We start from the raw sequence: 461,373 nt of genomic DNA, 5'->3' as shown, positions 1-461,373 counted from the left end.
AAATTTATGCATGATCAAATGCTAGCTAAGTTTTCAAGAAAGGGAAATAAAAAAGGTCACCTTGATGGGGTGACCTTTTTGTCTAGTGCTTCTTTTTTTGAGCTTTAATTTCTTTTTTCTCAACTTCAAGAATATACTTTTTCGTCGCTTTTGGAAGTTCATTCCACATTCTTAACGATAGGAAGAGCCCGATAAAGGCGAATGGAATTAGGAACAATGGCCAGTAAACCCAGTTTTTAGCTGATAAGAAACCGATCGCCAAAGATTGGATGCCTGAACCTAAGTACACGCAGCCGTCTACAATTCCTGAGGCCGTCGCAGTCATCTTCTTTCCGCCAAAATCAGCGGCTGCTGTTCCAGACATCAAAGAGTGAACTCCGATAACGAAAAGAGTCATCATGATTGCCGCAAGACCAACTACCGTCGGATTTGACATTAGGAAGAAAGCCATCAAGATCAAAAGGAAGATCATTACGAAGTTATTGATCGCGGCTGGCGGTCCACGGCGAGAGTTGAAGAACTTATCCGAGACCATGCCGGCAAAAAAGCCACCTAGGATTCCTGTCATGCAAAGTAAAAGACCCCAGTTGTTCATAAAGAACTGAGACCCCGCTCCGAATGCCGGATCGGTTTTTTCCATCTCGTGGGCAAACACAAGATACCATTGCATAATACCGTTGCGTAGAACTCCGGATGTGAAGTCAACCAAGGCAATCGTGATCATCACAGGGTTTGTGAAGATCTTTTTTAGCATAAAGCCAATTGAGATTTTAAGATCTTTGTCATCGCTAGTGTGGTCTTCACAAGCAGTATCAAACTCACCAAAGTTCGCTTCTGCTGGTGTGTCCTTCAACAAGATCATATCGATCAAGGCCCATACGATAAGTAAGAATGCTGGAATTACGAACACAAGATAAGTTGCGTCGGTAACGCCAGTATCAATAGCAAAGATATGTTGAATGAAATTTTGGAAAGCTGTTCGGTCTGGTCCCAGATTTAACTTTGATGCATCAACAATAGCTTTACCCCAGTCGAAGGCAAAGTAGACCCCGAAAGAAATCAAAGTACCGAAGATCGCACCGAAGACTCCGCGCTCTCGCACGTGAAACCAATAGGCTTTAACTTTGATGATAGAAACTGCACCGTAAGATTGGAAGAACATGTTTAATGCGTAAAGTACAGAGAACGCCAAGACCATGTTTGTTTTCAAGCGGCCCAAAAGGTAAAGATAAGTCACTCCACCCATCAGAAGGTTCATGATTGAAGAGCCGATAGCTGCAATCACAATACCTTTTTTGCCACCAATTTTATCAACGATAGGTCCATTGATAAGGAACGCAAGACCGTAAGTGATAGTACCAGCTGCGAAAATTAAACCAAATTGTTCCTTGGTCATCATGTCGCCAAGAGCGTTTTTTGATACGTTCAAATTGTATCGAGCCATGTAAAGGAACGCGTAGGTCATGCCCAACGGGAACCAATTCACAAAACGTCTGAACATGAACTTCTTTGAGTGCTTAAGCGGGTTGTTACTGAAGTATAGGCCAATAACGAACGCCAAACACAGACCAACAATAATAAGATCCATGGAGTCTCCTCATAATTCTATTGAGCGAGGTTTTAATGGATAATCAGTGGGATGTCCACGCTTCTTCCGGTGCTCTTATCAGAGGCGTTGTAAATGGCTCCGACAAGAATCATTTACTTTGTCAGGATTGTGTTAAGGAGTCTGCGGGTGAGGCTTTAAGTATTTGAATATACTAATTTATTTTGCCTTAGCCTTCGGGTAGATTAAAAGCATGAATTCGGCTTTTTCAAAAGGACAAAGGCCTGCAACCTTTTCAATCTTTCCCTCGAGAATCGTTTCGCTTTCTTGAGTTTGATTGAGAGTTAATAAAAACTCGCGATCTGCCATATTTTCGCGCATATCTTGAAGCGTCTTCTTTAGGCGATAAGGTGTATCCATGATGATAATGGCGCGCTCTTCGGACTTCAGCAATAATAACTCTTTCTTTCGGGCTTCCGTTTCGGCAGGTAAGAATCCTCGAAAAACGAACTGATCAATACGTCGGCCTGCCAAGCTTAAGAGTCCCATCAATGCAGAGGCTCCAAGAACACTTTTCACGGGCACATTCTTGCTTCTGCATAGACCTACAAGGTCCGCGCCGGGATCGCAAAATCCAGGAGTGCCGCAATCGGTGACAAGGGCGCAGACATGTTTCTGACAAAGCTCGAGCAAGCCAGGCAGATCTTCTTTTTTTGAATGTTCATCAAGAACTTCGTAGCGTTTACCTGTAATGCCATGAGTGCGGAGCAACTTGGAAGTTTCTTTGGTCCCTTCGCAGATAATGATCTCGGCTTCTTTTAGTACTTGAAGGGCCCGCATTGAAATTTCTTGTTCGTCTCCGATTGGAGTTGCAACGACGTATAACATGTTTATTCCTCTTGATGCTGGCAGAGATAATCCATGATGTGGGGAATGTCCAGCGGAGCTTCTTCTTTGCCTGAATGAGTGCTTTTAAAAAAAACCAGTTCGATCTGGGGCAGTTCTTTTTTGACGAGGTTAATATTTACAGGTTCATTTTCAAACAAATAGACTGTTGCAAAGCTCTGATTAAGAGTCTCTTTGAGCCAATCAGTTTTAAATCGGGCATCGTCCATGGACTTATGCGGTTTTAAAACGAGCTCTGATCGCTGATCCTGCAATGGAAATCCATCTTTAATGAGTACCTGTGGAGAGCTGTGTCCCATGCGATGTTGGTCGCGACCAGTTAAATAGACGATGTGGGCCCCAATTTGATAAAGAGCATTTACATAGTCGACGGCGCCCTCATAGGGTTGATCGAATTCAAGATAGTCATTCGAAAAAAACTTAGTCTTCCACCATTGATGGATATCATCTTGAAAATCAGGATGAGCCGAGTCGAGTCCCACTCTTTGTAGGGCATTGGTGATTCCCCAATCGGTTCGTAAGGTCGAAATATTCTTTAACAGCATTGTTTGTTCAGGAAATTTTTGCGCTTTTTCTTTATCGTGAGCGTAGTCTATCAGTATTTTCTCTAGGCGGGGACTGACGTCGTATAGCGTAGAGTCGATGTCAAATACAATAAGCACTTCTTTGCCTGATTTGATCTGTTGGCGAGTCGTTGCGAGAATCTTTTTTAATTCTTTAGAGTATCTCATAGTGTTTAACCATCCTAATAAAGTTAAGCCTTCAGTCAATTCTATTTGAGTGAATCTCAATATGAGAAAATCTGTATGGAGTCTAGGCGGTGTAAAGTAATTGATGGTTTAGGACGAAATAACAGTAGGACTAGGTCGGTATCGACTTTGCTTAAGTGTATTCAGGAAGTCGTGGGGGAATCTATGAGAAAATTAGCATTGGTTGTCGTGGCATTGGCGGCAATACTCTCTTTTCAAAATTGTGCGAAGCAAGGTTTTGAAGCCGCGATGAATGGGCAGTTGCCTGGTGCTGGGCTGGGGCAAGATACGCAGATTGATCAAGGTTCTAACTCGAGCGGTGGAAGTACCGGAAAAACCAGCGTCGAGGAAGTGGGATCATTAAAGGCGACGGATTTGCGTTTTATCGAAACTTCTGAAGTTGCTTTGGCTAGTGATCTAAGTCAGCTCGTTGACCTGACGGCGGCAGAGGCAACTACAGCCAGAGCGACCTATGCACGCGTCCGTATGATTGTAGATTTAAGTGCGAGCCAATTGAATTTTGTGGATTACAACAATAACTTAGTTAAAAAGTACTGTTTGCCTACAACTGTTCTAGCGTCTTTGAAGGGACTGATCGAGGGCGCAAAGCTCTGTAAGACTGTTGTCAGTGGCGATGCAGTTTGTACCCAAGTGATGAAGCCAGCACACACGTTTTTGCATCATTTAAGTGGAGCAAAAATTGATCGTCTTGGTGAGGCTACAAATGGATGTGGACAGGGGCAGGTCGAGTTCTGTGGGACTTTGGCCGCAGAATTTCAAAACTTTTGGAATTCATTAAAGGCCGCTCGTTCACAGTATGTATGTAAATAGCGTCTTTAGTCCTTTTGTAACTTTCTAAATTTCGCATAATAATTCGACAGAATATTTCAAAAAGCCGAAGGAAATCTTCGGCTTTTTGTCTAAAAGATTACAGTTTAGTCTTTTGCTGCTTGGTCCGATAAAAAAGTTGAAGATCAAGGAGTTAGCATGTCCAAGCAATATTTTTTGTCTAACAATGGTTCCCACATAGGCCCCTTCCCCAAAGAGGAGATCTTAGGGCGAATTAAATCTCAGGAAGCTACTTGGACTGATTATGTTTATGACGAATCTTTTGGTGATTGGAAGCTTTTACTCGAGCATCCAGATTTTTCGTCAGCGCTGACTCCATCATTGAAGCCTCCGGCATTTAAGCCCTCTGGTAGTAGCGAGAAATTTACCGAAGTAAAAGAAAAAGGCTGGTATATTCTTAAAGAAGGAAATAACTACGGACCATTTTCAAGATTGGATATTGTGCAAATGCTGCAAGAGCGTAGTTTGTACGAATACGATTATTTGTGGCATGCCGAAATGGAAAGTTGGAAGAAAGTTTCAGAAGTCAGTGTGTTCTCTCCTGAGGCGATTCGTGACTTGAAAGCCTCTGGAATTGAAGGTGTTAATGAAGTGTTCTTTCGTCGCCGTCATGCGCGAGCTCGCTATGGGGCAAGCATGGTCGTTCATAATAACAAATCTGTTTATAAGGGAAAATCAATCGAACTTAGCCTGGGCGGAGCGGGTATCGTTGTCGAATCGCCAGGGTTGGAAATTGGTCAGACTCTTTATTTGCACTTTAAGCCGGGTGATGGCGTACCGCCGTTCAATGCTGTTTGCCAAGTTGTAAGCAAGCAACAGCTTCGAAATATTCCACATGGCCCTGGTACTCCGGTGAAGTACGGGGTGAAGTTTACAAGCATAACTCAGAAGGCCCGCGAAAGTATTCGCAGCTTTACCGAGCCTAAAGCAGCTTAATCAATAATGCCATGGGTGGCAGAGGAATAATATGAAAACGCAGTTGGTTGCCTTGATGCTTTTGGTAGTTGGGTTGGGTGGTTTCGGTTGCAGCCAAAAACTGAATTTTGATCTTCCGGAAACGGCTGATAATTTCGGCCAGAATGTCACTTATAATAAAAAAGTAGACCTGCTTTGGGTTATGGATAATTCGGCTTCTATGGATGCCCACCAACAGCGTTTGATTCAGCAAGTGCCCGATTTGGTGTCGAAGTTGAACTCTTTAAAATTGGATTATCGCATTTTTGTGATCACGACCGACATGGGTTATGGCGGTGATGGTGGTCGTTTTATCGGAGAGACTCCTTATGTCACTGCGGCAACTCCCAATCTGGTTGCCGAGCTGCAGAGTCGAATGTCGCTTGGTGAGCAGGGAGATAATCTAGAGCGAGGCTTAGAGTCTTTAGAGCGTGTTGTGTCCAACGATCTTCTAAGTGTGTCACCCAGCTTGCGCGCGGATGCATTTTTGGTCGTCAATGTTTTAAGTAACGAAGATGACAAGTCAGCCAAAACCAAAACTTCGGCTCCATATGCGCAATATTATTCCAGCTATTTAGATTCGGTGAAGAAGCCATGGGTTGATGGCAGTCGTTCGTGGATGATGAATTTTATCGGTGTGTTGGGTAATGAAAATGGAGCTTGCACAACATTTCAAAACTACTCAGAGGCGGGGATGGCATTTCTTGAGATGGTTCAGTTGTCTGGTGGGGTGCGAGAGTCGATTTGCAAGTCCTCGTTAGCGACGGCGGTGTCTAATGTGCGAGCTCGTATCTTAGAGATCTTGACGGAATTCAAGTTGTCTCGTCGCCCGGTGGTTTCAACGATTGTTGTGACGATTAACGGAGTTTCAATTCCGGCTTCGTCGCAAAACGGTTGGGTATACTCTGCCGATCGCAACAGTATTAAATTCTATGGAACAGCTGTTCCAGCCGCCGACGCAAAAATCCGCATAGACTTCAAACCCTCCGAAGCCCTTTAAAGAAAGGGGTCAGGTGTTATTTTCTAACTGGGGTGCGTAAAAAAAGCCAGGCTTGCAATGCCTGGCTTTTGGCGTCCGGATAATCGGATTGACGCTGGTCAGTTAGAAAATAACACCTGACCCCCTTTTTGGTGGAGTTGGTGGTAATAGCCTTTTGAGTTTTGAAGCTCTTGGTGGGAGCCGCTTTCGATGATTTCGCCATCTGAAAGAACATAAATGCGATCACATTTTTGAATTGTCGACAATCTGTGCGCAATGAGGATACTGGTTCGTCCTTCTGTGACCAAAGACGTGGCCTCTTGAATCATCTTTTCACTCTCAGAGTCGATATTCGCCGTAGCTTCGTCTAAAATTAAAATCTGTGGATTGAAAGCCAGGATTCTGGCGAAAGCAATTAACTGCCGCTCTCCAACGCTTAAGTTGGCTCCCTTTTCTTCAACCGTCGAGTCTATCGAGCGTCCTGTGCGCGCCAGAAGATCGGCGTATCCCGTCATTGCGACCGCTTCCTCTACCTGCTTGCGAGTTATTGATTGCTCACCCAAAGAGACGTTATCCGCTATCGTGCCTCGGAATATATAATTATCTTGTTGGACCACTCCTATCCAGCGGCGAAGTTCGGCACGGGGAAATTTTTCAATAGGATGGCCATCGATAAAGATCGTTTCATCGGGGGCATTATACATTCTTTGAAGCAAAGAAATGAATGTGGATTTACCGCTCCCAGTGCGCCCCACCAATGCGATGGATTCACCCGGAGAAATAGAAAGATTTATGTTCTTTAAAGTCCACGGCAAATGCTCTTCGTACTTGAAGTTTAAGTTCCTGATGTCTAAGGCTCCTTTAGATATCAATGCAGATTTATCTGGATTATCGAGGGCCGACTCAATCGGCTCTTCTAGCAAAGAGAAAACCCTTTCGGCGCTGGTCAAAGAGTTTTGAAATTGTTGATATTTTTCCATTATCTCTCGCAATGGAGGAATAAAGTCCTGAGCGTGCATTAAAAAAGCCACTAGGCTTCCGATTGCGATGCCGTTCTCTAAAGATAGCAGTCCGCCATAGTACAAAGCCGCAGTAAGTGTGATTGCGGTGAATAAATTCATAATCGGCTGCATATGAGCGTAAGCAAAAATTGATTTCATGTTGATCTCGCGATAGGCCAGGCTTTGCTTTTGGAATTTTTCTTGATTGCGAGATATGCGGTTGTAAAGCTGCACAACCTTAATGCCATTAAGATTTTCCGCCAAGAATGCATTGAGTGCACTGAGCTTGGCTTTCTGTTCGCGAAGAATATTTCGGATGTGGTTCGAGAGTTTAAAGGCCGCCCAAATAAATAAGGGCGCTGCAGCTAATGTAATAATTGTTAGTTTTACCGAAATCAAAAGCATTGAAATTACGATGGCCGACATGATCACAATTTGAATGAATATTGTGATAATCCCCTCAGTGAAAAGCTCACCGAGTGCGGCGACGTCATTTGTAATTCGCGTAACAATCCGACCAGTAGGGGTCTTGTTGAAAAACTGCAGAGGCAGGCGCTGAGTGTGATCCAATAAAGCAGAGCGTAAATCAAAAAGCACTCGGTTGCCAAATCGACTGAATAGGTAGGCTGCTGAAAAATTGAAAATAGTCTTTAGGATCTCGACCCCAAGATAAGACCACGCAATCATCAAAAAAACATCCGAATTACTTTTTTTGATCCCCTCGTTGATTGCATATCCAATCAAAGTTGGAATTAGTCGCGAACAAACCGCAAGTCCAACAATGCAAATGATAACCATAAAAAATTGAAGTCGATAGTTGCGAGCAAATGGCCATAATTTAACAAAAAGCTCTTTGTAAGAGATTTTAGCAATGGACTTTTCTTCGGAAATAGGAAGGTTGTTCATTAAGTCTGCTCCTTGCTTTCTGAAGTACTTGATGAATCTTGAAGTGGCTCAATGTTTGAGTCCATGCCTGAATTCTGACTCTGAAGTTTTACAATAGTTTGATAGGTCGGTGAAATAGTAGCTAATTCAGACGGGCTAGCAAAGGCCTCGACGTGTCCATTTTTTAGGACCAATATCTTATGAGCATTTTTTAAGCTAGATAGCCGATGGGCTACAATGATCCTTGTGCTTTGTTTGTTTTTACCAAGCTCGGTTTCTATGGCGTGTTCAGTTTTGGTATCCACGGCACTTAAAGAATCATCTAGTATCAGAACGCTTGATTTTAAAATCAAACCCCGAGCAATCGTCAAACGTTGCTTTTGGCCACCAGAAAGATTCACTCCACGCTCTCCGAGTTGTGATTCAAACTGATGGGGGAGTGCTGCAATCTCGTCGTGAATATCAACCAAGTGAGTGATTTGTTCAATTTCATTAAAGTCAGCCTGGCTATCGACTCCAAAGGCAATGTTTTCGTGGATGCTATCGCTAAACAGAAAAGGTTCCTGTGGGACCAGCAAAAGGTGTTTACGCAGCGATTGAATTGTGAACTCTTCGATTGGAGTGTCATTAATCAGGATCTGGCCAGAGCTGGCAGGGTAGAGTCGGGTCATTAATTGAACAAGTGTTGTCTTACCCGCGCCTACCGAGCCCATAACTCCGATGCATTCTCCTTTGTTGATTTTAAAAGAGACATTCTGAAGGCTTGGGACTGAAGCACTTGGATATGTAAAGCTGACATTTCTAAATTCTAAAGATCGAAACTCTGTTAACTGCTTCGTACCCGAGTCCGGCGTATCCGTAGACTCTGCAATCACTTCCTTCATGCGATCAAACGAAGCCCAGCCTTTTTGGAACATCGAAAGTCCAAGTCCCAGAGCAGTCATGGGCCATACCATTTTTTGAATATAGCGATGAAAAGCCACGAAGGTACCAAGAGTCACGGCGCCCGTGATGACATCATTTGAAGAAACAAACAGTAGAATGACCGAGCCCGATGCGACTCCAAACTCCATAACTGGGCCAAAAAAAGCATCGACCCGGGCTGTGCTATTGGATGAAAGTTCTACTTGCTTAGATTTTTTATCGAAAAGTCTATTGCGAATATCCTCGAGGGCAAATCCTTTGATAACACGCACGCCAGCGATTGTTTCTTGGGCGATACCCGTCATTTCTGAGAAGTGATCTTGTTGAAGCTTAAATCTTTCATGGATCATCTTCATTACTTTCCAAATTAAGAAAGGAACTACAGGAAGAAAGATGAGCGTTTGGAAAGTCCATTTCCAATTGAGTTTAAGCATAATTGGAAGAATGACGGCAATGATCATAAAACCATCAGCCAGAATCAATAAGCCTGGACCGATAGCTTGGCGAAACGATTGGACGTCATTTGTCAGTAAACTCATGAGTTCGCCAACAGGCTTACGATTAAAAAACTTAGGGCTTAAACCCGTAATATGCCTAAAAAGTCTTTGCCGTATATCTTCCGCAGCATGGGTGTGAAAATAGCCAAATCCAACTCGCCATCCCCAGCGAGTGAACGAGAGACCGACCAAAACGGCGCAAAGTAAAAAGATGCTTCGTTGGGTTTGGTCGAAAGGTGTCTGCTTTTCGATGAAGTCAATAGATTCTTTTATTAGTAAGGGGTAAATCCCATCCAAAAAATTTGTGATAAATAGTGAAGTCAGCCCAATAAAGACCGCTCTGGGGTGTCTTTTAACGTAAAACCAAAAGGGATGTTTAACCAAAAAATCAGGAAAGCTGTTCATGTTCAAAATATTTCCGTGCAGGACGCAATAAAGGTGGAGTTTTTTTATACATTTGATTTAATTGGAATTCGAGGGGCAAGTCCATTTTTTTTATCATTAGAGAGGATTGGCTGGGGATGTCACAAATAGATCAATTTTTATCGGCCTTGAAGCGAGCCTTAAAAGCTAAAAACATATTATACAAAGATTTAGCCAAGATTTTAAATTTAAGTGAGTCCAGCGTTAAGCGAATACTTTCCTCTAAGTCACTAACCCTGGAGCGTTTGGAAGAAGTATGTAAAGCAACAGATATCAGCTTTGCTGATATCGTTAGATTGGCCGAGTTCGACGATGAAGGTTATTTTAAGACTCTGAACGAAGAGCAAGAAAAGATCTTAGCCGAAAATGCCCGTTTAATGCAGTATTTCATGTTGCTACATGAAGGGATGTCCCCGCATCGAGTTTTAAAAGAATATCAAATTGATCCTGAGGAAGCTCATAAGTATTTATTTCAATTGGATCGAATGAATATTATTGAATTGCACCCCAATGATCGAGTTCGCCTAAAGCATCTTGGACGAGTGAAGTTTAAAAAAGATGGCCCTATGGGGAAAAAACTATTCACTCAGACTAAACAAACTTATTTAGAACATGATTTCAATAATCCGGCGACAGATTATGTTCGATTCAATTTGGCAAATTTAAGTCCTGCTACAATTCAAAAATTTAGAACTAAGCTTGAGAAGCTGTCAGCTGAAATTGTCGAAGAAGGGCGTTTCGAGCCAAACCAGCAAAAAGGTTTGACCGAAGTCGGTATTCTTTTTGCGATACGCCCTTGGCGTTGGTCTTATATGAGTGCAATCCCAAAGCGTAACAGTAAAGGAATCTGAATTTTTAATTGAGCGTTTTAAAATGAGACGATAGTGACAAGTTCTATATTCAGATAAAGGTGAAATGTTACGATAAGTCATTCCGGGGGGAATGATGTCTCACGTATTTCTTGCTGTGCTTTTATTTATTGCCAGTGGCTTTGGCGTCGCTTTACAGGCAAGTGCTCAACAAAACTCTTTACAAGAGGCCTCACCCGTAAAAGCAAAAAATGGAAAACTTCCCGAGGCTAAAAGACTTTTTGAAAGAGTCACAGGAATGAAAATTCCGATGAACGATTCGCGAGTTCATCAAATGGCTTTATTGATATCAAAAAATGATTTTGAAGGGGCGGCCAAGATCGCCGTGAGTGATCCTGCATTTATCAACGTGCGTGCAAGGAACTTGGCGATTCGACTTTCGAATAAGGCTTATAGTCCTTCGGTCCCATTTAATGACTCGGCTGCGTTGATGTTGGGAATTATTCGTGACAACGCAGATTTTAGACAGGCCCTAACGGCGAACTATTCCTATGAGTTGAAGTCTTCAACTGGGTACCGAAATAATTTTCAGACTCTTTTAGGAAATCCCTGGAGCGAGGCGGACAGTCGTTTACTCGATTTGAATTCGGATTTGGTTAAAGTCAATGGCCAAATTATCGGCCTAGAATACAACCAAGGTTTAGTTAGTAAGATAAATGCCAACACGTCATTGTCAGTCCCGGATCGGGCTAAACTGATGAATGAGTCGGCGGTGAAAAGCGTAAATCATCCTGATCCCGCTGGGATCTTTACTACACGTTATTTTGCCGAAGCTCAGTTTTCGGGAGGCTCTAATCGCCGCCCGGTCGAGTATGTTGTTAAGAACTTTCTGTGTTCAAGCTTGAGTGACATTGGAAATAATATGGCTTCAGATGCTTATGTCGGTAAAGACGTAGACCGATTTCCTGGAGGAGATCACTCGAACTACACGAATAACTGTAAGAACTGTCATACGGTCATGGATGGTTACAGAATGGCATTTTCCAAAATGACTTTCAATAACTGGACAGCTGATCAGGTGGGGAGCCAAGGGGCTGCTCATGGTTCGTTGGCAGGTCCTTTAAATGACCGTCGAAATTTTTGGCTTCGCGAGCAGTTTAATATGGAGCCATTGATTCAAGAGGTTCCGACAAAAGGAATGCAGTCTAAACTCTTGCAAATCTTAAGTCAGGTTATAGGTAAGGATGTATTTATAGCAACAGCAAGCATTCAGGATGGTGCGCCAGCGACCATTGAACTTGCACGAGCAGATCAGCTGAAGCAGCTAACAGATTTGATGATATCAGCTCGAGTCGCGACAAATGCTACCGCTCGGGATGCGGCTTATGCAAAAGCAGTACGCTACAACAGATTCATGAGTGGTCTTGGGCTTTCAAATTTAGTTTGGACAAGCTTGGCGGCAGATTCCGATCTTCGCTCGGAGTTAAAAATTCAAAAGACATCAGGATTCCTGAAAAGTGATTTCCCAACTTCTTGGCAACAGGAAGAAGTAACTTTTGGGTTAATTCTTGGGGGTGGAGACTTCATTTTCAATGAGGCGCTTTCTCAGTATATAAAAAAATACAGTGCAAATCTTGAGTCACTGGTCGCAAGTCGTAATCTTGCGGCTAACATAAGTTTATATTCAGATGCGTGTTTAAAACAAATTGTGAATAGTTCGGGTGCCAATGATTTTCCGGCCTTTTTAAAATGCGATGTTGATTTTCGAAAAGATAAATCGTTTTTAGCTCAGTTTATCATCGCCAAAATGCAGGCAGCCAAGGCTTCGAGCGTTGCAGTTCGAGGATTTGAATCCTTAATTAAAATGCGAGGCTATGCACTTCCAAATGGAGCCTTTAATAATGCCAGAGCAATGTGGTATGACTATTTAAGAAGCATCGATCAATTGATTTACTTTAATGCCCAAGCCTTTGACCCGACGACCGGGGTCCATAACAAAATGAATGCAGGTCTTTATGAATTTGGTTTCACTGTCAAAGACGATACTTTTTATAACTTAGCAGCATCAAGTTATGGTTGGCGTGGCCCCAATGCAAACGGTGGCAAGGGGATGTTCGAATTTGGCAGAATGATATCTGACTCAGAGGCTTTTAGTCGATGTGTTACTCAGAAGGTTATTCACTCAGTTTGCTATCGGGACTTGTCACAAGATCCAGCAAGCCTAAAGAAATGGGCCGCAGTTTTTGAAGCGTCAAAATATAGTGTTCGCGAATTAACTCTAAAAGTATCCATTGATCCGGTTTGTGCGATTGTGAAGCGAGGTGCCTTATGATTAAGAATAAGAACTTTCAGCTTTTTGGATTTCTTATCGGTAGTGCCTTGGCCTCAACAGTGCTCTTTCAAAACTGTGCCGGTCAAGTTGGTGAGATGCAAGAAGAGCAGCTTCTTTCATTGTCTTGTGGGACCGAGTGTGGATCTGCAGCTGTTCACCCGGATCAATTTAAAGTTGATAACGTGTCGGGTGAAGTTTTGGATGTTAGGCAGACCCTAGAGAGCTATTTATCTTTACTAGAATTAACACCTACAGACCTGGGGACGGACCTGACATCGATTCTTACTGAAAAGAATCGACGTTCGGCTTTGTTGCCTCAGGAAAACAATTCTTCTTTAGCCTCCTCTGTCGCTGTTTTAAGCCAGGCCTCGATGGCTGGAGAGGTTTGTAGAGTTTGGGTTCAAAAGAAGGCAGTCACTTCGTGGATGCTTGGTGGGGTGAATCTGCGTGGTTCGGTGACGAGCACTCCTAAAAATAACTGGGTCAATTATTTTAACCGTTTTGCTGAGCAGGCTTGGGGGCGGCCGTTAGAGTCAGGAGAAGTCGCCGATGTCGAGCAGTTTGTCAGCTCGGCAGTGGCCGAAGCCTCCAAAAGCAAGGGGTTAAATACCGTTGTAGGTGGCCTGAACTTAGAGAGTGCAAATTTAGCGACGATGATTTGCACGGGAGTTTTAACGGCTCCCGAGAGTACCATGTTGTAAGTAATTCAGTTCCTGTTTTGTTGATTTAGTGGGGGATTTGTGAAAAAAGAAAAGTTCGAGTTTATTCAAAAAAATTTGAATAATGAAGAGGCCCTGCGTGGGATCTCTCGACGTGAACTGCTTGAAGTGGGGGCTATAACCTTTGCAGCTCGCTTAATTGTTCCCTCTTTTGCAGGGATTCTAGCAACCCTAAACTCGACAGAGTCACGTGCCCAAACTGTGACCTCATGGGCTCCTTTTATCACTGTCAACCTTGAGGGTGGAGCGTCTTTGCATGGTAACATAATCGCTCGAGACATGGGCGGTCAGCTTTTAAAGAGTTATTCTTTTCATGGCTTAGGAGCCGAGGCACAGCCGATAAAATATTTAGGCGTCCTCTTTGATAAGCGCTCGCAAATGATGGCAGGTATTCAGTCGGTCTTGTCTGCGTCGGCAAGCTCGAAAGTTCAAGGCGCCGTATTTTGTACTAATACGGCTTCAGATACTCGTGCGCTTGCTCCACTGCGACCACAGTATGATCTATCTCCGATTATTGAAAAAACTGGGCGTATGGGGCAGTTTTTTTCAAGCCTAGAATTTAACGGCGCCTCAACTTCATTAAGGTCATTTCACGATGGAAGCCCGAACAGTCGATTGAGTGTGGCGAGTTCCGCGCAAGTTTTAGACGCCTTATCGCTAACCGCTGCGTTCTCGTCAACAGTTACGGTCGGTGGAGTTGCTCAGCCCAGATATAGTCGCGAGCAAAAAAGAGGCTTAGCGTCTTTAATTGGTAAGCTTGCTCAACGTCAATTGAGTGGTCAAACCGGCGAGAGATATCAAAGAAATGGACAATCACAAGTTGAGGCAACGAAGGCCCTCGAACAAATTGTTGGTGGGAGCGTTAGCGGACGAGATATCGTTGATCCTACAAAAAACGCAGAAGCTACGGCCGTGTATGGTTTAACGGCGACTGCCACGGACGCTACAAAAACTAAAGCTGCTGTCGCTTACTCGAGCATTATGGGATATGCATCAAGTAGCTTTTTGCATCTTGGTGGATATGACTATCACTTTCCTGGAACCCGAGAAGCCGCAAATAGAAAAGACTTCGAGGCGGGCGTAGAGATTGGAAGAATTTTGGAGCTAGCGCATCGCCTGAAAAAACCGGTCTTTGTTTTTATCGCTACCGATGGTGCGAATTTTTCAGCTAATTCAGAGTCTTCGTCTTCAATTTGGTCTGCTGATACAAGTGCTTCTATGCAAATGGTGTTGGCTTACTCGCCGGTGGGCCTAAAGCTGGCAGGAATTAATGAGCAAGTGGGACACTATCTTCAGGATCAGTCGGTGGATAAAAATACTTTGGTTGGAGATCGTTCTGATTACGTGGCTGCAGCTGTTATGGGGAACTATTTAGCAATGCATGGACGAGAAGCTGATTTAACGAAAGTGGCACCCGCCACCATCACGTCAGCCAATATTAGTAAAATCGTGAGGATCGTCAAAGCTTAGTCGAGAGCCGTGTGTGTTGAGATCTTGTTTTGAGTGGGGGAATTGCGTGTCAAAAATTCAATCGGGGATTGTGTTTGCATTTATAGGCTCTGTTGTAGTTTTGTCTTTTCAAAACTGTGGTATGCCTACGCAGCTAGATGGGCAGGCCGTCGTTTACGGACCTTCTGACTATGCTTCGGTTCCGACCAGCAATAGTTCTAATCAAGATGATGCAACGAATGGTTCTGATCCTAATGGATCTAAGCTTTCAACGGGTGATAAATGTGAAGATATATATTTTGAGGAGTTTATTCGGCCCACGGGCTACTATCAGTTCTTAGCAACCAACTGTGCTGGATGCCACGATGGGCGCTACTCCGATCGGCCAGCTTTTGCCAGCGCTAATAAGCTTGTTGCTTATGGGAAGTTTAAAGAAAAAGAGATCTTAGGGGGCGGTGGTATCTCATCGAAGGCGATTTCAAGCCACCAACCGGGGTTAACAGGTTCTCAGCATGCTGGGATTATCAATGACTTTAAGACAGGTTTTGCATCGTTGGTAAATCCATTCAATAGTTGTAAAGGTGTCGCGTCTGCGGATTACTCTTTAGAAACCGTTGCTAAAGATCTTTCTGCGGTTGTGAATCCTCAAAGCTTAACTGCTGCAGAGTCTGCCAATTTAAGAGTTGAAAAGGGATTGTCGTTAGTAAATAGCAAAATTGTAACTGTTGATTTCAAACTTAATCCTTATCAGAAGCTTATTTATAATGAAGCTTCTAAAACCAACGCAATTTTTAACTTAAAGAAGTATGCGCCGGTCAGTTACGTATTTGATTTGTCTGCGTCATCTTATACGAAGGCAAAAGCAGGTGATGAACCAGCCGTCTTGTTGACGGTCGAAGTGGCTCCGAGTGTTAAAACGGATGCGGTCAAAAAAGTAATATCGGGCAAAGAGTATATCATTGGTTACACGCAGGTATTAAATCCCTACGTAGTTGTAGCAAAACCCGTATTTAAGTTTAAATCCGAGCCTAAGACTTTGGCTTGGCAGTTTAAGAATATGTCTATAAAAATTAACGGGGCATTACGCTCAGACGCCACCATCTACAGCATTTTGGATGCACGAATTTGTGGGCTAGAGCCCATTTCAGTAATGACTCAGAACAACTCGCAGATTCTAGTGTTTAGCTCGTTAAAGGCTACCGATAAATTAAGCCTTCGTTTTGCGGATGTAAGACCTACTGATTCAACAAAAGTTAGCTGTACCACGAATCAATCCAATGGAGACATTCCATTACCGGCAAGCTTGACATGGACTGAGCTTACAAAAGCTGGAGACAATGGAGTTTTCTTCAAGAACTGTTTAAGCTGCCATAACTCAACGAGTGCAAGTGGTGGATTGGATCTGTCTACGTGGGAAAACGCGAAAGCCCGTAGTGCGGCAGTGTTGAGCCGCATGAACGATGTTAATAATCCGATGCCTAGAAGTGGGCTTTTGGATGATAGGTCCCGTAAACTAGTTAAGTTGTGGGTGGATAAAGGGATGCAGAAATAGGGCGCCCAAAATTGAAACATGTCAAAAAAATAGACATTGGATGGTGAACGTCTTTCGTCTCACTTCGGCACAATTATTGAAACCCTGGTGGCAGACCTCAGGGTTTTTGCTTTTCGAAAGGTTGTGCGATGAGATTCTATCATTTGTTATCGAGTTTTGCTTTTGTGGCTTTATCGGCAAATTTAGCTCAAGCAGGCGTTTCAATGAATTCAATGTGCTACCTTGCTCCAAACGAGCAAAAAACAACGGCTTTCAATCCCACGAAACAAGAGATTGAAGACTCTGGCAGTGTCTTGCTAAAAAAGATTCCCACTGGCGTGACTGAAGAGGACGTGAAAGCTCAGTTTCGAATTGCCTCCCTTTCAAAGGTATTTACGTCTCATTGGGCAATCATGAAATTGGGGCCTGAGTATCGTTTTACAACTCAGATAATCGTTACTCCGGGGCATCAAAAGGGGCTTTGTAATCTACATTTTCGAGGCGACGGAGATCCAATCTTAGGGCGAGAGGTTTTGGCTGAAGTCTTTAAAGATTTAAAACCGCGCCTGTCAGAATCCAATTGCTCTTCGATTGATACGGTTTCTTATGATGAAAATTTCCGTGTTTTGTTGGATGCGATGTCTCATCAAAAATCGACAGATGCATTGAAGTCTTTTGGTTGGTCAAATCCCGCCCTTTATGACAACGCTCAAAAAACTCAAACTGATCTTGTAGCATTTCTTAAGCACAAGTCCGGTCTTAAGGTGAATCTCGAGAAAGTTGGACCGGTCTCTAGAGCTCGCTACGAAGAGTATCTTAAAGATGTGCCTGCCAAAGTATTTGAATTTAAATCGCGCCCATTGTTTAGAATTTTAAAAGAATTGAATAAATACAGTCATAACTATATCACTAACGTTATTTTCAATCGTTTAGGTGGGGCGGCCGAGTACGAAAAATTTATTTTACAACGTTTGAAGCTGACTTCGGCACAAATAAAGATGCTGAATGGATCTGGATATCCGATCACTGATGAGAACGGCGATAAGCACTACAACTTAGCAAGTTGTGATGCTTTAGTGACAGTTCTTAAGGATTTGGATTTGGGCCTGGCCGCAGTAAATGGGACCCGCAAGTATCAAATGGCAGATATCATGGCTGTAGGTGGTCCTAATGAAGACTACTCGACATTTAAGGGACATTATATTAGCTCGACATTTGACAATACTTTAGTGGCTAAGACAGGCTCGGCAGATCGTGCTATTACTTTTGGGGGCGTTCTATCGACAGCTCAAGGCGACCTTTATTTTGGTGTTCTGACTTCGCCTGACAATTATTCCGCACCAGATCTTCCAAATGCCCGAGACTATATTCGTGCCTTGATGGGGGTCCTTTCTGAAAGAGTGAAGCTTAAGAAATTTGAATACACTCCGGATGGCGCGACTTCTCCATTTGACTCTGAGGTTCGTTTAAAGGAAGTCAGTTCTTCTGCTGCGAAGTCGACATTGAGTGCAGCTGTAAAAACAAATCCAAAGGGCTAAAATATGAAAATAAAATATTTATTGGCCTGTGTTGTAGTAATTCAAATGACTTTTAACTTGGCCAGTGCCAATTCTGAGAAAATAGATTTGCGCTTGCATGAAGCCGCCGGGCGTGGCGAGGCACTGCTTGTAGATAAACTTTTAGCTCAAAAGGTCGATCCTAATATACTTGATTCGGGGGCTTATCCCGCTTTTTACCACGCCTTGGATAGTGGTTTTGAAGGTCTTGGTCTGCGTCTTTTAAAGGTAACCAGTCCGCAACTTAAAATAGGCCCAGGCAATGATTCTGTATTGCTAATGGTGATTCAAAAAAATTGTGTTGATTGCATCAAGTGGGTCCTTTCAAAGGATAAAGCGCAGGTGAAAATATTTAATAGCGAAGGATTTTCGCCGTTAATGATGGCATCTCGGTATAGTGGACTATCGACTGTGAAGTTATTGGTCGAGGCGGGGGCAGATTTCAGGCAAAAAAATAAGCAAGGTAAAACGGCGCTTCAAATTGCAGAGAAGGCGCAAAACATTGAGGTGGTCACTTACTTGGAGTCATTGGAGTTAAAATCTAAAGCAAAGAAATAGATGTCCTGTATTGAGGCACTTATTTTGAAATATCTTAATGAGGCGTCCTTGGGCCTCTTTTTAAACAAAACTTGAGACTTTTTGGAGAGCCCGAGATAATAGACTTAACTGCGGGCTTTACAGTACGTTTGCTCCCTGCAATCACGGAAGGATTGTTTGTTATGGGACGCGAAGATAAGAACATTTTTTTGGTTGTTAGTGCTGATAAAAATCGTGTTCAGAAAATTACAAATCTACTTGTTGCCAAGGTTAAAGCCAGTTCGGTGTTTCATGCTGCAGACTGGTTCGATACCAAATATAAAATAGATAATGTTAAACCCAAGATAATGCTTATCGATGAGTTCCTACCTAAGGGTTCGGGTTCGGAAATTGTCTCGAAAGTTCTTCGAGAAAAAAATAATGATGGTATATCGATTATCATCATGTCGGCGGTCGGAGACCTAGAGCAGTTCACTTTTGAAGTTCAAAAGGGGAGAATTCAGTATTTATCTTCTCCGGACAGCGAAGACGCTATTTTGAGTATAGTGAATAGAATGTTAAATCCACAGCTGATTTCTCAGGGCGGTCCGCAGTACAACCTCAAAACTTTGAAAGCAGGAGAGATTCTATTTAAAGAAGGCGACTCTCCGGAGGTTGTCTATATTGTTAAAAAGGGATTGCTTCGAGCTTATTCCCATTCCCCGGGAGGGGCAGGCATTATTGTCCTTGGTGATATCAAGTCAGGAGAGTTCGTCGGCGAAATGGGGCATTTTAATCACGAGCCGAGATCGGCTACGGTTGATGCGGTCACCGACGTAGATCTTATTGAAATTCCAATTCATGCTTTAGAAAGCGTGATTTTCGCAAATCCGTCATGGGCAAAAGCCTTGGTTAAAACCTTGGCGACTCGTCTAAAGAAAGCCAACAAGGCCTTGGCCGAAGTGGAAACTCGAGTCTCGTTGTAGGCGGTATACACTAGTGGGTCTCGGGATTGAGCTGTGGGTACTTAAGAAAAAAGACATCCTGTCATGGGAGCTTCCCGCTCCCATACCCTGGGGTAAAGCCGGTCATCGTGACCGGCTTTTTGCGTTGTGTCTCTTGAAATAAAAAGGCCCATCTTGGCGAACCTTGTGATTTGATTTTTTTACTACGAAAAAAAAATTACAAAGGCCAAGAATGGACCTTCATCATTTGATCAACAGCTTATTAGGTCTGCAAGATTTAAATATTACCAACGCGGAGCTTTCAGAGGACTTTGTGTCTTGTCGGCTTTCGGCAGAGTTACCGTGGTCCCGCGCCTGCTGCGCGGACTGCGAGCATCCCTTATTGGAATTCCATCAATGGAGCTATCGAGACCTTAAAGTACCCCCTCTGGGGCTCTTTAAGGACGTCGTTATTCATTTACGATATCCACGAGGACTTTGTCCCGTATGCAATAAAATCCAACGCTCTAAGGTTTCAGGGATCCATTCAAAATTCAAAGGCCATAGCTGCAGCTTTGTCGAAACCGCGGGTCGACTCATGGAAGAAACCACCTGTGCTGCTGCGGCCCGGACCTTGAGTTCAGATCCAAAGACTTTATGGCAAATGGATCAGTGGCGTATGCGAGAAATGCAAAAGAATTTAGATGTAAACAGGTTTACAAAAGATCTTGATGTTTCTCGTATGAGTGCTGACGAGGTGCACTTTAAGACTGAAACTGAAACCAAAAGAGAGCACCCTTTTGCACCACGATGGACCGTAAAGTTCGTAACAAACTTAGTGTGTACGAAGGCTGCAAAGGTGATTGCTAACGCTGCTGGTAGGGATGCTATGGCCTTAGCAACGTGTTTAAAAACTCTATCAAGACCCCAGCGATTATCAGTGGAGTTTTTTTCAATAGACATGAACCCTGGCTACTTCCAAGCCGTGAGTAAACTCTGTCCCAATGCAGAGATTGCGATTGATCGATTCCACTTGGTTCAGAGCATGAACGAATACTTTGAAAAAGTCAGAAAAGAAGAGTTTCAAAAGGCAAAAAAGAACAAAAAAGAGTTCGAAGAAATCATGTTGTCACCATCGAGAAGGTTCATGTTTTTAGAGCGAGATGCTGTTTTATCTATCGAGGAGAATAATATGCTAGGAAAGTTAAAAGTGTTAAATACGAATATTTCAAACGCAATGATTATCGTTGAGTATTTCCATAAGGTTTTAGAAGAAAAAGGTGTCCACGGGTTTAGATCACGCTTGGCAAAATGGTATGGGTTGGTTCGAGATTCGAAGTTGCTGCCACTTCGGAAGTTTGCACTGCAAGTTCGCAAGTACCGGATCAATATCGAAGCCTATATACGATCAAATTTAACGACTGCAATCAGTGAAGGACTTAACAATAAAATCAGAGTTCTAAAGGCCATGGCCTACAGCTATCAGAATGAGGAATCGTTTATGCTAAAGATCCTTCAGAGGTGTGGATTTCTCAATTCGAGACACATGGATACCCGGCGTCTATTCAAATATAGCAGTCTGGCATGAAACCTACCCACAGAAGAAACCCGAGAGGCTACACTAGTTCGCGCCCCATATTGTCGACCTGGCTATAACGTTGACAGCTTACCATGTTCTAAATGCGTTCCGTCTTGGAACAGAAATTGAACTCTTCCTCGTGATGTCAAAAATAAGGGAGAGTTTATGTATAAGAAGCGTTTAGTACTTATGGCGTTTGCAACGGCAACTTCGATGAGTTCATTTGCAAATGTGGGTGAACTGCCAGGACCTGGAGAAATGCCAGCCAGCATTTCAGCATCCATGAATTCTAAGCAAAGAATGGAGTATCGTCAGAAAAGAATGGACGCTTATCAGCGTCTTTACTCGGCGATTGGATCAGAAACCACAGCTACGACGATCTTTCGGCAGTTAGAAGCGATGATCTATATCGACATCAGTGTTTCTACTGAGTTATTCCTTGATACTTATAGCACTATTGGTAGTTCAGACACCGTTCTAAAAGTATTTGAGTATATCGATAAAGGATTAACTTATAAATCGGAAGGGCAGTTCGCGGCGCAGTTAAAGCTTGTGAATAAAATGTATTCTACCTTTGGTTCAACAAGTCGTTCTGTTTCGATGTTGGCCTTAGCTCGAGAACTTGTATCGCAAGGAAAAGCGGATTCATTGGACGGAGTTGTTAAGAATATCCTTGCTACTTATTCGTCGATCGGAGACGGTGATACGACAGAGAAGTTTATTCGCGAGGCTGCAAAAATGAATGCGACGGCAGCGGGAACTAATTCTAGTATCGAGGTTGGTTTATCTTTGTACTCTTCTATTGGCTCTGTATCAACATCTCTAGAGATGATGAAGTTAATTCGCAAGGCATATACCTCTCAGCTTATTTCTGGATACAAAGTTGGAGCCGCTCAGTTGATGGATATTTACACTCGAAATGGATCTTCATCAACAGCGATCGATGTTTACTCAAAGATGATCGTGGCAACTAAAAGCTCGTCCGAACTTCAAGATATGGTTTTGACGTTTGGTAGCGTTTATTCGTCGATAGGATCGACTTCGTCGTCATTGGTAGTATTAGAGCTGTCTCGAAGTCTTTATGTTAAAAGATTAACTACTTCTATCAAGGCGGCTTCAGATGCGTTCTTAAATGTTTATTCAAATAATGGAACTTCCGAGGGATCTCGCGAGTTGATCGGATTTTTGGCAGAGCGATGTGTGGATGCTTATGAGTTTGATGGTGGAATAAAAATGTATCTTCAGGCACTGCGAACTCATGGTTCACACTCCAGCGCCATGCAAGCACTGAAAAATCTTTGGTAATCCAAATAAAAAAAGCTCCCCACTGGGGAGCTTTTTTTTATTTTAAAGTAGATTCTCTAAGTTGAGCTTTCCGCCTGTTGTTGTTTTGTTCTTTAAGGACGGAATTGGTTTAACACTTTTAAGAAGAGCTTCTTTGACTTCCTTCCAAGTGGCTTGTGGATGTGCGGACCAGTAAAGAGCCGCGGCCCCAGCAACGTGTGGAGTTGCCATTGAAGTACCATCCCAAGTTGCTTTGAATCCCATTTTATCAATAACCACATCAGAATAATTATTACTGACGGTTGTCGAGAACACAGCAACCCCGGGCGCACCAAGGTCGACCAGTTTTTCTCCCCAATTTGAAAAGGCTCCTAATTGATCGTTCACATCAAGGGCTGCAACCGACACAATAATGTCGTGATCATAAGAAGCCGGAGTTACAGGGGTCGGATCTTTATCCATATCATAGCCTTTGCCTTTGCGTCCATTTCCCGCAGCTGCAATAAACAGAGAGCCTTTGTCCTGAGCGTATTGAATCGCCTCTTTAAGCGCTTTATTTTCAGCATCTGGATCATTAGGGTCGCCTTCGCCACCCCAAGAGTTGCTGGTGATTTGGGCGCCATTATTGACAGCATAGTAAATTGCTTTGATCGCTGCAGCTGTTGTGCCTTGGCCTTTTTCGGAAATAAAGCGAAGAGGCATAATTTTAACGTTCGGAGCAACTCCGGCAATACCTTTACTGTTGTTGCCCTGAGCTGCGACATTGCCTGCACAATGAGTTCCGTGACCAGGGTTGCCGCCTTTGAATAGCATTTCAAGTGGATCAACGATTAAGTCATAAGGTTTGTTGTCGTCAGAAACAAAATCCCAACCAATCACGTCATCAATGTATCCATTGTTGTCATCATCGATACCGTTGTTTGGTATTTCTTTAGTGTTTCTCCAGAGGTTGCCGACAAGATCTTCGTGAGTGTAATCAACACCAGTATCGAGGACTGCAACAATAATATCTTGAGAGCCCATCGTCTTTTGCCAAGCAGCTTGGGCTCCAATGTCTTTCATACCCCATTGTTTATTAATAAGGGGGTCAGCTCCTTGAGTCTGTTTAGGAGCATCCGGAATGTTGGGATTGTCTGCGGGGACTTTGCCGGCGAACGCTTCGGGGTTGCGAGCTACTGCTTTTGCGAACGCGGCTTTTTTCAGCTGATCTTGAATGCTGAAGTCATGCATCAGGCCTAATGGGTAGTTTGGTTGTACGTACTCAACACCTGCTTGGTTGGCCAGGATTTGTAGATTCATTGGTTTTTTGCTTTCAACCCTGAACCATTGCGGAGCGATGGCTTCAATTTTTTGAGAGCCTTTTGAGAAAATTGTCATGCTTTGAAAGCTTTCGACATGAGTGTCTGCTACTTTTATAAGCACATCATGTGCTGAGTTGGTTTGTGCCTGAGTAAAATCTAGGCAAATCACTGACAAAATACAGGTCGTGATGAAATGCATTCTCATGAAGACTCCTTCTTTGTTGAGGGGCAAAGTTGTCGTTGATCCGAAACTTTATTTTAGGGGCGCAATGAATGGGGTGGCAATTGGGGACAGTCGTTTTAGCATGTGCGTCGTGAGAAAATGTCCAAGGGTGTAAATAGGTTATCTAGTTGTCAGCCCTTGCGATTTTAAGCTACTAATAGAAAGTTAAATGAAAAAAGAGGTGATTTAATGGACCAGAACCACCAGAGCCCAATCGTTGCGCCTGATGCATCGATGGGGACAGGCACGCAAGCGCTTGACGATATGTCGCGCAGTTTTGCCTTCACTACTAAATTAGATGCCATCGTAGCATGGGGTCGCAGAAATTCATTGTGGCCACTTCCTTACGGAACTGCATGTTGCGGTATCGAGTTGATGTCCGTCATGGGACCAAAATACGACTTAGCTCGTTTCGGAGCAGAGGTCGTGCGCTTTTCTCCGCGACAAGCAGATATGTTAATTGTTGCAGGAACTATCACTGAAAAGATGGCGCCGATTCTTGTTCGTATTTATCAACAAATGCTCGAGCCTAAATACGTTATCTCGATGGGAGCTTGTGCTTCTTCTGGCGGTTTTTATCGTGCCTACCATGTCCTTCAAGGTGCTGACAAAGTCATTCCAGTTGACGTTTACGTTCCGGGATGTCCTCCAACGCCAGAGGCGGTTTTGGATGGAATTATGGCTCTTCAAAAAATGATCAAAGACAACAAGCCACGTCCTTGGAAGGACAATTGGAAGTCACCATATGAGCAAGCTTGAAAATTTGAAGCAGGATCTAGCGGGATCCTTCGACCTTAATCAGTTTAAATTTTCCCATGCAGTGGGCGATGATGTTTTGGAGATCCCAAAAGATAAAGTCCCTGCCGTACTTAAAGTATTGAAGGACTCTGGTCGCTTTGATTTCTTGATGGACGTTTGTGGGGTGGATTATCCAACTCGTGAAAAGCGTTTTGATGTAGTTTATCACCTTTTCTCATCAAAAGATTCTTCACGTTTAAGAATTAAAACCCAAGTTGGCGAAGGGGAGACTCTTCCAACGGCAGTTCATGTCTGGAAAGGCGCTGATTGGTTCGAGCGCGAAGCCTATGACATGTTCGGAATTGTGTTCGAGGGGCATCCAAATCTTCGCAAAATTTTGACTCACCGGGAATTTGTCGGACATCCTCTGCGTAAGGACTACGATGCAAACTTCCAGCAGCATGCAACATTTGTAGAGCCTATTCACTTTAACAATACTCCAGGTCGTCCTGGTGATGTTTTGGATGATAGATATGTCTCTATCAATATTGGTCCTTCGCACCCAGCGATGCACGGTACTTTGCGAGTAATGGCAGAGCTTGATGGCGAAACAATTGTTCGTGCAAACTGTGAAATCGGCTACCTTCACCGCTGTTTTGAAAAAATGGCTGAAACTCATCCGTACAATCAAGTGATCCCATACACAGATCGTTTGAACTACTGCTCGGCTCCAATGAACAACATTGGATATTGTAAGGCTGTAGAAAAACTTTTGGGGGTCGAGATTCCTCCCAAAGCACAGGCAATGCGTGTTGTGCTTGCCGAGCTTTCTCGTATCATTGACCACATTATCGCTGTGGGTACGGGCGGTGTGGATTTAGGAGCTTTGACGGCCTTCTTCCACCTGTTCACTTACCGCGAGAAAGTTTATTCACTGTTTGAAAAACTTTGTGGTGCTCGATTGACAGTATCTATGACTCGTATCGGTGGTATGGCTCAAGATGCACCCGAGGGTTGGTTTGACGACGTTCTTGATTTCTGTAAAGAGATGGAAGCCGCTGTCGACGAAATCTCTCGATTGATGATTGATAACAAGATCTTTATCAAGCGTACTATGGGGGTTTGCCCTGTTTCTGCGAAAGAAGCGATCGAGTGGGGTTATACTGGGCCTCTTTTAAGAGCCTCTGGTGTTAATTTAGATATACGTAAAGCTTCACCTTATTATGGTTATGATGGTCTAGAGTTTGACGTGCCAGTAGGAACTAATGGCGATATTTATGATCGTTACTTGGTTCGTATTGAAGAGATGCGCCAATCTATTCGTATCATCCGTCAGGTCTGTAAAAATATTCCTGGTGGCGATTATACGATTCGCGATCGCGGTATCGTGTTGCCAGAGAAAAAAGATGTTTACGGAAATATCGAAGGCTTGATGAATCACTTCATGTTGATCATCAAAGGTCTTCGCCCGCCAGTGGGTGAAGTTTATGATGCGACTGAAGCTGCCAACGGTGAGCTAGGATTTTATCTGGTCAGTGATGGTTCGGCGAATCCATATCGTTTGAAAGTTCGTCCGCCTTGTTTTGCGATTTATCAATCGTTCCCGTACGTCGTTCAAGGAGCGATGTTGGCGGACGCAATTGCAACGGTTGCCAGCATGAACGTTATTGCCGGTGAATTGGACCGCTAGGAAAGGCTTTTGAGGATATTATGTTTGAATTATCTCAAGATGGTTTAGCAAAAGTAAAAGCGGAACTGGCTCGATACGAAAGTAAAGAGTCTGCAATTATTCCTAGCCTTTACGTTGCTCAGAAAGAAAATAAAGGTTTCATCACGGCAGATGTTATTAAACATCTTTCTCATGTGATGGGGATTCCTGAAGCGCGTATCAACGAAGTCTTCAAGTTTTACACTATGTTCAATCAAAAGCCTGTCGGTAAATACCATGTGCAGGTTTGCGCGAATATTTCTTGTGCTCTTGAAGGTGGTCGTGAGCTTGCAGATCATATTTGTCACGAGTTGGGCGTTGGCTATAACGATGTGACAGCGGACGGTCGTTTTACAGTTAGCCGGGTTGAATGCTTGGGTTCATGTGGAACAGCTCCGATGATGCAGGTGAATGACTCTTACCATGAAAAACTCACTCCAGATTCAGCAATGAATCTGCTTCGTGGAATGAAATAAGGAAGCGGTCATGGAAGTTAAAGTATTGACTGAATTTTATCATTTAGATGATTTCCGATCTTTAGCTGGTTACAAAGCTAAAGGTGGATACGAAACTGTTGGAAAAGCATTAAAAATGCAACCACAGGCTATTATTGACGAAGTAAAAGCTTCAGGTCTTCGTGGTCGTGGAGGCGCAGGCTTTCCGACTGGGATGAAGTGGGGATTCCTTCCTAAAAACGGCGAGCCTCGTTATTTGCTTTGTAATGCCGATGAAGGTGAGCCTGGGACATTCAAAGACCGTATGATGATGGAGCGTGCTCCACACCAATTGATCGAGGGCATGATTATTTCTGCTTTCGCGATTGGAGCCAATAAAGGTTATATCTACGTTCGTGGCGAATATGTATTCCCAATCGATTGTTTGAATCAGGCAATCAAAGAAGCTTACGCTGCTGGATATCTTGGTAAGAACATTTTAGGTACAGGTTTTGATTTTGATCTGGATGTGTACCGCGGTGCTGGTGCTTATATCTGCGGCGAAGAAACTGGAATGATTTCTTCATTGGAAGGTAAAAAAGGCCAACCAAAGTTGAAGCCACCGTTCCCAGCAGTTCAAGGTTATTTGAAAAAGCCGACAATCGTAAACAACGTGGAAACGTTAGCTGCTGTGACTTACATTGTTCGTGATGGTGCTCAAGTTTATCGTAAACACGGCACTGAAAAGTCAGCAGGAACGAAGTTGTTCTCGTTGTCTGGCAACGTTGTTAAACCAGGAAACTACGAAGTTCCATTGGGTTATCCTTTGATGGACTTGATTATGAAAGAGGGCGGCGGAATGAAGCCGGGTCGTAAGCTAAAGGCTGTTATCCCTGGTGGATCTTCAGCTCCAGTTTTGACGGCTGAAGAAGTTGCTAAGGCAAATCTTGATTATGAATCGTTGGGTGGCCTTGGAACGATGCTTGGATCTGGTGCGGTTATCGTGATTGATGATTCACAGTGTATGGTGGATATGTTGGGAGTTTTGACTCACTTCTACAGCCACGAGTCTTGTGGTCAATGTACGCCTTGCCGTGAAGGTACTGGCTGGTTGAATAAGATTTTGCACTCGATCTTGGAAGGCCGTGGCCGTTTGCAAGACATCGACTTGCTAATCAAAGTTGCTGACAACATGAAGGGTAAAACTATTTGTGCTCTTTCAGATGCGGCTGCTTTGCCAGTGTTGAGCTTTGTGACTAAATTCCGTGATGAATTTGAATTCTTCGTTCGCGAAGGAAAATCTAAAGTAAGAGGTAAGATCCATGCCCAAGTGCACCATTAATGGTAAAGAAGTCGAAGTAAAAGACGGCAGCACCATCATCGAAGCGATGAAGCAAAGTGGGCAAAATATTGCTCACTACTGCTGGCACCCAGGTCTTTCTGTTGCGGGTGTTTGCCGTGTTTGTATGGTTGAAGTAGAGGGCAATCCTCGTGTGCAGATCGCATGTAATACGGCAGTGACCGAAGGCATGAAGATCAACAACACTTCAGATAAAGTAAAAGATGCTGTGAAGTGGGGATTGGATTTCCACTTGATCAACCACCCTTTGGATTGCCCAATTTGCGACCAAGCTGGTGAGTGTGGTCTTCAAGACCAATACATGGAGTACGGTAAGTACGATCCTGAAATGGCCGAGCACAAAGTTAAAAAACACAAGGTTGTGGATTTAGGTCCAACTGTTGTGTTGGATTCTGAACGTTGTATTTTATGCTCTCGTTGTGTTCGTTTCACGAAAGAAGTTTCTAAGACAGAAGAACTTGGAATTTTCAACCGTGGTGATCGCTCAGAAATCGGAACTCACGATGGCAAAGCATTGGATAACAAGTATTCACTAAACACAGTGGATATTTGCCCAGTGGGAGCTTTGACTTCAAAAGATTTCCGTTTCCGTCAGCGCGTGTGGTATCTAAAAGATTCTGAATCTATCTGCACTGGCTGCTCGACTGGTTGTAACGTGAAAGTATACTTCAACAAAGAAGGTATGTTCCGTGTAAAACCTGTTTTCAACGAGCAAGTAAATGGCCACTGGATGTGTGATGATGGTCGCGATATTTATAAGTTCGTGAACAAAGAACACCGCCTTTTGAAAGCTAAAGTTAAAGGTACCGAGATGACTGCAGGAGCAGCTGCTAAAGCCGTTTCTGATACGTTGAAGTCTGCAGGGGCAGGTTTAGCTCTTGTATTGACTGCTCAGTATACAGTTGAAGAGTACGAAGCAATAGTTTCGACTTTTGTAAATGAATTCAAGACTAAGAATATTTTCATGTGGATCAATAATATGGATTCATTTGATAGCTTTGATGGTCTGTTGATTCGTGGTGATAAGAATCCTAATACAAAAGGTCTTTTGAAGGTTCTTGAAAAGCATGGAATCTCTGTGACTTGGCAGGACCTTTCTTCTGGATTGAGCTCTGGTTCGATCAAAACTGTGGTTGTTGCGGGTCCTGAAAACCAAGCAGTTTTCTCGGATATCAATGAAAAGATCAAAGAGCTTTCTAAAGCACAAAATTTGATATGGCTTCAGGCTGGCAAGAACGCAGAACTTGAAAAGCTTGCTTCTTCAGTTACATTGATTCCATTGAAAACTTTCGTAGAAAAAGATGGGACATTTATTAATCATTCTGGTCTTGAACAAAAATTCAAGCGTGCCACGACGATTGTAAATGAGGCTTTAACTTTGACAGAAGCTGCGTTGTTGATGTCTGGTAAAAACCTTTCAATTCCTGCAGCTAACCCATTTGTCGAGGCCAATCGTCCAGCGGACGTGGTTATGCAAGAAACTCGTAAGAAAAATGAGTTCGTGTATAAGAGAGGATCTCTATGAGCGTAGTTCAAAATAACTCAGAGAAAAGTAAATGGTATATCCCCGGCATTTTGACGGGGATGGGGATCACTTTTAAGCACATGATTGTGAATATCTTTAATAAAAAAGAGATGATCACGTTGAATTATCCTGAAGAGAAGTATGAATACTCTCCACGCTTTAAAGGGAACCACGTTTTAACGGTGAAAAAAGACGGATCATTACGTTGTACGGCTTGTATGCTTTGTGCGACCAACTGTCCTGCAGAGTGTATTAAGATTGTGGCTGCAGAACACAACGATCCGACCGTTGAAAAGTTTCCAATTGCATACGAGATTGATGTCCTACGCTGCGTATTCTGTGGCTTTTGCGAAGAAGCTTGCCCTGTAGACGCAGTTCGTATGGGACCTGAGTGGCAAACTCCTGGAGTCAATGGATCTAATTTCATTTATGACATCAATCAACTTGCCTACAGACCAAACCTAAAAGGTGGCGTCGTATCAGCAGTTGACGATGAAGAACGTCACAAGGGCGGAATCTAAACGCCGGCAGGTGAAATGCACTTCGTGCTAGACAGTTTGCCGTCAGGCGAAAAGCCCACCTAAAAGGTGGGCTTTTTTATGGGTTGCTGTATTTCTTTTTAATTTTCTCAAACGTGCCTTCGGCCTGCAAAGACTTAAGTTTTTGAGTCAATAGTTCTATTTTTTGGGGGGCTAAGTGCTTAGAGGTTGCGACGTATTGAGTATCTTTTTGAAGAGACGAATAGATTTTTAGATCTTTATTTTGAATTACTCTATTTCTAACGAGAGCAAACAAAGACATGTCCTGCATATAAGCGAATCTACCACGATTTTTTTCTAGCATTTTTATGACTGAAATATCGCCTTTGGGGCTGTCGTCATAATTGATTTTTTGAGCTTCAAGTGTTTTTACCAGGGATGAGCCTTGCGAGACTAATAAAGGATCTTTTTTGGAGATTTCCCTTAAGTCATCAAACGAACTTATTTTTAGCGCCTTTGATTTAATTGAAACAACAATATGATTTACTACAAAAAGTGGAATCGGTATGAAGTGGAACTTTTTTTCCCGGGCTGTATTTTTTAAAAGACAGATCGATAGATCGATGGCTCCTCTCTCTAACTCACTTTCGATTCGGCGAATAGAGGTGAGTTTTTCGGACCCAGATATGGAAAAATGATCCTTGTTTAATATATCAATCAGTTCTTGGCAGAAGCCGGGAAGTTTAGGATTTTGATGGTCAAATTTGAAAGGCACATTTTCTTGTCCCAAAGTTTTCAAAGAAAGTGACTCCGATTCTTTTCCTTTCGAAATATCGACTAAAGATATCAATATCGAGACAATGAAAATAAATCGGCGCATGCCCTTCACCACTCCTTAAGAAGCGAATCTTTTATAGCCGATCCAAAGCGCTTTTTAAATCCGCTATGATGTCGGCAACATTTTCTAAACCGATACTTAAGCGGATGGCTCGGGGATCGATTTTAGAGTCTTCTCGTTTGTCCGAGGGAATTGCAGAATGAGTCATAAACCCGGGAACTTCAATTAATGTTTTTACTAGTCCCAGAGACACAGCCAGCGTAATGGCATAAGAATTTTTTGCCACATCATCAACGAAGCGCTGGCATCTTTTCATATTCCCCTTCAGAGTAAAAGAGATCATCAATCCAGGACTGAATTCTCCTTCCGGGTTTTTTAAATATTTTTTAGCGAGTTTATATTGAGGATGTGATTTTAGTCCCGGATAAATAACACTTTCTACTTGTGGATGAGACTCTAGGAACTGAGCTACTTTTAAAGCATTTTTTTGCTGTTGTTCAAATCGAAGGGCCTGAGTGGCTATTCCATACACCAAAATATGCCAAGCGGAATAGGGGTGAATGATCGCGCCGAAGTCCTTCCGAGCCAATTTAAGATTGGCTTCATGTTTTTTATGAGTGATGACGGCGCCCCCCATTTCGGTGCCAAAGCCGCTGATATTTTTTGTTAAGGATTGGATAACGAAGTCAACACCCCACTCTAAAGGACGTAAGGCCCATGGTGTGGGAAAAGTATTATCAACGACGATACAGATTTGATTTTCTTTTTTTCTTTTTAAGTTCGCAGTTTTGACAAGCTTACATATTTTTTCAAGGTCAGCAATTTCTAGGATCGGGTTAGAGACTGATTCAAAATACAAAACTTTGGTAGCCGAGTCGTTAAGGCATCTTGTAAGTACGTCGCTGTTGTTGATATCAATTAATTCATATTCAAAACCATATTTTGGAAGCCAATTTGTAATGAGGCTATAAGTGCATCCATAAAGAGTTTTATGGGCGATCACTTTTTCATTTTTATTGAGAAGACTTAAAAGTGTTGCCGAAATGGCTCCCATGCCACTTCCAAACGTGACGGCGCACTGACCTCTCTCTAGAATAGCTAGCTGATCTTCTAGCATTTTTGTTGTGGGTTCTTCTAGTCGGTCATAGATCCAAATAGGTTTGTCTTTTTTGCCGCTATCTCCAAAGCTGTTGAAGCCCGCAGCCCCTCGCTCGAGCGAATCTAGCCGAAAGGTTGTTGAAGCGGTCATAGGAGGAATGAGGTGATGCGAAAATTCCCAGGACTGTGAAAGAGATTCGCCGTGAATGGCCTGAGTTCGAATTGATTTGCTAAGTTGGGATCTTTTTTTTGTCATTTGCTCTCCTAAGCCAATGTTACCAATGCGAGCTTTGGTTAAAATAGAGCATGTGCTCGAGATGTCCTGCAAGCACAAAAAAAGGAAGCTCTGCGGCTTCCTTTCTTGTTTAAGAGTTTATTTAGATGTTTGGCTTTAGCTCTACCAGAGGAAAATCGCCTTGAGTTTTAAAGCTAAAAATTGCATCTTTTTTTGCAACCCTCGCTGGAAGATCTGATTTCAATAAGTCGATCATGCGGCGATTTACCGGTACCATCGCTACGACCTTATTAGTTTTTAAAAGAACAACATAGATTTCACGTTCATTTGTTATACTGCGGCAATCTGAATTACCCATCTGTAGGCCGTCTATTCCTAGTTCACAGTTGTTTTTACCTTGGCCCCAAATAGTCATTTCATCCCAGTCGACACTGGATAATTGACCAAGATTAAATGTCTGCTGTTTCGAATCAGAAAGCAGGTCATGAAATTCACGAACTGTATGTGATGCGTTGAATTGATACCAAACCATCCAAACTAGAAAGCTTCCTGATAAGATTGCTCCAAATAAGACAATTTTATTTTTAGACATAGGCCCATCCTTTGAGGCCAGTTTTATTACTCTGCAAGCGGGAGTTCAAGTAAGAACGTAGTGTGCGCGGTGTTGGATTCAAGGATAAGATTGCCACCGTGGTCTTCTGCTATACTTTTTGAAAGGCTTAAGCCCAAACCAGTGCCTTTTCCGACCTCTTTGGTCGTAAAGAAGGGATTCATGATTCGGTCGCGAATTGCAGGGGGGACCCCAGGGCCCGAGTCTATAACTCGCAAGTAGGCCAAATCATTTTTAACTTCCAAATCAATTTTGACCCATTTCTGTTCAGCGGTTTCGATAGCGTCAATAGCATTGACGATAAGGTTTAATAGAACTTGGCTTAACTGAACAGGGCGACACCAAATTTGGCAGTTTGCTTCAGCATGGACTTGAATGTCGGTAGAGCATTTTTGTACGCGGCTTTTAACAATATCTAAGGTTTCATCTATGATAGCGCGAAGGTCATAAGTGATCATCGGATCCATTTGGTCGTCGCGTGCAAACTGTCTTAGACTTTTGACGATTTTAGCTATTCTCTCTGCCATCTTTTGTATTTTTTCGGTTCCATCCAGTGCTTTGCGAATATCTACCGGCTCTTTTGTAAGAGCTTTTAATACTAAGCCTGCATTTCCAGAGATGACAGACAAAGGATTATTAATTTCATGTGCGATGCCTGCAGACATTTCTCCTAAAGAGATCATTTTTGCCGAGGCCTGCATGCGTTTTTGTTCTACCTCTAGGGCCATTTCAAGATTTTTTCTTTCAGTAATATCGAGCATAATTCCGTTGTATATTACTTTTCCATTTTCATTTTTTACTTGTCTAGAAAGTCCTTGCCACCATTTCACAGTGTTATCAGGGTAAAGTAGCCGTCCTTCAAAGAACCAATCCTGTCCCGACGCATTGGCCTTTTCAATGGAACTTCGCCAGCGATCTCGATCGTCCGGGTGAATTAACGATGGTACTTTTCCGAAATCTTGCGGCTGAATTCCAAAATAGGTCCACAGTTTATCAGACACATAGCTAAAGGTCCCATGTCCATTTTGTTCGACCCATTGGTAAACAACTCCAGGAATATTTGTGACAACAGACGAAAATAACAGGCTGGTTTCTTTAAATTCAGACTCTAGCTCGACTTCTTTTGTGACATCGCGCTGAATGCCAATGAAATATTTGCGATTGCCATTTTCATCCTTGACCGGAGATAGACTCAGCTCGTTCCAAAAAAGATCTCCATTTTTTTTCCTGTTTTTAAGTACAACTTTGCAGGGAGTGAAGTTGTTTACGGCATTCCTAATAGTTTCAAGTTGAGGATTTGGAAGGCCATGATTAAGAAATCGACAGTTCTTTCCAATGACTTCTTCTTTGTTAAATCCAGAAATTTTTGTAAAGGCCGAATTCACATATATGATGGGGTTTTGTTCCTGGCTTGCATCTGTAATCACAACACCATCAACAAGGGAGTTCCATATTTCGAATTGATTTGGGTCTCGGCTAAAAGTCATTTGTTTATTCTATAAGAGGGGCGATGACTGCCCAACAAAAAGTAGACACCCCGGACCTAAGCATAGTTTGAAATCCAAAACCCGGGTTAAAAGTATCTGGCGAGTAACCGAGACACAGAAAAAATTCAAGATTGTTTGAGCTAATTGTTCAGATTCCGAATAGAACACTATGAGAACACCAAACAGTCGTAGATATTTTGTCCTGTGGTCCACATTATTCTGCATTTTACTTTCAGGCCAAGTATTTGGTAGGTCGATGAGCGAGGCTGAATTTTTGAAGGCTCTGATCCAATCCAATTCATTAGTTTTAAAGAGCTCGCCCCAGAACCTGAAAGCCTCGACAATTAGTATGCAAGGGTTAGATATTACGGATGGTGAAGTAGATGGGTTGAACAACAGCATCGTTGAAACCAGCTGTGATCCTCGAAATCTAGATACATCCAGAGAGCAAATGGATCGCCTGTCGACTAAGCAGTGGATTTCTCAAACAAAAAAATTCTTTAGTCGCTGTCACGAACAATTCGAAAAAGGAAGCTGGTTAGGGCCCGCAAGTTTAGTTAAGTACTTTAATACCAATTATCCATTTTTAGCTAGCTCTAGAGTGAAGACCCTGTTGATTCCGTTAAGTGGAGGTCGGAAAATTCCAGCGACTTTAGCTATGAAGGAATCTGGGCGCTCAAGACCTTTGGTAGTGGTTAAAGCCGGTGTTTTCTCGACATCGGGGGAAGAGCCCTCACTAAGAAACTACATGATTCATTTGTTTGATCAATCACCATTCAATGTGCTTTTGGTTTCGAATCAAACGGGTATGGATTATCTATATCAAAATAAATATGTCAGTTTAGGTGGTTGGTCCGAAGGGCAAGAGACGATTGAAATTGCACAGTGGCTTTATAGTCAGCCAGATATTGGGCCGACTATCAGTAGTCTGCATCTTATGGGCATTAGCTTGGGGGGAAATGCTGCTGTCTATGGGGCGTACTACAATGACTTAAATCTAAATCCTCTGACGACTCAGAAGTATTATAATTCCGTGACGGCGATATGCCCGGTCATTTCGTTAAAGCGAACTTTAGAAAAGCTGTACAGTCATAAGTTGGTCGGGCCGCTTTTTTATTCAAATACACGAGATCATTATGCCGAGGCTTCTAAATATCTGACCGACGTTCCTGATTTAACTCGGGCAGAGGCCTTTCCCTCCAAAGAAAAAATGAGTGATTATATCGGCCATGTGGCTGCAGTGTCTTTGAATCGCCGTGGTTTGGCAAGTATCAACGGGGAGTCTTTTCTGAGACTAAATAACTTTTGGAATTTGACTAAAAAAGTCAATACGCCGACTCTGGTTTGGGCTTCGAAGGATGATATTGTTGTTAATAACGAGGTGAATGCGGAGGTCTTCGAGCATGACGACTATTATGAATCCGCCTCGAATACGGGAACCCTGAATTTTGAGCATGGAAATCACTGTGCATTTTCAGCAGCGTATGGATTCCAGGCTTCGTCCTCAGTATTGCGTAACTTTGTATTAAAACACAGTCCTGAATTTGCGGTCTATAATTACCAAGAACGCGGTTGGAACTTCGATCAGCCACATTTAAAAGCCTGGCAAAAACATGCAACTCAAATCTGGAGCTTCAAGAAAGGTCATAGTAGCGCTAGCTTAAAGTTTATCTATTTTGATAAATGGCTTGCGCCCGAATGTGAAAAAGCCAGCTACTTTGAGGCACCCAGCATTTGCTATTTAGAAAAAGATGTTACGATTCCAGTCTCTCAGTTAAAAGATATTGGAGCGAAAATTCCCAATACTGTATTAGATGCACAAACGATGACTCGAGAGTTTAATACCAGGGTGCGGATATACTCATCTAGCGAGACCGCATCGATCCCGGCATCCGGGACTTCGAGCAATAAATTAAAGCTTTATTGGTACAATTACTGACAAAGGGCTTTTACAACTTCCTGAGATAGAGCCAGTTCAGGAAGTTGTGTCGTAATGGTGGCGCTTTCGTCTCCAATTAAATTTGACTCGCTTAGATTTAGGTTCACTTCTTTACATTGAGACTTTGATTTTAGTTGAGCTAAAATCATGTCAAAATATCCTTCAAGCTCGTTAAGACTCCTGAATTCTTCTAATGCCGGATGGTCATCAGGAAGACTTAAAAAGTTTTCCGGTAAATTAATTTTTAGTACCTCTTGGTGTATTTGCGTTCTTATATTTGAAACTCGAGCCATCTTTTTGGTAAAGCTGGATTCGCTACGGATTGCTCTTGCTTCAAGTAATATCGAATTTTGAATAGCTGTTTGAGCTTGAACTCCCATTGAAATTAGCGTGATAAAACCTGCGATTAAAAATTGACGCATGATCCACCTCCAACACCGTCTTCGATGTTTTTTAGAGTCGCTGTTATGGCCGGAAAGTACCTGGCTGTTTCAGCTCGACGAGCCTTGCTTCGATTTGCAGAGGCTGGAAACTTCTGCATTGCGAACTGCATTTCTTGAATAAATTTTTCAGCATTGGTGACGGGCTTATTTTTGTAAACACTATTAAGAAGTGCTTTGGCAGGAGTCCACGTTCCTGCTGGGCCGGTATTATGAGACCATACCATTAAAGCACGTTCTATTTTCTCTTGGTCATTTTGACTTACTTGAAATTTATCTTTGTAGGCCGAATTTTCAAAGATACTGTTTTGAAGTTGTTTTTTAGACAGCTTCAAATACGAGAATGTATAAAGCATATTTGTAAGCGGATTTCCTTTAGAGATTGAAATGCGATCACAGTTATTGGCGACTCGTCCTCTCATTGGAGAATTCAAAACTTGGTCGGCCACCTGTTGGCAAATAGGGTCATTAGAGCTTTGTAGATGTTTCCGCATTTTTGAAAATTCATTTCTATTCACTGAATCGATGGCAGCCTGAGTAAACTGGCCGATGCCGCCGGCACCTGTAGGGCTCATTGCATTTACGTGAAATCCAGACTCGATATTAATTAAGGCGTAGACGGCGCGAACATCCAGTCGTTGGTTTTCCTCTGAGCCATCATTGATATAGTTTTTCATACACTTGGCTGCAACATCAAAAGAGTTGCTAATAAGGTTGAAATAGTTTTCGGTTATGCAGGGGCGAAGGGTGGCCTTTGCCGCTTGGTTCTGTCCAGGGCCACAGCTTCGAAAAGATTTTGATTGAGCTCCAAACTTGGATTCCATGCCCATTCTGATACAAGCAGGCTTAATAATAGAATTAATAGAGATGTCGGCTTCGGCAAGTTTTCCAATGAAACCGTTTTTTTGAATCTGTTTAGTAATTTCGGATTCTAAATAGTCATTTTTTGAAGAGCATTGTTGATAGCGAATAGAGGCCTGGCTGGCTACGCAGTCGGCGCAGCTGCTACCCGAGAACCAATGGGAGATTCCACCAGAGCGTGCGGCCTGAGTGGCTTTTGAAACCCGATCAAGGGCAAACTCTAAAGCTGGTGTCGGTTGTTCAGAAATCGCTTCGGCTTTTGGTGCCGGCTCTGACTTAGGCTCATGGTAGACCAAGCGCGCATCGTCTTTGCGTGCGGCTTCTTCTGAATAATACAAAGAGCCTACCTGTTGGCGTGCAAACGCGGAGGTCGAACCTAACAATAGTGTTGCCAGCAATAATATTGATCTTTGCATAAATCCTCGGTTTCTAGTGTCCCTAAATAAATGTAATAAGCAGGACTTATGCCAGGGACGGGAGTTTAATATTTAAATAGTTTCCAGTATTTACTTAGGCCATGTTGTCTCGATATGAGATGGATTTTTAGACGGTTCCCATTCGTGCCTTCTGGTGTCAAAAAGCTAGGCATTAATTGAATCTTACTTTAGTTCGTTTTCAATTCACCGATAGGGAATCTAATGACTTCGATGAGTAGTGCTTTAATTATATTTTTTGTCTTGATTCCTTCATTTGTTTTTGCCCAGTTCGGCAAAGGTATGAAAGTCATTGCTAGAGGACTTAATGTTCGTACCGCAGCAGGAGATATTCTGTGTTCGATCAAGAAAGATGATAGGGTAGAAGTCATTGGTCGACATGCTGATGGACAGCGTTTGAAAGTCAGTATTAATAAAAAGGGATGTCCGAAGCAAGGATATGTCTACAGTAATTTCTTGAAGCCAGATAATATTCTCTCTAAGTTTTCGTCTTCTTCAAAAGTTGAGGTGGACTCTTTAAGTTTAAGAAGTTCTCCAAAGGTAAATCATAAAACTTATTTGTGTGCCCTTCCAAAGGATGCCGTTGTTGATATCATGGACGACGTAAATGTCGGAGCCCATCGCTCGCAATGGTTTAAGGTCAAAGTAAAAACTCCGGTCAAGGGGTGCCCTAACGAGGGCTTTGTCAATGGCGCTTATCTTGCTCCCAACGAAGACTTCAAAGACTTGCCTGAAGCTATTGATTCAAAGTCGGTAATGGCAATGGAGCAAAATACCGAGGCGCAAGTTCCTTGTAAACATTGCGAAACAACCAAGAGTCCTACCGCAATTGGGACGCAAATCGTTGATGCGGTAACACCGCCCGAGCGGAATGACTTTATAGAAGGTTTAAAAGAAATGATCAAGGATCCCAAAGCTAAGCCAGAATCTTTGATCACTCATCGAGGTTTGGTGCAAATGCCTTTGATTGGAAAACGAGGTAATATTGGTGCCTGCGGTAGTCATCATTATAATCCTGATAAGCCGGTAGGTATCGATGCATACGCAAATCCAGTCACGGCTTGCGCATTTGTTTCATTCTTGCAGGACTGGAAAAAGAATTCTTGTCCAAACAATGATGACGGCTGCCGAATTGCTTGGGGAGATATTTCTCATAAAACGCGACCGAAATTTAGCGGTCATCAGACACATACCGATGGGCAATGCATTGACATCCGGCCTTTAAGAAGTGGTGGGTTTGCAGATGCACCAATGACGTACCGACAAAAAGGCTATGATCGCGCTAAGACGCAAGAGATGATTCGTGAACTCAAAGCAAAAGGTGCTTCGGTCGTTTTATTCAACGATCCTAAATCGGGTGGGGAATATACTTCTGGGCATGATAATCATATCCATGTTTGCTTTTATAAAAATGAAAAGACCCTGAATACCTGCAATGGACTTATTCTTGATCCGAACGTTTGTCCGGAGCTGGAGTAATTATGAAGAGGTTATTGTTATCTTTTCTAGTGCTATTTAAAATGCAGAATGCGATGGCCGCTGAAAAATCCTGTGCTTCGATAATACAGGGATATAATATTTATGAAGTATTGGTGAAGGGCCAAGTCCAAGAGCGCTTTTCAATCTTCGAGATCCAGGATTGGTCTCGGCACTCCACATTTCAGGGGCTGATAACAAAAGAAAAAGCCGACACAATCAAAATTCATGTGGTGTTAGGTGAGAAAATAACTAAAGAGTCGAATTATGAACTGAAGTTGACTCCCTGGCGGGTTGATAGCAAGTATTCTGAGGCTCTAGGTTTTGACGGTAAAAAGTTTTTTTCAGAGTGGACCAGCGGAACATTCACAGTCGAGTTGCTAAAGGCCGGGCAAGTTTTGTGTAAAAGCCCCTTTAAAATTCTTCCTCCGCATTAAAAAAGCCACCTTTTCAGGTGGCTTTTCTTTAGGACTTTAAATACATTTTCCAAACTTTCATTCCCATTTGAAATTCGAGTTTCGCTTCCTCTAAGTCCCTCCGAAGTTGAATCTTCTTTTGATCGTAGGCTTGGCTAAATTCCACTTTACGACGTTGGTAGTCCAGTTTCAAAAGTTCGTAGTCTTCTTTGAGCTGGCGAATTTTCGCTTGAGCCTCCAAAATCTTTTCTTTCATTTGAACAAGCTTTTCATCTGCCAACCCACGGCTACGAAGGGTCATCTCTTCAGCTTGAAGACGAGCTTTCAGAATTTCAGTATTCGATATCATACGTAGTTTTTTGGCAAGTCCCACAAGGGCCAATAATTTAATTGTCCATTTTGTTGGATCCCAATGGTACCAGCGAATACCGTTGCGATAGTCAATTTGAAAGGTGTGATGAAAGTTGTGATAACCTTCACCGTGAGTGAGTACAGCGACGATAAATGAATCTCTCGCCGAGATATCCTTAGAATAGGTTTGTTTGCCCAGCGTGTGGCAAAGGGAGTTTACAAAGAACGTCGATTGCTGAGTAAGAACAATTCTTAAGGCTCCGGCGATGATCAATCCGCCCCAGAAGCTTCCCATCGCCCAGCCAATCAGAGCGGGAAAAAAGTAACCCATAAAAATAGCGACAGGGATATAGTACTTATCTTGAAGATAAACCCATTTGTCTTTTTGCAAATCTGGTGCGTGCACGGGTTGATCTACAGTTTCCTTAAGCAACATCCAACCCATGTGAGCAAAGAAAAAGCCCCGGTTGATATTATAAGGATCTTTGTCGCCATCGATAAAGCTGTGGTGGCGACGGTGATCTGAAGACCACTTCAATGCAGATCCTTGCCAAGCCGAAGCTCCGATTAATAGAAATACAATTTTAACTAAAGGATGAGCATCATAGCTTTTATGGGAAAATAAGCGATGGTATCCGGCAGTAATCGATAGATTGGTTGCGGCTCCGAAAATTAATGCAAAAAGAACTATGCTCCAAGAGAAATCATTAAAGATATAGTACAAAGGCACTAATATAATACAAGCGATGGGGTTGATAATTAAAAACAAAGCCACAGGCCAGTAGATTTGATTTTTCCAGTTATCTTGCCTTTTTTGTGGAATGTTCTGATTTTCAATGGACATAAAAACACCTCGATCTATCTTTCACTTTTACCTTAAACGATTAAAAACGAAAGAGAAATCGAGGTGCAGCATTGTTTTAATACGGTCAAGTGCTCTAAATTTGATTAGATACCGATACCAAGCATCACTTTTGCGTAAGTTCCGCTCATATCAAGCGTTCTGGAGCCCGAAATTGTTCCCGTAGAATCCGTTGCATTCTTCCAGCTAAAATTCATGTAACCAACTTCGGCTCCAACATTGAAACCAACCAGTTTAACGCCTGCCTCAAGTCCGACAGAGTAAGAGGACATTTTACTTGAAGTAAATTTTGTCGAATAGCTGGTTTCGGAAGCTTTTGCGGAACCGCTGTGCGAAATTCCATAAGTAAAGACCGGGCCTAAATAAAGAAGGGTGTCGATCAATCTAGAGTTAATAATCAAAGCCGTTCTGGTGTAGCTAGTTTTAAATTCAAGACCGCCGCTACTTGCAGTGAGTCCTTGATTTTCATAGCGTAAACCAAAGCCAAGAGGCATCAATGGTAGTGTGACGACAGCGTCAGCTCCTAATCCGTAAGTTGGCACAATAGAAGGCAAGCTTGTAGTCGCTCCGTCGTAAACGTCGCCGAAATAAGATTTCGACCCCAATAAGCCATAGGTTAATTTGGCTTCAAACAACGCAAAGGCTTGCGTTGAAACACATAAGGTTGAAAGAAAGGTTGTTAAAAATAGTGCCCATTTTTTCATTTGGTTATCTCCTGATACTAATATGTTAAACGGACTCATCAAGAAGGTCCAATATTGGGGTAAATTCAGACCTAGGTCGGAAGTGCTCGTATCTAATTTATGTTAGTCTTTACAGAGTGGAAAAATGGGATACGTCATTGCTCAATGGATTTCAACTTGCAGTCTGTCCAACAGATCAGTGGGATCGTATAAACGATCGCCTAAAATTAAAGTTACAAATTGACGATTCGCAGACGGTGCGAGTTTATCGAGATGCGGCCAGTGCTGTTTTTGAATGTGCATTCGGAACCGCTCACTTTTTGGCCCACAAAAGATCCGTAGGAATTTTTAAAGGACAAACCAGCTATTTTGAATCGGTCACGGCTCATTTTTACAAGCAGCTTTTGAATGTTCAGGCGATTTTACCGCGCGATCTAAACTCGGTGGAAGACTGGGTGAATGGTTTAAAAAAAGACACGAGTTTGGTGCTGGTTGCCGAAGATCATCCTATTACAGGGGAAGTTTATCCTTTTGTTGATGAATTGGATCGTCTACTTAATGAAAAAAAGATCTATTGTCTTCGCCTTTCACATCGTCAGTGGCGATACCAGCCTATGTCCGTTGCTGCCTATACGGTTCGAATTCAAATTTATGATGAACTTTGCTTAGCCTATTGTGGTGAAAGATTTAAGTCTCCGCCGATGCTTGCTCAGGTGCAACCATGGAAAGAATCTGATTTAGTCCATTTGCAAAAAGAATATAGGCACTTCGAGGATAAAAAGCTCGTTCTGGATTTTGAAAGCTCAGTATCTTCTTTTGCCGAAAGCTATTTTGAGGTGCTTGGTAAGGCCGAGGCTCCCAGATTGTGGGATCGCTCGGTATTAATTCTAAAAGATGTTTCCTCTGCGGCCTTAGCCGAATTATTGGCAGAGCGACAATCGCTGATAATGGCAGAGCTTCCTATGTATTCGACGAATCAGTGCCTAACTGGAACATTGCGGGCCTTTAAAGGCTGGTGGGATCCCGCGCCCTCAGCAGATGCTTTAAGCTCATTATTGGTAATTCCAACAGCATTATTACAGCAAAAAGATTTTGCTTCTGAATTCAGAGCGGCGTATGAAGAGATCAAGAGCCTTTCGAGTTGGCAAGCTTAGCCTATTTTGGATTCAACGAAAGTGCTTTTGTAAGGTGATAAATGAATACAGTGCAGGGTCGTTTTATAATTCTTAGAAAAATGAAGTATTCTGAGGCTGATCTTATTTTGCACGCGATAAATCCTCTAGGTGCCAAGGTGTCTTTTATCGCTCGGGCTGCACTGAAATCTAAAAAGCGATTCGGAGGCGGGATCTTAGAACCCTCTCACTTTGTTCAGTTCACTTACAAAGAGGCCTCTGAATCTGGAGGACTAAACGTTTTGCAAGAGGCTACTCTGATCAATGAATTTAAGAATCTTCGCAGATCCTATGATCATTTGGAGTTTGCCTTGCATGTGCTAGAGTGTGTTGCAAAAGTCAGTCAAGAAGGGGACGTCAGTTCAGAGTTCTTATTTAATTTGCTAGGTCATACTTTAAAAGCGATCGAGATCTGCGACGATTTACTAAATTTAAAAATGCAGTTTTATCTTAAGTTTTTATTGCAACAAGGGGTGATTCAACCTGAGGCCTGGATGTCACCATTTTTGAAAGTCCCATTGTCCGAGGTGAATTCGTTAGCTTCGTACCGTCATATCGTCGATGAAGAACTTTTCAATATCGAGCAAATGGTGAAACATTATATCGAGAACGCCGTCATTTAGCCGATCTTTAGTTTCGCCAAGGGGTGTGATTGATCCATGGTCTTTGCTAATTGATCTATACTTAGATGAGTGTACTTTTCTGTAGCCACTAATGATTCGTGGCCCAAGAGTTCCTGCAGAGTTCGCAAATTCGTTCCTCCTCCCAGCATGTGGGTGGCGAAGCTATGCCGAAGAGCATGTGGGTGAAGTGGATGAAGTAAGCCCGCTTTCTGGCCGCATTGGCGAATCCATTCAAAGGCCACTCGTTGCGACAGCGGTTTGTCTCCGAGCACGTAAAGACTTTCCGGGGTTGATTTTCTTAGATCAATTAAAGCCTGTGCTGTGAACTGGGGAAAGACGGAATATCTTTCTTTAGCGCCTTTTCCAAGGATTCGCACTCGGCGCGCCGAAAGTTCGATGTCAGACCACTTCATATTGCAGGCTTCGCTGATACGTAAGCCTCCGCCATAAAGAAGTAAAAACAGCGTTTTGGATCTTTTGTCGTCGTATGAATTTTTGAATGAGGACAACACGCTTAGTACTTCATCAACCGAAATAAAGTGCGGGATCTTTTTAGGCACTTTCGGACAGTGGAATTGATGAGCCCAGTTCTCTTCGGTGATCTTTTCGGCATAGCACCAGTTCAGAAAGCTTTTTAAGCTTGCGACCTTTCGATTCTTCGATGCCAAGGAAAGCTTTTGATCTGGGTATTTCGGGCGAACCGAGGACGGGGCCCGAGGATAGAGTTCTTTAGCTGGGGGGGCGTCGCCAGATGAAAAGCCCTCTAAGGCCGATTTGTTCAACCCTTGAAGGCTCAGGCACTGGTCTAGATCCAAGGCGTAGGCCTTTAAAGTATGCAAAGAGATGCTTTGGATCTGCACCATGAACTTAAGATAGTCCCTGACCAGTTGGGCCGGGTTGTTTAAATTCATGACAGGCATTGAGTCCTCCAATTATTCAAATATTACAGATATTTAGGTCTAGTTTTACAGTCCAAGTTTATGAAATTCGACCTTAGGAGGGTTGGGGAATTTCCCCTAATTCGAGAATTTTTTTTAACACCATGCAAAATTTTTCTTGCAAATAGTTCACGACCTATGTCATAACGATGCGCGTCAACACGGTGTATCAAATTGAAATATTCAAAATGAGACGCCGTTATAGGTTTTTTATTTAAAAGAAAGTGAATTGAGGTAAATATGAGCGAATCTAACATTCCTACCGTTTTGCCAGCATCTAATAACCAAAACCAAGTTCTTTGGACAGGTCAGGCACAAAAGCCCTTAGAGACCAAGACAATCGTTTATCAATCAGAAGTGATGACGAACTTGATGAAGATGGTGGACCGAGTCGCCCCATCGGGTGCTAATATCCTTGTTCTAGGAGAATCGGGAACAGGTAAAGAGTTGATCGCTCGAGCTATTCATGAGCGTTCGAATCGTAAGAATAAAGCCTTCGTCGCTATCAACTGTGGTGCTTTGCGGGAAACTTTGCTTGAGTCCGAGTTGTTTGGTCACGAAAAGGGCTCTTTCACTGGAGCTTACAATAAAAAGATCGGATTGGCCGAAGCGGCTAATGGTGGAACACTCTTCCTAGATGAGGTTGGTGAGTTGTCACCGGCGATTCAGGCAAAACTTCTTCGTTTTATTCAAGAAGGCGAGATCTTCCGAGTTGGTGGTAAAGAGCCCATCAAGGTTGATATCCGTTTAATCTGCGCGACCAATCGTGAACTCGACGCTGAAGTTCAACGCGGCAACTTCCGTGAAGACTTGTTCTATCGTATTAATACAATCGTTGTTGGTGCACCTCCTTTGCGTCGTCGTAAAGAAGACATTCCTTCATTGGTTAACCACTTTTTAAATAGCTCTCAACATGCATATTTAAATCGTGGTCGCACGATTTCTGATGAGGCACTGGCTGTGATGATGAAGTACGATTGGCCGGGAAATATTCGTGAGTTGCAGAACGTTTGTGAGCGTTTGCAGATTTTATCTGATGGTCACATGATCATGCTGAATGACCTTCCAGAGAACATTCGGACTCCGGAAGTCAAAGATGATTCTATGGCTTATGATCCTGCGATGACGATTCATGAGCTTGAAAAACGTTATATCTTAAAAGCATTGTTGCACTTCGGTGGCAACAAGACGCAAGCGGCTAATGCTTTGGGTATTACGATCAAGACTTTGTACAATAAACTTCATGAGTACGGTGAGTTCGATAAGTTCGCTGTGCACACGAAGCCAATGAAATAGTTTTGAAGTTTCGGTGGGACGGTACGTTTTGGTTTAAAATTTTTGTCGGTAGATTTTTGTCGGAACAAGAGTCACGTGGTTTGCGTGACTCTTTCTTTTTGTGACTTGCGCTGGGATCGCTTCTCTATTATGGTGCTGCGAATGAATTCATATCTATTTCTTCCATTTTTGACAGGTATCACGATCGTTGCTCAGGCAATGCTTAATAAATCATCTTCTAGCACCGTGGGCTTTACGACAGCCGTACTTTTAAATGGTGTCGTCTTTTTTGTGGGGTGTTTAGCGCTATGGGGTGGGGTGAAGTTGGGATTGATTCCCTGGACTGGAGATATGGGGGCGGGCCCCATTCAGTTGAACTGGAAAACACTTTTGCCAGGGCTGTGTGGGATGGCCATTGTTGTTGGGACACCTATTGCTTTGATGAATTTAGGTGCTGCGTTGACTTTTAGTATCGTTATCGCAACTCAGCTAGTGTTAGGGATTTTTATTGATGTGGTCATAGATGGAAAACCACTTTCGTGGCCGTTGATCATGGGTGCCTTAATTATGTTTGCTGGTGTTACGTTGATTTTAAACGCGGATAAATTAAAGTAGGTTCTATGCAGGGGCGAATGGCTCGACCAAATTTACAACTATTTGTATTGATTTTGGTCTTGGCGTTTTCGTCTTGGGGTTTGGCAAAACCGAACTCGAAGTCTAAAGCAAAAGAATCTTCATCCGAAGCTTCATCAGAGTACAATCCTTTAGAGGCCATCAAAGACCTGAATAATCAGTCTGCCGATTTTTATGATTTTTTGATGCGTTATCAAGGCCAATTTGTGCCTAAACAAGAGTTACAGAAGCAGATTGAGGCTTTACGAATAGCAACAGAAGCTTACCTCAATAAATTAGGTGTCCAGTTTCAAATCGAAAAGCGCTCAATGAAAGATGCACAGTTTGAAGGTGCCGCGATTCAGAAAATTGATTTCCCTGCATTTGTCCTTCAGTCCGTCCATGAAGGTTCTGGCTTTGTGGATCAGAATGCAGAATTTTTACGGCTGATCTTAGCAGACCCTGCAATGGCTAAAACCCGGTTAATTTTAAATCCCTACTTGCAGGTCGAGAATTCCCGCATTCAAGGTTTCTTTGAAAAGGAGACTCGCAGAATCGAGTTCTCGGTTCCAGCATTGTCCTACAGGGTCGGTGGACTCGGAGACACCTTAAGACACGAGTTTCGTCATGCACAAGAGCAGTTTCAATTAGAGCAGGGGCGGCCCACGCTAGCCTCTTGGGTTTTTAAAAATAGTTCAAGTCAAGTCTCGGAAGCCACAGCTCCTTATTCAGAGTTTTTGCGACTTGATGAAATCGATACCCATCGGTTAGATGTGGAATACTTAACTGAGACTGCGCCAGGATTTGAAAAGTATAATTTAGATAAATCTAAGTTAGTCGAACTTCGACGTTTTCGCTCGTCGACATTGGATTTTAAGAAACAAATTTTAAGTCGCCTTGAGACTGACACCCGTTTGGTGTTTTGGAAGTTGGCCGATTTAAATTTTAAAAATTTGATTCAATGGCAATGTCTGTCGCAAGAGTTAATGATGGTTTGCCAAGCCAAGCTTGATAAAGGGATGCCTTATCAGACCGTCGAGTTAACTTTACCGATTCAGTTGTTGCAAACACAGAACGCGCAAATTCCTACCGAGCAGATTCAGCACGCCATTGAATGGGCCTTATCACAGATTTAGTTTTTGAATCTGTAAGGCAAGCAAAAGTACTCCAGGCCATGAGCTGGCCCAAGCCCAGAAAAAGCGGTTAAGACCAAAAATATAGATATTTGAAAAATGAAAAATGGCGGCGATTGCAATAAATAAAACAGTGGTGCCTACGTTAAGTAAAGCCAGTGGAAATAAACACTCAAAGGCTAAAGTGAGCCAAGTTAGAATAAGAATAATATTTCGATTCGCATAAATTTTTTCAACATGAGGGTGTGGTGAGTCGAAGACCGAATTTTGTAAAAATGCGGCCAGGGCTTTTCCAGATCTCCAGTCTTTTTTTTGGATTTTAATAACGCCTGCGATAAAATATGAAAGAGTTGACTGGACTCCGATATATAAAAGGCCCGCAGTGGGATGAACGATCTTAGATACCAAAAGTCCGGAGGCCACAACTAAACTCATCATATCGCTGCCTCCATTATATGTGCCTCTCCAGCGTAAATTAATAAGAACACATGACAGCCAGACAATTGCCAAAGCCCACGGATTCGTAGAGAACAACAAACTCAATGCTGCGATAAATTTCAAGGCCAATAGAATTACAAATCCTTGTTGCCAGAACCACGGATGTTTAAAGAAAAGACCTGCTAGAGGCTTTTCCCAAAATGCTAAAGGGCGCTCTTGCCACTCTTTAGAAATCAACTGGGCCGACCATACTCCGGCTTCTGACCAGCTAAGACGAATACGAAAGAACTCAACAACCTGAATTATATTTGTGATTGCGAACAAAATGACACCGACCCGAAATAGATATTGTTCGCTGGGCATTTCCAAAAAGGATAAATTCACCATCGAAAAATCTCGTTTCCTTGAGGGCTGGTAATGAGGCTTCCCTGTGGGTGTTCGGTAAGGCAAAATTCTCTGGTTGGGGAGGCTGGTAAGTGCAGGGTTTCGACTAGAAAACGGGCTTGCTTATCGATAAGTTCAAATAAGATCTGTGGGATTGCTGAGTCCTCTGCAAGTTCGGATACAAATTGTTCCAAAATTGAATCGAAAGCAAGTTGGAGATTTCCATTGGGATTGCTCCACAACAGGCCTGATGAACGTGCGACAGGAAGCTTTAATCGGACCCAGCTGTGATCAGAGGATTCTCGTGTCCAGATTGAATAGCGCAGGCCAAGGTTTTCAAAAAACCTCCATGAAGGAAAGAAGAACTTCCAAGTCTGAGCCGACGTGGATTTGATTTCGGACCTTTTTCTTAATATCAGAAAAATTAAAATCCCAAAGAAAAGAATCAGGAAGATCCAAGTCATTCGCATATCCTAAAACAAAAGATCCAAAGATTTATAGTCTTCTGGGGAATGATAAAGACCAAAACCAAATCTTAAGCGGTCTTTTCTTGAATCAACCCAGATTTTTTTCTGTTTTAATGCCTGTACTGCTTTCAGAGTTGTCTCATTATCACTTAGTTGAAAAGTAAGAAAGTGCCCTTGTTGATCCCAAGAACGAAAAAGAAGTTTATTAGTTCGAACGAATTCTGAATTTTGCTTTTCCAGCTCAGCCAGAAATTCTTTTTGACATGATTGAATGTAAGAGTGGATGTCAGAAACCTTGATTCCCCTCGACTCGAAGAGCTTCAGAACTGCTAAAAGCCGATACGCCGCAGAGTAGTCCATGGTTGAGCCTGCAAAGCGAAACCCATCTTCAGAGAAGGGGACGCCGCTTTGTTTGTTATTTAAATTGCCTAATTCGGCGAACCAGCCAGTGTATTCGGGCTTTAACTGAGCATTCGGCACTGACATAAAACAACAGCCTTCCCCACCTTGCGCGTATTTATAGGCGCCTCCAATATAGAATATTCGATTTTCAAACGCTGCGAGGTCCGTAGGCAGGGCCATGAATCCATGGTAGGCATCTAAAATAAAGCAAGTTGACGAGGGTGTGATGTTCACAAAACTTTTCCAATCCGGCGCAAAGCCGGAATTGAAAAATACCTGGCTAATGAAGACGATGTTCCATTCTTGGCCATTAAGGGCTTCTTTGAAGCGGGTCTCGAAGGATTCGATTGGAAATTGTGGAATACGAGTGACTTGAAGCTGCGGGCTTCGTGTTTCTTCCATGCGGGCCATTTGGCGCTCGAAAGAATAGAATTCAGAGTCCGTAGTTAAAATTTTTAGTGGGCCTTGGAAGCAGCTAAGGATTCGATAAACCAACTCGTGAGTGTTGGGCGCAAAGACAATTTGGTTAGGTCTTTTGATATTTAGTACAGATGCTAGCGATTGTTGAAGTTCAGGCAATACTTTTCCAAATATATGTCCCCACTTGTCGTCGACATACTTTGCCGAATCGTCCCAGTATTGAAGTTGAGCGTCTCGGGTAATGTCAGGCCAATAATGGTGGCTGTGGCTCGCCATATGAAAAATATCTTTTTGGGCTGACAAAAATCTTGAGTATAGTGATTTGTACATAAATTAATCGTGACACTTGAAATGAACTCTGTCGAGGAACTCTATGTCGAAAGTTGTATTATCAAAAGAAGTAGAACAGGCTCTAAAATCAGGGAAGGCCGTTGTCGCATTAGAGTCGACAATTATTTCTCATGGAATGCCTTATCCCCAGAATTACGAAATGGCTTTAGCTGTTGAAAAGGCGGTGCGTGATAATGGCGCGGTTCCAGCAACAATAGCTATTGTGAACGGAGAACTTCGCGCTGGATTGTCGAATTTAGAAATAGAATCCTTTGCAAAAAAAGGAATGTCTATTGCTAAAGTCAGCCGTCGTGATTTGCCGGTTATTATGGCACGCAAGGCTGATGGGGCAACCACAGTTGCCAGTACGATGATTATTGCAGAGCTTGCAGGAATCCAAGTGTTTGCAACAGGTGGTATTGGTGGGGTCCATCGAGGGGCCGAATTAACTATGGACATATCAGCCGATTTAGAAGAGCTAGCGCAAACAAATGTGGCGGTGGTCTGTGCCGGGGTGAAATCAATTTTAGATATTGGCTTAACTCTTGAGTATTTAGAGACCAAAGGTGTTCCAGTTTTAGGATTTCAGACCAAACAAATGCCGGCTTTCTATACTCGAGAAAGTGGTTTCGAATTAGATGCTAGATTGGAATCGCCAACAGAAATAGCGAATGTTTTATTTCATAAATGGAGCTTGGGATTAACGGGTGGGGTTGTGATCGGGAATCCGGTTCCGGAAGCCTTTTCCTTAGATTTTGAAAAAATGGATGCGGTTATAAAATCCGCACTTGGCGAGATGGAAAAACTAAATATCAAAGGTAAAGACGCAACTCCATTTTTATTGGGAAAAGTGAAAGAATTAACTTCGGGGCAAAGTTTAAAAACGAACATAGAGCTTGTGTTAAACAATGCCCGATTGGCGGCACAGATTGCGAATAGTTTTGCGGAACTTTAGGGCACAATAAGAAAATAAAAAAAAGGGAAGCTTGAATGCTTCCCTTTTTTGTTAGAAGTAACCTTCTCCATCTTCGTCTTCATCTTCTTCGTCGTCATCGCCGAATTCGTCATCCATCATGTCGTCTTCAGCGTCTTCGTCTTCAAGATCTTCGAAAGAATCATCTTCGTTTTCGTCTGAATCTTCCCAGCCTTCAGCCTCAGCTGCGCCTTCTTCGTCTTCAGCGATGTCAGACATTGCGTCCATTTCGCCTTCGTCATCAAATTCAGAATCAAGATCAACATCCATATCTTCTTCAGTGATAACTTCAGCTACAATTGCCGGAACTACAGCAGCTGCTGCTACGCCTGCTAAAGCGCCTTTAGTCTGTTTCTCTTTTTTTGGAGCGGCAGCTTTCTTCGGAGCTGCTGCTTTTTTTGCCGCAGCCTTCTTAGGGGCCGCCTTTTTTGCAGCTGCTTTCTTCGGAGCTGCAGCCTTTTTAGGAGCTGCTTTTTTTGCAGTTACTTTTTTAGTGGCTTTTTTAGGAGCTGCTTTTTTCGCAGCAGCTTTTTTCGGAGCCGCTTTTTTTGCTGCCTTCTTAGGGGCTGCCTTTTTTGCAGTCGCTTTTTTTACGGTTTTTTTAGTTGCTGGTTTTTTTGCAGCTTTTTTAGGAGCTGCTTTTTTTGCAGATTTTTTTGCCATGGAAGTCTCCTGAGTTTGAAAAATGAATACCCCCTTAGCCTAACTGGTCATAAGGGGGCTGGCAATTCAAAAGACTCTTTGCCGATTGTGACATAGACTCTGAAGTCTAGGCGGCGTGTTTAGAGTCCGCCGAAGTGATTGTCCAGGATTCGGGAGATATCCCGGGGAAGTTGCACGGAAATAAAGAATCCCCCGCGATAGCTGATTTTTTCAGGAATTAGTGAAAAATAACCCAGCGTCCGAGTTCCAGCTTCGTTTTTAATTGGAAGAGTCAGGCGGATATAGGGATCAAACTTGGTTTCCACAAAAATCCCCAAAGTTTCCACTCCTAAATAAAGGTGCATTCGCGCCTCTCCATTGCGTGTTAAAGTCAAAGCGGTCGTGGGAAGTTCTCCGCCGGCAATCTGAGGCAGGGCGTCCCCATTTGGAAGTCGGCCCGCGGGAAATGTGCTGATTCCTTTTAAAATATACTTAGCCGGAATACGAACGGCCAATGCTTGGGTGCCATCGGGAGTTCGGGCTAATCCCACTTTGATTCCTTTGGCGGTAGAGACCTCAAGTTCTGTAATTTCTAAACCGGCCAATCCTGTCATCGGGATATAGACCAGGACTTCTCCTTTTTTCTTATCCAGATCGATCGCAAGACTTTGGTCGTAGCTTCCACCCGAGATGCGGCCCTTCATATTTAGACTGTCTAATTCGGGTGAACTGTTCGGGGGAGTGGTTGGAGTTGTTCCGCCACCGCTGCCTCCGCCCGTGTCTTGAGAGCTTTGATTTGAAGAGGACGCGGGGACCGCAGCAGAGAATCCTCCTTGAGAGCAGGCACAAAAAAGTCCAGAAACCAGCACTGCTATCATTGCATTTGGTAATGATGATAGCTTCATAAATACTCCTTTGATGAAGATCTTATCGGGCAGTCGCCATCAGGACTTAAGCTAAGTATTTGAAATAATTAGATAAAAAGTTAGACACTTTTTGAAAAGTTTTTTGAATGAAAAACAAAATGCTTAAATTTTAAGCAATAAATAAAAAAAGAGCCCGGACGAATCCGGACTCTTTCGAGTGAGCCTTAGTTTAGACTTGTCGATTAACCGATAAGTTTCATCGCAAGTTGGTTCACTTGGTTTGCTTGAGCTAGTGTTGAAGTACCAGCTTGAAGCAAGATGTTGTTACGAGTCATCTCAGAAGATGCCGCAGCTACGTCAGTATCACGGATACGTGAATTTGCAGCAGACATGTTCTCAACCGCAACTCCTAAGTTATCTACAGTCGAAGTCAATCGGTTCTGTAGGGCACCAAGGTTTGCGCGCATAGAGTTAACAGAAGTTTGCGCATCATCAAGCATTGCCAAAGACTCTTGAGCACCTTCTTTAGTAGTATAGTCAATACCAGTAAGGCCTAGTGCATCTAAAGTTGCTACGTTTTCAGCAGCATTGAAAGAGATGCGGTCATCCGTTTCGCTGTTGTAAAGACCAACTTGGAAATCAAACTTCGGTGATGAACCATCAAGAAGTTTAGTTGTACCCCAAGTAGTTACAGAAGCAATACGTTGCATTTCATCTTTAAGCTGTGAAACTTCCTTGTTCAACATGCCACGCTCTTTGTCACCAACAGTATCAGACGCTGCCTGGATACCTAGTTCTCTAAGACGTACAACGATGTTGCCAATTTCATTCAAGCCACCTTCAGCAGTTTGTACCAAAGAAATACCGTCGTTCGCGTTACGTTGAGCTTGAGTCCCAGAACGAATCTGAGCTTTCAAACCTTCAGAGATCGCAAGTCCAGCAGCATCGTCAGCGGCTTTATTGATTCTGCTTCCAGAAGACAATTTAGCCATTGAGTCGTTGATTGCTCTTTGTGAACCGATCAAGTTTCTTTGTGCATTGATAGCGCTTAAGTTTGTTGTAACTCTCATTCCCATTTTAAAATCCTCCGTTTATATTTTATTTTTTAAACTTCATAAATGTTTCCTTCCGTGAATTTGTTAATTTTTTCCGCCGAGAATTTAACTTTTGGTCTTTGTCGTATTTCCTACTTTTCCGACAACTCCGCGGTGGCATCCGAGCCTTTAATTTTTTTATTTAAGGTGGCCTTCAACTATTAAAGTGAAAACCTGCGAACAATCTGTTGTTCTATTTTATTTCATCCTTGATGGCCTCCTTTCGCTTCTGCAGAGAGCTGACCTAACTCTCAGGCAAATCCTAATTGCAGATACTTTTTGTTAATCAACTGATCGGGAATCTAGATGTAGGCTTGACACGACTGTAGGCTGGATTTGGACTTTTGAGTGAATACTAGTCCTTCGCCCCACGAAAGAGTGCCGAAAAAGCAGGACGTTCGCTCGGAAACGTAAAGGACGAGCAAGATCTTAGGTCTGATTTATGGCGAAAATTGAATGTAGAGATTGTGCAAAAAAAGGCTAATCGATCTCGTGAAATCGACAAAATGCCATAGAACCTGATAATTCATACTGGCGAAGAAGGACAGATTTTCTGTGATTGGCAGCATTATATCCCAATGTGCAGGATTCTGTGTCAGAGTCAAAGTGAGAGCAGTCTTCGCAAGCGAAGGGCGCATTGTACTTCAAAAAATCACTAGGATTTACGGGGTCGCGCTTTATAGCAGGAGCAATGCGAACTATCGCATTTCGTTTAGGCCCTTGCTTTTTTTTACCCGCTGACATTGACTTTCTCCTATTTGAACACAGCTTTATCTCAGACGGAGGTGTTATGAGCAACGACATTGAAAAAATGACGCGAAAAAGCCAAGAAGCGATGCAGGCGGCGGCTAAATTAGCGGAATCAAAAGGACATCCATCTGTAGAACCCGAGCATGTACTATATGAGCTAGTTCAGCAATCTGAAGGGATTGTGCCGCGGCTTTTAGATAAGATGAAAGTTCAAGCTTCACAGTTCTTAGAAGACATCCGTCTAAAAATCGAAAAATTCCCCAAAGTAACCGGTGGAAACGCGAAACTCTATGCAAGCCCTCGCCTTCAGAAAATTTTTGATGGGGCTGAGGTTGAAGCTCGTGAATGGGGTGACTCTTTTATTTCGACCGAGCACTTTTTTATGACGATGCTCAAGTCTTCCGATTCAGAACTTGTTGCGATCTTTAAAAAGCATGGGGTGGCATTAAAGGCGGCTCAACAGCAGCTTAAAGAAATGCGTGGAAATCAAAAAGTAACGGATGATGACCCTGAAAATAAATATGAAGTTTTGACGAAATACGCCCGAGATCTGACGGCGCTTGCGGCCGAAGGAAAATTAGATCCTGTAGTTGGACGAGATGAAGAAATTCGTCGTGTTGTTCAGGTTCTTTCCCGTCGTACGAAAAACAATCCGGTTCTTATCGGAGAGCCTGGGGTTGGTAAAACGGCGATTGCAGAGGGCTTGGCCCTTCGTATCGTCAAACAAGATGTTCCTGAAAACTTAATTGGTAAAAAATTGATGTCCTTGGATATGGGGGCCCTGATTGCGGGCGCCAAGTATCGCGGAGAGTTCGAGGATCGCTTGAAGGCCGTCATCAAAGAGGTGACCTCCAGCGATGGGCAGATTATTTTATTTATCGACGAGATTCACACCTTGGTGGGTGCAGGAAAAACCGATGGAGCCATGGATGCTGGTCAATTGTTGAAGCCCGCCTTGGCGCGTGGAGAACTGCATTGCATTGGTGCGACCACTTTGGATGAGTATCGTAAATACATTGAAAAAGATGCCGCTCTCGAGCGTCGTTTCCAGACGGTGCTTGTTGATGAGCCCTCTGTTGATGATGCAATCACCATTATGCGTGGTCTCAAGGAAAAATATGAAGTTCACCATGGCGTGCGAATCACGGATTCTGCCTTGGTGGCCGCTGTGAAACTTTCGCATCGTTATATCACTTCAAGATTTTTGCCAGATAAAGCGATCGACTTAATGGACGAAGCGGCTTCGAAGTTGGCGATGCAAGTGCGCTCGGTGCCTGTCGAGATCGATGAGATTGAACGCAAGTTAATGAATTTGCGAATTGAAGCTGAAGCCTTGAAAAAAGAAAAGGACGAAGGTGCTCGAGATCGCTTGGCAAGCATCGAAAAAGAACTGACAGAATTGAAGGCCAAGAATCAGCAATTGCGTGAGCAGTGGGAGTTTGAAAAAGGCGGCATCGAGCAAATTAAAAAACTGAAGTCAGACCTAGAGTCAATGCGGCTTGAGGTTGAGCGGGCTGAGCGCTCGGGGGATCTTGGTAAGGCGGCAGAATTGAAGTACGGCAAGGTGCCAGAAATGGAAAAGCGTCTAAAAGCTTTGGAGGAAAAAGCGGCGGGCTCTTCGAAGTCTGAGCAACGCATGTTGAAGGAAGAAGTCGGTCCCGAGGACGTTGCCGAAGTGGTCGCGAAGTGGACAGGAATTCCTGTTAGCAAGATGTTGGAAAGCGATCAGATGAAGCTTTTATCGATGGAGGATCAACTTCGCCATCGAGTCGTCGGGCAAGATCATGCTTTGACAATCGTTGCGGATGCAATTCGTCGCGCGCGCGCTGAAATCTCGGACCCCAATCGTCCGATTGGTACGTTTATGTTTTTAGGTCCAACGGGTGTAGGTAAAACCGAAACCGTTAAAGCCTTGGCTGATTTCTTGTTTGATGATGAGCAGGCCGTGGTACGAATTGATATGTCTGAGTACATGGAGAAGCATTCGGTATCACGCCTTGTCGGAGCTCCTCCAGGATATGTGGGCTACGAAGAGGGTGGACAGTTGACAGAGTCTGTACGACGCAAACCTTATTCGGTGGTCTTGCTCGACGAGATTGAGAAAGCCCATCCAGATGTCTTCAATATTTTATTGCAAGTCTTAGATGATGGTCGTTTGACTGACGGGCAAGGTCGTACCGTGGACTTTAAAAACACCGTGATCGTGATGACGTCGAATGTGGGTTCCCATTCGATTTTAGACCCGGCGATGAGTGAGGCTGAAAAGCGCGAAGCCGTCACCGAGGCATTGCGTGGGCAATTCCGACCTGAGTTCATCAATCGCATCGATGAAGTGGTGATTTACAACAGTTTGGGCGAGGCTCAGATTGCGGGAATCGTGAAGGTTCAGTTGGATCTTGTGTTGCAAAGATTGAAAGCCAAAAAGATCAATGCCGAGATCACGGACAAGGCCGTCGCTCTACTTGCCAAAAAAGGCTACGACCCGATCTATGGTGCTCGTCCCTTAAAAAGAGTGATTCAGACCGAACTATTGAATCCTCTTTCGAAGGAAATGATCGCAGGAAAAATCAAAGCCGGCGACAATATCACAATTGATGCTAATGATCTTCATTTAACATTTTAACTTTTAGCAGGGCCCCTTAATTACAGTGAGGGGCTCCCCAGCTTTGACAGCGAATAAGACGGACTCTAAGATCCATAAGTTCTTTCATAGTAAACGGGAACTCAAGGTCATAACCGGCAGCAGTGGCGCCTTTTTGACCAATAGATCGGAAGTCTGTCAGACCTTCGAACATTTCTTGAGGAAACTCATCTTGGGTGCTTGTAGAACTAAAAAATAGTTCTTTTGCTGAGCGAATATTTTTTAAAAACCGAGCGCGCTGATCAAGAGCTTTTTCTCGGCCGGCATTGAGGTCAGTCCAGCATTTAACTTCGATAACTTGAACCGCTTTGTTGGTTGTCGTATCGATGATTACTTCGTCTAACTCGCCGATAGTTTTATCAAGATCGCCGTAAGCAATTCCGACTTCTACTTTAAAGCGTGGAGCGGGGAAGTCTTTTTGAAGTAAGACCTTGGCGACTTCTTCGCAGATTGCACCTTTGTCCTCATAGCTACGCTGGTTGCTTTTCAATTGATGAAAAACTTCGTCGATTTGAGTCTGCGCCAACGCTTGAGCTGTCAGGACTGAAGCCGCAATAAATACTAAAAACTTTGAGTACATGATGATTCCCCCGAAAAACGAGATATAATTAATCATGCTTAAAGTAAAAAGATGCCTCTTGAAAATAGAAAAAATTGTAAGTTTTGCAAGCACAACCAATCTGTCTCGAGGCCTATTGGTCGTAGTACTTAGTCTTTGGGGGTTGGATTTGGCGCAGGCGCAGCGAAAGGCCCTTCCGACGATTAAACAAGTTCCGACATCGGCGAAAACTTTTACTTACGATGTAAGTGGTTCCTCGGGGGTTACCAACGGCAACTCTTACTCCGAGATCAATTTAGGGCTTAATTGGTATTTAACCGAGTGGCTTAATTGGCGAAATGCGATCTTTAGTCGTTTTGGCTCAAATATAAAAACCATTAATGGTTTGGATTCGTCGATTCTGGCAGGTATTCAAGCTTTTAATGATGATAGAAGTTTGGGTTTTCAGGCCTATGTTGGGCCTGGTGTTCGGGTTGCTTCAGATAAAAATACAGCTGCTACGGCAGATGCTGGTGTTGTATTTACCTTAGCTGGTTTGAGACTTGGGGTGGGAGCGAAAGCTCTTCGTTACTTGGAAAATCGAATAGACAAGACAGGTGGTTCGTTGCCGAAAGACGAGACTCTTTACTATGTTGTTCTTGCTGGTGGCGGTGGATTTTAAATTTACGAAAGTACCTAATAAAAGGCTGATTCAATGGATATTGTTGAAGGTTCAGCCATAATTCATTTAAAAACTGTTCAAAGTTTAAACGAAAAAAATTTTGTTCCCGTGGCCCCTTTACCGAGCCGTAAGAATGCCGAACAAAAGTCTAGTACCACCTAGACCTTTGTGCGGGAGGCCCCATGTTTGGGATTACAAAAAGACAGGTTAGCAAATTATTAGTTATGGTAGGTTCTGCGGGTTTACTCATGGGTAATGAGAAGTGCGAGCAGCAACAGCCAATTGCTAAGCCACGTAGTCTCAAAAAAATTGTTGAGCTGGGCAATATGAAGTCGAGTCCATTCTTGATTCCGAGCGGGGGATCTTTTGACTTTCAGTTTGTTGCGAATCAACAACTTTATGGGGTGATTGCAGAAAGCGGGCAGTTCACTGTTCGTAATGCCCCCACCATAAGTGGGGATCCTTCGAATCCCACAAACGAGAACCCGATTTCTTTAACCCCCGGGGACCAAAAGCTTTTGGCAAAATCTATGTCAGAGGCGAAGCAATCTGATTTTCGCGCAGAATTTTCAAGAACCGCGTGGTGTATGGTCAATTTGCCTCAAGCCAAATTAGGAGGCTCGGTAAACGCTTTTGAATTGATTGGTGGCGGTGGGCTGTCAATCGGATTTAACCAAAATGGAAATGTCGGATCGGGCTTGGGAGTTGGCGGGGACTTTGACGTTGAGTATGCTCAGTTAGATGTCAGTATGAATGCACTTCCTCCGTTGGGAAAATCGCGTTTAGCTGACGTGAATATCAATGCAAAACAGACAAAGACCAAGGTGTCATTTAAAATTAATTTCGGCGCATTTGGTGTAGGGCCGCGCTACTACTATCAAACGCCGCTGGCTTCAGTTACCAAAACAGCTTTGCAAAAAGGTGTGGATAGTTTGGCAACATCAATGGCCAAAGATAAATGGTATTCGCGAGTCTTTATGGATCACGACACTCATGTGACTATTGTTGGTGGTCGTGATGTCAATTTAGAAGTTGGTGATCGTTTAAGAATTTACAACGAAGAGTACGCGTGGTCGGGCGAACCCTGCAACTCTCAGTATTTAGGATCTGTGGGGCTTGGAGAAGATTCTTATTATGCGACCGTTGAGGTAGTAAGTGTTGGAGATGAATTGTCTCGTGTGAAGGTTGTTGAATTTGCTCCAAATTCAATGCAAAGACGGGCCGTTGTTGGCGGCAAAGTCGTGCTTGATAAGCTTCATGAAGAGATTGAAGCCGCTAAAAAAGCAGCCTCGTCAGCAACTCCGGCGCAGACAGTTGCTAAGGCTCAAAAAACAAAGAAGAACTAACTTTTATGTAAGTATATGAAATTATAAGGTTTTATTTAAAAGAGCCCTCTTTAGCAAGAAGGCTCTTTTTGACTTCAAAACTTGTCATTTTTGGGGCTTCAGTGTAGGTTGCGACAAACTAACGAGGCCCCCATGTTTTCTGGAATTGTAGAGTCCGTTCAGCCAATTGTAAAATCTGAAGAGCTTCAGAATGCTTTTCGAATTACTGTGACTCGTCCGCAAGATTTTGACGACATTAAATCTGGCGATAGTATCGCCTGTGATGGTGTGTGCTTGACGGTCGAGACTTTTAATCAACATGAAATGACTTTTGCATTGGCCGCCGAGACGATTCGGGTTCTGAATTGGACACCGACGACTTGGGTGGGTAAAAAATTAAATCTTGAAAGATCGCTTCGATTCGGAGATCGCATTCATGGTCATTTGGTGACCGGACATGTGGACTCGCTTGGCGTTGTGACGCGAGCAGAGCTTGTGGGTGAGTCCTTCTTTCTTGACGTTAAAGTGGCCGATTCTATTTTGCCCTTTGTTTGGAAAAAGGGGAGTATCACACTGAATGGTGTTAGCTTGACGGTGAATGAAATTAAAGGATCGGTAGTAGGTGTCTGTTTAATTCCTGAAACGGTGAAAAGAACCAATCTAGGAGCTTTGGTTTCGGGAAGTACTATCAATGTCGAGCCAGATTATATGGCACGAGCCGTGATGAGAGCTATCGAGTCTGGGCATGTAGTTATGCCTGAAGTTGGAAGAAAGTAGGTCTACATTGTCTCAGCACTCTGAATATAAATTTAATACGATCCCAGAACTCATTGAGGATATTCGGCAAGGCAAGATCGTTATTCTTATCGATGATGAAGATCGAGAGAATGAAGGTGATTTGATTCTTGCTTCAGATCATTGCACGCCCGAGGCCATCAATTTTATGATTCGTGAGGCCCGCGGCTTGGTTTGCTTGTCCATGACCTCTCAACAGATTGATCGCTTGCAATTGCCGCAAATGATTCGCGAAGAATTTAATCTATCGCCGAACAAAACAGCTTTTACTGTTAGTATCGAAGCGGCGCATGGCGTGACTACGGGGATTTCTGCGGCAGATCGCAGTCATACAATCAAGGTCGCGGCGAGTCCGTTAGCTAAGCCCAGCGATGTTCATGTGCCTGGTCATATCTTTCCGTTGCGAGCTCAAGACGGTGGTGTTTTGAAAAGAGCTGGTCACACCGAAGGTTCTGTTGATCTAGCTCGGCTGGCAGGTTTGAATCCTGCAGCGGTTATTTGTGAAGTCATTAATGAAGATGGCGAAATGTCTCGAGTTCCTGATTTGATGGCTTTTGCGAAGAAGCATGATTTAAAAATAGGAACTATCGTAGATCTTATCGAATATCGTTTAGCTCATGATTCGTTGGTCGAGAAAACGGATTCATTTGATTTGCCTCCATCGTTTGGGCAAAACTGGAAGGCTTCAATTTTTGTTAGCCGAATTGATGGGCAAGAGCATCTTGTCCTTCAAAAAGGCGAGGTTAAGGCCGGAGAGCCGACATTGGTGCGTGTTCATGTCGATAACTACACCCGAGATGTTTTGACTCTGAAGACTCAGGGCTTACCAACCGTGGCAAGTTCTTTGGCGCAGATAGAAGAGAATGGATCTGGTGTTTTTTTAATGTTGCGAGGATTCAATCGCAATCAGGGATTGGCTCTAGAAATGAAGCATCTTTTAGGGATTGCGACGGGCCCTCGTCCGGCAAATATGGATCAAAAGGACTATGGCATTGGTGCGCAAATTTTGCGTCAGCTTGGTGTTCATAAGATCAACTTGTTAACGAATAAGCCAGAAAAAAAGGTAGGTCTTAAAGCCTACGATTTAGAAATTGTTGAAATTGTTCCACTGAAGAAATCTTAAAAGAAGGAAAAAATACGATGAAAAGAGTTGGTATTGTTACTGCGCGTTTTAACTCTGAAATTACAGATAAGCTTGAAGAAGGGGCTATTTCGGTTCTTGAAGGTATCGAGGGGCTCGAGATTTTTGCATTAAAAGTACCCGGAGCGGTTGAAATTCCTTTGGCGGCGCAAGCTCTTTTTGATCAAGGCTGTGAAGGCGTTGTTGCATTAGGGGCTGTGGTTCGTGGCGATACGACTCATTATGATGTTGTTTGTAATTCAGTAGAGCGTGGTGTGACAGCTTTGATGTTGCAGTATAAAAAGCCAATTGGCTTTGGTGTTTTAACGACCGAGAATGAAGAGCAAGCATTCGATCGCGCTGGTGGTAAGCATGGCAATAAGGGGGCGGAAGCCGCTCAGGTCATGTTAGAAATGATGGGCCTTATCGAGCAAATTCAAATTGATTTGGCCGAGACAAAATCAAAAGCTAAGCCAGCAGTAAAAAAGACTGCAAAAGCCGTGAAAAAGGCCGTTAAAAAAGCCAAAGCCGGAAAAGCAAAAAAAGCGAAGAAGTAGTTTAACTCTATCGCACATAAGATATTAGAAATTATCTAAAAAACCCGCTTCGGTTTGTTGGAAGCGGGTTTTTTAATTTGCTCCGTCGCAGCCGCTCCAGTAGGATCTAAGTCTATGAAAGACGAATATCAGCAAATTCCAAACGGGGATTCCTCTATAGAGTTCAAGAAGCGACGCCGCGAGGTTGTTCTTGTCTTTGTACTGAGTTTTATTTTTGTTCTTTTGACCTGGTTTGAAATTCGTCTGTTTGCAACCAGCCAAGCGCTTCCTTTTGTTCACAGTATTTTCTTTTTTGGACTTGTGAACTTTAATATAATTTTACTTCTTCTTTTGTTGTTCCTTATTTTTCGGAATGTGGTGAAGACGTTTGTCGAGCGCCGGGGAAAAGTTTTTGGCAGCAGTTTAAAAGCGAAATTGATTGCAGCGTTTGTTGCCTTCAGTGTGGTCCCAACAACATTGATGTTTGTAATTTCTGTTTTCTATATCAACTCTAGCTTTGACAAGTGGTTCAACGTCAAGATGGTGGGTGTTTTAAAGAGTTCCCTCGAAGTTACTAACGTCTATTATTTTGATGCTAAAAAGAAGAACTATCATTTTGCTCATCAAGTTGCGAAGGCTTTACGGGGAGCCCATGATTCAAAAGCGCGCTTAAATAAATTAGAAACCTTGCGACAAGAATTTGCCCTGGATGCGGTCGAGTATTATCCATCGTTGTTTGGTAAAAGATTGATGGTGCACGCCAAGGCGGAAAATATTCCAGCGGTTCCGGCCGTATCCTTAGAGTTTTTGCAAAAAGGTGTAAAGTCTCACGTTGAAGCAAGTACGATACACCAGTTTGGTGATGGAAATTTAGTTCGAGTCATTGTGCCTATGTCCGAGGGTGGTGATGATGGGGCTATTGTAGTTTCATCTTTTGTTCCAATGTCGTTGATCAGTCGTATGAATCATGTGGCGACGGCTTATGAGGAATTCCGCGACATTAATCCCTTGGAGTATCCGCTAAAATCAATTTATCTGATTATTTTATTTTTAATGACCTTAGTGATTTTATTTGCGGCCATTTGGTTTGGCTTTTATTTGGCTAAGCAGCTTTCAATTCCGTTGGTTCAACTGGGTCGGGCAACAAAACGTGTATCCGGAGGAGATTATTCTCCGTTGGCTGTGAAATCTGGTTCCGAAGAGATACAGGCATTGATTGAAAATTTTAATCAGATGACCTTCACGTTGGAAAAGTCCCTTCAAGAGCTGGATCAGCACACTCGGTATATCGAGGTTGTTCTAAAGAACGTCAGTGCCGGTGTTATCTCGGTGGATTCTCATGGTGTGGTGACAACTATCAACGGACGAGCGGCTCAGATCTTAAAGATAGATCCCGAAAAATATATTGGTCATAGTGTTCGCGAGCTTCTGACGTTAGAGTACTTCCGAACTTTCGGCGAATTGATCAAAACAATGGTCGATCTGAAGCAGGAAAGTATTCAAAAAGAGATCACCATCAACGTAGCTGGCGAGCAGCTTCCATTACTACTGACAATTTCTATTTTGAAGGATGAAAAGGGGCACGAAATTGGAAAGATCGTCGTTTTTGATGATTTGACTCCGATTGTATCAGCTCAGCGCTCGGCGGCTTGGACAGAGGTGGCTCGGCGAATTGCGCATGAGATTAAAAATCCACTAACACCGATCAAGCTTTCTGCTGAACGATTGCAAAGAAAATTCGGAAGTCAAATCACTGATACCGCATTTACCGACTGTACGGGGATGATCATTCGTCAAGTCGATGATCTAAAAAACCTAGTGAACGAATTTAGTAATTTTGCTCGATTGCCTCAGGCTCGGCCTATCGTTGCCAATCTAAACTCGGTTGTTGATGAAGCCCTTTTGGTATTCCGCCCAGCCCATGCGCAGATTCGTTTTGATTTTGATATGGATGCACAATTGCCTGAATTTAAATTTGATCCTGATCAAATAAAAAGGGTGTTGGTCAACCTGGTTGATAACGCTGTGAGTGCTGTGTCGAAAGAGCAACAACCTGAGGTATTGGTCCAGACTCGCTATGATGCAGATTTGAAACTAGTGCGCCTAACCGTGGCTGATAATGGAACTGGCATTGCGTCGCATGACAGAAACCGTATTTTTGAGCCATACTATTCTACAAAAGAGACCGGAACTGGGTTAGGCTTGGCCATTGTGAAGCGGATTATCGAAGACCATAATGGATTTATTCGCGCCACTTCGAATTCACCTCGAGGCACAAAAATGGTTATCGAAATTCCAGTGCACGAGCTAGGTGGATGGAAGCCATCTTTAGGAGAATAACATGACGCCAGCTGAATATCATGATTTAGCCAAAAGAACTAAAATTTTAATTATCGACGATGAAGCTCCGATTCGTGATGTTCTTTCCGCCAATCTTGTCGATGATGGCTTTCAATTGCACACCGCTTTTGATGGGGATTCGGGCCTAAAAGCTTTGCGTGAGTTTCAACCTGATATTTGTTTTCTTGATATTTGGATGCCAGGACGGATGGATGGAATCGAAGTCTTAACGACAGCCCGAAAGGAGTTTCCATCGGTCGAATTCGTAATGATCTCGGGACATGGCACGATCGAAACGGCAGTGAAGGCAACTAAGCTTGGTGCTTGGGACTTTATTGAAAAACCACTTTCGATGGACAAGATTTCCATCGTCATCACAAATATTTTGCAGTTCCAACAAGAAAAAGAAGAAAAAAATCTTTTGCTTAATAAGCTTCGCCGAAGCATTGCCTTGGTTGGAGAGTCAGCGTCGATGATGGCGACAAAACAACTTATTGCGAAAGTGGCTCCGACGCATTCGTGGCTATTGATGACCGGCGCCCATGGTGTGGGGAAAAAGCTGGCAGCCCAAAACATTCACTATATGAGTCCCCGTGCCAGCCGTCCTTTCGTGGACTTAAACTGCTCGGCACTGCCAGAAGAACTGATGGAAGCGGAACTTTTTGGAATCGAAAAAGGGGCAATGCCAGGTGTTGACAGAGTTAAAAAAGGTAAGGTGGAGCTAGCTGCCGGAGGCACGTTGTATCTTTCCGAAGTTACCGAGTTAAGTTTGTCGGCTCAAAACTCGCTTTTGAATTTGTTGCAGGCCAAAGTGATCACTCGAGTTGGTGGCAATGAGAAACTAAGTATGGAAGTTTGTGTGATTGCTTCTTCTAGCAAGAATGTCGAAAAAGAAGTGGACGAGGGACGCTTTAATAAAGAGTTGTGGCATCGTTTAAGTGCAATTCCATTTCACATCTCGTCGTTGGCAGATCGTTCGGAAGATATTCCGGCTTTGATTTCCTTTTTTAGTGATCATGTCGCTCGCGAATCTGGCGTGCAAAAGAAAGCCTTCTCGGACAAGGCGGTGCAAACGATGATTCAGCATAATTGGCCGGGCAATGTTCGCGAGTTAAAGAATTTCATCGAAAGAGTTTATATTTTAACTCCCAGCGAATTTGTAGATGTTCATGATCTATACTTTGCGGGCCTGGGAATTGAGAGCAATGGTTCGGGTTCGGTACCTGGACTAAATTTAAATACCTTCCGTGAAGCCAGAGCCGTATTTGAAAAAGAGTATCTGGTTTCAAAGATTAACGAAAACAACGGAAATATTTCAAAGACCGCTGAAGTAATCGGGCTTGAGCGAAGTTATTTACACCGCAAAATCAAGTCTTATGGAATTGATGTGCGCGGTTCCGAGAACGAATAGAAAATTAGAGGGTGACAACATGAAGTGGACGAAATCACATATTTTTACATTAAAAGAAGCTCCGACTGATGCCGAGATTCCAAGTCATAAACTGTTGATTCGCGGCGGGTATATGAAAAAGTTGGCGCCCGGAATTTATACCTATGGAAACTTAGGCATTCGAGCTATTCGCAAGTTCGAGGCGATCATTCGTCAAGAATTAGATAAACGTGGTTGTACCGAGATTTTAATGCCAATGGTTCACCCCCGAGAGCTTTGGGAAGAAACAAATCGTTGGTCTGAAATGGGCGATGGATTATTGAAATTTCAAAACCGCAATAAGCATTGGTTTTGTTTGGGGGCAACCCATGAAGAGGCGGTGACAGACTACGTCCGGAATGATGTAAAATCATATCGCGATTTGCCTCGCAATATTTATCAAATTCAGAACAAATACCGTGATGAAATCCGACCTCGTTTTGGCTTGATGCGCGGACGTGAATTTGTAATGAAGGATGCCTATAGCTTTGATGCTGATCAAGAAGGGGCATTGAACGCTTATAAATCAATGTATGAAGCTTACCAGGCCATCTTTGATCGTTTAGGTCTGCACTACCGTATTGTACAGGCAGATGCTGGAAACATTGGAGGCTCGCAGACTCATGAGTTTCAATTACTGGCTGAAGCAGGGGAAGATGCTTTGCTTGTCAGTGATACGACTAGCTTTGCGGCCAATGTTGAGGTTTGCCCGGCGATTGATGCTGTACCACATGTCTCAAATGAAGCCGAAAAATCTTTAGAAAAATTTGCGACTCCAGGTCAGAAGACGATAGCTGACTTGGCAAAGTTTACTGGGCTTGCTGAAAAAGAGTTAGTGAAGACGTTGTTTTTTAGCGCTAACGACGGGACAGATCCAAAGGTAAAAGACCTGAAGCCTGTAGCTGTTCTATTGCGTGGTTCTGATGAAGTGAATCCAATCAAACTCAAAAATATCTTGGGTCTGACGAATCCACCGTTGATGCTAACAGATGAAGAGGTTTTCCAAGTAACGGGGGCACATCCTGGTTCTTGTGGTCCGGTAGGGTTGAAGATTCCTGTTTACATGGATAATGGAGTTGCTGGATTGAAGAACTACGTCGTGGGGGCGAATGAGGATGGCTTCCATTTGAAACAAGTTAATCATGGACGTGATTATCAGGTAACGAAGACGGCTGATTTGCGTATGGCTCGAGAGGGTGACAAGTGTCCAGAATCTAATGGTCGTTTAAAGTCATACCGCGGGATTGAAGTAGGGCACGTGTTTTATTTGGGTAAGAAGTATTCTGAAAAAATGAATGCGACTTTCTTGGATAAGAATGGCAAGCAACAAAACTTTGAAATGGGCTGTTATGGTATCGGCGTGACTCGGACTGTGCAGGCTTGTATTGAACAATCGCATGATGCAGATGGAATCATTTGGCCTAAGGCGATAGCGCCGTTCCAGGTTCATATGTGTGTTTTAGATCCAAGCAATCCAGAAGTTATGCAGGTTGCAGAAAAGATGTATTCGGACTTTAACGCTGCAGGGATTGAAGTTTTGATGGATGATCGTGAAGAGCGTCCGGGAGTTAAGTTTAAAGATGCGGATTTATTAGGAATGCCGGTGAGGGTTGTTCTTGGAAAGCGCGGCTTGGATAACAAAGAAGTCGAAGTTGTGGAACGCAAAACAAAAGCATTGCTAAAAGTGGCACCCGAGTCGGTGTTTGAAACAGTACAGGGAATATTAAAATAAAAAGGGGCGAGAGCCCCTTTTTTTATGCGGATTGAATCGATTCAGAGTTTTGGTATGGAATTGAGATGACAAAGCGTGTGTGCACAGAAGAGTCATCGTAAGTAAGGTCCCCATCATGTGCGCTAATAATTCCCGTAGCAATTGAAAGGCCTAATCCGGTTCCAATCCCTTTTTCTTTAGTTGTAAAGAATGGCTGAGTCATTTTTGTTCGTATATCTTGGGGAATCCCGTAGCCTGAATCAGTTACACTTAGTATCAAGTGTGGCCCCATATACTTTGCACCAATTCGAATCCATTTTTCCGTGCGATCTTTAATTGCTTCCGCAGAATTATTAATTAAATTGATAAGTACCTGCGAGATTTGAATTTCTCGGGCATACAGAGTCATCGACGGGGAGTCTAATTCAATCATAAGACTGATCCCGCTGTTGGTGAGTCGTGCCTGGCAAAGATCTTTTACATCTTCCATCATTTTCTCTAAAGAAAACTCGGCTTTCTTTTCATCAGAGGCATCCCGAGCAAAGGTGCGAAGGCCTTTAATAATTTTCGAAATGCGAGTCACCATGTTTTGAATTTTTGTAATGTCTTTAGCAACTTCTTGTTGGTGGCCAATTTTTGCAAGTTTGGCATCGATTAATGTTGCCGAGCTTGTAATCACAAAAAGAGGGTTGTTAATTTCATGTGCGATATTGGCGGAAAATTCACCCAGGGCCGCTAAGCGACTTTTTTCTGCAAGGAGTGCCCGCTGAGCATCAATTTTTTGAGTGCGTTCATCGATAATAATTTCTAGCTGTTCATTTTGTTTTCTTAAATATTCATCGCGACTGCGGATCGCATTAGCTCCTTCAAGAAATGCGTCTTCTAGAACGCCGAATTCTAACTTCCAACCTTTTCGTTTCAGATTGTAGTTACCGTTCTTAAAGGCATGAGCCAGTGATACAAGCTCATTTAAAGGGTTCGAGATATAGTGCCGAATTAATAAAAACAGTACAAGCGATACACAGAAGATCGCAACCACAGTGATCAATAGAATTTGTTTTAATAGATTTTGTAGGCTGGCTCTTAGCGGCTCTTTAGAAACGATGACCGAGACTCTTCCGATTTCTCGGCCTTGAAAAACGATGGTTTCAGATATTGTTTCAAATTGACTTAATTTTCGAATGTCATCAAATGCAAGGTTTTCTTTTTGATCAAGATTATGCTTTTCGACGACAAGCTCGTTGTCGGAAGTTGTGACCTGGATAGCTTTAATTAAGCTACTTTTGTTTTTTAAGAAATCATCCGTCATCAGGATGATCGTTTTGTAGTCCAAGAACCACAGGGGATGCACAAAGGACTTTCTGACTAGCATGATTTCGGATTCAGTGCGTTCGGTGATCTGGCGATTGAATATACTAAAAGCCGCCGAGCCCAAAGCTGCAAAACATAACGACACAATAAAGGTCGTAATAACTGTCAAACGTACGGGGATGCCGAAGCGTTGCTTTATATTCATACTCTTATATTACAACGATTAGGGGTGTTATAAAGGTAAATTGAATTAGGTATCAGACCTTCGTACGAAGAATTGCAATAAAATTAAATATGGGTCGAGGTGCAGGACTCGTTTAATGAAAAACAAGTCCTGTTACATACTTAGGTGGCTTAACTTGAAAACACAACTTCAGTTCGAGTTATTGGCACAATGTCGAATCGACCTCGAAGAAGTCGGCGGATTTCTTAAAGTCTACTGAACAGAAATAAACTGTGGCCCGTCCAGTGTGCGAGCTTCGTGATACAACTTCCATATTAATTTGAGGAAGGCCATTTTTGTTAGACTTCAGTTCCTGATTCGAAAAAGTAAGAGTCACATCTCCTTCGCTGTAAAGCTGCTCGTAAACAGAATCTTCCGCCATAATGATTAGCTCTTTGATTTTTCCGGCAAATGCAAATTGAGATGTAAATAGAGTCGCGACAAATAGAAACTTCTTCATGATTCCTCCGTTAGGGCTGGACCATGATCTAGTGGTAAAGCTTTCTAAAATCAATTCAAGATCTTGTTAGGGCAATGATTTCTCGGTGGGTTTTACTTCAAATTCCTGGGTCTCGGCCCGAGAGCTTTCGTTAAAACTGTTTTGATGGAAAAAGCTGATCCTATATTGGCCTGGGGCTAAATCCTCCGGTGGCATCCAAAAATCGTTCGCGACTGTGAAGTCCTGTATCTTTTTCCATTGAGTGGCTAAGAACTTTCTACTCTCAAGAATTCCCCAGACTTTGAGATGGTCTTCCCGTTGCAACCTGAACCTACCATCTTCTTCGATGCGGATATTGGTGATTGCAGGAACCTCCATCGCTTGAATTTGTAAGTTTTCAAATATTTCGCTGGGTAAAGATTCAAGGCCATCAGCGGTCAGACCCTGAACAAGAACTTTATAAGTTCCTGCACGCAGTTTTAAATTAAGCTCGGAACTCAAGGTTGTAAGTTCTTGGATTTTATTTCCTTTGAAATCTAAAATCGAGACCTTGTATTTGCTGCAAGATTCAATGGGTTCCCAGCGTATTGGGGTCTCGGCGACAAATGTCTTTGGGTTTGGCTGAAGAGGGGGAGGATTCTTTATCGAAGAAACTTTGGGCGGCCTAGGAAGGACCCGAAATTCTTCAGGTTTCGAGCGATCTCCGTAGACGCCCCGTTCGTCTGCGACTCGTCCTTGCATTCGGTAGATGCCGGGCTCAAGCTTTAAGATAAAATTTGGAGACGCCGATTGAAACAACTGCCTAGATTTTTTTTGAATATGTTCCAGTTCAATTTGATATTGAGTGGCTCCAATCATCTCTTCCCATTCAAGTTCCACCGTCATCAAGTTGCTTTTTTGAATTTGATTGGTGGGCCAGGCTGGAGCAGCCTTCATGGTACACAAAAGGATTGAAATAAGCCCACAGAGTCGAGTCTTATTTGGCATTCTCAGAGCCCTTTAATTCAGTCCTTGCTGCATTTTGACTTACTAGCAATGCCAATCTCCATGCTTGCTCGGGCGATAGGGGCGGGGCTTCTTTGCTTGCGCTCCATTTTAAAGAATTTATAAAAGCAGGAGGTGCCTTTTCGCCATATTCAAAAATTTTTAGTGTTAGATTCAACCGATCTTGGATTGGGAGTTGGGGGCCTTTAAGTTTAACAAGAGCCGAATTAAAGCTTTCGAATTCCGAGTAAATGCCACTGGGAAATTTGTCCGAAAATTTTAAAAGCTGTAGAGTCCAGCGAGCACAAATTTGAGTTGGCAGAGGAAGATTTTTTTGTTGATCACAAAAAGTTAAAAAACTTTGAAAATCCTTTTGAACTTTTAGCCAATCTTTTGGAAGAAAGACAGAAAGCTCGAGGGCCGTGCGGTAGGCCGTCTGAAAATCTAGATCAAATTTATTTTCTAGGAAGAGTCCCTTGAATAAAATTATGAAGTTATCGGTTTGGGGGTCGCTCATGGCGGCAAAGTCACGGGCCAGCTCGAATGATTTTTTAAGATCCACTCCGCTTTTTTCAAGAAGTTCAAATATTTTTTTAAAGCGTTCGGCGGAACCATCACAGCCTTCGGATATTGATAGGGCGGCTTTTAAAATTTTATTATCGTTGAGTGGAAGGTCTTTGCGGCCTTTTAGGTAATCGAACGCCGCCTTGAAGTTTTCGTGAGATTGGCAGGTCTTAAATTTCATGGGGTCTACTGTTTCGGGTAATGCTGTGGCCGCTCCGGCATTTCCTGTCAGGCTCGTGAATAGAAATGAAATGACAGTGTACTTTACAGCCTTCCTTAAAAGTTCCATACCAAGCTCAGCTCTGGATTCTTTTGTGCGTTGATATTCCATGAGACCAATGGAACATAGATTTTCTTTTTATATTCTTGTTGTTTGTCCCAAGCTGTTTCGTAAGGGTTGTCAAAAAGTAAAGGTAGAAACGCCAATCCAATGGCCACGCCCGAGTAAATTTGATTATTTTGAGGTGTATAATTCGAAACGTAGGCGGCCGCAATAAAGTTAGTGGCAACGCTAAGATACTTAAGAGTTTTTAGGTTATCAGCTGCAAAGGCAAGTCCCTCTTCGGCCATGCGCTCTCTTGCAAGCTCACTTCGTTTGTCTTTGCCTGAAATTTTACGAATCTCTTGAAGACGATTTGCGGCCCATTTTTTATAGCTAAAAAAAGCTCCCATCCCCATCCATCCAAGGCCAACACCCATTGCTGTATTAGCGGCAAATTTGCTGTCTTGCTTTTGCTGCTCTGTCGGGTTGGGTTTGTTTTTTCCGACGTGGGTTGCGCCGGCAACAAAAGTAGCCAGGCCCGAGCTCATGGTTGTCCAGTAGAGCAATGCACCCTGGTCTTCTTCGAGGGCCGCTAGTTGGGTGAGGCGCTCGCTGGCGCGAGGGGCGACTTGAAGTTCAGGGTAATCTAAATTGGAGAACAGCGAATTGTCCTCTGCCGACCAACAGATCGCTTGAGAAAAGAAAACAATAATGGCTAAGGCAGAGCGAATAAGAGATGTTAAAGTTTTGTGATTTTGCATAGGTTCAATTTAAAGATAGATTCGTATTGCGGGGAGCCCAGAATGATTTAACTCGACTGAAGGCAGTATTCCTGCCATTCTTGCAATGACGAGGCAGAGATGGGACCTAGGTTTAGTATTAAAGCAAAAATTCCGGATCTATTGCGAGAATGTTTGGTTGAAGCCATGCGTTCGCAGGGTGCCGGGGGTCAGCATGTTAATCGAACCGAGTCTGCAATTCGCATCAGATGGTCTTTAGAAGCCTCTTATGTTTTGAACGAAGAAGAAAAAGCGTTCCTGCGTGAAAAGCTGAAATCGTCTCTGACCATCGGGGGCGAGATTTTGATTCGCTCAGAGTCCGAGCGGGACCAGTTAACTAACAGAAAAGAATGCTATAAGAAGATGGAGGGCCTTTTTCTAAAAGCCCTGATCGTTCCAAAGAAGCGAATCGCTACGAAGCCGACAAGGTCTTCGCAGCGAAAGCGAATTGAATCTAAGAAAATTCATGGCGAAAAAAAATCTCTCCGAGGTAAAGTTAGGTAGAGAAAATTCGTTAAGCAAAGCTTGCTAAGTAAATTTTGTAGGTGGGGTGTTGATGATCAATCACAAAAGTGCGCCGATGAAGAATCCAGTCATAGTGGCTTTGGATGTGGACGAAGCGGGACAGGCTTTGAAACTTGCCGATCAGCTCAAAGATGTTGTTGGTGGCTTCAAGCTCGGACCTCGATTGTGTCTTCGTTACGGTTCTGATTTTGTTCAAAAAATGGCGAAGTTTGGTCCAATTTTCCTAGATAATAAACATCTTGATATTCCATCGACGATGGAGGCCGCCGTTCGAGCCAGTTTCGAAGCTGGAGCTTCTTTGGTGACCGTTCATGCAACTTCGGGGATGGAGGCGCTGCAAAGGATGGCTCGGGTCGAGGCCGAGTTGAGTGCTCGTCGTCCATTTAAAGTTTTAGCTGTTACTATTCTTACCTCTTGGGATCAGTCCTCATTGCCGCCTATTTTTAAAGATCAGGCGTTAAGCTCTTCTGTGCTAGATCTGGTTCAGCTTACTCGCGAAGCGGGGCTTTCTTCTGTTGTTTGCTCGCCGCACGAGCTGCCGCTGATCCTCCAAAATTTGCAAAATACAGGTCTGTATCTTGTCACGCCGGGAATTCGCACTAGTATGGACGGGAGCCAGGATCAAAAAAGGATCATGGGTCCCCAAGATGCATTGCAATTAGGGGCCTCGGCATTGGTTGTAGGTCGCCCAATCATCGAAGCGCAGGATCCCGTTCGTGCGGCTGCAGAATTTTTAGGAGTTTAATTTTGAAAAAATCATTTGGTAAGTCGTCTCATTCGCCTCGGTCTTCTGGACACTCTCAATCTCGTTCCGGCGCTAGAAATTCTGGGCGTGGGCCTGCTGTGGCAGTAAAGGCCGGGGGAGTTGCAGATATTCCAAAAACTTGGAGGGCCGTTGTTGGTAATCACGCGATCAATGAAGCGCTCAAGGTTGCTAGTTCTGATTGTAAAAAACTATGGGTCAAAGGAACTTGGGAGTCTAACGAAGATCTTCGAAGAATTGTCGAGTCAGCTCAGCGCTTGCGTCTTCAGTTCGAGGTTAAATCGGACGGGGTGCTAGATAAACTTGCATCCACTCATCAAGGAGCTGTTTTGTATGTGGACGGTGCGCCCGAGTTTAGTTTTGACTTATTAAAATCGAAAGAGCAGTCCGTCGTATTGATGCTGGATGGTCTTGAGGATCCGCACAATTTAGGTGCGATTATGCGAACATCTTGGTTGGTTGGGGCAGATGCGATTATCACTCCAGAGGATCGGGCTGTTGGTTTGACTCCGATCGTTCATAAGGTGGCCTGTGGCGGTGTGGAGCATGTTCCCTTAGAGCAAGTAAATAACTTCACTCGTCATGCGGAGGCTCTTAAAGAGCAGGGCTATTGGATTTATGGTCTTTCGCATAAAGCGACAAAAACTCTGTTTGATATGAACCTTCCGGAAAAAGTAGTTTGGGCTATTGGGGCAGAGGACAAAGGTCTGCGTGGTACCACTGAAAAAATTTGTGACGAACTCGTGAGTATTCCTCAGGTCAGTGCGGGGGCTAGCTATAATGCTTCTGTGGCTGCAGCCATGGCGCTTTCCGAGACTTGCAGGCAGTTTGCACAGCGCGCCAAAACAAAGAAAACATAATTTTTTTTAAATAACCCTTTGACTGGAGTGCAATTTTTCCAGTACAACTTTTCGGGTTATCAGGTTCTATAGCTTAGAAATCTATGACGTGCTGGTTTAGCTCAATTGGTAGAGCAGCTGATTTGTAATCAGCAGGTTGCGGGTTCGAGTCCCATAACCAGCTCCATTTTCTTTGAATCCTGGTGAGTGTACATCTGTGGGTAGGTGCCCGAGTGGCTAAAGGGGGCAGACTGTAAATCTGCTGGCTTCGGTCTACGTAGGTTCGAATCCTACCCTGCCCACCATTTTTTTCTCCAAATGATGTGTAGTCACAAGAATTTAGGGCCGGTTTAACCGGATTTTAAGTCGTAAGCGGGAGTAGCTCAATTGGCTAGAGTATCTGCCTTCCAAGCAGAGGGTTGCGGGTTCGAGACCCGTCTCCCGCTCCAAGTTTTACTTGGTCTCGACTTAAAAGCTTCCATAGGGCCCATGTAGCTCAGTGGTAGAGCACACCCTTGGTAAGGGTGAGGTCGTCGGTTCGGCTCCGATCATGGGCTCCAGATTTTAGTAGCTTTAGGAATTTGATTTTTATAAAGATAATAAAAATAAAAACTCTCTTCAGGAGGAAATAATGTCTAAAGAGAAATTTAACCGCTCGAAGCCGCATGTTAACATCGGCACAATCGGTCACGTTGACCATGGTAAGACAACTCTAACAGCTGCTATCACTACAACTTTGGCTGCTGAAGGTAAAGCTCAGGCGATGGCTTACGATCAAATCGATAAGTCTCCAGAAGAGAGAGAGCGTGGTATCACTATCGCGACTACTCACGTTGAGTATGAAACTGAAAAGCGTCACTACGCGCACGTTGACTGCCCAGGACACGCTGACTACGTTAAGAACATGATCACTGGTGCCGCTCAAATGGACGGTGCGATCCTAGTTGTTTCTGCAGCTGACGGTCCTATGCCTCAAACTCGTGAGCACATCCTTCTTGCTCGTCAAGTAGGTGTTCCTGCTCTTGTTGTTTTCATGAACAAAGTTGACATGGTTGACGATAAAGAACTTCTTGAGCTTGTTGAGCTTGAAGTTCGCGAACTTCTTTCTAAGTACGAATTCCCTGGCGATGAAATCCCAGTTGTTAAAGGTTCTGCTTTGAAAGCTTTGGAAGGTGATACTTCTGAAATCGGTCGCCCAGCGATCAAAGCGTTGATGGATGCTTGTGATACTTATATCCCAGAACCTCAACGTGCTATCGATAAAACTTTCTTGATGCCTATCGAAGACGTATTCTCTATCTCTGGTCGTGGTACAGTTGTTACTGGCCGTGTTGAGCGTGGAATCGTTAAAGTTGGTGACGAAGTTGAAATCGTTGGTATCCGTCCAACTCAAAAAACAACTGTTACTGGTATCGAAATGTTCCGTAAGCTTCTTGACGAAGGTCAAGCTGGTGACAACTGCGGTGTTCTTCTTCGTGGTACTAAGAAAGAAGACGTTGAGCGTGGTCAAGTTTTGGCTAAGCCAGGTACAATCAAGCCTCACAAGAAATTCAAGGCTGAAGCGTACATCCTTACTAAAGAAGAAGGCGGACGTCACACTCCATTCTTCAACGGTTACCGTCCTCAGTTCTACTTCAGAACTACAGACGTTACTGGTGTTGTAACTTTGAAAGCTGGCACTGAAATGGTTATGCCTGGTGACCGCGTTGAAGTTGCAGTTGAGCTTATCGCTCCAATCGCAATGGAAAAAGAGCTTCGCTTCGCTATCCGCGAAGGTGGAAGAACTGTTGGTGCGGGCGTTGTTGTCGAAGTTATCGAGTAGCAACTAGCAAAACAGTAAACTTACACCTCGGGGGACGTTCCAAAATAGGGAGTCCCCCTCGGTGTTTAAAATAGGCATCAAAAAACACACTTTTCGGTGCCTTATTTTACGAATTTTACAGTGCAGGGGCTTAGCTCCAGTGGTAGAGCGAACGACTCCAAATCGTTAGGTCGTGGGTTCGAATCCCTCAGCCCCTGCCAATTTTATTAACAATAACATCGAGAGCGACCATGGAAAAAACAAACTCCAAGATTTTAACAGTCAGTTTTGCGGTTGCGAGTGCTCTTTTGGGCCTCACGATTAGTCTATTAATTAAAGCATTGGCGGGGGCCTTTGGGGTCATTGCTCGCTTTGCAGATAATGATATCGTAAGACACGGTCTCCCGGTCGCTGTCGGCGTTGTTGTTTTTGCTGTTCTTCAATTCAATCCTAAGGTTATTGCTTGGGGTAATGATGTTGTGGCGGAAGTCCGTAAGGTTGTGTGGCCAAGTCGCAAAGACACTACTGCGATGACAATAGTGGTTGTTATTATGGTCTTGATTTCTTCTGTCATTATCAGCACATTTGACCTTGTCTCAGGTTTCTTGATCAATAACTTCATCAGATAGGGGTCGATGCGATGGAAAAAAAGTGGTACATCGTTAACGTTCAGACAAGCTGCGAAGGAACTGCTAAAAAAGCAATCGAAGAGAAAATTCGCACTCACAAAATGGAAGAGTCTTTTGGTGAGATTTTGATCCCTTCGGAAAACGTAGTTGAGCTGGGCAAGGGTGGTCAAAAGATCACTAAGGCGCGTAAATTTTTCCCAGGTTATATCTTTGTACAAATGAATTTAACTGACGAAACATGGCATTTGGTAAGAAGTTCTTCCAAAGTGACGGGTTTTGTGGGAAGTACATCTTCTAAAAAGCGCCCACCAGAGGTTCCTGAAGCGGAAGTTCTTCGCGTCACGCAACAAATGGCTGGAATTGCAGAAAAACCTAAGGTAAAAGCTAACTTCACAGTAGGTGAGCAAGTAACCGTAGTGGATGGTCCTTTCACGAACTTCCAAGGTTCAGTTGAAGAGATCAATGAAGATAAAGGCAAGGTAAAAGTTCTTGTTTCTATCTTCGGAAGACCAACTCCTGTTGAGTTGGACTTCATTCAAGTTAATAAAAACTAAATCTAATTTCGACATAGTGTCGATTTTGGAGAAATTTAACAAATACAGAGACATCCGCACGAACTGCGGATGTTTATGTTAAAACCCTAATGCAGGAGTGGGTCATGGCAAAAAAAGTCACAGGTATGATCAAACTGCAGATTCCGGCAGGGAAAGCGAATCCAGCTCCTCCCGTTGGACCGGCGCTCGGACAGCATGGGGTAAACATCATGGAATTCTGTAAACAGTTCAATGCTCGTACTCAGAGCATGGGCGATGCGATCGTTCCGATCATCATCACTGTTTATCAGGACAGATCGTTTACTTTCATCACGAAAACGCCTCCAGTGTCGTATCTGCTTAAGAAAGCTGTTAAAATCGATTCAGGTTCAAAACAGCCTCAGAAAGACAAAGTTGGAAAAGTTAAGATGGATCAAGTTAAGACTATCGCAACAACTAAGTTGCCAGATCTTAACTGCTTGAAAGTTGAATCTGCAATGTCACAGGTTGTTGGAACAGCACGTTCCATGGGCCTAGAGATTGCGGAATAGGTGGTAGACTATGTCAGGTAAAAAGTTTGCTGCTGCTGCAAAAAAAGTAGACTCAAATAAAAAATACGCTGTTAAAGAAGCTATCGCATTGGCTGTTGACGTTGCTCCAGCTAAATTCGATGAAACTATCGACGTATGTTTCCGTTTGGGTGTAGATCCTAAGCAATCTGATCAACAGGTTCGTGGCGCTATCGCTCTTCCTCACGGTCTTGGCAAAACAGTTAAAGTTGTTGTTTTCGCTAAAGGTCCAAAAGAAGCTGACGCTAAAGCTGCGGGTGCTGACTATGTTGGCGCTGATGACCTTGTTGAAAAAATTCAAGGTGGATGGTTGGATTTCGATAAGTGTATCGCGACTCCAGACATGATGGCGACTGTTTCTAAAGTTGCTAAGATCCTTGGACCTCGTGGTTTGATGCCAAATCCTAAGGTTGGAACTGTCACTATGAACGTAGGTGAAGCAGTTTCTGCCGAGAAAAAAGGTAAGCTTGATTTCCGCGTTGATAAGGCGGGTATCGTGCACGCTGGTATCGGTAAGAAGTCTATGGGAGCTGCGAAGCTTCAAGACAACTTCGATGCTTTGTTGGGTGCGATCATGAAAGCGAAGCCGTCTGCTTCTAAAGGTATTTACCTTAAGGGCATTTCAGTTTCTTCAACAATGGGTCCTGGTATCCAAGTTGATGCAAACGCAGCGGCTAGCACTGCTGAATAATATTTTTAGTTTTTGATTGCGGTCAGAGACAGTAGGTACCCCTGCTTTTCGGAGTAGGGGTCTAAATCAAAAAGAGCCTACCGAGACGGGCAATAGGTTTATTTAATTCTTAAGTAACCTCCAACCGACCTGACGCAAATGACTCTAACGAAAGGAGGTCACCCGATGATCACTCGCGCTGATAAAGAGCAAGAGATTAAACTAATTGGAGAGAAGTTCTCTAAAGCTACGGGGGCCTTTATCGTAGACTTCAAAGGTATGAAAGTTGAGCACGTAACTAGCTTGCGTAAAAAACTGAATGCTTCTGAGTCTGAGATGAAGGTCGTGCGAAATACTCTTGCAAAAAGAGCTTTGAAAGCATACCCAGGCATTGAAGCAGCATTCTCTGATAAGTTGAAAGGAACAAGTGCGCTTGTTTTCTCTTACACTGAAGTGAATGCGACTGCCAAAATTCTAGCTGATTTTGCTAAGGACGTAGAAGTTCTTCAAATCAAGACTGGTATGATGGATGGTCAACCGCTGGATGCCGCTAAGATTAACTTCTTGGCTAGCTTACCTGGCAAAGATGCTATGCGTGCACAGCTTCTTGGTACATTCAAAGAGCCTGCAGCTGCATTGGCTCGTGTTCTTGATGCTTACGTCAAGAAAATGCAAGGTGATGGCGGCGAAGCTCAACAAGCTTAACCCCATCGAAATCGTAAATATTAATTATTACTGGAGGATTTTAAAATGTCTCTTACAAACGAACAATTGGTTGAAGCACTTTCAGCTAAATCTGTACTTGAAATCGCTGAGCTAGTTAAGGCTCTTGAAGAAAAATGGGGCGTATCTGCTGCTGCAGCTGTTGCTGTTGTTGCTGGTGGAGCTGCTGCACCTGTTGAAGAAAAAACGGCTTTTGACGTTATCCTTGTTGACGCTGGTGCTAACAAAATCAACGTTATCAAAGAAGTACGTGGCGTAACTGGTCTTGGTCTTGCTGAAGCTAAAGCTCTTGTTGAAGCTGGCGGCAAAGCTGTTAAAGAAGGCGCATCTAAAGATGAAGCTGAAAAGATCAAAAAGGCTCTTGAAGCAGCCGGCGCTAAAGTTACTATCAAGTAAATTTAGTCAAATAATTTCGAGGGGTTCTCTTGCCAGAGAGCCCCTTTTTTTGTTATAGTGATCCGTTCCTTAAAGGTTTGATTAATCAATGTGGGTCTTGGACAATTCCCCCCGAAGCGAATTTCCATTTTTTTCCGAGGAGAGCGAGTGGAAAAAACTCCAGTTACAGCGTCTAATCTACGCGTCCGTAAATCATTTGCTCAGAATAAACAGGTGATCGATATTCCAAATCTTATCGAACTTCAAAAGAGTTCGTATGAGTCTTTCATTCAGAAAGAAATGGATCCAGATCGTCGTGGTGAAGCAGGCTTGAACGGTGTGTTCAAATCTGTGTTCCCTATTTCTGACTTCAACAACACTGCCAGCCTTGAGTTTGTGTCTTACACGCTTGAGCCTGCTAAATACGATGTGGACGAGTGCCGTCAGCGTGGTATGACCTTCGCGGCACCAATCAAAGTCACATTACGTTTAATCGTATTTGATGTTGATGAAGAAACTGAAGCCCGCAGTATCCGTGACGTAAAAGAACAAGAAGTATATTTGGGTGAAATCCCTTTGATGACTGCTAACGGTTCTTTCATCATCAACGGTACCGAGCGCGTTGTCGTTTCTCAGTTACACCGTTCTCCAGGTGTGTTCTTCGATCACGATGGTGGTCGTAACAATGCTTCTGGTAAACTTATCTACTCTGGTCGCGTGATTCCTTATCGTGGATCTTGGTTGGATTTTGAATTCGATCAAAAAGATCTTATTCACGTACGTATCGACCGTCGTCGTAAGTTCCCAGTAACTATTCTTTTGAAAGCATTGGGTTACAATGCTGAACAACTTCTTGAGTACTTCTATGACCTAGATGAAGTTTATGCTCGTGATGGAAAGCTTTATCGTAAGCTTGATATCGAGCGTATGTCAGGTCAGCGTGCTCTTGTTGACGTTGTTGATCCTAAATCGGGTGAAGCACTTGTTAAAGCAGGTCGTCGTATCACTCGTGCAATCGTCAAAAAGATCAAAGACCTTAATATCACAGAGCTTGAAGTTCAAATCGAAGATTTGGATGGAAAAGTTTTGGCTAAACCACTTATCGATGAAAACACTGGTGAAATCATCGCTGATGCAAACGCTGAGTTGAATAAATCAATCATTATGCGTGCATTAGATGCTGGCATCACAAATTTCTTTATGATTTTCTTCGATGGTTTGACTGTTGGTCCATTCCTTCGCAATACACTTCTTGTAGATAAAGTTTCTACAAAAGAAGAATCTTTGATCGAAATCTACAAACGTTTACGTCCTGGTGAGCCTCCAACTTTGGAAGCGGCAACTACGTTCTTCCAACGTTTATTCTTTGATCCAGAGACTTATGACCTATCTGAAGTTGGTCGTATTAAGATCAACCACAAGTTCGGTATCTCTATGGAAGAGTGCCCTCCTTCATTCCGCGTACTTACTCACAAAGATATCTTGTCTTCAGTGAAGACATTGATTGATTTGAAAAACGGACGCGGAGTTGTGGACGATATCGATCACTTGGGTAACCGCCGTGTTCGTTCAGTGGGTGAGCTTCTAGAGAACCAATACCGTATAGGTCTTGTTCGTATGGAAAGAGCGATCCGCGAAAGAATGTCTCTTCAAGATCTTGAAACAATGATGCCTCACGATTTAGTGAATGCTAAACCAGTGAACGCTGTTGTTAAAGAATTCTTCGGTTCTTCTCAATTGTCACAATTCATGGATCAGACGAACCCACTTTCAGAAATCACGCATAAGCGTCGTCTTTCTGCATTGGGACCTGGTGGTTTGACTCGTGATCGCGCGGGCTTCGAAGTTCGTGACGTTCACCCAACTCACTACGGTCGTATCTGTCCAATTGAAACGCCAGAAGGACCAAACATCGGTTTGATCGCTTCTTTGGCGACTTACGCACGTATCAACAGCTATGGTTTCATCGAGACTCCATATCGTAAAGTTGATGGTGGTAAGGTTTCTAAAGATATCTCTTACATGTCAGCTTTGGAAGAAGCTGGTCACCATATCGCACAGGCAACTCGTGAAGCGACTGCAAGTGCAGACATCAAAACTCCGACAGTTCTGACTCGTCGTGATGGTGAATACGAAATCATCGAAAAAGACAAAGTGACTTTGATGGACGTTTCTCCATCTCAGTTGGTGTCTATCGCTGCTTCGTTGATTCCATTCCTAGAGCACGATGATGCCAACCGTGCTTTGATGGGATCGAACATGCAACGTCAAGCCGTTCCTCTTTTGAGAAGCCGTGCTCCACTTGTTGGAACTGGCGTTGAACGTCTTGTTGCTCGCGATTCTGGAACATCTGTTGTTACAATGAATGATGGTATCGTTGAAGAAGTAGATGCATCTCGTATCGTTGTACGTCGTTTTGCAAAAGGCGGCGAACTAGGTGCGAACGTAGATATCTACAACTTAACTAAGTACCAACGTACAAATACATCAACTTGCTTCAACCAAAAACCAATCGTTAAGACGGGTGATAAGGTTGCTAAAGGTGATATCATTGCGGACGGTCCTGCGACTGAACTTGGTGAGTTGGCTCTTGGTCAAAACATCGTTGTCGCGTTCACTCCTTGGATGGGTTACAACTTCGAGGATTCTATCCTCGTGTCTGAGCGTATCCTTAAAGATGATATCTATACATCTATCCACATCGAAGAGTTCGAGTGCGTAGCGCGTGATACTAAGCTTGGAAAAGAAGAGATCACTCGCGATATCGCGAACGTTGGTGAAGAAGCACTTAAAGATCTAGATAGCTCTGGTATCATCCGTATCGGTGCTGAAGTTCGCCCAGGTTTCATCCTAGTTGGTAAAGTAACTCCTAAAGGTGAAACTCAATTGTCTCCTGAAGAAAAACTTCTTCGCGCGATCTTCGGTGAAAAAGCGGGTGACGTACGTGATACTTCATTGCGTGCTCCATCAGGCGTTTACGGTACTGTTATCGATGCTCAAGTATACTCACGTGAAGGTGCGGACCGCGACGAGCGTTTGTCATCTATCATTGAAGAGAAAAAGCGTAAGCTTGAAAAAGACTTGGCTGTAGAGCAGAACGTTATCAAGAACAACGCGATCTCTAAGCTTCGTGACATTCTTTCTGGAAAAATCACTACTGGCGTTCTATTGAACGAAGACGGTAGCCAGAAACTATTGAGCAAAGGTCAAGAGATCACTCCTGCAGATCTAGAGACAATTCCGTTCGAACTTTTGAGCTATATCCCTCTAGAGCAAGAATTGGAATTCCAAGTGAACAAAATTATCGACGGTGCTCGTAACCAGTTGGATGCTGTTCGCTTAGTATTTAATGAAAAAATTGAACGTCTTCGTAAGGGTGATGAACTACCTCCGGGCGTTATCAAGATGGTTAAAGTTTATGTTGCTATTAAACGTAAACTTCAAGTTGGTGATAAGTTCGCCGGCCGTCACGGTAACAAAGGTGTGGTTTCAAAAGTCCTTCCAGTTGAAGACATGCCATACTTGGCAGATGGTACACCAGTTGACATGGTTCTAAACCCGCTGGGCGTTCCGTCTCGTATGAACATCGGTCAGGTCCTTGAGGTTCACTTAGGTTGGGCTGCGCACAACTTAGGTAAGCAGATTTCTGCACACCTTGAAAACTGGCACACTGAGAATGCTCGTTCGGCATTGAAAAATGCATTCGACGATGCGGACATCAATGCGAAGCTTGATAAAGCTGACGATGAGTCATTGAAGAAAATGATCACAACAATGAAAAACGGTATCCACGTTGGAACTCCAGTGTTCGATGGAGCTCGCGAGGCAGACGTGAAGGCAATGTTGCGTAAAGCAAATATGCCAGAGCGTGCTCAGTCGGTTCTATTCGACGGCCGTACTGGTGAGCCATTCACGAACCAAGTTACTGTTGGTGTGATGTACATGTTAAAACTTCACCACCTTGTTGAAGAAAAGATCCACGCTCGTTCTATTGGACCTTACTCACTTGTGTCTCAGCAGCCTCTGGGCGGTAAAGCACAATTCGGGGGTCAGCGTCTGGGAGAGATGGAAGTTTGGGCTATCGAGGCATACGGTGCGGCTTACTCACTACAAGAATTCCTTACTGTTAAGTCAGATGACGTGGCAGGAAGAACTCGTATGTATGAAAGCATCGTGAAGGGTGAAAACATCCTTGAACCAGGTCTTCCTGAGTCCTTCAACGTTCTTATTAAAGAATTGCAGGCTCTAGGATTGAACGTTCAGTTGATGGAATCGGACATTTTACGTGATGATCCAAATGCTGACGATTCTGGTGACGACGAGGGTGTTGGTTCTGCTGAAGATCAGCAGCACTAATGAGATTAACTATTAACAACAAGAAATAGGGGTGTACCTTGAGAGACTTGTTGAACTTTTTTGATAAACCTAAAGATCCACTTTCGTTTGACGCGGTAAGAGTATCTTTAGCATCTCCTGAAATGATTCGTGATTGGTCGTTCGGTGAGGTGAAGAAGCCTGAAACTATTAACTACCGTACCTTCAAGCCGGAAAGAGATGGTCTTTTCTGTGCGAAGATTTTCGGTCCAATCAAGGATTACGAGTGCTTGTGCGGTAAGTACAAGCGTATGAAATATCGTGGCGTTGTTTGTGAAAAGTGCGGTGTTGAGGTGACTCAATCCAAGGTGCGTCGTGAGCGCCTTGGACACATCGAACTTGCGACACCGGTTGCGCATATTTGGTTCTTGCGTTCGTTGCCTTCTCGTATTGGTAACTTGCTCAACCTTTCTTTGAAAGATGTTGAAAAGGTTCTTTATTGTGAAGCGTATATCGTTATTGATCCAATGGAGACTTCTTTGGAGGAAGGTTCTGTCCTTTCTGAAGAAGCTTACCAGGCGGCTCTTAATGAGTTTGGTCCAAACTTCAAAGCTGGCATGGGTGGTGAGTCTATCCGTGACATCCTTCGCAAGATGGATCCTGAATATTTGTCTCGCAAGCTTCGTATGGAAATTCGCGAAACTAAATCAGAAGCTCAGATTAAAAAATTATCTAAGCGTTTGAAAGTTGTTGAAGCTTTCAAAAACTCTATCAACCGTCCAGAGTGGATGATGCTTGAGGCTCTACCTGTATTGCCTCCAGATCTTCGTCCTCTAGTGCCGCTTGATGGTGGTCGTTTCGCGACTTCAGATCTGAATGATCTTTACCGTCGTGTTATCAACCGTAACAACCGTTTGAAGAGATTGATGGAGTTGAATGCTCCAGACATCATCATCCGCAACGAAAAACGTATGCTTCAAGAAGCGGTAGATGCTCTTCTTGATAACGGTCGTCGTGGTAAAACGTTTACTGGTCCTAACAAGCGTCCATTGCGTTCGCTTTCAGATATGTTGAAAGGTAAGCAAGGTCGTTTCCGTCAGAACCTTCTTGGTAAGCGTGTGGACTACTCTGGTCGTTCGGTAATCGTAGTTGGTCCTACATTGAAACTTCACCAGTGTGGTCTTCCTAAGAAGATGGCGTTGGAATTGTTCAAGCCATTCGTTTACAACAAACTTGAAGAAAAAGGTCTTACTTCAACAATCAAGCAATCTAAGCGGATGGTTGAGCAAGAGACTGTTGAAGTTTGGGATATTCTTGCGGACGTAGTTAAAGAGCACCCAGTGCTTCTGAACCGTGCGCCGACTCTTCACAGATTGGGTATCCAAGCTTTTGAACCAGTTCTTCACGAAGGTAAAGCGATTCAACTTCACCCACTAGTGTGTGGTGCCTTCAACGCGGACTTTGACGGTGACCAAATGGCCGTTCACGTTCCACTTTCTGTTGAAGCTCAAGTTGAGGCGCGCGTCTTGATGATGTCTACAAACAACATCCTTTCGCCGGCGTCTGGTAAGCCAATCATCAATCCATCTCAAGACGTTGTCTTGGGTCTATATTGGATGACTCGTTCTCGTCCTGGCGCGCTTGGCTCTGGTAAGGTTTTCTCTTCTGTTAAAGAAGCTCAATATGCTTACGAAACAGGGATGGTTGACCTTCAGGCAGGTGTTAAGGTTCGTATTAATGGAAAACTCGAAGAAACGACAGTTGGACGAGCTATCTTGTCAGAGCTAGTTCCTTCTGAAGTTCCATTTGCTGATGTGAACACTGTGATGTCGAAGAAAGCCATTGCTGGTTTGATCGATAAAACGTTCCGTGTTGCTGGTGCTAAAGCTACTTGCATCCTTGCTGATAAAATCATGGAAGCGGGATTCAAATATTCAACTCAAGCAGGTATGTCGATCTGTATCGATGACATGGTGATCCCACCAGTTAAAGGTCAGATGTTGGCTGATGCCGAGAAGCAAGTTGCAGAGATCCAACAGCAGTACGATGAAGGTTTGATCACAGACGGTGAGCGCTACAACAAAGTTGTCGATATCTGGTCAAATACGACTGATAAATTGACTAAAGAGTTGATGGGTTCCATCGAAAAGCAGAAGTTCATCATTGATGGTAAAGAAGTTGTTGGTCCATCATTCAACCCAATCTTCATCATGGCTGACTCTGGAGCGCGGGGTTCTGCGAACCAGATTAAACAGCTAGGTGCGATGCGTGGTCTAATGGCTAAACCATCTGGTGAGATCATCGAGACGCCGATTACAGCGAATTTCCGTGAAGGTTTGACGGTATATCAATACTTCATCTCTACTCACGGTGCGCGTAAAGGTCTTGCCGATACAGCCTTGAAGACTGCGAACTCTGGTTACTTGACTCGTCGTCTAGTTGACGTGGCTCAAGACGTAGTTATCAGTGAACAAGATTGCGGAACAACTGATGGTTTGGAAATCACTCCGGTCTACGAAGGCGGAGAAATTATCCAGCCGATTGGGGATCGTATCCTTGGTCGTACAACTATGCACGACATCGTAGATCCATCTACGGGTGCTGTGTATGTTCGACAAAATAATGAAATTGACGAAGCTGCGATCAAAAAAATTGATTCAGCAGGAATCGAAAAAGTACAAATTCGCTCTGCATTGACATGTCAGTCTTTGCGTGGCGTGTGCGTGAAGTGTTACGGCCGTGACTTGGCTCGTGGTGCGACAGTGAACCTTGGTGAAGCTGTTGGTATCATTGCTGCTCAGTCGATCGGTGAACCAGGTACTCAGTTAACGATGCGTACATTCCACTTGGGTGGTGCGGCATCTCGTGCGGTTGAGCAATCTGTCCATACTTCTCGTTACGACGGTACTTTGAAATTGAACAACGTTCACTTCGTGATCAATAGACAAGGTAAGCCAACAGTTATTAATCGTAACGGTGAGGCTCTTGTTATCGATGAAACAGGTCGTGAGCGCGAGAAGTTCAAATTATCTTACGGTGCTATTCTTAACTTCAAAGAAGGTGAGAAAGTATCTAAAGGGGAAGTTGTCGCTGAGTGGGATCCTTATTCGAACCCAATCATCGCCGAAATCTCTGGTCGAATCCAATATCATGATATTGAAGAAGGTTCGACAATGCAGGAGCAGGTTGACCCTGTTACTGGTTTTGCTACGAAAGTTATCACCGAGACGAAGTCTTCAGATGTTAAGCCAACAGTTCACTTAGTGGATGCTGGTGGCAAACAATTGAATCTTCCTGGACGTGATATTCCTGCTCGTTACCTAGTTCCGGTTGGAGCTCAACTCCTTGTTGCAGATGGACAAGAGATCCACGCTGGTGACATGGTAGCGAAAATGCACCGTGAAGCATCTAAAACAAAAGATATCACGGGTGGTTTGCCTCGAGTTGCTGAATTGTTTGAAGCACGTAAGCCAAAAGAAGCAGCTATCGTCTCTGAGATTGATGGTTATGTGACTTTCGGTAAAGACGTCAAAGGTAAGCAGCGCGTGATTGTAACTCCTGACGTAGGTGAGCAGAAAGAATATCTGATCCCTAAAGGTAAGCACGTTGCAGTCCGTGAAGGTGAATACGTTAAAGCCGGTGAGGCTTTGATGGATGGTCCAACTAATCCGCACGATATCTTGGCGGTTCTTGGCGAGAAAGCACTTGCTGCTTACTTGACAAATGAGATCCAAGAAGTATATCGCTTGCAGGGTGTTGCGATTAACGATAAACACATTGAAGTGATTGTTCGTCAAATGCTCCGTAAGGTCGAAATCGTTGATGCGGGCGATACTAGATTCTTGGCTGGAGAACAGGCAGAGAAGTACTCATATGCTGAGGAAAATCAAAGAGTTAACAAAGAGGGCGGTCAAACGGCTTCTTGTAAACCACTGTTACTAGGTATCACGAAGGTCTCTTTGAGCACAGACAGCTGGATTTCAGCAGCATCCTTCCAGGAAACGACGAAGGTGTTGACGGATGCAGCTATCAACTCAAGAACAGACCATTTGCGTGGACTGAAAGAGAACATCATCATGGGTCGACTGATCCCTGCAGGTACGGGTCTCACATCGTACAAGCGTTGGAAAGTCGTTGTTAAAGAAGATGACGAAGTGCCTATGATGTCTCTTCCTGGAATGGGTGCTAGCCATAACGGTTAGTTCCTTCTGGGGTGCGATTTGATGAAGAGATCAGCTGGGGAACGAAGGCCCTGGCTGATTAAAAAGAACAAGAAAATATGTAAAATTGACAACTTGATATTGACCAAGTGCCTTAATCCAGATATGGTCCGGCACTCGTGTCACATTGTTAATTGGTAAATAGGGGTATTAAAGTGCCAACAATTAATCAGCTCATTAAACGTGAGCGTGTTGTACAAAAATCGTCTACTAAGTCTCCAGCTCTTAAGAGCTGCCCACAACGTCGTGGTGTTTGTACTCGCGTTTACACAACAACTCCAAAGAAGCCGAACTCTGCTTTACGTAAAGTAGCAAAAGTTCGTTTATCTAACGGTTTCGAAGTGATCTCTTACATCCCAGGGATCGGTCACAACCTACAAGAGCACTCTGTTGTTCTTATTCGTGGTGGTCGTGTTAAGGACTTGCCGGGTGTTCGTTACCATATCGTCCGTGGCGTACTTGACCTTCAAGGTGTGAATGGCCGTTTGCGCAGCCGTTCTAAGTACGGAACCAAGAGACCTAAGAAATAATAAGAGGTTGTAAAGATGTCTCGTCGTAAAAAGACCTATAAAAGGGAAGTAATTCCAGATCCAGTGTTTAAAGACCTCGTTGTTGCAAAGTTCGTAAACAGAATTATGCTTCGCGGTCAAAAAGCAACTGCTCAACGTTTGTTCTACGGAGCTCTTGAGGAAATCAAGACTAAAGTTCCAGGCGAAGAAGCTATTGCTGTTTTGAAAAAGGCTATTGAAAACACGAAGCCTTCAGTTGAAGTTCGTTCTCGCCGTGTAGGTGGAGCGACTTACCAAGTTCCTGTTGATGTTCGTCCATCACGTCGTTTAGCTTTGGCTATGAGATGGTTGGTTGAGTATTCAAGAGCTCGTGGTGAAAAAGATTTCTCTAAGCGTTTAGCTGCAGAAGTGATCGATGCTTACAACAATAGAGGTAACTCTATCAAGAAGCGTGAAGATGTTCACAAGATGGCTGAATCTAACAGAGCTTTCTCACACTACAACTGGTAGTCTACTTAAATGTCAGCTAAAGATCCTCAAATTATAGCTGATCTTCAATTCACTCGTAATATCGGCATCATGGCACACATTGATGCCGGTAAAACGACCACGACCGAACGTATTCTCTACTATACAGGGAAAAGTCATAAAATCGGAGAAGTCCATGATGGCGATGCCACCATGGACTGGATGGTTCAGGAGCAAGAGCGTGGTATTACTATCACTTCGGCTTCGACCATGTGCTTTTGGAAAGATCACCGAATCAATATTATCGATACTCCAGGACACGTTGACTTCACAATTGAGGTTGAGCGTTCTTTGCGCGTTCTAGATGGCGCAGTTGCCGTATTTGACGGCGTAAACGGGGTGGAGCCCCAGTCTGAAACTGTTTGGCGACAAGCAGACAAATATAAAGTTCCAAGAATTTGTTTTATCAATAAAATGGACCGTGTAGGCGCTGACTTCGTGATGAGTGTTAATAGCATTCGTGAAAAGTTGGGAGCGAATCCTATTCCTGTTCAAGTTCCAATTGGCGTTGAAGATACATTCCGTGGTGTTGTTGATCTTCTCGAACAAAAAGCTTTTGTTTGGGATGGCGATGCCAAAGGTGAGAATTTTAAAGTTATCGAAATTCCATCTGACATGGTTGAGGAAGTTGCTAGATTTAGAACAGAAATTGTTGAAAAAATCGTAGAGTTTGACGACGCACTTTTTGAGAAATATTTGAATGGCGAAGAGATCTCTGTTGCGGAGCTCAAGAAGGCTCTTCGTAAGGCTGTATTGTCCTTGCAGGCGATGCCTGTCTTCTGTGGTGCTGCTTTTAAAAATAAAGGCGTGCAACCTATTTTAGATGCTGTTTTAGATTATCTTCCTTCTCCTTTAGATATTCCACCCAAAGAGGGTGTGCATCCTGAAGATCCAGAGAAGGTTATTAAATGTCCTACTGATTTTGATGCTCATACAGCAGCGTTGGCTTTCAAAATAGCTAACGACCCATTTGCTGGAACCCTCACTTATATCCGTGTTTATTCGGGAGTAGTGAAGGTGGGTGATCAATTGTTTAATCCTCGTACTCAGAAGAAAGAGCGCATTCAAAAGCTCGTTAAAGTTCATGCGAACTCACGAGAAGAGATCGAAGTTCTTAAGGCGGGCGATATCGGGGCTGTGATTGGTCTTAAGTTCACTGGTACTGGAGATACTCTTTGTGAGACATCTCATGCGCTAGTTCTTGAGGCGATTACATTTCCTGAGCCGGTTATTGCTGTTGCGATCGAGGCGAAATCATCTGCGGATCAAGAGAAGATGTTGGCAGGTTTGCAAAAGCTCGAGAAGGAAGATCCTTCTTGTCGTCTTCGAAATGATCCTGAAACCGGCCAAATTCTATTGTCTGGTATGGGTGAATTGCATTTAGATATTCTGGTAGATCGTCTTTTGCGTGAGCATAAAGTTCAAGCGAATGTCGGTAAGCCACAAGTTTCATACCGTGAAGCTATTTCAGCTCCAGCATCGGCGGTTCATGTTTATGAGCGTCTTGTTGGGGGTGAGGAAAACTATGCCAAAGTTTCACTGAAGATTGAGCCGATCTCTTTTGGGGAGGGAATTCAATTTCGGTCAGATGTTGCGCTTAGTAAAGAATTCACGGCACCCCTGTTAAAGGCTGTCGAAAGTGGTTTTCGCGAGGCTTGCGAGGTGGGTCCTTTGGCTTCCTACTCAATGTTGGGAATACGAGGAATTCTTACTTCTGTCGAGGTTCGGCCGGAAGCTGCTCATGAAATGGCGTTTAAGGCGGCGACCTCCCTGGCGTTCAGGGATGCAGTTCGGGCGTCAAATCCTGAGCTTTTAGAGCCTATCTTTAAATTAGAGGTGTCTTGTCCTGACGATTTCGTCGGGAACGTGGTTGGGGATCTGAATTCTCGTCGCGGTAAGATATTGAATATGAATATGAAGCCAGGGGGCGGGCAGATTATTTCTGCAGAGGTGCCTTTGGCGAATTTGTTCGGCTATGCCACGGATGTGCGCAGTTTGAGCCAAGGCCGAGCAAGTTTTAGCATGGAATTCTTAGAGTATTCCGTTGTGCCTTTAAAGGCGAAAAACGAAATATTACAAAGATTAGGCCGGTATTAAAAAATAAGCAAAAAAGAGAAATATTTCTTTTGACAGGGGCGCGATAAATAAGGCATTATCGCGCACTCGTAGCACTTAAATTCTACAGAAAGCCCTCTGGCTTGGGTATTCGAACCGCAAGGGTTCATTCCAGAGACCGCTTTTGATGGGAAAAAGTGCTGAATTAACAATAATATACGATGCTTTAAAAGAAGAAGAGTGTCATATGCAAAGTCAAAAAATCAGAATCAGATTGAAGGCGTTCGATCACAAGTTGCTCGATCAGTCTACAAAGGAAATCGTTGAGACTGCACGTCGCACAGGTGCGAAAGTTGCTGGTCCAATCCCGCTTCCTACACGTGTTAACCGTTATACTGTTCTACGTTCTCCTCACGTTGATAAAAAATCTCGTGAACAGTTCGAGATCCGTACTCATAAACGCATGTTGGATATCTTAGAACCTACTCAACAAACAGTAGACCAACTGATGAAGTTGGACCTATCTGCTGGTGTTGACGTTGAAATCAAGTTATCAGCGGTATAATAGGGGAGTAATGTCGTGAGCGAAACAAATACAAACAAAGAAGCCCTAAAGCTCAACGGGCTCTTCGCATTCAAAGAGGGGATGGCTACTGTTTATACTGAACAGGGTGAAGCTGTTCCTGTTACTGTTCTTCGTTATGAGCCTTGGGTTGTAACACAAATCAAGACTAACGAAAACGACGGCTACGAAGCGCTTCAATTAGCTTGCCAACCCAAGAAAGCTAAGAACGCAACTAAGGCTGAAAAAGGTCACTTTGCAAAAAGTGGTTTCGAAAATGGTGCTGCTTTCGTGAAAGAGCTTCGTCAAGCTCTTCCAGAAGGTGCGGCAGTTGGTGCTGCTGTATCTATCGATAGCGTTGTAAAAGGTGACATCGTTAAGATCACTGCTAAATCAAAAGGTAAAGGTTTTGCTGGTTCAGTAAAACGTTGGAACTTTGCGGGAGGCCCTGCTTCTCACGGTTCTAAATTTCACCGTCGTCCGGGTTCTTCTGGTAACAGAACATGGCCAGGTCGCGTGATGCCAGGTAAGAAATTTCCTGGTCACCTTGGTAGTGAAACTGTCACTGTGAAAAACGTTGAAATCGTCGACGTTCTTCCTTCTGAAGGTGTAGTTATGGTTAAAGGACCAGTTCCTGGAGCTAGAAACTCACTTGTCAAGTTGGTGAAGGGATAATCACATGGCTACAGTGAATGTATTAAATTGGAAAAAAGAAAAAGTTGGTCAGATTGATTTAGCTGCTGATGTGTTTGAAGCTCCTGTTAAAAAGGAAATCCTTCACACTGTAGTTAACTGGCAGTTGGCTTCTCGCCGTCAAGGCACACACGCTACTAAGACCAAAGGTCTTGTAAGCGGTGGTGGTAAAAAGCCATTCAAACAAAAAGGTACTGGTGGTGCTCGTCAAGGTTCTTCAAGATCTATCTTGATGCCTGGTGGTGGTACTGCGTTCGGTCCTCAACCTCGCTCTTACGCATATGTTCTTCCGAAGAAAGTTCGCCGCTTAGGTTTGTCTATGGCTCTTTCTTTCTTGAACAAAGAAGGTCGTTTGTTCGTAGTGGACACTATGACTTCTGAAGGTAAGACAAATGAATTGAACAAGCGCTTGAAGGCTTTTGGTCTTAAAAAAGCGGTTCTTGTTGATTCTTCTGTTAACGATTTATTTAAACGTGCATCTCGCAACCTTCCTACTTACAAATACTTCCCTGTTGAAGGTTTGAACGTATTTGATTTGTTGAAGTACGATGCTGCTGTGATCACTAAAGATTCAGTTGCTAAGATCGTTGATCGTTGCACTATGGAGAAGGCGAAATGAAAAATGTAATTAAGGCTCCTCTGATCACAGAGAAGAATACTTATCATAACGCTGCTGGTGTTTACGTATTTGAAGTTGATATGAAAGCTTCTAAGACTGAAATCAAGTCTGCAGTTGAAAACAACTTCAAAGTAAAAGTTGATACGGTTAGAACAGCTGTTTGCCGTGGTCGCACTAAGTACACTAAGTTTGGTTTAACTAAAACTCCTTACTGGAAGAAAGCTTTTATCAAGCTTGCTGAAGGTGAGAAGATTGCTTTGTTTGAGGGAGTATAATCATGGGTATTAAAACTTTCGCCCCTCGCTCAGATGGTCGCCGAGGAATGACTGGTTTCGATTTCTCTGAGATCACTAAAACGACTCCAGAGAAGTCATTAACGGCTCCTCTAAGAAAAAAGGCGGCTCGTAACAACCACGGTCAAATCACGATGAGACACCAAGGTGGTGGTCACAAGCGTAGATACCGTCTTGTAGACTTCAAACGTGCTAAGCTTGAAGTTCCTGCAACTGTTGCAGCTATTGAATACGATCCAAATAGAACTTGCCGTATTGCCCTCATCTCTTATGTAGATGGCGCAAAAGCTTACATTATTGCTCCTGTAGGTTTAAACGTAGGTGATACTGTTCTTTCTTCTGATAAAGCCGACATCAAACCAGGTAACTCTCTTTCTCTTTCCGCGATTCCCGTTGGTACTGTGATTCACAATATCGAATTGCGCCCAGGAAAAGGTGGTCAGATTTGCCGTGGTGCTGGTTCAAGCGCGACTCTAGCTGGTAAAGGTGACTTGTATTGCCAAGTTCGTTTGCCTTCTGGTGAACTCAAACAGGTCCTCTCTGTTTGCCGTGCTTCAATTGGTCAAGTTGGTAATACAGATAATGAAAATATCAAGCTTGGTAAGGCTGGTCGCTCTCGCTGGAGAGGTATCCGTCCAACGGTTCGCGGTATGGCGATGAACCCAGTTGATCACCCACTTGGTGGTGGTGAAGGCGTGGGTAAAGGTCATCATCCTGTTACTCCTTGGGGTAAACCGTCTAAGGGTGCTAAAACTAGACACAATAAGAGAACCGACTCTTCAATTATCAAGAGACGTAAGTAGGAGTAAAAAGTGGCACGCTCAATTAAAAAGGGTCCTTTTGTTGACTTACATTTACAAACTAAAGTTGACACTGCGATTCAAAAAAATGACAAAAAAGTTATCAAGACTTGGTCACGCCGCTCAACAGTTTTCCCTGAGTGGGTTGGTTTAACGTTCGCTGTTCACAATGGTAAGAAGTTCGTTCCTGTTTATGTAACTGAAAATATGATCGGTCATAAACTTGGTGAATTCGCTCCTACTAGAACATTCCAGGGTCACGCTGAGAAAAAAGCGGCAGCCCCTGCTAAGAAGTAATAGAGGTTGGCAATGGAAGTTAAAGCAAGTCTTAAATATGCAAGAGTAGGCGCGCAGAAAGCAAGATTGGTTGTTGATCTTGTTCGCGGTAAGAACGTGAACGAAGCAATCAAAACATTGACTTTCTTGAATAAGAAAACTGCTGGTATCGTTAAAAAACTTATCGAATCGGCTGTTGCGAACGCTGAATACAAAAAAGTAATGGACGTAGATAACCTCTACGTAAAAACAATCACTGTTGACCAGGGGCCTTCTCTTAAGAGATTCCGTCCTCGCGCACAAGGTCGTGCGTTTGGTGTTCGTAAGAAAACCAGTCACATCAACGTCGTACTCGAGGAGAAATAATCGTGGGACAGAAGGTTAATCCTATTGGTCTAAGAGTTGGTGTTATCAGAACTTGGGACTCTCGCTGGTATGCGAAGGGTCAAACGTACTTCGAAAACATCCACGAAGATATTAAACTTAGAAAGTATCTTAAGGAAAAATTGAAGCACGCTGGCGTAGCTAAAATTGAAGTTGAGCGCGCTGCCAAGAAGGTAAAAATCATTATCCACACAGCTCGTCCTGGCGTGGTTATTGGTAAAAAAGGTACTGGCATCGATGCTTTGAAAGCTGATGTTCAGAAATTAACTCCAAACGAAGTTTTCTTGAGCATTCAAGAAGTTCGTAAACCAGATGTTGAGGCACAACTTGTTGCTGAAAGCATCGCTATGCAGCTAGAAAAGCGTATTTCTTGGAGACGTGCTCTTAAGAAATCAATCGCAGCTGCAATCAAGGGTGGCGTTAAAGGTATTAAGATCCGTGTTTCTGGTCGTCTTGATGGCGCTGAGATCGCTCGTTCAGAGTGGTACAACGAGAAGAGTGTTCCTCTTCATACATTGAGAGCCGACATTGACTACGGTACTGCAGAGGCTTCTACAGCTTACGGTATCATTGGTCTTAAAGTATGGATCTACAAAGGCGACATTCTTTCTGCACGTGAGGTAGAGGAGGCTGGCCGTGTTAAGTCCTAAAAGAGTAAAACGTCGTAAGCAGTTTATTGGTAACCAAAAAGGTCTTGCAACTCGTGGTTGCAACATCGATTTTGGTGATTTCGCTCTTCAATCAGTTGAAGCTGGTCATTTGACTGCTCGTCAACTTGAAGCGGGTCGTATCGCTATCTCTAGAACTGTTAAGCGTGGTGGTAAAATTTGGTGCCGTGTGTTCCCTGATCTTCCTGTTACTAAGAAACCTGCTGAAACACGTATGGGATCTGGTAAAGGTAATCCAGAATTTTGGGTTGCACGCGTACTACCTGGAAAAATTCTATTCGAGATGAACGGTGTTACTCGTGAGCAAGCTAAAGAGGCTTTCGAGCGCGCAGCTGCAAAGCTTCCGTTTAAAACTCGTTTCTTGGCTCGGGAGTAGAAAATGAAATTCGTTGAAATTAAAGATCTTTCAGTTTCTGAACTGAAGAAAAAAAGAGCTGCACTTAGCGAAGAATTGTTTCAAGCAAGAATCAAGAACTCAATTGGACAACTTTCAAATCCAATTCAGATTCGTGATCTTCGCCGTAACATCGCTAAGATCAATACAGCGATCGTTAAGAAAGTTGCTAGGTAGAGGTAAATGACTATGAATACCAAAACTCAGACCCGTGGTCGTAAAATTGAAGTTGTAGGTGAAGTCATTAGTGACAAGATGGATAAAACTATCTCTGTACTCATCTACCGCATGGTTAAACATGCTAAATACGGAAAGTACGTTAAAAAGACTTCTGTATTTAAGGCACATGATGAAACAAACAAAGCAAAAATGGGTGATATCGTGAAAATTCGCGAAACTCGTCCTTTGAGCAAATCAAAGCGCTGGATCTTAACTGAGATCGTAGAAGCTGCAAAGAACTAGGAGTATATCATGATTCAGATGCAAACTAGATTAAATGTAGCTGACAACTCTGGTGCTAAAGAGTTGATGTGCGTAAAGGTTTTGGGCGGCTCTAAGCGTAGAGTTGCTTCAATTGGCGATATTATCGTAGTTTCTATCAAAGAGGCTCTTCCAAACTCTAAAGTGAAGAAGGGTGATGTTGCTAAAGCTGTTGTTGTTAGAACTGTGCAAAAATTACGTCGTCAAGATGGTTCTTATATCCGTTTTGATGACAATTCAGCGGTTTTGATTAATAAAGACAACGAGCCTGTTGGAACTCGTATTTTTGGACCAGTAGCAAGAGAGCTTCGCGCGAAGTCATTCGTGAAGATTGTTTCTTTGGCTCCTGAAGTTCTTTAAGAGGTAAAGCCATGAATCGTTTACAAGACAAATATAATAAAGAAGTGGCTCCTGCGTTGATGAAAACTCTTGGTTACGAGAGTGTTATGCAGGTTCCTCGTTTGGAAAAAATCATAATTTCTGTTTGTACAAGTGAAGCAGTTCAAAACCCTAAAGTTTTGAACTCTGTAGTAGAAGAAATCTCTGCAATCGCTGGTCAAAGAGCAGTTATTACTAAAGCTAAGAAGGCGATCTCTAACTTCAAATTGCGTCAAGGCATCCCGTTGGGTGTTCGCGTAACTTTAAGAAGAGACAGAATGTGGTCATTCCTTGATCGCATGAACACTCTTGCATTGCCTCGCGTTCGTGACTTCCGCGGTCTGCCTAACAAAGGTTTCGACGGCCGTGGAAACTACAACATGGGTCTTAAAGAGCAAATCGTTTTCCCTGAGATCAACTACGATAGAGTTGAAAAAGTGCGCGGCATGAACATCACTATTTGCACAACTGCAAAAACTGATGCTGATGGTAAAGCACTTCTTGAAGCTCTTGGAATGCCGTTCAGAAAATAAGGAAGGTAATTGTGGCTCGTAAATCTAGCATTGAGAAAAACAAGTATAGAAAAGCCCTTTCTTCTAAGTATTGGCAACACCGCCAAGACCTTAGAGAGAAAGCAGTAGACATGAACCTTTCTGACGAAGAAAGAGCAGTTGCTCGCAAGAAGCTTCAAGCTCTTCCTCGCGATACGAATCCAAATCGCGTTCGCACTCGTTGCGAGCTTTCTGGAAGACCTCGCGGTAACTACAAAAAGTTCGGCCTTTCGAGAATTGCATTCAGACAGTTGGCTCTTGATGGAAAACTGCCTGGCGTAACCAAGGCAAGCTGGTAAGAGGTTTATAATGGATACTATTGCACAATTTTTAACAATGGTTCGTAACGCAGGTGAAGCTAAGCACGAGAAGTTGGATATGCCAGCTTCTAAGGTGAGAGCTGGTATTGCTCAAATCTTAGTTGAAGAAGGATTTATCAGATCTTTCAAAGTAGCAAAAGATAGCAAGCAAGGCATTATGCGTTTGTACCTTAAGTATGATGAAAATGGTAAACACGTTGTTAACTCTATTCGTAAAGTTAGCAAGCCAAGTATTCGTGTTTATGTGAAGTCTAACGAAATCCCTGTAGTGCGTTCTGGTCTTGGCATCAGCATCATCAGCACTAGCAAGGGTATTATGAGTGGCAAAAAAGCAGCTGAGTTAAAACTTGGTGGCGAATTGCTTGCTACAATTTGGTAGGTGAAATATGTCACGTATTGGTAAAGCACCTGTCGCTTTTGATGATAAAACAACCGTATCAGTAACTTCTGGAAATGAAGTTGTTGTTAAAGGTGGCAAAAGCGAAATGAAAATTGCTATGAGACCAGAAATCACTGCGAAAGTTGAAGGCAAGCAAGTTGTTTTGACTCGCAAAGATGATTCTAAAGAATCAAAAGCTCTTCACGGTCTTTATAGAGCTCTTATCGCAAATGCTGTTACAGGCGTTTCTAAGGGTTTCACTAAAGGTCTTGAGCTTCACGGTGTCGGTTATCGTGCAAACGTAGCTGGCAAGAAGCTTGAGCTTTCTCTTGGTTTCTCTCATCCGATTAACTTCGATATCCCAGAAGGTATCGAAATCAAAGTCGAAAAGCAGACTGCTATTTCTATCACTGGCGCTAACAAAGAGCTAGTAGGTCAAGTTGCTGCTAAAATCAGATCTTTCCGTCCACCGGAGCCATATTTGGCAAAAGGTGTTCGTTATGCTGGTGAGCATATCAGACGTAAAGCTGGTAAGTCGGCTGGTAAGTAATTAGGGGATAAGTCATGAAACTTAAAATGAACAAACACACATCTGAGCGTAAAGCTAACCGTCTTAAGAAGAAGATTCGTATTCGTAAGACGGTAAATGGTACTGACGAAAGACCACGTCTTTGCGTGTACAGAAGCGGTAAGCACATGTACGCTCAGGTTATTAACGATGTGACTGGAGCTACTCTTGTAGCGGCTTCTTCTTTGAACTTAGACTCTAAAGTCTCTGGAAAAGATCAAGCTAAAGCCGTTGGTGCTGAAATTGCTAAGGCTGCTTTGAGCAAGAATATCAAGAACGTTGTATTCGACCGTAACGGGTATCTGTATCACGGACGTGTACAAGCCCTAGCTGAAGGCGCTCGTCAGGGCGGACTTAATTTCTAAGGAGTAGACTGTGGAAAAAGTAGCAACTGAATTTGAAGAGCGCGTGGTCGCGATCAACCGTGTAACAAAAGTTGTTAAGGGTGGTCGTCGATTCTCTTTCGCAGCTCTAGTCGTTGTAGGAAACAAAACTGGCGAAGTTGGTTTTGGTTCTGGTAAAGCAGGGGAAGTTCCTGAGGCTATCGGAAAAGCAAGCAGATCTGCTAAAAAAGCAGCTTTGTCTGTAGCTTTGAAAGATGGTCGCACAATTCCTCACGAAGTTATTGGAAAGTTTGGCGCTGCGAAAGTCATCATGAAGCCTGCATCTGCAGGAACTGGTGTTATCGCTGGTGGTGCGGTTCGTGCGGTACTTGAGTCTGTTGGTGTTAAAGACATCTTGACTAAGTGCGTTGGAACTCGTAATCCACATAACGCTGTTCGCGCCACTATTGATGGCTTGAAACAGCTTAAGCAGAACTAATCCAGAAGGGTGAATGAATATGAAAACATTTCTGGTAACACTTAAAAAGTCAGTTATTGGTTGCACTAAGGATCAGCGCGAAACAGTGCGCTGCCTTGGTTTGAAAAAGATACATCAGACTGTGGAAGTAGCAGATAATGCTGCTAACCGTGGTCAGATTCTCAAAGTTCAGCATCTTGTTGACGTTGAGGTTAAGGGGTAATTATGAGTCTTTTGTCACAATTAGCTCCAGCTGCAGGTTCTAAACACTCTCCAAAGCGTATTGGACGTGGTATTGGTTCCGGCAAAGGGGGCACGTCTACTAAAGGTCACAAAGGTCAGTTAGCTAGAACTGGTGGCAAGGTAAGAAGAGGTTTTGAGGGTGGTCAAACTCCTTTACATCGTCGTCTTCCTAAGTTCGGTTTTAGCAATGCTGCGTTTGCTAATAATTTTGAGATTGTCAACGTCAGCCAATTGGCTAAATTTACTGGAGAAGTAAATCCAGAAAATCTTCACCAAGCAGGTTTGATCAATAAAGGCCCTGTAAAGATTCTTGGAAACGGTGATCTTAAAGTCGCTTTGACTGTTAAGGCTCACAAGTTCTCTGAAGGAGCTAAAAAGGCTATTGAAGCTGCTGGTGGCAAAGTCGAGGTAATTAAGTAGTGTCTGCAATTGAGAGTATCGCAAAGAATTCTGATCTTAGAAAACGCATCCTGTTTACTTTAGCTATACTGGCTATATATAGAATCGGTGTTCACGTCCCCACCCCTGGTGTGGATGGCAATGCCGTACTCTCATTCTTTAAGGCGCAAAGCCAAGGTATCTTTGGCTTGTTTAATACCTTTACGGGTGGGGCATTATCCCAGTTCAGTATTTTTGCACTTGGGATCATGCCTTACATTTCTTCTTCAATTATTTTCCAACTTCTTACTTCAGCGATTCCATATTTGGAAAACTTGAAAAAAGAAGGCGAGCCTGGTCGACGTAAAATCAATCAGTACACTCGTTATGCAACTGTCATTTTGGCTATTATTCAAGGCTATGGCATCAGTACGATGCTTATGAACTCTTCATCTCCTGAAGGTAAGCCATTAGTTCTTTCTCCAATGGTGGGGATTTTGCCCTTCCAATTAATGACAATCATTACTTTAACTGCCGGCACTTGCTTTATTATGTGGCTTGGAGAGCAGATTTCTGAGCGTGGTATTGGTAATGGATCATCCCTAATCATCTTCACAGGTATCGCTGCCGCAATTCCGTCAGGAGTTCACCAGATTTGGGAGCTTTTGGTGAATGGTGAGATGAAAGCCGCCGTTGTATTGGTTTTAATTGCTTTCATGATTCTAACGATTGCCGCTGTTATCTATATGGAAGTTGCGCAACGTCGAATCACTATTCAGTACTCACAAAGAATGGGTCAGGGCATGCAATCAATGCAAACTCCGACTTCGCACTTGCCTTTAAAAATTAATATTTCTGGTGTAATTCCACCAATTTTTGCCAGCTCATTATTGATGTTCCCTGCGACGATGGCGCAATTCACAAATGCGGCGTGGTTGAAGGCACTTCAGGGCTCTTTAAATCCTTCTGGCACAATCTTTAATATTTTGTTTGTTGCTTTGATCGTATTTTTTACTTTCTTCTATACGGAGATCGTTTTCAATCCAAACGACGTAGCTGAAAACTTGAAAAAGCATGGTGGCTTTGTTCCGGGCGTTCGTGCTGGAAAAACTACCGCTGACTTCATTCAAAGAGTTATCGAAAGAATCAGTGTTCTAGGTTGTATTTACCTAAGTATCATCTGTGTTCTTCCTGGTATTTTAACTTCTCAGTTCAATATTCCTTTCCACTTTGGTGGAACTAGTTTGTTAATTCTAGTCGGGGTGGCACTTGATACTTCCCAACAGATTCAATCACATATTTTGACAACAAAGTATGAAGGTTTCTTGAAGGGGGCGAAGATCCGTAGCAGGAGGGTTCAGTTTTGAACATAATTCTGTTCGGAGCTCCAGGAGCTGGTAAGGGAACTCAGTCAGAGCTATTGATTAAAAATCTAGCAATGACTCAGATTTCAACCGGAGACTTGTTCAGAGCCGCTATCAAAAATAAAACTGCTCTTGGGTTAGAAGCCCAAAGCTACATGGAGAAGGGCCAATTGGTTCCGGATTCCGTGACAATCGGGATGGTGGAAGAAGTTCTCAAGGGTGGGGTTAAAGACTTCATCCTTGACGGTTTTCCACGAACGGTTGCTCAGGCTGATGCGCTTGAGGATTTGTTAAAGAAACTAAACCTGAAGGTTTCCAAAGCCATATTCTTGGAAGTCCCTCAGGAGATCCTTATGGGAAGACTCACAGGACGTCGAGTTTGTAAAAATTGCGCAGCTGTCTATCATGTAGACACTAAGCCAACAAAAGCAGCGGGTGTGTGCGATGCTTGTGGTGGTGAAGTGGTACAGCGAAATGACGATAAAGCTGACGTGATTGGAAACAGGTTGAAAGCTTATGCGGAATATACGAGTCCTCTTAAAGAGTATTTCGTTAAATCAGGTAAGTTTGTATCTGTTGATGGGAACCGAAGTACTGAAGCCGTTTACAATGACATCGCAGCGCTTATAAATTGAAAATTTATCTATTTTTAAGGCTAGACAACGACATCGTTCGGTGATACGGTCTCGGACCGCATTTGATTTTATTTTATAAATTTTAAAAAAAGTTATGTACCCGCGGCTGGGAAGCATGAGCTAAGTAGTAGGAAAGACTATGAAAGTAAGACCTTCTGTAAAGAAAATTTGCAATAAATGTAAAGTAATTAAAAGAAAAGGCGTTATTCGCGTAATCTGCGAGAACCCTAAACATAAACAAAGGCAGGGTTAATCATGGCACGTATTCTTGGTGTCGACTTACCTAGAAACAAAAGAGTAGAAGTTGCTTTGACTTACATCTATGGCATCGGACGTCCTCGTGCGCGCCAAATTTGTAATCATGCTGGTATTCCTGCGGAACAAAGAACTGATACGTTGACTGACGAACAAGTAGCATTGATTCGTGGATACATCGAGTCTAACTGGAAAGTTGAAGGCGATCTACGTCGTGAGATTGGCTTGGCGATCAAGCGTCTTATGGATCTGAATTGCTACCGTGGTATCCGTCATCGTAAAGGTCTTCCTGTTAGAGGTCAGAACACGCGTTCTAACGCTCGTACACGTAAGGGCCCTAAGAAGACAGTTGCTAACAAGAAAAAAGCTGTTTAATCGGGGTTGAAAAATGAATACTGAGAAAAAAGTAACTAAGAAAAAAGTTAAAAAGAATATCCCGCAAGGAAACTGCTACATTCAAGCCGGTTTCGGTAACGTTATCGTTACGTTCACAGATCCTGTTGGTAACACAGTTTCATGGTCTTCAGCTGGTCACCTTGGTTTCAAAGGAAGCCGTAAAGGGACTCCATTTGCTGCTCAAGTAGCTGCAGAAGATGCTGCGAAAAAGGCGATGGAAGCTGGAATGAGAGCTGTAGACGTTTACCTTAAAGGACCAGGCGCTGGTCGTGAACCTGCAATCCGTGCGTTAGCTGCTATTGGACTGAAAGTGTTGACTTTGAAAGACATCACTCCTGTTCCTCATAACGGTTGCCGTCCACCGAAGCGTAGAAGAATTTAATAGAGGAGTATGCTGTGAGTTGCATTAACGATAGCGTATGTAAGCTTTGCCGTCGCGAAAACATGAAGTTGTTCCTTAAGGGAGACCGTTGTTTCACTGATAAGTGCTCTTTCGAAAGAAGACCTTATCCTCCTGGACAACATGGACAATCACGTTTGAAGTTCTCTGAGTACGCACTTCAATTACGCGAAAAGCAAAAAACAAAAAGATATTATGGTGTTTCTGAGAAGCAATTTGCTGGTTATGTAGCAGATGCTGGTCGTACCAAGGAATTAACTGGTACAGCTTTGCTTAAGCTTCTTGAGACACGTTTAGATAACGTAGTTTACACTTTGGGTTACGCAGCTTCACGCCGTCAGGCGCGTCAGCTTGTGAAACACAACCACATTCTTTTGAACGGTAAGAGAGCGAACATTCCTTCTATTATCGTTGAAAAAGGTGATGTGATCGAAGTGATTCAAGCATCTCGCGAGAATAACGCGGTGCTTTCTGGAATTCAGGCTGTTGCTAGAAGAACTGTACCTGCATGGCTTGAGGCTGATCATGCTAACTTCAAAGGAGTTGTAAAAGATCTTCCAACAAGAGAAGATATTACGGTTTCTGTCGAAGAAAATATGATCGTAGAATACTACTCAAGATAATCATTGCAGCGGGGGAACTATGCAAGCTCATTACTATAAGTTTTGGAGAGAAATGATCAAACCTAAGGGATTTGAGGTTGATCGTGAAACTCTTCGCGACGATTACGCCAAGTTCATTGTACGCCCTCTTGAAAGAGGCTTCGGTGTAACTTTGGGGAACTCTCTCAGAAGAATTCTTTTGAGCTCAATGATGGGTTCCGCTATTTCTGCAGTTAAATTCGAAGGTGTACTTCATGAGTTCACTACTATCCCTGATGTTCTTGAGGATGTTACTGACATTATCTTGAACCTTAAGGAAGTGCGCTTTAGACAATACACTTCTGAGCCTGTACATTTGAAAATTTCAAAAGTAGGCCCAGGTAAAGTGACTGCTGCAGACATCCAAACTAACGATAAGATCGAAGTTTTAAACCCAGATCAACACATCGCTACTTTGGGAGCTAATGCAAGCTTCAATGCTGAATTGCTTATTAGCTATGGCCGTGGATATCAATCCGTTGAAACTCGTGAAATGGACCTTCCAGTTGGTTTCATTGGTGTAGACGCATTGCATAGCCCGATTCGTAAGGTTAATTATAGCGTATCGAACGCTCGTGTTGGTCAGAGAACTGACTATGATGCTCTAACTCTTGAAGTTTGGACGGATGGCTCTTTGAAGCCTGAAGAAGCAGTAGCTTTGGCGTCTAAAATCATGAAAGAACAGCTTCAGATCTTCCTTACTTTCGATGAAACGATGGAGCCTAAGGAAGAGTCTCATAGCAAGATCTCTCATAGCCTTAACGAGAACCTATTTAGATCAGTTGACGATCTTGAGCTTTCTGTTCGCAGTGCAAACTGCTTGAAGAATGCCAATATCCGTTACATTGGCGAACTTGTTGTTAGATCTGAAGCAGAAATGCTTAAGACTAAAAACTTCGGACGCAAGTCTTTAAACGAGATCAAAGAGATCCTTACAGAAATGGGTCTTGGTCTTGGAATGAAGATCGAAGGATGGCCACCTCCAGGATGGGATCCTAATATTGCGCCGGTTAAACGAGACGCCCAGTAAAATTTTTGGAGTTTAGACATGAGTTCACATAGAAGAAGAGTAACACATTTTAGCCGCGAATCAGGTCCAAGAAAGGCTCTTTTAAAGGGTCTTGTGACTTCTCTAGTAGAGCATGGTCGTATCACTACGACTGTGATCAAAGCTAAAGAATTGCGCCGTCATATCGAAAAAGCGATCACTCTTGGTAAAAAAGGTGACATCGCAACTAGACGTCTTTTGGTGTCTAGAATCGGTAACGAAGCAGCGGTTGAAACAATCATTAAAGATCTTTCTGTACGTTTTAAATCACGTCCAGGTGGATACACTCGTATTATTAAAATCGGTCGTCGCCCAGGTGATGCTGCTGAAATGGCTTTCATTGAATTCGTAGATTACGATTTCAAAGCTAAAGATGTTGCAGTAGCTCCTAAGGCTAAAGCGACTAAAGCTAAGAAAGCAGCAAAAGGCGAAGAAAAAGACGCTAAAAAAGTTGCTAACAAAGCTAAAAAAGTAGCTGCTAAATTGGTAGCTGCAAAAGCTAAGGCTGTTAAGAAGATCCAGAAGAAGTCTCGTGCTGCTTCTAGAGCTTAATAATAAGCTTGATGAAAACCCGGCATTTGCCGGGTTTTTTTTTGCCCAAATTGAACTTATTCGATAGATAATACGGACGAACTTTGGAGGATTGGGTATGAAGGCTCACTTAAAGGCCCTGGCTGTCGTGCTAGTGGTGGGACTTGCAATGATGGGCGCAATTTACACTTATTTACAGAGACTTGCTGGCGAGGGAAGTGCTGTAGTTAAGAAACTTGAGCTTTTGGAAAAGCAAGGCGTGGGGAATTTTGAGGCCCTGGATATTCACGGGAAAAAGATTAGCTTGGAGTCTTTCAAAGGGAAGGTAGTCATAGTCAATTTTTGGGCTTCGTGGTGCTCTCCTTGCGTTGAGGAGGTTCCTAGCATGATCAAGCTGATAAACGAATTTAAAGGTAAGGTCGTTCTAATAGCGATTTCTGGAGACTCATCAATAGACGACGTTGAGGTATTTATGAAGTCATTCCCAGAGATGAAGAGTTCTTCCGCGATTCATGTGGTGTGGCAGCAGGATCGAGCGCTTATGAAGCAGTTTGATATCCAAAGACTACCAGAATCTTTTGTTGTTGATACCGATGGCAGGCTTGCTAAAAAACTTGCGGGCTCTATTGACTGGTATAATGAGGACTCAAAAGCATTTATGAATAATCTGCTAAGTCCCTAAATTGTTGCAGGCTACTTTTAAAGAAAAAGCCCAATCAAAATATTGATCGGGCTTTTTTTAGTTTTTACTAAGAGTATTTCATTTAGCGAATTCAAGTTGTTAAAATTAAAAACCGAGTTTTTTCTTTAGCTCTTCGGCTGCTTTTTTCGCTTCCTTTTCAAGATTTGATTTAGCCTTGTTTTCGCCGTCAGACTTAGCTGCTTTTATTTTATCTTCAACTTGCTTCTTTTGAGTGTCTAGCTGGGATTTTGCTTTGCTAATCTCGCCTTCAAGTTGATTTTTTAACTTGGTGATTTGGCTTTCAAGTTCTTTCTTTTTATTTCCAACCTCAGTATCGATGTAAGCTTGAATTTTTTGTTTAGCCTCGTCAATTTTTTTGTTAATTTGAGCCTCAAGGCCTTTAGCAACCGCGGGTCCAACATTGGAACTTATAGAGATATCAACCTTGGGAATGCTTCCTTGAACGGATGCGGTAATATCAGCATCTTTGATTGCCGAGAAAATGTTTTGTAAGACTTCCTTTGCAATGGCGTTTTTGGAATCTACTTCGAACTGAACATCATTGAACTTATTTACTAAATTCAATTTCAAATCCTTTAAACCGATGAGTTCTGCCTTCAGGTCCACACTTCCAAACTTGGGATTCATAATCAATTTTAAATCGCTAGAGTCCGAGAGGGTTTTTGCCTGATATTTATACTGGGCGATTTTAAATTCGCTGCGAATAATGCTGAGTTTGGGGCGATTGTCCATGGACATGATCATATTCAGGCCGCGCAATTCGTTGTCTGGGAAATCAGCATTGATTTTAAGAGTCGTTGGTTTTCCTGTCAGCTTTTGGTGAGTCGTGATGTCTAGGATTTCACCCTTAACAACACCACCTTGTCCAGCTTCAGAACTGATGGCCGTTCTTTTGATCCACAAAAGAGGATACGAGTTTTGCCGTCCAAATTCATATGTAATGCCAGAAGCACGAGGATGGGGCTGAAGGTTTTCATCTTGCTCGGAGTCTTTTGATTTAGGATTGGTGTATTTTGGGGGGAGGTACTTATAAGCAAGACCTCGATAATAGGCTACCTTGCTTAAGTAAGGGTTGAGCTGAGCCATGAAAAGACTTTTCCCAAGAGCTGCAACATCGAGGTTGGGGATTTTAAAGTGTGCTTGCAACTCTTTTATGTCGGCTTTGATTTGTTCCTCAAGTGACTTTAATTCTGCATTAAGCTTGGCTAAATCAGAGTTTAAATCACCGGCGGTCGAACTGATCTGTTTATACTTTGCGTCTCCGTCTTTGATGATGGAGTCAAGTTCGGAAAGGGCGGTTTGTAGCTCTTGGGGGGTCTTGAAGTCTTTTGTTTTTACTTTTTGCAGTCTTTGGTTAAGAGCCTCAATGTCCTTGTTGGTTGGAAGGCTTTTGATTCTTTGATCCCAATTAAGTTGTTTGGCTTTTAGGTCTGCTTCGAATTTTCCAATCATTTCTTTAGAAGCTAATTGAGCTTGCAATTTATCGAGCTGAGCGGAGCTATCGCCGCCGCCAAGAATGGCCGCGATGTCTCCCATGACATTGTTTTGATGCTGGTCTTCAATCATTCCCAATGCTTCTTGGCTAAGCTGTTCTGCCATTCCAGGGCCCTTAGCTGGAGGTGTTGGCGGTTTAACTCGGCCAATGGTCTTTCGAGTCGTGTCGTACTTTATTCCTTCTACGGCCATTTCATTGATAAGAACTTTTGCTCGCAGGAGCGCATCCCACGACATGCCAAAGCGGATACTTCCAATTTCGATCGAGTTGTGGCTGGGCTTTTCAGAATTGGTTAGTTGAAGTCCGGTGATTTCAATACTGGCGTTGAAGAAGCTACTTTTAATTTCAGAGATATTCACTTCGGACCCAAGAGCTTCGTATCCAGCCCATTCCATTCCTTTACGTAAGTGATGATCTAAGAAAAAGTGAGAGTAAAGACCAATGCCGCCGATAATCAGCGTGAACGGAATGATAGCTTCCCAGCGGATGATGCCTTTTGTTTTTTTAGACTTAGAATTTTCAGTTGTGTTAGACATAGTTGTTTCCTCGAGGGTTAGCCGCCGTAAAGATCATCATATTTACAGTACCAATTGTATAAAGGAGTCGCAGCGAAGGCCTTCCATATTTTGGTTGCCTTAAAGCGGGCAACAATTTGTGCGCGATACGAGATGATAAGTTTTTTAAAAATAAAGAAACTAGGAATTGCTAAAATCGCAGAGACGGCAAAGCTTCCCATCACGATGCTGTTATTAAAGCGAGTCAAGGGTACTAGGGGAATATTGTACATTTGAGTAAATAGGGGGCGCAGTGCTTGTGCCTCTAAGATCTGTCTTCCTAATAAATCAGCTGGGGTGTCGAACATCCAAGCAACAAATTTAAAAAAGAAAGCCGATACAAAGGCAGCTCCGATTTGCACTCTAAAGAAGAAGACAACTCCGAGTATTAGAAGAGTTTGAATAGATAAGAACGGGGCAAATCCTAAGAACAGACCTAAAGTCAGACCAAGGGCTAACGAGTTTGTTCCTGTGTCTGAGTTGAGTAGTTTTAAAAACGCAAATATCTGCTTTAATAAAAGAGTCATGTATTCTCCTTACGGTGGAATCTTTAGAGGTCGGTTTTAAGGTTAGGAACTCCTTGCTTCATTGGCAAGGGTTTGGAATAGTTTTATTAGTTTAGTCGGGAGTCTTATGCGCACAGTTGAAGAACTGAAAAAATCATTGGTTCGTGGATCACGAGTTTTGGTATCTAAGGCATTTTTAGAGCTCTATCCAGACCTCGAGGAACGACGCGCAATGTGCGTGACAGAAATGCCCGGAAGTTTGTCCCAACTTTGGAATGGTTCTCATGTGGGTTGGGGACAAGAATTGGACGTTCTTTTCGTAGTGTCTTCTGATTTGCCGGTCGTGGGATACGCAGGCCGAATTGTTGCCTTTGGTGCGACCGAAGGTCATTTAGCACTTGGGTGGACGGACGAGGCCTTGCCGTCTCTGGATGCGGATTTATGGATTGAAGCTCTACCGATTAGTGGGGCCCGGCAATTGGACCAAGTTCATTGGACCTCATTGGTGCCTGTTTTAGATCGAGAAGCTTTTGCGGGCAGTTTTGAAGCGCCTATTTTGTTTTTGGATCGTGATAATGTGATTGTTCCTGATATTCCCTATAATAAAAATCCAGAGATGGTGAGTTTAAATGACGGTATCTGTAGTTTGATCGAAAGAGCGCATCATATTGGTTGGTGGGTTGCAATGGCTAGCAATCAATCAGGTCTTGGGAGGCAGAAAATTCGATTTGACGAATATGCTTCGGTTCATCGTCGGCTTCAAAAGTTGTTAGCAGAACAAGGTCAGTGGTTGGACGAAAGCGAGTGGGCAGGATTTGTTAGTGGAAGCTTAGTCGTTGAAGGACAATTGGATCCTCAAATGCGTAAGCCAAGGCCTGGAATGTTTTGGCGAATACAGCGGAAACTAAAAGGAAACTTACGAGCTTCTATTATGATCGGGGATAGCGCGAGCGATTTATTAGCTGCGACTCAAGTGGGTATTGAAAAACTTTATTTATTGAAGGCTGATCACTATAAACAAGAACTCGAAAAACTTGAAAGGCATGCTCCAGGGCTTGCAATTCACGTTATCGAGAGATTCGACGAAGTTGCATTTAGTTAGTTGACTGTAGACCATTAACATCGATGTTTTTGTCTTTACGGGATATATAAAACCCAGCCCCGATTAAACCAAAAAGAAAGTTCGCAACCTGAAATGCGGTGATTGTAACAGCGCCAACGTCGCTGGGTTTTCCTAGGTAAAGAGAGAATAGATAAAAGAATGCGGCTTGGCCTACGCCAACGCCAGCAGGCGAGATTGGAATCGCTGTTGCCATAAAACCAATTGGGGCTACCAATAAAAAAGTATAGAAGGGGATGTCCCCAAAGCCTGTTGCATGGGCTGTAAAATACAAAAATAGTACGGCAAAAAACTGAGAAGCTAAGCTAAGAATGATTGCGATAAAAACACGCTGACCTTGATTTCCATAGTAATGGAAAGACTCATAGAGTTTGTTGATTTTATCGGCCATAGGAAGTTTAGCAAAAAGTTGGTGAAGCTTTTTACTTTTGTAGAGCTTAATTGAAAACAACAAGCTGAGTGCTATGCTAAACCCTACGAATAGGGTAGAAACCAAAACGAGCAGTGTTCTTAGGGCTGGGGTGTGAACGATGTGCTGTACATCTAAACACATGACAGAAAGCGCGAAGATGATCATCGCATACAAGCCAAGAACTCTATCAATAAGGACACTAGTAATAGCAACTGTGCGCCCATTTTGTGGATTGTCTTTGGCGAAGTAATACGCCTTGATAACGTCACCGCCGACTCCGCCGGGCATCGCAAAATTAAAAAACTGCCCAATAAGGGTCAGCTTAAAGGTTTTAAGAAAGCCATACCCGTCAACTTGAGTAGAGAGAAGTCTGCGCCATCGCTCGCTAGCTAAGGCTAGGTTCGTTAGTAAAATAATGAAACATATAAAAAAGTTTTCAGCACTTAGTAGAGCACTAAGCGCTGAAAAATTGACTTTGCCAGATTTTACAAGCCAGGTAATTAGGCCTATGGCTAAGCAAAGTTTTAAAGCTGATGAAAAAGTATTTTTCATCTTTGCTTTCATGTTTACTTTAGAGCCACTTCAACGGCTTTAATTACTTTCATTTGAGTTGCCTCGTCCATGTCAGGGTACATTGGGACGCTAATGACATTAGCGGCAGCCCAACGCGAAGCTGAAAGATCAATTCCTTCGCGAGCAGGAGCATTCTTCGCATACCAAGGTTGATCAGGAATAATGCGCGGGTAGTGAATAGATGTTGGTACGCCTTGTTCTTGCATTTTTTTAGCAAAATCATCGCGGTTTTTAACGGTCAATGTGTATTGAGCCCAGACACTCTTGCGATCTGATTTTACTGTTGGTAGTGAAAAACCGTCAGCCTTTAAGTGAGAAAGGCCTTCATGATAGCGTTTTGCAACGATTTGACGTTGTTCAACTTCCCAATCATAGCGCTCTAGTTTTGCAATTAGGATAGCACACTGAATAGAGTCCAAGCGGCCATTGATGCCTAAGCGAGTGTGGTAATAGCGAGTCTCGGAACCATGCTCGCGAATCTCTTTCATGGCTTTGTATAAGTCAGAATCATTCGTGAAGATCGCGCCACCGTCGCCGTAACAGCCCAAAGGTTTTGCAGGGAAAAAGCTTGTGCCCGCTGCAATTGTCATTGAACCTGATTTGTGGTTTTTGTAAGAAGCGCCGTAAGATTGTGCAGAGTCTTCAATGACATGAAGGTTGTGTTTTTTTGCGATCGCATTGATTTCGTCCATGTCAGCCATTTGTCCATACAATGAAACTGGCATAATTGCTTTTGTTTTGGATGTAATGGCGGCTTCTATCTTTGTCACATCGATATTGTATGTTTTAGGGTCGATATCTACATAAACAGGAGTTGCTCCAGCTAAGCAGATCACCTCAGCAGTTGCTACAAATGAAAAAGCTGTCGTTATGACTTCGTCGCCGGGTCCGATATTCAAAGCCATTAAGGGAACCAAAAGAGCATCTGTGCCATTCGAAATTGCAAGAGCGTGCTTTGTACCTGTGTGAGCTGCAAGCTTTTGCTCAAGTTCTGCCACTTCCGGGCCATTGATGTAGGCTCCATGCTCTAGGACCTTGTGAATGCGAGCATCAATGTTTTCTTTTAGAGCTTTATATTGGGTCTTAAGATCAATAAATGGAACTGACATAGAGTCTCCTTCAATGGAAAATATTTGAGCTGAATCAGTATGGCTTGAAAAAAAGAAAATGTCTATTTTTGCACAGAAATTGAGGCCTTGGGTCAGAGAGACTTTCTTTGCAATCCAAAGTTGGACTCATTTTACCGAGTTTTTGTTGCAAAAAAACAACCTCGGGAATGCTTTTAGTGACCTTGTGAATCAAAGGGTGTGTTCTCTGGACCACTGTGTGATTTTCTGATTTAGTATCGTAGATCATTTTAAGAGGAGAAATTGTGATTCCAGTGATTCTTTCCGGAGGAAGCGGGACTCGCCTTTGGCCGGTATCGCGGCAGGCTTTGCCCAAGCAGTTTTGTGATTTATTTGGTGATTCATTACAGAGCATGACTCTTAAGCGTTGTGCGGTTTTGGGAAAACCTTGGATCGTCACGGGTCAAGTGGTTAAAACTCAGACCGAAATTAATATGAAGAAGGCGCAGATCGACGCCGAAGTGATCTATGAACCCTTCGGTAAAAATACTGCACCGGCGATTGCAAGTCTTTGCCATATTTTAAATTCGAGAGGTTTGGGGCACGAAACTGTTGCGGTTTTTCCCAGCGATCATTTGGTGCGCAAGGAAAAAGCGTTTGAAGAGGTCATGAGATTTGCGGATCTGGTTGCTCAACAAAATAAAGTTGTGACGATTGGAATTACACCAACTTATCCAGAGACGGGCTATGGTTATATACAAACCAAAAACACCTCGCTGGCGTCTCACCAAAATTTTAAAGCTTATTCTGTTGTGAAGTTTCATGAAAAGCCTTCGTTAGAAAAAGCCAAAGAGTTTCTGATGCAGGATTCGTTTAGTTGGAATGCAGGAATTTTTGTATTCCGAGTTGATTTTATGTCTGCGATGTTTGCGAAGCATCAACCGGCAATGTGGAAAGAAGTTTCCGCTTTAAATTCTGATCTTTCAAATATCGTAGATGTTTATCAAGTTGTGCAAAACATCAGCATTGACTATGCGATCATGGAGAAATTGTCGGATACCGAACTTGCTTGTATACCTGCCGATCTGGGCTGGAGTGATGTGGGTTCATGGGATGCCATGGTTGAACTTCGTCAAAGCGCTGCTAAGATTGAAGTGAAAGCAAAGGATAACTTTGTTTTCGGTCTTCCGCAAAAGAGTTACTCATTTGTAGGCGTGGATGAATTGATCTTGGTTGATACTCAAGATGCATTAATGGTGGTTAAAAAAGGGCAAAGTCAAGATGTGCGCCACGTGGTTGAAAAGGTTCAGGCAATTCAGCCCAACTTAGCTAAAGAGCATATGTACGAGTATAGGCCTTGGGGAGAATTTGAAATATTAAGAGATACAGCGGATTTTAAGTCTAAAGTAATCCGCGTAAATCCGAATTCGCAGATATCCTATCAGTCCCATAATCAGAGAGAGGAACATTGGATTATTACAAAGGGGCAGGGAGAGGTTGTACTTAATGACGAAGTGATTCCCGTTAAGGTCGGGTCGCATGTTCATATTCCGAAGCAGGCTAAGCACCGTGTTCGTAATAATTCTGCGGAGCCTTTAGAGTTTGTAGAAGTTCAGCTTGGAACCTATTTTGGAGAAGATGATATTATTCGATATCAAGACGACTACAAAAGAAGTTAAAAAAAAGCCGGACTGAGTCCGGCTTTTTTTATTGAGGTTTAAGTAGTTTTTCGGCCATTTGTTTGCGAAGAGTTTCTTCTTCATTTGGAAGATCTTCGTCTTTTCCATCATCCTGTACTTCGACTTCTTGAAGAGTCGGATTTTTTAGAGTGGCAGACATAAGGTCCTTGTGCCAAGCATAAATGACAGTGCCGTTTTTTAGATCTAGCATTTTTCGAATGATTCCCGGAGCAACCGCTGGGCAACCCCAACTTCGTCCAACTCGTGAATATTCTTTGGCATAATCTAAAGATACATAGTCGGCAGCATGGACGACGATATCACGCTCTGCAGCCTTTGAGTTTGTCGCTTCAAGACCGTGAAGGTTCATTGATTCGCCATGCTGTCCATAGTAGGTGCTACCTGTTAGATAAAGACCTAAAGAGGACATTTTCGACCCATCGATATTCGAGAATTTCGATGGCACTCGTACTCCGGATCCTTTTCCGTGGGCAACTAAGTGCTTATCTACTTGACCGCTGGATAAATTGACATAGAAAAGACGACGTTCGTCAGAAGGTCGAGAGAAGTCGACGATGACAGCGATGTCTTCACGAATGGTTAAGCTTTTCGCAACCATTTTTTGTGAATCGCGCAATCGCTCTTTATGATTTACGGAAATAGTTTTACCACCGTTCAAATCCAGAAATTCGAAAAGGCGACGTACAGCGGGAGCAGGCACACCTTGCTCTATAACCTTATCTATAAGCTTCTTGTCGCCCACTTTACGGTTTAAAAAAGAGTCCGAACTATTAGCATTGTCAGTAACAGCTAGGGCTTGAACCGTCATTAGGCACAGGATTCCAACTTTAATAACGTTCTTGACCATAATCATGAAGAACCACCTTTCGTCAGGTGAGGACTATACAAAGTCTGTGCCGTATTGAGACGAGGCCTAAGTTTATGATTTCAGGTCGCTTAAGCTGTTTAGAATCCCGAAAAAGCAACCAAAATTGTCACCGCCTTGGAAAAAAGGAAAAAGCATTTCCATTAATTAGCAAGGGATCGTGGGCCTAGCTTATGATCATCCACGGAGTCAGAAATGCTAAGAATAGGACTTTTTATTTTATCTATATTGATCATCAGCGGTTGTCATCGAACTCCTGCTGTTGACGTGCGTTCAAATTCTTTGCGAAACACTCTGTCAACAGATGCAAGTGATGAACAGGATGTTCCTGTTTCATCTGCAGAGGACTCTACTCAATCTAAATCGGGGCCGGCCCCAGACAATGACGAGAAAAGTTTTAAGATCATTGAAGAAGGATTTTTGTCTCCAACAATTTATTTCTTTCCAACGGTCAACGAGGATGAAAGCCCGTGTGCCGCAGATTCAAAGCAGAAGATTTATGGCGGCGGAGGGCGAGTTTTAACTGAAGTCTGTAAAAACACCTTCGAGCTCTGCAGCGAGCAGGGGTCATGCGCTGTGATTCAAAACGGCGAAAAGAAGTCTTACAATATTCTTGGTCGAATAGCGGGGCAGGAGAGATATTTTGAAATTCGTAAGGGCTCTTGTATTTATGGTTATGGAGTTCGAGGTTATTGTTTAGATCCCTACTATTCAGTAGCGGCGGACCTAACTATTTATAAGCCAGGTGATGTGATTTATGTTCCCGCGGCGGTAGGATTGGCCCTTCCAAATGGAAGCAAGCATAATGGGTTTTTTGTTGTTCGTGACGAGGGGCGAGGAATTGTTGGCAAGGGAAGATTCGATTTTTTTTCGGGAGAATATTCTTGGAAAAATCCAGCCAATCCTTTTTTAAAAATAGGATTGGGAGATAGTAAAAACAAGATGCAGTATTTTAAGGTCGGTGGCCTTCATCGGCAGTCAGTCTTGCGCTGGAGGTCTTTTCCGGGGTTGCCTCGGCAAAGTAAATAAGCCCGTTTTATTTTTGTCTTTAAAATTCGGATTTTAACGAGACATAAAATTTTCGTCCTTCATTGGGGCCCCAAAGATGGAAATTATCAAGGTGATAGTGGAGTCCATGAAGGTCCCAAGTCGTCGGAGAGTCGCCCGCAGAGGTCTGAGTGTAATCCGTAAGATTTGTGATTCCAAATATCCATTTTAATCTTTGGTTTCTAGAGTAGATGGCTTCTATATCCAACGTCATATATGTTGGCGCTTTTTGAAATTTTTGATCTTCGGCGATTAAATTAAGTCCTGCATCTTCATAAACGATATTGTAATGGTCTTCGTAACCATAGGCCCCTAGGTTTCGTTCGGCTACAATAGTGGCGGTTGTTGCCACTTTCCATGTGGTTTTCTGATAGCTTAGTGTCATTTGCAGTCTTTTTTCGACTGCGGCAACGGGCAATTTTTCTTTGTATTTTGCTGGATAGAGAAAGCTTTCAACAAGAATATCGGTCTGCCAGTTGTCGGTCCATTGCTGAGAATAAGAAAGGTCTGAATTTACAATACGGTAAGTATCTGTGGCATTTCTAAAAAGCGTCGGTTTAGAGCTCGCAGCCCGATCTTCGCCATAGGACATATTTTGAATATCTGTCACTTGAGCGCCGATTTCAATAGCACTGTCGCTGTCGCTTCGATTTAACGAGTACATATATGAGTGAGCTTTTTCAAACTTGTCTATCGCAATTTCGAACCCGTAGTGATCCGTTCCGTGTTGACTTTCAAACAGGGTCATTGGTGCCCGATATCCAGTGCCTACTGAAAATCGAGACGTCCAGAAAGAGTTGTGACTGTGCTTAAGATTCAGTCGTGGGACTAGAACTTGCTCGGTGATCGTTTTATTGAAATCAATCCATTTGATCTTGATGCTATCAAAACGAAGGGCTCCTGCTAGTTCAGTTCTTTCGGAAAGAAACCAGGTATCTTGTATGTGCCCACCAACAGATTGGTATCCAAGATCATCTTTCTTTAAAGAATTTTGTCGATAAAGATATTCCGAACTAGAGCGCATATTTTGACTTTTGCCATCAACTCCAAAGCTGATGAGGTGAGCTTCAGAGGGGAGCCATTCGTGTTTTACGAAGGCATTTGTCAATAGGTCTTCATTGGAATAATCGTAGCCATGAGAGTAAAGAGCGCTTTGTCGTTGATGAGCAGTTCCAAGTCCCCAGTTTAAAGAATTTTGAGCGTCAATAGAGCGAGTTCCTGTTGTTGCCAATTCAAAGCGCGAAGTGCTGATATAATCAGAAATCTTTCCGATACTCCCAATATATTTTTTTCTGACATCGTAATCGGTAAAGTCGTCAAAAGTCGCTGTTGTCGAGGGAGCTTTCTTGGTTCGGTAGTTGCTGTTGTTTCCGCCAATATTATTTGTTTCGGCCCAGCTGATTCTGACATCTTGTTTACTGGATTCGTTTGCCGAGTAGAGCAATTTTAGATTGGCATTTTTGAAGGACTGTTGGGGGGACTCGGTGATTCCGTTGTGATCCACATCCCATGAAGATTTTGCCGAGTATTGTGCTGCAGTTAAAATCTTGAACTTATCGGTCAGAGGCAGAGATTTTAAGACCGAAAGATTGGGAGCTCCTGTGGAGTTGATTGAGGCGTTTGTTAAGGTCCGCTCACTGTAATCAGAGAGCGTGTTTATGTAAAGAGTGCCACCAATTGCTTCGGGATTTCCGAGAGAGGCGCCGGCGCCGCGATAGACATCAATGCTTTCAATGAATTCCACGGGAATAGCTTCGACTCCATAGAGTCCCGATACAGATGAGTGGAGTGATAGGCCATCGACTAAGATCGAAGTGTGTTCTCCCTTCATGCCATTGATGGATACTCGTTTTGCGCCACAAAAAGCGCACGAAGTCTGTGAGTCGATACCGGTGTGATTGTCAATAATATCGCTAAAGCTGGCGGATTGCTTTTTATCTATTGTGTCTTTGTTTAAAACCTCGACTCTTAGAGTTTCTTCTTCTTTTAATTTATTATTTTGGTTCTTAATTAAAATAGTCTCTATCTTCGTTGCGCTTTCATTTAACTGTGGATCTTCCGAAGAAACTGCTTGGGCATAAGCGATCGATTTGTAGGTAGCAGCAACCTGCGCGAAAAGTGTCAAAGTTAAAATAAAACGAAGGGCGAAGATAGATGACTTTAGGGACATTTAAGTTTCCTGTCGGGGTGATTAATCAATATGAGGAGTCAGTTGGATACACTTATTCGTATGAAAGTGATTTCCATGAAGCCATTTGATCGTATAGCTATTTGCTGTGCGGATATCCTGGTCGTCTGTGGCAAGTTGAATAACTATTTTTGATTGTGTCTGGGCGTCTTCGCCAGTCAACCATTGTGGATTCTTCGGGCTGACTTGGACATCAATCGCGGCAGGATGGTCGTCGTCATGATGATAAGAAGTTTCAACTTTGTAGGTCTTAACATTGTTAGCGTTGCCCACATCAGTAACAAAGAGAAAGCACTCTTCTTGAGTGATGCTGTCGACGCCTTCAAAAGCTAGTAAGGTCCCTTCCGGAAAGTGCTCGTGCTCGTGATCTTGTGACTGCGTGGCCCACACTGGCGAATGAATTAATAAGACGCTGGAAAGAGTTAATAAAGTATTTTTGAACGACATGAAACCTCCTGGCTAAGTGCCTATTTCAGGTATTTATAAGAATTTTCTTGTTATTGCAAGTAACTTGCATTAAGAATTAATGCATGGGAGTTAACTTTTCGGCTCGCTTGGTCTTTACCATCGTTTTATGTTTGGCTGCTAAGGGGCAGGCTTCCGAATCTTTGTTGTTATTGGTAGGAAAAGACTGCGCCCCTTGCCGTCGTCAGGTCAAAGAGATGTTGGGATGTACAGGGCTACGCTGGACTCAATGGAAGATTCTAGCTTTATATGATCAATTTGAGTTCAAAAAAGAAAATCGGCCTAATAACGTGGTTCATCTGCCGTTTGGACAAGTTTCGAAGGGACAGTGGGAAGCATACTCTTTAAAAGGGACACCCTCAATTATAGTCAGAGGCGCTTCTGATTCAAAAAATAGTTTAGGATTTAAAAGCTGTGCCGAGCTATTGAGAATCCAACAGAGCTCGGCGGTCCAGCAGTGACTTAGTTTGTTGTGTAGACCAGAGCCTGTAAGGTCGTTGCAGGTCCAATTTTTTCAATCACTTTATCTAAGCAAATCGCTGAATCAAGAGCATTTGCCTGACGTGCCTTAAGTCCAAAGGTTACGAAAACACTTCCTTTAATAAGGTTAATTTCAGCCATACATTCTTTATCAGCAAATTGTACTTTAGAATCAGACGGTGAAAATTCGGTCTCGTTCTTCAGAAAAGAATAGCGACAAGCATGCAAAGACTGAACTTCATCGGCTTTTTTCAAAAGATTACTCATGCAATCATTTTTAATACCAGAGATAGATCTTTTTACGGCCGTGACAGGTCCCAACGGGATATCCTGAGCAAAAGAAAACTGAGAAAACAAAAGTAGTGTGGCGATGATAGACTTCATCTAGGCCTCCTTATTTATAAAGAAAGCTTGGCAGCTTTTTAAAACGAGGCCAACTGCTAGCACAATGCACGATAGAAGTGCTGGCGGGCGTATTCGGAACAGGAGCAAGCTTAAGTTAACCTTTGATTGAACCGCTGTAAACCTTCAAATCCAAGGAAATTGCCTCGGTATTGTAAGCGACATCAGTCTCGTCAGCCGAGCGGATAAGTTGAAAAATGAGTTCAAGGTTCATACCCAATAACTCCATGTATTTGGGGGAGATCCGGCGAAAGAAGCTGGCAGACTTGAATTTAGTTAAGCCGAAGAACTCGGCCTTTTTGCTGTCGTAGGAATCGAGCTTTTGATAGTCCTCAAGAAGCGAGGAGTTACTTTTGGGAAATTTAAATTCGGGGGCCGCAGGGAGGTACTCGTTATTTTCAGTATACAAGACCTTAATCAATGCAAGGTCCTCTAAAGTCTGTTTGATGTCGTTAAATGGATAGGCTTTGTAGTCCTCTAAGGTGAGCCCTTGGCGAGCCAATGTCGTCATGAGGAATGCGAAATAGTGGTCAGAGGTTTTGCCAATCATTGCGATTTGCCTTGCGGTGAGCTCCACTTGGTGAGATCGCACTTTTGATTTATTCGTTTTGTTCGATTTTGTTGTATGGGCAGAAGTTGGAGGCGCCGCTTTTACCAAACGGGGCATGCGATCTGGAAAAAGGTCAAAGCAGAACGCCTGGATTATCGAATCGCCATCGGCCTGGGGAAGTAAATTCGCTATCTGTTGGACGACCTTTTCCGAAGGAGTTAGGTCCGCGCCTTCAATTTTCATATAATAAGAATAGTTGAACAAAAGATCGGCCTTGGTTTCCAGCTCCATAAAAAAAGCCCTGGCGCTAGCATAACCTTGCTTTTTTCGTATTTCTTTTAATGTCGACGCAAGTTTTTGCCCCATGTTCTCTTTTCGGTAGAATGTCTCAAATCTTGAGAGATGTTCTCCGTCTCAAAATGAAATAAAAGAGGCTATTCAAATTCCAATGTATTTTTGACGACTCAAAGGGGACTTTATGAAGAAGGCTATTGGCTTAAGTTTAATGATGTTTTTATTGGCGGGACAAAGTTTTGGACGAACTCAGATGATCGATCAAGACGGGGTCAGCTGTTATATTCGGGCGGCCGAGTTGGCGCGTACTTATTTTGAGGTTGTTGATATTCGTGGTCGGGCCGGATTTGCATATGTTGGCAAAGAAGACCAAATTGAAATTACAAAATACGAGTCTTTGACTCCAGGTTCCTACGATCAAGAGTATCTTGTCGAGGCCATCGTAAAGTTTGACCGCGTTGCTAATCGCTACGCTCCAGAACAAGATCATAAAGTTAAATTTATTATGACAGGTGATTACGACTGTGACGGCCTTAAAGTAAAAAGCTTCAAAGATTTGACAAAGTAATTGAATTTTGGCTTCGGCTTGGGAGTGATCATGAAGAAATTTGTATCGATCATATTGTTTATCTCTTTTGTGGTGACTTTTCAAGCCGGTGCCAAGAAGCAAGATTTACTTCAGTGTCATCAACAGGCTGAATTGGTTGCTCGAAAGTTTTTAGCTGTGGTTGACCTTCGCTCGAGCAAAGGATTTTCCGGGGCTTTGCCATCAGATTCAATTAAAATCATCAAATATGAAGTCACAACACCTGGAAGTTTTGATCAAAGATATCAAGTCCAAGCTATTATAGACTCTTCGATATCCGAGAAATCCCATCTTTTGCAGTTTGAGATGACCGGTGATTATGACTGTGATGGCTTAAAAGTTAAAAAATTCAAAGAGCTTTCATTATCCAATAAAAACCGACCATCAACTGGACTTGGTGGAGTCGAGCGAGTAGATTAGCTCTATGAGCAAAAACTTTCGCTATAACTCTGAATGGATGCCTGAACAATTTCCTCACCATTTTGATGCTCATATCTACTTTGAAAGTCATCAACTTACAGATATTAACAGTCTTAAAGCGGCTATTATCAATGAATTCGGTATTGGTGAATTTAAGAACCAATATCACATTGGGGATATCATCGATGTACCCATTGGTCCTCATCCATTTCCGATGTTAGAGGTTAACTTTTCTAAACAGCAATTTGGAAATTTTGTTCCGTGGTTGTCCTTAAATCGTGGCGTTCTGTCGGTTTTGATTCACCCCCAGACTGGTGATGACTATTATGATCATACCCAAGGTGCAATTTGGTTAGGAAAGCCAGCGCCGATCAAACTTCATTTATTTAAGTAGTGTGCGCATTAATCAGTGACTTGAAATAGCTCTTAGAATTTAATGAAGGCATGATTCATCAAATTTCATTTATTACTAAACCTAAGTTCATTCTTCATATTTGCTCTGTTTTCGTTTTGGTGATGCAGTTTGTATGGCCAGGAGAGACTCCATTTTGGTTGACGATTCTTTCTGGTCTTTTTTTGGCGGTTGCAATATCAGATTCTGTTCATAGCGCTGAAAATATCGCAAAAAAAGTGGGACCTTCCATCGGTGCTTTGATTCTTGCGGTTGCTGTCACCATTATTGAAGTGGGACTGATTCTTAGTATGATGTCCAATGAACAAGTAGAGGTCAGTACGATCGCCCGCGATACGGTGTATGCCGCTATAATGATCGTTACTAATGGTATTATAGGCATCAGCCTTATTGTTGGGGGAATTAAACATAAAGAGTTGGGTTTTCATCCTCAAGGCACAAGTTCGTTGATGGCAGTTTTAATGGTTTTGGCTGCGCTGACCTTAGTACTGCCTAATTATACGGTTTCAAGCTTTGGTCCAACCTATAGCCCTAGTCAGCTAATTTTTGCATCGATTGCTTCGATTTTACTTTATTTTGCCTTAGTTTGGGCCCAGACGAAGTCTCAGAAAAGCTATTTCGAAGTATCAGGTGCAGGTTCAAACTCAAACTCAAACTCTGCGGGTAATATTCCCTCGAATGCAGAGACTGTTTTTAATTTTGTATCCCTCGTTATAAGTTTAATAGTTGTTATCGGGTTGGCAAAGGCATTAAGTCCTTCTATTGAGGCCGGGGTTCGATACCTAGGAGCTCCGCCGTCTTTTGTGGGAATTGTTATTGCTCTGTTAGTTTTGGCACCGGAGTCTTTGGCGGCTGTTTCGGCTGCGGGTCAAAATCAACTGCAAACAAGTTTAAATTTAGCACTTGGTTCTGGGGCTGCCAGTATCGCCCTGACCATTCCAGTTGTTAGTATTTATTCAATCATGTCTGGAAAGACATTGGGCTTAGGAGTCGATGCCAAAAGCACTGTGTTTTTGCTACTGACCTTTATTCTTGGGGGCATGACTCTAGGGACTGGTAGGACAACAGCCTTGCAAGGCTTAGTTCATTTGATTGTTATGGGGGCTTATTTAGTGATGGCTTTAGTGCCTTAGAATACTATTTTTTATGCCCTAGTTAGGGCCTCTGTGTAAAGTTTAGACAGAATGAATTCTTTAAAATAAAATAAATCGGACCCAGTCGTAAAAAAGCTGGGTTTCTTTTTGCATCTTGCCTCAATCGATGACTAAGACTTTGTCTTCCAGCTTACTAAAATTCATTTTGGCAGTAACGGGCCTACTTGTGGCGGCATCCCCAAGCCATGGGGCCGAGCTTTGTTCTGATGTTTTCTCGATAAATATGTTCAATCCATCTGACTTTATTGCTTACCGCTTAGTTAAAAGCTTAAAAAATGAAAGGCCTCGGACAGATCAAGAGTTATTTGAAACTTTGGTTGCGTACTACTTTTTTCGTAAAGGAGATATCGTTAAGCTAAAGGACTTTAAACAAGATAAATCAACTCGCGAGTTTCTTGTTTTTTCTAGGCTGTTGGAGCGGCAAATACTGATGAATGGAGTTGGTGCCCTTTATCAAGGCCACTGGTCTGCGGTGAAGCCGTCCGTATATCAGAAGCTACTTATTAAGTGGGGGCAGTTTAAAATTAGTTTCGTTGGGCAATCAATTATCAAGCTTCCATGGATGCTTCCAGCATTGAAAGAGACCCAGATTTCAGAGGCTATGCTGAGGGATTTGGTGATTCACGGGGAGCGATCACAATTTTATAAAGAAGGTCAGGCTGTTTATTCTCGGGCTTTGAGGAAGGATTTCTATCGCAAGTTTTCGCGAGTGTATACAGTCGTAGCTTATGCCTTTGCTTTCTACCTAATCCAAGATAAGATTTCTCATTGGATAGAAGAGGCGGACGAAGCAAAATGATAAATTTATCGAAATGGATTTTGGTTTTTATATACATTCCTTCTACGGTATTTGGGCAGGGACCTCTACGCGAATTCTTGAAGAAGCGCTGGACCGAAAAGCAAGCCAGCAAAGAGGCGCCAGTCACGAGTGAATTATTAAAAGAAAGTCTTTCGAAAGCGGGTTTGCACACCTTGCAACTAAAGATCAACGAGTCTCCTCGTTATTTCATGATTTATATTCCACCAAAATTAGACATTTCGAAACCTGCCGAAGTTTTATTTGTTTTGCATGGTGGTGGTGGGAATATGAAAATTCAATCGACCGAAGAGTATTATCATCAGTTAAGTGTCGCTGATCAGCGCGGTCATATTGCAGTTTTTCCAAACGGTTATAGTCAGTTCAAGTCTGGTGAGTTTGCGACGTGGAATGCTGGAGCCTGTTGTGGTGAGGCTCGTGATGAAAAAGTGGATGATGTTTTATTTATTAAAACGATTTTAGAAAACTTGAAGGCTTCAATAAAGATCAATTCAAAACGTGTTTTTGCAACAGGCATGTCTAACGGTGCGATGATGAGCTATCGTTTAGCCTGCGATACTGAAGGGCTGTTTGCGGGTATTGCAGCTGTTGCTGGAACGGATAATACTTTGCAATGTGATTCTAAGACGCCCGTTTCTGTTTTGCACATTCATGCGAAGGATGATGATCATGTGATGTTTAATGGTGGCGCAGGTAAAAAGGCCTTTAAAGACACGGCTAAAGTTACAAATTTCACGTCCGTACCAGACACTATAAAAAAATGGACAATGAAGTCCCATTGTCAAGGTCAGCCAAAGACCGTGCTTAAAACCGCAGGTGCTGAGTGTGAGCTGTATACGAATTGTTCAAATGGAGTCCGTATCCAATTATGCACAACAGAGACCGGAGGGCACTCATGGCCTGGTGGTGAAAAAATACGGAAGTGGGGGAGCGGGAGTTCCCCGTCCAAGGCACTTTCTGCCAATGATGTTATGTGGAGTTTTTTTGATTCACTGAAATAAAAAAGAAGGAGCCCGAAGGCTCCTTTTTAGTATCCGACTCCCATTTGCAATCCTAGAACCAGCTGACCACCGCTTGTGTTCTTGAATTCGTTTCGGTCGCTATCCTTCAGATTGCCATTGGAGTAAATGGCCATTGTAGCTCCCCAATAGTAGTTGCCAGCCCATGCGCCTTGGCGAACTTTACTGAACGTCGTTTGATACTCAAGGCCTGTGCTTATGCCTGCTGATGAGTATGTCTTGTTAAAGCTGCTATCAGAGCTTTTGATTGTCATGCTGGTCGCATTCAAGCCGACGCTCCAATTCCAGAACTGATATTCGTCAATAAAGTTACGATGAATATAGCCAATACCCCAATTAGTCAGTTGTGCTTTCGAATCCACAGAAGCACCAAGAGTTTGGGCTGTCGCTGTCTTGATTTTATTTTGTGAGTTTACAACGAAGTTGAGATTAAAGCCCGAGGCCATCGGGCCCCAGAAGTTCATATTAAGACCAGCGGCAGTTGGGGACCAATTTGCTACCTTGCTAAGGTCACCAACAACGTTACTTGCGCCAACCACAAGTGATGTTTCGAAGACTCGTCGGGTGAGCCACGTGCGGTAGTCATCCGGAGTGTTAGTGTCTCTTTTCATGTTAAGCAGGATTTCACAAGTTTGGTTGCCGGACTTAACAGGAATAGAGACTTGAAGAGACTTTTGTCCTTTAAAAAGTTCTTTTTCAGGAAAGGGAAGGAACATCTGATAATAGCGATCGTGCTCGAAGTAAACCTTGTTAAAACGAAATAGATCTGGGCGGCGACGGCTGCCATCCCCAAAACGATATTCGATTTCCATGGGATTCATGCTCTTTGTTTGTCCGCTATTATTGCGTATGATTAAACTTAGCACATTTGTGGAGGGGAATGCGAGCAATCGCGACTCGGTGATAAACCCACATGCATCTGCGAGTTGTGTACTCGTGCCTTCGCTACCTTTCCATTCGCTGAGTTCATATTGTTCAAGATTGCTCATCTGGACTCCGACCAGAGCTCGCGAGGCGACAAAGGAAACAAGGATTGCGCCGGCAAGGCCATCGCCATCCGCAAAGGCAAGATGAGTTGGCATAAGCATCGAAAAAGTCAGCAAGGTTTGAATTAATCTTCTCATTGGAAGTCTCCGGCTCTGATTAGTTTTTTCGCTTCAATGCTGGTTCCATTTGAAGTTGGAATTTTTAAATTGACCAGTTCGTCACTGGGCCATGAGTATTTTCGTGGTAAAGTGAGGCTGCATTGTACATGAACCTTTTCATTTTGAGATAGTCGAACCATCTGCGATTTGTCGGTGACTCGCTGGCATAGTAGAGGAAGTGACTTGCCGGTCCACTCGACAGAGGCTTTATCAAGAAATAAATCTATGGGCACAGCATTGGCGTTTTGAACAATAAACTGATGATAGTATTTAACTTCGTCGTAGCTACGCTCGAACTCGCTCATTTCGAAAGTCTTCGAAGTTGAAATCAAGAGACCGTTCTTGTTTTCAAGGACAAGATCTGAGCGCTGGGGGAACAACATAGCGGGTGTTGCGCATCCGATGATATTAAAGGCCAGAAGGGCCACTAATAGGGTCGACTTAGGCATAAGTCCTCTTTTGTGATAAGTTGTCATTTTAGGAGTTTTAATTACATCTTAAAGGCAGCGGTAAATCGCCACTTAACGCATAGCGCAAGTCTTGAACTTTACAAGGAGTTTGCTAATTTGCTCTCTTCTTTGGATAATGTCCAATATGTGGTCCGGTAGCTCAGCTGGATAGAGCAACTGCCTTCTAAGCAGTAGGTCGCACGTTCGAGTCGTGCCCGGATCACCATTCTTAGATTAATTCAGCATTGAGTTGTAGAAATAAAAAAAGGAGCCGAGTGGCTGGCTCTTCTCATTTAACTGTTTATCACTCAGCGCAATTCAATAAAAACAAGCATTTAAGGTTTTCAGTCGATAGTTTACAAAGTTTTTAAACCCTCTGGCCCGCTTCTGGAGGGCCTTTGCGTTCCCGTTAGTAGCCTCCGTAAATCCATTTGTCCAACGATTTTCAAAGTATCCAATTAAAGGTTCCAGCCACTTTCTGAGGGTTCTTCCGAGAGTATTGGCAGCTGACTGGCTTGAGTTTTTTAAGTCATTAATAAAGCACTCAAGATTTCTTCTCCCTTGGCGTCGGTTCCGACAATTATAAAACTGCCGCAGGCGTTCTTTGTACCAATACAACTCCTCAAGATCGGGGTGCTTGTGGAGGAACTTATCGAGATCTCTTTTTTCTGTATAATTTAAGTCTTCGCGATTTCTCAGGATTAGGCGACGTTGTTTTAGCTCCAACTTATTGCCGTTAATTTGTTTTCTCAACTTCATCATTGCAGGATTTAGAAGCCGGAGAGCATGAAATTTATCGGCTACAATTTTAGCGTTTGGGAAGAGTCTTCGCACAATGCTTAAATATCCGTTCGACAAATCTATCACTACCACTTTGACATTGTCTCGGCCTGGATAGTGTTCAACAGCTTCGAAAATTGATTTCGCATCTTTACCTTTGCACATCTCAAACAACCGACGCTTCTTTAGATCACAGAACACCGTTGCAAACTCTGCATAACCATTTCTACGAGTGAAAAAGTGTTCGTCGATGCCCAATATTTCCGGCCACTTCATTCCGTCGCGATCTTTGAGTTTCGCAGCCAGAGCCTCATAATGGACCTTATAGATAAATCCACTGGAGCAAGAGTGATGCGTTCGCACTAATTCTAGATTCACGTAGTTTTTGCAGTCTTTGGCTACGGCATTGCGAAAATGTCCCGTACTTCTTCGGCGTGGCCAAATACCTTTTACTGCCTCTGTAAAGGGCTTGCGGCAGTTCTTGCAATAGTACCGATGCTTTTCAATACGCAGCCATAATGGCCTTTCTCTAATTGGCGCATCGCGGACGACGCTGAATGCTTTTCCAGCTAAAGTATTCGATGGTGTAGCGCATTTGGGACAAACTTCGCAGGAAGCTCTTATTTTTTTAACCTCCCAAAGATATCCGTTGCGAAAACCTCTTGAAGACAAAAATTTTAGTTCCTCAGATAGCATTTGATCGGCTAAGTTGAAGTCCGTGGGCATGGTCTAGGCTCCTGAAAAAGATGTGTTGTGGTAAACAAATCTTATGAAGAATCCTGTTCCATGCCTATTCTTTTTGACTCAATGCTTTATACAGTGAAGTGTGAAGATCCGAGTGGCTCCTTTTTTGTATTATTGTCTTCTATTTATTTACAATCTAGGACAGCGTTTTCGAACCATAAAATCATTGGGCCGTTGTCGGACTCATTGCCTTGACCGCCACTTAAGCGCATTTTTCCCGGCTTTCCAGCCAAGATGTCTTTGCTCACAAATAGACAAGTCCCAGTATCGGTTGATGTCAGATCATCTGAGCCAACAAAGCGGGCTTCTAACTTCCGGTTGTATTTTTCATCTAAATTTCCGTCTTCGTCGTTAGAGGTGTCCGAGTCGTCGCGCACAACGACTTCGTTTATCGCGGAAGAGTCCGCGGTGGCATTAGCACTAACTTTAATGGTCTTTTGATCTTTTGAGACTTCGATTTTAAGGGTGCGACCGTATTCGTTTTGTTTAGCAGATTTTGATGTTTCCGTGCAAGTCATCGATCTTGCTTGAGCGAAGCTGCTAATAAGCATTGTCATGATCATAAATACTTTTTTCATAAACTCTTCCTTTAAATATTTTAAGCATGAGCCTAACTTCAGGGGGAGGCGAATATTCGTTAAGACTGATTTATTGTTTGTGCGAATATACCTCATTTACTGAAGTCCACGGTAAAAAACGGAACAGGTTGTATTTTATTATTTGAGCGTCCAAAGTTTGGACAAAATGGAGTTCCTGTGGCTTGAGTTTCTGTCTCCAGCGCAAATACGGCACACTAGAAAAGCAAATAGACAGCTGGTTTATAGTCAGAAGCATTTTATCGATATACGAGCTTTGGTACGGTTCTGGCAATCCCGAGGAACTGTTCCGAAATACCAACGTTAAACAAGGATCAATTATGAAAAATATGTTTTTGACTGCAGCCGTTCTTTTAGCTTCATCGTCATCTTTTGCTCAGAGCACTGAGTGCTCGCGACAATTGGATTCTATGTTGTACAGGCAATCTGAAATCAGTCGCCTTGAAACCTCAGCGTTGGTTAGGTCGATGAATGGTGAAATTGAAGTTGCGCAAGGTTTGAACCGTGAGGTCGCCCGGCAAAAAACTGAACTTGAACAACGTAAAGCGGCTTTTGTTTCTGATTGTTTGACTAAATAAGGAGACGCCTCGTGAAAAAGATTATTTCCATGACTCTAGTATTGGCTACTCTTAGCGGTCCTTTAGCTCAAGCTAGCGGTGAAAGTTCGATCGCTGAAAAAGTTCGTAAGACGGCTTTTGAAGTTCTTTATTTTGGTGGACCTGCGGCTTTTCTGGGTATTTTTGCAGAACCTTTCTTGGCTGCTAAAGATATGAAAATGATGAAGGCTCACCAGGACGACGCTAAATTCTTTCAGTTGAAAGTGATTGCGGTTGAGGGCAATGAATTTAGTATTTATGAAAAAGTAGAAGTGAAAATTGATAAAGATGATGTTGTCACTGTTAAGCGCATGGTGAAGAACGGTGATCTTTCGAGCATTCAAGATGTTGTGCTAGATACGAAGAATCAGACATCGATTGTTTTAGATAACAATGATGCGATGGGTGCGACGGTTAATGGTCGTATTTTAATCTCTGAGGATTTAGTTCAGTCTCATGCGGCCGCTCAAAGAGTATTCAGATCCAAGTCTGACTACACCGGAGCAAAGTTTAAAGAGAGCGTGAATGCATTAAACTTGAATGCGATGGCTTTAAATTAACTAAATAAGTTGATTTGGTTTTATAGATAGAAGATGCCTGTTGGGGCTCGTTGCAAAAGAGGAGTTAATAACTCCTCTTTTTTTGTTACAGGACTTCAGTGTTTTGCTCTTTTTCAAGCAGATGGCGTTTTTGGATACTGGCCGAGATTGCAACGCCTGCCAAAAGAATATTCCACATAGTTAGCATCCATATCAGCAGTAAAGGTACCGCCCCTAGGGCCCCGTAGATGCGATTGTAGTTGAAGACTTGAACCCCTAACCATTTAAAAGAAATTTGCGCAATCCATAGCCCCGTGCCGGCCAGTAAGGCGGCGGCAATCGCGGCTTTGTCTTTGACTCGAATGTCTGGAACGTATTTATACAAAGCATACAAGGAACCATAAAGGATTCCTGCATTCATAAACCAAGCAGGTATTAATCGTCGAGCAAAATTGAGTTGCTCTAAAGAGTCCAAGCCAACATAGACGGCTAACCCAAATGGTAAAAGTAAAATAAAAATCCAATAAGCAAATATGCGTTTGTAAAGAGGTCGGCGGTTTTTAAGGTTCCAAACTCTATGAATTCCTACTTCCATATCGTGAAGTAAGCGTAGTGAAGTAATAAATAAAACAATGGCTCCCGTGACGCCCATGCGGCCATCGCCAACATTGCGAATAATAATCCGGATCCATTTTGTCGCTTCAGAGCCCGCCGCTGTTTTAAAATGCATTAAAAGCATGCTTTCGACTTTTGGGTAAAAGACTTCAAGGTTTCCAATTGATTGAAAAGTGGCTAGGACAACAGCCAAAAAAGGGATCAAAGCGATCGCTGTCGAAAAGGACAACGAGGCGGCGACGAGTTGCAGTTCGCCGTCACGGATTTGCTTTTTTATGTCTATCGCTAGGACTTTAATTCGCTCCCAAGCTGAAGCGATCTTTAACTGAAAAGTCATTTCCATTTCTTTCTACTAAGGCACTGTCACAGTAGGGATCGTGCTCAAAGAAAAGATACCACGAATTATCGGCGGCTGGGCCTAAAAATTTTTGTTTTTCTTCCATCAAAAGAAGTGGGTTCAAATCGTAGCCCATCAGCCAGGGAAGACGAACATGGGAAGAGGTGGGGATAAGATCACCGCAGTACATAAGCTGAGTCTTGTTATCATTCACTATAACGATCTGCTGTCCCTGAGTGTGGCCATTCGAGACCCGTACGCTGATAAAAGGTAGAACTTCATCCTGATCGCCATCCAAGATTTTAAGTTTTTGACTTTGCAGCAGAGGTTGAATATTCGCAGGGAAGTAGGACGCTTTCTCTCTGAGATTGGGCTTTGAAGCCGTTTCTAGGTTTGCCTTTTGAACATAGTATTGTGCCTTACTGAAAGTAGGAACGATTTGGCCGTTCTGTTGGGTGGTGGCTCCGCCGGCATGATCAAAGTGCAAGTGAGTAAGAATAACGTGATGGATGTCGTCGAAGCCCAGGCCGTGGGCCGCTAAAGATTTTTTCAAAGAAGGGCCTGAATCATCGATATTGTACATTTCTTTGAATTTAAGGCCCAGTTTTTCGCCATACTTTAGAACAAAGTCGCCACCATTCCCTGTGTCGATTAAAATATTACATCCCGGGGACTTCAGCAGTAGGGCACGGGCTTCCATGGGAATCCGGTTCATTTCGTCGGGTGGATTGGATTTACTCCATAAAACTTTGGGCACTGTTCCGAACATGGCTCCGCCATCTAAGCCAAATATTCCAGTCGGGATGGGGCAAACCTCATAAGGACCAATTTTTAAATTTCGCTTTTGAATATTCATAAACTATCCTTTGCCTTCAGCTTTTTCATTGAATGCGGCCTCGGGGTTGATTTTTCGGACCCATGTTTTGTAAGCGGCATAGACCGTATCGATGGGAGCCGGCGGGTGCACGGGGCCCACATGTATGACTAGTTTACCAGGTTTTGCAAAAAATTGCCCCTTCGGCCACAGCTCGGCGTTGCCTTCTAGGTATAAAAATAAAATAGGCGTTTGAGTGCGTTCCGAAAAGATACTGACGCCTCTTTTGAAATCGTTGATCTTTCCATCCTTCGAACGTGTACCTTCAGGAAATAAAATGAGCCAAATGCTTGGAAGGTCGGTAAGAAGTTTTAAAATCAGATTGATCGCCTCGCCCTTGCGATCCTTTCGGTCGATGGGGATTGCGCCCAAGCAGTGCTGCGAAAAAAATGTAAACAGTGGATTGGTGAAAAAATAGTCTTTTGCTGCCGCGATATACAAACTCAGCCAGTACTTTCTTGGGATCGCGGCTGCTATCGATGTAGCATCAAGATGGCTGGCATGATTGCTAATTAAAAGCAGTCGAGGATAGTTTTTATAAATGCTATGCAGGTTTTCACCTTTAACTTGAAGACGAATGTAAAAACGGAAAACAATATCTTGCAGGAAAATAGACCATAAAAATCGAATAACCATGCTGGTCATGTCGATATGTCGCGTGAATAATGGCAGGTGCTTTAAATAAGTTGGTAGCTGAGTCCACTGCTTATTTTCGTAAGTCCAGTCTTTCATACCTTAGCCTAAAATCTTCATAACGTAATAGTAAATTGGCGCAACAAAAATCAGGCGATCCATGCGGTGAAGGATGTCTGAACGGCCAATAATAAAAGGTCCCACAATTTTAACTCCGGCGTCGCGACGGACGACCGTCATGACAAGATCACCGATCATGCCTCCAAGAGCTGCAACAATTCCTGCGGTCAGCCAATAGATTTCAGACTGGTCAGGAAGCGTAAAGCGCATTGCTCCGGCCAGGCACAAGGTTAGAAAAATGGAAAGGGCTGTGCTTCCCAAATTTCGTTTTGAGTTGATACCACTAAACAAGCGCATTCCTTTTACGTAGCGACTGATGGCGATGTTGGTATTATCACAGAATTCTGTGAGTACGATCAGATACAAGACTTGATAGACACCTTTTTCAAAACGCAAAATAAGACACAGGTGCATGAAAGACCACCCAAGGAAAATAAAAGCCAATTGAGTGATGGAGATATACTGAATCATGCGTTTGTACGAGTTGCGGATAAGAGGAATCAGGCAGCTGGTGGCTAGAACGATCATCGGCATCAAATTGTACAAATCTGTGCGGCCATACCAAGCACACAAAAACAGGCCAACAATCCCAGCGTAACATGTCATCACAAAGTAACTGCGATGAAACATTCCCATGATCTGAAAAAATATTTTTGCTCCCATGATAGCAAGAATCGACAGTACTAGCATAGGCCAAGGGTCCGGTGTTCCTAATAGGACAAGTAACACCGGAGCGGCAATGAGCCAGCTTTTAATGCTGGCCCATGCGGTAACGAAGTAATAGTTGCGGGTTCGAAAAAAGAATGTGATTGCGCCACCGATAAATATCAAACTGAGGACGATCATCACAGTTTGTTGGTAGATATGACTGTTCCATGCTGTAGGAATTGGAACGGGCAGTGGAATCAAATTCATTCAGGAAGCTCCTTATTAAAATCCATGGTATTCAAATTTTTATTCGTCGATATCTATGTTGTGATCCTTGATCTTTTTGTAAAGACTCGACCGTGAAATCTTAAGAAGTTGAGCCGCTTTTTCAATATCTTTGTGCTCATTAATGCACTCGCGAATAAGTTCTGCCTCGAAATTCGCTATAAGTTGATGCAGTCCGACTGAAATATCTTTGTTGACAGCCATTTTTTCAGACGCAGATGCTTTATTCGGCTGTGCCGGGGGATTAGAATTTAATTCGGGAAAGATCCACTTGCTAACATCCTCGTCTCGGATCAATGGCAAGGGACTTACCAAACTAAGTTGTTCGCAAACTCGTTTCAGTTCGCGAGTGTTTCCCGGCCACGAGTACTTTTTTAGCACCTCGTAAGCGTCCTCTGTGAACTGTTTGTTGCGGCGAGGTTTAACGTGCGACAAGAAATATCGAGCAAGTTCCGCAATATCATCTGTACGCTCGCGCAGAGGAGGAAGTTCGATCAGCTGTGAACAGAGTCGAAAATAGAGATCTTCGCGAAACTCACCAGCGGCGACCATCTCTTTTAAGGAACGATTGCTGGCGCTGATTATTCGAACTTGTACTTCGATGTTTTCTTTTCCTCCGACTCGACGAATTTCTTTGGATTCTAAAAAGCGCAAGAGTTTTGCTTGCTGAGTCAATGGAAGCGCCTCGATTTCATCTAGGAAAAGATCACCGCCAGAGGCCGCTTCGATAAGCCCGATTTTATTGGAATCGGCGCCAGTGAAAGCCCCTTTTACATGTCCGAACATTTCGCTTTCGAAAATATTTTCGGGCAGTGATGCCATATTGACGGCGATAAAAGGGCGCGGCCCTTCTTGATGATTCAGAGCTCGAGCGACGATTTCTTTCCCTGAGCCGGTTTCACCTTGAATTAGAATTGCCGAACTTTCGCCGCGAAGCTGGGCAATTCGGCGTTTAATTTTTTGTGACTCCAGTCCATCACCAATCCATGGAGACGCATTCGCTCCCGCGTTGTTGGTTTGAGATCTTAACTCCCAAAGCGCTTCGATTTTCTGAAGAGCCATGATGATCTCTTCCTCGATAAAAGGCTTTGGAAGAAATCGCTGAGCACCTACCTTAAGGCACTTTTCCATGAGGTCTCGACTTAGATCTCCTGAAATTGCGACAACTTCAGTGTTGGGGTGTCGCTGTAGAATCTTTTGAATGATTTTTGGGCCTTCGGCTTCGGTGTGCGCTGTAGGGGGGCGTAGATGCATGTCCACAAAGGCCGCATGGTAAAAACGATCGAAATGTAAAAGGTCGATGTTTTGGATGCTGTAGGCTCTCCAGTGTTTTGGAAGCAGTAGTTTTAATGAGTGGTGAATGATTGGGTCGTCGTCGATAATGAGTAGATTAAAAGCTCTATTTTCTGTCATAAAATGCTTTTTTCCTTTAATTTTTTACAATTAATCCCTGTTTCGGCATTGTGTCGGCGAACGCAGCTTGAAAAGCCCAAAGCCTTGTCGGTATAAAAACCAAAAGTTGGGAAGGTGTTATGGGTAGCTTCGCTTTGATCACAATGTCTAAAACGGTTCGACATCAAGTCAGTCTATTTTTGTTTACTTCAATTCTTATTGTAGGATCAAAAGGCTTCGCAGTTCAATGGGGCAATCCATTACAGAGCCAAAAGGGATATGTGGAATTGGCTGATGGTGTGCCTCATTATGTCGAGTACACGCCCGCAACTCAGGGGAAGCCTACCTTTATTTTAATAAATGGCTTAGTTTATGACATCGAGCGCTGGAATCCTGTCAGAAATGAGCTCGTAAAAAAAGGATTTGGCGTTTTTAATTATTACATTCGCGGGCAGTACTTGTCTTTGCGCGAAGAAAAAAATCGAAAAGGAGAGCCACTCTTTTTCAAAACGGGATTGACGACCAAGCAGTTGGCAGCAGAACTAACTCAGATCTTAGCGAAGATGGGACTTTCACAACAAAAGTTTCACGTTGTCGGTCTTTCTTTTGGTGCTGCTGTCGCTGCAGAATGGGCGACTCAAGAACCAAGCAGGGTAGAGCAACTTATATTTATGGCTCCAATGGTTTTGCCCCTGGATCGATACAATCCCCAGGGACAATGGCTTTATAATAACTTAGAATTGATCAAGCTTTGGTGGGGCCCATTCTTGGGACCTTCATTTTATGAGTACGCCTACAACTCGATTTACAAATCATATCTAAAACAAAGAATTGTTCCTGATCGAGTTCCTGATGTATTGAAAGATATGCCAGAGGTTCATCAAGAGGCCGTTTTTCATTTGGTTCGGGCCACCAGATACTTTGATCTTAGGCAGTATTCGTTCGCAAATATTTGTCGGGGTTGTGTTCATTTCTTATTGGCTCAAGAGGACAAAGAAGTTTTTCAAGATCAGTTAAAAGCTTTTGAAATGGTGTCTTCCCAGGCACGCGGTTCTTTAGTTTTTGTAGCTGAGGCCGAGCACGCGATACCGGATACCGCTCCAGAAGCGGGGGTTTACTTACTTGAACAGCTTTTTTATCAGAAAAAAGGCTTTCAAAGTCCTTTCGCGCCGGGGCAAAAGTACAAGCTTTCAAACGGTCGATTGAGTCCCTTGCCTTGACGATGTAAGCTTGGTCTATGGAAACACTTAATATTCTATTGACCGAAAATATTCATCCTGTCGCAAAGCAACGTCTTGAAGAAGAAGGTTTCAAAGTAGATTTGATTTCTCATGCTCCTTCAGAGGCCGAGTTCATTAGTCTACTGGGTAAATATCAAGTGCTGGGCATTCGCTCTAAAAGTGAAATTACTGAAAATATTCTGAAGGCCCATCCTCAACTAATGGCGATTGGATGCTTTTGCATCGGCACAAATCAAGTGGACCTGGCGTCGGCTCGAAAAGTGGGAGTTCCTGTTTTTAATGCTCCTCACTCGAACACTCGCTCTGTTGCGGAACTCGTTATTTCCGAGATGGTGGCCTTATCACGGCAGCTTGGGGATCGTAGTAGTATGGCTCATCGCGGAGAGTGGATGAAGTCTGCAGTGGGCTCGAAAGAAGTTCGTGGCAAGACCGTGGGGATCATTGGTTATGGTCATATCGGATCGCAAGTCAGTATTTTGGCTGAAGCGATGGGGATGAAAGTTTTATTCTTTGACGTGATTAAAAAGCTTCCTTTGGGAAATGCTCAAGCGGCGGCATCGTTGAATGAATTACTTGCGAACTCTGATTTTGTGACTTTGCATGTGCCTGAGACTCCTCAGACGATGAACATGATAACTTCAAAAGAGCTTTCTACGATGAAGAAGGGAGCTTATCTATTGAATCTTTCCCGAGGCACAGTTGTTGTCATCGAAGATTTAGTACAGTCATTGAAAAACGAACATCTGGCAGGTTGTGCAATCGATGTATTCCCTGTAGAGCCGTCCTCTAACAAAGATAAATTTGTGTCACCGTTACAGGGAATTTCAAATGTCATTTTGACTCCGCATATTGGTGGTAGCACGGAAGAGGCTCAGTACTCTATTGGAATTGAAGTCGCAGAAAGTTTCCGACGTTATTTAAAAATTGGATCCAGTTCTGGCGCTGTGAATTTTCCGAATGTAGACCTTCCAGTCAAACAGGGAACTTCGCGTATTCTAAATGTTCATCGCAACGAGCCCGGCGTCTTAGGGGAAGTGAATAGTATTATTTCAAAAGCTGGGGCGAATATTGAAGCTCAGTATCTTTCAACGGATAGTCAAATCGGTTATCTAGTTATGGATGTTCACTTTGGGAAAGAGCAGGCGGCGCAACTTTCAGCGGACATTCAAAAGCTATCGCGTTCTATTCGAACTCGAATGGTTTACTAGGTTGACTTTTTTGAGGGCCGGGAGGGGTCGTGAAAGTTAATAATTTATTTTTTATCACTGTCCTAGGTTTAATTGCTATTGGTAGCGGGGCATCCGCTGAAGAATGCGCCAATCAAATCAAAAGTGAATGGCAGCAGTCTAGTCGGGAGTTGCGGCAGCAGTATCGATCTATGGATCCCGAGCTCAAGTTCGAGTCGCAGAATTTTCCTAAGGTTTTTCTAGCCAAGCAAGGGGGTCATAAGGAAGCTGTCTATACTTTGCATGGTTTTATGGGATCTCCGGCCGAGATGCGATTTATTGCGAAAGGTGCATCGAATATCGATCTGGATGTTTTTAGTGATTTGATACTAGGTTTCGGGGCGTCGGCTTATATTGCAAATAAATATCACCGTGAACAATGGTATGCGTGGATGGAAGCTCGATTATTGAGGCTTGCCAATTGCTACCAAAAAATTCATCTTGTGGGATTTTCTACGGGTGGTTTGTTGATTCATCGCTTTTTGTATGAACACTCTGCCATTTCATCTAAGTTTTCTGTCGTACTTATTTCGCCCTTTTATGATCCTGATTCTGGATATTTGCGTTTGATCGGATCGAGTGTTGGAAATATCCCTGCGGGAATCCCTTTAAAGCCCGCCTATCAATTGAGCAAGCACCCCGATTTGAAGGCTCTGTTGTTGGAGCCGCGAAATTACCTGCAGGTGATTCCGTTGACCGCAGCCAATCAAGTTTTCGAGTTGGGTAAAGAACAAATGGAGCAGCAAAGGCGCAATCCATTTACAATTTGGTCAAAACTGAAATTGTTTTTATCAAATGGGGATCGAGTCCTTCGTGTCGATAGTAGCTTACAAATGGTAAAGAATTTTCGAGACAGTCAGGTGAAAATATATCCTGAGGGAGTTCCACATCATATTATGGTGCGCTCGGTGAGCCCCGTGGCCAAAGAGATGACCGAAGAGATCATCGAATTTATAAAAAAAGAAAGAGGCCACTAGGGCCTCTTTCTTTTTATCCTCTTAATTCGCGGCGCAGAATTTTTCCGACATTTGTTTTTGGTAGGCTCTCACGGAATTCTACCAACTTGGGAACTTTGTACCCAGTTAGATTTTGTCTGCAGTGACGTATGATTTCTTCAGCGGTCAGGCTGGAGTCTTTCTTGACGATAAATACCTTTACGATTTCTCCAGACACAGCATCGGGGACTCCGATAGCTGCAGCTTCGAAAACTCCGGGATGAAGTGCCAGGACATCTTCAATTTCATTTGGATATACGTTAAATCCAGAAACAAGGATCATATCTTTTTTGCGATCCACTAATTTGACATAGCCTTCTGGGGTCATGTATCCGATGTCGCCGGTCTTGAAGTAACCGTCTTTTGTGAAAACCAAAGCTGTTTCATCGGGTCTTTGCCAATAGCCTCTCATGACTTGTGGACCTTTAATGCAAACCTCGCCCGTTTCCATAAAAGGCAAATTGTTTTCTTGATCGTCTTTGATTGCGACTTCGGTTGATGAAATCGGAAGACCAATGAAGCTGTTGTAGTCCTGGCTATGCGCAGGGTTAATACAAGCTGCTGGGCTTGTTTCAGTGAGGCCATAAGCTTCAATCAAAGGGCATGAAGTCACTTGCTTCCAGCGCTCAGCAACTGCTTTTTGTACGGCCATACCGCCGCCTAATGAAATTTTCAGTCGAGAAAAATCGCACTGTGAAAAATCTGGGTGATTCAATAGCGCATTAAAAAGTGTATTGACGCCAGTGAATGCAGTGAACTTCCATTTTTTTAACTCCTTAACGAAAGCCGGAATATCTTTAGGATTGGTAATCAGGATATTATTAGCCCCTAAATAGAAGTAGCAAAAGGCGTTCGCAGTCAAAGAGAAGATATGGTAAAGAGGAAGCGCCGTAATAATAATTTCTTCTCCGCGAGTTGCGTGATTCTTCACCCACTCGCGAGCTTGTACCATATTTGATAGAATATTCGCGTGCGTAAGAACGGCGCCCTTTGAAACCCCAGTGGTTCCACCAGTGTATTGAAGAAAAGCGATATCGTCACGTTGGACTGACGCTTTTTGAAATGGACCATGCTCTTTGTTAAGAACAGAAGTGAACCAAATAGCATCTGGAATATTCCAAGCAGGCGTCATTTTTTTCACGTTGCGTATGACAAAATTCAAAAGTTGTTTTTTAGGGAAGCCCAGCATGTCACCGATTTGAGTGACTAAGACATGTTTGATAGAGGTTTGGGCGCGGACCTTTTCAAGAAGATGAGCCGCATTTTCGAAAATAATAATGGCCTTAGCGCCAGAGTCTTTTAATTGATGTTCAAGTTCCCGAGCTGTATAAAGAGGGTTGACGTTAACAACTGTTAAGCCAGCACGCAGAATGCCATAAAGAGCGATCGGGTATTGCAAGGTGTTCGGTGACATGATTGCGACAGCATCGCCTTTTTTTAGTTGGCAGTGATGAGTCAGGTAAGTTGCAAAGCGACGACTTAATACGTCGACTTCAGAGTAACTTAAGGATTTTCCAAAGTTAGTGAAAGCGGGCTTTGCAGCATATCGCTGAAAGCTTTCCTCTAAAATATCTGCCAACGAGTGGTACGGATCTAAATTGATCTCTGCGGGAACTCCGGGTTCGTAAGATCTTAACCAAACTTTTTCCATGTGGCCTCCTTGAAATGACTCTTTCAAGTAAGCCTTATAAAATTCGAGCTTTCAACAAATTTAGAGTTATTTATAGCACTTTGCCTGGGTTCATTATCTGGTCCGGGTCAAAGACTTGCTTGATACCTTTCATTAATGAAATCTCTGCGTTTGAGCGCGTGAAATGTAGGAATGGTTTTTTAGTTAGACCTACTCCATGTTCGGCGCTGATGCTGCCTTTTTGCTTTTGAATGGAGGCAAAAACAAGTTCATCGACTTTACGACATTCTTTTACGAACTCTTCTTTGGTCATTCCTGAAGGGCGTAATATGTTGATATGCAAATTTCCGTCGCCAATGTGACCAAACCAAACGACTTCCCAGCTTGGATAGGCCTGACTTAGTACCTGATCAAGATCTTGCATCAAAGCGGGAACTTTTGAAATTGCGACGGAAATATCATTTTTATAGGGACTGTGTTTAGAAAGGCTTTCGCTAATGTCCTCGCGATAGCGCCAAAAAGTTTTTGCCTGTTGTTCCGACGAGCTGATGACTCCGTCTAAAACCCAGCCTTCTTCCATGCATTTTTCAAAAACTTGTAACAACTCGGCCTCGTCGTTGTCGGAAGGGCATTCGACTTCTGCCACGACATAGAACGGAGTTTCGGTGCCTAGAGGGGCCGCCAAACCCGTAGAATGCAATACATGCTTTAAGGCTTTATCCGAGAACATTTCAAAGGCTACAAGTTTGGATTGCGACTTTTTAAATGCTGCAAATACTTTCATGACCGATGAAAGGGCATCGATGCCTAAAACTAAAACTTTCAACGGAGGTGGTGGTGGAGCCAGCTTAATAAGGCATTCGGTGATAAAACCCAAGGTGCCCTCAGAGCCAATGAAAAGATGGCGCAAATCGTACCCAGTGGCATTTTTAACTAGGCCGTTGTTAAGTTCCAAAATTTCACCAGCGCCTGTTACAACTTTTAAGCCAACAACCCAATCACGTGTGAGACCGTAACGCACCACTTTGATGCCACCCGCATTGGTTGCGATGTTGCCGCCGATCTGAGAAGAGCCTCGTGCTGCAAAGTCTACAGGATAATATAACCCATTTTGTTTGGCGAATTCTTGAAGAGCCTCCGTAATCATGCCGGCTTCGACTAAGACAGTTTGGTCAATATCGTTGAATTGCAGCACTTTATTCATTTGTTCGAACGAAACAACGACTTCGCCGTTAAGTGCACAGGCAGCTCCAGAAAGACCCGTACGACCTCCCGAAGGAACCAGGCCTATTTTATTTTTACGAGCCCATAAAACTAGCTTCTGAACTTCCTCGGTGGTTCTTGGGAATACAATAGCGCTGGCTTTGATATCGAAATAAGTCGTCCAGTCTTTGCCGTAATATTTGAGTGATTCTTCGTCCGTTTTAATTTGATCAGCTGGGATTAGAGATTTCAGATTTTGCAGAGCCTCGGTCACTTAAAACCACCTTGTTTTTAGTTCCTCGTTCCCAAAGGGCATATCGGGCAGCCCTTATTTTTTTTGAGGAATTCGCAGAGTCTTTATTTTAAAAAAAGCATACATCGGACAGAAGCCCCATGCTGCTGTTAGGATGAAAACAAGACCTAAGTAAGTCCAGCCGGGACCGCCTGCTATAGCAAAGGCCAAAAGGCCGACGCCAATAATAAAACGAATCATGCGGTCCCACAGGGCTAGATTGCACTTCATAGTTAAGCTTTGATGGCGTCCTGAAGCTCGCCAGATTGGTACATTTCCATCATGATATCAGAGCCACCGATAAGCTGCTTGTTGACGTACAGCTGGGGAATTGTTGGCCAGTTGCCGAAGTCTTTGATGCCTTGGCGAATTTCCTCGTCCTCAAGAACGTTGACGTCGAAAAAATCTACGCCCATGTCTTGAAGAATCGCACATGCTCGAGCTGAAAAGCCGCACATAGGAAACTGCTGAGTGCCTTTCATAAAAAGTACGATTTTGTGTTGGTTTAAAATATCTTCGATTCTTTGTTTAACATTCGACATGCGTGATCCTTATTTTACTTTTGTGCGAATTGAAAGTGCATGAACCTCGCCTGTTTTTAATTCAGGTCCAAAGGCAGCCATGACGTGTTGGTGTTGTTGAATGCGAGTCAGGCCCTTAAAGGCTTCCGACTCGACAGAGACCTCCCAGTGGTCTGAAGTGCCCGTAAGGTCGATCACTTCGATATTGGCATCCGGGTAAGTAGTTTTTAAGCGTTCCATCATTTGTTCGTAGTTCATAAGAGGGCACCTTAGCAGAGGCGCCTTGCCGGATCAAGCGCCTTGGGCTTAAGATGCCGGTATGAATCCATTAAGCGGTAGATTAAAGAAATTTTTCCTATTATTTGGGCTTACAGTTTTGCTTTACACGGTAGCTCGGGTAGAGTTTTTGGTTTGGAACTACGGTCAGTTCAAAAATAGAGCTATTTCCGAGATTTTCTGGGCATTTTTTGTCGGGGTGCGTTTTGATTTGTCGGCCGTCGCTTATTTGAGTTTGGTTCCACTTTTGGCAAGCTTTGTTCCCTGGCATAAATTGAAAATCACACTGCAGCGGCAAAATTTTTTCCAATGGCTTTTATATGTTAGCATTCAAGTACCGTTGGTTATTTTGTCTTTGGTTGACACGGCCTATGTTGATTTTGTGGGGCGTCGATTTACCTGGGACACATTGTTTTTGTGGGGCGAGGTTCAAGGTAAGCTCTGGAGTTTTTTAGCGCCTTTTTTAGGCTTATTCATCGTGAACTCAGTGTTGGTTGTTTTCTATATGTGGCTGGCGTGGAAAATCATTGCTCCCAAGAATTATTCACTCGATTTATCGCCAGAAGTTGAATCTATCTTGTTGCCGCGTCCTTTTTACAAGGTCGTATTGGTCGGAGCCGTTCAGATACTTGGAGCTTTGATTTTTGTGGTGTTGGCGGCGCGGGGAGGCTTTCAAAAAAAGCCGATCAGCTTTGTGCATGCAAATGTTTTTGATGTCCCAGTATTAAATAACCTAGTGCTTAATTCAACGTTTACAGTTTTAAAAAGCTACGGAGAACCAGCTTTGGGAAAGGAAAAATACTTTTCTTCAGAGGCGGATCTCATTCAACATCTGAATGGTGGAAGCTCCGAAAGAAGTGTTTGGTCTGTTGCAGATAAAAATATTCCTATTAAAAATGTGGTAGTCATTATGCTCGAGAGCTTCGGTACCGAGTACACTGCTGTTGGGGGAGTTCCAAGCTACACGCCGTTTTTGGACGAGCTTAGTAAAAATTCTTTATTTTTTCCAAATGCGTGGGCTAATGGACGCCGCTCGATCGAAGGAGTGGCGGCGGTGATGGCTGGAATCCCGGCATTAATGAGCGAGCCATTTATATCAAGTCAATTTGCTTCCAATTATTTTTTAGGACTTGGTACTTTGCTGGGACAAAATGGATTTGAAACGGCATTTTTCCATGGCGGGAATAATGGCACTATGTATTTTGATTCATTTATGAAAAGTGCAGGCGTTGAAAAATACTTTGGAGCCAATGAGTATCCTCGTAAAGAGGACCACGATGGTGTTTGGGGGATTTGGGACGAACCTTTTTTGAGTTGGTCTATCGATCAGATGAATGAGTTCAGGTCTCCATTTTTTGCATCTATCTTTACATTGAGTTCTCATCAGCCTTTTCAAGTGCCGAAGATGTACGTCAAAGATTTTCCAGAAGGGCCGATTCCAATCTTGAAGGCTGTTCGTTATGCTGATTTTTCATTGCGCAAGTTTTTTGAAAAAGCCGAAAAGCAGACCTGGTTCAATGAAACACTTTTTATTATAACTGCAGATCATGCGTCGATGCATTTTCGACCCGCTTACGAGAGCGAGGCTGGCAATTATAAAATTCCTCTTCTATTTTATCAAAATGGCCGCGTGTGGCCATCAGTGGATTTGCAACAACCCGTTTCTCAGGTCGACATTCTTCCCACTTTGATGGAAGTGTTAGATATCTCTGAACCAATGAAGAATCTTTTGGGACGAAGTGTTTTTGTTCCAGGGGAGAGAGCCACGGTCAACTTTATTGATGGGCGATATATTATTACAACCTCAAAGGACTGGATGGTGTGGAGTCCGATTGCAGGTACCGAACTTAATAAAAATCCTAAGCTATATCTGATTAGTGATATTGCTGGAAAAAATCCGCTATCTGATGCGGATCGAATTCAGTACCTACAGACGAAGATCAAAGCCCACATTCAATATTTTTCCAGAGGAATGTGGGACAATCGTCTTTACTATCGGGCGGGTAATTGAGGGATTGGCTGCAAGAGTTGTTCGATGAAGTGAGCGGCCAACTCGTGACGTCCAGCAAGTCCTGCTTTTGAATAGATAGCTAATGCTTGCAAACGCACTGTACTTTCACTTGTAGATCGAGAGTTTGCGATTTCGCGCAAAGAGTATCCCTTAATAAGCATGAAGGCGATTTCGCGCTCGGAGTTCGTCAAATGCCATACTTTAAACTGTTCGTCGACCACTGTTGTAAGGGGCTTGAAGTGGCCACAGCTAAGACATTCATTCGAGATCGCTTTAATAGTTTTTTGAGCTTCAGGTTGAGAATTTAAAGTTCGCTCGGAGTTTTGGTTTTCCATATCAATTCGCCTTTGTTGGAGTCAGAATCATATGGGCTTAATGTAACAAAAGAACTAAAAAGCAAACATGATGCATATCATGTTTGCTATACAATTTTGCCGGAGTTTTAGTCTGTAGTAGCTTAAGGTATTGAAACTATTGATTAAAGCTCAGAAACCAAAAGACAGCCCACCAAGGATATTGATCTCTTTGGCCGAGGCCTGATTTGGGCCCGTCAGATTCATATACCTGAACTCGGCCTTCAGAGAGAGTCTTTCTTTGAGAAGATACTCGGTCCCCCCCCCAAAGCTGAATCCCGCATAGGAGGCCTGGGTCGACTGGTACTGTCGTTGATGAAATCCGCCTCCAATAAAAGGCTTCCAATGTTCGGAGGTAGAAAAAGTTAAATCAGACGTGGAAAAGCTTTCTCCGTTGGTGCTAGTTAAGGGGAAGTAGTAAAGTCCAAGATCTGGGCCGAATGCCATGTCACCTGAAACGATTTTACTTACTGATAGAGAATAACCCACAGCAAACTCTAGGTTGGGAGCAAAGGCTTGCCGATACAAAAGTTGATATGTTCCAAGATTTGAAATTTTACCACTTGTTCTGCTGGTCTTTGCTGTCACGTTGAACCAGCCGAAGCTAATATCTAATTTGCTATAGGCTGACCCCATTGATCCAAAAAGCAAAGATACAATAAAAATAGCCAGTTTAAGGTCTTTCATTTTACGCAGCCTTTGCGGGCTCAGAGACTGTCTGCGAACTCTGAGTTTCTAACGCTTCAAGATGGAAAAAATGATAGGCTTTTGCAACACGTTCTCTGGCATCTCCAATTCTTTGAGGAGTTGGAGGATTTTGATCAAATTGTCTAAGCAGCTCGTAACATCTTATTTTCTGTCTTTCAGACATCAATGATTCGATCTTCTTTCTATCTGTTTTTGGTATATTATAGAAAGAAAGGGCCCAATCCTCCGGGCGGACGCTTGCATGCAGTTTTGCAATAATGTCCTCTGATGCCTCGAAGACCGGAAAGAACGGAGCACGTAATTTAAACAAGTCATCTTTAGCAACTTGATAGATCTCTTTTTCAACTAAAGGGTCTGCTGTTTTTACGTATGTTAGCAAGTCCTTTTCGTTTCTAAATTTTTCAATCTGATTAAAATCACGTAGTGGCGATGCCTTTTTCGCTTTTAATATCAGGTCTGCAGTTTCCGATTCAGTGAGCATTTTGGGTACATGATGAGGATTTAATAGCACGCCCCAAGCTCCCGGAAAGATACTGCGGGCAATCCCAACAGAAATTGATCTAGGAAGGTATCCTAAGATGTTGAAAGCCTTTTCTTGGTCCATATTTTTAAAGAAATCGGCGGACTTTTCGTTCAAGCGCCAAACTAGAATGAGTAATTCTTGCCAGTCAGTTCTATCGATAGCTCTTTGTACGCGAGCGCACTTTTGCAGCACTTCTAGACAAGAGTTGTTGACCTCGCCAGGTTCAGCAAGGGCTTGTAGCCACTTTTCACCTTTAGAGTAACCAAAAAGTTTTTTGCGTACTTCCCAAGGGAATTCTGCTAACAAGGCGCCGAAAGACGCTGTGTTTTCAAGACTAAATTTTTCAAAGATAATGAGATCTTCCAAGAGTGGAAATGTGCCACGACCATCTATGACACGAATAGCTGTCTGAATCGAATCACGAGTTTTAATGGGATCATTAAAACGAATATCCCCAGCAACAGAGTTTGAGTTGTTTTGTGGGCGCTCTGCGGGCTCCAACGGAGTCGAAGGCATTGGCATAGGCGCCGAACTTGCTTTTTGGCCTTCGTTTAGACCCGAGGCAATAGCACTAGATAGTTTACGACTGTTTAACCACGAGATAAGTCCCATACCAAGCATTGATAAGAACCATAAAGCTAAACCAATTCCTAGATAGGACCAAAGCGAAGTGGTCTGGTCTAAATTCGTCCATGCTCGCTTTTGAATTTCTACGGTGTCACGCGCTTCTAGTAATGAAAGGTTTTTCACCACAGTAGTTTTTAACTCAGCGATTTCGTCGTCTGTTAATGTTGAGGGAACCGATAGTTTTACGTGAATGCGGCGAACACGGTTCAGTAAATAAGAATTAGAAGCCTCTGGATCATCCCATTCGTCGGCCAATTCCTCGTCGCTGACTTCGTAATAGGGAAGACGATCTTGAACGCCGCCGGCTTTTTTATCTCGCATTAAGGGGTCGATACTTACGGACGCAAGGAAGGGTTTGTTAGGAAATCTTCCTTTAAGTACTTCTAGCGTTTCAGAGGAAAGCGTTTTTTCAAGTTCGACGACTCGGGGATGGCGATTTTCAGCGAATGCAATTTGCAACCCCAAGAGTGTCAGTAGAAGTATTGAGATATTGAGAATTCTATTTCTCATGTTTCCTCCGGTTTGATCACGAGTACTACTTTTCTAGATAATTCTAATTGTTTTTCACTTTTATTTATTTCAGCTAAATGCTCGGATGTAGTTTTCATTTCGCCAAATCCCGCGACTTCCATTTGAGCAAGTGGAAGCCCTTCCTTTTGCAATGTTCTCATTGCCGAAATCGCCCTAAGAGCGCTGAGTTCTAGGTTGTCTTTAAAGCGCCGTCCGGCTTTTTGTTGGACTTTTCGAGAGTCTGTAAAGGCTTGAATGCTGATTTTATACTGTCCAGCATAGGGAAGATATTTCTTCATAAACATTCGCAGGGATTGAGCCCCTTGAGGTGTCAATACAATGTCGCCGGAGTTAAAAAATGATACTTCTGGAAATTCAACTAATAGGCGATCGCCATATTCATGAACTTTGCCGTTGAGCTGTTTGACGATTTTTGTGTCGAGTTTCAATTTATCACCAGAGTTTGATTTTTTTTCAATGTTAGCTGGAAGTCTTTGAAGCTCGTTAACTAGGGCTAGATTCAGAGTTTTTCTTTTCTCTACTTTTTCATCATTGGGGTCTAGTGAAAAGAACACGATAAAGAATGTAAGTAGAAGAGTCACCATGTCACCATAGCTGACGGCCCAAGTTCCTTCAGTATCTTCGTGAAGGCTTTCTGAGTTAGAATGATGAGCACGTAGTTGGCGTTTCATCAGGCTGCTCCCTCGGTTGACGAGGTTTCGTTTCCGCCACCAAAAGATTGGAATAGCGGAATTTGATCTTCAGGAAGTACGTGAGAGTTAAGAAGTTCTTGTGACTCTAAGGGGCTTGCGGAGTCTGCATAAAGACCTACGGCTTCAAATGCTAACATTGCTTTAGCTTCTTCGCTGGTCGCTTCACTAAGAATATTTTCACCAGCAGGGTTGACCAAAAGATTCGAGACTATAAGTCCATACATTGTCGCAACAAGAGCAAGAGCCATTTCGAAGGCCGTTTGTTTGGCATTCATTCCATTTGATACCCCCTTCATGACGTTTACTAGTCCAAGAACGGTACCCATCAAACCGAATGCTGGGGGATATTTAGCAAGGTTTCTAAATCCTGAAACCACTTTTCTTTGACGATTCATGTAATTATGAATTCGCTCACTTAAGATTTTTTCAACTTTGTCTTTTGAAAGCCCTAAATTTAAAAGCTCAATTCCTTCCGACAAAATTGTCTGCCAAAGCTCGTTTTTTTGATTGGGAGTTTCGCCACTAATTGCAGATTTATAACAAGTACGTACTAACTCAGACTGCGAAACTGTTTTTGTGTAAAATAGGCTCTTCAAAGATTTTGAGATGTCTTTTTTAAACTCCCAAGGAAGAATCATCATTCCAACGGATGATGTGCCCCCGAAAACAATCAATAGTGCAACCAGATCATAGTAAGACTTTACACTTTGATTTAGGTGAACAATCGCGCTGGAAAAGAAGATAGCGGCAAAGACAAGGGCAAAAGGGAAAATTCTCATTGGTCCTCCTTCTTCATGGCTTGAAGGCGTTCAATCATGATTCGGGTGTCGTTATTTTTTGGATTTAAGGATTCCGCTTGTCGGTAAGAGGACAAGGCGCGGTTGTATTCCCTTCTAAGATAGTAGACATTTCCTAAAAGCTCATGAAAAGTTGCCACTGATGGATACAATGTGGTGTAAGATAGAAGATTTTGTTCTGCTCTATCGAAATCTTTAATTCTAATTAGATGCTGAGTTAGGGCAGTGGCACTGGCTACCTTGTCAAGTTGGTCGCCAGACTGAGACAATTTTGACATGTCTCCTTTAAGACGGACAGCGATCGATGTGTTCCGATTTAAAGTTGAGTGAGGAACTAAAATATGCTCGTTTAAGTATCCATCACGAGAAATGGTTATTTGGAACGGCTCAACGCCTGTCGCTAATTTTGACTCTTCGATACTGAGGGGAGTCTGGCCTATTTTAATTGCTGGGCGATTGGCCTGGCTTATATATACCTCTGCACCAGCGGGCTCACTTTCAACTTTCAGGATTGAACTGGCGCAGCCGATGCTCGCGATTGAAAATAGGATGACTGAAAAGCTTTGTAAAAAATTTTTCATATGAGCCTTTCTGTTTCTCAATAAAACTTTCATATCTTTAATCGGATCTTTATCGGTAAATTTTGACAGCTTTTTGTTTAAGTTTTTAAAAACTGATACTTTGTCGAGTCCAGCCATATCACCACCACTTCTTTACTTTGCGAATCACATGAGAGTCGCGTTCTGTGATGTAGAGGTTTCCGTCGCCATCAAAAGCAAGACCATAAGGGGTGTAAAGAAGGGTCTTAATTTTTTTAATGGCCCCAACCTCAAATGCAAGACCTTCGTGCTCGTCAGTCATTTGGCTACCACCACGAACGACCGAGTTGTCAGAACCTATTACAATTTCCTTTTGCAGTGTTTGTAAAAGGTGACAAGTGACGCGGTGGAAGCCCAGTTGTCCATCTCCAACATCTAAAGAGTTGTTAGAAAGAGTCGAGTTGATTCCAGATCCACTTGTATAGCAAATACGATCTTTTGCAGCATCAGTGGAGTCTTTGTAAAGACCAATTCCAATGCCATACCCATCGGTCACAGAGAGAATCTTTTTGACTTCACCTGCGGCTACTTGAACTCCTCCAATATCAACCTCGGAAGCACTGAAGTTGATATATTTAATGTACGAGTTTGTACTGGATGTTTGATCCATCACGAACATGTTAGAAGGGTTTCTGGGGTCTTGAATAATCTTCGTAGGAAAGTTGAATCGAGCAACTGACAAAGCTCCGTCAACGTCACCTGAAGTGCCGCATAGACCGGCAGCTGAAGAAATATTTCCATTAGCTGCAACTTTCAATATGCAATGACGGCGGAATTGCGTCATATAAATTGTATCCTCGGGCGAGGATGCATAGGCAATCGAGAACGGTTGGATTCGCGCACTTGTTGCTGCAGAACCAAGGCCAAGCTCATTGTCGCAACCTTGAGCCCAGTTTCCAGCAAGACGAGTCACTTTCATTGCATCTGCATAGACACTGAAAAAGTTGCCGGCAGGAGACGAGCGGTTGTACATGAGAACACTACAACTTCTATTTGTACCTTGCCACCAATTTCGGTCTAGGATTAGAAGATTGTCGCCGAAATTAGTCACCGCACGAGCTCCTTGAAGATAAACCGAGGTTGGGTTTTGTTGATCAAGATAAGTTCCAGATCCCTGACCGATGAATGTTGTTACTAAGCCAGTTGTTAAGTTCAAAGATCTAATGCGGTTATTTTCGATTAGATTTCCTTGGGCGGTGTGATGAGTTGTCGCAGGCATTCCAGTTGACCCCGCATCTGCAAAAAGCAAACTATTTGTGGTGCTGTCGTAGTGAATATCTCCAAGGAAGTAACCTCTAAAATTTGGAGCATCTACTCCGGGGCTGTCGGGAGACGAATCGTGTTTCGGATCAAGGCCAAATAATAAAGTTGTGATATTGCCATCGGCATTTGAAATATCTAACTCGCGAATTCTAAAAGCTGACGGTTCGGTAATTATCAGTTTTCCGTTTCTGATATAAGTGCCAACGGGATTGTAGGTTAGATTATTACTAGCAGGTTTTGTATTTCCGGTGAATGCTCCAGTTCCAGTTCCCCAAATTGTATTTATTGAATTTGCAGCCACGCCCATGTTTCCAAAAGTTCGGGTGCTTCCTGTTGCATTGGCATAAATAATACGATGGACTTCAGTACCAGCAATAAAGAATCCCTGAAGAGCACTGGATTCGGTCAGGATTGCGAATCCCCGCGGGACACCGATTCTTCCCGAATCAACCGGTGTCAGAGTACCGTGATATCCACAGTTGCCATCGCCAATCGCTGTGCGAACGTTGTTTATAGCCAAAGGATTTAGACCAGTCACCGTTCCATTAAATAGATTGAGTCCGCCAGCAGTGGCGAGGTTGATCGCGCGAATGCGGCAGCCGCTTATTTGTGAAAAATACAGGTTTTCATTGTTGTCTAACTGTAGTGCCCAAGGGCGGTCTGCAGCGGACGTGCCTGCCGTTGTTCCATCCGTTGTGGCGTTTGTCGGTGCGGTGTTTGGAGCTCCGACCAGAACTCTTGCTGTCCACGTGCTCGGGTCTAAGTACGTTACTAAGTTGATTTCCTTAATGGCATTTGTTGTAGAGCAGGCCACCCACATTTTTGTTTTTGCGGCATTCATAACAAGTCCAGCTGGAGACCAACAAACGTGACTTGTAGCTGCAGCACCAGTTGTATTTGTACCTGCGTTGTTTGTTGTGCCTTCAGTGCCGAAGACTCTTTTTCCTTGTCCTTGGTTATTCAAACGAACCACACGATGATTTCCACGATCGGCAACATAGAGATACTGGTTTGTTGAATCATAAATCAAGAACTCTGGATAGCTCAGTTTGTAGTTAGTATAAGAATAAGTAGAACTGTCATCTTGAGTTTTTCCTGAAGCACCATTTCCAAAGAGTGGCTTTACTTCGTAAGCTTCTACTGCGACACCAAGCACTGTTTGTTGTTTGTCAGAACGGTTGTAATACCAAATCATGTGATTAGCTGTGTCCGAGATGAACATATTATCGACATTCGACGAATCTAAATTTTGTACTGTATGAAATGCGAGTTGATTGGGTCTGATTTTAATTTTGTCAGTTCCCGCATCAAAACGGCCATTTCCATTAACATCTTTTCCAAGTCCAGGAAGCCCCGCTAGTGTGCAGATTTGTCCAGATTGTAAGGCATTGCAAGGATCGCTAAAGCGATTCAGAGAAAGCTGCCAAGAAATTGTATTTGAGTATTCAAAGTCAGTAGTTCGATCTTCGCGAGCTCTTACGGATATCGTATGATTTCCTAAAAGACTTTCATCAGGATTAAATATCAACTGATTGGGTGAGCCGCTGTTGATGCTAATATGGCTTGGTAGTCCCGAATACGGGGGTTCATAGTTGACCCCGTTGACTGTCCAAATGTAACGAAGGGAATCGGAATTTGGATCGCTTCCCGTGATTGAAAAAGTCAGATTCGGAGAGGCGTGGTTTTTCGTGATCGTTGTGGATGCTGGTGATTGCCCACTTAAAACAGGGGGTTTATTTAATAGCACTTGAACTGTTGCTGTATCTGAAGCTCCAGTACCATCGGTCACAGTGGCCGTTAAATCATAAGGTCCAAGTCCTGCTAATGGATCTAAGGTTGTAGCGTAAAGATCCATCGAAGTACTTAGCTCACCAGGAATTGGGGTTCCATTCAGCTCCCAGCTGTAAGTCACTGGAGGAACGCCAGTAGGATTGACCATCGTAAATGTTTTAAATGATGTTGAGGGTATGATTACGTAAGGACTTGAGTTCGGAGTTAAACCATCAATGCTTGCGACTCCTGAATTAACAATTGTAACGTTCCAAAGTGGACTAATCACCGTCGTATCGTATCCGTCCCTTACTTCAACACTGATTGTTGCAAGTCCGGTCAGAGTGCAGTTCGGGGTAAAGTCGATAGAACTTCCAGTATTTGAGTAAACATGATTGGTAAAGAACGAGCTTCCGGCGACGCCATTTATTTTCCATACGTAAGTTAAGTTGGCTCCTTCGGGATCATTAGCATGAACCGACAGCGACAAGGTTCCGCTGCCGCAAGTTACTGATGACCCTGTTGCAGAGGGAGTTGGGCTGCTTAGTGTAGGTGGAGTATTTTTATCAATGATGTAGGTGTATACGTCAGAAGAAATTGAGTTGTATGCCGTAACTTTTAGAGAATGTGATCCTGCTGTTAGCGCCGATGCTGAAAGTGTGTAGAAGGCTCGGCTACTATCGGCCAACTTGGTTCCATCTAGTTCCCATTTATATTTGACGTTGTTTCCAGCTCCTGAAGCAATTGAAACAGCAAACGTGGTGTCGCCAGTTGTAGCCGTGACCGTTGGAACGACCGTGGGGGTCTGGTCTACAATTTCAATGACGCCATCAGTGTCAGGTTCCGAACTCAGTAAATCGCCAAAGGTTCCTCCTCCTTCGGATAGGCAACCTGTCGTGTAAAATAGAATTAACACGATGAAGACTTTATTTAGAAAATGTGATGTCAATTTCATACGAACTTACCTCGTTCTGAGACGTTTTCGGCAGTTCTTGTTTGAATCTTGATTGAATTTTCGCAAAATAGACAGAGGTCCATAAAGGACGCTCAAATTTCTAATCCCTTTTTGATGATTCAAAAGTGAAACAGTCAAAGAATATAAAAAAAGCCACCTCAGGGGTGGCTTTTTTTACTAGACTTAGGCCGCTTGAGTTAGGCCGCTTGGGCTGGGCTTAATTTGGCTCCGCACTCGTGGCAGAACTTTGCGGCTGCTGCAACTTCGACGGCACAGCTTGGGCAAGTGGGGCCGTTTGATTTCTTTTTCTTGGCTTCTTCTTTTTCGTGAATATCAACAAAACCTTTTTCGTTCCATTTTTCGATTTCTTTAAGAATCTTCCAAGAGTTAAGAGTGTTTTTGAACTCTTTAAATTCAAATTGTAATAGCACATTAGAGCCTACTGTTCGGCGTTTCATAAAGACGCCTTTTTGCTCAAGACGGGTAAAGTGGTCGTTGTTCATATTGATGCCAATTTCTTCTTTGAAGTATTCGGCAACCTTTGCGAACTCGACGCTGACAACTCCAAAGCGGTCGGCCTCTAAATTTTCTGATAGCTTGACGAATGCCGTAAGCATCTGCAACGAAAGTTCATCTGTTTTCAACAGGTCCGTACGGCCACCTTTGAAATAATAGTACTGATAGAATTCAAAGAAAGCCTCTACCAGGGGAAGATCTAAGAAGTGAATTTTTTGAATCTCTTCAGGGCCTTCGGGATTGTCGGGATTTTTTCCCATTTCGTACAAAGCAAGATTCAATTTGACCAAAATATTGGTGGCCTGTTCGATACGCTTCGGTCCTTCGCCCAAGACACGCTGGCAGTATTGTTTATACAAAGTCCAATCGATGACCGTTCGGCCAGGCATCGACTTCATATCCCCCTTGTGGTTGGCGCACAAAAAAATGGCTCCAAAAACTTTGGCCACTTGGTCTTCGGGACAAGGAGTAGCATCTTTTTCCATCCGACTGTTTTTAACATCGGTTAAAGCCGTTCGAAGTCGTTCGGATAAACTTTTTGTGATGAGCTTCATCATTTGTGGTGCAGATTCGTAAAGACTCTTCAGGGACTCTACGGGGAATTCTAAAACCTTCGTTTCAGTTGTAGCAACAGCGGACGTGTTAAATGTGCCCTGACCTAAAATGACCTGTTCGCCAAGAATTTGGTTTGTGCCTAGCTGAAAAAGGTCCATCGTTTTTTTGCCCTTGATGAGGCACTGATTAATACCTCCACTTTGAATAAGATAAATCGCGGTGATTTTATCCCCTTCTTTAAACAAAAATTCGCCTTTTTTCAGTGTCCTTTGAGACATAGCAACCTCTCACAGAGTATTCTCTCTATAGGAGTGTCGGCAGAAATCCTTGAAAGCTACAGGTCCAGGAGCCTGAGATGGCCTTAATTAGGCCCCAAAAGCCGCTTAATTTGGGTAAAAAAGGGAGGGTTTTAGGGGTAAATTTGCTTTAAAAATAGCCTATAAAAGCACCTCATTGAGCTACGGCGGTCTTCATGCTAGACTGAGGTCTATGGGGCAGATATTTTTTGTAACGGCAAGTGCTGAACATCAAAAGCGAGAGAAAGCAAAAGCAAGAGAACTGCGGCAGAGCCAATGGTGGAAACAGCAACTGGGTAAAGGGCTTTGCTATCACTGCGAAGGCCACTTTCCCGCAGACCAGTTAACAATGGATCATTTGACTCCGATTTCCCGTGGGGGGACCTCCACCAAAGGTAATTGCGTTCCTTCCTGCAAAGAGTGCAATAACAAAAAGGGATATAAGACTCCTTATGAAGTCGCCCTAGAGAATCTCAAAACGCCTTCAGCAAATTCAGAAGGCTCTGGCGACGAGTAAATCCAATCTGCTTAAAAATAAGTCATTAATGCGGCGCGATTAAAAAATACGGGCGAAAGTCTTGCTTTGATATTGCGCGTTGTGAGTAAGCTGTAAATGATATCCTGAATTTCTTAAATTTTCTGTTCAAAAGGATTGTGCAACTGTGAGCAAGATTACCAAAAGTAGTACAGCGGAATACTTTGCGAAAAACCTACAGCAAGTGGGCTTTTCTTCTCCGTTAAAAGCGGTTTTGACCACTTTAAAAGAAGCCGTCGATAACTCGCTAGATGCGTGTGAGCAGGCAGGAATTTTGCCTGATCTTGAAGTCGAGGTAGTCAAAGTAGGGACGGGTTCAACCAAAAACACGGACCAAGTTAAGATTGTTGTTGAAGATAACGGTCCAGGTATTGATGCCGATGATTTGGCAAAAGTTTTCGGAGAGTATTTAGCTTCTTCAAAATTTGGACGAGGACAATGTTCACGCGGTCAACAAGGGATTGGTATTTCTGCTGCGACGACATGGGCGCAAATGACCAATGCTCGAGGCGTGTTAGTGATTTCAAAAACTAAAAACATGCGCAAAGCTGTTCGAGCTCAAGTAGATGTCGACATTAAATCGAACACCGGTATTGTGCGAAATAAGGAAACAATCGACTGGGATAAACCGCATGGTTGCCGAGTCGAGTTTATCATGGATGGTCGTATTCAGCTAAACGGTGATAACGGCTTGTTAACTTATGTTGAAGGTACAGTGCTTGTGAATCCGCATTTAACCATCAAGTTTAAACTGCATGATGGTGATTGGCAGACGATTGCTCGCGTTTCAAATGAAGTCCCCGAAATCCCAGCAGCGACACTTCCGCATCCTCATACCTTCAAATTAGGTGAATTTATAACTCACTCTACTTTGTATGGAAAAATCTCATTAAGTAAGTTTTTGAAAACCGGCTTTTCTAGAGTGTCAGATCAAAATATCGCCGAGATGACAAAAAAAGGAATGCCTAAGTCTTTGGTTGAAAAGCCAATTACAAGCCTTAGTGATGATGAGTTTAAAAAGGTCTTTTCGGCAGTTCAAGATACAGAGTTGATGGCTCCTTCGACCAAGTCGGTTTTGACGGTCGGAGAAGATTCGTTGTCAAAGTCAATTCAACGTCTTGGTGAAGTGGATTTCTTCTCGGTTGTTACCCGTAAACCGACTATTTGTGACTTTAAGCCGATCGTGGTGGAAGTGGCATTAGCTCGTTTTATTGGGCGAACAGCGGCAAATGCAGATGAGCCTGTTCAACTATTGCGATTTGCGAACCGTGTGCCTTTGCAGTTTGATAAAGCAGGTTGCGCGATTACAAAAGCTATCGAATCTGTTAACTGGAAAACTTATGGTTTGGGCCAACCAAAGAGCAGCTTGCCTTTAGGTCCATACGTATTCGCAGTGTCTATCGTTTCACCTTTTATTAAGTTTAAAAATGCCTCGAAAGAAACGATTGATGCATCTGATGAGTTAGTAGAAGAAATTCGCCGTGCTTTGATGCAAGCCGGACAAAAGCTTTCTCGTCACATTAAGAAAGAAGCTAAGGAAGTCGATCTTGAAAGAAAACTGGCTTATATCGAACAATACGGTCCGATCTTAGTAGAAAAGCTTACTGTTATTACAAAAGCCAACGATGTTCGTCGTAAGAAGGCAGAAGAAGGACTTAGAAAGATTTTAGGTCGTGATTCAGAGGCGGCCGTTGCAGAGCTTGAAGATGCAGAATCGCGTTTGGCAAATCTAAAAGCCAGAGAGCGCAAAAAAGCTGGAATCGAAGATGATGAAGACTTTGTTGAAGAGGTTGATGAAGTTGTAGAAGCAAAAACCACCGCTAAGTCTACGACGGCGAAGGCTACTGCGACGACAGCGAAGGCAACCACCGAAAAAGCAACGACTTCTAAAGCAACAACAACGACGGCGAAGGCAACGACCACAACCGCAAAAACAACGACTTCAAAGAAAGCGTAATTAAGTTATGGCAGCTGGAACTGGATTGCATAAAATTCGTGATTTAAAAATCAATATCCCGCGCGAGGCGATGGCTCTTGCGGACAGAATGTTGAAAGATTTGGAAAACTCAAGACGGCCGTATTTAGAAGCCGTGAAGACGTCATTAGATAATGCGGACTACAATCCTAAATTGGGTTATCTGACCCCAGGGGATAAAGTTGTTCGTACAGAGCTGAATGTTTCCTCGGTGCAAAAACTAGCGCGGGTTGTGTTCATGCTTGAAATTCTTCTTCGTAACTTAGAAATCGGTTCAGTGAATACGAAGCGTGAATTGTACTATATCTGTAAAGGTTTGATTAAAGGCGACAAGCGCTACAAGCCTTTGGATTTTGAAGATCAGGCCGAGTCGGATTCTATTATCGACTTTATTGGGGACATGCTTCGTGTTTACCGTGAAGAGTTGAACTGTTTCGCCAATGATCGTGGTGGTCAAACCTACTCTAACCAGCTGATCGTTCAAGAGACAATGACCGATGGAACTGTTGCGACTGTGGACCTTTCAATGCTTGGAACGGCTCCGTACATTCCAAAAAACAAGCCTCAGGCCCTCAAGTTAAAGGCAAAAAAGAAAATTGATTTTGCCCTTGTGGTAGAATCAGAAGGTACGGCTGGAACCCTGCATACGATGGGTTTTACAAAGCGTAATAACTGTATTTTGATCGGTGCCCAGGGGGTGCCTTCAAATGGTGTTCGCGGCTGGTGTAAATTGATCGAGGACGAATTGAATGTCCCGATGTACTTCTTCGGCGATCTCGATGCGTATACATTACAGAATATCTTCCGAACTTTGAAGGCGGGGTCTGCGGCCTCTTTAATCAGAAATGCAGATTTCTCGGCTCCAGAAGTGCGATTCTTAGGGGTTCTGCCTGACGACGTAAAACGCTATGATTTGTTTTGCTATAACGTAAAAGAATCAGATCCGGCAGAAGCTCGGGCCTTGAAAAAAGCGAAAGATGCTCTTGAAAACGATCCGTTCTTTTTGGATAAGAAAAACAAAGGACTGGCGGATATTTTGAGATGGCTACAGAAAGAGAAAATTCGTTGCGAGCAGCAATCTTATTTCTCTGTGGATCCCAAAGATCCGATCAAGACGGAAAAAATCATTTTAGAGAAGATCAAACGAGGATCTTACGTATAATAAAAAATATGTTATACTACAGGGGGCTTTAGAGCCCCTTTTTTTGATATAGAGGCATTAATTTCCAACGGAGTTTTATATGTTGGCGGCTAAAATAACCGGTATCGGCGGTTTTGTTCCTGGTAAAGCAATCACTAATCAAGATCTTGAAAAAGTTCTGGATACGACACACGACTGGATTGTGCAAAGAACCGGTATCGAACAACGTCACTGGGTTGATAACACTCAGGCAACTTCAGATCTGTCCTTTGAAGCCGCTAAAATCGCTATAAAAAATGCGGGTATTCAAAAAGAGCAGATTGATATGATTGTACTAGCGACGTCGTCTCCAGACTACGATATCCCAGGGGGAGCCGCGATCTTGCAAGCGAAGCTTGGGCTTCCAGAGATTCCCTATTTCGATATTCGTCAGGCTTGTTCGGGGTTTGTCTATGGATTATCAATTGCGGATAAATTCATTCGTTCAGGTTCCCATAAGTGTGTCTTGGTGGTTGGGGCGGAAGTTCAATCTAAGGCTCTGGATAAAACTCCAAACGGACGAAATGTTTCGATCTTGTTTGGGGATGGCGCTGGTGCCGTGATTGTTCAGGCGACCGATGTTAAAAGTGATAAAGAGGCGCAAATTTACACGACGGCTTTACATGCTGATGGTAGTTTTGCCTCTGAATTGTGGATTCAAGCTCCTGGGACTGCATTGGGCGAGTTCCGTATGTCTCACCAAATGATCGATGAGGGAATGATATATCCGCAAATGAATGGACGTTTGGTATTCATGCACGCAGTGACTCGTATGCCTCAGGTCCTCAATGAGGCAATGTCGGCGACGCCTTATAAGCTTGACGATGTTGATATGTTTTTCTTTCATCAAGCGAATCTTCGGATCAATCAAAAAATTCAAGAGGACTTGGCTCTGGATCCAGCAAAGATCCACAACACGATTCATAAATATGGAAATACGACGGCGGCGACAATTCCGTTGGGAATGTACGATGCTTATTTAGAAGGTAAGCTTAAGCCGGGAATGCTGGTGGGGCTTGCCGCATTTGGTGCTGGATTTACATGGGGCGCGGGTGTTGTTCGTCTCTAAACGATTTTTAAATTTTATTATTCTATCGATTTGGATTGTCGGCGACGTTGCGGCAGCTCAGCCTGAAATATCGGGCGAAGTGGGAACTATCGACAACTCCCGCGAGGTTGTCGCGGATAAAGTCATTTCGCTAGCCCGTAATTTGGATTCATTATTTGGTGATGAAAAGCTTTACGATGATTATGAAAGCTCGACGCTGATTTTAGAGCAGGATGCATATATCCGTGACCGTAGCATAGGGACAGGTGACTTCTCGATTCGTTTGAATTTGAAGTTACCACAAGCACAAAAAAAGGTCGATAAAGTTGGTGAAACGATTGTTGATGCGGGGAAAGAAGTCGTTAAAACTGCTAAAGCCGTGGCCGAGAAAACCTCTTCTGATTCAAAGAAAGGCAAAGTCGTAACAGCTCCTAAGCGGCGGCGATCGGACGAGGATCAGTGGAAGTTTTCTCAGGAATCTGGACTTCGTGTGGCCAATCCATTGTATTATTTCTTTAAGCTTCGGGCGCGTCGAAATTTTAAATTAGGTATTTTTTCGAACTCTTTTTCCGAGGAGTTCGGCTGGTTTACAGATAATAAGTGGGTTGAAAGTACTCAGCTTCTTTCTGACTATTTTATTCGTGAAGATATCTTATTCCGAGTGATAAACGAAAAAAATTGGTATTTAACACTCTCGAGATTTGAAACTATTCATGGGTTTTCTATTTACAAATCGTTTTCTGATAAAGAAGCTCTTTCTTTTAACGCTCGGATGTTTACAGACGTCAAAGAAGCGGAGTTTGCTGCAAACAAGTACACGGTGGGCTTCACGCATTCTCGTGTTCTAAATCGTGACTGGGTGACCTTAGAAACTACACCGCAAGTCGTGTATCTTAGGGAAAGGCAGTTTCGCGGCTACTGGGAGATTTTATTTAAATTAAGTTTCGCCATCGGTCGCGATTAGCAGGCAAGCATCATCGATTAAAAGTTAAGCAATAGCTCCATTCTGTCACCCGCAGGGGGCCAAAATGGGTCCAAAAACCTATTCAGATCGAATATATAAGATTTGATGTTTCATTTTATTGGCCTCTTTTTTGCTCTCACTTTGAGACGGTAATCTTTTTTTGAGGGATGGTCACAATGCGGGTTTCTGTAGTCATAAATTCTAAAGCAGGTTCTGTAGATCAGAATCTTTTAGAACGAAAAATTCGAGATGCCTTATTTCGTTGCGATCTGCATTTTTGTATTCCCAAGTCCTTCGATGAAATGTGCCTTTATCTACAAGACGAGCTTAACAAAAAGACAGACGCTTTACTGATCGCTGGTGGGGACGGAACAATCAACGCCTGTATTCAGTTTTTGATGAAGCATCAAAGTGACTGGTCGCAGTTGCCTCCAATTGCTTTGGTTAAATCGGGGACGGCAAATGATCTTGCCAGTGAAATTGGCGTCAGTTCACGAATTGATCGCGCTGCTAGAAGTATCATTGAAGGTCAGGTTAAAAAAATAGACATCATAGAGGTCGAAGGTGATGGCCAGGTTGCCTATATGCTGACAAATGGTGGAATCGGTATTCCAGCTGAGACAGCTCAGCTTGCCAACCAGTTCCGAGATCATTTACGAAAAATTTCAACATGTCCGAAGACGAAAAAGATTTTCAAGGATTTTGCAGGCTTGGGATATAAAACAGTTCGAAGCTTAGGTAGTGGCGTTTATTCTTTGATGATTGCCGAAGCTTTACGTAAGTGGGATCAAAATTCGTGGGCCCTCGATATCAGTATTCCAGGTAAGCTAAACATTGAAACCAGCGCGCCAATTGTTTTGATTAACAATCAGGCTCGACTGGGGTCGAGCTTTTTGCCGGCCCCATTCACATCAAACTCTGATGGTACGGTGAATTTGCTTTTAGCTGAAAGCAAGAATGTATTTGAACATTTGCACGCCGCACTTCAAATTAAGTCTGGAAAAGTCGGCCGGGGTAGTAAATTTCAATCTTTTGAATTGAAAGAGTTCAGTCTCAAAGCCAGAAATTCAGAGCGAGCTTTGACATTCTTTGGTGACGGCGAGATCCTTCTTAAAGATGTCAGTAGCATTACCGTTCGCTGCCTGGCTAAAGGTCTGCCTGTGGTGGTCGCTGGCTGACCGTAATTTTTTGCGGAGCCATCATGTCAAAATCAAAAATTTTAGTCACAGGAGGAACTGGTTTTTTAGGAAAAAAACTAGTCCCGCTCTTACGTGAACATGTTGAAGTTCATGTCTTGTCTCGGAGTGGATACACGGAAATCACCGGCGATTTGACTCAATGGAATGCGGGCTTAAATCTTGATGCTATAAAAAAGCAGAACTATCAGGCGATCGTTCATTTGGCTGGCCTCTATGATTTAAAGGCCTCATCTGCAGAGTGTGCTCTTCACAATACGTTTGGAACGGACAATGTTTTAAAGATTTCTCAGTATGCACAAATACCAGTTTTGTTAAATACAAGTTCCGTAGCTGCCGCTATTAATTCTAAGCGACAAATCGTAGGTCCTTTGGATTTAAATTTTCAGTCGGCTTTTCCCGATGCTTATTCCGAGACCAAGGCCAGTTGCGAGCAGACAATGCAAAATTGGAAAGGGGCTAGCGCTTTGCGTATTAACTTGCGCTTAGGAGTACTGGTTGGCTCTTCAAAAGAGGGTGATATCGAGAGGATCGATGGTCCCTATCACGCACCAGAAACTTTTCAGCGACTTCGTAAAGTAATCGAAGGTTTTCCGGGAGTACTCCCTTTGCCAGGTAAAAAAAGTGGACGTATTCCCTTGGTGCCAGTAGATGCTGCGGCTCATGCTATCGCGCAAATATTGTTATGGAGTTTATCTACCTCGGAAAAAGGCTATCGTAGTTTTCATATCACCCCTAAAGGCGGCCTTCCTATCGAACAGCTTTATCTTAAAACTTTAAACTATTTAGGAATTCAGAAAAAAGATATTACATTGGTCGATCAACTTCCTGATGCTTTAATGGCTAAGATTTCTAGTTGGGTGGCTAAATTTCCTGAATCTGAAATGAAATATCTTTTGGCATTTCCCGAATATGATTCAACATCAACACGTCGCTTATTAGGTGAGGATTGGTGTCCTGAGTTCGATCAATATGAAAAAATCTTCTGGAGCGGATATGAAAAATTCTTATCGAATCGCTGAAATTAGTTTTGGTCGCTCTTTTTGGGATGCCGCCTTTGAGTTTGATTATCAAGGATGCCACTTTGAGGTACAGCGTTTTGGTGCAAACTTTTCTGTAGAGGCAGTAACCGCTTTGATTGAAAAGTTGCGAGGTCAAGTTGATGCGTTTGCATTGACGTCATTACCTCCAGTTATCAAGTTGGATTCTAAGAGCTATGTTCACAGACAATATCTAGAGATCATGAACATTCCAAGTTCTGTACCACTGTGCGATGGTACTGGACTTAGGGAAGTGGCGAATATCAGTCGTTTATTGCAGCTGATCGAAACCGGCGAGATTCATCCTCAGCGGGGCGTCTTTTTTCCATCGGCAGCGGTGAGTATCGAAATTGAAGAGTTCATTCGTCACCGTTATCCAGGAAAAGTTTATCTTGGAGATGGCTATTCAATTCTGGGCCTTCCCTTTTTAATCAAACCATTTCCAGGTTTGATGACGGCTTCGAAGCTTGCTCTGAATTTTGCCTCTTTTAAGGATTTGAAAAGAAATACTCCTCTTGCTGAAAGCACTTTGCAGAAAATGAGTCGCTCTAGTTTAGGAATGCAAGTTGAGTCCGTAGACTCTGTTTGTTGCGATTTACCGTTTCTGCTGTTGTTTGATCAGGCGATTGATTTTGTGAAAGGGAAAGATCTTTGGACGTGGTCATTTCATCCCAAGATGGAAGAGGAAGTTGCTAAATTGTCTCCTCGCCGCGTTGTCAATTTGGTTCCAGAGAGCCTGCGAATGAGCCCCTATGCCAACTACTCGATTATTGATGCAGTCATTCGTTTGACTCGTCATCGACAATCTCCTTTGAGTGTGCCCGAATGGGAAGAAATTTTAGTTTCTAACGAGGATCAACGCATGATCGTTCGGCAGTATTCGATGATTCGTAAAACATCGACTCAGATGAAAATTTCAAAGGGAATCAATAAGCTTAAGAATTTAATAGGTAAGGATGAAAAACCTCCGGATTTTGCGTTTGTGATTCACGCATTGTCTCACGACGATTTTACTCGAGTCCCGGGTTTGCAAATATTAAAAGCGATGCCTAAAAGTTGGAATGATCCTTTTGATAGAGCAATTTCAAAAATGCCACCTGTGGTTTATGGTCATGTTCGGCATGTTATTTCGGAAAAAACAGGTAAAGAGGTTAATGGTATTATTTACGGATTGTTTGCCACACCAAAAGTTTTAAAAACTGAAGATCCCGAAGTTGCCTATCAAAAAATTCAACATATTTGCGATCATGCTGCATCCTTAGGAGCAAAAATTATTGGCCTTGGTGCCTATACAAAAATCGTAGGTGATTCAGGGGTTACCATTAATTCAAATTCTCCGATCCCAGTAACAACAGGCAACTCGCTTTCTGCGTCTGCAACTTTGTGGGCGTTGAACGATGTGGTCAAAAAAATGGGATTGCTAAAGATCGACCAGAAGACGGGCTTGTATCAAGGAACCTCTATGGTCATCGGAGCCACTGGGTCGATTGGTAAGGTGTCGGCGAAACTCTTGGCGCTGGTTTTCGAGCGGTTAATAATTGTTGCACCTCGGAAGGAGCGTTTAATTGAATTAAAAGAAGAAATTCGGGCGATGGCTCCTCATTGTGAAGTGGTTGTTTCTACCGATGCAAATGAGTTTGCTCACGAAGTTGATGCTTTGGTTACGGCCACATCGGCGTTCGATCACAAAATCGTTGAAGTTGAAAAGTTGAAACCTGGATGTGTTGTGTGTGACTGTTCTCGACCGTTAGATTTTGACATCGAGGATGCTAAGAAGCGTCCTGATATATTAATCATTGAGTCCGGTGAAGTTGTACTGCCGGGGCCATCGGAAGTCGATTGTAACCTTGGTCTTCCCGGAAATGTTGTTTATGCGTGCCTTGCTGAAACAGCGTTGTTGGCTCTTGAAGAGCGCCACGAACCTTTCACTTTAGGGCGTGATATTGAGTGGGAAAAAGTTAAGGAAATCTATAAGCTTTCATTGAAGCATGGAGTGAAACTTGCTGCCATTCAGGGACATATGGGGACAATAACAGACCGCGAAATTCAGTTAACTCGAGAATTGGCAATCTCAAAGCTCGCTCAAATGAAATCTGAAGGAAAAAGCTGATGAGTTCGTTATACAATCTAAAAAATCTTAAGTACTCGTATCAGTGGAATCAACAAGATGTCGAGGTTTTAAAGGGCCTAAGTTTTCAATTCAACTCGGGTTGCTTTTCTTGTGTTGTGGGTCCCTCTGGATCAGGCAAAACCACTTTGCTAAATTTATTGGGCATGATTGATAGTCCCAGCCAAGGGGAACTGCAATTTAAGGGGCAAAATATTTCTGGACTTACAGAAACTCAATTAGAAGAATTACGTTTAAAAGAAGTGGGTTATATATTTCAGTCGTTTCATTTGATTCCGACTTTGACGGTTCTAGAAAATACATCTTATTTTTTACCTCTTCTTGGCATGGATAATCTGCAAATGAAGAAACATGCAGTGGACATCTTAGATATGCTGGGTCTTAAGGATCATCTGAATAAGCGACCGTTAGAGCTATCAGGCGGACAGCGTCAACGAGTAGCGATTGCTCGTGCCTTGGCTAAAAAACCTTCAGTGATTTTGGCAGATGAACCTACAGCCAATTTAGATTCAGAAACGGCAACAAAAATTATTTTGGCCTTTAAGGAACTTCAGAAGTCGGAAAACACCTCATTTATTTTTTCAACTCATGATGCGCATTTGGTTAGCTACGCGTCGGAAATTTATAAGATGAAAGACGGTCAACTCCAAGTCGAAAAGGGCGGGGTGTAGGGATGAAGGCAGTATTTTTATTAGCATGGAGAAATTTATTTAGAAATCCACGACGGACTTTAGCCTCTTTGTTGACGGTCGCCCTTGGGGCAGCTGGGCTGTTGATCTACCAGGGCTTTAATACAGGCATTATGAATCAGTATCGAGAAAACACGATCCATGGATATTATGGCTTTGGCCAAGTCTTTCCGCAGGGCTATTATGGCAAAGTTGCCGAAAAACCGTGGGAGCTTTGGATAGAAAACCCAAGCGACGTTGAAAAGAAGATACTCTCGGTTCCGGGTGTTACACAGGTTTTTCCGCGAGTCACTTTTTACTCTTTTTTAGTAAAGAATGGTGTCACCTTAGGTGGACGAGGCGAAGGGGTCATTCCAGAACGTGAAAACTCGTTCTTTAATCAAATGAACTTTGAGCAGGGTGCTGACCTACAGGCAGATGATCAGATTATTCTTGGTATTGGTTTGGCGAATAGCTTGGGGCTTAAAGTCGGAGACACCGTCACCTTACTTTTGCAGACCATCAATGGACAGTTAAACGGCGCTGATTTAACAGTGGCAGGCATTTTTCACATGGGACAAAAAAGTATCGATGACAGCTTTTTTCGAGTCAGTCTTAAGCAGGCACAAGCGCTTCTTGATACTCAACGAGTCGAGAAGTTCTCGTTGGCGACCACTGGCGTGAAAGATTGGGAAAAAGTCGAAGCAGGTATCCGATCTCTTAATTTGAATTTAGATCCAATTCGTTTCGAAGTCCTGGATAAAGTCTATTATCAAAATTCTATAGATTTTTTGGATGCGCAGTTTAGTTTTATCAGGACGATTATTTTGATTATTGTTGCGTTGGGCATCTTTAATACGATTTCGGTGGGTTTGTTAGAGCGTGCTGCCGAAGTGGGGGCCTTACGTGCCAATGGCGAAAAACGAACTCGTTTGTGGAAGATATTGTTAATTGAAAATGCTGCTTTAGGTTTGATTGGTGGCCTTGTTGGTCTTATCAGCGCTGTGGTTATTAATGCGACCTTATTGAAAAAAGGGATTCCTATGCCTCCGGGGCCTGGTATTACAAGGCAGTACATGATCTTTCTTGAGATGCAACCAGCTCACTTTGTCCAGGCGCTCATATTGCCACTAGTGGCCGCAGTTCTTTCTAGCATCTGGCCGATACATAAAATTTTAAAACGCAGTATTCCTGACCTACTTCGAACGACATAAAATGAGGAGCGAACGATGAATATAAAATTTTTTACTGCTTTTTCTGTTTTGGGTCTTATCGGATCAATCTCAGTTGCCGCTACAGATCTGAACAGTATTTTGGCGAAAGCAGATAGGATTCGCAACCCTTCGGACTCGTACGAAATGACGATCGGAGTGGAGTCTGGCGAACAGAATCAGCTCTTTCAGGTATTTTTAAAAGGCAATGATAAGACGTTGATAGTGACGAAAGAGCCTGTCCGAGATCGTGGTAGAAATATGTTGATGCTCGATAGGGACTTTCATGCCTACGTTCCTAACTTAAAAAGATCTATGCGATTGTCCCTGGCTCAAAAGCTTTCTGGGCAGGTTGCTAATGGAGACATTGCTCGAACGCGTTGGGCCGGCGATTACGAGGTTTCAAAAGAGGCCGAAAGTGAAACAGAGATTCAACTTTTACTGAAGGCAAACAAAGAGAATTTAACGTACGCCTGGATTCGGTTGTGGTTAGAAAGTAAAACCTATCGCCCTTTGCGAGCCGAGTATTTAGCTCTCAATGGGAAGACTGTCCTCAAGAAATCTTGGTTTGAAGAATATAAAAATATCATGGGGCAGAATAGGCCGACCAGTATTCGTATCGAAGATACGGCTGGGCAGAAAAGTTTTGTGAAGATTAAAGAAATGAAAAAATCTGATTTGTCAGATGATTTCTTTACGGTCAAAAAAATGGAGAGCTTTAAATAGGAAAGTTTTTAAAGCCGGTCTGCGGCCTTAGCTATTTGATTTTAGGTTTTGTCTTGTGGGGAGGCAAGGCGGGCGCAGAACTTCGCTTATCCAGTCGCTATGATGGTTGGGGGAGTGAACGCCGGTCGAGTCATCGTTTGATTCAGCAAATCGAGTGGATTCAAAAGTGGTCTGACTTTGGACTCTATGCTGATGGTTTTTTCGATGCGGATATGCAAAATAGTTCTAATCCAACTCGTCGAGAAGCTTCAAAGGCCTATCTTCAAGAGCTGTATTTCGATTACACGGGAACTCAATCTGTTTTACGAATTGGGAAGCAAGCCATTCGCTGGAGTGAAATGTGGACCTTGCCATCGTTAGATTTATGGACTGCAAGAAAGTACGAAAGATTTTTTGTCGATCCGTTAAAGCTGCAGTTATCCCATAGTACTGGATTGCGCTGGACATATGAAAGCCAAGGGCACAACTTAGATGTGGTGGCATTGACTGACTTAGCCAGTACTTCTTATCCTGAACCTTTAGCTATTGACGATTCTGCAGACAAGCGCAGTGGACTTCAGGGAGGCCTTAAGTGGAGCTCGGACTTTGCTGGTTTCAATGGGGCTATTTTGTTAGCTCATAAAAAGGAAGATGGCTTTGCTGGGCTATCTGTAAATTATGCTTTTGAACACTGGGTGCCTAAATTAGAGTTTGCAGTTCAAAAGAAAGCTGCAACTGCGACGACAGAAGCCTATCATGATTTTTTTTCCTCGTTCGGGGGGGATATATTTTGGGATGAGTGGGTTGTAAGTCCTCAGTTGACGATTTTTGATTTTGGCGATTTGCGAACCCGAAGCAATGACTTTCAATCTGCCTATTATTTAGGAATCAACCGCACTTCCTCGCAATGGGAGCTTCAAGTACAGTTGCTAAGGAACTCGACCTATGAAGATGAGTTTGCTTCAATCTATGCCGCGTGGTTTGTAAAGGATTGGTGGACTCTAGGCGCATTTGCCCAATACTACAATGGCGAGGATAGCCTCAGCGTTTTTAAGGCGATGAGGAATCAAATTGGTTCGTCCGGAAGTTTGGCCGGTCTTAGAACCGAGTTGAATTATAGTTTTTAGTTTAATTTAAGAAAGACTTTTTAATGGACTTAAGGTCTACGAGGTATTTATGGCTCAAGAATATTTTTCAGATTTAAATTACACTTTGGCAAATGAAGACACGCGAGTAGAGTACGAACTTCTTAAAGAAGGTCAGCGCCATGTTTTTTCAATCGCGGGTTCGGGGGCTCGCTGTTTACCATTGATTGCAAAAAATCCCCAAGAGATTACGATTGTCGACATGAGTCCTTCGCAAATTTATTTGGTGGAGTTGCGATTAGCGGCAATGCGGACGCTTTCATATGAAGAGTATCTGTTTTTCATGGGATATCGTGGAGCTTTGGTTGTTGGAGATGACAAAGGCGATAGTCGATACGATTTGTTCTCGAGGCTTGAGCTTTCAGAGGCTTGTAAAGAATATTGGACCACTCGTGCTGAAGGATGGAGTCAAAAGGGATTTATATTGCTAGGTCGATGGGAAAGCCATTTTCAAAAATTGGGCAAGTTATTTCGCGATCAATTAAAATGTGATTTTTCCCCCATATTTTATGCACAAAGCTTAGCTGAACAAAAAGAGCTCTTCGATTACCACTGGCCTTCATTAAGATGGAGTGGCTTCTTAAGAATTGCGGCGAGTGAGTATGTCTTTAATAAGTTTTTGTATAAAGGCCACTTTAGCGGTGGAAAGGAACGAAAGACCGATCAGCGGGCTCCTTGGGAGATGATCGATCAAGAGTTTAAACGAATCTTTCAAACGCAGTTAGTCCGAAAGAACTACTTCTTTCAGATTCTTTTTTTGGGCGAAATTAGATTTGAGGAAGGACTTCCTTTAGAGGCTCAAAGACATGTTGTTGATGCAGTTAAAAAGTCCTCGACCCGAGTACATTATCAAGTTGGTAATCTTTTGGAGGTTCTACCGGCGAAGCCTTGGGACTTTGTCTCGTTGTCTGATACGATTTCTTACCTCGATCCTCAGGCTGCGAATCAAATTCTTCAGAACTTACATGTCGATACAAAGTCTGGAAGTCGTGTGGTAATACGCTCTTTCTTAAGAGCTCCGCAGAAGATGGATATTAAAGACTGGAAAGATTGTGAAGAAGCTAATCGCTGGGCTCATCAACTGGACGGAACGGGAGTTTATCAATTTCATATTTTTGAAAAAACTTGAACTTTCCTTGAATTTACCGGAAGATCAGATCTATGAAAAAACTTAGAGCGGAATACGGTGATTATTTGCAAAATCTGCGTACGAAGGCAGGTTTAAGCCAAGGCGATGTCTCTGAAAAATTGGGGTACTCGACACCCCAGTTTATTTCAAATTGGGAGCGTGGAGTATCCAAGCCACCAGTGACAGTGCTTAAGCAATTGGCCAAGCTTTACAATAAAAGTGCGGAACAAATGTTTAACGAGTATCTAGAGCAAATTCACCGAGAGGTGGCTTCAGATATGAAAGCCAAATTTAAAAAAGCGGGAATGATCTAACATCCCCGCTTTTTTTATTCTTCGCTTAGAATCTTAATAATACCTGTTTTTCCGTCCATTCGAATTCGCATTCCTGTCTTCAGCTTTTTAGTCAAACCAGGAATACTCACGATAGCTGGAATGCCCATCTCTCGAGCTACAATCGCTGAGTGGCTTAGCAAAGAGCCGCGCTCAACTAAAAGTCCCGAAATAGAAGGGTAGAGTGGAACCCACCCTGGATCCGTGCGGGCGGTGACTAGGATCTCGCCGTTTAAGGTCAGATCATCGCCAGGGTTCATAATGACTTTAACGATTCCTTCTAGTTCTCCAGGGCAGCAAGGTAAACCTTTGAGATCTCCGTCCTCGAGATGTTGGGTTGATACAAGATCTTCTTCGTTAATGAAGGTATTTTTCCAATAAACCGCTCCTCTGGTCATTATGCGGGGATCGGTCTCTTCGCTAAATTTTTGGTAGTCATTTTTACGAATTTCGATAAATGCCTTCAGATTCGGACTTGGCAAAGTTCCGTTGTAGATTCCAAATATTTCTTCGATGGTTAACCAGAAAACATCTCGTTTGTGGTCGATAATTCCCAATCCAGCTAAGTCTTCTCCAACATACCGAAAAATACTGCGGGCAATGCCGTAGATACGAGTTCTTGAAAAGCGCGTGTTCTCGCGGTTCTTTACAGCCTTTCGGGCATGCTTTAAAACCCAAAAATATATCCAGCGTCGCTTCCATGGTAAGTGAGCCGCTGCTGCAACTTCTGCTTGTTTGCGAAGTTCTTTTTCACGAGCATCATCGTGAAGTTGAACATTTCCTGCTCGCAGATAGTTTTGCAGTACTAAAAATAGATAGGAAGGATCGGTGTTCAAATCGATTTCTTCCAATTTCATCTCGCTCATACAACGGAAGCCAAAGCGATCGAGGTAGTGAAGAACTTCTTTGTAGAAGTCCTGATGTTTTGATTGATTTAACGACTCAAGCCCGTCTTCGGGTTTCGTATTTAGCACTAAAAGTCGCAAATCTTCGTTTTTTTCGGCAAGCCAAGCAAGGCGTAACAGCTCTCGAGTGGGCTCGGCACTTTCAAGTCCACCTTCACCAGCTAAAAGATTATTTTGTAAGGTAGAGTCCAGATCCGACAGCCAAGTTGTTGTCAACTTTCTAAGAAGTCCGAAGTGGACCATACAAAGGAAGTCGTTGATGATAGGAGCTTTCCAGCGTCCCAGCATATTGCGTTCAATTTCCATGTAGATTCGTACTAGTTGGTCTCCGCGTAGACGAGATAAAGGTTGTTTTCGATAGTAATCATAGTCCTTATTGAAAGTTTTCAAGAAGTCATCGACCACGGTTTGAATTGTAAAATGATAGCGGATAAAATTAAAGCCCGTGATGATTTTTTTGACTTTTCCAGTTGGCGTATCCCAAGACGGGTGCGATTTTATACGATCTGCAATTTCAGGGGTGAGACTTTCTGAAACGCCCATCATCGTTTCCATGAATTGTCGGTTTTGTTTGAAGCCAGGAAGAACTCCCACCAGTTTATACCAATTAAAGAGGTTGTAATACACTCGACCATTCAGTGATCCCAGCATATACCCCAAGTACGAATCCATATCTTTGATGATTTCGTTGTTAAGACCTAGTACTTCACAAAACTGTACATACACGGCTTTGTAATTTCTTAGAGCAAAGCTAAAACTTAAAGGCGAAGTCAGTCCGCCATATGATTCGATGATATTGGAATTGTCCCAAAGATTTGGATAGCCATTCAGATCGTTTTGGATCGTAGTTACGGGTCGCGCCTGAAGAATCCAGACTTTGCCCTGACTGATTGCCCATTCAATATCTTGAGCGCGATGATACAAATCGTGTATCCGGCGGCCCAAACTCCAAAGGTCTTGTAGCTCCTTCGAGTTCAACGAAGCACACTGAATGTTTTCGGACGGGACTGGTAATAGTTGTGTATGGCCAGACAATGACTTTTTCATCATCTCGGTTTTTTCGACGATCTCTTGTTTAATGAGCTTGCCTTCTTCAAAACTTAGCCAGAACGAGTCTGCATCCAGAGCCCCTGACACTAAACCTTCACCCACGCCATACACTGAGGAAACGACGAATTGAGTTGATTTTTTCTCTACAGGATCGGCGGTAAAAAGAACTCCTGACTTATCCGGATCAATCATTTTTTGAAGGATCACAGCAACTGAAATGCCCGTCAGGGAAATATTATTTTCCGAGCGGTAAGATAAGCCTCGGGCTGAATAGGCAGAAGCCCAGCATTCTTTAACAAACTTGGAGATATCTTCGAAACCTTGCACATAAAGGAAACTTGAAAGTTGCCCCGCGAATGAATGTGAGAGTGAGTCTTCGTCAGCCGCCGAAGAGCGAACCGAGACAACGGCATCAGCACCGATCAGTTGTAAGCTTTCTTGAATTGCTTGTTCTGCATTTGAGGTGAGTTTTCGGCTGGTAAAAATATGCCGAATATTTTGCTCGCACTGATCCGCTGTGATTTTTTTTAGCTGTAAATCTTCAATTTCTTTGTTAAGGAGTGCTTGAATCTGGTGATGTTCAATAAACTCGTGAAAGTACCTTTTGCCTAGGGCTGTCCACTCTGGAATTGGAAGTCCGGCATTTGAAAGCAGATACAGGTTGAATGCTTTGCCGCCACTTTCATTCTTCGCGAAGTATTCTGTGGATTTTTTAGTTACGATCATTGATGACTCCCAAATAAAAAGATCAATCCTGCATAGTGAGCTAAAAGGTAAATTCCGGTGATGCCTCTAAAAAGCTGGGCTTGTTTTTCTTTTGAGAAAACCAAGTAGGGCAGCGTGAAAACAAAGTAAATGGCAAAGATTGCAACTAGTAGTTCGTAATTTCGAACGACATTTAATGGATTGCGAAGGGTCGTCCAAATAAGTAGAAGTCCAATCAGCGCCTCCGAAATTGATAAGAACCAGGCTCCTGTTATGCCAAAAATTTTGCTATAACTGGGAACCGTGGGGCGTTCTTCCTTGTGTGAGTATGTTTTTCTGGCAAATTCAAAAAGATTGAAGAAGGCCCAGTTGCTTAAAAAGAACAACCAATGAAAAAGATGAAAATCCATAGGGTTGGCATTTGTTAGTAATACCGCCGAGGACACGCCAAGTAAAACACTTACAAAAGTATGAGTGATTGCATACGTCGTCAAATGAGGTCGAAGAAGGTCGCCAATAAAAAACTCTTCAAACATCAAAAGACTAAAAAAGATGGCTATGACGTGAGTCCAAAACGCCCAAGGACCTAGAAACCATGCTAATAATAGTTCAAATAGCAAACAAAGTGCAATGCCACTGCGAACTTGTTTGATGCTGAGGACTCCACGAGCAAGTGGACGAGTTGGATTGATTCTAACGTCGACCTCATAGTCTTTGATTTCATCAAAAAGTCGCAAACGAAAAAATGCGCTGGCTATGATGCACAGAGTGAGTATGAAGCGCTCTTGCTGAAATGGGAAATTTTCATTTCTTGCCAAATACAATCCGTTGCCCGCGACAAAAAGAATAATCATAGGCAGATATGTAAAGGGGCTGAAGCGTTCTTTTATCAGGGTCAGCCAGGCCCTTAAAAGTTTAGCCAATGATGAAGTCCTTGTTAGTTTTTAGTTGATCTTTTAACACTTTATACTCAACTTTCGAGTGATGGCGGGGGTCCATCGGGATACTTTGAACAAACACGATTCGGTCCAGAGGTATTTTGTTTTTTGCAAAAATGCGTTGGACTTCTTTTTTATAATCTTCAAATTTTTCGGGTAGGGCTTCCGTCGACTTAAGTTCGATCGCGGCCCAAGTTGCCTGTCCCAGGTTAGCATCGTCCATTCCTAAAAAGGCGCAACGAGCAGTAAATGAAAATCGCTTCAATAGGACCTCAGCTCGAACCGGAAAAAAGTATTTTCCACCTCTGGAAATTGCGTTGTTAACTCGTCCCACAATCCAAAGTTGTTTTTTATTGTCGATATAAGCTAAATCTCCGGTGCGATGCCATACCTTTCCTGTGTTATCCATAATTTTGGTGGCATAGAAAGCATCTTGATTATTGTAATACTCTCGGCAAACATGATCGCCGGTACAGATAAATTCACCGACTTCGTTTGTGGGTACTTCAAGTTCTTTCCAACCCTTAGCAGGCCAAGAAATTCCACCGTCTATTAGTTTAATAAATTTAAATTCAATATCCTCACTAATGTGGCCGACGTTGACCCCTTCTTCTAGTACTTCTGGGTCTTGATGCAGGTCCTCTTTCAACATATCGCGGCCCTCAATGTGAGCCATGGGTTCTGCTTCGGTTGATCCGTAAAGAATCCATAATTCTGATTGAGGAGCCACTTTGTAGAATTGAGCCACATCATCTTTTGATATTGGAGCGCCGCCTGTTACAACTCGTCGTAACATTGGTAGCTGTAGATTTTTTTCTAAACAGTACTTAGTCAGTCCATTCAGCTGGCTAGGCGAAAGAGTTGTGCAGCTGGCTGTTTCTCCGATCAGCTGTGACGCTAAAAGGGCTCCATCCGTTGGGGCGGGCGAGGCCAAGTCAATTGCGGGTAAAATAGTTGTGACTCCTCCAGCTAAATTATTCAAAGAAAAAATTGGAAATGCCGGCATATCCTGGTCATGCGCTGAGTAGGGTATGACGTGATCCAGGGCATGATGTTGGGCAGATAGAAATCTATGAGTGCGATTAGCACCCTTTGGTTTTCCGGTACTGCCCGTTGTAAACGTAATGAGGGCCGTCGTTTCGCTTTCAACATCGGCGATAGGCGCTTCACCTTGTGCTTTTAAGAGGTCTTCGAATTTATGGGTGAACTTTTCACCGGGGCCATAAAGAATTCGAATCGGCATTGAATTAAATTCAGGAACTTGATCAACCAGAGCGAAAGCTTGTTGAAAGCTGATCATCGCTTTGGGGCCGACACAATCAGCGCTGGCTCCTAGATGATGGCTTCGCGCCCATGAATCTAAAAAGACAGCAATGGCACCAATGCGTTGTACGGCAAACATCGCTACGTACATATCTAAACTCATCGGCAAAAATATAATGACGCGATCGCCTTTTTGAATGCCGATATCTAGAAGGCCTTTGGCAACGACTTGAATGCGAGCCGCAAGATGTCTAAAGCTGATACTTTGATGGATCAACTTTTGATTGTGATCTCCATTCCAGGTTGCGAGCTGATCGCGCGGAATCCACTTCAGAGCTATTTTATCGGGAAACTCGGCCAGATGTTTTTCCATAAAGGTGATAACGTTATTTCGTTGATCTGAGCCTGGATAGTATCCGATTTTATTTTGCGTTTTGGTAGAAACGCCATTTTTCATCATTTGCACTAGTATTTCGGCATCTGTCCAAAGAAGGCCATGCCCCTTTTTACTGAAGTGGTGAATTTTGACCCGAGAATTATTTTCGAACTGTGAAAGTTGTGCTGAAGCCGTACTGATTTTATCTTCGCTCCCCCAATAAATATGTAGAGGAGTTTCTGTTAGGTCTTTTGGGGACCATGGATTTTTTTGCATTTCGATTTTTCGTTTTACAGTTGTATTCCAGGTCGAGGCTTTAGACAGATGATTTTCGATGTCTTTATATATATCCAGATTCTGGGCCTGATCGGGGTGAATGATATCTAGAAAGAGGGGGCGCCAGCTTTTCGCGTGGTTTGCGGAAATTAATTTGGCTCCCAGGATGGGTGTGCTTAACAAGGCCGTCACTATCCCAGAAAGTTGCCGCTCAGGAAAAATATAGGGGTTGATCAAGTGCGCACTTGCGACTTTTGATTTTAGTGCCGGCAGTGCTTTTAAGATTCGATAGCAGCCATAAGAGTGGCCGACCAAGAGAACCGGCTCGGGCTCACTTAAGATTGTTTTCATCCAATTGTCGTTTTCGTACGAGATACAGATCAGTTGATCTGAGGGGGTAAGATGATTTTTAAGATATTTCCAATCGGTGGCTGAGCCCGGATTGCCATGAAATGCGTAGATTTTCACTTGCTGCCTCCTCGATGTCGCTGACCCAACGTCTAGATGGTCTAGATGCTCTCTAGCTTATCGGCCAGGATGGGGATCACTTTAGTGATACATAATATTTCAAGAGTTTGTGGTTTAATACAGAAGGTATCGCGATATTACCCCTCGTCCTAACATATTAGACCTTTTGAATTGAAATTTGCGACTGTCCTCAGCACCAAGTTTGATGAGAATATGAATTCTGAGTTTTGCTTAAAATTGAAGATGATTTTTGAAGAGCGAAAGAGTCGCAATCCTTTGTACTCTTTAAGGGCCTATGCGCGTGATCTTAACGTATCACCCGGGCGGATGTCATTGATGCTTTCAGGACAGACCGAGCCGGGTTATAAAATGCGCACTAAAATAATGGAGAATCCATGCCTGACAGCAGATGAGCGGCTCAGGTTGGAAGAGGCACATATTTCGCTAAAATCTTTAATAAAGGGAGATCCAAAAAATAATAAGAATATTTTGCTTATGACGGTCATGCTGACGCTTGTCATGAGGAAAAGAGAATTTTCAACCTCAAATATACGTTATTTGTTGTCTGAAATGTGTGATGAAGATTTACTGGCATTTGATGGTGATCGCTACGTTATGACCGAAATCGGATGGCAACGTTTAAAGGAGTTTTATTCTGAAATGAAGCTACCCGAGTCACGTGCTAGCTCCATTGCAGAGATTAAGCGAGTTTGTTATTTATACCCAAATAGAGATGATTTAAATGATAGCGGTAAGAATAGTTTTGAACTTAAAGAGGAGTCTAAAGTCTAGAGGTATCCACTATGAGGATGTTGCAAAGGTTTTGGGTATTTCCGTTTCAAGTTTTAAACGAATCTTGGCGACTGGTAAGCTTAGTCTTCAGCGACTAGAATTTTTATGCCATCACTATAAAATTGAAAATTACGAAATTTTCCCTCCAATTAAAGATAACCGCTGGGAGGGAGGGCTGAGTTCCGAGATCGAAGATCAATTGGTGGCTCATCCATTCGCTTTAGGAATGTTAGCGTATTTTCATCGTGGTATCGAGCTTTCAGAGCTTCGCAAAATATGTTCGTTGAGCTCAAAGAAAATGAATGAATTATTGGTATTTCTTCAGCAGCTTAAATTAATTCAGTGGGATCAGGTTTCAGACGAAGTTAAAGTCTGGAAGAAAGGTAAGATTTTCTACCGTCACGCGGTTCATAACCTCATAGATTTTGAGACGAACAAGAATTTTTTGAATTATTCGTATCAGCGTTTGCCTTTTGGTTATGAATACAAATTCCAGGGCGATATGGCTCTTACTCAATCCGAGGCACAACAGCTTTTATCTAAATTTGATCTTCTTGCTAAAGAGATAATAACGATGTCGGGAGACTTGAAGGCACGTGTAACGGAAAGTATGCATGAGGAACGTCGGTCATTAGGTTTATTGTTGATGATACGTCCCTGGCAGCCAGTCCTCGAAGAATTATTGCCTCTGAAAAAGTCCCAAGGTAGTGACGATGTTTAAAGATCAAATAATTGAGAATCTAAAAATTGCGTTGCGCAAACGAAATTTGCGATATCAAGATGCCGCAAATGTTTTGAAGTTGTCTCCGTCAATGGTAAAGCACTTATTTAAAAGCTATAAGTTAACACTACAAAGGATCGATCAACTTTGTACTGCTTACGATATTCACTTTAATGAAATATTTCCCGTTGAGGCAAAGCAAAAGCGCACGATTTTTTTGGATGCTGAAACTGAGCGAAATTGGCTAGAGTCAGGATGGAAGCTTGGTTTTGTATCGTACATTACGCGCGGAGAGTCGGTGGCAGAGGTCTGCGAGCGTTCTCAAGTGCCTCGATTTCAACAGGAGGCTTTTTTGAACGAGTTAGAGCGGATTGGAATTGTCACTGCTGATGCAAAGGACGGTTGGGTTTTGGCGTCAAGTGGGGGGCTTGAATTTCGTTTTGCAGTCAAAGAGTATTTAGAAAGAGTTCGCAAACAAAAGTTTCAGGATTATGAATACCTGGGCCTGCTTAGTGGCTTTGAATTTAATAAAAATTTTGAAATCGATGTTACACTCGAAGAGGCGATTATTATTAAAGGAATTTTGGCCGAAACCCAAAGAAAGCTTGAACAAGCCCTTCATGGAAGGGCAACCGAAAAGGGGACTTCAGTGAATCGGCGACGTGTGGGGGTGCAGTTGGCGATGCGGCCCTGGGAGGATCCACTTGCGCTTCTGTTCAAGTAAAAGCTGGCAGGAGCCGTTAGTCGTAGTCTTATTGGGCAGTTTCAGAGTATGACCTTTTTTTTGAAGCGGGCCCAGTAGAAGTCCATAAGACCTGGATTTTTAAAATGCGGTTGTTCGATAAGTTGTTTGTTTTCAATGGCAGCTGGTGTTTTGCCTTGGGACCATATTTTTAGAAGTTCTTGTAGGGCCTCAAACTCTAAAAATTCTCCCTGTTCGGCACAAGCTAAATAATCTTTGCTATTGGGAAAGGTTGATACGGCTTTTAAAATTGCCCCATCATCTAACTTTGATGTCATTTGGTGAATTGTGAAGCCCGTTTCTTTTTCATTAGCTCGATTCCAAAAGTCACACATCAGACCACGCTGATCAGGAAGAAGACCATGGTGAATATTAATACAGCCTAATCTGGGGATGTTTAATATTTTTTTGCGAAAAAAACTTCGGGTTCTTGCATTGACGATAAGGTCAATATGTTCAGATGCAAAGGAATTCAGAAATTCTGCCGAATTGATATCTTTAACTATGAAGGTCCGTTTAGCATGATTTTTAAAATACAATTCTTTCTTTTTCCAAGAGCTATCGAAGCTATTTTTCAACAGATGCCAGCCAAGTCTAGGGGCAGCTCCGGTTAAAATCAATACCAAGGCTTTGGCGGGCCAGCTCCAACTGAAGTTATCAATCAAAATCAGTCCCTCGAAGTCGGGGTGCTCTGAGCACTTTTGAACGATGTGCGTGTAATTGTTCGGCACAAAAGTGACTCTTGAAGTAATTAGCCAAACTTTCATCATTTTCTCGCCGCTGTTGGAATGAGTTCGGCTTCAATTTGATCTTGAGCCGTCGAGCGTGATGAGGCTTGATCCGATTGGAGTTCTACCCCCATGACCCTAAACAATTCGAGGGTCGGAATAGAGCCTTTAACTCCGCGTCGTAGAAAGCGCCCTTTAATATATCCTTCAGCGACGATGACATCTTTGCCGTCGATTTTCCTGATAAAGGTTTGGCGAAGATAGAAGTCTTTAGCATTCCAGGCCTCAACTTGAGTTTCTAAAATAAAAAACTGAAAAGGATCGAGAGATTTTTTGAACTTGATACTTTCTGATACGACGACTGGATAGTAGCCTTGAAAAAATAGTTTCCCAAAGACACCTGCTTTTCTCATCAGATCTATCCGGCCTAGGTCCATGATCGATAAATAGCGTCCGTTGTTCATGTGCATATTGATATCTAAATCCAGGGGATTGACCCAAAATTGAGTGCGGCAGGGAGCCAAAATATCGATTTTTTCAGAGGTGAAAGTTCCCCGAATAAGAAGCCAAATGAAGCGGAAATATAAATTCATACCTAGACCTTTGAAAGAGACTCTTATTATTAAAGCCGTTGCCACAAAAAGCGACAAGATCGCGCTTGTTTAACGCCTCGCATATAACATGACCCGACCCGCAATTCATTGTTATTTCAACTCATTTTCATTAAACTCAGAGCGTTTATAGCAATCAAACAATCTTAAGAAAGAAGGTCCTTTCATGTCTTCGAAAATTGAGACAACGCCAGAATTGGTGAAGTCAGTTTATGCAAAGACCAACGAGCGTTTGGCGATTATTCGTCAACGTCTTAACCGTCCTTTAACTTTGGCTGAAAAAATTGTTTTTGGTCACTTAGACGACCCACAAAACCAAGAATTGGTTCGTGGCTCTTCATTCTTGTTGCTTCGTCCAGACCGCGTGGCGATGCAAGATGCGACGGCACAGATGGCTCTTCTTCAGTTTATGTTGGCTGGAAAAGACGAAGCAGCTGTTCCTTCTTCTGTTCACTGTGACCACTTGATCCAAGCTTACAAAGGTAAGACTGAGGACATGACTGTTGCTAACAAAACAAACGAAGAAGTTTACAACTTCTTGGCGACAGCGTCTTCTCGTTACAATATCGGTTTCTGGAAGCCAGGCGCTGGTATCATTCACCAAGTAATCCTTGAGAACTATGCATTCCCAGGTGGTTTGATGATTGGTACGGACTCTCACACTCCAAATGCGGGTGGTTTGGGTATGTGTGCTGTGGGTGTTGGTGGCTCGGATGCTTCTGACGTGATGGTTGGTCTTCCATGGGAAGTTAAAAACCCTAAACTTATTGGTGTTCACTTGAAAGGTAAACTTCAAGGTTGGACTTCTGCAAAAGACGTTATCTTGAAACTTTGCGGAATGCTGACTGTTAAAGGTGGAACTGACAAGATTGTTGAATACTTCGGTGAAGGCACAACTTCAATTTCTTGTACTGGTAAAGCAACTATCACAAACATGGGTGCTGAATTGGGTGCGACTTGCTCGGTATTCCCATTTGACGCAAAAATGGCTGGTTACTTGAAGGCAACTGGTCGTGAAGAGCTTGCTAAAATTGCTGAAGCAAACAAAGACATCTTGTCTGCGGATGCGGATGTGTTGGCAAATCCTTCAAAATACTTCGACGAAGTTTACGAAATCGACTTGTCTGCGCTTGAGCCACACTTGGTGGGACCTCACACTCCAGACTTAGCTCGTCCAATTTCTGCTTTGAAGCAAGAAGTTCAAGAGAAGGGCTACCCAGTTAAGATTTCTTCTGCATTGATTGGTTCATGCACAAACTCTTCATACGAAGACATTGGCCGCGCGGCTTTTGTTGCTGAACAAGCAATGTCAGTTGGCGTGAAAATGAATTCTCCATTCTTGGTTTCTCCGGGATCAACAACAGTTCAAATGACTGTTGAGCGTGATGGTCAGTTGAAGGCATTCAATGAAGTGGGCGCGACTGTTTTGGCAAATGCTTGTGGACCTTGTATCGGTCAATGGAAGCGTGATGACGTGAAGGCCGGCGAAAAGAACACGATTGTGACTTCTTTCAACCGTAACTTCCGTGGTCGTAACGATTCTAACTCTGAAACTTTGGCATTCATCGCTTCACCTGAAATCGTAATGGCATTGGGCTTGGCTGGTCGTTTGGATTTCAACCCTGCGACAGATGAACTTGTTGGGCCAAATGGATCTATCAAGTTGAAAGCTCCTCAAGCTGCTGAACTTCCAGAGAAGAACTTCATCCCAGACGTTGAAGGCTATCAGTCTCCAGCGGGTAAAGATGCAAAAGTGGCGGTTTCTCCAACTTCAGATCGTTTGCAACTTTTGACTCCATTCAAAGAGTGGGATGGCAAAGACTTCGTAGATAATTTCGTATTAGCGAAAGCAAAAGGCAAATGTACGACAGATCATATCTCTCCGGGGGGTCCTTGGTTGAAATACCGTGGTCACTTGGACAATATCTCTAACAATATGCTTTTGGGTGCTGACAATGCGTTCACAGGCGAAATTGGTAAAGGTAAAAACCAATTGACTGGTCAAACGGGTGTTGAATTTGCCAAAGCGGCACGCGAGTACAAGCAAGCAGGTCGCGGCTGGGTTGTGATTGGTGATGAAAACTACGGTGAAGGTTCATCTCGTGAGCACGCAGCGATGTGTCCTCGCTTCTTGGGTGCTTCAGCTGTGATCACAAAATCATTTGCTCGTATCCACGAAACAAACTTGAAAAAACAAGGTGTGTTGGCTTTGACTTTCGTTAACGTCGCAGACTACGACAAAGTAAAAGAAGACGATCTAGTTTCATTGATCAATCTTAAAGATCTTGCTCCTGGTAAGAACGTTGAGATGGTTTTGAAGCATAAGGATGGATCAACAGAGACTGTTCAGTTGAAGCATACATACAATGCTGAGCAGTTAAAATGGTTCAAAGCAGGTTCTGCATTGAACTTGATTCGTGCGGCAAACAAGTAGTCCACTGTTTCAAATTACTTACAAAATGGAAAGGGATCGCAGAAGTGCGATCCCTTTTTATTTTAGCTTGCTTCATTTTCAGAAAAATAAAAAACTGTGAGAGTGCGAATCTTTTTATTAAAAGCTCTTAGGAGCTCTTTTTTTATTTATCCCTTTGTCGTTATCGCTTCTGTCGTTGTTTGGGGATGGGAATCCAACAAGTTTGCCATGTGGTCATACCTTTCAATGGGCTTATTAGCACTGATCCTTGCAAAATGGATCGACTTTGCATTGGGGGGAAGGATTAGCCGCAGACCAATAATTGTGGGTAACATTTCAAATGAGGTGCTTGATTTAAGTAGTTTGATCACCGTTATTATTCCTGCGTATAACGAAGAGAAGGTTATTGCTTCTTGTATTGAGAGTCTTTTATCAAACGGTCTAACACCACAACAAATTGTGATTGTCGATGATGGCAGTACCGACGGGACGGCTTCCTTAGTTAAAAATAAGTTCCCTAATGTGGTTCTCGTGCGCCAATCAAATCAAGGGAAAGCCGCCGCGTTGAATAATGGACTTTCTAAGGTTGAAACGCCCCTTGTTGCTTTTATGGATGCTGATAGCATCTCGACAAAACAATTATTGAGAAACGCCTGTCTTTTTATGCAGCAACAGCCAACGATATCAGGTGTATCGTCATTGGTTCTTGTTGGAAATAAGCGCGGTATTCTTTCTTATCTTCAATGTATTGAATACATCTCGGCCTTAAACCTGCCTAAGGTTGGTCTGTCGCAGTACGCCTCGGTTCCTGTTATCACGGGTGTATTTGGTGTCTACCGGACTCAGGTTTTACGCTCAATTGGTGGTGTTCCTGTTGATACTTTGGTAGAGGATGCAGATCTTTCTTTGAAGATGTTAGCCAATGGTTATCGCACATCATTTAGTGAAGAGTTGATTTGCTTGACCGAGGCGCCTCAGAATGTTCTTGATTTAGGTCGGCAAAGAAGAAGATGGGCAGTGGGATTTCAACAAGTCGCTAGCAAATATCAGCAAGCAATGTTTTTTAGAGATAGTAAATTTTTTGCCGCCTTGGTGTTTTTCATAACTCATTACCTTTTGCGTTCTTGCTTTTTTGGTTCCTATTTATTGAGCAGTATTTTTATTAGCATTTTGTTAGCTACTCCTGTGCCTCTTTTGGTTCTTTGGTTAATCTCAACAATTCTGCTGTCGATTAGTTTTATGCTAGGGTATGAAGTTTTAGGAGCAGGCAAAAAATTTATTCCTCAGTCTTTTGCAGCATTGATTTTGATACTGCCTCTTTACTTTTTTTATTCTTTGGCATTGGATATCATCAACTTTTTCGGTGGAGTACGCTTGATGCTGTTTGAATATAATCGTTGGGATAAGCTTCAGCGTATGGGAATATTCAGCGAGGGAAGTCAGTGATGTTACTTCTATCTTTGTTTCCCATGTTTTTGTTGGTTATAGGGATTTTATGGACCCTATATCAGCTTAAGAGAAAGTCTTAATATGCGCAAAATTAGGGTTGCGGTCCTATTCAATATGGACGGTCTAAATTGGGAAAGTTGTCGAGATATTTCGGCAGGACTTCAGCAAGCCTATGCACGTTTGGGAGGAAATCAAGATTATGAAGTTCGAAGGTTCGGGGTATCTGCGCACCGAGTGAAAGATTGGAATAATATATTTAATGAACTAGCTCAGTTTGCTCCTGATGTTGTTTCTATCGTCGACCATAGCCCTTATCCAGTGTTGTTTTTTAAACAGCTTGAATCATTGCCTCCATGTCGTATTTTTATTCATATCTATGGATGTTTTCGCTTTTGGTGCCATAGCTTGAAGCTATACCGACCCTTATTTGATAAGCATCGATTTTATTTTTTGGCTCCCTCTGGGGCTCAAATGCAGTTGTTAAAAAATGGATTTTCAGAAGGTGTATATAAGTTTCCTTTTCCCTTAGTCGATCAATGGTTTCAAAGCTTAGCCAACAGCAGTCACCAGGCTAGGGTTTATAAAACAGAATCTACTCGGCCTCTTTTGGTTTACACCGGACGTCTGCATTTGCAGAAGAATACTCTGCAGTTGATTTCTTTTTTGAAAGAGTTCCAAAAAAAGCAGAATTTTCAGTTTGTACTGGCTGGGATGTACGATAATAGTCCCATTGATCGTTTAGGTATAAATACTAGTTACGGTACGATCGAAAGATTGCACGAAGAGGCTTTAGAGGGAACTGACTTTCAATATTTGGGAGTTTTAGATAAAGCATCGTTGCTTCAGCTTTATTCCGAAGCGGATCTGAATGTCTCTTTATCGACGTATAATGACGAGGACTTTGGAGTCTCGCCCTTGGAGGCTTTAACTTCTGGAGTTCCAAGCCTACTAACTGCTTGGGGTGGGTATCGTGATTATCAATCTGACTACTGTCAGCTTCTGCCTGTTAGATATTTAAACGGTGATCTTGAATTGAGCTATACTGAGTTCTCTAAAATCTTAACTTCAATGCTTAACCGACCAGTGACTAAAACATATAGGTCTGAAGTTCAAAGTTACTATATGAAAAGATTTTCAGTAGATACGGCTGCTATGAAATTACGTGAGCTGTTACACTGCCAAAGTCTTGTTGCGATTTCTTCTGAATTTGAATTGCCTTATCCGGCGGGACGGCTAAATCGGTGGAGCTATTTGAGGTCTTACGAGGCTTATTATGCATAGTTCTCGGTTGTTGAAATCATGGTTTAATGCAGCAGATAAGAGTCTCTCTTATTGGGATCAGCAAATATCAGTATATCAACCTCATATGTTAGTATCGTCACATTTAAAGTGGATGCGATTTGATGATATCAATTTTTCTGACCCAAATGATATGTCCGAGCAATGTTTAATTGTCGATGGGGCGATGACTCTTGCTGCAGTTCGGCCTTTGGCTGGTGTCGAAAAGTTCATATACCCTCATTCTTTCGCTGAAGAAGCCATTAAAAGAGGTATGAAGAAGATCTATCGTTTGGAAAGTTTAAGGCATCATGGCATGACCAATGACGTAGATTTTCTAGTTTCACACTATGAACATGAAATTGATGTTAAGAGTATTGTGCAGAATCTCTATGCATTTAAAGAAGTCTACCCATCTACGAATCCTCGTGGACTTTGGTTCGATTGCCGGCCAGACATGCTACATGTAGCCCACTTTATTTTCCTGATATCAAAAGAGATTAAGAAGATCTGGGGAAAGCCCATTCCCATTTTTAATCCAAATGAAATCGAGAGCTATAAGTTCGGCTCATTTTTTGACTTAACTCAGGAGCAAGATGTCTATTGGACCCCATTTAAAAATCAACTTATGAATCGTGGAGCCTATTTAATTCAACCAGCTGATCTTTCAGAGAGAGTACCTAAATCATCCGAGTATTTTCCGTTGTCTCGATATCATGGAGTCAGAGTCTATGATCTTGAATAGAAAAAATTTGAGAGATCAGTTTTTATTCCTAGATAATCAATTCAAATCTTCGGTGTGGGCCGGGTTTTTGTGTGAGATTGCATGGGTTCCGGTAGAACAATGGCCTTACTACTTGGTCCGCGATAGCGCAGATGCTGTTTTTCAACAGCTAACAGATATCCGATCTTTTTCTGGTGTTTCAAAGCTTGTACTTCCTTATAACGAAACCTTAGCAGCTGGACTTCCTCAAAATTATTTCTATCGCGTAGTGCAGAACGGAAATCGGGGTTTAAACAATCCAACCGAAGTACTATTTACGTACTTTATTGAATCCGATGATATGACAGCATTAAAGAACTTATTAATCTCGCTGAAGGATGTTTGGGACAATTCTACGATAGAGAGATTTTGTTTTTATTTCGATGCTAAGGTCAGTGGGAGGGAATTTTATTTCGATAGACTGGGGGCTGCGATTTGTCTAGTCTTAGAGGTCGTGGACCGAGAGAATATCTATTTTCTAAATGAAGTTTACGATCAAAGTCCTTACTTGGATCGCACGATTGTATTTGACTTTATTTCGGCGAGGTTTGCGGAAGATTCTTCATATCGCTACCACTGTAAATTTTATGGCGCAACCTTACCCCAAATTCCTGTCTGCGCGGCTGAAGAAATTTGGAGCTGGTCAGTACAGCCACAAATTGGAATTCAAATATTAGATTCCAATGGGAGACTTGCATGTCTTTAGATGAGCTGATTGAAATTCAAGCTTTTCCATCTAATAGAAGTTACTTTTCCTTGGGTTGGCAGCTGACGAATATATGCAACTTTAACTGCCATTATTGTCATCCATATAATAAGTCTGGAAGTCATCGCTATCCAGATCACACTACTTCGATTCAAATCGTAGAAGATTTCTCTAGAAAGTTTTCGGCATTAAATAAGTTAATATATTGGCAATTAGTCGGGGGCGAGGTCACAGCGATTCCTTACTTTTCAGAACTTTTAAAGAAAATCAGGACAGAAAAGGGACTTATTCAATTTACGTCCAATGCCTCTAAACGGCTAGATTGGTGGAGAATCCATCTGCCTTTAGTGGATAGTTTGAATTTGTCATATCATCCACAAAGCATCGATGATCAGCATTTTTTACAAGTCGCTGATTTGCTCGACGAAGCCGACTGTCATTCTCATATTCATATTATGGCAGATCCATTGGATTTAGAGCGTAGCTTTTCGATGGCATCTAGTTTAAAGAATAGGCTCAAACGAACCTCTTTAGGAATTGATATGATTTATACTTTTGGTTCTGAGGGGTATTCGTTAGGGCCATTTTCCTATAAAAAAGAAGATCTGCAGAAGATTCAGGAATTTGCTTTTGATGTTCCAGAGGTCAAAAAAATCAAATATCATTCGGGACGAGCCTTAGGAGTTTTTAGCAATGGAGTTCAAGAACCTTTCTATACCTACGAGCTGGCGAATCAGCATCGACATCAATTTAAAGGTTGGAAATGCCAAGCAGGCATCGATGGCGCTATACTTTCATTTGATCAAAAAGTGTATCCCTCAAGATGTGGAGTAGATTCCGTTGGCCTAAGCATTGATGATTATTTAAAAACTTATGAGCGACGGCAAACCTATATCTGCAAAGCTGATTTTTGCCAATGTGGCCCTGATATCATGTACTCGAAAAAGAAGGATTAGCAATGGCAGGGGCAAAAACTGATTTCAATCAAGATGATCTGAATTTTCACTCAGCAGAGACTTTGAAAGGAACATTCAGTGAAACGGGGGAGCGTCTTTACTGTACAGTTCCTTTCCGCTTTATCGCTCTTTCTTCAGAGGGTATAAAGCCCTGCACGTGGCTTTATCAAGAGGCCGGCTATAATATGGTTAATCCGGTGACCAATGAAAAGCCTCTAAATGATGTTTGGACCGGAGCAGAATTTACCCGTGTTCGCGAGCAGATAAAAAATGGAAGCTATCGAAGTTGTACTCTGAAGTTTTGCCCTCAGTATCAAGGTGAGCGTAAATTTATGCTGACAATGAAGCAGATTGAGACTCAATTTCCCGATATCTATGCCTTTATGCAGGGACAAAAATTTAACGGGCTCCCTGAGGAAGTAAATTTGGGTTACGAGACTTCTTGTAATTTGGCATGCCCTTCGTGCAATATTTCGCAACTTCCAGTTATTCCATCTGAAAAAAAGAAGAGTTTAGTCGATGAGATTTCTTTGATTTCAAGTAAGACAAAAGAAATATTTATCGCAGGCATGGGGGATCCTTTTGTTTCTCCTTCTTATCGACAATTCCTGAAAAATTTTAAATCTTCAGATTACGAATGTCTGGAAAGAATCGTTTTGCAGACCAACGCCCTTCTGTGGAATTCAAAATCGTGGGAGGCATTATCTACTGATGTTCGTCAATTTGTTAAAATTGCAGTGATTTCAATTGATGGTGCCACAAAAAAAACATACGAAGAAAATCGAAAAAATGGTCGGTGGGAAACTCTCTTAGAGAATCTTGAATTTATTTCAAGCTTAAGAAAAAATGGTCCTATCCGTGAGCTTAAGGCAACTTATGTTTATCAAGATAACAACTTTGACGAGATGATTGATTTTTTAAAGTTGGCAGATAAATATTTTTTTGACGTGGTTTTGTTTTGTCGCATTTCAAATTGGGGAATGAGTTCGGAAGAGTTTAAGCATCGCGATGTCGCCAATCCTTCTCATCCAAGGCATCAAAAGTTGTTAGACGTTGTAAAAAGTGTAAAGAATTTTCCCTTCAATGGGAAAGTTTATTTGACGATGGGGTAAGGTAAGATGAATTTTAGCGTAGATTGGACGACCGCTCATGAGGCTCAATTTAATAGGGTATTGCGGGATCTCGCTTTGATTGACAGCGTTCGCATATTGGAGATTGGAAGCTACGAGGGAAGAACTACAAAGTGGTTCTCAGATCGTCTTAGTGCCTCTGCGCGAGTGGTTTGCGTGGATCCTCATCCCAAAGCAAGCTTTTTTGAAAATTTACAAATTGAATTAGAAAGTGGACGAGTCCAATTAATTAAAGAAAAATCAGAAATTGCGTTAAATGGGCTCGCGCCTCTTAGCTTCGATTTCGTATATTTAGATGGTTCACACTTTGGATTTTCGGTTATGTCTGATTTAGTTCGAAGCTGGGATCTATTAAAACCCGGAGGCCTTCTACTTGCCGATGACTATGAGTGGATTTGGCCTGAATACGTTAAGTCCCTCCTGGTGGAGGACCCGCGTTTAAATGAACAAGATTTTGCACAAATTTTTTATCCTCGATATGCCTTAGATTGTTTTGTGGCTTTACATCAGCTTGATAGTGAAGTCGTACACAAGGGATATCAGTTGCTGCTTAAAAAAACTTGTCATTTCAATAAAAAATGGTTGAAGCCAGATCTTCAACCATTTTGTCCCTAGGTGTGTGAGTTCTTTTTTAAGGAGTTAAAAGCCCGTTGACCAAGTGACGTACACGGTAGATCCCATTCTTACAAAGCTATAAACTGAATGGGTGCTAGCTATCGTTGGTCCATTTGCGGGGCTAAATTTCCATGTTGAAACTCCAGTCGCAGAGAAAGTACAAGTTCCGGCAGTAGCTCCTTGAACTGCAATTGTGTAAGAACCACCATCAAGTAAGTTATTCAGAGTAAAAGCGCCACAGCTGGCGGTAGTGTACTGCATGTTTCCATTATTAAAGTCTAAAGTCGTCGCCGACCCTGCATTGTAGGAGGCAGCTAGGGTTGCTTGGCCAGTTACAACAGTTTGACTAGCAACCATTCTGACTTGCCCCGAACCACTTGGAGTCAGTGTGATATTTTGATTAGTTCCACCTGCAGCAAGTGCTAATGCTGTAGATCCGGTGATAGACCCATTGGAAGATCCGGTTCCACCTTGCGATACGGGAAGGATTCCTGTTGTGATTTTACTTGCATCTAAGGATGGGATATTCGAAGCCGACAGTGCCTGACAGCTCCAACCAGAAACTGTCCACATCGCGATATGACCCGCCGTAGAGCAGTTGAAGCTATCAAATTTCCCTGTTGAATCCTGAATCACGATTGAGCTGGTGGCTGTTGTTACACCTGTGAAGTTCATATCCGTCGCGATCAATGTACCATCCAAGACTTTGGCCGATGTCACTGCGCTATTTGCAATGGTTGCTGAAGAAGATCCCGGTCCTGTGGCTGTTACATCTCCAGTAAGTGCTGTCAGATAGTTGCCAGCAGGCTGAGCATCTGTGATCCCGTACCCCGCTAATGTCGTGGGTTTTGAAGTGATGGAACTCCACGCAGGAGTCACTGTTACATTGGAGGCTGCTGTTAACCGACCTTGAGCATCTACGGTGAAAGCTCCCACTTGAGTTGCTGATCCATAGGAGCCGGCCGTGACCGCAGTGTTCGCTAACGAAATGGTCCCTGTCGATGTGATCGGCCCTCCAGATAAGCCAGTCCCGGTTGCGATGTTTGTTACCGATCCACTTGCCGCATTTACCCAGGATAAGTTTCCGGCTCCATCAGTTTGCAGTACTTGTCCACTAGCGCCGGCTGTATTTGGAATTCGCAGAGTGAAGTTCGATGCTGCTGCAGTAGAGGGGCCAGTGATAGTAATGACATTGCCGCCAGAACGAATCTGCAGATCATTTGTAATAACAGAGTTTACATTTGCTTGGCTATAGGTGAGGGTTGCCGTTGATGAAATCTTATTCCCGGTGATTGTGCCATCTGCGATTTGGCTGCCATCAATAGCAATAGTAGAGCAGCTAAATGTCCCTGATGGCGAGAGAAATGTAAGGGTCTGGTTGGAAGCGCAACTTGCAGGCAGCTGGCTTAAATCAATCTTGTTTGTTAGTTGCAACTGCAAATTAGAAATATCAGTGATAGCCAAGCTAGCGGGGGCCCAAGCACTTCCGTTAAACTTTAATGCTTGTCCTAACGTTGGAGTTGTGTTGGAGACAGCTACACCCTGAATTTTACCAACGGTTGGATTCGGGTAAGTACCACTAAGATCGCCTCCGGCATTTCCAGTAGGTGTTCGTGAATCTGTAAGCCTTGGATCATTTCCTTCGACGACAGTTCCACTGCCGCTACCAAAACTCATCGAGCGGCATTTTAGCTCGACGCCATCAAAGTAGCTGTACTGACCGGCGGCGCATACTTGTGTATTTTCTTTTAATAAAATATCGGCAGTTGTTTTGCCGCCAACCTTACTTGAGTTTGCTGCAAATCCCGAATACGGAACAGCGCGAATTTCATTTGACGGTGAAATTTGCCTCCAGCCCACTCCATCATGGAACTGCACGTGCAAGACTCGTGTGTGATTTAAAGCTGGAGAGTAAGGGCTTCCGCCTTCACAAGTAAAAGTCGCGGTGTTATCGAAAGCGTCAATTATAGTGAAGTTAGGGTCCGAAGGGTGAAGCATGGTTCCAGATTGGCCTAAAGCGATATCAAAAACGCCCTTCGAGTTCGTCATGTTGTAACCATCAATGCGCTCTTTGTATATAACGCAACTGCCGGAAGGGTTTGTGATCTCGAAAATGAAACTGACACTTGAATATTCAAGGGGCTGGCCATTTTGCTTAATGATTCTTCCCTGGTAAGTTAACGAAGTTGGGCCTTGTCCTGCGGACCATGCAGCCGAACTCAGTAACATACCTAGAAGGCCTATGGTTAAGGTCAAGAGTCTACGAATATTTTTTGTGCAATAACGATCATATTCCATGACTGTCCTATCGGGTGGCGTCTGGGATATTTTAACCGTTTCTAATTGGCGTTAGTATGAAACTTTAGAATCCGTGATTATATGGGGAATGATGAATAAATTGTAAAGTTTATGAGTCAGGGTGACACACAAAGATTTCAATTAAAGATTTGTCCCATCTCGATATAGCACTTCAAGGCGTCTCGAGGATCCCCATCAAAATGCACTTCACCATTAGCTATGAGAATAGCCCGGTTGCAGGTTTTTAAAATCTGTTGGGAAGAATGGCTTACGAAGAGTACCGCCCCGGCCTGATTTATTAAGTCTTGAATTCGATTCGAGAATTTTTCCGAGAAGAAGCGATCGGCCCCTTCAAAAACTTCATCTAAAATAAGCAAATCAGCACCTTTTAGGGCCGCGACCGATAAGCCGATGCGTGCCTTCATTCCTCTGCTGTATGTCTTAAATGGTTCGTCGAGGCGCTTGCCTAGTTCGCTGAACTCGCAGGCTCGTTCAACAAATTCTTTTTGATTATATTCCGGATAGTTAAGAGCTACTAAAATTTCAATATTTTCTTTTCCAGTGAGTTCTGGAAATATCCCGGCGACGGGATCAAAGATGGCTCGAATTTTTCCGTTTACTTGAATGCAATGATTGTTTTGAGGATACAATCCAGCAATGGCTTTGCATAAGGTTGTTTTTCCAGATCCATTCATTCCTATAATTCCAACTCGTTGTCCGTGAGTGATTTGGAGACTGATGTTTTTCAATGCGGCAATTTCGACCTCTCGCTGTTGTTTGTAAGCTATAGGCGATTTGGCAAACTCTATGAAATGATCTTTAAAGGTCCATTTGAAATGCGATCTTGTTTTAAAAGAAATACTAAGATTTGAAATATTAACTATGCAATTAGACTCGGTAGCGGATTTCATTTTTGTACCTCTTCCAAATTAAACAAGTTAAAACTAAAAAAAACAAAGTTATCAAAGTAATGATTGCTAGAAGTTCGATCGGGCTAAATTCAGTTGCAATAAACAAAGACCTAAATCCCTCGGTAAACCAATATAGCGGATTTAACATTAAATAGACTTGATAAGGACGAGGAACCATGTCGATTTTGTAGAAAATAGGTGTCAAATAAAACAGCACTGTTAAGAAAAAGTTGAATAGAAACTTGGTATCTCTTTTATAGATTTGTGCTGTTGCAACCATTAATGCGACTGAAAAGGTAAAAAGGACTAAGTTGGCAAAGTATACTGGTAAAAGAAAAGCCGTCCCTAACGATAGATCGTAGTTCGTATTCAGCAGTATATAGAAAAGAACTACTGCGAACGACAGTATGAAGTGTATGGAATTTTCAAGGACAACGGCCAGGGGAAGCAAAATGGCATTGAAATTATAAGCCTGTAATAGTTCCGTTTGGTTAGTTAGTATTCCAGAGCTTTGATCGGTGCTTGAACTAAAGAAAAGCCACGGTATTAATCCCATAAATAAGTAAATCGGGTATTGATCTATCTGGATATTCAAGAAAAGATGAAAGACTAAAGATTGTGTTCCAAATAGCACGAGGGGTTGTAAAAAAGACCAAAAAAATCCTGTAATGCTATTTCGATAGCGAGTTTTCAGATTTGCCAGAACTAGTAATCTAAGCTGCTTTAAGAAGGACTTCATACTTTATTATGAACCGGGAATTATTAATAAAACAACTACAGAGTTTCTTGCTTCGCTTTCCTCGCTTTTTTGGGGTTGCTGTTTACTGGGCTGTTTATAGTCTCTATCGTGTTTATGTTCGAATTTTTTATAAAGGGTCTCGAGTTTGGACCCGCAATACTTATCGTAACGGGAATTGGATTCCTTTTGTGAGTGATATAGATTTAAGTATTTTGTTGCCTCCAGTTTATTCTACAAATCTTATAGAGCAGATTCAGCTGCGGCATTATGCGTGGAGGCGTTATCTTCCTATTGTCGGAGAATTAAATATCTATCACCCAGCGAAGCTATCAGAAGTTGCGCAAAATATTAATATCTTTGAATTAAGTCGAGATCCCGATTTACAAAGTTTATTGAAGCCTCAAATGCAGAGAAGTGACATGTTTATTTGGGATCGAATTACTTTTCTTCTGCGCATGCTAGAGTATGATTCCAAACTTCTATTCGCACCCGAACAAAGGCAGCGAAAGTGGAGAAATCATTTTCAGGACTCTGAATTGGATGCTCCATTCTGGATTGATCGAAGAGTCGTCGTCGCAGTGATAGTTAAGCTAATAGGCGAGCAGGGTTTAGAGGGACTATCGGAATCTTTTTTGAAAGAAGCGATTCATTCATTTTTAGAAGCGAGTGATCAAGAAGTGCCCTGGCATCAATGGGTGCAAGCAAATAAATATGCCTCTGTATTGGGAGCTCTGTTTCCTCATCGCTTCTGTTTCGCAATTGAATTAAAAAGTAAACACTTTGTCGGACTTCAAAGATCTCAAGTTCGGTGGGAAATGCATGCAGCATTGTTACAGTCGCCAGATGGTTGTTATTTCGAGTCTTTAGCTCAGCATTTACATCGTCTTAGTCTTTGGGAGGGCGATGAAGTTTAGGTAGATGTCTCATTGTAGGTCGAGACTCTTTATTCAGCTACGTTTGAAGTAGCTAACAGAAAAAAATCAAATTATTATAAAGATGTATGCTTAAAAATAATTATGACCGTTTATATAAAAGTGTTTTGGTTGCTTTTTTTATGCTTGTTTCTAATACAGCCAATGCAATTCAGCTTAACTATTCCACTATGGACCGCTTGTTCAGTGACTTCACTGGATTCTATGGAGCCGGTGGTGACGGAGCTCTGACTGTGAATGGTGTGCCGAATGGTCCAACCAATCCAGTTGTTGTAAATCAAACGGCTTCTCGATTATCTGTCAACGCCAGTGCTGGTGCTACCAGTATAACCCTAACTAGTGCCTCTGGATTTTCTAGCGGGGCCGATATATTAATCATTATAATGGAAGGCTCCAATCAAGGGGCTTATGAGTTTGCTAGTGTATCGTCTGTTTCGAGCAATACGTTAAATCTTTCAGCAGCACTAAAAAACTCTTATTTATCCGCTGATAAAGTTCAAGTGGTTCGTGTTATGAGCTACTCAAATTTAACAATCAACTCCGGTGGATTTTTAACTTCACCAATTTATAACTCGGCCACGGGCTTGGGCGGCGTACTGGCTGTAAAAGTCAGTGGTACGTTCACTTTGAATAACGGAGGCGGAGGATTGAGTGGCCATATATCTGGTGGTGGTGGCTTTAGTTCATTTCAAAGTAGAGGATTTGCAGGCGGAAGCTCTGGTGCAGGAGCGGGTCCTGGTGGCGGAGCTGCGGGTTCCAATGCGGGAGGGATGAGTATGAGTCCTGGCATTCCCGATAGGTATATCATGGGATCAGGTGGAGGTTCGTCTGCAAGTACTGGAGGCAATGGTGGTGGAATTGTTATTGTTAAAGCCAACTCGTTAGTGCTTAATGGAAATATTCGATCCGATGGGAAAGCAGCAGCCTCTGGAAACGCAGGTGGAGGATCGGGTGGTTTAGTCGAAATCACGGCAAATACAATTACACAATCGGCTGGTTGCGGAACTGTATCGGCTGCTGGTGGCAGTGGTATTGGTAGTGGTACCGCCGGTAGCGGTGGTCGAATCTTCATTAATTATGTGACCAGTACGGCCTGTACATCGGCGACACCGGCGGGTGTTTACAACATAAGAAAGATTAGATTGAAGTGACGTTATTTTCTGTTTATGGCGTTCAGGTTAATTTAGATGATTGTGATGCGGTTTTTAGTCCGATAATTATTGAATGGTTACGGGAAGACTTCGCCGCATTCAGTGCTTGTCGAAGTTATGCCACGCATTCAGTAATCTCCATTCAGATTGTGAAGCCAGGAAGTTCTTATCCTCAGTGCCTGGCTAGTCACCGAGTTGGACCTCTGATGCGAACAAAGATGGCACGGGTCTATGGTTTTAAGCGACGCGTTTGCATTTTTCCTGAAAATCATAAGTTGCACTTAAAAAGGCATGGCACTCGTTGGGATTTACTTCTAATGGGGAGCAATAAGGAATTAACTTATGAAATTCTGTATATCGCAATTTTGTCATTGATTGGAGAGGCATTAGAGCGGCAAGGATTTGTGCGGCTCCATGGATGTTCTTTTAATATTGGCGAAAAAAACATTTCCATCGCGGCTCCTTCTGGGTGGGGGAAGTCCGAGCTTTGTTTGCGGTTACTCGAAACTGCGGCTGGAGTAAAGATTTTTAGTGATGAGATCTTGTTGTTTAATCCAGATCGGGAGTTGTGCCCCTTTCCAATACGTATTGCAACAAAAGTAAAAGGAACTGCTGGAGCTGATTTGATTTCTAGTCGTACGGGTCATGACCGTATTTTTCAACGCAGATTTTTTGAGCATAAACAGCTTAATAAGGTCCCTGAGGAAGCAGTTGCGAAGCCCCAAAAAATAAATAAAATTCTTTGGGCTGGTCACTGCGGAATATTTGGTTTTTTTGTTTTTAATCTCTTAGGTTTAGGATTGCCACAGATGCGGGAGTATCGATTGCGATCTGATAACATTTGCGAAATTTTTAAATCAGGCTATAACCGTGCGTGCTTTTTAGGAAGATTAGTTGTTTATAAAGGAGTCAAGATTGCAGACAGGAATCAATTTGGACGATTTAAAGAGCTTGAAGCAATCAGCAGAATTTAAGATTTCCAATCAACATTTAGCGTATCAGGAATTTATCGAGGGGAAAACGCGTCTCGAATCACGTCCGTTTAAATATATTATTGAAATGACACAGAACTGTAATTTTAAATGCGTGATGTGTCCCCAATCTTTTGATCCGAAATTTAAGAACTATTCCAAAGATCTAAATATGAATCCAGAGGTGTTCCGACGGCTGGCTGAACAAGTTTTTCCTTATGCTAGTTTTGTGGATTTGCGTGGATTTGGCGAAACGACTATTCTTCCGTGGTGGCCAGAAACAGTCGAATATTTAGCCGGATTTCCGCTGATAGAGTGGCATTTGGTAACAAATATGTCGATACCCAAGCCTGAGCTATGGGCTCGAATGATTCAAGTCGGATTTTCGTTAGGTGTGTCTTTTGATGGGGCGACGGCTCAGACATTTGAGGCCATTCGAAAGAAAGCCAAGTTTGATCGCATATTGGAAAATTTACGATCATCAACAGACGCTGTAAAAAAGTTCAATTCCGGTTTCGTCTATTTTATTTCGACCATACAATCGTTGAACTATCATGAGATGCCCGACATTGTTCGGTTAGCTTCGGAGTACAATGTCCCCGAGGTGCAATTTAAAATGGTTCAAGGTGGTGTTAATTCTCTCGGTTCTGTTTCTTCGCAAGATATTTCTAAATATTCTAAAGAAGCCATCGCTGTGGCGATTGCCTCGGGTGTTCGAGTTAATTTTAATGATTGGAAGTTTACTGAAGGACTCGATCGTGACTGGGTAAGATCTGCTGATCAGATAAGGGTTCAGCGAGCACCGCATCCTCTTGAGCAATTTTTCTCGGCTAAAGATGCTGGATTGCAAGGGCTAATTACCGATACTCATAAGGTCTCTGTAGCTCAAAAATGCTTTAAGCCGTTTAGTTTTCTATATATAAACTACCTTGGCAAAGCTGGGACATGTAATCATATGATGTATCCGGATTTACTTGAGATGGGTGACTTTTCATCGATGAGTTTGTCGGAGGTATGGAACTCTAGTTCTTATCAAGACTTTAGATCGCAATTGCTATCTGCACGACCTCAGGACCCTCGCTGTCAGTGGTGCTTTAAGCATCGATTAGAGGACTGATTTGTGCGCCTGAAGGTGGTTGTCGTCGTTTGTGATCGCGACGAACTATTTGAATGCTTTCTTAAGAGTTACATGGTTGCCAGGAACCAAGTTGCTGTAATCGAGATCGATCTATGTATCGTTGCCAACAAATGCACCCAATCAGTTGGGGGCGTGATAGATAAATATTCAAATATATTAAGCGAAGTTATTTATCTAAATGAAAGATTTCAAGCACCACAAGCTCGCAATCACGCATTGCATGATAAATATGACTATGATTGGATCGCATTTTTTGACGATGATGTCATAATTCCAGAGCATTACTTTAAAGTGCTTTGCGACTTTTTGAAATTTGATAATTTTGTAGCTATAGGGGGGCCGAACTTGACGCCTCCTAGTTCTGGAAGGTTTGAAACTATCTCGGGAAGAATTTTACAATCTTATTGGGTGACAGGACCTTTTTCATACCGATATCGCTTGGCTCAGTCTGGCGAGTACAACTCAGATATTCCTTATATACTTTGTAACCTAGTTGTCAGATCTTCAGTTCTTCCCGACGAGGGTTTTAGGCTTCCATTAGGCGAAGAAAATGATTTGATAAAAGCACTTTTAAAGAAGCAAGGTCGTTTATATTTTGAAAATAGACTATACGTATATCATTTTAGACGCTCTTCAAAATCAGAATATCTTCAACAGGTCTTCAAGTATGGTCTAGGTCGAAGTTTGTTGTTAATGAAATGGCACAGTGGATTTATCTTGAATCGACGGATTGGGTGTCGACTTGCAACCTATCTATTGCGATATATATTGTTGCCAATATGGATAATTTTCTATTTACCAGTTGCTTTCATTTTTTCGGTTTACGCTTCTTGGTTGTATGGCGAAGCCTTTTGGGTTTGGTTGAGTTTATCGCTCAATACTCATATTTACTATTTTTGGGGCCTCACTTCGTTTGAGCTAAAGAATCGATCTTAAGGACTAATAGAATATCTGATTTTTCATTAAACTGAAATTTTAGTATCTGACTATGACGCTGCATTTGGGATAGTTCTTCTTTCAATGATTGAAGATAGATAAAACCACTCCAATAGTTTTCGAGGACATATATGCTTTTTGTGGGATTCGTCGCAATATATTCTGCTATGTCTTTTGGTTTTTCTAGTTTAACGAAGTTAATATTTGGCCTATTAAAATAAGGTGATTTAATTGCGGCACTTCGAGTTGTCAGTAAGTCTACTTCCGATTGCCGTTGAAGATAGATTCCTACTTGATTGTAGGGAGCTTTCCATTCTTCGAAGCTCCATGAATAGATTCCATAGGTAAAAATGAGTAGGGAGAGTGCCTTAGTGCGTAGTGTGAAAATAGATTCGCTTAACCATAAAAGAAGTAGTGGAGATAAAAATATCAAGTACCGATCGATAAGTAATACGCGCGACGTCGCTAGTTGAAATGAAATTAGAATGAGGAGTCCCCATAAGACCTGAGAGGGGATTGGCCTCTTCTGAACGACGGCCCATAGCAAAACAATCGAGTAAAAGATGGCTCCGATATAACTGCCTCCTAAAAAAGCAGTAAGTCCAGCTAGGGTCGATTCAAAAGCTGATTTTTCAAATGCAACTTGAGTCCAAGTTAAGTGGTGCCAGTCTATTGCAAAAACAGCGACCAACATTCCGATCGCGAATATCCATTTAGACTTTGTTCGAAGTGCAAGGAAGAGCCAATATAAATAATGTGATAGGATTCCCCCTAAAATTCCCGCAGTTGTAATGAAGCGATTCGTACTTGGCAAAAGTGTTAAGGTAACACAGAACTCTAAAAGAGAATACATTCTGGCTTCTTGAGCTAGACGAATGCTTAATGGATTCAAGGCCATCAAAAGCATAAAAAAAATGGATCTTCTGTAATTATCTGGGATGGCGAAAAATGAAACTGCAACTGAAGCCACCGATATAATCACTGAAGGTAGGCGAATCCAAAACTCAGTAGGCGATATTAAGTGACTCCAAAGCTTTAAGATGAATGGGTAAAGAGGGGGGTGATTATCCCAGAACAGCGCTTTCCAGTCGTCATTAGTAGCGAAGTTCCATGAAACTAACTCATCTTGCCATAGGCTTTGCGATCCCAGATGGTAAAGCCTTAGACCCAAAGCAACTATCAAGACTAAAATAAAAGACGCCCATTTTGTTTTATTCACTGTAATTCCAAAGTTCTAATTCTAATTTTCCGTTGGGCAACATTCTTTTGCAAGAATGTTCTTCAGGCGTTGAAAAGTTCGCTTCGTTTAAGTGCATTAGATTAAAACTGAATTTGGCTAGCTCTAGATCAAGGCGGGGGTCGAAAGAACTTTCTCCGTTGTGAATATCCCAGATTTCGTAAGTTGGGGGCGAATTGTTCTTGTTGGCTAACTTTAGGAAATCTGCCGCGCTAATAATCTTAGTATTTTTATTAATCCGGGAAATCTCTATAAATACTTTTTCTTGGGCTGAATAAATATTTATATTCGGACAGTATTGATCCATCAGAAAAAGTAATTGGATTGATTTTCTATTTTTAACATTTTTTCGCTGTTTTAAAATTTGATTACTGATTCTGTTGATGCTGGACTGATTTCTGTTGAATCTGCAAAAAATCACAAGGTTCTTAGCTGGGCTGTATGCTGGCTGCCTTAGATTCCAAAAAAATCTGTGGTCTCTAAATTTAGCTCGATGTTCGTGGTGAATATAGATCCTTTTTCCTTCATGTTGACTGAGTAATGCCGAGATCTCTTTTAAGTTAAGTCTTCCATCAGTTATTAGCCATGATTCTGCATGAATGTAGTGTTTAGCATTCCCTGAGTGTAAAGTCTGCCCATCAAAAAGTGACGCATGGTAAGGAGATAAACTCCAGTCATATTGAGTTAGTAAATTTTGAAGCATAGGCCATGTCTCTCTGAGATAGGAAGGTAGTCATTTTTTTTAAGAGTTGATGTAGCGATAGTCGGTATGTCGGGTACCGCAGATCCAAGGCTTAATAATTTATGGTAAACTCCTAAGTCATAAATATGATTGTTGTAGTCTAAATCAAAAGCACAATATTGATGTAGACTCGCCTTCAATAGACCAAAATCATAAAGATTTATAGTGTCGACGGAGCCTTTAAAAATGCTTTTGATCTTATTTCGTATTTCTAGGTAGTAAGCCATTAAGTTTATATTTATATCGTGTTCGTCACCTTTAAAAAAAAGCAAGACGGGCTTTCGTGAATTCTTTTTGTCCGATGCGATTTGATCAATTCTTTTAAATATGGTTTTTGTGTTCGATGAATATTTATTGATGTTGATCATCAAAAGGATTTTGGAACGTGATTCGTTATCCGAACAAGTGCTAACTATTTGATATTCCCCTTTACAAGCGGATTTTATTTTAGGAATTACTTGGTATGGAACAAGTAGATGGTTCAATTGAGGAGTGGCCCAAGATGCAATTTGTGACCAATTTCTTTTAATATTTTTACCACTATTTACGACATAGCATGTTCCCTGAATTTGGCGCTCTTCAGAATTAAGCCAGATTGGTGACCAAGGAGTCGAAACCGTATGCATAAAGTAAGAATGTGAATCGAAAAAATGATTGGTGATTGGATCTAGTTGCGGAGTCAAACAGTATTGAGACCAATGTTCTATAAGTTTAATTGGTTTACTCATAGTAGGCCTCGTAACGGTCAAGGTAGCTTATTAAATTTTCATTAAAGGGTGGAAATTTTGAGTAAGCAGTTATCCAGAGATTTAGGGCGTCCGTGTTCAATGATTCAAATCCCTCACAAGAGTCGAGAATTCTACTTAAGCGTTTACCCGCAGTAGAGAGCCCGAATCTACTTTTATAATATTGATGGCAAGATCGCCGCTTACTTTCAGATGTTTTTGAAGTTAAACGTTTTACTAAATTTTCATTTTTTATAAAATTTTGAAAGACTAGTTCGTTGTCTGCTCTTTTCACTTTTAGTAACGAGCAGTAGTTAGGATGCCTATAGGCTTTATAGCCTCCCCAATCCGTTATGAGGGCTGGGGTTCCAGTCATAAGCGCCTCGATCGGAGCGTATCCATAATCTTCATCATTATAAGTACTTAAGCTGATAAAGTGATCACTGGCCAGGTGAAGTTGAGCAAGTTTTTTATGATTAAGTCGTGAATGCCAAGAAATAGATTCCGGGAATTGTTTCATCAGGCGTTGGTAGTGCTGATAGTTAGCTCCAATTGATTGAGCTAATCCCAAGATCGGTACTCCTTGATCGTCAAATTCGCCAGCAAGATGTAGGTGAATTTTGTTGGCCTTTAATAATGGAGCCAAATACTGAATCAATAAATCGACATTTTTTTGAGGAGCGATTCTACCTGCATAAGTTATATGAACTCGATCGTCACTGAATTTTAGAACTTTTCGAATTTGGGCTCTCGATTCTTTATTGTGGCAAAATAAAGTGTCATCTACGGGGAAGGGGAATGTATAGGTTCCTATTTTATTTACTGTCGGCCCCAAAAGATTGCGCTGAGCTTCTGATGCAAAAATAAATCGACATTGTGTTTTTAAGAACAGCTCTTTTAGTTCGGGCCAGTGACGAAGCCAATAAACGGCGCAGCCAAAAAGATGGATATTAAAGCGTGGATGTCTGTCGATATGTCCGTATTTTTTTGCGTAATGAAGAAGAAACTGGCTTGGATGGGGATAGTGGTCGACAAAACTTACCTGATCTGGTTGAGATTTAAATATTTTGTCAGCCAAGGCCTCCATAGAGTCCCAATCGCAGTGCCTATCAAGTTTCAGCACTTTTATTTTATAAGTAGGTAGATCTCGATATGCTTTAATTAGATTGGGCACAATCGTGCGGCACGATCCCCAATTAGAGGCATCTCTATTCCTTATTAAAAAAATGGTTTTCATTCAAAATCAACCTGAGTCTCTAGTTCAAAAAACATTTTATTTGCGGTTGTGTGAGAGCAATGTTGGCAGAATGCCCACTGTGGATCTTTTTGATGAAACTTCTCTTGGCGTATACGGCCTAATTTATTTCTAAAAGTGAGCATGCTTGCGCCGTTCCAGATTTTTTCGAAGGAGTTATTATTTAAGTCGCCAACAGAGTGCCGAGATACGCAGCAAGGTTTAACAATTCCACTGACCTCAATGCGAGAGTAAGTGTAGCCAATTCGGCATGGGATTTTAGAGTAAAGATCTGATTTATAGTCCGAGTGAACATTTCCCGTGTGAACCGTTTGGTTTGATGCCTGGATGCTGCGCAATTGCGGAACTGGATAAGTTGCGCGGTAGGACTCGATGACCTCAGCCTCCATGAGTCTAATACCAAGCTCATTTGCTCGATCAAGAGCGCGGACCATATTTTGCTTACACTCTTCAAGTTGGGAGTCTTTTGGCGAAAGAAAATCAAGACTTTGACGATGGATTTCAACAGGTTTAAGCCAAACTTGTTCAACATTTAGGCTGGCCGCTAGTTCGACATACTTAACAGCTTCGTGATAGTTCTCGGTGCATAGAACACACATCAAGGTTACTGAGACTCCTCGCCCATGTTGCTTTTTCATTTTAGTTAACTTTTCGACATTATGTATGACCTTGGCGAAAGTTTCAGGCTTCTGTTTTGGTCGAGTGTGAACGTAGGTTTCAGGGGTGGCTGCTGATAAGTTAACGACAATGTGCAGATCATGCCAGCCAGCTCCGCCGATTGACGTTAAAAATTCAAGCTGCTTGTCATCGGGGTATTCCAGGTTCGATAGTGTTTCCACCATTATATTTCGTTTGCGGAGTTGGGTAACAAAATCATAAAAATGAGGATTTAAAAGGGGGTCGCCTTTCCCCCCAAGTTGGACCATTTTTAGACGAGGAGACGAGCTAGAAAGAATGCTTTCAAAATTTGGCATCGAAAGCTTCATGGACATCATTTTCTTTAATTCAGCACTTAGGTTTCCTCCAGCTTTACTCATTTCTTCGTTGATCGCTATCGACGAGTAAAGAGGGCAAAATACACAAGAATGAGTGCAAGAATTGGATGTATCAATGTGTATTTCTTCAGGCCCAGCAAAAGGGTTTAGGCTAGCCGCGTTCCAAACTTCGCCCCATTTTTGATTTTTAAGAAAGAGAATAGGGCGCTGAGGGCGCTCTACCAGAGTTAAATGTTCCCACACGTCCTGCAGTTTTCGAAGTGTTAATAGGTTTGGCTTGAAGGAGCTGTGTAGGGCTATAAAGGGAATATCTAGATTAGAAATCTTAGCTAAGAGAGGTCCATATTCGGTTTCGATAAAATCAATCGAGACCTCAGGAATAAGTGTTACTTTGTGCCCTAACAGTGCGCTTTGATATTGTCGGAGTCTTTCCATGTTTTCTATTACGAAATCAGATTCTTGATCGGTCCCAAGCCAAGAGTTTTCAGAGGAGTGAGTTGAGCGCAGAGGAGTCCATCGAAGAAGTAAGTATTTAAAAGAAGCTTCGCCCCAGTTGGTTAAAATATCTTGAGGAGAGATATTGGCTTCGTTTAACAGCAAGGTGCTTTGCTTTGACTTTTCAGTAATTGGTCTGAGTGAATAGAAAAAGGCCGACCATTGCTCGGGAGGCAAATCCGTCTCGAAAATAAGCCATTCGTCCTCGCCTATGTATTGGGACAACAGTTCTTTGGTGAGTTGAATGGTTTGTTCTATGGAATTCAATACAAAATGCCGCATTGAAATAGCCTAAGCACTTTTGTCTATGCTTGCAAGATCTAGTCTAATTTAGCAAAGTAAATTTGGTTTCCATTTTTTATCAGGAAAGCATTCTTTTTGTAGAGTGTTAACTGCCCAGGGTTCAGTTCAAATTCTGGGGGCATACAGATTTCTTCGATTTTGCCGGATTCTCTAATGGCGAAAACCTGTTGGCGAGGAGCGCTTTTAGTCAGAGATTCTTTGTTCTTATCGCGGAATGAAATTGCAAAGTATTTAGACGGCTCTGAGAAGCTAACATTTGAATAAAATCCTTCAAGTTGGTAATGTGAGATTTTTCCCCAAATTGATTTCCAATTTTTCTCTTCTTTTTTTAATAGTTCGACAGCGCCTTTACTGTATCCAAAGTTGTGTGTTGATCTTAAAAGTAGCTTTCCCGTTTCAGAGTCTGTAGCAAAAGAAACAGAACCCCAGTGAGTGTTTTGAAATCGTTTTGGCAATTTTGATAAGACTTCGAATTTAGATGTTTGTGGATTCCATTGTATTTCAAGGTCCGCAGGTGTGGGGGACATGTTCTGATCTCTATCGCATGCGCCGATAATGACACTCGATTGTAGGTGCACGCCACTCATAAAGCACTTTTCTTTTATATCTTCAGGCCATGGGGTTTGTATCAGTTTTGTGTTTAGTGATGGGTCGAGTTTTAAGGTTTCGGATTCAGGACCTGGCCCAGGAATGTTTTGATTTAAGAGTACGGTATAGGATTGTTTAATTTGAAAAATGGGCAATAGATTAAAGCTAAAGGCCTTTTGTGGCTGAAAGGACTTTAATTGTGTAAAGCTTTCTCCTCTTTGATTGAGATAGATTTGTGATTGACCGCCGTTAAAAGGCGTTTCATCAAAGCCATGATCAGAGATTAAAAGATCTAAAAAAGCGTCGTTGTTGATATCAAAAAATTGTATATTTCTTGGATGTTTAAAGGGTCCTTCGAGTACAAGTGCTTTCGGTGTTTGAGAAACTTGACTCATATAAATCAAAGTTACTCCGGCTTTGTTTTTTTCACTATTTAAAGTTGTAGCAATAAAATCAGCCTGGTTGTCGTTATTTAAATCTTCAACAAAGGTGTCCATAAGAACTTGATTCTTGGGAAGGCTGATTTCAAAAAGGGGATAAAACTTTAAGGGATCTGAGCAACTTGACTTTTGATCTTGGTGCGAAAGAATTAAGTAGGCACCGAACATAGTTATAAGAAATAGTAGCGAAGCAAATTTTGTCATGCCCTCAAGACTACGGTGTGCATTTCCTGAGGGCAATGAGTTTTAGGTAAGTAGATGGTTTTGACATTCGGGGCAATGAAGTCGTTCTAGACCCAGCTCATCCATTTTTTCAACGGCCTGACTTAGTTGCGCAATAAGGTCCAGCATCTGATCGTAGGAAATGGCGAGGTTGCCTTTCGCTGTGTCTAAAGCAATAAAGTCCTCGTCAATAATTTGTAAATCGGTGCTGTTTAACGTGAAAGATGAAACTAACATATCATCCTCTCAATGAGTAATAAGCTGTGACCAACCCCGGTTCGAAGGGGAACGGTAGGTGGCTAATATTGGGTAGATCCGAGATTTTAATTGTCTTGGATTCTTTTTCACCTTCTAAAGTTAAATAATCTGGGAGTGCGAGCCTTGGGGTGTCGATGGATAGAAGATATGTCTGCTCTTTGTATGCGGAAGCAGTTAGTGAAACAACGTCCTGCTGCTTTACTGAGTAGGATCGAATAGTCACTTTTTTGCCATTTACCAAAACTTTCCCATGGCTGACAAGTTGCTTCGCCGCCGCAATGCTTGAGGCAAAGCCTGCTCGGAACAAAATATTATCTAGTCTTCTTTCTAAGATCTGAACGAGGTTTTCAACCCAGTTCGAATTTTTTCCTTTTTGAGCTGCATGTACGAAACGGCGCATTTGATTTTCACGCAAGCCGTAGTGGATGCGAAGTTTTTGTTTTTCCTCTAGTTGGAGGCCAAACTCTGAAAATTTTTTGCGACTCTGGCCATGTTGGCCAGGGGGATAGGGCTTGCGCTCAAGGGCTCCTGCTTTTCCAAGTCCTGGGAGTTCTAACATTAGACGTCTTTGTAGTTTAAATCTGGCAGTGCGGGCTTTTTTTCTTACACTCATTGTGACCTCGTAGTGATTGAACCGTTTTTATATCGAAATAAAATCTGATTACAATAAATCGGGTTTTAAAATCACCAGTTGCAAGTGGAAGTAAAATCAAATGAAAGCAGACTTAAAGCCAAACGAAAACCGGATGAAAACCCCTAAAAGGGGCGACAAAAGTCTGTGCTTTTTTTGAAACGAGACTTTAAATAATTTTTGCGATTATCATAGAGGACGATCGGAATTAAAAGCTTAATCGCTATTTGCAACGAAGGGGTGTTCCAATGAAAAAGTCGAACGAAAAGATTGTTAAAAAACTTAATGAAATTTTAGAGGCAGAAATATCTGGTGTTGTCAGATACCTGCACTATGCCTTGATGATCACAGGTCCGAATCGCATTCCTATTGTTAAATGGTTCCATGAGCAAGCTCAAGAGGCCTATCAGCATGCCTCTACGATTGGCGAAAAGATCACTTCGTTAGGTGGTCATCCATCTTTGCATGTGGCAAAAGTTCCTGAAACGAAAAGTCATGCCGTTTTAGATATTCTTAAAGAGTCCCTTCAATTCGAACAAGAGGCTTTGAGTTTATATGTTGAGACCTTAGCTTTAGTTGAAGACAATATTGCTCTGGAAGAAATGATTCGCGACTTTATTCGTACCGAAACCGAACATATAGAAGAGGTTGAAAAGATGCTTCAAACGAAGCATAACTAATAACGCATAGGGTTAATTCGTGTTAATCCCCCCTGTTGAATAAAAAGCTCATGATTCTTTAGGGGGGCTGTTGTAGCTATGAATAATGGATACAACTCTTCAACTTCCCAATCATTTAAATAACGAAGATGTGATCGCCAAAAGCTGGGTGGTCACTCTTTCTGGTCAACGGTTTAACATTTTAAAACCAGATCCTGCCCATATTCGTCTTGAGGATATTGCTTGCTCTTTAGCTCGGCAAGCGCGTTTTAATGGGCATACACGGTTCTTCTATTCGGTGGGGCAACACTCGTGCTTGGGTGCACAGGTTTCGCCGACCAAGGATATTGCTAAACAAATGTTGTTTCATGATGCAACAGAGGCTTACATCGGAGATCTGGTTTCGCCGGTTAAAAGACTCTTGCCTGATTTTGAAATTATTGAGGGGCGCATTCATTGGGCCATCTGCCAAAAATTCGGTTTAGAGCTTCCGACACCCAAAGTGATCAAACAAATTGATCGTAGACTTTTAGCGACCGAAGTGCGCGATTTAATCACGAAGGATCTGAAATCGTGGTCCATTGCCGAGGACGAACCTTATGACTTTCCCGTGATTCCTTGGCCGCCAGAGGTTACAGAGGCTCGTTTTTTGGAGCTAGCTAGAAGTTGCGGAATCGTTCATAATTAGATTGTCGTTTTTAACATATTATCAAATCAAGGAGTCGATTTGTGAAAAGCTTATTACTTGGGATTGTTCTTTTGTTGAGTGTCAATGTTGCATGGTCCGAGAGTTCTCCAGCTCTTATTTCGGTAACTGGAGTGGCTGAAAAATCGGTTGAGCCCAATTTGCTCTCAATGACAGTAGAGGTTTGGAGTAAAGCCTTAAATGCAAAAGCAGCTCAAGGCCTTGCTGCTCAAGAGCTTAAAAAAGTAAAAAATGTTTTTGAGATGTACAAAGTAAAAAAGGAAGATATTCAGACACTGAATTATTCTTTAAACCCCGAGTATGTGTACGAGCCGAAGTCTCAGCAGAATAAAATTGTTGGCTATCGCGCAGTGCAAATGTTGCGGGTGACTTTGCGTAAAGTTGAAGACGGTGGCGCATTCATTGATAGCCTAAGTAGCGATTCAAAAGGTAATTCTTCGGGTGTTAATTTGAATTCAATCTTGTGGGAAACCGATAAACAAGACGCCTTACAGGCGGCGGGCCTGCAAGAAGCGGTGAAAATGGCTCGTCAAAAAGCCGAGGAAATTGCCAAAGCCGCTGGTGTTAAAATTAAAGGAGTCTATCGTATTGTTCATGGATCTTCAGCGCCTGCCGAGCCGAGAATGGGTTTTGCCAAGGCTATGATGGCAGAAGCGGCACCGACCGAGTTGAGCGCAGGACAGGTTAAAGTGCGAGTGGAAGTGCAAGCGGACTATGAGATTCAATAATTTTTCAGAAATCATGAAATCATTTTTATTAATTGGATTATCTTTTTTGTTTTTAAGTGGGTGTGCGCTTTTGGGTGAAACAAAACCTCAAGAACGGGATCTGGACTCAGACACGGTTGTCGAGATGGGAAAAGCCTGTCTTACTGATTTTGGAGATGTGCCAAGTGGTGGTAGTTTTGTCGCTTATCTAGAGCCTCAGGTGCCGACCGGGCAGACTTGTCAGTCTGAGGTGCGGGTTTGCCAGGATGGAAAGCTATCGGGAAGTTATGCTTTCGTGTCTTGTTTCGAGGGGCAGCCTTTTTTTGGAAATGAAGGCGATGTACCGGTGGTTATCCCTACGGAGTAGAAGTCGGGTCCAGCAGTGCCATAAAAATCTATCCAGGTTGTTAAGTAAAAATCCCCAGCAGTGGCTGGGGATTTTTTTATTAGATGATTTTTAGTTTGCGATGATTTTCTTCTAAAAGCCGCTGTTCTTCAAAGTGATCGTTCAGGCTCTGTTCTAAAGTAGCAATCAACTCTCCAAACTTTAGCTTCTTCACCTCTCCGGTGATAGGGTTTTGCTCGACAATCATTTTTTCAAGGACTTCAGGCGGGGCGAATTGCTCTAAAGTGAGGCTTAAGTGGCTATAAGCCTCTTGAAGTTGTAGCACGATGTTGCGAATCTCTTCGTGAGTCAGTAAAAGTCTATGTTCTTTTAGTAAGGATTCGATATTCCTTTTTAGTACTGGAACCCCAATAGGTTTTTCAAGGACCGAGAAAACGCCGTAGCTTAATGCTTCAAGGACGTTATCTTTAGTTAAATATCCAGAAAGCAAAATGAAGGGGATTAGCTTTCCGGCGTCGATCGACTTTTTAACCATGGCAAGACCATTCATTAGGGGCATGTCGTAGTCGCAGATTAGAAGGTCTGGGCGGCGATTTGTTGAGTTGTTTAAATAGTCCAAATACTTTTGTGGAGTGTTGAATTCCAGAACATCGTAAGTATCACTAAGCAGATGTGAAAGCAGTTGGGTGATATCAATCTCGTCATCTACGACCGCGATTAAGAACTTATTCATTGCAACCTCTTTCCGATGTCTCTAGAATTTAAGTTAAACAAATTTTGATACTAATTCAAGGACGCATCTTTGGTAGACTTTCAGCCAGTTACTTTAAATAAGTCGATGCTTTTTCTAATGTCGAAAAGTGATTCTATTCGGCAGGTGGAAGTCTACTTAAAGAAGCGTGAGTGGGATATTATCGTCACCACTAGTCTGAAAGAAGCGATCATCAATGTCATCCAGTTAAAGCCTAGTTACTTCTTTATTAGTTATGATTTCCCCAATAAGAAGGCCTTGGCCTTGGCGAAAGCTCTGGAGCATCAAACCTCTGTTATCATAACAGGTGAAGTCTCGAAGCCTCATATCCTGCGTGCAATTCAGGATCATAAGTCGAAGTACAAGTTGCCACCACCGATTACTGGTCCCGCAATTGAGCGACTTGTAAATCGTATTTCTAAGGATCTTGAAAACCAAGATGCCGAGATTCAAGAAAGCATTAAACGCGGAACCGTTACAAAAGAGCAAGAAAACATCATCAAGATCCGGTCGTCTTTTATGAAGGCGGACGGAAACTCTGCCATGATCCAAACTGGCGGTGGGATTGGAGCCCTGCTGAGCACGATGGGTGAGGATGCTGGTCCTAGTTATACTCAAAGTCAGTTTGATAATGATGATGGCAGTTATTCTTCTAGTGGTGGGAGCTCTGATTTAGGCTATGAGTCGTCATCAGCGGGCAAAGCTAACGAAATGTTTGAACAAGCAGCTTCGATGCATGGACCTCAAGGTGACGAAGCCAATCCCCCCGAGCTTCCATTGGCAGAGCTTTCTAAAATGAATGCCGAAGAATTTGCAAAAGCTCTAGATAAGCTTCGTAAGCGTCGGAAGGAGTCCGGAGAAGAGGGCCTGGATGAGGCTCTGGCCGAGCAGGTCAAAAAAGATTTTGAAAAATTAAAGCGCTCTGCAATTGCGCGAAGACAAAGAAAATATCAAGGTGCCGAGTACGGAGGAAAGGCCGATAAGAATAGAACGCCTCGCTATCGACAGGAAAAATCTTCAGGTGATGAGCGGATGACTCTGCTCGAGACAGGGACTCATCAAGCGGTTGATAAGACGGTTGTTCAAAATGATGACGAAGAGCAAGAGCAGCACGAACTTAAACAGTCAACTCGCGTGGCATGCATTTTAGTCGAGTCCGAGCGTTTTCAAGGCTATCTATTAGTAGCTTTTGCAGCGGATCGTCAGGTTGATATGTCATTGATCGAGCAAATGAAGTCCAAACTTTTTTCATTTTTAAAGGACAATGGCGAAAAAGCATCCGAGACCGAATCCATGTCTTTAAAAATGACTGAAGTTGAGTTTGAAGATTGGGCTTTAGAGCATGCCGAGTTTTTAAAGTCCACCTCACACGAAGGACAAGAAATCGCAGTGGCGTTCTTTCCGGCAAATACCAAGTTTGCAGAGTTACAAGAGCAAACTAAGATAAAAAAGTATGAGCTATCTATTGATGAGCTTCGCGGTGATTTGGTTGTTGAGTTCGATTTGTATTTGCATTTGGCAGTGAATGATAAGCTTTTGCTGTATACCCCCCAGGGCCGTCCTTTTTACTCGAATCAGAAGGATCGCCTAAAGACAAAGGGAGTCAGTAATCTGTACATTAATCAGGATTCTAAAAACGATTTAAAAAAGTATCGTGTACAAAATTATCTGAATGATAAAATTGCGGAATTTAAAAAGAAGAAGCAGGAAGGGTCGAACTAATTATGTCGGATGGTCAAAGAGTCAATGTTCGGCAGGCAGCTCGTGAATTGGCTGAATACCTAAAGGAAAATCCCGAAGACATTGATCGCGCGGAATATAGTATTGGGTTTAATTATTTAGCCCTTTATACCAACGAGCAATTTAATTTAAGCTCGGACAGCGCTAGAGAGCTGATTGTCGAGGCTATTTTAAGCGCAGTCGAGGATCTTTCGACGGGCGCATCGGATCTTCGCGCCGGGATGATAGGTGTTCAGTTTTATGAAAATAAACTAGAGCTGTTTAGATCTACCCACGAAGCGCCTCCGTTAGGCACGATGATCTTTAGGATTGGGATTAAGCATCTCATTGCATTTCAAGGATGGCGTACTCGAGAGGAAGAAGAGATACCGCAACTGCAAACGAATTGTTCGGTCTATTTTTTAATCGTAACGCTTTCAAATTTTCTATAAAAAAACCACCCGCTGGTCGCTAGGTGGTTTTGAGAGTGTGTGTAAATTAAACGTTGAAGGATGTGCCGCAGCCACAATGTTTGGTGGCATTTGGGTTATTAAAGACAAACCCTTTTCCATTCAGCCCTCCAGAGTAATCAAGCGTCATTCCGATGATGTACATTAAAGATTGAGGGTCGACAGAAATTTTTGTTCCTTGAGATTCAAAGACTTTATCTCCATCGCGAACATCGTTAGAAAAATCCAATTTGTAAGAAAGGCCAGAGCATCCGCCTTTTTTTACTTCTACACGAAGGACTGCAGAGTTGTCTTTGCCCTCTTCGGCGCGAAGAGAGGCGATTTTTTTTGCTGCGCTTTCAGAAATTTGAATCATAACTAATCCTTGTCCTGTTGGGAAAACCCCGACTGTATGAGGGTTATTATACCAGCATTTGTTCTATATTTCCAGAGCCGACGCAGGTTTTGCGCTGGGCCTTACTTGAAGGTTTGCCAAAGAGCTAATTTATGGAAAAATCTAGTGCTTACGTGCACTTACTAATTATTTCGACGGCAGTCTCGAGGTCTTGAAGACTGCTTTTGCGGCCCCATGAAAATCTCAAAGACCGAGACGCTTCAATTTCGCTGCAGCCAAGGGCTTTTAAGATGGGGCTAAAGAAGGACTGATCAGAGTGGCAAGCCGAACCTTGCGAGACTCCTAAGCGCGGAAGATAGACTTGCAGTTCATTCATTTTGATTGCGGGAAACTCGAGATTTAAATTGTACGGAGATCTTTTATCAATATCACCATGCACTTTAAATTCGATGCCGGACTTTAAAAGTAAAGCTAAGAAATTTTTTTGTAAATAGGAGGCCTGCCGAACGTCATCTAAAATTTCTAAGGATGCTAGTTCTGCGGCTTTACCAAGTCCGACAATCAGGGGAGTGTTGATAGTGCCAGATCTCCAATTAGATTCTTGTCCCCCTCCAACAAAAAGAGGAAGAAGTTTTACTTTTGGATTTTTTTGGCGATGGAAAAGAAAACCAATTCCTTTAGGTCCATAAAATTTATGAGCAGAGGCGCTTAGCATATCCACGGGGACTTCTTGAAGATTGAGTGGAAGCTTGCCAATACCTTGAGTTGCATCAGTATGAAAAAGAATCTGCTTCTTTTTTGCAAGCTCGCCGATAGCTTGAATATCTTGTATCGTGCCGATTTCATTTTGTACCCAGATGATAGAAATCAGCCGAGTGTGGGGGCGGATTGCAGCTTCAATATCTTGCAACGAGATAATACCTTGAGCATCACATGCGATGCGAGTGACTTCTCCTCCCCAGTTTTCGATGCGCTTTAGAGCTTCTTCGACAGCCGGATGCTCAATATTGGTGGAAATAACATGGAAGTTCTCTTTACGAAGAATTAAAAACTCTTCAGCTAAAGACCAAAGAACCCAATTATTGGCTTCGGTAGCTCCACTGGTGAACGTGATTTCTTTACTGTTACAATGAAGAAGACCCGCAACTAAATCACGGGCTTTTTCGGTAGCGTTTTGAGCTGCCCATCCCCATTGGTGAGAACTGCTTGAGGCATTTCCGAAATGGTCTTTAAACCAAGGCTCCATCGCGGAAAAAACTCTAGCGTCTAGGGGAGTCGTAGCATTGTAATCTAGGTAAGTGGCTGGCCATGGGCTCATGCCTTCGTTTTAGGGTGTTTTAGAAGAAAAGACAAGATTTGATTAACTACCAGTTTTTTTATTTAAAGAGAGCCGATTCACTGGGTTTTGGTTTTCCCAAGTTTCTATAGTGTCATTCAGAAAACTTTGAACTTTGAGTCCGGTGACAAGATGAAGTTCATTTCTTTGTACATGAACTTCACGAACGCCTCGCCCAGTCAGGGTATTACGTTGATGCTCAAAGAAGATCCCACCCTTTGGGGTATATAAAATATATTTATCATTGCGAGGCAAATAGAGGTAAATGTTGAAGTCTAATACAATGTCACAGCGCACTTCTTCGATGGCGATTCTTGCCATATCTTCTCGGGCCGAGTCTTGGAACTGGGCCTTTACTTGTTGATTTGGAAAAAAGGCCATCGCAATTTCATCGCCATTGTGAATAGACTTTCTAAGGAACTCGGCGCAATCCAGTGCCCAGGCCTCAAAAGGCACAGTTCGGAGTTTCAAATACACCGAATTGTCAATCTCATCCGGGGATTCGCCATTTTCTCTTAGGAATTTAAACAAACGTTCTTTGACTCGTACAAGAAAGCTGTCATCGATTTTTCGGTTCTTTCCCATTGCTGTTACGAGATATCCCGAGAAACGGCTGGAGTCGATAATTATGCAAGCGACGTGGCTAGTTTGTTCCACCGATTCTTGCCTGATCAACTTATTCTTCACACAAACTTCATCAAGCGTAAACTCAGTTCCTTTAAGAATTAAAGTGTGATCGTATTTGGCTTGATTTAGTTTGTTTTGAATCTGGTCCGCTCTAAGGTCAGACGATGTTGCTAGGGGGGCCTGGGGCGGAGCTGCGTCTTTTTCTTTGAAGTTCGGACCTTTTTTTTCCGGGCTCTGGGAAGATTCGCGATCTTTTTTGGCCCGAAGATCTAATTCTTCGAAATCTTCCTGAGAATACTGAGGCGCAAGAGGTGTGGGAGTGCGCAAGTCTGGCGCTGTCGGAATCCAGCCTAAATTATTACCTTTGGCTTGGGCCCCGGAATAAGGATCGGTTTCAGACTGTGCTGTCGCAGCCCAATCTGCTGGTGGCATGAACGAGGGAGTGGGTTCATTGTTAATAAAGCTAGGTCCCTGAGGCTGCGACGATTCGTGAGTTAGGGATGAGGTCTGAGTCTCTGAAGGATTTTCTCCTTCAGTAGTGCTGATTGAACTCGAGTTCTCATCCATTCCCATCATCTGAGCTAGTAAGCTGGCGGAAAGTTGACCTTTAATAGCAATCGTCGAATTGTCACCGCCGGATGCAGGTCCCAGTCCTAGCCGTTCCCGTTCCTGAGGTGAAAGTTTTTTATTAGTCAGATCCTTCATGTATTTGTTGACCATTCGCTCGACAGCAGGTCCAGTCACAGGAGGATACAGCTTATATTCTGTTGCAGAATCAGTGACTTCCTTAAAGGAAGCCGCGACAGCTTTTTCCGCAAATACAGCAACGCAAACTGGGAGCGCAGACATCAGGACCTTGGGCAGATTCTTAGCTTTTTTATTGGGATAGTCGATCGAGATTAGCACGAACTGCGGCTGCTGAGAAATAAGATACGTGAGAGCTTCTTTAAGATTGGTTGTCGAGTGGATATTCCATTCTCGATTGCGGAGAAATGTCTCTACGGCAAGCAGACTTTGCTGTTGCGATTTTAGAATCAGTAAAGACTTTTTGACTTCGTTTGCTTCCAAAGTTCTCATTCCCCTGGTTCCTGTTAAAGGATCTTAACCATCTAACGGATAAACCAGAGAAGATTTAAGGAAGAAATGGAGCATTTCGAGTTTTGTAATTGAATTGTAATCCGCATCTAGCCTTGAGGATAGTTTCCGAACATCGGCCCCAAGACAGAGGACAAGTCTGGCAGAATGTTCTTCTAATTCGTCCTTTTAACTGCTTTTGCGGCTTTCGAATTGGTCGACTTTGTCATTAAAGAAGCTTTGTGCCTTGAGGGCCGTGACGGCCTGCAGATCCGATCTTAGAACATGAAGGGACTCTATATTTTGTTGCAGGAGCTTATCTTTTTGATGGTGGTAAAGAATACCCCCTTTGGGAGTATAGAGAACGTAGCGATCATTTTTCAGGAGATAAAGATAAACATTGAAGTCTAAAAAAACATCACTGGTAATCTCGCGCAGGCTGATCGAGACCATATCTTCTTTTGCCGAGCGACCTGTTCTGGTGCGAGCCTCAGCGTAAGGGAAGAAGGCCATGGCAATCTCGTCGCCGTTATGAACCGATTTCTTCAAAAATTCAGCGTAGTCTAAAGCCCATCCTTCAAAATCAACTTCTTTGATTTTTAAATGCAAAGAGGATTCTGCATCTTCAATTTTCTCGCCTTGTTCTCTGAGAAATTTAAAAAGGCGATCTTGAATGCGTTCAATAAAATCAGAATCAATGCGACGGTTTCTGCCCATCGCTGCAATTAAGTAACCTGAAAAACGTTCGGACTCTACGACGATGCAGGCAATATTCGAAGTCTCTTTAATTGGGATGACAGGCCCGGGTGTGTTTTCGACACAGGCATCAAGTGCTTGCTGAGTTCCTTCTGAAAGAAGGGTCATGTCGTCCGATTCTGTATTTAGTACTTTTAAAAGAACCTGCGAATCAAGTTTTTCGTAACCACTCAGCAGATTTGTTGCATCATTCAGATGAAACTTTTGTCCTTTGATCGCGATCACCGTTTCAGGAGTTTGGGCATCAGAGTTCGAATCTCGGCGCTTGTATTCGACAATTTTTGAGTGAGAAATATCCTTGTAGTACTTATTTACCACACGTTCAACGGCAGGTCCTGTCACCGGCGCGTAGAGTTTGTAAGAGGATTCTGAACGATCTAATTTTTTTGTAAAAAGTGGCAAGTCTTGTTCACTAAAATGAATGACACAAATCGGAAGGGTACGGCCTAGAACTCTTCCTAGACGTAAGGCTGACGAGTCTTGGTGATTGATGCTAATCATTAAGAACTGAGGTTTGTGAGTTAGCAAAAGATGTAAACAGTCCTTCAAGTTATCTGCAAGATGAATATTCCATCCTCGGTGAACTAAAAATTGAGATACTGCGGACATAGAGTGCCCAGGAGATTTAAGAACTAGCAGTGTCTGGTTTGTTTGAGTTTCCAATTTTAATTCGCTCTTTCTTTGTTTACACTAAAATCAGGCGAGGTTGTTATGTCCCGACAGCGATTTTTAGTTTCTCGTAAAAACACCCATAACTTATCGGATGTTCTTAAAAATATTCAATGGTTGCGTCGGCAATCTCTCCTTTTAAATCGGAAAGGTGAGGTGGTGTTCGCGATGAAGAACATTAAAGCGCCTCATTCTTGGTCACAGCTTGCGGTGGACATCTGTGCTTCGAAATACTTCAGAAAAGGTCCTCGGCAAAAACATCTTGAAAATTCGATAGATCAGCTTATCAGTAGGGTGTCGCGTGCCATTTCGGGACAGGCTTTTAAACAAGGCTATATTGATAAGAAGAATCATTTAAATTTAAAACACGAACTAGAGCATATTTTAATCAATCAAAAGGCGTCTTTTAATAGCCCGGTATGGTTCAATGCGGGCATCTGGGAGCAATTTAAAATCAACTCACCCGGCGAGCACTATGCATGGAATGACAAAAAGAAAAAGGTTGAATTGGTTTCGAATGCCTATGAACGGCCCCAATGCTCTGCTTGTTTTATTCAAAGTGTCGATGACTCTATTGAAGGGATTTTCGAGTTAGTCAAAACCGAGGCACGGCTTTTTAAATACGGATCGGGAACGGGATCCAACTTTTCTAATTTGCGAAGCCGATATGAAGAACTCAATACGGGGGGGACCTCTTCGGGCTTGATTTCTTTCTTGGAGGTATTTGACCGTGGGGCTGGAGCCATTAAATCCGGTGGGACGACTCGTCGGGCGGCCAAGATGGTTGTCGTCGATATGGATCATCCTGAAATCGAAGACTTTATCAGTTGGAAGATGCGAGAAGAAAATAAAGCACAGATTCTAATTCAAGGTGGAATTGAGGCGGGCTTCGAAGGGGAAGCCTATCGATCGATTGCCGGGCAAAACTCAAACAACTCTGTTCGTATAACCGATAAATTTATGAAGGCGGTTTTTGAAAATAAAAAATGGGCTTTGAAATCTAGAGCCGTAAAATCTAATACTGTTCGTGAGTTGCCAGCCAAAGATCTTTGGAATCTTGTAACCAAGGCAGCTTGGACCTGTGCGGACCCGGGGGTCCAATTTCACGATACGATCAATCGCTGGCATACCTGTCCGAAGACAGCTCCTATTCGCTCGAGCAACCCCTGTTCCGAGTACATGTTTATCGATGACTCTGCTTGTAATTTAGCCTCATTAAATCTAGTCCGATTTTTAAAGGAACAAAATGCACCGATCGTAAATTCTAATACGAAAGCGAATCCGTTTGATGTAGAAGATTTTCTTCATGTGGTAAAACTGATGTTTTTAAGTCAGGAAGTTCTGGTGGATTATTCAAGTTATCCGACCCGAAGGATTGCTGAAAACTCTCATCAGTATCGGCCCTTGGGGCTTGGCTTTGCCAACTTAGGAAGTTTGTTAATGCGAATGGGGATTCCTTATGACAGTGATCAAGGGCGAGCATGGGCGGGGGCTATTGCGGCCTTGATGACGGGGCAGGCTTATTACACTAGCGTTGACCTTGCGCGAGTCAAAGGGGCTTTTGAAGGCTATAAAAAAAATCGGCAATCCATGCTTAAGGTGATGCGCCAACATCAGAAGGCCTTGAAAAATATTCGCTGGGAGCTTTTGCCATCTGAACTCAAAGAAAAGGCCTTTGAGGTTTGGAGTGCTGTTTTGCGCGATGGTCAGCGCTACGGATTTAGAAATGCGCAGGCGACTGTTATTGCCCCGACGGGAACCATCGGTTTTATGATGGATTGTGACACTACGGGAATTGAGCCAGACTTTTCATTGGTGAAAGTTAAAAAATTGGCCGGCGGTGGAGAGCTATTAATAGTGAACCAAAGTGTCGAGCCAGCTCTGCGCGCTTGGGGTTATACCTCTGAAGAAGTGCAAAAGATTTTAGACTACATTCTTCAAAACGGAAGCGCAGAGGGAAGCCCCGGTTTGCGATCAGAACATCTGTCAGTTTTTGATTGTGCAAATGCAAGACCTGGGCAAAGAGTGCTGTCCGCAGAAAGTCATATATTGATGATGGCGGCAGTTCAGCCCTTCATTAGCGGAGCCATTTCAAAGACCGTCAACATGCCTGAAGATGCAACCATTCATGATATCTCGTCAATATATGAGAGAGCCTGGAAGCTCGGATTAAAAGCCGTTGCCATCTATCGTGATGGAAGTAAGTTTTCTCAGCCGCTGAATTTGGTGGGAAATAAAAAAATAAGTGCGAAGGAGATCAACCCCTTCGCCACCTGTCCCGAGTGTGGTCACGAGACTATTTTAAGTTCGGGCTGTTACAGATGTCCTAACTGCGGCACCAGCGTTGGTTGCAGTTAAAGCCATCGATTCCATAAAATGAGTGCGTACTCTGCAAAATATTGTTTGCGTCGTTCGGCCATGTTCATCGTAGTATAGGGTGAATGGACTAAATCTTTACGGCTTTGTCCTTTGTGAATCATCGAGACCTCAGCCAAATTCTCTTCGATTGAGCGCAGGGCTAATACGCAGTCACGCTCGTCGGTCCGAGGTAGCCAGTGAGTTGCAAAGGCGAAGCGGCCCTTATTGATAGAACTCATCTCTTTTACCAGAGGTTGAATGCGGTGATTTAAAAATGTTCCGGAAAGTTCGTCGATTATACACAATCCCGCAATTTTTTCGGACTGAATTTTTTTTGCCAGTTGCTTTAGGACATCTTGCCCATCTCGAACGACAGTCCATGTTTTAAGAGCCTGCTCTATTTTTGAAAGGATAGGCCCAAGCGCTGTCTCGTCGCTTGAGTAAAAAGAAAGCTTGAATTCTACGTAAGGAAGATGAACTCGGTAACCGACATCAAGTATGTTTTGGCGCTCTGCTAAAACAAGCTTGGCCTCGTTAACAAATGGTTGAACGATATTTGCTAGATCAGACTCACCAATTCCTAATGTGTCCCAGCTTCGAGTTCGGTATTTTTCAAATTGCGCAGTCTGTTTTTCAAGCCAACTTTGAATTCCTGATTTCCAGCACGCATCGATTTCACGAGGTGGTCCTGGTAAAACAAAAATTTCTTTTCCTTTTGCGGAAACATGAAAGCCGTGGGCTGTTCCTTCGTGGTTGATCAATATCCTAGCGGTCTCTGGAAAGTAGCACTGCTGTTTTTGAATTTCTTTGACTGTATAGCCTCGTGAAGTCAGGCGCTCGGTTAGATGATTCCAGCTCTCTTCGTTCCAGATAAGTTTTTGTTGGCACCACTCTGCAACGACGTCGCGAGTGAAGTCGTCACTTGTTGGCCCAAGACCCCCTGTTACGAAAATCCAGTCTGCGTGGCTAGAAGCGATGTTTAAGGCTTCTAGCATCAAGTCTTTTTGGTCGGGTACCGTTAAGTGAAGGTTGGTCAGGACGCTTTCTTTTTTTAATCGCTCTGAAAGAGTCGATGCATTTTTATTGATTATTTGCCCTGTAGTGAGTTCGGTTCCAATAGCTAAAATAGCAGCTTTTTTTGTATTCATAAGGTCTAAATTTTAGCAGGAATTTAGAGGGCTGTCTTGAAGACCTTTTAAAGTCGGCCTCGAGTCTGAGAAAATACATAACACGCCGCTTAATTTGAGTGGGTTTTCACTCTTGTTTCTTGCTCCTGGGGACCTAAAAAGCCTAGATTGGGACCGCTAATAATCCAATAAAAGGAGTCCCTCATGTCCAACTTTGACTGGAAAAATTTTGATTTATTCAATCCAACTCCCGAGCACGGAATGATTCGCGAAACAGTGAAGTCATTCACGGACGCAGAGATTGAGCCTCAGGCTCATGCTTATGATCGCAAAGAGCAATTCAATCTGGGCTTATTTCGTAAGCTTGGTGATCTAGGACTTCTTGGTTTGACTGTGCCCGAGCAGTTCGGTGGTGCGGGAATGGATGCCGTGGCTGCAGCGATTGTTCACGAGGAAATGTCTGCTTCAGATCCAGGCTTTTGTTTAGCTTATTTAGCGCATTCGATGTTGATGGTTAATAACTTGGCGGTGAATGGCTCTGATGAACAGCGTATGAAGTACTTGCCAAAACTTTCTTCAGGAGAGTGGGTAGGTGCGATGGCGATGTCTGAACCTGCAGTTGGGACAGATGTTCTTGGGATGCAAACAACAGCGGTTAAAAAGGGTGATAAGTACGTTTTGAATGGTCGCAAAATGTGGATCACAAACGGAACTGTGGATGAGGACAATACGGCCTGCGATGTTGTGTTGGTTTACGCAAAGACAGGTGAAAAAAATGGGCGCGCTCAGATTTCTACGTTCATCGTTGAAAAAGGTACAAAGGGTTTTGAAGTAGGTCAAAAGATCAAGGATAAGTTGGGAATGCGGGCATCGAATACCGCTGAACTTGTTTTTGAAAACTGTGAAGTACCGGCGGCAAACCTTATTGGTGCTGAAGGTGATTCAATGCTGCATATGATGCGCAATCTTGAAATTGAACGATTAACTCTTGCGGCTATGTCATTAGGGATTGCTCGTCGCTCAATTGAAATTATGAATCGTTATGCGACAGAGCGCGAAGCCTTTGGCAAGCCCTTGTCATTCTTTGGTCAAATTCAAAAGCATATTGCGGACTCTTATGCCGAGTACAAAGCGGCACGCGCCTATGTTTATGAAACTGCTCGCCGTATGAGACTTGATCACGAAGGCAATCGTTTGGATTCAGATGGTGTGAAGCTTGTAGCTACGACTATGGGAAAAAATGTAGCAGATCGCGCAATTCAGGTCTTGGGCGGTTATGGTTATGTCGGTGAGTATGTTGTAGAACGCTTATGGAGAGATGCGAAGCTTCTTGAAATCGGCGGTGGCACTTTGGAAGCTCACCAAAAAAATATTACACGCGATCTTGCAAAGTCTCCAGCAGCGTTGTTCCAATAAGGTTGTTTGAATGTTTCCATTCACCAGTGAAATTGAAATTTCGACTCATTTAAAAGTTAATTACAGTTTGATTTTGAAGCACATCGGGCCTCTTTTGACAGAGGCCCGACGTGCGAGAATTGATCAAGTTGTTAAAGGGCGAAATTTTTCAAGCGCCGTGGTATTGGAAGGCATTTACGATCGAGGAAATATCTCGGCAGTCATGCGAAGTGCCGAAGGTTTGGGATTTGCGAATTGTCATATTATCGAGACCGGAGAGCGTTTTAAAGAATCGGCTCGGGTCACCGCTGGCGCAGATAAGTGGGTAGAAACCACAAAGTGGAAGCGTACTTCGGATTGTGTTCAGTCGTTAAAAGCTCAGGGATATAAAATCATAGTGACTCATTTGGACGAGCGTTCGAAGCCACTACATGAGGTGGATTTTTCTGGAAAGACAGCGTTGGTGCTTGGTAATGAGAAAGATGGTGTCAGTCCCGAGATGGTTGCTGCCGCCGATGTTTGCGCGATAGTGCCAATGTCGGGATTTGTTCAAAGCTTTAATATTTCTGTCGCAGGGGCGCTATCGATGTATCATATTCATCAAGATCGCCTGCTAAAATTAGGTCGAAATGGCGACCTGACCGAAGAACAGCAAGAAATTTTGAAGGCCATTTATTACATGCGGACCCAAGATTCAGCTGCGGATATTTTAGAGAATTTTTTTAATCAAGGAAGCTTGGCGTGAAAACATTTAAGTTGTTAGGTTTATTAAGTTTATGTTTTTTACTGTCGTCATGCGCGACATTGAAAGAAATGATTTGTGACTGTCAGCCGACGACACAATCTAAAAGTTCTTCGAAAGACACGCGGAACGAAAAGAAGTCTTCGTCTGTGGAAGTAGCCAATGAAACGAATACCGATCGGGCCGAGGCCATGCTATCTGGTGAAGTTTATGAAGCAATGGATGCCTTTGTCTTTAAAGGTGATGAAAAACGCATGGTGGAGTTTTGCAAGTCCCCTCAGGTTCAGTGTTGGGTCCAATCTAAAAAATGGCCGGCGAAGAAAAAATTAGATCGCAAAAAGTTGCAGAAATCCCCATTTATGACGGGTTCTAAGATGGGACTTCGCGGGGATGAGCGAATCCAAATTCGTTGGGAATTTTATAAATCTAAATAGAAACAAAAAGGCCGCTTGTTGAAGTGGTCTTTTTTTATAGTTTTTTTTCAGCTTCGCTTACATAGAGTCGATGCATCCAGATGCGCATTTGTTTTGTGTAAAAGTCTTTTTGTCCTAATAAAATAAATTGATGCGAGAACGGTAGGTCCTTGTTGTTGTTCTTCTGGACAAAGTGACAGCGGCCCTTCACTTCGGTATGTACCAAGGTTTCGTCACCATGGATGGCGAACTCTCGAATTTCATTCAGTGGGAGGGCTCGCTGGTAAGAAAACTCAACATGATTTTCCGAGGCTTGAGTGATCTGAACTGGCATAACAGCCTTGATATCGAAACCACCATGAATTGCCGGCAGGTTGCTTTGTTCTTGAAGAACGAGGGACGGATTCAAAAGATGAATTTTCCTATTAAGGTAGGCCCTATCGACGGGCAGGTGGATGATGTCGGTAAAGAACTGGAGCTTCTCACGAAATTGCACTTCGCCAAAGTGATGCTGACTGATTTGTATCTTTTTTGTTTCAAGATCGAAGTTCTTTAAATAGGCCTCCGTGCTTCGTAAATCATCTAAAAGTGCGAGGTCGCAGAGGATGGATTGTTCGTAACGGTCGATACTTGTGTCAAGTTCGGTGATTCGGATATTTTTAAAGTTTCGTTTTAAAGAGTCTACAATATTTTTCCGGACGACCTCGTCAAAGATTGCTATCGCAACCGTGATGCTTGGGCGGTCCGGAGTTTTTTGATGGTTGGCAAACCAGGCAAAAGATTCGTCACCTTTGCGGTGGACAGTTTGTAACCCGGCTATTTTTTTGCGAATGTTTAGAAGCTGATCATTCTCGAGTCCTATGAACTCGAAATAGCACTGAAAAAATCCTTCTTTTTTGGGATGCTTTCCGCAGTGAATTAGACGTGCGAAAGCAGAGTTGTTAGCGTTGATATTGAAGAGGGGAGAGTAGTATTTAGAAACGACTCCAGGTTTAAACTCGGTATCGCTGCTGGTGACAAAACCAACTTCACTGATTTCGTCAAAATGAATGTTTTTTAGCATTTCTAGGTTGTCTAGCACCGAGCGAAATTTGATTTCTTGTCCTCGAAGTTGTTTATATCCAGTTATTGCAAAGCCAAACATTTCTTTAAGAATCAAGGGATCTGCGGGTTTTATGAGAAATGTAAAGACTTCCGGAATTTCAAAGTACTGAGGATGAAGGTGCTGGTCTTCAAATGCCAAGATAACGATTCGTACAGGATTGTCGACAAGTCCAAAACCTTTTTGACTGAATGTGTTTCTAAGATTTTTAATCCACAGAGTGGTGTCCTTAGGGGGTATTAAGTCGGCGGCTAGGATGATTAAGTGAATCTGATCGTCTTCTTTTTTCGGTGGGTTGAGGGCTGCAATGTATTTATCAAATTCAGCCAAGCTATCGATAGCTTTGTGATTGATATGATCCGAAATACCTTTTAAGGCAACATCAATAGACTTCTTGATGCTTTCATCAGCTTCTAAACTAAGCACGCCGGGCATTGGAGCTCCTACTTCTTAATAATCAAAACACCCTTCATAAGACTTTCATCCCCGGGCAGTTCAAAATCCATTCCAGCCAGGGGCATATCTACGATATTAAAGCTGAATTGAGTGCGCAGCTTTTTAAAACGATCCTTGAGATCCCACTCGTTCCATTTTTCGTAGTTCGTTGTAAAGAAGAGCATGCCTCCCTTTCCTAAAACAAAAAGACAATCAATGATCAGTTGGTTGAAATCCTTTGAGATTGAAAAGGATCCATTTTTCGAACGACCAAAAGAAGGAGGATCGCAAATTATTAAATCAAATTTGCGCTGTCGTCTTAAACATCCTTTAAGAAAGAATTGGCAGTCTGCAGCCCAGAATTCATATTTTTCGGGGTCCAACCCATTGAGTTCGAAATTGCGTTTACCCCAGTCTAAAAAATTCTGACTGGCGTCAACACTGATCACCTCTTTAGCCCCACCTTTAGCAGCGGCTAAGCTGAATCCACAGGTATAGCTAAAAAGATTCAAAACAGTCTTATCCTTCGAGTTATTAAGAACCCAATGCCGATTTTCTCTTTGGTCTAAGAAGACTCCAGGAGAAAGGCCCGTGTCTTGGCGAATCTCAAACATCAGGTCATTTTCAAATGCATTCCAACGGGTTTCGACTTTATGAAGATCCCACATGATTTCTGAGTTTGGATCGTCTCCTCGATTTAGCATATGCCGGACAAGAACCTTTTTATTGCAGGCTTCACCCATCGTTTTCCAAAGTTCTAGGTGGCGGTCGGACGGAACGCTGTCTCCATACCAATAGACCCACCATACGGGGCCGTATTGATCCAATCGCCATAAAGGATTTTCTTGATGAACCAAACGTAAACTTTGCAGTGGCTGTCGTGAAAAGTGAAACATACGCTCGCGACGATCTAGCCCTGTTAAAAGAGCGGCCTCGATAGCATCAACTTCACGTTCGGCCCAAAATGGAAGTGGAGATTGAAAGCGATGCGTTTGCCCGCGCAGTGGAACCTCTAGGGATTCGGCATGCAGGCAAAGACGAGGATAGGGGGATCCTCCGTGCTCATCGTCGCCAAGAATTGGAATATGTGAGGCCTCCGCATGCAATCTGATTTGGTGAGGTTTTCCAGTTTTTGGAAAAGCCTCCCATAAAAAATTTGGACCCATCTTTTTTATAAATCTAAATTCTGTTTCCGCATTTGGTGCTTCCGAGAAGCTGGAAAAGAATTGCCCACGATCTTTGCGGATATAGCTTTTAACAGTCATCGTCTGTTGTTGAATTTCTTTATCCGTTAAAAATACGTAGCGTTTAAAAGCTCTTTTTTGTTCGAAGGCTTCGCCAAGTTCTTTTGCGACTTCTGCTGATTTTGCAAAAATAATGACGCCACTTGTGCCTTTATCTAAGCGATGCACAACATGCAAATTGAGTCCGGTATAAAGCTCTAAGACTTCAGCAAGCCCCCAGCGCCCAATATCTGGAGCATGGGTGTTGATCCCTGAGACCTTGTCAACAAAGATGCAATCTGACAGATTTTCAAAATGGGGGGTGATTACTCGTGTCATCGTCATATTTTATACCAGTTTTACTTTAACGTCACCGGGTCCTTCGCTAAACTTGACTAGTCAGAAAATGCACTCATATTAGTTCTTACAAAAAGAATAGCCCCGTTGGAGGGGGCCCAAAATGAGAAATTATTCATTCCTTAAAGCCGTACTTTTGTCAGTGACTGTCCTTGGTTTGGCTGGATGTGGAATCCAATCTATTCCCCAATCAAAAAATGACGTTGAGGCCTCTTTGGCGGAAGTGACAAACCAATACAAAAGACGAGCAGATTTAATTCCTAATCTAGTGGAAGTTGTAAAAGGGTATGCAAAGCATGAGGAAGGGACTTTAACTGCTGTTATAGAGGCTCGTGCTAAAGCGACCCAGACGATCATCGATCCTAGTAAAGTAACGGCAGAACAACTTCAAAAGTTTCAAGCGGCCCAGGGAAGTCTGAGTCAGGCCTTGGGCAAGTTGATGATGGTCACAGAGCAGTATCCAAACTTGAAGGCTGATCAAAACTTCCGTGACCTTCAGGCCCAACTTGAAGGTTCTGAAAATAGAATTACTGTTGCACGACAAAGATATATTGAGTCCATCAAAGGATTTAATAATCTGGTCACTGTACCACCTACCAGTTGGACGAATAGTTTATTCTATCACCACGAAAAAATGCCTCAGTGGGATGTAGATGCAGCCGAGAAAGAAAAAATTGAAAAGGCTCCGGAAGTAAAGTTTTAGTTTAAAAATCTCACTTTCTAATTCTAACTTAAGAATTAAGAATCGATGCTTTCATGAAGCTATTATTATTTAGTCTATTTTTTATGATGAGTGTGGGCCTTCAGCGGGCCCATGCTGTTTTCGAGGTCCCGACTTTGCGTGGTCCCGTTATGGACTTGGCTCAGATCATTGATCGCTCGGATCAGCGGGAACTTTCTCAACTCTTGTTTGATTATAATAAAGTTGGTAAGGCGCAGATCCAGGTTTTGACTGTAGACAGCTTGGCCGATGAGGCCATTGAATCAGTGTCGTTGAAAGTCGTGGATGCCTGGAAGTTAGGTGATGCAAAAGCCGACAATGGAATACTCTTCATCATCGCTCCTGCGGAACGAAAACTGCGTATCGAAGTAGGTCAAGGACTTGAGGGAGCTTTGCCGGATGCTTATGCTCGGCGAATTATTGATGATCTCGTTGTGCCTATGTTTAGGGCCGGCAGAATGTCAGATGGTGTGATTGTTGGTGTTCACGAGATTATACGAATCGTTGACAAAGAATACGCCGACGGGAAGCAGTTGGCCGAGCCGGCCGGAGCGACGAAACAAAAAGCATCTTTCATCGTTCAACTTTTAGTCCTTATTTTTCTATTTTTGATTATTGGTTTAGGAAAGTTCGGTGGTGGCGGCGGTGGCCGACGCTATAGAGGCTATGGTGGCGGTTGGGGTGGTCCAACTGGAGGAACCTGGTCTGGTGGCAGCGGCGGTTGGTCTGGCGGTGGCGGTGGCTTTAGTGGCGGTGGATCGTCGGGGAGCTGGTAGTTATGAAGCAAGCAAAATGGATTTTAGATTATTTATCCGAACAGCAAATTGCAGAGATTTCAAATTATGTGAAAGCGTCCGAGCAAAAAACCATGGGTGAAATCGTTCCCGTGATTGTTCGGCGTTCGTCGCAGATTCGTCATGTTCCTGTTGTTGTGGCTCTGTTACTATTGGTTGTGTTCTTACTTGTCGAAAGTTCGATGACGGATTTTTTATTTGTGTGGCCGGGGCAATTGTGGTGGCCCGTCGTTTTTGGAGTGGCTTGGGGTCTTGGACTCTTGCTTTCTAAGTTTCGCTGGGTCCAAAGATTTTTTATTCCCGATGCGGATGAAATCGAACAAGTTTTGCGAAGGGCTCAGTTAGAGTTTTTTATTAATCGTGTTGATAAAACAAAAGAAGGAACGGGGATTCTTATTTTTGTTTCCGCTATGGAAAGAAGGGCCTTTGTTTGGGCTGATGGGGCGGTTTCGGAAAAAGTACCTGCCGAAGAGTGGGATCGTATTGTTGATGAAATGACAGGACGTTTTCGTCAAGGGGACTGGTTTTTAGGTTTAAAAGAAGCCATTAGCGATTGTGGCGTCATTTTATCCAAACACTTTCCAAGTCAGAAAGAAAACCCTAACGAGCTAAGTAACAGTTTAATTGTTAAAGATTGATGGTTGCTTGCCGCGTTAGTGTTTGGAATTTACTGTCTATTTAGTTAGTATTCTAAGAACTAAATCACCGTGCAGTCGTAGTTCAATGGATAGAATACCCGGCTTCGAACCGGTTGGTTCCAGGTTCGAGTCCTGGCGACTGCACCACTTCTTATTTTAACAGAGCCCTTCTTTATGGCTCTTCTCATTTAACTGTTGGCTCTTCTCATTTAACTGTTTATCACTCAGCGCAATTCAATAAAAACAAGCATTTAAGGTTTTCAGTCGATAGTTTACAAAGTTTTTAAACCCTCTGGCCCGCTTCTGGAGGGCCTTTGCGTTCCCGTTAGTAGCCTCCGTAAATCCATTTGTCCAACGATTTTCAAAGTATCCAATTAAAGGTTCCAGCCACTTTCTGAGGGTTCTTCCGAGAGTATTGGCAGCTGACTGGCTTGAGTTTTTTAAGTCATTAATAAAGCACTCAAGATTTCTTCTCCCTTGGCGTCGGTTCCGACAATTATAAAACTGCCGCAGGCGTTCTTTGTACCAATACAACTCCTCAAGATCGGGGTGCTTGTGGAGGAACTTATCGAGATCTCTTTTTTCTGTATAATTTAAGTCTTCGCGATTTCTCAGGATTAGGCGACGTTGTTTTAGCTCCAACTTATTGCCGTTAATTTGTTTTCTCAACTTCATCATTGCAGGATTTAGAAGCCGGAGAGCATGAAATTTATCGGCTACAATTTTAGCGTTTGGGAAGAGTCTTCGCACAATGCTTAAATATCCGTTCGACAAATCTATCACTACCACTTTGACATTGTCTCGGCCTGGATAGTGTTCAACAGCTTCGAAAATTGATTTCGCATCTTTACCTTTGCACATCTCAAACAACCGACGCTTCTTTAGATCACAGAACACCGTTGCAAACTCTGCATAACCATTTCTACGAGTGAAAAAGTGTTCGTCGATGCCCAATATTTCCGGCCACTTCATTCCGTCGCGATCTTTGAGTTTCGCAGCCAGAGCCTCATAATGGACCTTATAGATAAATCCACTGGAGCAAGAGTGATGCGTTCGCACTAATTCTAGATTCACGTAGTTTTTGCAGTCTTTGGCTACGGCATTGCGAAAATGTCCCGTACTTCTTCGGCGTGGCCAAATACCTTTTACTGCCTCTGTAAAGGGCTTGCGGCAGTTCTTGCAATAGTACCGATGCTTTTCAATACGCAGCCATAATGGCCTTTCTCTAATTGGCGCATCGCGGACGACGCTGAATGCTTTTCCAGCTAAAGTATTCGATGGTGTAGCGCATTTGGGACAAACTTCGCAGGAAGCTCTTATTTTTTTAACCTCCCAAAGATATCCGTTGCGAAAACCTCTTGAAGACAAAAATTTTAGTTCCTCAGATAGCATTTGATCGGCTAAGTTGAAGTCCGTGGGCATGGTCTAGGCTCCTGAAAAAGATGTGTTGTGGTAAACAAATCTTATGAAGAAACCTATTCCGTGCCTATTCTTTTTGACTCAATGCTTTATACAGTGAAGTGTGAAGATCCAGAGCCCTTATTTTTTAGCCTCTGGAATCGACAATTTCTAAAACTTCGACGCTGTCACCAGGAAAAAATGAGAAGTGCGGATGTTCTAAAAATATTTTTGCCGCTTCTTCCTGCGAAGAGGCTTCGATGACAATATACTTTCCAATTCTACTTGGGCTCTCTTGAATGCCATTTGAATCGACAGTTAAAGTTCTTTCTCCGACAGAGCTACCTTGAAAAATAATTTTATCACCAAATTTTTCTTCCCAATTTTCGCTTGCGACCGTTCCCTGCAAAATTCGTTCTTTTTGTTCATGGGAACCCAAATTTTTCCAAGCCTGATGGTTTTTACTATTTTCAGCACAAGTGAAAAGAATCAAAAACTTTTTCACAGAATTCTCCTAGTCAGAAAAAATTGGTGGAGGACAGCTCAACAGCCTAACCTCTTAATACTACTTTCTTACTTTTTCAGTGTCTAAGTAATGTCCAAGTTGGCGTAGTATATTTTTTTACAGCCTCCGAGCCATCGCGGTAGCCTTGTAACATAACGGTTTTAGCCTACCTGCACTATAGTCTGTTTTAAATGCGTACTTTATTAAGACGCGAGCTTTACTTATATGAAATCAGACTGGAATTATCTAAAGGAATACCGATAAGACATTGTTGATTCTTCGAAAGGATTACTATGTCGGACGTTAATCATAGTTCATTTCTACAATTTCTGGAACGCTCGGACGTCCTAGGCGGGAAAAATGAAGTCATAGAGGCCCTTGATAGAGTTCAAGCCATTATCTGTTTCGATGCCCAAGGCGTTATCGAATTTGCAAATGAAAATTTTTGTTCGGTGATGGGATATCAGCTGACCGAGATTCAAGGCCAGCACCATCGCATCTTCTGTGATAAGGACTATGTAGATTCAAACTCATACAAAGAATTTTGGAGTCGTCTTGAGAAAGGCGAATCGTTCCGTGATTCGTTCAAGCGTATTGCAAAATCAGGCGACGTGGTGTGGATCATGGCGTCCTATAATCCTATTTTTGATACCGAAGGCAAAGTGATCCGTGTCGTGAAGTTTGCTACCGATATTACCGCAGATAAGAACCGTAATGCCGAATTTGAAGGGAAGATTGAGGCTCTTGATCGGTCCAATGCCGTTATCGAATTTGACTTACAGGGAAATATTCTGACAGCCAATAAAAACTTCTTAGATACCTTTCATTATTCATCCGAGGAAGTTGTTGGCAATCACCATCGAATATTCTGTGAAAAAAGTTATACTGACAGTCCTGACTATAAAGACTTTTGGAATCTGCTTAATCAAGGTCAGTATTATTCTGGCCGTTACAAACGGTTTGACAAGTCTGGGACTCCAGTCTGGATTCAAGCGACTTATAGTCCGATTAGGGATGCTGAGGGAAACTTCTATAAAGTCGTTAAGTTTGCGACGGACATTTCAAAACAGGTGGCTATCGAAGAAGAAGTGACGCAAATTGCATTAAGCTTTGTTGCAGAAGCTTCAAAGATTCAACAGGCGACTCAAACTGTTCAAAAAAGTAGCGAGAACTTCGAAGAGACCAATACCGTGGTTTCAGAGGCGATGCAGAGCTTAGTTGGCTCAATCTCGGCCATCGATTCTAGTAAAGCTAAAGCTATTGATATAGGGCAAGTTACGCAGTCCGAGACAGATCAAGGAACCAAAAAACTTCAAGAAAACGAAGAGGCGATGAAGAACATCCGTCGGGCTTCAGATGAAATGAAAGACATCGTCTTAGTTATGAGTGAAATTGCAACCCAGACGAATCTTTTGGCTTTTAATGCAGCGATTGAGGCGGCACGTGCCGGAGAGCATGGGCTTGGATTTTCAGTGGTTGCGGATGAAGTCCGAAAGCTTGCGGAAAAAGCATCGCAGTCGGCTCGAAGTATCACAAAGCTTATCGATGATTCGTCTAGAAAAATTGATAGTGGCTTTTTAAGTCTAGAAAAAGTGCAAGAGTCCTTTAAGAAGATATACGAGGGCGTCGATTCAACTAATGACTCGATTTCATTGATGTCGAGTGAAATTGTTCGACAGCGGGACTTAGCTGACAACGTCAGATCGGCGTTAAGTTTAGTCGAAGAGTCTGCCGAGGTTGTAAAGTCGTCAGCTGAAAATATCTCGACTACGGCCGTTCATTTGGTCGAGAAAGCCGAGACCTTAAAAGAGTCTGTTAGAAAGTTTGCAGGTTAATGCCAAATAAAAGATACATTTCCTTTTGGGTAATCGTAGAGTCTCAGAAGCAGCAAATGTTTCTAGAGGAAGCTTATTTTGGAATGGCGCTGGCTGCCGTTCCTATCGAAAAGCTTTTACCTGAAGGTAATTTAATTCAAGTTTTGTTATTTTATGAGGGGCGAAATCTCCCGATGATTTCTATTGGTAAAAAGCGGCAGGATTTAGAAATTGATGCCCAAAATGCACAGTATCTTTCGAAAGTCTTTCTTTTGAAATACCAAGGGCACTATTTAGGAATGAAATTTCATGAAATGGATTCTTTAATTGATGAATCAGATCCGGCTTTTGATGTTAAAAAAGTTGTTGTCGTCGATGAATTATTTCAGTACGTCCAGGCACATAAATGGCCGCTGCCATTGGTTCAAGATAATCGAAGGGCTCAGATAAATAGCCGACCTACGCATTGCCGGGTGGACATTGGTGCACTAAAGATGGCGGTTGATCTTAAGTCAATCTGTGAAATTCAAAATGAAGTTGTTGTTGAAAAATCACTTTTCAATAGCGATTTTTGTGACGGCTATGTTCGGTTTCGAGGAAAATATGCACCTCTTATTTCACTGGATTATTTCTTGCGAAACAAAAGGCGATCCACTTATCCTACAAAGTCTGTATTGATCTACGAGGGCTCGAGCGGAGATTTTGTGGCGTTTGCGGTTCACCAGTTGATTGATCTAATATCTCAGGATCAGTTTAAACCCGACGAATTATTAGAGCTAAAATATTATTTTGATAGTCCTGAGGTTCAAGAAGTATTGAATCTCCACAAACAAATATACAAAGATGGAACTTCTTTGAATCCAAAGGCTGCCAAGCAAACCGGACAACGACGAACTTACATTCAATTTGAAAATGAAGGAGCCTATGCCATCGAGATTCATAGTTTTCTTAAAGTTTTTCGGGTAGATCAGGGGGATGGGTTCTTCGAACAATCAGGCAAAACTTTAAACTACGAAGGTGCATCGCTTCCGATTCTTGATTTTGCAACTGGAGATTACTTGGATTATGACCTTCGAGCATTCCCGGAAAAGGTAGTCATGATTTTGCAACAGCAACCACATATTTTTTTTGCAGTTGTCGTCGATCGACTGGAATCTATACTAAATCTTTTCGATGGCGAGCTTTTGCCTTTTCCTAAAGTCATGGCTAATGTAAAGCAAAAACCAGTTAATGCCTGGGTGGACTTCTGTGTCGAGACTCAGCGCGAGGGGCAGGCGCGATCGGTATTATTTGTAAATCTAGATTTAGCTGTCTCAACTTTGAACCAAGCGGCAGCGTAAATCATCAGCGGCTTTGTAAATTCGTTTTTTCTTTTCAGGGTCCATTTTTTCAATTGTTCTCACCATCATGGACATCCGGGGATTTTTTAAAAAGAACTCTTTGTTTTTTTCTATGAACGACCAATACAGACCATCCACACCATCGCACCAAGGCTCTGAAGCCTTGTAGCCTCCCATTTTGCGATAGTAGTTCGAGCCGCAGAAGTAGGGCTTCGTGGCAAAAATGCCACCGTCAGAAAACAGAGCCATTCCAAAGACGTTGGGGCCCATCACCCAATCTGATGAATCTATAAACATTTCCATAAACCAACGGTAGGCCTCATGTGGATCCACCTCAAGCAGTAACATAAGACTTCCAACAACCATTAGCCTTTCAATGTGATGAGCGTAGGCATATTTGTTGGTCTTGCGGATGGTAGCATCAAGTGGCGCTATTCCTGTTTGGCCGGTGTACCAAAGGTTATTTAACTTTTTTTTGTGTTTAAAGAAGTTGCCTGATTCCTGAGTATCTGAAAAATTTTGATAAATACCGCGGATGAACTCTCGCCAACCAATGACCTGACGGATAAATCCTTCGACTGAAGCGATGTTAATTTTATTTTTTTTGGCATACAAAAGAGTGCTTTCAATCACTTCATCAGGGGTCACTAAGCCTGTATTTAAAAAGGGAGTTAATACCGAGTGATAGACGAAATCAGAATGCGTAGGAATCGCATCTTCGTAGGGACCAAAATTAGTCAATCGTTCTTCTAAAAAGCTATCCAGCCAGCTTAAGGCTTCTTCACGGCTGACTGGAAGCCAAAACTGCTCACTGCGGCCGGGATGCTGAGGAAAGCGAGCTTCAACAAGCTCTTGTACTTGCTTAACTATGGGTGACGGTCGAATAAGGGGAACATCCGGGGGCAGTCTATTGGCTGGAAGCGGCAGACGATTTTCTTCGTCAAAACTCCACTTTCCTCCGGTAGGTTTGTCATCTTTATCAATTAGGACTTTAAGTCTTTTGCGTTGAGATTCGTAGAATGTTTTCATGAACGGTTTTTTATAACTGCTAAGGTAGGTTGCAAATTCCTTGCGGCTAGTTAAAAACATTGGCGATGGCAGGACTTGAAGTTCGACGTTTGCTTTTTCAAAAATTTTGATCAGTCGTGTTTCGAAAAATTTATCTTCAATTTCGAAAGTGTCCTGTCCGAGCAACCCCCGCACAGAGTGGGCTGAAGTTTAAGTCAACACTGTGTTTGAAGGTGACTGATCCTGTTCCCAGTGTTTTCTTCTCAGTTCTTGGGCTTTCTGTCTAGCCCTTTCTCTTCGCTTCATTAGTTCGTAGCGGCCTTGGTGATGAACGGAGTTCGGGGCAAAGCCACCGTTGCCTTGATTGGGCCGGTGGAAGTTGTAGTCATAGATCTTTGCCCCGATCAACTTGTGAGCCACCTCTTCATTCTCGTACTGTTCTTGAAGATAAATTTCTTCTCTCTTTAACGTGCCGATGACTCGCTCTGTGCGAGCATTGCCTGTGGGTCTACCGATGCCACTGAGCCATAGCTTCAACCCCTGGATCTCGATGTTGTTCTTGGTATAAGCCGCCGTATTAGCACTGCCATGATCGGCAACGACGATTGGACGAAGTGCCCCATGCGGCAAAAAATCAATGCGCTCTTTGGCAACGGCTTCAGTGACAACTGTTACCACTTCGTGTTGAGTGATTTTGTGATAAAGGCCCCAAGACAGGATTTTTCTTGAGTGCCAGTCAAGCAGCACGAGTAAAAACATAAACTTGCCGTTCACATTGACCCACGTCCAATCCATCCCCCAGATTAGATTACTTCGCCAAGGTTCATGCAACAGCATGTCCTCTGGTGGGACGATGAGCTTGGGCGGCTTTTGTTCAAACGGATGATTCAGGCCGTGGGCCTTCATAATCTCGGCGACTTTGGTTTTACCAATGAAAGCCTTGGCGTTTTTCTCTAAGTGGTAAGCAATACGTCGGCAGTGCCAGTCGGGATTTTTCTTGGCGAGCCTTACCACGGCCTTTTCTTCTTTCGGTGTGATCTTGTTTTGGCCGCCACCGCCACCGTGATTCTCCTTTAAGCCATTTTCCTTCCATCGATAATACGACCGAGGATGCACCTCAAGCGCATCACAAATCTTCTTTACTGAGTGATGCTTAATATGCTCATCCACGAAGGCCCGGAGGGCCTCTCGTTGATCCTTGGTCAAATGACGGCCATATAGTGGCCCCTCTAAACCAAGCGACTCTTTTTTTTCATTGCAGCGAGTTCTATTGAAGTTTCGAGTAAGGCTTGAGCCAGCACTTCTTTTTCGGCTTTGAGTTCTGCCATCGCTGGATCTTCTTTTTGCTTTGGACCGCGCTTGATATCTTTTAGACCCGCAATCCCGCTTTGAAGGAACTTCTGCTTCCAACGCGAGAGTTGCGCTGGCGCAATGTTTTCTCGGCGACAAACGGCGCTTGCGCCCAGGCGTTCGGCCTCTAACACCAACTCCGCCATTTTCTCTGCTGATCTTCTTGTCCGCTTTTTCTTTGCTTCGCTCATTGTGACCCCTTTGTATCATGGTTTGTTCTCCTTTGAGAACTAGGGCTACCTTCGAGATTTCAGCTACTTAGCTCAAAATCCGCACACTTTTTTGACTTAAATTATCCCGCCATCTGTGACGAACGAGCCCGGACAGCACAAAAGCAAATACTTTGTTTATTTTATTATCTTTTATAAAGCTCAGAAGCGATTTTTCGTATGAACCAGGATTTTCCCCCAGTTCCTCATAGTGGACATTATATTTGCTTTTAATAAGTGCTTTTGCATAAGTTCGCATTGCCGCTAAAAAAAAGATGATCTTGTGTTTATGAAAACGATAATAGGTACAGAGTTCGGGGTCTTCCCGCATAAATATATTTTTTGTGGGAATCTCTTTTAACAGATGTTGCGGGAATAGTTGATTTCCCAAAATAAGGAGTGCCGATTTTTCCATCTCTGTGTATCTTTCAATGTTTTTGCTAAATAAATCTAATTTCGTAAGTTATTTCAGTACTAACAGAATTAAGTATAAATCCCGAGGCAAAGGTTTTTTTCGTTAACATTAAAAGACGGTCTGGGTTTGATGCTCCCAAAATTTCAATTTGCATATGGCACGATTTCATAACTGTTTTTTTGTCTTGATTTAAGTCTACAGAAAGTTGTGCTTTTACTTTTAGATTTGTGAACTGCACCTTTGAATTGTGGCAATAAACTTTAAAGGTTCCAACAAAACAACTTACTAAAGCTGAAACAAAGAGGTCTTCTGGGCTTGGGGCTCCGCCTGGGCCTGAAAATTCTGGGGGGATACTGCAGTTAACCGTATGTCCTGAGGCTTCGATCGACCAACTGTCATTTATATTGTTTGATGTCTTAGTTTCAATAGTGAATGGAATCGGAAGTTGCATAAGGACCCCTTATAACTAAATATTCCAATCATCTTAGCCTTGAATAAGTAGATGCTCATCTGAGATTGGAACATCTTGAGTAAATACATAAGCTTTAGCTCAGAATTGTTTTTCGACAATTATTAGATAAAATATTTTGGCTAGTAATAGGACATGCAGAACGCATTTTAATTCAATTGCATTACGAAGGTTTCGTTATCAACGGTCACATCAACTTGGCCCTGTTGTACAACAAGCGTCCATTTATTTAGCTTGTCTAATTTAGTGGCTAAATTTTCTAAAAAAGCACTGGGCAAGGCTGTAATCTCGATGCCATCACCTCGATGGACTTTATCCTCAACAATTGCTGATTTAAGGACTTCAGGGTTTTTATATGTAAAGACTCGAACCTGCTTTGCCGTTTTTGTGGCTTTATGAAGCTTTCGAGTCGGTGGATTTCCAATTTCAATCCAAAGATCAACGCTATTGTGAAGGCCTAGCTTAAGAAGTGCCGGGGCATCGGGGTCAGCAAGCCCGGCTGCGCTGAATTCGACGCCTTCGTCGTATGATAAACAGTATGCAAAGACTCGGCTTAGAAGATAGACCAAGGTTTCAGAGGGATGTAGGGCGATTCGGAAGTCTAAACTTTCATATTTGCCGCGATCTATGTCTGAAAGTTCAATTTGAAAACGGTATAGCATTACAGCCTTTAGCTAAGAATGGGTGACGTTAGGGGATTTAAAGAAGGGAGCCTTTAAGCTCCCTTCTGTTTTTACTATTTTTTCTTGCCTTTATTATTTGCAGCTTCGAAGGCAGCACCCAAAGCACCAAAGCCTTTAGAGCCCGAAGTGCTAGTAAAGCCCTTCCATGCATCGGCCTCTGGGTCCCGTGGAATACTCAACGAGATGCGACGTTCGGCGGCGTTGATCTGAGCCACTTGAACTTTCAATTTTTCGCCAACTTCCATTTTGTCCCAGTTAGTTTCGGGATTACTTTCCTTCATTGAAGATCTAGGAAGCAAGCCAGTCATACCAGGAGCAATATTTATGAAAAAGCCAAAGCGTTCTTTTTTCTCGATAGTGCCTTCAACCATTGTTCCGACCGCAAACTTTTGGGCCATATCATCCCAAGGATTCGCTTCTGCTTGCTTTCTAGATAGAGAAATTCTTAAGCGTCCGGCAGAGTCGTCTTCGATTTTCAAGACTTTAACATTTACAGTTTGTCCAATTTCAACGGCTTCTGATGGATGCTTCAAGTGTGTCCAGCTGATTTCAGAAACGTGAATCAATCCCTCGACCCCGTTAGCTAGCTGAACGAAGGCTCCGAAGGCCTCAAGGCGGGTGATTTTTCCAGTCAGAGCATCACCGACTTTCGTTGCTTGAATGAAGGCACCTTGGTTTTCGGCCGCTTCCATATCAAGTACTTTTCTGCGAGAAACAACAATGTTGCGTCCTTTTTGTTCGAACTTCGTAATGATAAATTCGAATTTTTTGCCAATGTACTTTTCAGGTTCTGAAATTTGCCCTTTATCCATTTGAGAGATCGGGCAGAAAGCTGTTTTTCCCATAATGACCACGCGGAAGCCACCGTTCACAACTTCAGAGACGCGACCTTCAACCGGAGTTTCGAAATCGAAAGCGTCCTCTAAGCCTTCAGCCATCGCTTTTGAAGATGGTTTTGCAGTCAAATGTACCAAGCCCTCTTGGATTTTTACGACGAATAGGTCTACTTTTTCGCCGATTTGTACTTTGACTTGGCCTTGCTCATTAAGCAGTTCAGTACGAGGCACCATTCCGTCTTGTCCCGCAACTGTAACAAAAATTTCTTCTTTTCCAATGGTCAGAACTTCGGCAGCGACTTTGTCGCCTTTAGAAAGTTTATTGCCAAGACCTTTAAACGAGGCCTCAAGCATTGCGCCGAAATCATCTTCTTTTTTAGTAATATCATCGCCAAAGATATCTTTAGCCATCGTGTGCTCCTTCAGTAAAACAAGGGCCATATTCAACTCTGAAAGAGGCTATTTGTCATTGAGAAGGCAAGGTTGCGCGATGCGTTTTTAGCTGTTTGTCCTCATTTTTGGGTTCAAATTAGCAGCACTGGGGGATTTATGTCATTGATTGCACATATGCAGACATTAAATAAAAACTTATTCATCGATTCGCCTAAGTCCTGGCTGATGCAGCAGAGCATTCAAAAGGGCCAAGGGAAGTTAGGACCCCAGGGCAATTGATTATTGAAACAGGTAAGCACACGGGGCGCTCGGCTAATGATAAATACGTCGTAAAAAGCGTTAGCACCGAGTCTCAAATTTGGTGGGAGAATAACTTGAACTCGATGACGCCATCGCAGTTTTCCCAACTTAAACAGGATATTGAAATATATCTAGGGCAGCGAGACCAACTATTTGCAACCCATCGTTCGATAGGTCACGGTCAGCACTTTGCGCTAAATATTGAAACGGTTTCGGAGATGCCATCGGCGGCGATGTTCACACAGTATATGTTTAAGCCGTCGCAAGAAAAGAACGAAGGATGCTTTGGAATTTTGCATGCCCCATTTATGGAGATTGATCCGCAAAAATATGGAGTAAAGTCAGGGACCGTGATTGCTACTTGCTTTGATCAAAAACTAACTTTGATCGTTGGCACACTGTATGCCGGAGAGATCAAAAAATCGATGTTTTCAATTATGAATTTTTTGACTCCCGCAAAAGGAATTTTACCCATGCATAGTGGGGCGAGTCAGACTCAAAACGGGGACAGCTTTGTATTCTTTGGCTTAAGTGGAACAGGAAAAACCACATTATCCACAGACGAAGGCGTTTTTTTGATCGGGGATGACGAACATGGTCTTTCCGAGCGCGGTCTTTTTAATTTCGAAGGTGGCTGCTACGCAAAAACATTTAAGTTGTCTGGTGAAACGGAGCCGGCAATTTTTTCAGCAAGTAATCGTTGGACCTCGTTTTTAGAAAATGTCAGTTTTGATAGCGAAAAAGCTCAATTGGATTTTTTTGATTCATCGTATACAGAAAATGGCCGTTCAAGTTATCCACTTGAGTTTATCAAAGATAAAGTCGCTGATGGTGTGGGGCCACTTCCCAAGGCGTTGTTCTTTTTGTCTGCGGATGCCTTCGGCGTACTGCCCCCTTTGGCTCGCTTAAGCACAGAGCAGGCAATGAAATATTTTGTTCTGGGGTATACGGCGAAGCTTGCAGGGACTGAAATTGGCGTTAAATCACCTAAGGCCACGTTCTCGGCGTGTTTTGGTGCACCTTTTATGCTGAGACGGCCTACCGAGTATGCAAGCCTGCTTTCGACTTATATTCATAAACATCGTTTGCAGGTATATTTAGTAAATACTGGATGGACGGGCGGAGAGTACGGAGTGGGTGAGCGTTTTCCTTTGAGTGTGACCCGTCGACTTATTCGGGCTGTGCAAAACGGGGAGATGGCGGAAGCTCAGTTTGAAGTTGATCCCATATTTGGCTTTGAAATACCAGTGGCCGTCAGCGGCGTCGAGACTCGTTTGTTAAATCCAAGGAAGGCTTGGAAAAACTCTGACGACTATCAAAAGAAAGCCTGGGAGTTGCAAAAATCATTTGAAGAACAGTTTAAAAAAATGGAGTCCTAGTTTGTGTTTTGAGCAGACTCCTGCTTTAATATGATATTCATTTTTTAAGATGTGTTTAAGATAATTGAGGACATTATGAAGTCAAAACAAGAGATCGTAGAAAATTGGTTGCCTCGTTACACGGGAGTTCCCTTAAACGAATTTGGGCAGTATATCCTTCTGACAAACTTTGGAAACTACGTTCATATGTTTGCTGAAAAATTTGGAGTGCCGGTGCGGGGATTAGATCGCCCGATGCAGTCGGCGACAGCAAATGATATCACGATTATAAATTTTGGTATGGGCTCGGCCCTGGCTGCAACCGTGATGGATCTTTTGACGGCCATTAGCCCCAAGGCAGTTTTGTTTTTGGGTAAGTGCGGTGGGCTTAAAAAGAAAAATCAATTGGGTGATCTTATTTTGCCAATAGCGGCTATTCGTGGAGAGGGAACCTCGAACGACTATATGCCACCAGAGATTCCTGCATTGCCCAGCTTCCGTTTGCAACGAGCGGTCTCGTCGATGATTATTAAAGCTGAAGCCGACTATTACACAGGAACGGTATTTACGACCAATCGCCGAGTGTGGGAGCACGACGAAGCGTTTAAAGAGTATCTTCGAAAAACTCGCGCAATGGCGATAGATATGGAGACTGCGACGATCTTTGTTTGCGGTTTCGCCAACGAGATTCCTCATGGGGCCCTATTACTTGTCTCGGACAACCCCATGATTCCAGAAGGAGTGAAGACAGAAGCCAGCGATAAGGTTGTGACTCAGCAATATGTAGAGCGCCACCTGCAGATCGGCATTGATTCCCTTTGCGAGTTGCGCGATTCCGGTGGATCTGTGAAACATCTTCGCTTTGAATAATATTCAAAGAGCCCGTTAAAGACGAAAAGACTTCGGAAAAACTCCGAGGTCTTTTTTTATTCACCGCATGGCGTGTCATATAAGACCCTGAAATGACGCGCTTTTTCAAGGGGTGGTTATTTTATGGTAATAAGTAAAAATTGGGTCCTTTCAACGAATTAACATATTGTGTCATTTAAGGTTCTGAGGTATAACCAAGCGCACTTTTTTAATTAGCACAATGTATTTCGATGGGGAGGCTCCTTTGGGACGTCAGATGGATGAAGTTTACGAAAACGATCTTATCGATAACGAAGATGAATTAGATCAGGATAATGATGATGCGAAGTCGGCCGAAGAGCTGAAGGACGTTCAAGAAATCGAAGCTTTATTAGCTGCCAATCCTTTCATGACTGATGAAGAGGAAGACTTTAACTTTGATGATGTTGAAAATATCCTCGAGTTAACAGAAACAGATCATCCACGTTTTACACTAGCTAAGAATAAAGCTCGCTTTATGAGAATGGTTAGCTGGTACCGTGGTAAAGAAGAATGGATCGAAGTAGCTCCTTTGTCAGGAGTCACAAAGCTTTTCAAGCACCAAACTAAAGAGTTGGAAGGTATCCGCTCTTCAAAGCTTGATTACGAAATGGAGCTTGAGACGGGAACATTGACTCCTTCACAGCGTTCTTATCGCCGTGACGAGTTGAAAATGTGTCGAGTTCAAGAAAAAATGGCTGTTCATTTGATCTCTAAACTTCAAGTGAAGATCAAGTCTGGCCGTAGATAGTAATAAGAAAACTCCTTACAGAGTTTTATTTAAAAGCACTCCTTTTGGGGTGCTTTTTTTATTGGGCATAGCTCCTGCAAATTCGATTTGTAAGGAGTGGTTTTCTATGAATATAGGCCTTAAATCGAAATGGATGGTAAGGGCGCTGTCTTGGCTGTCTAAGCTCTTTACATTTGTCATCCTGTTGAGCTCTTTAACGACCCCTGCCACCGTGTTGGCAGGGCCTATGTCCTGTGAAAACCTATTCCATGAAAACGCGGCCCACTTGATCGGAATGAATCGCCTGTATGAAGGTGAGGACAAGGGTGCTTATATTGATCCGGTGACAAAAATGCCTTGGAAGGTGAAGTACTTCACCGAAGGCGAACGGGCTCCTTATGAGTTGAAAATTAAAGATGGCCGTTTTTATGACCTCAAAGGGAAGCGTGCAGAGTCCGAATATGATGGTGAGTCAATGTCCTTTGAAACGTCTTTACTTGTTATTGATAGGGATTTTCGAATTTTCGTTCTGCCGTTTGAATCTCGTGGCGAATATCATCATTCTAGCCTCTCTCGGGGCGAAGATGTTTTGTTTGCAGGGACTGTTGCGTTTTCACAGGGAATTTTAAGAGAGATCACAAACTCTAGTGGCCACTATAAGCCCACGGGGCAAGACACATTATATATCTTAAAAAAGTTAGCCGATGAAGGGGCGCTGTATCCTCAGACCAAAATCGGTGGCCAGGCCGCTCTAGAGCTGTCGAAGCAATACTCGGTTCAGTGGAAAGAGTTGCTTGATGCAGGTTTTTAAGTAGCAAGTTACATTTACGAAGGTCGGGGATGCGAGTCTTTTCACGCATTTAGACTGTCTCAAAAAAAAATTAAAACTAGCCCTAAAATCCCAGCGTGATACGCCGATAGGTATATTGTGAGTCAAATTGACTAAGAAAACGTACTTCAATGTATCAATCGGGGAGGATTTAATGTCTCGTACAATCATGATCGTCGTGTCAGATAACCAAGAGCAGTTCGAAAATATCAAGAAGCAGTATGAAGGTCAGGACGTGACGGTTCAGTGCTATTCATCATCGCAGTGGCGCGAAGGCATGGACAATGCTTTCTTCAGACAGCAACTGCTAAATGGTGTTCCATCTTTGGCGACGGGCACAGCTCCGGTAAATTCAGAGTACTCTGGAAACGTTGTTGCGTTCCCAACGAACTCTTCGTTATCTCCAATCTCTCCGGTTCAAAAAATGGAAGAAATCGAAGCTCATGCAATTGAAAATGCAATTGCCCAGTACAAGGGTAACTTGACTGAAGCTGCCAAAGCATTGGGGATTGGTCGTGCGACTCTTTATCGTAAAGTTAAGCAATACCATATCGATCCATCTGCAGCTCGTAAGCGCAGAATGGCAGCTTAATTCTTTCGTAAGATTTTAAAGACCGGTGAAAGCCGGTCTTTTTTTTTATCCAAAATACGGCTAGTCTATAGATCTAGTGAACAGAAGTATTTTAGGTGGCTTTGCTGTTATTTTTCTGTGTTTTGGAGTGACCCTGTATGGGGTGACGTCGCGGTCGTATTATAATCCGTATCCAGAAATTTGTGATTTTGTGGTGAATTCGATTTATATCGAGCCTTCTAAAATGGCGAATTGGAAAAAACTTTGTGAGTCTCGAAAGAACTTAGTGAAGCCGTGGTCATCCAAGAAATTAATAATTCAGGATTTAAACAATGTCTTTGATCAACTGAAAGTCTCGCATCTGCAGGTTTATGATCCAGCCAGTGTCCGAAAGTATTGGCACGGAGATGTTTTAGAGACTGGTATTGAGTCGCGATTTGTCGAAGGAGAATTGGTCGTAACCTACGTGCACAAGGGGTCCGCAGCTGAAAAGGCAGGGGTTCGATTATTTGATGTTATTAAAGCAATTAACAACGAGCATCCTTCTGAAAAAAATGCTTCTGAAAGCAGCGGAGAGTTTCAATTATCGCGCCAAGGTAACAAGCTGATTCTGCAAGTAAAGGCAAATAATTTTACTAAATCAGATCGAATGGAAGTTCAGACCTTTCAAGACTATTTCGTTTTAAGAATTCCTAGCTTTCGAGAGTCTGTTTTTCAAGGCAATGCCTGGCAAGTCGAGCTTGAAAAACTTAAAGGCAAAGCAAATATTATTGTCGATTTAAGAGGAAATGCAGGCGGTAATTTTTTTGCGGGTTTAGCCGTTCTTAGTCACTTTGTTTGTGATGTCTCTGAAGTTGGAAAATTGAAAAGGCCCAGGTTTTTGAATTTGCCTAAGAAAGAACTTCCTTCCAAATTAGATGATCAATTTCATATTCGTCAGTTGAGGTCTTCTTCAATTTTAAGTTTGAAAACTTTCAGAGTAGAAACTTGCTTGACTCATCCTAAGGCCGTTTTGGTTGATGCTGGGACTTCGTCGGTGGCCGAGATGGTAGCGCAAGGGTTTCGAGAGCTTGTAAAGGCTCCTATTCTTGGATCTGTTACCGCTGGAAAGTTGTTAGTAGGAATGTGGTATCCGTGGCCCGAATTAGGGCCAGGTGTTGAAATTTCTATTCCCGAAGCCATTTATTTAAGCCGATACGGAGTGAACTTAGAGGATGCCGGAGTCGCACCTGATAAATCATTATTTTACCGACTGAAAGATTTTAATAACGGGCGCGACTCATGGCTCGAACAAGCTATTAGCTATCGGCCTTAATTAAATAAGTCCGACCATTTTGAAAGCCGCAAGGGTGAACGAGGCACCGAACAATCCAAGGGCGATCATGCCGGCAAAAAATACTTTTTGCATCTTTTCATTTTTTAGGATCAAGGCAATGGCTCCGACGACAAGACAAATTTGGTAAAATAAACTGGCCATGTCGAACTTGTCCCCAGCCTGTCCTAAGCCCTGAAGTTGCTGTTCAATCTCTTTAGCGCCCACGACTTTACCTAGTTCGCCGTTGATATCTTGCACCCAATTTTCTTTTCCAACGGTGGCGGAGCCTAAAAGAATTTCTTTCTTTTCTTTTTCATATTTTTGGATTTTCTTTTCAAGGGTATCAAGGTGGTCTTGAATTCCGGCTTCGGATTTTCCTGCAATCGCACCATTATCAAGAAGGCTTTTTAAAAGTGCGGCTTCGCCTTCGACTAAACTTTGCTTTATAGACTTTGATTGATACCATTGATAGGCGGCGGCTTTATCATTGGTCCCAATGATTTCGTCGTCACCATACTTGCCAGCAAATAGATCGCTGACGGCCATGCAGGCGGCAAAGATGGCAATGACAACTCCGGCTTTAGTTTCAAAATTAGACATCTTAAACTCCTTCCTTTAGTGGATCTTTTCCGACATTAAATCCACTGATTAAAAATACTGGACCATTGTCCATTTTAGTTCTGCGAAATAATTTGAGACAATCAAGATGAAACGTCAAACAGCTTTTGTGCAGGTGTCCATGAGGTGTGCAGTTTGATAGTGTTTAATGCAAGCTAGGGCCGTCTGAGATGGCACAAACTTCGCTTTGGTATAAGATAAGAACGTCCGTGTTAGGATGTCGAAGAAGCAGGGAGTTGCACATGTCGAATAACGTAATCCAGTTTCCCGAGAATCAAAGCCTTCGTAAGCGCTTGATGGACAGAACTCAGGATCGGAAGGCCGTATTGGGACTCTCGATTGCTTCAGTATTGATGGTGACAGTATTTTTGAACGAGTGGCTCATTGTGAGAAAAGCTGAGGTTAATACAACTGGAGGCAGTCGGCAAATCGCCAGCTTGGATCAGGCATCGTTAGCTAATGATATTAAGTGGGAGCATAATCTGGCAGGGCAGTTGGCGCAGGCCGATCTTAAAAAGCCAGTTCAGTTGGCGGAAAAACCAACTCTGCGCGATGAGCTTGTGTTTGGATACTTACAAGGTAAATACGGCGTTAAAGTTGTCCAAGGCAAAATTCAAAGCATTGAATTTTTGAATGCAATGGCTGGTGATAAGCCTTTAAAAATTGAAAACCGAACCGAGTTTTTGAAGTCCTATCGTGCTTTAATGGTGCGGCCATTTGATGAGGTGACTTTAAGCACTCAGGTTGCAGGCAAGGAAGTTTTTACTTTGCTTGATTCCTCGAAGTCTATTGTTGGGCACGCAGAAGTTCAATTAGATGACGAAGGTCGAGTGCTACAGGTCCAGTTTCTTGAATAGCTTAGATGTGTATTCGAAAAGATTTTTAATAATAAAAAAGACCGTCTGAGTGACGGTCTTTTTTATTTGCGGAGTGATGATTCCGGACTCGAAGATGACTAAAAATGAGCCGATAGGTTGGTATGGTTATACGAGACTTATCCCAACCCGAATCTACTCCACGAACTCACGAAGATGAAGTTCGAGTTGCTCCAGTCGCAGATCGACTGTTGGCCTTGTTTTTAGACTTTCTGATATTTTCTCCAGTGGTAAGTTTGCTCGGAGCCGGGATCTTAAAGCAGATTCGCACCAGTCTTATCATTGATGCTAAATCGCCTCAGGCCTTTGTTAGTTGGATTTTATTTTTTGTCGTTAGCTTTTTAGCAACCTGGTTGCTTCAGGCTTTATTTATTTATGCCTGGAGCGCGACGCCCGGCCAAAGATTTATGCAGCTCAAGGTTATTACGTGGCCACATCGTCATCTTGAGATGACTTTTTCTAAAGCTTTGGTGCGATCGTTTTTATGGTGCGTTAGCTTTATATTTCTTGCGGTGCCATTTCTAGAAATTTTAGGACATCCTTTTCGGAGAGCTTTGCATGAACGTGCTAGCGATACTCTTGTAGTGACTTTAAAAGATCAAGAGTCCGCGCCTCTTCTCATGGAGTCACGTTTTATCGCATCTTGGATGAATATGTTTTTCTTAGCTTCGTTCGTATTTTTAGCATTCACGGGATTGAGTCTTTGGCATCGTTACGAGAATCGTTTGGTTGGAGGGGTTAGTTCAGGGAAAGTTCCAGCATTACTCAAGTGCGAACAAGTGGATGCTGCTATAGCAAAGCAGGAAATTAGCAGTGATAGAAGGTTGGACTTAGCGATGACGCTTTGGTTGTCTCAGCCTCTACAGACGGATTGTTTAGAAAAAGAGGCTGACTATGTCCTGTGGTTTTCGAAGAATCATTCGCGGGGATCTGAAGATTCAAAAAGTCTTGGTTGGGCTTATTTGGCTAAATCTCAACTGAGTTCGGATAAAAAAACGCGACTTAGTTATTTAAACAAAGTTTGCGAACTTGACGCGAAATCAGAAGCTTGTGAACTGAGCTATCTTTTAGAGCAGACCAGTTTATCTGTTTCGCGTATCGAACGTCCGGGTTTAAAAAGTTATACCAGCGATTGGCTTCTATTGAAGGCCGCCAGTGAAGAAGGTGCTATTCTTAAGGTGATGCAAACTTACCATCGATTGAAATCTTTATCGTTATTGAAGGAAGGCGTTGCTAAAAAGTATGTGGCGGCGGTGTGGGACCTGCAGGGAAAGTATTCTGTTCAAAATGGTCGGTCTCCGGCCTCTGCGAAAAATAATTTCGAAGCTGGGGCTGAATTGAAAAGCGAAGCGCCCGAATTGGCAATTTACAAACAGGTCCTTCAAGATTTCAGGAAGGAATTTGATATTCCATGATCATCCCATTTCCCGAAGACTTGCATCCAATTCAAAAATATCCGCTGACATTTACGTTGGTTCTGATCAACGTTTTGATTTTTGTGGCTATTTTTGCGCAGCGAGGGGATGTTTACAGCCGTCAGGAAATGTTGAAGCCGGCGCAGCTCGAGTTGACTGGTAGACTCTATTTCGAATGGCGGCAAACTCAGCCGCCGGGGTTGCTGAACGAACCGCAATGGCTTTCAGAGCTTCAATATGAAAATAATGAACAGATGCAAATTCTTGGTGGATACGCTTTAAGAAGTGCGCCATTTATAGACTCCGCAGAGGGTTTTGATTTTCAAAAGGGAGATCTTGTCTTAATTGGCCGTTGGAAAAAATTATTGAATGAGTATAAAGACTTCTATCTTGGGCAAAGTATTTTCCAGTATGGTTTGAATGCTTGGATTCAAAACCCGTTATCTTGGATCACTTATCAGTTTTCTCACTCGAATTGGATTCACTTACTTTCAAACATGATGTTCCTTGTGATGATGGGTGTTGCTGTCGAATCTTTGGTGGGGAGTGCGGGCTTGTTGTTAGTCTACCTATTGGGAGGTCTTGCCGGAGGAGTATTGTTTACCAGTCTGGGGGCCCATGGAGTTGTTCCAATGGTTGGAGCTAGCGCGTCAATTTCAGCTTTGATGGCATTTTACTGCGTTGCGGAAACGCGTTTTCGTATTCGGTACTTTTATATGTTGATGCCATTTCCTGGGTACTTTGGACCCATTTACCTCCCCACATTATTGATTGTTCCGTTATTTTTGGTGGTTGATTTAGCATCATTGATTTCTACTCCCGAAGGATGGGGCGGCGGTGTTGCCTATTCGGCCCATTTGGGTGGAGCCGTTTGGGGAATTTTAACGGCGCTGATTTATCGAAGTGTCAGCAAATCTCGAAAAAAAATTATTTTTTCCTAACAAAGTCCTGACAAAACCCATGGAATTTCTTCATTGACATAAAACTCGTGTCAATGGACATTTGCCGTGTAGAGGCTGTACATCACCCCCAACCCATAGGCGGACCAGAATGAAGATGAACTTCATTAAGACAGTGATTGTTTTTTGTTCTTTTTCAATTTTTGCTCAAGGTGCTTCGGCGCAGTTTAGAGCATCTCAAAGCGTACTTGTTCCTTATTATGGACAAGAGTTTTACAACGATTTGAAGTCGGGTGTTCGCAATGAAAACCTGATCACGCGTTTAAAACAAGTTCTTCGCAGCTACCATATCAAACAAAAAAGCGGGCCTGATCAGATTGCCAGCGACTGCCAAGGACAATCTGGTTGTTACGCTCAATCTAGTATCGGGTATGATCGTGCTCGAGTTTTCTTGTTAGGTGGCTTTTACTTAGTGAAGCAAGCTGATGGATATGCAGTAAAAGAAGTTTATTGTGACAAAGAGTACGGTCGCTCTGAATTTGGAAAAAGACAACAGCCAGGACCAAATCAGATCCCAGCCAATGAGGTTGTAAATATCGAACACACATGGCCTCAGAGTCGTTTTTCTGGCCGTCATCCTAAAGACGTTCAAAAGGCAGATTTGCATCACCTTTTCCCAACTGATTCTCAGTTGAATGCAATCCGTGGGAATCATAACTTCGGTGAAGTAGTAAAAGATAAGCAGCAACTGAAGTGTAATTCTGGTGCGCGCTTTGGATCCGATACGAAATCTGGCCGTGATATCTTTGAACCGCCTCAAGATCACAAAGGCAATGTTGCTCGCGCCTTGTTCTACTTCTCGGTTCGTTACGATTTGCCAATCGATCCAATTGAAGAAGCATACCTAAGAAAATGGAACAAGGAAGATCCGGTTGATGAAGAGGAAGCTCGCCGAAACGAGGAAATCTTCAAGCAACAAGGGAACAGAAACCCATTTGTCGACTTCTCTGAAATCGTTGATAGTATCGAAAACTTCTAGTTTGAAAAATAAAAGGGTCCGCAGGGGCCCTTTTTTCATGAAACAATAAATTTATTTTAAGTCTTTTTAAGATTTTTCTTGAAAAGACTTTTTTACTTTGGTGGAATCATCTTTAAGGGAGGGGTGAGACCACGGAAGGTTCCTAGGGCATGATGCCCTCATCCCAGTTTTTTTCCCGTAAATCTAATTAAAAAATTCCAAAAAATTGAATAACAGAAGTCCGAAGGTAGCTAGCTCCGTTATTAATTCCAAGGACAAGGTAAGTATTGTTTGAGCGAATGATTTTGTGTTTTTGTTCGTTAAGCATTAACGAGGCGTGACCGATACTTGCACCATTAGAGCTATCCATAAGCTCGATTTGCCCGTCGCTGTTTTCGATGCTGAGAACTCCATTTAAAAAACTCAAAGAATTGAAGGAAGTCCCTGCGGCAGGAGTGATTGAAAAATCAAGTTGGCCAGACTGAGGAATGATCGCTTCTACCTGCGAATTTGATCCAACAAGGAAAACCTGATCATTACCCAGAAAGCTTGTGGGGTTTGTTACGTTGGATGTAATGGTCTGTAGAGTTTGGCATTGGTTATTAAGCTCTACAATTTGGCTAGGAGACGACTTCAACACAAAGCTTCTTCCAGAATACGACAGTATGGCCTTGCCCGAGATCGTACAACTGACCGGACTTCCGATACTGGAAATATTTGAAATGTCCCAGCGAATTAATGCTGAATCGGTCAAGACATTGGCAATACCATCTTGAACTTTAAAGTGGGTTAGTTAAGAAAAGCGTTTACAGGACCTAGACTTTTCAGATGAAGAATTGAGCCTAGGACTCTCTCGGTTAAGAATTTTATTACCACATAAAAACCTTAACCAATTAGAGGAGAGTCCCATGACTCAACAACAATACATTATTAATCGAAAATTGAACATTGTCGAGCTTGCAGAAAAGCTTGGGAATATTTCTGAAGCCTGTCGGAACATCGGCGTAACTAGACAACATTATTATGATATTAAACAAGCTATTCAAGAGGATGGCATCGAAGGTCTTTTGGAAAAGTCTAGGAAGGCTCCTCGAGTTGGGAACCGCGTAAGTCCAGAGATTGAGCAAAAGATCCTAGAATATTCTTTGGAATATCCTACGCATGGGCAAGTGCGTGTCTCCAACGAGCTAAAAGCAAAAGGCATCAGTGTTAGTTGTGGCGGTGTTCGCGGTGTTTGGCTTCGGCACGAAATTGCACAGAAGAAACAAAGACTGAAGCGCCTTGAGAAGTTCGCAGCTGAGACAGGCAAGGTTCTTACGGAGGCGCAGGTCAATGCTCTTGAATCTGCGAAGGAAGAAAAGGCGGCCCACGGCGAAATCGAGACTTACCATCCAGGTTTTTTATTCGGCCAGGACACCTACTACGTCGGCTACATCAAGGGCGTAGGAAAAATCTACCAGCAGACCGGCATCGATACCTACTCCAACATGGGTTTCGCTAAGCTTTATTCTGACAAGACAGCCATCACTGCTGCAGATTTTTTGAACGACAAGGTGCTGCCATTTTTCGACCAGGAAATGGTTCGTCTTTTACGAGTTCTGACAGATCGCGGAACCGAATACAGTGGCGTCATGGAAAGACATCCCTATCAGCTGTTTTTGCATCTTAACGACATCGAGCACTCACGCACGAAGGCCTACCATCCGCAAACCAATGGATGCACGGAAAGACTCAATCAGATCATCCAGGAAGAGTTTTATGCGGTGGCATTTAGGAAGACTCTCTATACGTCACTTGAGCAAATGCAGACTGATCTTGACGCCTATATGGGCACATACAACACAAAGCGAACTAATCAGGGCAAACGCTGCTTAGGTCGAACACCGAAGCAGACTTGGGACGAGGGATACGAACTATACAAAAAATACGTGATCGACAAAATGGAGGTGACAGTTGAAGCGGTAGTCCATTAAACAGCCACCACCAACCGAGAGAGTGACTGTCAACGCAACTCTAAACTACCGCATTTAAAGTCGGAAACTGAGGCTCCATTAAAAGACAGTTCTTTTAAAATATAGGGGTTACTTGGGACGTTAATATCCATCGCCCATATTTTAAACTGATTGTTTTCGCTATATAGTAGCCAAAGTGTATTTCCTGAACTTGCCGTTTTTAGAAAGCTTTTAGTCTCAGAGAAATAGGAATATTTCAGTTCGAAAAGATTTTGATTACTCGGTTCGAGTATTTCAAAACCGCCCCCTGATCCGAGTTTATAGCTTTGAAAAACGAGTGAAGTATTATCACTGACGTCTGTGATCTCGGTTGCTTGCGCATTTATTTGTGGACTGTTCAAATGACCTTGAATTTGAAGGCCTTTTCCCGAGCTAAAACTCACCAACGATCCGATATTTTTTTGGATCCGTGAATTGAATGAACTCAAGCTCGGAGACGTAGTTGGACTTGTTGAATTCGAGCCGCCGCGACTTGCAGATTCAGCAATTTTCGCAGCCTCTTCTTTACACCCCACCAAGGTTGAAACAAGGAAAGAACCGCACAGGATAAATCGTAACGAGCTAAATAAGAAAGAGTTGTTGTTCATACAACTAGGATAGATCAATATTAGTATCTTATTTTTTAGATCTCTGTAATACCCGAAAGTTTGACAGAACTTTTAAAAAGATGATTTAGCTTGAGTCATCATAAGGCGGGTTAAGGCTATTTTGACAGATTCTTGTGCATCTTCTTGAGACAATGTGATTTAAAAAAAAGCCCGGAACACCGGGCTTTTTTGCTTAACGATCTAAGTATTTTCCTCGACTGGAGCGAAGCCTCTGCGCATCGTGTTTTCCGTGATGCAGATAGGTTCCATATATTGCTTCAGGTAGTCGATACCGCCCGTTTTCGATCCGATCCCAGACATCTTGAAGCCACCAAATGGATGACGATCCACCATGGCTCCTGTGATGCCACGGTTGATGTACATATTTCCGACTTCAAGTTCTTGACGAACCTGTTCAATATGAGCGGGACTTCGAGAGAAAATCCCTCCAGTGAGCCCATATTCGACTGAATTTGCGGCTTCGATCGCTTCATTTAGATCTTTGACTTTAATGACGCTGATGACGGGGCCAAAAAATTCATCTTGAGCGTGGCGGTCTGTTATTTTCACATCACCAAAGATTGTAGCCGGAACATAGTAGCCACCACCTGGAACCGATGATTTGAAAAGAACCTTGTGTTTGCTTTCGCCATCTGCGATTGCAGCTAGCAAGCGATCATAGGCTTCCTTGTCTACAACCGGGCCCATGTAGGCTTTTGGATTTTCGGCCGCCTTGATATCAATTGATTTTGCCGATTCAACTAAACGTTCTGTGAAGCGTTCATAGATTTCCTCTAGAACAATCACGCGGCTTCCTGCTGAACATTTCTGTCCGCTAAACCCAAAGGCCGAGTACAAGACGCCGTCTACCGCTTCATCTAGATCTGCATCGTTGTCGATGATCACGGCGTTTTTACCACCCATTTCGATGATGCAGCGTTTGACGTGATGTTGGCCCTCTTGCACTTTTGAAGCTCGTCCTAAAATATGGAGTCCTACAGCTTTAGAGCCAGTGAAGGCAATAGTTGCTGTGTGTTTATGATTGACGATGTATTCGCCCACCTCTTCCCCAAAGCCAGGAAGGAAGTTGATAACTCCAGCAGGGAAGCCAGCCTCGATGATCATTCTCATGAGGCCAAGTCCGACTAACGAAGATTGTTCTGCAGGCTTCATAACAACTGTATTTCCAGCAACGGCGGCGGCAGTCACCATTCCTGCTAATATAGCAAGCGGGAAGTTCCAAGGTGCGATCACCGCAGTGACACCGCGTGATTTATAAATATAGTGAGAGTTCTCTCCGGGAACACTTCCGACCTTTAACGGCTTTGAAAGTTCACGCATGTGACGAGCATAGTAAAGTGCAAAATCAATAGCTTCAGCAACGTCAGCATCGGCTTCAGCCCAAGGCTTACCGACTTCTAGAACCTGTTCAGCGATCAGCTTAAAGCGATCTCGTTTCATTATTTCGGCAAGCTTTTCGACTAAAGCAGCACGTTCGGTCGCTGGAACTTTTTTCCACGACTTCCAAGCATTGTGGGCCGTGGTCATTGCAAGCTCCGCTGCTTCTGTTGAAGCCATTTGAACTTTCGCGACAATTTGGTCATTGTGGGAAGGGTTGACCCGGTCAAAGACCTGAGTGCCTTGTGATTCTTTGTTGTTGATAATCACTGGAACCTGAACTGGAAGTTTATTTTTCAATTCGCTTAAAGCGGCCGTCAATTTTTGGCGATTGCTAGAAATAGCAAAATCCAAATAAGGTTCGTTATAAAAAGCACCTGCTTTTCGAGTGAAGTCCGGAGATGACGGAGTCAATCCTTGTGCTGGATCTTTCAACAGCTCTGCCGTGGATTTGTTATCAGCAAATTTTCCACGAAGCCAAGATTCATTCGAAGTATTTTCAAGCAAGCGGCGAACCAAATACGCCATCCCTGGAATCAACTCGCCGACGGGAGCATACTCGCGCATGCGATAGCCCATGTCGACAACGGCTTTCTTAATAGGCTCGGCCATTCCATAAAGCATTTGGAATTCGAGGGCTTCTTTAGGGATATTCATTTTTTCAGCCATGACCATGCAAGCCGCAAGCGTGCGTACGTTGTGCGAAGCAAATGCAGGGCGGATATACTTAATATTTTCTAAAAGGTATTTGGCGCAGGCTTCGTAGTTAGCATCCGATTCAGCTTTTTTAGTGTACACCGGAATAGCCCAGCCACGCTGTTCGGCCTCGATAGTCTCGGAATCCCAGTATGCACCTTTCACCAGACGAATCCAAAACGGCGTTCCGCGCTGCTTTGCGAATTCTGTCAGATTACGTATATCTTCCATCGAGTCGCGCAAATAAGCCTGGATGACAAGGCCGAACCACTTGTAGTTCTTAAATTCAGGTTCGTTAATAAGTTCTGTGAATACTTCCACGGTCATGTGTTTGACCGCGTAGTGTTCCATATCCAGATTGATGAAGACACCTTTGTCCATGCCAAGTTTAAAGATTGGACGCATTCGTTCTTTTAGAATTTGCTTCGATTCATCCCAGGCCTTGTCGCTGATTTGCGAGTAAAGTGCCGTCATTTTGATCGAAACGTTAACCTTCGGCATTGCGCCTTCGTGATCCCGATCGATCTGCGAAACTTCATCCCATTTTTCAGCATCTTTTGACAGCCAGTTAATCAGCTCAAAATATTTTGACGTGTACTCCTGAGCTTCTTTTTCAGAAAGAGTGGCTTCACCTAAAATATCTACGGTGAATGTCATTTTATTCTTACGGGCTTTTTTCAATACAGGAAGTGCTTCGTCTGGCGTTTCGCCAGTGATAAACATTGTCGCCATTGACGTGACGTTCTTTTTAATTGCGCCAGCCATGAGGCCCGGTGCTAAGGAGCCCAATCCCAAGCCCACGTTGAATACAGCGGGTAGCTCGCCGCCGTTTTCAGAAAAATACTCTTTCAAGTGCCTCGCAACTTCATTGCCCGAGTTTAAAGATGGAAGTACGTCTACGAAACGGAACATATTGGTTTTAAATTTTTCGTTCTTCATACTCCATTCCATAATGGAGCCGTACCAAAAATCTTTAGAAAAAATTGAGGCCTTTGATTGGCCATCCATACGGCGCAGAATTTCTTCGCCTTTAACCACGATTTGATTTTGAATTTCAGACATAAAATCACCTATTTTTGAGTGCTGCGAGTCTCCCAATTCTTTAGTAAAAACTCAACCATCCCTTAAAGGGAAGGCGGTGTGTTAAAAATTCAAATCGATCCTGTGTAGTATGGTCAAATTTTAAGCAGTATGTTAAGCCTTGGCCCCCTCTAAAAAGGAGTTTTTCATGTTTAAATTTGTATTAGTTTCATTCGTTACGTTGAATTTGTTATCTAGCATTTCTTTTTCAAAGGAAGTTCCGGTTAAAGGCACTCCTGATCGCGATAATAAAACCAACTGTGATCAGTTCGGTTGTACAGATGAAGATCCTTTCTGGGCTAAAAAAGACGGAAAGAAAAAGTCGACTCCGGTTTATGAAGATGAAGGTTCTGACGACGGGCAGGGGCGCGAGGGCTCAAATGATGACGTCGATCCCCGCGAAGAGACCTACGAAGGCAATACTCGGGGGGGTGGAACTTTTGATGGAGGAGGATACTCGAATGATTCGGGGTTTCGCAGCTTCCACGGCGGTTTCGAGTTCAATTCCGAGTTGGGCCAGAAGTGTCAGGTATTTGAAATTCATAGTTATGATGGTGAAGGCCAATGGTTCGGGGCAACACGCGAAGTGCGCTGCCAGTGATTTTTGTGAATGCAAAAAAAAAGGGACCTTTTGGGTCCCTTTTTTTATTTAAAATACAGTCCAATGATGTTCGAACTGTCCCAGTAGACGGGCTGTGACTTTATCACCTCGTTTTAGAGGGCCAACACCAGCAGGAGTTCCGGTGAGGAGAGCATCTCCGGGAACCACTGGAAAGTGATGCTTACAATATTGTACAAGCTCGCGAGCCTTGAAAATCATATCTTTCGTGTCGCCTTTTTGTTTTAGTTCGTTATTAACAAGAAGCTCGAATTGAAGGTCCAAGTTTTGGTCTGTAAGATGACAGGCGACGGCTTTGGTGATTGGGCAAGAGCTGGTAAATGATTTTGCCAGTGTCCACGGCGAACCCTTTTCTTTTAGCTCATTTTGCTTTTTTCTTTCGGTCAAATCGAGAGCTAATCCCATGCGGTCAATTTCTAAATCTTGGTTGAAGTACAGAATGACTTCTAATTCGTGATGGACCTCTTCACACCAAGCAGGGATGTGAATTTCATCACTCCAAACAGCACAGCTTCCAGCTTTTAGGAAAAATAAGGGTGCGTTAGGAATGGTGTTACCCAGCTCCTTTGCGTGTTCTGCGTAATTGCGGCCAACGGCCCAGATGTTTCTGATCATTATAGAAGCTCCACACGTTTAAAGATTTGCATCTCGAACAAAGAGTTTTGAACACTGAAAACCATATACTGAGCGCTGCCCCAGTGTTGATACATCGGTGAAGAAAGATCGGTATCAGAAGGGATTTGGATCAGGAATTCTTCGATCCAATCTAAATGTGAGCATAAGTAGATACAGCTGGTAGTGCTTTCCTGTTCCTGAAGTTGTTGAATCACACGCTCAATACGATTGCGAAACTGAACCGCGGTTTCACCGTCCTGTTTTTCTTCAAGATCTGCTTGGATTTGCCATGGAGTTTGTGCCCAGTCGGCAAGAGCCTGCATCGTTTGTTGGGTTCTTTTTTTGGGAGACACCCAGATTTGACTAGGACGGGGCAAACGTGTGTGGGAAACCATGGCCGCAATATTGCTGGCCTGCTCAAGCCCGATTTCGCTGAGCGGAGGGTTGTTGGTTCCGTCGAATGCTTTGTCTCCGTGTCTGAAGAGGACTAGCTTCATAATTTGACTCTCCCGTACAATTTTTGTAGGATCTGGCCTTCTTAGCTTCGGCTTAAAGTCGATATTATTCCCGTCGAGGAGGCTTTTGTCATGAACGATTCACAAAAACAAAGAGTCCATCGCTTCGTTTCCAATGATTTAACAGTGCGCATGGCCTGTGTAGATGCAACTGACGTAGTGCGTGAGATGCAGAATCTTCAAAACACCTTTCCTTTGGCTACGGTCGCCGTAGGGCGTGCCATGGTCGGTGCGATATTGATGGCCTCGCAGTTAAAAGATGGTCAGCAAGTCGGCCTTCTTTTCAAAGGAAATGGCGCATTGGGGACGGTTTACGCCGAAGCCAACTACAATGGACAGGTCCGAGGTTTTACGCCGGAGCCTCAGTATCAGCCCCCTTCATATGATAAAGGTCTTTCGTTAAAAGATGCTTTAGGATTTGGGACGCTCACGGTCGCAAGACATCAACCTTTCCAAAAGGCACCTTTTCAAGGAACTGTCGAGATGACATCCGGAGAAATTTCTCCGGATATTGCACATTATTTACATCAATCTCAGCAGATTCGTTCTTTAGTGAATTTGGGAGTTTACTTGGATGAATTTGGTAAAGTGAAGGCCGCAGGCGGTGTCTTAATTGAAGTTATGCCTGGGGTTGAGGAAGCTGTCGTTGATAAAATTCAAGCTAATGCTGACGTATTTAATGCTAATATTTCCGAGTTGTTAGTTCATGGAGCCTCTGCAGCGGATTTAGTAAAACCTTATATGATGGGTGTTGATTACAGTGAAATCGAACATGATCATCAAATTGAGTATGCTTGTCCGTGTACTAAAGAGCGAGTTATGCGAGCTTTAGAAGTTCTGGGCGTTGAAGACCTTGATGATATGATCAGTAAAAATGAGTCGCCAGAGGTGACTTGTCAAATGTGCGGTCGCCCCTACAAGGTTCATACGGAAGAAATCATTGCGTTAAAGGACCGGCTATACAAAGATAGTCTCCACTAAGAATTTTATGAAAGTCGCATTTTTTAGCTCGAAGAAATACGATAGTAGCTCTTTCAAATCGATTCTTCGACAAGACGATCCTGAATTTCACTTTATAGAGTCGCGTTTGACCGAGCAGACGGCGGGTCTTGCTAAAGATTTTGAGGCTGTTTGTTGTTTCGTTAATGATGACTTAAAAGGCCCCGTCCTTGAAAAGTTAGCGAACTATGGCGTGCAGTTTATACTGCTAAGATGTGCTGGATTCAATAATGTGGATCTAGAGCGAGCTAAAGCCTTAGGTTTAAAAATAGCGCGAGTTCCCGAGTACTCTCCTTATGCTGTGGCCGAGCATGCGGTCGCGATGCTGCTGACTTTAAATCGTAAAACCCATCGCGCTCATGCTAGAATTCGCGAGCTTAATTTTTCATTGGACGGTTTGGTCGGATTTGATTTGCATAAAAAGCGTGTCGGAATTATTGGATTCGGAAAGATCGGAGCCGTCTTTGCTAATATTATGAAGGGCTTCGGATGTGAAGTGTTGGCATTCGATCCTCAAATACCAAGTGGCATGAAAGACGGTGTTCGCTTTGGAAGTTTAGAAGATATTTTTATTGAAAGCGATATTATCTCTTTACATTGTCCATTGAACGAAAGAACTCGCCATCTAATAGATGCTGCGGCTTTTTCGAAAATGAAGAATCATGTTTATTTAATTAATGCTGGTCGCGGAGCTTTAATTGAAACGACCGCCTTAATCGAGGCTCTTAAGTCTCACAAAGTGGCCGGGGCTTGTTTAGATGTCTATGAAGAAGAGGATGGAATCTTTTTTAAAGATCAATCTATCGACGGAATTGATGATGACCTCCTTGCTCGATTAACGACGTTTCCGCAGGTCTTATTAACCTCTCATCAGGCTTTTTTAACTGAAGAAGCCCTGAGCAATATCGCAGAGACAACATTGGCCAACTTAAGAAGTCTTGTGCAGACGGGGCGCTGTTCGAATTGTCTTTAGTCCGCGGTAGGCGGCGTTGGTTTTTTCCAGACCAGAGTGACGGATTCGTCGCCTAGATTGAGATCTAACAGTAAATGGCCCTCTTTTGATATTCGAGCTTTGTTTTGACCTTCAGTTCCAACATGCATATCAATATCGTTGTCACACCAATAGGCATTTTGGGGATGAGTCCAATAAACTTTTTGATACAAAGTTTCTTGATCGAAAGAGTAAAAAGCACGGCGTTCGCAGAAGCCCTGCTCATTTTTGCGGTAGTACTTTAATGTGTCTGTTCCATCTTCGTTAAATTCAAATGACATCACCAGGTCTGGATTAGGAGCTGGCATTTCCACATCATTATATAGCATACTGGTAAATATCCAGAGGCCGATAATGCTATTCATGCCAAAGCTCCTTTACGTTATTCAAAGCCACGTTTTTTAAGGATTGTCATTGCTTCTTGTTGTTCTTCAGCAGAAAGTACCATCGTCAGGCTTTCCTTCAGCTGAATGCCAAAATCCTGGAAATCACTCATAGGATTCAAGCGATTTAAAGTCAATATCGCGATGTTTTTTGCTTTCTCGGATCCAAATTTTTTACGGATTTCCCATAAAGTCCCGCTGACGATTGCTGAATCACCATAAAGTCCGCCGGTCTTTTCAGCCAGGGTTTTTTCCGAGTCAATAGTGCGGCGGAAAGGTCCCTTGAGCCATGCAACTTCACCCATTTTCGGGTTATCCAATTGCAGGGCCGTAAAGAAATCGGCATAGGCTTCATTGATAGAGCCGCCTTCGCCTTCGTAAGGCAAACGGGCGATTGATTCTACCAGAGCATGGACACTTTCATGGATGACAATTGAAGGATCTTGCGGAATTTTTTGATAGCTTATGGAGTCTCCCGATCCAATACGAATCTTTCCTTGATAGTAAAAAGCAGTATTGGTTTTATCGGGAGCACCGACGTGAACCTCGGCCTGAAGCTGCATCGGAAGATCAAAGCCCAGTTTCGATTTAAACCAACTTAAGGATTCACTTAAAAAGTAAAATACTTGAACTTGATCGAAGCGAGTATCGTCGGGGTTAAATTTTAATCCACTGGATTCCGAGATCACCTCGCTCGCTTGGCTTTGCACAATCAATGCTTCATTGCTGAGGTTCGGAAGAAGCTTCAAGTTTTTAAGCGTAACTTCTTGTAGAGGACTGGCTTTGGGGCCCCGAGGAAATACCAAGGCTAACGTATCATGAAACTGGGAACCGACCCGGTGAATAGATTTAAGTTGTAAATCTTCATTGAGGCGCATTTCCCAGGCTTGTTCGGCGGTATCAAAATACTCTACGCGCCATAATAGTTCTGGCATTAGATTGCTGGCTTCAATAATAATATCTACTTTTTCGACTTTATTTTTTTTCAATAATGGAATTCTATTTTTAATCTCACTGACGATATTTGATTGGCGCTGGGCAAATCGCTGGAAGGGTAGCTTTTTTAAAGTTTCTATTTGGGGATTGATGGCAGCCGTAAGCCAAATTTTTTCATTCGTATCATCATAAATAGATTTGATAAAAGAGTCGACAATTGGAATTTTTCGGTAGCTCTGCGATTGTATTTTAATTTGTTCGTTGGCGGCTTTAACGAGTTTAGCATTAGGAGGAGTTTCCTCTTCGAAATGACTAACTTCAACAAGGACTTTATTTGAGTCCCCTTTTTTCCATTTGTAAACGTGTATAGCTGGCGGTTTTTGGCAGCCGAGAACAATAAGTACAAAGCTAATTGAAATTGGAAGTGAAATCTTTTTCATGATAATTTCCGTTCAAAATAAAAGGGGATCTAACCTTCGTTAAATCCCCGTTGGAACGAATCTAGTTGAATCTGTGCATGAGCTTATTCAACAACGAGTGTTTTCTCGAGATAAGTTCCGTCACCATTTAGGAATCGAAGAGTGTGCTTACCCGCATCGAACTGACCCATGCGGATTTCTTTTTGGAATGGCACAAGAACCATCAAGCACATTCCCTGGCTTACAGAAGCTACTGATTTGATTTCATGGAAGAATCCATTATGGTTAACGTCAGCACGTTTCCACTTGTAGCAACCATTTTGGAAAATACCATTTACAACAACGTAGACATCAGAAGAAGTGTCAAAGCCACCTGGTACGTATGCGCCGTTGATGCCGATTTGAACTTCTTTTTCTTGCGGAACTTGTTGATCTGCTTGACCAGCAAATGCGTTCATACCAACTAAAAGTACGGCTGCAATAATAGACTTGAATTTCATAGAATCCCCCTTAACGTACCGCTCATGCGGTGGTTTTTGTTTTCACCTTCGTGGTGCTTTCGACTTTCTATAAAGCAACCACCCTGCCAACCTGAGACGTAAAACAAAGGGGGGAGAGTTTTATTATGAGACAAAGTGCCCCAAGTACCTTGAAATCAGGGGGGCAGTTTGACTCGACAGAGTTCAGTTTATTATTAGTTTAATGGACCATCTTCATCATTTTGATCGTCAACCCATCCATATTCACGCTCTTTACGATAGAGGGTGCGGCGATTGATGCCTAAAATATGTGCTGCTTTTTCTTTTTTCCCGCCGGTTTTATCCATAACAAAGCGGATATAGCGACGCTCCATGTCTTCAAGAGTTGGAAGCTCTTCATTAATCTGAGAAAGAAAGGCGTCTGGACTTAAACTTTCGGGACGAGGCAAATCATTGCGATCGATCGTATTTTGTTGGCAAAGGACGACGGCTCTTTCGATCACGTTTTCCAATTCGCGAACGTTACCCTCCCACGGAAGAGAGATCAGCGTTTGCATTGCTTCGGATGTAAAGCCCGTGATTGACTTTCCATTATGCGCATTAGCTTTATCTAGGAAATGATATGCTAAGAGTCCGATGTCTTCAATGCGGTGGCGAAGCGGAGGAATGAGTACGGGAATAACCGAAAGTCTATAATAAAGGTCTTCACGAAAGCGGCCATCTCTAATGGCGGCTTTAAGATCTTTATGCGTGGCTGCGATTATCCTTACGTCAACGGCTTTGTCTTGGTTGTCCCCAACGGCGCGAATGCGTTTTTCTTGAAGGACCCGCAGAATCTTACTTTGAAGATTAAGATCCATATCGCCAATTTCATCTAGAAAGATCACTCCGCCATCTGCCTCTTCAAAAAGGCCTTTCTTTCTTTGAATGGCACCGGTGAATGAACCTTTTGCGTGTCCAAAAAGTTCGCTTTCTAGAAGATTATCTGGGATGGCCGTGCAGTTAATCGCCACAAAAGCTTTGTCTTTACGAGGCCCCAGTTGATGAATCGCTCGCGCGACCATTTCCTTTCCCGTACCGCTATCACCTTGAATTAAAACGTTGGCCGAAGTAGGGGCGACTCGCTGAATAAGGTCAAAAATCGCCTGCATTGGCGCACTTTTTCCGATGATACCAGCAAAGGAGTGTTGTTGCCGCCATTCATTTCGGAAAAACTGATTCTGTTTTTGCAACTGACGAAGGTGAAGGGCTTTCTCGATATAAACTTGAAGCTCCGTGAGCTTTAAGGGCTTGGTGAGAAAATGAAAAGCACCTTTTTTTGTTGCTTCAATAGCGTTCTCGAGGGAGCCAAAAGCTGTGATCAGAATAATCGGTAAGCTTGGGAAGCGTCTTTTAGCTTGATCAATAAAGCTCATTCCATCCATGCCGGGCATTCTTAAATCGGTGATGACTAGATGAACGTCTTCACTTAACTGGGTGAATGCTTCTTGTGCAGAAACAAAGGCGCGAATTTCAAAATGCTGTGCTGCCAAAAAGTCTTTTAACATCGACGCCATACCGGCATCATCATCAATAATAAAAATTAACGGCTTTTCCATATATAATGCGGATTATCAGAATCAACATCGCTTGTCTATTTAATTAGGGCTGGTAGATTTTAGAAATGACCCAAGCAACTGAATTCGATTTTAGCAATATTCGCTCGGCACTAGATTCGTCGGCCATTGTGGCGATAACAGACCCGCGGGGGCTGATTAAATACGCCAATCCAAAATTTTGCGATATTTCGGGCTATCAATTAGACGAATTGTTAGGTCAAAATCATCGTATTATTAATTCGGGCCTTCATCCTAAGGAATTTTTCAAAGAATTATGGCGTCAGATTTCTTCGGGAGAAAAATGGGAAGGCGAGATTTGCAATCGATCTAAGCAAGGGAAACTTTATTGGGTTCATACGGTGATTATTCCCTTCAAAGACGAGTCAGGCCAAATTAAAGAGTACGTGTCAATTCGGTGGGACATAACGGATAAGAAAAATGCAGATGCGAATTTAATTGATACAAAAGAAAACTTGCAGAGTTTGATCGATGCCACCTTTCAAGGCCTGATGATTTATGATCTGAGTGGGAATATTCGTTGGCTTAATAGCACCGCCGAGATGCTTTTAGCGCACTCCAATCAAGCTATTCTAAATGCATCGGTGGACTCTTTATTGGGGCCTCAATATGCTATATTTCAGACGGGCCATCAGACCATCACCCAAGAGACAAGCGGGAAGCGTCGAATTTTTGAGGCTTCAACAAAGCACTATAATTTCAATCAACACACGGCCTATTTAGTTGGTTTTCAAGACGTGACCGAAAAAACCGTCATGGAGTCACAAATTCTACAACAAGAACGTCTTGCTTCCGTTGGGATATTGGCCTCGGGATTGGCTCATGAAATCGGAACTCCGTTAGGAATTATGCGTGGTCGTGCCGAGATGATGAGTATGATGACCCAGCTTCCCGATTCGGCCGTGCAAAACAGTCAAATTATCATTCAACAAATTGATCGCATTTCGCATTTGATTCAGAATTTATTGAAGCTGGCTCGGGGATCGACCACAGAGCAAGTTCAGATGATTCCATTGCAGACTCTGATTAATGATGTGGCCGAGTTTATCGCCTTTGAAAGTCGGAAAAATCTGGTTCAGGTTCAGCTGGATATTCCTCAAAGCATTGAGGTGCAGGCAGTGTATACTTCGTTGTTTCAGGTTATTTTAAATCTTTTGGTCAACGCCATTCATGCGATTTCAGAGCGCAGACAAAAAGACTTAAATCTGCAAGGGAAGATCGAAATCATTTACAAGGGAACGGATGATTATCACATACTTCAAATTCGGGATAATGGCGTTGGGATCGCAGACGAGAATCTTGCCCAGATATTCACGCCTTTTTTTACAACAAAAGAGGTAGGAAAAGGGACGGGTTTGGGCTTGGCAACCTCTTATCGGATCATTCAGGGCTGGGGCGGCTTTATTAGTCTGGAATCCAAACTCGGAGAAGGCACCAGCTTTCAAATCCATTTGCCATTGAAAGCATCAATAAACAAATCCTGAGACGAAAAGGCACGCCTTGTGGGGCATTCTGTCCCAAAATCTGTTAAAATCCGCCTAAATAATGGCACCTAAATTGCTTTGGCTTAATGGTTAAGGAATTGAGGTTGTTGTGAAAAGTTTGGTTCGAATTCCAGTTGAAAAATATATGACCTCGGCGCCGATCACCGTAGGGGCCGACATCACGTTGGCAAAAGCTCATCGTCTGATGGTCGAACATCGGGTTCGTCACCTGCCGGTTTTATCAGGGGGGCGATTAGTTGGAGTGCTCTCGGATCGAGACTTGAAAGCCGTCGAGAGTTTTCGTGATGTGGATCCGGAAAAAGTTTTAGTTAGCGAAGCTTTTATTGAAGATGCTTATACGGTTTCGCCGAAGGCACCGCTTGCTGCCGTCTGTAAAGAAATGTCTCAGCATAAATATGGCTCTGTTTTAGTAGTCGAAAATAATAAACTCATTGGCATTTTAACTTGGGTCGATGCCCTGCGTGCGATGGGTGATATTTATGGAGAAGTACAGGCGGGTTCGGCTTCCGGGTCTCGGGATTGAGCTGTGGGTACTTAAGAAAAAAGACATCCTGTCATGGGAGCTTCCCGCTCCCATACCCTGGGGTAAAGCCGGTCATCGTGACCGGCTTTTTGCGTTGTGTCTCTTGAAATAAAAAGGCCCATCTTGGCGAACCTTGTGATTTGATTTTTTTACTACGAAAAAAAAATTACAAAGGCCAAGAATGGACCTTCATCATTTGATCAACAGCTTATTAGGTCTGCAAGATTTAAATATTACCAACGCGGAGCTTTCAGAGGACTTTGTGTCTTGTCGGCTTTCGGCAGAGTTACCGTGGTCCCGCGCCTGCTGCGCGGACTGCGAGCATCCCTTATTGGAATTCCATCAATGGAGCTATCGAGACCTTAAAGTACCCCCTCTGGGGCTCTTTAAGGACGTCGTTATTCATTTACGATATCCACGAGGACTTTGTCCCGTATGCAATAAAATCCAACGCTCTAAGGTTTCAGGGATCCATTCAAAATTCAAAGGCCATAGCTGCAGCTTTGTCGAAACCGCGGGTCGACTCATGGAAGAAACCACCTGTGCTGCTGCGGCCCGGACCTTGAGTTCAGATCCAAAGACTTTATGGCAAATGGATCAGTGGCGTATGCGAGAAATGCAAAAGAATTTAGATGTAAACAGGTTTACAAAAGATCTTGATGTTTCTCGTATGAGTGCTGACGAGGTGCACTTTAAGACTGAAACTGAAACCAAAAGAGAGCACCCTTTTGCACCACGATGGACCGTAAAGTTCGTAACAAACTTAGTGTGTACGAAGGCTGCAAAGGTGATTGCTAACGCTGCTGGTAGGGATGCTATGGCCTTAGCAACGTGTTTAAAAACTCTATCAAGACCCCAGCGATTATCAGTGGAGTTTTTTTCAATAGACATGAACCCTGGCTACTTCCAAGCCGTGAGTAAACTCTGTCCCAATGCAGAGATTGCGATTGATCGATTCCACTTGGTTCAGAGCATGAACGAATACTTTGAAAAAGTCAGAAAAGAAGAGTTTCAAAAGGCAAAAAAGAACAAAAAAGAGTTCGAAGAAATCATGTTGTCACCATCGAGAAGGTTCATGTTTTTAGAGCGAGATGCTGTTTTATCTATCGAGGAGAATAATATGCTAGGAAAGTTAAAAGTGTTAAATACGAATATTTCAAACGCAATGATTATCGTTGAGTATTTCCATAAGGTTTTAGAAGAAAAAGGTGTCCACGGGTTTAGATCACGCTTGGCAAAATGGTATGGGTTGGTTCGAGATTCGAAGTTGCTGCCACTTCGGAAGTTTGCACTGCAAGTTCGCAAGTACCGGATCAATATCGAAGCCTATATACGATCAAATTTAACGACTGCAATCAGTGAAGGACTTAACAATAAAATCAGAGTTCTAAAGGCCATGGCCTACAGCTATCAGAATGAGGAATCGTTTATGCTAAAGATCCTTCAGAGGTGTGGATTTCTCAATTCGAGACACATGGATACCCGGCGTCTATTCAAATATAGCAGCCTGGCATGAAACCTACCCACAGAAGAAACCCGAGAGGCTCGGCTTCCTAGGGACATTTTAGGTCACCAGGCTTAAAGCTAACAGGTAGGGCTTAGATAAAAGTGAACTGGGCTCGGTATAATGTCTGCATTGAATGGTCTTCTGATGGATGTCAGAAGGCCTTTGTATTTTTTAAAGATAGTTCTAGCAGCTTCTATAGTTTTGGTAGGCTTTATAGGAGCTATATATTTGGACTATTCAAATCAGAAGGAAGTTGCCAGTTCTTGGATTAAGAGTTGGAACGAAGAGATCGCTGTCGGTCAGCTAAATCCGGAGTCTTCGAAGTATTCAAACAAGATAATGGAATTATTAAGGCAGCAAGTTCCGATAATTCAGAGTTGGAAGTTTTCCGAGACGCCGGCGGAATCGTCAGTCCTACCGGCATCGACGTGTTATTTAAATCAGTCCTTCTTTGTTTCGTATCTTGGGCTTCCCGCAGGGCAGATTCAGTTTTGTTATTCTATCAGGCGAGTTGTCATTCAAGGGCTTCAGTCAAAATATGCTTTGATCGTTGGATTTTTATTAGCACTTTCCTTTTTCGCTTACGGACTATTACGATCCCGATATCAACTACAAACTCAAAAAATTCAGCAAGAGGCCGAGGTTCAAACACGAATCGCTCAGGTCGCGCGACAAGTCGCTCATGATATACGGGGGCCTTTGATGGGGCTCAAGACTTTAGAAAGGCACAGTGCTTTTTTGCCGGCCTCCGAAAGAGAGCTTTTACAGGTTACCGTGCAACGAGTGCATGCGATTGCCGAAGATCTACTAGAGTATTCCCGACGCCAGCGTCAAAATTCTGTCCCGAATATTAGCGAGGCCGAAGAAAATTTGGGTCATGTTCTTGATGAAATAAAGAAAACACATTTGTTGTTTTTGAAAAGTGAAGCAGCGGAATCTTCTGAAATTAGTCCAAAAACTAATATTCAAATTGATCTTCAAATTGACAGCCGACTTCAAGATGTTCGGAATTTGGATAGGCGGCTTCCGATGAAAGCTTTGGCGATGTCTAGAATGCTATCTAATTTTATTCAGAATTCATTAGATGCCTTTGGGGCACGCAAGGCCGTCGATCAGACAGATTTAGCTGAATTTGTAGCAGTTAGTGTCCGTCTTTATAATGATAGTTTTGTAGTTGTTGTACAAGACAACGGTCCCGGCATACCTGAACATATTCTTTCAAAACTAACCCAAGAAGAACTTACTTTTGGTAAAGAAAAGGGGAATGGGTTAGCGCTTTACTCGGCAGCTGAAATCTTGCGGGGGCTGGGAGGCGACCTAAAGTTGCGCTCGGTGCAAAATCAAGGCACTCAGGTCGAAGTGATCATTCCCTTGTCGAAGTAAACTTGCAGCTACTGAGGCGCGAGGGCTTTTTCTAGTAGATTTTGATATTCGGACTTTTTTTCTTTTAGTGAATTGTCCTTAATCTGTTTTTTTATTTGCAGTGATTCTTTAGGAAGTAGGGCTAAGATAGCTACAGCGTTCAGACGGGAACTTAAGTACTCTGAGTTTTTGCGGGTAGGGATAGTCACTTTGTTATTGCCGCAATTCCATGAAAGTTTATTTTGAAGCAATTCGATTTTAGATTCGCAGGCTCTATTTTGAACTTCTACGTTATTTAAGTCCGAAACATCAAAGGGCGTAAATGGCTGTGGTCTAGTTCGTATTTCTACGTTCGAGTAGTTATTCTTTTCGTTCGAACTGCGCGAAAGGCGAATTTCAGAAAAGAAAACGTTGCCTTGAGTGTCGACATTTTTAATTAGAATAAGATTTGTAGACAAGGTTCGATGGGTCCATACCCACAAGGGCTTTGTTCGCAAATCTTGTTCGGCTTGGGCTCCGCGCTCAAGATGTCGTTGATAAAGTTGAGTGTATAACTCTGGGCTAAGATACTTATCAAATTGAGGGTTCCATTTATTCGATATAAGAAACTCCGCAAAGCTAATACCGAAATTGTCCTCGTTCATCTGAATCTGTGGTGCTGCAAAATTTTTTGAATTTGAGTCAGGGAAAAAAGAAAATATTTTCTTATATTCATAAAAAAACAAATATAGAAATGCCGCAAATAAAAGGATAGTCAACCAAGTCAGTTTAGTTTTCATTTTTGAGCATAAACTTCTTATCCAGACCCCAAGCTTGAACATTGGACAGAGGGTTGACTGGGGCTGGAATAATGTAATTGTTAAGGGCTTTGGATTTAAAATCTGCTTTTGGGCTCGGGACCTTTAGGTTGGAGTCGGTGTTAGTTTCGGTAGAGTAATTTGTTTTAGCCCACTCAAATAGACGGATTTTTACCTGCAGCTGTTCATTCTGATCTTTGAGTCTAGAGATTTCGGCTTCGTCAGAATAAAGAAGGTTGGCGATGGTAAATCCTAAACAGGCCCCGACGGCTGCGCCGAGCGCTGTTTGTTGAGATCGATCTTCGCCAGCAGGGGACCTGTGATTGAAGGCCATGGCGCCGATCATTGAGCTGCTTGCCGCCATTGTCCAGCGTTTCTGCTGGGAGTTAGCACACCCAGCAATTAAAATAAAGCAGCTGCATAGAAGCCTAAAGAAGAGCCTATTCATCGCAGGCAAGCTTACTCACCTTTTTCGTATTTATTTTTTTGGGCTTTGAGTTCAGCTTTGCAGATTGCCACTTTTTCTTCGTATTCATCTTGGCGTTTATTTAGTGCCGATTTGTATTCTTTAAATCGAGCCAGGCGATCTTTCAAAAATTCTTCACTGACTCCGACGAGTTTATCTTTTTCGTCGAGGCCAATTTTAAATTCGTCTTCCTTGTCAGTCACTCGGTCCATGGGTTCGGTCCATTTCAGTTTACCATCTCCGCCATTTTTGGGGTCTGCCATTTGAAGGCGGCAGTCGCGGAGGACGCCGTATAGTCCTAGGCTGCCATATTTGCGATTTCCATAAACACGGTCCTCTAGGCTATAAACGTCATTTTGCAATGAACGTAGTTCTTCGTTCATTAGAACCTTTTTTTGAACGACCATATTGCCATCTTTGTTAATTCCCAAAGTTGTATCGCCGCTGACTTCTTGACGTTTTTCGATTTCTGTTTCGATTTTTTCGGCTTTGTGTTTGCTTGCACAAGAGGCAATGATTGTGACCAAGGCCGGTATAAACACTAGAAGTTTGATATTTTTAAAAGACACAAAAAAGCTCCTTCTGCGAAACCTAGAATTGTTTAAACAATATGATTTCATAGAAGGAGCCATGTGCAACCTATGTTGCGATGTGTACTATTATGCTATTTCAGACGTGAAATAATAGCGTCTGTAAAGCTGATAGTATTGCCTTTGCCTCCAAGGTCAGCAGTGCGGGCATTGACGTCGTTAAGTGTATCGATCAGAGCTTTCATAATGGCATCAGCTTTCGCCTTTTCACCAATGTGTTCCAGCATCATAACTGCTGATTGAAGAAGTGCCGTCGGATTGGCCTTGTTTTGGCCTGCGATATCAGGAGCAGAGCCGTGAACCGCTTCAAAAATGGCCGCTTTTTCCCCGATGTTTGCGCCAGGAACCACGCCTAAGCCGCCGACTAAACCAGCGCATAGGTCCGATAAAATGTCTCCATAAAGATTTTGGGTGACGATAATCTCGAACTGTTGAGGTTTCGTCACAAGTTGCATGCAGGCGTTGTCAACGATAACATCTTTTGTTTCGATGTCGGGATATTGGGCCGCGATTTCCTGACCAACTTTCAAGAATAGTCCGTCAGACATCTTCATGATATTGGCTTTGTGAACAATCGCTACTTTTTTCTTGCCGGTTTTCTTGGCTAACTCAAAAGCGTAACGAATAATTCTTTCCGAGCCCTTGCGAGTGATGCGTTTGATTGATTCTGCTGTATTGTCGTCAACCATACGTTCGATACCAGCGTATAAGTCTTCCGTATTTTCGCGAACGATAGTCAGATCTACGTTTGAGCAAACGCAGGGTACATTCGGCAAGGTTCGTACAGGACGCACATTCGAGTAAAGATCAAACTTTTGACGAAGAGAAACGTTGATCGACTTATGGCCACCGCCAATAGGGGTTGTCGTTGGGCCTTTGATGGCTAATTTATTTTTTTCGATAGAAGCAAGTGTCGCTTCTGGAAGGAGTGAACCATGTTTGCTCAGGGCCATCTCGCCAGCATCAAATTCTTCATAATCAAACGGGGCATTAACGTGTTTTAAAACACGAATGACTTGGGTCATAATTTCGGGGCCGATGCCATCTCCGGGGATGACTGTAAGCTTCATCATCTGAGTTCTCCTGAATAGTCGTGAGTTATAGATGGATCGGGGTTTAACATATTTTTTCGCGCGAAGGGAGCCCTTGGCTTTTTTTTAGCCGGGCCGAGGTGGGAATGTGAGGAAGTTTTGGGTGGCTCCGAAAAGAAGAAAGCGATCGCTTTCATTGGGGCCGGTGTGTTGTGTGGTCTCTTTTTGAGACACTCACCAACCTATAAAGCAAAGGCCTTGCCAAGGGCAAATGGAGTCAACTTGGCTCCATTTTCAGACGCCGCAGCCTTCTGTACTGTCAAAGATTCGAACATGTGATCAGCCCATTGGGCAAGTTTTGGGGTAAGCTCGGATTTTACCAAAACGAATAATATGTATAGTTATCAACACCTTAAGCGTTATTTCCGTTTGGCTTCGGGTTTGTATTATCGATAGGCAGGAGACTGCTAGATGTTGAAACTGCTTGTGAGCCTAATTATGGTGAGTGCCGTATTCGGATTGTCGGCTTGCGCGAAGAAATCTCAGGAAGACTGTGGCTTCGTGCAAAACGTCTACGGGGAGCGTATCTCGTGGAAGGGTGATTTGCCTGTGGTGATGCAAGTTCACGAGTCCGTGCCCTCTGAATTTATTCCTGCAATTCAGGCGGCGGCCAATCGTTGGAATGCTGTGGCGGGTCGCCAAGTTATCTCGATTCGTGCGGGTGTGGCTCGAGGCCCTGTGGCTCCTCAGAAAGATTCCGGAAATATCATCTATTATATGACTTCTTGGGAGTCGAACAAAGCCTCGGAGCAGGCTCGAACCAGCATTTATTGGATTGGGGATCAAATTAAAGAGGCTGACATTAGAGTTAATGCTTCGCAATTTCGTTTCTACTGGAACGGTGGAGGCGGCGGCGTCAATTTTGAAGCTCTTTTAATCCATGAAATGGGCCATGTCTTGGGCTTAAAGCACAAAGACAGCGATGGCTCGGTGATGGCGACCTATTTAGCTAATAATACGGATCGTGTTTATTTAGCCCAAACGGATCAAAGTTCTTTGCAGTGTGAGTACTAGATTTATACACAGCAGTGAAAATTATCCATTTAAGGTTTTTTAAGTTGAGAAATGAAGACCGGATTCGCTAGCCTTAATTCTTGCGTACTCGGTAGATGACAAAGGAGTCAATATGAGAACTACGGATTCAAAAAATCAAGCGATCGAAACGACTGAATCTGTTGAAGCTTCGAAGTCCACCGAGTTCTCTTCAGAGTTTAAAACAGAGTGGTCCCAGGCAACTTACCATGAGATGGCAGATGTTCCTGTTGTTCAAATGGATGCTCTTAGCCAGCTTCATGCGAACCTAGCGCTTGTCGAGGACATGCAGGCTCGCTTGGCTTTCATGATGCGAGAAATTCGTTATCAAATGAAGTTCTAAGCTTCGCGATCGTAAGATTTAAGCTTTGGAATTCTATAAGTGACCCAGTCGCCCTGGCGTTCGCGGGTCATGCCCTCGGAAATTATCGGCTGTTTAAATTTAAACTCTTCGCGGAAGGACTGATAAGAGTTCGTGCTGAGTCTTTTATCGTCACCTTCAAAGTCGTCTTTAAAAGAACGTTGGCCTGAAACAGTGACCTTATCTTTTTGAACAACAACTTTCACAATATCTTTTTCATGCTCGGGAATATAGGCTCTTAGGACATAGAAGTCTGAATTTTCTCTCATAAAAGACCCTCGATCCTCAAGCTTATAGAAGGGGTCCTCTTGGCGGTTAGAGTACTGGTCTGACTCTTTGATAAATTCACGGCGTAGATTCGCAAGCTCTTTCAGCATGCGTTCATTTTGAATGCTTAGCGATTCCTGGTTTTGGGTCTCTCTTTTTTGGTAGGTGGACTCGTGTTTAGAGCGCTGGTCATCTAGATTTTTTTCCCAGGCTTCTTTGTTGTGGGCCAGGCGATTTGAATATGTTTTATTTAATTCTTCGTCGCGTTTGTTCCAGTTTTCTTGATTTTTTTGGTACTGCTTCTTTTGATCCGAATTCAGACGCTCTAAGGATTTTTCATTCTGTTCTTTTTCGTGGGCAATCTGACGGTCTCCGTACTCTCGGGTTTTTTCGTAGTCTTTCTTGAAGTTCTCGCGCAAACGCGACTGTGATGCGCGGCCTTTTTCTAACTCGCGATTCAAAGTTTTTTCGTTGTCCTCACGAACTTCTCCAACTCGTTGTTGAGTATAAGAATTGTATTTTTCCAAATCGGCTCGGTAGCGGTCTTTAGCGCGCTGAAGCTCTTCCTGGCTTTGTGTGCGAAGTTTTTCAATTTTTTTACCGGTGGTGTTCGTATACGTTTCGATTTGTCCTTTGCCGTCTTCACGAAGTTTATCTAATTGCTCTTGGCGACGGTTGCGAATGTCATTGGCAGCTTTTCGATAGCGCTCTTCCATCACTTGAAGATTTTCCGATTGCTTTTGGTTCATTCTATTTTTTTCTGCAACGGCGGCCTCGTTGTCTTCGCGCAGATTTTTTTGCAGGTGGCTGATCGCCGCATCGCCTTGATCTTGGATGCGCTCTTTTTGTTGATCGTAGGAATACTCAAGGTCTTCAAGTTCGCTTTCTTTTTTACGAACTAGCTCTTTTCTTTTCTGCTGATAGTCGGCATAAAGATCTGACAACTCGTTTTTATATTCCTGTTTTTTGTTATTAGAAATACCCGCCATGCTTTTATTGTATCAGGACGAGACGTCGGCGGTGAAAAAAAACAAGGAATCTGGCCCATGGGCTGATTCCTTGTTTGAGGATCGAAGTAGTAGATCTTGCGGGGATTTTAAGCGGCTTTTCCCAAGACAATGGTCTCGAGTTCATTGGCCGCATCTTTCATAGCTGCCGCCTGAGTCGAGATCTCCGTAGAGGTCGCAGCGATCTCTTCGGACGAGGCTGCGTTGTTTTGAGTTGTCTGGTCTAGATTGTTCATGGCAACACTGATCTGCTTAATACCGGAAGCTTGTTCGGTGCTGGCGGCTGCGATCTCTTCGTTGATGTCAGAAACTTTTTTAACGGCATCGACAATTTTAGTTAAAACATCACTGGATTCAGCGGCAATTTTACTTCCTTGTTGTACTTGCTCTGCGGATTCACGGATAAGTGACGAGATATCTTTAGCCGCTGTTCCCGCTCGTTGCGCCAGAGTTCTAACAGCATCAGCAACAACCGCAAATCCTTTACCGTGTTCACCGGCGCGAGCCGCTTCCACCGAAGCGTTAAGGGCCAGTAAATTGGTTTGGAAGGCAATATCGTCGATGACGTTTGTGATTTCTTCAATACGTTTTGACGAAGAAGAAATACCATTCATGGCTTCTAGAAGTTTTTTAATTTCTAATTCCCCCTGGGCGGCCACTTCTCGGGATGTACTAGAAAGCCCTGCAGCAGAACGGGCATTGTCCGAGTTTAGATTCACCATGGAAGTCAGTTCTTCTAAAGAGGCTACAGTTTCCTCAAGAGATGCCGCAGAAGAGGTCGAGGATTGAGACAGAGTCTGGCCTGCGGCCGACATTTGCGAAAGGGCATCATTTAGTTGTGAACTGGATTCAGAAAGTGTGCGCACAACAGACCCTACGGTTGAGCTGACCTTATGGGCAATGGTTAAGATGCCGCCAAAGGTGAGAAGGAACGAAAATCCTATCAGGAATGAGATAATGGTCGTTGTCTGTGACCGGAGTTGTTTTTGATGGATATTTTGTTTTGAGGTTATATCTTCATAAAGGAGAAGATTACTTTCAACAGATTTTCTTAGGTCCGTAACAATGATATGCCATTCACCACCATCTACCTGTTCTTTGACGAGGTCATCTTTATCGTCTTTGAGGTTTTTAATTACTTCATCTGATAGCTTGTAAAAAAGCTCTTTATTTTTTGAAAACTTTTGCCAGGTTAGCAATTCTTCATCGGTAAATGATGTGGATTCGTAGAATTTAATCGCGTCTTTTAGCTCTGTTAGTTGCTTTTCGGCTTTTTCGATAACTTTTGTCCGGACTTCTGGCTTGTCGTGCAGGGCCATGGCTTGCCAGATATAGTAATTCATCCCATTTCGGCTAGCGAGGATCTTGCCTAGAGAATCAAAAGTTGGGATTGTAACATCATATGCTTCATGAAGCTGCATTCCGATATTATTCAGACCTTTTAGTGCAAAGTAAGAAACTGCGGAAATAGCAAACAGTGGAATAAATGCGGCAATTAATAGCTTGAACTTAATTCCCTTACCCCAACCTTCAGACCAACGCATCGACATACCTTATCCTTTTATAAAAAGTTGCGACAAATGTTATAAACAAATCGCCCTACACAGATCGGAGACTTCCTATCATCTCTTGAGCAGGTTTGCTTTGATGTAATTTATACGAATTGCCCGGAAATAAATGTTACCGAAGCTGCCTCAAAACGAGATCCAGATTTTCGTCCCCAAGCTCATTGCCCGTTAAATAGTGTTACCGAACAGGCTAGCCTTAAGTCCTTAGAATCACAGGGAGGTGATTTGGTGCAAGGGTCTAGTAAGTGGGACTATGTCCGAGTTATGAGCGAACGTTACCAGAATGCGTGTCGCAAGGAGAAGCGTCTCATTTTGGATGAGCTGGAGAAAAATTTAAAAGTTCACAGAAAAAGTGCCGTGAGGGCCTTGAATTATGTAAAAAATAAAAAGCCCAAAGAGTCTCGAGGTCGCCGTCGTATTTACGACGATTTCGTGATCCAGCATTTAAAGAAGTTGTGGCTGGAGATGGGGCTGCTCTGTTCGCGCAGAATGAAGAAAGCCCTGCCCCGTTGGATCGTTCATTACGAGGCTCCAGAAGTGACCAAGCACTTATTGCTGCAGATGAGTAAAACAACCATAGATGTTTATCTGCGGCCCTACAAAGCACAATACCGCCGCCACTGGAATAGCGGCACGAAAGCCGGCAAGTACATCAAAACAATGATCCCGTTAAAGCCCCTGGACTACAACGTAAGATCCGTGGGCCATGTCGAGGCCGACACGGTTCACCACTGTGGTGGAAGCTTAAGTGGAGCTTATGCGATTACGCTAACCGTGACGGATGTACTGAGCAGTTGGACGGAGTGCCGTGCTATGTGGGGCAAGTCTTCGTTCGGGGTTACGACTTGCATGGTGGACATTGAAAGAAGTTTACCGTTTAAGCTACACACGATCTGTACGGACAATGGGAATGAGTTTTTAAACCATCAGTTCCTCCGTTACCTGCAAGACCGCGAAGAGAAGGTCGCTCTTAAGCGAGGTCGTCCCTACCGCAAGAATGATCAGTGTTACGTTGAGCAAAAGAACTTCACCCATGTCAGGGAGCTTTTTGGTTGGGATCGTTTAGACAAAAAAGATCTGATCGAAGTGATGAACGACATTTACCGCAACGAATGGTCGTTACTACAAAATCTTTTTTATCCGCAGATGAAGTTGGAATACAAAACTCGAGTGGGGGCAAAGTACAAGAAGAAATACTCGGAACCACAGACACCTTTAGAAAGAATCCTAGCTTCACCAAACGTCTCCCCAGACTGCAAAGAGAAGCTAAGAAAGCTTGAACAAACTTTAAATCCGTTCGAACTCAAAAAAAGCATAGAAACTAAACTAAAGATCATCAACAAACTTCTTCAAAAAACCGAAGAAGATCCAGAAGGAATACCAGCATGACACACAAACCCACAGACAAGTCCTTCGGTAACACTTATTTATCGGTCAATACGTATAATGTCCATGGTCGGGTTGATTTAAAGCTGGAACGTCTTGGAATGAAGCAAAATAGACGCGCACGATGAATGAATGTCTATTTTATTATTACAAAAAAATCAGTGAAGACTGGATTTGGCAGCGCGCACGGTGTTTTCGACAATATGGAAATAGGCGCGAATGACCATATTGTAGGTGTCCTTATCAAGTCCGTTAAGGAAACTAAGCTTTTCAAAGTAGGTTTTTTTGGCAATGAGCTCGGTCATCACATCTTGGACCTGCTTCATCTTGTCGACATTTTGAAAATCAGCATCATCACTGCCTTCTTTTAAGGCACTTGCGATGGCGTTGTTGTCGAATAAGACATGCACTCCCATCGTCGAATGAGCTAAAAGGGCTTCCATGCGCTCTAGACTTTTCTCTTCAAGATTGGCCAAACCTGCCTCCTTGCGAGGTTCAATTGTTAATTTGATGCTGATCAATAGTTTAAATTCTTGCAAGACAAAAAAAGGTTGGATGAAGCTGCTTGTCATGATTCATAATAGGAATGACATACTGATTGGATAAAAAATGGCAAAAAAAGTAAGTAGTTCGAAGTCCCGAGGAATAAAAAAGAAATCCGCCGATGAAAAAGAGCTGATTGTTATAGACGAAAAGGGTGGGCTGATCTTTGAGTCCGAGAAGGCACTGTTTGGATACTTTAACCCCTTTATTTTGCAGCTCGAGTCCGAGTATGTGGCTTTGCGCAGTGAGGCAGACTTTACGGACGACGAGCAGATTGAATTAGAACATTATTTGGAAGTCACTTTGGATGAGCCCGACGAGGTCTATCAAGATACGACAACATTGAAAGAGTTCCCCATCTATCATTTCATCCGGAAAGTTGAAGATGGTGGTGAAGTATTTAGATATGTTGCTACCGCGGTTTTAAATCAGGAAGAAGAAATTCCCACTTTCGTATTTATTCATTTTCCGACTAAGGATCCTCAACTAGCTGCGAAGTATCAGCGTGGAGAGCGCGTCTACGATAAGCAAGTCGAAGCGGCCTTGAATGGATCTTTAGACGGCGATGCAATTGCCGAGGGGGATCCGGTCGCCGTGGGATTGTATTTGAGTATGATGAAAATTCGCAGCGAAAAAGATATTCAAGAAACCGAGTTTAAAAATTTCATCGAATTGCGTGAGCAGACTATCGAAGAACCTGATGAAATTTGGAAAAAGACTGATATCAGTGGAAATATTCTTGTGACTTTTGTTCGTGAGTTTAATGACTACGAGGGAAGCGATTTATGGTATCTTGTTGTCACCCAAGAGGACGAGAGTGCTGCAGTTCACGCCTTGCTATACTCTTTCCCAACCCGGGATAAGAGTTTGGTAGATCGTTATCGACAGGGAGAAAATTTGCAGGCTGAAGAAGTTTCACAAGAGTCTTCGCATTAATAAAATATAAAAGCGAGGTGGGGGCACCTCGCTTTTTTTATTCCAGATTTGAACTTTTAGAAGCAGTATCCGTTTGCTAAAGTTTGGTAGTGAGCCGCCGACCAGTTTTGTCCAAGCATTGACTTCATTGGGTGCAGATTGCGAAGAATATTGGCTCTGTTGCTGCCATCGGATTCTTTGGCATAAGTTGCAGGGTCCGCAGCGAATACCGGGATTAAAAGATCTGCTTGATCTACCGGTTGGTTGGCAGAGTCATAAATAACGACTTTGATGACGTCAAACTCTGCATAAGGGTCACGAATATCTACTACGAATTGAAGTTGATTTAAAACATCGGCCACTGTTGAAAGTTTTAATGAAGAGGCCGCTGTTGCCAATTTGCTCCAGCTCATCGCATTCATATAGTCAGTTGCTGAAAAGCCATTGTTTGTGATAGCGCGAAACTGAAGGGGTGTTGAATCTAGGTAAGTTTGACCATTGCTGTTGGCTTTCCAGCGAAACATCTGAATGTAGTTTCCGCTAGTTTTGAATGACTCAGGCAAAGTTAATTTTGCTTTTACAAAATCAAATCGAGTCACTTGGTTGTTCTCGGTCCAAGCTTTGACCTGTGCTGAGAAAGTACTTCCTGATTTTTTGTTGCAATAAGCCCACGCTTTTGTAGTGTTCGTATTTACAACTTCGGTTACTTGAGCACGACTGGCCATATCTTCTGTATTTGTTTTTCCCGCACATGCAGTCATTAAAAGAAATCCTGCAAGGATTGGAAGTTGGAGAAGTAGTTTGGTTTGTTTTTTAGAAGTTAAAGTGTTCATCGTGCCCCCTGTTGCTTTGACTATAGAGCAAGCGCGATGCCATATTTCATTCCGAGGCAGTTGATTTAGTTCTTGAATTTCAAATACTTAAATAATTTAAAGGTGTTTTCTTCTGAAACAGTGGTGTTTCAGCTTAAGAAAGGATCCCAAAAGCGCCGCATTCGGGAAGACCCTGTTAATTTTCTGACATTATATTTTAACTTTATTGGTTGAAGCGGTTGGCCGCCTTAACGTGTCCCTCATTGAGAATCGCCTCGATTGCGTCGAGTCCTTTATTTAAAAAGTCGGGCATCTGTTTAAGTTCGTCATTCGAAAACTTACCTAAAACATAATCGGCCACAGGGTACTGTGGGTTGTCTGGGCGCCCAACCCCTAACTTCAGGCGTAGGTAGTGATTGCTGCCTAGAAGTTGTGTGATGCTTTTAATGCCGTTGTGTCCGCCATGTCCGCGATTTTGGTGAATTTTCATTTTTGCAAAGGCTTGATCAATATCATCTTGAATCACGATGATTCGTTCTGGAGGCACTTTATAGTAACCAGCCAGAGGTTGTACGCTTTCACCAGATAGATTCATATAAGTTTGGGGCTTTACGGTAATAACTTGATGTTCGCCTATTTTAAACTTTGATATTTCGGCTTTAAATTGGTTTTGAACCGGAGGCTCACCGACACTTCGTAAAAGAAAGTCTACCGCCATAAATCCGATATTATGGCGAGTTAAAGAGTATTGAGATCCAGGGTTGCCAAGTCCGACGATGAGCCACATAAAATGCCTTTATTTTTTCTACTATGGTACTGTAATAATGCTTTTTACAAAGGTATGCAAGTAATCCGCATACATATGGAAATAGCCAAGTTCGCCAACTTTATCGCCCCAGCTGTTTTTAATCTTTATTTTAATCAGCTCTCCACTAAATGGGTCCTTTTCGTAGCCGACAATTTGTACTGCGTGCCCACCGTCCGCCATCTTAAAGTCATTGCGGCGATTTTGAGGCAATGGAAGAAGTTTAAACGGAATATTGAAGGCTTTGATAGACATGATCCCTGTGGCCTTATCTGCTAGCTCATGTTTATGTTCATAGGAAAGAAAGACGTTTTTGCCCTGATCAATTTGATTCATGATCAGATCATCCATGGTTTTACGATCCACAGAGTAAACATCGTAAGTCGTATTTTCTACGCTTAACTTGAATTTGTCTTTTGCGCGATGATCGACTTCGTATTGTGTGATTTTTTGTTTTAGCTCTGGAAAATAAGCCTCGGCAAAAGTTTGTGATGTATAGGTTTTATCTTCAAAAACAAATTCTTTATCGTTTTTGCCGAACATTTCGTCAAAGTAGGTTCCCAGTTCGACGATTCTTTTTTGGCGCATTCTTTCTTTTTTTGCTGGATCTGAAATTTTTTGTAGTTCTAACTGAACACGGGCTACGAAATTGCGAATCATCGCCTGCGCTCTCGCACTTGGAACTCCAAGTTTAAAGTCTGCACTGATTTGAAATGCAGATTCAGGACGCAAACCGTAGCGGCGAATCATTTTTATCGATTGAATGGGGCTTGCTCCAAGTCCAAGTCCAGTATCTTGGGTTGTTCGTCCAAGAGCCTCTACCGAGACGGCAAAAAAATGCATGTAGGATAGGTAATCACTCGAGATGTGAATTTCCTTGCCTGTCCTACGGAAATAGTTGGCTTCGAAGTGATTGCTCCATGAATACAGGTGGCACGTTCCTAAATTGCACTGGTTGGTCATACGGGTTTGAGGTATTTCGACCGAGTACTTTGACGTGTGATTAAATTCTGGACGGAGAGCCCCAAACGGCACTTCTTCAAAAAAGGCCGATGAGCATTTCGGGGCCGCAAATGTCTCATTATGAAACAATGTCGTAGCCATAACCAATACACTGAAGCTAAAGATTTTAAAATATTTCATCTTAAAATTCCCTCTCGTATCCCTTAGTACAAAGCAAGGGGTGTGCCTGTTATCATCCAGCTTTCAATTGGTTTTCGGAGGCATTTCAATTGGGTTCTGCAGTTTATAGTCTTTGCCAATGAATCTAAAAATTTTTAATTCTTCACTCAAAGTTCGCAATCACTTCGGGTAGGGGGAATTCATGAAAATCGATGACTTAAAGCTAAAGCGACGAGACTACTTAAAGGGCTCGATGGCCTTGTTAGGTGCTGCTTTTTTAAAATCTAAAAATGCGCAGGCTGTGACCACCGTCGGAATTGACGCCGCAGATCCTATTCAGAAGCTAGCGGCCACCGAGTATCAAAGCTTCGATTTCAATGGTGATAATACGGATAAGCCTCACGAAGGGTTATGGAACCCCGATGGAGTCGCCGCCAGAGCTGGCGGGTGGCCAACTCCAAGCGAAAAGCATTCGATAGTGATTGTTGGTGGCGGTTTATCAGGATTGTTAGCGGCATATAACCTTCAGGATCGTCGTCCATTGGTTCTAGAGCTTGATAAAAAAATGGGTGGCAATAGCAAGGGCGAAGAGCTTGCAGGGGTCGAGTACTCCATCGGAGCCGCCTATATCACGGTTCCGGACCAGGGTTCTTCAATAGAAACCTTTCTTGAGCAGACTGGTCTACTTAAATTGGCTAGGCATGAATCCAGCGAGGAAGTCACTTTTTTCATGAAAAAGCGCCTACAGACTGATTTTTTTTCTGGGGTCACAGATCCTTTAGCTCAGGATCAGTTTAAAAGACTAGATGTGATCTTGAAGCAAAACTACGAAGAAGCGTATCCTGATATTCCGTGGAGTTCTGAAAGTGCTCTTTCGGAAGAGCAGCTTCATGCGCTAGACTCTATAAGTTTTGAACAATGGTTAGAGCAGGTTTTGGGAAAGACAGTTCATCCCCATATTAAAGAATACTTCCAGTTGTACGCGTGGTCTTCGTTTACGGCATCGATTTCTGAGGTTTCCGCGGCTCAAATGTTAAATTTTGTTTTGTCAGAGATCGATGGAGTGCTCGCTTTTCCTGGGGGAAATGCTGCGATCACGCAAAGACTATATGAAATATTAAAAAAGAATATTGGTCGAAAAAATTTGCGAACTGAATGTTTGGTAATTCGTGTTCAATGCGTAGAGGATGGCGCAATTATCTACTATCAAGATGCTAATAATATCTTGAAGGCAGTGAAAGCCGATAAGGTCATTATGGCCTGTCAAAAGTTTGTTGCGCAAAGGGTTTGTGTCGATATGCCTCAAGAGCAGTATAAGGCCATCGAAGAAATGCAGTACCGAGGATATATTGTTGGCAATGCCATTTATGATCAAAAGATCTCTTCGCCGGGCTTTGATCTTTACTGTTATGAAGGAGAGTGCCCAGAAGAGCCTCGTGCTATGCGGCCGCCTCAACGAAATTTCACTGATATTGTGATGGGGCAATGGGCGCAAGAAGATTCTGGGAATATTTCGGTGGTCACAGCCTATCGGCCGTTGCCATTTGATGGGGCTCGGCAGTTTTTATTTTCTCCGATGGCACACCAAAAACATTTAGCAATTATTGAGCAAGGGATGGCCGAGTTTGAAACTCAAATAGGGCTTGATAAAAAAAGAAGAAAAGGAATTCGTATGACTCGTTGGGGCCATTCTTTACCTGTAGCCAGCGTGGGATTTATTGCAAGTGGCGCTTCTAAGGTCGTCAGTTCGCCAATTCAAGATAAAATCTTTTTTGCAAATCAAGACAACTGGGCAAATCCTGCTTTTGAATGCGCTTATGCAGCGGTCGAGGATGCTGTGGAAAAATTAAAAAGTGTTGAGAACGTAAATATTTAAATAATCCTTGACCGGATTCTGATCCTATACGATATCACATCCGCATCAGAGAAACACTAGGGGTGCTTGTCATTTGGCAGGCTGAGAAAAACCCTTTGAACCTGAAAGAGGTAATCCTCGCGCAGGGAAGCTGTTTTCATTGGCTGGTCTTTTCTAGATCGTCGCAATGACTGCTTCCCAATAAATAGTCGATAACTTGGACTTGAAATTAGGGAAGTGGAAATGAAATATTCTAAAGCTATTTTTGTTCGTCGTACTTATGCTTTTGTGGCTTTTACTGTAAGTATCTTGTTAGGTTCGCAGTTTGTTTGGGCTCGGTACGAGGAGGCGTATACAAAGTTACAGCCATTGGAAATTCGGGGGCAAGGTGCGCAAAATGAAGATCCCCAAGATGACTCAAACTCCTTCATAAGTCGCTCTTTGTTGGGGCCCAAGCAGTCTCGGAATTATAGTGATTCCTTATTGGTTCAAAAGGGCGTATCAGAATTGGCCGACCTAAAGAAGATCGATGCGGCCCTGAATGACGCTTATAATGCCGGGGGATATACAGAAAATTTTTCGATCCGAGGTGTTTTGTTAGACAGCAGAACTAATTATTTTAGAAATGGACTGCCGATCGTCGCAGACACTCATTTACCAATTGAAAATAAAGAGCAGGTACAAATCCTTCGTGGCGCGAATGCGGCCCTGAGCGGGGCCGGCTCACCATCAGGAATTATAAATCTAGAAACCAAAAGAGCCTTCCCGGGACGGTCTAACCAAGTCCAATTGTTATTGAATACCTTTGATGTTGAACGGTCAGGCCAGGGACTTGTTCTTGATATCAATCGGCCGTTTGCGGAAAGCGAGAAACATTTTGCACGTTTCATTTTGTCGACTCATCAGTTGAATTCAGGATATCTTAATTCGCGGGGCGAAAAACATCTTTTAGGTTTTTCGACATTATCGAAGTTGGGCGAAGATGCTGCGTTAGAAGCCGAACTCGAAGCTTCTTATAAATCTCAACCCACTCAACCCGGATTTAGTATGTGGGGGGATCGTTTGCCTAGCCCTGGAGATCCCCAGGTAAATATCAACAATCAAAGCTGGAGTCAGCCCGTCTTATTCCGAAGCTTAATTGGAAGTCTTCGCTGGACTCAACTACTGAGCTCGGATTCTCAGTGGCAGTTCAGTCTGGGAAGGCAGGACGCCCGTACCGATGATCGGTTAACATATCCCTATGGTTGCAGTGCAGAGTCTAAGTATGATCGATATTGCAATGATGGCACATTTGATGTGTACGACTATCGAAGTGAGAACGAAAAGCTTTTTGTCGACTCGGCCCGAGCTCAGTGGAGTAAAGAAATTAAACCTCAGGGACAGCAATCGGGGACTACGGCTCGGTGGACTATAGGTGTTTTAGCATCTCGTTTGGTCGAGCGCTATCAATACCAGGCAAATAATTTGGTAGGAACGGGAAATAGCACTGGTCGTTTTTCACTACCCGCGAATCCAACCGCAAGTGACAATACCACCAATCGAGACTTTGCAAGTTCCGAAGTGTACTCAGCCTATCATCAATCCAGCAGAGACTATTCTTTTTGGCTTGGTCTAAAAGGAGTGGAGTTGCAAAGAAAAAGTCAAAGACTGGATGGCACTCGATTTATTTCGTATCGACAGAACTATTTGTTACCTTGGGTGGCCTTCCAGAAGCAGGTCGTCGGACTTGATTGGAGCTTGGCATATACCCAAGGAGTCGAAAGCTATGTGACTCCTAACAAGTCTGGATACGACAATCGAGGGCAAGTGCTTCCGGCGGCTCGAAGTCATCAGTACGAACTTGGTATGAAAACTCTTGAAAGACTGCCATTAGAGCTGACGTGGTTTTATTTAGATCGGCCGATGGTGACTGATCAGAGTCCTTCTTACGTCATTGATGGTAAACTAATCAGTCAAGGACTAGAGCTTGATAAAGAGTTCGAATTTTCAGGGGCGCAGTTGGTGTTGTCTGGTCTTTACGTTAGCTCTAGTCGTCATCAAGCACGAGTGGACTCAGGCGTGAATGGTAAAAAAGCCGTTAATGTTCCCGAGCAAGTCTTTAGAGCGGAGTATCGACGTAAAAATCTTGTAGTGGCTGATCTGGATTTAAATCTTTTGTTTATGAAGGACTCATCTCGATTTGTACTACCTGATAATTCAGTGCGAATTCCGGGCTGGGAGCGTGTCGATGTCATTTTAAAATATCATTTAAAGAAGAATTCCCAGAAAAGTATTCAAGCTCAGATTGAAAATATTTTTGATAAAAAAGCCTGGAGAGAATCCCCTTATCAGTACGGTCACGTCTACTTGTACCCATTGTCAGGGCGACAATTGATGATTCGCTATTTGGATTCGTTTTAAAGAAACACTTTCCTAACCAAAGCGTAATTGATCTGACCTATTTTTCAATTGCTACTGTCTGTATGGCCTTTTAGGCTTTACAGCAGGGGGTCATTTGGTGCCACGTTTTCTTTTGGTCGGAATATTTATTTTAGGAGGAGCCGCTCCGGCTTGGTCTCGGAAGTTATCTGCGGATGTGCGTGTCGATTACAAATCCTCGGACTATTCTAGTTCAGCCTCTGATGTTGGACGCGATAACTTAAAATATTATCTACAAATGGCGCGTCTGGATTATGTTGATAATTTAAGTCCAGCCGTCACTTTAAGAGTTCGTTGGCGCATTTCTGGAAAAAATCAAACCACGGTTAACAAGCGGGATTCGACGAATTCGAACTTAGATTTAGCTTACCTTTCGGTGAAGGCAAATTCGGATTGGACTTTACAAGCCGGAAAAATATTTTCTGATATCGGAGGTTTCGAAGGGGCAATTCCAGGGCATGACATCTATTACGTTTCCGAGGGGAACTCGGGGACTTCTTATTTAAATGCGGGAACCAGGCTTACTGGCGCAGATACGGATGTTTATTATACTGGGGCCAAAGCCATTTGGAGTGGAATGGATTCTTGGACTGTTGCTGTTCATAGCGCGAACTCCAACACGGCTGTCGGGCGCAATGCCGATTCACAATCGCCTGGAGATAAGACCGACGGAGGCTTTTTTGCTCAGACTCGGATGATGAGCGCTTTGGTTGTAAAGTCAGTAAAGCCTCAAGGCTGGAATACTTTGGTGTCGTATCACCTATCGCAGCCCGGAGCGGGGACAGAGAAGGCTGCCTATTCTGCAATCGGGATTCAGTGGAATTCACCCGAATGGATTTATCAAATGGATTTACTTTCAAATGATTATCAAAGTAAACCAAGCGCAGAGATCCTGAATGATCATCTTCGAACCTTAACACATTCCATACGTCGGGTTTGGAGCACTAGTTCGTTAATTCTACGGCAAAATTTTTCTGAAGAGTTAATTGCTGGGGTAAGCAGCAGTGACGTTAAGAATAGATACATAGGATATGGGGTGGCTTATGAATGTTTGTCATCACAGTTGCCGAATCTTAGATACCACCTTGCATTTCAGCTTCGAGAGATGGAACCTGAAAGTGGAGCTCGTCGACATTTAATTGATGTTATCGCAGGCTTTAAGCTAACTACTGATTTATTTCAAGGATTGTAGGTATGAAGATGCGCTGTAAGTTTTTTGTTTTTTTGGTGCTACAGCTAATATCTCGTTTGGGTTTAGCGAAGACTGTCGAGACTCCAGAGGCTTTTGTGACGGTTGTGGGTTCTGCGATGTCGGCCCCTTTTTTGTTGGACGTTGCCGATAAGGAAAAGACGGCTCGGGGCTTAAACAAAGACTATGTTGAAGCCTTGGCTCATCGGATGGGAATGGTTGCTGAAATCAAAGTGCTACCCAAATACCGAATCAAAGAGTACGCCGAGCACGGAAAGATCGACATGAATTGCTACACCAATCCGAAGTGGGCAGGACCTGAAATTGGAGAAGTCTTTTGGTCGAAGCCTTTATTTGTGGTCCGTGATTTATTGATCTCGAGGTCCCAGCCTGTCACTCGAATTCAAGAAGTCTATGGTAAGACCGTAGGGGTTGTATTTAGCTACAAATACCCCGGAGAGTTTGATGCGGCAGTTGATGCTGGACGGATAAAAAAAGATGAAAGCCCTAACGAACTATCTATTTTAACGAAGCTTGCAAATAAACGCATCGACTATGGAATTGTCCCTCATATGCAGTTGGCGTTCTACTTACGTGAAAATCGTCACGTAAAGATTAATACAAAGGGGTTCGTTTTGGTTGAAAATGAAATTCGTTGTTGGGTTCGTAAAAATGGGCCAGTGAAGTTGGAGCGATTAAATCGAGCGATCGACGAAATGAAAAAATCAGGTGAACTCGAGGCTATTTTTGACAGGTACAGATAAAAAAATCCCCATCTTAGGATGGGGATTTTTTTAGCTAAATTGGCGACTCTTTGTTTGAAAAAGAGATTACTTTTTAGCTGGAGCTTTTGCTGCTGGAGCTTTAGCCGCTGCTGCTGCTGGAGCTGCTGCCGCTGCAACTGGAGCTGCTGCTGGAGCTTCGTCTTCTTGAACAACGACACCGGCGATAGTTGCGCCTTCGTCAGTGATCAATTTGATTGAACCAGTTAGTTTCAAGTCAGAAGCGTGGATAGATTCACCAACGTTCAAACCAGAAATATCAACTGTGAAGAACTCAGGGATATCGGTTGGAAGAACTTCAACTTCTACTGAACGCATAACAACGTTCAATAGACCGCCTTCAGCAAGACCTACTGGGCGACCTTCAAGACGCACTTCTACAGAAACGCGTACTGGCTTCTTAAGATCCAAAGCGAAAAGGTCCACGTGTTGAGGACGGCGAGAAAGGGGGTGGATATCAACAGACTTGATCAAAGCCACTTGTCCGTTAGCATCTTTGTTTGAAGATTTAAGATTGAAAAGAGCGTTCTCGTAAGCGCGAGTGTTGTACTTCTTAACAGTGTTTTCATCGATGAAAACGTTTACTGGCTTGATAGCACCATAGATAACTGCTGGTACTTTTTTGTTAGTGCGAAGTTCACGGCTGTTGCCTTTACCTGTGTCGCGTGGCTCTACTGTAAGTTCGATTCTTTGTTTCATGTTTTTTATCCTTCTAGTCCGATAGAGGATTAAGTGCTCTTAGTGGGGCCCATCCCCAAAAACAGCTGCGGGGTTTTTCCCCATAAAGTCTAAATTTAAACTGCCCTAGTCAAACAGACTCGAGACAGAGTCGTTGCCGTGGATACGCTTAATAGCTTCCCCTAAAAGAGGAGCGACTGAGACCACTTCAATTTTCCCGGAAGCTGCTGCTTGTTCGGAAAGAGGAATAGTGTCAGTGACCCAAAGCTTTTCAATTCGGCTTTCCTTCAGGCGGTTGATAGCCGGACCAGAAAGAACTGGGTGCGTCGCAACGGCGAAGACCCTTTTTGCCCCATTTTTATAGAGGCTGTCAACAGCTTGTGTAAGGGTTCCAGCCGTATCGATCATATCGTCCACGATTATGGCCGTCTTGTCCTTAACGTCCCCAATTAAATGAAGGGCTTTGGCCTCGTTGGGACCGGAACGGCGCTTATCAATGATGGCCATCGAGCTTTCAATGCGTTTTGCAAAGGCTCGAGCTCTTTCTACCCCGCCAGCATCTGGACTCACCGTGACAAAGTCGGATCCAGTTCCGAAAGATTCTCGCCAAGACCGGGCAAGGGTCGGGATGGCAAAAAGATGGTCCACCGGGCAATTAAAAAAACCTTGGATTTGAGTTGCATGTAAATCCACGCAAACCGCTCGATTTGCACCAGCAGTTGTCAGGAGGTCTGCCATCAATTTTGCAGAAATCGGAGCGCGAGGAGCCACTTTGCGGTCCTGGCGGGCATAGCCATAATACGGAATGACGGCCGTAATGCTTGCCGGAGAGGCTCTTTTCAAAGCGTCCAACATCACAAAAAGTTCCATATAGTTTTGATTCACAGGCGGACAGGCGCTTTGAATAACAAAGACATTTTGTCCGCGAACGCTTTCGTGAATCTCGATCTGAATTTCTCCATCAGCAAAGGTAGTGATAGAGCAGTGGCCTATTTCCAAACCTGCGGCGGCTGCAACCTTTTTAGCCAGCGCGGGATTGCTGTTTCCTGCAAATATTTTGATGCCCATAACTCGTTAAGTCTCCTGAGAGTTTAAGCTATTTTTTGATGCCTAAGGGAAGGTAGCAAGCCTGATGGAATCAGGCCACCATTAACAAGGTGTTTCCACCTTTTAGAGTAAGAACTTCAAGCTCCAGCCCAAAAGGGCACCCATGGTAAGAACCAGCCAGGTTGGGACTTTCGAGAACATAAACAGGGCCAGTGCGCCCAGAAAGACGATCAGGTAAATCACATCAAAGCCAATACTGATATTTAGATTGTTATCGCCCATGAATACTTGGCGGAAACTGTGGGCGACCGTCACAGCTAATAGGGCCAGAGAGCCTATATTGAGGCCTCGAACTAAAGACAAGACTTGGGGGTTTTCCGAGCCTAAAATCTGCTGACGTCCCCACAGGGCCAATAATGTGGTTAATAGAAAACTTGGTAAGAAAATTCCCAACGTTGCGGTCATCGCCCCAGGAAGGCCTTGCTGAAGAAATCCAATGAAGCTGGCAGAAGTAAAAAGAGGTCCTGGTGTCAGCTGTCCGATAACAACCGCGTCCATAATCTGTTGAGAGCTAAGTACGGCGCGATTTTGAACGAACTCGCGATCTAAATAGGCAAAAAGCACATAGCCACTGCCGTAAAGTAGGCCGCCTATTTTGAGAAAAATCCAAAATAAACTACCAAGTTCCATAGATCGACTGGTGAACCACCGTGACTGGATCCAAGCTAAACTTGCAGCCGCTAAAAGTATCGTTAACTCAGGCAGCCCAAAGTAGGCCATGATCAAGCACGAAGCAAAAATAATACGTCTTTCATAGGTTTGCCAAAAAATGGATCGCAAGCTCCAAAGAGTCGATAAAAGCAACGCGATTACCACCGGGGTCATTCCCTTAAATGCCAGATCAAGCCCTGAAAATTTGCCGTACTGTACGTAAAGCCACGCCAATACAACAACAATAAAAAAGGCAGGTAATATAAAAGCAATTCCCGATAGCCAGAGGCCAGTTACTCCACCGTACCTAAAGCCAATCAGTTGAACGAGTTCCGTTGAATTAGGGCCCGGTATCAAATTCGTTATACCAATGTAGTTTGCAAACTCTTCTTCGGTAAATTCTTTTTTTCTACGAACATATTCTCGTTCAAGATAGGCAATATGTGCAGCGGGCCCACCGAAGGCAGTCAAACCAAACTGAAGAAAGCGCAGAAACAAGGCGATCATGCGTTTGCCTTTTTACGTTTTTTCATAAAACTAATAACGGCCCAGCAGCTCAGACCAGCTATCAGTCCCGCAGTGCCTTCCAGGGGGATTTTTACGACTTCACTTTCAAAGGATTCATTCAGATGATGCAGCCAAGGAATGCTGTGAACTACGATCCCACCACCGACTAAAAACATGGCTAGAGTGCCAAGAATACCAAGGGTCTTCATAAGTTTTGGAGCCATTTTTAGAATAAGAAGGCCTAATTTTTTGGCCGAGCTTTTTGAAGACTGGGTTAAATAAAGCCCCATGTCGTCTAACTTAACAATAAGGGCTACTAGGCCGTAGACCCCAACTGTCATCAAAAAGGCAATAGAGGAAAGCACCAGTATCTGAGTCGAGTAAGTAGCTTCAGCCACGGCTCCTAAGGTGATGGTAATAATTTCGGCGGAAAGAATAAAGTCCGTGCGAATCGCGCCTTTAATTTTTTCGGCCTCGTTCACGGTCGTCCCGGCCTCCGAGGGCTTATCAACATCTGTATTGGCAGAATGTGGGAAAATTTTTTCAATTACTTTTTCGGCGCCTTCGTAACAAAGGAACAGCCCACCAATCAGTAAAAGAGGCAAAATTAATTGAGGAATGAAGACGCTAATCAGAAATGCCGTCGGTACTAGTATCACTTTATTAACTAAAGATCCTTTGGCGACGGCCCACACTACAGGCAGCTCGCGATCGGCGTTCACTCCCGTAACTTGTTCCGCATTCAATGCTAAATCGTCACCAAGTACGCCTGTTGTTTTTTTTGCGGCAACCTTGGTCAGCACAGCAACATCGTCCAAGATCGTCGCGATATCGTCGATAAGAGCTAATAAACTTCCGCCAGCCATGGGGGCTCCTTCTGATTAAAATCAGTCACAGATTATTTTGTGACATGCTTTCAACATGGAGAAGGTTCGGGGAAAAGGCAAATATTTATGCTGCGGCTTCGTGATTTTGAGGGATAAAATGGATTCCAATTAAGTATTCGACCAATTGACGTTTTGTCATTGGTTTAACGAAATGCATATCGAAGCCGGCTTCGAAGCACTTGGTTCGATCTTCTTCTGTGTCTTGAGCGGTGAGGGCGGCCAAATGAGACTTCGCTCTGTCTAGATTTTGGCTTTCGTGTTCACGAATCTTTTGCGCCAGCTCTAGGCCCCCCATGCCGGGCATGTGGATATCAATAAGGACCAGTTCAAATTCAGATTGTTTGAAAAATTCTAAGGCCTGTTCTCCTGATCGGGCGGCTTGAAACGGAAGCCCCAAATTTTTAAAGTAGACTCCTAGGGCAACAATATTATCATCGACATCGTCGACGACAAGAATCTTTATTTGATTACTTTTTTGATTAATCACTCCATCCGTAGGAACCTCGCCATGGAGGTTTAAAAGAGGTCTTATCATTCGTTGAAGGTTCGAGGTCATGCGGATTACATTTTGCTGATCGCTGGCCTTCGGTAGATTGATCGTCATCAGTTGATCAGATAAAATTCGAAGCTGATCTTGAAGGTCATAGCAAAGCTGCTTCATTAAAAACTGCTGCGTGCGATGCTCACGAAGAACTTCGTCTCGAATTTTTTGGGTGTGTTTTTCTATCTTTATGTTTTCGTTGCTTTCGTGAAAAAATACTAAAAGTCGTTCATCTATTTTGCCCAGGTTCAGAATTTTTGTTTTTACTTCTACCCAGAAAGTCTGCCCGCTTTTCTTTCTTAATTGAATGTGATGATGTAAAAAGGGATTGCTCTTTGCTTTGTGGGATTCAGCGAGTAAGTCCGTTAATAGTTTGCCCTGTAATTCTGTCTCGCTAAAACCGCACATAGCTGAAAACAGAGGAGTGCTTGCGATAATTCTGGAGTTTGGCTCCATCAATATAAATGGAAGTAGATCCCAAGCAGCGTCAGCAAGGATTTCTGGGGCAGGCATGGAATTAAAGGCTAACAAAGTGCTTTTCATACACTTATTTTAAAATAGTTTGCAGATCAAATGTGTGAACAACAATCAATGTATATGAATCTTTGGAAATAAAAAAAGTAAGGTTCAAGATGAAGCAAGAACCTTACCCTCAATACATTTTCGACCGAACGAGATGTTCTATAGCGAAGCAGTGAGCTTTTCTAGGAAGGCTTTAGTGGCCTTTGACCGATGAGATTCCATATTTTTGTAACCAGGGCCTAACTCGGCAAGGCTTTTATCTTGTCCTTCTGGAATGAACACGGGGTCATATCCAAAGCCCATCGAACCCGATGGTTTTGTCGCAATTTTCCCTTTAAGTTCACCATTAAAAATCCACTCTTCACCTTGAGGAGAGTAAACGACCAAGCAGCAAACGAAGCGGGCATTTCTATTTGCCATCGGTCGAATCGTCATCATTTTTAAAAGCTTAGCAACGTTTTCAGAGTCCGAGGCTTTGGGGCCTGCATAACGAGCAGAGTGCACTCCGGGTAAATTATTTAATCCCTCGACCTCAAGGCCTGAATCATCCGCTAAAATCCAGCAATTGGGTTTCACGGCCTTTAGTGACTTCGCTTTAATTCGGGCATTATCCAAAAATGTCGAGCCGTCTTCTGGCCGAGGCGTGAATCCCGGAATTTCATTTTGAAGATGGAACTGGATATTAGGAATTTCTTTTAGCAAAATTTGAAATTCGGTTATTTTCCCTTTGTTTCCAGACGCAATCCAAAACTCCATACTAAACCTTCTTTAGCGGAAAGATTGGGCCAACGACTTCTGCCTGTTTTTCAAAAAGTTGACGACAGGCTAGTGTAGCAACTTCCATCATTCCCATTAATTGATTTTGGGTAAAAGGGACCGATTCGGCGGTGCCTTGCACTTCAACAAATGCATTTGCATCTGTCATAACAAAATTCATATCTGTGCCAATAGACGAATCCTCGTCATAATTTAGATCAAGAAGATACTGACCATTCTGAAGACCGACGCTGATAGCAGATACATAATGTGTCAAAGGCAACGATTTAATTTCGCTGACAGCATGAAGCTTCTTAAGTGCCAAAGCAAGGGCTACAAATCCGCCCGTGATGGCAGCAGTTCGAGTGCCACCATCGGCATTTATAACATCACAGTCGATCATAATTTGCTTTTCACCAAGGGCTTTTAAATCAACAGCGGCTCGGAGGGAGCGACCGATAAGACGCGATATTTCTTGAGTTCGACCGCTATTGGCAGCTTTGTCTCGCTTCATTCTCGTATGCGTAGAGCGGGGAAGCATGCCATACTCAGCAGTGATCCAGCCAGCACCGGAGCCTTGAAGCCATTGTGGGGCCTTAGATTCGTAAGATGCTGTGCAAAGAACTCGCGTTTTACCAAACTCTACCAGGCAAGAGCCTTCGGCATATTCGGAAACGTGAGGGGTGATTTTAATTTCTCTTAATTGGTTTAAATGACGTCCATCTGATCTCATGGGGCTCACTTTAGAGCCTGAGGTTCCTGACTGTCCATCTTTTCTTTATATTGAACCAGAGCCGAATGTATTTTTTTGGCTAAATCCTTTTGATAGACCTCGGAAGTTAACTTTTGAAGCTCTTTGGGGTGACTTAAAAAGCCCAATTCAATTAAAACACTAGGCATAGAGGACTTTGAAATAACGAAGAAGGGGGCTTGCTTGATGGTGACTGGCCCTGCAGAGTCGACATGATTTTGAACGGCCTCGGAAAGACGAAGGCTATTTTGCATTCGCGCCTGTCGATGAAGATCTTGCACGATGACGGCAACGTCGCTGGATCGACTCATTTTAGTCGTAGATTCTTCAAGCGTAGAAAAATTTTGGTTTTCGATGCCTGCGAGGTATTGAGAATCCTCGTCAGGGGGCAAAGAGTTTTGAAAGAAAACCTCCATCCCTCGAGCTCGAGCATCGGGGGCCGTGTTTGCGTGCAAGCTAATAAAAATATCCGCGCCCCATTTTTCCGCAGTTTGAACTCGATCATTCAGTGACATCATTTTGTCTTTGTCGCGGGTTAGGATCGAGCGGAACTGGATATCTTGATCTATAAGATCTTTGAGTTGTTTTGCTACATTAAGAACAAGTGCCGATTCTTTGACCCCGCCACGAACCGCCCCGGTGTCAGTTCCCCCATGACCGGGGTCAATCACGATATTTAAAGCATTGGCTTTTGGCGCCATAAGTAAAAACAGACTCAAAATTAGACATGTAGTTAGGCTCGGAATTGAAGTTTTCACGATTTTATTATTATGACCCTGAACTCGTGAATTGCCGAGTCCAGGCGGTTTAAACTCTACCTTTTTAGGGGATGCGGCCAGGGTTGTCAGTCTGTCGAAGGTTTGAACAGTAGGTCTGGCCCGTGGCGCAGAAAATTGCGTTGAAGTCGAATTTAAAGTGCTTTCGCGAACTACCTTTCGATGACTGATGTGGAAGAGCGATGGCATCGGGCTTGCTCTAGTATAAAGGCACCCCCCATGGCGGCCAGGTGCATTCCCCCCCCCCCCCCCCCCCCCCCCCAAGTGCCTGGCCGCTCCCCTTTTTTTAGCTAATTTCCGCAAAAACTGAATAGGCGATAGACATTAAATCGAAAGTTCTCTTTTGAAGCTTGGATTTTAACAACAAGGCAAAAGTCTAGGCTCGAGTTGCCGATAAGAAAGCATCCTGATTGAAGAAAATTTGGAGGGGTCTTTGTTATGGTTACCAGCTCGATGAAAAACTCATTGTTAGTTGCTTTTATTCTTACGGCTATGTTTATAGCGCCGACCAGTGCGCGTGCTGTTGATTCTTCCGTTGTGGAGGCTGAAGAAGCTACCGCAGATGCTGAAGGAGCAAAGGCTGAGGCTGCCGAGGCTCGTCGTCGTGCAGACGAGGATCGTAAAAAGCGAGATAAACTGCGAGCGGAAGCTTTTAATGATACGGCGACCACCGAGATCTACACCTCTGACGTGTCGTCGGCAGCGTCAGATGTGTATAAGAGACAGGGCCGAGGCCGAGCGAGATTCTGCAAAGCTGAAGCAGGAAACCGCAGAGCATGAAAGGGAAAAAGCTCAGGCAGAAAAAGAGACTGCCGAGGCGAATAGCCGTATTCAAGCGGCTGCCGAAAAAATAAAGAAAGCCCGGCAAACAAAAGACGAGGCCGAGAGCCGTCGTCGCGAAGCCGAAAAGAAAGCTGACTCGGCGAAGTCGGAAATGAAAGATCGCGAAAAGGATGCCGAGAGCGCAACTTCCGAAAGCCAAAAAGCTTTGGCGCAGGCTGAAGAAGCAAAAAAAGCAGCAGCAAAGGCTGAACAGGAGTTATCTCGGCAAAGGTTGTTAACTCAGAAAACAGTCGCAGAAGCTAAGGCGCGTATGGCGCGTGCTGAGCAAGAAACTGCACGAGCAGATGCTGAAAAGTCAAAAGCCGAGGCTGAAATTTCTAAGCTAAAGGCTCAGGCTGAAGAGTCCGAAGATGCCGAGAAAAAAGCCCAGGCAGAGCTAAAAGAAGCGCTTGCGAAAAAGCAAGACGCTATCGAAGACTTTGAAAAAGAAAAGAAAGTTTTGTCGGATTTAAAGAAAGACGAAGAGAAGGCTAAGCTTCAAGCAAGTAAAGCGAAGTCTGAGTTGGCGGGTAAACAGGCAGATTTAAGAAAAGAAGCAGCCGTTAATCAAATGGAAGTAGCAAAAGCTAAAAAGAGCATTGCCGAGCTTCAAGCTGCTTCGATCAAAGATGAATCCGAGTTAAAACAACTTGAAGAGCAGGCGGCTGCGGCTAAAAAAGAGCGAGAAAAACTTGAGGATGAATTGGCCGATGTGAAAAATAAAGCCGAAGAGTCGAAAATAAAATTAGACACTCGTAAGGCCGAAGCAGAGACTGAAAAGTTGAAGCTTGAGGCTGCTAAAATTAAAAAGGCAAATAAGAAAGCCAAGTAATTATGCGTGTACGACATATTTTAGTAAAACATCAGTACGAGGCGGAGGATATCCTTCGCCTTTTGCAATCCGGGAAAGACTTTTCAGAGCTTGCCAGGAAAAAGAGTCTTTGTTCCTCAGCCTCTGACGGCGGAGATCTTGGAGAGTTGAAAGGCAAAAAAAATCTGGATCCTGATTTTGCCGAAGCATTGGATTTTTTAAAAATAGGGCAAGTATCAAAGCCCATTCGCACTAAATTTGGCTATCATTTAATTCAGATCATTGAGAAATAAAAAAAAAGGAGCCTGTTGGGCTCCCTTTTTTTACTATAATTATTTATTTTCGGAGTGCGCAGAGGGATGGGTATGGCTTATTTGGTTTAAGTTCGACGACTGAAGATAGACGGTACGACTTGGGAAGGCAAAATGAACATCAATTTGCGCTGCCATTGCTAGTATGTCTAGAAGGATTCGCTGCTGTCGACTTAACTCTTCAGGTGTTTCATGGACGCTCAGGTGAAAATTCACTAAAACATTCAAGGAAGAATCTAAATAACCGTTAAAGACGACCGTCACCGAGTCCTTAACGACTTTTTCGTCCTGCATGATGATGTATCTCACCGCTTCGCAAAACTCTTCGATTTTGTGAGGCGGCGTTGAATAATTAAGGCCGAAGTTGTGACGAATTCGACGTAGCGGTCGAACACCCATGTTGTCTAACTTTTCTTTAGCGACAATTGAGTTTGGAATGGCGATCAGAGAGTTATAAAATGTGCGTATTCTGGTTGAACGAAAACCGATTTCTTCAACAGTCCCCTCGACGTCTTGAATTTTGACCCAATCACCGACTTTGAAGGGTTGATCTAAGAATATGGTGATTGAGCCGAATAAATTGGCCGCTGTATCTTGAGCGGCAAGCGCAAGGGCTAAGCCTCCCAGGCCGAGTCCCGCCAAAATCGACATAACATTGATGCCCATGTTTTGTATGGTCAGAAGAAAGCCCACGATCACAACAAAAACTTTAAGAGATTTTGTGATAAATGGCGCAAGCATGTCGTCCATTGTGCTGTCGGTTTGTTTTGCATAGTTCATGAAAACTTGTCCGAAGGCATCGACGGCCAAATAGAAAAGCTTAATTATGAAATAGCCAAGAACCAGAATCGTCAGATTGGTTAAATGCTTATTCAAAGTAGGGTGGGGGGAGATCGCGTCTAGAACTCCAAGCCAAATTAACGAAATAAGAATCCAAGAAATAGGCTGTTCAACTTTGGTTTCTAGGAAGAAGGCTAAAAAATTTTTTTTATCTTCTAAATGCTGATGAAGCTGTTCTTTAATCTTTTTTAGCGCAAAGTGAATGATGGGCTTAACTAAATAGGCCAAAACAAAAGCTGAGCCGATCGCCAACCACTTCCAGTTGGGCATTAACCACACTTGCTTTTCAAGTGCTATCATCATGTCTTCAGAAATTATTTGTGATTGTGTAACGAAAAATTCACGGGCATTCATTAATTCAATATTCCAGTGTAGATGAGTCCAAGGATCGCTGATCCGACAATTATGCGATAGTATCCAAAATACCTAAAACCATATTTGCCGACAACCCCAATAAAGAATTTTATCGCAACGATTGCTACGGCAAAAGAGACAATCCAGCCAACAAATAGGAGGTTCAATTGTGAGGGTTCGATAGTTTTATATATTTTAAGTACTTTATAGAGCGTCGCCGCCGCCATGGTCGGAACGGCTAGGAAGAACGAAAACTCCGCCGCTTCCTTTTTGTTCATTCCTAAAAACAGGCCGCCCATAATTGTGGCCCCACTTCGAGATACGCCGGGGATTAGCGCGACGCACTGAGAAAGTCCTAAAGCAAGCGAGTCTTTGTAGGTGAGTTCTTTGGTAGATCTTCCTTTGGTTTGAAGGCTTGCAAATTTGCTGTCAGACCAAATTAAAACGAAGCCGCCAATGATCAGCGACCAAGCTACGATTTCGCTTGAGCCTAGAAATTGATCGACAAGATCTTTTAATAGAAAACCCAGGATAGCGGTTGGTAAAAAAGCGACGAAAAGTTTTTTATAGAAAGACCAATTGGGTAAAAATCTTTTCCAGTAAATCACAAGCACGGCTAAGATTGCACCGGACTGAATAATGACCTCGAAAGCTTTTAAAAAATCATTGTGTTCCATTTTTAAAAGGCTCGAAGTTATGATCATATGACCTGTTGAAGAAATGGGCAAAAATTCAGTGAGCCCCTCGACAATTCCTAAAATTACACTCTGCCAAAACGTCATTATGTCATCCTTGTAAGTAAGGGATAAGCTATCGAATTTTCCAAATGAGGCAATGCCTTTTTGGTAAGTTTTCGGCTCGTCGTGTTAAACAAATTTAAGATTCTTTTAAGTTTTTGCTCGAATTTCGTAAAGAGATCGGCTTATGATTTTTGTTACCACGGAGGGATTATGAAAAAAACATTATTTGTTGGTGCGATGTTATTCGCCTCTTCAGCATTTTCGGCTGAATACTTGGTGAAATATAAAAGCACGAACGCACTAAATATGTTGATGACGATGCCGATGAGCACGCAGCAACGTATCATGGTTGAGGACCTCAACGAGACAGCAAGCCTTGTTAAGGTTGAAGTTGCTAAGAAAAATGAAGCTCAGAGCTTGGCTCAGCTACTTTCACACCCAGGTGTAGAGTACGTTGTTCCTAACTTTAAGTTGCATGCATTCTATGCACCTGTAACGGCATCTGCTTTGAAAGATCAATGGGCAAATGCTAAAGTTCAGGCGGATAAAGCTTGGGCAAAAGCGGGCAATAAAGGTTCTAAAAATGTGATCGTTGCGGTTATCGACACGGGTGTTGATTACAACCACGAATCACTTTCTCCTAACATGATCCCGGGATATGATTTCGCTGAAAACGATGCGGATCCAATGGATAAGACAAGCTTCCAAAACCCTGGTCACGGAACTCACTGTGCGGGTTCAATCGGCGCGACTGGTTTGGTTGACGGCGGTATTCAAGGTTTAGCTCCTGGAATTTCTATCATGCCAATTCGCTTTTTGGATGAAAAAGGTTCAGGCGACTTGAACAACGGTATCAAAGCTATTGATTATGCAATCCAAAAAGGTGCGCACATTATTTCAGCTTCGTGGGGTGCATCCGTGCCTCGTTCAACAGCAGCTCCTCTTCTTGAGGCAGTTAAGCGTGCTGATGATGCTGGTTTGATTTTCATCGCAGCAGCAGCTAACGATGGTAAAAATAACGACAGAACTGAAGTTTACCCTGCAAACAATGGTTTGCCGAACTCAATCACTGTTGCGGCTTCAGGACCTAATGACTCTAAGCCAAGCTGGTCTAACTACGGAAAACGTACAGTTCACGTTTCAGCTCCAGGCGAAAACATCATGTCGACTTTGCCAAAAAATAAGTACGGAAATCTTTCTGGAACTTCAATGGCAACGCCGCTTGTTTCTGGTCTAGTTGCGTTGATGAAATCACAAGATATGTCTCTGACAGGTGCGCAAGCTCGTGCGATTCTTCAGGCAACTGGAGCTAAGGTAGGTATTGAAACTGCTTGTAACTGTCGTGTTGATGCTTTTGAAGCCGTTTCTGCGGTTATTGAAAAGCGCATGATGTTAGTGCCCGCTGCTGCAGCGATGAATGTGAATGATGTTGTTAACGTATCAGTTATGAACGGTAAAGCTCCATTCCAGTTCTCAAGCTCGAACTCATCAGTAGCATCTGTTGATGCTTCTACCGGTGCAGTTAAGGCATTGGCAAACGGAACAACAACTATTTCAGTTAAAGATGCTACAGGTAAAACTGTGACTTCTCTTGATTACGTTGTTGGTGCGGCTTCAGGTGGTGGAAACAATCCAACGCCTCCGAATCCAGGAAATCCTCCTCAGGATCCAGGGCAAGACCCAGGCAATCCTGGCGAGCCGGGTGAGTGCCCATTGGGAGATCCAATGTTGTGCCAAATCATCTGTCAGATTCAGCCAGATCTTCCATTCTGCCAATAAGAATGAAATCTATAAAGGAGCCGAAAGGCTCCTTTATTTTTTTGTTAAGTGTTCCGAAAAATACAAGATTCCCTACCGAAGTCGAGTCATTTCAAATTAAGATCAATCCGATACATTACTTGAGTGAGGAATGACATTTGAAACTCATCATTTTCAGTTTTTTCGTTTTGTTTACTTCTGCGGCTAGTTTGGCCTCCGAGCCATCTACTTTGTCGTTAAAAAAAGAGAAAATCATTCTTTGTGTTGATAATTGGGTCGGTTTGACGAATACCGATGGGACAGGAAGCTATTCGGAGTTGGTTCGCAAAGTTTATGAAGATAAATACGAAGTGATCATTAAGTTATTTCCGTGGGCCCGTGCTCAGATTTCGTTTCAAGAGAAAAAGTGTGATGGGTTGATAGCGGAAAACAAGCCCTCGCCAAACTCCATCCGTCCGCGAATTATTCTAGATGACTTGCCATTAGAAGCATATTTTCTAAAAGGAAAAGTTGATTTCAAAGGTGAAGAGACTCTTAAGTCAAAAAAAATCGCATGGCTTCGGGGCTATGGGTATGATCGGATTGTGGACTTTAGAATGAAGTTTATTGAAGTCAACGATATCAAGCTCGCATTTAAGATGTTAGAGGCCGGGCGATTTGATATCTTGATCGACTACACTTATACTTTTAAAGATGAATGTCATTTGTCAGGAGTCGACTGTACCAAAATAACTTCGGCTCCAAGTGGAATTTCTGAGAAAGCTTACGTCGTGTTTCATAAAAATCCTAAAGGAGAGTCTTTGGCCGCTCATTGGGACCGACGTATGAGTGATTTAATTGTGGAGGGTGAGCCTCAGCGCATCTTTCAAAAATATGGCCAGCGCTACGTGGGAAAACCATAGCAAAAGGAATTTATCTTGAGCTATCCAAGTCAATTGCCGCATCTTAAGTTAGAAGTTCGCGCCCAAAATCAACTTTGGCTAACCTTAGACAATCCGGATAAAATGAACGCAATCACCTATGAAATGATTGATTCGTTGATCGGTGTATTGAAGAAAGCTGATTTTGATCCCCAAATTAAAGTGATCGTGGTTCGTGGTGAAGGAAAGGCCTTCAGTGCCGGGGGCGATGTTAAAGCGATGCTAGAGCAGTCCGGTATGTTTCATGGCGAACCAAACGAGCTTCGCATGCGTTATATGCATGGTATTCAGCAGATTCCCAAGTGCATGGAAGATTTGTCGACACCAGTTATTGCGATGGTTAATGGTGCGGCAATTGGTGCGGGTTGTGATTTGGCAATGATGTGTGATTTAAGGGTTTCCTCTGACAAATCTCGGTTCGGAGAGACTTTTGCCAAGATCGGTTTAGTTCCCGGTGATGGCGGAACATTTTTTTTAACTCGTGCTATTGGATTTGCAAAGGCGATGCAGATGACTTTAACTGCAGAGATTTTGGACGGCAAGGCAGCCCATGATTTTGGCTTAAGTCATTATTATGTAGATAACCAAAAACTTGAAGAGTTCACTCAAGAATTGGCGGCGAAGGTTGCGGCTCAATCTGCACCGGCTATTCAGATGGCCAAAAAGGCACTGAAGATTTCGTATTTGCACGATATTCAAACCTGCTTAGATCTTTTGGCGGCGTATCAAGGAATTGCGCAAAGGACACCAGAGCATTTTAGCTCGTTGCCAAAATGACACCGAATTTGTTGGCATGATGTGTGCTTAATAACCTCTTTGTCGACCTTCACTAAAAAAGGTTTTGATAACAATACAAGGGGGAAATATGAAACTCATGTCATCAATTTTGGCTATCGCTGCGGCTCTGTCATTGGCTGAATCTGCTCAAGCTCAGTTACGTTTAGGTGAACCTGCTTATGGCGGCAACGGCTGTCCTGCTGGCTCAGCAAGTGTTAACGTGAGCCCGGATCAAAGCTCACTATCCATTCTGTTTGATTCTTATATCGCAGAAGCTGGTAAAACTACGGGACGCACTGTAGATCGCAAATCTTGTAATATTTCAATCCCAGTCCAAGTTCCTCAAGGGTATTCGGTTGCCATTTTCAAAGTGGATTATCGTGGATTTAATTTGGTTCCAGCATTCGGAGCGCAAACAAAAATCGATACTGAGTACTTTTGGGCCGGAGCCCGCGGACCTCGCTTTACACGCATGTTCCGTGGACCAGTTACAGATAACTACACACTTTCTGATGGTATCATGGCTAGTACGCTTGTGTGGACACCATGTGGAGCTAGCGTGAACTTACGAGTTAACAGCTCAATCATGGCGCAGTCGAACTCTCGTGGCGATCAAACTATGATGACTGTGGATTCTGCGGACTTCTCAAGCGGTCTTCTTTACCACTTGCAATGGAGACGTTGCTACTAATTCTTAGCATCTTTGATAAGTTGAAAAGTATTTAAATTTTGGCTGTTGCAGAAGTTGTGATGTGTTTCAGGGAGGCCTTCACGATGAATGTAACAGCCATGTTTATTTTTTTAGACGAAGACGAAAAATAAGAACTTCTATAATCATATACAAGAACATCATTACCGGAAGACCAATTCCCTTAAGAAGGGCCCATTGAGTAGTACTCCAGTGAAGTGCAGCCCATGTTCCAAGGGCTGCTTGAAATATAAAAAATATTCCAAGGCGCCAGTTGAGTGAACTCATAAATACTAAAGCCAGTTCTGGGATTTCGGCATTCTGAGCCCGAGCTAAACCAACTAGCAAAGGTTTTTTTAAAAAGCTAGAAACAATCAACGCTCCAGCGAATATCAAACATAGCAGGGCAGGTTGGAGTTTGAACCAGATACCATCTGTGGACCACAACGACAGCAAACCTAAACCGATAACTAAAGCATTCCCAATCAGGGTGATGCGCTCGATTTTTTTAAATCGGATGTATTCGTAACTTAGCTCGCCCACTCCAAAAATCATGGCGGCAATCAAGCCGGCAACAACTCCGTAATGGTCTTCAATAAATGTGAACGCAACGATGGGCAGGATTCCACCGATTAAAAACGAACGCAGTTGCGCTTGTTTATTTTGAGGTTTCAAAATGCACCGGCTTTCCTAAGCATTGACCATTAATGAAGCCATCTTTCATTGCTAATTTTCCCATCAAATAGACGCTATCTACTTTAGCCTTAAAATTGAAACCAATAAACGGACTCCATCCACAACGGCTAACAACATCTTCGTTTTTTAGTGTCCATTCTTGATTCAGTTTTACGATACTAAAGTCAGCGTCGTAGCCCTTTTGGATGCGGCCTTTATTTTTGATATTAAATACTTTTCGCGGTCCCTCGGTTAGAAGTTCAACGGCTTTTAGTAAGGGAAGTTTGCCGTTTAACGAGTGAGTTAAGATTAAAGGCAGCAGGGTTTGAGTTCCCGGCATTCCGCTTGGAGATTGGGGATAGATTTTTGCTTTTTCTTCCAGTGTATGAGGAGCATGGTCTGAACCCAGGACATCGACTGTCCCATCAAGGATGGCGCTCCAGAGTCCGTCTTGATGGCTTTGCTCGCGAATCGGAGGATTCATCTGAGCCAAGGTGCCTAAGCGTTCGTAACACTCTGGGGCGTTTAGTGTAAGATGCTGCGGAAGAACTTCGACCGTTGCGATATCTTTATTTAGTTTTAGCAGTTCCATCTCGTCTTTGGTAGTGACGTGGAGCACGTGAACTTTTCGTCCGGTCTTTCGCGCGATTTTCAAAAGTCTTTGCGTTGAGATGAGAGCGCTCTCAACATCACGCCAATGATTGTGCGCTCGAGGATGCGCTTCTGTTATTGCGATATGTTTACGCTCTTTGAGTCTTGCTTCGTCCTCAGAATGAACGATGACTCGCCGTTGTCCTGTGCTTAAAATTCTTTCGAGTGCGGCTTCTTCATCCACAAGTAACGATCCAGTTGAAGAACCCATAAAAATCTTTACGCCCGAGCAGTGCGGATGAAGTTCTACAGATTTTAAAACCTCAGCATTGTCAGGAGTGGCCCCTACAAAAAAGGCATAATGAGTCCATGCGCGGCCAGGCATCCTTTGCAGCTTGTCTTCGAAAGCTTCCCAAGTGGTGGTTCCAGGATTGGTGTTCGGCATTTCAAAGATGGCGGTAATTCCTCCCATCAGTGCAGACCTTGTGCCGGTTTCTAAGTCTTCTTTGTGAGTCAGGCCGGGCTCGCGAAAGTGAACCTGAGAATCAATGCATCCCGGAAGTAGATGGAGGCCGTCTAAGTTACGAACTTCGCTAGCAAGGCAGGTCAGGTTTTTACCAATTTCAACGATCTTGCCATTAAGTACAGCAACATCTTGAACCTCTTCGACCATTTTGCCGGTGATTTCATTCCAAGTTACGGTGATACCATTTTTTAAAAGTAAATCGACTTTCATAAGCCCATCATAGTTAAGAATTAAAGATTTTCAATTGAAGGAAGTTTAAATGACCGTGTGCAACCTAGACTTTTGCCAGTAGGATTTAAGCCCCGTAAACTGCCAAAATTACGAGCGATTTTTTAGATGGTCTGGCCATTTGTTGACCGGGGGAGGGGTATAGTTCAAACTTAAGGGTAAATATGGATAAATTTCTAAATTTTTGGAGTCATCATAACGTCTCAATTATCGAAACCTTGATTGGGACTGTGCTTTTAATTTCTATATATGTTGCGTGGAAGTCTTTGTTTTCGAAGGACTCCGGCGCAATTGCAGGTGATTCCGTTCATGTCGATACCACCCAAATCGAACAGACTCTACAGAAAATTTTAGAAAATCAGGCGAAGATACCCGCGGCGGCTTCGGCGCCAGTACCGGCCCCAATAGATTTATCCAGCTTGGTGCCAACAGATGGAACTGCAATTCCTGAAGAGTTTTTAGCGAAGGTTGCCGCAGCTCAAGCAGAAGTTCAGCGTTTAGCAAGTGAAGTTGAAAGCAAAAATCAGCAAGTGACACTTCTTCAGCAGCAAGTGGCAGACGCCGAAAAGAAAGCGGCAGAAGCTGGAGCTTCTGGCGGAGCAAGTCCAGCCCCAGGTGGCGGTGTAGATACGTCGGCTCTTGAGGCAAAAATCAAAGATCTTGAATCGCGCCTTGAAGAGTATGAAATCATCTCTGAAGACATCGCTGATATATCTAAGTACAAAGAAGAAAATGCTCAACTAAAAGAAGAAATTGCTCGTCTTAAAGAGCAATTGGCGAATGCTGGGACGGCATCGGCTCCAGGGATTGCTTTAGATCCGGCTCTAGATATTCCTAGCGATGTTGCGGCTTTGATGGAAAAGCCAGCTGAAGTTCCGTCTGAAGAACCCGCTCCTGAAGTAGCAGCGCCTTCAATCGAGGAAGCTGCTAAAGAAGTGACTGCCTCTGTCCCAAATCCTGAGCCTATTTCTGAACCGACCCCCGAGCCAATCCCTGAAGTGGCCAGCATGGAATCTGCAGCCCCTGATATTTTATCTGATGATTTAATGGCGGAATTTGAAGCGGCGGTGGCGCAGCAGCAATCCGGAGAGCTAAAGAACGAGGCTCCAGCTGGTGATGCGGCCACAGAGCCATCTAAAGAAGCCGCTGCAAGCGAAGTCGTTCAAGCGAAAAATGAAAATGCGATAGCTGAAACTGAAGAACTTATCGGGGAATTCGAAAGTTTTATAAAAAAGAGCTAAAAGAAAAGAGATCGTCTATGACAGATTTTTCTAAATCAAAAAAATGGATATTACCCTCTGTAGCAGTTCTTTTGGTGTCTTTTCAGCTATCAATAGCTGGAGCCGCGATTGAAGAAACTTTAAATTTGCCAGCTCAGAACAGAGCGCAGATTCTTAGATCCGCATCTGCGGCAACATACTCTCAACTACGGGAGGTGGCTTTTTCGGGACGCCACTCTATGAGTTTGCGTTGGAAGGCAGTCATGGGCATGGCTGAGGCTCGTAAAGAGAAAGCCTTACCCGATTTAATGTTAGCCGCCGAGGAAAAGGATTGGTTTATGCGCAACGCTGCTTTGGTTGCGTTGACTCATGCTCAGCCTAATCAGGCATTGCGAGTGGCCAGACGTTTAATGCAAGACCCTGCTTTGGTAGTTAGATCAGCAGCGGTTGAAGTCTTGGCTTTGGATTTGAATCAAGAAAATAGAGACCTTCTATGGGAGAGTCTTGAAAGTAAGATAAACTTTAAAAGATCGCAAAGTCTTTGGATCCGCCCTCAAATTGTCGAGGCCTTGGCTTCAGCTCCCAAAGCCCATGAGCGTTTAATGTTTGCTCGTCTTTTGAATGAAGAAGATGTGAAGATTCAAGAAAATGCGATCAAAGGACTTGAGCGCTTAACTGGAAAGACCTTGGGGCAAGGTTCGATGCCTCGTAAAGAGCTTGTGGCTCTTTGGAAGCGCCAAATTAGTCCACAGTAAATTTTGATATTATTCCTATGTCATTGCCACGTATAAAAAATGCGTGGCATATTTTTTTATGAAAGCTATTTTAGCAGTCCTTTACATTTTTCTGACTCTTCCACTTCAAGTTCTTGCAACACCCGCTGGAGCTTATCGTCTTGTAAAAACTGAACTCATGGTGGCATCCTTGCCTCTTCTAAAAAATTTGGATTTGAAAGTTAACGATGTCTCAAATCTTGCTGTCGAGATAGTCGGCGATGAGGTTCGCATTTCTGATTTTAAAATTTACTCATCGCTTTCGATTTTAGGATCTAGAGCGCCCAGTTTGGAAGGGCACTTTCGCGATGGGGAAAAGCATTTCTTTCAAATGGGCACCTTTCAGAGGGACATAAAGTCGGTGCGTTTTCAGATTGAAAAGCTTCGAAATACAGATGCAATTGTAGAAATTCATTTTTGGGTTCGGTGAAAAAGCAAAAAGCTGGCTCAGGTGCCAGCTTTTTGTAGAGCTTTATTAATGATGATCTCTCGTTCCATTCGATAAAAAATGACTTTTTCTTCGTAGCCGTCAGACTCCATTACATCTGGTTCTGAAAAGAAATCTCGCAGGATTTCTATTTTCTTCTCGATAGTGACACGAACTGAATCCTTACCGTTGAACTTTCCTTGAGCGAAAATCATCGTAATTTTATAGCGAAGACCGCTAGAGTTGGGAACCGGAGTTTCCGGCATGAGCCAGCCATCAACACCCTTGATGTAGTCCGTTTCAATGACGCCGGTATCTTGATTGTCAACCAGGATGGGATATTTTAAGACGGCATGAGCTGCGCGCCAGACTTCGTCGTAGCTTGAGTAGAAAACTTTTTGTTTATATTTAACAGGACGATTGGGTGCTGTTTCCGGGGCTTTCTCAAAAAGAGAGCACCCCGGTGAAAAAGCCAAGAAAAAAAGAAATATTAAACTAGAAATCCAACGAGCTGTGTGTGACATGTGTTGCACTGTCAATCATAGCCGGACCAACTGCAGGAAGTGAAGAGTTTTGACTGCCAACTAGCGTTACTTCCCAGCGTTTTTTGCCAACAGGAGACTTGTCATTCGGCCACTCAGGAAGGACGATACGATCTTTCCAGCCAGCTCCGTAAACTTCCCAATATCGATTTAACGCGGTCACTTTTTTCCCATTCACAGTTTTTTCTTCAATCTGTGAAAGTAGCGAGTAGGTCGCAATTGGGTTCACGCCCGCAATTGAAGTAATCGCAGGAACTTGAAGAATCGATGGGCCATTCATCGTTGGGTTTGCGAGTAAGGGTAACATGGTTGGCTTAACACCATCAGTAAATGGAAGAACTGTGGCGCTAAGGCGATCTGCTCCTGGCTTACCTGAAGTCATCTCATTTTGCTTCTTTACAACTCCAAGAACTTGGCTTGTGGAGTTTGGCAAAGTATTAAGTGCGATGGCCTTATTGCCAGATGTTCTTTTAACGTCCGTCGGGATTAAGTAACCAGAGTTTTCAGTTACGCTGACCGAGATAAATAGTTCGTCTTTAGCAATGTTCGGAGCGTTGACTGTTTTTTTGTCGGTAAAGTTTAACTCCTTGATGGGGATATCAAGTTTCGCTTTATTATTGATGATTTCAATATCGCGAATTCCGCCGCCTTGAATCGCAAAGTGGTTGATAAGATCTGGAAATTTAGCTCCATTGCGAAGTTCGCCAACGACTGTTGAGAATGGAAAACGGCCACGAGCTGCAAAAATTCGAGAAACTCCCAATTGGTTGAAGTAGACTCGATAGGTAGGCTTTTCCAAAGTAACAGGGAAAATCCCATAACTTTCGCGTTGGCGAGGTAAGGTCACATTTGAGGGGACTTTCATTTCTTGCCCGGCCGCCGAGATAATGTCGTCTTCCGGTGAAATAACGGTATCCATATCAAATGAAAGAAGATCTGTTTTGGTTAGGCCAGGAAGGACTAATCCAAAATCTATGTATCCATCTTTGTCGACAACGGGGTGGCCTTGAGTTAATCCCGAGACTTCGTACATGGTTTTCGATGGGATAGGTCTTAATTTAATTTCGAGGTTTCCAGGTTCTTGAAGGAGATAAGTCGATCGTAAATACCCTGGGGCCTGAACTGTGAGGGTCTCGGCACGTGTCCATTCCGCTGGTAGGATGATGACGCCATTGGAATCCGCAGTTAGGAAGTTGCCGCTAAAAGGAGAGTTCAATTTATCGCCGATGAGGACCTGAGCGCCAGCCAAGGCCTTACCGTCAAGTGAGCTAATAGTCAGCGTTTGTACGTCAGCGGGCTTCACCAGTAAGTTGCTTAAATATGTAGCAACTTTTCCGTCTCCTGGCTTGTTTGGTTTTTCGTCCTTTGAGCAACCAACAAAAATTGCAGGCATCATTGCCGCTATTAAAATCTGTTTTTTCAAGGTTTCCCCCTCGTTATTAAATTTGAACTGTCATTTAATAGGATGGAAACTCGTCCATGAGATTCGAATCCGTATTAGGTATTGCAAATTGTCCACAGTATTGAGTCAATACTTAAGTCGCGTATTTTTTAAGATTATGACAGTTTTAATCTAGCGGTAATTTATTGCATAATGTCACTATTGACAGTCCTGAAGCTTGGTAATAGAACTTGTGCCTCAAGCGTTCGAGGTTAAACTCGTTCCACTCGTGGTGGGGTAGCTCAGTCGGTTAGAGCATCAGAATCATAATCTGAGGGTCGGCGGTTCAAGTCCGCCTCTCACTACCAGTTTTTTCTCCGGACAAGATCCGCAGAAAGTTTCGCAAGAAATGAGCCTCTTAGCGAAAGGTTCTTCTCCAAGGCTCTTCTCATTTAACTGTTTATCACTCAGCGCAATTCAATAAAAACAAGCATTTAAGGTTTTCAGTCGATAGTTTACAAAGTTTTTAAACCCTCTGGCCCGCTTCTGGAGGGCCTTTGCGTTCCCGTTAGTAGCCTCCGTAAATCCATTTGTCCAACGATTTTCAAAGTATCCAATTAAAGGTTCCAGCCACTTTCTGAGGGTTCTTCCGAGAGTATTGGCAGCTGACTGGCTTGAGTTTTTTAAGTCATTAATAAAGCACTCAAGATTTCTTCTCCCTTGGCGTCGGTTCCGACAATTATAAAACTGCCGCAGGCGTTCTTTGTACCAATACAACTCCTCAAGATCGGGGTGCTTGTGGAGGAACTTATCGAGATCTCTTTTTTCTGTATAATTTAAGTCTTCGCGATTTCTCAGGATTAGGCGACGTTGTTTTAGCTCCAACTTATTGCCGTTAATTTGTTTTCTCAACTTCATCATTGCAGGATTTAGAAGCCGGAGAGCATGAAATTTATCGGCTACAATTTTAGCGTTTGGGAAGAGTCTTCGCACAATGCTTAAATATCCGTTCGACAAATCTATCACTACCACTTTGACATTGTCTCGGCCTGGATAGTGTTCAACAGCTTCGAAAATTGATTTCGCATCTTTACCTTTGCACATCTCAAACAACCGACGCTTCTTTAGATCACAGAACACCGTTGCAAACTCTGCATAACCATTTCTACGAGTGAAAAAGTGTTCGTCGATGCCCAATATTTCCGGCCACTTCATTCCGTCGCGATCTTTGAGTTTCGCAGCCAGAGCCTCATAATGGACCTTATAGATAAATCCACTGGAGCAAGAGTGATGCGTTCGCACTAATTCTAGATTCACGTAGTTTTTGCAGTCTTTGGCTACGGCATTGCGAAAATGTCCCGTACTTCTTCGGCGTGGCCAAATACCTTTTACTGCCTCTGTAAAGGGCTTGCGGCAGTTCTTGCAATAGTACCGATGCTTTTCAATACGCAGCCATAATGGCCTTTCTCTAATTGGCGCATCGCGGACGACGCTGAATGCTTTTCCAGCTAAAGTATTCGATGGTGTAGCGCATTTGGGACAAACTTCGCAGGAAGCTCTTATTTTTTTAACCTCCCAAAGATATCCGTTGCGAAAACCTCTTGAAGACAAAAATTTTAGTTCCTCAGATAGCATTTGATCGGCTAAGTTGAAGTCCGTGGGCATGGTCTAGGCTCCTGAAAAAGATGTGTTGTGGTAAACAAATCTTATGAAGAAACCTATTCCGTGCCTATTCTTTTTGACTCAATGCTTTATACAGTGAAGTGTGAAGACCCGCCTTCACTCTGATTCTGTAATTTCCAAAGTTATGCATTCCGTAGGCTCTGTTCTGTATCTCATCCATCCTTCGATGTAAACCCTCGGTTATCGAGTTTGTTTTACTAAATCTCCACATTCTCACGATTTCTTCACTCCAATTTTCCAAAGTATTCCCTAGTGTCTCTAAATTTCTGAATTTTGAATTTTTCAAGGCCCCAATAGCATCCAAAAATTGTGGTATGACTTTCGCGGCATCACGCTTGCTGTAAACTCTCGTCAGGACAATTTTCATTAACTTTTGCTTGAAATCATAAACAGCTTTCAGAGCAGGATTTTCAGATAAATAACGATTCAAATTTCTTCTAGATTTTTCTTTCATATTAGACCACTCATGCATGCGCATTAAGTGGGTCAGTCCTCGATTCTTTCGACCAACTTCATCCAGCTGTCCCCAGGTTTTTAAGAAGTGCTGATTGATCAAGCGGACAACATGAAAACGATCGGCAACAATCATGGCTTGAGGAAAATAATCTTGTGCGATCTTACGGTATGTTTCTGATAAATCCATCACGACCACCTTGCAGTTTTTACGATCAGGCATACGCTGCAAATACTTGCCTAGATTGGATTCCGTTCGTCCTAAGGTAATGTCGAAAACAGTGTGCTTTTGTAGGTTCACTAGAGTCGTTTGATATCCTAGTTTCTTGGAAAATTTCTTTTCATCAATGCCCAAAACTTTGGGGCAACTGGCATTCTTATGCTCATTAAATTCTCGCTGTAAATAGCTTTTGTAATAGCGACCTACTGTTGCCTGTCCCAGTGATAAACGCTTGCTTACTTTTAAAATAGAATGACCATCATGGTGCTTAGTTGCGACTTCGTCTTTGAAGGGTTCTGTAACCCTTTGATAAGGCAAAACCCCTGGCATTCTTTGGTTGAAATACTTGCCGCAATCGCGACAGTGAAACTTATGCGTTTGGATGATCAAAACGCTTTTGGCTGAGCCAATACTGTGATGCTTTAAAACTCTTTGAAAGCGTTCTTTTTTACGCAGATTCTTTGACTGACAATGGGTACAAACTATCAGCCCTGTGTATTCTGCAACGATTTCAACGGTCTTTAAGCCATTGCAGGAAATGATTTTATAATCTGGCAGTCCAATGATAGATTCCGACCTGATAAGGGGCATTTGGGGGTCCTTTTGCTAAAATATTTTGTGGTAAAAACATTCTAGCAGATTCCCTGACTGCCCCTGTCATTGATGGAGAACCACCAAGAGCTCGACCCCCAGGCTTTCTTCAAGCTTTCGAATGGCTTGACTGATGGCGGACTGACTGATGTTAAGCTGGCGTGCGGCTTTTGCGATATTTTGCTGCCGACAAGACTCTATAAAGTATTGAATATGCTGGATATTGGGAATCATTTAATAAGAATAGCTTATTAATAAAAAATATTTAATTAATTTTTTTAATTATAGAAATAGTTTTATACCATGACTGCTTTTAAATAACTAAAAAAGGAGTTCCTTGTGAAAGCTATTTACTTAATTTTTGCGGCTTTAACGATTGCGGCACCAGCATTGGGCAACAATGTGCTTCAGAAAAATCAACAGGGATTATCGGGATCAGCGTGTTACATCGCTAAAAACTACGTTGGCCTGGCTTGGGAAAATGAATTGGTCGACGTCAAAAGAAACATGCACTTTAACGCCGAGCTACCTGATTTTGAAACAGTTCAAAGCAAAGTCGAATCTTTAGTCGCAACATCAGAAGGTGTGATGGATGGCCATGCGGCTCGCTATTTAGGTTTACCGGGTCATTATGCGATTAGTGCTAGTGATAAGTATCTGAAGCTAAATCCGCAAATCCCACTGCATAAGCTTTTAGTTGATTTTATTGATTTGAATTGCCAAATCGAGCTAGACGAAGCGAATTAGTTCAATCCAGGCGATAGAATCGATTCTCTAGTTTTTTGTACTCAGGTGACACAATAAATGCGGACAGTGTTTTATTGAGTTTTGCAATAATCTCGTCTGGGGTTGAAGGATGGAATGCAAGATAGTAGTCCGTCGTATAGAGGTGAGCAATTTTACGTAGTTTTAATCCGTAAATTTGCTCATAATGGCGATGGCTACTTGAGCTAACGACATCAATTTCTAAGAGTCCTTTTTTTAGCATCCTGCCGCGGGCAGCATCATCTTGAGTATGAATAAATTTAAAACCGTGCTTTTCTAAAAAAACAGTCGGCTGATCTTCAGCGATTCCAGAAATCTTAAAAGATTGAAAGTCTTTAAAATTAGCAGAAGGTTTCAATTTAGAATCTGTTGGAACTGCAATATAGAACTCATCTTTGGCAATAGGTCCCACCCACTTAAATAATTTTTCTCGATTCGGAGTTCGCGATGTCGTGTAGACAAAGTGATATGGTTTTTTTAAGGCGGCATTGTATGAGCGGGCCCACGGCCATAGTTTAAAACTCACAGTAAGTTGGTTCTTCTTAAATATATGACGGGCGATCTCGGTCGAGAACCCTGTTATTTTGCCTTTTTCTTCAAAATTGAATGGAGGGAAATCCTCGGTCATACCATAATAAATTTCAGGCGAGCTTGGGAAAGCTTGGACACTGAAAAATAGAAAAAATAATGTTAAAGAAATCTTCAAGCTAAAAACTCCTAAAAGTCTAAAAGAAACTCCGTACGTTTTAACCTTTGGTCGGGTGACAAGTCAAATGAGGGCTTTGTAGAATTGATTTGTGAACTGTCAGGATCTTTTCTCTATTTTAATAGTCGATGACGAATCAGCTTTGGCCGAAGCTCTGCAGCAGTTTTTCGCTTCCAAAGGGTGGCGAGCAACAACCGCCTCAAGTGCTGACGAAGCCTTGCAAGTTCTGAAGAATGAAGTATTTGATTTCGTACTGTCTGATATTTCAATGCCCAAAGTCTCAGGCTTGGGATTAGCCACTGCAATCCGTGAAATGAGAACCAGTCGGGCCCTGATTTATTTGATGACTGCTCATGCAGAGATCCCCGAAGCGGTCTATCGTCCTTTAGGAGTCCAAAGCCTTTTCACCAAACCGTTCGATATGCAGATGGTATTAGAAGTTTTTACTAAAGAAAAGACGGGGCAAAAGAACTAAGCCTATTGTGCTTCCCAGTCCTGCGAACATGGTTTATATCAGGCTATGCAGTATAATAAGCCCCAAATTCCCAAAAAGTATCAGCCCCGCGGATTCGAGATCATTCACGAAGATAAGGACCTTATCGTCGGCAGTAAGGCGGCCGGTGTTCTAACCGTCAGTGCCAAGTGGGAGAAAAATGCCACAGTTCAAAACGCCTTGAATCAGTATGTTCGTAAGGGCAGCTCGGTCTCAAAAAAGAATATTTACGTTGTTCACCGCTTGGATCAAGCAACAACGGGACTATTGGTTTTTGCAAAGTCTGAAGAGGCCCAGCAATTTCTAAAAGATAATTGGAGCGATTTCGAAAAGCATTATTTTACAGTGGTAGCAGGAAAGCCACCGCAGGCTAAAGGGATGGTCGAGAGTTATCTGGAAGAGGACGAGGATTATGTGGTCCACTCGAACACAGTTGCCTCGGGCAAGTTAGCCAAAACTCAATACGAAGTTTTAGCTTCTTCAGGAGGTTTTAGCTTGCTAAAGATTCGCCTTTTAACTGGTCGCAAAAATCAGATCCGAGTTCATATGGCTGATTTGGGATGCCCCGTAGCTGGCGATGCGAAATACGGGGGCGCAGGGGCAAAGGGAAAGCAGTTGGCTTTGCACGCGTACTCTTTAGAAATCAATCATCCATTTAACGGAAAAAGGCTGAAGTTTCTGAATCCACCTCCAGCCTTTTTTAAGGGGCTCGTTCCCTTTGATTTTGATTCTTATCTAAAGAAAGAGTCTATTTAATAATCGCTAAAGCGACACCAAGTTTAATTCGAGTTTCAGGGTCTTGCCTCATTAAGATTTTGGATCTTGGGTCGCGAAGGGCGTCTACAAGCTCCATCATCGTGATTCCGAATTTCGAAGCGCTTTCGCCTGTTAAAATAATATCAGATTCTTGTGTGCCTTGTTTGTAAGTCACTCTTAGCGCAGGGCTGAGACTTTTTAGTTCGCCATTGGATGTGCGATAATCGATCTGTGCCATCAAAAGTGTTTTAACTACTTTCCCTTCCTCGACATTCGAGGCTTGTTGGCCTTTGTTTAGGCAGTCAAGATCTGACTTCGAAGCCTGGCAGTAGGGGCCGGCAGGTAAAATGTTAATTTCTCCAGCCATTGCATGGCTGATGCCGATAAATAAGAAACTCAAAAATATCATGACGGACTTCATAAACGTTACTCCAATAGATGAATTCCAATGCTCAAAATATAAGTATAAAGAATTCGTCTGCAGAGCTTGCTATTTTAGTGCCGACATTTATTTCCATTCTAAGTGTGAATGGTGATCTTTGAACTGTTTAAAATCTAAACATTTGCCCAGAATTGTTACTTTCTAGGTTTGCCTCTCGGGTTTCTTCTGTGGGTAGGTTTCATGCCAGGCTGCTATATTTGAATAGACGCCGGGTATCCATGTGTCTCGAATTGAGAAATCCACACCTCTGAAGGATCTTTAGCATAAACGATTCCTCATTCTGATAGCTGTAGGCCATGGCCTTTAGAACTCTGATTTTATTGTTAAGTCCTTCACTGATTGCAGTCGTTAAATTTGATCGTATATAGGCTTCGATATTGATCCGGTACTTGCGAACTTGCAGTGCAAACTTCCGAAGTGGCAGCAACTTCGAATCTCGAACCAACCCATACCATTTTGCCAAGCGTGATCTAAACCCGTGGACACCTTTTTCTTCTAAAACCTTATGGAAATACTCAACGATAATCATTGCGTTTGAAATATTCGTATTTAACACTTTTAACTTTCCTAGCATATTATTCTCCTCGATAGATAAAACAGCATCTCGCTCTAAAAACATGAACCTTCTCGATGGTGACAACATGATTTCTTCGAACTCTTTTTTGTTCTTTTTTGCCTTTTGAAACTCTTCTTTTCTGACTTTTTCAAAGTATTCGTTCATGCTCTGAACCAAGTGGAATCGATCAATCGCAATCTCTGCATTGGGACAGAGTTTACTCACGGCTTGGAAGTAGCCAGGGTTCATGTCTATTGAAAAAAACTCCACTGATAATCGCTGGGGTCTTGATAGAGTTTTTAAACACGTTGCTAAGGCCATAGCATCCCTACCAGCAGCGTTAGCAATCACCTTTGCAGCCTTCGTACACACTAAGTTTGTTACGAACTTTACGGTCCATCGTGGTGCAAAAGGGTGCTCTCTTTTGGTTTCAGTTTCAGTCTTAAAGTGCACCTCGTCAGCACTCATACGAGAAACATCAAGATCTTTTGTAAACCTGTTTACATCTAAATTCTTTTGCATTTCTCGCATACGCCACTGATCCATTTGCCATAAAGTCTTTGGATCTGAACTCAAGGTCCGGGCCGCAGCAGCACAGGTGGTTTCTTCCATGAGTCGACCCGCGGTTTCGACAAAGCTGCAGCTATGGCCTTTGAATTTTGAATGGATCCCTGAAACCTTAGAGCGTTGGATTTTATTGCATACGGGACAAAGTCCTCGTGGATATCGTAAATGAATAACGACGTCCTTAAAGAGCCCCAGAGGGGGTACTTTAAGGTCTCGATAGCTCCATTGATGGAATTCCAATAAGGGATGCTCGCAGTCCGCGCAGCAGGCGCGGGACCACGGTAACTCTGCCGAAAGCCGACAAGACACAAAGTCCTCTGAAAGCTCCGCGTTGGTAATATTTAAATCTTGCAGACCTAATAAGCTGTTGATCAAATGATGAAGGTCCATTCTTGGCCTTTGTAATTTTTTTTTCGTAGTAAAAAAATCAAATCACAAGGTTCGCCAAGATGGGCCTTTTTATTTCAAGAGACACAACGCAAAAAGCCGGTCACGATGACCGGCTTTACCCCAGGGTATGGGAGCGGGAAGCTCCCATGACAGGATGTCTTTTTTCTTAAGTACCCACAGCTCAATCCCGAGACCCTCTAGGTTTTTGTTTATTTTTTGGAGCCTCTTTGATTTTTTTGTTTTTAAGCTCGGAAAACTGAGATGTTTTTCGGGGGTCCTTGCCTTTCAGGCTTGCCATGCGATCAATTCGGCGCGGAGGTCGATCTTCAAAATTAAAAAGAGGATCTAGCTTTTGTTCCTTAGCTTTATTTAAAAAAGGTTTGATTCTTTGAAATAACTTGGAGTCCGCCGGTGTGATGTAGGTCCAAGCCTGACCGAAGCGACCAGCTCTTGCTGTGCGTCCGATTCTATGCAGATAGTCTTCGCTTTGAAGCGGAAGCTCCCAATTGATGACATGATCAACGTGGGGTACATCCATACCCCGTGCAAGTAAGTCTGTAGAAACCAAAATTCGTGTTTCTTGGGACTGGAATGACCTCATCGTGCGATTTCTTTGCCCCTGGGTAAGTCCACCGTGAATAGATTCAACGCTGTAGCCGTAAGAAGATAGGTGCTGTGCTAAGCTTTCACAAGACTCTTGGCTGCTCGTAAATATAAAGACGCCACCTTTTGTGGAGTTTAAAAGGTCCAAGATATGGTCCCACTTTTTTTCTTTCTTGGTATAAAGCAGTGTCTGTTGGAGCTCTTGAACCGGTGCTTCAGAGTCGGCTGTGCGGATCATCAAGGCGTCTCTCTTTAGGAAGGCTTTGGCGATATTTTCCAGTTGCTTTTGGAAGCTTGCCGAGAACATCAAAGTCTGCACATTTCCCCGTAAGGTTTGTCGTATCAGAAGCAATTGGGGGGCAAACCCCATGTCTAGCATGCGGTCCGCCTCATCAACGATAACCGTGTCGACACCTTGAAGAAGTAGTTTGTTTGATATCAGGTGATCATTCAGACGGCCCGGTGTGGCAATAATCAGGCGAGGTTTCTTTTTAAGCTGATGAGACTGGCGGTTCCCTGTGCCCTTGCCGCCGATGATTAACGTGGCGTCAACTGCCAGTTCCGCACAAAGAGCCTTCATGACTTTGTGGACCTGTTGAGCCATCTCGCGGCTTGGTGTTAAGATAAGGCCTCGGGACTCGGGATTTTCATAAAGTTTTTTTAGAAGGCTTAATGCGTAAGCCAAGGTTTTTCCGCTGCCGGTCTTTGCGATCGCAATCAGGTCATGTCCGTTGATCCCAGTTGGGATAGCGCGAGCTTGAATCTCTGTTGGTTTGTTGATTTTTAGCTGCTCCAGTCCTTTTAAAAGGATTTCAGGCAAATTCATTTGGTCAAAAGCAGCAATTTTTAATTTAGATGGCTCAAGTTTCATGGGCGAGTTTTAGCATGCCCCTCTAGGGGAGGGTAGATTATTGTGAATACAGTCCTAGGGACTTAAGGCGGTATATAAAAACTGCATCCTGCAACAGAAGGTCCACCAGCTTGTGAAGGTCTTTTTTATTTAAAAGGCCACTTTTCTTTGCAATGACCCCAAGGCGGTAAGGTGTGTGAATTTTCTGGGAATACTTAAGGTTTAGAGCTGCGCTCGTGTCCTTCCGTAACTCGTTTTCGATATAAGACTTCGGCGTAAACCCGAGGTCGACGCGATCTTGTTGTACTAGCAATAAAACTGAACTTGGGCTGTAGACAGCAATTCGTCCAGTTCCTTTTTTGAACTTTTCCATTTTACCCTTAGTTAGGTAGTGGTAACCGTTAACGCCGGCAATTTTTTTTGCATTCAGTATCGATTCTTCAGGTGAGGTGATCGGGGTTTTACTTACGACCACCTCGCCATCTTTGACTGGCATTGAAACGAAGAGGGGGTCGAAGTCTTTCCAACCCCAAAGTAAATCTTCGAAAAAGATCACATCGTATTTATTTTCTCTAAAAAAATCGTGTCGATCTTCTGACGTTATGTAGACTAATTTAAGATGGTACTGATTTTGTTTCTTATTTAGTATTTCAAGGGCAAGTTCTATCAGTGATCCATCGTCTTTGTTTGAGGTTTTTTCTTTCGTAAAATAAGGTGGGAAGTCATAAGCTCCGACTTTCAATTCGACGGGCCCTGCCAGTGCGGGGGCTGAAAAAAAGTCTGAAAGAAGAGCGACACAAACCAATAGAGCAATTTTCAAAAACTTCAACTTCATGATTTACCTATTTTGCTGCTAGTGACTCTTCTATTTGAGCACAGGTTGTGGTTGCCAGCATTGACTAACTGCATGGACCCGCCTTTCAGCGGGCTTTTATGAGGTTTACATGTTGCGACAAAGCGATGAGTCGCGGGCGATTTTGATGCATGATTGTTTCAAATCTGATAAATCTATTCACCTATGTCAAACCAACATAACACTCATAAATCATTGTATTCTCCAGTTAAACCTGATGTTCAGATTGCAAAGCAAGAAGAGCAAATTCTTGAGTTTTGGGATCAGGCCAAAGTTTTTCAGCGTTCAATGGAGACGGCTGGAAAAAAGACCTATAGTTTCTACGATGGTCCTCCTTTTGCGACTGGTTTGCCTCACTACGGCCATCTTTTGGCGGGCGTTTTGAAAGATGTCGTTCCACGTTACTGGACGATGAAGGGGTACTCTGTAAGCCGACGTTTCGGTTGGGACTGTCACGGTCTTCCAGTTGAGTATGAAATCAATAAAACCCATAAAATCGAGAGTCGTAAAGATGTCTTGAACATGGGGGTTGCAAATTACAACAACGCTTGTCGCTCTATTGTGAAGCGCTACTCTGAAGAGTGGAAGAATACAGTTCGGCGTGTAGGTCGTTGGGTTGATATGGATCGTCCTTATTTCACGATGGATGTTGAGTTCATGCAGAGCGTTTGGTGGGTCTTCCAGCAAATGTTTGATAAGGGTTTGATTTACGAAGGTTATAAAGTTGTTCCTTACTCGGTGGGAGTTTCTACGCCACTTTCGAATTTTGAAGCTAATCAAAATTACAAGATGGTTCAAGATCCGGCTTTGACTGTTAAATTTGCCGTATTAGACCAGCCTCAAACTTATATTTTAGCTTGGACGACAACTCCGTGGACTTTGCCCTCTAACTTAGGTTTGGCCGTAGGGCTGGATATTGACTATGTTAAGGTCAAAGAGCACGAGACAAACAATTTTTATTACTTGGCAGCGGGGCTTTTGAAGTCCGTCTTTAAGGATCCAGCTAAAGAGGTTGAGGTTGTCGAAAACTTAAAGGGCTCGGCACTTGTTGGTAAGAAGTATCAACCTCTATTTCCATTCTTCGCAGATTTGGCCACTAAAGGTGCTTTCCAGGTTATTTCATCGGATCACGTAACAACCGACAGCGGTACTGGGGTTGTGCATATGGCCCCAGCATTCGGTGAGGAAGATTACTATGCTTGCCAGAAGGCAGGTTTACCGATGGTAAATCCTGTGGATGATGATGGCATGTTTACGTCGGAAGTGCCTCCCTATCAAGGGAAGCGCGTTAAAGAGGCCGACAAAGATATCATTGCTGATCTAAAAAAGTCAGGTCAGCTTTTAAAGCAAGATACAATTCAGCACAGTTATCCATTCTGTTACCGGTCGGACACGCCTTTAATTTATCGAGCGGTTTCTAGCTGGTTTGTGAATGTTGAAAAAATAAAAGAAAATCTTTTAAAGAATAACCAGACGACGACGTGGGTGCCAGATCATTTGCGTGACGGTCGGTTTGGAAACTGGCTCGAAAATGCGCGTGACTGGGCAATTTCGCGCAATCGTTTTTGGGGTACTCCTTTGCCAATTTGGCGAAATGCCGAAGGTGAAGTGATTTGCATTGGTTCGAAGGATGAACTTGAAAAATTGTCGGGGAAAAAGATCGACGATTTGCATATTGATGTTGTTGATCACATCACGATCCCTTCTCCGACCGGTAAGTCTGACCTTAGACGCATCGAAGGGGTTCTGGACTGTTGGTTTGAATCAGGATCTATGCCGTATGCGCAGTGGGGCTATCCTAAACAAAATATCGAAGAGTTTAAAAAAGCCTTCCCTGCGGATTTTATCGCCGAGGGGTTAGATCAAACTCGTGGTTGGTTCTATACTTTGATGGTGATTGGTACCGCGTTGTTTGATCAAGCGCCATTTAAGAATGTTGTTGTTAATGGTTTGGTGCTTGCAGAGGACGGACGGAAAATGTCCAAGAGTCTTCGAAATTATCCTGATCCCATGGAGGTCTTAAATCAGCACGGTGCCGATGCTCTTCGTTTGTATTTAATTGATTCTCCAGTGGTGAAGGCGCAAGAAATCCGCTTCTCTGAAAAGGGTGTCTACGATGTTGTTCGTAAAATCTTGTTGCGGTGGTGGAATTCGTATTCGTTCTTTGTGAACTACGCAAATATCGACGGTTTTGTTCCTTGCGGGGATGCTAAAAACACTCCAAATCTTTTAGATCAATGGGTTTTGTCCCGCCTGAATGGTTTGATCGCGAACACTCATAAAGAGATGGATGCATATCGCCTTTATAACGTCGTTCCTCATTTGTTGCAGTTTATCGAGGATTTGACGAATACCTACATCCGTTTTAATCGGGGTGTCTTCTGGGAAGAGGGTATGCCTGAAACAAAACGTTATGCTTACGAGACTCTTTTTGAGGTTTTGACAACGCTTTCGAAGTTGATGGCCCCGTTTGCGCCATTTATGTCCGAAGTGACCTATAAGAATTTGTCGCAGGTATTAAAAGACAAAAAAGACTCAGTTCATCTTGAAAGTTTTCCTTTAGCAGATACCTCTTTGTTGCGTCCAGAGCTTGAAGAGGCTGTAAAAGCCATGGATGTTTTGGTGGCTTTAGGACGTAATCATCGCGAAAAGATTCAGGTTAAAGCGAAGATTCCATTGCTGCAAATTCGAATCATTCATCGCAGTTCCGAAGTTTTAACAAATCTAAAACGCTTTGAACCTTACTTTATAGATGAGTTGAATTTCCGATCTGTTGTTTATGACTCGAACGAAGATCAGTTCGTTCAGGTTTCAGCGAAGGCCAACTTCCCTGTTTTGGGCAAACGTTTGGGAGCGAAGATGAAGGCCGTCGGAGCAGCGATCCAGGCATTGCCGTTGGCTAGCATATTGAAGCTAGAAGCGGGGGAAACTCTACAACTTGAAGGTGAGGCAATCCAGCTTTCTGATGTTGAGATCCGTAGGGCTCCAAAGGGTGATAATGCCAACCTTTCGGTTCATCAGGTTGTGTCTATTGAAGTTGATCCAACGGTCACTCCAGAGCAAGAACGCGAAGGTCTGGCTCGCGAAGTTATGCGCAAGATCCAAGCGGCTCGTAAATCAGCTGATTTTAGATTGGATGATAAAATTCGTCTTGAAATTGCATGTGATGGAGCATTGTTGGAAGCTGTGCAAGCTCACCAAAATTCTGTTGTGTCCGAGACTCTGACGGGCGAATTTAAACTCTTAGATGTCGCAGCAGAGCCGGCCGGATTTTTTGTCGATAGAACGGATATTGATGGAAATGTCTTGAAGATAGGTGTGACGGCACTACCTAGATAGTCAGGGCGAAAATTTGGTTTGTATCGAGAAAGGCTTCGTTAGGAAGCCTTTCTCTTTTGTGCAAGGGAATTGGATATGAAAAGTTGGGGCGGTAAATTTGAGTTTCGGGCTATTGCTACAATTCAAACACCTTTTAAGGATAAGTTTGGAATTCCACGGCAGCCAGGCTTGGTAGATCAAGCGCAAGGAGTAATAAAATTTTATTCAGATCCTGACTTGAAGACCGCGCTTAAAACCCTAGAGCAATTTAGCCATCTTTGGATTGTTTTTGTTTTTCATGAGCATGGTGGGAAAAGTTGGAAGCCCAGTATTCGCCCTCCTCGTTTGGGAGGGGCCCAAAAGGTGGGCGTCTTAGCCTCTCGATCTCCGCATAGGCCCAATCCGATCGGTATGTCAGCTGTTCGCATCGAATCTATCGACGTGGATTCAGCGGGGGGCGCTGAAATTCGAGTGTCTGGGGTGGATCTTTTAGATGGAACTCCAATTTTAGATATCAAGCCTTATATTCCTTATGCGGATTCGATTCCTTCTGCAAATGCGGGTTGGGCCTCTGGAGAGATCCCTCGTTATACTGTTACTTTTTCCGACGCTGCTCTAATAGATTTAGAGCGAATGCGGGAAGCTCTCGGAGATGTTGAAGATTGGCGCGCTTTGATAGTGCAAATTCTTGAGTTGGATCCTCGTCCTGCTTTCAAAAAACGCCAAGCCCCGGTAGAGGATTCTACAGTCTGGGGCTCGCGATACGGTTTTGAAGTCGAAGGCTGGGATGTGAAGTATGTAATTCAAGAAGGAGGCTTCTGCGTGCAGCAGATTCTTCCGTTGGATGTATCATCCAACTAAATGACTCCCGATATAAGAGTTTTCAGTGTATTCAAAATGCGGCTATTGACGAGTCTCCATGACTTTCTCAATTCTTGAATCAGGTATCATCCATAGAATCGCCACAAATGTATAGAGCCCCAGCGCGAGATAAGGCATCCAGAGGGCTGTTCCTAGCCCGCTGATATAGGCGGCTAAGGAAATATATTCTTTCTTTTTATTTCCCACAGCTTGATGAATTTTTGCATTGGTGGGGTGCTGCTTGAGCAGGGTCATGGTTAAAAATAAATAGCTAAGGGCGCAAGCAAACAGAATCACTCCATATAGTAGAACGGTTAGGTTTTCGAATTGGTTTTCGCCCATCCATCCCGAAGCAAATGGAATAAGTGATAAAGAAAATAGAAGCAAGTGATTGGCCCATAAAACTTTGCCGTCAATTTTTTCAGCCGACTGTATTAGATGGTGGTGATTGTTCCAGTAAATTCCGACATAGATAAAGCTGATGATGTAGCTAAAAAAAACAGGTCCTAGCTTTATCAAGGCATCGGCGCTGACTTCGTGTGGGACTTTAATTTCTAAAACCATAATCGTGATAATGATGGCCAGAACGCCATCGCTAAAAGCTTCTAGTCTGTTCTTATGCATTTATATTCCTGAGGTTGTGAAGTTATTAGTAAATATCTTAAGGTCGCTCATATATAAGTCACCTTAAAAGTAATATTGATTTCTTTAAAAGACATCGGTTGGTCAGTTGTAATTAGGCACTTGTGATTAGACATTGTTGAATTGTTTGTATGATACAGTCATACTAATCGAACAAATGCGAGAGGTGAGTGTGGGCGAAAAAAAAGAAATATGGTCAGAGTACAAAGTGTTGGTTCAAGAGACGATGTTAGATTTCATGGGGCATATGAATAATGCGACTTATCTGACTTTGTTTGAAGAAGCTCGCTGGGATTCAGTGACTCGCAACGGGTACGGATACGACAAGATTCAAGAGACAAAAAAAGGGCCTGTTATTCTAGAGGTTCAACTAAAGTATTTGAAAGAGTTGCGTCTCAGAGAAGAGATCATCATTACGACAGAGCTTTTGGAGTACCCCGGAAGAGTGGGAAAATTGCGCCAGCGGATGTTGAAGTCTAATGGGGAGATCGCCTCTGAGGCCATTTTTGCTTTCGGATTGTTCGATATGCAGCTAAGAACTTTGATTCCTCCGACGGCGGAATGGAAGTTGGCAGTGGGTTTGAGCTAATAACGGATTTTTTTGTGTTTGTTTTAAAGGAAGAAGGCCATGGCCTTCTTTTTTTATATACTTAGCTGCCTAAAGGTTGCGCTGCGTTGATTATGTGAGATTTTCACGGTGCTCTTTTAATCTAGGCCTTTCAAATACTTAGCCTTTGCTTGCTTAATCGAAAGGCAAGTCATTCTAGGGGGTTATTTAAAAAAATCAAAAAAAAATATCCAGCATGTTGACACGAATAGGGGGTTTGGGTACAAAGAGCACCTCGAAACGACGCAATCTTCTGAAAATGTTGAAAGCGAAGTTCTCGTTCTTTGAAAACTGAATAGCTAGAATATAAGATTTTTGGGCTCTTTGAAAACCGCAAGGTTTTCACAATTTCAAATTATAAAAAAACCCAGAATTAGATTTTTAAAAGCTAGTTTTGTGGGACAGAATTTAAACTGGAGAGTTTGATTCTGGCTCAGAACAAACGCTGGCGGCGTGCCTAATACATGCAAGTCGAACGGGGAAAGCCTTCGGGTGAGTACTAGTGGCGCACGGGTGAGTAACGCGTGGATAATCTGCCCTCGAATGGGGAATAACTAGTCGAAAGATTAGCTAATACCGCATAAGACCACGACTACTGAGGTAGTTGAGGTCAAAGGAGCAATTCGTTTGAGGATGAGTCCGCGTAAGATTAGCTAGTTGGTGAGGTAACGGCTCACCAAGGCGATGATCTTTAACTGGTCTGAGAGGATGATCAGTCACACTGGAACTGAGACACGGTCCAGACTCCTACGGGAGGCAGCAGTAGGGAATATTGGACAATGGGGGCAACCCTGATCCAGCGACGCCGCGTGAGCGATGAAGGCCTTCGGGTCGTAAAGCTCTGTTGTAAGGGAAAAAGTTCTGATTGTACCTTACGAGAAAGGATCGGCTAACTTCGTGCCAGCAGCCGCGGTAAGACGAGGGATCCTAGCGTTGTTCGGAATTATTGGGCGTAAAGCGGGTGCAGGTGGCCTTGTAAGTCGAGTGTGAAAGCCTAGGGCTTAACCCTAGAAGTGCATTCGATACTGCGAGGCTTGAGTGTTGGAGAGGCTATTGGAATTCCTGGTGTAGTGGTGAAATACGTAGATATCAGGAGGAATACCGGAGGCGAAGGCGGATAGCTGGCCAAACACTGACGCTCAGACCCGAAAGCGTGGGTATCAAACAGGATTAGATACCCTGGTAGTCCACGCTGTAAACGATGGATACTTGTTGTTGGAGGTATTGACCCCTTCAGTGACGAAGCTAACGCGTTAAGTATCCCGCCTGGGGAGTACGGTCGCAAGATTAAAACTCAAAGAAATTGACGGGGGCCCGCACAAGCGGTGGAGCATGTGGTTTAATTCGATGCAACGCGAAAAACCTTACCTAGGCTTGACATGTACTGGAAGACTGGCAGAAATGTCGTCGCCTTCGGGCCGGTACACAGGTGCTGCATGGCTGTCGTCAGCTCGTGTCGTGAGATGTTGGGTTAAGTCCCGCAACGAGCGCAACCCCTGCATTTAGTTGCCAGCATTCAGTTGGGCACTCTAGATGGACTGCCGGTGTTAAACCGGAGGAAGGTGGGGATGACGTCAAGTCCTCATGGCCCTTATGCCTAGGGCTACACACGTGCTACAATGGTAGTCACAAACTGAAGCGAAGTCGCAAGATGGAGCAAATCGGAGAAAAGCTATCTAAGTTCGGATTGGTCTCTGCAACTCGAGACCATGAAGTTGGAATCGCTAGTAATCGCGGATCAGCATGCCGCGGTGAATACGTTCCCGGGCCTTGTACACACCGCCCGTCACACCATGAAAGTTGGTTGTACCAGAAGTCGCTGCGCTAACCGCAAGGAAGTAGGCGCCCAAGGTATGGTCGATGATTGGGGTGAAGTCGTAACAAGGTAGCCGTAGGGGAACCTGCGGCTGGATCACCTCCTTTCTAAGGAATGTTTTTATGAACTTTTAGTTCATACAATCCTAGGTCAACGCAAACATAGTTTTTGCGTGAGTCCCAAAAATCTTCTAGCTGTTTAGTTTTGAGAGAGCGAAGGCGAGGGCCTGTAGCTCAGTTGGTTAGAGCACACGCTTGATAAGCGTGGGGTCGGAAGTTCGAGTCTTCCCGGGCCCACCAATATGAGTCGCTCGAAAAAGTTTTGTATTTTAGTTCTTTGACAATTGAATAGATTGATTTAATTGATTTTTAGCGAGGTTAGTTCCAATTTTTAAAGCTACAAAGAGCTTGTGGTGGATGCCTAGGCACTAAGAAGCGATGAAGGACGTGGTAAGCTGCGATAAGCTTCGGGGAGTGGCACACACACTTTGATCCGGAGATTTCCGAATGGGGAAACCCACCTTTTAATAGGTATCTTTAGCTGAATACATAGGTTAAAGAAGCGAACCAGGGGAAGTGAAACATCTCAGTACCCTGAGGAAAAGACATCAAACGAGATTTCCCTAGTAGTGGCGAGCGAACGGGAAGAAGCCCAAACCTTGATCATTAATTTGATTGAGGGGTTGTGGGACCGCGATGTGAGACCCGAGAATATAGAGTAACAGTCTGGAAAGTCTGGCGAAACAGGGTGACAGCCCCGTACTCGAAATGTTCAGAGGCTCTAGCGGTATCCCGAGTACCACCAGGCACGTGAAACCTGGTGGGAATCTGGGGGGACCACCCTCCAAGGCTAAATATTCCTTAGTGACCGATAGTGAACAAGTACCGTGAGGGAAAGGTGAAAAGAACCCCGAGAGGGGAGTGAAATAGAAACTGAAACCGCAAGTTTACAAGCAGTGGAAGCGCTTTATATGCGCGACCGCGTACCTTTTGCATAATGAGTCAGCGAGTTATCTTTGCATGCGAGATTAAGCCGTTGCAGGTGTAGTCGTAGCGAAAGCGAGTCTGAATAGGGCGTTTAGTATGCAGGGATAGACCCGAAACCCGGTGATCTAACCATGGCCAGGCTGAAGCGAGGGTAACACTTCGTGGAGGGCCGAACAAGTTGAGGTTGAAAACTCTTTTGATGAGCTGTGGTTAGGGGTGAAAGGCCAATCAAACTGGGTGATAGCTGGTACTCCTCGAAATATATTTAGGTATAGCCTCAGGTAAAATTTATGACGGAGGTAGAGCACTGGATGGGCTAGGGGTCTTTACCGGATTACCAAACCCAAATAAACTCCGAATGCCGTACATAACTACCCTGGGAGGCAGACGTAGGGTGATAAGGTCATGCGTCGAGAGGGAAAGAGCCCAGACCAACAGCTAAGGTCCCTAAATACATGCTAAGTGGAGAACGTTGTGGGGTTACTTTGACAACTAGGAGGTTGGCTTAGAAGCAGCAATCCTTTAAAGAAAGCGTAATAGCTCACTAGTCTAGTGACCCTGCGCGGAAGATACAACGGGGCTAAGCATGTTACCGAAGCTTTGGATTGTCGTAAGACAGTGGTAGAGGAGCGTTCTAGTGTAGGCTGAAGGTTGACCGGTAGGACAGCTGGACGAACTAGAAGTGATCATGCTGACATAAGTAGCGTTTAACTCGAGTGAAAAACTCGGGCGCCGAAAACTCAAGGGTTCCTGGGCAAGGATAATCCGCCCAGGGTTAGTCGGGTCCTAAGGCGAGGCCAATTGGCGTAGTCGATGGCAAAATGGTTAATATTCCATTACCGATCTCGGATTGCTAAAGGAATGACGGAGTAGGATATCTCAGCCTGTTATCGGATTCAGGTGTAAGCGTGTAGGTGGTGTCGTAGGCAAATCCGCGGCACATAACACTGAGGCGCGAATGCGAGGGGTTTACCCCAGAAGTGAGAAAAACCATGCTTCCAAGAAAAGTTTCGTTAGTTTAAGAGATCGCCCGTACCGTAAACCGACTCAGGTGAGTGGGGTGAATATCCTAAGGCGATGGGGTGAAATTTAGTTAAGGAACTCGGCAACTTAACACCGTAACTTCGGGAAAAGGTGTGCCCGCGTAAGTGTAAGGACTTGCTCCCCAAGCTTATTCGGGTCGCAGAGAAATGGGAGTAGCGACTGTTTATCAAAAACACAGGCATGTGCAAAGTCACAAGACGAAGTATACATGCTGACGCCTGCCCGGTGCTGGAAGGTTAAGAGGATTAGTTAGCGCAAGCGAAGCTGAGAATCGAAGCCCCAGTAAACGGCGGCCGTAACTATAACGGTCCTAAGGTAGCGAAATTCCTTGTCGGGTAAGTTCCGACCTGCACGAATGGCGTAACGACTTCTCCGGTGTCTCAACTAAATGCCCCGCGAAATTGAACTCTCGGTGAAAATGCCGAGTACCCGCAGAAAGACGGAAAGACCCCGTGAACCTTTACTGTAGCTTGGCAGTGATTTTAGAGTCGTCATGTGTAGGATAGGTGGGAGACTTTGAAGCAGGGACGCCAGTCCTTGTGGAGTCAACCTTGAAATACCACCCTTGTAGACTTTGAAATCTAACTTGCTCCCTTCAACAGGGAGAAGGACACTGTCTGGTGGGCAGTTTGACTGGGGCGGTCGCCTCCCAAATAGTAACGGAGGCGCGCGATGGTACCCTCAGCCTGATTGGAAACCAGGCGTCGAGTGCATTGGCATAAGGGTGCTTGACTGCGAGACCTACAAGTCGAGCAGGTGCGAAAGCAGGCCAAAGTGATCCGGTGGTCCCGCGTGGAAGGGCCATCGCTCAACGGATAAAAGGTACTCCGGGGATAACAGGCTTATTCCATCCAAGAGTCCATATCGACGATGGAGTTTGGCACCTCGATGTCGGCTCATCACATCCTGGGGCTGGAGCAGGTCCCAAGGGTTTGGCTGTTCGCCAATTAAAGTGGTACGCGAGCTGGGTTCAGAACGTCGTGAGACAGTTTGGTCCTTATCTTCTGTGGGCGTATGAGATTTGAGTAGACCTGTCCTTAGTACGAGAGGACCGGGATGGACGAACCTCTGGTGTTCCTGTTGTCGCGCCAGCGGCACGGCAGGGTAGCTATGTTCGGAATGGATAACCGCTGAAAGCATCTAAGCGGGAAGCTAACTACAAGATGAGATCTCACTAGGCTTCGGCCTCTGAAGGACCCTCGGAGACTACGAGGTTGATAGGCGGAAGGTGTAAGTGCAGTAATGCATTCAGCTGATCCGTACTAATAGTCCGTGCGGCTTTTTTATTAATTATTTAGGAACTATTCCTTTAGCTAAAAATCAGTTAAATCAATCATTCAAGAATCAAAAAAACTATTTAAAATTTAAGCTTTTTGCTGGTGTTTTTAGCAGCGGGGCCACACCTGATCCCATTCCGAACTCAGAAGTTAAGTCCGCTTGCGGCGATGGTATTGCACGGGCAACCGTGTGGGAGAGTAGCACAATGCCAGCTCCTTTTTTAAACCACTTATCGAAAGATAGGTGGTTTTTTTTGCTTTTTTTTAATTTGTCTTTTCTGGAATCAAGCTCATTGAACGTTCTGCAATTGCAGCGATGGTTAAAGAGGGGTTTGGACCGATAGATGTTGGAATAATACTGCCATCAAGAACATAAAGACCCTCATAGTTAAAGACTTTTCCTTCGGTATTTACAAAACCATTTTCTGAATTTGATCCAATTGGGCAACCACCCAACGGATGGACAGCAACCATTTTATGAATATGAGTCAGTGGGTTATCGATAAAGTGACCACCAAGTTTGTCCGAAATTGCATTCATTTGTTCTCGAACGCGATCGTAATGAAGCTCGCTATCAGAATAGTTATATTTAATGTCGACCTTTTTGTTTTGATTTAGTTTTATTTCGCCGGTGGAGCGATCTCTTCCCATCGCTAGCAAGACAAAAAGTTTTTCCGTATAACTTCCTTTATCTAAAGCGTCGGAAAGGTCATCACCAATGTTTCGTTCTTTAGATCCTAAGAAAGGAAGCAACTTACTTAAGAGGTCTTTGAAGAATCGACCTATTAGTTTAATACTGCCGACAAGGCCAGATGATTGCGGGACTTTTCCCGACATATACCATGAAAGTCCGATTGGAAAGCCAGCATCCTCCATCGTAAAGCCATGAGGAAATCCATCAGGGTAAGGCTCGTACTTGAAGTCAATTGCTGTGGTTATGGTTGGTCCTTTATCTGATTGAACAGAGTTTTTAGAACCCCAAGTGAATCCTAGAAGATCTCCGTTGCCACACCATTTTTTCCCAAGCCAATTATTTAATTGTGGCAAGACTCCATCGGCTTTCATTTGTAAAAGAAGTTTGGTTGAGCCAACGGAACCCGCGGATACTATGACGTTGTGAGCTTTAAGAATAGTGGTCTTAGAAGGGGATTGAGGGTTGTGGTAATGAACATGCCAAATATTATCTATCTTCTCTAATCTATGGGCCTCGGCATGAGTCCGAACCTCAGCATTTTTTCCTTTACCTGTTAGCTGCTCAATAGTTCTAGCTCGATGAATATAGTTTAGATTGAGTGTATTCTTTGCGTGGATGTTACATCCGATATCGCACTCACCGCATTTGTTGCATTTGGATTGAATGGCCCCGTGAGAGTTTTTTGTTTGTTGCCCTGGAAAGTCTCCAGAGAAGCGAATCGCCAGATGAGGGTGACTGATTTTGGGTTCTTCGATTGCTTGGAATGGGCGATTTAATGACTTACCGGCTTCGATGTAGAACTTTGTTTTGGGTGTGTCTTGGTAATATGGGTCTGATAGATATGGATACGGGGATGCTTCCATAGTTTGAATAACTTTGTCGTAGAATGGATCGAGATCACTGCGCTGAAGGTTTGAAGGCCAACCAACGAAATAGTCACTGGGCATATGCTTTAAAACATTTGCATAGATTAAACTGCCCCCGCCCAGCCCTGAAGCGGTCAATGTCATGGCGTCACTCGCTGGAGTATCTAGTATCTCCATAAATCCGAATTTTTTATCCTCTGGATCCCAAAATGCATTGTTGCGAATTTCATTGATTCGTCGAGGAAAGCTATACATCGGCCAATCTTGCCCCCTTTCAAGAAGGCAAACAGAGTAAGATTTTTCAGCAAGTCGACAGGTCGAAACTGAACCGCCAAATCCTGAGCCAATGACAACGTAATCAAATATTTCTGACATAATATCCTCGTTTAGTAGGATTAAATTTCAATTATTATAAAAAAATGAATGAGCTTTTAAGCGACTATGATTTCATGTTTAGGAAGAATTTCATGAATAATGCTGTACCTGTGAAAAAGTAAAGCATCATGCAGGTTCTTCCACTTTGAATTAAGGAAGCTTTCTTTGTATTCAACATTTTCGAATTCAAAGTCTTCCAAACTTTGAAACGGAAATGCTTCATCAAGCCAGCTTTCGGGGCCCTCGGGGATATACTCCCACAGGTCTTTTCCAAAACTAAAATTACCAGCCAGAACTGCTTGCTTCCATACTTCCAGACGATCTTCGCCTTCTTCCAGTGTTGTATTGGCTAAAAGATTTTCTATTACGATCCAGTCAGAAGCGTTTTTGGTTGGAATAGGTAAATTATTTTCAGTACGGATGTTAATATAAAAAGCATAAAGGTGTTTAGCGGCTTCAATGAAGTCTTTCGTGTTGTCTCGAAAAATCATTTGTCCTTGCCAATCTTTGTAAGCCCACGATAGGTAAGGAAGATCTGGATAACTAAGGACACAACCGTGCCCCACTGGATTTGCTTTTCCAACAAACCAACTTTGAATATGATCCCAAAGGGATCGAACCAGTCCTTTTTTAAAATATTTCTTTCTATATTTAATCATCTCTTGGTCGATTGAGCCATCGGCTTTATAGATTTCTGATACCGTGTTGTATTCATGGCTCATGCCGACAAAACCTTGATGGGCCCAAGTGTCCACATAAACATGACTTGTAATTCCCGTAAGGTAAAGTCCGAAAGGCTTTGAAAAGTTCTCGGAGCAGTTCGCAAGCATATCTTGAGCGACGATACTATTGGGGCGACAAATCAGTTTGTTGAAGAAAGGATCGGCTATACCACTGTTATTTTGAATTTCATTAGAGGGTAAGAAATGAAAAGGAATCCAAACCGTATGATTCGCAAGGTCTCGGAAATTGCGGTAGTCTATCATTTTATGTGCAGAAGCAATAAAGCTAAAGGCAGCTCTGTTCGAAAAAAGAATCGTACCTTCTTTGACCGCATCATCAACGTACTGTGCGCTTGAAGCAATAATATTTGCCTCTTCAGAGGAGAATCCTGCTAATCGAGCAATTATAAATGTAACTCCTAGATGAAAATCAATTTGCATTTTTTGTACTCTTCACAATGAAATTTAAAAATGACGGGAATATATCGACATGGCAGTTTTTCCCCATAAAGACATCTTGGTGTCCATAGCCATCAAATTCTTGATAGCTTACATCATGCCCAGCCTTTGAAAGGAATTCGAATGTCCCTTTGTTAGAGCCTGGAAAAATATGGTTTTGTTTGCCACTAATAAATAAAATCGGAGGAAGGTGTTGTTGGTATTTAGCAAGCTCTAGGTAGTTGGTCTCTGCTGGAGAAACCGAAAATGAAATTGCCGCAGCTTTCTTCACCATTTTAAAGATATGGCGGTAGTAGTGAAAACTTGTTCCTCCAAATAAGTCACAAAGTCTACGATGAGTCTCGGGAGCCAAGTTTTTGTGTTCGTAGGCGGCAGGAAAGCCCCAACCCCACATAAAGCTGACCATGTGACAAGCAGGCTCTTTACACTCGTGTCTAATTGCTCGTTCCATCCAGTAAATCCACTTTCCTCGCACAGGACCAGGCATGTAGGGTATTTTAGGACTCAGATATGGATATCTAAAAATATACTCAAGAAAGAAAGGACCAAACAAAAGCTTTAAGTAGGATTGCCAGCGAACTTTAGGCGTTAACGAGACACTGTTGCTAATTACAGAGGCGATGTTTTTTGTTTTTCCAGCGGCTAAGCTACACATGAATGCTAATGATCCCACGCAGTGACAAATTACGTGAATTCGAACGTCCGGTCCTTTTAGATCAATGATTTTTTGAATAGCAGCTGGAATATCATTTTGGGCGATATCATCGATCGTGTACCGGTGAGGGGAAAGATTGTAAGTATGTCTAGCACTTCCCCTCCAGTCCAGCGACCAAACATCATCAAACTGATTATTATGAAGAAAGTTAACTAAATTTTTGTGTTCGGGCATGATGTACATGTCCGTAGATGTCGTTAGTCCATGCAAAAGTAAAACAATATTTTTACTATCTGTATTTTTATAAAATCTATTTAGTTCCAAGTTAAGACCATCTGGGGTCTGAAACTTATAAACTTCTTTTTCGCCCTGAGGAACGCCGATTGTAGTTTGTAGTGGAATGATATGTTCATTCCAACGAGACGACGTTGTTGTGAAAATAAAGGGGGCGTATGCTTCCCAAAGATTTTTAGAGAATTCACCCATAAATCGACCAATAACTTCAATATGTGGGCGTCCGGTGGTTGAGCTAGTTTTAAAGGTCGTTAGTTGATGAATAAAGTCATGAACGGCTATATGTAAGACTCCAAGCCCAAGGACATTTTTTTCAACTTCATAGTTGTAAGGTAAATGTCCTTCCCAGATGTAGAAATAAAGTGTTGTCGTTTCATCCCAGGCTTTAGAAACTTCTTCTTTTAATACTTCTTTAAAACCGAACAGAGTCCAACGTTTGCCATCTATCTCTTCAAGATAAAGGCAGTAGTGCATTTCTTTAGCGGTGTTTAGGGCCGGACTGACTTCTGGGGACGTAAAGAGGATGAAAGTACCTTTTTTTACTTTTAGAAATTGCCCTGAAAATGGAGAGAGCACCGTTCCCTCAAGTTCAGCTTCCAAATCTTTTGAGCTTAAAAATTGATCGAGGTCTTTAATTTTTACGGTCAAAGTGAACTCGCAGGGCTTGCGATGAAGGTTTGTTTCCGATTCCTGAATTTGTGAAGAATAAAGTGGATGTTTGGTGTTTAACTTGAACTCTTTTGGGGCCCAAGAACCAGCCATTCTTTCTGTAAACTGAAGAGAATCCATGCACTGCCTTTAAGTAATTAGAATTTAGTTTAAAAATATTCTAAATTTTGTTTACTTAAAGGCAACTAAAGCTCTTAAAGACCGGGGCTTGTGTCTAGGGGCTACTGCGTGATTTGAAATTCGAGTGCTCTTCAAGAAGTTTAAGAAGAGACCTTCTGTTGATCGGCTTTGAGATGTGACCATCGCAGCCTAAATTTAAGCAATCTTGGATATCTCCTGGCTGGTCATTGGCGCTGACCGCAAATATGTAAGAGCGACTCTTCAAATTTTGCTTTTCAAGGTCTCTGATGAGTTGGGTGGCTCTGAAACCATCGATTTCCGGCATAACTATATCCATTAGGACAATATCGAAATTGTTTTGTTTGCAAAGTTCGACAGCATCATGACCACTTTGAGCAGCGGTCACGGTGATGTGTTCGTTCTTTAAGAGGCTTTCGATCAAAAACCGACTGGCCTCCATATCATCAACAATAAGAACACTGGGCGGATTGTTTTGGGTGGACATATTTTCCTCTGGATCAGTATATGTAGAATTGTCCACTTCTTCCTAAGAATTTCAATTTGAATCATCTCATTCTAGAGGTCTCTTGAATGATTTCTAATACTAGGTCTAATTCATTAAAAGTGTTAAATGCTTGAGGTGAAAATCTAATTCCTGGGCCTCGAATTGCAAAATTGATATTATGTTTTTTTAGTTCGGTACAGAGACTTTCTTTGGATTGATGGGGAGGCGGCGTAAAGTTAACGATTGGGTGTTGGTAGGCTAGGCCGTTAGGGTTGTGAGTAAGGCAGCCGATTTTTTTCAGTCCTTGATCTAGATAAGTGGCAAGCGCTATTGCTTGATCGCGAATCTTCGTCGGTGTAACTCTTAAAATCAATTCACATGAAGCTCCGAGAGCTGTGATCTCTAGGACTTGCTTTGATCCAGATTCGAAGCGAGTGGCGTCTCTTTTTGGAGAGCAGGATAGATCAGATGGGTCGTCGCATGTGCCGTAGGTATAGGCACCATAGCTTAAAGGTTTTATTTTATTAGCCAGCTCCTTACGGATTGCTAAAAAACCAGCACCTACTGGGCTTGCCAGCCATTTATGAGAGCCTCCCGAGATACCATCTACACCTAGACTCCACAGATCGCACTCCAATAGTCCTAGTCCCTGCATAACATCGACAAAAACCAATATGCCGTTCTTTTTACAAGCAGCGATGACCGATATATAATCCATCATTGCGCCGGTCATGAACTGAACCCAACTAAAGGCCACAACTTTTGTTTTTTCGTTTATCGATTGAATAAATCTTTCAGTATCTAGGGATAAATCTTTATTTGACTCAACAATGTGAAGTCGGGCGCCCGACCGTCGGCAAGCCTCTTGCCAAGGGTAAAGATGACTCGAGTATTCTTGGTCCCAGATAAGAACTTCGTCCCCAGGGGCGAGATTGATACCAAACGCGAACTGACTTATTCCAAATGACGTATTTGGGAAAAATGCGATGTCATCCCAGTCGCATCCAATAAGCTTTGCGATATTTGAACGAGACTGCTTCACATCTTGCATGTAGTCTGCATCAGTCCAAAATCCTTCCTCGTAAAAGCGTTGCCCCCACATTTGAATTTTCTCTTTTGCGGGATTTGATATAGGAGAGAGGCCCGCATTATTTAAGTGAATGAGGCCTTTTTTCCTAGCAAACTGCTCAGCAAACTCTTCTAATTGAGTACTCTTTGTCATTTCAGTGCCTTTAGAGCTTTATCAATTAATTTTGCTAATTCTTCTACATGCTCAAAGTGAGTTCTGAACCCAAGCAAGCATATGCGAATGTAAAAATGGTCTTGAATAGTACATCCAGTAAGGAAGTATCGGCCATCTCTATTTATTTGATTTAACAATTCTTTTGTTTTTGAATTCTTTAATCTGAAAGTCAGAATCGACAAGTCAGGATTACAAGCAAACTCCACAAGATCATTTTTTTTGATTTGTTCGTACAGCCAATTTGTTAATTTAAGTTTTTCTTCCAAGTTTAATTGGAAGGGTTCTACGCCGTAATACTTGATTGGAAGCCAAATTCTAAGGCCACGAGCATCTCGGGAAAGTTCCATAGAAATGTCAGCAAAATCAACCTCATGAGAAAAATCTGAATCGGTTGAACTTGGCGGCATATAAGAACTTGCCCCAGCGTATTCGAAGTTCATTTGGGCTGCATCTTTAACTATTAAGCAACCAGTGCCGTAAGGAGTGGATAGTGCTTTGTGCAGATCAAGGGCCGCAGAGTCTGAACGAGAAAATCCAGAAAGTTTTTCTTTTCCATGATCCGTAAGTAAGAAGAAACCGCCGTAAGCCGCATCGATATGAAACCACAGTTGATGACGATTGCAAATTTCCGCGATGGCTTCCAGGTCATCGACGGCCCCGGTATTTGTAGTGCCGGCTGTGCCAATGACTGCAATCGGTTGATAACCATTTTTTATATCTGCGCGAATGGCCTCTTCTAGTAAAGTGATATCCATTTTTTGGTTAGCATCACAGTTGATCAGGTGAAGGCTCTGGGCTGGGAAACCTAAAATACTAAGCGCTTTTCCGATACAGTGGTGCACTTGCGCCGAGCAATAGTAACGGGCTTTTGCCAGGTCATATCCCTTAAGTTTCGCTTTGCGAGCCAAACTAAGAGCTTGAAGGTTTGCCTGGCTTCCGCCTGATGTGAAGACTCCAAGGCTGTGCTCGTCGTAGCCAGCCATATTTATAATCCAAGAAAGGGCCTCTTGCTCTAGCGTCACAAGTCCTGGAGATAGCGAGTAGTGTCCAGTAAATTGATTAATCGCCTGGGAAACTGCCTGAGCAATATTAGCTATCGGATTACCGGCTCCGGCGACATAGGCCATATAACCTGAATGTCCTACGCCTTGCCCTAAAGGCATCAAATCCGATTTTATAAGATTTAGTAACTTATCTAGTTCCTGAGGTCCTGATGGAAAGTTTTTGTTCGCCTGGTAGGGGGGGATAAAACCTTCCTTAACTTTATTTGTTTCAACGTCCAGTGCAGAGCCTATCGGAGATCGCAAAGAAAACTGAGATTCTAGCTCTGTCATTACGGGAGCTACAATTTCCCATGCTTTTCGAATCTCATCCGATGATGTCTCAAGTGGTTGGAAAACGGATTTCCACCAGTTCGCGTTTTGCATCTGATTGAGTGTATTGGCTCTTTGCGGATGGATGTATGAGGTCGATTTTTTTAATTTCGTAGAACCATTATCGTCTGAGCCATCTAGGGTGGCGGCAATGCGAAATCCTGAATGTTGGAAAAAATGAGGTCTGAAGTGAAATCGGGCCCATTTACTTGCTTCATGTCCGCAACTAATAAAACTGCCACCTAAAATCATTTGATGTTTTCCATCAAAACATGGTGTGCTGAAATCATCATACAAAGGATTTATTTTAAAGCCTTCAAGTGGATTGAATTGATCTTCAGCCCATTGCCAAACATTTCCGAAAAGGTCAGAAACTTTATCGTTAGAAGCTCCAAAGGATCCAACTGGAGAAGCTGATGAAAAGTTAAAGTTATAGTTATAAGGAAACTTCCGGAGTCCTTCCTGAGAGTTGCTAAAGGTCGTTTGCTGTAAAACTAAATCTTCATCAGTTCCTCTTAAAGACACGTGCTCGGGCTCGGTAATTAAACGATACTTTAAATTCGTTTTGTCTTTTTCTTGAAGCCAATGGCAGTAGGCCTTGGCTTCGTGATAGTTGACCTCAGCGGGCCAATCCCATGGCATATCGATTATCTCGAAGATCGTGCGAAGCTTGTATTCATGACTGCCTTCTGGGCCATAGCCGACCCAAAAAGTGGGACGTTTTGTATTACGAAACTTTCTCCATAAAAGCCCCTCTTCGCTCCAATACTTGTCATCTGTGTATGCTAGAGAACTGACAAATTCAAAAAACTCACCATTAGTGATAAGATTTCTTGAAACTTGAAAAGGTGAAATTGTTTTTTGTCTTTTTCCGTATTCGTTATCCCAGCCGTAAGAAGGAGCCGACTCAGGCTTGCCCCATGTCACTGTTCCTCCTTGAGATTGAACCCACTCGACGCGGTTGATGGTTTGGGGCTTCAAATCAGATTTTTTGTGACCCGATGGGTGAATAGAGGGCCAATATCGAGGTGTTTCGACTAACTCTAAGGGCAGCTCGCGAATCAGAACGCTAGAAGTTTCGAAGTGAATTTTTTCATGTTCAAATCCCATGAAAAGAGCCCACAATGGGTTATCTCCTCGGATCTTAGAGATATCCTCTAAATCCGGATGGGTTGAAATTAAGTTTTTAAGGATCGAGTAGATTTTTTTCTTATAAGCGTGAACAATTTCTAGCGACGGCCAAAGCATTTCGTTTTTGGACATATCGTCCCAGCTCATTTCATCGACCCCAGTTTCTAGAACTTTTTCTAGATAAAGATCAACTGGCTCTTTGATGGCGCCTGCTAGTCGAAGTTTGTTTAGAAAAAGAACTGCCGTATGACCGTAATAAAAAATCATGGGATGGCGGAGTTGGTGATAGGGAGGTCGAGTGTAAGTTTCTTCATTTTTTAGCGCTGAAAAAAGCACTTCGGTCAGTGTCCAAGTATTGTCAAAGTAATCCAAAACGTCCTGGCGAGTAGCGATGTTTAAATTAATTAAAGGAAGAGCGAAGAGGGTTCGCGAGGCGGGGTCATAACCTTTACAAAATTCTGGAGCTTGGCCTGTCCACCATGAGGATCCAAACTTCTTTAGGACTTCGTTAGGATTTGAACGGTCTACTTTGGGAGCAGAAAGGTTGGGATTTCGAGTAAGAGAAACTGTTTGAATCATACTATTACCTCGCGCTTCATAGGCTCCATATTTTTTGCGTTTCAGTCAAATGACAAATCCTGTTTTTGTCGAATGAAGGGTCTCGGGATTGAGCTGTGGGTACTTAAGAAAAAAGACATCCTGTCATGGGAGCTTCCCGCTCCCATACCCTGGGGTAAAGCCGGTCATCGTGACCGGCTTTTTGCGTTGTGTCTCTTGAAATAAAAAGGCCCATCTTGGCGAACCTTGTGATTTGATTTTTTTACTACGAAAAAAAAATTACAAAGGCCAAGAATGGACCTTCATCATTTGATCAACAGCTTATTAGGTCTGCAAGATTTAAATATTACCAACGCGGAGCTTTCAGAGGACTTTGTGTCTTGTCGGCTTTCGGCAGAGTTACCGTGGTCCCGCGCCTGCTGCGCGGACTGCGAGCATCCCTTATTGGAATTCCATCAATGGAGCTATCGAGACCTTAAAGTACCCCCTCTGGGGCTCTTTAAGGACGTCGTTATTCATTTACGATATCCACGAGGACTTTGTCCCGTATGCAATAAAATCCAACGCTCTAAGGTTTCAGGGATCCATTCAAAATTCAAAGGCCATAGCTGCAGCTTTGTCGAAACCGCGGGTCGACTCATGGAAGAAACCACCTGTGCTGCTGCGGCCCGGACCTTGAGTTCAGATCCAAAGACTTTATGGCAAATGGATCAGTGGCGTATGCGAGAAATGCAAAAGAATTTAGATGTAAACAGGTTTACAAAAGATCTTGATGTTTCTCGTATGAGTGCTGACGAGGTGCACTTTAAGACTGAAACTGAAACCAAAAGAGAGCACCCTTTTGCACCACGATGGACCGTAAAGTTCGTAACAAACTTAGTGTGTACGAAGGCTGCAAAGGTGATTGCTAACGCTGCTGGTAGGGATGCTATGGCCTTAGCAACGTGTTTAAAAACTCTATCAAGACCCCAGCGATTATCAGTGGAGTTTTTTTCAATAGACATGAACCCTGGCTACTTCCAAGCCGTGAGTAAACTCTGTCCCAATGCAGAGATTGCGATTGATCGATTCCACTTGGTTCAGAGCATGAACGAATACTTTGAAAAAGTCAGAAAAGAAGAGTTTCAAAAGGCAAAAAAGAACAAAAAAGAGTTCGAAGAAATCATGTTGTCACCATCGAGAAGGTTCATGTTTTTAGAGCGAGATGCTGTTTTATCTATCGAGGAGAATAATATGCTAGGAAAGTTAAAAGTGTTAAATACGAATATTTCAAACGCAATGATTATCGTTGAGTATTTCCATAAGGTTTTAGAAGAAAAAGGTGTCCACGGGTTTAGATCACGCTTGGCAAAATGGTATGGGTTGGTTCGAGATTCGAAGTTGCTGCCACTTCGGAAGTTTGCACTGCAAGTTCGCAAGTACCGGATCAATATCGAAGCCTATATACGATCAAATTTAACGACTGCAATCAGTGAAGGACTTAACAATAAAATCAGAGTTCTAAAGGCCATGGCCTACAGCTATCAGAATGAGGAATCGTTTATGCTAAAGATCCTTCAGAGGTGTGGATTTCTCAATTCGAGACACATGGATACCCGGCGTCTATTCAAATATAGCAGCCTGGCATGAAACCTACCCACAGAAGAAACCCGAGAGGCTCGAATGAAACAAGACGTAATTAGGGCACTGTCTAAAGGCTAGACACCATAACAAAAAGGTAAGCGTTCTCAAGGAGGAACAGAGATTGCTTATTTGATCTGAATATGACTAAAGCGGCTCTTTTAGGAATGTTTTTTTTGATACTCTCCAACATATGTTGGGGGGCGGAGGCTAGGACCCAGTCTATGGGGGCTTCGCTACGGAGGGCTATTGATAAGTTGCCTGAAGGCGCCAATAAGCGAGGATTGATTAGATATTTGCAGGTTATCTCTCCGGAATCTTATCGGCGGGATGGCGATGTTGCTATGGCGAATGCGGGCATACGAGGCTACCTCGAGAAGCAATTTTCTGAAAATGACTGTTTTGCCGAGACCGCATTTAAATTTTATCGTGAGATTCGCAGTGCGGATCGTGAAGGTGAGCGTCCGCATTTGTCAGATAAAGCGGGGGACGGTAGGTTTAAGCATAAACCTGCCGGTTGGCTTTGGGAAAAGGCGCTGAGTTTTTCGGGGCGCAATCCAAATAAGGCGATGATGTTAATTGGCTTATGTGGCCACGACGATATTAATCAAGGAGACTTCCGAAACCAGCGAGTTGAAGATAAGTTGCTGGCTCGAGGCTGGTCTGATGACGATTTATTTATTTGGGACGAATTGACCGATGGGAATCACCTCTGTCCGCTTAAAACCTCGGATTTCTATTTGCCACAGAGTTTAGGAAGAGGTGTTGATATTTCATCATCTTTAATTGAGAGGATTGCTCGTCTGCAGGCCGAGGGACGTGGTGATCTCTTGCCCGCGAAGCACTATCATGTGCTTGGGGCCGCTTTTTTAACCTGTCAAATGATAGAGGCGGGTATGAATTCCACGTTAGCTTCTCGTCTACAAGTGCTTGCGGCAAGAGCCTATCGAGGAATTAGGTTGTGCGAAAAAACCCACGACGAGTACGAAATGTTCAAAGCTTTGTTGCAGCAACCTGAGTTAAAAAACAGAGGCCGGTTGAGTTTGGATCAAGCCATTCGTTTAGAATTAGAAAAAAGTCTTTTGGATGAAAAATGTCGATCTGGAAAGCTTCGAAATTGGTCCTGTGACTTATTGCGGGAAAGATTCAGCTACAGTATGACCACTCAATTGAGTCGTGCTGCTTACGATAGAATGAAGTTTCGAATTCAACAAGACGTAGAACAAATTATAACCTCAGGACTTTATGGAAGTTGGTATTTAGGTGGAAATCGAATTTTAAAGTCTTTGCCCTGTACCGATGAGCAAATATTAGGTCCCGCACCTTTGTTGGCAAAGTTTGTGGGTAGTGTCGATTTAAACATGAATATTTGCGGATATGGGCTTTCCTCGGACATGTGTAAGCGGGCTTTGCATATTATTGATACCTGGAAGGTTGATTTTACTTGGACTGTCTCGCAACACAAGGTGGGAGCCGATTTTGCCTCCACACAATGCCGGAGATATGAAGCGAGTAGGAATTCTATTTCGAGCTTTTGCTCTGAGAATTGAGAGATTCTTGAAGGTTTGGGTTTTATGCAAAAAATTCATATGTGGAGATTTAGACACTGGTTAACTAAGTCATTGAATTGTCTAGATTTGATTTTAAGTGTGAAGGTGGAAGATGAATGTAAGGCAAATTAAGATATTACAGTTTTTCAAAAATGCGAAAAGCCCTTTTGATTTTGGGCGTTTTCGGTTAGAACCTTACAGTTTGAAAACGAAAGTCTATTAATAAGGGGACGTTTTATGATGAAGAAGTTGCTTATTGCACTTGTGTGTTCATTTTCTGCTTTTGTAGCAGTAGCTGATGATTTTGACGGTGGTTCTGATGAGTTTGATCAACCGGAATATCCTCGCTACACTGAGGCTGAAATCCAAAAGAAAATTCAGAACGAAATGGCGATTGCTTGTTCTGGCAACCTTTGCAAAATCGTTGGAACGGATGCATCTGGTGATGGTTGGACTGTGAGCTTCTCGGTTGGTTATGGAGACCGTTCAAGTGGATCGGGCGACACTATCATTATCGGCGACAAAATGGGATCTAACGATGGCGATAGAACTTATGCGGGTGTGACAGTTACTTACTCTACTTATTCCTGCCAATCTTCTTTGCGTGTAACACCAGCAGTTTATCGCTTCGTGAATACCTATATGTACAACATGGTAAATTCTGACGGTTCAACGAAGAGAAATTTCTCTCCTGCTGATCAGACAGTTATCTTGTTCTACACAACTATGTTGAACAAAGTGGAATCTTGTAAAGCTGTTAACGCAAAATAGTTTTTTGCGTAAATTTGAATCTCGAAATTTTGTACTTTAAGGAGTTCGTTGTGAAATTAACCAAATTAAGTGAGCTAAAAATATCGAATCTTTTGATGCTTTCAGTTGCTTCATTTGGTTTTGTTTTCGCAACAAGTGCTGCGGGAAATGCTGCAGAAATGCAAAAGTTCTCTTTGCATCCAAAAGCCAACTGGAGTCAGACTCCAGTTGGGATGGATTTGGAGCCGATTCGTATTACGAATCGAGCACAATGTGCTCTTGATTCAGAATCGCCGACACGTTCGGCTTTTCTTATTCTTGATGGCTATAATGCTGGTAAGTTGACGTATGCTTTGGCTAGGAACGTTGGAGAAAATCCCGATGAATTCTCTAAAGAAGGTATGCGTGAGTTTAGACTAGCAGTGACCCAGCTGACGTTAGACATTATTGACCGAGTGCGAACTGGGCGTCTTCCGTTGTTGCCAATGGATTATTCAGAGTCAAAGCTAAGAAACTACAATAATCTTGTAAAAAAATGTGGGACTAAAACTTACTGTGATGATTTGAGCCAATATATTGCTTATGCATGGGCCCTATCTGAGAATACGAGACTAGCCGGAAAAGCTTCGGCTTCTGAGTGGCAAAAATTAGATAATTTTGTGGACAGAAACTTCACTACGACGATTGTTTCAAAAAGAAGCTGCGCGTACCTTAAGCGTTTCTCTCCATTGCAAGCGAATCTTCACTCGACTGATTTGAATGTAGCGGTGCTAACAGATATGGCTCAGGCGGTTATTAATCGCAAGGACTATATTGCTTCGTGCAGCGACGCTTCGGCGGATCTGGACAATAGAAATGCAGCAATTCAATTAGACATTACGATAGACGATCCTCAAGCCTGGTTTGTTAAGGGATTTGACTATTGGAATAGCGTAAAGATCTACCTTTCTTGGGCTTGGAGAAATGCATCCATTCTGGATCGCTATTCGCCTAAGTACTCTAGCGTATTCCGGTCTTTGGCCTTGGAAGAGTCTATTATGCTAATTCCAAATGGCTGCCGCAGTATCATGAAGCCAGCCTGTGATAGCGAAGGGCTTTCAATTAACAGTTTAAGAGAGTTGGCAAAGCCTAATACTCCTTCTCCGGAACACTCTAAAGAGATTCCATCTCGCTTGGAAAATAATCTTCTTGAGCATGGTCAAAGATCAGTTAACAACGACTTTTTGGGAACTCGCAGTTACGACACCGCTGCAGAGTGGGTTGAAAATTTCAGAAAGCAGTTCATTCAAAACCGCGGTTCGATGAAAAATAAGTTTCAGTCGGCTGTTCAGTTTATGAATATTTTGGCTGATTCTATGTCTGCAGCTGAACTGGTTGAATTTACAAAGCCACTAGCTTTGAATCGTATTGCCGATAATAACTTGAGAGATGAGCTTTATTATCTTTGCACAGAATCTCGTCTAGCTGGCGATAAGCGTCTTGATTTCTTGCGGTCTGATGTTGATCGCATAGGTCAACTGACGTCGATGATGAAGGCGGCGGAGTTTTCGCCTCGTGAAATCACTGAGTTTATTGCTTTTTTCAACACTTATATCGAAGGTGTAATGCCTTTGTGCGAAAGCTTAGAAAAGCAAAATATTTGGAATCCAGGTTCTGGCTATACGCCAAATAAAGCTGGTTTCCAGACGTGGGCGAAAGAGCTTTTGAATATTCAGCTGGTGGATGAAAGCGGAAAGTTTATTCCTCCAATTACGTATTCGTATGGCGCTCCTTTGTTGGTTTGGAAAAAAGACGCTGTTGGAGCTGATTCAAATGTAATTTGTCAGAGTGCTCTAGATTGTGGCCGAAAAGTCGTGAAGTCTTTGGTCGACCTACATGCCGTTTCAGTTTATGCGGATGCATTTTTGCCAGTTTCTTCAACAGCGGCAAGTCCAAATGTTTTCAATCCTTATACTGAGTTGAAGGCATGCAAAATCTATGATCCTTGGTTTCAAACGCGTAGAGCCCAAAAAGTTTTCATGAGTGACCTTGCGAATACGGTTCTCTTCGGATTCAACGCATTACCGATTTATTTGGATATTGATTATTCTGCAGCTAAAGTGACGTCCTTTAATCAGCTAGTCAAAAACGGCAAAATTAAGTTTGATCCTAATATCCAAGCCTCAAAAATGCAGGCCGCATTGGTGGCGGATTTTGGCGCTTTGCTTGGCGCTCCTTGTGCTATTTCGATAGCGCCGACGTCTTTAAAGGCACCGTCGGTTTATGCATTTGATGGAATCAGTGTTAATTATTGCAGCGCTAAACAAAGTGAAGATGCCATTGTTAAAAAACCAAACGATGTGGTTCCTACGACATCTGGAAGCCGGTCTTATTGTGGTGGTTGTTCACTTAACTTCGTAAGTATCGCAACGACGGTTAATAATGCTCCGACTGGATTTAATCCTTTGAAGGGCGCTATATTTTTGTTTAGGTCCATTTATAAGTTTGTCACTGGAATGAAGGATCCGGTAAATGTACCGCGACTTTATACAGTGAATTTGAATTACGTTGCGGACACCTATAAGCGCTATGGGAAAATACCTGAACAGTGTGTCGAACAACTGGGTAAAGGTCTTAAGTGCTTTGAAAGCGTTTGCGCGGCAAAGGCAGCCGAACACTTTGAAAAGCTGACTGGCGGCGAAGTTGTTAGTATCGAGGTAGGATCTAGTTTCGGCAACAATGATCGTATGCGTGAAAACGCATCTAAGACGGCGTGGATTAAATCAAATATTTGCAATGGAACCGTTGTGATGCCTTTCAACTGTCGCGAGGGCAGTGATTATTTCCGAGGGAGCTATTCTGGCTCTTGGGGTGGTCGTGGTCAGTGTGGGGAGAAGTTCTAATGTTTCGGTATTCTCTCGCAATTTCAATTTTGACTCTTTTTTTTCAAACGGCGGCATGGTCACTGGATATTGATTCTTCATACATTAAAATTGGAGAGCAGTACAAAAAGGTCGCAACTGTGCAATGTATGAACGATGAATCAGTGCTGTGTTCGGAATTTTGCGGCAACCCGGCTCAGTGTGTTCAGCCCGAGCCTTATTGTTTGAACTGCGCTGGCACGACCTGGAGCTTTTTAAGAGCTATCTTTACTCAACCAGGAAGGCAGTATGTTCCGAGTGTCGAAGTTACAGACGCAGCGGCATTGGTACAGAAAATTCTATCGAAGAAGATAATTCTTGTAGATACTAAAAGTGTTTTCAATTACTATACGCCCATTCAATCAGAAGCTTTGGTACGTTCTATGATTCGTTTCTGTCCAGAAGGCACTCAAAAGGCCTCCTTTGCGATTGCTTTGAATCAAGAAAATATCCCTGTAGCATTAGATTTTGTGATTTGTAAATCTCAGGGAGAGAAGGATCTCTTCTTTTCGGTCCGACGTGCGGAAGCCGAAGTCAACAAGGAAGCTTTTAGAAGTAGTTTTGAGCAAACATTAAAATAACAACCCCAGGCCGGTATGGCTTGGAAAACATATAGGAGTTCCAATGAAAAGGCTCGTTTTGGCTACTGCTATGGCAATTTTTGCTATGGCTTCTTCTGCAAACGCAATCTCTTTGCGTTTCAAATTTAAAACTTATAGCTCTGGTCCAAGCATCTATGCTTGTAATGCTGGTTTGAAATCAGCGGCTGTTGGTAAAAAAGTTTGTTATTTCGAAGGTACAACAAATGCATGTACTCAGAATGACTGTAAAGATGGTCAAATTTGTAACACTCGTTGCGTTTGCGCTGGTGACAACAACGGTGGCGACTATCTAATGAACTACGGTAAAGTTACTACTATGACATGGGCTGATCACGGTGAGACTCCAGTTGTTGTAGAATCTAACAAAACTTTTGCTTCTACTAATCAACAATATGCACAAGCTATTTCTAGCGATGCTGCAGCTTTCAACCACACAATCAAGGATCTTTCTTTCAACCTTGGTTCAGAGTTGTACAATGCTGAGTACTTCGTTGATATCTGCTTCCGTGCTCCTCAAATCGAGTACTACCTTGATGGTGTAAACTCTAACTGGGCATACACTCTTCAAGCTACTGCAACTGACTTTATCGCTAACGGTATCAACCCAGGCGACAACTCACGTGCTGGTCTTGATATCCCTGCAGCAGTTGCTGGTAAAAAATACTCAACTTTGGCTGGTTTGACAGTTGAAGCGAAAATGGTTTGTGATCTTCAAGGTGAAGGCGTTTACAAATACGCTAACGTTGATGGTTCATACAACACTTCTGTAAACGAAGCTGACATTGCTGGTGTTAAAGACATCGTTAAAACTCATGGTGCACAAAGCTTAGCTGGAAACGCAGTTGATTTCGTTAAAGGCGCAAGCTTCACTAGCGGAACTAAAGCTCCACGCTTCTGCAAAATCCGTTACACGTTCAAAGAGACTAATGGTCGTTCATCACTTCCATTGTTCCGTAAATGGCAACGTCACGGTGCTGAAATCTGTACTTTCACAGATATCACTGAAGGCGAAGTTGCTTCTGAACTTCAGTAATTGTTAGTTAACAAGGAGACCGTATTATGAGTAAATCATTATTAAATAATTCTATGAGAATTCTTTTGACCTCTAGTGCGGTTCTCTTCGGTTTCATCTTGCAAGCTCAAGCTTGCAAGATGTCCCGAGATCAGAAGTTCAATTATTTCATCAATGGTTCTGCGAACTATTCTGGAATGTTTTGGGAAGGAAAAAGCACGATATTCACTCCAACTGTGATCGAGAAATGTCAGCAGTCTGCGGGGCAATATTTAATGCTTTCGTTGGGAGTTCGGTTTCCAACATTAGTTTCTGAAACTTCGGATATTTCTTTTGATGGAAAGATTCAGGAAGGTATTTGCAGTCTTAAAGACGCTCCAAAGCCTGTTCAATCTTTCGATGAAAAGAAACAAATTTTTGCTAGCAATCATGCTTTCTTACGTAAGTGTACCCATTTAGAGGTGTACGATCTTGATAATCGTCCAATTCAGTTTAAGCCAAATCAGGTTGCCTGTCAGATTCGTTCTATTGGAAACGGAACTTTTAGATTGGACGGAGATTTTTGTTTCTTAAAAATTAATCCAGCCAATCGTTTTGTGGTTTCAATAACAATCAATGATGAATGTAAGTCTGAAGCTTATTTGAAGCAAAATGGCTTCGAGGCTCAGGACGTTGAAGCCGCACTGAATGCCTATGTTGCGGGTGATGATTCGGGTACAAGCACGGAATTAGATCCTTTAGGTACATCGCGTGCTCGTGTTTATATTCAGCCAAAGGCTGGTACACTGCCGTTGACAGAAGATGACGACGTTCGAACTCCAAGATTCCCTACAATTTATGCACCTGACATTCATATGGGCGGTCTTAAGTTAGCTGGATCGGGACAGACTTGGACTTTAGATATGAGTTTGTTTGTCGATAATCGTACTGATAAGGTTTGCACTCAAGGAGTGTGTACTCGCATAAGTAACTTCAATGTCCCTGTTGTTGGCGAGGCTAACTTCTACTCAGTTAAAGGTGCAAAGCGAGAACTTTTGGATTCTTGGTGGCACGCCGGCATTGCGGTCGCTAATTGGCAGGGCTTGTTGACAGGTATCTCAAAAAATATCAATGAAGTTGAATTTAAGGTTGGCGATAAATACTCTTTAGAAGTTGTGTTTGTTGATCCGTTTGAAGACTATACTTTGTTTGCGATGGCTTTTCAGCAGTTCTTAATTGACCTTAAGGCTGTTGAAGGGACGGCGGGTATCGACGTGATCCAAAGCCTTCAAGGGCTAGCAAATCTTTCCGGCTTAAGTCCATTAAGAGCTTTGCCTAATCTTTCAAGTGGTGATTTCACTGCGGAGCTTGATCGCGTATTATTAGCCTTATCGGGGTTAAACAAAGATCGTCAGTGGCCGGCTTATTACGAAAAAATCTGTAACCCTGTTTTGAAGAACTGTATTGCAGCTGGAAAAAGTAAGTATTTCGCAAAAATCCGTGCTGATTTTGAAGTTGCTGGTTTTGACGAAATGGACGGCAGCGTTCAGTTTAAAAATGTTCGTATCGCCAGAGACTCTAAAGTTGCTGATTCATATGAAAAATCGGTGACAGGCTTTACTCGCCAGACCTGTGGTGAATAGTATGAAGAGTTTTTTAGTTGGCCTCATTTTTCTTCCGAATCTAGTTTTTGCTGGTGTGACCATTGCGCCAAAGAATGGACAGTTGTATGCATGCAATGCTGGTATTGCTCACCCAGCCCAAGACTTAGCTGGGACAGATTCTATTCAGGTAAAGTATGATGATCTTTCAGTTGCTGAAGACAGCCCGGTGCGTGTTCGAGGCAATAATATTTCAGCGGATTTTTCAGATAGTTATAAAGTGCTTTTTGGCGGAAACTCTTTTTGGCTGAGTATGATATCCAAATTGGAGATCGGCTTGAGTTCTGAAAAGCTTGGAAGCCGATATTATATTGACTATTGTTACGTCGCCCCGAAGGCTTCGGGGCCTCAGTTAGTTCAGACAAATGGAATTTACCAGTTAAATTCTTCCTTAGGGTTTTCGTCTTTAGATCAAGGGCGCTATGTTAATGATGCTGGCGTTACTGCGACAATGTACGTTTATTGCGATCTGGCTGGAGTTGGTTCTAAAACGAAGATGGATGCGGATGTATCGAACCTTGCTCAAAATGGGATGGATCGTGATTTGATCACTTCATCAAATTCGGCAAGTGTTGGTAGCCAAGTTATTCAGTTTCAAAAGATATTGAACTCGAATTACATGAATACCCCTAGAGCCTGTATCGTAAGAATGCTTTTTGTCGAAACAAAAAATACTCCGCGATCAAACACTGTTGGGGTTGAGTTCACTAACGATATTAGTATTGAAAAGGCGACTTTTTAAGTTAATGGGCTAAGTAGAAAGAAATTAAGCTGTAAATGCCGGCGAGAATCAAAATTCCACCGGCAATTTTTTTTTGTTTCGTATCACTTTTTTGAATCGTTTTTTTTATCATCCAAGGCATAGCAATTAAAGCTGGAAGGCCTCCGGCAAAGAAAAGGGCCATGATAAAGGCCCCAGCGTATGGGCTCTTGGAGGCTACTGCCGCAATAATATAAGTATATAGCCATCCGCAGGGGAGAAGAATCGTTAATGCTCCTATGAGCCATCCAGGTTGATTGAGCTTAAAAGCTTGAATTTGAGCGATCACTTTTTTTAACAAAGTACTTTGCGGAATGATTCGTCTTAGAAGTGGTAGGTCCAGATTTTTTATTCCCATATAAATCAAAACCAGGCCAAATAACCATGCCGAGATTAATCGCAGCAGGTTGAAACTATTGCCTAAGAAGAAGGCCCCCAGGGCACCGGCCATCGCACCGAAAAGAACGTAAATGATGAAGCGAGTGATATGATACTGTATAAGTTGATTTCGCTGAGCCAAAATTGAAGCAATAGGACCGCACATGCCCGCACAATGCCAGCTTCCAAAAAAGCTGGTCGTAAGAATTGTTAAAGATAGAACGAGGCTTTCTTGATTCATCTATTTCGGGCCTAACAAGGTGAACTCTTTAATATCACTATAAAGAGCTCTGTTTTCGGGGTTATAGATCAAGATTGCGCCTTTTATTTGTCCAACGCCTTTGAATTTTTCAGGAGCCGCTTTGACAAAGAAATGCCATTCAAAGTACTGCTTCGGCGTCAAAAGCATTGGGTTCTGACCCACCGTTAATTCTAGGCCCGCCGCCACTGCTTCTGGAGTTAATTGAATTTGATATAACTGTGAGTCAGACGACTGATTGGTGACGTGCAATTTGAAGTGATTCAGAATCTGGCTTTGCCCAGCTTCATTTTGTACAGTTGAAAATGGAAGTCCAGTGGCGCGAAGGAGCGCTGCATGTGAGCTTTGCCGAGTGGATAGATTGTAAATCAATCCGGCAGCACAAAGAGTAATAGCAAAAAGATAAGCCAAGCTTCTAGGCTTCAGCAGTTTGAATTTGGAGTTATCAAGAGTTTTATAGCCGATCAAACCTTTTGGTTTTTTCACTTTTTCCATGATCTCGTCGCAGGCATCGACGCAGGCCGTGCAGGCGATGCACTCGAGCTGTAAGCCGTTACGAATATCAATACCCGTAGGGCAAGCGGCAACACATTTTCCGCAAGCCACGCAATCACCTTGTTTAGTGTTGGCGTCAAAATTAAGGTTAGTTGTCGTTAAGCCTCGGCGAGGTTCACCACGCTTTTCATCGTAGGCGACGGTCATTGTTGAAGAATCCATTAGAAGTCCTTGAATTCTTCCATAGGGACACATGATGACACAAAACTGTTCGCGAAACCATCCGAAGTCAAAAAGAAATAATGCAGTAAAAAATTGAACGACAACAAAAAGTGTCCAGTTGTTTGAAGGTGAACCTAAAGTAATTTTTAACAATTCTGGAGCTCCGACAAAATACGCGACAAGCGAATGCGCAATATGGGAGGAGACAATAAAAAATAAAATCCATTTAGCAGATTTTTTTAAGAAATTTTTAAATGTTAATGGGTCGGTCTGCATTTTACGTCGTTCTAAATAGTTTCCTTCGGTGAAGTACTCAATCCTGCGAAAAACACCGTCTATAAATACCGTTTGAGGGCATGCCCAACCACACCAAACTCGGCCCCATATCGATGTAACGAAGGCTAATGTCAATGCTCCACCAGCGATTAAGAAAAACATAAGAGGGGCATCGTGGGCTCGGAATAGCACGCCGAAGAGATTGAACTCTCGCTCTGGCAAGTTAAGAAGAACTGTTTGGTGTCCATCCCAAGTTGTCCAAGGAAGGACCATAAAGAGTACAATTAAAAAGGCTTGAGTCCAATTTCGGTGTTTACGGAAAAAGCCTTTAACCTCGGCAGGTTGTAAATAAAGTCTGTCTCCGTGAGCGTTTACGCTTGTTAGTTTACCAGGATCGAGTTGAGTCATAGTTCCTCTCAAAGAAGTACGGACAGTTTAAGCAAATCTAGGGATTTAGACTATGATCATCATCATACTTTCCTGACAAATTTGAAATCAAAAAAAAGGCTCTGCATCGGTTGGATGCAGAGCCTGAGCTAGGCCACTAAATGAATAAGTCCTAGTAAGTTTCGACAATATCACCCTGAGGTGCTTTTGCTCCGGCTGGGTTTGTGCCTTTTTTGGAAAGAATATAAGCTGATACAGCGTAGATCTCTTCTTTCTTCATGACAGGACCCCAAGGAGGCATCCCTTTGTCAGCGACGCCCTCGCGAATGACTTTTACGATATCCATTCTTGTGCCTTTGCCGTGAATCCAGTTTTTATCGGTCAAGTTTGGACCGATCAGACCCTGAAGTTCGTTGCCGTGACAGGCAGCGCATTTCAAATTGAATTGACTAGCTCCAAGGGCTAAAACTTGATCCCCAGTCATGGCTGCGGCCAAGGACTCTTCAGTTTCCATAACTTGAGGAGTTGTTTGTTTAGCTTTGTTGATTTCGGTCATTGCGATATCCAACTCTTGGCTAAGGCTAGTTCCTCCAGCAAGCTCGTAGTGGATATAGTAAATCGCGCCAAAAATGATGGCAATAAAGAATGTCCATAACCACCAATTTGGTAGTGGATTATCTAATTCATGAATGCCATCGTAATTGTGGCCTTCCATATTTTTCTTATCATCGCTCATATTTATTCTCCGTCCTGAAGGGGAAACTGCTCGACGCGTTTGTATAGAGCACCGCTAGATTTGCGGTAGGCCCACATGCATACGCCTGCAAAAAACACCATAAAGATAACAAGCCCTAATGATGTTAAGTGTGTGTCTGTAAAATAACTTAAACCTAGTTGTTTCATGTTACTTTCCTTTTTGTCCTAGTGCCTGTAGGTAAGCAATAAGAGCAACGAGTTCAGTTTTTTCAAGTCCAGCAGGTGCTCCGTTAGCCGCTAGATCTTCAGCGATAACTTTGGCTTCTTTTTGTGCATGGATATCTGCGTTAGCTACCGTGTCGTCATCGTAAGGAACGCCGACCATTCTCATGACCGATAGTTTTTTACGAAGTACGGTAAAGTCGACATTCTTTGCCACCAACCATGGGTACGACGGCATGATTGACTTAGGTGTTACCGAACGTGGATCGATCATGTGTTGGTAGTGCCAAAGGTTTGGATATTTTTTGCCCAAGCGAGCCAAATCCGGTCCCGTGCGCTTTGAGCCCCATTGGAATGGATGGTCCCACATACTTTCACCAATTGTTGATGGCTTCCCGTAGCGCAAAACTTCATCCGGCATTGGGCGAATTTGTTGAGAGTGGCAGACGTAACATCCTTCTTTCAAGTACACATCGCGACCCGCAAGCTCTAATGGAGTGTAAGGGGCAGTAATCGTGTCTGGTGTTACATACTTATGAAGAGACAGTGTTGGATAGATTTCAATAACTGATCCGACAACGATAGCTAGGAAAGCAAGTACCGAGAATGTAAGCCCCATTCCTTCAAGTTTGCGGTGTCCATCTTCCTTGCCATAGACTTCGTTCCAACCCGTGCGAGTGACTTCGTGGGCTTTGGATTCTTGTTGAGCTGGCGCTGATTTGATAGTCATCCAAATGTTGTAGATGAACATGCAGAAGCCAACGATGAATAGAGTTCCACCCAATGCTCGAACCCAATATAGAGGAACGATCTTCATGACCGTTTCTACAAAATCTGGGTAAACAAGAGTTCCATCTTTTGCGATAGCTCTCCACATAAGACCTTGAGTGATTCCCGCTGTAACCATTGATGTGTAGTAAAGAAGGATACCGACAGTTGAAATCCAGAAGTTATTTTCTGCTAATTTTGTAGAATACAGCTTTGTATTCCATAGGCGAGGTACCATCCAAAGTAACATACCCATTGTCATTAAACCGTTCCAGCCAAGTGCTCCGGCATGAACGTGACCAATGATCCAGTCCGTGTAGTGACCTAAGCTGCTGACGGATTTAATTGAAAGCAATGGTCCTTCGAATGTAGACATACCATAGAAGGTCACGCCTGCGACGAAGAATTTGATGATAGGATCTTTGATAAGCTCTTTAAACGCACCTTTAAGTGTTAAAAGGCCGTTGATCATACCACCCCAAGAGGGAGCCCAAAGCATGACCGAGAATATCATCCCTAAAGTTTGCGCCCACTCTGGAAGTGAGGTGTAAAGCAAGTGGTGAGGTCCTGCCCAAATGTAAATAAAGACAAGGGCCCAAAAGTGAATAATCGATAGTCTATAAGAATAAACCGGGCGATTTGCGGCTTTTGGTACAAAGTAGTACATCAAACCCAAAAATGGAGTCGTCAAGAAAAAGGCAACGGCATTGTGACCGTACCACCATTGAACAAGCGCATCTTGGATGCCGGCCCACACAGGGTATGACTTCAAGAATGAAACTGGAATTGCAATGGAGTTAACGACATGAAGAACGGCAACAGTGATAATTGTTGCAATGTAGAACCAAATCGCTACGTACATATGCTTTTCGCGACGTTGTTTCAGAGTCATGAAGAAGTTGACGCCAAAAAAACCAGCCCATACGACAGCAATCGCAATATCAATTGGCCATTCAAGTTCAGCGTACTCTTTTCCTGTTGTGTAACCAAAAGGAATGGTTAATGCGGCCGTTACAATAATCAGCTGCCATCCCCAGAAGTGCAGTCTCGATAGCATGTCCGAGAACATGCGAGTCTTTAAAAGGCGCTGAGTAGAATAGTAGATACCTGCAAAAATAGCGTTACCGGCAAACGCAAAAATTGCGGCATTAGTATGTAGAGGACGCATACGCCCGAATGTAATCCATTCTAGGCCACCGTTGGCAGGCCACCAGGCCAACTGAATGGCAGCAATCAAGCCAAACAAGAATGCGCCTAAGCCCCATCCGATAGTCGCTATCGAGAATAATTTCACGATATCGTCATCGTAGTGTATTTTTTCGATGATTCTTTCATTGTTGTTCACGAGTTTTTCCTTTCGTTGTCATCTTTTAAAATTCTATGTGCAGGTGTTTCAAGGTCATCAAACTGACCTTTTGAGGTGGCCCATAAGAAGGCGGCCACAAAACCGATGCCCAATATGAGGGCCATGGGGATCATAAGAGTGAGTATATTCATTTGCGGAACCCCCAGAGGGAAGAGATAATAATAATCACCGAACTGATTGGCATTAGAATCGCGGCCATCATTGGATTGATGTAACCTAAAAGGGCTAAGGTACCGCCGATACTATTATAAATAAGTGAGATGGTTAAGTTTCTATACAGAACATTTTCCGTTGTCTTTGCCAATTCAAGAAGTGAGACCAAAGGATTGAGACCGCCTTTGGTGAAATGCACGTCGGCACTAGTAAGACTCAGTTCAACACTTCCCTTAAGTGCAATGCCTACATCTGCGGCCTGCAATGATAGGGAGTCATTGGCCCCATCACCAATCATACACGTGTATTTTTGTCGCCCAATAATTTCTTTTTTATCTTCTGGGTAAAGCTCGGCGAAGATGTGGTCTTTATTTAACCCACATTGTGATCCCACTTCAAACGCACGGTTTTTTTTATCACCCGTTAATAAGTAGGTTTGAATATCTTGTTTGTTTAACTTCTCAATTAGGTCTTTAGATTCATTTCGAATTTGATCGGCAAAATACAAAATACAAACAAGGTTTGAGTTTTCATAGTAGCCGACGGCTATTTCAGTATCGTGAAGTGATTCGGCAATGTTTTTGATTTCACAGAACTTGCCGTTGATTTGACCGCGAACCCCTTGGCCTAAAATCTCTTGAAGATTATTAGCATTCGGAGTGCTTTCTATGTGCTGCCATTTTTCCCGAAGGGCAAATGCAATGGGGTGTTGGGATACGGACTCAAGAGCTAGGATGTTTTCTTGTGTTTCAACTGAAAGTACCGCAGGTTCTGAATAAGCTAGGTGCAAGCGACCCAAAGTTAAAGTTCCCGTTTTGTCAAAGTAGACATGCTTGATTTTTCTAATACGTTCGAAAACAGAACCATCCTTGATTAGAATTCCGTTTTTTTGGGCTTTCTTTAATGCAAGGCCTAAAGTTAAAGGGGATCCAAATGCAAGAGCACAAGGGCAAGCAAGTACAATCAAGGCTAAGGATCGATTGAAGGCTTCTTGGAAGTTTACAAAACTATAGCCGACTAAAAAGATTCCAGCGATTGCAAAAACAATTAGAATCAGTTGTTTTGCCAGATGGTCTGTTAGTGTCAGGAAGGCAGTCTTTTTAAGAGCCGCTTGATCTAACTCTTTAAAGAGCTTGCCTAACTTACTGTTTTCTTGAGTTGTGGTTACTTTTACTTCAATTTCGGTAGAAATAAGTTTGGTGCCGCCGAATATAACCATACCCTTTGAAAATCCTCGGGGTAGGGATTCGCCATTAAACAAGGACATATCTAAAAAGGCTTTATTCGAAATAAGTTCTGCATCCATTGGCAGAGTTTGACCGGCCTTAATTTTTAAAACATCTCCAATTTTTAGGGATGTTGCCGGGTGGGTCGTCCAACCAGAGTCTTCTTTTTTTAAATACTGCACATTATTGAAGAAGCTCTTCATCTGAGTTGGTGAAAGATAATTTTGCTGAGTGCGTTTTAGTAAATATCGTGCTGATAGAATAAGAAACATAAAGCTTGCTGTTGAATCAAAATAGATTTCATTTTTTCCAAGCATTAGATTGTAAGCGGAAAGCCCCACACTTGAAAGCATGGCGATTGTGATCGGAAGATCGACGTTGATAACTTTGTATTTTAAAGAATTCCATGCGCCTTGGTAAAAAGGGACTGCTGAATACAATAAAATAGGAAGATAAAGTAGAAAGCTAATCCAATTAAAAACGAGTCCCATGGTCCCGGCTAAACCGCTGTAGACTGGAATAACAAAAAGCATGATATTCCCAGCGCACGCACCAGCGACGGCTATTCGTTTTAGAAAAACTCTGTTTTCGAGTTTGTATTTTTCTTGGAAGTCGTCTTGAGAGGCTAGTGGCGACGGAGTATATCCCAACTCTTCCATCAGAGCTGCCGCCTTTGCAAGCGAAGCATCTTCTTTAAGTTTTATACTGACGGTTGAGTAGCCAAAATTAACTTGTGCCGCTAGAATACCATCGTAAAACTCGGGCATTTTTTCAAGCAAATGAACGCAGCTTGAGCAGTGAAGGCCTTCTGCATAAAATGAAAAGTTGTATTCGTCGTCAGTATGTTTATAAAGATTGTAAAAATCTGGAAGATCTAAATAGGAATACTTAGAGAGTAGACCATTCTTTTCAAGATCATCATTGTTAATTTCAGTGATTGTATGAAGCTTTTCACAGGCATCGCAGCAGAAAACATGACCGCGCGGGTTCACGCCTCCGCAGTGTAGGCAGCGAGCTGTTTCTTGTGCTAATGACTCCATAAAACACACCTTCTATCGTGTTTTATAATGTCACTTAGGAGTCACTTAAAGAATATGATTCAGGTCATGTTCCATTAAAAATCTGGAATAAATTTAAAGTGGTATTGAGGGAGCGTCTGGGACAAATTATCCCATTTGACTGCGAGCCTGTAGCTTAGACACGCTGATAATACGAATCTGTCTTCCATCACTTTGGTCGATGAGGCCTTCTTTTTCAAATTGAGCCAATGTTCGAATGACGGTTTCAGGAGTTGTGCCTGCCCATTGAGCGATTTCTCGACGGGTCCACCCTTCGTGTTCAAAATGGCTTTGCAAAAACAAAAGTGCTTCGGCGATACGCTCGGAGGCCCCTTTATCCATTTGATCCATCCACTTTTCTTCGGCTTGACGTAGGTCTTTGGATAGATGGCTTAAAAGCTTCATGGCCGCTTCTGGAAACTGCTTGAAGATTCCCATAACATCCGACTTTGGAATGAAGCACATTTCAACTTCATCTAAGGCAATGGCCGAAGCGTGGTAGGGTTCGGCTGCAAAAAGAGATCTGTAACCTAGAACTCCTCCAGGTCCAATGATGCGCAAAGTATGAGCCGCTCCACTTTGAGATGTTGTTTCCAATTTGACGAGTCCTTTGGTGACCGTAAACAGTCCCAGGGGTTCATTGCCGGCATAAAAGATTGTTTGTCCCGCCTTATAAAGGGAAATGACCTTCGATCTTTCCAATAGAGGAACGACTTCTGGTGCCACAGAGCAAATTAGATTCTCCTCGCGGTTGTCGCAAGTGGAACATTGGCGTGCAGAGGGGGTTGGGGGGCAAGCGGCCTTAGTACTCATGTTATAAACGTTACCATGTTTCTCATTTGAGATGCAATACTGTGTTCGGAACGGGGTGTAACACAAATCTTAGGTGATGAGAAAGACTAAATCTTGACAATAATGTACTGGACTTATGCCCTAGGGGGAGGCTCTAATATTTTTGAGGCAAGGATGTCTCGATAACCTCTTGAAAAGGGTAATAAAATGAGAAGCCACGGAATGGTATTCACGTTTATTGGCTTGTTTGTCTTCTCGCCGGGGCTGCGGGCTGCGACCTATTCTCATTATTTTTCAATCGAAAAGTCTTCAATAAATTTGCAGTCCACCGAGACAAATTGGCCCGATCTGCATGATGTTTATAGTCACTCACAATTTGATACGCCGATCGAAGTATTAGAGCGAGCGCATGCCAATGCGCTTCAGGTGATTAAGAGAGTTTTTGCGCTGACTAATTTCAAACGAACAGATCAGATTTGGGGGGAGCCTGCAATTCCCTACAAAAGGACTCGTGATTTCGGAGGTTGGGTGCGATTTCGCAGCCCGGGACGTTGTTTGAATACTCGCGGTTTGGTGCTTGAGCGAGACAGTCAGGTGCCTGTGAGCCTTAGCTCGGACAAGTGCACTGTGGTTGGGGGAAAGTGGCTTGATCCTTATACGGGAAATGAGCTTACGGATGCGCGAGATATTCAAATTGACCACTTTGTGCCGTTGAAAAACGCGTATATATCAGGCGCCGATCAGTGGAATTCGCAAGAGCGTTGTTTGTATGCTAATTTCATGGGCAACTCTTATCATTTGCTTCCGGTTTGGGGTCCTGAAAACTCCAGAAAAAGCGACAAACCTATCGATGGATATTTACCGCCAAATAACAATTATCGATGTCAATATGTAGCCCAGTGGCTGAAAATCAAGTATATTTGGAAACTCAAGTTGAGTCCGAATGAAGTTGAGCAAGTTCAGCGGATGCTTAGAAATGGCGAGTGCAGTGCTGGTCAATTTCAAATGGACGAAACTGAGGAAACGGCAATTAAAGACTATAAGCTAAAGAACAGTCAACTTTGCCGGATTTAATGTTTTAATCTGACTGGAGTTGCGATGAACGAAGTATCAATAATTGAAGTATTGGGAACGGTATTTTTTGGGCTAGGCGTTGTTCATACTTTTTTTGTTCACAAGTTCTTGCAAGCATCAGCAAGATATCCAAAAGAGTCTGCACTTCATGCGATTTTTCACTTGCTAGGAGAAATCGAAGTGGTCTTTGCTTTTTGGTCCGCATTGTTCATGTCGTGCTTTGTTGCGATCGAAGGTTGGAAGCCGGCAATCCAATATCAACAGTCATTGAATTTCGTCGAACCATTTTTTATTTTTGCAATTATGGTGGTTTGCTCTACAAGACCTATATTGTTTGCAGCCCGAAGTGCCATCAGAGGCATTAGTACGTTTCTAAGAACCATTCTGCGAACGCCGCAGACTCATACGGATCTTTTTGTGATCTTATTTTTTGGTTCATTGGCCGGTTCTTTCATTACTGAACCTGCGGCCATGACCGTGGCCGCGCTTTTGCTAAATAGTATGCTTAAGGAATCAGAAGAGCGTTTACGATACTTTTTATTGGCGGTGCTTTTTGTCAATGTTTCGATCGGCGGAACTTTGACTTCTTTTGCGGCTCCTCCGGTTCTGATGGTTGCCCAAGCATGGGGGTGGGACACGAGTTTTGTTTTCACCCATTTTGGATGGAAAAGTTTGATTGCTGTTGGAATCAATGCACTTCTTTTTGTAGGATTATTTTTGCGATCTATTCCCGCGGCTTTTTATTCGCTGGAAGAAGTCGATCAACGATTGGACGGCGGGGGGCACTCGCGCATGCCGTTGGCGGTTGTACTTATTCACTTGCTATTCGTTTTTTTGATTGTTGTGACGGGTCACTATCAGAACGCGTTCTTGGGGATCTTCTTATTTTTTCTTGGAGTGGCAACAGCGACTCAAAGATATCAGGATCGTTTGCGACTTAAAGAGAGTTTGTTGGTTTCGTTATTTTTAGGCGGCATTATTCAATTTGGGGCTTTTCAGAAGTGGTGGCTACAGCCATTGTTATCTAAGATGGAAGATGCCGCTTTGTATGCAGGGGCGACTTTATTGACTGCTGTGACGGACAATGCGGCGTTAACTTATTTGGGTACTCAGGTCGAAGGCCTTAGCGACGCCTCTAAATTTGCCTTGGTGGCGGGGGCTGTTGCCGGGGGTGGTTTAACTATTATTGCCAACGCCCCCAATGCTGCGGGATACAGTGTCTTGTCGGGAAAATTTCCAACGGGAGTCAGTCCCTTAAAGCTTCTAATGGCGTCCGCATTGCCGACAGCGATCGCCGTCTGTTGCCTATGGTTTCTTAAGTAGAATAAGAGAAAAGCGGCATCCCTTTGAGGTATTTTCGCAGACGAGTTGACCTTGATGTAAAAGGGCAATTTTTTGCGCGATCGACAAACCAAGGCCAAAACCAGGTGTGTTTTGGTTCAAATGAGATCCCCGATTAAAGCGTTCAAAGATCGAACTTTGGAGCTCGACAGGAATGCCGGGGCCTTCATCTTGAACTTCAATTTTTACTTCACTCATGTTCCAACTCAAAGCCAGTTCTATGATTGAGTTAGCCGGAGAATATTTAATGGCGTTTTCGATCAGGTTTCGGATCAGATGCACCAAAAGCTCGAACTCTCCCGATATTTTTGGCATCTCGGTCACATCTTTTGATCGGAAATCGATGCGGAACTGGATACCTTTGTTCGATGCTGATTTTTCAGCCTGAGACACAGCTTCGAATAATACCTCGTCGGCAGACACTAGGATTGGATTTAGATTGTCTTTGCCCGCGTCGATTCGAGCAAGAATCAACATTTGCTGAACAATTCGTGCGAGATTATCAACCTGCTCTATGGAGTGCTTAAACTCGTTTTGCAGTTCAAGGTTAACGCGGCCCTTAAGAAGTTCAAGGTTGGCTCGCACCAGCGATATAGGCGTCAAAAGCTGATGAGAGGCGTCCGCAACAAAGCGTTCTTGTGAAAGATAGGCATTTTGAATTCTCTCGAATAAACTATTCAAGGTTTCAATTAAAGTTTGAATTTCGTCTTGGCTTTGGGGGACTGGGATTCGCTGCGAAAGATCGTTAGGGTTCATTGAGTTTGCAATTTGTATAATGTCCGCCATTGGGCGAAGAGCCCGGGAAGAAAAGTAAAGAGCTCCGAGGAGGGAAAGTAATAGAATGGTAGGAATGCCCCATTGTATAAATTGAAGACGATTGCGAATTTGTCCTTCAAGAAGACGCATCGGGACCGCGATTTCAAGGTAGATTTTTCTTTTTTTAGAGTTTGATTCTATAGGAAATACAATCAATCGATAGGTCGAGGCTTCGGCGTTGGGAATTAACTGAACATCGTCAGCATCGATACTGTAAAAAGTGGCCTCATCAATTTGATTTGCTGGAGCGGTTGCTAATAGAGCATGAGGGTTGAATTTCCCGAAGTTTCCTTGTTGATCCAGGATGATGCCTCGTTTATTTCGAAGTTGAATCAAGGCCGTGCCCAAGGGGAACGGAAGCACTTTGGATTGTTCAAAGTTAAAATCAGTCACCTCTACGTCGCCGCTTCGATCATATTCAATACTATTACTGACATCTACGGTGTAGTTATACAGGGCAGAGTCGAAATCCTTTTTAAGAGTTCGAATCATTTCAAAGTACAAAAAGCTAGCGAAGGCCGCCGTCAAGGTTCCGAAAAGCAGAGTGAAAATAAAAACCAGCCGCACCCGTAACGAAGGGTGGCGTAAGGATCTAAGTGCTTTCTTTAAGGACATAGCCAACGCCAACAACGGTATGAATTATTTTTCGACCAAATGGTGCCTCAAGTTTTTTTCTTAGCATGTTTACGTAGACATCGATAACATTGCTTTCAGAGTCGAAGTTAATATCCCACACTTTTTCGGCAATCGAAACACGGTCGATCGTACGCTCGGGATGTCTTAGGAAGTATTCGAGCAAGGAAAATTCTTTTGAGGTTAACGTGATTTCAGTGCCATCTCGTCGTACAATTCGTTTAATTAGATCAAGTTCTAAACTTTTGTAGACGAGCTTTGTAGGTTCACTCGATAAATTAGTAGGGGTCCTGCGGAGCAGAGCTCTTATGCGGGCATTGAGTTCTTCAAAAGAAAATGGCTTTGTTAAGTAATCATCGGCCCCGGCATCTAAACCTAAGACTTTATCTTTGGTTGTATTAAGGGCCGTTAGCATTAAAATGGATCCTTTGAATCCATTTTTTCGAATAGCGACAGCAGTCTCCATACCACTTCTGCGTGGAAGCATAACATCCATCAAGATAAGACTGTAATCAGACTGAGTTGTATATTCTTCTGCCAGAAGCCCATTTTCGGCAACGTCCACGACGTAGCCATTTTCTTGGAGGCCTTTTTTTAGATAGTTTGCCATTTTTGCTTCGTCTTCAACAACAAGGATTTTCATTTTGTTTTTTCCTGTCGCATATAGTAGTCGAGCAGTCCCATAAGGCCTCGATAGCGACGAGCCATCGTATCTTTATCTGCTGATTTTGTGCCTTCCATCAGTTCAATTTTGTTTTCGGTCCAATTATAGTAGGCGCCAGTGGCGGGATTTATACCGCCCGATTCTCCGATCACAAGGGCTGGTGCTCCGAAGGTAAATTGGTGGTATTGAGGCGAAAAGATATTTTGACCTAAGCCCCAGACTTCTTTCTCTGAAAGTGCGAGGTCATAAATCGTATTCAAAAGATCGATTTGCGTTAAGAAATCAGGCATTTTTTTGCCTTTAGCCAATTCTTTTGGAAGATGTAAAAAAGCGGGGACCGCGTTTTTCTGAAGCTGCTCTTTTTCACTAAAATTGATCATCCAAAAAGCATGGTCGCCGGTTGCTGCAACTATTGTTCGGGGGTTGTAAGAACTGGTTTCTAGTTTATTTAAGAAATCCGTGAAGCTGTCTAAAGCGTAGCGGTAAGTCGCATATCTTTTTTCGGGAATGTTCTTGTCGCCCAAGTATTTGTCCACCACGTACTGAGGTGGGGCAAAGGAGGGAACTTTGTAATTTCGTGGAATTTGAAATGGCGGGTGATTAGATGTCGTCATAACAACGATGAATTGTGGTTTTTTTGCAGATGCTAAAATCTGATGAACATAAGTCCACAAATCGTGGTCGTATATCCCCCAGTCGTGTCGCTCTAAATTGGTAGAGCTTGTCCCAAGGGCAGAAGCAATTTCATTTTCTCCATCCACAAGATCATACCCCTGAAAACGAGCAAATTTATTGATTTCTCTCCACCCGGGGTTGCCTCCGTAAACGAGACGAGTTTCATAACCTGATTGTTTAAAAATTCGAGCCGGTGAGGTTCTAAATGGAGCTTGAAGATAATCACTTTCAGAAAGGAATTCTCCGATGTAGCGATGAGGAAGTCCTGCCATTAAAGCACTGAGGGTGCCAATGGTGGCTGCCGTTTGGGAAAGAACTTTATCGGTAAACAGATCTTGCTGTTTGTACTTAGAAAAAGGACCCACCATATTGAAAGGCTCTTGATCAAATTGCATCCAGTACGAGCCCCATGATTCAAGCAAGACAAAAACGACATGAGGACTATGCTGTGCGGCCCATAAGTTCTTAGGCGTCGTGCGACGAAGAAGGTTGATGGGATCCGCAGGCACTTGCTCGGGGGCAATGGCAAAGAAGTCAGCAAAAGCATTTTGTGGCTGATCGTGATAGCCGAAGTACTTAAGATTGGAATTCCATTCAGAATGTGTTTTTAGGCGAAGCTCGACCGCTCGAGCAAAAGCGCGAGAAGAGTTGAAGGCAAGTTGGTTGATAAAAGGGCTCTTCGAAATTCCGGTGTCCATTTCGCTTAAAGGAAAAAGGCTAAAAGAACCTCGAGCACCAATACCGTTCAGCACGAACGCAGCAAAGAGCAAAAGACCAATCAAGCCCCTAGAGTGTTGTGCAATTTTTAGGGATTGCTTTGGGAAGATGTTATTAAGGGCCTTCCAAATAAGAAAAGCAAAAATCACTAGGACGGCTGCCATCCAGAGAACCGGGTAGTTCTTCCACATTGTTTTAATCAGCGCGATGGTGTCGTCCTCAAAGAAACCGAAAACCAGAACATTGAGGCGGTCTTGATAAAAAGAATAAAAGCCAAGGTCTATTAAATTAAAAAAACTCATCGTTAGTAGAAGAGTAAAATACCAGTACTTGGTAAAAGCCATACCCCAACGAGGCCAGGCTCTGAAAATGGTGGCGTAAATCCAAAGGGCAAGCAGTGGAACCGCGTTGATATAGCAAAGAACTGTAAGGTCGAAACGCATGCCTAAAAGAAAGGCTTTGGCGATATCCGCTTCGTATCCGTGTAGGTCTGAGCTGCGTCCAAACAAAAACAAAAATGAGAGTCTCCATAAAGACTCGATAGCCAAAAAGGATATATTTAAAAATGCTATTTTTTTAAGCAGAGATCGTAAGGACATGGGAGGAAACTCTCATGTCCTTTGGTGTGTTTCAAGAGCCAAATTTCCATTTTTTATTTGGATCTTGCTCTTCTTGGCTTGGCTTGTCAGGCTTGCCAATTTTCTCGATGTTTTTTTCGTCGTCCACTGTAAAGTTCAGCGCGGGTCCCTTGGCTTTTCTGCTCTCTTCAATGAGGCCAGTATAAGCGCCAAATTCGGAAAGCTTATTCGAGAGAAAAAAGACCCCTTTATGTTGGTCGCCCTCAAAGTAGACGGACCAGCCGCCATCATCTTCAGAGGCCATTCGCACTTTGGCGGTGAAGGATTTGGTTTTTTTGGCTTCCTTTTCGGACTCGTAGACTGAAGTTGACGCATTTTGAGACAAAGCGCCTGTGGAGGTCAGCATTAAGGCAATCAAAAGAAATGTTGGTTTCATCCGGCTCCCATCAATGTATCATATAATTATTCAATTATTATGCGCGGTGTTAGTTTGCGGTGCAATAAGTATTGTGTTAAATCCTATTTGTTGGTCTTTAATACCCCGTATAAGTCGAGCCCTCTAATAGGGTTGTGAAGGAGTTTATATGAATTTAGGTTGGACAGAAATTTTACTAATTGGTGGAATCGCTTTGTTGATGTTTGGTCCAAGCCGTTTGCCAGGATTGGGTAAATCAATGGGTGAAGCTATTCGCGGTTTCAAAAAAGGTTTGAATGGCGATGATGATGTGGCAGGGTCTCGCGATGTTTCAGGTCAAATTTCTCAGAACCAGCAGCGTCCGATGAATTCTGAGGCGCAAAAAGAAAATCACACTCATAAAGAATCTTAATACAAGAATGACAGATAGAATGTCTAATTTAGCTTCTTTGGGTTTTGATTTTTCTTTTTGGAAAGATTCAACTTCAGATGCTGGTAGGTTAGACGGTCATGACTTTCAAATAGCGAGAGTCGTTCAAGAGCAACGAGGAACCTACCTCGTTGCTTTTTCTATTTCGAGCCCCTGGGTTCCCGCAGAAGTCTTAGGTGGTTTTCGACATAAAGCGAAGGGGCGCGCGGATTATCCAGCGGTTGGTGATTTTGTACGTGTCGAGAAAAAAGAAGATCGCTGGCTTATTCGCGAAGTTCTAAATAGGAAAACCAAGCTCTCAAGAAAAGAGGCCGGGATGCGGGAAGAGGAACAAATTCTTGCCGCAAATGTCGATGTTGCCTTCATCATGTCTTCCGTGAATATGGAATTTAACCTGAATCGACTAGATCGGTTTGTGGCTCTGTGTTTAGACGCTGGCATCGCGCCGGTATTACTGCTTTCTAAGATTGACCTTGATGAGGACTATCAAGAGATCATTGATGAATTGGCGACATTCCATCGAGAACTAAAAATTATCCCGGTGTCGACTTTGACAGGGATTGGTCTTGATCAGGTTCGCGCAATTGCAAATGATCGCACGTCTGTTTTAATCGGGCGCTCGGGTGTGGGAAAGTCGACCTTAGTGAATGCTTTGATTCAAAATCAGATTCAGCACACTCAAGAAATTCGCGAGTCAGATTCGAAGGGGCGGCATACAACCACGTATCGAAGTTTATTTGCGGTGCCTTCCGGAGGATTGATCATTGATACGCCCGGAGTGCGAGAACTTCAGCTGTGGGATCTGGACGGAGACGCTGAAGAGGTTTTTGACGAGATTGTTGAAGTTTCGTCACAGTGTCGCTTTGCAGATTGCACACATAGAAATGAACCAGGTTGTCGAGTCCGTGAGATGGTCGAGCAGGGAATGATTGAACCTCATCGTTACGAATCATATCTGAAGATTCATGAAGAGAAGGCGAATCAGTCCCGTCGGCAAGATCGCACTAAAGTCTTAGAAAAAAAGCAAAAGGCCAAGGTGCTGACTAAGGCTTTGAATAAGATGTATAAAAAATATTAAATGCTACTGAATAACCAAGGTTTCGTTGTTTTTAGAGTAGTCATGCCAAGGGCGTGAGCTCTTGTTATTTTCTGGGCGAGATCCTTCGAGGAAGGCATCCAGGTAATTTGCAAAGTCTTCGCGAACGCGCTCTCTGGATTTACGATTTTCTTCATTCCAGGCAAACTTAGTGAAACTAGGCTGGCTATCCACAAAATTTCCAAGATAAAAAATGGCATCTAAGCCGTGGAAGGATTTGAAGATCTGGTTCCAAGGGGCGGGGGTTTCTTGCCAAGCAAATTTATAAACATAAACATGACTTTGGTGTCGCCCGATAATTTGAGCAATTCCTGCGTTGGTGTAGATCAAGCTATTACTGATGCCGTCGGTGATATTGTCGTATTTTTTTTGTTTTTCTTTGGATAAGAGTTCTTCTTTGGTGATGTCAGAGCGATTCGAATTAATTAAGTTGTAAAGCTCGACCTCGTTAACGTTCAACATTGGCACCCCGGCCAGGTAAGTGGCCTCGTCGCTGGTCGTCCCTAAAATCATCGGCACTTTATTGTAGTTTCCAAGTAAGATTGATGTCATTCCTATTTTGGGAAAAACAACCCCATCGGAAATGTGCTGGGTTGGAATGATGTTGCGTGGAATACTAAGTATTTCGTCGGTAGTTTTGCTTCGAAGGTAGTTTCGGACAAAGTGAGCATTTTGAGACTTAAGAAAGTTTGTTATCTGCTTATCAGTGTCTCCGAATCCATCTTTCTTAAGAAGATCATAGAGCAATGATTTAGAGCGGGCTTGCACTAATGATTTTGGATAGGCGTTGGGTAAGCCAGCAGAACAAATTGCTTTATTAAAAAGGTTTTTTGCTAAGGGTGTTTGAATGAGTCCCCACACATTCATGCATCCTGCGGATTGGCCCGCGATCGTGATATTATTGGGGTCGCCTCCGAAGTTTTTAATATTTTTCTTTACCCATTTGAGGGCTTGAATCAGGTCCAGCGTTACATAATTTCCCGAGTCATCTAACAAATTTCCGGTTTCAAGCTCTTCGAGAGAGAAAGCCCCGAAGACTCCCAGACGATAATTAACGCTGATGAAAATGGCATTGTGTCGTAGGGCAAAGTAAGCGCCGTTGTAATTTGGGTCTGCGGAAGTGCCCTTTGAATTGGATCCGCCATGAATCCATAAAAACACGGGACGAATTTGATCTGACGTTTGTGGCGATCGCCAGATATTTAGGTACAAACAGTCTTCGTTGCCTATAGGCTTTCCGAATCTATCAGAAGAAACCGCGGCGAACATATTTCCGATCTGGGGGCAAGAGTTGGGAAGTCTTTGAGCTTGGACAAGAGCAGGAAGTTTTATCCTCCGGGGCGCTTTCCAGCGTCGATCTTTGATGGGGGCTTGAGCGTAGGGAATTCCCAAGAAGGCCTCGGCATTTTGGTCGATAGTTCCCTTAAAGGTCGTACCTTGGGATTCTACAGACGGAGTTCCTTCTGCGGCGTTAGCGCTGAAGACGAAAAGCAATGCAAGAAGAAGTGTATTGAACGCGTTCATAATAATTCCCCTCTGCGGACTTATTATTCTTGGCATGGCCATTCACGGGATTCAATAAAGTAGCTACTCTAGATGTGCTAAACGCGTTGTTTCAGAGGGGAAAGTGTGGCGCAAGGCAGAGCCTCACTTGCGTAAAAGTTTCCAAGGCGCAAAAAGAACAATCACACTGGCACTTGTAAAAGCAAAGGCGATCCATGTGCTTGGCTTGAGGTGCTCTTGAAAAAGTACCCACGCGACCATTGAGGACATGACTGGTTCGATCAGTTTACCGCATGTCATCAGATTTATATTCATATGTTTGATTAGATACATAAATAAGCTGTGCCCAAGAAGCGTGGGGATGACCACGAGTCCTGCGATGGCAAGCCAAGTCTTTTCATCATAACCGGTAAAGGGGGTGTCTTGGGCGAAAGCGATGACGCCAAACCAAAAGGCACAAACAGCATAAATGAATACGCTAAAGTTTGCATTGTCTAAATTATGACGAAGTTTTTTTCCTGAAAGTAAATACACTGAAACCAGGGCGGCCGATAGCAGCGCCATCAGATCCCCTTTTACAAATCCTTGGTCGAACTTTAACGAGTGGCTGACCAGCCAGTAGATGCCCAGAAACGCCAAGACGTAGGCACCGGCAAGGCGAAGGGTGAATTTTTCGTTAAAGAAAAAATAGGCACCGGCAGCTGTGAAGAGGGGATTTATCGAAAAGATAATCATACAGTTTGCAATGCTGGTGTTTTTTGATGCGTAGAAAAAAGTCCAAAGATGCAGGAAGAAGAATGTTCCTGACAGCAGCCCCATCCAGAGATCTGATTTTTGGGGGGCTTTAAAGATGTTGATCAAGGCCGGGCGGCGTAGGGCCCAGGGTAGAAATAAAAGGGTGCATAGGAAAAGCCGCCAAAATCCTAAGATTTCTATGGGGGCGTGGGCTAATTTTACCAAATTGGCAGATTGGGAAAGGCCAAACAGAGCCACAAAATAAAGTAGGTAATTTAACATCTGGTCAATATCTCCTGGGCCGAGGGGGGCTTGTCATCTTGCGCTATGTTAATTGTTTGAAAACAGCTCGCTTTAGGTAAAGAATAATACTGTTCAAAAAAGAACAAAATAGACTTCAAGGAGTATGGAATGAAGAAGTTGATTCTTGCCGGCGCGGGCGCAGCTTTAATGGTAACAGCTGTTTCTTGCACAAAAAAAGCAAAACTAGATAACGATAAGTCTAAAGCATCATATGCGATTGGACAGCAGATTGGTCAAAACCTTAAGCAACAAAACATCGAAGTAGATGCTGATGCTCTTGCAATGGCGTTGAAAGATGCTTCTGAAGGTAAAAACCAAATGACTAAAGAGCAGATTCAAGAAGCGATGATGAAGCTTCAAGAAAATGCGATGAAAAAACAGCAAGAAGAAGCTGAGACAAACAAGAAAAAAGGCGCAGAGTATCTTGAAAAGAACAAGTCTGCAGCTGGTGTGAAAGTAACTGCTTCAGGATTGCAATATATCGTTGAAAAAGAAGGCACTGGAAAAACACCAACTAAAGATGACGTTGTTAAATGTCATTACACTGGTACTTTAACGAATGGCGAAAAGTTCGACTCTTCTGTTGATCGTGGTCAACCGGCTGAATTTCCAGTTTCTGGTGTAATCCCAGGTTGGACTGAAGCTCTTCAAATGATGAAGGTTGGCGGAAAAATGAAGCTTTTCATTCCACCAGAGCTTGCTTACGGACCATCTGGTCGCCCAGGTATCCCACCAAATTCTGTTTTGGTTTTCGAAGTTGAATTACTTGATATCGTTAAACAAGCGAAAAAGTAATGTTTGATTTTCAAGCCGATCCTCTTCGCAATTTTGAATTTTTGTTGCAAAATGCAACCGAGAAAAAAATTGCGGAACCCATTGCGATGTCTTTGGCAACGATCGGCTCTGATTTGAAACCCTCTGTTCGAATAGTCTATTTTAAAGGACTTATTCGCGGAGGGTTTTCTTTTTATTGCAATTATAATAGCGAAAAAGGCAGAAGTATTCAGGCGCACCCTCAAGTATGTGCCAACTTTTATTGGCCTGAACTTTGGCAGCAAGTCCGAATTAATGGAACTGTTGAAAAGTTGAGTCGAGTAGAAAGCGAAGCTTATTTTGCCACGCGACCTAGATTGTCACAAATAGGCGCTTGGGCCTCGAATCAAAGCGAAGAAATTCCCTCTTACGATTATTTTGCAGATCGTGTTCAGGAATTCACGAAAAAGTTCGAGGGGCAGGATGTGCCCTGTCCACCACATTGGGGTGGTTATTTAATTCGTCCAGAAAAGTTTGAATTTTGGTTTGGCCTTACGGGGCGCCTCCATGAGCGTTATGTTTACGTTGTGAATGGGGATGGTTCTTGGCAGCGTTCTATGTTGTCTCCATAGTCAAAAACTGTCGTGGCCTTAAAAAAGGTCTAGTTTACCGGTTTTAGTCTTAATGCCTTATTAGATTTCGTAAAACCTGTGCTAAACCATCGAGCCATGAAAATGGTCGAATGTTTTTTAGTTTCAGAGCAAAATCGGGTTGAAGTGTGGGTTGACGGTCAGTTTATAGGGCGTAGAACTCCCTGTTTTGTCGAGGTCCCGAAAGGCTTACAAAAAAGAGTCGAGTTAAGAAAAAAAGGATTCGCGAATATGCGAGTCCTTCTTTCCGGTGCTGAAGAGCTTTCGTATTTTTATTTCAATCTTAAGCCGCGACCTTTAGAGCTCATCAATGGAGGGCTTGAGGAGCAATCAAATAGAACTCCGGAATCTCGACGGGAAAACTTTCTCCGTCTTCTGTGACGAAAAAATATTCTCCACGCATAGATCCAGAAGGGGATGGCAAGGGGCAAGCTGATTCATACTCAAAAACCTGACCCGCATTTATCTTCGGTTGAAGGCCAATCACCCCAGGGCCGCGAACCTCTTCGACATGGCCAAGGGCATCTGTAATCACCCAGTGACGACTCATTAATTGGGCGGGGGCTGAGCCAGTGTTTTCGATCTTAATTTTGTACGAGAAGAAATGATAGTTTTGATCGGGACGAGACTCTGAGGGAACATAGGTCACCGTCGCCGAAACACGAAATTTAGGATTCATCATTTTAGTGATAGACATATGCGAACAGGGTAGCGATTTTTGGTCTTTGCGTCAATTGGTGTCCCTTAAAGTAGCTGAAAAGTGTCTTAGAAGGGGATTACATTTTGGAACTATTTATTCAAGTTTTGTAAAGTAACAACAATGGGATAGTGATCCGAAGGCAGTAGTAGCTTTTCATCAATACTAGTCGGAATGCTATGAGCAAATCCGAGTTGGTCTTTGTATCGGTAGACCTGTACTGGAGAGGTTAAAAGCTGTTTATAAGACTTTTCCATAAAGCAAAAATCGATCTGTTTGCCATCTGTGCGAGTCCCCGATCTGACTTGGTAGAATGTGGCTCTTTCGTCTAAAGGTATCTGTTGGAGTTCAAGTACATCTTCAAGTTCTGTTAATTCATATAGAGGTTTGAATTCTTCATCAGTATGTTGTCTGGCCGCATTGCCGTTGAAATCCCCGCAAAGCAAGATGGGAATACTTGGGTGTTTTTGCTTAAGTTCCATGAAAATTTCAACCACTGCTTGAAGTTCTGCTTGGCGACGTTCAAAACCATTGGGGTCAATGCGTTCAGGATCAAGCCGTGATTTTAAGTGAGTCAACAAAAGTACACAGAAGGGGTTTGATATATCGTTGGTGAATAAGTGAAGCTCTGCGCAGTCTCGAGATAATTTATGACTACTCGTGATTTTTCCCGACTTAACTTGGTAACCATTATCGAGGCTTTGTCGTTCGTGTGGGTAGAGATAATTAATAGGTCGGTTTTTATTGGTGTGAATATCAAAGTAAAAAGGAAGATTTTTTCGAACGAGGAATCCGACATCAATATTTCGATCCGAGTTTCCTTCAATCAGAGCAGGTGAGTATTCCGAGTTTAAGAAAAGTGAGTTGAAGTTTTTGAGGGATTCGAGTCCGCCAACTTCACAGAACATAATAATATCGGCATTAATTTCATTAAGTGCCTTTGCTAATTCGAGGCATTTTCGTAATGGTTTGTTTTCGTAAACTGATGTGGAAAGCTTTTGCCACTGAGCTTCGCTTAGCTTAAGTGCGTCAGAGCTGATGTCGTGATCAAATAGCAGAAATAAGTTTTCTGCATTGATAAGACATAACTTAAGATTCATTGCATCGGTCCGTTGCATCTACTAGCTCCTTTCTTTATTGTAGGATGTGTTGCTCGGATCTCAAATTAAAAAAGGTAAAATCAGATGAAGAAATTGCAGATTAAGTCATGGATTGAACAGTTTAATAATGGAAAAAGCATTCGAAACCCTCGAGGACCAGTAGGATACCTCATTGTCTTAGGGCATGAAAGCCAAGACGTATATGGAAGACTGATTAAAAATCATGCCTTAGATTGGCAGGCCGATGCATTGCTGAAGTCTGAAAAAGACGTCGTTCATTTTACGGGTAACTATGGTCCTGTTTGGATCGTGAAGCCAAATAAGAAAAAATCTTCGGGACATGAAGGTCTTTTAGATGATTCGGCCTATTCATGGACTCGAGATCAAGTTGGGGCTTTGTTGCCGAATATTAAAAATCAACAGTTGAAGACTCTTTTTGTCGAGTTCGATGGCACGTCCGAGGTTCAAGATTTAGGCGCGCTAGTTGGGTTTGATGTTGCGACTTATCAGTATAAAAGCTTTGTTGATTCCAAACAAATCGCAGATCTTCCAGCGGTCTATATTTCTAAGGAAGATGAGGCATTGCCTAAGGATTTGTTTGTCGAAGCTAAAGCCATTGCTCGTTCCGTAAATATTGCTCGTCACCTTGTGAACCTTCCTCCAAATGAACTGAATCCAAAAACCTTCTCAGAACTTGCATCTCGTGGTTTTACCTTTGGCAAGGCGATGAAAGTTCAAGTGTGGAATGCGGCTCGCTTGCAAAAAGAAGGTATGGGGCTTCATTTGGCAGTGGGGCAAGGGGCTGCTCATGGGCCTTGCATGGTTCACTTAAAGTATCGTCCAGTTGGAGCAAAAAAGAAAAAGCCAATTGCTTTTGTTGGAAAGGGAATCACCTTTGATACAGGTGGTTTAGATATTAAGCCGTCGTCAGCGATGAGGCTTATGAAAAAGGACATGGGAGGAGCCGCTGCTGTTATGGCATTGGCTGTGTACGTTGCAGAGAGTGGATACACTCAGCCTTGTGATTTTTATTTAGCGCTTGCTGAAAATGCGGTGGACGCAGGCTCTTTCCGCCCTGGTGATATTGTAAAAGCTAGAAATGGAATGACCGTCGAGATCGACAACACAGATGCCGAAGGGCGTCTGGTGTTAGCTGACGTGATGGATGTTGCGGTTACTCAGAAAGGTGCCGACGAGCCAGAGATGATTATTGATGTGGCGACGTTGACCGGAGCAATCAAAGTTGGATTGGGTGCCGAAATCGCAGGACTCTTTAGCAATGACGATACTTTAGCCGAACAGTTAAACACGGCAGGCCAGCGAGCCGGGGATCTAAACTGGAGAATGCCTTTGTTTGATAAATACTGGGGAGCTCTGAGTTCTCATTTTGCCGAGTGTAAAAATTCTGGGGATGGATTTGGAGGTGCAATTACTGCGGCTCTATTTCTGCAGAAATTTACTCGAGGAAAGAAGTGGGCCCATTTGGATGTCTATGCTTGGACGGATAAAGCGAATGGCTGTTTGCTGAACACAGGCGGCAATGGTCAGCCGGTGCAGGCACTTATTGAATTCCTAAGAACTCGCGCATAAATTGTTGCGCCATAATTTGCTGCATTCTCCTTCGCGATAGATAGGTCTAGTCTTTTCGCGAAGGAGTTTTTTTATGAAGCGGTTGCTAAAAAGTTTTCCGATGATATATATCGGGCTAACTATCTTTTGGTTGTTTTCATTAAGTCTGGAAAATATCACTGGGGGAAGTGGCAAAATCGGAGAATTGTTAGTCCGCACCTTTGCAACCCAAATGAGTCTTGGGTGCCTTTTTGTATTCTTCCAGTTTATTATCCTTTTAGGGTTTCCAAGCTATGTTTCAAAACTGAGTAAGGTGAGTGCTCGGGTTGATGTTCTATTTCATTTAGTCATTTCATTGAACTTACTTGGTTTTGTATTGAGTTCATCTAGTGACTCCTATGTGGGACTTGAATATGCCCCGAAGAAATTTAATTTTTTTTGGTATTCATCATTATTTTTGTTGGTGGCATGGGCCTTCTTTAGGTTGGTTGTCGCCGTTAGGTTGAAGATCGCAGAAAATCTGATTCAAAAATACCTCTTGGTTTTTTACGCAATCATTGTGGGGTTGCTATCGTATATAGTAGTTATTAATGCAGTTTCATTTGTGATCGATAATCATTTGATAGTTTTATCAGTATACGCGAACAAAATGCTCTATCATTTATTAAGTGTGACGAGTGTTATTGGCCTTTTATTTGCGATGAGGCCTACGATAACTCAATTTGCATGTAGCTTCATGAACTTTGATAAGTCCCTAATATTTATTGGTAGCAGTTACTTTTTAGGAAGCTTGGGGCTTAGTATTTTTGAGTTCAATGGTGATTCGGGATTTGAAATCGTGGTGCTTTCGGGAATTCTCGGCGGCTCTTATTTGGTATTTTTTGTTTGCAGCTTAGAACTTGCAATTAAAAAAATGCTAGAGCAAAAGAGTGAATTTATTCTTTCTGGCAGTTGGATTCCTTTCTTGATGCTGCCGATTAGTTTTTTATATCTTGGCTTGCTTAGTGTCTATGGTGGGTTTACTCAAAAAATTCTGATGTACGATCAAGTGCAGCGCCTTCTGCTGTTGGTTTTTATGCCCGCTATTTTATTTTTCTATAAAGAGATTAACGCAGGTAACTCTAATGTAACAGCTTCCATATCTAGGGCCTTATTTTTTGTTGGTAGCACCGTCGTTATTTCCGTATACGTTTTGATTATTAGATTTGGTTTTTCTATAGCTACATTTGAACTTCCGTTGTTTTTGCCAATGTACAAAATTATGCTTTTGGGTTTTGGTTTTTTGATAATAGCAATGGCTATAGTTTTGTGGGATCGCATTTTGTACGAGTGGATTTAGTAATTGAAAATGAAAGATTGAATTTTTTTAGAAAAAAGGCCCGGTTTCGACCGAGCCTTTTTTAATTAAAGTGGTTTTAAATTGACACAGTCGATATTGGTTTCGGAAAACCAGCTCATAATATGCACTCGCGAGCGAACAATATTTTTTGTTTCAGGCGAAATGCTAAGGAAATAGTCGTAAGATGTCATTCCGTCTTTGTTTGCTGCAGAGAAAAACGGATTGTAAAGAATTTCATCATTGTCTCCGTATATTTCATTTCCGTAGCTTGTTCCGTTGATATTCTCTACGCAAGTTTTTACTTTTGGATATTCGGCACGGTGGTTGTTTGTTACGCGCGAGTAAAGAAGAACGGGGTCTTTAGAGATCTTGTCGGTATTATGTAAAAATTGTGCCGAGATATTTTTGCAGAAGTGGCCTCGAGCCGGTGCGTCTTCAACCAGGTCAACGCGTACATAACAAATATTGCCCGTTGCGTGTTCATTCACTTCCTCTTGGCCCACAAACATTTGATCGTTTTCAGTGTGAAGAGTATGTGCTTGCGCGCTAAGTGCGGTAAATAAACTTGTCATAAGTAAAATAGATTTCATATGTTCCCCTTGTTGTTTTTTGGAATGGAACATACCTATCAAAGCTTTTTGAGAAAATGCATGCCGCAAAATGAGGCGCAGCTATTCGTTGCAGTGGCTAGTTGCCGGAAATCTCGAATACTGAAATAGAGCCAGAATTTGAAACCGAGTTATTACCACTTGAGTCTAAATCGTGCCGAGGACTTCCCACAATAAGTGTATTACTTGTGCTGGCAAGCGATGAACCAAAACCACTATTTGCAGTTCGGGCTGACGAAATAGAAGGGGTGAGCTTCAGTTTCGCTTCGTAAACGCCCGAGTTTAAGCGATATACGTAAACGGCCCCAGCTCCGGTAATAGAATTACTACCATTTTTATCGGTGCTTACGCCAGGCGCGCCGATGAATAGACTTGCACCATTAGCAGCTATGCTAAAGCCAAACTCGGCAGCGTTTTGCAGTGGCTCATTGTTGAAATTATCCATTGCAAGAGTTTGTGCGTGTTCGTACTGAGCGGTGACCGAGTTGTATTTATAAACAAAGACTCGGCCTTGAGCGTTTTGAAAACCCGGACTGCCAACGAAGATGAAGGCGTCTTTTACCAGAACGCTGGATCCAAAAAAACCATTGGCTGGCCAGTTCCCTGCGGTTCCGGCACTTGCTACACTTCCGTCAAATTTTAAAATGCGGTCTCCAAATAGGACGTTTTGTAAAGTTGCCGTGGTTTTCGTGTAGTTGTAGACCCACACGCCGCCAGCATTCAGAACACTTTGAACATTATCGGTGGCTTTTCGAGCACCCACGGCTAGGACGCCGTTGGCGGCGCTTAGAGCTGAACCAAACTCCATATCAATCGTTTTCAAGGTACCAGCATCAATTGAAAATTCCTGATTGTAATTAGAGTTTATAAGATCGATGGATGCGGAATAGACTTTTCCATACTTATTTGCTGAGCCCAGTTTATGAGCTGTTGCACCGATAAATAGATTATCTAAAGATGGAAAGGCCAAGGTAGAACCAAATCGGCTTTCGATACTATCCATGTCGTCGACAGGTTGTATTGCGAAAGGATAGGGCAGCATTTGAATACTCACATTTCCCATCTCTTGGTTACTATTGTAAGGAGAATTAAACCATTGAAGCATTCCGGGACTTCCAACAGCTAAAACCCCTGACTGAGACGCCATGGCGGTTCCAAATCCTAAGCCTGCACGACGATAGTTTCCATCGTGGTAAGCCATGGCCCCAAGGGCCTCTAAGTTTTGCGAGGAGTTTTTTTTGTAAATTTGGATAGTGCCAGCGCCGGTACGATTTTGAGGTGGCGAATTTGAAGGGAAGACACCATATTCATTGCCGGGAGAGGATACGTAAATAAAGTTTGAGCTTTCGTCGATACTAATTCCGGATCCGAAAAGATAATTTGTTGATACAGATCGTCGTTCAAGTCCAGCACTTGCTATTGTTTGTAGAAAGCTTTCCGTGCTTGCTGAAATTGAATATCTTGCGATCGAACCGGGGTTTTTATCGAACAGGTCTGATTGATACTGATAAATAAGAAGTTCATTGTTCAGCGTATGGAGTCTTTGGCCAAAGTATTGAACCAGCTTCGGATTTGATGGGCTGAGAGTTCTGGTTAGCGCAATCGTACCATCATTTTGGATTGCATAGACCGAAATTTTACCAGATCCTCCGCTGACGTTTTGTTGGGATCCAATAAATAACTGTTGGCCAATAATGGCTAAACTAGTTCCGAACTGAGAGTTTGAAGCAGCATTCGTGCCCTCAAAGTATATGCCTGCAGAATTCCAAGCTGATCCGTTGTATTTAAATGTTTCGACGGATCCTTCACCCCAATTTGAGCCAAAATAGTCATTGCAGCCTACGGCAAGGAATGTCCCACTGACAGAGAAATCATTTCCGCAGGATCCTCCGACTTGAGTGGTGGCTATAGGCGCATGGGCTTGAACCCAAGTCGTGCCGTTGTACTGATAAGAAAATATTTTTCCGGGAATGCCATTATTACTTTTTGCCGAGGCATACAAAAGGCCTTGATCGAATTGAATACGGCCTCCGAAAAGAGAATAATCATTGCTGTCAGGAGACGTGATGGTCGTATTATGAATCCAATTTGTTCCATTAAATTCGTAAAAATAAAGAGCGCCTTGGCCAGAGCCTGATGTTGTGCCTTCAGATGCTACGACTAAGTGGTTCCCGCTGTGGCGTAAATTTACACCAAAACCCATCCAACTTGCTCTTGCGCCAACAGGAGCTTTTAATTTGCTATGAAATTCGAATTGACCATTGGAAGAGTTTTTTCTAAAAACGAAAGCAGCGCCAGTTGAACTGGCTTCAGCAGTTGAATTGTTGACTTCGGTGCTGTCGCCATTTGATCCGACGAAAAGCCAATCGTCGTCAATGCTCACTGAAATACCAAAACTTCCGTACATTTGTAGGCTTGGGTGGCGAAGCGTTTGCGCGATATTAAATTTTCCTTGGGCATCTTTTTGAAAGATGTAGGTCACTCCGTAGTAAGCGCTTCCACTAAGATCTACAGGAAGAGTTAAAGGAGCTCCAGCGCCTCCCGCTGCTACATAGGAACCACTAGGACTTATTGAAAAAGAAGTTGAATTAAATCCGCTGTCAGCGGACTTCATGTAGAATTCAAACGAAGCTTTTTGAGTTTCTGAAATCGAGAATCCTGTAGGATTGCTCGGCAAAGTTGAGGGCTGATCTTGTGTGGAAGCTAAATCAGTGATGGACATATCTAGCGTACATCCCATTAAACCATGAGAGATAATCGCTAGAAGAGAAAGCTTGAGAAATACCGAAACTATCCGTCGATTGCTGTCCATGATTTCTTGTCGGCTTTGGATGTGAAAGTCTAAAGAAGAAATGCCGAATATGAGACATATTTACATCAAAAAGCGCAATTAATAGGGCATCTCATACGAATTAATAACAGGCGTGTTTACAATTGATCGCCTTAATAAGAGAACACTGGATTCATCCAATGCCACTAGCGCCCAAGTAGCTGGAGGGTATTGGTTTCTAAAGCTCGAGGCTTGGTCTTCCGAGGGACGTAAATCCAGAACTGCTTGAATGCTTAGATCATCTAAAAAGTGCGTCCACTCTTCTGATGTTTTAATTTCTTGAAGGCGAGCTTCAAGCTTTAAAAACGGAGTCTCGCGAGAATCGATGAAGACTTTATTATAAGGAACTTTCCAGGCTAAATAAGAGCCAAAGTTGTAGTGATTCATTATCGGCCCGTCGATTTTGTGATTTAAAATAAAATCGACAGTATCAATAGGCAGTATATTTTTATCGAAGCCCAGGCCCCAACTTCTTGGGGATAGCAGATTTAAAGTGGCTAAATAAATAGTTAGAGCAAAGACCGAAGCATACCTGAATTTTTTAGACGCTATTTCAAATGTGAAGTTCGAAAAAAGAAAAAGTCCAAGGTAGGGAAGTGCGCGGACTCTAAAAAAGGAAATTGCTAAAAGAACAAACAGAAATGCTAATTTATTATAATTCTTATGTCGCTTGCATTGGTATATTTTATAAAAGGCCAATGGAAAAAGAAGCAGTACTGAAATTCCGAACCGAGATGGGTTGAGGTGGTTCCAGGTTAAAGAGCCAAGTTCAGGGTTGTCGGTAAGACTGGAGTGGACCCATAAAACTTCAATTATAGAGAATTTCAAGGGACTGATAAAGATGATGAACGGAATAAATACACAGAGAGCATATAGAGGAAGAAATTTTTTTTGAAACTTATCGTAGGGGCGAGGCCAAAGGCAGCATAGACTGTATAGAACCCCAATCCATGCAGTTCCGGCATGGAGTTGGGACCAAATAATTAACAAAAAGACGTGAATAAAGGCTTTCAATTTGATTTTTTGAAGCTCGAGATATGGTGAGCAAAGAATCGAGAAGACTACAAAAGCAAAGAGTTCGGATCGAAGTTGAATTCGGGGCCAGATGCAAATGAAACAGAGAAGTACTATTAGAGTACTTGAAAGAATATTCGAGTGGGGAAGCAATTTGCGATGATTGAAGGATACAATGGACAGTAGTAAAAATACCAGGATCGCACGAATCAGAGGTAGGTTTTCAGTTCCAATTGCGTTGGCAAAAAAATGCAATAAAACTTGTGATAGCCACTGGTGATTGAGCCATGGTTCGCCCGACGCGGTAAAACTCCAAGATTCGACTAAACTTACTTGTCCAGTGTTGATTATTTCTTGTCCAGCTTTTAAAAGATAAAAAAGGTCATTCTCAAAAAGTGGCCAAACACAGGTGGCTGCCAGCAAAAGGGGAACGAGCCAAATAAGGACAGGTGAAAGATCTTTTTTAAGGCTAAAGCCTTTGAATAGGTCCATCGAATTAAACTTTATATTTTTGCTTAATAAATTGAACCAGTGAGCTAGGGACCAGGAGTTCCCATTGCCCATTTCTTTCTTCAATGAGCTTCATGACGTCCGCGGAATGATGATAGTCCGCCGCCTCGTCGCAACCTGAAATATCAACGATCTGGTTGTTTTCGATGAAGTACGAGTAAACGTGTCGTAAATGAGGCGACGGGAAGAAGCTCTTGGCGGTTAAACAGAGCATCGAGTTCTTGTGGGGATAAATGTAAAGTTTGGTTTTATCATCAAGCAACTTACCGAGGCCTTCGAGAAGTCCGCCTTCCAAGTCACGGTAATGATCTTCATTGAAGAGTTTATTTAGATGATTTGCGCCAACCACCAATGCAGTTTGGTTCGAATTATAACGTCTTAAGAATCTTTTCAAACCGTAAAATAAAAAGAAATTTGAAATTAAAACGTGATGCCCGAGTTTGCATAGCATTTCGACTCGAGCAAGAAAGTCTTTTTCGTTGATATGTCCATCTTGTTGAAGATTGTGCATGGTCAGTTCCATCATATGCAAGATTGGAAGCTTTTCATCGCCATTCGCTTTAGTGGCAATTTCGGCTTCTAGCTGACTCAGTCCTTTCTTCATCACATCTTCGTGGGTGACTGTAACGGGTCTAAAGGTGCCCCTTTGAATAAGAAGATTCTTTTTGTATATAGCGTCAGCTATGTTCATGATCTCCATATCCGGAGAGAATAAAATGCACTCTGATAGGCCTCGGCGTACAAGTTCTAGATTTACCAGGCGATGGTCAAAATGGGCCATGTCAGGGCCATGAAATTTGATGACGTCTATGACAATCTGGCCCTCGCGAAGATTTTCGGTTAAGCGAGGAACGAGTTCGTCTTGAGAATTCAAGTGGTGAAAGGCTGTGTGAATTAAATTAACCCCTAAAATTCCAAGGGCTTCTTGTTGTTGAAGACGGTATTTATCCAACATTCGAACATGCAGAATTATATCGTTAAAAGGCCCGTTGGGCGTTTTCTGAAATCGCAGTCCGAGCCAGCCGTGGCTTTGTTTGCCAGACTCTGGAGTGGCTGTAGCCACGGTGTCGGCAAAAGCAAAGAATCTGGTTTCGTCGCCGCGTTTTTCGGCAAGGCGATCCACCAGTAGAGAATACTCATGTCCCAACATTTTTTCGACGCGGCTTTCACAGACGTAACGACCATTTGGTTCGCGTCCATAGATTTCATCACTTACAATCATGTCGTAAGCCGAGATCGTTTTTGCAATTGTTTGTGAGGCTTTACCTGCTTGGAAAAAAAAGCGAGCCACTTCCTGGCCTGCTCCAATTTCTGCGAAGGCACCATAGATGCTTTGATCTTTGTTTATCTGAAGAGCTTTTCCATTGGTTGTGCGCAGGCCGATAGGTGACTCGATCATTTGTTTTCTCCTTCAGGAGTTTTTTTGTCGACCTTTACCCACCCCGTAATTGCAAGGCTCATTGCTTTCTCGATGGGGATGTCAACGCGCTCGATTTGCGAGCGCGGAACTAGGAAAGTGAAACCACCCAATCCGTAACTGAATGGTATATAAACGGCAACGCGATCTGTCGCATACTTTTCAATTCCAGGAACATCGACGAAGACGTCGCGGGTAACAAGTCCAAGAGCTTTGACGCCACCATTTCCGGCAATATCAACAAAGACCACTGTTTTCATTCCCTCGGGACCGCCACCTTTACTGAAAAGGTTCATGACGTCTCGAAGTGGGGAGTAAATGGCCTTGATAAATGGAACCTCGGTTAGCTTCTTTTCGATCTCATGCATGAGACCGGCGGTGATGAAGTTGGTTAGAAGCAGGCCGAGTAAGAAAATAATAAGTAGAGTTAAAAGTATTCCTAGGCCGGGTATGTACACAGGAAGGATCTCGCGTAAGGCGTTTCCAAAAATATTATCAACACCCCTGATGCCACCAATAATAATAAAGATGGTTAATGCTAAAGGAATGAAAGTAACAAGTCCTCGAAGAAAAATCTGCTGTAGGCGTCTCATAGTTGTCCAGTGTTTCGTTTGAATACTAATCTTATTTATCGAAATTTGTTCCCGAGTTTTTAAGTCCAGAGCGAATGAAAAAAAAGCTCAAAAATCCTAAAATGATACAGGAATCTATTTAATTAAACCAGACTTCGGGCCGATAGAGAACAAGTTAAAAAGGGAGACTGTGGTGCATCGATCAAATAGCACTTTAAAGGTTTTATTGTTTCTTTTCTGTCTTCAGCTCTATGTGCCCATGGCCTCAGCGACTCCTGAAGTCGTTCCGGGCGAATATTTGATTAAATTCAAAGCAGGCCCGTCCGCGGTCGCGGCATCGTCGAAACTCTTGGGGAAATTAGGTGAAAAAGCGTCCTTAAAGGCTAGTTTTGGTCATTTAGGCATGGCCCATATTGCCCTGAAACCCGAGGTCAATATCGAAGAGATTGCCCAAGATCCAGATGTTGAATTTATCGAGCCTAATTTTGTACTTCGCAAAAATGATGGCGACGTCGGGCAAATCCAATCCGTGATGTCGCGTGAAGAAATATCGGCAGCTAGCTATCAGTCGGGACTTGGTTTCACTCAATCTGGCAATTCTTCTTATCAATCGTCAGTGCAATCTACGTGGCCTCAGCTTTTGCCGGTCAGTGCCGGTAAAATCATCGTGGCCGTCATTGATACGGGGGTAGATCGAACCCACTATTTGTTTAAGCCGGCTAAGGCGAACTGTAATGTAAATGTCGATTTATCATTTGGCAACGCGGCCCTTTGGCGCAACTCCTCTGAAGTGGCTGGCAATGGCATTGATGATGATGGCAATGGCTTTATCGACGATGTGAATGGATACAATTTTATTTCAAACTCTGGGAATGTGATCGACGATGACGGTCATGGAACGCATGTGGCAGGGACTGTTGTTGGAGCTGCCGTCGATATCATTAATTCGTGTAACGAAAGCCCAATTCAGATCATGCCTTTGAAGTTTTTAGATGCTTCAGGTGCGGGCTCTACTTCTAATGCTATTCGCGCTCTTTATTATGCAGTCCAAAACGGTGCAAAAGTAATCAATAATTCATGGGGAGGGCCTTCTTACTCGCGTTCTCTACATGATGCCATGACTTTCGCTTATAATCATGATGTTGTGGTGGTGACTGCGGCCGGAAATAATGGTCAGAACAACGACTCAGTCGCCATGTATCCTGCGAATTACGATATCCCGTCTAATATATCGGTTGCCGCTGTTGAAAACGACAATTCGATCGCGTATTTTTCGAATTATGGGAAGGCGAAGGTCTCGGTAGCGGCCCCTGGAGTGAATGTTTATAGTAGCATTCCTATGAGTATGGGTGCTTTCGGAATGTCATCGGGTACGAGTATGGCTGCGCCTTTTGTTGCGGGTACGGCGGCGTTGCTGCTTCGTGAAAACGCCAATCTAAATAGCTATGATATCAAGAACATCATTATTCAAAATGCGAATGTAATCAGTGGACTTTCTCAGAAGGTTTTTTCTTCTGGTGTGGTCAGCTTGTCGCGATCGATCTCGGCAGCTCAATCAACAATGTCGTTAATGAGTACGAAATCTTCTTTGCCTTCGTACACTCCATCATACCAATCGGAAAGATCCCCTGCATCTTCTGAAGAGAAGACCGTCGGCGGTTGCGGGCTGGTTGCAAGTGTAGGACAGGGTGGTAGTGGTGGAGGCCTGGGAGCAATTTTAGGATTGTTGTTTTTGCCTTTGGCAGCTTGGACGTATTTGCGAACGAAGTCCTCAACGTCGTCGTCGGATCCTCGGCGTCGATTCGAAAGATTCCGAATGAACTCGTCGGTTAAATTAAAAGTGGGCGACCGCGAACTTGAGGGGACAGTGAACACAATTTCTGAAGGAGGGCTCTCTTTCAATGTTGATCAGGCCCTAGAAAAAGGTGGAATTGTTACCATGCGAATCTCGAGTCCTGATGGTCATGAGACCGTCGAGGTTCAGGGACATATTGTTTGGTCCGAGAAGAACCAAGCTTATGGAGTTCAGTTTGATCAAACTCGGGAGGGCGTAATGGCCATGATTCGAGATTGGTCACAGAGCTTGCTAAAAGCTTAAGCTTCTAAAGCAAGACTCCGGATAGAATCCAGCTGGCCAAAGTAAAATAAATAATAAGCCCCGTAACGTCGACAAGCGTTGCTACGAACGGCGCAGAAGCAGAGGCGGGGTCAAAGCGCAGTTTTCGAAGAATCAATGGCAGCATTGAGCCGGAAATGGATCCCCATAAAACAACACCAAAAACTGCAGTGGCCACAGTCGCGCCGACCAACATGTAGTGAGGACCGTACAGTTGCTCTCGCGTCGGCCAAAGAATTATTCGAGTGAAGCCGACCGCTCCTAAGATAAATCCTAAAGCCGATCCAGCGATCAATTCACGTTGAACAACGCGCCACCAATCTTTAAGGCGAACCTCTCCTAATGCCATGGCCCGAATAATCAAAGTTGAGGCTTGCGAGCCCGAGTTTCCACCGGATGAAATAATTAATGGAACGAAAAGTGCTAATACGACGGCTCGTTCGATTTCGTGTTCGAAGTGAGCCATTGCTGTTGCTGTGAACATTTCACCGATAAATAGGACCAACAGCCAGCCTGCTCGCTTTTTGATCATTTCAAATAAAGAAATCTGCAAGTAAGGGGCATCTAAAGTTTCAACCGCACCCATTTTTTGGATATCTTCAGTGGCCTCTTCTTGGATGGCATTTGCAACGTCATCGAAGGTCACGATCCCCTTCATATGCCCTTCATCGTCAACGACCGGCACGGCCATCAAGTCATGTGTTTGAAATATCTTTCCAATATGTTCTTGATCCAGATCCACGTGGACTTTGATCATATCGGTTTGCATGATTTCGTGAATTTTCTTTCCAGGTTGGGCTGAAAAAAGCTCCCGGAAAGAGACCACGCCTAAAAGAGTTTGGTCCGTATTTAGAACGTAACAATAATAGATCGTTTCTATATTTGTCTTTGCTTGAATTCGCAAGTACGAGATGGCCTCGTCGACAGACATATCTGGACGAAGGCGAACGAAGCGGGAGCTCATCAAGCCCCCGGCATTGTCTTCTGCGTAGGCCAAGAGTGCGGTGACCTCGCGTCGAGTTTGAGGGTCTAGCAGAGCTAAAATTTCATCGCGAGAGTCTAGTCCCATTTCTTGAATTAAATCGGCAACATCATCAGGAGCCAATAAGCGAACCCAAGATCTTTTTTCAAGGGCCGAGGCTTCCTCAATAAGTTCCGCTTGATCATGTGTTTTTAAGCTTAGGAATAGTTCTTCCGCATCGGTACGGGGTAACTCTGCAAAACGAGATCTGCGCTCGGATTTAGTCAAAGCCGACCAGGTGTCCATCAGGGAGTGAATTTCATTTTGCTCTTGAGATTCTATGCTATCGATTTTTTCGTCTTGCATATGGCCTCCCTGTTGGATCTTTGTAACCTGAAATGGGGAGGCCTTCAACCCTGAAATGAGGGAAAATATTTATTAATGTCCAAGGTCGTTGGAATCTGCGAAATTTTCAAAAGCTTGCAGGACCTCCGATGTGGGGCCACACATCTTTAGCTCGCCCTGATGAATCCAAGCGATGCGATCGCACTTCAATAGAGTGGTTAAGCGATGGGCTATAATAATCTGAGTTTTTCCTGCAAAAAACTCTTCAGTGGCTCTAACCAGAATCTCTTCGGATTGCGGGTCTACGGAACTGGTTGCTTCATCCATGACAACCACTGGACTGTCTTGCAATAGACAGCGTGCCATACAAAGAAGTTGTCTTTCCCCAAGTGAAAGGTTTTTGCCTCGTTCTTCGATTTTCATCTGCAAACCACGTGGGTGTTTACGCACCCATTCACCGAGCCCGACTTTATCCAGAACTTCAAATAGATGTTCATTGGAGATTCTATTTTCGATGTCCAAATTATCGCGAAGGCTTCCTAAAAACAAAATGGGCTCTTGGGAAATAAACGAGATCGAACGCCGATACAGTTGCAGGTCCACTTCATTGGGTTGAATAGGGGTCGTCAGATCTGTCTGTGGGGTAAGTCCATTAAGGAATACCTTGCCTTGAGAAATCGGGTACAGATGAAAGAGGGCCTGAATTAAAGAAGACTTACCCGAGCCTGTTTTTCCGATAATGCCCATTCTTTCGCCAGGTTTTATGTCTAAATTTATATTTTTTAGAACCCATGGAAGTTGTTCTTGATAGCGGAACCAGAGATCACGAATCTGAATGCTTGCGGCATTTTCTGCGATTAATCGATGTCCAAAGAGTGTTTCCTCTTCAAGCTGTTTATAGCGAGGATGAGGTGTCATAAATTGTGAACTTGCTGGGAGCTTTGCGCCTGGCTCTAGTTCTTTTTGGATGTAGCGATCTAAGCGTTCTAGGCCAATAATGGCTTCCTCAAATTGAGTGAGCCACTCAAAGAACATTTGAACAGTGTTTCCAGATAGAGTGATAAATGTAAAAGCAACTCCCACTGAGCCCACGGAAGCCCAACCATTTTGAACCATATAAAAAGCCATAACTCCTGTGGCCAAAAGCAGTAAGGCTGTTAGCATATTCATTTGTAACGAAAAACCTAGAATTGCGGTCGTGGTTTTAAGCTTTTGATCTAGTAAGTATTGATCCAGTTGTGTGAATCTTTCCGTGAAGGACTGGCTACGCCGAAATGAGCGGATGGTGCTCGCGCCTTGGGTGGTCTCTGCAAAATGGGCAATAGATGGTGAGCGACTCGCCGATAGGTCTCGGCGCATGCGACGGAGCTTTTGCTGATTTAATTTATAAACCGCGTAATTTAAAAGGGCTATTAGAACAACTGTGAATAGGTAAAATGGGCTGGCGATCGCAATTAAAATCACCATCATAGTAAGGTCAAAGACAATCGAAACAAATTCTGCTAAAGGCCCGCCAAACATTCGGAATATGTTGCCATAGTCACTAGAAAAGCGAGTGATGATTCGGCCGGCTGGGGTGTTGTCGAAGAAACTCATTTCGTAGCGGCTAGTTCTAAGAGTCGTTTCATCGTAGATGCTAGAGATAGCTCGAGCTGATAGACGCGAGAATATGACCCTGAATGATAGCGTCGTTAAGAGTCCCATTAACGTCATCGTTAGCAATGTAAAGACGAAGTCCAGTTCTTTGAAGCCTTCAAAAAACGAAGGAATCGGTTTGCAGAGTGTCCCTTGGCAGTATGAGTCCACCCAATATCCGATAACGTTGGTGTTGCCCAAAAGTAAAGTACGACCGCAGATCCCAAGAACCAGTACCAAAAGAATGCGTCCCATGAACGGACGATAAGCGTGATAAAGTGTCGTGAAGATTTCCTTTCGAAACTCTTGTTGGCCTTCGCTTTCTCCATCTGAAAGATGCCGAGGTTTAACCAAATTATTTTTTGCCATGCTGGACCTCGGCGTTTGTTGAGTGCTGCTCGACTTCGTTGGAAGCGACACTGATTGTAAATTCTTGGAAGTCTTTATTGGAATTCAATAGTTCGGAATAGGTTCCCTCTGCCATCAACTGTCCTTCTTTGAAGAAAAGAATTCTATCGACCTGCGGGAGAACTGTGAGTCTGTGAGTCACTAGAATTCTAGTTCGATCTTTCCAGGCACCTTTGGTTAGTTGTTCTAAAAGTTTATGTTCGGTTTCTATGTCAACCGCACTGAGGCAATCATCAAGTAATAGAATTGGAGCCTTCTCAAAGTGAACTCTCGCTAAACTGACTCGTTGTCGTTGTCCGCCGGAAAGATTGACTCCACGTTCTCCAATTTCGGTGTTTAAACCCGCGGCGACCCTTTCACTATCCAAATTGAACTGTGCTGTAAGTAGGGACTCTTCGATTAAGGGATCTTGCTCTTGCGAAATATCATAGATAAAGGCTACGTTTTCACGGAGCGTGGCGCTCATGATAAATCCCTCTTGAGGAACGTAAGCAAATTGAGACCTTAATTGATCTTGATTGTAGCCGTTATACAAAATATCACTTGCTTGATAGTGATCGAAGTGAGCGCCAGTTTCACCAAGTAAAGATAAAAGAAGCATCGACTTTCCTGAACCGACTTCACCCACAATGGCCACAAATTCATTTCTTTTAATGTCAAAATTGATATTTTTTAAAATACCTCGATTGCCAATGCGAAGCTGAAGACCTCGGACGCTGAGGATGCTATCTGCTTTGGTCTGGTGATTTAAAGGTAAATTGGTAGCTGGGTAGTGAGGTATCTCGTTTTTGATGTCTAAAAAATTCTGCAGTCTTTTTAATGATGTCCACGAGTCGAACGCAAACGTGAAAAACCAGGGCATTTGTCTGAACGGGCGAGTTAAAAAGACTCCAACAATCCATAACAGGGCTAGAAGTTCTCCGGGGGTGACTGATTTTTTACTGAACAAAATCAAAGTTAAGAGTGCAGCTACGTTTAATAAAAAAGTGACCGATGACGAAAGTGAATTCATGATCTGACCATTTGTGACCATGCTGATCCTGTTAAGGGTTTCGACTTCACGTTTTTGAAAAATCTTTTCTTCGAAGTACCGAGTCCAACCTAAAATTCGGATGGTGCGAATGTTTTGAATCCATTCATTAACAAGGCCAATGCGTTCTCCGGCGAGTTGTTTAAAGCGGAAGAAAAAGCGAGATTGGCGAAACGCCATGAAGCTATTTAAGGAAATAAGCAGGACCATGACACCGACGATCGGCAATATCGAAATATCAAACAACAGGCTTAGGGCCACAGGGGCGAGAATAAGAGGGAAAAGTGTCGAGGCGCCGCTGGGCAGAGTTTGATCCAAGAAAACGGTTGCGCCTGGAACATCTTGAGCATAGAGCTGGACGATCTCGCCAATCGGGCGGTGAGTCATTGTGTCGACTCGAAGGCTTAATGTTTTGTCGTAAACTTTTTGTGCGAAAATTCTTTGCATTAAAAAAGATTCTCGAGATCCCAACCAAGCTGTCAGCTGTTGAAAAATCTGCCCTAGTAAAATGCATATAAAAGCAAGACCAATAAAACCCAGCACTGGAAATTCGGCAAAGAAGTGTGCTGACCATGGAGTGACATGATTTGTAAGGCGATCTACGAACTCTTTTTGAAAGAATGGACCAAGTAATCCCAAAATTGCGGTAATTAGACTGCTTAAGATAATAAGCAGTCTCCATTCGATCCGAGTAAAAAAAACTTCTCTTAAAAGTGAATTTGGTTTCATAGGTCCGTTCTAAACCAGCCAGTTAGGCTGCATCTTTCGCGATGACTTGTTAATACTTGATGTGGGAATAAATCGCTTCTAAAAAGAATCAAAGTTCCTAGACGAGGCTCTACTTTGAATAGCTCCCTGAAGGGAGGCTCGGAGGCATGCACTTGAAGCTCGCCGCCTTGGCCATTCTCCCAATGCGGATTTAAATAGAGGACAAAAGTGATCCGGCGTTGCCCCAGTCCTTTGTGGTTGTCCCAGTGCATTTCATATCCAGCACCGGGAGGGTAATATGCAAAATGAGCTTCAAATTTTTTTAGGCCTAAAAAAAGCTGTTGGTTGAGTTCTTGACGAATTTCTTCTAGTAAATTCCATGCCTGGTTTGATGCGGCTTCTTCGCCAGATTGATTATCCAACCAGTGAATGAAGTCCCCGCGAATGTCGGAGCGAACTTGCTTCGAGCTTTGGAAGCCAATAGATGCTTTAGAGAGGGCATTGTTGTTTTTGAGCTCGATGAGCTCTTCGTGCAATCTTAAGCAAAGCTCTTGAGGAAATAGCTGTTTTTGGATAGAGAAGCCTTGGGTGCTTAACTGATCTGCAACCTGATCGAAAATAACTTTAAGCATTGAAGATCGGGCTTCTGCTTGCATTCGTTCGGGCTTCCTTTCTAAAATGAGCTCATGACAGTCAGAAACAAAGTTCTTACAAGACGTGATTTTATACAAAGTGCTGTAGCTGGATCCTCTCTTATTCTGTTGGGATGCTCAAGCCTTGATTCTCTGTTTACAGAAAGTCGAAGAATTTTTGATGAAGAAGTTTTGATTGTTGGCGGTGGTTTAGCCGGTCTGTCGGCTGCCTATCACTTGAAGAAAAATAAGGTTCCCTATCGGCTTTTTGAAGCTTCAGATCGTATTGGAGGGCGGATCTACTCTATCAACGGACTTGGTGCGCCAAGTCTTTGGGGTGAGTTGGGCGGAGAGTTTGTCTATGGACATCAAACCAATATTTTGGGCTTAGCGAAGGAATTAGGATTTAAGCCTCAATTGCTTAAGGAAAAGGCAGTCGGTGAGGATTTGTATTTATTCAAGGGGAAATCATTTATGAGCTCTTCTTTGAAAAAACAAATTTCACCTTTAGCGAAAGCTCTTTATGAACTAAAGTTAGAGGTTTATCAGGGACAGAATTTTCAAATTACGTATGAGAATGCCGAACGTTTTGAAAAAGTGATCACGTTTGATCAAAAGTCCGTTGCAGATTTAGTCAAAGAGCTGTCGTCCAAAGTCGATGAACAGCTTTTGGCTGTTTTAGTTTCTGGTCTTGAAAATCGATTTGGTGTTGCTGCAGATCAACTTTCTGCGCTGCATTTTTTAAAGGAAGTTCGTTTTCACTCTGGCGGAACCTACATACTTCCGGGTGGGTGGGGACAGTTGACACAAACTCTTTATGATCGGGTATCGGGGGGAGTTCCGCGCTTTTTAGTGCGAGGTCAGCATCAGTTGGTTTCAATGACGAAAAGCACTTTGGGCATAGAGCTGAATTTTAAGACACCAGAGGGCCGAAGAAGTTATTACGGCAAAAGAGTTATTATGGCCTTACCCATGTCTGCATACTCTAAACTTGATGGTTTAGATTCTTTTGGTTTTAACGAAGATAAATACAAAGCCGTGCAAAGTGCTAAACTTGGTGACGGTGAAAAAGGAATCTTTGTTGCAGAAAACTTGAAATTGAGCAGCTCGAATTACGTGCTCGGAGATTTTGAGTCCCAGGCTTTTTGGGAGGCCTCCAAAGTAGGAACCCTTTCCGTGAATGCCTATCAACGCCGAGCCAAAGATGATATCGCGACGACTCGTCTCGAGCAGGATTTAACAAAAGTATCTGCGGTAAATAACAACGTTTTAAAAGAAGTTGGTCCAAGCTTAAAGTGGGCGAAGAAAAGTTTTATCGGTGGAAGTTTACCGTATTTTGGGCCCGGAGAATATGCGCGGTCTTTTGGAATTCTTGGTAGAACAGAAGCTGCGGGTAAAATTTTATTTGCCGGAGACTTTATGAGTGTGAATGATTTTGCAACTATGGAAGGAGCGGTTCACTCGGGAATCACCGCTGCGGAATCGATTATTAGCAAAATTAAAGTTTAATTTTTCTTTTCTTCCTGGAGTCGTTGCAGTTCGCTTTCTAGGTGAAGCATCCTTTGTTCCAATTTGTTAAGACGCGCCTTTGTTTCATCATCTTGGCCCGAAGGGGACTGTGAAGAGACTGTGCCTGGTCCTTGAGGAAGAATAGAGGTTCCAATTTCAGCCCGTCGCAGCTGCAGCTCTTGAAGTTCTTCGACGTCCGCGTTTTCAACATAGCCATTTTCCATTTGCTGCTTATTCAAAGCCTTTTGTTTGTCGTGAATTTGCCGAGTCACCTGAGTTAGTTTTTGCACTTGTTCAAACATTAACGGAATGCGCTTAAAGTTTGGCGGAAATTCTCCGGTGACTGCAGAAAATCCAACAACAAATAGAATGGCAGAAATAAAAAGGCTCCGAATGACGGAGCCTAAAAACTTTAATAAGAGCTCTTTCATGAGACTACTTTATCATATCTACTGTTAAAGTCGCCTCAGTTCCGTTGGCGTTGATGAAATTATCGACGTCAGTCTTATTGACTGTCTCAAGAAGCGATTCAGAATTGTTCGCGGTTTTAACTCCACCCTGAGGTAAGCTTCCATCAGCATTGATCCAGCTGTAGTTCGCATTAGGTGAAACCACCAGCACGATCATATTGTAAGAAGGTCTAAACCCTTCTTTTTCTACCTGGACTGCAGGAAGGTTGATTGAGTCCGCCGTTATAAAGGCAGTTCGACTTTCCTTAATCTGAGAAATGGAAATTTGATTCTTTGAGGTAGAAATAAATGGTTTTGATCCAACTGCATAAAGTACTGTTAGATACTGTCCACGATAGTTCCCTAGCTTTTGAATTTGTAAAGCGGGGATGCTCTCAAACCGTGCGGCTTCAGCATTTCTTTTGGATACGGAACCACTCATCAGACCAAGTCCAATGATAAGGGTTAAAGCATTGATCGCGATTAATTTTAAAGATTTCATTTTGCAACTCCGTTGCCTGTCTTACCAGTATTAAAATTCAAGTAAAGTACCAAGTGTCCTGTTTGTTCCATGTTGACTTGAACCAGCTCTGTTTGAATCCCCAGAATTTCAGGCGGCAAGGGAAGGCTTCCAGAAAGCACTTCATCTTTTTTAGTCCAAGGGGCCGATCTTTTTGCTAGTTCTTCTTTCAGGCCTTCATAAACCTTCCCTTTAAAGAGACGGCCACCAAAGCTCAGATAGGACGGGTCCATATCTACCGAATTTGTATCTATTTTGTAAAGGACCAATTCCATACCCTTACCGGTTTTCACGGGTCGTATCTTCGTGACGATATCAAACGAGATAACTATGGTGTCTTTTAGCCACATTGAATCGGGCTTCGTTTCAACCGAGACATGAAGCTTAAAGAATGTTTCGTTGGCCTTCACCGCTACGCCTGCGGGCATGGGAGTATAATCGATAGTCGGAGAGGCCACTAGTTTAAGAGAGCTTCCATCTGATTGAGGGATCTTTTCAAAGTTTTTCCGTTGAAACGCCAGTTGCATCACGCGATTGATCATGCCTCGATCTAAAGCCAAGCCCATGTCATAGAGACTTTTATTGAGTGCGTTTATTGAAGCGTTTCCGCGCGAACCAATATTTGCGGCAACACGGCTCTGAGGATTGACTGGATCTTCGACAAAGGCATCCAGAGCCACGTTCAAGCTGTCCCTCATTTTAAGCTCCGTTAAGGTCATTCCCCAAATCAGCGGGGGTCTGCGGTCTCCAGGCTCAGTACCGGGAGCCTCCATGTTTTGGATTTGCTCGATTTTTCCCGCAAGTTTTTCTTTGGCCTTTTCATTTAAAAGCTGAGGCATTTGCTCTTTGGCGAACTTGCCTATATGCTCGCGCACTTTTTCTAAAACTGTCGGGATTTGGGATTGAACGAACTTTTCAAGTTGCTCGTTATTCATGTAAAAGGTTTTACCATTGATGATAACACCCATCTGTGGAACTAACAGCTTTTTATAGTTGAGCGTGATATCGGCCTGGTCCAAGTTTTGGCTTACTTCCAGGGCCTGGAATTCTAAAAGGCCCGAGGCATTCATGCGCACATAAAAAGGCAGACGAATTTTGATTTTATCATTGGCTTTCTGAGCCGAAATCGAAACATCTTGCAGCTGCACTTCGCCCAAAAAGGCATTGGCTGGGTCCCAGGCTTTGATGGCACTAGTCCCCATTGTGACCGAGTCAATTTCAAGCTCGATAGCAAGAACGGCACCGTCGCGATAGCCGAGCTGGTCCATTAATTTTTGGTCAGTCACAAGTCCGAACCGAGAAAACTTTGCGACGTAGCCAGATTCTCCGATCTGGATCGCGGGTTGATGAGGATTTAAGGAAAATCCCATCAGCCATTGCGACAGCATGTCCTTAACTTGTTTATACATTTTGATAGCTTCAGGTTGGCTTTTTTCCAGCTCATCCATATCGATCGGTTTTTCGGAGTTGATGGTTTGAGCAGGGAAGTAGCCCTCTTCTAAACTCACACCCAAGTTTCCAAGAATTGAGTTCAGTTTAGATTCAAATAGTTTTTGCCCTCGTGGGGTTATTTCGACTCGAACGGCTTTTGGTATATTGTGGCGTTCACCAACAAAAATAGGTGCATCCACGGCTCGAGCAGATGAGCAAGTCAACGCCAAAAGAAGGGTGGGCGGCAGAGCAAAAACTAAGGATAACTTTTTAACCATAATAACTCCGTTCGAAGTTCTAGATATCGCCGAACCTGCAAAAAGGAGTCTCAAATAGAGACGGCCCCAAGTCTGTTAAATTACATCTGGCAGACTTGGGGCCGTATAAATAATTTTAAAGGTGACAAAAATGGGCGCTTAAAAGCTTTTTGCGTAACCGGCTCTAATCATTATTTGTGATGCCGACGCAGTGTTGTTTGAAGGGAAAATGCCATAAACTATTTCAACTGGAATAAACTGTCCTGGATTTAAGTGGTAGTCTATTCCACCACCGAAAAGAATATTTTGATTGGTAGAAATCTTATTCTGATCAAGAGTGTTCGAAGACTTTGATAATGCGATCAGAAAACCGAGGCCACCACCAAGCCAGGGCTCCCATTTTCCTTTGCCAAGCGAGTAGTGGATCATGGCATCTAGACCAAGATATGAAATATTGATTTTACACTTAGTACTGCCTCCACAGCTGCCGGAAGCAAGTGTGCCGTTAGCGACTAAAGATTCGTAGCCAACGCCTAAACGAGCACTAATGTTGCCATCGACTTTTTGTTGGAAGAAAGTTTTGAGCGAGAAAGAGGTGCCTGCCAGGCTTACGCTCTCGGTTGAGGACAGTTTGACTTTCATAGAATTTGAGTTCATTCCTGCCAGGACTCCAAAGGAGCTATGAGGGCGTGACGGGTTTTTGCCCGCAACCGAAGGCTTTTTTTCTTTTTTGGGTGCAGCACCCGGGGCGGCTGTCATACCTACTTCGGCTTGACCTTTTAATAAATCAGCCACGGCCTTACCAGATTTTATTTGTTTAATTTCAATTACGGCTTTTCGTTTGCCGTCGGCGTTTAGTAAAAATATTTTTTGTCCGGCCTGAAGCTCGGGCAGATCTGAGATATCTAAAAGAACTTTTTGCGCCTTCACATTTATAACTTGGCCAGCCAAAGCAATGGTTGAAGTCAAACTGAAAGTGATTGCTGCTAAAATTGAGACATTCATAAGTGCTTTCATAGTCTCATTTTGGCCGATTCTGGAACGAAGATCACTTAAATAAACAGTATTTCAGGGGAATACTTTATTTTTGCCTCTAAAATCCGATAATAAAGTCAGACTTCAGTCAGGGGGAATGATGAGGTTGGCTATTGCGTTAGCTCTACTATCGTCGGGTATTTTGGAACATTCTATGGCCCAGCCATTGAGTGATCAGGCATTGTATCGCCGTTGTCATATTCAAATTACGGGATTACCTCTTCCTTTTAAAAATTCAATAAGTGCCGATATTGCGGCCGGTAAAATCACTGGGCTTCAAGCCTGTGAGAATCTTTTGTCACGGGCCGAGTTCGGAGCCGACGGCAAGTTAAAAAATTTAAACGACAATACCGCTCGGGCGATTCTTAAGAACTTTCAGAATTTCCATCGCACATGGTTTCAAACTGGGGTCGTCGAAGATATGCAGGGCTACGATACGGAGATTTCCCGAGGGACGACAGATATTTTTGATACCACCGAGCAGGCTTTAGCGATCACGCGTCTTCTATTTCATCCCGGCGCCAAGTATTCAGAAGTAGTTACTCGAGGGAATGGTTGGAGCGCCCTACGTGTAGAAGATCCTTCCGTGAAGGCCCGTATCGGGTGGACGGTCACATTTCCGGGGCGTCGTATTTTTGGAAATAATGCTGGATTGAACAATAATCTATTTAGCTTTCGAGATCCTCAGAATCGCGCTTTTTCTGGAGGAGCCAACTCTGTGATTGTTAATTTGCCGGTGGTACAGGTTGGAGAATTGATTGGCATTGTTGGTGATACTCGGGCTTATACGATTCCGAATTTTTCGCTAGCACCGTTGGGCGCAGACCGGCCAGCGACCGCTCAGCCTGGTATGAATACCCAAGTAGATTTATTTGATTCTAAGGGTGGAGGTATTATCGGCCTGCCTTCCTTCTTTTTGTTAAATTATGGTCACGATCTTGGAACTGCATCTAACGGAGCGACGAAGGTGCCTCGGCGTTGGGCGCAAGCGGCTATGCAGTCTTTAATGTGTGCCTCTTTGCCAGCTCTTCGTGAAAGTGACATTCGTAAAATGGTGGTGGGTAACTCATCGACTCCGTTTAGAAACTCGGCAAGCTGTGTGATGTGTCATGCGACTTTGGATCAAATGGGATATACAGCACGAAATCTTGTCACTGGTGCATCTGACTATTTTACGTTTGACGATAAAAAACAGACTTTACTTGTTGGGAACTATCACGCGGATATGGGTGAAGTGAATGGTTGGCCGTCAGAGCCTGTTGCGAATTTTCATCGAACAAAACCAGTGGGAAAATTGTTTTATCGATCTTATACGGGGGCGCTTGTTGATAAATCTGTCGTCGGCATTCAGGGGTTGGGTGTTGCGATGTCAGAAACAGATGATTTATATACATGTGCAGCCAAAAGATATTTTGAATACTTCACTGGTATGGATGTTCCGTTATTTGATCGGACTGATCCAAACAATTCAGCACTCAATAAAAAAATGGTAGGTGAGGTTTTACAAGCACGCCTTTTTATCGAGAAGTTAGGTCAATCATTGAAGAGTCATCAGTCGCTACCGCAGTTGGTAAAAGAAATAATGCGTTCAGAATATTATCGCCAAGTGAACTTTAGAGTCACGAGTGGGAACTAGGGGAAGTTATGTCGGGGATCACAAGAAGACAAGTCTTGGGTACGGGGCTCGTATTGGGAGGGGCGGGGATCGCTCTTTCGCCGATCGAACAACTCCTTGATATTATGACTTTGGGCATGATTAAGCAGGCTCATGCAGAATCTTTGGGAATCGAGGGTGTTCGCAATTATGTCAATGTGAACTTGACTGGAGCGCCTATGCGATATGCATTTGATCAATGGTTAAGAACTAGTTCCAGCGAGTCCGCTTTAATATATAATCCCATGGTTAATACTAAAATGGTTTCATCCGGCGGGCGTGTGACTGGCGTTGAGTACGGAACCTTTGAAAAGAATGGCATCCTCGTACCACATATGTTCTCGCATTCAGTTTTTACAAGTGCCGGTTCTGTTCCGCTAAGCCAGCTTCTAGAGAATATGTTAGTCATTCGAGGTTATGGAACCGGGTTTGATGGCCATACCTTTAACAATAATGTGCAGCAGGGCCCGGTTGGTGGAGTATCATCCATTGCCGGAGTGGCTGCAGATTATTCAAATAAAACTTTTGAGGCGATTCAATGGCCAGACCGCGGCGGGTATCGAAGCTTTAGCTCTTCAAAGGGGAAAGCGCTCAATGTTCTTCCGGGAGGAACTCCATTAAATGCATTACTCCAAGGATTCATGGCGCCGCCCGCGGCTCGTGCTCAGGCTCGATCTTTAAAAGACCGTCGCAGTGCCGAGATGGACTTAGCAAGAGCGCGCTTGGGGGCCTATGTTAATGCAAATGCCAGTGGTTCAAAAGTATTAAATCAGAATATGCAAAATGCAGTCGCTTTAATGAAAAAAGGCGTCGGGAATATTGATGGTTATTGGTCCGAGGCTGTGGCTCGCTATACAGATATTATTTCGCGGTCGGCGCGCGCCACTAACTTGCCTGGCATTAGCGATGTGCCGATGATATCCCAAGAAAATGCAATGTGGTCTATTCACGTAGCTCAAGGTAATCGTGGTATGATCCTTTCAAAAGATTTTGATGCCCGTAGCATTATTTCACAAATCGACATCAATTCGTTCGCAACTCAGTTTGCATTAATTGAATATGTATTGAAGGAAAATTTAGCTAGCTCTGTTGAAGTTCTTTCTCCAGATTTTATGAACCTGATGGCGTTAGAAAAGGGTGAGGCAACGGCTGCAGCTTTTTACGGCATCAAAGATATGCATGAAACCGGCGCGATCACAGGACTTCTGCTTTCAGTCGCTTACTATCGCGGTTTGTCTGCTGCGATTTTAGAATTAGCGACTCAACTAGGAAAAGCTAAAACGACAAGTGGAACTTCAGTTTGGTCAGAAACAGTCGTTCACGTCATCGGAGATTTTGGTCGAAGTGCACGTTCAAGTGGTGGTGGCAGCGATCATGGTTATAATCAAATGTCCTCAAGTGTATTTAGCGGTGCGTTTGGCGGCGGACCTTATGTTGTCGGTAATATCCGCAAGACAGGACACAATGGCTCTTATGATGGAACTCAAGGGATCGGTGCCGCGATCGATGGCTATAATCAGGCGGGTATGCCGACGCCGACTATGGCGGCTTCGACTGTTGTCGAACTGCTACGGGCTCCGAAAAATCCCTATGTCAATTTAGCAGCACCACTGGTGAAGCTTGAAGGCGGAAGATTGAACTATGCTTTCGGTAAAGGGAAGTTGGTGGGTTGATATGTCTAGAATTAAACCTCGCTATTTATTTATTGCGCTTATTGGCTTTAGTTTGACTCAGCTTTATCAAAACTGTGGTCAGTTTGGAAATCAGTTCGAAGCTGCAGATTTTAGTTCGACCTCAATGGGCTCTCAACAGGGAAGTTCTGTTGATTTAAATCACCCAAATGAATTAAAGGCTGATCCACCTAAGCAAAAAGTTTTAGTAGGTAATAAAGAGTATGTCGCGCAGTTGATGAGAGAGATTTTTACTTCTACCACCAAGCCGGTGCCGGGCCTCGAGGATCTGATTCAGGCATGGATCTATACAAAGGGGGCGCAGTATGGTTATGGCTGTGACCCTTACTCGACATGGAGTGGACGTGATTGTGGCGGACCAATCACAAATTCAGCGGTCGCTTATTATACCGAAGATAATACCGTTCGAGAGTCTTTTCGAATTCAGTTTTGTGAAAATATTCTAGGAATGGATCAGGGGGTTGAAGCTGTACTAGAAAAAATAAATCGTAGTTCCCAGACTCCCGAGGTGTCTTCCGTGGCCCAGGTATACGAATTGTTTTACCGAACGGGCGAAGTTGATGAATCGGTTCTAGGGACCTTAATCGATTTAGATCGAAGCTTAGCTAAACAGAATGAATCGGTCACAAATCGCTGGCGAGCGGTTATCCTTCAAGTCTGTGAATCATCTGGCTGGCAGCAGTTGTAGTTTTAATTGTAGTTTTTGATGTGGGGGAAGCGTGGGGAAGTTCGAAAGAGAAACCAATAAAGGTATCAGTCGTTTTTTACAAGTGGTCACGATGTCATCTGCGATGACGGTTCTGGTTGTTTCTTTCCAGAATTGCAGTGAGTTTGTTCCGCAGCAAGCTTTGATCCAAGGTCAAGCTAATTACGAGTCTCAGACGTCGTTAGATAACAAAACAGTTTTGACGTTGAATAAAAAAAGTATTGGGTATTGGAAAAAGCCCGAGAATGCTTCGTTCGTGACTCCGTCAGGCGGAGGCATTGTCAGTGACTCAGTTTCTTTTGCTGCTGCAGTATCCGCAGGAACCAGCGGAACCGTGCTTTCTATTCATGCAGGTACAGCGAACAGCGAAGACTGTGCGATCGCCATTCAATCGGGAATGATTCGTTTATATCATTTAACTGATGCCAGCAATTATGCGTCTTTGTCGGCACCTGTTCCATCTGGGGATTTTGTGGTATCAGGGCGTTGTGGCTCGAAAGTGGAAGATTTGCATTTTCAGATAAATGGTGTAGCGGTAAAAGGTCCTATCACTAAGGTGGGTAGTGCTTTATTAGACTTTGGGTATGTGCTTCGGACTATGACGTCAACATCAGCAGTTAAAGAAGCAGTCGTCTTTGAGGAAGCTTTATCTGATTTTGAATTGAACATGTTAGGCCGTCAGATTGGTAGTAATCAGGGCTTACGTGTGAACGCGGACTATACTTTAAGCACCGAAATTCCTGGAGCTGTGGTTGTAGATCCAAACTTTGCGCCGATGCTTGCTGTTTACAATTCAAAATGTGCAAGTTGTCATACCGCCTATACTTCAGCCGCCAATTTTGTTTCAGCAGGCTGGGTAACGAAGGGGGATCCAGCAAATTCTAAAATGTTTTGGAGATTGCAGGGATCGGGCGTGACTTCTAAGGATGGAAAAGCCCAGAATATGCCTATGGGAGCTTCGATAAGTGCGTCAGATGTTGCATTGATTCGCACTTGGATTCAAAATATGAAGTAATTGGACTTCAAGTCTTTTTAAGGAAATTTTATGATAAAATTAATCTTATCTTCTTTCGTTGTGTTCTATTCATGTTTGGCTTTTTCCCAATCTGTCGTCGTTGACGTTACCTTAAATCCAATGGGTGACTTCAAAGCAAAATCATCTGCTGTAAAAGGCTTCGCAACCAAAGCTGGAGACGAGTTCAAAGCGGAAAATATCATTGTTGATCTTAAGACTCTAAAGACGGGCGTGGAACTTCGAGACGAGCACACTCAAAAGCATTTAAGAGTCAAAGAACATCCGGAAGCGATTTTGCTTAAGGCTCGGGGTAAGGGCGGTAAAGGTGTTGCAAAAATTAAAATAAAAGGTATCGAGAAAGAAGTTCGTGGCACCTACAAATTGTTGAATGGTGGAAAACAGCTAGAGGCAACTTTTCCAGTCACATTGAGTGATTTTGATATCAAAGATATCAACTATATGGGTGTGGGCGTAGAAGACGAAGTGCAGGTTACGGTCGTTGTTCCTGTACAAGAAGGTGCGGCTCAATAATGTTTAGCCAACGTCTTTTGATTGGATTTTTGCTCTTTAATTCAGTTGTCGTATCTGGTTGTATGAAGGTTATGAATTCTTCTAGCGGAGACTATGTTTTAGATAACGCTTCGCTTGAATTTTTGACGGCCTACACGATCATGAAAGATAAGTGTTTTAGTTGCCACCAAGAGTTCAATACAACCCAGGCGAATTTGATATCTAAAGGATGGGTGGTTCCTGGAGATCCTTTAAATTCACCCATGTATAATCGTCTGCAGGGATCTGATGGTACCGGAGTTAAAAATATGCCACAGACAGGTAGTTTAACTTCGCAGGATCGGAAAATTATTAAGGATTGGATTCAGGGAATATAAAAAAGAGGCTCAGAAGAGCCTCTTTTTTTACCAAGTTTTACTTACTCCAGCTCTCCAAAGACTTCCACCGTTCGAAGAAAACGGACCGATTGCTTGGGACATTTCCCAGTCTCGGTTGAAGCGTATTTTAAACTCAAGTAGCAAGGAATAGTTGATATTTTTTCCAGAGGTGGCCTCGATGCCCGAGGTGCTGGGCCAACTCACAGAACGCACAACAACCGGAAGTTGCACTCCCGCTGCAATCATATTGCTAAGGCGATAGTAGGATCTTAATCCAACAATGCCACCGGACCAGCCCAAGCGTCCCGAAGCATAACTTAGGCTATTATTGCCTCCGCCATTTGCTCGTCCGAACATCAAAGCTAAAGTTGGTCCAAATCCCCATCGGCCCTTGGTGTATTCACGGTCAACTCCGACCGCTGTTCCGTAGAAATTGGCATTGTCGTAAGTGACATCGGCGCCTTGTTGTAAACGTAGGGGCTCTATCCAGGTTACCATTTGCGCGCCAAAACTATTTCGGGTATTCCACGAGGAAAGTAGCGAAATTTCTTGATTTTCTAATTCCGAATCCTCAACTGTTGTAGTTGCAGAATCTTGAGCAGCGGAATAATTCGCTATGAAAAATGCGGACAAAAAAAATGAAATGGATTTTTTGATTTTCATAATTACCAACTTAAGTGTAATTGGGATTGAAGTGCCCAGCTGTCAGGTTTTCCTTGGTCCGCTACGTAGGTTTTTCCGTTTACAATATTGATGCGGTATTCATAGCCCGGGTGCGGAAAAATCAGGGCGCCGATGGACCACCGATACTGATCTTCGGCCGAACTTTTGAATTCTTTATTGAAGTGCTCGATGGCCGAGTAAATATTGTAACCTCGCTTGATATTGATGGTCGTCTGTAGCCAAGTATAACTTCCTAGCACGGAATCCTTCGATCCGATAACTTGATCAGAAATAAGGCCCGTTTCAGCTAATAGAGCCGAGCCTTTAGATAATGCCAGACGGGTGTGAACTCCAGCACGACCAAGTTTTAGGTATTTGTTGTTAGAGTATAACACCGATGCCCCAATTTTCTGTTTTTCAGATAGTTGGTATTCTCCGGTACTAGTGATACCTTGTTGGCGTAGATCTGGGTCTTGGAAAAGGTTCCCTGCAAATATCTGAGTCGCGATATCCCAGTCGGGGAACATCCAATGGGTGATAATTCCATGGGTTTGATCATTTTGCGCTATTTGCGTATTTCGTCGAGCAAATGAGGTGTGATCAATTTGGCGAATTCCATAAACTTTATCCAGCATTCCCACATAGACGTACAAATTTTTTGAGTACTTCCAACGGAGGTAGTGCTCTCGAGATATATAGTTGGGGCGAGTTTTTTTGCCGCTGCGATCATAAGCTGCTTGATTGATGCCGTAAGAACCGACAAAGACTTTTTCCTGCTTTTTATCGAAGTGAATGGCGATATTGGCGTCGGCCTGCATCGGAATAAATTTAGACACAGCTTCGGAAGCACCAGGATTATTTTGATAATATAAAGCCCGAGCTTTGATGCCAGGGCGTAACCACCATGGCAGGGATTTTATGCCAAGAAATGTATTCTTGCTTGCGATCTCTTCTTCGGTCATTTGGGGATTAAAATAATCACGGGAAGCGATTTCGGTCGCAAAAAGGGCTCTTCCATAATCATTCAATGGCCCATTACCACTACCGTTGTAATGGCAGGTGATGCAGGTCGAATAGCCGTAACCAATAAATTCAGGATACGCCTGAACCGATATAGAAAAAAGCAGTCCTAAAAGGGGCACAAAGGTGTAGTTTATGAATTTTAACTTTGTCATCGCCGATAGTTTATTGAGAGATCGGTCTAAGGTCATGTATAATTTGGCAATATCTTATGAAATCAGTTTACAACTCTTCATTTTCATAGGAACTATGTTCGACTGATTTTCGATTTCGGAGGAACAATGGCTAAAAAAACTGTAAAAGGAAAATCTTTAAAAAATGCTGAAAAAGTAAGCACTAAAAAGAGTTCTAAATCGGCATTGAATCCTTACTCGGTAGATGAAATTTTGAAGCATGTTCGTCCGACGCCGATGATCGATACGTCTCATTCAGACGACGAAAAAATTCAAATTATTGCTGGAAAGTTCCGGGAAATCATGGAAACGCTGGGCTTGGATTTGAGTGATGACTCATTAAAAGATACACCTCGTCGAGTTGCTAAGATGTATGTGAAAGAGATTTTTAGTGGTTTAAATCCAGATTTTTTCCCGAAGATCACAGTTATTGAAAATAAGATGCATTATGATCAAATGATCTGTGTTGATAATATTCAGTGTTTGTCATTTTGTGAGCATCATTTTTTAACCATCGATGGTTTAGCCACCGTCGCCTATGTTCCGAATAAAAAGGTGATCGGTCTTTCTAAAATTAATAGAATTGTTCAGTTTTTTTCTCGGAGACCTCAGGTTCAAGAGCGTCTGACGAAGCAAATTGCAGATTGTTTGCAGTACGTACTTGAGACGGAACACGTCGCTGTTCATATCAATGCTAAACACTACTGTGTTATCACAAGGGGAGTCGAGGATGCCCACAGCTCGACGAGCACAACTGATTTGCGAGGTGACTTTAAAACCGACGATGCAACTCGCAAAGAATTTTTAAGTTATATCAAAAATTTGAATAAATAAAAAAAGCCCCTAGTTGATATACTAGGGGCTTTTTTTTAGATGCTGGACTGAAGAAGTTCGCGGCTATTCGGAGACAAGTTAGGAACCGCAAGAATTCGCTGGATTTCTTTTTGAGCTCGGCTCTTCATGTCTGGGTTTAGCTTTTTCACGAAGTTAAAAGCAGCACAGAGTCTTGCTGCCACCTGAGGATTTATAGCATCAATCTCGATTATTTTATCTGCATAGAACTCGTAAGCATTCACATCAGGGTTGTGGAACGCAGGAATGTTCGCACCAAAACTTCTAAGTAGTGAATACACATTGTTTGGATTCTGAATGTTAAATGCAGAATGTTGGGTCAATTTTTTAACCTGATCTAAAGTGTCAGCGTTATTGGCTGTCGCCTGAGCTGAAAACCATTTGTTGATCACCAAAGAGTCCATCTTCCACTCATTGTAGAACAGATCTAAGATCTCTTGGCGAAACTCAAAAGTTCCATGTGAAATGACTGTTAATGCTGACATTTTATCGGTCATGTTCTGAGCCCCAAGATAGTGCTGCCGAACAGTCCCGGCCATCACGTTTTCCAAAACTCCTAAATAGGAAAACACGGTATTTCGAAGATCGCGCGACTTCGAATCCAGTCCTTTTTCTTCTTGGTAAATGGCCATCAAAGGTTGTTGAAGCTCGGTTGCAACTTGCAGTCTAAATTGCTTTCTGGCGGCGGCAAATGCTTTGCCATCTAAAACATCCATTTCTTGAGCTAGAATGCTGTTGGTAGGGATTCGGAGCATAAGGGCCTTGAATGCAGGATCAAGAGATTTGTTTTCTAACACCAATTTTAATGCTGCAATCAAGTTTGGATCCACAGACAATGCCTGAGACTCTTGATGTTGGCGGATCATCTTTTTTAGATTCTTTAAAATCATCTTTTGACAAGCTTCGCGGCGATTGAAGGAGTCGCTGTCGTGAGCCATCATGAAGTAAAGATCGGAGTCAGCCGCTTCCCAATCGATTTTTACGGCCGCAGAAAACTCACGTCCTAAAGAAAGTACCGGGCGCTTTGAGATCTGCTTAAAAATAAAGGTTTCTTGCGCGTCTTTTAATTCTAGGACGGGTTTGCCATCGGAATTAAAATTGATTTTATCACATACTAGCGGCAGATCTTGGCCGTCAGTGCCAATTAGGCCCATAATTAGCGGGATGTGGAAGGGGGCTTTGGTTGATTGGCCCGGTGTCGGGGGGCAGCTCTGCTCTAAAGTTAGGTGATATTCGTTTTTCGTGGCATCAAAGGATTCCAGTACTTTTACGACAGGTGTTCCCGCCTGTGAATACCAAAGTTTTAGCTGGCTAAAGTCTTTATTGTTAGCATCTGCAATTGCGGCAGCAAAATCTTCTGTGGTTACCGCTTGGCCGTCATGGCGTTTGAAGTAAAGGTCCATGCCCTTGCGGAAACCTTTACGTCCCACAATTGTTTGCATCATTCGAATAAGTTCAGCGCCTTTTTCGTAGATGGTCATTGTAAAGAAGTTATCAACCGACATACAAGATTCAGGACGTACTGGATGGGCGTTGGGGCCCGCATCTTCAGCAAACTGACCGGCACGCAATCCATCGACATCGTTAATGCGTTGAACTCCTCGATCAGTCATATCGGCAGAGTACTCTTGATCTCGGAAGACCGTAAGGCCTTCTTTTAAAGATAATTGAAACCAGTCACGAAGGGTGACGCGATTTCCAGTCCAGTTATGGAAGTATTCGTGAGCAACAACTGAGTCGACGGCATGGAATTCGTCATCAGTTGCAGATTTTGGGTCGGCAAATACAAGCCGAGAATTGAAAATGTTAAGCCCTTTGTTTTCCATTGCTCCAGCATTAAAGTCATCAATGGCCACGATCATATAATCGTTCAAGTCGTACTCAAGACCGAAGGCCTCTTCGTCCCATTTCATTGATTTTTTTAAGCTGTCCATCGCAAAGTAGCATTTATCTTGTTTGCCGTGGGCTGCATAGATTTCCAAATTTACTTTTTTGCCTGATTTGGTTGTGAATGAGTCGCGAATAACACCAAGATCTCCGGCGACTAAAGCGAATAAATAGCAAGGTTTTTTGTGTGGATCTTTCCAATAAGCCTTATGACGTCCATTTCCAAGATCTTCAATTTTGATGCGGTCACCGTTCGATAGAAGAACTGGATATTTTACTTTGTCGGCCTCGATCGTGACCGAGTAGGTGGTCATCACATCTGGGCGATCAAAAAAGTATGTGATCTTTCTGAAGTCTTGGGCTTCGCATTGAGTGGTAAAAATACCATTGGATTTGTAGAGCCCACTTAAGGATTTATTATTCTGTGGCTCGAGTTCGGTGACAATAGTGAGTACGAAGTTATCAGGAACGTTTTTAATGGTTAAATCTTCCTCTGTTTGGATGTAATCATCAGGTGCAAGCGGCTGACCGTTAATAGCCACAGACTTCAAGCAAAGTTTTTCACCATCGAGGACCATAACAGCATCCGCTTTAAGCTTGTGGATCTTCGAGGTTGCAGAAACCAGACTTTTGTCCTCATTGAGGTTGAAGTCGAGCTGAATGGACTCCACAGAAAATTGTGGAGCAATATAGTCTTTTAGGTAAATTTTTTGTTGTTTCATCGCATCCTCTTGAGTCAACATAGGGTTATGGACTTGGCACTCTTTTCTATCACATTGAATACAAATCAGCTAGAGAACATGAAGAGTTTTTATCAAGCTCTGGGGTGTCAGTTTAAGTCACTAAATGTTGATAAGGGTGGCGTCGTGCAGAAAACTCAGATAGGCAATCTGGAATTTGCTCTGCATTCTATAGGCAATGCTGCTGATGTGAAGAAAATTCCAATTATGCAGCTATCCTTAAAGGTTCGAGATTTGGACAGTATTATGGGGCGGGTTCAGGCAATCCCAGGGGTATCAGTCATTCTTGATCCTAGTGATATGCCAGAGGGGCGCCGTTCCATTATTTTGGATCCGGACGGTAACAGCATCGATCTTACCGAAGAGCGTGATACTCATTAATTAAAAAAAGCGAAATCGCAAAAAGTAAAAGGACCCGAGGGGTCCTTTTTTAACTACTTACCTAAGGTTTTTTGACCCTTTTCCCAATTGCAGGGGCAGAGTTCATCTGTTTGAAGAGCGTCGAGATTGCGAAGAACATCTTTAACATTACGGCCTACCGCTAAATCATTCACTGAGACCCAACGGATGATGCCTTGAGGGTCCACGATGTAAGTCGCTCGCAGAGGTGCTCCTGTAGATTTAGACAAAATCCCTAGAGTTCCACAAAGCTGTTTATTAAAATCTGAAAGCATTGGATAGGGCAGTTCTTTAAGACTTGGGTGATTTTTTCTCCAAGCCAGATGAACAAAGGCCGAGTCCGCAGAAACACCAAAGACTTGAGTTTCCCGAATTTGAAAATTTTTAAACTCTTTGCCGAATTCCGCAAGTTCGGTCGGGCAGACATCCGTAAAGTCAAAGGGCCAAAAGAAGAAGACCGACCACTTGTTTTGAATTTGAGTCTCTGTAATCCAAGCGAATTCTTTACCAGCCTCTAGGGACACACAGGCTTCTAGTTTAAATTTTGGAAAACTTTCTTCAAGTCCTAGCATTGGGGTCTCCTTTACTAATAAGAAAAATCTTCGTTGGGTTAGTGACGACGCTTTTTACGTTTTTTCTTTTTCTTTTCTTTTTTAACAGGATCTGGTTTGCGTTTTTCAATTTTCACAGGAACATCAACAGATTGAACAACTTCATTTTTTAAATTGCGAAGTTCGACCGTTAGTTTGCTATTTTCCCAGTCGATATTTGCTAATGCAAAATTTTCCTTCGAGAATGCAGGGCTTAAATAAGTTGGATCATTTTCCTCTAAATTGCTTGGACGATTGATCGAGGAAGCGGTGATTTCGTAAAGATCGCCGTAACCATCAATTTGGGTTTTGGCTATCGAGCCGATATGGCGATCTCCTGATAGCAAAACCACATTTTTTGCTTTTGTCTTTTTCAGAAGATTAAAAAGGCGTTCTTTCTCGTGAGGAAAGTTTCCCCATTTTTCATAAGTGTGGCCGTCAGGAATGACTTGAATAGAGCTGACGATAAAACGCACATCTGCTTTTTCTTTTAACTCGTCCTCCAGCCAGTCCCATTGCTCTTCGCCTAAAATAGTGGTTTTTTTATCTTTGGTTGGCTCAAATTTTTTACCCTCAACTGTGGACTTAACAAGCGGGCTGCGGTTCCATCGAGTGTCTAGCATGATGACTTGAACTAGCTTATTTGATGGACCGAAAATTTTAGCATGATAAAGTCCCTGCTGATTTCTTTCAATCGCATCGCTGACATAACGCCAGTATTGTAAGAAGTCTTTTTTCGCTTCTTCTTTCTGAGGATTGTCTGCTCCGCCGTCATTTTGACCATAGTCATGATCATCCCAGATGGCCATAAAAGGGACTTTTTCGCGAATCGCGATGTACTCAGGGATCTTATCTAGTTTTTGGTACTGAGCTTTTAGTGGTTTTTGGCTTTCACTACTTGCATAGATATTGTCGCCCATAAAAACGAACAGTTGAGCATTGCTATCAGAAATCGTCTTCCAAAGAGGCTGCGGTTGGTCCTGATTCGCACAAGAGCCAAAAGCCAGAGTCGACATTGTCGAATCATAGTCTAAGCCACGAGGGTGAAAGGGGAGTTGATCTCGTTTAGGCTCGAAGTTTAAATGGGCTGATGCGCCAGAAGAGGTTTTGTGGCCTTCAGGCGCCGCATTTGAGCCTTTGGCAGAGTTGAAGTTTTGGCATGCCACAAGGCTGAGCCCAAGTAGTGTCGAAAAGAAAATATTTTTAAAATTCATGACAGAATTAAATCTAAGGACAGAAGCTTTGTCTAGTTAAAGACTGATTTAAGGCAAAAAAAGAGGAAGCACGGGGGCTTCCTCTTTTTTATGAAATTTTTAAAACTACTTTCTGTCAGAAAGTGGGATTACTTGTCGTTGAGCTGAACCAATGTACTCAGATAGAGGTCTGATAATACGATTATTAGCTTTTTGTTCCATAATGTGGGCAGACCAGCCTGTCGTTCTTGCCATTACGAAAATTGGAGTAAAGAAGTCAATTTCAAAGCCCATCATGTAGTAAGCAGGTCCCGCAGGGAAATCTAGATTTGGATAGATTTTCTTTTTGTCGACCATGACTTTTTCTAAAGCTTCGTACATTTGCATCCATTTATGCTCGCCAGTGACATTGGCCATAACCTGCGCGTACTTTTTCATAGTTGGGACTCGAGAGTCTCCGGATTTGTAAACGCGGTGACCAAAGCCCATAACTTTTTTCTTTTGAGCCAAAGCATCCAACATCCATTGTTCAGCTTTTGCTGGATCTGCGATTTCGATCATCATATGCATGACCATCTCATTGGCGCCACCATGCAACGGGCCTTTAAGAGCTCCAATGCCGGCTACGGTTGCAGAATAAAGATCAGACTCTGTTGAGGTCACAACACGTGAAGTAAATGTTGAAGCGTTGAAGCTGTGCTCAGCGTACAAGATTAAAGAGACGTCGAAAGCTTTGACAACTTCAGCAGCCGGTACTTTACCAAAACACATATGGAAAAAGTTTTCAGCAATGCTTAGATCTTTACGTGGAGGAATAAAATCCAAGCCTTTTTTGAAGCGGAAATCCGCAGCAACAGCTGTTGGAATCTTAGCCAATAGGCGAATGGCTTTATCCATATTTGTTGCAGGTGAAGCATCCCAAACACGTTCATCTTCACAGCCCATAAAGCTTACAGCTGTGCGGATGCTATCCATAGGATGGCATTTTGCCGGAAGGGACTTGATCACATTTAAGCAAGTTGTGCTAATATCGCGATAGCTTTTTTCAAGTTTTTCGAAAGCGGCGAGTTGATCACGATTCGGAAGTTCGCCATTGTACATAAGGTAAGCAACTTCTTCGAAACGGCAGTTCTCGGCAAGATCTTGGACTGGGTACCCGCGGTAGATCAAAGAGTTTGTATCTGGATTTACTTTCGAGACTGACGAAGTGTCGATGACTGCGCCTTCGAGTCCTTTTTTGACGTTCATTTTTTCTGGTTCTGGAACGTAATCTGGGTTGATATATTCAGCCATTTTGCCTCCGATAAAATTAATTTGGAATAAGAGCAGCAAAGGCTAGCAAGTGTCCTAGGGTGGGTCAATGGGGCTAACGGTGAGTCAAAAGAGAGAAGCTTTCATAAGATTTGGACGCCCTAAGTCAGATCTGCAGGTTATAGGTCTAGAGCGTATTTCCGCAAAAGAATATGCCCTAATTTTAGGCAAAAATCTTGCGAGCATTTTTAATTGTACCTGGGTCCCATTCAGTTCTCTTGTTTTAGCTTAATCTTATGTTGTTCTAAAAAGAGACGACTGCTCTAAAGAGTTCATGCCAGGTTGCCGATGAAATAGTCAGTTGTTAAGAGGTTTTTATGCGGAACGTACTTGGCTTTCTTTTTGTATCCTCTCTTTTGTTCGTGCCTACTATCGAAAGTTGAAAGTTCAATTTCATGATGGAACAGGTTGGCAGGTCATTAGCCCTGATAACACCATTCGTTCCGTTCCCTTTGCGATGACCGCAAAGTCAGCAACACAGTTGGGTGATAAAACAATTAATGATTTCGTATTAAAGTCCAATGCTCCGGGTTCGGCTTGCACGGCGGGCCAAGTGGTGTTTTGGGATGGAACTAATTTTAGTTGCGTTACTGATGCTGGTGGGGCCGGTGTGATCAGTGACGTCCTTGCGGGAACCGGGATAGCGGTCTCGGGAGCGACCTCCAAAACTGTGGCAGTTAATTTTGGTACAACGGCAGGAACGGTTGCTCAGGGTAATGACTCGCGTATTACGAATGCTTTGCAGTCCACAACCGTTTTTGCGGGGGACGTCAGTGGCACTGCGACTTCGATGGCTGTTGATAGAATCAAAGGGGTGAGTATTGATTCGACGGCGCCAACGACAGGGCAAGTTCTTAGATATGATGGTGCCAAATGGGCCGCGGCGACACCAAATGCAGGAACGGTGACTTCGGTTGGAGTCAGCGTTCCTTCGATCATGTCCGCCAGCGGTGGGCCTATCGTGTGCGGCGGGAACTGCTTTAACTTATATCAGTGCCACTGACAGGATTCAGTGTGCGAGTCTTGCGGTGGATACCGCGAATATTGCTAACAACGCGATCACGTCAGCAAAAATTGCTGACGGTGCTGTGACCGCTTCTAAATTAGGTTCTGACGTCGGTGTATGGAGCACGTCAAGTGGTCATGTCTATCGCATGACAGGCAATGTGGGGATTGGAACTTCAACTCCTACGGAAGCACTTGAAGTGACCTCTGAAACAACTTGGGCGACACTTGCATCTATCACATATAATTCAACGATGTCCCCCGCGATGGTAGGGTATCGCTACAGAGGCACTAAGGCATCTCCGACTGTCGTAGCAAGTGGTGACTATGTCTTTTCAAATCAAGGTTGGATGCCTCAGGCTCGGTCGGCATCGGTACAATTTCACCAGCCTACAAACTTGATGTCTCAGGAGACATCAATGCTTCAGGCAGTGTGCGTGCGGCAGGGGTAGCATTGTCTTCGGATGCCAGATTTAAGCGTAATATTGCATCTATTAATAATCCATTGGGTAAAGTGTTGGCACTTCGAGGTGTTGAGTACGATTGGAAGACGGAGCAATATCCAGAGCGCAAGTTCAACAATCGTCATCAAATTGGGGTGATTGCTCAGGAAGTTGAAAAGGTTTTTCCTGAAGTTGTGGATACCGACAAACAGGGCTTTAAGTCCGTCAACTATCCAGCGTTGGTCGCTCCGGTAATTAGTGCGATTAGAGAGTTGTATAATAAGCTTGTCGGAGTCGATGCCAGAGTGGCCGAGCTTGAAAGAGAAAATGCACTTTTGAAAGCGCAAAACCAAGAACTTAAAAAGGATGTTGATCAAATTAAAAAGTCTTTGGGTATCAAGTAAATTAAAGATTGAATTAGAGTGGTAATACAAACATCGGAGTCAAAAAAAGGAGAGCTTGCTGCTCTCCTTTTTTATTTTAAACTTCGATATTCTTTATAAGCCAGTTTTTAAGCTCTTGGATACCATCATCAATGCCGGTTGAAATTTCAAGCTTAGCAAAAGCGGCTTCAACACTTTGGCTAGTATAAGCTTGGCCCATTAAGCTTGCTTTTAATTGATCCGTGACTGCTGGGAAAAGGCAATCTGTGTAGATTTGAAGCTCTTTGATTTTGGCATCATCCACTTTAAATTGAAAATCAAAAAACCCCAAAGTTAGATAGTCATCCATTCGATGTGTGAACTCGAGCGTATGGCCATAGAGCCATTCCCAAGAGCTCAAAAGATCGAACTGATTTTTCAGTTCTGGAATTTCTTTAATTGATTCCAAGTTAAGGGGAATGATTTCCGCCTTACCATTGTAATGAGCTTCAAAACTTTTTACGATTTCATCGCAAAGGTCCTTGTGATTCACCGAAGGGTTGGCCTCGACCAAATTGGCGACTCGGGCACGAACAGATTCCTTGCCCTTAGCCTGAAGCTTTTTTGGATTTGGTGTCAAATAATTGCCAAGTCTTGTGAGGTCCGCATTTATTAATAAAGTGCCGTGATGAAAGGCGCGGTCTCTTTTTTCACGGTAGGCGCTGCCGCTGAATTTACGGGGGCCATCAGTGAACGGAATCATCAGGTCATTGCGACCGGAAGCTTCCCCCTTGATATTGAACTTTGCTAAAGCATCGAAAATAATTTTGACGTTATTATCGCGGCTGTAGACTTCTTTCGGTGATAAGAATGTAAAATTAGTATTTCCTAAATCATGAAAGACAGCTCCTCCGCCCGTCGTGCGACGAGCAAGATGAATTTTGTCCTCCTTCATTTTAGCCAAATTGCATTCATTCCAAGGATTTTGGTTTCGTCCAATGACGACTGTTTCTTCGTTGCGCCATAAAAACAAAACCTGCTGATCTGCATCTAAATTATGGAAAATCCACTCTTCAGTTGCCAGATTTAGTTGCGGATTAAATGAGTCCGAAAGGAAGACTTTAAGTTTCATATTCCTGCGCAATTACTTCTTGATTGAGAAATTAAAAATATTTTGATCAAAACTATTGTACTCGTCGTAACGAGACAAATCGTAAAGATCTTTGCGGTGTTGCATTTTATCAAGAAGGCCCTCTTGAGTTCCTTTGGCTTTGATTTCTTGAAGGCCGTGGACAGTTGCCCCCATTGCTAAACGGAAGGTTGTGACTGGGTAAATGACGATGTTGTAGCCCAAGTTGTTAAGTTCAGTGTAAGTTAAAAGTCGGCCTTTACCAAACTCTGTCATATTGGCAAGCAACGGAACAGTGATGGCCTTACGGAAAGCCGCAAATTCTTTTTCATCCTGAAGAGCTTCGATGAAAATGCAATCAGCGCCCGCATCGATATAGGCCTTTGCTCGATCTACGGCGGCATCAAAACCTTCAACACCGCGGGCATCGGTTCTAGCGATGAGCAGGAAGTTTTCATCCAATTTTTTACCCTTTGCTGCAGCACTGACTTTGCGAACCATTTCATCGCGAGTGACCAAGCCTTTTCCGTCTAAATGGCCGCAGCGCTTGGGGTTGATTTGATCTTCAATATGGCAGCCGGCAAGTCCCATTTCGATCATCTCTTGTACCGTACGAGTTGCACTCATTGGTTCGCCAAAGCCGGTGTCAATGTCGATGATTGTTGGAAGTTTTGTAGTCCGAGCAATTTGACGTCCGCGATGGGCGACTTCGCTTAAGGTTGTAAGGCCAATATCGGGGTAGCCAAGGTCATTAGACAAAACCGAGCCTGAAATGTAAACGCCGTCAAATCCTTCTTTTTCGATAGCCATAGAAACCAACGGGGACCATGATCCTGGAAACTGAAGAAGTTTTCCCGTTTTTAGGGCATCTCGAAAGTTTTTACGTTTTTGTGCGGGAGTGATTTCTGGAAATAACATAGAGGCTCCTTTGTTGGAGTCCCGAAGCTAACCCAAAGTGCTTCTTAATTCAGGCTCTTTTGCGTCGAGTTATTTCACCAAAGTAAACGGAATACTAGCTACAGAGCGCCCATTGATCAGGATTTCAAGCTTATGTGAGCCAGGATACAGTTTTCGCGTCGTCACGGGCTTGAAAGAGTGTTTTTTTGCAATACTCAGGACTTCACCTTTGGTGACTAATTTTTGAGTCAGTTTGAAAACCTTGGGGCTCATTTTTCCATTGGATTTTTGATAGTGAATGGCAAAATCAATCAAAGCGTTGCAAGTTTTAGAAGTTGTAGAAATTTGAAAATCAAAATTCAGGTCCTCCCCAGTTTTGATTTTTGACTTTTTCAATCTGAGATTATGAAGTTTGACAGGGGCTGATGTATTGATGCCAACAAGTTTTAATGCGCGTGGATTGCCTTTTTTTATAAGGCCCCTTAGGGCATGGCGGGTGATCCAAAGTATCTTTTTTTGGTCGATGCTGGTCAATTGGTGTAAAGCCTTTTTTTGATTCCAACTTTCAAGGAGTTGAAGTGCGATGGTCGGGTTGTCTTTACTAATATCATTAATGTGATTAGCTACAGATTTTCGAACATAAAGTTCGTCATCCAGTTTTAGATTTTCCAGCACTTCGAAGTTTAGTTCGGGATTTTTAATAAACTGCTTCAGTTGTATTCCCCACGGCAATCGCGGTCTTGATCCCTCGGAAGCTAAGCGACGTTGGTGGTGATTTTGACTCAGTGACCAGCGAAGATTAAAGTTTTGGGTGATCTTAGGATGTTGGATGAAGAACGGGCGAACCGCAAACTCTCCCGTGAATTTTTCGGTTAATTCTTCGATGTAAGTCAAAGCCATCTCGGGGTGGTCTAATCCGAATTCCTGAGCAAAATGTAAAAAAGGCCACAGGTCAAAGCCGTTCAAGGCTTTCGTTTTTGGTTTGGCCTCCAGGGCCGCTTTTTTTAATATGACAACTGCTTGCGGGAAACTTTCTGGAAGTGAATTTTTTAAGGAGCTGGCTATCAGTTGTACTCGACCTTTAAGTTCGTGCTCTTGAAGTGGGCGGCATTGATCCAGGAAGCGATTTTTAGGAAATTTCGGAAAATGAAACTCTATATGCTGAGCAATTCTTATTAGAAGCTCAGAATTGATCCAATTTTTAAAAGCGCTTTCAGTGGAATCATTTTTGGCCGGCATGGAGTTCCTAACTTAGAATTGATTAGTCCTTAACATAACCAATGTACAGCCGATGACAACCTCAATGCCAGCTTGTTTGAAAATATTTTCAAGCTCTGGATTTTCAGTTCCAGGATTAAAGATGACGCGTTTTGGATTTAAACCCAGGACTTCATCTTTTTGCTTTTCTAAAATTTGCGGATTTACGTAAATCGTTAAAGTATCAATTTTGCCGCCAGCCAAACTTTTTGCTTGTCTGATATCTTTACTTACGGCGGTGCCTTCGATCGAAGGCAGGCTCGGGTGGACGGGAAAAACAGCATGCCCATATTCTTGTAACATTTTAAAGGCTTTGTAAGAGTAACGTTCACTATTATCGCTAGCGCCCAGGATTAAAACTTTTTCTTGTGTGCTCATTTTAAAGGTCCGTTGCTTTGATCCAGTTGTCTCGTTGAGCCGGCTCGGTGTCGACAATCACTGGGGGATTCGAGCCTTCGCGAATCCATCCCTTATTGGTTGTTAAGGCGGCATTTCGCTTTTCTCCGATTAGCTCTTGGGCTTGGACTTCCCCTTCAAGAACGCAAATGACTTCTTTTTCTGTTGAAGCGCTCATAAAGAATTCAGTTCCGCGAATTCCGGCAACGGCGCTGGGAATTTTATAGATATATTTGGGTGCCACGTCTTTGCTGATTTTTGCACGAACTTTTCCCTTGAGAAGATCTACGGTCGTAGAGCTGGCTGAAATGGACGGGGTTTTTGCATCGGCGATTTTAACTGACGAGTTTTCAGCAATAATTAAAACCGAACCAGACTCAACAAGCTTTACCCTGGAATTTTGTGTTTCAATGAGGTCTCCGGTTGAAATTTTGTCTTTTAGCTTTAAGGCCTTTTTTTGGCCCGAAGAATTGGTGATTTGTGCTTCTTGACCTTGGATAAGCATCGTTGTCCAAGCCAGGGTTGAGGATGTAGATAATAAAACACAAAGAAATGCGATTTTGTTCATAAGACCTCCAAGGGCTTGGGGATATTATTGAGAGCTTTTTCGTGATGGACAATGGGTTTTTAATCGAGAAGGGTCTCGGGATTGAGCTGTGGGTACTTAAGAAAAAAGACATCCTGTCATGGGAGCTTCCCGCTCCCATACCCTGGGGTAAAGCCGGTCATCGTGACCGGCTTTTTGCGTTGTGTCTCTTGAAATAAAAAGGCCCATCTTGGCGAACCTTGTGATTTGATTTTTTTACTACGAAAAAAAAATTACAAAGGCCAAGAATGGACCTTCATCATTTGATCAACAGCTTATTAGGTCTGCAAGATTTAAATATTACCAACGCGGAGCTTTCAGAGGACTTTGTGTCTTGTCGGCTTTCGGCAGAGTTACCGTGGTCCCGCGCCTGCTGCGCGGACTGCGAGCATCCCTTATTGGAATTCCATCAATGGAGCTATCGAGACCTTAAAGTACCCCCTCTGGGGCTCTTTAAGGACGTCGTTATTCATTTACGATATCCACGAGGACTTTGTCCCGTATGCAATAAAATCCAACGCTCTAAGGTTTCAGGGATCCATTCAAAATTCAAAGGCCATAGCTGCAGCTTTGTCGAAACCGCGGGTCGACTCATGGAAGAAACCACCTGTGCTGCTGCGGCCCGGACCTTGAGTTCAGATCCAAAGACTTTATGGCAAATGGATCAGTGGCGTATGCGAGAAATGCAAAAGAATTTAGATGTAAACAGGTTTACAAAAGATCTTGATGTTTCTCGTATGAGTGCTGACGAGGTGCACTTTAAGACTGAAACTGAAACCAAAAGAGAGCACCCTTTTGCACCACGATGGACCGTAAAGTTCGTAACAAACTTAGTGTGTACGAAGGCTGCAAAGGTGATTGCTAACGCTGCTGGTAGGGATGCTATGGCCTTAGCAACGTGTTTAAAAACTCTATCAAGACCCCAGCGATTATCAGTGGAGTTTTTTTCAATAGACATGAACCCTGGCTACTTCCAAGCCGTGAGTAAACTCTGTCCCAATGCAGAGATTGCGATTGATCGATTCCACTTGGTTCAGAGCATGAACGAATACTTTGAAAAAGTCAGAAAAGAAGAGTTTCAAAAGGCAAAAAAGAACAAAAAAGAGTTCGAAGAAATCATGTTGTCACCATCGAGAAGGTTCATGTTTTTAGAGCGAGATGCTGTTTTATCTATCGAGGAGAATAATATGCTAGGAAAGTTAAAAGTGTTAAATACGAATATTTCAAACGCAATGATTATCGTTGAGTATTTCCATAAGGTTTTAGAAGAAAAAGGTGTCCACGGGTTTAGATCACGCTTGGCAAAATGGTATGGGTTGGTTCGAGATTCGAAGTTGCTGCCACTTCGGAAGTTTGCACTGCAAGTTCGCAAGTACCGGATCAATATCGAAGCCTATATACGATCAAATTTAACGACTGCAATCAGTGAAGGACTTAACAATAAAATCAGAGTTCTAAAGGCCATGGCCTACAGCTATCAGAATGAGGAATCGTTTATGCTAAAGATCCTTCAGAGGTGTGGATTTCTCAATTCGAGACACATGGATACCCGGCGTCTATTCAAATATAGCAGCCTGGCATGAAACCTACCCACAGAAGAAACCCGAGAGGCCTATCTTGAGGGTCTCGGGATTGAGCTGTGGGTACTTAAGAAAAAAGACATCCTGTCATGGGAGCTTCCCGCTCCCATACCCTGGGGTAAAGCCGGTCATCGTGACCGGCTTTTTGCGTTGTGTCTCTTGAAATAAAAAGGCCCATCTTGGCGAACCTTGTGATTTGATTTTTTTACTACGAAAAAAAAATTACAAAGGCCAAGAATGGACCTTCATCATTTGATCAACAGCTTATTAGGTCTGCAAGATTTAAATATTACCAACGCGGAGCTTTCAGAGGACTTTGTGTCTTGTCGGCTTTCGGCAGAGTTACCGTGGTCCCGCGCCTGCTGCGCGGACTGCGAGCATCCCTTATTGGAATTCCATCAATGGAGCTATCGAGACCTTAAAGTACCCCCTCTGGGGCTCTTTAAGGACGTCGTTATTCATTTACGATATCCACGAGGACTTTGTCCCGTATGCAATAAAATCCAACGCTCTAAGGTTTCAGGGATCCATTCAAAATTCAAAGGCCATAGCTGCAGCTTTGTCGAAACCGCGGGTCGACTCATGGAAGAAACCACCTGTGCTGCTGCGGCCCGGACCTTGAGTTCAGATCCAAAGACTTTATGGCAAATGGATCAGTGGCGTATGCGAGAAATGCAAAAGAATTTAGATGTAAACAGGTTTACAAAAGATCTTGATGTTTCTCGTATGAGTGCTGACGAGGTGCACTTTAAGACTGAAACTGAAACCAAAAGAGAGCACCCTTTTGCACCACGATGGACCGTAAAGTTCGTAACAAACTTAGTGTGTACGAAGGCTGCAAAGGTGATTGCTAACGCTGCTGGTAGGGATGCTATGGCCTTAGCAACGTGTTTAAAAACTCTATCAAGACCCCAGCGATTATCAGTGGAGTTTTTTTCAATAGACATGAACCCTGGCTACTTCCAAGCCGTGAGTAAACTCTGTCCCAATGCAGAGATTGCGATTGATCGATTCCACTTGGTTCAGAGCATGAACGAATACTTTGAAAAAGTCAGAAAAGAAGAGTTTCAAAAGGCAAAAAAGAACAAAAAAGAGTTCGAAGAAATCATGTTGTCACCATCGAGAAGGTTCATGTTTTTAGAGCGAGATGCTGTTTTATCTATCGAGGAGAATAATATGCTAGGAAAGTTAAAAGTGTTAAATACGAATATTTCAAACGCAATGATTATCGTTGAGTATTTCCATAAGGTTTTAGAAGAAAAAGGTGTCCACGGGTTTAGATCACGCTTGGCAAAATGGTATGGGTTGGTTCGAGATTCGAAGTTGCTGCCACTTCGGAAGTTTGCACTGCAAGTTCGCAAGTACCGGATCAATATCGAAGCCTATATACGATCAAATTTAACGACTGCAATCAGTGAAGGACTTAACAATAAAATCAGAGTTCTAAAGGCCATGGCCTACAGCTATCAGAATGAGGAATCGTTTATGCTAAAGATCCTTCAGAGGTGTGGATTTCTCAATTCGAGACACATGGATACCCGGCGTCTATTCAAATATAGCAGCCTGGCATGAAACCTACCCACAGAAGAAACCCGAGAGGCAATCGAGAAGGATTACAATTTTTGGCATTTGTTTCATTATTTACACTTTATATGCAATATAACAGCTTTGCCTGCGGCCCTGAATTCGCAAGAGCTTGCCCCGTCGGTCAATATTGTTGTTAAGGAGTCTTTTTATGAAAATGGGTGTCGGGTTCTTTTTGGGGCTATCAATCGCAACTATAAGCTTCATGGAGGCCCAGGCTCAGGTGAAGGCCTACGTGCCAGAGCTGAGTCCTGAGGAGGCTTTGCAGGATGCTAGCGGGCTGAGTCGAGACGCTTTAAGTGCAGAGATCACAGCAATTCAGGATCAATTGAATGATCTTCGCGCCGAAGCCCTTCGACAGGGAGATGTCGATACCTTACAAGAAATCACATTTGTTATTAGATATGGGGAGCGGGCAAAAGATCTTGAGGATTTACGTTTGGTTAAAAAAGAAAAAGAACGACTAGAAAGATTTCTGGTTCATATTCGGGCTTATTTGCAAGAATTTGCTAATAAATAATTAGGAAATCGAGTAAAGAAGGCTCATGAGTTCAAGTTTAATTCAAACCCCAGAATCTATTCCATCAATTGCCCTAACTCGGGATGTTACTAAACATTTAAAGAGGGGGCATCGTTGGGTTTTTGCCAACTGCTTTGATGAAAAATCTAAACCCAAGTCGGGAATTTATTCATTAACTTATAAAAGCGAACTCATCGGATTGGGCGTGGTTCAAGGGGACACTCAGCTGCGCTTTCGTATGCTTTGTTTAGCGGATGAACCTTTCTTTAGAAAAAATAATCTTCAGAAAACTTTAGAAATTTGGGCTCAGCACCAGTGGCGGCAGGCCCTGGCCTTAAGAAAAGTTTTTAATTTAGGTCAAACCAACTCGTTCCGTTTATTAAATGGCGAAGGGGATGGTTTCCCTGGGATGGTAGTCGATATTTATGCGAACACAGCAGTTGTTAAGCACGATCACCTGATCATGGAAAAAATTTGGGATAAAGAAGTATTGGCCCAATGGTTAGTTCGCGATCTTCCACAAATCAGCTGTGTCTATCATAAACGTCGCAATGATGAAGCCGTAAAAGGCGAGTCGGTGTTGGGACGTTTGGCAGAAGAGGTGCAGTTTAAAGAAAATGGTTTACTGTTTGCTTCTAATATTCGTGACGCTGCAAAAACAGGATTTTTTTTAGATCAGAGAGACAACCGTTATTTGATTAAAAAATTTGCAAAAGATAAAACTGTGTTGAATCTATTTAGCTATACGGGGGGATTTTCACTGTTTGCTGCCGCAGGTGGAGCACAGCATGTGACCAGCGTGGATATTGCCAAAGTGGCGATTCAAGCAGTCCAGCGCAATTTTGAAATTAATGATCTAAAGACGCCCCATGAGGACATCGCCACGGACGCCTTCGAGTACGTTGAAAAGCAAATCTCGGCGAAGGCGAAGTTTGGTCTTGTTATTACAGATCCTCCAAGTTTTGCCCCGAACGAAAAGTCAGTGGCACATGCAACATCGGCTTACACAAAAATCTTCAGCGATTCTTTAAAGTTGGTAGAAGCACAAGGTCTGTTCGCGGCCAGCTCTTGTTCCTCGCATATTTCGACGGCGGCTTTTTTAGAGATTACCAAAGAAGCGTTTTCGAAGTCTAGAAAGCGCGGCACGCTAGTGTATCTTGGCGGACAGCCGAGTGATCATCCTTATCCACTGGCGATGGAAGAGCTTCGCTATCTGAAGTTTGCCTTGTTTCGAGTGGATTAGAGCGTTTTGTTGGCTATCTATAAAGAGCGTACTCTTCCATAGCGTTGATAATATGATACAAGGACGAGGCTTTTGCTGTGCTACCAGAAAACTGGTTATCCGCCGATAATTGATCATACCAGTAGCCTGGTTTTGGAGTTTGAAGGTACTTAAATAGTCCCTCAAGGGCTTCGTCGGCAGCCAATTGATATTGGGTCTTTTGTGGCTCTTGTACTTCCTGACTTAATCGAGCTGCGGCTTTGACTCTTTCGCCCTGGGGCCAAAAGCGGGCCGATGCAGATTTGATCGTGTGGTTGGACCACATTTCATCCACCGCCAGCCCCCGCATTTTCTGAACTCCATATTTTTCTGCATTTAAAAAAAGCTGATGTCGCAGTTCAAAGCTGTCCGTGCCTAAGAGCTCGTCAGAGAGTTTAAAGAGCCAGGCCCATTCATATTGGTGTCCTGGTTCATAGATAAAATTGCCGTCAGTTCGTAGGTGTTCCCACGACGAATTAAAAAACTCTCCAAGAACTTTTTGTTCAGGGCATATAAATTTAGAGGTCGCCAAAATAAAAATGTCCTGTGCTGTCTGTCTCCATGTTGGGTCTTCGTCAATTGCAACCCAAGCAAGAACAGCTTCGAAAAGATGCATATGAGGATTGGAAGCATATGAAACTTGTCCTTTTTCATCGAGCTCTGTAAATCCAGAAAAGTTTACTTTTCTGTGCTGGTTTAAATAGTTCATCGTTGCTAAGGCAGCTTGCTTATAAACGGCTTTAGAACTTATTGCATAGGCCTGAGCAAGTCCAAAGATGGCGAAAGCCTGGGTATAAAGAGGTTTGTGAGTGGCATTAGGTAAAGAATTATTGTCCACAGAAAAAATAAAGGAACCATCGCTTTGTTGAAAGTACTTCAGAAGGTAGTTCGCACCTGCTAGAATTTTTTGATCCGCAATTTCTTGGGGTACAACATTCATCCGCGCCCCGGTGTAAAAAGAATAAATTTGTCGCGACTGCACTAAACAGCGGCGAGCCGATCCCGAAAGACTTCCGTCAAAATTTAACGCTTCGACAAAACCACCGGTTTGGGAATCGACTCCTTTTGTGGACCATAGCGGAAAAACAGAGTCCTTTAACCACTGAGTGAAGTATTGGACGCGATCTTGAGAAGTCTTGAAGTTCATAGGGTCTCCTGTACACGTAAGATTGGCATAGAATACCATTCTCATAAAGAGGCGTTTTAATCGCTGCTACGCTGCGAAAAGGTCATTGAGTCGCTTGATTTCGAGCCTGATAAGTTGGCAGCTCTCTTTGAGGCTGGGAGTATTTCTTCGAATTAAAATGAAGAAAGGGCCGAGCCGTCGACTCTAGAATTGGCTAAGATATGACGAGAAGTTATCAAGATAACGATAGTAAATATACTCAAGAATGTTTGAGGTAGTTATGAAAAATTTGAGCGTTAAGGTTAAATTAGTATCCGCCTTCATCATTGTTTCAGGAGGAGCACTGATAGTGTCCGTCGTCGCTAACATGCTTTCTTCTCAGGTTATCAGTCAGTTTAAAGGTGTTTCGGATAACAATGTTCCTAATTTAGTAGAATTTGTGGGAATGGGACGCGAGATGGTTAAATTAAATGTGCCATCAGCCAAAGCCTATATGAGCAATCTAAAAAAAGAAGATTATATTAAGTTGAAAGAGTTTTCATTAGAACACATTAAAGATTTCGAGGCCCACGCAAAAGTCTATGAAGCCAATAAATTCGCGGATGGTGAAGAGGCGAGATGGAAAGAATTTAAAGAATTGCGCTGGGAGCCGTATAAAACGAAGACCTTAGCCATGCTGGATATGCTAATTGAATCGCAATCCCCCGAAGCACATGCAAAGGCAGACAGCATTTTTTTAGAGCTTGAAAAAATGGTTCATGACCGGAGTGCCCATTTTGAAGAATTAGTTCAATTTCAGGCAAGGGATGTGCATCAAACAGCCCAGAAAGGTGAGGCCCTTTTAGAGACTATGAAGACAGTTGAAATGGTAGTTACTGGTCTTTCAATCCTGGCCTCAATTGTTTTCGGACTTATTCTGTCGTCTTTGTTCGTGAAAAAGCTTACCAGAATTAGCACAGACATTTCAGGAGGCGCCACTCAGGTGAGTGATGCCGCGGAGCAGATCTCTCAGAGTGCTCAGGCTTTATCTAGCTCTGCGACACAAGCCGCGGCTTCTTTAGAGGAATCTGTAGCCTCAGTAGAGGAAATTACCAGTATGATCAAGATGAATTCTGATCGGTCTCAACAAGGTCGTACATTGTCATTAACATCTGTAGATACGGCTTCGAAAGCCGAGGCGGCTGGAAAAGAATTGGTGAGTGCGATTCAGAGCTTAGATCAGAGTTCTAAAAAAATTGAAGAGATCGTTAACATCATTGACGACATCGCCTTTCAGACTAATTTATTGGCCCTTAATGCCTCGGTGGAAGCTGCACGGGCTGGAGAACAAGGAAAAGGATTTGCAGTAGTGGCAGAGGCCGTTCGATCTTTGGCGCATCGAAGCTCAGTATCGGCCAAGGATATTGCGTCTTTAATTAAGGACTCTTCAGAGAAAACTCATCGTGGTGTGCAATTGGCAGAGGCGAATCGAAAGGCTTTAGAACAGGTGATCGATGGAGTTAAGAAAGTCGCAACAATCACCGAAGAGGTTTCTGCTGCGAATGCGGAAATTTCCAATGGAATTGGTCAAATTTCAACTGCGATGAATCAGTTGGATCAAGTGACTCAGCAAAATGCGGCTGTGGCCGAGGAAGCGGCAGCGACTTCGGAAGAGCTGTCTGCGCAATCATTAAATTTAAAGCATTCCGGCAGTACATTAAGTGGCTTTATCACGGGAGATAAAGCGGCTGCTTAAATTACTCTCGTTATTGGTTGTTTAATTTGGTTTTTAGAATCTACAATTTAGGAAGTTAATGCACTCTATGTCTAATATTTAGACAGAGAGTTTTTATTCTAGCGGCGTTCATGTGATGCTGGGATTGGTCTGGAGTTTGCAAATACGGTAATCCTTATTAAAGGAGATCCGTATGCGTATGATTTTTGGTCTATTGGTTTTTATGTCTTTTGGAACAGCGCAAGCCTCTATTTTGGGTGATTCAGTTGTGCAATGTGTGAAGGGTGATATTTCCGTGAATATCAAAAGCGAATCTGGTTTTTGGGGTGGGACTCATCTGTCTGTATTGCAAAAAGGAAAGCTAGTTTTGTCCGAAAGTATGGATGAAGAAGAGTATCAATACAATGAACGTCTTGGTCTTTATAATCGCAATACTGAAGGACGAGTTGGCCAAATGATGAGACTTTTAGCTGAGAATAAAATGTCCATCTATGGCGACGATTTTCACATGCTAGAGTCTGACAATGCTTTGTTGCATGTATTCCAGTCTCAGTTAAATCCTGAATTTGGAGGAGCTCCGACGACGATCGTTTTGCGATTAAATAATGGAAGCGGTGTTGCCTTCAAATTTAAAAGTGAGTGCAAAACTGTTTCAGGCAGAACCTATATTTCTTGGTAGTTGTTATTCGTAAAATTTGAACAGAGTTAATTAAAAAGGCCTATGATTTAGAATCATAGGCCTTTTTGGTTTTCCAGGTTCTTTTGAAAACTAGAAAATACCTTTATTGTCGCGCTTGTTGTTGATTAGCTTTTCAAGAGGCATTTGAACGTTCAGTTCTTGCATCTGCGCTGCTGTCAAAGTTGGTAATGCTTCAACTAAATTGATGAAGCGATTGCGTTCTTCTTTCGTGATAATATCAGAAGTTAAGATATCAAACTTGCGGATGTAGTCTGCACGTTTGAATGGTCTAGCACCAGCAGGGTGAGCATCTGCAACGCCCAACTCATCAACAAGTTTTGAACCATTTTTGAAAGTGATTTCTACGCGGCCACCGAAACGTTTTTTGTTCGGATCTTGCTCGTGGTACCACTCTGTCCATTGTTTATCTTCAACAGTTGAAATTTTGTGCCACAAAGCCACAGTGTCTGGGCGATTTGCACGCTCAGGTGCATAAGACTTCACGTGATGCCATTCACCATCTTGCAATGCAACTGCGAAGATGTACATGATCGAGTGATCAAGAGTCTCGCGAGATGCTTTTGGATCCATCTTTTGAGGGTCACCAGAACCCGTACCGATAACGTAGTGAGTGTGGTGAGAAGTGTGGATCACGATGCTTTCGATATCATCGAAGTTTGTGATCTTCGCTTTCATCTTGCGAGCAAGGTCGATCAATGCTTGAGATTGGTACTCGGCAGAGTGTTCTTTAGTGTAAGTCTCAAGGATTGCGCGCTTCTCTTCGCCTTTTTCTGGAAGTGGAACTTCGTATTTTCCATCTTTACCATCAAGCATGTAAGCAATTACAGAATCTTCCCCTTCATAAATCGGAGACGGAGCGCCCTCACCACGCATAATGCGGTCCACAGCTTCAATTGAAAGCTTACCAGCGTGAGCGGGAGCAAAAGCCTTCCAAGAAGAGATTTCACCTTTACGAGACTGACGAGTTGTGAATGCGACGTGAACGGCTTGCTGAATAGATTGGTAAATCTGTTCAGTTGAAAGTCCAAGCATAGTTCCGATACCTGCTGCAGAAGCAGGAGCTAAGTGAGCAATATGATCTTTTTTGTGTTTGTGAAGGCAAATAGCCTTAACTAAATCAACGTGGATTTCGTAACCAACGACGATCCCTTTAAGGAACTCAGCGCCAGTTTTATTCATTTGCTGAGCCACTGCCAATATTGGTGGGATGTTGTCAGCAGGGTGAGAGTAATCAGCTGCCAAGAAAGTATCGTGGTAGTCAAGTTCACGAACGGCAGTTCCGTTTGCCCAAGCGGCCCATTCACAAGAAAACTTTTGTGAATTTGGCATACCAAAAACAGTCGCTCCACCTTCACGTGGATGAGCAATCGCCATTGCGCGAGCAGAAGCTACTGGGCGACGATTGGCAGCTGCGATTGCAACTGAAGCGTTGTCGATAATTCGGTTGATCACCATGTCAACAACATCGTCTTTGATTGGTGTTGGGTCTGTGGCCATTTCAGCCATTTTCCAAGCAAGTTGCTCTTGGCGAGGCAAATGCTCTTTAGAAGGATAAACTCTTACTAAGTGCTTTTTCATGCTGTCTCCTAGACTCGGTCAGGGTTTTAAAGGAATTGAAAACCCAGAAAATTTACTTTTCGACTCAAAAAGCGTCAAGTTTTAGGGGGATAACGCAGCTCTTCTTGGTCAAATTGATGCGAAGAGATTAAAAAATAGGCAGAATTAAGCCATAAAATTGGCTTCGGAGTAGATTTGAGGAGGTGAGATAGGAGAGCAAAGGTATGGGAACTGCAAAAAGATTTAAAGCCAATATGATCTCAGAGATTCAGGTCCATGGGCAGGAGGGCAATCTTTTAGGATTCATGAGAAACGTATCGAGTTCGGGAGCACTTTTAGAGATATTCGAAGGTGATTACGTGCCTCAGCGCGGGGATATTCTTCACATATCTAACGAGATCCAAGATCTAGATGCTGAAGTCGTATGGAGTCGATCGGAAGGCTTTGGCGTTTGTTTTCTGGATCGAGCTGAACTGCAAGAGCGATTGATGAATCGAACCTCCTTTGCCCTGGCTTAAAGATGTCAATCGTGATCAAAACCATCACGATCAAATGAAGGCCCGTAAGGGCCGACATAACTTCGTTCCCAGATTTGACCACTTCGACGTCTTTCCTGCAAAGTTGAAAATCTGTATTCGTAGCGCTGTATCCGTAAAAACCGCGGAGGCCCCTCGGAGAACGGATTGTGTTCGAAAAGCGAAATCACTTCTGGGCTCTCCCAAAAAATCTGAATCATCATGTTTTGCAGCCACATATTGTGCTGGAACTGCCCAAGGGCGGCAAACCACATTTGCCAATCTAGACGTGGCTGGTGGGGAATATTCCACGATAGCTTTTTCCACAGATCGACGGGTTTATACTTCATTTTATATTCGATCCAATTTTCTCCGTCCAGACTGCCTTCAAGAACAAGCTCTGGCCGTAAGCGCGTCATTGCGGCAAACAGCCCATAATTATTATTTAAACGCGAATAGTAGACAGAGCGGACGATCGGATAAAAAGGCTGAAGGAAATTGGATTTTTCACTGAAAGATAAGAAGATCCAAAACAAACTCAGAGGTAAAAGAATGATCATCGCAGCAAAGATCAAAGTGCTGGAATGGACTTCAGTTTGTGCTATGGAAAAAGCTTGTTGAAGCTGAGGAAAATATTGCAACCAGTACTTATCGGCGATCAAGGGAAGGCAAAGTCCAAGGGTTAAAATATTAAAAAAGGTGTAGTTTCCGGTCAGAACAATCAGTAGTTGGAACAAAGCGATGCCGACGAAAGCGTAAGTTCTCCATGGAGCTGGGAAAAAAATCAAAAGGGGCAATGCCAACTCAATGATGAACATTAAAAAAGTACTAAGTTTTAAAAATGCTTTGGGTAATTTCGAAGCCCACCAAGCAAGGGGGCTAGGCAGCGGCTGTGTCCAAAAGTGAAAATCTAATGCGGTTAAGTTTTTCCAAGCAGGATCTTTGCTGGCTAACTTCACGATGCCCGAACAAAAAATAAGTTTAAATAATAGTACTAGAATTAATAGTTGGGTCCCAAAGTGAACTTGTGGCACTTGAAAAGGCAACCATTGCCAAGTAAATGGCGAAGCTAAAAGTCCCAGATAGCCGGCCTCCAGTAGCAGTGCATCCCATTGAAAGCCCATAAAGTCTTGTCCTGCACTACAAAACGACAAATAGATCAATATCGACAACAGGAGCATCCAGCCACTCGCAAACCCTAAAAATGCAAACGTGGAACTGCAAAGACCAACAAAGCAAGAAAAGTAAAGGGTCCGATCAGAACTGCTGAACCAAAATAAGGACGGAATCTGCCAAAACCTTAGAGGATGATTTTGTCTTTCAATAATTCCTAAGAGCGTATCTATTGATAAGATTCCCCTTGAACCAAAAAGCCCTAGGACTTGCGGTAAAAGGGACAAAAAGGCAAAGACAAAGCAAAGCGATACCACTTTTGTGAATAGAAATATTCCGTAATGTGACGGGGAAAGAAAGGCTTCGATCATTTTGTGATTAGGATCTCCATAAGGTAGCTAAAAATTTCCACACTTCTGAACGTCGCTCTCCAATATCAAAATGATTGCCGTCAAACTCGGAATACTCAACGGTTAATCCTAGGTCCTTTAAGTTTTGAGCAATCTGACGTGTCCCGTACTGCAAATGAAAATTGTCTTTATTTCCCACATCTAAATAGATTGTTTTAAGACATTTAAGGTTTTTCAATCGCCGCGGTAAAAAATTGACGGGATCTTTATCCAAAAAGCGCTGCCAAATTTCCGACTTGATCTGGCCCGTTTTAAGCTCAAGTGGGTAATCGAATTCGACACCATGACCCGCTGGAGAATAACACGCCGACATCCCGAAAGCGTTTAAAAGCGAATGCCAATTTTTCTGTTTGGTAAGTTTGCCAATGCGTAGTTCTTCAAGAATTCTTTTTGCGGTTTGATACTTTTCTAGGTAAGGAAGTGCGACGTAAAGATCTGGAAGCAGGCTTGCAGAGAAAAAAGAATCCGGTGCAATGGCAAAGCAATGTCCAAAAACTTCGGGATAAGCAGAAGCCAAGTGAAGAGCCCCATAGCCCCCCGAGCTTCCTCCGACGATTGCTGTAGTGTCGGGTTTTAACTGAATCTTTAGTTCGCGTTGAAGGGCTGGAACCAGCTCTTGAATGATAAAGTCTTCGTAATGACCAACGGCCGAGCTATTTATAAATTGGCTGCCGCCCCACAGGGTTAAGCAGTCCACAAAAACGTAAATAGCTTCGGGTGCTAACCCCTGAGAATGAAGCAGATCAATTTGTTGAACCGCGTTCATTTCATTGAATTTAGCATTGAAGTAAAAAGGTGCATTGCCGGAAAATCCTGCCAATACAAAAACAACCGGAAGTTCTTGAATTGGAGTCGATTGTGGCAGTAGCAATGGATTAAATCTACAGTGGTTATCACCTAAGGGATTTGCTTTCAAAATCTGACTATCGACTTGAAGAGTTTTTACATCAAAGGACTTGAGGTTGTAGGCCTGCCACTGCGGAAATAGTTTTGAATCTGACATAGGCTTTTTCTACGCCGAGTCTTATCAAAAGGCAATTTTGAAACTCTGTTTATTGTGAAAATCCGGTTGTGGGCTGCAGTGATCAAGGGCCCAAAATGATTTTTCTCCTGATTTTGATTCAAGAATTACATTTAGGCTTGCAAATGCTAAATTCGTTGCGCTTTTAGCCGGTGGTGGGTTCCAGGTCGTCTTTGCGCTAAGTTCAAAAGACTGAAGGTCTTTGTTGCAATGAATACTTGGAGGAGTTTGCAGATCCAGCGGACGAAGTCCGGTGCGGCATGAGTCAAGTTGGTATAGATTCCATCCACCTTCACTTGAAAAGTTAAACTCGAAATATGGTGAGTTCGGAGTTTGATCGTAGGAAAGGAAAGCTTCAAAACAGGTGCTTTTCCAAAGCTCGTCTTTTCTACGTAAGGCCGTCTGCATTTCTGGAAGAATCAACTGCTCGACGGGTCCCTCTAAATTAAAATTCAAAGTTGTGATGCATTCCTGAGGACTCTGAAGATGTATTATTTGGGCCTTGATGCAGAATTGTTTCCAGAATTTTTTTTGATCGGCTAGATAGAATTCCGAGTTGGTAAAAAACTGCAGTTGATAATAGTCAGGATGCCTTGTCATTAGAAGGTTCCAATTGATAAGTGAAAGCGCATAGGTTCTTCAGATGGTTTAGCATCTAATTTCCATGCGAACTCAAGGTTTAAAGGACCAAAGGGAGTGACGTAACGAATGCCGAAGCCAGCAGAGTCGCGGTAGGCATCGGCAAATTTTAAACCTGAAACTTGAACCGATCCACCATCGTAGAATACGGCCCCAGCTAGGCTTCCCCAGACTGGAAAGCGAAGCTCTGATTTAACTAAATACATCGATGCACTTTTTGTCAGAATATAGTTGTCGCTGCCAAGATCGGTATTGTTGGGAAAGACCTCGCTGGTTCCGGATTCGAAACCACGAACTGTTGAGCGGCCCCCAAGGATAAAGCCCTTTTTATTGTAAGGGACGCCGCCGTCGGAACGAGTGCTTAAATTATTTAAATAACCAGCTTGAACGTTGTTGGCAAAAACCCAGGGGCCTTTCCAGAACGGAAGGTAGTGAGTAAAGCTGCCAGTGATTTTTGAATACTCGATGGTTTGCGTGGAGCCCAGAAATGGTGCCGAGTACTCGCCTTTTAAGCGTGTCAACGTACCGGTTGTGGGGTTGAAGGCGTTATCGCGGAAGTCTATATCCAGAGCTGGGCCGGTCGTGGCAATGTCAAGAAGACTCGGGGTGACGGTTCGCGTGCGATCGATTCCGAAGTCTTTTAAGGTTGCTAGCGACCAAATTTCGTAAAGGCCAGTGACATTGGGCGTGAATTCTCTTTCTAAAGAGTAGGTGGTTTGATTTGTTTCGGTCACTTTGCGAAGGTCATAATCGGTCACCGCCGTTGAACGCGAGATATTTACGCGTCCCCGAAGACGATTTAAAAATAGATGAGGTTCGAGGTAACCTGCCGTTACTGTTCGTTCTAAGTATTTAACGTCTGCGACATTGTAACGTCCTTCAAGGCGTAAGGAAACTCCGCGGCCAGTGCCCCAAAGATTGCGGTAAGCGACGCCAATGTATCCGCGTAGGGTCAATATCTGTTCGTTGTTGGCACCACCACCAAATACAAAGACTCCGGGGTCGCGCTCGCGGACTTTGACAAGCAAGGTGCGATTTGAGACCTGCGTCTTTTCCTCAAGGGTTTTTACTTCGACCGAGCTAAAATATCCTGAACGCTGAAGGCGGGCAGTCGCATCTGCCATTTTTCTTTGAGTTAATATTTCTCCGTCTTCAAGATCTAACTCGGCTAGTACTACGGGGGTTTTTGTGAAAGTATTTCCGTCAACGGCAATGGCGCTGATTTTAACTTGGGGGCCCTCTTGGATTTTAAAGACCAAAGTTGCTTGTGAGTTATCATCGTTATATTGAACTAGGTCGCCGCGCTCGTTTGATAGCTCCATCTCGATGTAGCCATTTTCTTGATAAAGCTCCTTTAAATTACGAATAGCCAATTCAATCTGCTCCAATAGAAGGGGCTGACCAGGCTTTAAGTTAACTAGGGAAGAAAGTTGTTGGGCTTCAAAGGATTGGTTTCCTTCAAAGCGAATCTCATTGACTGTCGTTAAAGGTCCTTCGTCCATATTTAAGAATAGCGTGATGCCATTTTTCTTATCGTTGTATTGAATCCGGCTCGAGATCAATTTAGCGGTTAGGTGTCCTTCGTTCTGCAATTTTAAAATCAAGTTTTTTAACCCAGAATCCAAATCCTCTTTCGCATAGAAACCTTTTTGAATCAGTTCAGAGCTGTGTTCTTGAATAAAATCATAGTACCATTTCTCGGAATGGCTGGTGCGACCACTTACTTTTACGTTTAACAAACGAATGCGCTCGCCTTCGTTAATTCGGATCTCAATTCGTTTTTGGTAGGGATCTTTGGTTCCCAATTCGACCGCATTTATATCAATCCGAGCAAAGCCCTGACTTAAATAGTACTGCCGAATTTTGTTGGCCAAATCAGAGGCGATTGCAGGATTCGACGTGAAGTAGGTATCAAGTTGAGCGATGTCTTCTAGACTTGAAGTAGATTCATTTTTATTGCCTTCAAAACGAATCAAATATTGGTCGTACTTTTCGATATTAAACTGAATTCTTGCTTGGGCTTCATCTGCGCTAAAAGAGGTTTGAGGCGATTTGAGCTCAGTGCGGAAATATGAGTTTTCAGAGAGCCATTCGCGAGATGCAGTTTGAATATCCTGAAATACTTCACTGGTCAGTGGTTTTTTCAAATAGGATTTAAGAAGTCGTTTCAGTCCGTTATTAAGCTTCTCGTTGGGACTATTGAATACGAACTCATTGATGCGAGACTGTTCTCCTTCGACGATCTTAAGCAGGATCTGATTGTTGCCGTCGTTATCCGGCTTGATTTCCAGATCGATGATCGCATTCAGCCAGGCATTGCTTTTATAAAAGTTACGAACGTTCTCGGCGCCCTCGACCAGGCCCTCTGGAGCGAAGCGATCGCCTTCCTTTAATTTGAAAATATCCCTGAGGTCTGACGTATTAACCTTCGAGTTGCCCAAAAATTCTATTTTTGAAATTCGAACTGACTTTTTAACAGAGATCATCTGCCGCCCGTTGTCTTCGGAAATGATCTGCACGATTTCAACATCAGGGTCTTGATGGATAAGCTGAATTAATTGATCGCCTTGTTCTGGTGAAAGCTCTTTGTTTTCCAGATCGGGAAACACCGCCTGCAATCGTTGTTGAAGATTATTTGGTAAAGACGAAATATCCGTTTTTGCATAAGTAGTTTTGGCCAAAGCCAAAAGAACCAGAAACGCTAAATAGGAGGTGCGCTTTCGGTTCATCTACTTAAACTCCTTCTTAAATTCCAGATCCAAACCAAATATACTTGGAGAGTTTGTTTTGGTTGTTGCAGAGGTGGCATCTGCGCTTTCTTGTGGTTGCTTTTCCTCCCAAGTACCGATCGCAGACCAGTTATTATTAATCAAATATTGAAGTTTGAAGTCAATCATTCCCTGATCCAGAGTACGACCAGCAGTGGCATTAAGGCGCTCGCTAATTTTTCGTTCGGCCACAATCTTAGGAATAGCTATATTTCGGGTTGAGTCAAAGTTTGTGGTGAACTTTAAGTTCCATCCTAGGGTTTCTGAAAGCTTTTTGTTTAACGGATTATTCGAGAAAATTGCCGCACCGATTTCGTAACCAGTTTGCGCCTGTTGGTCTTTTGACTGAACATTTTGTTCAAGGTTTGAAGAGGTAACTCCAAGAGCCAAAAGGGAAATCAAATCATTTTCTGCCAACGGAGGGATAGAGCTGAGAACAAAGTTCGGATCCTTGGCTTGTCCTTGAACTAGCAAAGAAACATCGTATTCGCCGATGCGTGATTGAGCCGAGATGAATAGCTCCGGATTGATGTCGTCGACAGTCTTAAATGTGGCACTACCAGTTATGATGTCAAAGATTTTGTCTTTAAAAGTCAGTTTAGAGTTTTTATTGAATTCAACTTTACCAATCAGGCCAGGATTTTGAGGAGCCCCTTTGACTGTCAAGCTTCCTGAAGCGCTGCCATCGGCCAAAGAGTTTTTTATCACGATATTGTGTTCCAGTTGAACTTGTAAATCCAGCACCACTGGATCAAAACTAGATTGTTTTAAGATTTTTGGAAGGTAAACGGATTGTTTAATGTTTTGAACTGAAGAGCTTTCGGTGAACTCTTTGGTTACCATTGCGCCGTCGACCTTGTAGACGCCCGAGAGAATGAATGGGAACCAGCTACCTGTAAAATTCACATCTGCATTACCTGAAGTTCGTACTTTTTCTGGGACATTGAACTTCACATTTTCAAGCTTTGCACTGATGGCGATCGGCATATTGCGAAGGCCTAGGACTTGAATGCTGCCGCCCCCGTTTAGGGTGCCCCCGGCGATTGCCGCCTTCATATTCGAAATAGAAATTTTGGACTGAGAAAATGCCACATTTGCTTGGATACGCTCAAAGGGGTGGGGGAATCCTTTGATTTTAACAAAGCCATTTAAAATATCTGCAAATCCGAAAATCTGTGGCTGTGTCAATTTTCCAGTAATGGTGGTGTTTAACGAAACGGGCCCACCAATATCTTCAAGGAATGGGGCGAGAATATGGGCAAAACGAAGATCTGCTTCAGCCTTAATATTTAAATTGAGCTTATCAGAGGTGAAGTTCTCGCCTTGAATTTTAATTATATTTCCTGGGCCTTCTAGGTTGAAGTTTTTGATATTAGCGACACCTTCGTTGAATTGAACTTCTAAAGGTAGGCTATGGGAAAGATATTGATTACCACGGCGAAGATAAAGGTTGGGGATGTATATTGAACCTGTGCTTTGGAAGAGTTTTCCCGAGTTCGAGCTAAGCTCGACTTCGCTGGTTAAAAGGCTGTCGATGTCTTTTAAATTGTTAGCGCCGGTTAACACCGCAAGAGCAGAAACGAAATTCCAGTTATCTGTTTTGATATTGATTTTAAGAGGGCTTGGGCTTTTTTCAGAACTTGGACAAGTTAAAAAGCCACGAATTTTAGATCCCATCAAAGAAAACTGCGACTTTATTATCTGATTGTCAGCGAAAAAATCGATACTGGATGGGGGAAGCTCTTGTTCGTCGACAACCGTGTCGCTGACCTGAGCTTTCGCTGTGACAATAGGGTTGCTGAGAGTGCCAGCGATCAAGGCGCTTCCAGAAATCTTTCCAAAGATTGAATTTGTGATGCTAGAGATAATATCACTTTGTTCAATAGGGAAGTTTTGAGCCGTGACAGAAAGATCCAATTTTCTTAAGGGTAAAACACCGCCGTTAAGAAGGATTAAATTTTTATTTTTCTCGAGCCGGGTCCCCTCAAGGTTGATACGACCATTTTCCGCAAAAGATTTTACATGAAGGATATCAAACTTTTCTCCGTAGATTTGAACATTTTTAAATTGTGCCTGAAGCTCATGGTTCATATTCCAGAAATCAAGAGGCCCAGAGAAACCTATTTTCCCAGAGCCAGTCCCTTTAATTTCGAATGGAACTTGGTAGATATGATTCAAAATTTCCGCTATATCGCTGATCTCGGCAGTGGGAAGCGTGAAACTGCCCTCGATGCTTGAATGATTCAGGTCCACTGAAAGTTCGCCGACGTAGGAAGTCTTTTGGTAAGCTCCAGAAGTTTTTTCTAAATATAGAATTCCTGCTTCATAGCTAAGCTGAGTCGATAGTTGTCCCAATTTGTATTTTTCAAAGATAAAATTTTTCGAATCTGCCTGAAGAGTGAATGTGGCGGCATGGGAGTCTCCAATTGTTTTACCCTGGATGGCGGCGCTGCCAACAAGGTGCAGTCCTGCAAGATTCTTCACATCATTAAAATTCAAGGCTTCGGTGTCGTAGTTGATAGAGAAACCTGATTTATAATTAATACTTCCCTGTGACTTCCCTGAACTGCTTCCTAGTTTCAGGTTGGCATTGTATTTAACTTCGTCGGCATTAATTTGAACCTGCCCTTGGGCTTTCAAGTTCTCTAGATGTAATAAAGAATTTTGTTCGTTAAGACCCGTCTTTACCACAATCGCGGGTGTTTCGATGTCTGCTTTGCAATCGTTAACTAGATTTTTGAAATTCCCTTGGCAAGAGACCTGTCCTTTTAAGTCCATCCAAACAGGGATTTTACCAATGCCTAAGTTGATCATCAGGTCGTGAAGCGAAAGCTTGTCGGTTTGAAGTTCTCCGCTATAGGAGTAGGGGGCAATAAGCTGCACGGAAAAACGGTTGACGTCGATATTTCCAGCAGGATGCTGAAGTTGAACGTCATAGAGTTCTAGGTTGCTGTTTGTCATTTTGGCCATAATTTTGGCGTCACCAATTTTAAAGCCTTCGATTTCAAAACTCTTCGTGCGAAGTTCACCTTGTGCCGAAATTTCATCGCCAAGTATTTTCATTTGAAACGAGGATTCGACTTCGCCGCCTAAAGATTTTAATTTCTGTAAAAAAGGAATAGATCGAGAAAGGGTTGGCAGATCAATATGCGTCTGTGGCTGAAGTTCAATATGGGGTTTCGTGGTCAAGGTTTTCCAATTAGGAATCAGTCCAAATATCTTAGCTTTAGCGCCAAAACCATCAAGTTCGACTTCTTGAATTGAAATGTCATTTTTATCAAGATTTAGGGCCGCTTGAAGGCTGACATCCGTAGATCCAACATGGGATTCAGTGACATTGATTTTTTCACTTTGTGCGCGTGCGAAGATTCTTCCTTTTGATTTTTCCACAGCAAGTTGAATCTTATCAGTGACGACCGAGAACTCTTGTTTTTTTGAATAAATTAAAAAGCGGGCATCCGAGACCCGTAGTTTCAAAATTGGTATTCGTTGGATCATTTTCACTATCTGCTCGGTTGGGATCTCGGTCGATGGTGAATTGTCTTCCAATAAAGGGTCGATGTTTAATTGTAAAATTGGGGATTCAATTAATAAGCCCGAAATGTCGGCACTGCCTGTCAATAGCTTAAAGGCATTGATCTTTGACTCGATGCTTTTGATTTGCACCTTTTCGATCATTCGAGCCATTTCTGATGTTTGAGGGCGAAGTTGAACCTCGGACAGTCGGATTCTAGGGGTGAAAAGATCGATGGTGAGTTGACCAATTTCTAGAGCAATAGGTGAGCTTTCCCGAGTTAATGTTTCAATTTTATTTTTTGTCCACTCTTCGAGCCAAGGATTGAGCAGGCTGAGCCACACAGTGGCGGTTGCTGCCCAAAGAGCTAAGGGAGTAAGAAGAATAATTAAAATACGTCGCATGCTACTGAGGTCCCTTCCACAGAGTGAGAAGGCTTTCACCAGATCGGTAGGCAGGGCGTGCGGCTAAAAGACTTTCCATGATTTCGATGGCTGTGTCTTTTTGGCCAAGGCCCCAATAGGCCTGAGCTCTTAGGTAGGCGGTCGCAAAAAAAGTTTCGGGATCGTGAGCATAACCAAGCTCGACTTGATTTAGTTCCGTCAGAAGCTCTAGGTAGCGGCGATTTTTTAAAAGGAAATCTAAACGCAGCCACATGATTTGTTCATCTTTTTCTGGAGCTTGTTCTAAAATCTCAAGTCCTGTTTCGTAGCCCTCGAGCACCCACGCTAAAACGGCCAACTCATAGCTCATTGTTGGATTGGCAGCTGCCGTCTCTTTTAAAGAGTTCATAGTTGCTTCGAACGATGGAATAAGTTGGGGGTCCATGGGTTCGTCTTGAGGAACGACGAGGGCTCGATGTCCAGTGCTTCGCCGAGACAAAATATCGACAGCATAGCGTTGACGGTGTTCGATGATTTCCTTTTTAACATCAGAGTCGCCTGGGTAAAGACGTTCAAGTCTTTGCAAAAGTTCTTTTTCTTTTTCAACCAGTCGTTGAATACGTAAAGTGACGAGTTGGTCTAACAAGGTTTTTTTATTTTCTGCAAAGTCTTTGTGTGTGCGATAACGAAGATCACTTCTCCATGATTTAATTTCGGGAATGATTTTCTCTCCGGTCGCAGAACGACCCAGGGCTTTTTGTAGACTTAATTCGCGGATGCCTTTTTCAAGAGCCTTTAGTTGAGACTCTGCCAGTTCGGTATTCATCAGAGCCAAAGCTTCAATAAAGTAGGGCCATGGGGCTGGAAAATTTTCGTTTGGAAGATTTCGAAGTGTGAAATCGCGCAGAGTTGCTGTGAATCCGGAATTTAAAAGAAATTTGGCAATGGCTTCGATGTTGGCACGATCGTGAAGTTGTTCGGGATCGGCCTCGACAGATTGAATCAAACGATCCGCGGCCAATGCTGTATCGCCGGTTTCTTTGATTAGGTTTTGAATTTCGATTTCAATATATCGTGACAAAAAAAAGCCCCTGCAGGTTCAACTCGTGATGCCATCTTATTTTGGCATAAACATGAGTCTTTGCAGAGGCTTAACTTAAGGCGTCAGTCTAAAGGCGAGTCCTATTTTTGGTTCACTCTTTCGACATATTCGCTGCTGTCGGTGTCGATGCGTAGAACATCACCTTCATTGATGTGAAGTGGAACGTTTACAACAAGTCCAGTTTCCATTGTTGCAGGCTTTGTTGCGCCTGTAACACGGTCACCTTTAACACCTGGATCTGTTTTAGCAACAGTCAGATTTACGGCGCGAGGAACGTCACAAGCCACGGCTTTTTCGTTGTAGAACAAGATCACGCACTTAAGACCTTCAGTCAGGAAGAAGCGAGATTCTCCAAGATCGTCCTCTGTCATTGTGATTTGTTCGTATGTTTCGTTGTTCATGAAAGAGAAGCCATTGTCATCTTTGTAAAGATAGTTCATCTCTTTGTTTTCAACGTTAGGCACTTCAAATTTTTCACCAGACTTGAAAGTCACTTCCAAGTTTTGGCTTGTTAAAAGATTGCGAAGCTTTGTTCTAGTGAACTGGTTGCCTTTACCAGGCTTAACGTGTTGGAAATCCACAACCGTGTATGGTTTTCCCTCGACCATGATCTTAAGACCTTTTTTGAAATCCGATGTTTCGTACATATTTCGTCCCCGAAGAGTTTTAGTTTCGAGGTTCCACTATAGACGAAGAGAGGGCTTAAAGGCCAGCGCGGTAATCTTCAATTCTGCGAAGCAGCAATTCGAGGGTCTCGATTTTCCGTTGTTTTGCGCTGTCTTTGCGGCTTTGCAGTGGCTTTAATGGCGTCGCCTCGTCGAGTGTTTCTTCCGACGAGATGCGGGCTTTTAACGTTTTTTGTCTGCGCATAATTTCGGCATGGTTGCCAAATTCTTTGACGGCATCTTCAAGCATCCAAAGAGCTTTTTCAAGATCGTTGCGTACAATAAAGGCATCTACAAGAGAGAGAACTCGATCCATGCCGCGAGGCATTGTTTGAGCCTCGGTTGTGCTGCCGACAAGCTGTGGAGCTGGTGTTGATGGTGTGTCCTTGGGCTTAATTGTATTGAGCTTTGCCATCTGAAAAAGCTCATCGTCGTATTCGTCAGCGGTGAGGCTTTCTAGTTTTTGCACTGCTTTTTTTGCGGTTGTTGATTGCGGGTTCATGAAGAGGACCATTTTGAAGCTTTTCAGGGCCTCTTTGGGTTCCTTTTTTGCCAAATAGATTTCTCCGCAAATTTGGTGAGCCAATAAGTTTTCGCTGGCAAGCGAGATAGCGTGTTTGAGGTGTTTCAAGGCTTCATCATAACGTTCTAGATCGCGTAAAATTTTAGCAAAGGTGACAAGGCCACTGACAAACTGCGGGTGGCGACGAACGCCTTCGCGCGCGATCTTTTCGGCCTCTTTGTGCATTCCCATCTCCCGATAGGATTCTGCCAGAGGGGCGAACACCTGACTCGATGGGTCTTTTTCCAGAATTAATTGGTATTTTTCGATCGTGCTCGTGTCTAATTTTGCCATCTGTATTTAAGACTAATTCAAATAATTGGGCAGCGCAAGGTGCTGATTGAAAACTTTCCCAGAGATTGATTGACCAAAATCATTCGTCAGTTTTCAATGGGGCGATGGCAGTAACAATTCTTGGAGTCGATCCCGGCTCGCGCATAACTGGTTTTGGAGTGATTCGAATTGAGGGTGATCGTATTGAGCACATCAATCACGGCGTCATCGTTATGGATGACAAGGGCTCTTTTTCGGGGCGGATTATTGAACTGGGATTGTCTTTCAAAAAGGTTTTACAGAAATATCAACCCAACGAAGTTGTTATCGAAAAAATCTTTCTAGGAAAGAACGCGGATAGCGCTTTTAAACTGGGGCACGCTCGGGGCGTGGTAATGTACGAGGCCGGAGCCTTCGGAGCCGAAGTTCACGAGTATTCAACCCGAGAAGTTAAAAAAGGTGTGACGGGCAATGGGGGATCTAGCAAAGAAGATGTGCAATTTGTTTTACAATCTTTGCTGAAATTGAAATCTATTGCGCGAATTGATGCTTCCGATGCTTTGGCGATGGCCGTGCATCACTCGTATGAAAAGAAAAAGAAGAAAATTTTAGAGCAGATGGTGTAATTTATGATTGGTTATCTTCGTGGAAAAATAATTGAAATTTTATCTGAAAGTGCTTTGATCGACGTGCATGGTGTGGGCTACGAAGTTCATTGCAGTCAGAATACGTTGGGCGATTTAACAGAGCTTTTAGGTAAAGAAATCATCGTTTGGATTCATACTCATGTCCGCGAAGATGCTTTACAGCTTTTCGGTTTTCATTCGAAAGCGGAAAAAAATCTTTTTTTAAGTTTATTAAAAGTAAATGGTGTTGGGCCTAAAATGGCGATCACGATGCTTTCGGGGGCGCGCCCAGAGCAGATTCAAGAGATGATTGAAGCTGGCAATGCGAAGGGTCTTTCAGGTCTGCCAAAGGTGGGGAAAAAAACTGCCGAGCAAATTATTTTAACATTAAAAGGCAAATTGGTTTCAGTAGAGCCAGAAGCAAAGCTGCGTACGGAAATTCAAACACAGATTACAAGTGCCTTGTTGAACTTGGGCTTTAAGGCACAAAGTGTGGATGATTTTGTTTCCAAACTTCCGAAGACAATTGATTTGGAAGAGGGCGTGCGTAAAGGTCTTCAGACTTTGACGGGACAGGTGTAATTCATGGGCCGAATTTTAGAAGGAGATGCTGGAGAAGGTGAAAAGAGTTGGGAAAACGAACTCCGCCCCCAGCATTTTGAGGAATTTCCCGGGCAGGAAACGGTTAAAGAAAAATTGAAAGTTTTCGTCGCGGCAGCTAAGCAGCGCGGAGAGCCCTTAGATCATACTTTATTAAGCGGGCCTCCGGGGTTGGGGAAAACAACTTTAGCAAGAATTATTGCGAATGATCTTGGTGCAGAACTTAAAGTAACCTCGGCTCCGGCAATAGATAAAAAAGGAGATTTGGCGGCTATTTTGACGTCATTGAAGCCCTTTTCAGTTTTGTTTATCGATGAAATTCATCGACTTTCTCGGCACGTTGAAGAGTATCTTTATACGGCCATGGAAGATTATTATATCGACATCGTCACTGGCGAGGGGCTTGGGGCCCGTTCTATGAAGTTTCAGTTAGCACCTTTTACTTTGGTAGGTGCCACAACGCGGGCGGGGCTTTTAAATCCTCCGTTTCGAGATCGCTTTGGAATCGTCGAGCGCTTGCAATTTTATGATCGAAAGTCGCTGCAAACGATTTTGCTCAGATCTTCTGAAATATTAAAAGTGAAGATGGATACCGACGGAGCTTTAGAGATTGCCAGACGGGCACGGGGAACTCCGCGAATCGCCAACCGCTTGCTGAAGCGAGTCCGAGACTACGCTCAGGTAAAAGGTGATGGGACTGTGACGAAAGATATCGCTCACTATGCACTGGATCAGTTAGGGGTGGACTCTTTTGGTTTGGATCTTATGGATCGTAAGATTTTACAGTTGATTCAAGATAAATACGGCGGCGGCCCTGTGGGCATTGATACCATTGCCGCAGCCCTTTCGGAAGAGCGTGATACGTTGGAAGAGGTCTATGAGCCTTTCCTTATACAAGAAGGTTTTATTCAGAAGACTCCTCGGGGAAGAATTATCACAGAATACGCAAAACAGAACTTAATGAATGAGGTCGGGAGAGACTAGATGTCACGAACTCCACTGGTTGTTGAAGTCACACGCGGAAATATTGTCGAGAGCACTCACCAAGTGATGGCTGTGGTGGCTGATTCAAATGGACATGTTGTTCATGTCTATGGGAATGCCCTTTATTTGACGTTGCCGCGATCTTCAATAAAGCCTCTGCAGGCGATGATTTTGCCAGAGTCGGGGGCGGCCCAGCGCTACAGTTTAACTTCTGAAATGCTAGCACTAGCCTGTGGTTCGCATCAGGGAACTGAAGAACATCTTCGGGTGGCTAATGAGTGGAAAGATAAAATTCAAGTTCAAGAGTCTCAGTTAGTGTGCGCAGGGCATTGGCCTTACTCGGAAAACGCAACTCATGCCATGGTCAAAAAGAACGAGCAGCCCAGTCGTTTGCATAACAATTGTTCTGGAAAGCACTTAGGTCTTTTGACGGCGTGTTTGCACACTCAATTAGATCCGCATGGTTATGATAAATACGATCATCCCTTGCAGTCTCGCTTGCGGCGAATGCTGGGCGAGATGATGCGTTTGGATCACTCAAAAATGGCCTACGGGACAGATGGCTGTGGCATTCCAACTTATGCCGTTCCTTTGCAGAATATAGCGATCGGTATGTCTTCGATGATCAATCCGAAAGAGAATGCCATTCGAAAAATGGGAGCTGATGTTTTGCTTCAGGCCATCCGCGAGAATCCTAATATGATTTCAGGTTCGGGCGATTTTACATCGGAAATTATTGCTAAGACCAAGGGGCGAGCTATCGTAAAATCCGGAGCCGAAGGGGTCTATGCGGGATTGATGCCCGAGCAAGGTTTGGCCTTTGCAGTTAAGGCCGCGGATGGCGCTGCTCGGGCGGCGAAGTTTGTGGTAGCCAGTCTTCTTCTTCAATACAAAGGAATCACTCGAGACGAGGCTTTGTCACTTTCGGAACACTTTCAGCCTCAAGTGAAGAACTGGGCTGGGACCGTTGTAGGGGCCTTGCGCTTTAAAAAGGAATAGACCTTCGAAGTGTGATTTAATAGTCACATCCATCAATATGAGAACCCCTTTTTTGCTTTCTTTGCCAAAGTTAGGTAAATTAAGAAAACTATGTTTTTACAAAAAACGATTCGTAAAAAAACGGAAGTGCGTGGGATTGGTATTCACTCTGGAGATCCTTGCACTTTGACTTTTCGTCCGGCTCCAGCTGGGACGGGGGTTTATTTTATCCGCGCAGATCTTCCGGGAAAGCCTTTCCTGAAAGTTTCAGCTCATAACGTTCAGGCGACCAGCCATCAGACGACCATTGGGGGCAGCGCCTTTTCAGTGGCTACCATTGAACATTGTTTGTCGGCACTTTCGGCGCTCAGAATTGATAATATTTTTATCGAGCTGGATGGACCTGAAATTCCGATTTGTGATGGTAGCGCCAAAGACTTTTTGTCTGCTTTGTTAGAGGTGGGCTTGGTTGAACAGGATCAGCCCCGTAAATACTGTTATATCACTCAGCCAATTTCTTATACTGACGGAGAAAAGCATGCCTATGTGGTTCCTTACCAGGGCTTGCGTTTATCCGTGACTATTGATTTTCCTCATCAGGCGATTGGGAAGCAGATCATTGATATCGATGTGAATGAAGAGTCTTTCGGGAGAGACATCGCCAGCGCGCGAACTTTTGGCTTTATCAAAGACGTCGAATTACTGCAGGCTCGGGGCTTGGCAAAGGGTGCTTCTTTGGAAAATGCCATTGGCTTGGATCACGAAAAAGTTGTCAATCCCGAGGGGTTGCGCTGGGCGGACGAGTTTGTAAGGCATAAGGCCTTGGATGCCTTGGGGGACCTGGTGACTTTAGAAATGCCACTGATGGGGCAAGTTGTATTGTACAAGGCAGGGCACGATGTGATGAATAAGCTTGTGAAAAAAATCTTAGCAAGTCCGGATTCATATCGTCATGTCGAGCTTGGCGAAGAAGTCCAAGATACAGTTTTTGGAACACGTCCGTTGATCTAATTCAGTAGCAGATGTATGTGTCCCCAATCCTCGGTTTTTAGTAAGGGGATTTGGGACTGACGAAGGCGCTGGCGAACCTCAGCATGAGGATGTCCGTATCGTGACCTTCGTGCCGATGCGATGGTTATTTTTAAATTCTTAATTTTTTCCAACAATTCTGAGGAAGTTGAAGTTTTACTTCCATGGTGACCTAGTAAAAGCCAGCGTGCCGATAGTTTATTTTTTTGCTGTCGAAGCCAGGTTTTTTCCAAGGCCATTGGGGCATCTCCGGTGGCAATTAAATCGCGGCTAGAGAGGATGATTGAAAGATCATTACTGGTGGTGGTCGCATTCTTTTTCTTTGTTGGCTTCCAAATCTCAATAAGGTCATCAATGTCTGATGCCAGCACAGTTTCAGAGCATAAAGGGATTTCTTGAAGTTGATTAAGTAGCTTTAGATGGCTTCTTTTTTGTGAATCCTTTATTGAAGCGAGACTTGCTGGGATCAAGCACAATTTTGACAGGCGACGCAGATCGAGTAAAAAACTGCGATGATCCCAGTCTGCATGGGAAAGAAGGGCATAATTTTTAAAACGGCCACAAGTTTTTTGGACTTTTAGAACCGGAGAGAACTCTCCACCAAAGTCAAAATGCAGGCAAAGTTGTTTTCTTGGATCGACAAATGAAATCCATTGTCCTTGGCCAACGTTCCAAATGATCCACTGAGGCAGTACTTCGAGTTCTACGATCTCGCGTGGGGTGAGACCTATCCAGAAGAACAAAAGCAGAAAAAGTCTTGAATGCATTTTCATATTCCATGGACTCGCGAGCGCCAGAAATGCTGGCGGTAGGTGGCAACAAACAGGTGGAGGGTCAGTGAGGTGGCAATCAAACTGATTTGAAATTTTGGAAATTGGGTCAGGCTATTTTCGATATGCAGAGATTGTAGCACGAGAGTTAGTTTTTGAATAAAGGGCTCCCAAAATGGGCTGAGAGCAAGGGGAATCAAAGCCGGCGAAAGTATCGGAGTGCTTACAATATTATAAAGCCAAGAGTGAATTGAAATGTCGGTGAATTGAAGTAAAGCCGGTGTTAGAAAAAGAGTCATTGCCAACTGCTGACAAAAGATTTTTAAGACCCAAGGATAGTCTTTAGGTAAAGGAACGGCCAGCGCCAATGAGGCCATCCAACTAAGATGGAACGACCAAGAGCTGATCCAGTTTGGAAATAATAGCAGTGTTACTGCAGAACCAATAAATATTTGAAGATCGGGCCGCAGAAGAATGTTTCTTTTTTTAAGGTAGGAGTTTGTAAAATGTTGAATTGTGATCCGAACAAGAGGTGCTTGAAAGCCCGTAAAAAGAGAAAAAAGAACTAAGCCTGAATGGATAAGCCATGTTGGACATTTCGTTTTTTTTAGAACTGCGAGGATAAATTGAAGATGGCCTCCCGAGATCACAAAAAGATGAATCAAACCGCAATGAACTAGGTTTTTTAAGAGAGTGACATCTGTGATTTTTTTTCCACACAAGATCGAATTTCTAGTATCTGAATTGCCGTAAAGCTTTTCCACTCCGGAATAGCACAGATGTTGAAAAACATGTGCTGAGTTTGTTGCCTTTGTAAGCAAGAAGTTGGGTTTAAATATGAGTAATGCTAAGGCGCACAAAAATATAAACTTCATAATGTCATACACTTAGCAATTTTAAGATTCATTTCAGAGTATGAATAAATCTGTCATAGCAAAATTTAAGAAACGAAAAACGGAATGTAAGATCTGTCATTTTTATTTAAAAAAAAGAGGCTATTTTTAAGTTATATTAAATAAATTCAATTATTTAGCTATTGAGTAAAAATGCAGCATTTCGCTGAAACCCTTGATATTCAACAGGTCTATGGTCCAGGAGAACAATATCTTAACATTTGTTGTGGAAAACTCTTTCTTGTCGTGGATTCTCTCTCCGTGTCATCATGTAATTATCTCGGGAGGTGATCAAGGATGAAGCATCTGGGAGTGTCTTTTTTGACAAGTTTATTCATTTCGGTTTTGGCCAGTGGATCAGCTCATGCTGCAAAGAGTGGCAGCGTTAATCACAAAGATGGGGCTTTGGCGGCAGCGGCCTATCACCAATCTAAAAAGGAAGCTTTGCTGGTTGAACTGACCGGTAAAGATATCAAACGGCAATCGGATGTCGAGCTTTATGCCGAGTTGATTGAGGCGCATCATAACGATGATGAGATTGGTTTTAAGAGTCGCCTGCAAAATATATTGAGTCTGCATAAACAGAGTGCCTTCGCTGATAATGCTCTTTACTTAGCTGCTCAGCGGGCTATGGATCAAAAGGACTTTGCTGGGGCTATTCGGTTTTTAGGGAAAATTGAAAAAAATTATCCACGCTCTAATAAGCTGGTCTCTGCCAAATTTTTAAAAGCCCAATGCTATAAGGCAATGAACCTGCTTTCGCAAGCAAAGCAAGCTTACGTTGATGTTCGAGTTCGATTTCCGGGCAGTCCCGAGTCTTTCCGAGCGGCTACTGAATTAAAAATTTTAAGTGCGAATTAAGCGCAGGCAAGGAAGAAGCGTGAAGAAGTATAGATTTTTGTTGGCACTTCTAGTCGTTGTTTCTTTTTCTGCTTATGCGCAGAACGAGGACGATGAATTAAGTTTAGATGACGTGGACTCCACCTCATCCAGCACCTCCGAGGTGCCAGCGCAAAATTCGAAGGACGAGTTTTCTGACTTTGAAGATGAGGTCGCAGGTAGTGTGAAAACCAATCCCACACCAGCCGAGAGTTCAAAACCAGCGGCAGAAGTCGTGTCACCAGAAGTAGCGCAGCCGGTGGCGGAACCCAGTGCACCAGCCGCGGATCCTTTAGATGTTCTAGAAGACAAAAAATCTGAAACAGCAGAAAAGGAAGCTCCGTCAGTTCCTCAGTTTACAGAAGTGCCCGAGGCAGATCAGCAAACACCTCCACCCGAGACCGAACCTATGGAGGAAATAGCGAAGCCTGAAGTTCCTGCCGAAGTTTTGAAAGAGGAAGTAAAAACGGCGGTGCGGCCATCACCTACAAAAAATGTTCTTACTCCTGACGAGCCAGATAAAGAACGCGAACTGCGCTTCCATCGCATTTATTCAAAATACAACCAGGCTCCGACCTCTGTTGAAAGCTGGGAGGCGGTCTTGGGGAATCGTAGTTCCCAGATCTATCAAGTGCAGCGCGGGGATACCCTTTGGGATGTTAGTAAAACACTTTTTGGTGACTCGAACTATTGGCCAAAAGTGTGGTCATTAAATACGGGCAGCATCTTAAATCCCCACGAAATCAGTCCAAAGCTAGAAATTCGCTTTTATCCTGGAAGTCAGGGGGATGTTCCGACCTTGGCTTTGCAGCAAAAAACGATGGTGCCTGATGTGATTGTTGTTGAACGTGAAGTTGAAGGTAAAACCGTATCGGAAAAAATCACGACGCAGGTGTTGTCTCGTCCGGTCGTGAAGTCAATTCCTGAATCATTACCTCAGTATCGATACAAATCATTGGAAGTCGCGCCTCCCTTGGATTTTGATATTCGTAGACCTGTTTATCCCGAAGCAAATCAGCCGTTGTCTTACTTTGTGTCGCAGCAGCCAGTTCAGGGGATAGGTAAAGTCATCGAGACTGAAATGGGTTTAAGTTCGGCGATGGATTATCAAAAAATCACCGTAAAATTAAATCCCGGTATTGAGCCGGGGACCTTTGGTGTTATGAAAACCAAAGAGGTCATCAATGTGTCGAAACTAAAATCTGCTCCGAAAGCCTTTATGGTAGAAGTTCAGGGAGAGATTGAAATCTTGGGCGTTGTGAACGCGAAAGAAAGCTTATATCGAGCTTTGGTAAAAAAGGCGATCAATCCCGTAGAGGTTGGAGCCGTGCTTACAAATGAGAAAATCAAGGAGTATTCGACCGCAGCCGGTGCTGTGGCCTCTGCTGGAGCTGGACGAGTCATAGGTGGCGAATGGAGTGCTCGTCGTGACTATGTTGGAACATCCAATCTGGTGTTTTTGGAGTCGACAAATGGCTCGATCGCCGAAGGTGATATCCTTAGCGTCTTAGCGAATCAAAAGTTAAGAAATTCGAATACATTAGAAACCGAGGGGGCTAGGGCCATCGGTAAAGTTCGTGTCGTTCATGTTGATGGAAAATTTGTGACCGCCTACGTCTTGCAAGCTGAAGAAGAGATTATGATGGGGGATCGGGTTGCGGGAGCTGGTTCCGAAGGAAGTAGTTTTTAAAAGTAGCATTCAAAATTGAACTAAATGTTTTCCGAAAGACGGCTCTTAAAATTAGGAGCCGTCTTTTTATTTCAAAACAACAGCACTTAAGGTTGCATGGGCCTTGCTAAGATTTTTTTCGGAGGCAAATATGCAAATTTATATTCATTTGGAACTTCTCAAGTCGCATCCACTATTTCGAAGTCAAGGTGATCGACTTCGAGAAATATTAAATGATCTTGCTCGGCAAACGCTTTTAGATGAAATGCAAAGGCTGGAGTATTTCTTGATGAGGCTGCGCAATTTCGAGCCCATGTATTTTGATTTCATCCAGAAAAATTTGGAATTCTTGAAGCGTCGCTTTGCAGAGCTCAAAGAAGCACAGCTGAAGTGGAATTTTCAATTTCTTTATTATGGTGGTGTTGGTTTTCCTCGAAGCCTTTACCGTATGAGTGATCCACCTTGGACGTTGATGGTTTGGGGAGGGCACTTGCCATGGCATGTGCGCCCAGGCATTGCTGTGGTTGGTAGTCGTGAACCAAGTGAGGATGGAATTCAATGGATGGAACAGAACTTATCTGCTTTCTTTCGACGGCAACAAGTTTTCAGTGTGAGTGGTGGGGCTCGAGGTGTCGATCAGCGTTGCCATTTTCTAAGTATTCGGACACAGACTCCGACTGTTGTTGTTTTGCCTTCAGGACTTAAAAGTGTTTATCCAAGCTCGATATTAGATTATGCCGCGGATATTTTAAATACGGGGGGATGTTTTATTTCCGAGTATTCTTACGAGGCTCCCATGCAAAAACATTTGTTTCATCACCGCAATCGCTTGATCGCAGCTTTAGCCAGCACGGTACTTGTTGTTGAGGCTCGCTACAAGAGCGGGACTATGATTACAGCTCAATTGGCAGCTGAATTGGGACGTCCAACTCTGGTTGTTCCTGGTCATCCCATGGATCCTCGCTATGCGGGCTCGCTTCAAATGATTGCCGAAGGCGGAACTATGTTGCGTGATGCTGAAGATTTGAGCTTAATTTTTGAATTGGAATCGAGCCAAGAGCAGCAAGGAGTCTACCTGTAGGGCCTCCAACTAGACATTCAACTAGCCATAGTGGCCACTGAATTGTTTGTATTTGGTTAGAATAAAAAATGAAATCTAATGAAAAAAACTTTTGCAATCTCGAAAGGATTTCTCTTAACATTAATCTTAAGGGAGGGGCGATGTGGTCAAGGATGACCGTGGTAGTAAGGATGCTGCTGCATCGCTCTGTTTTTTAATTCCAATTCCTTCTTAAAGTTTCAATTCCCAATAAGCCAAAAAGAATATTCGGAGCCCAGATTGCAGCTGCAACTGGGACTTGACCACTTCTTGCGAGACCTTCTGCAGCAACATACATCACCCAATAAAATACAATAATTCCAATACATAGAATCATGCCACCAGCTTTAGCCGCCCGTTTGTTGGTTGTCGTACCCAGGCCAACGCCGATGAGTGCAAAGACCACACATAGAATAGAAATCGCCCAACGTTTATGGTACTCGGCCTCCAGGCGAATGGATTCTTCTTGCTTGAGCTCGTTATTTTTCAATCGACTTTGAATTTCATCAAGACTCAAAGACTGAAGGGATTTTTCTCGGTCTGAAATAGGTCCTGTTGAGTTCAACTGAATGTCATAAGTGTCGAATTTGATCTTGGTATGGGTTTGTGTTTGGCGGTGTATATCGCCATCCTCCAAGCGGAGCATGACGTTTTGTTGTCCTAGTTCACCCTCGGTGATGATTCGGCCTTTTTTAGCAATGATTGTTAACGGAACGTCGCTGGAGTCTTCGTCGTAGATAAAGACTCTTTCAAGTTGACCAGTTTCCGAATTGACCTTCCCGGCATAGACGACTTTATCAAAGAAGCCTTCGGCGAAGGTTCCTTCTTTCAGGGCCACTCCGGCCTTGCTACTTCCGATACGTGAATAAAGAACTTCAAACTGTCTATTTCCCCAGGGCCCGACGTTAAAGGACATTTGGGCCGAGAAAATGCTTATAATGATGGCTAATAAAAGAGCGGGCGTTAAAATCGTTGCCATGTGAAGCCCTGAGGCTTTCATTGCGACAATTTCTGAATCCTGACTGAGACGACCATAAGTAAGTAATATTGCGAATAGTAGGCTCATCGGAAGTAGGGCGGGGAGCATCGAGATTACGACATAGCTGACGATTGTCGAAATGGTCGAAAGGTCCACGCCATGAACCAAGGCAAAGTCCGTTAGGCGCAGGATTTGAAACATCAAGATGATAGAAACAAAGACCAACAGCCCCATAAGAAAGCTTGGGAGCATTTCGAAGAAAATATACTGTGCGGCCTTCTTGCCGTTAAACATACTGAACATGGGACCATTCTATTTTAATTTTTTCCAAGTGGCTGTATTGGACCTTCAGAATTCGGCTATTGTCTAGCGTACTATTTGAAAGATGGCCAGCGGATTGACCCTGCGGCAAAACGCTTAGAGAATAATAGCATGAGTAAGATTTTGCTGGCCTACGAAGAATATACAGAACTCATGATGATGGAAACCTCTTTGAAGAAAGTGGGCTTTGATGTCATCGGCATAACCAGCGAATTTTCTGTGTCTGAGCAGCTAGTCTCTTTTAATCCCGATGTTGTCGTTGCATTTGGGCATAGCTCTAAAGTCAGCAGTCTTGGCGTGGGAAGAAGGCTGAAAGAAGCCCCTCGTTGGCAGGGGAAATCTGTTCTGGTTTTTAAGCCTCAGATGAAGCCTCAGCCAGAAGATATTTTAAAGGTGCGGGCGGATCTTTTCTTGGAATCTCCGATTCAGCCGCGCATGATGCTTCAGGTTTTAGGGAGGTTACTGCAGATTGATGAAGCAGTACTTCAAGATAAATTAGACAAATTGAGTTTATTTGAAGCTCAACAAAAGGCGGCTCAGCCTCAGGATACCGGGAGGGGCGGCGCTAGCGGTATTGGTAGTTCGGAAGAATCCGTATACGTTGGCGGTGGCTCGGGCGGTGTTGATGAAGGCAATGAAAGCAAAGGTCTGTTTTCATTTCGTCAGAAAGAAGCTAAAGAGCTATATCAAGGACCTGAAGAGGAAACTTCAAGTGACTCTTCAACAGCCACTGCGGCATCTATTTTTGATGTTGATATTGATTCTTTAGAAGCCGAGATGTTGGGGAAGAAGCCTCAGGTCGATGCCCCACCAGTCAAACCTGTGGATCCGGCAAGTAGTGATCGGATTTCCGAGCTTCCTGCAGAAAAGGCGCAAGCTCGAACCAACCAAAGCATCGAGGGCACTGGCGTTCAAGCGTTGACCCCGGCGGAAGCGGCAAAAACTGTAAAAGAACATAGTTCAGATTGGGGCGCCGAGCTGGGCGGGGAGCCTTTGGATCCTCAGGTCCTCCAAAAACTGCGCAGTGAGTTGTCTGAGGCCGAGGCACAGTCCGCTCAAAGAGAGTTGATTTACCAGTCATTTCTTATAAATACCGAAAAACCCAAGAAATCGACGGTTACTCGGATTGAAGCAAAAAAGCGTCATCGTGAAATTCAAAAAGCCATGAATGCTGAAAAACTAGGCGATCAGGATCAGTTGCGTCGGGCGTTCGTTAAGGCTATGTTTAAAAAGTAATTGATTGCGGTTCGGATAACATATAATTTCGGCGGCGATTAAAAATAAGTTACGCAGTCTTTATGAGGAGGCCCAAAGTGGGTGCAAATACTACGGCTGTATCTGACAGCACGTTTGAAAGTGAAGTTTTAAAATCAAATGTTCCAGTTCTTGTCGACTTCTGGGCTGAGTGGTGTGGGCCTTGCCGCGCATTAGCTCCAAAACTTGAAGAGATCGCGCAGGAAATGTCTGGTAAAGTTCGTATCGTAAAAGTGAATGTGGATGAAAATCCAGGCACTCCGGGTAAATACGGCATTCGCGGTATCCCAGCAATGTTGCTATTCAAAGGTGGCCAAGAAGTGGGTCAGCTTGTCGGTAACTATCCGAAAGAAGCTATTGTCGAGTTTTTGCAAAGCCATTCTTAATTGTTAAGAACTTAGAATTAATTGTAAGGGGCATGGGTGTAGTTACCGATGCCCTTTTCATTTTTTAAGTCTGTATTTATTTGCTTAAGAGCCTCTTCGAAGGCTTTCTGGATCTGTTTTTTTTCTTGTCCCGTCAGGGGCTGACTTTTCTTGCTGCCCACAATTAAGCCAACGCCGCCTTCGCCTAATTTTTTTGTTTTCATGTCCATTGCAAAAGTAATATTGCGCAGCTTTTCGGCGTTCATATTTGCACTCAGGTTTTTACGTAGAACTTTTTCGATGGACTCACCATGAGTTGCCAAGGCATTGCGAACGCTTTTGTCTGCAACGCCGTCGGGTACAAAAGCCATGCGGAAACGGCCCGCATAAGGACCTTCGGAAATTTGGGTCAGTATTTTGGATTTTTCAAGCGCCGTCAAAGGCCGGGTGGCCACAGCAATACAGTCATCACCCGAACACACAGACTTCAAGGCCGAGGGATCTACAGCTTTTTTTAAGGCCTCTTGGAAAGCTGTTTTTTGGCTATTAAACTTTTGAGTGACAGCTCGTTCACCAAGTCGGGCCTTATCAATAGAGCTGCTAAGGTCTTTCGCGCTGGCAAGGGCATCGGCTGTTGCCTTCAAGTTCATCGAACCAAGGCCAATGACATCGGCACTGAGGCCTCCAAATGCGGCGTCATCCAACGTGGCGAGTTCCCTTTTGGCGACTCGAATACCCGGAGAGAATTCATCGACGGCTTTACCATAGGATTGAAGCTTCTGAATAGTTGAGTCGGAGATGTTCTCTAGACCAAATCGATTTTTAAGATCAGCTTTTATTTTTTCCGGCTTGCCCGGGTTTTTTCGAACGATGTCGTACACATCCTCATGGAAGCTGGCTCCATCAATGGCCGAAGATCCGGCCAGTTCTCGTCGTAAACTGTCATTCAGGTTACGAATATCACTCAGTCGAGTGTTAAGGGCCTCTTTCACAGTTGGGTCTTTAAAGCTTTGAATATTATTCGTGCCCTGTTGGCCACGGCCATAGCGAGCATACAAGTTGGCCTCATCCGCTGTTTCGGCAAAGCCTGCTCGGAACCAAGTTTCTGGTTTTTCGGTTTTTCGAATCAGACCTTGCTCGGCCAAAGTTTTTCCAAATTCAGAATTTATACGCGCATAGGCGGCGCTCAGCTCTTCATAGATATTTTTGGGGACCTTGCCCGAGATGGCTAAGCGTACTGACTTGAAGTCCGAGTAGGGATCGATTTTTAAACCTGGATATTTTTTTTCCAGTTGTTTGATTTCATTTAAGGTTAATTCCTTATGGTAGTTGGTCAAACTGGTGACCAGGTTTTTGTCTTTCAGTGTGTCGTTCAGTTCTTTCATCTTACTGTTTTCAACTTCTAGGAAATACCGGCCCTTGCTGCGTCCAGAGTCCGCGAGTCGTATCCACTCTTCGTTTTGCGCCACTGTCGTCGGGTTGTAGTCCAAATATTTTTGAGTAAATTGTTCGCGCAGGGCCGCGGAGTTGCCAATTTGCGAGCCACGCCGATTGGCAGAACCTGCAGTTTCTGAAGGTTTCCCGGCAGAAGCTGCGATTTTCTCTTCTACTTGGGTCGTTGTTTTTGTCGCTTCTATAGTTTTTTCCGCAGAAGCTGTGCTTTCAGCGGCCTTCACAAGTTCATAACCAGCTTTACCCGCGCGGACTCCTTTTAGGAAGTATCCAGCAACCAGGGTGGGGTCGATGACGTTTCCAAGAATGTAGCAACCAAGTTCAGTTTGGGCCTCTTCGTGATAGCAGGAGTACTCTTTATTCATCGCAATTGCTTTGTCTTTTGCGATCTTAAGCATGTCCATCAGTTTTAAGCTTTGCTCTCCAGAGATTCTGACATCATCCACAGGTCGTTCAGAGATAGGGCGATAAGGCTGAGGACGGACGCGATCTAAAGAGGCTTTGTAAGCCCTCATGTCCTGAGCTTGCACGTATAAAAATGTGGCTGGTAATTTAGACAGCTCTGCATCCGATAGGTTGTTATAACGGTGATCATCTTTGACTAAATCTTTTTTACAACTAAGCGAAAGATTGCACTGTTTTAGAAATTCATTTCTTTTGCGGTTGTTCGCTTTAAAGTCTTCCCACGTGGAATCAATAAAATCCCCCACCGAGACGGCCATATCCTTAATGCTGATTCCCAGGTCCACCAGGGCATTTTTATAACCGCGCAGACAAGCGATCGTTTGGCGTGCTTCAAGTTCTTTCTGTGCGCAAAATTGCGGGCCATCACATTTTTTAAAGCGCGAGGCGATTTGTGGGTTCTTTTTTTCGATTTCACTGCACCCCATGGCCTCTGTTTCAAGTTTGCAGGAAAGAAGGGCTTTTTCCAGGTAGGGGGAAGGCTTCAAAGAACAGTTTTGACTCTGGCGACAATATTGAATCATCGCGGCACTTTCAATACTGCTTGCGCCCAAGGCTATGGCCAAGGGTGGAGCGAGGAAAAAACAGTAAAAAAGAAGAGCTAAGAAACGAATAAGACCCCCAACTTCTTTTCGGCAGTTGAGGGTCTAAGTTAATAGGATTTTTAAGTTAATTAGCGAATAGCGACTAAGGGTGATAGTTCGAACTTCGCCACTGATTTGTAGGCTTGGCGGTAGTTTGCTAAAACCTTTGAAGAATAAGTTTCCGCTTTTAAGTTTTGTTTGATCAGGCGTCTCATATTGAGAGGACCCATATTGTAAGCATTTACATAATTGCCAGGTCGAGCTTTGAAATTCGAGCGCAGGTGGTTCATGTATGCAGTTGCAAGACGGATATTTGCAGCTGGGTTTTCTAATGTAATAGGACCATTGTAGGCAATTTTGTATTTTTGTGACATCCACTGAGCCGTCGAGGGTTTGATTTGCATCAGACCAATTTCGCCGTGGCGACCGCGAACTAAGGGGTTCCAGTTACTTTCAGTTTTGATAACAGCTACGATAAAGAAGGGATCCATGTTATAGCGAGCCGCTTCTTTAATGATTGTATTGGTAACCTGTGAAGAGTGAGACTTGTATTTTGCAGGTAAGCTTTTTTGAACTTTATCAAAAAGCACTTTGTTTAAGTCGCGACCACCTTCAAGTTTCGCAACAACCGAGCTTTTATAATCAGTGCCTAAAAGTTCTTTTGCGTGAGCGATACGCTTTGACTCATTCATTGGAGAGATTGTGTTACGCTCCCAAGAAGAGAACGTAAAGTTTTGAAATGAGACAACAAGGACACCAAGAAAACCAGCTACAAGAAGTGAGTAAGTTGCTTTTTTCATGGTAATGACCTCCGATACTAGCCTAGTAGTGCGAAGGTCATGCCGAGATATTAAGTGCTTGAATTGTTTAGACTCTCAAATGGAAACAGCCCTGAAATACCTCTAATTTAGAGTATAAAACAGGGCTGTCTAATATCTTACAGACACTGACTGAAAGTTAGAGATTCAGCCTAAGACGTCTTATTTAGGGACTAAAACAGATAGCGACGATAGGCCACACTTGAGACAAGACCAAGGCCGGCCATAGTGGTTAACATCGATGATCCGCCATAAGACAGAAGTGGCAAAGGGACGCCGACAATCGGAAGAAGGCCGATCACCATTCCCATATTGATAAACATATGCCAGAACAAATAACAAAGGGCGCCGACGACTAAAAGAGCTCCAAATTTATCCCGCGCACTTTGGGCAATTCGTAGTCCCAATAAAAAGAGCGTGCAGAATAATCCCATCGTTAAAACACTGCCGACAAAACCATGCTCTTCACTGAGGACCGAATAAATAAAGTCGGTATGGCGCTCTGGCAAGAACTCTAACTGTGATTGTGTGCCTTTTCTAAATCCTTTGCCAAAAAACTGGCCGCTGCCAACCGCAATTTTTGATTGGATCGAGTTATAGCCGCGCCCGCGAGGGTCAGAGGCTGGAGAGATAAAGGTGTAAACACGATGTTTTTGGTAATCGTGAAGAACAAAATTCCAAGCTAGCGGAATCGCAATTGCAATCGCAGCAAGGCCAGTGATGATGATGCTTTTGCGAAGCTTGACAAAGATCATCATCGAACCGCCAATCACAGCCAACGTTAGCGCAGTTCCTAAATCGGGTTGTTCGACGACCAAGCCAAAAGGCAACAGTAAAGCCAACATCGGTAAAGCCAGATCACGAAGACCCATGCCGCTTCCAAAGCTACTTTTTCTAGCAAGTATTTTTGCAAGGATCATGATCAGGGCGAGCTTCATTGTTTCAGAAGGTTGATATCGGAAAAAACCAAGATCGATCCAGCGCTGAGCGCCCAACGCAACCTTACCGAAGAAGGTCACGTAAAGGATCGCACCAAGGTTTAGCACATAGACGATAATCGCAATTTTAGTCACGATAATGTAGTCAATGAATGTGCAAATAAAGAATACCGCCCATCCAACAGCCAACCAAACGATTTGTTGAATAAATAAATTTGCGACATCATCAGAGTTCGGTCCATGAGTTGCCGAATACAAGTTAATGAGTCCAATAACGTTCAAGGCAAAAATAACAAGTATAAAATTCAGATCTAATTTTTTAAATAAATTACGTTCTTCAACTTGCAAGGATAAGTTCATAATTATTCTCCCTCGCTGGTTTCAATGGGGCCATTAGCTTGAGCCCGTTTTCCTGATTTTGCCGCGGCGATAATATCAGGATGATATTTTTGGAAGTAAGCAAGCATCACATCACGAACAATCGGAGCGGCCCCGGTACTTCCGTGGCACGAGTGTTCTGCAAGCACAGCCACCGTAATTTCCGGCTTGTCCGCCGGAGCCCAGGCAATGAACCATCCGTGGTGACGTTGATGAATAGGTCGACCTTCGCACTTCACGTAAATCTGATCAGCTGAAAAGCCCATGACCTGAGCGGTTCCAGTTTTACCGGCCATCTCAACGCCGGGCACTTTCCAGTGCTTAGCCGTTCCTCGATCTCCGTTGGCAACTCGGCGCATGCCTTCTTTAACAACCTTGAAAGTTTCTTCAGAGATGCGCACGCCGTTTGGTTGAGTTTGCTGTAAGTCACGAACAACTTGAGGGAAGTTTTCTTTAAGAACTTTTCCTTCTTGATCGACGATCTTTTTAACGATGAATGGACGGACGACTTTTCCTTCGGTGCCGATCGCATTGTAGGCAATGGCCATCTGTAAAGGAGTGACGTTTACGAAACCTTGACCGATGGCGGTCGATAGGTTTTCCCCACCTTGCCACTCTTCACCGATATTTGCTTTTTTCCAGGCAGAGTTCGGCATGATGCCCGGTACTTCGCGCTTTAGTTCGACGCCGGTTTTAGAGCCGATTCCTAGAAGCGAGATATAGTCGTACATCTTTTCGATACCCAGAGCGATACCCATTTTATAAAAGAAAACGTTCGAGGATCTTTCGATGGCTTCAAAAACGGTGATATTACCATGACCTTCTTTTTTGTGATCGTGATAAGGGCGGCGTCCGAAGTAGAAAACCCCAGGGGCCGCAACAACTGTTGTCGGAGTGATCACTTTTTCTTGAAGCGCGGCTAGGGCAATGAACGGTTTAAAGGTCGAACCCGGAGCATTGTGATCCTGAATCGCTTTATTACGAAGGGGTTTAAATGGATCGTTGATCAATTTAGACCAAGTTGTTGCTGTAATTCCCGCTGAAAACTCATTCGGGTCGTAGCCCGGTGACGATAGCCAAGCTAAGACCTCACCATTGGTTTTCATCGCAACAACGGCGCCAATTCGTTTTAAATCCTGTAAAGATTTATAGGCAGCTTCTTGAATATCTCGATCGATAGTTAGAACCGCATTGTTACCATGGATGGGCTCTTGGTCTCGAATTTGTTCCCCGTAAATATTTGGAGTCTGAGTAATTGTTTCGCGTCCATGAGCATCGACCTGAATAAAGCTGATCCCATTGGTTCCACGAATATCTTGTTCGAGGGTTTCTTCAAGATTGGCTTTTCCAATGATGTCACCTTGTTCGAAAGACATCTTACCTTTATAAAGATCGTTCAAAACCGGGATTTGTTTTTTCGAGATTTCCCCGACATAGCCAAACAGCTGCGCGCCATTTTCTTTTAAAGGATAGTGGCGGAAGATAGATTCGCGAATTTCTAAGCCCGGCGTATCCAAGCGGATGCGTTTAAGTCGCACGACTTCGTCTCGAGAAAGGTTCTCTTTCAAACGCACAATCGTGAAAGGTCCATTGACCCGTCGACTTTTTTGAACCTTTTGAATAACTTTATCGGGCTCGGTTCCTAGAATCGGAGCAACGACTTTGGCTAGATCATCCAGATTTTCGATATACTGTGGCGATAGCACGGCTTCAAAGCCTGGTAAGTTTTCAACCAAAACTTTTCCATCTCGGTCCAGCATCAGGCCTCGAGGGGCTTGGATTTTATTTTGTTTGATACGGTTTTTTTCCGAGAAGGCGCGAAGCTCATCGCCCGAAATCACCTGAAGATACCACAGGCGAATTGTAAAAATAAAGAACGTGGCCGCAATGAAGATATAAAGGATTCGGTATCTGGGTTGATACTCTTTTGCTTCATCCGGATTGTTTACAAATGTACTCATATTTCAAGTCCCCCTGAATGTTGGAGGTCTTCGGTGTTCGTCATGCGATCGAACCACGCAAGAATTCTATAAACTGGCCATGCAAAGGCTGGAGTCAGAAGAATTTGAACAAGACGATTTAAAAAGGAAACCGAAGCCATGTTCGGTTCCAGCCATTTCGAGATCAGCATGAAGCTGGTGTGATAGAGCAAGCAAGAAGCAAAGCACATGATCACAAAGTAGCCAGCTCCTGACCAAAAAACGCGGCTTTTCACTAAATGAGTCAGGAAAAATATAACAAGCAGAGGGAACCACATCATCTTTAATGGGATAAGAGTAAAACCCAATAGAGCAAAGCTTAACGTGTAGATGCTAAAAATTCCCATCACTGGCTTACGATACAGTGCCAAATAAATCATCACGTTCAACCAAATCATCGGACTTGGTATCGTGGGAAAGAATTGAAACCAGAAGGTGGTTTCAAAACCTGCAAAGATAAGGATTGCCAATAAGAATAACAAATAATTGGCAATCGAGTTAAATCCCATTCTCATTGTGTGGCTCCAGTAGGTTTTGCAGGCTTCACAGCTGGCGCTACGGCTGTGGCTGGTTTTGGAGCCGGCGCCGCTGGGGCTGGAGTATTTGTTGTTGTCGTCGGTGCTGGAGTCGTTGTCGTAGCTGTCGCCGGAGCATTTGCGGCCGTCGTTTCTGTGGACTCAGGTGAAGTTACTCCTGTCTCGGATGTTGCAACTTCTGGCACGAATCGGCTGGTGAAGTCCTCATTGGTTGATTTTGTAACAACGAAGACTTCTTCTAATTTATATGGGTCAACAATGGGACGCAGGTCTACTTTTAAAGAAATCGTGTAGGCCTTCTTTTCGATGCTATCAACTACCGCGATCGGGAAGCCCTTCGGGAAGATATTGTCTAAACCGCCAGTGACAACAATGTCTCCAGATTTTACATCTGCCGTCTTTTCGACATATTTTAATGACATCGTATTGTCAGATTTTCCTTCTACGATACCCTGAGCTCTGGATCTGGCTACGATGGCATCCACAACGCTATAGCGATCCGTCACTAACATCACATGCGATGTTAGTTTTTCAGGTCTGAACACATAACCGACAGCTCCGGTGGTTGTTAATACAGCCATCCCGGCTTTAACACCGTGATCGAGTCCTTTGTTAATTGTCACTGTATTGTGATCAGCCACGAGATCTCTGCCTATCACTTGGGCAGCGACAAGTTGCATCGTGCTACTTTGTTTGAATTCCAAAAGACCACGCAGGCGATCGTTTTCGGCTTTTAGTTCTGCCATCGCAGCAAGGCGTGTCAAAAGTTCGCTGTTTTGTGATTTGATATTTTGGCTATCTTTTTTGATGCCGATCAAATCAATATACATGCTGGTTGTGCCCGTGACGCTATGGCTAAATTCATAGTAGGACTCTTGAATCAGACTTCCTAAAAGTGTGAAAGGCCGAGCATACCACTGTGATTCCTGGGGCTTTTGCTGAATATTAATGGAAATTAGTGGAAGAATTAGAACCACCAACAGCATGATGGCTTTTTTAAAGTCAAAGTTGAAGAAATTCAAACAACACCTCTTAGGTCAAACGCGCTGATATAACACGATGTAATCAGACGCTAACAAACTTTCCGGTGATATTTCAACACTTTCCCCTTGAAAAATAAAAAAAATCGTAACGTAATTGGATTTGTTGATTTTGAACCCCTGGTTCCAGGAGTTTGCTGAATGAAAGGGATTTTATGAGTACGAGCATGGCCGACAAGTTAAAGCGTCAAATTTCTGCAAAGAACTTCACGGCGTATATCATCTTCGGTGCAATTGTGATGGTGTTTGTGTTTTTTGGATTGCCAGGGCATATGGGCGCTGGAGTCGGGCAAGTGGCTCGAGTGAATAACACATTTGTCTCTATTGCGGATTATCAACAAGAAGAGCAAAGAATCCAGCAGTACTATTCAAGTCTTTTTGGCAACGCGATGGACTTCAGCTCGCAAAAGCAGTTATTGCAACAGCAAGCTGTTGAAAACTTGATCCGTATGGAGTTGGTTTCTCAGGCTGCTCAAAAAATGGGCGTTTACGCGACGGATGCAGAGATCCGAGACTTTATCGTTAAAGATATTCCGGTTTTCCAACAAAACGGCATGTTTCAAAAAGAACTTTATATGAGATACATCGAATCCACTCGGATGAGTCCGGGGGATTTCGAATCTAAAGTTCGAAAAGATATCCAAAACACTCGCACGCGCCGTCTCTTCGAGGCTGCAGCAAGTCCATTGAAAGTAGAGCAAGAAAAGGTGCAGTCTTTACGCTCAATGAAAGCGAATTTTGCTTTTGCTAGGATCGAAGAAGATCGTTTGTTGAAGTCCATTGACGGCAAGCCAAAAATGACGCGCGAACAGTTGGATGCAGAACTTAAAAAGATTGACGAAGCTTTGGCCGCAAAAGATATGGCTGCCGTTGAAAAGTCTTTAGCTGTTTTGGATACCAAGTGGGATGAGACTGGAATGGTAGAAGTGGCAGCTGAAAACTGGCCCAAAATTACAAGTCCATCGGTGAAGAAAGCAGCGTACGAGCTATCAAAAGACGCCGCAGTTTCTAAGACGATTCTTCGTGACGGTACTTTTAAATATGTCTTGAAGTTGAAAGAAGCAAAAATGGAAGTGGCTGCAGCGCCGTCTCCAGAAGATGCTATGTTTCAACGTCGTCGTGGCGATGGAATTTTTGAGGCTTGGGTGAATCAGTACCGTAAGACTTCAAAAGTTGAAGTGAACAACTCTATTTTCATGAAATAGTAACAAGATGAATTCAATCTCTAGTTCTTTTCATCGGAGTATTGGAATTTCAATCAAAAGTTTAGGGCCTGATGAAAATCATCGGGCCCACTTTTTTTACCTTTCTGCTGGTTTTCAAGGAAAAATTCAGTCGGATTCGGGTATGATCGTGAACTTGACCCTGGTGGACCAGTGGCTGCAGCACTTACAGCATGAATTCCAGGGGATGACCCTAGAATATGCAGACGGTGACTGGGAGCTGCCTTTATTGTTGCACGAGTTGTCTTTGCAAATGTGTCAGAGTCTTCAAGAATTGATGGACGGTGCCTCTTTACCGGTTCAGCTTATTGAATTCGAATTAAAAGAGTGCCGGGGTGGCGAGCATCTTCAATGGAAAAATAATCATTGGACTTGGTGGGTGCAGCACTACATCGAATCAGTGAATGTTTTGGGTTCGGTTTGGCGTTTGCGTTTGGGTTGGAGCTTTGATGATATTCAAGAGGCCGCCTGGCAGAGCATAGATTTTCATCGAGAGACGCTGCTTCTTATAAAAAAGTACTTCCGAAAAAATTGGGAGCCGGATCATTTCTCTTTGATGAAGGGATATCAGCATGAGTCGGGGGCGACGATCTCCGAGGTAGAGCTTCAGAATATCCAAAGCTCTGAAATTTTTCATTTTTAAAATATTTTTTATATTCCACAAAGGGGCCATTGGCCCCTTTTTAATTGGAGGATGTAGGGTTGGAATTCCTCGCGATCTTCCGATTCAAGAATATTTCTGGCTTCTTTTAGCTGGCTCATAAGATTGTTTTGGGAATGGCAATTCGATGACGAGGCATTTTCCCATTCGATATAAGTTCGAACGCCAAAGTGGTCACTGAATGTAAAATCAGGTGATCCCATTAAGTTTCGATCCGCGCGGATCACTGAAAGCTGGCGTTTTAAGTCGCCACCCTTGTTAGAAATCCAAATATAGTCGATGACTTCATCGCTGAATTTCCAGCTGCGAGGATTCCACGAGCAATAAGTACAAAAGTTTTTAGGATAAGTCCCACCCAGGCCTTGGCGAACGCCGTCAACAAATCCCAGTGCTTGTAGCAGGCGGTACTCAATAGAACCCGGGGCCGAGTTGAAGTCACCGGTCATGATCAATTTATGTTGAAGGTTTTTTTGTCTCCAGTTGTAGATATCTAAAATTTGCGTAATTCGAACAGCGCTTGAAGTGGGGTGGAGGTGAGTATTTAGGAACAGCACGGACTCTTCGTCGGTTTGCACTAAGTTAACGTGAAAGGCCTTATGGATTCCGGCCATATCGCGAATACTGTCTAAGATTCCGCCCTCGTTATTGACACGAAACGAGTAGGTTTGCGGCGATTGGGGGATATTTGAATAGAGTGACATCAGGCCGATTCGATATTTTTTGTTCGGCGCACTGATTTTGTATTTCTTTGCGAATAGAGTTTCAACGTACTCGATATGACTATCGTTCCAGACTTCTTGAAAGTGAATGATTTGGCAAGGCTCAGATTTTTGCAAAAGCTCTTTGGCAGTCAGGTAGGTGCGAAGTTCGACATCGGTGGCGTACAAGGGGCCATAAAGATTAAAATTTTGAACGCAAAAGCCAGCCTGTGACGTTGCGGGGAGATAAGCTATCAGGCTTAGAAGAAAGCATAAAAGGAATCGCAATCCATATCGAGCACAGAGTTGTTCCATTAAATCCCCCTTAAAATAGAACCAAAGATCAGTCTCAAAGCCTCATGATGTCGACCTTGATATAGACAATTCATGGGATGTTTCCTAGAAAAATCTGCAGAAAAAGGGACATTTGTGACCCGTGCTGGAGTGTTCCGTAATTAGCCTCTGATCTAGTTTCATTTAAATGCTTTTGAGCTTTGAAGGGGCCCCTTTTAGACTTATTAATATGGGAAAAAATAAAATTTACTTTATCGGTTTTTTAATTGGCACCAGCCTCTTGCTGTCTGGCGTTACTAATTCTGCTTGGGCTTTTTCAAGTCGGAAGACGATTTCTATGATTGAAAACTCCGAGAATTCAGAAAAGTCGGGTGTCGATGTTGAGGCTCCTCGGGCGGCTCAAAATCTTCAGCCCAGCCAGAGCAACTTAAGTGCAGAGTGGAGTTCTGGGACGCGATTGAGAACAGAGGCGAACGAGTCTGATGCTTGTCCTGGATTGCCGACAAAGGTCGTTCATGCCTTTGAAGAGGCCCTTGATTTTTCCGAATCTTGTCCTGCTGCCAAACTTGCTCCTGGAAAGTACATAGCGGTTAACAACTACACAAGTTTTAGTGATCCACGGATGTATATTTTTAATACCGAAGGGCGCTGTATAGATTCGGTGCCGATCAGTTGGGGCATGGGCAGTGATCACACAGGTCGGCTTGAGGCCTGTAGCACTGAAAACAGTAAGAAGACGCCTCCTGGTTTTCATATCACGGTTCCGCATCGCTATGGGGCCCGCTATAACGAAAGCAACTCATTGGGGTTGGCGGGCCTGAGTGGTCAGAACAGTTTAGGAGAACGCGGAATTCTTTTGCATGGAGTTCGAGTCGCTGGACGATCAAACACTTGGGGATGTACCGGGGTTCCCTTTGATCAGTTTGCAAGTTTAAAAGAAATGTTGGGAACGGGCTCTTTGGTTTACAATTATTTTGGACAAGAGGCTCAGCGCAACTGCAGTCGGGATGCGGGATTTGCTCCCCCAGCTTGCGAGCCTGAACCCCTGGCTTATGAGGGGCGCTCTGGAAGCTTTCGCCCCTCGATGCTATATAAAGAGTCTAAACGAAAAACAAAAAAACGCGCGACTCGAGCCACTCAATAGGGAAACTGATTTATGGAAATGAAATTTACTAAGTATCTATCGGCAATCATTTTTATCCTGGGTTGTGAAATCGGAGCGGCCACGCAAATAAAAAAAGAGAGCGGCCCGTTGGTTAAAGCAACTCCCGAGCAAACTGAAAAATTAATAGACTCCACTTTGATAATTAAAAAGGGCACCCTAATAGAAATTGATTCCTATGATTCAATGAAGGATTTATTTACCGTGGTCATAGTTAAAGAGCCTGGAGTCGGTCCTAACTTCGTTAAATCGCAAGAGCTATACACCAAAATTAAGTCTCAAGTCAGTTTCGAGCGTTTTAAATCAAATGCAAAAGATTTGTATGGGGGCGAGTTCGAACTTGTTCAGGATCTTCAGTTGGTTGAAGAATAAAAAAAGAGATGCTTTAGGGCATCTCTTTTTTTTAAAGCAAACTAACTAGACTTTGGTAAACTTAAAATAATTTAAATATGTAATTTAGTGCCTTTTCTCAAAATAA

General features: G+C 43.2%; 436 protein-coding genes, 9 tRNA genes, 3 rRNA genes, 2 pseudogenes and 1 riboswitch (1 of these 451 only partly in view). Of the genes and pseudogenes, 248 read left to right on the top strand and 202 right to left on the bottom strand.

Translation table 11 applies throughout. The features are described 5' to 3' along the window. Positions 1-12 carry the 5' portion of a hypothetical protein gene (locus AC04MN_RS02250; protein ID WP_475381556.1) on the bottom strand. Its footprint begins 372 nt before the window's first position, so only the first 12 of its 384 coding nucleotides appear in the window; it begins with the start codon at positions 10-12; its stop codon lies beyond the left edge, outside the window. A 70-nt stretch (positions 13-82) separates the two neighbouring features. Then, on the bottom strand, positions 83-1,588 hold the full coding sequence (locus tag AC04MN_RS02245; protein WP_475381555.1) for an MFS transporter: 1,506 nt from the start codon (positions 1,586-1,588) through the stop codon (positions 83-85). Positions 1,589-1,623: 35 nt separating this feature from the next. On the opposite strand from AC04MN_RS02245, the gene AC04MN_RS02240 reads away from it, so the two are divergent. After that, positions 1,624-1,755 carry a hypothetical protein gene (locus AC04MN_RS02240; RefSeq protein WP_475381554.1) on the top strand — a complete coding sequence of 44 codons (132 nt, stop codon included), beginning with the start codon at positions 1,624-1,626 and terminating at the stop codon, positions 1,753-1,755. A 10-nt stretch (positions 1,756-1,765) separates the two neighbouring features. Here AC04MN_RS02240 and AC04MN_RS02235 read toward each other — a convergent pair whose 3' ends face one another. Both AC04MN_RS02235 and AC04MN_RS02230 read right to left on the bottom strand, forming a co-directional pair. After that, positions 1,766-2,434 carry an SAM-dependent methyltransferase gene (locus tag AC04MN_RS02235; protein WP_475381553.1) on the bottom strand — a complete coding sequence of 223 codons (669 nt, stop codon included), beginning with the start codon at positions 2,432-2,434 and terminating at the stop codon, positions 1,766-1,768. 2 nt (positions 2,435-2,436) lie between these two features. Continuing rightward, positions 2,437-3,183, bottom strand: coding sequence for an HAD family hydrolase (locus AC04MN_RS02230; protein WP_475381552.1), 747 nt, complete (start codon positions 3,181-3,183; stop codon positions 2,437-2,439). A gap of 183 nt (positions 3,184-3,366) precedes the next feature. On the opposite strand from AC04MN_RS02230, the gene AC04MN_RS02225 reads away from it, so the two are divergent. From AC04MN_RS02225 to AC04MN_RS02215, 3 genes are all read left to right on the top strand, one after another. Beyond that, positions 3,367-4,032 carry a hypothetical protein gene (locus AC04MN_RS02225; protein WP_475381551.1) on the top strand — a complete coding sequence of 222 codons (666 nt, stop codon included), beginning with the start codon at positions 3,367-3,369 and terminating at the stop codon, positions 4,030-4,032. 156 nt (positions 4,033-4,188) lie between these two features. After that, complete coding sequence (locus AC04MN_RS02220; RefSeq protein ID WP_475381550.1) at positions 4,189-4,986, top strand: GYF domain-containing protein; 798 nt, start codon at positions 4,189-4,191, stop codon at positions 4,984-4,986. A gap of 31 nt (positions 4,987-5,017) precedes the next feature. Beyond that, on the top strand, positions 5,018-6,004 hold the full coding sequence (locus tag AC04MN_RS02215) for a vWA domain-containing protein (protein ID WP_475381549.1): 987 nt from the start codon (positions 5,018-5,020) through the stop codon (positions 6,002-6,004). Positions 6,005-6,102: 98 nt separating this feature from the next. Here AC04MN_RS02215 and AC04MN_RS02210 read toward each other — a convergent pair whose 3' ends face one another. Both AC04MN_RS02210 and AC04MN_RS02205 read right to left on the bottom strand, forming a co-directional pair. Further along, entirely contained in the window at positions 6,103-7,890 is a 1,788-nt protein-coding gene (locus tag AC04MN_RS02210) for an ABC transporter ATP-binding protein (protein WP_475381548.1), read from the bottom strand. Then, complete coding sequence (locus AC04MN_RS02205; protein ID WP_475381547.1) at positions 7,890-9,695, bottom strand: ABC transporter ATP-binding protein; 1,806 nt, start codon at positions 9,693-9,695, stop codon at positions 7,890-7,892. The genes AC04MN_RS02210 and AC04MN_RS02205 overlap by 1 nt, the downstream gene beginning before the upstream one ends. A 116-nt stretch (positions 9,696-9,811) precedes the next feature. On the opposite strand from AC04MN_RS02205, the gene AC04MN_RS02200 reads away from it, so the two are divergent. The 10 genes from AC04MN_RS02200 (at position 9,812) to AC04MN_RS02155 (ending at position 22,453) form a co-directional block, all read left to right on the top strand. Continuing rightward, a complete protein-coding gene (locus AC04MN_RS02200; protein WP_475381546.1) occupies positions 9,812-10,564 on the top strand; it encodes a helix-turn-helix domain-containing protein in 753 nt (250 codons plus the stop codon). A 94-nt stretch (positions 10,565-10,658) separates the two neighbouring features. Then, positions 10,659-12,854 carry a hypothetical protein gene (locus AC04MN_RS02195; protein ID WP_475381545.1) on the top strand — a complete coding sequence of 732 codons (2,196 nt, stop codon included), beginning with the start codon at positions 10,659-10,661 and terminating at the stop codon, positions 12,852-12,854. Next, positions 12,851-13,555, top strand: coding sequence for a hypothetical protein (locus tag AC04MN_RS02190; RefSeq protein WP_475381544.1), 705 nt, complete (start codon positions 12,851-12,853; stop codon positions 13,553-13,555). Before AC04MN_RS02195 ends, AC04MN_RS02190 begins: the two co-directional genes overlap by 4 nt. 39 nt (positions 13,556-13,594) lie before the next feature. Continuing rightward, on the top strand, positions 13,595-15,043 hold the full coding sequence (locus AC04MN_RS02185) for a hypothetical protein (RefSeq protein ID WP_475381543.1): 1,449 nt from the start codon (positions 13,595-13,597) through the stop codon (positions 15,041-15,043). Between the two features lie 46 nt (positions 15,044-15,089). Beyond that, a complete protein-coding gene (locus AC04MN_RS02180) occupies positions 15,090-16,574 on the top strand; it encodes a hypothetical protein (RefSeq protein ID WP_475381542.1) in 1,485 nt (494 codons plus the stop codon). A gap of 128 nt (positions 16,575-16,702) precedes the next feature. After that, positions 16,703-18,091 (top strand): D-alanyl-D-alanine carboxypeptidase, encoded by a 1,389-nt coding sequence (locus AC04MN_RS02175; protein WP_475381541.1) that lies wholly within the window; start codon positions 16,703-16,705, stop codon positions 18,089-18,091. 3 nt (positions 18,092-18,094) lie between these two features. Further along, positions 18,095-18,667 carry an ankyrin repeat domain-containing protein gene (locus tag AC04MN_RS02170; RefSeq protein ID WP_475381540.1) on the top strand — a complete coding sequence of 191 codons (573 nt, stop codon included), beginning with the start codon at positions 18,095-18,097 and terminating at the stop codon, positions 18,665-18,667. 71 nt (positions 18,668-18,738) lie between these two features. Continuing rightward, positions 18,739-19,611 (top strand): cyclic nucleotide-binding domain-containing protein, encoded by an 873-nt coding sequence (locus tag AC04MN_RS02165; protein WP_475381539.1) that lies wholly within the window; start codon positions 18,739-18,741, stop codon positions 19,609-19,611. Between the two features lie 211 nt (positions 19,612-19,822). Then, positions 19,823-21,157 carry an ISL3 family transposase gene (locus AC04MN_RS02160; protein WP_475381169.1) on the top strand — a complete coding sequence of 445 codons (1,335 nt, stop codon included), beginning with the start codon at positions 19,823-19,825 and terminating at the stop codon, positions 21,155-21,157. Positions 21,158-21,313: 156 nt separating this feature from the next. Continuing rightward, entirely contained in the window at positions 21,314-22,453 is a 1,140-nt protein-coding gene (locus AC04MN_RS02155; protein WP_475381538.1) for a hypothetical protein, read from the top strand. A 42-nt stretch (positions 22,454-22,495) separates the two neighbouring features. Here AC04MN_RS02155 and AC04MN_RS02150 read toward each other — a convergent pair whose 3' ends face one another. Next, positions 22,496-23,938, bottom strand: a complete 1,443-nt coding sequence (locus AC04MN_RS02150) for a S8 family peptidase (protein WP_475381537.1) — start codon at positions 23,936-23,938, stop codon at positions 22,496-22,498. 282 nt (positions 23,939-24,220) lie between these two features. On the opposite strand from AC04MN_RS02150, the gene AC04MN_RS02145 reads away from it, so the two are divergent. From AC04MN_RS02145 to AC04MN_RS02120, 6 genes are read left to right on the top strand one after another with little or no spacing between them, the layout of a single operon-like run. Then, positions 24,221-24,715: an NADH-quinone oxidoreductase subunit B gene (locus AC04MN_RS02145; RefSeq protein WP_475382951.1), complete on the top strand. Its 495-nt coding sequence runs from the start codon at positions 24,221-24,223 to the stop codon at positions 24,713-24,715. After that, on the top strand, positions 24,702-26,384 hold the full coding sequence (nuoD, locus tag AC04MN_RS02140; protein WP_475381536.1) for an NADH dehydrogenase (quinone) subunit D: 1,683 nt from the start codon (positions 24,702-24,704) through the stop codon (positions 26,382-26,384). The genes AC04MN_RS02145 and nuoD overlap by 14 nt, the downstream gene beginning before the upstream one ends. Positions 26,385-26,404: 20 nt before the next feature. Then, positions 26,405-26,878, top strand: coding sequence for a complex I 24 kDa subunit family protein (locus tag AC04MN_RS02135; RefSeq protein ID WP_475381535.1), 474 nt, complete (start codon positions 26,405-26,407; stop codon positions 26,876-26,878). Between the two features lie 10 nt (positions 26,879-26,888). Continuing rightward, positions 26,889-28,178 carry an NADH-quinone oxidoreductase subunit NuoF gene (gene nuoF, locus AC04MN_RS02130; RefSeq protein ID WP_475381534.1) on the top strand — a complete coding sequence of 430 codons (1,290 nt, stop codon included), beginning with the start codon at positions 26,889-26,891 and terminating at the stop codon, positions 28,176-28,178. Beyond that, positions 28,159-29,721, top strand: a complete 1,563-nt coding sequence (locus tag AC04MN_RS02125) for an NADH-quinone oxidoreductase subunit G (protein ID WP_475381533.1) — start codon at positions 28,159-28,161, stop codon at positions 29,719-29,721. Before nuoF ends, AC04MN_RS02125 begins: the two co-directional genes overlap by 20 nt. Continuing rightward, positions 29,718-30,242, top strand: a complete 525-nt coding sequence (locus tag AC04MN_RS02120; RefSeq protein WP_475381532.1) for a NuoI/complex I 23 kDa subunit family protein — start codon at positions 29,718-29,720, stop codon at positions 30,240-30,242. The genes AC04MN_RS02125 and AC04MN_RS02120 overlap by 4 nt, the downstream gene beginning before the upstream one ends. 76 nt (positions 30,243-30,318) lie before the next feature. Here the strand turns inward: AC04MN_RS02120 and AC04MN_RS02115 are convergent, their stop codons facing one another. From AC04MN_RS02115 to AC04MN_RS02100, 4 genes are all read right to left on the bottom strand, one after another. Continuing rightward, on the bottom strand, positions 30,319-31,080 hold the full coding sequence (locus AC04MN_RS02115; protein ID WP_475381531.1) for a substrate-binding periplasmic protein: 762 nt from the start codon (positions 31,078-31,080) through the stop codon (positions 30,319-30,321). Positions 31,081-31,111: 31 nt separating this feature from the next. Then, the gene (locus AC04MN_RS02110) at positions 31,112-32,392 is read right to left on the bottom strand and encodes a trans-sulfuration enzyme family protein (protein ID WP_475381530.1); all 1,281 of its coding nucleotides are present in this window, start codon (positions 32,390-32,392) and stop codon (positions 31,112-31,114) included. Positions 32,393-32,513: 121 nt separating this feature from the next. Then, the gene (locus tag AC04MN_RS02105; protein WP_475381529.1) at positions 32,514-32,963 is read right to left on the bottom strand and encodes a hypothetical protein; all 450 of its coding nucleotides are present in this window, start codon (positions 32,961-32,963) and stop codon (positions 32,514-32,516) included. A 26-nt stretch (positions 32,964-32,989) separates the two neighbouring features. Further along, positions 32,990-34,468, bottom strand: coding sequence for a PAS domain-containing sensor histidine kinase (locus AC04MN_RS02100; protein WP_475381528.1), 1,479 nt, complete (start codon positions 34,466-34,468; stop codon positions 32,990-32,992). Between the two features lie 169 nt (positions 34,469-34,637). Between AC04MN_RS02100 and AC04MN_RS02095 the strand changes: the two genes are divergently transcribed. Continuing rightward, positions 34,638-36,407 (top strand): alpha/beta hydrolase family protein, encoded by a 1,770-nt coding sequence (locus AC04MN_RS02095; RefSeq protein ID WP_475381527.1) that lies wholly within the window; start codon positions 34,638-34,640, stop codon positions 36,405-36,407. On the opposite strand, the gene AC04MN_RS02090 is transcribed toward AC04MN_RS02095, so the two are convergent. Both AC04MN_RS02090 and AC04MN_RS02085 read right to left on the bottom strand, forming a co-directional pair. After that, complete coding sequence (locus AC04MN_RS02090) at positions 36,401-36,829, bottom strand: hypothetical protein (RefSeq protein ID WP_475381526.1); 429 nt, start codon at positions 36,827-36,829, stop codon at positions 36,401-36,403. The genes AC04MN_RS02095 and AC04MN_RS02090 overlap by 7 nt on opposite strands. Continuing rightward, positions 36,814-38,124: a transglycosylase SLT domain-containing protein gene (locus AC04MN_RS02085; RefSeq protein WP_475381525.1), complete on the bottom strand. Its 1,311-nt coding sequence runs from the start codon at positions 38,122-38,124 to the stop codon at positions 36,814-36,816. The genes AC04MN_RS02090 and AC04MN_RS02085 overlap by 16 nt, the downstream gene beginning before the upstream one ends. A gap of 222 nt (positions 38,125-38,346) precedes the next feature. Here AC04MN_RS02085 and AC04MN_RS02080 point away from each other — a divergent pair, with 222 nt between their 5' ends. Then, complete coding sequence (locus AC04MN_RS02080) at positions 38,347-39,621, top strand: SH3 domain-containing protein (RefSeq protein ID WP_475381524.1); 1,275 nt, start codon at positions 38,347-38,349, stop codon at positions 39,619-39,621. Between the two features lie 2 nt (positions 39,622-39,623). Continuing rightward, the gene (locus AC04MN_RS02075) at positions 39,624-40,055 is read left to right on the top strand and encodes a hypothetical protein (protein ID WP_475381523.1); all 432 of its coding nucleotides are present in this window, start codon (positions 39,624-39,626) and stop codon (positions 40,053-40,055) included. Positions 40,056-40,083: 28 nt separating this feature from the next. On the opposite strand, the gene AC04MN_RS02070 is transcribed toward AC04MN_RS02075, so the two are convergent. Further along, positions 40,084-41,229 (bottom strand): acyl-CoA desaturase, encoded by a 1,146-nt coding sequence (locus AC04MN_RS02070; RefSeq protein ID WP_475381522.1) that lies wholly within the window; start codon positions 41,227-41,229, stop codon positions 40,084-40,086. 104 nt (positions 41,230-41,333) lie between these two features. Next, positions 41,334-41,951 carry a hypothetical protein gene (locus tag AC04MN_RS02065; protein ID WP_475381521.1) on the bottom strand — a complete coding sequence of 206 codons (618 nt, stop codon included), beginning with the start codon at positions 41,949-41,951 and terminating at the stop codon, positions 41,334-41,336. 116 nt (positions 41,952-42,067) lie between these two features. Between AC04MN_RS02065 and AC04MN_RS02060 the strand changes: the two genes are divergently transcribed. Together AC04MN_RS02060 and recO are read left to right on the top strand one after the other, a co-directional pair. After that, positions 42,068-43,084, top strand: a complete 1,017-nt coding sequence (locus AC04MN_RS02060; protein ID WP_475381520.1) for a hypothetical protein — start codon at positions 42,068-42,070, stop codon at positions 43,082-43,084. Between the two features lie 41 nt (positions 43,085-43,125). Further along, positions 43,126-43,725: a DNA repair protein RecO gene (gene recO, locus AC04MN_RS02055; RefSeq protein ID WP_475381519.1), complete on the top strand. Its 600-nt coding sequence runs from the start codon at positions 43,126-43,128 to the stop codon at positions 43,723-43,725. On the opposite strand, the gene AC04MN_RS02050 is transcribed toward recO, so the two are convergent. Further along, a complete protein-coding gene (locus AC04MN_RS02050) occupies positions 43,722-44,645 on the bottom strand; it encodes a tyrosine-type recombinase/integrase (protein ID WP_475381518.1) in 924 nt (307 codons plus the stop codon). The genes recO and AC04MN_RS02050 overlap by 4 nt on opposite strands. A gap of 258 nt (positions 44,646-44,903) precedes the next feature. Between AC04MN_RS02050 and AC04MN_RS02045 the strand changes: the two genes are divergently transcribed. From AC04MN_RS02045 to AC04MN_RS02035, 3 genes are all read left to right on the top strand, one after another. Continuing rightward, positions 44,904-45,959 (top strand): sigma-54 interaction domain-containing protein, encoded by a 1,056-nt coding sequence (locus AC04MN_RS02045; RefSeq protein WP_475381517.1) that lies wholly within the window; start codon positions 44,904-44,906, stop codon positions 45,957-45,959. A gap of 84 nt (positions 45,960-46,043) precedes the next feature. Further along, complete coding sequence (locus tag AC04MN_RS02040) at positions 46,044-46,553, top strand: DMT family transporter (RefSeq protein WP_475381516.1); 510 nt, start codon at positions 46,044-46,046, stop codon at positions 46,551-46,553. Positions 46,554-46,570: 17 nt separating this feature from the next. Further along, a complete protein-coding gene (locus AC04MN_RS02035; RefSeq protein WP_475381515.1) occupies positions 46,571-47,686 on the top strand; it encodes a hypothetical protein in 1,116 nt (371 codons plus the stop codon). Here the strand turns inward: AC04MN_RS02035 and AC04MN_RS02030 are convergent. Beyond that, positions 47,675-48,508: an HTTM domain-containing protein gene (locus AC04MN_RS02030; protein WP_475381514.1), complete on the bottom strand. Its 834-nt coding sequence runs from the start codon at positions 48,506-48,508 to the stop codon at positions 47,675-47,677. The two genes, AC04MN_RS02035 and AC04MN_RS02030, sit on opposite strands and share 12 nt — an antisense overlap. Before the next feature lie 470 nt (positions 48,509-48,978). After that, the gene (locus tag AC04MN_RS02025) at positions 48,979-50,070 is read right to left on the bottom strand and encodes an aminotransferase class V-fold PLP-dependent enzyme (RefSeq protein ID WP_475381513.1); all 1,092 of its coding nucleotides are present in this window, start codon (positions 50,068-50,070) and stop codon (positions 48,979-48,981) included. 97 nt (positions 50,071-50,167) lie between these two features. On the opposite strand from AC04MN_RS02025, the gene AC04MN_RS02020 reads away from it, so the two are divergent. Further along, positions 50,168-51,079, top strand: coding sequence for a pseudouridine-5'-phosphate glycosidase (locus AC04MN_RS02020; protein WP_475381512.1), 912 nt, complete (start codon positions 50,168-50,170; stop codon positions 51,077-51,079). A 51-nt stretch (positions 51,080-51,130) separates the two neighbouring features. On the opposite strand, the gene AC04MN_RS02015 is transcribed toward AC04MN_RS02020, so the two are convergent. The 4 genes from AC04MN_RS02015 to AC04MN_RS02000 all read right to left on the bottom strand — a co-directional run bounded on the left by AC04MN_RS02015 (position 51,131) and on the right by AC04MN_RS02000 (position 54,443). Beyond that, entirely contained in the window at positions 51,131-51,760 is a 630-nt protein-coding gene (locus AC04MN_RS02015; protein ID WP_475381511.1) for a hypothetical protein, read from the bottom strand. 119 nt (positions 51,761-51,879) lie between these two features. After that, complete coding sequence (locus AC04MN_RS02010; protein WP_475381510.1) at positions 51,880-52,644, bottom strand: hypothetical protein; 765 nt, start codon at positions 52,642-52,644, stop codon at positions 51,880-51,882. A 203-nt stretch (positions 52,645-52,847) separates the two neighbouring features. Next, positions 52,848-53,681, bottom strand: a complete 834-nt coding sequence (locus tag AC04MN_RS02005) for a flagellin N-terminal helical domain-containing protein (RefSeq protein ID WP_475381509.1) — start codon at positions 53,679-53,681, stop codon at positions 52,848-52,850. Between the two features lie 498 nt (positions 53,682-54,179). Then, positions 54,180-54,443, bottom strand: coding sequence for a hypothetical protein (locus AC04MN_RS02000; RefSeq protein ID WP_475381508.1), 264 nt, complete (start codon positions 54,441-54,443; stop codon positions 54,180-54,182). A gap of 46 nt (positions 54,444-54,489) precedes the next feature. Here AC04MN_RS02000 and clpB point away from each other — a divergent pair, with 46 nt between their 5' ends. Then, positions 54,490-57,072 (top strand): ATP-dependent chaperone ClpB, encoded by a 2,583-nt coding sequence (gene clpB, locus AC04MN_RS01995; protein WP_475381507.1) that lies wholly within the window; start codon positions 54,490-54,492, stop codon positions 57,070-57,072. Between the two features lie 16 nt (positions 57,073-57,088). Here clpB and AC04MN_RS01990 read toward each other — a convergent pair whose 3' ends face one another. Further along, positions 57,089-57,670: a hypothetical protein gene (locus tag AC04MN_RS01990; RefSeq protein ID WP_475381506.1), complete on the bottom strand. Its 582-nt coding sequence runs from the start codon at positions 57,668-57,670 to the stop codon at positions 57,089-57,091. A 58-nt stretch (positions 57,671-57,728) separates the two neighbouring features. Between AC04MN_RS01990 and AC04MN_RS01985 the strand changes: the two genes are divergently transcribed. From AC04MN_RS01985 to AC04MN_RS01950, 8 genes are all read left to right on the top strand, one after another. Then, the gene (locus AC04MN_RS01985; RefSeq protein ID WP_475381505.1) at positions 57,729-58,310 is read left to right on the top strand and encodes a hypothetical protein; all 582 of its coding nucleotides are present in this window, start codon (positions 57,729-57,731) and stop codon (positions 58,308-58,310) included. A gap of 182 nt (positions 58,311-58,492) precedes the next feature. Beyond that, positions 58,493-59,656, top strand: coding sequence for a hypothetical protein (locus tag AC04MN_RS01980; RefSeq protein ID WP_475381504.1), 1,164 nt, complete (start codon positions 58,493-58,495; stop codon positions 59,654-59,656). Between the two features lie 132 nt (positions 59,657-59,788). Beyond that, a complete protein-coding gene (locus AC04MN_RS01975) occupies positions 59,789-60,412 on the top strand; it encodes a riboflavin synthase (protein WP_475381503.1) in 624 nt (207 codons plus the stop codon). 7 nt (positions 60,413-60,419) lie between these two features. Further along, positions 60,420-61,553 carry a 3,4-dihydroxy-2-butanone-4-phosphate synthase gene (gene ribB / locus AC04MN_RS01970; protein ID WP_475381502.1) on the top strand — a complete coding sequence of 378 codons (1,134 nt, stop codon included), beginning with the start codon at positions 60,420-60,422 and terminating at the stop codon, positions 61,551-61,553. A gap of 17 nt (positions 61,554-61,570) precedes the next feature. Beyond that, the gene (ribH, locus tag AC04MN_RS01965; protein WP_475381501.1) at positions 61,571-62,107 is read left to right on the top strand and encodes a 6,7-dimethyl-8-ribityllumazine synthase; all 537 of its coding nucleotides are present in this window, start codon (positions 61,571-61,573) and stop codon (positions 62,105-62,107) included. 114 nt (positions 62,108-62,221) lie between these two features. Then, positions 62,222-64,426, top strand: coding sequence for a sensor histidine kinase (locus AC04MN_RS01960; protein WP_475381500.1), 2,205 nt, complete (start codon positions 62,222-62,224; stop codon positions 64,424-64,426). A gap of 1 nt (position 64,427) precedes the next feature. Then, the gene (locus tag AC04MN_RS01955) at positions 64,428-65,837 is read left to right on the top strand and encodes a sigma-54-dependent transcriptional regulator (protein WP_475381499.1); all 1,410 of its coding nucleotides are present in this window, start codon (positions 64,428-64,430) and stop codon (positions 65,835-65,837) included. Between the two features lie 19 nt (positions 65,838-65,856). Then, entirely contained in the window at positions 65,857-67,587 is a 1,731-nt protein-coding gene (locus AC04MN_RS01950; protein WP_475381498.1) for a proline--tRNA ligase, read from the top strand. Positions 67,588-67,609: 22 nt separating this feature from the next. Here the strand turns inward: AC04MN_RS01950 and AC04MN_RS01945 are convergent, their stop codons facing one another. The 5 genes from AC04MN_RS01945 to AC04MN_RS01925 all read right to left on the bottom strand — a co-directional run bounded on the left by AC04MN_RS01945 (position 67,610) and on the right by AC04MN_RS01925 (position 72,110). After that, positions 67,610-69,082, bottom strand: coding sequence for a sensor histidine kinase (locus AC04MN_RS01945; RefSeq protein WP_475381497.1), 1,473 nt, complete (start codon positions 69,080-69,082; stop codon positions 67,610-67,612). 178 nt (positions 69,083-69,260) lie between these two features. After that, complete coding sequence (locus AC04MN_RS01940; RefSeq protein ID WP_475381496.1) at positions 69,261-69,560, bottom strand: hypothetical protein; 300 nt, start codon at positions 69,558-69,560, stop codon at positions 69,261-69,263. A gap of 66 nt (positions 69,561-69,626) precedes the next feature. After that, positions 69,627-70,526 (bottom strand): hypothetical protein, encoded by a 900-nt coding sequence (locus tag AC04MN_RS01935; protein ID WP_475381495.1) that lies wholly within the window; start codon positions 70,524-70,526, stop codon positions 69,627-69,629. Then, positions 70,516-71,418, bottom strand: a complete 903-nt coding sequence (locus tag AC04MN_RS01930; protein WP_475381494.1) for a hypothetical protein — start codon at positions 71,416-71,418, stop codon at positions 70,516-70,518. Before AC04MN_RS01930 ends, AC04MN_RS01935 begins: the two co-directional genes overlap by 11 nt. Beyond that, positions 71,364-72,110 (bottom strand): hypothetical protein, encoded by a 747-nt coding sequence (locus AC04MN_RS01925; protein ID WP_475381493.1) that lies wholly within the window; start codon positions 72,108-72,110, stop codon positions 71,364-71,366. The genes AC04MN_RS01930 and AC04MN_RS01925 overlap by 55 nt, the downstream gene beginning before the upstream one ends. A gap of 99 nt (positions 72,111-72,209) precedes the next feature. Here AC04MN_RS01925 and arfB point away from each other — a divergent pair, with 99 nt between their 5' ends. The 14 genes and pseudogenes from arfB to rplJ form a co-directional block, all read left to right on the top strand. Beyond that, a complete protein-coding gene (arfB, locus tag AC04MN_RS01920; protein WP_475381492.1) occupies positions 72,210-72,632 on the top strand; it encodes an alternative ribosome rescue aminoacyl-tRNA hydrolase ArfB in 423 nt (140 codons plus the stop codon). Between the two features lie 52 nt (positions 72,633-72,684). Further along, complete coding sequence (pyrF, locus tag AC04MN_RS01915; RefSeq protein ID WP_475381491.1) at positions 72,685-73,398, top strand: orotidine-5'-phosphate decarboxylase; 714 nt, start codon at positions 72,685-72,687, stop codon at positions 73,396-73,398. Positions 73,399-73,400: 2 nt separating this feature from the next. Continuing rightward, a complete protein-coding gene (gene rlmB / locus AC04MN_RS01910; RefSeq protein WP_475381490.1) occupies positions 73,401-74,276 on the top strand; it encodes a 23S rRNA (guanosine(2251)-2'-O)-methyltransferase RlmB in 876 nt (291 codons plus the stop codon). Between the two features lie 90 nt (positions 74,277-74,366). Continuing rightward, a tRNA-Thr gene (locus AC04MN_RS01905) sits at positions 74,367-74,442 on the top strand. A gap of 32 nt (positions 74,443-74,474) precedes the next feature. Next, positions 74,475-74,560: transfer RNA gene (locus AC04MN_RS01900), tRNA-Tyr, on the top strand. Between the two features lie 67 nt (positions 74,561-74,627). Beyond that, positions 74,628-74,704: transfer RNA gene (locus AC04MN_RS01895), tRNA-Gly, on the top strand. Between the two features lie 36 nt (positions 74,705-74,740). After that, a tRNA-Thr gene (locus AC04MN_RS01890) sits at positions 74,741-74,815 on the top strand. 71 nt (positions 74,816-74,886) lie between these two features. Next, a complete protein-coding gene (gene tuf / locus AC04MN_RS01885) occupies positions 74,887-76,077 on the top strand; it encodes an elongation factor Tu (RefSeq protein ID WP_475381489.1) in 1,191 nt (396 codons plus the stop codon). Positions 76,078-76,201: 124 nt separating this feature from the next. Next, positions 76,202-76,277: transfer RNA gene (locus AC04MN_RS01880), tRNA-Trp, on the top strand. A gap of 30 nt (positions 76,278-76,307) precedes the next feature. Then, positions 76,308-76,685, top strand: coding sequence for a preprotein translocase subunit SecE (gene secE, locus AC04MN_RS01875; protein ID WP_475381488.1), 378 nt, complete (start codon positions 76,308-76,310; stop codon positions 76,683-76,685). Positions 76,686-76,696: 11 nt separating this feature from the next. Continuing rightward, on the top strand, positions 76,697-77,239 hold the full coding sequence (gene nusG / locus AC04MN_RS01870; RefSeq protein WP_475381487.1) for a transcription termination/antitermination protein NusG: 543 nt from the start codon (positions 76,697-76,699) through the stop codon (positions 77,237-77,239). A gap of 104 nt (positions 77,240-77,343) precedes the next feature. Next, the gene (rplK, locus tag AC04MN_RS01865; protein WP_475381486.1) at positions 77,344-77,769 is read left to right on the top strand and encodes a 50S ribosomal protein L11; all 426 of its coding nucleotides are present in this window, start codon (positions 77,344-77,346) and stop codon (positions 77,767-77,769) included. A 10-nt stretch (positions 77,770-77,779) separates the two neighbouring features. Continuing rightward, the gene (rplA, locus tag AC04MN_RS01860) at positions 77,780-78,478 is read left to right on the top strand and encodes a 50S ribosomal protein L1 (RefSeq protein WP_475381485.1); all 699 of its coding nucleotides are present in this window, start codon (positions 77,780-77,782) and stop codon (positions 78,476-78,478) included. 138 nt (positions 78,479-78,616) lie between these two features. Continuing rightward, positions 78,617-79,114 (top strand): annotated as a pseudogene (gene rplJ, locus AC04MN_RS01855) (50S ribosomal protein L10); the annotation flags it as partial. Here the strand turns inward: rplJ and AC04MN_RS01850 are convergent. Beyond that, positions 79,076-79,168, bottom strand: a pseudogene (locus AC04MN_RS01850) (hypothetical protein); the annotation flags it as partial. The pseudogenes rplJ and AC04MN_RS01850 overlap by 39 nt on opposite strands. Positions 79,169-79,207: 39 nt before the next feature. On the opposite strand from AC04MN_RS01850, the gene rplL reads away from it, so the two are divergent. The 35 genes from rplL to AC04MN_RS01675 all read left to right on the top strand — a co-directional run bounded on the left by rplL (position 79,208) and on the right by AC04MN_RS01675 (position 105,920). Next, complete coding sequence (gene rplL / locus AC04MN_RS01845; RefSeq protein ID WP_475381484.1) at positions 79,208-79,576, top strand: 50S ribosomal protein L7/L12; 369 nt, start codon at positions 79,208-79,210, stop codon at positions 79,574-79,576. Between the two features lie 147 nt (positions 79,577-79,723). Beyond that, positions 79,724-83,911: a DNA-directed RNA polymerase subunit beta gene (gene rpoB / locus AC04MN_RS01840; protein WP_475381483.1), complete on the top strand. Its 4,188-nt coding sequence runs from the start codon at positions 79,724-79,726 to the stop codon at positions 83,909-83,911. 38 nt (positions 83,912-83,949) lie between these two features. Next, a complete protein-coding gene (gene rpoC, locus AC04MN_RS01835; protein WP_475381482.1) occupies positions 83,950-88,071 on the top strand; it encodes a DNA-directed RNA polymerase subunit beta' in 4,122 nt (1,373 codons plus the stop codon). A gap of 173 nt (positions 88,072-88,244) precedes the next feature. Next, on the top strand, positions 88,245-88,619 hold the full coding sequence (gene rpsL, locus AC04MN_RS01830; RefSeq protein ID WP_475381481.1) for a 30S ribosomal protein S12: 375 nt from the start codon (positions 88,245-88,247) through the stop codon (positions 88,617-88,619). A gap of 15 nt (positions 88,620-88,634) precedes the next feature. After that, positions 88,635-89,108 carry a 30S ribosomal protein S7 gene (gene rpsG / locus AC04MN_RS01825; protein ID WP_475381480.1) on the top strand — a complete coding sequence of 158 codons (474 nt, stop codon included), beginning with the start codon at positions 88,635-88,637 and terminating at the stop codon, positions 89,106-89,108. Positions 89,109-89,117: 9 nt separating this feature from the next. Beyond that, on the top strand, positions 89,118-91,223 hold the full coding sequence (gene fusA / locus AC04MN_RS01820) for an elongation factor G (protein WP_475381479.1): 2,106 nt from the start codon (positions 89,118-89,120) through the stop codon (positions 91,221-91,223). 205 nt (positions 91,224-91,428) lie between these two features. Next, positions 91,429-91,746, top strand: coding sequence for a 30S ribosomal protein S10 (gene rpsJ / locus AC04MN_RS01815; protein WP_475381478.1), 318 nt, complete (start codon positions 91,429-91,431; stop codon positions 91,744-91,746). Positions 91,747-91,761: 15 nt separating this feature from the next. Further along, a complete protein-coding gene (rplC, locus tag AC04MN_RS01810; RefSeq protein ID WP_475381477.1) occupies positions 91,762-92,418 on the top strand; it encodes a 50S ribosomal protein L3 in 657 nt (218 codons plus the stop codon). A 4-nt stretch (positions 92,419-92,422) separates the two neighbouring features. Next, positions 92,423-93,055 (top strand): 50S ribosomal protein L4, encoded by a 633-nt coding sequence (gene rplD / locus AC04MN_RS01805; RefSeq protein ID WP_475381476.1) that lies wholly within the window; start codon positions 92,423-92,425, stop codon positions 93,053-93,055. Beyond that, entirely contained in the window at positions 93,052-93,330 is a 279-nt protein-coding gene (rplW, locus tag AC04MN_RS01800) for a 50S ribosomal protein L23 (RefSeq protein ID WP_475381475.1), read from the top strand. The genes rplD and rplW overlap by 4 nt, the downstream gene beginning before the upstream one ends. A 2-nt stretch (positions 93,331-93,332) precedes the next feature. Further along, positions 93,333-94,151 (top strand): 50S ribosomal protein L2, encoded by an 819-nt coding sequence (gene rplB, locus AC04MN_RS01795; protein WP_475381474.1) that lies wholly within the window; start codon positions 93,333-93,335, stop codon positions 94,149-94,151. Between the two features lie 9 nt (positions 94,152-94,160). Further along, entirely contained in the window at positions 94,161-94,445 is a 285-nt protein-coding gene (gene rpsS, locus AC04MN_RS01790) for a 30S ribosomal protein S19 (RefSeq protein ID WP_475381473.1), read from the top strand. Between the two features lie 12 nt (positions 94,446-94,457). Next, positions 94,458-94,790, top strand: coding sequence for a 50S ribosomal protein L22 (rplV, locus tag AC04MN_RS01785; RefSeq protein WP_475381472.1), 333 nt, complete (start codon positions 94,458-94,460; stop codon positions 94,788-94,790). 2 nt (positions 94,791-94,792) lie between these two features. Continuing rightward, positions 94,793-95,458 carry a 30S ribosomal protein S3 gene (gene rpsC, locus AC04MN_RS01780; RefSeq protein ID WP_475381471.1) on the top strand — a complete coding sequence of 222 codons (666 nt, stop codon included), beginning with the start codon at positions 94,793-94,795 and terminating at the stop codon, positions 95,456-95,458. Further along, positions 95,445-95,852 carry a 50S ribosomal protein L16 gene (gene rplP, locus AC04MN_RS01775; RefSeq protein ID WP_475381470.1) on the top strand — a complete coding sequence of 136 codons (408 nt, stop codon included), beginning with the start codon at positions 95,445-95,447 and terminating at the stop codon, positions 95,850-95,852. Before rpsC ends, rplP begins: the two co-directional genes overlap by 14 nt. A gap of 3 nt (positions 95,853-95,855) precedes the next feature. Then, a complete protein-coding gene (gene rpmC, locus AC04MN_RS01770) occupies positions 95,856-96,047 on the top strand; it encodes a 50S ribosomal protein L29 (protein WP_475381469.1) in 192 nt (63 codons plus the stop codon). Between the two features lie 12 nt (positions 96,048-96,059). Continuing rightward, complete coding sequence (rpsQ, locus tag AC04MN_RS01765; RefSeq protein ID WP_475381468.1) at positions 96,060-96,332, top strand: 30S ribosomal protein S17; 273 nt, start codon at positions 96,060-96,062, stop codon at positions 96,330-96,332. A gap of 9 nt (positions 96,333-96,341) precedes the next feature. Next, positions 96,342-96,710 (top strand): 50S ribosomal protein L14, encoded by a 369-nt coding sequence (rplN, locus tag AC04MN_RS01760; RefSeq protein ID WP_475381467.1) that lies wholly within the window; start codon positions 96,342-96,344, stop codon positions 96,708-96,710. Between the two features lie 11 nt (positions 96,711-96,721). Next, positions 96,722-97,261, top strand: coding sequence for a 50S ribosomal protein L5 (gene rplE / locus AC04MN_RS01755; RefSeq protein WP_475381466.1), 540 nt, complete (start codon positions 96,722-96,724; stop codon positions 97,259-97,261). Positions 97,262-97,272: 11 nt separating this feature from the next. After that, the gene (gene rpsN / locus AC04MN_RS01750; protein WP_475381465.1) at positions 97,273-97,578 is read left to right on the top strand and encodes a 30S ribosomal protein S14; all 306 of its coding nucleotides are present in this window, start codon (positions 97,273-97,275) and stop codon (positions 97,576-97,578) included. A gap of 10 nt (positions 97,579-97,588) precedes the next feature. Then, complete coding sequence (gene rpsH, locus AC04MN_RS01745) at positions 97,589-97,978, top strand: 30S ribosomal protein S8 (protein WP_475381464.1); 390 nt, start codon at positions 97,589-97,591, stop codon at positions 97,976-97,978. A gap of 7 nt (positions 97,979-97,985) precedes the next feature. Then, positions 97,986-98,528, top strand: coding sequence for a 50S ribosomal protein L6 (rplF, locus tag AC04MN_RS01740; RefSeq protein ID WP_475381463.1), 543 nt, complete (start codon positions 97,986-97,988; stop codon positions 98,526-98,528). Positions 98,529-98,542: 14 nt separating this feature from the next. Continuing rightward, positions 98,543-98,911, top strand: a complete 369-nt coding sequence (gene rplR, locus AC04MN_RS01735) for a 50S ribosomal protein L18 (protein WP_475381462.1) — start codon at positions 98,543-98,545, stop codon at positions 98,909-98,911. A 10-nt stretch (positions 98,912-98,921) separates the two neighbouring features. Continuing rightward, a complete protein-coding gene (gene rpsE / locus AC04MN_RS01730) occupies positions 98,922-99,368 on the top strand; it encodes a 30S ribosomal protein S5 (RefSeq protein ID WP_475381461.1) in 447 nt (148 codons plus the stop codon). A gap of 19 nt (positions 99,369-99,387) precedes the next feature. Beyond that, complete coding sequence (gene rpmD / locus AC04MN_RS01725) at positions 99,388-99,570, top strand: 50S ribosomal protein L30 (protein WP_475381460.1); 183 nt, start codon at positions 99,388-99,390, stop codon at positions 99,568-99,570. 2 nt (positions 99,571-99,572) lie between these two features. Then, positions 99,573-100,010, top strand: a complete 438-nt coding sequence (gene rplO, locus AC04MN_RS01720; protein ID WP_475381459.1) for a 50S ribosomal protein L15 — start codon at positions 99,573-99,575, stop codon at positions 100,008-100,010. Continuing rightward, on the top strand, positions 100,010-101,335 hold the full coding sequence (gene secY, locus AC04MN_RS01715) for a preprotein translocase subunit SecY (protein ID WP_475381458.1): 1,326 nt from the start codon (positions 100,010-100,012) through the stop codon (positions 101,333-101,335). Before rplO ends, secY begins: the two co-directional genes overlap by 1 nt. Then, entirely contained in the window at positions 101,332-101,967 is a 636-nt protein-coding gene (locus AC04MN_RS01710) for an adenylate kinase (protein ID WP_475381457.1), read from the top strand. The genes secY and AC04MN_RS01710 overlap by 4 nt, the downstream gene beginning before the upstream one ends. Positions 101,968-102,106: 139 nt before the next feature. Further along, complete coding sequence (gene rpmJ / locus AC04MN_RS01705; protein WP_080683743.1) at positions 102,107-102,220, top strand: 50S ribosomal protein L36; 114 nt, start codon at positions 102,107-102,109, stop codon at positions 102,218-102,220. Between the two features lie 2 nt (positions 102,221-102,222). After that, the gene (gene rpsM / locus AC04MN_RS01700) at positions 102,223-102,597 is read left to right on the top strand and encodes a 30S ribosomal protein S13 (protein ID WP_475381456.1); all 375 of its coding nucleotides are present in this window, start codon (positions 102,223-102,225) and stop codon (positions 102,595-102,597) included. Between the two features lie 13 nt (positions 102,598-102,610). Beyond that, a complete protein-coding gene (rpsK, locus tag AC04MN_RS01695) occupies positions 102,611-103,000 on the top strand; it encodes a 30S ribosomal protein S11 (protein WP_475381455.1) in 390 nt (129 codons plus the stop codon). Positions 103,001-103,014: 14 nt separating this feature from the next. Next, positions 103,015-103,641, top strand: a complete 627-nt coding sequence (rpsD, locus tag AC04MN_RS01690; RefSeq protein WP_475381454.1) for a 30S ribosomal protein S4 — start codon at positions 103,015-103,017, stop codon at positions 103,639-103,641. 19 nt (positions 103,642-103,660) lie between these two features. After that, the gene (locus tag AC04MN_RS01685) at positions 103,661-104,689 is read left to right on the top strand and encodes a DNA-directed RNA polymerase subunit alpha (RefSeq protein WP_475381453.1); all 1,029 of its coding nucleotides are present in this window, start codon (positions 103,661-103,663) and stop codon (positions 104,687-104,689) included. 18 nt (positions 104,690-104,707) lie between these two features. Beyond that, complete coding sequence (rplQ, locus tag AC04MN_RS01680) at positions 104,708-105,259, top strand: 50S ribosomal protein L17 (RefSeq protein WP_475381452.1); 552 nt, start codon at positions 104,708-104,710, stop codon at positions 105,257-105,259. Between the two features lie 97 nt (positions 105,260-105,356). After that, on the top strand, positions 105,357-105,920 hold the full coding sequence (locus AC04MN_RS01675; RefSeq protein ID WP_475381451.1) for a peroxiredoxin family protein: 564 nt from the start codon (positions 105,357-105,359) through the stop codon (positions 105,918-105,920). Between the two features lie 105 nt (positions 105,921-106,025). Here the strand turns inward: AC04MN_RS01675 and AC04MN_RS01670 are convergent, their stop codons facing one another. Together AC04MN_RS01670 and AC04MN_RS01665 are read right to left on the bottom strand one after the other, a co-directional pair. Further along, positions 106,026-107,972 (bottom strand): TIGR03545 family protein, encoded by a 1,947-nt coding sequence (locus AC04MN_RS01670; protein ID WP_475381450.1) that lies wholly within the window; start codon positions 107,970-107,972, stop codon positions 106,026-106,028. Positions 107,973-107,989: 17 nt separating this feature from the next. Beyond that, positions 107,990-108,517: a TIGR03546 family protein gene (locus tag AC04MN_RS01665; RefSeq protein WP_475381449.1), complete on the bottom strand. Its 528-nt coding sequence runs from the start codon at positions 108,515-108,517 to the stop codon at positions 107,990-107,992. A 106-nt stretch (positions 108,518-108,623) separates the two neighbouring features. Between AC04MN_RS01665 and AC04MN_RS01660 the strand changes: the two genes are divergently transcribed. After that, the gene (locus AC04MN_RS01660) at positions 108,624-109,598 is read left to right on the top strand and encodes an HAD-IIIA family hydrolase (RefSeq protein ID WP_475381448.1); all 975 of its coding nucleotides are present in this window, start codon (positions 108,624-108,626) and stop codon (positions 109,596-109,598) included. Here AC04MN_RS01660 and AC04MN_RS01655 read toward each other — a convergent pair. Beyond that, positions 109,591-110,580, bottom strand: a complete 990-nt coding sequence (locus AC04MN_RS01655) for a lysylphosphatidylglycerol synthase transmembrane domain-containing protein (RefSeq protein ID WP_475381447.1) — start codon at positions 110,578-110,580, stop codon at positions 109,591-109,593. The two genes, AC04MN_RS01660 and AC04MN_RS01655, sit on opposite strands and share 8 nt — an antisense overlap. 14 nt (positions 110,581-110,594) lie before the next feature. Further along, positions 110,595-111,710 carry a DegT/DnrJ/EryC1/StrS family aminotransferase gene (locus tag AC04MN_RS01650; protein ID WP_475381446.1) on the bottom strand — a complete coding sequence of 372 codons (1,116 nt, stop codon included), beginning with the start codon at positions 111,708-111,710 and terminating at the stop codon, positions 110,595-110,597. Positions 111,711-111,973: 263 nt separating this feature from the next. Between AC04MN_RS01650 and AC04MN_RS01645 the strand changes: the two genes are divergently transcribed. Next, positions 111,974-113,347 (top strand): mannose-1-phosphate guanylyltransferase/mannose-6-phosphate isomerase, encoded by a 1,374-nt coding sequence (locus AC04MN_RS01645; RefSeq protein ID WP_475381445.1) that lies wholly within the window; start codon positions 111,974-111,976, stop codon positions 113,345-113,347. Between the two features lie 28 nt (positions 113,348-113,375). Here the strand turns inward: AC04MN_RS01645 and AC04MN_RS01640 are convergent, their stop codons facing one another. Next, positions 113,376-114,221 (bottom strand): murein L,D-transpeptidase catalytic domain family protein, encoded by an 846-nt coding sequence (locus AC04MN_RS01640; RefSeq protein ID WP_475381444.1) that lies wholly within the window; start codon positions 114,219-114,221, stop codon positions 113,376-113,378. Positions 114,222-114,428: 207 nt separating this feature from the next. Here AC04MN_RS01640 and AC04MN_RS01635 point away from each other — a divergent pair, with 207 nt between their 5' ends. After that, on the top strand, positions 114,429-115,262 hold the full coding sequence (locus AC04MN_RS01635) for a 3D domain-containing protein (protein WP_475381443.1): 834 nt from the start codon (positions 114,429-114,431) through the stop codon (positions 115,260-115,262). A 19-nt stretch (positions 115,263-115,281) separates the two neighbouring features. On the opposite strand, the gene AC04MN_RS01630 is transcribed toward AC04MN_RS01635, so the two are convergent. Both AC04MN_RS01630 and AC04MN_RS01625 read right to left on the bottom strand, forming a co-directional pair. After that, positions 115,282-117,450, bottom strand: coding sequence for a TonB-dependent receptor plug domain-containing protein (locus tag AC04MN_RS01630; RefSeq protein WP_475381442.1), 2,169 nt, complete (start codon positions 117,448-117,450; stop codon positions 115,282-115,284). A 21-nt stretch (positions 117,451-117,471) separates the two neighbouring features. After that, positions 117,472-117,915, bottom strand: a complete 444-nt coding sequence (locus AC04MN_RS01625) for a hypothetical protein (protein WP_475381441.1) — start codon at positions 117,913-117,915, stop codon at positions 117,472-117,474. A gap of 83 nt (positions 117,916-117,998) precedes the next feature. Here AC04MN_RS01625 and AC04MN_RS01620 point away from each other — a divergent pair, with 83 nt between their 5' ends. Continuing rightward, positions 117,999-118,394, top strand: a complete 396-nt coding sequence (locus tag AC04MN_RS01620) for a hypothetical protein (RefSeq protein WP_475381440.1) — start codon at positions 117,999-118,001, stop codon at positions 118,392-118,394. A 1-nt stretch (position 118,395) separates the two neighbouring features. On the opposite strand, the gene AC04MN_RS01615 is transcribed toward AC04MN_RS01620, so the two are convergent. Both AC04MN_RS01615 and AC04MN_RS01610 read right to left on the bottom strand, forming a co-directional pair. Continuing rightward, entirely contained in the window at positions 118,396-118,797 is a 402-nt protein-coding gene (locus tag AC04MN_RS01615; protein ID WP_475381439.1) for a hypothetical protein, read from the bottom strand. Between the two features lie 115 nt (positions 118,798-118,912). Continuing rightward, positions 118,913-119,731, bottom strand: a complete 819-nt coding sequence (locus AC04MN_RS01610; RefSeq protein WP_475381438.1) for a hypothetical protein — start codon at positions 119,729-119,731, stop codon at positions 118,913-118,915. A 112-nt stretch (positions 119,732-119,843) separates the two neighbouring features. On the opposite strand from AC04MN_RS01610, the gene AC04MN_RS01605 reads away from it, so the two are divergent. From AC04MN_RS01605 to AC04MN_RS01580, 6 genes are all read left to right on the top strand, one after another. Continuing rightward, positions 119,844-120,227 carry a hypothetical protein gene (locus AC04MN_RS01605; protein WP_475381437.1) on the top strand — a complete coding sequence of 128 codons (384 nt, stop codon included), beginning with the start codon at positions 119,844-119,846 and terminating at the stop codon, positions 120,225-120,227. Between the two features lie 30 nt (positions 120,228-120,257). Continuing rightward, a complete protein-coding gene (locus AC04MN_RS01600; protein WP_475381436.1) occupies positions 120,258-120,665 on the top strand; it encodes a hypothetical protein in 408 nt (135 codons plus the stop codon). A 4-nt stretch (positions 120,666-120,669) separates the two neighbouring features. Then, positions 120,670-121,059, top strand: a complete 390-nt coding sequence (locus AC04MN_RS01595; RefSeq protein WP_475381435.1) for a DOPA 4,5-dioxygenase family protein — start codon at positions 120,670-120,672, stop codon at positions 121,057-121,059. 50 nt (positions 121,060-121,109) lie between these two features. Continuing rightward, positions 121,110-122,210: a calcium:cation antiporter gene (locus AC04MN_RS01590; protein ID WP_475381434.1), complete on the top strand. Its 1,101-nt coding sequence runs from the start codon at positions 121,110-121,112 to the stop codon at positions 122,208-122,210. Between the two features lie 127 nt (positions 122,211-122,337). Then, the gene (locus AC04MN_RS01585) at positions 122,338-123,030 is read left to right on the top strand and encodes a hypothetical protein (RefSeq protein ID WP_475381433.1); all 693 of its coding nucleotides are present in this window, start codon (positions 122,338-122,340) and stop codon (positions 123,028-123,030) included. Next, positions 123,027-124,049: a CE1 family esterase gene (locus AC04MN_RS01580; protein WP_475381432.1), complete on the top strand. Its 1,023-nt coding sequence runs from the start codon at positions 123,027-123,029 to the stop codon at positions 124,047-124,049. Before AC04MN_RS01585 ends, AC04MN_RS01580 begins: the two co-directional genes overlap by 4 nt. Positions 124,050-124,075: 26 nt before the next feature. Here AC04MN_RS01580 and AC04MN_RS01575 read toward each other — a convergent pair whose 3' ends face one another. Both AC04MN_RS01575 and AC04MN_RS01570 read right to left on the bottom strand, forming a co-directional pair. Continuing rightward, entirely contained in the window at positions 124,076-125,191 is a 1,116-nt protein-coding gene (locus AC04MN_RS01575) for a hypothetical protein (RefSeq protein WP_475381431.1), read from the bottom strand. After that, positions 125,188-125,661 carry a hypothetical protein gene (locus AC04MN_RS01570; protein WP_475381430.1) on the bottom strand — a complete coding sequence of 158 codons (474 nt, stop codon included), beginning with the start codon at positions 125,659-125,661 and terminating at the stop codon, positions 125,188-125,190. The genes AC04MN_RS01575 and AC04MN_RS01570 overlap by 4 nt, the downstream gene beginning before the upstream one ends. A gap of 149 nt (positions 125,662-125,810) precedes the next feature. On the opposite strand from AC04MN_RS01570, the gene AC04MN_RS01565 reads away from it, so the two are divergent. Continuing rightward, a tRNA-Arg gene (locus AC04MN_RS01565) sits at positions 125,811-125,887 on the top strand. Positions 125,888-125,979: 92 nt separating this feature from the next. On the opposite strand, the gene AC04MN_RS01560 is transcribed toward AC04MN_RS01565, so the two are convergent. Together AC04MN_RS01560 and AC04MN_RS01555 are read right to left on the bottom strand one after the other, a co-directional pair. Continuing rightward, a complete protein-coding gene (locus tag AC04MN_RS01560; RefSeq protein WP_475381257.1) occupies positions 125,980-127,167 on the bottom strand; it encodes an ISL3 family transposase in 1,188 nt (395 codons plus the stop codon). A 143-nt stretch (positions 127,168-127,310) separates the two neighbouring features. After that, the gene (locus AC04MN_RS01555) at positions 127,311-127,763 is read right to left on the bottom strand and encodes a hypothetical protein (protein WP_475381429.1); all 453 of its coding nucleotides are present in this window, start codon (positions 127,761-127,763) and stop codon (positions 127,311-127,313) included. Between the two features lie 338 nt (positions 127,764-128,101). On the opposite strand from AC04MN_RS01555, the gene AC04MN_RS01550 reads away from it, so the two are divergent. Next, complete coding sequence (locus AC04MN_RS01550) at positions 128,102-128,359, top strand: hypothetical protein (RefSeq protein ID WP_475381428.1); 258 nt, start codon at positions 128,102-128,104, stop codon at positions 128,357-128,359. Positions 128,360-128,370: 11 nt separating this feature from the next. Next, on the top strand, positions 128,371-128,937 hold the full coding sequence (locus tag AC04MN_RS01545) for a hypothetical protein (protein ID WP_475381427.1): 567 nt from the start codon (positions 128,371-128,373) through the stop codon (positions 128,935-128,937). 85 nt (positions 128,938-129,022) lie between these two features. On the opposite strand, the gene AC04MN_RS01540 is transcribed toward AC04MN_RS01545, so the two are convergent. From AC04MN_RS01540 to AC04MN_RS01520, 5 genes are read right to left on the bottom strand one after another with little or no spacing between them, the layout of a single operon-like run. After that, positions 129,023-129,874: a YihY/virulence factor BrkB family protein gene (locus AC04MN_RS01540; protein WP_475381426.1), complete on the bottom strand. Its 852-nt coding sequence runs from the start codon at positions 129,872-129,874 to the stop codon at positions 129,023-129,025. After that, complete coding sequence (locus tag AC04MN_RS01535) at positions 129,825-130,724, bottom strand: MBL fold metallo-hydrolase (RefSeq protein ID WP_475381425.1); 900 nt, start codon at positions 130,722-130,724, stop codon at positions 129,825-129,827. Before AC04MN_RS01535 ends, AC04MN_RS01540 begins: the two co-directional genes overlap by 50 nt. Before the next feature lie 3 nt (positions 130,725-130,727). Next, positions 130,728-131,474, bottom strand: a complete 747-nt coding sequence (locus AC04MN_RS01530; protein WP_475381424.1) for a lysophospholipid acyltransferase family protein — start codon at positions 131,472-131,474, stop codon at positions 130,728-130,730. A gap of 3 nt (positions 131,475-131,477) precedes the next feature. Continuing rightward, a complete protein-coding gene (locus tag AC04MN_RS01525; RefSeq protein ID WP_475381423.1) occupies positions 131,478-132,410 on the bottom strand; it encodes a phosphatidate cytidylyltransferase in 933 nt (310 codons plus the stop codon). Positions 132,411-132,449: 39 nt separating this feature from the next. Next, the gene (locus AC04MN_RS01520) at positions 132,450-133,841 is read right to left on the bottom strand and encodes a sigma-54-dependent transcriptional regulator (protein ID WP_475381422.1); all 1,392 of its coding nucleotides are present in this window, start codon (positions 133,839-133,841) and stop codon (positions 132,450-132,452) included. 119 nt (positions 133,842-133,960) lie between these two features. Here AC04MN_RS01520 and AC04MN_RS01515 point away from each other — a divergent pair, with 119 nt between their 5' ends. The 3 genes from AC04MN_RS01515 to AC04MN_RS01505 are packed head-to-tail and all read left to right on the top strand — an operon-like array spanning position 133,961 to position 137,264. Then, positions 133,961-135,040, top strand: a complete 1,080-nt coding sequence (locus AC04MN_RS01515) for an alpha/beta hydrolase (protein ID WP_475381421.1) — start codon at positions 133,961-133,963, stop codon at positions 135,038-135,040. A 17-nt stretch (positions 135,041-135,057) separates the two neighbouring features. After that, positions 135,058-136,269: a phosphoglycerate dehydrogenase gene (gene serA / locus AC04MN_RS01510; protein WP_475381420.1), complete on the top strand. Its 1,212-nt coding sequence runs from the start codon at positions 135,058-135,060 to the stop codon at positions 136,267-136,269. A 29-nt stretch (positions 136,270-136,298) separates the two neighbouring features. Beyond that, positions 136,299-137,264, top strand: coding sequence for an alpha/beta hydrolase (locus tag AC04MN_RS01505; RefSeq protein WP_475381419.1), 966 nt, complete (start codon positions 136,299-136,301; stop codon positions 137,262-137,264). 13 nt (positions 137,265-137,277) lie between these two features. Here the strand turns inward: AC04MN_RS01505 and AC04MN_RS01500 are convergent, their stop codons facing one another. The 5 genes from AC04MN_RS01500 to AC04MN_RS01480 form a co-directional block, all read right to left on the bottom strand. After that, complete coding sequence (locus AC04MN_RS01500; RefSeq protein ID WP_475381418.1) at positions 137,278-138,933, bottom strand: AMP-binding protein; 1,656 nt, start codon at positions 138,931-138,933, stop codon at positions 137,278-137,280. Positions 138,934-139,003: 70 nt separating this feature from the next. Beyond that, entirely contained in the window at positions 139,004-140,389 is a 1,386-nt protein-coding gene (locus AC04MN_RS01495) for an FAD-binding oxidoreductase (RefSeq protein WP_475381417.1), read from the bottom strand. A gap of 54 nt (positions 140,390-140,443) precedes the next feature. Then, positions 140,444-140,638: a YgaP family membrane protein gene (locus AC04MN_RS01490; RefSeq protein WP_475381416.1), complete on the bottom strand. Its 195-nt coding sequence runs from the start codon at positions 140,636-140,638 to the stop codon at positions 140,444-140,446. A gap of 2 nt (positions 140,639-140,640) precedes the next feature. Continuing rightward, on the bottom strand, positions 140,641-140,949 hold the full coding sequence (gene grxD / locus AC04MN_RS01485; RefSeq protein WP_475381415.1) for a Grx4 family monothiol glutaredoxin: 309 nt from the start codon (positions 140,947-140,949) through the stop codon (positions 140,641-140,643). Between the two features lie 9 nt (positions 140,950-140,958). Then, positions 140,959-141,186 (bottom strand): BolA/IbaG family iron-sulfur metabolism protein, encoded by a 228-nt coding sequence (locus AC04MN_RS01480; RefSeq protein WP_475381414.1) that lies wholly within the window; start codon positions 141,184-141,186, stop codon positions 140,959-140,961. 61 nt (positions 141,187-141,247) lie between these two features. On the opposite strand from AC04MN_RS01480, the gene AC04MN_RS01475 reads away from it, so the two are divergent. Continuing rightward, positions 141,248-143,215 carry an LTA synthase family protein gene (locus tag AC04MN_RS01475; protein WP_475381413.1) on the top strand — a complete coding sequence of 656 codons (1,968 nt, stop codon included), beginning with the start codon at positions 141,248-141,250 and terminating at the stop codon, positions 143,213-143,215. Here the strand turns inward: AC04MN_RS01475 and AC04MN_RS01470 are convergent. The 8 genes from AC04MN_RS01470 to AC04MN_RS01435 form a co-directional block, all read right to left on the bottom strand. Beyond that, a complete protein-coding gene (locus tag AC04MN_RS01470; protein WP_475381412.1) occupies positions 143,197-143,550 on the bottom strand; it encodes a helix-turn-helix transcriptional regulator in 354 nt (117 codons plus the stop codon). The two genes, AC04MN_RS01475 and AC04MN_RS01470, sit on opposite strands and share 19 nt — an antisense overlap. Positions 143,551-143,700: 150 nt before the next feature. Then, positions 143,701-144,255, bottom strand: coding sequence for an outer membrane protein (locus tag AC04MN_RS01465; RefSeq protein ID WP_475381411.1), 555 nt, complete (start codon positions 144,253-144,255; stop codon positions 143,701-143,703). 1 nt (position 144,256) lies between these two features. Next, positions 144,257-145,936: a hypothetical protein gene (locus AC04MN_RS01460; RefSeq protein ID WP_475381410.1), complete on the bottom strand. Its 1,680-nt coding sequence runs from the start codon at positions 145,934-145,936 to the stop codon at positions 144,257-144,259. After that, a complete protein-coding gene (locus AC04MN_RS01455; protein ID WP_475381409.1) occupies positions 145,933-146,628 on the bottom strand; it encodes an OmpA/MotB family protein in 696 nt (231 codons plus the stop codon). Before AC04MN_RS01455 ends, AC04MN_RS01460 begins: the two co-directional genes overlap by 4 nt. After that, a complete protein-coding gene (locus AC04MN_RS01450; RefSeq protein WP_475381408.1) occupies positions 146,628-147,428 on the bottom strand; it encodes a MotA/TolQ/ExbB proton channel family protein in 801 nt (266 codons plus the stop codon). Before AC04MN_RS01450 ends, AC04MN_RS01455 begins: the two co-directional genes overlap by 1 nt. Beyond that, positions 147,425-148,027, bottom strand: a complete 603-nt coding sequence (locus tag AC04MN_RS01445; protein ID WP_475381407.1) for a tetratricopeptide repeat protein — start codon at positions 148,025-148,027, stop codon at positions 147,425-147,427. The genes AC04MN_RS01450 and AC04MN_RS01445 overlap by 4 nt, the downstream gene beginning before the upstream one ends. Before the next feature lie 118 nt (positions 148,028-148,145). Next, positions 148,146-152,033 (bottom strand): NHL repeat-containing protein, encoded by a 3,888-nt coding sequence (locus AC04MN_RS01440; protein ID WP_475381406.1) that lies wholly within the window; start codon positions 152,031-152,033, stop codon positions 148,146-148,148. A 197-nt stretch (positions 152,034-152,230) separates the two neighbouring features. Further along, complete coding sequence (locus tag AC04MN_RS01435) at positions 152,231-153,382, bottom strand: cyclic nucleotide-binding domain-containing protein (protein WP_475381405.1); 1,152 nt, start codon at positions 153,380-153,382, stop codon at positions 152,231-152,233. A 211-nt stretch (positions 153,383-153,593) separates the two neighbouring features. Between AC04MN_RS01435 and AC04MN_RS01430 the strand changes: the two genes are divergently transcribed. The 14 genes from AC04MN_RS01430 (at position 153,594) to AC04MN_RS01365 (ending at position 168,638) form a co-directional block, all read left to right on the top strand. After that, complete coding sequence (locus AC04MN_RS01430; protein ID WP_475381404.1) at positions 153,594-153,917, top strand: HNH endonuclease; 324 nt, start codon at positions 153,594-153,596, stop codon at positions 153,915-153,917. Between the two features lie 145 nt (positions 153,918-154,062). Then, entirely contained in the window at positions 154,063-155,892 is a 1,830-nt protein-coding gene (locus AC04MN_RS01425) for a DNA topoisomerase VI subunit B (RefSeq protein ID WP_475381403.1), read from the top strand. A gap of 7 nt (positions 155,893-155,899) precedes the next feature. Further along, positions 155,900-157,072, top strand: coding sequence for a DNA topoisomerase VI (locus tag AC04MN_RS01420; protein ID WP_475381402.1), 1,173 nt, complete (start codon positions 155,900-155,902; stop codon positions 157,070-157,072). 79 nt (positions 157,073-157,151) lie between these two features. Next, positions 157,152-158,159 (top strand): 3-oxoacyl-ACP synthase III family protein, encoded by a 1,008-nt coding sequence (locus AC04MN_RS01415; RefSeq protein WP_475381401.1) that lies wholly within the window; start codon positions 157,152-157,154, stop codon positions 158,157-158,159. Then, complete coding sequence (locus AC04MN_RS01410) at positions 158,143-159,102, top strand: hypothetical protein (RefSeq protein ID WP_475381400.1); 960 nt, start codon at positions 158,143-158,145, stop codon at positions 159,100-159,102. Before AC04MN_RS01415 ends, AC04MN_RS01410 begins: the two co-directional genes overlap by 17 nt. 176 nt (positions 159,103-159,278) lie before the next feature. Further along, the gene (locus AC04MN_RS01405) at positions 159,279-160,280 is read left to right on the top strand and encodes a diacylglycerol/lipid kinase family protein (RefSeq protein WP_475381399.1); all 1,002 of its coding nucleotides are present in this window, start codon (positions 159,279-159,281) and stop codon (positions 160,278-160,280) included. Between the two features lie 23 nt (positions 160,281-160,303). Continuing rightward, complete coding sequence (locus AC04MN_RS01400; protein WP_475381398.1) at positions 160,304-161,320, top strand: SDR family oxidoreductase; 1,017 nt, start codon at positions 160,304-160,306, stop codon at positions 161,318-161,320. After that, positions 161,295-163,448, top strand: coding sequence for a dehydrogenase (locus tag AC04MN_RS01395; RefSeq protein ID WP_475381397.1), 2,154 nt, complete (start codon positions 161,295-161,297; stop codon positions 163,446-163,448). The genes AC04MN_RS01400 and AC04MN_RS01395 overlap by 26 nt, the downstream gene beginning before the upstream one ends. After that, a complete protein-coding gene (locus AC04MN_RS01390; protein WP_475381396.1) occupies positions 163,448-164,137 on the top strand; it encodes an ABC transporter ATP-binding protein in 690 nt (229 codons plus the stop codon). Before AC04MN_RS01395 ends, AC04MN_RS01390 begins: the two co-directional genes overlap by 1 nt. A 2-nt stretch (positions 164,138-164,139) precedes the next feature. Beyond that, entirely contained in the window at positions 164,140-165,348 is a 1,209-nt protein-coding gene (locus tag AC04MN_RS01385) for an ABC transporter permease (RefSeq protein ID WP_475381395.1), read from the top strand. 15 nt (positions 165,349-165,363) lie between these two features. Beyond that, positions 165,364-166,071, top strand: coding sequence for an outer membrane lipoprotein-sorting protein (locus AC04MN_RS01380; RefSeq protein ID WP_475381394.1), 708 nt, complete (start codon positions 165,364-165,366; stop codon positions 166,069-166,071). A 35-nt stretch (positions 166,072-166,106) separates the two neighbouring features. After that, entirely contained in the window at positions 166,107-167,177 is a 1,071-nt protein-coding gene (locus tag AC04MN_RS01375; protein WP_475381393.1) for a hypothetical protein, read from the top strand. A gap of 49 nt (positions 167,178-167,226) precedes the next feature. Further along, complete coding sequence (locus AC04MN_RS01370) at positions 167,227-168,324, top strand: DUF3419 family protein (protein ID WP_475381392.1); 1,098 nt, start codon at positions 167,227-167,229, stop codon at positions 168,322-168,324. A 32-nt stretch (positions 168,325-168,356) separates the two neighbouring features. Continuing rightward, the gene (locus tag AC04MN_RS01365) at positions 168,357-168,638 is read left to right on the top strand and encodes a helix-turn-helix domain-containing protein (protein ID WP_475381391.1); all 282 of its coding nucleotides are present in this window, start codon (positions 168,357-168,359) and stop codon (positions 168,636-168,638) included. A gap of 14 nt (positions 168,639-168,652) precedes the next feature. Here the strand turns inward: AC04MN_RS01365 and AC04MN_RS01360 are convergent, their stop codons facing one another. From AC04MN_RS01360 to AC04MN_RS01350, 3 genes are all read right to left on the bottom strand, one after another. Beyond that, a complete protein-coding gene (locus AC04MN_RS01360) occupies positions 168,653-171,337 on the bottom strand; it encodes a phosphoenolpyruvate synthase (RefSeq protein WP_475381390.1) in 2,685 nt (894 codons plus the stop codon). After that, positions 171,334-172,170 carry a UbiA family prenyltransferase gene (locus tag AC04MN_RS01355; RefSeq protein WP_475381389.1) on the bottom strand — a complete coding sequence of 279 codons (837 nt, stop codon included), beginning with the start codon at positions 172,168-172,170 and terminating at the stop codon, positions 171,334-171,336. The genes AC04MN_RS01360 and AC04MN_RS01355 overlap by 4 nt, the downstream gene beginning before the upstream one ends. A gap of 61 nt (positions 172,171-172,231) precedes the next feature. Then, a complete protein-coding gene (locus AC04MN_RS01350) occupies positions 172,232-174,637 on the bottom strand; it encodes an AMP-binding protein (protein ID WP_475381388.1) in 2,406 nt (801 codons plus the stop codon). A gap of 213 nt (positions 174,638-174,850) precedes the next feature. Between AC04MN_RS01350 and AC04MN_RS01345 the strand changes: the two genes are divergently transcribed. Genes AC04MN_RS01345 through AC04MN_RS01335 form a run of 3 tightly spaced genes read left to right on the top strand, consistent with a single transcriptional unit; the run spans position 174,851 to position 176,874 of the window. Beyond that, on the top strand, positions 174,851-175,429 hold the full coding sequence (locus tag AC04MN_RS01345) for a hypothetical protein (protein ID WP_475381387.1): 579 nt from the start codon (positions 174,851-174,853) through the stop codon (positions 175,427-175,429). Continuing rightward, a complete protein-coding gene (locus AC04MN_RS01340; protein WP_475381386.1) occupies positions 175,401-176,150 on the top strand; it encodes a helix-turn-helix domain-containing protein in 750 nt (249 codons plus the stop codon). The genes AC04MN_RS01345 and AC04MN_RS01340 overlap by 29 nt, the downstream gene beginning before the upstream one ends. Next, on the top strand, positions 176,143-176,874 hold the full coding sequence (locus tag AC04MN_RS01335) for a hypothetical protein (RefSeq protein ID WP_475381385.1): 732 nt from the start codon (positions 176,143-176,145) through the stop codon (positions 176,872-176,874). The genes AC04MN_RS01340 and AC04MN_RS01335 overlap by 8 nt, the downstream gene beginning before the upstream one ends. Before the next feature lie 41 nt (positions 176,875-176,915). Here the strand turns inward: AC04MN_RS01335 and AC04MN_RS01330 are convergent, their stop codons facing one another. Together AC04MN_RS01330 and AC04MN_RS01325 are read right to left on the bottom strand one after the other, a co-directional pair. Then, positions 176,916-177,662, bottom strand: coding sequence for a formyltransferase family protein (locus tag AC04MN_RS01330; RefSeq protein ID WP_475381384.1), 747 nt, complete (start codon positions 177,660-177,662; stop codon positions 176,916-176,918). Then, the gene (locus tag AC04MN_RS01325; protein ID WP_475381383.1) at positions 177,659-178,213 is read right to left on the bottom strand and encodes an acyl-CoA thioesterase; all 555 of its coding nucleotides are present in this window, start codon (positions 178,211-178,213) and stop codon (positions 177,659-177,661) included. The genes AC04MN_RS01330 and AC04MN_RS01325 overlap by 4 nt, the downstream gene beginning before the upstream one ends. A 184-nt stretch (positions 178,214-178,397) precedes the next feature. Between AC04MN_RS01325 and AC04MN_RS01320 the strand changes: the two genes are divergently transcribed. The 8 genes from AC04MN_RS01320 to AC04MN_RS01285 all read left to right on the top strand — a co-directional run bounded on the left by AC04MN_RS01320 (position 178,398) and on the right by AC04MN_RS01285 (position 187,541). Next, positions 178,398-180,665, top strand: coding sequence for an aconitate hydratase (locus tag AC04MN_RS01320; protein ID WP_475381382.1), 2,268 nt, complete (start codon positions 178,398-178,400; stop codon positions 180,663-180,665). 102 nt (positions 180,666-180,767) lie between these two features. After that, complete coding sequence (locus AC04MN_RS01315) at positions 180,768-182,090, top strand: glycosyltransferase family 2 protein (RefSeq protein ID WP_475381381.1); 1,323 nt, start codon at positions 180,768-180,770, stop codon at positions 182,088-182,090. An 84-nt stretch (positions 182,091-182,174) separates the two neighbouring features. Continuing rightward, on the top strand, positions 182,175-183,374 hold the full coding sequence (locus AC04MN_RS01310; protein WP_475381380.1) for a glycosyltransferase family 4 protein: 1,200 nt from the start codon (positions 182,175-182,177) through the stop codon (positions 183,372-183,374). Continuing rightward, entirely contained in the window at positions 183,367-184,116 is a 750-nt protein-coding gene (locus AC04MN_RS01305; protein ID WP_475381379.1) for a hypothetical protein, read from the top strand. The genes AC04MN_RS01310 and AC04MN_RS01305 overlap by 8 nt, the downstream gene beginning before the upstream one ends. Beyond that, a complete protein-coding gene (locus tag AC04MN_RS01300; RefSeq protein WP_475381378.1) occupies positions 184,103-184,840 on the top strand; it encodes a hypothetical protein in 738 nt (245 codons plus the stop codon). The genes AC04MN_RS01305 and AC04MN_RS01300 overlap by 14 nt, the downstream gene beginning before the upstream one ends. Beyond that, a complete protein-coding gene (locus AC04MN_RS01295; RefSeq protein ID WP_475381377.1) occupies positions 184,831-185,796 on the top strand; it encodes a radical SAM family protein in 966 nt (321 codons plus the stop codon). Before AC04MN_RS01300 ends, AC04MN_RS01295 begins: the two co-directional genes overlap by 10 nt. Before the next feature lie 2 nt (positions 185,797-185,798). After that, positions 185,799-186,908, top strand: coding sequence for a radical SAM protein (locus AC04MN_RS01290; RefSeq protein ID WP_475381376.1), 1,110 nt, complete (start codon positions 185,799-185,801; stop codon positions 186,906-186,908). A gap of 6 nt (positions 186,909-186,914) precedes the next feature. After that, a complete protein-coding gene (locus AC04MN_RS01285) occupies positions 186,915-187,541 on the top strand; it encodes a class I SAM-dependent methyltransferase (protein ID WP_475381375.1) in 627 nt (208 codons plus the stop codon). A 24-nt stretch (positions 187,542-187,565) separates the two neighbouring features. On the opposite strand, the gene AC04MN_RS01280 is transcribed toward AC04MN_RS01285, so the two are convergent. The 3 genes from AC04MN_RS01280 to AC04MN_RS01270 form a co-directional block, all read right to left on the bottom strand. Beyond that, a complete protein-coding gene (locus tag AC04MN_RS01280; protein ID WP_475381374.1) occupies positions 187,566-189,839 on the bottom strand; it encodes a hypothetical protein in 2,274 nt (757 codons plus the stop codon). 137 nt (positions 189,840-189,976) lie between these two features. After that, positions 189,977-190,750: an ABC transporter ATP-binding protein gene (locus tag AC04MN_RS01275; RefSeq protein WP_475381373.1), complete on the bottom strand. Its 774-nt coding sequence runs from the start codon at positions 190,748-190,750 to the stop codon at positions 189,977-189,979. Further along, on the bottom strand, positions 190,728-191,489 hold the full coding sequence (locus tag AC04MN_RS01270) for an ABC transporter permease (protein ID WP_475381372.1): 762 nt from the start codon (positions 191,487-191,489) through the stop codon (positions 190,728-190,730). Before AC04MN_RS01270 ends, AC04MN_RS01275 begins: the two co-directional genes overlap by 23 nt. An 8-nt stretch (positions 191,490-191,497) precedes the next feature. Here AC04MN_RS01270 and AC04MN_RS01265 point away from each other — a divergent pair, with 8 nt between their 5' ends. From AC04MN_RS01265 to AC04MN_RS01245, 5 genes are all read left to right on the top strand, one after another. Continuing rightward, entirely contained in the window at positions 191,498-192,403 is a 906-nt protein-coding gene (locus AC04MN_RS01265; RefSeq protein ID WP_475381371.1) for a hypothetical protein, read from the top strand. An 86-nt stretch (positions 192,404-192,489) separates the two neighbouring features. Then, complete coding sequence (locus tag AC04MN_RS01260; protein ID WP_475381370.1) at positions 192,490-193,572, top strand: hypothetical protein; 1,083 nt, start codon at positions 192,490-192,492, stop codon at positions 193,570-193,572. Continuing rightward, positions 193,569-194,546: a hypothetical protein gene (locus AC04MN_RS01255; RefSeq protein WP_475381369.1), complete on the top strand. Its 978-nt coding sequence runs from the start codon at positions 193,569-193,571 to the stop codon at positions 194,544-194,546. The genes AC04MN_RS01260 and AC04MN_RS01255 overlap by 4 nt, the downstream gene beginning before the upstream one ends. Further along, entirely contained in the window at positions 194,488-195,660 is a 1,173-nt protein-coding gene (locus AC04MN_RS01250; protein WP_475381368.1) for a radical SAM protein, read from the top strand. Before AC04MN_RS01255 ends, AC04MN_RS01250 begins: the two co-directional genes overlap by 59 nt. A gap of 3 nt (positions 195,661-195,663) precedes the next feature. Then, the gene (locus AC04MN_RS01245) at positions 195,664-196,617 is read left to right on the top strand and encodes a glycosyltransferase family 2 protein (RefSeq protein WP_475381367.1); all 954 of its coding nucleotides are present in this window, start codon (positions 195,664-195,666) and stop codon (positions 196,615-196,617) included. Here AC04MN_RS01245 and AC04MN_RS01240 read toward each other — a convergent pair. The 8 genes from AC04MN_RS01240 to rpsD (AC04MN_RS01205) form a co-directional block, all read right to left on the bottom strand. Continuing rightward, entirely contained in the window at positions 196,586-197,836 is a 1,251-nt protein-coding gene (locus AC04MN_RS01240) for a hypothetical protein (RefSeq protein ID WP_475381366.1), read from the bottom strand. The two genes, AC04MN_RS01245 and AC04MN_RS01240, sit on opposite strands and share 32 nt — an antisense overlap. Next, the gene (locus AC04MN_RS01235; RefSeq protein WP_475381365.1) at positions 197,829-198,557 is read right to left on the bottom strand and encodes a hypothetical protein; all 729 of its coding nucleotides are present in this window, start codon (positions 198,555-198,557) and stop codon (positions 197,829-197,831) included. Before AC04MN_RS01235 ends, AC04MN_RS01240 begins: the two co-directional genes overlap by 8 nt. After that, entirely contained in the window at positions 198,539-199,324 is a 786-nt protein-coding gene (locus AC04MN_RS01230; protein WP_475381364.1) for a hypothetical protein, read from the bottom strand. Before AC04MN_RS01230 ends, AC04MN_RS01235 begins: the two co-directional genes overlap by 19 nt. Then, entirely contained in the window at positions 199,317-200,444 is a 1,128-nt protein-coding gene (locus tag AC04MN_RS01225; RefSeq protein ID WP_475381363.1) for a glycosyltransferase family 4 protein, read from the bottom strand. The genes AC04MN_RS01230 and AC04MN_RS01225 overlap by 8 nt, the downstream gene beginning before the upstream one ends. Positions 200,445-200,554: 110 nt before the next feature. Further along, the gene (locus AC04MN_RS01220; RefSeq protein WP_475381362.1) at positions 200,555-202,348 is read right to left on the bottom strand and encodes a radical SAM/SPASM domain-containing protein; all 1,794 of its coding nucleotides are present in this window, start codon (positions 202,346-202,348) and stop codon (positions 200,555-200,557) included. A 38-nt stretch (positions 202,349-202,386) separates the two neighbouring features. Next, positions 202,387-203,454: an FG-GAP repeat domain-containing protein gene (locus tag AC04MN_RS01215; RefSeq protein WP_475381361.1), complete on the bottom strand. Its 1,068-nt coding sequence runs from the start codon at positions 203,452-203,454 to the stop codon at positions 202,387-202,389. A 189-nt stretch (positions 203,455-203,643) separates the two neighbouring features. Then, positions 203,644-203,856 (bottom strand): hypothetical protein, encoded by a 213-nt coding sequence (locus AC04MN_RS01210; protein WP_475381360.1) that lies wholly within the window; start codon positions 203,854-203,856, stop codon positions 203,644-203,646. A gap of 1 nt (position 203,857) precedes the next feature. After that, complete coding sequence (gene rpsD / locus AC04MN_RS01205; RefSeq protein ID WP_475381359.1) at positions 203,858-204,490, bottom strand: 30S ribosomal protein S4; 633 nt, start codon at positions 204,488-204,490, stop codon at positions 203,858-203,860. A gap of 266 nt (positions 204,491-204,756) precedes the next feature. Here rpsD (AC04MN_RS01205) and AC04MN_RS01200 point away from each other — a divergent pair, with 266 nt between their 5' ends. From AC04MN_RS01200 to AC04MN_RS01185, 4 genes are all read left to right on the top strand, one after another. Beyond that, positions 204,757-205,188, top strand: coding sequence for a ferritin-like domain-containing protein (locus AC04MN_RS01200; RefSeq protein ID WP_475381358.1), 432 nt, complete (start codon positions 204,757-204,759; stop codon positions 205,186-205,188). Between the two features lie 85 nt (positions 205,189-205,273). Continuing rightward, entirely contained in the window at positions 205,274-205,855 is a 582-nt protein-coding gene (locus AC04MN_RS01195) for an HD family phosphohydrolase (RefSeq protein WP_475381357.1), read from the top strand. 41 nt (positions 205,856-205,896) lie between these two features. Beyond that, on the top strand, positions 205,897-206,601 hold the full coding sequence (locus AC04MN_RS01190; RefSeq protein WP_475381356.1) for an SIMPL domain-containing protein: 705 nt from the start codon (positions 205,897-205,899) through the stop codon (positions 206,599-206,601). Further along, positions 206,588-206,947, top strand: a complete 360-nt coding sequence (locus AC04MN_RS01185) for a hypothetical protein (RefSeq protein WP_475381355.1) — start codon at positions 206,588-206,590, stop codon at positions 206,945-206,947. The genes AC04MN_RS01190 and AC04MN_RS01185 overlap by 14 nt, the downstream gene beginning before the upstream one ends. 79 nt (positions 206,948-207,026) lie before the next feature. Here AC04MN_RS01185 and AC04MN_RS01180 read toward each other — a convergent pair whose 3' ends face one another. Beyond that, positions 207,027-207,659, bottom strand: coding sequence for a response regulator (locus tag AC04MN_RS01180; RefSeq protein WP_475381354.1), 633 nt, complete (start codon positions 207,657-207,659; stop codon positions 207,027-207,029). A 117-nt stretch (positions 207,660-207,776) separates the two neighbouring features. Between AC04MN_RS01180 and AC04MN_RS01175 the strand changes: the two genes are divergently transcribed. Together AC04MN_RS01175 and AC04MN_RS01170 are read left to right on the top strand one after the other, a co-directional pair. Continuing rightward, the gene (locus AC04MN_RS01175) at positions 207,777-209,399 is read left to right on the top strand and encodes a hypothetical protein (protein ID WP_475381353.1); all 1,623 of its coding nucleotides are present in this window, start codon (positions 207,777-207,779) and stop codon (positions 209,397-209,399) included. A 2-nt stretch (positions 209,400-209,401) separates the two neighbouring features. Beyond that, positions 209,402-209,848 carry a hypothetical protein gene (locus AC04MN_RS01170; protein ID WP_475381352.1) on the top strand — a complete coding sequence of 149 codons (447 nt, stop codon included), beginning with the start codon at positions 209,402-209,404 and terminating at the stop codon, positions 209,846-209,848. Positions 209,849-209,894: 46 nt separating this feature from the next. Here the strand turns inward: AC04MN_RS01170 and AC04MN_RS01165 are convergent, their stop codons facing one another. The 4 genes from AC04MN_RS01165 to AC04MN_RS01150 all read right to left on the bottom strand — a co-directional run bounded on the left by AC04MN_RS01165 (position 209,895) and on the right by AC04MN_RS01150 (position 214,602). Next, complete coding sequence (locus AC04MN_RS01165) at positions 209,895-210,221, bottom strand: HesB/IscA family protein (protein ID WP_475381351.1); 327 nt, start codon at positions 210,219-210,221, stop codon at positions 209,895-209,897. Between the two features lie 148 nt (positions 210,222-210,369). Further along, on the bottom strand, positions 210,370-211,518 hold the full coding sequence (locus AC04MN_RS01160) for a cysteine desulfurase family protein (RefSeq protein WP_475381350.1): 1,149 nt from the start codon (positions 211,516-211,518) through the stop codon (positions 210,370-210,372). A gap of 42 nt (positions 211,519-211,560) precedes the next feature. Continuing rightward, the gene (locus AC04MN_RS01155) at positions 211,561-213,240 is read right to left on the bottom strand and encodes a hypothetical protein (RefSeq protein WP_475381349.1); all 1,680 of its coding nucleotides are present in this window, start codon (positions 213,238-213,240) and stop codon (positions 211,561-211,563) included. Positions 213,241-213,426: 186 nt separating this feature from the next. After that, the gene (locus AC04MN_RS01150; RefSeq protein ID WP_475381348.1) at positions 213,427-214,602 is read right to left on the bottom strand and encodes a hypothetical protein; all 1,176 of its coding nucleotides are present in this window, start codon (positions 214,600-214,602) and stop codon (positions 213,427-213,429) included. A 102-nt stretch (positions 214,603-214,704) separates the two neighbouring features. On the opposite strand from AC04MN_RS01150, the gene AC04MN_RS01145 reads away from it, so the two are divergent. Further along, on the top strand, positions 214,705-217,020 hold the full coding sequence (locus AC04MN_RS01145) for a vitamin B12-dependent ribonucleotide reductase (RefSeq protein WP_475381347.1): 2,316 nt from the start codon (positions 214,705-214,707) through the stop codon (positions 217,018-217,020). Here AC04MN_RS01145 and AC04MN_RS01140 read toward each other — a convergent pair. Beyond that, complete coding sequence (locus AC04MN_RS01140; protein ID WP_475381346.1) at positions 217,017-218,168, bottom strand: competence/damage-inducible protein A; 1,152 nt, start codon at positions 218,166-218,168, stop codon at positions 217,017-217,019. The genes AC04MN_RS01145 and AC04MN_RS01140 overlap by 4 nt on opposite strands. A gap of 183 nt (positions 218,169-218,351) precedes the next feature. On the opposite strand from AC04MN_RS01140, the gene AC04MN_RS01135 reads away from it, so the two are divergent. From AC04MN_RS01135 to AC04MN_RS01125, 3 genes are read left to right on the top strand one after another with little or no spacing between them, the layout of a single operon-like run. Continuing rightward, positions 218,352-219,563 carry an acyl-CoA dehydrogenase family protein gene (locus AC04MN_RS01135; RefSeq protein ID WP_475381345.1) on the top strand — a complete coding sequence of 404 codons (1,212 nt, stop codon included), beginning with the start codon at positions 218,352-218,354 and terminating at the stop codon, positions 219,561-219,563. A gap of 10 nt (positions 219,564-219,573) precedes the next feature. Beyond that, positions 219,574-220,287 carry a TrmH family RNA methyltransferase gene (locus AC04MN_RS01130; protein ID WP_475381344.1) on the top strand — a complete coding sequence of 238 codons (714 nt, stop codon included), beginning with the start codon at positions 219,574-219,576 and terminating at the stop codon, positions 220,285-220,287. Then, entirely contained in the window at positions 220,284-220,718 is a 435-nt protein-coding gene (locus tag AC04MN_RS01125) for a hypothetical protein (RefSeq protein WP_475381343.1), read from the top strand. The genes AC04MN_RS01130 and AC04MN_RS01125 overlap by 4 nt, the downstream gene beginning before the upstream one ends. 34 nt (positions 220,719-220,752) lie before the next feature. Here the strand turns inward: AC04MN_RS01125 and AC04MN_RS01120 are convergent, their stop codons facing one another. Both AC04MN_RS01120 and AC04MN_RS01115 read right to left on the bottom strand, forming a co-directional pair. Then, the gene (locus AC04MN_RS01120; protein WP_475381342.1) at positions 220,753-222,234 is read right to left on the bottom strand and encodes a hypothetical protein; all 1,482 of its coding nucleotides are present in this window, start codon (positions 222,232-222,234) and stop codon (positions 220,753-220,755) included. 8 nt (positions 222,235-222,242) lie between these two features. Further along, positions 222,243-223,796, bottom strand: a complete 1,554-nt coding sequence (locus tag AC04MN_RS01115; protein WP_475381341.1) for an RluA/RlmK domain-containing protein — start codon at positions 223,794-223,796, stop codon at positions 222,243-222,245. A 121-nt stretch (positions 223,797-223,917) separates the two neighbouring features. Here AC04MN_RS01115 and AC04MN_RS01110 point away from each other — a divergent pair, with 121 nt between their 5' ends. The 4 genes from AC04MN_RS01110 to AC04MN_RS01095 all read left to right on the top strand — a co-directional run bounded on the left by AC04MN_RS01110 (position 223,918) and on the right by AC04MN_RS01095 (position 226,114). Further along, entirely contained in the window at positions 223,918-224,517 is a 600-nt protein-coding gene (locus AC04MN_RS01110; RefSeq protein WP_475381340.1) for a LemA family protein, read from the top strand. A 53-nt stretch (positions 224,518-224,570) separates the two neighbouring features. Next, positions 224,571-225,311, top strand: a complete 741-nt coding sequence (locus AC04MN_RS01105; protein WP_475381339.1) for a TPM domain-containing protein — start codon at positions 224,571-224,573, stop codon at positions 225,309-225,311. A gap of 2 nt (positions 225,312-225,313) precedes the next feature. After that, the gene (locus AC04MN_RS01100) at positions 225,314-225,967 is read left to right on the top strand and encodes a TPM domain-containing protein (protein WP_475381338.1); all 654 of its coding nucleotides are present in this window, start codon (positions 225,314-225,316) and stop codon (positions 225,965-225,967) included. Positions 225,968-226,038: 71 nt separating this feature from the next. Then, positions 226,039-226,114, top strand: a tRNA-Arg gene (locus AC04MN_RS01095). Positions 226,115-226,201: 87 nt separating this feature from the next. Here the strand turns inward: AC04MN_RS01095 and AC04MN_RS01090 are convergent. Together AC04MN_RS01090 and AC04MN_RS01085 are read right to left on the bottom strand one after the other, a co-directional pair. Beyond that, positions 226,202-227,389, bottom strand: coding sequence for an ISL3 family transposase (locus tag AC04MN_RS01090; protein ID WP_475381257.1), 1,188 nt, complete (start codon positions 227,387-227,389; stop codon positions 226,202-226,204). Positions 227,390-227,513: 124 nt separating this feature from the next. Further along, positions 227,514-227,870, bottom strand: a complete 357-nt coding sequence (locus AC04MN_RS01085; protein WP_475381337.1) for a hypothetical protein — start codon at positions 227,868-227,870, stop codon at positions 227,514-227,516. Positions 227,871-228,163: 293 nt separating this feature from the next. On the opposite strand from AC04MN_RS01085, the gene AC04MN_RS01080 reads away from it, so the two are divergent. After that, a complete protein-coding gene (locus AC04MN_RS01080) occupies positions 228,164-229,705 on the top strand; it encodes a methyl-accepting chemotaxis protein (RefSeq protein ID WP_475381336.1) in 1,542 nt (513 codons plus the stop codon). A 56-nt stretch (positions 229,706-229,761) separates the two neighbouring features. Further along, a complete protein-coding gene (locus AC04MN_RS01075; RefSeq protein WP_475381335.1) occupies positions 229,762-231,024 on the top strand; it encodes a chemotaxis protein CheW in 1,263 nt (420 codons plus the stop codon). On the opposite strand, the gene AC04MN_RS01070 is transcribed toward AC04MN_RS01075, so the two are convergent. The 7 genes from AC04MN_RS01070 to AC04MN_RS01040 form a co-directional block, all read right to left on the bottom strand. Next, positions 230,998-232,227, bottom strand: coding sequence for a cryptochrome/photolyase family protein (locus AC04MN_RS01070; RefSeq protein WP_475381334.1), 1,230 nt, complete (start codon positions 232,225-232,227; stop codon positions 230,998-231,000). The two genes, AC04MN_RS01075 and AC04MN_RS01070, sit on opposite strands and share 27 nt — an antisense overlap. A 15-nt stretch (positions 232,228-232,242) precedes the next feature. Continuing rightward, positions 232,243-233,202 carry a DDE-type integrase/transposase/recombinase gene (locus AC04MN_RS01065; RefSeq protein WP_475381333.1) on the bottom strand — a complete coding sequence of 320 codons (960 nt, stop codon included), beginning with the start codon at positions 233,200-233,202 and terminating at the stop codon, positions 232,243-232,245. Positions 233,203-233,261: 59 nt separating this feature from the next. Next, positions 233,262-233,573 carry a helix-turn-helix domain-containing protein gene (locus AC04MN_RS01060; protein ID WP_475381332.1) on the bottom strand — a complete coding sequence of 104 codons (312 nt, stop codon included), beginning with the start codon at positions 233,571-233,573 and terminating at the stop codon, positions 233,262-233,264. 67 nt (positions 233,574-233,640) lie between these two features. Then, the gene (locus tag AC04MN_RS01055) at positions 233,641-234,006 is read right to left on the bottom strand and encodes a cryptochrome/photolyase family protein (RefSeq protein WP_475381331.1); all 366 of its coding nucleotides are present in this window, start codon (positions 234,004-234,006) and stop codon (positions 233,641-233,643) included. 25 nt (positions 234,007-234,031) lie between these two features. Next, on the bottom strand, positions 234,032-234,457 hold the full coding sequence (locus AC04MN_RS01050; RefSeq protein ID WP_475381330.1) for an OsmC family protein: 426 nt from the start codon (positions 234,455-234,457) through the stop codon (positions 234,032-234,034). 167 nt (positions 234,458-234,624) lie between these two features. Further along, complete coding sequence (locus AC04MN_RS01045; protein WP_475381329.1) at positions 234,625-235,137, bottom strand: YaeQ family protein; 513 nt, start codon at positions 235,135-235,137, stop codon at positions 234,625-234,627. Positions 235,138-235,211: 74 nt separating this feature from the next. Further along, entirely contained in the window at positions 235,212-236,405 is a 1,194-nt protein-coding gene (locus AC04MN_RS01040) for a S1 RNA-binding domain-containing protein (RefSeq protein WP_475381328.1), read from the bottom strand. 138 nt (positions 236,406-236,543) lie between these two features. Between AC04MN_RS01040 and AC04MN_RS01035 the strand changes: the two genes are divergently transcribed. From AC04MN_RS01035 to AC04MN_RS01005, 7 genes are all read left to right on the top strand, one after another. Continuing rightward, positions 236,544-236,666 carry a hypothetical protein gene (locus tag AC04MN_RS01035; RefSeq protein WP_475381327.1) on the top strand — a complete coding sequence of 41 codons (123 nt, stop codon included), beginning with the start codon at positions 236,544-236,546 and terminating at the stop codon, positions 236,664-236,666. Continuing rightward, positions 236,663-238,066 (top strand): phosphoenolpyruvate carboxykinase, encoded by a 1,404-nt coding sequence (locus tag AC04MN_RS01030; protein WP_475381326.1) that lies wholly within the window; start codon positions 236,663-236,665, stop codon positions 238,064-238,066. The genes AC04MN_RS01035 and AC04MN_RS01030 overlap by 4 nt, the downstream gene beginning before the upstream one ends. Positions 238,067-238,141: 75 nt before the next feature. Next, positions 238,142-238,915: an AMP nucleosidase gene (locus AC04MN_RS01025; protein WP_475381325.1), complete on the top strand. Its 774-nt coding sequence runs from the start codon at positions 238,142-238,144 to the stop codon at positions 238,913-238,915. A gap of 220 nt (positions 238,916-239,135) precedes the next feature. After that, positions 239,136-239,684, top strand: a complete 549-nt coding sequence (locus tag AC04MN_RS01020) for a hypothetical protein (RefSeq protein ID WP_475381324.1) — start codon at positions 239,136-239,138, stop codon at positions 239,682-239,684. A 106-nt stretch (positions 239,685-239,790) separates the two neighbouring features. After that, on the top strand, positions 239,791-240,474 hold the full coding sequence (locus tag AC04MN_RS01015; RefSeq protein WP_475381323.1) for a hypothetical protein: 684 nt from the start codon (positions 239,791-239,793) through the stop codon (positions 240,472-240,474). A 172-nt stretch (positions 240,475-240,646) separates the two neighbouring features. Further along, the gene (locus tag AC04MN_RS01010; protein WP_475381322.1) at positions 240,647-241,084 is read left to right on the top strand and encodes a helix-turn-helix domain-containing protein; all 438 of its coding nucleotides are present in this window, start codon (positions 240,647-240,649) and stop codon (positions 241,082-241,084) included. 76 nt (positions 241,085-241,160) lie between these two features. Next, the gene (locus AC04MN_RS01005; protein ID WP_475381321.1) at positions 241,161-242,378 is read left to right on the top strand and encodes a S41 family peptidase; all 1,218 of its coding nucleotides are present in this window, start codon (positions 241,161-241,163) and stop codon (positions 242,376-242,378) included. On the opposite strand, the gene AC04MN_RS01000 is transcribed toward AC04MN_RS01005, so the two are convergent. After that, the gene (locus AC04MN_RS01000; RefSeq protein ID WP_475381320.1) at positions 242,379-242,978 is read right to left on the bottom strand and encodes a DUF4337 domain-containing protein; all 600 of its coding nucleotides are present in this window, start codon (positions 242,976-242,978) and stop codon (positions 242,379-242,381) included. Positions 242,979-243,238: 260 nt separating this feature from the next. On the opposite strand from AC04MN_RS01000, the gene AC04MN_RS00995 reads away from it, so the two are divergent. From AC04MN_RS00995 to AC04MN_RS00980, 4 genes are all read left to right on the top strand, one after another. Then, the gene (locus AC04MN_RS00995) at positions 243,239-243,853 is read left to right on the top strand and encodes a hypothetical protein (protein WP_475381319.1); all 615 of its coding nucleotides are present in this window, start codon (positions 243,239-243,241) and stop codon (positions 243,851-243,853) included. 122 nt (positions 243,854-243,975) lie between these two features. Further along, positions 243,976-245,286: an RDD family protein gene (locus AC04MN_RS00990; RefSeq protein WP_475381318.1), complete on the top strand. Its 1,311-nt coding sequence runs from the start codon at positions 243,976-243,978 to the stop codon at positions 245,284-245,286. Next, entirely contained in the window at positions 245,283-246,227 is a 945-nt protein-coding gene (locus AC04MN_RS00985; RefSeq protein ID WP_475381317.1) for a rhomboid family intramembrane serine protease, read from the top strand. The genes AC04MN_RS00990 and AC04MN_RS00985 overlap by 4 nt, the downstream gene beginning before the upstream one ends. Before the next feature lie 109 nt (positions 246,228-246,336). After that, positions 246,337-247,224, top strand: coding sequence for an endonuclease I family protein (locus AC04MN_RS00980; RefSeq protein WP_475381316.1), 888 nt, complete (start codon positions 246,337-246,339; stop codon positions 247,222-247,224). A gap of 187 nt (positions 247,225-247,411) precedes the next feature. Here the strand turns inward: AC04MN_RS00980 and AC04MN_RS00975 are convergent, their stop codons facing one another. Further along, positions 247,412-247,957, bottom strand: coding sequence for a hypothetical protein (locus tag AC04MN_RS00975; protein ID WP_475381315.1), 546 nt, complete (start codon positions 247,955-247,957; stop codon positions 247,412-247,414). Between the two features lie 154 nt (positions 247,958-248,111). On the opposite strand from AC04MN_RS00975, the gene AC04MN_RS00970 reads away from it, so the two are divergent. After that, positions 248,112-249,176 carry an IS481 family transposase gene (locus tag AC04MN_RS00970; protein WP_475381314.1) on the top strand — a complete coding sequence of 355 codons (1,065 nt, stop codon included), beginning with the start codon at positions 248,112-248,114 and terminating at the stop codon, positions 249,174-249,176. A 29-nt stretch (positions 249,177-249,205) separates the two neighbouring features. On the opposite strand, the gene AC04MN_RS00965 is transcribed toward AC04MN_RS00970, so the two are convergent. Together AC04MN_RS00965 and AC04MN_RS00960 are read right to left on the bottom strand one after the other, a co-directional pair. After that, positions 249,206-249,802: a hypothetical protein gene (locus tag AC04MN_RS00965; RefSeq protein ID WP_475381313.1), complete on the bottom strand. Its 597-nt coding sequence runs from the start codon at positions 249,800-249,802 to the stop codon at positions 249,206-249,208. A gap of 201 nt (positions 249,803-250,003) precedes the next feature. Next, entirely contained in the window at positions 250,004-252,958 is a 2,955-nt protein-coding gene (locus AC04MN_RS00960) for a proline dehydrogenase family protein (protein WP_475381312.1), read from the bottom strand. 166 nt (positions 252,959-253,124) lie between these two features. Between AC04MN_RS00960 and AC04MN_RS00955 the strand changes: the two genes are divergently transcribed. After that, on the top strand, positions 253,125-253,577 hold the full coding sequence (locus AC04MN_RS00955; RefSeq protein WP_475381311.1) for a hypothetical protein: 453 nt from the start codon (positions 253,125-253,127) through the stop codon (positions 253,575-253,577). A gap of 48 nt (positions 253,578-253,625) precedes the next feature. Here AC04MN_RS00955 and AC04MN_RS00950 read toward each other — a convergent pair whose 3' ends face one another. Further along, a complete protein-coding gene (locus AC04MN_RS00950; protein ID WP_475381310.1) occupies positions 253,626-254,210 on the bottom strand; it encodes a fumarylacetoacetate hydrolase family protein in 585 nt (194 codons plus the stop codon). Further along, entirely contained in the window at positions 254,210-254,707 is a 498-nt protein-coding gene (locus AC04MN_RS00945; protein ID WP_475381309.1) for a phosphoglycerate mutase family protein, read from the bottom strand. The genes AC04MN_RS00950 and AC04MN_RS00945 overlap by 1 nt, the downstream gene beginning before the upstream one ends. A gap of 90 nt (positions 254,708-254,797) precedes the next feature. On the opposite strand from AC04MN_RS00945, the gene AC04MN_RS00940 reads away from it, so the two are divergent. Then, positions 254,798-255,706, top strand: coding sequence for an Hsp33 family molecular chaperone HslO (locus AC04MN_RS00940; RefSeq protein ID WP_475381308.1), 909 nt, complete (start codon positions 254,798-254,800; stop codon positions 255,704-255,706). A gap of 7 nt (positions 255,707-255,713) precedes the next feature. Next, complete coding sequence (locus AC04MN_RS00935) at positions 255,714-256,697, top strand: 2-hydroxyacid dehydrogenase (RefSeq protein ID WP_475381307.1); 984 nt, start codon at positions 255,714-255,716, stop codon at positions 256,695-256,697. Here AC04MN_RS00935 and AC04MN_RS00930 read toward each other — a convergent pair. The 4 genes from AC04MN_RS00930 to AC04MN_RS00915 form a co-directional block, all read right to left on the bottom strand. Then, entirely contained in the window at positions 256,694-257,080 is a 387-nt protein-coding gene (locus AC04MN_RS00930; RefSeq protein ID WP_475381306.1) for a hypothetical protein, read from the bottom strand. The genes AC04MN_RS00935 and AC04MN_RS00930 overlap by 4 nt on opposite strands. 17 nt (positions 257,081-257,097) lie before the next feature. Then, on the bottom strand, positions 257,098-258,474 hold the full coding sequence (locus tag AC04MN_RS00925) for a gluzincin family metallopeptidase (protein ID WP_475381305.1): 1,377 nt from the start codon (positions 258,472-258,474) through the stop codon (positions 257,098-257,100). Between the two features lie 83 nt (positions 258,475-258,557). Continuing rightward, positions 258,558-258,953, bottom strand: a complete 396-nt coding sequence (locus tag AC04MN_RS00920; RefSeq protein ID WP_475381304.1) for a hypothetical protein — start codon at positions 258,951-258,953, stop codon at positions 258,558-258,560. Positions 258,954-259,147: 194 nt separating this feature from the next. Continuing rightward, positions 259,148-260,530, bottom strand: coding sequence for a sigma-54-dependent transcriptional regulator (locus tag AC04MN_RS00915; RefSeq protein ID WP_475381303.1), 1,383 nt, complete (start codon positions 260,528-260,530; stop codon positions 259,148-259,150). Between the two features lie 65 nt (positions 260,531-260,595). Here AC04MN_RS00915 and AC04MN_RS00910 point away from each other — a divergent pair, with 65 nt between their 5' ends. From AC04MN_RS00910 to AC04MN_RS00895, 4 genes are all read left to right on the top strand, one after another. Next, on the top strand, positions 260,596-262,032 hold the full coding sequence (locus AC04MN_RS00910) for a PAS domain-containing sensor histidine kinase (protein ID WP_475381302.1): 1,437 nt from the start codon (positions 260,596-260,598) through the stop codon (positions 262,030-262,032). 109 nt (positions 262,033-262,141) lie between these two features. Beyond that, entirely contained in the window at positions 262,142-262,576 is a 435-nt protein-coding gene (locus tag AC04MN_RS00905; RefSeq protein WP_475381301.1) for a CBS domain-containing protein, read from the top strand. A gap of 181 nt (positions 262,577-262,757) precedes the next feature. Further along, on the top strand, positions 262,758-264,092 hold the full coding sequence (locus tag AC04MN_RS00900; protein ID WP_475381169.1) for an ISL3 family transposase: 1,335 nt from the start codon (positions 262,758-262,760) through the stop codon (positions 264,090-264,092). Between the two features lie 111 nt (positions 264,093-264,203). Next, positions 264,204-265,466, top strand: coding sequence for a sensor histidine kinase (locus AC04MN_RS00895; protein ID WP_475381300.1), 1,263 nt, complete (start codon positions 264,204-264,206; stop codon positions 265,464-265,466). Positions 265,467-265,474: 8 nt separating this feature from the next. Here the strand turns inward: AC04MN_RS00895 and AC04MN_RS00890 are convergent, their stop codons facing one another. From AC04MN_RS00890 to AC04MN_RS00875, 4 genes are all read right to left on the bottom strand, one after another. Continuing rightward, positions 265,475-266,224 (bottom strand): hypothetical protein, encoded by a 750-nt coding sequence (locus tag AC04MN_RS00890; RefSeq protein ID WP_475381299.1) that lies wholly within the window; start codon positions 266,222-266,224, stop codon positions 265,475-265,477. Then, positions 266,214-266,690: a hypothetical protein gene (locus tag AC04MN_RS00885; RefSeq protein WP_475381298.1), complete on the bottom strand. Its 477-nt coding sequence runs from the start codon at positions 266,688-266,690 to the stop codon at positions 266,214-266,216. Before AC04MN_RS00885 ends, AC04MN_RS00890 begins: the two co-directional genes overlap by 11 nt. Positions 266,691-266,701: 11 nt before the next feature. Beyond that, entirely contained in the window at positions 266,702-267,277 is a 576-nt protein-coding gene (locus AC04MN_RS00880; protein ID WP_475381297.1) for a hypothetical protein, read from the bottom strand. Positions 267,278-267,372: 95 nt separating this feature from the next. Next, positions 267,373-268,371, bottom strand: a complete 999-nt coding sequence (locus tag AC04MN_RS00875) for an isocitrate/isopropylmalate dehydrogenase family protein (protein WP_475381296.1) — start codon at positions 268,369-268,371, stop codon at positions 267,373-267,375. A gap of 429 nt (positions 268,372-268,800) precedes the next feature. Between AC04MN_RS00875 and AC04MN_RS00870 the strand changes: the two genes are divergently transcribed. Both AC04MN_RS00870 and AC04MN_RS00865 read left to right on the top strand, forming a co-directional pair. Continuing rightward, complete coding sequence (locus AC04MN_RS00870) at positions 268,801-269,403, top strand: matrixin family metalloprotease (protein ID WP_475381295.1); 603 nt, start codon at positions 268,801-268,803, stop codon at positions 269,401-269,403. Between the two features lie 112 nt (positions 269,404-269,515). Then, positions 269,516-269,764 (top strand): hypothetical protein, encoded by a 249-nt coding sequence (locus tag AC04MN_RS00865; RefSeq protein ID WP_475381294.1) that lies wholly within the window; start codon positions 269,516-269,518, stop codon positions 269,762-269,764. Here the strand turns inward: AC04MN_RS00865 and AC04MN_RS00860 are convergent. Both AC04MN_RS00860 and AC04MN_RS00855 read right to left on the bottom strand, forming a co-directional pair. Further along, positions 269,761-271,038, bottom strand: coding sequence for an Hsp20/alpha crystallin family protein (locus AC04MN_RS00860; RefSeq protein WP_475381293.1), 1,278 nt, complete (start codon positions 271,036-271,038; stop codon positions 269,761-269,763). The two genes, AC04MN_RS00865 and AC04MN_RS00860, sit on opposite strands and share 4 nt — an antisense overlap. Positions 271,039-271,145: 107 nt before the next feature. Further along, complete coding sequence (locus AC04MN_RS00855) at positions 271,146-272,606, bottom strand: HAMP domain-containing methyl-accepting chemotaxis protein (RefSeq protein ID WP_475381292.1); 1,461 nt, start codon at positions 272,604-272,606, stop codon at positions 271,146-271,148. 282 nt (positions 272,607-272,888) lie between these two features. Here AC04MN_RS00855 and AC04MN_RS00850 point away from each other — a divergent pair, with 282 nt between their 5' ends. Beyond that, positions 272,889-274,013 carry a transposase gene (locus AC04MN_RS00850; RefSeq protein ID WP_475381291.1) on the top strand — a complete coding sequence of 375 codons (1,125 nt, stop codon included), beginning with the start codon at positions 272,889-272,891 and terminating at the stop codon, positions 274,011-274,013. Positions 274,014-274,168: 155 nt separating this feature from the next. Here the strand turns inward: AC04MN_RS00850 and AC04MN_RS00845 are convergent, their stop codons facing one another. Continuing rightward, on the bottom strand, positions 274,169-274,486 hold the full coding sequence (locus tag AC04MN_RS00845) for a hypothetical protein (protein WP_475381290.1): 318 nt from the start codon (positions 274,484-274,486) through the stop codon (positions 274,169-274,171). A 133-nt stretch (positions 274,487-274,619) separates the two neighbouring features. On the opposite strand from AC04MN_RS00845, the gene AC04MN_RS00840 reads away from it, so the two are divergent. Then, positions 274,620-275,489: a PBECR2 nuclease fold domain-containing protein gene (locus AC04MN_RS00840; protein ID WP_475381289.1), complete on the top strand. Its 870-nt coding sequence runs from the start codon at positions 274,620-274,622 to the stop codon at positions 275,487-275,489. A 56-nt stretch (positions 275,490-275,545) separates the two neighbouring features. Here the strand turns inward: AC04MN_RS00840 and AC04MN_RS00835 are convergent, their stop codons facing one another. From AC04MN_RS00835 to AC04MN_RS00825, 3 genes are all read right to left on the bottom strand, one after another. Beyond that, positions 275,546-276,301, bottom strand: coding sequence for a hypothetical protein (locus tag AC04MN_RS00835; RefSeq protein ID WP_475381288.1), 756 nt, complete (start codon positions 276,299-276,301; stop codon positions 275,546-275,548). A 202-nt stretch (positions 276,302-276,503) separates the two neighbouring features. Then, entirely contained in the window at positions 276,504-277,067 is a 564-nt protein-coding gene (gene pth, locus AC04MN_RS00830; protein WP_475381287.1) for an aminoacyl-tRNA hydrolase, read from the bottom strand. Positions 277,068-277,088: 21 nt separating this feature from the next. Next, positions 277,089-278,228, bottom strand: a complete 1,140-nt coding sequence (locus AC04MN_RS00825) for a C1 family peptidase (RefSeq protein ID WP_475381286.1) — start codon at positions 278,226-278,228, stop codon at positions 277,089-277,091. Between the two features lie 181 nt (positions 278,229-278,409). Between AC04MN_RS00825 and AC04MN_RS00820 the strand changes: the two genes are divergently transcribed. The 4 genes from AC04MN_RS00820 (at position 278,410) to AC04MN_RS00805 (ending at position 284,433) form a co-directional block, all read left to right on the top strand. Next, positions 278,410-280,083: an FAD-dependent oxidoreductase gene (locus AC04MN_RS00820; RefSeq protein ID WP_475381285.1), complete on the top strand. Its 1,674-nt coding sequence runs from the start codon at positions 278,410-278,412 to the stop codon at positions 280,081-280,083. A gap of 48 nt (positions 280,084-280,131) precedes the next feature. Further along, positions 280,132-280,229: riboswitch (TPP riboswitch) on the top strand. Between the two features lie 76 nt (positions 280,230-280,305). Then, on the top strand, positions 280,306-282,462 hold the full coding sequence (locus tag AC04MN_RS00815; RefSeq protein ID WP_475381284.1) for a TonB-dependent siderophore receptor: 2,157 nt from the start codon (positions 280,306-280,308) through the stop codon (positions 282,460-282,462). Positions 282,463-282,559: 97 nt separating this feature from the next. Beyond that, positions 282,560-283,672, top strand: coding sequence for a hypothetical protein (locus tag AC04MN_RS00810; RefSeq protein ID WP_475381283.1), 1,113 nt, complete (start codon positions 282,560-282,562; stop codon positions 283,670-283,672). Between the two features lie 2 nt (positions 283,673-283,674). Then, positions 283,675-284,433 carry a substrate-binding periplasmic protein gene (locus AC04MN_RS00805; protein ID WP_475381282.1) on the top strand — a complete coding sequence of 253 codons (759 nt, stop codon included), beginning with the start codon at positions 283,675-283,677 and terminating at the stop codon, positions 284,431-284,433. Between the two features lie 66 nt (positions 284,434-284,499). Here the strand turns inward: AC04MN_RS00805 and AC04MN_RS00800 are convergent, their stop codons facing one another. The 8 genes from AC04MN_RS00800 to AC04MN_RS00765 all read right to left on the bottom strand — a co-directional run bounded on the left by AC04MN_RS00800 (position 284,500) and on the right by AC04MN_RS00765 (position 291,609). Further along, the gene (locus AC04MN_RS00800) at positions 284,500-285,150 is read right to left on the bottom strand and encodes a 50S ribosomal protein L25 (protein WP_475381281.1); all 651 of its coding nucleotides are present in this window, start codon (positions 285,148-285,150) and stop codon (positions 284,500-284,502) included. 105 nt (positions 285,151-285,255) lie between these two features. Then, positions 285,256-286,197 carry a ribose-phosphate pyrophosphokinase gene (locus AC04MN_RS00795; RefSeq protein WP_475381280.1) on the bottom strand — a complete coding sequence of 314 codons (942 nt, stop codon included), beginning with the start codon at positions 286,195-286,197 and terminating at the stop codon, positions 285,256-285,258. A gap of 102 nt (positions 286,198-286,299) precedes the next feature. Next, positions 286,300-287,394 (bottom strand): chromate transporter, encoded by a 1,095-nt coding sequence (locus tag AC04MN_RS00790; RefSeq protein WP_475381279.1) that lies wholly within the window; start codon positions 287,392-287,394, stop codon positions 286,300-286,302. Further along, complete coding sequence (locus tag AC04MN_RS00785) at positions 287,391-288,260, bottom strand: DUF808 domain-containing protein (RefSeq protein ID WP_475381278.1); 870 nt, start codon at positions 288,258-288,260, stop codon at positions 287,391-287,393. Before AC04MN_RS00785 ends, AC04MN_RS00790 begins: the two co-directional genes overlap by 4 nt. An 85-nt stretch (positions 288,261-288,345) precedes the next feature. Then, positions 288,346-289,365: a response regulator gene (locus AC04MN_RS00780; RefSeq protein WP_475381277.1), complete on the bottom strand. Its 1,020-nt coding sequence runs from the start codon at positions 289,363-289,365 to the stop codon at positions 288,346-288,348. Between the two features lie 138 nt (positions 289,366-289,503). Next, positions 289,504-290,100, bottom strand: coding sequence for an RdgB/HAM1 family non-canonical purine NTP pyrophosphatase (gene rdgB, locus AC04MN_RS00775; protein WP_475381276.1), 597 nt, complete (start codon positions 290,098-290,100; stop codon positions 289,504-289,506). 1 nt (position 290,101) lies between these two features. Then, a complete protein-coding gene (gene rph / locus AC04MN_RS00770; RefSeq protein WP_475381275.1) occupies positions 290,102-290,833 on the bottom strand; it encodes a ribonuclease PH in 732 nt (243 codons plus the stop codon). 5 nt (positions 290,834-290,838) lie between these two features. After that, positions 290,839-291,609 (bottom strand): N-acetylmuramoyl-L-alanine amidase family protein, encoded by a 771-nt coding sequence (locus tag AC04MN_RS00765; RefSeq protein WP_475381274.1) that lies wholly within the window; start codon positions 291,607-291,609, stop codon positions 290,839-290,841. Between the two features lie 456 nt (positions 291,610-292,065). Here AC04MN_RS00765 and AC04MN_RS00760 point away from each other — a divergent pair, with 456 nt between their 5' ends. Genes AC04MN_RS00760 through AC04MN_RS00750 form a run of 3 tightly spaced genes read left to right on the top strand, consistent with a single transcriptional unit; the run spans position 292,066 to position 293,553 of the window. Continuing rightward, complete coding sequence (locus AC04MN_RS00760) at positions 292,066-292,407, top strand: hypothetical protein (RefSeq protein ID WP_475381273.1); 342 nt, start codon at positions 292,066-292,068, stop codon at positions 292,405-292,407. Then, positions 292,337-293,281 (top strand): hypothetical protein, encoded by a 945-nt coding sequence (locus tag AC04MN_RS00755; RefSeq protein ID WP_475381272.1) that lies wholly within the window; start codon positions 292,337-292,339, stop codon positions 293,279-293,281. Before AC04MN_RS00760 ends, AC04MN_RS00755 begins: the two co-directional genes overlap by 71 nt. A gap of 2 nt (positions 293,282-293,283) precedes the next feature. Further along, positions 293,284-293,553 carry a peptidylprolyl isomerase gene (locus AC04MN_RS00750; RefSeq protein WP_475381271.1) on the top strand — a complete coding sequence of 90 codons (270 nt, stop codon included), beginning with the start codon at positions 293,284-293,286 and terminating at the stop codon, positions 293,551-293,553. A 39-nt stretch (positions 293,554-293,592) separates the two neighbouring features. Here AC04MN_RS00750 and AC04MN_RS00745 read toward each other — a convergent pair whose 3' ends face one another. Then, the gene (locus AC04MN_RS00745) at positions 293,593-294,765 is read right to left on the bottom strand and encodes a mechanosensitive ion channel family protein (RefSeq protein ID WP_475381270.1); all 1,173 of its coding nucleotides are present in this window, start codon (positions 294,763-294,765) and stop codon (positions 293,593-293,595) included. Further along, positions 294,765-295,547, bottom strand: coding sequence for an undecaprenyl-diphosphate phosphatase (locus AC04MN_RS00740; protein ID WP_475381269.1), 783 nt, complete (start codon positions 295,545-295,547; stop codon positions 294,765-294,767). Before AC04MN_RS00740 ends, AC04MN_RS00745 begins: the two co-directional genes overlap by 1 nt. A 168-nt stretch (positions 295,548-295,715) precedes the next feature. On the opposite strand from AC04MN_RS00740, the gene AC04MN_RS00735 reads away from it, so the two are divergent. From AC04MN_RS00735 to AC04MN_RS00720, 4 genes are all read left to right on the top strand, one after another. Further along, positions 295,716-297,284: a S8 family peptidase gene (locus AC04MN_RS00735; RefSeq protein ID WP_475381268.1), complete on the top strand. Its 1,569-nt coding sequence runs from the start codon at positions 295,716-295,718 to the stop codon at positions 297,282-297,284. Between the two features lie 137 nt (positions 297,285-297,421). Further along, positions 297,422-298,165: a substrate-binding periplasmic protein gene (locus AC04MN_RS00730; RefSeq protein ID WP_475381267.1), complete on the top strand. Its 744-nt coding sequence runs from the start codon at positions 297,422-297,424 to the stop codon at positions 298,163-298,165. Between the two features lie 15 nt (positions 298,166-298,180). Then, positions 298,181-298,960 carry an enoyl-CoA hydratase-related protein gene (locus AC04MN_RS00725; RefSeq protein WP_475381266.1) on the top strand — a complete coding sequence of 260 codons (780 nt, stop codon included), beginning with the start codon at positions 298,181-298,183 and terminating at the stop codon, positions 298,958-298,960. 88 nt (positions 298,961-299,048) lie between these two features. Beyond that, positions 299,049-299,651, top strand: a complete 603-nt coding sequence (locus AC04MN_RS00720; protein ID WP_475381265.1) for a DUF4360 domain-containing protein — start codon at positions 299,049-299,051, stop codon at positions 299,649-299,651. 102 nt (positions 299,652-299,753) lie between these two features. Here AC04MN_RS00720 and AC04MN_RS00715 read toward each other — a convergent pair whose 3' ends face one another. Both AC04MN_RS00715 and AC04MN_RS00710 read right to left on the bottom strand, forming a co-directional pair. Continuing rightward, positions 299,754-300,323: an inner membrane-spanning protein YciB gene (locus AC04MN_RS00715; RefSeq protein ID WP_475381264.1), complete on the bottom strand. Its 570-nt coding sequence runs from the start codon at positions 300,321-300,323 to the stop codon at positions 299,754-299,756. After that, entirely contained in the window at positions 300,307-301,650 is a 1,344-nt protein-coding gene (locus AC04MN_RS00710; RefSeq protein WP_475381263.1) for a dihydroorotase, read from the bottom strand. The genes AC04MN_RS00715 and AC04MN_RS00710 overlap by 17 nt, the downstream gene beginning before the upstream one ends. Positions 301,651-301,832: 182 nt before the next feature. Between AC04MN_RS00710 and AC04MN_RS00705 the strand changes: the two genes are divergently transcribed. Genes AC04MN_RS00705 through AC04MN_RS00695 form a run of 3 tightly spaced genes read left to right on the top strand, consistent with a single transcriptional unit; the run spans position 301,833 to position 304,091 of the window. After that, entirely contained in the window at positions 301,833-302,909 is a 1,077-nt protein-coding gene (locus AC04MN_RS00705; protein ID WP_475381262.1) for a hypothetical protein, read from the top strand. Between the two features lie 17 nt (positions 302,910-302,926). Beyond that, positions 302,927-303,643, top strand: coding sequence for a HEAT repeat domain-containing protein (locus tag AC04MN_RS00700; RefSeq protein WP_475381261.1), 717 nt, complete (start codon positions 302,927-302,929; stop codon positions 303,641-303,643). A gap of 43 nt (positions 303,644-303,686) precedes the next feature. Beyond that, on the top strand, positions 303,687-304,091 hold the full coding sequence (locus AC04MN_RS00695) for a hypothetical protein (RefSeq protein ID WP_475381260.1): 405 nt from the start codon (positions 303,687-303,689) through the stop codon (positions 304,089-304,091). A gap of 17 nt (positions 304,092-304,108) precedes the next feature. On the opposite strand, the gene AC04MN_RS00690 is transcribed toward AC04MN_RS00695, so the two are convergent. Further along, on the bottom strand, positions 304,109-304,612 hold the full coding sequence (locus AC04MN_RS00690; RefSeq protein WP_475381259.1) for a hypothetical protein: 504 nt from the start codon (positions 304,610-304,612) through the stop codon (positions 304,109-304,111). Continuing rightward, positions 304,584-306,053 (bottom strand): hypothetical protein, encoded by a 1,470-nt coding sequence (locus tag AC04MN_RS00685; RefSeq protein ID WP_475381258.1) that lies wholly within the window; start codon positions 306,051-306,053, stop codon positions 304,584-304,586. Before AC04MN_RS00685 ends, AC04MN_RS00690 begins: the two co-directional genes overlap by 29 nt. A gap of 249 nt (positions 306,054-306,302) precedes the next feature. Between AC04MN_RS00685 and AC04MN_RS00680 the strand changes: the two genes are divergently transcribed. Next, positions 306,303-306,379: transfer RNA gene (locus AC04MN_RS00680), tRNA-Met, on the top strand. Between the two features lie 109 nt (positions 306,380-306,488). On the opposite strand, the gene AC04MN_RS00675 is transcribed toward AC04MN_RS00680, so the two are convergent. The 3 genes from AC04MN_RS00675 to AC04MN_RS00665 form a co-directional block, all read right to left on the bottom strand. Continuing rightward, positions 306,489-307,676, bottom strand: a complete 1,188-nt coding sequence (locus tag AC04MN_RS00675) for an ISL3 family transposase (RefSeq protein ID WP_475381257.1) — start codon at positions 307,674-307,676, stop codon at positions 306,489-306,491. Positions 307,677-307,740: 64 nt separating this feature from the next. Further along, on the bottom strand, positions 307,741-308,958 hold the full coding sequence (locus AC04MN_RS00670; protein WP_475381256.1) for an ISL3 family transposase: 1,218 nt from the start codon (positions 308,956-308,958) through the stop codon (positions 307,741-307,743). 66 nt (positions 308,959-309,024) lie between these two features. Further along, entirely contained in the window at positions 309,025-309,192 is a 168-nt protein-coding gene (locus tag AC04MN_RS00665) for a helix-turn-helix domain-containing protein (RefSeq protein WP_475381255.1), read from the bottom strand. A 105-nt stretch (positions 309,193-309,297) separates the two neighbouring features. On the opposite strand from AC04MN_RS00665, the gene AC04MN_RS00660 reads away from it, so the two are divergent. After that, positions 309,298-309,705, top strand: coding sequence for a hypothetical protein (locus tag AC04MN_RS00660; protein ID WP_475381254.1), 408 nt, complete (start codon positions 309,298-309,300; stop codon positions 309,703-309,705). Position 309,706: 1 nt separating this feature from the next. Here AC04MN_RS00660 and AC04MN_RS00655 read toward each other — a convergent pair whose 3' ends face one another. Then, positions 309,707-310,429, bottom strand: a complete 723-nt coding sequence (locus AC04MN_RS00655) for a substrate-binding periplasmic protein (protein WP_475381253.1) — start codon at positions 310,427-310,429, stop codon at positions 309,707-309,709. A 91-nt stretch (positions 310,430-310,520) separates the two neighbouring features. Between AC04MN_RS00655 and AC04MN_RS00650 the strand changes: the two genes are divergently transcribed. Together AC04MN_RS00650 and AC04MN_RS00645 are read left to right on the top strand one after the other, a co-directional pair. Next, a complete protein-coding gene (locus tag AC04MN_RS00650; protein ID WP_475381252.1) occupies positions 310,521-310,904 on the top strand; it encodes a response regulator in 384 nt (127 codons plus the stop codon). A gap of 45 nt (positions 310,905-310,949) precedes the next feature. Further along, positions 310,950-311,678 (top strand): RluA family pseudouridine synthase, encoded by a 729-nt coding sequence (locus tag AC04MN_RS00645; protein ID WP_475381251.1) that lies wholly within the window; start codon positions 310,950-310,952, stop codon positions 311,676-311,678. Here AC04MN_RS00645 and AC04MN_RS00640 read toward each other — a convergent pair. The 4 genes from AC04MN_RS00640 to AC04MN_RS00625 form a co-directional block, all read right to left on the bottom strand. Continuing rightward, positions 311,671-312,099: a hypothetical protein gene (locus tag AC04MN_RS00640; protein ID WP_475381250.1), complete on the bottom strand. Its 429-nt coding sequence runs from the start codon at positions 312,097-312,099 to the stop codon at positions 311,671-311,673. The genes AC04MN_RS00645 and AC04MN_RS00640 overlap by 8 nt on opposite strands. Before the next feature lie 199 nt (positions 312,100-312,298). Then, positions 312,299-313,633: an ISL3 family transposase gene (locus tag AC04MN_RS00635; protein ID WP_475381169.1), complete on the bottom strand. Its 1,335-nt coding sequence runs from the start codon at positions 313,631-313,633 to the stop codon at positions 312,299-312,301. Positions 313,634-313,814: 181 nt separating this feature from the next. After that, entirely contained in the window at positions 313,815-315,107 is a 1,293-nt protein-coding gene (locus tag AC04MN_RS00630; protein ID WP_475381249.1) for a DEAD/DEAH box helicase, read from the bottom strand. Between the two features lie 37 nt (positions 315,108-315,144). Then, the gene (locus tag AC04MN_RS00625; RefSeq protein WP_475381248.1) at positions 315,145-315,921 is read right to left on the bottom strand and encodes a hypothetical protein; all 777 of its coding nucleotides are present in this window, start codon (positions 315,919-315,921) and stop codon (positions 315,145-315,147) included. 183 nt (positions 315,922-316,104) lie between these two features. Between AC04MN_RS00625 and ileS the strand changes: the two genes are divergently transcribed. Then, positions 316,105-319,278: an isoleucine--tRNA ligase gene (gene ileS / locus AC04MN_RS00620; protein WP_475381247.1), complete on the top strand. Its 3,174-nt coding sequence runs from the start codon at positions 316,105-316,107 to the stop codon at positions 319,276-319,278. A 75-nt stretch (positions 319,279-319,353) separates the two neighbouring features. Then, positions 319,354-320,118 (top strand): tRNA (N6-threonylcarbamoyladenosine(37)-N6)-methyltransferase TrmO, encoded by a 765-nt coding sequence (gene tsaA, locus AC04MN_RS00615; protein WP_475381246.1) that lies wholly within the window; start codon positions 319,354-319,356, stop codon positions 320,116-320,118. A 42-nt stretch (positions 320,119-320,160) separates the two neighbouring features. Here the strand turns inward: tsaA and AC04MN_RS00610 are convergent, their stop codons facing one another. After that, complete coding sequence (locus AC04MN_RS00610; RefSeq protein WP_475381245.1) at positions 320,161-320,742, bottom strand: TMEM175 family protein; 582 nt, start codon at positions 320,740-320,742, stop codon at positions 320,161-320,163. 190 nt (positions 320,743-320,932) lie between these two features. Between AC04MN_RS00610 and AC04MN_RS00605 the strand changes: the two genes are divergently transcribed. The 5 genes from AC04MN_RS00605 to rrf all read left to right on the top strand — a co-directional run bounded on the left by AC04MN_RS00605 (position 320,933) and on the right by rrf (position 326,705). After that, complete coding sequence (locus AC04MN_RS00605) at positions 320,933-321,349, top strand: acyl-CoA thioesterase (RefSeq protein WP_475381244.1); 417 nt, start codon at positions 320,933-320,935, stop codon at positions 321,347-321,349. A 428-nt stretch (positions 321,350-321,777) separates the two neighbouring features. After that, positions 321,778-323,290: ribosomal RNA gene (locus AC04MN_RS00600) — 16S ribosomal RNA — on the top strand. A gap of 115 nt (positions 323,291-323,405) precedes the next feature. Further along, positions 323,406-323,482, top strand: a tRNA-Ile gene (locus AC04MN_RS00595). 90 nt (positions 323,483-323,572) lie between these two features. Further along, positions 323,573-326,500: ribosomal RNA gene (locus tag AC04MN_RS00590) — 23S ribosomal RNA — on the top strand. Between the two features lie 88 nt (positions 326,501-326,588). Then, positions 326,589-326,705, top strand: a 5S ribosomal RNA gene (rrf, locus tag AC04MN_RS00585). The 16S, 23S and 5S rRNA genes sit together here with 1 tRNA gene alongside, the layout of an rRNA operon. A gap of 49 nt (positions 326,706-326,754) precedes the next feature. Here the strand turns inward: rrf and AC04MN_RS00580 are convergent. From AC04MN_RS00580 to ovoA, 6 genes are all read right to left on the bottom strand, one after another. Then, positions 326,755-328,425, bottom strand: a complete 1,671-nt coding sequence (locus tag AC04MN_RS00580) for a GMC oxidoreductase (protein ID WP_475381243.1) — start codon at positions 328,423-328,425, stop codon at positions 326,755-326,757. Between the two features lie 56 nt (positions 328,426-328,481). Beyond that, on the bottom strand, positions 328,482-329,588 hold the full coding sequence (locus AC04MN_RS00575; RefSeq protein ID WP_475381242.1) for a DUF6765 family protein: 1,107 nt from the start codon (positions 329,586-329,588) through the stop codon (positions 328,482-328,484). Continuing rightward, entirely contained in the window at positions 329,578-331,344 is a 1,767-nt protein-coding gene (locus AC04MN_RS00570) for an alpha/beta hydrolase (protein ID WP_475381241.1), read from the bottom strand. The genes AC04MN_RS00575 and AC04MN_RS00570 overlap by 11 nt, the downstream gene beginning before the upstream one ends. Positions 331,345-331,438: 94 nt before the next feature. Then, positions 331,439-331,849 carry a response regulator gene (locus AC04MN_RS00565; RefSeq protein WP_475381240.1) on the bottom strand — a complete coding sequence of 137 codons (411 nt, stop codon included), beginning with the start codon at positions 331,847-331,849 and terminating at the stop codon, positions 331,439-331,441. Positions 331,850-331,910: 61 nt separating this feature from the next. Continuing rightward, positions 331,911-333,071 (bottom strand): aminotransferase class V-fold PLP-dependent enzyme, encoded by a 1,161-nt coding sequence (locus AC04MN_RS00560; protein WP_475381239.1) that lies wholly within the window; start codon positions 333,069-333,071, stop codon positions 331,911-331,913. Continuing rightward, positions 333,068-336,175, bottom strand: a complete 3,108-nt coding sequence (gene ovoA, locus AC04MN_RS00555; protein WP_475381238.1) for a 5-histidylcysteine sulfoxide synthase — start codon at positions 336,173-336,175, stop codon at positions 333,068-333,070. Before ovoA ends, AC04MN_RS00560 begins: the two co-directional genes overlap by 4 nt. Before the next feature lie 273 nt (positions 336,176-336,448). On the opposite strand from ovoA, the gene AC04MN_RS00550 reads away from it, so the two are divergent. The 8 genes from AC04MN_RS00550 to AC04MN_RS00515 all read left to right on the top strand — a co-directional run bounded on the left by AC04MN_RS00550 (position 336,449) and on the right by AC04MN_RS00515 (position 346,970). Next, on the top strand, positions 336,449-337,783 hold the full coding sequence (locus AC04MN_RS00550; protein ID WP_475381169.1) for an ISL3 family transposase: 1,335 nt from the start codon (positions 336,449-336,451) through the stop codon (positions 337,781-337,783). A 215-nt stretch (positions 337,784-337,998) separates the two neighbouring features. Beyond that, positions 337,999-339,324: a hypothetical protein gene (locus AC04MN_RS00545; RefSeq protein WP_475381237.1), complete on the top strand. Its 1,326-nt coding sequence runs from the start codon at positions 337,999-338,001 to the stop codon at positions 339,322-339,324. Between the two features lie 237 nt (positions 339,325-339,561). Next, on the top strand, positions 339,562-340,095 hold the full coding sequence (locus AC04MN_RS00540) for a protease (protein ID WP_475381236.1): 534 nt from the start codon (positions 339,562-339,564) through the stop codon (positions 340,093-340,095). A 50-nt stretch (positions 340,096-340,145) separates the two neighbouring features. After that, entirely contained in the window at positions 340,146-342,956 is a 2,811-nt protein-coding gene (locus tag AC04MN_RS00535; protein WP_475381235.1) for a hypothetical protein, read from the top strand. Beyond that, the gene (locus tag AC04MN_RS00530) at positions 342,956-343,555 is read left to right on the top strand and encodes a hypothetical protein (protein WP_475381234.1); all 600 of its coding nucleotides are present in this window, start codon (positions 342,956-342,958) and stop codon (positions 343,553-343,555) included. Before AC04MN_RS00535 ends, AC04MN_RS00530 begins: the two co-directional genes overlap by 1 nt. A gap of 43 nt (positions 343,556-343,598) precedes the next feature. Further along, positions 343,599-344,609, top strand: coding sequence for a protease (locus AC04MN_RS00525; RefSeq protein ID WP_475381233.1), 1,011 nt, complete (start codon positions 343,599-343,601; stop codon positions 344,607-344,609). 26 nt (positions 344,610-344,635) lie between these two features. Beyond that, complete coding sequence (locus AC04MN_RS00520) at positions 344,636-346,210, top strand: hypothetical protein (protein WP_475381232.1); 1,575 nt, start codon at positions 344,636-344,638, stop codon at positions 346,208-346,210. Position 346,211: 1 nt separating this feature from the next. Continuing rightward, entirely contained in the window at positions 346,212-346,970 is a 759-nt protein-coding gene (locus tag AC04MN_RS00515; RefSeq protein WP_475381231.1) for a hypothetical protein, read from the top strand. 1 nt (position 346,971) lies between these two features. Here AC04MN_RS00515 and AC04MN_RS00510 read toward each other — a convergent pair whose 3' ends face one another. From AC04MN_RS00510 to AC04MN_RS00475, 8 genes are all read right to left on the bottom strand, one after another. Next, positions 346,972-347,607, bottom strand: a complete 636-nt coding sequence (locus AC04MN_RS00510) for a sulfite exporter TauE/SafE family protein (protein ID WP_475381230.1) — start codon at positions 347,605-347,607, stop codon at positions 346,972-346,974. Next, positions 347,608-349,026 (bottom strand): cytochrome c oxidase accessory protein CcoG, encoded by a 1,419-nt coding sequence (gene ccoG / locus AC04MN_RS00505; protein ID WP_475381229.1) that lies wholly within the window; start codon positions 349,024-349,026, stop codon positions 347,608-347,610. 151 nt (positions 349,027-349,177) lie between these two features. Next, the gene (locus AC04MN_RS00500) at positions 349,178-349,741 is read right to left on the bottom strand and encodes a cbb3-type cytochrome c oxidase N-terminal domain-containing protein (protein ID WP_475381228.1); all 564 of its coding nucleotides are present in this window, start codon (positions 349,739-349,741) and stop codon (positions 349,178-349,180) included. Positions 349,742-349,743: 2 nt separating this feature from the next. Then, on the bottom strand, positions 349,744-349,908 hold the full coding sequence (locus AC04MN_RS00495) for a cbb3-type cytochrome oxidase subunit 3 (RefSeq protein WP_475381227.1): 165 nt from the start codon (positions 349,906-349,908) through the stop codon (positions 349,744-349,746). Between the two features lies 1 nt (position 349,909). Then, positions 349,910-352,036, bottom strand: a complete 2,127-nt coding sequence (gene ccoN, locus AC04MN_RS00490; protein ID WP_475381226.1) for a cytochrome-c oxidase, cbb3-type subunit I — start codon at positions 352,034-352,036, stop codon at positions 349,910-349,912. Continuing rightward, entirely contained in the window at positions 352,033-352,188 is a 156-nt protein-coding gene (gene ccoS / locus AC04MN_RS00485) for a cbb3-type cytochrome oxidase assembly protein CcoS (RefSeq protein WP_475381225.1), read from the bottom strand. The genes ccoN and ccoS overlap by 4 nt, the downstream gene beginning before the upstream one ends. Next, positions 352,185-354,476, bottom strand: a complete 2,292-nt coding sequence (locus tag AC04MN_RS00480; RefSeq protein ID WP_475381224.1) for a heavy metal translocating P-type ATPase — start codon at positions 354,474-354,476, stop codon at positions 352,185-352,187. Before AC04MN_RS00480 ends, ccoS begins: the two co-directional genes overlap by 4 nt. A 126-nt stretch (positions 354,477-354,602) precedes the next feature. Then, entirely contained in the window at positions 354,603-355,307 is a 705-nt protein-coding gene (locus AC04MN_RS00475) for a Crp/Fnr family transcriptional regulator (protein WP_475381223.1), read from the bottom strand. A 186-nt stretch (positions 355,308-355,493) separates the two neighbouring features. On the opposite strand from AC04MN_RS00475, the gene AC04MN_RS00470 reads away from it, so the two are divergent. Both AC04MN_RS00470 and AC04MN_RS00465 read left to right on the top strand, forming a co-directional pair. After that, a complete protein-coding gene (locus AC04MN_RS00470) occupies positions 355,494-356,360 on the top strand; it encodes an HNH endonuclease family protein (protein WP_475381222.1) in 867 nt (288 codons plus the stop codon). Positions 356,361-356,384: 24 nt separating this feature from the next. Next, positions 356,385-357,683 (top strand): putative Na+/H+ antiporter, encoded by a 1,299-nt coding sequence (locus tag AC04MN_RS00465; RefSeq protein WP_475381221.1) that lies wholly within the window; start codon positions 356,385-356,387, stop codon positions 357,681-357,683. On the opposite strand, the gene AC04MN_RS00460 is transcribed toward AC04MN_RS00465, so the two are convergent. The 4 genes from AC04MN_RS00460 to AC04MN_RS00445 are packed head-to-tail and all read right to left on the bottom strand — an operon-like array spanning position 357,666 to position 362,220. Further along, complete coding sequence (locus AC04MN_RS00460; RefSeq protein WP_475381220.1) at positions 357,666-359,132, bottom strand: sensor histidine kinase; 1,467 nt, start codon at positions 359,130-359,132, stop codon at positions 357,666-357,668. The two genes, AC04MN_RS00465 and AC04MN_RS00460, sit on opposite strands and share 18 nt — an antisense overlap. Next, the gene (locus AC04MN_RS00455) at positions 359,110-359,793 is read right to left on the bottom strand and encodes a response regulator transcription factor (protein WP_475381219.1); all 684 of its coding nucleotides are present in this window, start codon (positions 359,791-359,793) and stop codon (positions 359,110-359,112) included. The genes AC04MN_RS00460 and AC04MN_RS00455 overlap by 23 nt, the downstream gene beginning before the upstream one ends. Continuing rightward, positions 359,790-361,805, bottom strand: a complete 2,016-nt coding sequence (locus AC04MN_RS00450) for an LTA synthase family protein (protein WP_475381218.1) — start codon at positions 361,803-361,805, stop codon at positions 359,790-359,792. The genes AC04MN_RS00455 and AC04MN_RS00450 overlap by 4 nt, the downstream gene beginning before the upstream one ends. A 31-nt stretch (positions 361,806-361,836) precedes the next feature. Further along, positions 361,837-362,220 (bottom strand): hypothetical protein, encoded by a 384-nt coding sequence (locus AC04MN_RS00445; RefSeq protein ID WP_475381217.1) that lies wholly within the window; start codon positions 362,218-362,220, stop codon positions 361,837-361,839. Between the two features lie 148 nt (positions 362,221-362,368). Here AC04MN_RS00445 and AC04MN_RS00440 point away from each other — a divergent pair, with 148 nt between their 5' ends. Together AC04MN_RS00440 and rsgA are read left to right on the top strand one after the other, a co-directional pair. Further along, positions 362,369-362,611: a Sec-independent protein translocase subunit TatA/TatB gene (locus AC04MN_RS00440; RefSeq protein ID WP_475381216.1), complete on the top strand. Its 243-nt coding sequence runs from the start codon at positions 362,369-362,371 to the stop codon at positions 362,609-362,611. Between the two features lie 7 nt (positions 362,612-362,618). Further along, a complete protein-coding gene (gene rsgA / locus AC04MN_RS00435; protein WP_475381215.1) occupies positions 362,619-363,707 on the top strand; it encodes a ribosome small subunit-dependent GTPase A in 1,089 nt (362 codons plus the stop codon). 3 nt (positions 363,708-363,710) lie between these two features. Here rsgA and AC04MN_RS00430 read toward each other — a convergent pair whose 3' ends face one another. Further along, on the bottom strand, positions 363,711-365,249 hold the full coding sequence (locus AC04MN_RS00430) for a carboxylesterase family protein (protein WP_475381214.1): 1,539 nt from the start codon (positions 365,247-365,249) through the stop codon (positions 363,711-363,713). Between the two features lie 123 nt (positions 365,250-365,372). Beyond that, positions 365,373-366,245, bottom strand: coding sequence for a DMT family transporter (locus AC04MN_RS00425; protein WP_475381213.1), 873 nt, complete (start codon positions 366,243-366,245; stop codon positions 365,373-365,375). Positions 366,246-366,374: 129 nt separating this feature from the next. Between AC04MN_RS00425 and AC04MN_RS00420 the strand changes: the two genes are divergently transcribed. Next, positions 366,375-367,061 carry an FKBP-type peptidyl-prolyl cis-trans isomerase gene (locus AC04MN_RS00420; protein ID WP_475381212.1) on the top strand — a complete coding sequence of 229 codons (687 nt, stop codon included), beginning with the start codon at positions 366,375-366,377 and terminating at the stop codon, positions 367,059-367,061. Beyond that, complete coding sequence (gene pdxH, locus AC04MN_RS00415) at positions 367,061-367,651, top strand: pyridoxamine 5'-phosphate oxidase (RefSeq protein WP_475381211.1); 591 nt, start codon at positions 367,061-367,063, stop codon at positions 367,649-367,651. The genes AC04MN_RS00420 and pdxH overlap by 1 nt, the downstream gene beginning before the upstream one ends. A gap of 325 nt (positions 367,652-367,976) precedes the next feature. On the opposite strand, the gene apaG is transcribed toward pdxH, so the two are convergent. Together apaG and AC04MN_RS00405 are read right to left on the bottom strand one after the other, a co-directional pair. After that, positions 367,977-368,366 carry a Co2+/Mg2+ efflux protein ApaG gene (gene apaG / locus AC04MN_RS00410; RefSeq protein WP_475381210.1) on the bottom strand — a complete coding sequence of 130 codons (390 nt, stop codon included), beginning with the start codon at positions 368,364-368,366 and terminating at the stop codon, positions 367,977-367,979. Between the two features lie 92 nt (positions 368,367-368,458). Continuing rightward, positions 368,459-369,484 carry an endonuclease/exonuclease/phosphatase family protein gene (locus AC04MN_RS00405; protein WP_475381209.1) on the bottom strand — a complete coding sequence of 342 codons (1,026 nt, stop codon included), beginning with the start codon at positions 369,482-369,484 and terminating at the stop codon, positions 368,459-368,461. A gap of 66 nt (positions 369,485-369,550) precedes the next feature. Here AC04MN_RS00405 and AC04MN_RS00400 point away from each other — a divergent pair, with 66 nt between their 5' ends. Next, complete coding sequence (locus tag AC04MN_RS00400; RefSeq protein ID WP_475381208.1) at positions 369,551-371,056, top strand: leucyl aminopeptidase family protein; 1,506 nt, start codon at positions 369,551-369,553, stop codon at positions 371,054-371,056. Positions 371,057-371,129: 73 nt separating this feature from the next. Continuing rightward, complete coding sequence (locus tag AC04MN_RS00395; RefSeq protein ID WP_475381207.1) at positions 371,130-372,374, top strand: hypothetical protein; 1,245 nt, start codon at positions 371,130-371,132, stop codon at positions 372,372-372,374. Between the two features lie 65 nt (positions 372,375-372,439). Here the strand turns inward: AC04MN_RS00395 and AC04MN_RS00390 are convergent, their stop codons facing one another. The 5 genes from AC04MN_RS00390 to AC04MN_RS00370 form a co-directional block, all read right to left on the bottom strand. After that, positions 372,440-372,964: a hypothetical protein gene (locus AC04MN_RS00390; protein ID WP_475381206.1), complete on the bottom strand. Its 525-nt coding sequence runs from the start codon at positions 372,962-372,964 to the stop codon at positions 372,440-372,442. 97 nt (positions 372,965-373,061) lie between these two features. Further along, a complete protein-coding gene (locus tag AC04MN_RS00385) occupies positions 373,062-375,794 on the bottom strand; it encodes a hypothetical protein (protein ID WP_475381205.1) in 2,733 nt (910 codons plus the stop codon). Between the two features lie 78 nt (positions 375,795-375,872). Next, positions 375,873-377,318, bottom strand: coding sequence for a hypothetical protein (locus AC04MN_RS00380; protein WP_475381204.1), 1,446 nt, complete (start codon positions 377,316-377,318; stop codon positions 375,873-375,875). 4 nt (positions 377,319-377,322) lie between these two features. Further along, the gene (locus AC04MN_RS00375) at positions 377,323-378,735 is read right to left on the bottom strand and encodes a hypothetical protein (RefSeq protein WP_475381203.1); all 1,413 of its coding nucleotides are present in this window, start codon (positions 378,733-378,735) and stop codon (positions 377,323-377,325) included. Beyond that, positions 378,732-379,346, bottom strand: coding sequence for a DUF502 domain-containing protein (locus AC04MN_RS00370; protein WP_475381202.1), 615 nt, complete (start codon positions 379,344-379,346; stop codon positions 378,732-378,734). Before AC04MN_RS00370 ends, AC04MN_RS00375 begins: the two co-directional genes overlap by 4 nt. Before the next feature lie 172 nt (positions 379,347-379,518). On the opposite strand from AC04MN_RS00370, the gene AC04MN_RS00365 reads away from it, so the two are divergent. Next, positions 379,519-381,423 (top strand): S8 family serine peptidase, encoded by a 1,905-nt coding sequence (locus tag AC04MN_RS00365; protein ID WP_475381201.1) that lies wholly within the window; start codon positions 379,519-379,521, stop codon positions 381,421-381,423. Positions 381,424-381,427: 4 nt separating this feature from the next. Here AC04MN_RS00365 and mgtE read toward each other — a convergent pair whose 3' ends face one another. The 4 genes from mgtE to AC04MN_RS00345 all read right to left on the bottom strand — a co-directional run bounded on the left by mgtE (position 381,428) and on the right by AC04MN_RS00345 (position 387,184). Beyond that, positions 381,428-382,768 carry a magnesium transporter gene (mgtE, locus tag AC04MN_RS00360; protein WP_475381200.1) on the bottom strand — a complete coding sequence of 447 codons (1,341 nt, stop codon included), beginning with the start codon at positions 382,766-382,768 and terminating at the stop codon, positions 381,428-381,430. A gap of 72 nt (positions 382,769-382,840) precedes the next feature. Next, positions 382,841-384,751, bottom strand: a complete 1,911-nt coding sequence (locus AC04MN_RS00355) for an ABC transporter ATP-binding protein (RefSeq protein WP_475381199.1) — start codon at positions 384,749-384,751, stop codon at positions 382,841-382,843. Beyond that, positions 384,738-386,549: an ABC transporter ATP-binding protein gene (locus tag AC04MN_RS00350; protein ID WP_475381198.1), complete on the bottom strand. Its 1,812-nt coding sequence runs from the start codon at positions 386,547-386,549 to the stop codon at positions 384,738-384,740. Before AC04MN_RS00350 ends, AC04MN_RS00355 begins: the two co-directional genes overlap by 14 nt. Then, positions 386,546-387,184, bottom strand: a complete 639-nt coding sequence (locus AC04MN_RS00345; protein ID WP_475381197.1) for a 2OG-Fe(II) oxygenase — start codon at positions 387,182-387,184, stop codon at positions 386,546-386,548. Before AC04MN_RS00345 ends, AC04MN_RS00350 begins: the two co-directional genes overlap by 4 nt. A gap of 30 nt (positions 387,185-387,214) precedes the next feature. On the opposite strand from AC04MN_RS00345, the gene AC04MN_RS00340 reads away from it, so the two are divergent. Continuing rightward, positions 387,215-388,669: a flavin monoamine oxidase family protein gene (locus AC04MN_RS00340; protein WP_475381196.1), complete on the top strand. Its 1,455-nt coding sequence runs from the start codon at positions 387,215-387,217 to the stop codon at positions 388,667-388,669. Here the strand turns inward: AC04MN_RS00340 and AC04MN_RS00335 are convergent. From AC04MN_RS00335 to AC04MN_RS00320, 4 genes are all read right to left on the bottom strand, one after another. Continuing rightward, positions 388,666-389,100: a hypothetical protein gene (locus tag AC04MN_RS00335; protein ID WP_475381195.1), complete on the bottom strand. Its 435-nt coding sequence runs from the start codon at positions 389,098-389,100 to the stop codon at positions 388,666-388,668. The genes AC04MN_RS00340 and AC04MN_RS00335 overlap by 4 nt on opposite strands. Positions 389,101-389,104: 4 nt before the next feature. Beyond that, complete coding sequence (locus AC04MN_RS00330) at positions 389,105-389,620, bottom strand: hypothetical protein (RefSeq protein WP_475381194.1); 516 nt, start codon at positions 389,618-389,620, stop codon at positions 389,105-389,107. After that, positions 389,617-391,347, bottom strand: coding sequence for a DUF2785 domain-containing protein (locus AC04MN_RS00325; RefSeq protein ID WP_475381193.1), 1,731 nt, complete (start codon positions 391,345-391,347; stop codon positions 389,617-389,619). The genes AC04MN_RS00330 and AC04MN_RS00325 overlap by 4 nt, the downstream gene beginning before the upstream one ends. A 138-nt stretch (positions 391,348-391,485) precedes the next feature. After that, on the bottom strand, positions 391,486-392,343 hold the full coding sequence (locus AC04MN_RS00320; RefSeq protein WP_475381192.1) for a hypothetical protein: 858 nt from the start codon (positions 392,341-392,343) through the stop codon (positions 391,486-391,488). 118 nt (positions 392,344-392,461) lie between these two features. Here AC04MN_RS00320 and AC04MN_RS00315 point away from each other — a divergent pair, with 118 nt between their 5' ends. From AC04MN_RS00315 to AC04MN_RS00290, 6 genes are read left to right on the top strand one after another with little or no spacing between them, the layout of a single operon-like run. Next, positions 392,462-393,997 carry a hypothetical protein gene (locus tag AC04MN_RS00315; RefSeq protein ID WP_475381191.1) on the top strand — a complete coding sequence of 512 codons (1,536 nt, stop codon included), beginning with the start codon at positions 392,462-392,464 and terminating at the stop codon, positions 393,995-393,997. Between the two features lie 8 nt (positions 393,998-394,005). Next, positions 394,006-395,688, top strand: a complete 1,683-nt coding sequence (locus AC04MN_RS00310; protein ID WP_475381190.1) for a twin-arginine translocation signal domain-containing protein — start codon at positions 394,006-394,008, stop codon at positions 395,686-395,688. Then, the gene (locus AC04MN_RS00305; RefSeq protein WP_475381189.1) at positions 395,657-396,394 is read left to right on the top strand and encodes a hypothetical protein; all 738 of its coding nucleotides are present in this window, start codon (positions 395,657-395,659) and stop codon (positions 396,392-396,394) included. The genes AC04MN_RS00310 and AC04MN_RS00305 overlap by 32 nt, the downstream gene beginning before the upstream one ends. Positions 396,395-396,425: 31 nt before the next feature. Continuing rightward, positions 396,426-397,427, top strand: a complete 1,002-nt coding sequence (locus AC04MN_RS00300) for a c-type cytochrome (protein WP_475381188.1) — start codon at positions 396,426-396,428, stop codon at positions 397,425-397,427. Between the two features lie 30 nt (positions 397,428-397,457). After that, positions 397,458-397,958, top strand: a complete 501-nt coding sequence (locus tag AC04MN_RS00295) for a YceI family protein (RefSeq protein WP_475381187.1) — start codon at positions 397,458-397,460, stop codon at positions 397,956-397,958. Further along, on the top strand, positions 397,958-398,314 hold the full coding sequence (locus AC04MN_RS00290) for a hypothetical protein (RefSeq protein ID WP_475381186.1): 357 nt from the start codon (positions 397,958-397,960) through the stop codon (positions 398,312-398,314). Before AC04MN_RS00295 ends, AC04MN_RS00290 begins: the two co-directional genes overlap by 1 nt. 27 nt (positions 398,315-398,341) lie before the next feature. On the opposite strand, the gene AC04MN_RS00285 is transcribed toward AC04MN_RS00290, so the two are convergent. Then, a complete protein-coding gene (locus AC04MN_RS00285; RefSeq protein WP_475381185.1) occupies positions 398,342-398,977 on the bottom strand; it encodes a hypothetical protein in 636 nt (211 codons plus the stop codon). A 2-nt stretch (positions 398,978-398,979) separates the two neighbouring features. Then, on the bottom strand, positions 398,980-400,152 hold the full coding sequence (locus AC04MN_RS00280; protein WP_475381184.1) for a hypothetical protein: 1,173 nt from the start codon (positions 400,150-400,152) through the stop codon (positions 398,980-398,982). Positions 400,153-400,278: 126 nt separating this feature from the next. On the opposite strand from AC04MN_RS00280, the gene folE reads away from it, so the two are divergent. Continuing rightward, positions 400,279-401,004, top strand: a complete 726-nt coding sequence (gene folE / locus AC04MN_RS00275; protein WP_475381183.1) for a GTP cyclohydrolase I FolE — start codon at positions 400,279-400,281, stop codon at positions 401,002-401,004. Positions 401,005-401,039: 35 nt separating this feature from the next. Here the strand turns inward: folE and pepN are convergent, their stop codons facing one another. After that, positions 401,040-403,631, bottom strand: coding sequence for an aminopeptidase N (pepN, locus tag AC04MN_RS00270; protein ID WP_475381182.1), 2,592 nt, complete (start codon positions 403,629-403,631; stop codon positions 401,040-401,042). 27 nt (positions 403,632-403,658) lie between these two features. Between pepN and AC04MN_RS00265 the strand changes: the two genes are divergently transcribed. Further along, positions 403,659-404,030, top strand: a complete 372-nt coding sequence (locus tag AC04MN_RS00265; RefSeq protein WP_475381181.1) for a VOC family protein — start codon at positions 403,659-403,661, stop codon at positions 404,028-404,030. 53 nt (positions 404,031-404,083) lie between these two features. Here AC04MN_RS00265 and AC04MN_RS00260 read toward each other — a convergent pair whose 3' ends face one another. From AC04MN_RS00260 to AC04MN_RS00250, 3 genes are all read right to left on the bottom strand, one after another. Then, positions 404,084-404,620 carry a peroxiredoxin gene (locus AC04MN_RS00260; protein ID WP_475381180.1) on the bottom strand — a complete coding sequence of 179 codons (537 nt, stop codon included), beginning with the start codon at positions 404,618-404,620 and terminating at the stop codon, positions 404,084-404,086. Between the two features lie 38 nt (positions 404,621-404,658). After that, on the bottom strand, positions 404,659-405,852 hold the full coding sequence (locus AC04MN_RS00255; RefSeq protein WP_475381179.1) for an alkaline phosphatase D family protein: 1,194 nt from the start codon (positions 405,850-405,852) through the stop codon (positions 404,659-404,661). A 105-nt stretch (positions 405,853-405,957) separates the two neighbouring features. Continuing rightward, entirely contained in the window at positions 405,958-407,124 is a 1,167-nt protein-coding gene (locus AC04MN_RS00250) for a bifunctional 2-methylcitrate synthase/citrate synthase (RefSeq protein ID WP_475381178.1), read from the bottom strand. A gap of 319 nt (positions 407,125-407,443) precedes the next feature. On the opposite strand from AC04MN_RS00250, the gene AC04MN_RS00245 reads away from it, so the two are divergent. Genes AC04MN_RS00245 through AC04MN_RS00235 form a run of 3 tightly spaced genes read left to right on the top strand, consistent with a single transcriptional unit; the run spans position 407,444 to position 408,994 of the window. Further along, positions 407,444-408,145: a hypothetical protein gene (locus AC04MN_RS00245; protein ID WP_475381177.1), complete on the top strand. Its 702-nt coding sequence runs from the start codon at positions 407,444-407,446 to the stop codon at positions 408,143-408,145. A gap of 25 nt (positions 408,146-408,170) precedes the next feature. Beyond that, a complete protein-coding gene (locus AC04MN_RS00240; RefSeq protein WP_475381176.1) occupies positions 408,171-408,599 on the top strand; it encodes a hypothetical protein in 429 nt (142 codons plus the stop codon). A 2-nt stretch (positions 408,600-408,601) separates the two neighbouring features. Next, entirely contained in the window at positions 408,602-408,994 is a 393-nt protein-coding gene (locus tag AC04MN_RS00235; RefSeq protein ID WP_475381175.1) for a tail fiber domain-containing protein, read from the top strand. A 76-nt stretch (positions 408,995-409,070) separates the two neighbouring features. On the opposite strand, the gene AC04MN_RS00230 is transcribed toward AC04MN_RS00235, so the two are convergent. From AC04MN_RS00230 to AC04MN_RS00210, 5 genes are all read right to left on the bottom strand, one after another. Continuing rightward, positions 409,071-410,084 (bottom strand): lipoate--protein ligase, encoded by a 1,014-nt coding sequence (locus tag AC04MN_RS00230; protein ID WP_475381174.1) that lies wholly within the window; start codon positions 410,082-410,084, stop codon positions 409,071-409,073. A gap of 12 nt (positions 410,085-410,096) precedes the next feature. Continuing rightward, on the bottom strand, positions 410,097-410,999 hold the full coding sequence (gene prpB / locus AC04MN_RS00225; protein ID WP_475381173.1) for a methylisocitrate lyase: 903 nt from the start codon (positions 410,997-410,999) through the stop codon (positions 410,097-410,099). Positions 411,000-411,068: 69 nt separating this feature from the next. Continuing rightward, positions 411,069-412,217, bottom strand: a complete 1,149-nt coding sequence (locus AC04MN_RS00220; protein ID WP_475381172.1) for a DNA alkylation repair protein — start codon at positions 412,215-412,217, stop codon at positions 411,069-411,071. 12 nt (positions 412,218-412,229) lie between these two features. After that, on the bottom strand, positions 412,230-412,613 hold the full coding sequence (locus tag AC04MN_RS00215) for a CoA-binding protein (RefSeq protein ID WP_475381171.1): 384 nt from the start codon (positions 412,611-412,613) through the stop codon (positions 412,230-412,232). Between the two features lies 1 nt (position 412,614). Continuing rightward, positions 412,615-413,199, bottom strand: a complete 585-nt coding sequence (locus tag AC04MN_RS00210; RefSeq protein WP_475381170.1) for a FecR family protein — start codon at positions 413,197-413,199, stop codon at positions 412,615-412,617. Positions 413,200-413,465: 266 nt separating this feature from the next. On the opposite strand from AC04MN_RS00210, the gene AC04MN_RS00205 reads away from it, so the two are divergent. From AC04MN_RS00205 to AC04MN_RS00190, 4 genes are all read left to right on the top strand, one after another. Continuing rightward, a complete protein-coding gene (locus tag AC04MN_RS00205) occupies positions 413,466-414,800 on the top strand; it encodes an ISL3 family transposase (RefSeq protein ID WP_475381169.1) in 1,335 nt (444 codons plus the stop codon). 234 nt (positions 414,801-415,034) lie between these two features. After that, positions 415,035-416,369 carry an ISL3 family transposase gene (locus AC04MN_RS00200; protein WP_475381169.1) on the top strand — a complete coding sequence of 445 codons (1,335 nt, stop codon included), beginning with the start codon at positions 415,035-415,037 and terminating at the stop codon, positions 416,367-416,369. A 163-nt stretch (positions 416,370-416,532) separates the two neighbouring features. Further along, positions 416,533-416,901, top strand: a complete 369-nt coding sequence (locus AC04MN_RS00195; protein WP_475381168.1) for a hypothetical protein — start codon at positions 416,533-416,535, stop codon at positions 416,899-416,901. A 25-nt stretch (positions 416,902-416,926) separates the two neighbouring features. Continuing rightward, positions 416,927-418,144, top strand: coding sequence for a class I SAM-dependent rRNA methyltransferase (locus tag AC04MN_RS00190; protein WP_475381167.1), 1,218 nt, complete (start codon positions 416,927-416,929; stop codon positions 418,142-418,144). Positions 418,145-418,157: 13 nt separating this feature from the next. Here the strand turns inward: AC04MN_RS00190 and AC04MN_RS00185 are convergent, their stop codons facing one another. Continuing rightward, complete coding sequence (locus AC04MN_RS00185) at positions 418,158-419,309, bottom strand: AGE family epimerase/isomerase (RefSeq protein ID WP_475381166.1); 1,152 nt, start codon at positions 419,307-419,309, stop codon at positions 418,158-418,160. 259 nt (positions 419,310-419,568) lie between these two features. On the opposite strand from AC04MN_RS00185, the gene AC04MN_RS00180 reads away from it, so the two are divergent. Both AC04MN_RS00180 and AC04MN_RS00175 read left to right on the top strand, forming a co-directional pair. Beyond that, positions 419,569-421,023 carry a HAMP domain-containing methyl-accepting chemotaxis protein gene (locus AC04MN_RS00180; protein WP_475381165.1) on the top strand — a complete coding sequence of 485 codons (1,455 nt, stop codon included), beginning with the start codon at positions 419,569-419,571 and terminating at the stop codon, positions 421,021-421,023. 172 nt (positions 421,024-421,195) lie between these two features. Further along, positions 421,196-421,681: a hypothetical protein gene (locus AC04MN_RS00175; RefSeq protein WP_475381164.1), complete on the top strand. Its 486-nt coding sequence runs from the start codon at positions 421,196-421,198 to the stop codon at positions 421,679-421,681. Between the two features lie 90 nt (positions 421,682-421,771). On the opposite strand, the gene AC04MN_RS00170 is transcribed toward AC04MN_RS00175, so the two are convergent. Next, on the bottom strand, positions 421,772-423,280 hold the full coding sequence (locus AC04MN_RS00170) for an MmgE/PrpD family protein (RefSeq protein WP_475381163.1): 1,509 nt from the start codon (positions 423,278-423,280) through the stop codon (positions 421,772-421,774). A 203-nt stretch (positions 423,281-423,483) separates the two neighbouring features. Here AC04MN_RS00170 and AC04MN_RS00165 point away from each other — a divergent pair, with 203 nt between their 5' ends. Next, complete coding sequence (locus tag AC04MN_RS00165; protein ID WP_475381162.1) at positions 423,484-423,777, top strand: PilZ domain-containing protein; 294 nt, start codon at positions 423,484-423,486, stop codon at positions 423,775-423,777. A gap of 5 nt (positions 423,778-423,782) precedes the next feature. Here the strand turns inward: AC04MN_RS00165 and AC04MN_RS00160 are convergent, their stop codons facing one another. The 8 genes from AC04MN_RS00160 to AC04MN_RS00125 form a co-directional block, all read right to left on the bottom strand. After that, positions 423,783-424,898: a lipase maturation factor family protein gene (locus AC04MN_RS00160; protein ID WP_475381161.1), complete on the bottom strand. Its 1,116-nt coding sequence runs from the start codon at positions 424,896-424,898 to the stop codon at positions 423,783-423,785. A 367-nt stretch (positions 424,899-425,265) separates the two neighbouring features. Beyond that, positions 425,266-426,300, bottom strand: coding sequence for an alpha/beta hydrolase (locus tag AC04MN_RS00155; protein WP_475381160.1), 1,035 nt, complete (start codon positions 426,298-426,300; stop codon positions 425,266-425,268). Positions 426,301-426,324: 24 nt separating this feature from the next. Further along, on the bottom strand, positions 426,325-426,918 hold the full coding sequence (locus tag AC04MN_RS00150; protein WP_475381159.1) for a DOMON-like domain-containing protein: 594 nt from the start codon (positions 426,916-426,918) through the stop codon (positions 426,325-426,327). Then, positions 426,918-429,686: a POTRA domain-containing protein gene (locus tag AC04MN_RS00145; RefSeq protein ID WP_475381158.1), complete on the bottom strand. Its 2,769-nt coding sequence runs from the start codon at positions 429,684-429,686 to the stop codon at positions 426,918-426,920. Before AC04MN_RS00145 ends, AC04MN_RS00150 begins: the two co-directional genes overlap by 1 nt. Then, positions 429,687-433,643 (bottom strand): translocation/assembly module TamB domain-containing protein, encoded by a 3,957-nt coding sequence (locus AC04MN_RS00140; protein WP_475381157.1) that lies wholly within the window; start codon positions 433,641-433,643, stop codon positions 429,687-429,689. A gap of 1 nt (position 433,644) precedes the next feature. After that, the gene (locus AC04MN_RS00135) at positions 433,645-434,703 is read right to left on the bottom strand and encodes a hypothetical protein (RefSeq protein WP_475381156.1); all 1,059 of its coding nucleotides are present in this window, start codon (positions 434,701-434,703) and stop codon (positions 433,645-433,647) included. Positions 434,704-434,804: 101 nt separating this feature from the next. Continuing rightward, a complete protein-coding gene (gene efp, locus AC04MN_RS00130; RefSeq protein WP_475381155.1) occupies positions 434,805-435,371 on the bottom strand; it encodes an elongation factor P in 567 nt (188 codons plus the stop codon). A gap of 55 nt (positions 435,372-435,426) precedes the next feature. Then, positions 435,427-436,245 (bottom strand): tetratricopeptide repeat protein, encoded by an 819-nt coding sequence (locus AC04MN_RS00125; protein ID WP_475381154.1) that lies wholly within the window; start codon positions 436,243-436,245, stop codon positions 435,427-435,429. 104 nt (positions 436,246-436,349) lie between these two features. Between AC04MN_RS00125 and ruvC the strand changes: the two genes are divergently transcribed. From ruvC to lpxC, 5 genes are all read left to right on the top strand, one after another. Then, entirely contained in the window at positions 436,350-436,850 is a 501-nt protein-coding gene (gene ruvC / locus AC04MN_RS00120; protein ID WP_475381153.1) for a crossover junction endodeoxyribonuclease RuvC, read from the top strand. Positions 436,851-436,853: 3 nt separating this feature from the next. Further along, on the top strand, positions 436,854-437,432 hold the full coding sequence (gene ruvA, locus AC04MN_RS00115) for a Holliday junction branch migration protein RuvA (RefSeq protein WP_475381152.1): 579 nt from the start codon (positions 436,854-436,856) through the stop codon (positions 437,430-437,432). A gap of 3 nt (positions 437,433-437,435) precedes the next feature. Continuing rightward, the gene (gene ruvB, locus AC04MN_RS00110) at positions 437,436-438,434 is read left to right on the top strand and encodes a Holliday junction branch migration DNA helicase RuvB (RefSeq protein WP_475381151.1); all 999 of its coding nucleotides are present in this window, start codon (positions 437,436-437,438) and stop codon (positions 438,432-438,434) included. Then, complete coding sequence (locus tag AC04MN_RS00105; RefSeq protein WP_475381150.1) at positions 438,435-439,433, top strand: asparaginase; 999 nt, start codon at positions 438,435-438,437, stop codon at positions 439,431-439,433. Between the two features lie 90 nt (positions 439,434-439,523). Then, positions 439,524-440,423: a UDP-3-O-acyl-N-acetylglucosamine deacetylase gene (lpxC, locus tag AC04MN_RS00100; RefSeq protein WP_475381149.1), complete on the top strand. Its 900-nt coding sequence runs from the start codon at positions 439,524-439,526 to the stop codon at positions 440,421-440,423. Here lpxC and AC04MN_RS00095 read toward each other — a convergent pair. Both AC04MN_RS00095 and AC04MN_RS00090 read right to left on the bottom strand, forming a co-directional pair. Then, positions 440,420-441,208, bottom strand: coding sequence for a ComEC/Rec2 family competence protein (locus AC04MN_RS00095; RefSeq protein WP_475381148.1), 789 nt, complete (start codon positions 441,206-441,208; stop codon positions 440,420-440,422). The genes lpxC and AC04MN_RS00095 overlap by 4 nt on opposite strands. Positions 441,209-441,210: 2 nt before the next feature. Further along, entirely contained in the window at positions 441,211-442,086 is an 876-nt protein-coding gene (locus AC04MN_RS00090) for a ComEC/Rec2 family competence protein (RefSeq protein WP_475381147.1), read from the bottom strand. Between the two features lie 315 nt (positions 442,087-442,401). Between AC04MN_RS00090 and AC04MN_RS00085 the strand changes: the two genes are divergently transcribed. The 3 genes from AC04MN_RS00085 to AC04MN_RS00075 all read left to right on the top strand — a co-directional run bounded on the left by AC04MN_RS00085 (position 442,402) and on the right by AC04MN_RS00075 (position 445,733). After that, entirely contained in the window at positions 442,402-442,965 is a 564-nt protein-coding gene (locus tag AC04MN_RS00085) for a tetratricopeptide repeat protein (RefSeq protein ID WP_475381146.1), read from the top strand. A 19-nt stretch (positions 442,966-442,984) separates the two neighbouring features. Beyond that, positions 442,985-444,673 (top strand): LysM peptidoglycan-binding domain-containing protein, encoded by a 1,689-nt coding sequence (locus AC04MN_RS00080; protein ID WP_475381145.1) that lies wholly within the window; start codon positions 442,985-442,987, stop codon positions 444,671-444,673. Between the two features lie 130 nt (positions 444,674-444,803). After that, positions 444,804-445,733: a DNA-processing protein DprA gene (locus AC04MN_RS00075; RefSeq protein WP_475381144.1), complete on the top strand. Its 930-nt coding sequence runs from the start codon at positions 444,804-444,806 to the stop codon at positions 445,731-445,733. Positions 445,734-445,926: 193 nt separating this feature from the next. On the opposite strand, the gene lptF is transcribed toward AC04MN_RS00075, so the two are convergent. Then, positions 445,927-447,033, bottom strand: coding sequence for an LPS export ABC transporter permease LptF (lptF, locus tag AC04MN_RS00070; RefSeq protein ID WP_475381143.1), 1,107 nt, complete (start codon positions 447,031-447,033; stop codon positions 445,927-445,929). 129 nt (positions 447,034-447,162) lie between these two features. Between lptF and AC04MN_RS00065 the strand changes: the two genes are divergently transcribed. Next, positions 447,163-448,287 carry a hypothetical protein gene (locus tag AC04MN_RS00065; RefSeq protein ID WP_475381142.1) on the top strand — a complete coding sequence of 375 codons (1,125 nt, stop codon included), beginning with the start codon at positions 447,163-447,165 and terminating at the stop codon, positions 448,285-448,287. Positions 448,288-448,364: 77 nt separating this feature from the next. Further along, positions 448,365-448,691 (top strand): thioredoxin, encoded by a 327-nt coding sequence (gene trxA / locus AC04MN_RS00060; protein ID WP_475381141.1) that lies wholly within the window; start codon positions 448,365-448,367, stop codon positions 448,689-448,691. Between the two features lie 17 nt (positions 448,692-448,708). Here trxA and AC04MN_RS00055 read toward each other — a convergent pair whose 3' ends face one another. The 6 genes from AC04MN_RS00055 to mreC form a co-directional block, all read right to left on the bottom strand. Continuing rightward, positions 448,709-451,108, bottom strand: a complete 2,400-nt coding sequence (locus AC04MN_RS00055) for a hypothetical protein (RefSeq protein WP_475381140.1) — start codon at positions 451,106-451,108, stop codon at positions 448,709-448,711. A 149-nt stretch (positions 451,109-451,257) separates the two neighbouring features. After that, positions 451,258-451,968 (bottom strand): lytic transglycosylase domain-containing protein, encoded by a 711-nt coding sequence (locus AC04MN_RS00050; protein WP_475381139.1) that lies wholly within the window; start codon positions 451,966-451,968, stop codon positions 451,258-451,260. A 191-nt stretch (positions 451,969-452,159) separates the two neighbouring features. Continuing rightward, positions 452,160-453,284, bottom strand: a complete 1,125-nt coding sequence (rodA, locus tag AC04MN_RS00045; RefSeq protein WP_475381138.1) for a rod shape-determining protein RodA — start codon at positions 453,282-453,284, stop codon at positions 452,160-452,162. Positions 453,285-453,286: 2 nt separating this feature from the next. Continuing rightward, on the bottom strand, positions 453,287-455,263 hold the full coding sequence (gene mrdA, locus AC04MN_RS00040) for a penicillin-binding protein 2 (protein WP_475381137.1): 1,977 nt from the start codon (positions 455,261-455,263) through the stop codon (positions 453,287-453,289). Beyond that, complete coding sequence (locus AC04MN_RS00035) at positions 455,260-455,796, bottom strand: hypothetical protein (protein ID WP_475381136.1); 537 nt, start codon at positions 455,794-455,796, stop codon at positions 455,260-455,262. Before AC04MN_RS00035 ends, mrdA begins: the two co-directional genes overlap by 4 nt. Then, a complete protein-coding gene (mreC, locus tag AC04MN_RS00030; protein ID WP_475381135.1) occupies positions 455,793-456,839 on the bottom strand; it encodes a rod shape-determining protein MreC in 1,047 nt (348 codons plus the stop codon). Before mreC ends, AC04MN_RS00035 begins: the two co-directional genes overlap by 4 nt. A gap of 173 nt (positions 456,840-457,012) precedes the next feature. On the opposite strand from mreC, the gene AC04MN_RS00025 reads away from it, so the two are divergent. Together AC04MN_RS00025 and AC04MN_RS00020 are read left to right on the top strand one after the other, a co-directional pair. After that, positions 457,013-458,062 carry a SurA N-terminal domain-containing protein gene (locus AC04MN_RS00025; protein ID WP_475381134.1) on the top strand — a complete coding sequence of 350 codons (1,050 nt, stop codon included), beginning with the start codon at positions 457,013-457,015 and terminating at the stop codon, positions 458,060-458,062. A 7-nt stretch (positions 458,063-458,069) separates the two neighbouring features. Further along, positions 458,070-458,723 (top strand): hypothetical protein, encoded by a 654-nt coding sequence (locus AC04MN_RS00020; protein ID WP_475381133.1) that lies wholly within the window; start codon positions 458,070-458,072, stop codon positions 458,721-458,723. Between the two features lie 8 nt (positions 458,724-458,731). Here AC04MN_RS00020 and AC04MN_RS00015 read toward each other — a convergent pair whose 3' ends face one another. Further along, a complete protein-coding gene (locus AC04MN_RS00015) occupies positions 458,732-459,754 on the bottom strand; it encodes an endonuclease/exonuclease/phosphatase family protein (protein WP_475381132.1) in 1,023 nt (340 codons plus the stop codon). A 208-nt stretch (positions 459,755-459,962) separates the two neighbouring features. Between AC04MN_RS00015 and AC04MN_RS00010 the strand changes: the two genes are divergently transcribed. Next, a complete protein-coding gene (locus AC04MN_RS00010) occupies positions 459,963-460,877 on the top strand; it encodes a murein L,D-transpeptidase catalytic domain-containing protein (protein WP_475381131.1) in 915 nt (304 codons plus the stop codon). Positions 460,878-460,889: 12 nt separating this feature from the next. Continuing rightward, the gene (locus tag AC04MN_RS00005; protein ID WP_475381130.1) at positions 460,890-461,267 is read left to right on the top strand and encodes a hypothetical protein; all 378 of its coding nucleotides are present in this window, start codon (positions 460,890-460,892) and stop codon (positions 461,265-461,267) included. The last annotated feature ends 106 nt before the right edge of the window (positions 461,268-461,373 follow it).

The organism is Bdellovibrio sp. ZFWA1, from assembly GCF_056175665.1.
Note: the sequence above shows the minus strand (reverse complement) of the source record. Positions and strands in the feature narration are given on the sequence as shown.

What these genes read in the sequence shown, in the direction of transcription:
- AC04MN_RS02245 (WP_475381555.1), bottom strand. Translation starts at nt 1,588, where the DNA reads ATGGATCTTATTATTGTTGGTCTGTGTTTGGCGTTCGTTATTGGCCTA.
- AC04MN_RS02240 (WP_475381554.1), top strand. Translation starts at nt 1,624, where the DNA reads ATGGATAATCAGTGGGATGTCCACGCTTCTTCCGGTGCTCTTATCAGA.
- AC04MN_RS02235 (WP_475381553.1), bottom strand. Translation starts at nt 2,434, where the DNA reads ATGTTATACGTCGTTGCAACTCCAATCGGAGACGAACAAGAAATTTCA.
- AC04MN_RS02230 (WP_475381552.1), bottom strand. Translation starts at nt 3,183, where the DNA reads ATGAGATACTCTAAAGAATTAAAAAAGATTCTCGCAACGACTCGCCAA.
- AC04MN_RS02225 (WP_475381551.1), top strand. Translation starts at nt 3,367, where the DNA reads ATGAGAAAATTAGCATTGGTTGTCGTGGCATTGGCGGCAATACTCTCT.
- AC04MN_RS02220 (WP_475381550.1), top strand. Translation starts at nt 4,189, where the DNA reads ATGTCCAAGCAATATTTTTTGTCTAACAATGGTTCCCACATAGGCCCC.
- AC04MN_RS02215 (WP_475381549.1), top strand. Translation starts at nt 5,018, where the DNA reads ATGAAAACGCAGTTGGTTGCCTTGATGCTTTTGGTAGTTGGGTTGGGT.
- AC04MN_RS02210 (WP_475381548.1), bottom strand. Translation starts at nt 7,890, where the DNA reads ATGAACAACCTTCCTATTTCCGAAGAAAAGTCCATTGCTAAAATCTCT.
- AC04MN_RS02205 (WP_475381547.1), bottom strand. Translation starts at nt 9,695, where the DNA reads ATGAACAGCTTTCCTGATTTTTTGGTTAAACATCCCTTTTGGTTTTAC.
- AC04MN_RS02200 (WP_475381546.1), top strand. Translation starts at nt 9,812, where the DNA reads ATGTCACAAATAGATCAATTTTTATCGGCCTTGAAGCGAGCCTTAAAA.
- AC04MN_RS02195 (WP_475381545.1), top strand. Translation starts at nt 10,659, where the DNA reads ATGTCTCACGTATTTCTTGCTGTGCTTTTATTTATTGCCAGTGGCTTT.
- AC04MN_RS02190 (WP_475381544.1), top strand. Translation starts at nt 12,851, where the DNA reads ATGATTAAGAATAAGAACTTTCAGCTTTTTGGATTTCTTATCGGTAGT.
- AC04MN_RS02175 (WP_475381541.1), top strand. Translation starts at nt 16,703, where the DNA reads ATGAGATTCTATCATTTGTTATCGAGTTTTGCTTTTGTGGCTTTATCG.
- AC04MN_RS02170 (WP_475381540.1), top strand. Translation starts at nt 18,095, where the DNA reads ATGAAAATAAAATATTTATTGGCCTGTGTTGTAGTAATTCAAATGACT.
- AC04MN_RS02160 (WP_475381169.1), top strand. Translation starts at nt 19,823, where the DNA reads ATGGACCTTCATCATTTGATCAACAGCTTATTAGGTCTGCAAGATTTA.
- AC04MN_RS02155 (WP_475381538.1), top strand. Translation starts at nt 21,314, where the DNA reads ATGTATAAGAAGCGTTTAGTACTTATGGCGTTTGCAACGGCAACTTCG.
- AC04MN_RS02150 (WP_475381537.1), bottom strand. Translation starts at nt 23,938, where the DNA reads ATGAGAATGCATTTCATCACGACCTGTATTTTGTCAGTGATTTGCCTA.
- AC04MN_RS02145 (WP_475382951.1), top strand. Translation starts at nt 24,221, where the DNA reads ATGTCGCGCAGTTTTGCCTTCACTACTAAATTAGATGCCATCGTAGCA.
- nuoD (WP_475381536.1), top strand. Translation starts at nt 24,702, where the DNA reads ATGAGCAAGCTTGAAAATTTGAAGCAGGATCTAGCGGGATCCTTCGAC.
- AC04MN_RS02135 (WP_475381535.1), top strand. Translation starts at nt 26,405, where the DNA reads ATGTTTGAATTATCTCAAGATGGTTTAGCAAAAGTAAAAGCGGAACTG.
- nuoF (WP_475381534.1), top strand. Translation starts at nt 26,889, where the DNA reads ATGGAAGTTAAAGTATTGACTGAATTTTATCATTTAGATGATTTCCGA.
- AC04MN_RS02125 (WP_475381533.1), top strand. Translation starts at nt 28,159, where the DNA reads ATGCCCAAGTGCACCATTAATGGTAAAGAAGTCGAAGTAAAAGACGGC.
- AC04MN_RS02120 (WP_475381532.1), top strand. Translation starts at nt 29,718, where the DNA reads ATGAGCGTAGTTCAAAATAACTCAGAGAAAAGTAAATGGTATATCCCC.
- AC04MN_RS02115 (WP_475381531.1), bottom strand. Translation starts at nt 31,080, where the DNA reads ATGCGCCGATTTATTTTCATTGTCTCGATATTGATATCTTTAGTCGAT.
- AC04MN_RS02110 (WP_475381530.1), bottom strand. Translation starts at nt 32,392, where the DNA reads ATGACAAAAAAAAGATCCCAACTTAGCAAATCAATTCGAACTCAGGCC.
- AC04MN_RS02105 (WP_475381529.1), bottom strand. Translation starts at nt 32,963, where the DNA reads ATGTCTAAAAATAAAATTGTCTTATTTGGAGCAATCTTATCAGGAAGC.
- AC04MN_RS02100 (WP_475381528.1), bottom strand. Translation starts at nt 34,468, where the DNA reads ATGACTTTTAGCCGAGACCCAAATCAATTCGAAATATGGAACTCCCTT.
- AC04MN_RS02095 (WP_475381527.1), top strand. Translation starts at nt 34,638, where the DNA reads ATGAGAACACCAAACAGTCGTAGATATTTTGTCCTGTGGTCCACATTA.
- AC04MN_RS02090 (WP_475381526.1), bottom strand. Translation starts at nt 36,829, where the DNA reads ATGCGTCAATTTTTAATCGCAGGTTTTATCACGCTAATTTCAATGGGA.
- AC04MN_RS02085 (WP_475381525.1), bottom strand. Translation starts at nt 38,124, where the DNA reads ATGCAAAGATCAATATTATTGCTGGCAACACTATTGTTAGGTTCGACC.
- AC04MN_RS02080 (WP_475381524.1), top strand. Translation starts at nt 38,347, where the DNA reads ATGACTTCGATGAGTAGTGCTTTAATTATATTTTTTGTCTTGATTCCT.
- AC04MN_RS02075 (WP_475381523.1), top strand. Translation starts at nt 39,624, where the DNA reads ATGAAGAGGTTATTGTTATCTTTTCTAGTGCTATTTAAAATGCAGAAT.
- AC04MN_RS02070 (WP_475381522.1), bottom strand. Translation starts at nt 41,229, where the DNA reads ATGTCCATTGAAAATCAGAACATTCCACAAAAAAGGCAAGATAACTGG.
- AC04MN_RS02065 (WP_475381521.1), bottom strand. Translation starts at nt 41,951, where the DNA reads ATGAAAAAATGGGCACTATTTTTAACAACCTTTCTTTCAACCTTATGT.
- recO (WP_475381519.1), top strand. Translation starts at nt 43,126, where the DNA reads ATGAATACAGTGCAGGGTCGTTTTATAATTCTTAGAAAAATGAAGTAT.
- AC04MN_RS02050 (WP_475381518.1), bottom strand. Translation starts at nt 44,645, where the DNA reads ATGCCTGTCATGAATTTAAACAACCCGGCCCAACTGGTCAGGGACTAT.
- AC04MN_RS02045 (WP_475381517.1), top strand. Translation starts at nt 44,904, where the DNA reads ATGAGCGAATCTAACATTCCTACCGTTTTGCCAGCATCTAATAACCAA.
- AC04MN_RS02035 (WP_475381515.1), top strand. Translation starts at nt 46,571, where the DNA reads ATGGCTCGACCAAATTTACAACTATTTGTATTGATTTTGGTCTTGGCG.
- AC04MN_RS02030 (WP_475381514.1), bottom strand. Translation starts at nt 48,508, where the DNA reads ATGGTGAATTTATCCTTTTTGGAAATGCCCAGCGAACAATATCTATTT.
- AC04MN_RS02025 (WP_475381513.1), bottom strand. Translation starts at nt 50,070, where the DNA reads ATGGCGAGCCACAGCCACCATTATTGGCCTGACATTACCCGAGACGCT.
- AC04MN_RS02020 (WP_475381512.1), top strand. Translation starts at nt 50,168, where the DNA reads ATGTCGAAAGTTGTATTATCAAAAGAAGTAGAACAGGCTCTAAAATCA.
- AC04MN_RS02015 (WP_475381511.1), bottom strand. Translation starts at nt 51,760, where the DNA reads ATGGCAAAAAAATCTGCAAAAAAAGCAGCTCCTAAAAAAGCTGCAAAA.
- AC04MN_RS02010 (WP_475381510.1), bottom strand. Translation starts at nt 52,644, where the DNA reads ATGAAGCTATCATCATTACCAAATGCAATGATAGCAGTGCTGGTTTCT.
- AC04MN_RS02005 (WP_475381509.1), bottom strand. Translation starts at nt 53,681, where the DNA reads ATGGGAATGAGAGTTACAACAAACTTAAGCGCTATCAATGCACAAAGA.
- AC04MN_RS02000 (WP_475381508.1), bottom strand. Translation starts at nt 54,443, where the DNA reads ATGTCAGCGGGTAAAAAAAAGCAAGGGCCTAAACGAAATGCGATAGTT.
- clpB (WP_475381507.1), top strand. Translation starts at nt 54,490, where the DNA reads ATGAGCAACGACATTGAAAAAATGACGCGAAAAAGCCAAGAAGCGATG.
- AC04MN_RS01990 (WP_475381506.1), bottom strand. Translation starts at nt 57,670, where the DNA reads ATGTACTCAAAGTTTTTAGTATTTATTGCGGCTTCAGTCCTGACAGCT.
- AC04MN_RS01980 (WP_475381504.1), top strand. Translation starts at nt 58,493, where the DNA reads ATGTTTGGGATTACAAAAAGACAGGTTAGCAAATTATTAGTTATGGTA.
- AC04MN_RS01975 (WP_475381503.1), top strand. Translation starts at nt 59,789, where the DNA reads ATGTTTTCTGGAATTGTAGAGTCCGTTCAGCCAATTGTAAAATCTGAA.
- ribH (WP_475381501.1), top strand. Translation starts at nt 61,571, where the DNA reads ATGAAAAGAGTTGGTATTGTTACTGCGCGTTTTAACTCTGAAATTACA.
- AC04MN_RS01960 (WP_475381500.1), top strand. Translation starts at nt 62,222, where the DNA reads ATGAAAGACGAATATCAGCAAATTCCAAACGGGGATTCCTCTATAGAG.
- AC04MN_RS01955 (WP_475381499.1), top strand. Translation starts at nt 64,428, where the DNA reads ATGACGCCAGCTGAATATCATGATTTAGCCAAAAGAACTAAAATTTTA.
- AC04MN_RS01950 (WP_475381498.1), top strand. Translation starts at nt 65,857, where the DNA reads ATGAAGTGGACGAAATCACATATTTTTACATTAAAAGAAGCTCCGACT.
- AC04MN_RS01945 (WP_475381497.1), bottom strand. Translation starts at nt 69,082, where the DNA reads ATGAATATAAAGCAACGCTTCGGCATCCCCGTACGTTTGACAGTTATT.
- AC04MN_RS01940 (WP_475381496.1), bottom strand. Translation starts at nt 69,560, where the DNA reads ATGAAGAAGTTTCTATTTGTCGCGACTCTATTTACATCTCAATTTGCA.
- AC04MN_RS01935 (WP_475381495.1), bottom strand. Translation starts at nt 70,526, where the DNA reads ATGCCAAATAAGACTCGACTCTGTGGGCTTATTTCAATCCTTTTGTGT.
- AC04MN_RS01930 (WP_475381494.1), bottom strand. Translation starts at nt 71,418, where the DNA reads ATGGAATATCAACGCACAAAAGAATCCAGAGCTGAGCTTGGTATGGAA.
- AC04MN_RS01925 (WP_475381493.1), bottom strand. Translation starts at nt 72,110, where the DNA reads ATGCAAAATCACAAAACTTTAACATCTCTTATTCGCTCTGCCTTAGCC.
- arfB (WP_475381492.1), top strand. Translation starts at nt 72,210, where the DNA reads ATGGGACCTAGGTTTAGTATTAAAGCAAAAATTCCGGATCTATTGCGA.
- pyrF (WP_475381491.1), top strand. Translation starts at nt 72,685, where the DNA reads ATGATCAATCACAAAAGTGCGCCGATGAAGAATCCAGTCATAGTGGCT.
- tuf (WP_475381489.1), top strand. Translation starts at nt 74,887, where the DNA reads ATGTCTAAAGAGAAATTTAACCGCTCGAAGCCGCATGTTAACATCGGC.
- secE (WP_475381488.1), top strand. Translation starts at nt 76,308, where the DNA reads ATGGAAAAAACAAACTCCAAGATTTTAACAGTCAGTTTTGCGGTTGCG.
- nusG (WP_475381487.1), top strand. Translation starts at nt 76,697, where the DNA reads ATGGAAAAAAAGTGGTACATCGTTAACGTTCAGACAAGCTGCGAAGGA.
- rplK (WP_475381486.1), top strand. Translation starts at nt 77,344, where the DNA reads ATGGCAAAAAAAGTCACAGGTATGATCAAACTGCAGATTCCGGCAGGG.
- rplA (WP_475381485.1), top strand. Translation starts at nt 77,780, where the DNA reads ATGTCAGGTAAAAAGTTTGCTGCTGCTGCAAAAAAAGTAGACTCAAAT.
- rplL (WP_475381484.1), top strand. Translation starts at nt 79,208, where the DNA reads ATGTCTCTTACAAACGAACAATTGGTTGAAGCACTTTCAGCTAAATCT.
- rpsG (WP_475381480.1), top strand. Translation starts at nt 88,635, where the DNA reads ATGTCTCGTCGTAAAAAGACCTATAAAAGGGAAGTAATTCCAGATCCA.
- fusA (WP_475381479.1), top strand. Translation starts at nt 89,118, where the DNA reads ATGTCAGCTAAAGATCCTCAAATTATAGCTGATCTTCAATTCACTCGT.
- rpsJ (WP_475381478.1), top strand. Translation starts at nt 91,429, where the DNA reads ATGCAAAGTCAAAAAATCAGAATCAGATTGAAGGCGTTCGATCACAAG.
- rplD (WP_475381476.1), top strand. Translation starts at nt 92,423, where the DNA reads ATGGCTACAGTGAATGTATTAAATTGGAAAAAAGAAAAAGTTGGTCAG.
- rplW (WP_475381475.1), top strand. Translation starts at nt 93,052, where the DNA reads ATGAAAAATGTAATTAAGGCTCCTCTGATCACAGAGAAGAATACTTAT.
- rplB (WP_475381474.1), top strand. Translation starts at nt 93,333, where the DNA reads ATGGGTATTAAAACTTTCGCCCCTCGCTCAGATGGTCGCCGAGGAATG.
- rplV (WP_475381472.1), top strand. Translation starts at nt 94,458, where the DNA reads ATGGAAGTTAAAGCAAGTCTTAAATATGCAAGAGTAGGCGCGCAGAAA.
- rpmC (WP_475381469.1), top strand. Translation starts at nt 95,856, where the DNA reads ATGAAATTCGTTGAAATTAAAGATCTTTCAGTTTCTGAACTGAAGAAA.
- rpsQ (WP_475381468.1), top strand. Translation starts at nt 96,060, where the DNA reads ATGAATACCAAAACTCAGACCCGTGGTCGTAAAATTGAAGTTGTAGGT.
- rplN (WP_475381467.1), top strand. Translation starts at nt 96,342, where the DNA reads ATGATTCAGATGCAAACTAGATTAAATGTAGCTGACAACTCTGGTGCT.
- rplE (WP_475381466.1), top strand. Translation starts at nt 96,722, where the DNA reads ATGAATCGTTTACAAGACAAATATAATAAAGAAGTGGCTCCTGCGTTG.
- rpsH (WP_475381464.1), top strand. Translation starts at nt 97,589, where the DNA reads ATGGATACTATTGCACAATTTTTAACAATGGTTCGTAACGCAGGTGAA.
- rplF (WP_475381463.1), top strand. Translation starts at nt 97,986, where the DNA reads ATGTCACGTATTGGTAAAGCACCTGTCGCTTTTGATGATAAAACAACC.
- rplR (WP_475381462.1), top strand. Translation starts at nt 98,543, where the DNA reads ATGAAACTTAAAATGAACAAACACACATCTGAGCGTAAAGCTAACCGT.
- rpmD (WP_475381460.1), top strand. Translation starts at nt 99,388, where the DNA reads ATGAAAACATTTCTGGTAACACTTAAAAAGTCAGTTATTGGTTGCACT.
- rplO (WP_475381459.1), top strand. Translation starts at nt 99,573, where the DNA reads ATGAGTCTTTTGTCACAATTAGCTCCAGCTGCAGGTTCTAAACACTCT.
- rpmJ (WP_080683743.1), top strand. Translation starts at nt 102,107, where the DNA reads ATGAAAGTAAGACCTTCTGTAAAGAAAATTTGCAATAAATGTAAAGTA.
- rpsM (WP_475381456.1), top strand. Translation starts at nt 102,223, where the DNA reads ATGGCACGTATTCTTGGTGTCGACTTACCTAGAAACAAAAGAGTAGAA.
- rpsK (WP_475381455.1), top strand. Translation starts at nt 102,611, where the DNA reads ATGAATACTGAGAAAAAAGTAACTAAGAAAAAAGTTAAAAAGAATATC.
- AC04MN_RS01685 (WP_475381453.1), top strand. Translation starts at nt 103,661, where the DNA reads ATGCAAGCTCATTACTATAAGTTTTGGAGAGAAATGATCAAACCTAAG.
- rplQ (WP_475381452.1), top strand. Translation starts at nt 104,708, where the DNA reads ATGAGTTCACATAGAAGAAGAGTAACACATTTTAGCCGCGAATCAGGT.
- AC04MN_RS01675 (WP_475381451.1), top strand. Translation starts at nt 105,357, where the DNA reads ATGAAGGCTCACTTAAAGGCCCTGGCTGTCGTGCTAGTGGTGGGACTT.
- AC04MN_RS01670 (WP_475381450.1), bottom strand. Translation starts at nt 107,972, where the DNA reads ATGTCTAACACAACTGAAAATTCTAAGTCTAAAAAAACAAAAGGCATC.
- AC04MN_RS01665 (WP_475381449.1), bottom strand. Translation starts at nt 108,517, where the DNA reads ATGACTCTTTTATTAAAGCAGATATTTGCGTTTTTAAAACTACTCAAC.
- AC04MN_RS01660 (WP_475381448.1), top strand. Translation starts at nt 108,624, where the DNA reads ATGCGCACAGTTGAAGAACTGAAAAAATCATTGGTTCGTGGATCACGA.
- AC04MN_RS01655 (WP_475381447.1), bottom strand. Translation starts at nt 110,580, where the DNA reads ATGAAAAATACTTTTTCATCAGCTTTAAAACTTTGCTTAGCCATAGGC.
- AC04MN_RS01650 (WP_475381446.1), bottom strand. Translation starts at nt 111,710, where the DNA reads ATGTCAGTTCCATTTATTGATCTTAAGACCCAATATAAAGCTCTAAAA.
- AC04MN_RS01640 (WP_475381444.1), bottom strand. Translation starts at nt 114,221, where the DNA reads ATGATTATGGTCAAGAACGTTATTAAAGTTGGAATCCTGTGCCTAATG.
- AC04MN_RS01635 (WP_475381443.1), top strand. Translation starts at nt 114,429, where the DNA reads ATGCTAAGAATAGGACTTTTTATTTTATCTATATTGATCATCAGCGGT.
- AC04MN_RS01630 (WP_475381442.1), bottom strand. Translation starts at nt 117,450, where the DNA reads ATGTCCCTAAAGTCATCTATCTTCGCCCTTCGTTTTATTTTAACTTTG.
- AC04MN_RS01625 (WP_475381441.1), bottom strand. Translation starts at nt 117,915, where the DNA reads ATGTCGTTCAAAAATACTTTATTAACTCTTTCCAGCGTCTTATTAATT.
- AC04MN_RS01620 (WP_475381440.1), top strand. Translation starts at nt 117,999, where the DNA reads ATGGGAGTTAACTTTTCGGCTCGCTTGGTCTTTACCATCGTTTTATGT.
- AC04MN_RS01615 (WP_475381439.1), bottom strand. Translation starts at nt 118,797, where the DNA reads ATGAAGTCTATCATCGCCACACTACTTTTGTTTTCTCAGTTTTCTTTT.
- AC04MN_RS01610 (WP_475381438.1), bottom strand. Translation starts at nt 119,731, where the DNA reads ATGGGGCAAAAACTTGCGTCGACATTAAAAGAAATACGAAAAAAGCAA.
- AC04MN_RS01605 (WP_475381437.1), top strand. Translation starts at nt 119,844, where the DNA reads ATGAAGAAGGCTATTGGCTTAAGTTTAATGATGTTTTTATTGGCGGGA.
- AC04MN_RS01600 (WP_475381436.1), top strand. Translation starts at nt 120,258, where the DNA reads ATGAAGAAATTTGTATCGATCATATTGTTTATCTCTTTTGTGGTGACT.
- AC04MN_RS01595 (WP_475381435.1), top strand. Translation starts at nt 120,670, where the DNA reads ATGAGCAAAAACTTTCGCTATAACTCTGAATGGATGCCTGAACAATTT.
- AC04MN_RS01590 (WP_475381434.1), top strand. Translation starts at nt 121,110, where the DNA reads ATGATTCATCAAATTTCATTTATTACTAAACCTAAGTTCATTCTTCAT.
- AC04MN_RS01585 (WP_475381433.1), top strand. Translation starts at nt 122,338, where the DNA reads ATGACTAAGACTTTGTCTTCCAGCTTACTAAAATTCATTTTGGCAGTA.
- AC04MN_RS01580 (WP_475381432.1), top strand. Translation starts at nt 123,027, where the DNA reads ATGATAAATTTATCGAAATGGATTTTGGTTTTTATATACATTCCTTCT.
- AC04MN_RS01575 (WP_475381431.1), bottom strand. Translation starts at nt 125,191, where the DNA reads ATGAGAAGATTAATTCAAACCTTGCTGACTTTTTCGATGCTTATGCCA.
- AC04MN_RS01570 (WP_475381430.1), bottom strand. Translation starts at nt 125,661, where the DNA reads ATGCCTAAGTCGACCCTATTAGTGGCCCTTCTGGCCTTTAATATCATC.
- AC04MN_RS01560 (WP_475381257.1), bottom strand. Translation starts at nt 127,167, where the DNA reads ATGCCCACGGACTTCAACTTAGCCGATCAAATGCTATCTGAGGAACTA.
- AC04MN_RS01555 (WP_475381429.1), bottom strand. Translation starts at nt 127,763, where the DNA reads ATGAAAAAAGTATTTATGATCATGACAATGCTTATTAGCAGCTTCGCT.
- AC04MN_RS01550 (WP_475381428.1), top strand. Translation starts at nt 128,102, where the DNA reads ATGAAAAATATGTTTTTGACTGCAGCCGTTCTTTTAGCTTCATCGTCA.
- AC04MN_RS01540 (WP_475381426.1), bottom strand. Translation starts at nt 129,874, where the DNA reads ATGGAAATGACTTTTCAGTTAAAGATCGCTTCAGCTTGGGAGCGAATT.
- AC04MN_RS01535 (WP_475381425.1), bottom strand. Translation starts at nt 130,724, where the DNA reads ATGAATATTCAAAAGCGAAATTTAAAAATTGGTCCTTATGAGGTTTGC.
- AC04MN_RS01530 (WP_475381424.1), bottom strand. Translation starts at nt 131,474, where the DNA reads ATGAAAGACTGGACTTACGAAAATAAGCAGTGGACTCAGCTACCAACT.
- AC04MN_RS01525 (WP_475381423.1), bottom strand. Translation starts at nt 132,410, where the DNA reads ATGAATTTGATTCCACTGCCCGTTCCAATTCCTACAGCATGGAACAGT.
- AC04MN_RS01520 (WP_475381422.1), bottom strand. Translation starts at nt 133,841, where the DNA reads ATGACAGAAAATAGAGCTTTTAATCTACTCATTATCGACGACGACCCA.
- AC04MN_RS01515 (WP_475381421.1), top strand. Translation starts at nt 133,961, where the DNA reads ATGGGTAGCTTCGCTTTGATCACAATGTCTAAAACGGTTCGACATCAA.
- serA (WP_475381420.1), top strand. Translation starts at nt 135,058, where the DNA reads ATGGAAACACTTAATATTCTATTGACCGAAAATATTCATCCTGTCGCA.
- AC04MN_RS01500 (WP_475381418.1), bottom strand. Translation starts at nt 138,933, where the DNA reads ATGGAAAAAGTTTGGTTAAGATCTTACGAACCCGGAGTTCCCGCAGAG.
- AC04MN_RS01490 (WP_475381416.1), bottom strand. Translation starts at nt 140,638, where the DNA reads ATGAAGTGCAATCTAGCCCTGTGGGACCGCATGATTCGTTTTATTATT.
- grxD (WP_475381415.1), bottom strand. Translation starts at nt 140,949, where the DNA reads ATGTCGAATGTTAAACAAAGAATCGAAGATATTTTAAACCAACACAAA.
- AC04MN_RS01480 (WP_475381414.1), bottom strand. Translation starts at nt 141,186, where the DNA reads ATGAACTACGAACAAATGATGGAACGCTTAAAAACTACTTACCCGGAT.
- AC04MN_RS01475 (WP_475381413.1), top strand. Translation starts at nt 141,248, where the DNA reads ATGAATCCATTAAGCGGTAGATTAAAGAAATTTTTCCTATTATTTGGG.
- AC04MN_RS01470 (WP_475381412.1), bottom strand. Translation starts at nt 143,550, where the DNA reads ATGGAAAACCAAAACTCCGAGCGAACTTTAAATTCTCAACCTGAAGCT.
- AC04MN_RS01465 (WP_475381411.1), bottom strand. Translation starts at nt 144,255, where the DNA reads ATGAAAGACCTTAAACTGGCTATTTTTATTGTATCTTTGCTTTTTGGA.
- AC04MN_RS01460 (WP_475381410.1), bottom strand. Translation starts at nt 145,936, where the DNA reads ATGAGAAATAGAATTCTCAATATCTCAATACTTCTACTGACACTCTTG.
- AC04MN_RS01455 (WP_475381409.1), bottom strand. Translation starts at nt 146,628, where the DNA reads ATGAAACGCCAACTACGTGCTCATCATTCTAACTCAGAAAGCCTTCAC.
- AC04MN_RS01450 (WP_475381408.1), bottom strand. Translation starts at nt 147,428, where the DNA reads ATGAGAATTTTCCCTTTTGCCCTTGTCTTTGCCGCTATCTTCTTTTCC.
- AC04MN_RS01445 (WP_475381407.1), bottom strand. Translation starts at nt 148,027, where the DNA reads ATGAAAAATTTTTTACAAAGCTTTTCAGTCATCCTATTTTCAATCGCG.
- AC04MN_RS01440 (WP_475381406.1), bottom strand. Translation starts at nt 152,033, where the DNA reads ATGAAATTGACATCACATTTTCTAAATAAAGTCTTCATCGTGTTAATT.
- AC04MN_RS01435 (WP_475381405.1), bottom strand. Translation starts at nt 153,382, where the DNA reads ATGTCTCAAAGGACACTGAAAAAAGGCGAATTTTTGTTTAAAGAAGGG.
- AC04MN_RS01430 (WP_475381404.1), top strand. Translation starts at nt 153,594, where the DNA reads ATGGGGCAGATATTTTTTGTAACGGCAAGTGCTGAACATCAAAAGCGA.
- AC04MN_RS01420 (WP_475381402.1), top strand. Translation starts at nt 155,900, where the DNA reads ATGGCAGCTGGAACTGGATTGCATAAAATTCGTGATTTAAAAATCAAT.
- AC04MN_RS01415 (WP_475381401.1), top strand. Translation starts at nt 157,152, where the DNA reads ATGTTGGCGGCTAAAATAACCGGTATCGGCGGTTTTGTTCCTGGTAAA.
- AC04MN_RS01405 (WP_475381399.1), top strand. Translation starts at nt 159,279, where the DNA reads ATGCGGGTTTCTGTAGTCATAAATTCTAAAGCAGGTTCTGTAGATCAG.
- AC04MN_RS01400 (WP_475381398.1), top strand. Translation starts at nt 160,304, where the DNA reads ATGTCAAAATCAAAAATTTTAGTCACAGGAGGAACTGGTTTTTTAGGA.
- AC04MN_RS01395 (WP_475381397.1), top strand. Translation starts at nt 161,295, where the DNA reads ATGAAAAATTCTTATCGAATCGCTGAAATTAGTTTTGGTCGCTCTTTT.
- AC04MN_RS01390 (WP_475381396.1), top strand. Translation starts at nt 163,448, where the DNA reads ATGAGTTCGTTATACAATCTAAAAAATCTTAAGTACTCGTATCAGTGG.
- AC04MN_RS01385 (WP_475381395.1), top strand. Translation starts at nt 164,140, where the DNA reads ATGAAGGCAGTATTTTTATTAGCATGGAGAAATTTATTTAGAAATCCA.
- AC04MN_RS01380 (WP_475381394.1), top strand. Translation starts at nt 165,364, where the DNA reads ATGAATATAAAATTTTTTACTGCTTTTTCTGTTTTGGGTCTTATCGGA.
- AC04MN_RS01370 (WP_475381392.1), top strand. Translation starts at nt 167,227, where the DNA reads ATGGCTCAAGAATATTTTTCAGATTTAAATTACACTTTGGCAAATGAA.
- AC04MN_RS01365 (WP_475381391.1), top strand. Translation starts at nt 168,357, where the DNA reads ATGAAAAAACTTAGAGCGGAATACGGTGATTATTTGCAAAATCTGCGT.
- AC04MN_RS01360 (WP_475381390.1), bottom strand. Translation starts at nt 171,337, where the DNA reads ATGATCGTAACTAAAAAATCCACAGAATACTTCGCGAAGAATGAAAGT.
- AC04MN_RS01355 (WP_475381389.1), bottom strand. Translation starts at nt 172,170, where the DNA reads ATGATTATTCTTTTTGTCGCGGGCAACGGATTGTATTTGGCAAGAAAT.
- AC04MN_RS01345 (WP_475381387.1), top strand. Translation starts at nt 174,851, where the DNA reads ATGAATTCTGAGTTTTGCTTAAAATTGAAGATGATTTTTGAAGAGCGA.
- AC04MN_RS01335 (WP_475381385.1), top strand. Translation starts at nt 176,143, where the DNA reads ATGTTTAAAGATCAAATAATTGAGAATCTAAAAATTGCGTTGCGCAAA.
- AC04MN_RS01330 (WP_475381384.1), bottom strand. Translation starts at nt 177,662, where the DNA reads ATGATGAAAGTTTGGCTAATTACTTCAAGAGTCACTTTTGTGCCGAAC.
- AC04MN_RS01325 (WP_475381383.1), bottom strand. Translation starts at nt 178,213, where the DNA reads ATGAATTTATATTTCCGCTTCATTTGGCTTCTTATTCGGGGAACTTTC.
- AC04MN_RS01320 (WP_475381382.1), top strand. Translation starts at nt 178,398, where the DNA reads ATGTCTTCGAAAATTGAGACAACGCCAGAATTGGTGAAGTCAGTTTAT.
- AC04MN_RS01310 (WP_475381380.1), top strand. Translation starts at nt 182,175, where the DNA reads ATGCGCAAAATTAGGGTTGCGGTCCTATTCAATATGGACGGTCTAAAT.
- AC04MN_RS01305 (WP_475381379.1), top strand. Translation starts at nt 183,367, where the DNA reads ATGCATAGTTCTCGGTTGTTGAAATCATGGTTTAATGCAGCAGATAAG.
- AC04MN_RS01300 (WP_475381378.1), top strand. Translation starts at nt 184,103, where the DNA reads ATGATCTTGAATAGAAAAAATTTGAGAGATCAGTTTTTATTCCTAGAT.
- AC04MN_RS01295 (WP_475381377.1), top strand. Translation starts at nt 184,831, where the DNA reads ATGTCTTTAGATGAGCTGATTGAAATTCAAGCTTTTCCATCTAATAGA.
- AC04MN_RS01290 (WP_475381376.1), top strand. Translation starts at nt 185,799, where the DNA reads ATGGCAGGGGCAAAAACTGATTTCAATCAAGATGATCTGAATTTTCAC.
- AC04MN_RS01285 (WP_475381375.1), top strand. Translation starts at nt 186,915, where the DNA reads ATGAATTTTAGCGTAGATTGGACGACCGCTCATGAGGCTCAATTTAAT.
- AC04MN_RS01280 (WP_475381374.1), bottom strand. Translation starts at nt 189,839, where the DNA reads ATGGAATATGATCGTTATTGCACAAAAAATATTCGTAGACTCTTGACC.
- AC04MN_RS01275 (WP_475381373.1), bottom strand. Translation starts at nt 190,750, where the DNA reads ATGAAATCCGCTACCGAGTCTAATTGCATAGTTAATATTTCAAATCTT.
- AC04MN_RS01270 (WP_475381372.1), bottom strand. Translation starts at nt 191,489, where the DNA reads ATGAAGTCCTTCTTAAAGCAGCTTAGATTACTAGTTCTGGCAAATCTG.
- AC04MN_RS01265 (WP_475381371.1), top strand. Translation starts at nt 191,498, where the DNA reads ATGAACCGGGAATTATTAATAAAACAACTACAGAGTTTCTTGCTTCGC.
- AC04MN_RS01260 (WP_475381370.1), top strand. Translation starts at nt 192,490, where the DNA reads ATGCTTAAAAATAATTATGACCGTTTATATAAAAGTGTTTTGGTTGCT.
- AC04MN_RS01235 (WP_475381365.1), bottom strand. Translation starts at nt 198,557, where the DNA reads ATGCTTCAAAATTTACTAACTCAATATGACTGGAGTTTATCTCCTTAC.
- AC04MN_RS01230 (WP_475381364.1), bottom strand. Translation starts at nt 199,324, where the DNA reads ATGAGTAAACCAATTAAACTTATAGAACATTGGTCTCAATACTGTTTG.
- AC04MN_RS01220 (WP_475381362.1), bottom strand. Translation starts at nt 202,348, where the DNA reads ATGCGGCATTTTGTATTGAATTCCATAGAACAAACCATTCAACTCACC.
- AC04MN_RS01215 (WP_475381361.1), bottom strand. Translation starts at nt 203,454, where the DNA reads ATGGACACCTTTGTTGAAGATTTAAATAACGACAACCAGGCTGATTTT.
- AC04MN_RS01210 (WP_475381360.1), bottom strand. Translation starts at nt 203,856, where the DNA reads ATGTTAGTTTCATCTTTCACGTTAAACAGCACCGATTTACAAATTATT.
- rpsD (WP_475381359.1), bottom strand. Translation starts at nt 204,490, where the DNA reads ATGAGTGTAAGAAAAAAAGCCCGCACTGCCAGATTTAAACTACAAAGA.
- AC04MN_RS01200 (WP_475381358.1), top strand. Translation starts at nt 204,757, where the DNA reads ATGAAAAAGTCGAACGAAAAGATTGTTAAAAAACTTAATGAAATTTTA.
- AC04MN_RS01195 (WP_475381357.1), top strand. Translation starts at nt 205,274, where the DNA reads ATGGATACAACTCTTCAACTTCCCAATCATTTAAATAACGAAGATGTG.
- AC04MN_RS01185 (WP_475381355.1), top strand. Translation starts at nt 206,588, where the DNA reads ATGAGATTCAATAATTTTTCAGAAATCATGAAATCATTTTTATTAATT.
- AC04MN_RS01180 (WP_475381354.1), bottom strand. Translation starts at nt 207,659, where the DNA reads ATGAATAAGTTCTTAATCGCGGTCGTAGATGACGAGATTGATATCACC.
- AC04MN_RS01175 (WP_475381353.1), top strand. Translation starts at nt 207,777, where the DNA reads ATGTCGAAAAGTGATTCTATTCGGCAGGTGGAAGTCTACTTAAAGAAG.
- AC04MN_RS01170 (WP_475381352.1), top strand. Translation starts at nt 209,402, where the DNA reads ATGTCGGATGGTCAAAGAGTCAATGTTCGGCAGGCAGCTCGTGAATTG.
- AC04MN_RS01165 (WP_475381351.1), bottom strand. Translation starts at nt 210,221, where the DNA reads ATGATTCAAATTTCTGAAAGCGCAGCAAAAAAAATCGCCTCTCTTCGC.
- AC04MN_RS01160 (WP_475381350.1), bottom strand. Translation starts at nt 211,518, where the DNA reads ATGAGCCCATGGCCAGCCACTTACCTAGATTACAATGCTACGACTCCC.
- AC04MN_RS01155 (WP_475381349.1), bottom strand. Translation starts at nt 213,240, where the DNA reads ATGAGAACTTTGGAAGCAAACGAAGTCAAAAAGTCTTTACTGATTCTA.
- AC04MN_RS01150 (WP_475381348.1), bottom strand. Translation starts at nt 214,602, where the DNA reads ATGTCCGCAGTATCTCAATTTTTAGTTCACCGAGGATGGAATATTCAT.
- AC04MN_RS01145 (WP_475381347.1), top strand. Translation starts at nt 214,705, where the DNA reads ATGTCCCGACAGCGATTTTTAGTTTCTCGTAAAAACACCCATAACTTA.
- AC04MN_RS01140 (WP_475381346.1), bottom strand. Translation starts at nt 218,168, where the DNA reads ATGAATACAAAAAAAGCTGCTATTTTAGCTATTGGAACCGAACTCACT.
- AC04MN_RS01135 (WP_475381345.1), top strand. Translation starts at nt 218,352, where the DNA reads ATGTCCAACTTTGACTGGAAAAATTTTGATTTATTCAATCCAACTCCC.
- AC04MN_RS01130 (WP_475381344.1), top strand. Translation starts at nt 219,574, where the DNA reads ATGTTTCCATTCACCAGTGAAATTGAAATTTCGACTCATTTAAAAGTT.
- AC04MN_RS01120 (WP_475381342.1), bottom strand. Translation starts at nt 222,234, where the DNA reads ATGCCCGGCGTGCTTAGTTTAGAAGCTGATGAAAGCATCAAGAAGTCT.
- AC04MN_RS01115 (WP_475381341.1), bottom strand. Translation starts at nt 223,796, where the DNA reads ATGACACGAGTAATCACCCCCCATTTTGAAAATCTGTCAGATTGCATC.
- AC04MN_RS01110 (WP_475381340.1), top strand. Translation starts at nt 223,918, where the DNA reads ATGAGAAATTATTCATTCCTTAAAGCCGTACTTTTGTCAGTGACTGTC.
- AC04MN_RS01105 (WP_475381339.1), top strand. Translation starts at nt 224,571, where the DNA reads ATGAAGCTATTATTATTTAGTCTATTTTTTATGATGAGTGTGGGCCTT.
- AC04MN_RS01100 (WP_475381338.1), top strand. Translation starts at nt 225,314, where the DNA reads ATGAAGCAAGCAAAATGGATTTTAGATTATTTATCCGAACAGCAAATT.
- AC04MN_RS01090 (WP_475381257.1), bottom strand. Translation starts at nt 227,389, where the DNA reads ATGCCCACGGACTTCAACTTAGCCGATCAAATGCTATCTGAGGAACTA.
- AC04MN_RS01080 (WP_475381336.1), top strand. Translation starts at nt 228,164, where the DNA reads ATGTCGGACGTTAATCATAGTTCATTTCTACAATTTCTGGAACGCTCG.
- AC04MN_RS01075 (WP_475381335.1), top strand. Translation starts at nt 229,762, where the DNA reads ATGTTTCTAGAGGAAGCTTATTTTGGAATGGCGCTGGCTGCCGTTCCT.
- AC04MN_RS01060 (WP_475381332.1), bottom strand. Translation starts at nt 233,573, where the DNA reads ATGAGCGAAGCAAAGAAAAAGCGGACAAGAAGATCAGCAGAGAAAATG.
- AC04MN_RS01055 (WP_475381331.1), bottom strand. Translation starts at nt 234,006, where the DNA reads ATGGAAAAATCGGCACTCCTTATTTTGGGAAATCAACTATTCCCGCAA.
- AC04MN_RS01050 (WP_475381330.1), bottom strand. Translation starts at nt 234,457, where the DNA reads ATGCAACTTCCGATTCCATTCACTATTGAAACTAAGACATCAAACAAT.
- AC04MN_RS01045 (WP_475381329.1), bottom strand. Translation starts at nt 235,137, where the DNA reads ATGCTATACCGTTTTCAAATTGAACTTTCAGACATAGATCGCGGCAAA.
- AC04MN_RS01040 (WP_475381328.1), bottom strand. Translation starts at nt 236,405, where the DNA reads ATGGCTAAAGATATCTTTGGCGATGATATTACTAAAAAAGAAGATGAT.
- AC04MN_RS01035 (WP_475381327.1), top strand. Translation starts at nt 236,544, where the DNA reads ATGTCATTGATTGCACATATGCAGACATTAAATAAAAACTTATTCATC.
- AC04MN_RS01025 (WP_475381325.1), top strand. Translation starts at nt 238,142, where the DNA reads ATGAAGTCAAAACAAGAGATCGTAGAAAATTGGTTGCCTCGTTACACG.
- AC04MN_RS01020 (WP_475381324.1), top strand. Translation starts at nt 239,136, where the DNA reads ATGTATTTCGATGGGGAGGCTCCTTTGGGACGTCAGATGGATGAAGTT.
- AC04MN_RS01015 (WP_475381323.1), top strand. Translation starts at nt 239,791, where the DNA reads ATGAATATAGGCCTTAAATCGAAATGGATGGTAAGGGCGCTGTCTTGG.
- AC04MN_RS01010 (WP_475381322.1), top strand. Translation starts at nt 240,647, where the DNA reads ATGTCTCGTACAATCATGATCGTCGTGTCAGATAACCAAGAGCAGTTC.
- AC04MN_RS01000 (WP_475381320.1), bottom strand. Translation starts at nt 242,978, where the DNA reads ATGTCTAATTTTGAAACTAAAGCCGGAGTTGTCATTGCCATCTTTGCC.
- AC04MN_RS00995 (WP_475381319.1), top strand. Translation starts at nt 243,239, where the DNA reads ATGTCGAATAACGTAATCCAGTTTCCCGAGAATCAAAGCCTTCGTAAG.
- AC04MN_RS00990 (WP_475381318.1), top strand. Translation starts at nt 243,976, where the DNA reads ATGGTTATACGAGACTTATCCCAACCCGAATCTACTCCACGAACTCAC.
- AC04MN_RS00985 (WP_475381317.1), top strand. Translation starts at nt 245,283, where the DNA reads ATGATCATCCCATTTCCCGAAGACTTGCATCCAATTCAAAAATATCCG.
- AC04MN_RS00980 (WP_475381316.1), top strand. Translation starts at nt 246,337, where the DNA reads ATGAAGATGAACTTCATTAAGACAGTGATTGTTTTTTGTTCTTTTTCA.
- AC04MN_RS00970 (WP_475381314.1), top strand. Translation starts at nt 248,112, where the DNA reads ATGACTCAACAACAATACATTATTAATCGAAAATTGAACATTGTCGAG.
- AC04MN_RS00965 (WP_475381313.1), bottom strand. Translation starts at nt 249,802, where the DNA reads ATGAACAACAACTCTTTCTTATTTAGCTCGTTACGATTTATCCTGTGC.
- AC04MN_RS00960 (WP_475381312.1), bottom strand. Translation starts at nt 252,958, where the DNA reads ATGTCTGAAATTCAAAATCAAATCGTGGTTAAAGGCGAAGAAATTCTG.
- AC04MN_RS00955 (WP_475381311.1), top strand. Translation starts at nt 253,125, where the DNA reads ATGTTTAAATTTGTATTAGTTTCATTCGTTACGTTGAATTTGTTATCT.
- AC04MN_RS00950 (WP_475381310.1), bottom strand. Translation starts at nt 254,210, where the DNA reads ATGATCAGAAACATCTGGGCCGTTGGCCGCAATTACGCAGAACACGCA.
- AC04MN_RS00945 (WP_475381309.1), bottom strand. Translation starts at nt 254,707, where the DNA reads ATGAAGCTAGTCCTCTTCAGACACGGAGACAAAGCATTCGACGGAACC.
- AC04MN_RS00940 (WP_475381308.1), top strand. Translation starts at nt 254,798, where the DNA reads ATGAACGATTCACAAAAACAAAGAGTCCATCGCTTCGTTTCCAATGAT.
- AC04MN_RS00935 (WP_475381307.1), top strand. Translation starts at nt 255,714, where the DNA reads ATGAAAGTCGCATTTTTTAGCTCGAAGAAATACGATAGTAGCTCTTTC.
- AC04MN_RS00930 (WP_475381306.1), bottom strand. Translation starts at nt 257,080, where the DNA reads ATGAATAGCATTATCGGCCTCTGGATATTTACCAGTATGCTATATAAT.
- AC04MN_RS00925 (WP_475381305.1), bottom strand. Translation starts at nt 258,474, where the DNA reads ATGAAAAAGATTTCACTTCCAATTTCAATTAGCTTTGTACTTATTGTT.
- AC04MN_RS00920 (WP_475381304.1), bottom strand. Translation starts at nt 258,953, where the DNA reads ATGAAATTCAAGTCTATTATTGCAGCCGTACTTTTAGTTGGTATGAAC.
- AC04MN_RS00915 (WP_475381303.1), bottom strand. Translation starts at nt 260,530, where the DNA reads ATGGAAAAGCCGTTAATTTTTATTATTGATGATGATGCCGGTATGGCG.
- AC04MN_RS00910 (WP_475381302.1), top strand. Translation starts at nt 260,596, where the DNA reads ATGACCCAAGCAACTGAATTCGATTTTAGCAATATTCGCTCGGCACTA.
- AC04MN_RS00900 (WP_475381169.1), top strand. Translation starts at nt 262,758, where the DNA reads ATGGACCTTCATCATTTGATCAACAGCTTATTAGGTCTGCAAGATTTA.
- AC04MN_RS00895 (WP_475381300.1), top strand. Translation starts at nt 264,204, where the DNA reads ATGTCTGCATTGAATGGTCTTCTGATGGATGTCAGAAGGCCTTTGTAT.
- AC04MN_RS00890 (WP_475381299.1), bottom strand. Translation starts at nt 266,224, where the DNA reads ATGAAAACTAAACTGACTTGGTTGACTATCCTTTTATTTGCGGCATTT.
- AC04MN_RS00885 (WP_475381298.1), bottom strand. Translation starts at nt 266,690, where the DNA reads ATGAATAGGCTCTTCTTTAGGCTTCTATGCAGCTGCTTTATTTTAATT.
- AC04MN_RS00875 (WP_475381296.1), bottom strand. Translation starts at nt 268,371, where the DNA reads ATGATGAAGCTTACAGTCATCCCCGGAGATGGCATCGGCCCCGAAATT.
- AC04MN_RS00870 (WP_475381295.1), top strand. Translation starts at nt 268,801, where the DNA reads ATGTTGAAACTGCTTGTGAGCCTAATTATGGTGAGTGCCGTATTCGGA.
- AC04MN_RS00865 (WP_475381294.1), top strand. Translation starts at nt 269,516, where the DNA reads ATGAGAACTACGGATTCAAAAAATCAAGCGATCGAAACGACTGAATCT.
- AC04MN_RS00860 (WP_475381293.1), bottom strand. Translation starts at nt 271,038, where the DNA reads ATGGCGGGTATTTCTAATAACAAAAAACAGGAATATAAAAACGAGTTG.
- AC04MN_RS00855 (WP_475381292.1), bottom strand. Translation starts at nt 272,606, where the DNA reads ATGTCGATGCGTTGGTCTGAAGGTTGGGGTAAGGGAATTAAGTTCAAG.
- AC04MN_RS00850 (WP_475381291.1), top strand. Translation starts at nt 272,889, where the DNA reads ATGAGCGAACGTTACCAGAATGCGTGTCGCAAGGAGAAGCGTCTCATT.
- AC04MN_RS00840 (WP_475381289.1), top strand. Translation starts at nt 274,620, where the DNA reads ATGGCAAAAAAAGTAAGTAGTTCGAAGTCCCGAGGAATAAAAAAGAAA.
- AC04MN_RS00835 (WP_475381288.1), bottom strand. Translation starts at nt 276,301, where the DNA reads ATGAACACTTTAACTTCTAAAAAACAAACCAAACTACTTCTCCAACTT.
- pth (WP_475381287.1), bottom strand. Translation starts at nt 277,067, where the DNA reads ATGTGGCTCATCGTCGGACTTGGCAACCCTGGATCTCAATACTCTTTA.
- AC04MN_RS00825 (WP_475381286.1), bottom strand. Translation starts at nt 278,228, where the DNA reads ATGAAATATTTTAAAATCTTTAGCTTCAGTGTATTGGTTATGGCTACG.
- AC04MN_RS00820 (WP_475381285.1), top strand. Translation starts at nt 278,410, where the DNA reads ATGAAAATCGATGACTTAAAGCTAAAGCGACGAGACTACTTAAAGGGC.
- AC04MN_RS00815 (WP_475381284.1), top strand. Translation starts at nt 280,306, where the DNA reads ATGAAATATTCTAAAGCTATTTTTGTTCGTCGTACTTATGCTTTTGTG.
- AC04MN_RS00805 (WP_475381282.1), top strand. Translation starts at nt 283,675, where the DNA reads ATGAAGATGCGCTGTAAGTTTTTTGTTTTTTTGGTGCTACAGCTAATA.
- AC04MN_RS00800 (WP_475381281.1), bottom strand. Translation starts at nt 285,150, where the DNA reads ATGAAACAAAGAATCGAACTTACAGTAGAGCCACGCGACACAGGTAAA.
- AC04MN_RS00795 (WP_475381280.1), bottom strand. Translation starts at nt 286,197, where the DNA reads ATGGGCATCAAAATATTTGCAGGAAACAGCAATCCCGCGCTGGCTAAA.
- AC04MN_RS00790 (WP_475381279.1), bottom strand. Translation starts at nt 287,394, where the DNA reads ATGATCGCCTTGTTTCTGCGCTTTCTTCAGTTTGGTTTGACTGCCTTC.
- AC04MN_RS00785 (WP_475381278.1), bottom strand. Translation starts at nt 288,260, where the DNA reads ATGGCTGGCGGAAGTTTATTAGCTCTTATCGACGATATCGCGACGATC.
- AC04MN_RS00780 (WP_475381277.1), bottom strand. Translation starts at nt 289,365, where the DNA reads ATGAAAAGCACTTTGTTAGCCTTTAATTCCATGCCTGCCCCAGAAATC.
- rdgB (WP_475381276.1), bottom strand. Translation starts at nt 290,100, where the DNA reads ATGGAGTTTTGGATTGCGTCTGGAAACAAAGGGAAAATAACCGAATTT.
- rph (WP_475381275.1), bottom strand. Translation starts at nt 290,833, where the DNA reads ATGAGATCAGATGGACGTCATTTAAACCAATTAAGAGAAATTAAAATC.
- AC04MN_RS00760 (WP_475381273.1), top strand. Translation starts at nt 292,066, where the DNA reads ATGGTTACCAGCTCGATGAAAAACTCATTGTTAGTTGCTTTTATTCTT.
- AC04MN_RS00755 (WP_475381272.1), top strand. Translation starts at nt 292,337, where the DNA reads ATGTGTATAAGAGACAGGGCCGAGGCCGAGCGAGATTCTGCAAAGCTG.
- AC04MN_RS00750 (WP_475381271.1), top strand. Translation starts at nt 293,284, where the DNA reads ATGCGTGTACGACATATTTTAGTAAAACATCAGTACGAGGCGGAGGAT.
- AC04MN_RS00745 (WP_475381270.1), bottom strand. Translation starts at nt 294,765, where the DNA reads ATGAATGCCCGTGAATTTTTCGTTACACAATCACAAATAATTTCTGAA.
- AC04MN_RS00740 (WP_475381269.1), bottom strand. Translation starts at nt 295,547, where the DNA reads ATGACGTTTTGGCAGAGTGTAATTTTAGGAATTGTCGAGGGGCTCACT.
- AC04MN_RS00735 (WP_475381268.1), top strand. Translation starts at nt 295,716, where the DNA reads ATGAAAAAAACATTATTTGTTGGTGCGATGTTATTCGCCTCTTCAGCA.
- AC04MN_RS00720 (WP_475381265.1), top strand. Translation starts at nt 299,049, where the DNA reads ATGAAACTCATGTCATCAATTTTGGCTATCGCTGCGGCTCTGTCATTG.
- AC04MN_RS00710 (WP_475381263.1), bottom strand. Translation starts at nt 301,650, where the DNA reads ATGAAAGTCGATTTACTTTTAAAAAATGGTATCACCGTAACTTGGAAT.
- AC04MN_RS00705 (WP_475381262.1), top strand. Translation starts at nt 301,833, where the DNA reads ATGGATAAATTTCTAAATTTTTGGAGTCATCATAACGTCTCAATTATC.
- AC04MN_RS00700 (WP_475381261.1), top strand. Translation starts at nt 302,927, where the DNA reads ATGACAGATTTTTCTAAATCAAAAAAATGGATATTACCCTCTGTAGCA.
- AC04MN_RS00690 (WP_475381259.1), bottom strand. Translation starts at nt 304,612, where the DNA reads ATGTCACACACAGCTCGTTGGATTTCTAGTTTAATATTTCTTTTTTTC.
- AC04MN_RS00675 (WP_475381257.1), bottom strand. Translation starts at nt 307,676, where the DNA reads ATGCCCACGGACTTCAACTTAGCCGATCAAATGCTATCTGAGGAACTA.
- AC04MN_RS00670 (WP_475381256.1), bottom strand. Translation starts at nt 308,958, where the DNA reads ATGCCCCTTATCAGGTCGGAATCTATCATTGGACTGCCAGATTATAAA.
- AC04MN_RS00665 (WP_475381255.1), bottom strand. Translation starts at nt 309,192, where the DNA reads ATGATTCCCAATATCCAGCATATTCAATACTTTATAGAGTCTTGTCGG.
- AC04MN_RS00645 (WP_475381251.1), top strand. Translation starts at nt 310,950, where the DNA reads ATGCAGTATAATAAGCCCCAAATTCCCAAAAAGTATCAGCCCCGCGGA.
- AC04MN_RS00640 (WP_475381250.1), bottom strand. Translation starts at nt 312,099, where the DNA reads ATGAAGTCCGTCATGATATTTTTGAGTTTCTTATTTATCGGCATCAGC.
- AC04MN_RS00635 (WP_475381169.1), bottom strand. Translation starts at nt 313,633, where the DNA reads ATGGACCTTCATCATTTGATCAACAGCTTATTAGGTCTGCAAGATTTA.
- AC04MN_RS00630 (WP_475381249.1), bottom strand. Translation starts at nt 315,107, where the DNA reads ATGAAACTTGAGCCATCTAAATTAAAAATTGCTGCTTTTGACCAAATG.
- AC04MN_RS00625 (WP_475381248.1), bottom strand. Translation starts at nt 315,921, where the DNA reads ATGAAGTTGAAGTTTTTGAAAATTGCTCTATTGGTTTGTGTCGCTCTT.
- ileS (WP_475381247.1), top strand. Translation starts at nt 316,105, where the DNA reads ATGTCAAACCAACATAACACTCATAAATCATTGTATTCTCCAGTTAAA.
- tsaA (WP_475381246.1), top strand. Translation starts at nt 319,354, where the DNA reads ATGAAAAGTTGGGGCGGTAAATTTGAGTTTCGGGCTATTGCTACAATT.
- AC04MN_RS00610 (WP_475381245.1), bottom strand. Translation starts at nt 320,742, where the DNA reads ATGCATAAGAACAGACTAGAAGCTTTTAGCGATGGCGTTCTGGCCATC.
- AC04MN_RS00580 (WP_475381243.1), bottom strand. Translation starts at nt 328,425, where the DNA reads ATGTCAGAAATATTTGATTACGTTGTCATTGGCTCAGGATTTGGCGGT.
- AC04MN_RS00575 (WP_475381242.1), bottom strand. Translation starts at nt 329,588, where the DNA reads ATGCAAATTGATTTTCATCTAGGAGTTACATTTATAATTGCTCGATTA.
- AC04MN_RS00570 (WP_475381241.1), bottom strand. Translation starts at nt 331,344, where the DNA reads ATGGATTCTCTTCAGTTTACAGAAAGAATGGCTGGTTCTTGGGCCCCA.
- AC04MN_RS00565 (WP_475381240.1), bottom strand. Translation starts at nt 331,849, where the DNA reads ATGTCCACCCAAAACAATCCGCCCAGTGTTCTTATTGTTGATGATATG.
- AC04MN_RS00560 (WP_475381239.1), bottom strand. Translation starts at nt 333,071, where the DNA reads ATGACAAAGAGTACTCAATTAGAAGAGTTTGCTGAGCAGTTTGCTAGG.
- ovoA (WP_475381238.1), bottom strand. Translation starts at nt 336,175, where the DNA reads ATGATTCAAACAGTTTCTCTTACTCGAAATCCCAACCTTTCTGCTCCC.
- AC04MN_RS00550 (WP_475381169.1), top strand. Translation starts at nt 336,449, where the DNA reads ATGGACCTTCATCATTTGATCAACAGCTTATTAGGTCTGCAAGATTTA.
- AC04MN_RS00545 (WP_475381237.1), top strand. Translation starts at nt 337,999, where the DNA reads ATGGGGGCTTCGCTACGGAGGGCTATTGATAAGTTGCCTGAAGGCGCC.
- AC04MN_RS00540 (WP_475381236.1), top strand. Translation starts at nt 339,562, where the DNA reads ATGATGAAGAAGTTGCTTATTGCACTTGTGTGTTCATTTTCTGCTTTT.
- AC04MN_RS00530 (WP_475381234.1), top strand. Translation starts at nt 342,956, where the DNA reads ATGTTTCGGTATTCTCTCGCAATTTCAATTTTGACTCTTTTTTTTCAA.
- AC04MN_RS00525 (WP_475381233.1), top strand. Translation starts at nt 343,599, where the DNA reads ATGAAAAGGCTCGTTTTGGCTACTGCTATGGCAATTTTTGCTATGGCT.
- AC04MN_RS00520 (WP_475381232.1), top strand. Translation starts at nt 344,636, where the DNA reads ATGAGTAAATCATTATTAAATAATTCTATGAGAATTCTTTTGACCTCT.
- AC04MN_RS00515 (WP_475381231.1), top strand. Translation starts at nt 346,212, where the DNA reads ATGAAGAGTTTTTTAGTTGGCCTCATTTTTCTTCCGAATCTAGTTTTT.
- AC04MN_RS00510 (WP_475381230.1), bottom strand. Translation starts at nt 347,607, where the DNA reads ATGAATCAAGAAAGCCTCGTTCTATCTTTAACAATTCTTACGACCAGC.
- ccoG (WP_475381229.1), bottom strand. Translation starts at nt 349,026, where the DNA reads ATGACTCAACTCGATCCTGGTAAACTAACAAGCGTAAACGCTCACGGA.
- AC04MN_RS00500 (WP_475381228.1), bottom strand. Translation starts at nt 349,741, where the DNA reads ATGAGCGATGATAAGAAAAATATGGAAGGCCACAATTACGATGGCATT.
- AC04MN_RS00495 (WP_475381227.1), bottom strand. Translation starts at nt 349,908, where the DNA reads ATGAAACAACTAGGTTTAAGTTATTTTACAGACACACACTTAACATCA.
- ccoS (WP_475381225.1), bottom strand. Translation starts at nt 352,188, where the DNA reads ATGAATATACTCACTCTTATGATCCCCATGGCCCTCATATTGGGCATC.
- AC04MN_RS00480 (WP_475381224.1), bottom strand. Translation starts at nt 354,476, where the DNA reads ATGGAGTCATTAGCACAAGAAACAGCTCGCTGCCTACACTGCGGAGGC.
- AC04MN_RS00475 (WP_475381223.1), bottom strand. Translation starts at nt 355,307, where the DNA reads ATGAGTACTAAGGCCGCTTGCCCCCCAACCCCCTCTGCACGCCAATGT.
- AC04MN_RS00470 (WP_475381222.1), top strand. Translation starts at nt 355,494, where the DNA reads ATGAGAAGCCACGGAATGGTATTCACGTTTATTGGCTTGTTTGTCTTC.
- AC04MN_RS00465 (WP_475381221.1), top strand. Translation starts at nt 356,385, where the DNA reads ATGAACGAAGTATCAATAATTGAAGTATTGGGAACGGTATTTTTTGGG.
- AC04MN_RS00460 (WP_475381220.1), bottom strand. Translation starts at nt 359,132, where the DNA reads ATGTCCTTAAAGAAAGCACTTAGATCCTTACGCCACCCTTCGTTACGG.
- AC04MN_RS00455 (WP_475381219.1), bottom strand. Translation starts at nt 359,793, where the DNA reads ATGAAAATCCTTGTTGTTGAAGACGAAGCAAAAATGGCAAACTATCTA.
- AC04MN_RS00450 (WP_475381218.1), bottom strand. Translation starts at nt 361,805, where the DNA reads ATGTCCTTACGATCTCTGCTTAAAAAAATAGCATTTTTAAATATATCC.
- AC04MN_RS00445 (WP_475381217.1), bottom strand. Translation starts at nt 362,220, where the DNA reads ATGAAACCAACATTTCTTTTGATTGCCTTAATGCTGACCTCCACAGGC.
- AC04MN_RS00440 (WP_475381216.1), top strand. Translation starts at nt 362,369, where the DNA reads ATGAATTTAGGTTGGACAGAAATTTTACTAATTGGTGGAATCGCTTTG.
- rsgA (WP_475381215.1), top strand. Translation starts at nt 362,619, where the DNA reads ATGACAGATAGAATGTCTAATTTAGCTTCTTTGGGTTTTGATTTTTCT.
- AC04MN_RS00430 (WP_475381214.1), bottom strand. Translation starts at nt 365,249, where the DNA reads ATGAACGCGTTCAATACACTTCTTCTTGCATTGCTTTTCGTCTTCAGC.
- AC04MN_RS00425 (WP_475381213.1), bottom strand. Translation starts at nt 366,245, where the DNA reads ATGTTAAATTACCTACTTTATTTTGTGGCTCTGTTTGGCCTTTCCCAA.
- AC04MN_RS00420 (WP_475381212.1), top strand. Translation starts at nt 366,375, where the DNA reads ATGAAGAAGTTGATTCTTGCCGGCGCGGGCGCAGCTTTAATGGTAACA.
- pdxH (WP_475381211.1), top strand. Translation starts at nt 367,061, where the DNA reads ATGTTTGATTTTCAAGCCGATCCTCTTCGCAATTTTGAATTTTTGTTG.
- apaG (WP_475381210.1), bottom strand. Translation starts at nt 368,366, where the DNA reads ATGTCTATCACTAAAATGATGAATCCTAAATTTCGTGTTTCGGCGACG.
- AC04MN_RS00405 (WP_475381209.1), bottom strand. Translation starts at nt 369,484, where the DNA reads ATGCAACGGACCGATGCAATGAATCTTAAGTTATGTCTTATCAATGCA.
- AC04MN_RS00400 (WP_475381208.1), top strand. Translation starts at nt 369,551, where the DNA reads ATGAAGAAATTGCAGATTAAGTCATGGATTGAACAGTTTAATAATGGA.
- AC04MN_RS00395 (WP_475381207.1), top strand. Translation starts at nt 371,130, where the DNA reads ATGAAGCGGTTGCTAAAAAGTTTTCCGATGATATATATCGGGCTAACT.
- AC04MN_RS00390 (WP_475381206.1), bottom strand. Translation starts at nt 372,964, where the DNA reads ATGAAATCTATTTTACTTATGACAAGTTTATTTACCGCACTTAGCGCG.
- AC04MN_RS00385 (WP_475381205.1), bottom strand. Translation starts at nt 375,794, where the DNA reads ATGGACAGCAATCGACGGATAGTTTCGGTATTTCTCAAGCTTTCTCTT.
- AC04MN_RS00380 (WP_475381204.1), bottom strand. Translation starts at nt 377,318, where the DNA reads ATGGACCTATTCAAAGGCTTTAGCCTTAAAAAAGATCTTTCACCTGTC.
- AC04MN_RS00375 (WP_475381203.1), bottom strand. Translation starts at nt 378,735, where the DNA reads ATGATCGAGTCACCTATCGGCCTGCGCACAACCAATGGAAAAGCTCTT.
- AC04MN_RS00370 (WP_475381202.1), bottom strand. Translation starts at nt 379,346, where the DNA reads ATGAGACGCCTACAGCAGATTTTTCTTCGAGGACTTGTTACTTTCATT.
- mgtE (WP_475381200.1), bottom strand. Translation starts at nt 382,768, where the DNA reads ATGCAAGACGAAAAAATCGATAGCATAGAATCTCAAGAGCAAAATGAA.
- AC04MN_RS00355 (WP_475381199.1), bottom strand. Translation starts at nt 384,751, where the DNA reads ATGGCAAAAAATAATTTGGTTAAACCTCGGCATCTTTCAGATGGAGAA.
- AC04MN_RS00350 (WP_475381198.1), bottom strand. Translation starts at nt 386,549, where the DNA reads ATGAAACCAAATTCACTTTTAAGAGAAGTTTTTTTTACTCGGATCGAA.
- AC04MN_RS00345 (WP_475381197.1), bottom strand. Translation starts at nt 387,184, where the DNA reads ATGCAAGCAGAAGCCCGATCTTCAATGCTTAAAGTTATTTTCGATCAG.
- AC04MN_RS00340 (WP_475381196.1), top strand. Translation starts at nt 387,215, where the DNA reads ATGACAGTCAGAAACAAAGTTCTTACAAGACGTGATTTTATACAAAGT.
- AC04MN_RS00335 (WP_475381195.1), bottom strand. Translation starts at nt 389,100, where the DNA reads ATGAAAGAGCTCTTATTAAAGTTTTTAGGCTCCGTCATTCGGAGCCTT.
- AC04MN_RS00330 (WP_475381194.1), bottom strand. Translation starts at nt 389,620, where the DNA reads ATGAAATCTTTAAAATTAATCGCGATCAATGCTTTAACCCTTATCATT.
- AC04MN_RS00325 (WP_475381193.1), bottom strand. Translation starts at nt 391,347, where the DNA reads ATGGTTAAAAAGTTATCCTTAGTTTTTGCTCTGCCGCCCACCCTTCTT.
- AC04MN_RS00320 (WP_475381192.1), bottom strand. Translation starts at nt 392,343, where the DNA reads ATGAAAGCACTTATGAATGTCTCAATTTTAGCAGCAATCACTTTCAGT.
- AC04MN_RS00315 (WP_475381191.1), top strand. Translation starts at nt 392,462, where the DNA reads ATGAGGTTGGCTATTGCGTTAGCTCTACTATCGTCGGGTATTTTGGAA.
- AC04MN_RS00310 (WP_475381190.1), top strand. Translation starts at nt 394,006, where the DNA reads ATGTCGGGGATCACAAGAAGACAAGTCTTGGGTACGGGGCTCGTATTG.
- AC04MN_RS00305 (WP_475381189.1), top strand. Translation starts at nt 395,657, where the DNA reads ATGCTTTCGGTAAAGGGAAGTTGGTGGGTTGATATGTCTAGAATTAAA.
- AC04MN_RS00295 (WP_475381187.1), top strand. Translation starts at nt 397,458, where the DNA reads ATGATAAAATTAATCTTATCTTCTTTCGTTGTGTTCTATTCATGTTTG.
- AC04MN_RS00290 (WP_475381186.1), top strand. Translation starts at nt 397,958, where the DNA reads ATGTTTAGCCAACGTCTTTTGATTGGATTTTTGCTCTTTAATTCAGTT.
- AC04MN_RS00285 (WP_475381185.1), bottom strand. Translation starts at nt 398,977, where the DNA reads ATGAAAATCAAAAAATCCATTTCATTTTTTTTGTCCGCATTTTTCATA.
- AC04MN_RS00280 (WP_475381184.1), bottom strand. Translation starts at nt 400,152, where the DNA reads ATGACAAAGTTAAAATTCATAAACTACACCTTTGTGCCCCTTTTAGGA.
- folE (WP_475381183.1), top strand. Translation starts at nt 400,279, where the DNA reads ATGGCTAAAAAAACTGTAAAAGGAAAATCTTTAAAAAATGCTGAAAAA.
- pepN (WP_475381182.1), bottom strand. Translation starts at nt 403,631, where the DNA reads ATGAAACAACAAAAAATTTACCTAAAAGACTATATTGCTCCACAATTT.
- AC04MN_RS00265 (WP_475381181.1), top strand. Translation starts at nt 403,659, where the DNA reads ATGGACTTGGCACTCTTTTCTATCACATTGAATACAAATCAGCTAGAG.
- AC04MN_RS00260 (WP_475381180.1), bottom strand. Translation starts at nt 404,620, where the DNA reads ATGCTAGGACTTGAAGAAAGTTTTCCAAAATTTAAACTAGAAGCCTGT.
- AC04MN_RS00255 (WP_475381179.1), bottom strand. Translation starts at nt 405,852, where the DNA reads ATGAATTTTAAAAATATTTTCTTTTCGACACTACTTGGGCTCAGCCTT.
- AC04MN_RS00250 (WP_475381178.1), bottom strand. Translation starts at nt 407,124, where the DNA reads ATGGCTGAATATATCAACCCAGATTACGTTCCAGAACCAGAAAAAATG.
- AC04MN_RS00230 (WP_475381174.1), bottom strand. Translation starts at nt 410,084, where the DNA reads ATGAAACTTAAAGTCTTCCTTTCGGACTCATTTAATCCGCAACTAAAT.
- prpB (WP_475381173.1), bottom strand. Translation starts at nt 410,999, where the DNA reads ATGTTATTTCCAGAAATCACTCCCGCACAAAAACGTAAAAACTTTCGA.
- AC04MN_RS00220 (WP_475381172.1), bottom strand. Translation starts at nt 412,217, where the DNA reads ATGCCGGCCAAAAATGATTCCACTGAAAGCGCTTTTAAAAATTGGATC.
- AC04MN_RS00215 (WP_475381171.1), bottom strand. Translation starts at nt 412,613, where the DNA reads ATGAGCACACAAGAAAAAGTTTTAATCCTGGGCGCTAGCGATAATAGT.
- AC04MN_RS00210 (WP_475381170.1), bottom strand. Translation starts at nt 413,199, where the DNA reads ATGAACAAAATCGCATTTCTTTGTGTTTTATTATCTACATCCTCAACC.
- AC04MN_RS00205 (WP_475381169.1), top strand. Translation starts at nt 413,466, where the DNA reads ATGGACCTTCATCATTTGATCAACAGCTTATTAGGTCTGCAAGATTTA.
- AC04MN_RS00200 (WP_475381169.1), top strand. Translation starts at nt 415,035, where the DNA reads ATGGACCTTCATCATTTGATCAACAGCTTATTAGGTCTGCAAGATTTA.
- AC04MN_RS00195 (WP_475381168.1), top strand. Translation starts at nt 416,533, where the DNA reads ATGAAAATGGGTGTCGGGTTCTTTTTGGGGCTATCAATCGCAACTATA.
- AC04MN_RS00190 (WP_475381167.1), top strand. Translation starts at nt 416,927, where the DNA reads ATGAGTTCAAGTTTAATTCAAACCCCAGAATCTATTCCATCAATTGCC.
- AC04MN_RS00185 (WP_475381166.1), bottom strand. Translation starts at nt 419,309, where the DNA reads ATGAACTTCAAGACTTCTCAAGATCGCGTCCAATACTTCACTCAGTGG.
- AC04MN_RS00180 (WP_475381165.1), top strand. Translation starts at nt 419,569, where the DNA reads ATGAAAAATTTGAGCGTTAAGGTTAAATTAGTATCCGCCTTCATCATT.
- AC04MN_RS00175 (WP_475381164.1), top strand. Translation starts at nt 421,196, where the DNA reads ATGCGTATGATTTTTGGTCTATTGGTTTTTATGTCTTTTGGAACAGCG.
- AC04MN_RS00170 (WP_475381163.1), bottom strand. Translation starts at nt 423,280, where the DNA reads ATGAAAAAGCACTTAGTAAGAGTTTATCCTTCTAAAGAGCATTTGCCT.
- AC04MN_RS00165 (WP_475381162.1), top strand. Translation starts at nt 423,484, where the DNA reads ATGGGAACTGCAAAAAGATTTAAAGCCAATATGATCTCAGAGATTCAG.
- AC04MN_RS00160 (WP_475381161.1), bottom strand. Translation starts at nt 424,898, where the DNA reads ATGGGCTTTCAATGGGATGCACTGCTACTGGAGGCCGGCTATCTGGGA.
- AC04MN_RS00155 (WP_475381160.1), bottom strand. Translation starts at nt 426,300, where the DNA reads ATGTCAGATTCAAAACTATTTCCGCAGTGGCAGGCCTACAACCTCAAG.
- AC04MN_RS00150 (WP_475381159.1), bottom strand. Translation starts at nt 426,918, where the DNA reads ATGACAAGGCATCCTGACTATTATCAACTGCAGTTTTTTACCAACTCG.
- AC04MN_RS00145 (WP_475381158.1), bottom strand. Translation starts at nt 429,686, where the DNA reads ATGAACCGAAAGCGCACCTCCTATTTAGCGTTTCTGGTTCTTTTGGCT.
- AC04MN_RS00140 (WP_475381157.1), bottom strand. Translation starts at nt 433,643, where the DNA reads ATGCGACGTATTTTAATTATTCTTCTTACTCCCTTAGCTCTTTGGGCA.
- efp (WP_475381155.1), bottom strand. Translation starts at nt 435,371, where the DNA reads ATGTACGAAACATCGGATTTCAAAAAAGGTCTTAAGATCATGGTCGAG.
- AC04MN_RS00125 (WP_475381154.1), bottom strand. Translation starts at nt 436,245, where the DNA reads ATGGCAAAATTAGACACGAGCACGATCGAAAAATACCAATTAATTCTG.
- ruvC (WP_475381153.1), top strand. Translation starts at nt 436,350, where the DNA reads ATGGCAGTAACAATTCTTGGAGTCGATCCCGGCTCGCGCATAACTGGT.
- ruvA (WP_475381152.1), top strand. Translation starts at nt 436,854, where the DNA reads ATGATTGGTTATCTTCGTGGAAAAATAATTGAAATTTTATCTGAAAGT.
- ruvB (WP_475381151.1), top strand. Translation starts at nt 437,436, where the DNA reads ATGGGCCGAATTTTAGAAGGAGATGCTGGAGAAGGTGAAAAGAGTTGG.
- AC04MN_RS00105 (WP_475381150.1), top strand. Translation starts at nt 438,435, where the DNA reads ATGTCACGAACTCCACTGGTTGTTGAAGTCACACGCGGAAATATTGTC.
- lpxC (WP_475381149.1), top strand. Translation starts at nt 439,524, where the DNA reads ATGTTTTTACAAAAAACGATTCGTAAAAAAACGGAAGTGCGTGGGATT.
- AC04MN_RS00095 (WP_475381148.1), bottom strand. Translation starts at nt 441,208, where the DNA reads ATGCATTCAAGACTTTTTCTGCTTTTGTTCTTCTGGATAGGTCTCACC.
- AC04MN_RS00090 (WP_475381147.1), bottom strand. Translation starts at nt 442,086, where the DNA reads ATGAAGTTTATATTTTTGTGCGCCTTAGCATTACTCATATTTAAACCC.
- AC04MN_RS00085 (WP_475381146.1), top strand. Translation starts at nt 442,402, where the DNA reads ATGAAGCATCTGGGAGTGTCTTTTTTGACAAGTTTATTCATTTCGGTT.
- AC04MN_RS00075 (WP_475381144.1), top strand. Translation starts at nt 444,804, where the DNA reads ATGCAAATTTATATTCATTTGGAACTTCTCAAGTCGCATCCACTATTT.
- lptF (WP_475381143.1), bottom strand. Translation starts at nt 447,033, where the DNA reads ATGTTCAGTATGTTTAACGGCAAGAAGGCCGCACAGTATATTTTCTTC.
- AC04MN_RS00065 (WP_475381142.1), top strand. Translation starts at nt 447,163, where the DNA reads ATGAGTAAGATTTTGCTGGCCTACGAAGAATATACAGAACTCATGATG.
- AC04MN_RS00055 (WP_475381140.1), bottom strand. Translation starts at nt 451,108, where the DNA reads ATGATTCAATATTGTCGCCAGAGTCAAAACTGTTCTTTGAAGCCTTCC.
- AC04MN_RS00050 (WP_475381139.1), bottom strand. Translation starts at nt 451,968, where the DNA reads ATGAAAAAAGCAACTTACTCACTTCTTGTAGCTGGTTTTCTTGGTGTC.
- rodA (WP_475381138.1), bottom strand. Translation starts at nt 453,284, where the DNA reads ATGAACTTATCCTTGCAAGTTGAAGAACGTAATTTATTTAAAAAATTA.
- mrdA (WP_475381137.1), bottom strand. Translation starts at nt 455,263, where the DNA reads ATGAGTACATTTGTAAACAATCCGGATGAAGCAAAAGAGTATCAACCC.
- AC04MN_RS00035 (WP_475381136.1), bottom strand. Translation starts at nt 455,796, where the DNA reads ATGAGAATGGGATTTAACTCGATTGCCAATTATTTGTTATTCTTATTG.
- AC04MN_RS00025 (WP_475381134.1), top strand. Translation starts at nt 457,013, where the DNA reads ATGAGTACGAGCATGGCCGACAAGTTAAAGCGTCAAATTTCTGCAAAG.
- AC04MN_RS00020 (WP_475381133.1), top strand. Translation starts at nt 458,070, where the DNA reads ATGAATTCAATCTCTAGTTCTTTTCATCGGAGTATTGGAATTTCAATC.
- AC04MN_RS00015 (WP_475381132.1), bottom strand. Translation starts at nt 459,754, where the DNA reads ATGGAACAACTCTGTGCTCGATATGGATTGCGATTCCTTTTATGCTTT.
- AC04MN_RS00010 (WP_475381131.1), top strand. Translation starts at nt 459,963, where the DNA reads ATGGGAAAAAATAAAATTTACTTTATCGGTTTTTTAATTGGCACCAGC.
- AC04MN_RS00005 (WP_475381130.1), top strand. Translation starts at nt 460,890, where the DNA reads ATGGAAATGAAATTTACTAAGTATCTATCGGCAATCATTTTTATCCTG.